The 461373-nt window shown below is 70.1% G+C and carries 396 protein-coding genes, 23 pseudogenes and 1 riboswitch (2 of these 420 cut by a window edge); of the genes and pseudogenes, 204 read left to right on the plus strand and 215 right to left on the minus strand.

Annotated elements, in window-relative coordinates; translation table 11 throughout:
• Together OG568_RS01880 and OG568_RS01885 are read right to left on the minus strand one after the other, a co-directional pair.
• Positions 1–194, minus strand: partial view of an organic hydroperoxide resistance protein gene (locus tag OG568_RS01880; protein ID WP_323137065.1) — the beginning only. Its footprint begins 259 nt before the window's first position; only the first 194 of its 453 coding nucleotides appear in the window; the start codon lies at positions 192–194; the stop codon falls past the left edge of the window.
• 377 nt (positions 195–571) lie between these two features.
• Positions 572–1183, minus strand: coding sequence for a TetR/AcrR family transcriptional regulator (locus OG568_RS01885; RefSeq protein ID WP_329529982.1), 612 nt, complete (start codon positions 1181–1183; stop codon positions 572–574).
• A 464-nt stretch (positions 1184–1647) separates the two neighbouring features.
• Between OG568_RS01885 and OG568_RS01890 the strand changes: the two genes are divergently transcribed.
• The 6 genes from OG568_RS01890 to OG568_RS01915 all read left to right on the plus strand — a co-directional run bounded on the left by OG568_RS01890 (position 1648) and on the right by OG568_RS01915 (position 9457).
• Positions 1648–2556, plus strand: a complete 909-nt coding sequence (locus OG568_RS01890; protein ID WP_329529983.1) for a helix-turn-helix domain-containing protein — start codon at positions 1648–1650, stop codon at positions 2554–2556.
• Positions 2557–2804: 248 nt separating this feature from the next.
• The gene (locus OG568_RS01895) at positions 2805–4814 is read left to right on the plus strand and encodes a maleylacetate reductase and hydroxyquinol 1,2-dioxygenase domain-containing protein (RefSeq protein ID WP_329529984.1); all 2010 of its coding nucleotides are present in this window, start codon (positions 2805–2807) and stop codon (positions 4812–4814) included.
• 14 nt (positions 4815–4828) lie between these two features.
• Positions 4829–6592 carry an FAD-dependent oxidoreductase gene (locus OG568_RS01900; protein ID WP_329529985.1) on the plus strand — a complete coding sequence of 588 codons (1764 nt, stop codon included), beginning with the start codon at positions 4829–4831 and terminating at the stop codon, positions 6590–6592.
• Positions 6593–6705: 113 nt separating this feature from the next.
• Entirely contained in the window at positions 6706–7488 is a 783-nt protein-coding gene (locus OG568_RS01905) for a CoA transferase subunit A (protein ID WP_329529986.1), read from the plus strand.
• Positions 7488–8132, plus strand: coding sequence for a CoA transferase subunit B (locus OG568_RS01910; RefSeq protein WP_329529987.1), 645 nt, complete (start codon positions 7488–7490; stop codon positions 8130–8132). The genes OG568_RS01905 and OG568_RS01910 overlap by 1 nt, the downstream gene beginning before the upstream one ends.
• A 134-nt stretch (positions 8133–8266) precedes the next feature.
• Complete coding sequence (locus tag OG568_RS01915; RefSeq protein ID WP_266423845.1) at positions 8267–9457, plus strand: thiolase family protein; 1191 nt, start codon at positions 8267–8269, stop codon at positions 9455–9457.
• 393 nt (positions 9458–9850) lie between these two features.
• Here OG568_RS01915 and OG568_RS01925 read toward each other — a convergent pair whose 3' ends face one another.
• Positions 9851–10585, minus strand: coding sequence for a FadR/GntR family transcriptional regulator (locus OG568_RS01925; RefSeq protein WP_329529988.1), 735 nt, complete (start codon positions 10583–10585; stop codon positions 9851–9853).
• Positions 10586–10692: 107 nt separating this feature from the next.
• On the opposite strand from OG568_RS01925, the gene OG568_RS01930 reads away from it, so the two are divergent.
• Together OG568_RS01930 and OG568_RS01935 are read left to right on the plus strand one after the other, a co-directional pair.
• A complete protein-coding gene (locus tag OG568_RS01930) occupies positions 10693–11574 on the plus strand; it encodes a carbon-nitrogen hydrolase family protein (RefSeq protein ID WP_329529989.1) in 882 nt (293 codons plus the stop codon).
• 48 nt (positions 11575–11622) lie between these two features.
• Complete coding sequence (locus tag OG568_RS01935; RefSeq protein ID WP_329529990.1) at positions 11623–13005, plus strand: APC family permease; 1383 nt, start codon at positions 11623–11625, stop codon at positions 13003–13005.
• A gap of 178 nt (positions 13006–13183) precedes the next feature.
• On the opposite strand, the gene OG568_RS01945 is transcribed toward OG568_RS01935, so the two are convergent.
• From OG568_RS01945 to OG568_RS01955, 4 genes and pseudogenes are all read right to left on the minus strand, one after another.
• Positions 13184–14221: an oxidoreductase gene (locus OG568_RS01945; protein WP_329529991.1), complete on the minus strand. Its 1038-nt coding sequence runs from the start codon at positions 14219–14221 to the stop codon at positions 13184–13186.
• 371 nt (positions 14222–14592) lie between these two features.
• A pseudogene (locus tag OG568_RS61200) lies at positions 14593–15234 on the minus strand (hypothetical protein); the annotation flags it as partial.
• A gap of 21 nt (positions 15235–15255) precedes the next feature.
• A complete protein-coding gene (locus OG568_RS01950) occupies positions 15256–15771 on the minus strand; it encodes a hypothetical protein (RefSeq protein WP_329529992.1) in 516 nt (171 codons plus the stop codon).
• Between the two features lie 382 nt (positions 15772–16153).
• Positions 16154–16741, minus strand: coding sequence for a TetR/AcrR family transcriptional regulator (locus OG568_RS01955; protein WP_329529993.1), 588 nt, complete (start codon positions 16739–16741; stop codon positions 16154–16156).
• Between the two features lie 97 nt (positions 16742–16838).
• Between OG568_RS01955 and OG568_RS01960 the strand changes: the two genes are divergently transcribed.
• The 4 genes from OG568_RS01960 to OG568_RS01975 all read left to right on the plus strand — a co-directional run bounded on the left by OG568_RS01960 (position 16839) and on the right by OG568_RS01975 (position 21183).
• Positions 16839–17822 carry an aldo/keto reductase gene (locus OG568_RS01960; RefSeq protein ID WP_266633666.1) on the plus strand — a complete coding sequence of 328 codons (984 nt, stop codon included), beginning with the start codon at positions 16839–16841 and terminating at the stop codon, positions 17820–17822.
• A gap of 92 nt (positions 17823–17914) precedes the next feature.
• Positions 17915–18802 (plus strand): MBL fold metallo-hydrolase, encoded by an 888-nt coding sequence (locus OG568_RS01965; RefSeq protein WP_329529994.1) that lies wholly within the window; start codon positions 17915–17917, stop codon positions 18800–18802.
• 147 nt (positions 18803–18949) lie between these two features.
• Positions 18950–19927: an SDR family NAD(P)-dependent oxidoreductase gene (locus OG568_RS01970; RefSeq protein WP_329529995.1), complete on the plus strand. Its 978-nt coding sequence runs from the start codon at positions 18950–18952 to the stop codon at positions 19925–19927.
• Positions 19924–21183 (plus strand): low temperature requirement protein A, encoded by a 1260-nt coding sequence (locus OG568_RS01975; protein WP_329529996.1) that lies wholly within the window; start codon positions 19924–19926, stop codon positions 21181–21183. The genes OG568_RS01970 and OG568_RS01975 overlap by 4 nt, the downstream gene beginning before the upstream one ends.
• A 95-nt stretch (positions 21184–21278) precedes the next feature.
• Here OG568_RS01975 and OG568_RS01980 read toward each other — a convergent pair whose 3' ends face one another.
• The 13 genes from OG568_RS01980 to OG568_RS02040 all read right to left on the minus strand — a co-directional run bounded on the left by OG568_RS01980 (position 21279) and on the right by OG568_RS02040 (position 35821).
• Positions 21279–22256, minus strand: a complete 978-nt coding sequence (locus tag OG568_RS01980) for a sugar kinase (RefSeq protein ID WP_329529997.1) — start codon at positions 22254–22256, stop codon at positions 21279–21281.
• A gap of 10 nt (positions 22257–22266) precedes the next feature.
• Complete coding sequence (locus OG568_RS01985; RefSeq protein ID WP_329529998.1) at positions 22267–23172, minus strand: SMP-30/gluconolactonase/LRE family protein; 906 nt, start codon at positions 23170–23172, stop codon at positions 22267–22269.
• Entirely contained in the window at positions 23169–23804 is a 636-nt protein-coding gene (locus OG568_RS01990; RefSeq protein ID WP_329529999.1) for a bifunctional 4-hydroxy-2-oxoglutarate aldolase/2-dehydro-3-deoxy-phosphogluconate aldolase, read from the minus strand. Before OG568_RS01990 ends, OG568_RS01985 begins: the two co-directional genes overlap by 4 nt.
• A 51-nt stretch (positions 23805–23855) precedes the next feature.
• Positions 23856–24653, minus strand: coding sequence for a hypothetical protein (locus tag OG568_RS01995; protein WP_329530000.1), 798 nt, complete (start codon positions 24651–24653; stop codon positions 23856–23858).
• Positions 24647–25792: a galactonate dehydratase gene (gene dgoD / locus OG568_RS02000; protein WP_266590686.1), complete on the minus strand. Its 1146-nt coding sequence runs from the start codon at positions 25790–25792 to the stop codon at positions 24647–24649. The genes OG568_RS01995 and dgoD overlap by 7 nt, the downstream gene beginning before the upstream one ends.
• Entirely contained in the window at positions 25789–26550 is a 762-nt protein-coding gene (locus OG568_RS02005) for a FadR/GntR family transcriptional regulator (protein ID WP_329530001.1), read from the minus strand. Before OG568_RS02005 ends, dgoD begins: the two co-directional genes overlap by 4 nt.
• A gap of 49 nt (positions 26551–26599) precedes the next feature.
• Positions 26600–27358 (minus strand): SDR family NAD(P)-dependent oxidoreductase, encoded by a 759-nt coding sequence (locus tag OG568_RS02010; RefSeq protein WP_329530002.1) that lies wholly within the window; start codon positions 27356–27358, stop codon positions 26600–26602.
• A 56-nt stretch (positions 27359–27414) separates the two neighbouring features.
• Positions 27415–29526, minus strand: coding sequence for an alpha-galactosidase (locus tag OG568_RS02015; protein WP_329530003.1), 2112 nt, complete (start codon positions 29524–29526; stop codon positions 27415–27417).
• Entirely contained in the window at positions 29523–30446 is a 924-nt protein-coding gene (locus OG568_RS02020; RefSeq protein ID WP_329530004.1) for a carbohydrate ABC transporter permease, read from the minus strand. Before OG568_RS02020 ends, OG568_RS02015 begins: the two co-directional genes overlap by 4 nt.
• Entirely contained in the window at positions 30446–31342 is an 897-nt protein-coding gene (locus tag OG568_RS02025; protein ID WP_329530005.1) for a carbohydrate ABC transporter permease, read from the minus strand. Before OG568_RS02025 ends, OG568_RS02020 begins: the two co-directional genes overlap by 1 nt.
• A gap of 2 nt (positions 31343–31344) precedes the next feature.
• A complete protein-coding gene (locus OG568_RS02030; RefSeq protein ID WP_329530006.1) occupies positions 31345–32637 on the minus strand; it encodes an ABC transporter substrate-binding protein in 1293 nt (430 codons plus the stop codon).
• A 255-nt stretch (positions 32638–32892) separates the two neighbouring features.
• Complete coding sequence (locus OG568_RS02035) at positions 32893–35004, minus strand: glycoside hydrolase family 27 protein (protein WP_329530007.1); 2112 nt, start codon at positions 35002–35004, stop codon at positions 32893–32895.
• A gap of 226 nt (positions 35005–35230) precedes the next feature.
• Positions 35231–35821 (minus strand): flavodoxin family protein, encoded by a 591-nt coding sequence (locus OG568_RS02040; protein WP_329530008.1) that lies wholly within the window; start codon positions 35819–35821, stop codon positions 35231–35233.
• Positions 35822–36284: 463 nt separating this feature from the next.
• Here OG568_RS02040 and msrA point away from each other — a divergent pair, with 463 nt between their 5' ends.
• On the plus strand, positions 36285–36797 hold the full coding sequence (gene msrA / locus OG568_RS02045) for a peptide-methionine (S)-S-oxide reductase MsrA (RefSeq protein ID WP_266590675.1): 513 nt from the start codon (positions 36285–36287) through the stop codon (positions 36795–36797).
• Positions 36798–37194: 397 nt separating this feature from the next.
• Complete coding sequence (locus OG568_RS02050) at positions 37195–38118, plus strand: SDR family NAD(P)-dependent oxidoreductase (RefSeq protein ID WP_329530009.1); 924 nt, start codon at positions 37195–37197, stop codon at positions 38116–38118.
• A gap of 338 nt (positions 38119–38456) precedes the next feature.
• On the opposite strand, the gene OG568_RS02055 is transcribed toward OG568_RS02050, so the two are convergent.
• The 3 genes and pseudogenes from OG568_RS02055 to OG568_RS02065 all read right to left on the minus strand — a co-directional run bounded on the left by OG568_RS02055 (position 38457) and on the right by OG568_RS02065 (position 41489).
• Entirely contained in the window at positions 38457–40067 is a 1611-nt protein-coding gene (locus OG568_RS02055; protein WP_266423916.1) for a purple acid phosphatase family protein, read from the minus strand.
• Positions 40068–40378: 311 nt separating this feature from the next.
• Positions 40379–40723 (minus strand): annotated as a pseudogene (locus OG568_RS02060) (hypothetical protein); the annotation flags it as partial.
• A gap of 214 nt (positions 40724–40937) precedes the next feature.
• Positions 40938–41489, minus strand: a complete 552-nt coding sequence (locus OG568_RS02065) for a YciI family protein (RefSeq protein ID WP_329530010.1) — start codon at positions 41487–41489, stop codon at positions 40938–40940.
• A gap of 722 nt (positions 41490–42211) precedes the next feature.
• Between OG568_RS02065 and OG568_RS02070 the strand changes: the two genes are divergently transcribed.
• Both OG568_RS02070 and OG568_RS02075 read left to right on the plus strand, forming a co-directional pair.
• Positions 42212–42865: a hypothetical protein gene (locus OG568_RS02070; RefSeq protein WP_329530011.1), complete on the plus strand. Its 654-nt coding sequence runs from the start codon at positions 42212–42214 to the stop codon at positions 42863–42865.
• 269 nt (positions 42866–43134) lie between these two features.
• The gene (locus OG568_RS02075; protein WP_329530012.1) at positions 43135–44244 is read left to right on the plus strand and encodes an NAD(P)/FAD-dependent oxidoreductase; all 1110 of its coding nucleotides are present in this window, start codon (positions 43135–43137) and stop codon (positions 44242–44244) included.
• Positions 44245–44543: 299 nt separating this feature from the next.
• Here OG568_RS02075 and OG568_RS02080 read toward each other — a convergent pair whose 3' ends face one another.
• Positions 44544–45221, minus strand: coding sequence for a hypothetical protein (locus OG568_RS02080; RefSeq protein ID WP_329530013.1), 678 nt, complete (start codon positions 45219–45221; stop codon positions 44544–44546).
• A 105-nt stretch (positions 45222–45326) separates the two neighbouring features.
• On the opposite strand from OG568_RS02080, the pseudogene OG568_RS02085 reads away from it, so the two are divergent.
• Positions 45327–45440: pseudogene (locus tag OG568_RS02085) on the plus strand (IS5/IS1182 family transposase); the annotation flags it as partial.
• A gap of 45 nt (positions 45441–45485) precedes the next feature.
• Here the strand turns inward: OG568_RS02085 and OG568_RS02090 are convergent.
• The gene (locus tag OG568_RS02090; RefSeq protein WP_329530014.1) at positions 45486–45821 is read right to left on the minus strand and encodes a winged helix-turn-helix transcriptional regulator; all 336 of its coding nucleotides are present in this window, start codon (positions 45819–45821) and stop codon (positions 45486–45488) included.
• Between the two features lie 74 nt (positions 45822–45895).
• Here OG568_RS02090 and OG568_RS02095 point away from each other — a divergent pair, with 74 nt between their 5' ends.
• The gene (locus OG568_RS02095; RefSeq protein ID WP_329536236.1) at positions 45896–46579 is read left to right on the plus strand and encodes an NADPH-dependent F420 reductase; all 684 of its coding nucleotides are present in this window, start codon (positions 45896–45898) and stop codon (positions 46577–46579) included.
• A 172-nt stretch (positions 46580–46751) separates the two neighbouring features.
• On the opposite strand, the gene OG568_RS02100 is transcribed toward OG568_RS02095, so the two are convergent.
• The 7 genes from OG568_RS02100 to OG568_RS02130 form a co-directional block, all read right to left on the minus strand.
• Complete coding sequence (locus OG568_RS02100) at positions 46752–47582, minus strand: ABC transporter ATP-binding protein (RefSeq protein ID WP_329530015.1); 831 nt, start codon at positions 47580–47582, stop codon at positions 46752–46754.
• Positions 47579–48706 carry a FecCD family ABC transporter permease gene (locus tag OG568_RS02105; RefSeq protein WP_443077518.1) on the minus strand — a complete coding sequence of 376 codons (1128 nt, stop codon included), beginning with the start codon at positions 48704–48706 and terminating at the stop codon, positions 47579–47581. Before OG568_RS02105 ends, OG568_RS02100 begins: the two co-directional genes overlap by 4 nt.
• Positions 48703–49710 carry a FecCD family ABC transporter permease gene (locus OG568_RS02110; RefSeq protein WP_329530017.1) on the minus strand — a complete coding sequence of 336 codons (1008 nt, stop codon included), beginning with the start codon at positions 49708–49710 and terminating at the stop codon, positions 48703–48705. The genes OG568_RS02105 and OG568_RS02110 overlap by 4 nt, the downstream gene beginning before the upstream one ends.
• Before the next feature lie 22 nt (positions 49711–49732).
• Positions 49733–50791 (minus strand): ABC transporter substrate-binding protein, encoded by a 1059-nt coding sequence (locus OG568_RS02115; RefSeq protein WP_329530018.1) that lies wholly within the window; start codon positions 50789–50791, stop codon positions 49733–49735.
• A 63-nt stretch (positions 50792–50854) separates the two neighbouring features.
• Positions 50855–51289, minus strand: coding sequence for an ATP-binding cassette domain-containing protein (locus OG568_RS02120; RefSeq protein WP_443077519.1), 435 nt, complete (start codon positions 51287–51289; stop codon positions 50855–50857).
• Positions 51290–51302: 13 nt separating this feature from the next.
• Complete coding sequence (locus tag OG568_RS02125; protein WP_329530019.1) at positions 51303–52412, minus strand: FUSC family protein; 1110 nt, start codon at positions 52410–52412, stop codon at positions 51303–51305.
• Positions 52413–52693: 281 nt separating this feature from the next.
• Positions 52694–53230, minus strand: coding sequence for a hypothetical protein (locus tag OG568_RS02130; RefSeq protein ID WP_329530020.1), 537 nt, complete (start codon positions 53228–53230; stop codon positions 52694–52696).
• Between the two features lie 133 nt (positions 53231–53363).
• Here OG568_RS02130 and OG568_RS02135 point away from each other — a divergent pair, with 133 nt between their 5' ends.
• Together OG568_RS02135 and OG568_RS02140 are read left to right on the plus strand one after the other, a co-directional pair.
• Complete coding sequence (locus OG568_RS02135; RefSeq protein ID WP_329530021.1) at positions 53364–54626, plus strand: sensor histidine kinase; 1263 nt, start codon at positions 53364–53366, stop codon at positions 54624–54626.
• Positions 54627–54676: 50 nt separating this feature from the next.
• Complete coding sequence (locus tag OG568_RS02140) at positions 54677–55258, plus strand: response regulator transcription factor (protein ID WP_329373294.1); 582 nt, start codon at positions 54677–54679, stop codon at positions 55256–55258.
• Between the two features lie 290 nt (positions 55259–55548).
• On the opposite strand, the gene OG568_RS02145 is transcribed toward OG568_RS02140, so the two are convergent.
• Positions 55549–55674 (minus strand): hypothetical protein, encoded by a 126-nt coding sequence (locus OG568_RS02145; protein WP_329530022.1) that lies wholly within the window; start codon positions 55672–55674, stop codon positions 55549–55551.
• A 177-nt stretch (positions 55675–55851) separates the two neighbouring features.
• Here OG568_RS02145 and OG568_RS02150 point away from each other — a divergent pair.
• Positions 55852–56371 (plus strand): annotated as a pseudogene (locus tag OG568_RS02150) (GNAT family N-acetyltransferase).
• Between the two features lie 157 nt (positions 56372–56528).
• Here the strand turns inward: OG568_RS02150 and OG568_RS02155 are convergent.
• Together OG568_RS02155 and OG568_RS02160 are read right to left on the minus strand one after the other, a co-directional pair.
• The gene (locus OG568_RS02155) at positions 56529–57203 is read right to left on the minus strand and encodes a hypothetical protein (protein ID WP_329530023.1); all 675 of its coding nucleotides are present in this window, start codon (positions 57201–57203) and stop codon (positions 56529–56531) included.
• A 324-nt stretch (positions 57204–57527) separates the two neighbouring features.
• Positions 57528–58646, minus strand: coding sequence for a PP2C family protein-serine/threonine phosphatase (locus tag OG568_RS02160; protein WP_443077520.1), 1119 nt, complete (start codon positions 58644–58646; stop codon positions 57528–57530).
• A 218-nt stretch (positions 58647–58864) separates the two neighbouring features.
• Here OG568_RS02160 and OG568_RS02165 point away from each other — a divergent pair, with 218 nt between their 5' ends.
• Complete coding sequence (locus tag OG568_RS02165; protein WP_329530024.1) at positions 58865–59101, plus strand: DoxX family protein; 237 nt, start codon at positions 58865–58867, stop codon at positions 59099–59101.
• A 90-nt stretch (positions 59102–59191) separates the two neighbouring features.
• Here the strand turns inward: OG568_RS02165 and OG568_RS02170 are convergent, their stop codons facing one another.
• Positions 59192–59641: a MarR family winged helix-turn-helix transcriptional regulator gene (locus OG568_RS02170; protein WP_266423960.1), complete on the minus strand. Its 450-nt coding sequence runs from the start codon at positions 59639–59641 to the stop codon at positions 59192–59194.
• A 77-nt stretch (positions 59642–59718) separates the two neighbouring features.
• On the opposite strand from OG568_RS02170, the gene OG568_RS02175 reads away from it, so the two are divergent.
• Positions 59719–60546 (plus strand): SDR family oxidoreductase, encoded by an 828-nt coding sequence (locus OG568_RS02175; protein WP_329530025.1) that lies wholly within the window; start codon positions 59719–59721, stop codon positions 60544–60546.
• A gap of 179 nt (positions 60547–60725) precedes the next feature.
• Positions 60726–62837, plus strand: coding sequence for an acyltransferase family protein (locus OG568_RS02180; protein WP_329530026.1), 2112 nt, complete (start codon positions 60726–60728; stop codon positions 62835–62837).
• An 80-nt stretch (positions 62838–62917) separates the two neighbouring features.
• Here OG568_RS02180 and OG568_RS02185 read toward each other — a convergent pair whose 3' ends face one another.
• Together OG568_RS02185 and OG568_RS02190 are read right to left on the minus strand one after the other, a co-directional pair.
• Complete coding sequence (locus OG568_RS02185; RefSeq protein ID WP_266423967.1) at positions 62918–63073, minus strand: DUF6131 family protein; 156 nt, start codon at positions 63071–63073, stop codon at positions 62918–62920.
• 108 nt (positions 63074–63181) lie between these two features.
• Positions 63182–64147 (minus strand): PP2C family protein-serine/threonine phosphatase, encoded by a 966-nt coding sequence (locus OG568_RS02190; protein ID WP_329530027.1) that lies wholly within the window; start codon positions 64145–64147, stop codon positions 63182–63184.
• Positions 64148–64705: 558 nt separating this feature from the next.
• Between OG568_RS02190 and OG568_RS02195 the strand changes: the two genes are divergently transcribed.
• Positions 64706–65518, plus strand: coding sequence for an SAM-dependent methyltransferase (locus tag OG568_RS02195; protein ID WP_329530028.1), 813 nt, complete (start codon positions 64706–64708; stop codon positions 65516–65518).
• Between the two features lie 260 nt (positions 65519–65778).
• On the opposite strand, the gene OG568_RS02200 is transcribed toward OG568_RS02195, so the two are convergent.
• On the minus strand, positions 65779–66189 hold the full coding sequence (locus tag OG568_RS02200; RefSeq protein ID WP_329530029.1) for an ANTAR domain-containing protein: 411 nt from the start codon (positions 66187–66189) through the stop codon (positions 65779–65781).
• Positions 66190–66470: 281 nt separating this feature from the next.
• On the opposite strand from OG568_RS02200, the gene OG568_RS02205 reads away from it, so the two are divergent.
• Together OG568_RS02205 and OG568_RS02210 are read left to right on the plus strand one after the other, a co-directional pair.
• A complete protein-coding gene (locus OG568_RS02205; protein WP_329530030.1) occupies positions 66471–66845 on the plus strand; it encodes a helix-turn-helix transcriptional regulator in 375 nt (124 codons plus the stop codon).
• A 631-nt stretch (positions 66846–67476) separates the two neighbouring features.
• Complete coding sequence (locus tag OG568_RS02210; RefSeq protein WP_266423978.1) at positions 67477–68928, plus strand: purine-cytosine permease family protein; 1452 nt, start codon at positions 67477–67479, stop codon at positions 68926–68928.
• Positions 68929–69164: 236 nt separating this feature from the next.
• Here OG568_RS02210 and OG568_RS02215 read toward each other — a convergent pair whose 3' ends face one another.
• Positions 69165–69356, minus strand: a complete 192-nt coding sequence (locus OG568_RS02215; protein ID WP_030190387.1) for a hypothetical protein — start codon at positions 69354–69356, stop codon at positions 69165–69167.
• Positions 69357–69532: 176 nt separating this feature from the next.
• Between OG568_RS02215 and OG568_RS02220 the strand changes: the two genes are divergently transcribed.
• A complete protein-coding gene (locus tag OG568_RS02220; RefSeq protein WP_329530031.1) occupies positions 69533–70666 on the plus strand; it encodes a glutathione-independent formaldehyde dehydrogenase in 1134 nt (377 codons plus the stop codon).
• 165 nt (positions 70667–70831) lie between these two features.
• On the opposite strand, the gene argG is transcribed toward OG568_RS02220, so the two are convergent.
• Entirely contained in the window at positions 70832–72280 is a 1449-nt protein-coding gene (gene argG, locus OG568_RS02225; protein WP_329530032.1) for an argininosuccinate synthase, read from the minus strand.
• 240 nt (positions 72281–72520) lie between these two features.
• Between argG and OG568_RS02230 the strand changes: the two genes are divergently transcribed.
• Positions 72521–73219: a response regulator transcription factor gene (locus tag OG568_RS02230; protein WP_329536238.1), complete on the plus strand. Its 699-nt coding sequence runs from the start codon at positions 72521–72523 to the stop codon at positions 73217–73219.
• Between the two features lie 145 nt (positions 73220–73364).
• Here OG568_RS02230 and OG568_RS02235 read toward each other — a convergent pair whose 3' ends face one another.
• The gene (locus OG568_RS02235; protein ID WP_329530033.1) at positions 73365–74396 is read right to left on the minus strand and encodes a LacI family DNA-binding transcriptional regulator; all 1032 of its coding nucleotides are present in this window, start codon (positions 74394–74396) and stop codon (positions 73365–73367) included.
• A gap of 454 nt (positions 74397–74850) precedes the next feature.
• On the opposite strand from OG568_RS02235, the gene OG568_RS02240 reads away from it, so the two are divergent.
• From OG568_RS02240 to OG568_RS02260, 5 genes and pseudogenes are all read left to right on the plus strand, one after another.
• Entirely contained in the window at positions 74851–75870 is a 1020-nt protein-coding gene (locus OG568_RS02240; RefSeq protein ID WP_329530034.1) for a sugar ABC transporter substrate-binding protein, read from the plus strand.
• A gap of 110 nt (positions 75871–75980) precedes the next feature.
• Positions 75981–76115: pseudogene (locus OG568_RS02245) on the plus strand (sugar ABC transporter ATP-binding protein); the annotation flags it as partial.
• A 159-nt stretch (positions 76116–76274) separates the two neighbouring features.
• Positions 76275–77132 (plus strand): sugar phosphate isomerase/epimerase family protein, encoded by an 858-nt coding sequence (locus tag OG568_RS02250; RefSeq protein ID WP_329536239.1) that lies wholly within the window; start codon positions 76275–76277, stop codon positions 77130–77132.
• Between the two features lie 130 nt (positions 77133–77262).
• Positions 77263–78459 carry a Gfo/Idh/MocA family protein gene (locus OG568_RS02255; RefSeq protein ID WP_329530035.1) on the plus strand — a complete coding sequence of 399 codons (1197 nt, stop codon included), beginning with the start codon at positions 77263–77265 and terminating at the stop codon, positions 78457–78459.
• Positions 78460–78491: 32 nt separating this feature from the next.
• Positions 78492–79490 (plus strand): sugar phosphate isomerase/epimerase family protein, encoded by a 999-nt coding sequence (locus OG568_RS02260; RefSeq protein WP_266424003.1) that lies wholly within the window; start codon positions 78492–78494, stop codon positions 79488–79490.
• 466 nt (positions 79491–79956) lie between these two features.
• On the opposite strand, the gene OG568_RS02265 is transcribed toward OG568_RS02260, so the two are convergent.
• Both OG568_RS02265 and OG568_RS02270 read right to left on the minus strand, forming a co-directional pair.
• On the minus strand, positions 79957–80511 hold the full coding sequence (locus OG568_RS02265) for a cupin domain-containing protein (protein WP_329530036.1): 555 nt from the start codon (positions 80509–80511) through the stop codon (positions 79957–79959).
• Between the two features lie 399 nt (positions 80512–80910).
• Entirely contained in the window at positions 80911–81678 is a 768-nt protein-coding gene (locus tag OG568_RS02270; RefSeq protein ID WP_329530037.1) for an MBL fold metallo-hydrolase, read from the minus strand.
• Between the two features lie 65 nt (positions 81679–81743).
• Here OG568_RS02270 and OG568_RS02275 point away from each other — a divergent pair, with 65 nt between their 5' ends.
• Together OG568_RS02275 and OG568_RS02280 are read left to right on the plus strand one after the other, a co-directional pair.
• Entirely contained in the window at positions 81744–82397 is a 654-nt protein-coding gene (locus OG568_RS02275; RefSeq protein ID WP_266424015.1) for a TetR/AcrR family transcriptional regulator, read from the plus strand.
• Positions 82398–82455: 58 nt separating this feature from the next.
• On the plus strand, positions 82456–82593 hold the full coding sequence (locus OG568_RS02280) for a hypothetical protein (protein WP_329530038.1): 138 nt from the start codon (positions 82456–82458) through the stop codon (positions 82591–82593).
• A gap of 14 nt (positions 82594–82607) precedes the next feature.
• Here the strand turns inward: OG568_RS02280 and OG568_RS02285 are convergent, their stop codons facing one another.
• Positions 82608–82994, minus strand: coding sequence for an ArsR/SmtB family transcription factor (locus OG568_RS02285; RefSeq protein WP_329530039.1), 387 nt, complete (start codon positions 82992–82994; stop codon positions 82608–82610).
• A gap of 93 nt (positions 82995–83087) precedes the next feature.
• On the opposite strand from OG568_RS02285, the gene OG568_RS02290 reads away from it, so the two are divergent.
• Entirely contained in the window at positions 83088–85064 is a 1977-nt protein-coding gene (locus OG568_RS02290) for a heavy metal translocating P-type ATPase (RefSeq protein ID WP_329530040.1), read from the plus strand.
• Positions 85065–85508: 444 nt separating this feature from the next.
• Here the strand turns inward: OG568_RS02290 and OG568_RS02295 are convergent, their stop codons facing one another.
• Positions 85509–86318, minus strand: a complete 810-nt coding sequence (locus OG568_RS02295; RefSeq protein ID WP_329530041.1) for a class I SAM-dependent methyltransferase — start codon at positions 86316–86318, stop codon at positions 85509–85511.
• A gap of 23 nt (positions 86319–86341) precedes the next feature.
• Positions 86342–87898, minus strand: coding sequence for a hypothetical protein (locus OG568_RS02300; protein ID WP_329530042.1), 1557 nt, complete (start codon positions 87896–87898; stop codon positions 86342–86344).
• A gap of 180 nt (positions 87899–88078) precedes the next feature.
• On the opposite strand from OG568_RS02300, the gene OG568_RS02305 reads away from it, so the two are divergent.
• Together OG568_RS02305 and OG568_RS02310 are read left to right on the plus strand one after the other, a co-directional pair.
• Complete coding sequence (locus tag OG568_RS02305; protein ID WP_329530043.1) at positions 88079–88546, plus strand: MarR family winged helix-turn-helix transcriptional regulator; 468 nt, start codon at positions 88079–88081, stop codon at positions 88544–88546.
• Positions 88543–90384 carry an MFS transporter gene (locus OG568_RS02310; protein WP_443077522.1) on the plus strand — a complete coding sequence of 614 codons (1842 nt, stop codon included), beginning with the start codon at positions 88543–88545 and terminating at the stop codon, positions 90382–90384. Before OG568_RS02305 ends, OG568_RS02310 begins: the two co-directional genes overlap by 4 nt.
• Positions 90385–90478: 94 nt before the next feature.
• Here OG568_RS02310 and OG568_RS02315 read toward each other — a convergent pair whose 3' ends face one another.
• Positions 90479–91201 (minus strand): GNAT family N-acetyltransferase, encoded by a 723-nt coding sequence (locus OG568_RS02315; RefSeq protein WP_329530044.1) that lies wholly within the window; start codon positions 91199–91201, stop codon positions 90479–90481.
• 414 nt (positions 91202–91615) lie between these two features.
• Between OG568_RS02315 and OG568_RS61205 the strand changes: the two genes are divergently transcribed.
• Positions 91616–92233, plus strand: coding sequence for a hypothetical protein (locus OG568_RS61205; protein ID WP_443077843.1), 618 nt, complete (start codon positions 91616–91618; stop codon positions 92231–92233).
• Positions 92234–92318: 85 nt separating this feature from the next.
• Complete coding sequence (locus tag OG568_RS02320; protein ID WP_329530045.1) at positions 92319–93101, plus strand: polysaccharide deacetylase family protein; 783 nt, start codon at positions 92319–92321, stop codon at positions 93099–93101.
• 19 nt (positions 93102–93120) lie between these two features.
• On the opposite strand, the gene OG568_RS02325 is transcribed toward OG568_RS02320, so the two are convergent.
• The 3 genes and pseudogenes from OG568_RS02325 to OG568_RS61215 form a co-directional block, all read right to left on the minus strand.
• On the minus strand, positions 93121–94203 hold the full coding sequence (locus tag OG568_RS02325; protein ID WP_329530046.1) for a sugar ABC transporter substrate-binding protein: 1083 nt from the start codon (positions 94201–94203) through the stop codon (positions 93121–93123).
• Positions 94204–94349: 146 nt separating this feature from the next.
• Positions 94350–94727: pseudogene (locus OG568_RS61210) on the minus strand (PP2C family protein-serine/threonine phosphatase); the annotation flags it as partial.
• A gap of 186 nt (positions 94728–94913) precedes the next feature.
• A pseudogene (locus OG568_RS61215) lies at positions 94914–95270 on the minus strand (SpoIIE family protein phosphatase); the annotation flags it as partial.
• Between the two features lie 603 nt (positions 95271–95873).
• Between OG568_RS61215 and OG568_RS02335 the strand changes: the two are divergent.
• The 4 genes from OG568_RS02335 (at position 95874) to OG568_RS02350 (ending at position 101349) form a co-directional block, all read left to right on the plus strand.
• Positions 95874–96962 carry a sugar ABC transporter substrate-binding protein gene (locus OG568_RS02335; protein ID WP_329530047.1) on the plus strand — a complete coding sequence of 363 codons (1089 nt, stop codon included), beginning with the start codon at positions 95874–95876 and terminating at the stop codon, positions 96960–96962.
• 38 nt (positions 96963–97000) lie between these two features.
• On the plus strand, positions 97001–97783 hold the full coding sequence (locus OG568_RS02340) for an ATP-binding cassette domain-containing protein (protein WP_329530048.1): 783 nt from the start codon (positions 97001–97003) through the stop codon (positions 97781–97783).
• Between the two features lie 4 nt (positions 97784–97787).
• The gene (locus tag OG568_RS02345) at positions 97788–99071 is read left to right on the plus strand and encodes a sugar ABC transporter permease (RefSeq protein WP_329530049.1); all 1284 of its coding nucleotides are present in this window, start codon (positions 97788–97790) and stop codon (positions 99069–99071) included.
• A 214-nt stretch (positions 99072–99285) separates the two neighbouring features.
• Positions 99286–101349, plus strand: coding sequence for a DUF1996 domain-containing protein (locus OG568_RS02350; RefSeq protein WP_329536241.1), 2064 nt, complete (start codon positions 99286–99288; stop codon positions 101347–101349).
• 108 nt (positions 101350–101457) lie between these two features.
• On the opposite strand, the gene glpK is transcribed toward OG568_RS02350, so the two are convergent.
• Both glpK and OG568_RS02360 read right to left on the minus strand, forming a co-directional pair.
• On the minus strand, positions 101458–102972 hold the full coding sequence (gene glpK / locus OG568_RS02355) for a glycerol kinase GlpK (RefSeq protein ID WP_329530050.1): 1515 nt from the start codon (positions 102970–102972) through the stop codon (positions 101458–101460).
• A 37-nt stretch (positions 102973–103009) separates the two neighbouring features.
• A complete protein-coding gene (locus tag OG568_RS02360; RefSeq protein WP_266424062.1) occupies positions 103010–103777 on the minus strand; it encodes an IclR family transcriptional regulator in 768 nt (255 codons plus the stop codon).
• Between the two features lie 201 nt (positions 103778–103978).
• Here OG568_RS02360 and OG568_RS02365 point away from each other — a divergent pair, with 201 nt between their 5' ends.
• Positions 103979–104404: an ATP-binding protein gene (locus OG568_RS02365; protein ID WP_329530051.1), complete on the plus strand. Its 426-nt coding sequence runs from the start codon at positions 103979–103981 to the stop codon at positions 104402–104404.
• On the opposite strand, the pseudogene OG568_RS02370 reads toward OG568_RS02365, so the two are convergent.
• The 5 genes and pseudogenes from OG568_RS02370 to OG568_RS02390 form a co-directional block, all read right to left on the minus strand.
• Positions 104388–104535 (minus strand): annotated as a pseudogene (locus tag OG568_RS02370) (IclR family transcriptional regulator); the annotation flags it as partial. The gene OG568_RS02365 and the pseudogene OG568_RS02370 overlap by 17 nt on opposite strands.
• Before the next feature lie 15 nt (positions 104536–104550).
• Positions 104551–105585, minus strand: coding sequence for a 2,3-diaminopropionate biosynthesis protein SbnB (sbnB, locus tag OG568_RS02375; RefSeq protein ID WP_329530052.1), 1035 nt, complete (start codon positions 105583–105585; stop codon positions 104551–104553).
• 32 nt (positions 105586–105617) lie between these two features.
• Positions 105618–106622, minus strand: coding sequence for a TauD/TfdA family dioxygenase (locus OG568_RS02380; protein ID WP_329530053.1), 1005 nt, complete (start codon positions 106620–106622; stop codon positions 105618–105620).
• 23 nt (positions 106623–106645) lie between these two features.
• On the minus strand, positions 106646–109159 hold the full coding sequence (locus OG568_RS02385; protein ID WP_329530054.1) for a non-ribosomal peptide synthetase: 2514 nt from the start codon (positions 109157–109159) through the stop codon (positions 106646–106648).
• A gap of 36 nt (positions 109160–109195) precedes the next feature.
• Positions 109196–111847, minus strand: a complete 2652-nt coding sequence (locus tag OG568_RS02390) for a Pls/PosA family non-ribosomal peptide synthetase (protein WP_329530055.1) — start codon at positions 111845–111847, stop codon at positions 109196–109198.
• A 584-nt stretch (positions 111848–112431) separates the two neighbouring features.
• On the opposite strand from OG568_RS02390, the gene sbnA reads away from it, so the two are divergent.
• Complete coding sequence (gene sbnA / locus OG568_RS02395; protein ID WP_329530056.1) at positions 112432–113409, plus strand: 2,3-diaminopropionate biosynthesis protein SbnA; 978 nt, start codon at positions 112432–112434, stop codon at positions 113407–113409.
• A gap of 11 nt (positions 113410–113420) precedes the next feature.
• On the opposite strand, the gene OG568_RS02400 is transcribed toward sbnA, so the two are convergent.
• Positions 113421–113735: an ArsR/SmtB family transcription factor gene (locus OG568_RS02400; RefSeq protein ID WP_266424081.1), complete on the minus strand. Its 315-nt coding sequence runs from the start codon at positions 113733–113735 to the stop codon at positions 113421–113423.
• Positions 113736–113854: 119 nt separating this feature from the next.
• Between OG568_RS02400 and OG568_RS02405 the strand changes: the two genes are divergently transcribed.
• Positions 113855–114280, plus strand: a complete 426-nt coding sequence (locus OG568_RS02405) for an arsenate reductase ArsC (protein ID WP_266424084.1) — start codon at positions 113855–113857, stop codon at positions 114278–114280.
• 202 nt (positions 114281–114482) lie between these two features.
• Positions 114483–115433: a Ppx/GppA phosphatase family protein gene (locus tag OG568_RS02410; RefSeq protein ID WP_329530057.1), complete on the plus strand. Its 951-nt coding sequence runs from the start codon at positions 114483–114485 to the stop codon at positions 115431–115433.
• 162 nt (positions 115434–115595) lie between these two features.
• On the opposite strand, the gene OG568_RS02415 is transcribed toward OG568_RS02410, so the two are convergent.
• Positions 115596–115817: a CbtB domain-containing protein gene (locus OG568_RS02415; protein ID WP_266589818.1), complete on the minus strand. Its 222-nt coding sequence runs from the start codon at positions 115815–115817 to the stop codon at positions 115596–115598.
• Between the two features lie 36 nt (positions 115818–115853).
• A riboswitch (cobalamin riboswitch) is annotated at positions 115854–116014 on the minus strand.
• Between the two features lie 99 nt (positions 116015–116113).
• Here OG568_RS02415 and OG568_RS02420 point away from each other — a divergent pair.
• Positions 116114–116701: a histidine phosphatase family protein gene (locus OG568_RS02420; RefSeq protein WP_329530058.1), complete on the plus strand. Its 588-nt coding sequence runs from the start codon at positions 116114–116116 to the stop codon at positions 116699–116701.
• Positions 116702–116750: 49 nt separating this feature from the next.
• On the opposite strand, the gene OG568_RS02425 is transcribed toward OG568_RS02420, so the two are convergent.
• Positions 116751–117122, minus strand: a complete 372-nt coding sequence (locus OG568_RS02425) for a VOC family protein (protein WP_329530059.1) — start codon at positions 117120–117122, stop codon at positions 116751–116753.
• A gap of 210 nt (positions 117123–117332) precedes the next feature.
• A complete protein-coding gene (locus tag OG568_RS02430) occupies positions 117333–118352 on the minus strand; it encodes a LacI family DNA-binding transcriptional regulator (RefSeq protein ID WP_266424096.1) in 1020 nt (339 codons plus the stop codon).
• A gap of 252 nt (positions 118353–118604) precedes the next feature.
• Between OG568_RS02430 and OG568_RS02435 the strand changes: the two genes are divergently transcribed.
• From OG568_RS02435 to OG568_RS02460, 6 genes are all read left to right on the plus strand, one after another.
• A complete protein-coding gene (locus OG568_RS02435) occupies positions 118605–120626 on the plus strand; it encodes a glycoside hydrolase family 127 protein (RefSeq protein WP_329530060.1) in 2022 nt (673 codons plus the stop codon).
• 88 nt (positions 120627–120714) lie between these two features.
• Complete coding sequence (locus tag OG568_RS02440) at positions 120715–121965, plus strand: sugar ABC transporter substrate-binding protein (RefSeq protein WP_329536242.1); 1251 nt, start codon at positions 120715–120717, stop codon at positions 121963–121965.
• 83 nt (positions 121966–122048) lie between these two features.
• A complete protein-coding gene (locus OG568_RS02445; RefSeq protein ID WP_329530061.1) occupies positions 122049–123026 on the plus strand; it encodes a carbohydrate ABC transporter permease in 978 nt (325 codons plus the stop codon).
• Positions 123027–123082: 56 nt separating this feature from the next.
• A complete protein-coding gene (locus OG568_RS02450) occupies positions 123083–123844 on the plus strand; it encodes a carbohydrate ABC transporter permease (protein ID WP_266591706.1) in 762 nt (253 codons plus the stop codon).
• Positions 123845–123897: 53 nt separating this feature from the next.
• A complete protein-coding gene (locus OG568_RS02455) occupies positions 123898–125670 on the plus strand; it encodes an RICIN domain-containing protein (RefSeq protein WP_329530062.1) in 1773 nt (590 codons plus the stop codon).
• A gap of 646 nt (positions 125671–126316) precedes the next feature.
• Positions 126317–127417 carry an acyltransferase family protein gene (locus tag OG568_RS02460; protein WP_329530063.1) on the plus strand — a complete coding sequence of 367 codons (1101 nt, stop codon included), beginning with the start codon at positions 126317–126319 and terminating at the stop codon, positions 127415–127417.
• Here the strand turns inward: OG568_RS02460 and OG568_RS02465 are convergent.
• Positions 127409–128593, minus strand: coding sequence for a cytochrome P450 (locus OG568_RS02465; protein WP_329530064.1), 1185 nt, complete (start codon positions 128591–128593; stop codon positions 127409–127411). The genes OG568_RS02460 and OG568_RS02465 overlap by 9 nt on opposite strands.
• A gap of 189 nt (positions 128594–128782) precedes the next feature.
• Here OG568_RS02465 and OG568_RS02470 point away from each other — a divergent pair.
• The 6 genes and pseudogenes from OG568_RS02470 to OG568_RS02495 form a co-directional block, all read left to right on the plus strand.
• Positions 128783–129026: pseudogene (locus OG568_RS02470) on the plus strand (iron ABC transporter permease); the annotation flags it as partial.
• 419 nt (positions 129027–129445) lie between these two features.
• Entirely contained in the window at positions 129446–131251 is a 1806-nt protein-coding gene (locus OG568_RS02475) for a methylmalonyl-CoA mutase subunit beta (RefSeq protein ID WP_329530065.1), read from the plus strand.
• Between the two features lie 8 nt (positions 131252–131259).
• Positions 131260–133434, plus strand: a complete 2175-nt coding sequence (gene scpA / locus OG568_RS02480) for a methylmalonyl-CoA mutase (RefSeq protein WP_329536243.1) — start codon at positions 131260–131262, stop codon at positions 133432–133434.
• 5 nt (positions 133435–133439) lie between these two features.
• Entirely contained in the window at positions 133440–134426 is a 987-nt protein-coding gene (gene meaB, locus OG568_RS02485; RefSeq protein ID WP_329530066.1) for a methylmalonyl Co-A mutase-associated GTPase MeaB, read from the plus strand.
• Between the two features lie 146 nt (positions 134427–134572).
• Entirely contained in the window at positions 134573–135301 is a 729-nt protein-coding gene (locus OG568_RS02490) for an FAD binding domain-containing protein (protein ID WP_329530067.1), read from the plus strand.
• 83 nt (positions 135302–135384) lie between these two features.
• Positions 135385–135918 carry a GNAT family N-acetyltransferase gene (locus OG568_RS02495; RefSeq protein ID WP_329530068.1) on the plus strand — a complete coding sequence of 178 codons (534 nt, stop codon included), beginning with the start codon at positions 135385–135387 and terminating at the stop codon, positions 135916–135918.
• A 28-nt stretch (positions 135919–135946) separates the two neighbouring features.
• On the opposite strand, the gene OG568_RS02500 is transcribed toward OG568_RS02495, so the two are convergent.
• The gene (locus OG568_RS02500) at positions 135947–136840 is read right to left on the minus strand and encodes a DMT family transporter (RefSeq protein ID WP_329530069.1); all 894 of its coding nucleotides are present in this window, start codon (positions 136838–136840) and stop codon (positions 135947–135949) included.
• A gap of 426 nt (positions 136841–137266) precedes the next feature.
• Here OG568_RS02500 and OG568_RS02505 point away from each other — a divergent pair, with 426 nt between their 5' ends.
• From OG568_RS02505 to OG568_RS02515, 3 genes and pseudogenes are all read left to right on the plus strand, one after another.
• Entirely contained in the window at positions 137267–137794 is a 528-nt protein-coding gene (locus OG568_RS02505; protein ID WP_329530070.1) for a hypothetical protein, read from the plus strand.
• A 499-nt stretch (positions 137795–138293) separates the two neighbouring features.
• Positions 138294–139163, plus strand: a pseudogene (locus tag OG568_RS02510) (hypothetical protein); the annotation flags it as partial.
• 199 nt (positions 139164–139362) lie between these two features.
• On the plus strand, positions 139363–141561 hold the full coding sequence (locus tag OG568_RS02515) for an FUSC family protein (protein WP_329536244.1): 2199 nt from the start codon (positions 139363–139365) through the stop codon (positions 141559–141561).
• A 27-nt stretch (positions 141562–141588) separates the two neighbouring features.
• On the opposite strand, the gene OG568_RS02520 is transcribed toward OG568_RS02515, so the two are convergent.
• From OG568_RS02520 to OG568_RS02530, 3 genes are all read right to left on the minus strand, one after another.
• Complete coding sequence (locus OG568_RS02520) at positions 141589–142794, minus strand: cysteine desulfurase-like protein (protein ID WP_329530071.1); 1206 nt, start codon at positions 142792–142794, stop codon at positions 141589–141591.
• Between the two features lie 54 nt (positions 142795–142848).
• Positions 142849–143025 carry a hypothetical protein gene (locus OG568_RS02525; RefSeq protein WP_266424135.1) on the minus strand — a complete coding sequence of 59 codons (177 nt, stop codon included), beginning with the start codon at positions 143023–143025 and terminating at the stop codon, positions 142849–142851.
• 462 nt (positions 143026–143487) lie between these two features.
• On the minus strand, positions 143488–144450 hold the full coding sequence (locus OG568_RS02530) for a sensor histidine kinase (RefSeq protein WP_329530072.1): 963 nt from the start codon (positions 144448–144450) through the stop codon (positions 143488–143490).
• A gap of 218 nt (positions 144451–144668) precedes the next feature.
• Between OG568_RS02530 and OG568_RS02535 the strand changes: the two genes are divergently transcribed.
• Positions 144669–145550, plus strand: coding sequence for an RNA polymerase sigma factor SigF (locus tag OG568_RS02535; protein WP_329530073.1), 882 nt, complete (start codon positions 144669–144671; stop codon positions 145548–145550).
• Positions 145551–145664: 114 nt separating this feature from the next.
• On the opposite strand, the gene fusA is transcribed toward OG568_RS02535, so the two are convergent.
• Together fusA and OG568_RS02545 are read right to left on the minus strand one after the other, a co-directional pair.
• On the minus strand, positions 145665–147764 hold the full coding sequence (gene fusA, locus OG568_RS02540) for an elongation factor G (protein WP_329530074.1): 2100 nt from the start codon (positions 147762–147764) through the stop codon (positions 145665–145667).
• A 563-nt stretch (positions 147765–148327) separates the two neighbouring features.
• A complete protein-coding gene (locus tag OG568_RS02545; RefSeq protein WP_329530075.1) occupies positions 148328–148936 on the minus strand; it encodes a DJ-1/PfpI family protein in 609 nt (202 codons plus the stop codon).
• Between the two features lie 276 nt (positions 148937–149212).
• On the opposite strand from OG568_RS02545, the gene OG568_RS02550 reads away from it, so the two are divergent.
• From OG568_RS02550 to OG568_RS02580, 7 genes and pseudogenes are all read left to right on the plus strand, one after another.
• Positions 149213–149788: a helix-turn-helix domain-containing protein gene (locus tag OG568_RS02550; RefSeq protein WP_266589777.1), complete on the plus strand. Its 576-nt coding sequence runs from the start codon at positions 149213–149215 to the stop codon at positions 149786–149788.
• Positions 149789–149806: 18 nt separating this feature from the next.
• Complete coding sequence (locus OG568_RS02555; protein WP_329530076.1) at positions 149807–150868, plus strand: threonine aldolase family protein; 1062 nt, start codon at positions 149807–149809, stop codon at positions 150866–150868.
• A gap of 833 nt (positions 150869–151701) precedes the next feature.
• Complete coding sequence (locus OG568_RS02560) at positions 151702–152241, plus strand: hypothetical protein (RefSeq protein WP_329530077.1); 540 nt, start codon at positions 151702–151704, stop codon at positions 152239–152241.
• 470 nt (positions 152242–152711) lie between these two features.
• Entirely contained in the window at positions 152712–153446 is a 735-nt protein-coding gene (locus tag OG568_RS02565; protein WP_329530078.1) for a dienelactone hydrolase family protein, read from the plus strand.
• Between the two features lie 27 nt (positions 153447–153473).
• Positions 153474–153662, plus strand: a complete 189-nt coding sequence (locus tag OG568_RS02570; RefSeq protein ID WP_329530079.1) for a hypothetical protein — start codon at positions 153474–153476, stop codon at positions 153660–153662.
• Positions 153663–153687: 25 nt separating this feature from the next.
• Positions 153688–154359 (plus strand): formylglycine-generating enzyme family protein, encoded by a 672-nt coding sequence (locus OG568_RS02575; RefSeq protein ID WP_329530080.1) that lies wholly within the window; start codon positions 153688–153690, stop codon positions 154357–154359.
• A gap of 217 nt (positions 154360–154576) precedes the next feature.
• A pseudogene (locus OG568_RS02580) lies at positions 154577–156027 on the plus strand (amidase).
• 308 nt (positions 156028–156335) lie between these two features.
• Here the strand turns inward: OG568_RS02580 and OG568_RS02585 are convergent.
• Positions 156336–156686: a hypothetical protein gene (locus tag OG568_RS02585; protein WP_329530081.1), complete on the minus strand. Its 351-nt coding sequence runs from the start codon at positions 156684–156686 to the stop codon at positions 156336–156338.
• A 95-nt stretch (positions 156687–156781) separates the two neighbouring features.
• Between OG568_RS02585 and OG568_RS02590 the strand changes: the two genes are divergently transcribed.
• A complete protein-coding gene (locus OG568_RS02590) occupies positions 156782–157897 on the plus strand; it encodes a PP2C family protein-serine/threonine phosphatase (protein WP_329530082.1) in 1116 nt (371 codons plus the stop codon).
• A gap of 82 nt (positions 157898–157979) precedes the next feature.
• On the opposite strand, the gene OG568_RS02595 is transcribed toward OG568_RS02590, so the two are convergent.
• Positions 157980–160250: a M4 family metallopeptidase gene (locus tag OG568_RS02595; RefSeq protein WP_329530083.1), complete on the minus strand. Its 2271-nt coding sequence runs from the start codon at positions 160248–160250 to the stop codon at positions 157980–157982.
• Between the two features lie 614 nt (positions 160251–160864).
• On the opposite strand from OG568_RS02595, the gene OG568_RS02600 reads away from it, so the two are divergent.
• On the plus strand, positions 160865–161383 hold the full coding sequence (locus OG568_RS02600) for a nitroreductase family protein (RefSeq protein ID WP_329530084.1): 519 nt from the start codon (positions 160865–160867) through the stop codon (positions 161381–161383).
• 207 nt (positions 161384–161590) lie between these two features.
• Positions 161591–162505, plus strand: a complete 915-nt coding sequence (locus OG568_RS02605; RefSeq protein ID WP_329530085.1) for an endonuclease/exonuclease/phosphatase family protein — start codon at positions 161591–161593, stop codon at positions 162503–162505.
• 106 nt (positions 162506–162611) lie between these two features.
• Here OG568_RS02605 and OG568_RS02610 read toward each other — a convergent pair whose 3' ends face one another.
• Complete coding sequence (locus OG568_RS02610; protein WP_329536245.1) at positions 162612–164009, minus strand: cytochrome P450; 1398 nt, start codon at positions 164007–164009, stop codon at positions 162612–162614.
• Positions 164010–164160: 151 nt separating this feature from the next.
• Complete coding sequence (locus OG568_RS02615; RefSeq protein ID WP_266424172.1) at positions 164161–165441, minus strand: MFS transporter; 1281 nt, start codon at positions 165439–165441, stop codon at positions 164161–164163.
• A 679-nt stretch (positions 165442–166120) separates the two neighbouring features.
• Between OG568_RS02615 and OG568_RS02620 the strand changes: the two genes are divergently transcribed.
• Both OG568_RS02620 and OG568_RS02625 read left to right on the plus strand, forming a co-directional pair.
• Positions 166121–166759, plus strand: a complete 639-nt coding sequence (locus OG568_RS02620) for an NUDIX hydrolase (RefSeq protein ID WP_329530086.1) — start codon at positions 166121–166123, stop codon at positions 166757–166759.
• 146 nt (positions 166760–166905) lie between these two features.
• Complete coding sequence (locus OG568_RS02625) at positions 166906–167082, plus strand: CsbD family protein (RefSeq protein ID WP_266424177.1); 177 nt, start codon at positions 166906–166908, stop codon at positions 167080–167082.
• A gap of 286 nt (positions 167083–167368) precedes the next feature.
• Here OG568_RS02625 and OG568_RS02630 read toward each other — a convergent pair whose 3' ends face one another.
• A complete protein-coding gene (locus tag OG568_RS02630; RefSeq protein ID WP_329530087.1) occupies positions 167369–167785 on the minus strand; it encodes a hypothetical protein in 417 nt (138 codons plus the stop codon).
• A gap of 473 nt (positions 167786–168258) precedes the next feature.
• On the opposite strand from OG568_RS02630, the gene gndA reads away from it, so the two are divergent.
• A complete protein-coding gene (gndA, locus tag OG568_RS02635) occupies positions 168259–169698 on the plus strand; it encodes an NADP-dependent phosphogluconate dehydrogenase (protein ID WP_329530088.1) in 1440 nt (479 codons plus the stop codon).
• A gap of 328 nt (positions 169699–170026) precedes the next feature.
• On the opposite strand, the gene OG568_RS02640 is transcribed toward gndA, so the two are convergent.
• From OG568_RS02640 to OG568_RS02660, 5 genes are all read right to left on the minus strand, one after another.
• Complete coding sequence (locus OG568_RS02640; RefSeq protein WP_329530089.1) at positions 170027–171070, minus strand: NAD(P)-dependent alcohol dehydrogenase; 1044 nt, start codon at positions 171068–171070, stop codon at positions 170027–170029.
• A gap of 412 nt (positions 171071–171482) precedes the next feature.
• A complete protein-coding gene (locus OG568_RS02645) occupies positions 171483–172517 on the minus strand; it encodes a zinc-binding dehydrogenase (RefSeq protein ID WP_329530090.1) in 1035 nt (344 codons plus the stop codon).
• 186 nt (positions 172518–172703) lie between these two features.
• Positions 172704–173081: a toxin Doc gene (locus OG568_RS02650; protein WP_329530091.1), complete on the minus strand. Its 378-nt coding sequence runs from the start codon at positions 173079–173081 to the stop codon at positions 172704–172706.
• Positions 173081–173320 (minus strand): hypothetical protein, encoded by a 240-nt coding sequence (locus OG568_RS02655; protein WP_266424192.1) that lies wholly within the window; start codon positions 173318–173320, stop codon positions 173081–173083. The genes OG568_RS02650 and OG568_RS02655 overlap by 1 nt, the downstream gene beginning before the upstream one ends.
• Positions 173321–173414: 94 nt before the next feature.
• Complete coding sequence (locus OG568_RS02660; RefSeq protein WP_329530092.1) at positions 173415–174428, minus strand: zinc-dependent alcohol dehydrogenase; 1014 nt, start codon at positions 174426–174428, stop codon at positions 173415–173417.
• 266 nt (positions 174429–174694) lie between these two features.
• On the opposite strand from OG568_RS02660, the pseudogene OG568_RS02665 reads away from it, so the two are divergent.
• Together OG568_RS02665 and OG568_RS02670 are read left to right on the plus strand one after the other, a co-directional pair.
• Positions 174695–174988, plus strand: a pseudogene (locus OG568_RS02665) (dihydroxy-acid dehydratase); the annotation flags it as partial.
• A 99-nt stretch (positions 174989–175087) separates the two neighbouring features.
• Entirely contained in the window at positions 175088–175708 is a 621-nt protein-coding gene (locus tag OG568_RS02670) for an L-threonylcarbamoyladenylate synthase (RefSeq protein ID WP_266589749.1), read from the plus strand.
• 66 nt (positions 175709–175774) lie between these two features.
• On the opposite strand, the gene OG568_RS02675 is transcribed toward OG568_RS02670, so the two are convergent.
• Entirely contained in the window at positions 175775–177556 is a 1782-nt protein-coding gene (locus tag OG568_RS02675; RefSeq protein WP_329530093.1) for a PucR family transcriptional regulator, read from the minus strand.
• A gap of 298 nt (positions 177557–177854) precedes the next feature.
• Between OG568_RS02675 and dnaK the strand changes: the two genes are divergently transcribed.
• From dnaK to trxA, 6 genes are read left to right on the plus strand one after another with little or no spacing between them, the layout of a single operon-like run.
• On the plus strand, positions 177855–179759 hold the full coding sequence (gene dnaK, locus OG568_RS02680) for a molecular chaperone DnaK (RefSeq protein WP_329530094.1): 1905 nt from the start codon (positions 177855–177857) through the stop codon (positions 179757–179759).
• A gap of 9 nt (positions 179760–179768) precedes the next feature.
• A complete protein-coding gene (locus tag OG568_RS02685) occupies positions 179769–180350 on the plus strand; it encodes a nucleotide exchange factor GrpE (protein ID WP_329530095.1) in 582 nt (193 codons plus the stop codon).
• Between the two features lie 6 nt (positions 180351–180356).
• Entirely contained in the window at positions 180357–181328 is a 972-nt protein-coding gene (locus OG568_RS02690) for a J domain-containing protein (protein ID WP_329530096.1), read from the plus strand.
• The gene (locus OG568_RS02695) at positions 181325–181720 is read left to right on the plus strand and encodes a chaperone modulator CbpM (RefSeq protein ID WP_329530097.1); all 396 of its coding nucleotides are present in this window, start codon (positions 181325–181327) and stop codon (positions 181718–181720) included. Before OG568_RS02690 ends, OG568_RS02695 begins: the two co-directional genes overlap by 4 nt.
• The gene (clpB, locus tag OG568_RS02700) at positions 181711–184353 is read left to right on the plus strand and encodes an ATP-dependent chaperone ClpB (protein ID WP_329530098.1); all 2643 of its coding nucleotides are present in this window, start codon (positions 181711–181713) and stop codon (positions 184351–184353) included. Before OG568_RS02695 ends, clpB begins: the two co-directional genes overlap by 10 nt.
• Entirely contained in the window at positions 184350–184814 is a 465-nt protein-coding gene (trxA, locus tag OG568_RS02705) for a thioredoxin (protein WP_329530099.1), read from the plus strand. Before clpB ends, trxA begins: the two co-directional genes overlap by 4 nt.
• A gap of 57 nt (positions 184815–184871) precedes the next feature.
• Here the strand turns inward: trxA and OG568_RS02710 are convergent, their stop codons facing one another.
• Positions 184872–185672, minus strand: a complete 801-nt coding sequence (locus OG568_RS02710; RefSeq protein ID WP_329530100.1) for a metallophosphoesterase family protein — start codon at positions 185670–185672, stop codon at positions 184872–184874.
• A gap of 83 nt (positions 185673–185755) precedes the next feature.
• Entirely contained in the window at positions 185756–186544 is a 789-nt protein-coding gene (locus OG568_RS02715; protein WP_329530101.1) for an IclR family transcriptional regulator, read from the minus strand.
• Between the two features lie 106 nt (positions 186545–186650).
• Here OG568_RS02715 and OG568_RS02720 point away from each other — a divergent pair, with 106 nt between their 5' ends.
• The 4 genes from OG568_RS02720 to sthA all read left to right on the plus strand — a co-directional run bounded on the left by OG568_RS02720 (position 186651) and on the right by sthA (position 191913).
• On the plus strand, positions 186651–187610 hold the full coding sequence (locus OG568_RS02720; RefSeq protein ID WP_329530102.1) for a 5-dehydro-4-deoxyglucarate dehydratase: 960 nt from the start codon (positions 186651–186653) through the stop codon (positions 187608–187610).
• Positions 187611–187710: 100 nt separating this feature from the next.
• Positions 187711–189048, plus strand: a complete 1338-nt coding sequence (locus OG568_RS02725; RefSeq protein WP_329530103.1) for a GntT/GntP/DsdX family permease — start codon at positions 187711–187713, stop codon at positions 189046–189048.
• A gap of 43 nt (positions 189049–189091) precedes the next feature.
• Positions 189092–190426: an enolase C-terminal domain-like protein gene (locus OG568_RS02730; protein ID WP_329530104.1), complete on the plus strand. Its 1335-nt coding sequence runs from the start codon at positions 189092–189094 to the stop codon at positions 190424–190426.
• 83 nt (positions 190427–190509) lie between these two features.
• Entirely contained in the window at positions 190510–191913 is a 1404-nt protein-coding gene (gene sthA, locus OG568_RS02735; RefSeq protein WP_266424233.1) for a Si-specific NAD(P)(+) transhydrogenase, read from the plus strand.
• Between the two features lie 104 nt (positions 191914–192017).
• Here sthA and OG568_RS02740 read toward each other — a convergent pair whose 3' ends face one another.
• Both OG568_RS02740 and OG568_RS02745 read right to left on the minus strand, forming a co-directional pair.
• The gene (locus OG568_RS02740) at positions 192018–194588 is read right to left on the minus strand and encodes an FtsX-like permease family protein (RefSeq protein ID WP_329530105.1); all 2571 of its coding nucleotides are present in this window, start codon (positions 194586–194588) and stop codon (positions 192018–192020) included.
• Complete coding sequence (locus OG568_RS02745) at positions 194588–195358, minus strand: ABC transporter ATP-binding protein (RefSeq protein WP_329530106.1); 771 nt, start codon at positions 195356–195358, stop codon at positions 194588–194590. Before OG568_RS02745 ends, OG568_RS02740 begins: the two co-directional genes overlap by 1 nt.
• 297 nt (positions 195359–195655) lie before the next feature.
• Here OG568_RS02745 and OG568_RS02750 point away from each other — a divergent pair, with 297 nt between their 5' ends.
• The 3 genes from OG568_RS02750 to OG568_RS02760 all read left to right on the plus strand — a co-directional run bounded on the left by OG568_RS02750 (position 195656) and on the right by OG568_RS02760 (position 198667).
• Positions 195656–196960: a sensor histidine kinase gene (locus tag OG568_RS02750; RefSeq protein WP_329530107.1), complete on the plus strand. Its 1305-nt coding sequence runs from the start codon at positions 195656–195658 to the stop codon at positions 196958–196960.
• A complete protein-coding gene (locus OG568_RS02755) occupies positions 196929–197600 on the plus strand; it encodes a response regulator transcription factor (RefSeq protein ID WP_329530108.1) in 672 nt (223 codons plus the stop codon). The genes OG568_RS02750 and OG568_RS02755 overlap by 32 nt, the downstream gene beginning before the upstream one ends.
• 116 nt (positions 197601–197716) lie before the next feature.
• Positions 197717–198667 carry an alpha/beta hydrolase gene (locus OG568_RS02760; RefSeq protein WP_329530109.1) on the plus strand — a complete coding sequence of 317 codons (951 nt, stop codon included), beginning with the start codon at positions 197717–197719 and terminating at the stop codon, positions 198665–198667.
• A gap of 93 nt (positions 198668–198760) precedes the next feature.
• Here OG568_RS02760 and OG568_RS02765 read toward each other — a convergent pair whose 3' ends face one another.
• The 5 genes from OG568_RS02765 to OG568_RS02785 form a co-directional block, all read right to left on the minus strand.
• Entirely contained in the window at positions 198761–199840 is a 1080-nt protein-coding gene (locus OG568_RS02765) for an Ldh family oxidoreductase (protein WP_329530110.1), read from the minus strand.
• Between the two features lie 20 nt (positions 199841–199860).
• Complete coding sequence (locus OG568_RS02770) at positions 199861–201585, minus strand: thiamine pyrophosphate-dependent enzyme (RefSeq protein WP_329530111.1); 1725 nt, start codon at positions 201583–201585, stop codon at positions 199861–199863.
• A 13-nt stretch (positions 201586–201598) separates the two neighbouring features.
• Positions 201599–202459: an amidohydrolase family protein gene (locus tag OG568_RS02775; RefSeq protein ID WP_329530112.1), complete on the minus strand. Its 861-nt coding sequence runs from the start codon at positions 202457–202459 to the stop codon at positions 201599–201601.
• A gap of 171 nt (positions 202460–202630) precedes the next feature.
• Entirely contained in the window at positions 202631–203839 is a 1209-nt protein-coding gene (lhgO, locus tag OG568_RS02780) for an L-2-hydroxyglutarate oxidase (protein WP_329530113.1), read from the minus strand.
• 32 nt (positions 203840–203871) lie between these two features.
• The gene (locus OG568_RS02785) at positions 203872–205329 is read right to left on the minus strand and encodes an aldehyde dehydrogenase family protein (RefSeq protein ID WP_329530114.1); all 1458 of its coding nucleotides are present in this window, start codon (positions 205327–205329) and stop codon (positions 203872–203874) included.
• 233 nt (positions 205330–205562) lie between these two features.
• On the opposite strand from OG568_RS02785, the gene OG568_RS02790 reads away from it, so the two are divergent.
• The gene (locus tag OG568_RS02790; RefSeq protein ID WP_329530115.1) at positions 205563–205850 is read left to right on the plus strand and encodes a putative quinol monooxygenase; all 288 of its coding nucleotides are present in this window, start codon (positions 205563–205565) and stop codon (positions 205848–205850) included.
• 52 nt (positions 205851–205902) lie between these two features.
• Here OG568_RS02790 and OG568_RS02795 read toward each other — a convergent pair whose 3' ends face one another.
• From OG568_RS02795 to OG568_RS02850, 12 genes are all read right to left on the minus strand, one after another.
• Complete coding sequence (locus OG568_RS02795; protein WP_329530116.1) at positions 205903–206943, minus strand: methionine synthase II (cobalamin-independent)-like protein; 1041 nt, start codon at positions 206941–206943, stop codon at positions 205903–205905.
• Positions 206944–206946: 3 nt separating this feature from the next.
• Positions 206947–207462, minus strand: coding sequence for a GlcG/HbpS family heme-binding protein (locus OG568_RS02800; RefSeq protein WP_329530117.1), 516 nt, complete (start codon positions 207460–207462; stop codon positions 206947–206949).
• Positions 207459–208262, minus strand: coding sequence for an alpha/beta fold hydrolase (locus OG568_RS02805; RefSeq protein ID WP_329530118.1), 804 nt, complete (start codon positions 208260–208262; stop codon positions 207459–207461). The genes OG568_RS02800 and OG568_RS02805 overlap by 4 nt, the downstream gene beginning before the upstream one ends.
• A gap of 50 nt (positions 208263–208312) precedes the next feature.
• The gene (locus OG568_RS02810) at positions 208313–208684 is read right to left on the minus strand and encodes a VOC family protein (RefSeq protein ID WP_266589698.1); all 372 of its coding nucleotides are present in this window, start codon (positions 208682–208684) and stop codon (positions 208313–208315) included.
• On the minus strand, positions 208681–209451 hold the full coding sequence (locus OG568_RS02815) for a fumarylacetoacetate hydrolase family protein (protein ID WP_266424276.1): 771 nt from the start codon (positions 209449–209451) through the stop codon (positions 208681–208683). The genes OG568_RS02810 and OG568_RS02815 overlap by 4 nt, the downstream gene beginning before the upstream one ends.
• Before the next feature lie 5 nt (positions 209452–209456).
• Positions 209457–210905 carry an NAD-dependent succinate-semialdehyde dehydrogenase gene (locus OG568_RS02820; RefSeq protein ID WP_329530119.1) on the minus strand — a complete coding sequence of 483 codons (1449 nt, stop codon included), beginning with the start codon at positions 210903–210905 and terminating at the stop codon, positions 209457–209459.
• 68 nt (positions 210906–210973) lie between these two features.
• On the minus strand, positions 210974–211894 hold the full coding sequence (locus OG568_RS02825; protein WP_329530120.1) for a VOC family protein: 921 nt from the start codon (positions 211892–211894) through the stop codon (positions 210974–210976).
• Positions 211895–211990: 96 nt separating this feature from the next.
• Positions 211991–212902, minus strand: coding sequence for a LysR family transcriptional regulator (locus OG568_RS02830; protein WP_266589690.1), 912 nt, complete (start codon positions 212900–212902; stop codon positions 211991–211993).
• Between the two features lie 180 nt (positions 212903–213082).
• Positions 213083–214030, minus strand: a complete 948-nt coding sequence (locus tag OG568_RS02835) for a sugar ABC transporter substrate-binding protein (RefSeq protein WP_329530121.1) — start codon at positions 214028–214030, stop codon at positions 213083–213085.
• A 45-nt stretch (positions 214031–214075) separates the two neighbouring features.
• On the minus strand, positions 214076–215089 hold the full coding sequence (locus tag OG568_RS02840) for an ABC transporter permease (RefSeq protein WP_329530122.1): 1014 nt from the start codon (positions 215087–215089) through the stop codon (positions 214076–214078).
• On the minus strand, positions 215086–216582 hold the full coding sequence (locus tag OG568_RS02845; RefSeq protein WP_329530123.1) for a sugar ABC transporter ATP-binding protein: 1497 nt from the start codon (positions 216580–216582) through the stop codon (positions 215086–215088). The genes OG568_RS02840 and OG568_RS02845 overlap by 4 nt, the downstream gene beginning before the upstream one ends.
• Positions 216579–217142 (minus strand): carboxymuconolactone decarboxylase family protein, encoded by a 564-nt coding sequence (locus OG568_RS02850; protein ID WP_329530124.1) that lies wholly within the window; start codon positions 217140–217142, stop codon positions 216579–216581. The genes OG568_RS02845 and OG568_RS02850 overlap by 4 nt, the downstream gene beginning before the upstream one ends.
• 233 nt (positions 217143–217375) lie before the next feature.
• Between OG568_RS02850 and OG568_RS02855 the strand changes: the two genes are divergently transcribed.
• Positions 217376–217780, plus strand: a complete 405-nt coding sequence (locus OG568_RS02855; RefSeq protein WP_266424299.1) for a cupin domain-containing protein — start codon at positions 217376–217378, stop codon at positions 217778–217780.
• Between the two features lie 60 nt (positions 217781–217840).
• On the opposite strand, the gene OG568_RS02860 is transcribed toward OG568_RS02855, so the two are convergent.
• The 6 genes from OG568_RS02860 to OG568_RS02885 all read right to left on the minus strand — a co-directional run bounded on the left by OG568_RS02860 (position 217841) and on the right by OG568_RS02885 (position 223640).
• Positions 217841–219172, minus strand: a complete 1332-nt coding sequence (locus OG568_RS02860; protein ID WP_329530125.1) for an MFS transporter — start codon at positions 219170–219172, stop codon at positions 217841–217843.
• A gap of 242 nt (positions 219173–219414) precedes the next feature.
• Positions 219415–220389, minus strand: coding sequence for a catechol 2,3-dioxygenase (locus tag OG568_RS02865; RefSeq protein WP_329530126.1), 975 nt, complete (start codon positions 220387–220389; stop codon positions 219415–219417).
• A gap of 10 nt (positions 220390–220399) precedes the next feature.
• The gene (locus OG568_RS02870) at positions 220400–221488 is read right to left on the minus strand and encodes a 4-oxalomesaconate tautomerase (RefSeq protein WP_329530127.1); all 1089 of its coding nucleotides are present in this window, start codon (positions 221486–221488) and stop codon (positions 220400–220402) included.
• Complete coding sequence (locus OG568_RS02875; RefSeq protein ID WP_329530128.1) at positions 221485–222195, minus strand: 4-carboxy-4-hydroxy-2-oxoadipate aldolase/oxaloacetate decarboxylase; 711 nt, start codon at positions 222193–222195, stop codon at positions 221485–221487. Before OG568_RS02875 ends, OG568_RS02870 begins: the two co-directional genes overlap by 4 nt.
• Positions 222192–222941, minus strand: a complete 750-nt coding sequence (locus OG568_RS02880) for a PIG-L deacetylase family protein (RefSeq protein WP_266589675.1) — start codon at positions 222939–222941, stop codon at positions 222192–222194. The genes OG568_RS02875 and OG568_RS02880 overlap by 4 nt, the downstream gene beginning before the upstream one ends.
• 48 nt (positions 222942–222989) lie before the next feature.
• Positions 222990–223640 carry a GntR family transcriptional regulator gene (locus tag OG568_RS02885; protein ID WP_329360436.1) on the minus strand — a complete coding sequence of 217 codons (651 nt, stop codon included), beginning with the start codon at positions 223638–223640 and terminating at the stop codon, positions 222990–222992.
• A 222-nt stretch (positions 223641–223862) separates the two neighbouring features.
• On the opposite strand from OG568_RS02885, the gene OG568_RS02890 reads away from it, so the two are divergent.
• Positions 223863–224195 (plus strand): carboxymuconolactone decarboxylase family protein, encoded by a 333-nt coding sequence (locus OG568_RS02890; RefSeq protein WP_266424319.1) that lies wholly within the window; start codon positions 223863–223865, stop codon positions 224193–224195.
• 17 nt (positions 224196–224212) lie between these two features.
• Here OG568_RS02890 and OG568_RS02895 read toward each other — a convergent pair whose 3' ends face one another.
• Positions 224213–224842, minus strand: a complete 630-nt coding sequence (locus OG568_RS02895; protein ID WP_266589671.1) for an HAD-IA family hydrolase — start codon at positions 224840–224842, stop codon at positions 224213–224215.
• The gene (locus OG568_RS02900) at positions 224839–225909 is read right to left on the minus strand and encodes an NAD(P)-dependent oxidoreductase (protein WP_329530129.1); all 1071 of its coding nucleotides are present in this window, start codon (positions 225907–225909) and stop codon (positions 224839–224841) included. Before OG568_RS02900 ends, OG568_RS02895 begins: the two co-directional genes overlap by 4 nt.
• A gap of 1299 nt (positions 225910–227208) precedes the next feature.
• Here OG568_RS02900 and OG568_RS02905 point away from each other — a divergent pair.
• Positions 227209–227478, plus strand: coding sequence for a hypothetical protein (locus tag OG568_RS02905; protein WP_329530130.1), 270 nt, complete (start codon positions 227209–227211; stop codon positions 227476–227478).
• A 207-nt stretch (positions 227479–227685) separates the two neighbouring features.
• On the opposite strand, the gene OG568_RS02910 is transcribed toward OG568_RS02905, so the two are convergent.
• Complete coding sequence (locus OG568_RS02910; RefSeq protein WP_329530131.1) at positions 227686–228543, minus strand: LysR family transcriptional regulator; 858 nt, start codon at positions 228541–228543, stop codon at positions 227686–227688.
• A gap of 68 nt (positions 228544–228611) precedes the next feature.
• Between OG568_RS02910 and OG568_RS02915 the strand changes: the two genes are divergently transcribed.
• Both OG568_RS02915 and OG568_RS02920 read left to right on the plus strand, forming a co-directional pair.
• A complete protein-coding gene (locus tag OG568_RS02915; protein WP_329530132.1) occupies positions 228612–229538 on the plus strand; it encodes an EamA family transporter in 927 nt (308 codons plus the stop codon).
• Positions 229539–229747: 209 nt separating this feature from the next.
• Positions 229748–230215, plus strand: coding sequence for a hypothetical protein (locus tag OG568_RS02920; RefSeq protein WP_266424338.1), 468 nt, complete (start codon positions 229748–229750; stop codon positions 230213–230215).
• A gap of 30 nt (positions 230216–230245) precedes the next feature.
• Here OG568_RS02920 and OG568_RS02925 read toward each other — a convergent pair whose 3' ends face one another.
• Together OG568_RS02925 and OG568_RS02930 are read right to left on the minus strand one after the other, a co-directional pair.
• Positions 230246–230722 (minus strand): hypothetical protein, encoded by a 477-nt coding sequence (locus tag OG568_RS02925; protein ID WP_329530133.1) that lies wholly within the window; start codon positions 230720–230722, stop codon positions 230246–230248.
• A 48-nt stretch (positions 230723–230770) separates the two neighbouring features.
• Complete coding sequence (locus OG568_RS02930; protein WP_329530134.1) at positions 230771–232225, minus strand: MFS transporter; 1455 nt, start codon at positions 232223–232225, stop codon at positions 230771–230773.
• A gap of 254 nt (positions 232226–232479) precedes the next feature.
• On the opposite strand from OG568_RS02930, the gene OG568_RS02935 reads away from it, so the two are divergent.
• From OG568_RS02935 to OG568_RS02945, 3 genes are all read left to right on the plus strand, one after another.
• Positions 232480–233058, plus strand: coding sequence for a TetR/AcrR family transcriptional regulator (locus tag OG568_RS02935; protein ID WP_329530135.1), 579 nt, complete (start codon positions 232480–232482; stop codon positions 233056–233058).
• A 113-nt stretch (positions 233059–233171) separates the two neighbouring features.
• Positions 233172–233552 carry a DoxX family protein gene (locus tag OG568_RS02940; protein WP_329530136.1) on the plus strand — a complete coding sequence of 127 codons (381 nt, stop codon included), beginning with the start codon at positions 233172–233174 and terminating at the stop codon, positions 233550–233552.
• Positions 233549–234016 (plus strand): peroxiredoxin, encoded by a 468-nt coding sequence (locus OG568_RS02945; RefSeq protein ID WP_323186935.1) that lies wholly within the window; start codon positions 233549–233551, stop codon positions 234014–234016. Before OG568_RS02940 ends, OG568_RS02945 begins: the two co-directional genes overlap by 4 nt.
• A 37-nt stretch (positions 234017–234053) precedes the next feature.
• Here OG568_RS02945 and OG568_RS02950 read toward each other — a convergent pair whose 3' ends face one another.
• Together OG568_RS02950 and OG568_RS02955 are read right to left on the minus strand one after the other, a co-directional pair.
• Complete coding sequence (locus OG568_RS02950; RefSeq protein ID WP_329530137.1) at positions 234054–234437, minus strand: SH3 domain-containing protein; 384 nt, start codon at positions 234435–234437, stop codon at positions 234054–234056.
• 59 nt (positions 234438–234496) lie between these two features.
• Positions 234497–234841: an SH3 domain-containing protein gene (locus tag OG568_RS02955; RefSeq protein WP_329530138.1), complete on the minus strand. Its 345-nt coding sequence runs from the start codon at positions 234839–234841 to the stop codon at positions 234497–234499.
• A 276-nt stretch (positions 234842–235117) separates the two neighbouring features.
• Between OG568_RS02955 and OG568_RS02960 the strand changes: the two genes are divergently transcribed.
• Positions 235118–240649: a hypothetical protein gene (locus OG568_RS02960; RefSeq protein WP_443077524.1), complete on the plus strand. Its 5532-nt coding sequence runs from the start codon at positions 235118–235120 to the stop codon at positions 240647–240649.
• Positions 240650–240661: 12 nt separating this feature from the next.
• Here the strand turns inward: OG568_RS02960 and OG568_RS02965 are convergent, their stop codons facing one another.
• Positions 240662–243496, minus strand: a complete 2835-nt coding sequence (locus OG568_RS02965; RefSeq protein WP_329530139.1) for an AAA family ATPase — start codon at positions 243494–243496, stop codon at positions 240662–240664.
• A gap of 189 nt (positions 243497–243685) precedes the next feature.
• Between OG568_RS02965 and OG568_RS02970 the strand changes: the two genes are divergently transcribed.
• The 3 genes from OG568_RS02970 to OG568_RS02980 all read left to right on the plus strand — a co-directional run bounded on the left by OG568_RS02970 (position 243686) and on the right by OG568_RS02980 (position 247384).
• A complete protein-coding gene (locus OG568_RS02970) occupies positions 243686–244348 on the plus strand; it encodes a helix-turn-helix transcriptional regulator (RefSeq protein WP_266424360.1) in 663 nt (220 codons plus the stop codon).
• A gap of 133 nt (positions 244349–244481) precedes the next feature.
• A complete protein-coding gene (locus tag OG568_RS02975; protein WP_266589655.1) occupies positions 244482–245216 on the plus strand; it encodes a DUF4255 domain-containing protein in 735 nt (244 codons plus the stop codon).
• A gap of 83 nt (positions 245217–245299) precedes the next feature.
• Entirely contained in the window at positions 245300–247384 is a 2085-nt protein-coding gene (locus OG568_RS02980) for an ATP-binding protein (protein WP_329536246.1), read from the plus strand.
• A gap of 67 nt (positions 247385–247451) precedes the next feature.
• On the opposite strand, the gene OG568_RS02985 is transcribed toward OG568_RS02980, so the two are convergent.
• Together OG568_RS02985 and OG568_RS02990 are read right to left on the minus strand one after the other, a co-directional pair.
• Positions 247452–248888: a hydrolase gene (locus tag OG568_RS02985; RefSeq protein ID WP_329530140.1), complete on the minus strand. Its 1437-nt coding sequence runs from the start codon at positions 248886–248888 to the stop codon at positions 247452–247454.
• Positions 248889–248981: 93 nt separating this feature from the next.
• Positions 248982–250406 (minus strand): RICIN domain-containing protein, encoded by a 1425-nt coding sequence (locus tag OG568_RS02990; RefSeq protein ID WP_329530141.1) that lies wholly within the window; start codon positions 250404–250406, stop codon positions 248982–248984.
• Between the two features lie 264 nt (positions 250407–250670).
• Between OG568_RS02990 and OG568_RS02995 the strand changes: the two genes are divergently transcribed.
• From OG568_RS02995 to OG568_RS03050, 12 genes are all read left to right on the plus strand, one after another.
• Complete coding sequence (locus OG568_RS02995; protein WP_443077525.1) at positions 250671–252194, plus strand: eCIS core domain-containing protein; 1524 nt, start codon at positions 250671–250673, stop codon at positions 252192–252194.
• Between the two features lie 204 nt (positions 252195–252398).
• Positions 252399–253988 (plus strand): phage tail sheath subtilisin-like domain-containing protein, encoded by a 1590-nt coding sequence (locus OG568_RS03000; RefSeq protein WP_329530142.1) that lies wholly within the window; start codon positions 252399–252401, stop codon positions 253986–253988.
• Positions 253989–254060: 72 nt separating this feature from the next.
• The gene (locus tag OG568_RS03005) at positions 254061–254504 is read left to right on the plus strand and encodes a phage tail protein (protein WP_054230236.1); all 444 of its coding nucleotides are present in this window, start codon (positions 254061–254063) and stop codon (positions 254502–254504) included.
• Positions 254504–254980, plus strand: a complete 477-nt coding sequence (locus tag OG568_RS03010; protein WP_329530143.1) for a hypothetical protein — start codon at positions 254504–254506, stop codon at positions 254978–254980. Before OG568_RS03005 ends, OG568_RS03010 begins: the two co-directional genes overlap by 1 nt.
• On the plus strand, positions 254977–255135 hold the full coding sequence (locus OG568_RS03015) for a DUF6760 family protein (protein WP_095856654.1): 159 nt from the start codon (positions 254977–254979) through the stop codon (positions 255133–255135). The genes OG568_RS03010 and OG568_RS03015 overlap by 4 nt, the downstream gene beginning before the upstream one ends.
• 3462 nt (positions 255136–258597) lie before the next feature.
• Positions 258598–259023, plus strand: coding sequence for a phage tail protein (locus OG568_RS03020; RefSeq protein WP_054235291.1), 426 nt, complete (start codon positions 258598–258600; stop codon positions 259021–259023).
• Between the two features lie 15 nt (positions 259024–259038).
• Positions 259039–259767, plus strand: coding sequence for a CIS tube protein (locus tag OG568_RS03025; RefSeq protein WP_266589651.1), 729 nt, complete (start codon positions 259039–259041; stop codon positions 259765–259767).
• Positions 259767–261683 carry a VgrG-related protein gene (locus OG568_RS03030; protein ID WP_329530144.1) on the plus strand — a complete coding sequence of 639 codons (1917 nt, stop codon included), beginning with the start codon at positions 259767–259769 and terminating at the stop codon, positions 261681–261683. The genes OG568_RS03025 and OG568_RS03030 overlap by 1 nt, the downstream gene beginning before the upstream one ends.
• A 40-nt stretch (positions 261684–261723) precedes the next feature.
• Positions 261724–262164: a GPW/gp25 family protein gene (locus OG568_RS03035; protein WP_266424410.1), complete on the plus strand. Its 441-nt coding sequence runs from the start codon at positions 261724–261726 to the stop codon at positions 262162–262164.
• Complete coding sequence (locus OG568_RS03040) at positions 262164–264122, plus strand: putative baseplate assembly protein (RefSeq protein WP_329530145.1); 1959 nt, start codon at positions 262164–262166, stop codon at positions 264120–264122. The genes OG568_RS03035 and OG568_RS03040 overlap by 1 nt, the downstream gene beginning before the upstream one ends.
• Positions 264119–264676 carry a phage tail protein gene (locus tag OG568_RS03045; protein WP_266589646.1) on the plus strand — a complete coding sequence of 186 codons (558 nt, stop codon included), beginning with the start codon at positions 264119–264121 and terminating at the stop codon, positions 264674–264676. The genes OG568_RS03040 and OG568_RS03045 overlap by 4 nt, the downstream gene beginning before the upstream one ends.
• On the plus strand, positions 264673–266178 hold the full coding sequence (locus tag OG568_RS03050) for an NADase-type glycan-binding domain-containing protein (RefSeq protein ID WP_329530146.1): 1506 nt from the start codon (positions 264673–264675) through the stop codon (positions 266176–266178). Before OG568_RS03045 ends, OG568_RS03050 begins: the two co-directional genes overlap by 4 nt.
• Positions 266179–266684: 506 nt before the next feature.
• Here OG568_RS03050 and OG568_RS03055 read toward each other — a convergent pair.
• The 4 genes and pseudogenes from OG568_RS03055 to OG568_RS03070 form a co-directional block, all read right to left on the minus strand.
• On the minus strand, positions 266685–267899 hold the full coding sequence (locus OG568_RS03055; RefSeq protein ID WP_266424421.1) for an SPFH domain-containing protein: 1215 nt from the start codon (positions 267897–267899) through the stop codon (positions 266685–266687).
• Positions 267900–267910: 11 nt separating this feature from the next.
• The gene (locus tag OG568_RS03060; protein WP_329530147.1) at positions 267911–268162 is read right to left on the minus strand and encodes a hypothetical protein; all 252 of its coding nucleotides are present in this window, start codon (positions 268160–268162) and stop codon (positions 267911–267913) included.
• 108 nt (positions 268163–268270) lie between these two features.
• The gene (locus tag OG568_RS03065; RefSeq protein ID WP_266424427.1) at positions 268271–269152 is read right to left on the minus strand and encodes a hypothetical protein; all 882 of its coding nucleotides are present in this window, start codon (positions 269150–269152) and stop codon (positions 268271–268273) included.
• 274 nt (positions 269153–269426) lie between these two features.
• Positions 269427–269781: pseudogene (locus OG568_RS03070) on the minus strand (RNA-guided endonuclease TnpB family protein); the annotation flags it as partial.
• On the opposite strand from OG568_RS03070, the pseudogene OG568_RS03075 reads away from it, so the two are divergent.
• Positions 269778–269955, plus strand: a pseudogene (locus OG568_RS03075) (M81 family metallopeptidase); the annotation flags it as partial. The pseudogenes OG568_RS03070 and OG568_RS03075 overlap by 4 nt on opposite strands.
• Before the next feature lie 60 nt (positions 269956–270015).
• Here the strand turns inward: OG568_RS03075 and OG568_RS03080 are convergent.
• Positions 270016–270252, minus strand: a complete 237-nt coding sequence (locus OG568_RS03080; protein WP_329530148.1) for a chaplin — start codon at positions 270250–270252, stop codon at positions 270016–270018.
• Between the two features lie 196 nt (positions 270253–270448).
• Here OG568_RS03080 and OG568_RS03085 point away from each other — a divergent pair, with 196 nt between their 5' ends.
• Positions 270449–270655: a hypothetical protein gene (locus OG568_RS03085; RefSeq protein WP_266424434.1), complete on the plus strand. Its 207-nt coding sequence runs from the start codon at positions 270449–270451 to the stop codon at positions 270653–270655.
• 102 nt (positions 270656–270757) lie between these two features.
• On the opposite strand, the gene OG568_RS03090 is transcribed toward OG568_RS03085, so the two are convergent.
• Entirely contained in the window at positions 270758–271408 is a 651-nt protein-coding gene (locus OG568_RS03090) for a DUF4360 domain-containing protein (RefSeq protein ID WP_329530149.1), read from the minus strand.
• A gap of 253 nt (positions 271409–271661) precedes the next feature.
• Entirely contained in the window at positions 271662–272234 is a 573-nt protein-coding gene (locus OG568_RS03095) for a YbhB/YbcL family Raf kinase inhibitor-like protein (RefSeq protein ID WP_266424440.1), read from the minus strand.
• 139 nt (positions 272235–272373) lie between these two features.
• Here OG568_RS03095 and OG568_RS03100 point away from each other — a divergent pair, with 139 nt between their 5' ends.
• The 12 genes from OG568_RS03100 (at position 272374) to OG568_RS03155 (ending at position 285134) form a co-directional block, all read left to right on the plus strand.
• On the plus strand, positions 272374–272916 hold the full coding sequence (locus OG568_RS03100) for a hypothetical protein (RefSeq protein WP_266424442.1): 543 nt from the start codon (positions 272374–272376) through the stop codon (positions 272914–272916).
• Between the two features lie 111 nt (positions 272917–273027).
• Positions 273028–274194, plus strand: coding sequence for an acyl-CoA dehydrogenase family protein (locus OG568_RS03105; RefSeq protein ID WP_329530150.1), 1167 nt, complete (start codon positions 273028–273030; stop codon positions 274192–274194).
• A complete protein-coding gene (locus OG568_RS03110; protein WP_329530151.1) occupies positions 274194–274961 on the plus strand; it encodes an SDR family NAD(P)-dependent oxidoreductase in 768 nt (255 codons plus the stop codon). Before OG568_RS03105 ends, OG568_RS03110 begins: the two co-directional genes overlap by 1 nt.
• Before the next feature lie 90 nt (positions 274962–275051).
• Positions 275052–275810, plus strand: a complete 759-nt coding sequence (locus OG568_RS03115; protein WP_329530152.1) for a FadR/GntR family transcriptional regulator — start codon at positions 275052–275054, stop codon at positions 275808–275810.
• Positions 275811–275917: 107 nt separating this feature from the next.
• The gene (locus OG568_RS03120) at positions 275918–276724 is read left to right on the plus strand and encodes an enoyl-CoA hydratase/isomerase family protein (protein ID WP_329530153.1); all 807 of its coding nucleotides are present in this window, start codon (positions 275918–275920) and stop codon (positions 276722–276724) included.
• 2 nt (positions 276725–276726) lie between these two features.
• Positions 276727–277719 carry an acyl-CoA dehydrogenase family protein gene (locus OG568_RS03125; protein ID WP_329530154.1) on the plus strand — a complete coding sequence of 331 codons (993 nt, stop codon included), beginning with the start codon at positions 276727–276729 and terminating at the stop codon, positions 277717–277719.
• Positions 277716–278885, plus strand: coding sequence for an acyl-CoA dehydrogenase family protein (locus OG568_RS03130; protein ID WP_329530155.1), 1170 nt, complete (start codon positions 277716–277718; stop codon positions 278883–278885). The genes OG568_RS03125 and OG568_RS03130 overlap by 4 nt, the downstream gene beginning before the upstream one ends.
• A 297-nt stretch (positions 278886–279182) precedes the next feature.
• On the plus strand, positions 279183–280772 hold the full coding sequence (locus OG568_RS03135; protein WP_329530156.1) for a FadD3 family acyl-CoA ligase: 1590 nt from the start codon (positions 279183–279185) through the stop codon (positions 280770–280772).
• Positions 280762–281964 (plus strand): CaiB/BaiF CoA transferase family protein, encoded by a 1203-nt coding sequence (locus tag OG568_RS03140; RefSeq protein ID WP_329530157.1) that lies wholly within the window; start codon positions 280762–280764, stop codon positions 281962–281964. The genes OG568_RS03135 and OG568_RS03140 overlap by 11 nt, the downstream gene beginning before the upstream one ends.
• 67 nt (positions 281965–282031) lie before the next feature.
• On the plus strand, positions 282032–283189 hold the full coding sequence (locus OG568_RS03145) for a thiolase family protein (RefSeq protein WP_329530158.1): 1158 nt from the start codon (positions 282032–282034) through the stop codon (positions 283187–283189).
• A 20-nt stretch (positions 283190–283209) separates the two neighbouring features.
• Positions 283210–284358 (plus strand): acyl-CoA dehydrogenase family protein, encoded by a 1149-nt coding sequence (locus tag OG568_RS03150; RefSeq protein WP_329530159.1) that lies wholly within the window; start codon positions 283210–283212, stop codon positions 284356–284358.
• 5 nt (positions 284359–284363) lie between these two features.
• Positions 284364–285134, plus strand: coding sequence for an SDR family NAD(P)-dependent oxidoreductase (locus OG568_RS03155; protein ID WP_329530160.1), 771 nt, complete (start codon positions 284364–284366; stop codon positions 285132–285134).
• A 12-nt stretch (positions 285135–285146) separates the two neighbouring features.
• Here the strand turns inward: OG568_RS03155 and OG568_RS03160 are convergent, their stop codons facing one another.
• Both OG568_RS03160 and OG568_RS03165 read right to left on the minus strand, forming a co-directional pair.
• On the minus strand, positions 285147–286406 hold the full coding sequence (locus OG568_RS03160; RefSeq protein WP_329530161.1) for an amidohydrolase family protein: 1260 nt from the start codon (positions 286404–286406) through the stop codon (positions 285147–285149).
• 1 nt (position 286407) lies between these two features.
• Complete coding sequence (locus tag OG568_RS03165) at positions 286408–287415, minus strand: CoA transferase (protein ID WP_329530162.1); 1008 nt, start codon at positions 287413–287415, stop codon at positions 286408–286410.
• Positions 287416–287489: 74 nt separating this feature from the next.
• On the opposite strand from OG568_RS03165, the gene OG568_RS03170 reads away from it, so the two are divergent.
• Positions 287490–288455 (plus strand): enoyl-CoA hydratase/isomerase family protein, encoded by a 966-nt coding sequence (locus OG568_RS03170; protein WP_329530163.1) that lies wholly within the window; start codon positions 287490–287492, stop codon positions 288453–288455.
• Between the two features lie 73 nt (positions 288456–288528).
• Here the strand turns inward: OG568_RS03170 and OG568_RS03175 are convergent, their stop codons facing one another.
• The 7 genes from OG568_RS03175 to OG568_RS03205 all read right to left on the minus strand — a co-directional run bounded on the left by OG568_RS03175 (position 288529) and on the right by OG568_RS03205 (position 294787).
• The gene (locus tag OG568_RS03175; protein ID WP_329530164.1) at positions 288529–289257 is read right to left on the minus strand and encodes an enoyl-CoA hydratase-related protein; all 729 of its coding nucleotides are present in this window, start codon (positions 289255–289257) and stop codon (positions 288529–288531) included.
• On the minus strand, positions 289254–290549 hold the full coding sequence (locus tag OG568_RS03180; RefSeq protein WP_329530165.1) for an amidohydrolase family protein: 1296 nt from the start codon (positions 290547–290549) through the stop codon (positions 289254–289256). The genes OG568_RS03175 and OG568_RS03180 overlap by 4 nt, the downstream gene beginning before the upstream one ends.
• A gap of 62 nt (positions 290550–290611) precedes the next feature.
• Positions 290612–290929, minus strand: coding sequence for a hypothetical protein (locus tag OG568_RS03185; RefSeq protein ID WP_329530166.1), 318 nt, complete (start codon positions 290927–290929; stop codon positions 290612–290614).
• Positions 290895–291278 carry a hypothetical protein gene (locus OG568_RS03190; RefSeq protein WP_329530167.1) on the minus strand — a complete coding sequence of 128 codons (384 nt, stop codon included), beginning with the start codon at positions 291276–291278 and terminating at the stop codon, positions 290895–290897. The genes OG568_RS03185 and OG568_RS03190 overlap by 35 nt, the downstream gene beginning before the upstream one ends.
• Positions 291275–291982, minus strand: coding sequence for an ABC transporter ATP-binding protein (locus tag OG568_RS03195; RefSeq protein ID WP_329530168.1), 708 nt, complete (start codon positions 291980–291982; stop codon positions 291275–291277). Before OG568_RS03195 ends, OG568_RS03190 begins: the two co-directional genes overlap by 4 nt.
• Entirely contained in the window at positions 291979–292689 is a 711-nt protein-coding gene (locus tag OG568_RS03200) for an ABC transporter ATP-binding protein (protein WP_266589598.1), read from the minus strand. Before OG568_RS03200 ends, OG568_RS03195 begins: the two co-directional genes overlap by 4 nt.
• A complete protein-coding gene (locus OG568_RS03205) occupies positions 292670–294787 on the minus strand; it encodes a branched-chain amino acid ABC transporter permease (protein ID WP_329530169.1) in 2118 nt (705 codons plus the stop codon). The genes OG568_RS03200 and OG568_RS03205 overlap by 20 nt, the downstream gene beginning before the upstream one ends.
• A 224-nt stretch (positions 294788–295011) precedes the next feature.
• Between OG568_RS03205 and OG568_RS03210 the strand changes: the two genes are divergently transcribed.
• The 4 genes from OG568_RS03210 to OG568_RS03225 all read left to right on the plus strand — a co-directional run bounded on the left by OG568_RS03210 (position 295012) and on the right by OG568_RS03225 (position 297873).
• On the plus strand, positions 295012–295482 hold the full coding sequence (locus OG568_RS03210) for a pyridoxamine 5'-phosphate oxidase family protein (protein ID WP_329530170.1): 471 nt from the start codon (positions 295012–295014) through the stop codon (positions 295480–295482).
• Between the two features lie 73 nt (positions 295483–295555).
• Positions 295556–295987: a nuclear transport factor 2 family protein gene (locus tag OG568_RS03215; protein WP_329530171.1), complete on the plus strand. Its 432-nt coding sequence runs from the start codon at positions 295556–295558 to the stop codon at positions 295985–295987.
• A complete protein-coding gene (locus OG568_RS03220) occupies positions 295984–297084 on the plus strand; it encodes an acyl-CoA dehydrogenase family protein (protein WP_329530172.1) in 1101 nt (366 codons plus the stop codon). Before OG568_RS03215 ends, OG568_RS03220 begins: the two co-directional genes overlap by 4 nt.
• Positions 297085–297090: 6 nt before the next feature.
• Positions 297091–297873 carry an acyl-CoA dehydrogenase family protein gene (locus tag OG568_RS03225; RefSeq protein ID WP_329530173.1) on the plus strand — a complete coding sequence of 261 codons (783 nt, stop codon included), beginning with the start codon at positions 297091–297093 and terminating at the stop codon, positions 297871–297873.
• On the opposite strand, the gene OG568_RS03230 is transcribed toward OG568_RS03225, so the two are convergent.
• Both OG568_RS03230 and OG568_RS03235 read right to left on the minus strand, forming a co-directional pair.
• Positions 297864–299378, minus strand: a complete 1515-nt coding sequence (locus tag OG568_RS03230) for a carboxylesterase/lipase family protein (RefSeq protein ID WP_329530174.1) — start codon at positions 299376–299378, stop codon at positions 297864–297866. The genes OG568_RS03225 and OG568_RS03230 overlap by 10 nt on opposite strands.
• A 26-nt stretch (positions 299379–299404) precedes the next feature.
• Positions 299405–300211, minus strand: a complete 807-nt coding sequence (locus OG568_RS03235) for an enoyl-CoA hydratase (protein WP_329530175.1) — start codon at positions 300209–300211, stop codon at positions 299405–299407.
• A gap of 53 nt (positions 300212–300264) precedes the next feature.
• Here OG568_RS03235 and OG568_RS03240 point away from each other — a divergent pair, with 53 nt between their 5' ends.
• A complete protein-coding gene (locus tag OG568_RS03240; RefSeq protein ID WP_329530176.1) occupies positions 300265–301293 on the plus strand; it encodes a TIGR03617 family F420-dependent LLM class oxidoreductase in 1029 nt (342 codons plus the stop codon).
• A 53-nt stretch (positions 301294–301346) separates the two neighbouring features.
• A complete protein-coding gene (locus tag OG568_RS03245) occupies positions 301347–302183 on the plus strand; it encodes an acyl-CoA thioesterase (protein ID WP_329530177.1) in 837 nt (278 codons plus the stop codon).
• Between the two features lie 93 nt (positions 302184–302276).
• Here the strand turns inward: OG568_RS03245 and OG568_RS03250 are convergent, their stop codons facing one another.
• Both OG568_RS03250 and OG568_RS03255 read right to left on the minus strand, forming a co-directional pair.
• Positions 302277–303428, minus strand: coding sequence for a thiolase family protein (locus OG568_RS03250; RefSeq protein WP_329530178.1), 1152 nt, complete (start codon positions 303426–303428; stop codon positions 302277–302279).
• Positions 303421–304848 (minus strand): class I adenylate-forming enzyme family protein, encoded by a 1428-nt coding sequence (locus OG568_RS03255; RefSeq protein ID WP_329530179.1) that lies wholly within the window; start codon positions 304846–304848, stop codon positions 303421–303423. Before OG568_RS03255 ends, OG568_RS03250 begins: the two co-directional genes overlap by 8 nt.
• 54 nt (positions 304849–304902) lie before the next feature.
• Between OG568_RS03255 and OG568_RS03260 the strand changes: the two genes are divergently transcribed.
• Positions 304903–305664 carry an SDR family NAD(P)-dependent oxidoreductase gene (locus OG568_RS03260; protein ID WP_329530180.1) on the plus strand — a complete coding sequence of 254 codons (762 nt, stop codon included), beginning with the start codon at positions 304903–304905 and terminating at the stop codon, positions 305662–305664.
• A gap of 26 nt (positions 305665–305690) precedes the next feature.
• Positions 305691–306437: an SDR family NAD(P)-dependent oxidoreductase gene (locus tag OG568_RS03265; RefSeq protein ID WP_329530181.1), complete on the plus strand. Its 747-nt coding sequence runs from the start codon at positions 305691–305693 to the stop codon at positions 306435–306437.
• 71 nt (positions 306438–306508) lie between these two features.
• Here OG568_RS03265 and OG568_RS03270 read toward each other — a convergent pair whose 3' ends face one another.
• The 7 genes from OG568_RS03270 to OG568_RS03300 all read right to left on the minus strand — a co-directional run bounded on the left by OG568_RS03270 (position 306509) and on the right by OG568_RS03300 (position 314848).
• Positions 306509–307561 carry a CaiB/BaiF CoA transferase family protein gene (locus OG568_RS03270; protein ID WP_329530182.1) on the minus strand — a complete coding sequence of 351 codons (1053 nt, stop codon included), beginning with the start codon at positions 307559–307561 and terminating at the stop codon, positions 306509–306511.
• Positions 307558–308514, minus strand: coding sequence for an LLM class F420-dependent oxidoreductase (locus OG568_RS03275; protein WP_329530183.1), 957 nt, complete (start codon positions 308512–308514; stop codon positions 307558–307560). The genes OG568_RS03270 and OG568_RS03275 overlap by 4 nt, the downstream gene beginning before the upstream one ends.
• Before the next feature lie 92 nt (positions 308515–308606).
• A complete protein-coding gene (locus OG568_RS03280; RefSeq protein ID WP_329530184.1) occupies positions 308607–309011 on the minus strand; it encodes a cobalamin B12-binding domain-containing protein in 405 nt (134 codons plus the stop codon).
• Positions 309011–310663: a methylmalonyl-CoA mutase family protein gene (locus OG568_RS03285; RefSeq protein ID WP_329530185.1), complete on the minus strand. Its 1653-nt coding sequence runs from the start codon at positions 310661–310663 to the stop codon at positions 309011–309013. The genes OG568_RS03280 and OG568_RS03285 overlap by 1 nt, the downstream gene beginning before the upstream one ends.
• Positions 310660–312087, minus strand: a complete 1428-nt coding sequence (locus OG568_RS03290) for a FadD3 family acyl-CoA ligase (protein ID WP_329530186.1) — start codon at positions 312085–312087, stop codon at positions 310660–310662. The genes OG568_RS03285 and OG568_RS03290 overlap by 4 nt, the downstream gene beginning before the upstream one ends.
• Positions 312084–313262, minus strand: a complete 1179-nt coding sequence (locus OG568_RS03295) for an amidohydrolase family protein (RefSeq protein ID WP_329530187.1) — start codon at positions 313260–313262, stop codon at positions 312084–312086. The genes OG568_RS03290 and OG568_RS03295 overlap by 4 nt, the downstream gene beginning before the upstream one ends.
• A 35-nt stretch (positions 313263–313297) precedes the next feature.
• The gene (locus OG568_RS03300; protein WP_329530188.1) at positions 313298–314848 is read right to left on the minus strand and encodes an AMP-binding protein; all 1551 of its coding nucleotides are present in this window, start codon (positions 314846–314848) and stop codon (positions 313298–313300) included.
• A gap of 64 nt (positions 314849–314912) precedes the next feature.
• Here OG568_RS03300 and OG568_RS03305 point away from each other — a divergent pair, with 64 nt between their 5' ends.
• The 3 genes from OG568_RS03305 (at position 314913) to OG568_RS03315 (ending at position 317461) form a co-directional block, all read left to right on the plus strand.
• Complete coding sequence (locus tag OG568_RS03305; protein WP_329530189.1) at positions 314913–315914, plus strand: ferredoxin--NADP reductase; 1002 nt, start codon at positions 314913–314915, stop codon at positions 315912–315914.
• A gap of 109 nt (positions 315915–316023) precedes the next feature.
• Positions 316024–316743: an enoyl-CoA hydratase/isomerase family protein gene (locus tag OG568_RS03310; RefSeq protein WP_329530190.1), complete on the plus strand. Its 720-nt coding sequence runs from the start codon at positions 316024–316026 to the stop codon at positions 316741–316743.
• Positions 316733–317461: an alpha/beta hydrolase fold domain-containing protein gene (locus OG568_RS03315; protein ID WP_329530191.1), complete on the plus strand. Its 729-nt coding sequence runs from the start codon at positions 316733–316735 to the stop codon at positions 317459–317461. The genes OG568_RS03310 and OG568_RS03315 overlap by 11 nt, the downstream gene beginning before the upstream one ends.
• Here OG568_RS03315 and OG568_RS03320 read toward each other — a convergent pair.
• The 11 genes from OG568_RS03320 to OG568_RS03370 form a co-directional block, all read right to left on the minus strand.
• A complete protein-coding gene (locus OG568_RS03320) occupies positions 317415–317981 on the minus strand; it encodes a TetR/AcrR family transcriptional regulator (RefSeq protein ID WP_329530192.1) in 567 nt (188 codons plus the stop codon). The genes OG568_RS03315 and OG568_RS03320 overlap by 47 nt on opposite strands.
• A gap of 112 nt (positions 317982–318093) precedes the next feature.
• A complete protein-coding gene (locus OG568_RS03325) occupies positions 318094–318912 on the minus strand; it encodes an NAD(P)-dependent oxidoreductase (protein WP_329530193.1) in 819 nt (272 codons plus the stop codon).
• Positions 318912–319430, minus strand: a complete 519-nt coding sequence (locus tag OG568_RS03330) for a DoxX family protein (RefSeq protein ID WP_266589554.1) — start codon at positions 319428–319430, stop codon at positions 318912–318914. Before OG568_RS03330 ends, OG568_RS03325 begins: the two co-directional genes overlap by 1 nt.
• Positions 319427–320323: an alpha/beta fold hydrolase gene (locus tag OG568_RS03335; protein ID WP_329530194.1), complete on the minus strand. Its 897-nt coding sequence runs from the start codon at positions 320321–320323 to the stop codon at positions 319427–319429. Before OG568_RS03335 ends, OG568_RS03330 begins: the two co-directional genes overlap by 4 nt.
• Entirely contained in the window at positions 320320–321981 is a 1662-nt protein-coding gene (locus OG568_RS03340; protein ID WP_329530195.1) for a thiolase C-terminal domain-containing protein, read from the minus strand. Before OG568_RS03340 ends, OG568_RS03335 begins: the two co-directional genes overlap by 4 nt.
• 61 nt (positions 321982–322042) lie before the next feature.
• Positions 322043–323410, minus strand: a complete 1368-nt coding sequence (locus OG568_RS03345; protein WP_329530196.1) for a cytochrome P450 — start codon at positions 323408–323410, stop codon at positions 322043–322045.
• Between the two features lie 15 nt (positions 323411–323425).
• A complete protein-coding gene (locus tag OG568_RS03350; RefSeq protein ID WP_054235694.1) occupies positions 323426–323617 on the minus strand; it encodes a ferredoxin in 192 nt (63 codons plus the stop codon).
• Positions 323618–323643: 26 nt separating this feature from the next.
• Positions 323644–325005 carry an ABC transporter substrate-binding protein gene (locus OG568_RS03355; protein ID WP_329530197.1) on the minus strand — a complete coding sequence of 454 codons (1362 nt, stop codon included), beginning with the start codon at positions 325003–325005 and terminating at the stop codon, positions 323644–323646.
• Between the two features lie 37 nt (positions 325006–325042).
• Positions 325043–326245 carry a CaiB/BaiF CoA transferase family protein gene (locus tag OG568_RS03360; protein WP_329530198.1) on the minus strand — a complete coding sequence of 401 codons (1203 nt, stop codon included), beginning with the start codon at positions 326243–326245 and terminating at the stop codon, positions 325043–325045.
• Positions 326245–327681, minus strand: a complete 1437-nt coding sequence (locus OG568_RS03365) for an aldehyde dehydrogenase family protein (protein ID WP_329530199.1) — start codon at positions 327679–327681, stop codon at positions 326245–326247. Before OG568_RS03365 ends, OG568_RS03360 begins: the two co-directional genes overlap by 1 nt.
• The gene (locus OG568_RS03370) at positions 327678–328412 is read right to left on the minus strand and encodes an SDR family oxidoreductase (protein ID WP_266589541.1); all 735 of its coding nucleotides are present in this window, start codon (positions 328410–328412) and stop codon (positions 327678–327680) included. The genes OG568_RS03365 and OG568_RS03370 overlap by 4 nt, the downstream gene beginning before the upstream one ends.
• A gap of 236 nt (positions 328413–328648) precedes the next feature.
• Between OG568_RS03370 and OG568_RS03375 the strand changes: the two genes are divergently transcribed.
• Genes OG568_RS03375 through OG568_RS03400 form a run of 6 tightly spaced genes read left to right on the plus strand, consistent with a single transcriptional unit; the run spans position 328649 to position 332868 of the window.
• The gene (locus tag OG568_RS03375) at positions 328649–328813 is read left to right on the plus strand and encodes a hypothetical protein (RefSeq protein ID WP_329530200.1); all 165 of its coding nucleotides are present in this window, start codon (positions 328649–328651) and stop codon (positions 328811–328813) included.
• Positions 328810–329514, plus strand: coding sequence for an SDR family NAD(P)-dependent oxidoreductase (locus OG568_RS03380; RefSeq protein WP_329530201.1), 705 nt, complete (start codon positions 328810–328812; stop codon positions 329512–329514). The genes OG568_RS03375 and OG568_RS03380 overlap by 4 nt, the downstream gene beginning before the upstream one ends.
• Complete coding sequence (locus tag OG568_RS03385; RefSeq protein ID WP_329530202.1) at positions 329511–330041, plus strand: carboxymuconolactone decarboxylase family protein; 531 nt, start codon at positions 329511–329513, stop codon at positions 330039–330041. Before OG568_RS03380 ends, OG568_RS03385 begins: the two co-directional genes overlap by 4 nt.
• 34 nt (positions 330042–330075) lie before the next feature.
• The gene (locus tag OG568_RS03390; protein ID WP_329530203.1) at positions 330076–331338 is read left to right on the plus strand and encodes an aromatic ring-hydroxylating oxygenase subunit alpha; all 1263 of its coding nucleotides are present in this window, start codon (positions 330076–330078) and stop codon (positions 331336–331338) included.
• A complete protein-coding gene (locus OG568_RS03395; RefSeq protein ID WP_329360592.1) occupies positions 331325–331645 on the plus strand; it encodes a hypothetical protein in 321 nt (106 codons plus the stop codon). Before OG568_RS03390 ends, OG568_RS03395 begins: the two co-directional genes overlap by 14 nt.
• A 2-nt stretch (positions 331646–331647) precedes the next feature.
• A complete protein-coding gene (locus tag OG568_RS03400) occupies positions 331648–332868 on the plus strand; it encodes a metal-dependent hydrolase family protein (protein WP_329530204.1) in 1221 nt (406 codons plus the stop codon).
• 86 nt (positions 332869–332954) lie between these two features.
• Here OG568_RS03400 and OG568_RS03405 read toward each other — a convergent pair whose 3' ends face one another.
• From OG568_RS03405 to OG568_RS03435, 7 genes are read right to left on the minus strand one after another with little or no spacing between them, the layout of a single operon-like run.
• Positions 332955–333746 carry an enoyl-CoA hydratase gene (locus OG568_RS03405; protein WP_168505398.1) on the minus strand — a complete coding sequence of 264 codons (792 nt, stop codon included), beginning with the start codon at positions 333744–333746 and terminating at the stop codon, positions 332955–332957.
• A 15-nt stretch (positions 333747–333761) separates the two neighbouring features.
• Positions 333762–334946 (minus strand): acyl-CoA dehydrogenase family protein, encoded by a 1185-nt coding sequence (locus tag OG568_RS03410; RefSeq protein ID WP_329530205.1) that lies wholly within the window; start codon positions 334944–334946, stop codon positions 333762–333764.
• Positions 334943–335866: an acyl-CoA dehydrogenase family protein gene (locus OG568_RS03415; RefSeq protein WP_329530206.1), complete on the minus strand. Its 924-nt coding sequence runs from the start codon at positions 335864–335866 to the stop codon at positions 334943–334945. The genes OG568_RS03410 and OG568_RS03415 overlap by 4 nt, the downstream gene beginning before the upstream one ends.
• Positions 335856–336797 carry an NADPH:quinone oxidoreductase family protein gene (locus tag OG568_RS03420; protein ID WP_329530207.1) on the minus strand — a complete coding sequence of 314 codons (942 nt, stop codon included), beginning with the start codon at positions 336795–336797 and terminating at the stop codon, positions 335856–335858. The genes OG568_RS03415 and OG568_RS03420 overlap by 11 nt, the downstream gene beginning before the upstream one ends.
• Positions 336794–337810, minus strand: a complete 1017-nt coding sequence (locus OG568_RS03425) for a phosphotransferase family protein (protein ID WP_329530208.1) — start codon at positions 337808–337810, stop codon at positions 336794–336796. The genes OG568_RS03420 and OG568_RS03425 overlap by 4 nt, the downstream gene beginning before the upstream one ends.
• Positions 337807–339084 carry an acyl-CoA dehydrogenase family protein gene (locus OG568_RS03430; protein ID WP_329530209.1) on the minus strand — a complete coding sequence of 426 codons (1278 nt, stop codon included), beginning with the start codon at positions 339082–339084 and terminating at the stop codon, positions 337807–337809. Before OG568_RS03430 ends, OG568_RS03425 begins: the two co-directional genes overlap by 4 nt.
• A 1-nt stretch (position 339085) precedes the next feature.
• Positions 339086–339502 carry a hypothetical protein gene (locus OG568_RS03435; RefSeq protein ID WP_329530210.1) on the minus strand — a complete coding sequence of 139 codons (417 nt, stop codon included), beginning with the start codon at positions 339500–339502 and terminating at the stop codon, positions 339086–339088.
• Between the two features lie 113 nt (positions 339503–339615).
• On the opposite strand from OG568_RS03435, the gene OG568_RS03440 reads away from it, so the two are divergent.
• Both OG568_RS03440 and OG568_RS03445 read left to right on the plus strand, forming a co-directional pair.
• Entirely contained in the window at positions 339616–340296 is a 681-nt protein-coding gene (locus tag OG568_RS03440; protein WP_329530211.1) for a TetR/AcrR family transcriptional regulator, read from the plus strand.
• Positions 340297–340394: 98 nt separating this feature from the next.
• The gene (locus OG568_RS03445) at positions 340395–341447 is read left to right on the plus strand and encodes an NAD(P)H-dependent amine dehydrogenase family protein (protein WP_329530212.1); all 1053 of its coding nucleotides are present in this window, start codon (positions 340395–340397) and stop codon (positions 341445–341447) included.
• A 75-nt stretch (positions 341448–341522) separates the two neighbouring features.
• Here OG568_RS03445 and OG568_RS03450 read toward each other — a convergent pair whose 3' ends face one another.
• From OG568_RS03450 to OG568_RS03465, 4 genes are all read right to left on the minus strand, one after another.
• Positions 341523–342713, minus strand: coding sequence for an NAD(P)/FAD-dependent oxidoreductase (locus tag OG568_RS03450; protein WP_329530213.1), 1191 nt, complete (start codon positions 342711–342713; stop codon positions 341523–341525).
• Positions 342710–342907 (minus strand): ferredoxin, encoded by a 198-nt coding sequence (locus OG568_RS03455; protein ID WP_329530214.1) that lies wholly within the window; start codon positions 342905–342907, stop codon positions 342710–342712. Before OG568_RS03455 ends, OG568_RS03450 begins: the two co-directional genes overlap by 4 nt.
• Before the next feature lie 47 nt (positions 342908–342954).
• Positions 342955–343284, minus strand: a complete 330-nt coding sequence (locus OG568_RS03460; protein ID WP_329530215.1) for a hypothetical protein — start codon at positions 343282–343284, stop codon at positions 342955–342957.
• A gap of 257 nt (positions 343285–343541) precedes the next feature.
• Positions 343542–344243, minus strand: coding sequence for a response regulator transcription factor (locus OG568_RS03465; RefSeq protein ID WP_329530216.1), 702 nt, complete (start codon positions 344241–344243; stop codon positions 343542–343544).
• A gap of 92 nt (positions 344244–344335) precedes the next feature.
• Between OG568_RS03465 and OG568_RS03470 the strand changes: the two genes are divergently transcribed.
• The 3 genes from OG568_RS03470 to OG568_RS03480 all read left to right on the plus strand — a co-directional run bounded on the left by OG568_RS03470 (position 344336) and on the right by OG568_RS03480 (position 347884).
• Positions 344336–345514, plus strand: coding sequence for a sensor histidine kinase (locus OG568_RS03470; protein WP_329530217.1), 1179 nt, complete (start codon positions 344336–344338; stop codon positions 345512–345514).
• 81 nt (positions 345515–345595) lie between these two features.
• Positions 345596–346465 carry a LysR family transcriptional regulator gene (locus tag OG568_RS03475; protein WP_329530218.1) on the plus strand — a complete coding sequence of 290 codons (870 nt, stop codon included), beginning with the start codon at positions 345596–345598 and terminating at the stop codon, positions 346463–346465.
• A 267-nt stretch (positions 346466–346732) separates the two neighbouring features.
• Positions 346733–347884 (plus strand): MFS transporter, encoded by a 1152-nt coding sequence (locus tag OG568_RS03480; RefSeq protein WP_329536248.1) that lies wholly within the window; start codon positions 346733–346735, stop codon positions 347882–347884.
• Positions 347885–347904: 20 nt separating this feature from the next.
• On the opposite strand, the gene OG568_RS03485 is transcribed toward OG568_RS03480, so the two are convergent.
• The 3 genes from OG568_RS03485 to OG568_RS03495 form a co-directional block, all read right to left on the minus strand.
• On the minus strand, positions 347905–348423 hold the full coding sequence (locus OG568_RS03485; protein WP_266589486.1) for a hypothetical protein: 519 nt from the start codon (positions 348421–348423) through the stop codon (positions 347905–347907).
• A 181-nt stretch (positions 348424–348604) separates the two neighbouring features.
• Positions 348605–349279: a DUF6624 domain-containing protein gene (locus OG568_RS03490; RefSeq protein WP_329530219.1), complete on the minus strand. Its 675-nt coding sequence runs from the start codon at positions 349277–349279 to the stop codon at positions 348605–348607.
• Positions 349276–349761 (minus strand): ATP-binding protein, encoded by a 486-nt coding sequence (locus OG568_RS03495; RefSeq protein ID WP_329530220.1) that lies wholly within the window; start codon positions 349759–349761, stop codon positions 349276–349278. The genes OG568_RS03490 and OG568_RS03495 overlap by 4 nt, the downstream gene beginning before the upstream one ends.
• A gap of 153 nt (positions 349762–349914) precedes the next feature.
• Between OG568_RS03495 and OG568_RS03500 the strand changes: the two genes are divergently transcribed.
• Complete coding sequence (locus OG568_RS03500) at positions 349915–350727, plus strand: SDR family NAD(P)-dependent oxidoreductase (RefSeq protein WP_266633277.1); 813 nt, start codon at positions 349915–349917, stop codon at positions 350725–350727.
• Positions 350728–350849: 122 nt separating this feature from the next.
• Here OG568_RS03500 and OG568_RS03505 read toward each other — a convergent pair whose 3' ends face one another.
• Entirely contained in the window at positions 350850–352262 is a 1413-nt protein-coding gene (locus OG568_RS03505) for a hypothetical protein (RefSeq protein WP_329530221.1), read from the minus strand.
• A gap of 295 nt (positions 352263–352557) precedes the next feature.
• Between OG568_RS03505 and OG568_RS03510 the strand changes: the two genes are divergently transcribed.
• From OG568_RS03510 to OG568_RS03525, 4 genes are all read left to right on the plus strand, one after another.
• Positions 352558–353379 carry a helix-turn-helix domain-containing protein gene (locus OG568_RS03510; RefSeq protein WP_443077844.1) on the plus strand — a complete coding sequence of 274 codons (822 nt, stop codon included), beginning with the start codon at positions 352558–352560 and terminating at the stop codon, positions 353377–353379.
• 3 nt (positions 353380–353382) lie between these two features.
• Positions 353383–353628: a DUF397 domain-containing protein gene (locus OG568_RS03515; protein WP_329530223.1), complete on the plus strand. Its 246-nt coding sequence runs from the start codon at positions 353383–353385 to the stop codon at positions 353626–353628.
• Between the two features lie 155 nt (positions 353629–353783).
• Positions 353784–354284, plus strand: coding sequence for a hypothetical protein (locus tag OG568_RS03520; protein ID WP_329530224.1), 501 nt, complete (start codon positions 353784–353786; stop codon positions 354282–354284).
• A gap of 31 nt (positions 354285–354315) precedes the next feature.
• Positions 354316–355125 (plus strand): SAM-dependent methyltransferase, encoded by an 810-nt coding sequence (locus tag OG568_RS03525; protein WP_266424678.1) that lies wholly within the window; start codon positions 354316–354318, stop codon positions 355123–355125.
• Here OG568_RS03525 and OG568_RS03530 read toward each other — a convergent pair whose 3' ends face one another.
• Positions 355126–356523: an FAD-binding oxidoreductase gene (locus tag OG568_RS03530; RefSeq protein ID WP_329530225.1), complete on the minus strand. Its 1398-nt coding sequence runs from the start codon at positions 356521–356523 to the stop codon at positions 355126–355128.
• A gap of 283 nt (positions 356524–356806) precedes the next feature.
• Positions 356807–357322, minus strand: coding sequence for a pep a2 (locus tag OG568_RS03535; protein WP_329530226.1), 516 nt, complete (start codon positions 357320–357322; stop codon positions 356807–356809).
• Between the two features lie 303 nt (positions 357323–357625).
• Here OG568_RS03535 and OG568_RS03540 point away from each other — a divergent pair, with 303 nt between their 5' ends.
• The 5 genes from OG568_RS03540 (at position 357626) to glgB (ending at position 365510) form a co-directional block, all read left to right on the plus strand.
• Entirely contained in the window at positions 357626–357937 is a 312-nt protein-coding gene (locus OG568_RS03540; RefSeq protein WP_266633263.1) for a DUF5133 domain-containing protein, read from the plus strand.
• 76 nt (positions 357938–358013) lie between these two features.
• Positions 358014–360017 carry an alpha-1,4-glucan--maltose-1-phosphate maltosyltransferase gene (locus OG568_RS03545; protein WP_329530227.1) on the plus strand — a complete coding sequence of 668 codons (2004 nt, stop codon included), beginning with the start codon at positions 358014–358016 and terminating at the stop codon, positions 360015–360017.
• Positions 360014–361753 (plus strand): maltose alpha-D-glucosyltransferase, encoded by a 1740-nt coding sequence (gene treS, locus OG568_RS03550; RefSeq protein WP_329530228.1) that lies wholly within the window; start codon positions 360014–360016, stop codon positions 361751–361753. Before OG568_RS03545 ends, treS begins: the two co-directional genes overlap by 4 nt.
• A 63-nt stretch (positions 361754–361816) precedes the next feature.
• Positions 361817–363274, plus strand: a complete 1458-nt coding sequence (locus tag OG568_RS03555; RefSeq protein ID WP_329530229.1) for a maltokinase N-terminal cap-like domain-containing protein — start codon at positions 361817–361819, stop codon at positions 363272–363274.
• Positions 363222–365510, plus strand: a complete 2289-nt coding sequence (gene glgB / locus OG568_RS03560) for a 1,4-alpha-glucan branching enzyme (RefSeq protein WP_443077529.1) — start codon at positions 363222–363224, stop codon at positions 365508–365510. Before OG568_RS03555 ends, glgB begins: the two co-directional genes overlap by 53 nt.
• Before the next feature lie 11 nt (positions 365511–365521).
• Here the strand turns inward: glgB and OG568_RS03565 are convergent, their stop codons facing one another.
• The 4 genes from OG568_RS03565 to OG568_RS03580 form a co-directional block, all read right to left on the minus strand.
• Positions 365522–366946, minus strand: a complete 1425-nt coding sequence (locus OG568_RS03565; protein ID WP_329530231.1) for a M1 family metallopeptidase — start codon at positions 366944–366946, stop codon at positions 365522–365524.
• A gap of 171 nt (positions 366947–367117) precedes the next feature.
• Positions 367118–367978 carry an ABC transporter permease gene (locus OG568_RS03570; protein ID WP_329530232.1) on the minus strand — a complete coding sequence of 287 codons (861 nt, stop codon included), beginning with the start codon at positions 367976–367978 and terminating at the stop codon, positions 367118–367120.
• Entirely contained in the window at positions 367938–368828 is an 891-nt protein-coding gene (locus tag OG568_RS03575; RefSeq protein WP_329530233.1) for an ATP-binding cassette domain-containing protein, read from the minus strand. The genes OG568_RS03570 and OG568_RS03575 overlap by 41 nt, the downstream gene beginning before the upstream one ends.
• Positions 368825–369280, minus strand: a complete 456-nt coding sequence (locus OG568_RS03580) for a MarR family winged helix-turn-helix transcriptional regulator (protein ID WP_266424723.1) — start codon at positions 369278–369280, stop codon at positions 368825–368827. The genes OG568_RS03575 and OG568_RS03580 overlap by 4 nt, the downstream gene beginning before the upstream one ends.
• Before the next feature lie 158 nt (positions 369281–369438).
• On the opposite strand from OG568_RS03580, the gene OG568_RS03585 reads away from it, so the two are divergent.
• Positions 369439–370335 (plus strand): Gfo/Idh/MocA family protein, encoded by an 897-nt coding sequence (locus OG568_RS03585; RefSeq protein WP_329536249.1) that lies wholly within the window; start codon positions 369439–369441, stop codon positions 370333–370335.
• A 61-nt stretch (positions 370336–370396) separates the two neighbouring features.
• Here OG568_RS03585 and OG568_RS03590 read toward each other — a convergent pair whose 3' ends face one another.
• Together OG568_RS03590 and OG568_RS03595 are read right to left on the minus strand one after the other, a co-directional pair.
• The gene (locus tag OG568_RS03590; protein WP_443077530.1) at positions 370397–371761 is read right to left on the minus strand and encodes an MFS transporter; all 1365 of its coding nucleotides are present in this window, start codon (positions 371759–371761) and stop codon (positions 370397–370399) included.
• A 61-nt stretch (positions 371762–371822) separates the two neighbouring features.
• Positions 371823–372434, minus strand: coding sequence for a LysE/ArgO family amino acid transporter (locus OG568_RS03595; RefSeq protein WP_329530235.1), 612 nt, complete (start codon positions 372432–372434; stop codon positions 371823–371825).
• A 66-nt stretch (positions 372435–372500) separates the two neighbouring features.
• Here OG568_RS03595 and OG568_RS03600 point away from each other — a divergent pair, with 66 nt between their 5' ends.
• Together OG568_RS03600 and OG568_RS03605 are read left to right on the plus strand one after the other, a co-directional pair.
• Positions 372501–373409, plus strand: coding sequence for a LysR family transcriptional regulator ArgP (locus tag OG568_RS03600; protein ID WP_329530236.1), 909 nt, complete (start codon positions 372501–372503; stop codon positions 373407–373409).
• 289 nt (positions 373410–373698) lie between these two features.
• On the plus strand, positions 373699–376245 hold the full coding sequence (locus tag OG568_RS03605) for a SpoIIE family protein phosphatase (protein WP_329530237.1): 2547 nt from the start codon (positions 373699–373701) through the stop codon (positions 376243–376245).
• Between the two features lie 137 nt (positions 376246–376382).
• Here OG568_RS03605 and OG568_RS61220 read toward each other — a convergent pair.
• Both OG568_RS61220 and OG568_RS03610 read right to left on the minus strand, forming a co-directional pair.
• A pseudogene (locus OG568_RS61220) lies at positions 376383–376492 on the minus strand (aldo/keto reductase); the annotation flags it as partial.
• Positions 376493–376560: 68 nt separating this feature from the next.
• Positions 376561–377229 carry an NUDIX domain-containing protein gene (locus tag OG568_RS03610; RefSeq protein WP_329530238.1) on the minus strand — a complete coding sequence of 223 codons (669 nt, stop codon included), beginning with the start codon at positions 377227–377229 and terminating at the stop codon, positions 376561–376563.
• 106 nt (positions 377230–377335) lie between these two features.
• Between OG568_RS03610 and OG568_RS03615 the strand changes: the two genes are divergently transcribed.
• Positions 377336–377689, plus strand: a complete 354-nt coding sequence (locus OG568_RS03615) for a hypothetical protein (protein WP_266424737.1) — start codon at positions 377336–377338, stop codon at positions 377687–377689.
• Positions 377690–377769: 80 nt separating this feature from the next.
• Here OG568_RS03615 and OG568_RS03620 read toward each other — a convergent pair whose 3' ends face one another.
• Complete coding sequence (locus tag OG568_RS03620) at positions 377770–378642, minus strand: universal stress protein (RefSeq protein WP_329530239.1); 873 nt, start codon at positions 378640–378642, stop codon at positions 377770–377772.
• 460 nt (positions 378643–379102) lie between these two features.
• Here OG568_RS03620 and OG568_RS03625 point away from each other — a divergent pair, with 460 nt between their 5' ends.
• Positions 379103–380902, plus strand: coding sequence for a coagulation factor 5/8 type domain-containing protein (locus tag OG568_RS03625; RefSeq protein WP_329530240.1), 1800 nt, complete (start codon positions 379103–379105; stop codon positions 380900–380902).
• A 22-nt stretch (positions 380903–380924) separates the two neighbouring features.
• On the opposite strand, the gene OG568_RS03630 is transcribed toward OG568_RS03625, so the two are convergent.
• The 7 genes from OG568_RS03630 to OG568_RS03660 form a co-directional block, all read right to left on the minus strand.
• Complete coding sequence (locus OG568_RS03630) at positions 380925–382211, minus strand: SGNH/GDSL hydrolase family protein (protein WP_443077531.1); 1287 nt, start codon at positions 382209–382211, stop codon at positions 380925–380927.
• Entirely contained in the window at positions 382208–384628 is a 2421-nt protein-coding gene (locus OG568_RS03635) for a glycosyl hydrolase family 95 catalytic domain-containing protein (protein ID WP_329530241.1), read from the minus strand. Before OG568_RS03635 ends, OG568_RS03630 begins: the two co-directional genes overlap by 4 nt.
• 168 nt (positions 384629–384796) lie before the next feature.
• Positions 384797–386611 carry an alpha-galactosidase D gene (locus tag OG568_RS03640; protein WP_329530242.1) on the minus strand — a complete coding sequence of 605 codons (1815 nt, stop codon included), beginning with the start codon at positions 386609–386611 and terminating at the stop codon, positions 384797–384799.
• A gap of 36 nt (positions 386612–386647) precedes the next feature.
• Complete coding sequence (locus OG568_RS03645; protein ID WP_385074123.1) at positions 386648–387574, minus strand: carbohydrate ABC transporter permease; 927 nt, start codon at positions 387572–387574, stop codon at positions 386648–386650.
• Positions 387571–388509: a carbohydrate ABC transporter permease gene (locus OG568_RS03650; protein ID WP_266424753.1), complete on the minus strand. Its 939-nt coding sequence runs from the start codon at positions 388507–388509 to the stop codon at positions 387571–387573. The genes OG568_RS03645 and OG568_RS03650 overlap by 4 nt, the downstream gene beginning before the upstream one ends.
• Before the next feature lie 26 nt (positions 388510–388535).
• On the minus strand, positions 388536–389849 hold the full coding sequence (locus OG568_RS03655) for an ABC transporter substrate-binding protein (RefSeq protein ID WP_266424755.1): 1314 nt from the start codon (positions 389847–389849) through the stop codon (positions 388536–388538).
• Positions 389850–390071: 222 nt separating this feature from the next.
• Positions 390072–391250, minus strand: a complete 1179-nt coding sequence (locus OG568_RS03660; protein WP_329530243.1) for an ROK family transcriptional regulator — start codon at positions 391248–391250, stop codon at positions 390072–390074.
• A 183-nt stretch (positions 391251–391433) separates the two neighbouring features.
• On the opposite strand from OG568_RS03660, the gene OG568_RS03665 reads away from it, so the two are divergent.
• Positions 391434–393542: an alpha-galactosidase gene (locus OG568_RS03665; RefSeq protein WP_329530244.1), complete on the plus strand. Its 2109-nt coding sequence runs from the start codon at positions 391434–391436 to the stop codon at positions 393540–393542.
• 58 nt (positions 393543–393600) lie between these two features.
• Here OG568_RS03665 and OG568_RS03670 read toward each other — a convergent pair whose 3' ends face one another.
• The 4 genes from OG568_RS03670 to OG568_RS03685 all read right to left on the minus strand — a co-directional run bounded on the left by OG568_RS03670 (position 393601) and on the right by OG568_RS03685 (position 397503).
• Positions 393601–394239: an FxLYD domain-containing protein gene (locus OG568_RS03670; RefSeq protein WP_329530245.1), complete on the minus strand. Its 639-nt coding sequence runs from the start codon at positions 394237–394239 to the stop codon at positions 393601–393603.
• Positions 394240–394373: 134 nt separating this feature from the next.
• On the minus strand, positions 394374–395156 hold the full coding sequence (locus OG568_RS03675) for a DeoR/GlpR family DNA-binding transcription regulator (RefSeq protein WP_266424768.1): 783 nt from the start codon (positions 395154–395156) through the stop codon (positions 394374–394376).
• A 51-nt stretch (positions 395157–395207) separates the two neighbouring features.
• On the minus strand, positions 395208–396221 hold the full coding sequence (gene pdxA / locus OG568_RS03680) for a 4-hydroxythreonine-4-phosphate dehydrogenase PdxA (protein ID WP_329530246.1): 1014 nt from the start codon (positions 396219–396221) through the stop codon (positions 395208–395210).
• Positions 396222–396261: 40 nt separating this feature from the next.
• A complete protein-coding gene (locus OG568_RS03685; RefSeq protein WP_329530247.1) occupies positions 396262–397503 on the minus strand; it encodes a four-carbon acid sugar kinase family protein in 1242 nt (413 codons plus the stop codon).
• Positions 397504–397868: 365 nt separating this feature from the next.
• Here OG568_RS03685 and OG568_RS03690 point away from each other — a divergent pair, with 365 nt between their 5' ends.
• The 4 genes from OG568_RS03690 (at position 397869) to OG568_RS03705 (ending at position 402135) form a co-directional block, all read left to right on the plus strand.
• A complete protein-coding gene (locus OG568_RS03690) occupies positions 397869–398849 on the plus strand; it encodes an aldo/keto reductase (RefSeq protein ID WP_329530248.1) in 981 nt (326 codons plus the stop codon).
• 33 nt (positions 398850–398882) lie between these two features.
• Positions 398883–399668 (plus strand): HpcH/HpaI aldolase family protein, encoded by a 786-nt coding sequence (locus OG568_RS03695; protein ID WP_329530249.1) that lies wholly within the window; start codon positions 398883–398885, stop codon positions 399666–399668.
• Positions 399668–400621 (plus strand): phosphoglycerate dehydrogenase, encoded by a 954-nt coding sequence (locus OG568_RS03700; RefSeq protein ID WP_329530250.1) that lies wholly within the window; start codon positions 399668–399670, stop codon positions 400619–400621. The genes OG568_RS03695 and OG568_RS03700 overlap by 1 nt, the downstream gene beginning before the upstream one ends.
• An 86-nt stretch (positions 400622–400707) precedes the next feature.
• The gene (locus OG568_RS03705) at positions 400708–402135 is read left to right on the plus strand and encodes an Nramp family divalent metal transporter (RefSeq protein WP_329530251.1); all 1428 of its coding nucleotides are present in this window, start codon (positions 400708–400710) and stop codon (positions 402133–402135) included.
• Between the two features lie 171 nt (positions 402136–402306).
• Here OG568_RS03705 and OG568_RS03710 read toward each other — a convergent pair.
• Together OG568_RS03710 and OG568_RS03715 are read right to left on the minus strand one after the other, a co-directional pair.
• Positions 402307–403020, minus strand: a pseudogene (locus OG568_RS03710) (VOC family protein); the annotation flags it as partial.
• Positions 403021–403294: 274 nt separating this feature from the next.
• Entirely contained in the window at positions 403295–403468 is a 174-nt protein-coding gene (locus tag OG568_RS03715) for a CsbD family protein (RefSeq protein WP_266589415.1), read from the minus strand.
• Between the two features lie 153 nt (positions 403469–403621).
• Here OG568_RS03715 and OG568_RS03720 point away from each other — a divergent pair.
• Positions 403622–403849: pseudogene (locus tag OG568_RS03720) on the plus strand (hypothetical protein); the annotation flags it as partial.
• 62 nt (positions 403850–403911) lie between these two features.
• Here OG568_RS03720 and OG568_RS03725 read toward each other — a convergent pair.
• The 4 genes and pseudogenes from OG568_RS03725 to OG568_RS03740 all read right to left on the minus strand — a co-directional run bounded on the left by OG568_RS03725 (position 403912) and on the right by OG568_RS03740 (position 410909).
• Positions 403912–404820 carry a squalene/phytoene synthase family protein gene (locus tag OG568_RS03725; RefSeq protein ID WP_329530252.1) on the minus strand — a complete coding sequence of 303 codons (909 nt, stop codon included), beginning with the start codon at positions 404818–404820 and terminating at the stop codon, positions 403912–403914.
• Positions 404821–405004: 184 nt separating this feature from the next.
• The gene (locus OG568_RS03730; protein ID WP_266589412.1) at positions 405005–406942 is read right to left on the minus strand and encodes an FHA domain-containing protein; all 1938 of its coding nucleotides are present in this window, start codon (positions 406940–406942) and stop codon (positions 405005–405007) included.
• A 1383-nt stretch (positions 406943–408325) separates the two neighbouring features.
• A pseudogene (locus OG568_RS03735) lies at positions 408326–409387 on the minus strand (protein kinase domain-containing protein); the annotation flags it as partial.
• A gap of 499 nt (positions 409388–409886) precedes the next feature.
• Complete coding sequence (locus tag OG568_RS03740) at positions 409887–410909, minus strand: LacI family DNA-binding transcriptional regulator (RefSeq protein ID WP_329530253.1); 1023 nt, start codon at positions 410907–410909, stop codon at positions 409887–409889.
• A gap of 167 nt (positions 410910–411076) precedes the next feature.
• Here OG568_RS03740 and OG568_RS03745 point away from each other — a divergent pair, with 167 nt between their 5' ends.
• The 7 genes from OG568_RS03745 to OG568_RS03775 all read left to right on the plus strand — a co-directional run bounded on the left by OG568_RS03745 (position 411077) and on the right by OG568_RS03775 (position 422516).
• The gene (locus OG568_RS03745) at positions 411077–412348 is read left to right on the plus strand and encodes an ABC transporter substrate-binding protein (RefSeq protein ID WP_329530254.1); all 1272 of its coding nucleotides are present in this window, start codon (positions 411077–411079) and stop codon (positions 412346–412348) included.
• A gap of 63 nt (positions 412349–412411) precedes the next feature.
• Positions 412412–413317, plus strand: coding sequence for a carbohydrate ABC transporter permease (locus OG568_RS03750; RefSeq protein ID WP_329530255.1), 906 nt, complete (start codon positions 412412–412414; stop codon positions 413315–413317).
• A gap of 107 nt (positions 413318–413424) precedes the next feature.
• The gene (locus OG568_RS03755) at positions 413425–414222 is read left to right on the plus strand and encodes a carbohydrate ABC transporter permease (protein WP_329530256.1); all 798 of its coding nucleotides are present in this window, start codon (positions 413425–413427) and stop codon (positions 414220–414222) included.
• Entirely contained in the window at positions 414219–416885 is a 2667-nt protein-coding gene (locus OG568_RS03760; RefSeq protein ID WP_329530257.1) for a hypothetical protein, read from the plus strand. Before OG568_RS03755 ends, OG568_RS03760 begins: the two co-directional genes overlap by 4 nt.
• Positions 416886–416935: 50 nt before the next feature.
• Positions 416936–418639: a class I mannose-6-phosphate isomerase gene (locus OG568_RS03765; protein WP_329530258.1), complete on the plus strand. Its 1704-nt coding sequence runs from the start codon at positions 416936–416938 to the stop codon at positions 418637–418639.
• Complete coding sequence (locus OG568_RS03770; protein WP_329530259.1) at positions 418636–419589, plus strand: ROK family protein; 954 nt, start codon at positions 418636–418638, stop codon at positions 419587–419589. Before OG568_RS03765 ends, OG568_RS03770 begins: the two co-directional genes overlap by 4 nt.
• Before the next feature lie 65 nt (positions 419590–419654).
• Complete coding sequence (locus tag OG568_RS03775) at positions 419655–422516, plus strand: glycosyl hydrolase family 95 catalytic domain-containing protein (RefSeq protein WP_329530260.1); 2862 nt, start codon at positions 419655–419657, stop codon at positions 422514–422516.
• Between the two features lie 119 nt (positions 422517–422635).
• On the opposite strand, the gene OG568_RS03780 is transcribed toward OG568_RS03775, so the two are convergent.
• Together OG568_RS03780 and OG568_RS03785 are read right to left on the minus strand one after the other, a co-directional pair.
• Positions 422636–422929 (minus strand): putative quinol monooxygenase, encoded by a 294-nt coding sequence (locus OG568_RS03780; protein WP_329360670.1) that lies wholly within the window; start codon positions 422927–422929, stop codon positions 422636–422638.
• Positions 422930–423105: 176 nt separating this feature from the next.
• Positions 423106–424068, minus strand: a complete 963-nt coding sequence (locus OG568_RS03785; RefSeq protein ID WP_329530261.1) for a carbohydrate kinase family protein — start codon at positions 424066–424068, stop codon at positions 423106–423108.
• Positions 424069–424354: 286 nt separating this feature from the next.
• Here OG568_RS03785 and OG568_RS03790 point away from each other — a divergent pair, with 286 nt between their 5' ends.
• The 7 genes and pseudogenes from OG568_RS03790 to OG568_RS03820 all read left to right on the plus strand — a co-directional run bounded on the left by OG568_RS03790 (position 424355) and on the right by OG568_RS03820 (position 431329).
• Positions 424355–425371, plus strand: a complete 1017-nt coding sequence (locus OG568_RS03790) for a sugar ABC transporter substrate-binding protein (protein WP_266424821.1) — start codon at positions 424355–424357, stop codon at positions 425369–425371.
• 149 nt (positions 425372–425520) lie between these two features.
• A complete protein-coding gene (locus tag OG568_RS03795) occupies positions 425521–426516 on the plus strand; it encodes an ABC transporter permease (RefSeq protein ID WP_266589394.1) in 996 nt (331 codons plus the stop codon).
• Positions 426513–427349 (plus strand): ATP-binding cassette domain-containing protein, encoded by an 837-nt coding sequence (locus tag OG568_RS03800; protein WP_266633204.1) that lies wholly within the window; start codon positions 426513–426515, stop codon positions 427347–427349. Before OG568_RS03795 ends, OG568_RS03800 begins: the two co-directional genes overlap by 4 nt.
• Before the next feature lie 76 nt (positions 427350–427425).
• The gene (locus tag OG568_RS03805) at positions 427426–428457 is read left to right on the plus strand and encodes a LacI family DNA-binding transcriptional regulator (RefSeq protein ID WP_329530262.1); all 1032 of its coding nucleotides are present in this window, start codon (positions 427426–427428) and stop codon (positions 428455–428457) included.
• A 105-nt stretch (positions 428458–428562) separates the two neighbouring features.
• Positions 428563–428745 (plus strand): annotated as a pseudogene (locus OG568_RS03810) (ABC transporter); the annotation flags it as partial.
• Positions 428746–428900: 155 nt separating this feature from the next.
• Positions 428901–429335 carry a hypothetical protein gene (locus tag OG568_RS03815; protein ID WP_329530263.1) on the plus strand — a complete coding sequence of 145 codons (435 nt, stop codon included), beginning with the start codon at positions 428901–428903 and terminating at the stop codon, positions 429333–429335.
• Between the two features lie 968 nt (positions 429336–430303).
• A complete protein-coding gene (locus tag OG568_RS03820; protein WP_329530264.1) occupies positions 430304–431329 on the plus strand; it encodes a cytochrome P450 in 1026 nt (341 codons plus the stop codon).
• A gap of 43 nt (positions 431330–431372) precedes the next feature.
• On the opposite strand, the gene OG568_RS03825 is transcribed toward OG568_RS03820, so the two are convergent.
• The 8 genes from OG568_RS03825 to OG568_RS03860 form a co-directional block, all read right to left on the minus strand.
• The gene (locus tag OG568_RS03825; RefSeq protein ID WP_266589386.1) at positions 431373–431945 is read right to left on the minus strand and encodes a DUF6529 family protein; all 573 of its coding nucleotides are present in this window, start codon (positions 431943–431945) and stop codon (positions 431373–431375) included.
• Positions 431945–432472 carry a hypothetical protein gene (locus OG568_RS03830; protein WP_329530265.1) on the minus strand — a complete coding sequence of 176 codons (528 nt, stop codon included), beginning with the start codon at positions 432470–432472 and terminating at the stop codon, positions 431945–431947. The genes OG568_RS03825 and OG568_RS03830 overlap by 1 nt, the downstream gene beginning before the upstream one ends.
• A gap of 398 nt (positions 432473–432870) precedes the next feature.
• Positions 432871–433248 carry a hypothetical protein gene (locus OG568_RS03835; protein WP_329530266.1) on the minus strand — a complete coding sequence of 126 codons (378 nt, stop codon included), beginning with the start codon at positions 433246–433248 and terminating at the stop codon, positions 432871–432873.
• Between the two features lie 124 nt (positions 433249–433372).
• Positions 433373–434188: a hypothetical protein gene (locus OG568_RS03840; RefSeq protein ID WP_329530267.1), complete on the minus strand. Its 816-nt coding sequence runs from the start codon at positions 434186–434188 to the stop codon at positions 433373–433375.
• 33 nt (positions 434189–434221) lie between these two features.
• Positions 434222–435085 carry a hypothetical protein gene (locus tag OG568_RS03845; RefSeq protein ID WP_329530268.1) on the minus strand — a complete coding sequence of 288 codons (864 nt, stop codon included), beginning with the start codon at positions 435083–435085 and terminating at the stop codon, positions 434222–434224.
• A gap of 4 nt (positions 435086–435089) precedes the next feature.
• Positions 435090–436091, minus strand: a complete 1002-nt coding sequence (locus tag OG568_RS03850) for a TRAFAC clade GTPase domain-containing protein (protein WP_329530269.1) — start codon at positions 436089–436091, stop codon at positions 435090–435092.
• The gene (locus OG568_RS03855) at positions 436088–438139 is read right to left on the minus strand and encodes a hypothetical protein (RefSeq protein WP_329530270.1); all 2052 of its coding nucleotides are present in this window, start codon (positions 438137–438139) and stop codon (positions 436088–436090) included. The genes OG568_RS03850 and OG568_RS03855 overlap by 4 nt, the downstream gene beginning before the upstream one ends.
• Positions 438140–438748: 609 nt before the next feature.
• Positions 438749–439363, minus strand: a complete 615-nt coding sequence (locus OG568_RS03860) for an ISAs1 family transposase (RefSeq protein ID WP_329530271.1) — start codon at positions 439361–439363, stop codon at positions 438749–438751.
• A 325-nt stretch (positions 439364–439688) separates the two neighbouring features.
• On the opposite strand from OG568_RS03860, the gene OG568_RS03865 reads away from it, so the two are divergent.
• The 3 genes from OG568_RS03865 (at position 439689) to OG568_RS03875 (ending at position 443872) form a co-directional block, all read left to right on the plus strand.
• Positions 439689–440600, plus strand: coding sequence for a LysR family transcriptional regulator (locus OG568_RS03865; protein ID WP_329530272.1), 912 nt, complete (start codon positions 439689–439691; stop codon positions 440598–440600).
• Between the two features lie 305 nt (positions 440601–440905).
• A protein-coding gene (locus tag OG568_RS03870; protein ID WP_266421100.1) for an IS3 family transposase occupies positions 440906–442080 on the plus strand; the annotation gives its coding sequence in 2 pieces (ribosomal slippage) (positions 440906–441173 and positions 441173–442080; 1176 coding nt in all).
• A gap of 154 nt (positions 442081–442234) precedes the next feature.
• Complete coding sequence (locus OG568_RS03875) at positions 442235–443872, plus strand: transposase domain-containing protein (protein ID WP_329529911.1); 1638 nt, start codon at positions 442235–442237, stop codon at positions 443870–443872.
• A 12-nt stretch (positions 443873–443884) separates the two neighbouring features.
• Here OG568_RS03875 and OG568_RS03880 read toward each other — a convergent pair.
• Positions 443885–444607 (minus strand): annotated as a pseudogene (locus OG568_RS03880) (transposase); the annotation flags it as partial.
• Positions 444608–444833: 226 nt separating this feature from the next.
• Here OG568_RS03880 and OG568_RS03885 point away from each other — a divergent pair.
• Together OG568_RS03885 and OG568_RS03890 are read left to right on the plus strand one after the other, a co-directional pair.
• Positions 444834–445109, plus strand: a complete 276-nt coding sequence (locus OG568_RS03885; RefSeq protein ID WP_329530273.1) for a hypothetical protein — start codon at positions 444834–444836, stop codon at positions 445107–445109.
• Positions 445106–446401, plus strand: coding sequence for a hypothetical protein (locus OG568_RS03890; protein ID WP_329530274.1), 1296 nt, complete (start codon positions 445106–445108; stop codon positions 446399–446401). The genes OG568_RS03885 and OG568_RS03890 overlap by 4 nt, the downstream gene beginning before the upstream one ends.
• Positions 446402–447036: 635 nt before the next feature.
• On the opposite strand, the gene OG568_RS03895 is transcribed toward OG568_RS03890, so the two are convergent.
• Positions 447037–447984 carry a GlxA family transcriptional regulator gene (locus OG568_RS03895; protein ID WP_329530275.1) on the minus strand — a complete coding sequence of 316 codons (948 nt, stop codon included), beginning with the start codon at positions 447982–447984 and terminating at the stop codon, positions 447037–447039.
• A gap of 287 nt (positions 447985–448271) precedes the next feature.
• On the opposite strand from OG568_RS03895, the gene OG568_RS03900 reads away from it, so the two are divergent.
• Both OG568_RS03900 and OG568_RS03905 read left to right on the plus strand, forming a co-directional pair.
• Entirely contained in the window at positions 448272–449072 is an 801-nt protein-coding gene (locus OG568_RS03900; RefSeq protein ID WP_329530276.1) for an alpha/beta fold hydrolase, read from the plus strand.
• 155 nt (positions 449073–449227) lie between these two features.
• Positions 449228–450277 carry an SgcJ/EcaC family oxidoreductase gene (locus tag OG568_RS03905; protein ID WP_329530277.1) on the plus strand — a complete coding sequence of 350 codons (1050 nt, stop codon included), beginning with the start codon at positions 449228–449230 and terminating at the stop codon, positions 450275–450277.
• Positions 450278–450820: 543 nt separating this feature from the next.
• Here the strand turns inward: OG568_RS03905 and OG568_RS03910 are convergent.
• Entirely contained in the window at positions 450821–450997 is a 177-nt protein-coding gene (locus OG568_RS03910; protein ID WP_329530278.1) for a hypothetical protein, read from the minus strand.
• A gap of 106 nt (positions 450998–451103) precedes the next feature.
• On the opposite strand from OG568_RS03910, the gene OG568_RS03915 reads away from it, so the two are divergent.
• The 3 genes from OG568_RS03915 (at position 451104) to OG568_RS03925 (ending at position 453507) form a co-directional block, all read left to right on the plus strand.
• Positions 451104–451466 carry an HAD hydrolase family protein gene (locus OG568_RS03915; protein WP_329530279.1) on the plus strand — a complete coding sequence of 121 codons (363 nt, stop codon included), beginning with the start codon at positions 451104–451106 and terminating at the stop codon, positions 451464–451466.
• A gap of 111 nt (positions 451467–451577) precedes the next feature.
• A complete protein-coding gene (locus tag OG568_RS03920; protein ID WP_329530280.1) occupies positions 451578–452864 on the plus strand; it encodes an MFS transporter in 1287 nt (428 codons plus the stop codon).
• A gap of 121 nt (positions 452865–452985) precedes the next feature.
• The gene (locus OG568_RS03925; RefSeq protein WP_329530281.1) at positions 452986–453507 is read left to right on the plus strand and encodes an SMI1/KNR4 family protein; all 522 of its coding nucleotides are present in this window, start codon (positions 452986–452988) and stop codon (positions 453505–453507) included.
• 261 nt (positions 453508–453768) lie between these two features.
• Here OG568_RS03925 and OG568_RS03935 read toward each other — a convergent pair.
• Positions 453769–454465: pseudogene (locus tag OG568_RS03935) on the minus strand (ISAzo13 family transposase); the annotation flags it as partial.
• Between the two features lie 932 nt (positions 454466–455397).
• On the opposite strand from OG568_RS03935, the gene OG568_RS03940 reads away from it, so the two are divergent.
• From OG568_RS03940 to OG568_RS03945, 3 genes and pseudogenes are all read left to right on the plus strand, one after another.
• Entirely contained in the window at positions 455398–457032 is a 1635-nt protein-coding gene (locus OG568_RS03940; RefSeq protein ID WP_329530282.1) for a glycosyltransferase family 39 protein, read from the plus strand.
• A gap of 35 nt (positions 457033–457067) precedes the next feature.
• Positions 457068–457264, plus strand: a pseudogene (locus OG568_RS61225) (IS701 family transposase); the annotation flags it as partial.
• A gap of 170 nt (positions 457265–457434) precedes the next feature.
• Positions 457435–458733 carry a serine/threonine-protein kinase gene (locus OG568_RS03945; protein WP_329530283.1) on the plus strand — a complete coding sequence of 433 codons (1299 nt, stop codon included), beginning with the start codon at positions 457435–457437 and terminating at the stop codon, positions 458731–458733.
• A 12-nt stretch (positions 458734–458745) separates the two neighbouring features.
• Here the strand turns inward: OG568_RS03945 and OG568_RS03950 are convergent, their stop codons facing one another.
• The 3 genes and pseudogenes from OG568_RS03950 to OG568_RS03960 form a co-directional block, all read right to left on the minus strand.
• On the minus strand, positions 458746–458880 hold the full coding sequence (locus OG568_RS03950) for a hypothetical protein (RefSeq protein WP_329530284.1): 135 nt from the start codon (positions 458878–458880) through the stop codon (positions 458746–458748).
• Between the two features lie 337 nt (positions 458881–459217).
• A pseudogene (locus OG568_RS03955) lies at positions 459218–461163 on the minus strand (discoidin domain-containing protein); the annotation flags it as partial.
• 66 nt (positions 461164–461229) lie between these two features.
• A protein-coding gene (locus OG568_RS03960) for a choice-of-anchor D domain-containing protein (protein WP_329530285.1) crosses the window boundary here: on the minus strand, positions 461230–461373 show its 3' end. It continues 3417 nt past the right edge of the window; only the last 144 of its 3561 coding nucleotides appear in the window; the start codon falls outside the window, past its right edge; the stop codon is at positions 461230–461232.

Here is a 461373-nt window from a genome sequence, read left to right on the forward strand (position 1 = left end):
ACGCCGAGCGCGCCCTCGAAGCAGGCCGCATAACCCACCGCGAAGAGCTGTTCGGGGTTCGTGCCACCCCCGTCGCCACCCATCTCCTTCGGCACACGAAGTTGGACGTCCAGGACTCCGTCCTGTGTGCGCCCGTGGCCGCTTACGCGGCCCCCGGTCACGGTTGCCTCCGCCGTGTAGAGAACTCGTGCCATCTCGACCTCCACTCCGGACCTGCGGATTGTCCCGGCCCACGGCCGGGACCTTCCCCACGTCTGCTGCTGATCGCACCCCGACGAGCCCCACCGTATGGCGCGAACGCCGCCCGGTCGACCCGACCGGGCGACGCACACCTCGTCAGCAGGCGTGCACCTCGTTCGTAGGCTCGGGAGTTCGTGCGCACCGCCGGGAAGGAGCGCGGGCGCGGCGGCTCGGCCGCCGTCACCACCATGTACGGCCACGGCAGCATGTACGGCCACGGCCGCGATGCGCGGGGCGTGGAACAAGCAGTAAGTACTGGAGTCTGATCACCGCTTCCGCCTTCGGTCAGCCCGGACAGGCGTCGCCGTAGAGGCGCTTCAGGTGGTCGGCGTCAGCGAAGTGTGGCGACTGAAGTGTTGTAGAGGACTTCCTCGGCGCGGTCCCATGACCAGCCGTTCTCCACCACGAGCGTGCGCCAGCCGGTGGGACCGAACCAGTACCAGAGAAGGTCGGCCGTCTCCTTCATCGACAGGGAGGGCGGCGGAGTCAGGTCGTACAGGTGCCGGGCGGCGGCCTGGAGCGCGTCGCGGTACGCCGCCGTTGCGCGCTCCCACAGGGCCTCGCCGTTCTCGTGGACGGGGAGTGCCTTGTGGATCGCCTCGTGCACGGCGAACTGCCCCTCGTTGCCCGCCCGCGTGCCGTGGGCCAGGGCCTTCAGGACCGACTCCGGTGTCCGCAGGGTGAGCAGGTACTCCATGGCCTGCTCGTAACCGGAGGCGATCACGCCCTGGTCGACGATCTGGTTCAGGATGTCGCGCTTGCTCCCGACACTCACGAAGACGGTCTTCGAGGCGACGCCGGCCGCTGAAGCGATGTCGGCGACGGTCACCCGACCGTAGCCGTGCTCGGCGAACAGCTCCGTGGCTCGATCGAGGATCAGTGTCCGCGTCCGCGCGGCGGCCTGTTCGCGCAGCGGGGAGACATAGCGGCGCTTGGACGGCATGCCACCATCCTAAGGCCATGAATTCATTAGGCGTGCTATACCCTCAATATCGACAGTCGGCCTCGCACTTGGCCGTGAACAGTTCCGCGATCAGGGGCTTGCCGCCGCGTACCGCACGGCGAGGCCGCCCGACGCGGAGCCGGTCGGCGGGGCGCCGCATCGATCTCGCATCCATGGACCCGACCGCACGGGATGGGCGCGAGGTCGACGCAGCGACGCCCTCGGTGGATGCCGGACCCGGCCGTTCGCCGGTGTCCCGTCGCGGGAACCCGATCGCCGCGCCGCGGCAGCGACTGCTCCCCGGCGGGGCGGCAGCGTCGACCGTCCGCCGTTTCCGCCGCACAGCCCCTGACCGGGAAGCCATCGTGGCCGGTCGTGGAAGGGGCTGGTCCCGGCGGGAATACTCGGCAATAATTTAGCACTCAACAATACGTACGTGATTGCGCACCGCAGAGGAGGGTCGCATGGGCACCGCCGCCGAGCTCGTGGACGGAACGGTGTCCGAGCTGGGGCTCCTCGACACCGGTGGCATCCTGCGCCAGGCCTGGGTGGCCCCGGACCGGACCAGCTCGGGTCTGGGCTGGGAGCACGCGTATCTGTCCGCCCAGCGGGAAACGCCGTACCACTCGACGTTCGATGGTGCCCCCACTCACCTGCTGATCCTTCACCTGAGTGGCCCGGTGACCGTCCGACGGCGGTTCGGTCGCTCGATACGAGGACGGCGGATTCCGGCAGGGGGGCTCTTCGTCCACCCGGCAGGTCGCCCGCTAGATGTCGAACTCCAGGGCGGACTCGACACCCTCCACCTCTATCTCAGCGACTCAGCCCTCCAGCAAGCGCACGATGGCCGTGAAGCGGTGGAGCTCGCCGAGGAACTGGGCAGCTCCGATCCCCTGATCGAGCAGGTCCTCCTGGCCCTGGACGGCGTCGTGCGGCAGTGGGAGCCCTCCGCCCGCACCTACGTCGATCACCTCGTCGGTATGCTCGCCGCCCAGCTCGCCCGCGCGCACACGGCCGGTCGGCCCGCGGTCCCGGCCGGCGCGATGTCCGGGCTGACCACGCAGCAGCTCGTGTGCGCACGGGAGCTGATGGAGCAACGCATCTCCGACCCGCTGCCCGTCTCCGATCTGGCCGCGGCCACCGGTCTGAGCACGAGCCAGTTCAGTCGGCAGTTCAGGACCAGCACCGGGAAGTCTCCGCACCAGTTCCTGCTGCAACTGCGACTGGACCACGCACGCCGGATGCTGCGCACCACGGTCCTGCCCATCCCCGATGTGGCCGTCCGCTGCGGTTTCTCCCACCAGGAACACCTGACGCGCGTGATGCGCGCCAAGCTCGGCACGACCCCCGCCGCGGTCCGGCGCGCGGGCTGACGTCGCGTTCCGCGGTCCGCCCCCGCTCCTTTCCTCCGGTACGCACAGACGCGCATCCGCCCGCGCCCGTCAAGCACCGCAGCGCTCCCACCTGGCTCAAACGCCCGTGCCGTACCTCCGCAAGGGCCACAGCGCCGCGCCGATCCTGCAGAAACACGCGCGAAACGTGCAGGAGACCGGGCGCCCTCCGTCCCCACACTCAGTGTCAGAAATTCAGGGACCCACGGCACACGCGAAGGCGGACCCCCATGAGGAATTTCGTGTACACCTCCCACCCCTCGCGGATCATCTTCGGCACCGGAACAGTGAGCCAGGTCCGCGACGAAGTCGAGCGACTCGGCTGTTCCCGAGTCCTCCTCCTGTCCACTCCACCGGTGGCCAAGGCCGCCGCCCAGGTACGTGATGTCCTCGGTGACGTCGTCGTGGCGGAGTTCGAAGGTGCCGCCATGCACACTCCGGTGGACGTGACCGAACGGGCCCTCGACGTCCTTCGGGAACACTCCGCCGACTGCCTGGTGGCGGTCGGCGGCGGTTCCACCACAGGGCTGGCCAAGGCACTCGCGTTCCGTACCGATCTGCCGCAGCTGATCCTCCCCACCACTTACGCCGGTTCCGAAGTCACCCCGGTCCTCGGGGAGACTCAGAACGGACGCAAGACCACGGTGAGCTCGCCCGCGATTCTGCCCGAAACCGTTGTCTACGACGTCGAGTTCACCCGCGACCTGCCGGTCGGCATGTCGGTCACCAGCGCGGTCAACGCCATGGCCCACGCCGTGGAAGCCCTGTACGCGCCTCAGGCGAACCCCGTCATCGACGCCATGGCGCTCGATGCGATCGCTCTGACCGCACGCGCCTTGCCGGCTCTCGTGGCCGAGCCGTCCGACACCGCGGCGCGCGCGGACCTCCTGCATGCCGCATGGCTGGCCGGTACCTGCCTCGGCTCCGTCGGTATGGGCCTGCATCACAAGCTGTGCCACACGCTGGGAGGCACGTTCGACCTGGCGCACGCCGGAACGCACACCGTGATCCTGCCGCACGCGATGGCCTACAACGCCCCTGCCGCTGGGGATGTCATGAGCCGCATCGCCGGCGCACTGGGCGTGCCGGACGCCCCGAGCGGGATGTTCGACCTGATCACCTCGGCGGGCGGCCCCACCTCGCTGCGTGAACTGGGCATGGCGGAAGCGGATCTGCCGCAGGCCGCTCGGCTGGCCGTCGCCACGCCGTATCCCAACCCGCGGGAACTGACGTCCCCGGGAATCGAGAGCCTGTTGCGCGACGCCTGGGAGGGCCGCCGTCCGACGGTTCCCGCGGCGTCGGCTCCCGCGACGCGGACCCCTGGGACACCGGCCCCCGCGGGGCACACAGCGGCTTCGGATGCTTCAGATGCTTCGGATGTGGAGCGCCTGACCGCCCAGGTGGTGGCGAGCTTCGCGAACGCACCCGATCCGCGGGTCAGGCAGCTGCTCAGCGACCTCGTACGCCACCTGCACCACTTCGTGACGAGCAATGACGTCACCGATTCCGAGTGGCAGCACGCCATCGACTTCCTGACCCGTACCGGGCAGATCTGCACCAGCACTCGCCAGGAGTTCGTACTGCTGTCCGACACGCTCGGTGTCTCCAGCGTCGTCGACCTGCTCACCCATTCACGCACCCCGCAGACCACACCGTCAGCGGTCCTCGGACCCTTCTACACGGACGGACCGCCGGAGACCGCGCAGGGCGCCGACATCTCGCAGGGCGTGGCCGGCACTCCGCTGTGGGCCGACATCCGCATCACCGACACGGACGGACGGCCGGTGCCGGATGCCGTCGTGGACGTCTGGCAGGCCAACAAGGACGGGTTCTACGACATCCAGCTGCCCGAGCTCGAAGGACCGGTGCTGCGGGGTCGCCTGCGCACCGACGAGCAGGGACGCCTGCGCTTCTGGACGATCCTGCCGGCCGAGTACCCGATCCCGGACGACGGCCCGGTCGGACAGATGCTCCAAGCCGTCAACCGCCATCCCTACCGTGCGCCCCACGTGCATTTCATGATCTCCGCCGCCGGCCACCAGCGCCTGGTCACCCAGCTCTTCGTGAAGGGTGGCCACTACTTGGACTCCGACAGTGTGTTCGGCGTCAAGGACGGCCTGATCGTGGATTTCACTCCCCAGGTCGGGCCGACCCCGGACGGCCGCGCCGTCGACGGGGAGTGGCGCAGCCTGCAGTTCACCTTCAGCATCGCCCGCCTGGCCGACGGCCCCGCGCACTGACCTGGAGCAGTCTCATGGAATCGACCCACACCTACGACACCGACGTCATCGTGGTCGGCAGTGGCCCCGCCGGTGGATCCGCGGCCCTGCTCCTGGCTACGTACGGCATTCGCACTCTGCTCGTGACCAAGTACGGTTGGCTGGCCGACACCCCCCGTGCGCACATCACCAACCAGCGCACCATGGAGGTGCTGCGCGACCTCGGCGTGGACGGTGAAGCCGCCGCGGCCGGAAGTCCCGCCGAACTCATGGGCGACACCGTTCTGTGCACCGCCCTGGCCGGCGAGGAGATCGGCCGGATCCGCAGCTGGGGCACCGGCCCGCACGCGGCGACCGAGTACGGTACCGCCAGCCCCGCGCAGATGATCGACCTTCCGCAGACCTATCTGGAACCGATCCTGCTGAAGAACGCCGCGTCGCGGGGAGCCAAGGTCCGCTTCGACACCGAGTTCCTCAGCCTGGAACAGGACGCCGACGGCGTCACCGCCCGGCTCCGGGACCGGGTGCGCGGAGACGAGTTCACCGTGCGGGCCCGCTACCTGATCGGTGCGGACGGCGGCCGCAGCAGCGTGGCGGAGCAGATCGGACTGCCGATCGCCGGGCAGAGCGGCAAGGCCGGCAGCATGAACATCGTCTTCAAGGCCGACCTCTCCCGGCACGTGGCCCACCGCCCGAGCGTTCTGTACTGGGTGATGCGTCCCGGCGCCCACATGGGCGGCATCGGCATGGGGCTGGTGCGCATGGTGCGGCCGTGGAACGAATGGCTGCTGGTGTGGGGATACGACATCGAACAGCCCCCGCCTCTCATGGACGAGGCGACCGCCCGGGACATCGTGCACGACCTCATCGGCGACCGTGACATTCCCGTCGAGATCACGTCGAGCTCGCTCTGGACGGTCAACCACAGCTATGCCACGACGTACTCGGCCGGGCGGGTCTTCTGCGCCGGGGACGCGGTGCACCGGCACCCGCCGTCCAACGGCCTCGGTTCCAACACCTCGATCCAGGACTCGTACAACCTCGCCTGGAAACTCGCCATGGTCATCCGCGGTCAGGCCGGTCCGGAGCTCCTCGACACGTACACCGCGGAGCGGGCACCGGTCGGGCGGCAGATCGTCGATCGCGCCAACCTCAGCCGTGACCAGTTCGGCCCGATCTTCCAGGCGCTGGGACTCGACGCGTACAGCGAGGAGGCCGACATCGCCGACGGTCTCGCCGCGTGCCGCAGCGAGACGGCCGACGGCTCCAAGCGCCGACAGGCGCTGGAAGAGGCCATCCAGCTGAAGAACTACGAGTTCAACGCCCATGGCGTCGAGATGAACCAGCGCTACGACTCCTCCGCGGTCGTCCAGGACACCGAAGCCGCCGAGGAATGGGCTCGGGACCCGGAGCTTTTCCACCGGCCGACGACCCGTCCCGGCGCGAAACTTCCGCACGCCTGGCTCGTCGACGGCAGTGGCCACCGTCTGTCCACGCTGGACGTCGTCGGCAAGGGCACCTTCACGCTGGTCACCGGACTGTCCGGGGGCGTGTGGGAGTCGGCCGCGGCCGACTGCGCGCAGGCCCTCGGGATTCCCCTGAAGTGCGTCCGCATCGGCGCCGAGGACAGCCGCGACGCCTACGGCGAGTGGCGCCGGAAATCGGAGATGGCGGAAGACGGGTGCCTGCTCGTCCGACCGGACGGACACATCGCCTGGCGCGCCTCTTCGGCGCCGGACGCCGACTCCGCGGCACACGGCGAACTGCTCGAAGCCCTGAGGACCGTACTGCACCGCTGACGACCACGACGCGGCACACACCCACATCCACATCCACACCCACACACGGAAACCAGAACAGGGGCAGACACCGCTCGGGCGAGTCTGCCGGACCGGAACGGAGCGCAGTACACATGGACAAGGTGGTTGCCACGGCCGAGGAGGCGCTGGCCGATGTCACGGACGGAGCCTCCCTGGCCGTGGGCGGCTTCGGCCTCAGCGGCGTCCCCGACGTACTGATCCACGCGCTGTTCGCGACCGGCGTGACCGGGCTGAGCGTGGTCTCCAACAACTGCGGCGTGGACGGCGGCGGCCTGGGCGTCCTTCTGGCCGCGGGCCGCATCGCCCGCGTCACCGGCTCATACGTCGGCGACAACAAGGAGTTCGCCCGCCAGTACCTCTCCGGTGAACTGCTGGTCGAACTGACACCGCAGGGCACACTCGCCGAACGTCTGCGCGCCGGCGGTTGCGGCATCCCCGCCTTCTTCACCCCCGCCGGTGTCGGTACCCAGGTCGCCGATGGCGGCCTGCCCTGGCGCTACGGGCCCGACGGCACCGTGGCCGTCGCCTCACCGCCCAAAGAGGTCCGCGAGTTCGACGGCCGGCGTTACGTGCTCGAGCACGGCATCACCACCGACTTCGCACTGGTGCGGGCCGCCAGGGGCGACCGCCACGGCAATCTCGTCTTCCACCGCTCAGCCCGTAACTTCAACCCGCTCGCCGCGATGGCCGGCCGCATCACGATCGCCGAGGTCGAGCAGTTGGCCGAGCCCGGCGAGCTGGACCCGGACGAGATCCATCTCCCCGGCGTATTCGTCCAGCGCGTGGTTGAACTGACGCCGGATCAGGCCGCGGACAAACACATCGAACGGCGCACTGTCTCCGCGCCGTCGCCACGAGGGACGGTGCGGCACTGATGCCATGGACCAGGGACGAGATGGCCGCGCGCGCGGCGGCGGAGATCCAGGACGGCGACTACGTCAACCTCGGCATCGGACTGCCCACGCTGGTGCCCGAGCACGTGGCCGAAGGAGTGCACGTGGTGCTCCAGTCGGAGAACGGCATCCTCGGCGTCGGACCGTATCCGGACGAGGCGGACGTGGACCCCGACCTGATCAACGCGGGCAAGGAGACGGTCACCGTACTGCCGGGTGCGAGTTTCTTCGACTCCGCGCTGTCCTTCGGAATGATCCGGGGCGGTCACATCGACACCGCCATTCTGGGGGCCATGCAGGTCTCCGCCGCGGGAGACCTCGCCAACTGGATGATCCCGGGCAAGATGGTGAAGGGCATGGGCGGCGCGATGGACCTCATCCACGGCGCCCGCCGGGTCGTCGTCGTGATGGACCACTGCGCCAAGGACGGCAGCCCGAAACTCGTCGACACCTGCACCCTGCCCCTCACGGGCGTGGCGTGCGTCGACCGCGTCATCACCGACCTCGGCGTGCTGGACGTCACCGAGAACGGTCTCGCCCTCGTGGAGACCGCTCCCGGTGTCAGCACGGACGAGATCGTCAGCCTTACCGCCGCGCCCGTGCGCCTGCCCGACCCCGTCGGCTGACTCCGCGTCAGCATCCCGTCGGCCGGTCTGTGGCCGACCCCATGAACCCCGCCGGCCGGGTCAACCGGACAGCACCCGGACCGGCGGGCTCACCTTCCCCCCTCCGAACTCCCTCCCCACCACAAGGAGTCCCGATGAACGAACGCCTGCGGGACGTCTACGTCGTCGACGCCGTCCGCACACCGATCGGCCGCTACGGCGGTGCCCTGTCCTCTGTACGCCCCGACGACCTCGCCGCCGGAGTACTGCGCGAACTTCTCCACCGCAGCCCCGCCCTGGACCCCTCCCTCATCGATGACGTCTTCTTCGGAAACGCCAACGGCGCCGGGGAGGAGAACAGAGATGTCGCCCGTATGGCCGTGCTGCTGGCCGGTCTTCCCGTGACGGTCCCCGGAACCACCGTCAACCGGCTGTGCGGCTCGGGGATGGAGGCGGTCATCCAGGCCGCCCGCGCGGTGGCGCTCGGCGACGCCTCCGTCGCCGTGGCCGGCGGAGTGGAGTCCATGAGCCGCGCACCGTGGGTCCTGCCCAAACCGGAGCGGGCCTTCCCGGTCGGTAACCAGCAGCTGTACTCCACCACCCTCGGCTGGCGGATGGTCAACCCGCGGATGCCCGATGCGTGGACCATCCCGCTCGGCGAGAGCGCCGAGCTGATCGCCGACAAGTACGGAATCACCCGTGAGGCCCAGGACGCCTTCGCGCTCGCCAGTCACGAGAAAGCCGCTCGGGCGTGGAAAGACGGTGCGTACGACGCCGAGGTGGTCCCCGTCGAGAGTGTGGACCTGCCCCGCGACGAAGGGATCCGGGACGACACCTCCCTCGAAGCGCTGGCCCGCCTCAAGCCGGTCTTCCGTGAGGGCGGCACGGTCACGGCCGGCAACGCCTCGCCTCTCAACGACGGTGCGGCGGCCCTGCTGTTGGTCGACGAGGCCGGGCTGGCCGAGACAGGCCGTGAGCCGCTGGCCAGGATCCGCGCCAGCGCCGTGACGGGTATCGAGCCGCAGTACTTCGGCCTCGGCCCGGTCGACGCCATCCGCAAGGCCCTGACGAAGGCGGGACGCACTTTCGGCGACCTGCACACCGTCGAGCTCAACGAGGCATACGCCGCGCAGGCGCTGGGCTGTCTCGCCGCCCTGCCCGAACTCGACTCCGGCATCCTGAACCCGAGGGGCGGGGCCGTCGCCATCGGACATCCCCTCGGCGCCTCCGGTGCCCGCATCACCGGAGCGGTCGCCCACCAGCTCGCGGACGCCGGCTCGGGCACGGGCCTGGCCGCACTGTGCATCGGTGTCGGGCAGGGCATGGCCCTGATCCTGGAACGCTGAGGCGACGCCCGCCCGCCAACTTCCCCGATCACCACAACACGAGAGAGAAGGCACCGCGCGACGCCCCGGCACCCCCGCTGCCGTCGCCTCCCCGGACCAGTCACGGGCTTTGACCGTGGGAACGCTCATGTACGGCAACGTCGAGATCTCGACGTCGGTCTTGCCTTGCCCCACGGCGAGCGCCACTTCCCGCTCCCGCTCCCCCAGGAGGCCGAGGAGCCGGGCTGCTTCCACATTCCGCACCGCGGCGATGATCTGCGCGAGCGTACATCGCCGCGGCCGTCACGGCACGGCACGGCACGGCACGGCACGGCACGGCATCAGGACGCCTGCCACACCTGCCCTCGACAGGAGCGGCGGTCGAACAGAGGACACCAAGGCCGTCACGACCCTTCAATCCGCGTTCATCAGGCCGACGAACATGGTGCTGTGGAGCACTTCGACGTGCTGTCGGGCCACTTCGCCGGCCTCGGCCGCGTCCTTGCGGCGCAGGGCGTCGATGAGCCGACGGTGCTCCGTGTTGGATTCTCGGAGAGCTTCCATCGGATAGGGCAAGTAGTAGCGGTAGAGCTCGCGCAGAACAGCACCGTAGGGCGTTGTGATCGACGGGATGCCTGTCGCCCGTGCCAGCCGTAGATGGAAGCGTTCGTCGCAGCCGTGGAATTCCGCCCAGCTCGGCATTTGATCCATCTCATCGACCAGGTCCTGCAGTTCGGACAGGTCGTCCTGTGAGGCGTGGGCCGAGGCGAGGTGTGCGATGCCGCATTCAAGGGCGAGTCGGTGGTCGATCAGGCGATGAACGGCAGCGCTGTCGGAGCGGTACGCCTCCGCGCCGGCAACCGTGCCGTGCGTCGGGTTCTCGGCGACGTGCGTGCCGCCGTTGCGACCCCGCCTGCGTTCGAGAACGCCGTCGGTGCACAGGGAGACCAGCGCACGGCGGACGGTGATCTCACCGACGCCGAGACCGCTGGCGATCTGGGCGGTGCCGGGAAGACGGTCTCCGGGTGCGAGCAGTCCGAGGTCCACGGCCAAAGCGATCCTGGCGCGCACGGCCTCCAGCGCGGACAGCCTGCTCACACCGTTCAGGGTGGCGAACGGGAGGGGCGTGGTGCTGTCGGTACTGGCCATGAGCGTCACCCTAACGGGCGGGTCCGGGGAGGCGGCGCATGGTTCATGGAAACGGCCGCTCGAGGAACCCCTTGCTTAACTGCTCATTCTGAACTAATTTCTCGCGCATGTCCCGACCTCTTCCGCTTGCTCTCGCACAGCTCCCCTCCGTCCCTGCGAACACGCAGCTCAGGGACTTCGCTGCCGAGGTGGAGAGCATCCGGTCCCGCTTTCCGGATACCCGCATGGCGGTCTTCCCCGAGCTACACCTCTGCGGCGTCGACGCCCTGGGTGCTCAGGCGCACGAGCAGTTGCGGGAGATCGCCGAGCCGCTGGACGGGCCCCGGGTCAAGGCGCTGGGAGAGCTGGCCGGCGACCTGGGCATGTGGCTGCTCCCCGGCACGGTGTGCGAACGAGGCCCCGAGGGGCAGCTGTACAACACGGCCGTCGTCCTCTCACCCGAGGGCCGCCTGACGGCCTCGTACCGCAAGATCTTTCCCTGGAGGCCCAGCGAACCCTACGACCCGGGCGACCGGTTCGTCGTGTTCGACATCCCCGACACCGGACGGATCGGCCTCTCCATCTGCTTCGACGCCTGGTTCCCGGAAGTCGCCCGCCACCTCGCCTGGATGGGCGCCGAGGTCATCGTCAACCCCGTGATGACCACCACCGCCGACCGGGCCCAGGAAGTCGTCCTGGCCCGCGCCAACGCCATCGTCAACCAGGTGTACGTGGTCAGCGTCAACACCGCCGGCCCCCTGGGCCGTGGCCACAGCCTTGTCGTCGACCCCGAAGGCCGCGTCCGCGCCGAAGCCACGGGGGACGGCAGCACCATCCTCACCGACGTCATCGACCTGGACGACGTGACACGTGTCCGGAAACACGGCACCGCAGGCGTGACCCGCATCTGGGATCACTTCAGCAACGACGACGCGCCCATCGACCTACCGCTCTACGACGGGCGAATCAACCCGCGGACCTGGCGTCCGCATGGCCACCCGACGGCCTGAGCAACCCTGCGGCACCCCGCCCTGCCTTTCGAGCACCCGGAGCACTCCATGTCCAACGGCAACGATGCCGCACCCACACTCGCCCGTACCCTCAGGCTCAGAGCCGTCGTCCTGTTCGGCCTCGCCTACATGACCCCGATGATCGTCCTCGGCACCTTCGGCGTGGTCGCCACCGCCACCGGCGGCACCGTGCCCACCTCTTATCTGCTCGCCCTCGTCGCCATGCTGTTCACCGCGCAGAGCTACGGGCGCATGGCCGCCACCTATCCGGTCGCCGGCTCCTCGTACACCTACGTGCGCAAGGCCCTCGACTCGCGCCTCGGCTTCCTCGTCGGCTGGGTGACCCTGCTCGACTACTTCTTCCTGCCCATGGTCATCTGGCTCATCGGCGGCGCATACCTCCAGGCACAGTTCCCCGGCGTCCCGCTCTGGGTCTGGATCGTCGGATTCATCGCCCTCACCACGGCACTGAACGTCCGCGGCATCAAGACGGCCGAACGTGTCAACGACCTGCTGATGATCTTCCAGGTCCTGGTCATAGTGATCTTCGTGGCGCTGGCCCTACGTCACGTCTTCAACCTCGGCGGTGCCGGCGCCCTGGCCAGTACCAGCCCCTTCGTGAACAGTGCGACCACGCTCACCGGCGTCTCGGCCGGTGCCGCCATCGCCGCCTACTCCTTCCTCGGCTTCGACGCAGTCACCACCCTCACGGAAGAGACCATCGACCCGAAGCGCACGATGCCGCGCGCGATTCTCCTGATCGCCTTGATCGGTGGCGCCATCTTCGTCACGGTCGCCTACGCCACCCAGCTCGCCCACCCTGGCGCCACATTCGACAACGAGGGATCGGCCGCCTTCGAAATCGCCAGAAGCATCGGCGGTGACCTCTTCTCGTCGATCTTCCTCGCCGGACTCGTCGTGGCCCAGTTCGCCTCCGGCATCGCCGCCCAGGCCAGCGCATCCCGGCTGCTGCTCGCCATGGGCCGTGACGGCGCCCTGCCCCGCACCTTCTTCGCCCGCGTCCACCCCCGGTACCGCACTCCCGCCCTCAACATCCTGCTGACCGGTGCGATCGGACTCATCGCGCTGAGCCTCGACGTGGCGACATCGACCTCCTTCATCAACTTCGGCGCCTTCGTCGCCTTCACCTTCGTCAACGTCGCCGTCATCGCCACCTACATCCGCATGCGCCGGGAAGGCGAGAGTCCCAATCCGCTGACGTACGCCGTCGCGCCCACGATCGGCGCGGCCGTGGATCTCTACCTGCTGTACAACCTGGACGGCGCGGCCCTCACCCTCGGTCTCATCTGGCTGAGCCTGGGCGTCATCTACCTCGCCTACCTCACCCGGATGTTCCGCCAACCGCCGCCCAGCATGGCGTTCAACGAGGCCGAGGACGACGACCTGGAGACCGCGTCCGTGGCCGGATGAGTTGTGGGAGTCGTTCCAGCAAGTGGTGCCGGAGGCTCCGGTGCCCTCATGGAGGAGGCGGGCGTCGGCACGGTGTCCGGGACGTGCCGACTGCGATCGTGTTCGTGGCGACGCCCGGCCGCACGTGGCAGCAGGTCCGGTCAGCGTCGTTCGGGACCGTCGGGGGGGCGACGGCGCTTCACCCCTCCAGCAGTGGGTAATCGGTGTAGCCGGCGGCATCCGGACCGTAGAAGAGATCTTTCTTCGGTTCGGTGAGCGCCGCACGGGAGGCGATCCGAGCCGGCAGATCCGGGTTGGCGATGAACGGCTGACCGTAGGCGACCAGATCCGCCAGGTCGTCGGTCAGAATCGCGTTCCCTCGATCCTGGTCGAACCCGACGTTCGCGATGACGGTGCCTTCGTAGACCTTCCGGAAGTGCCGGAACATGCCATCGCCGGCCAGCTCCTCCAACGGTCCTCCGGTGGGGTCGACCATCATCCCCATGAGCAGGAGATGTGACAGTTCATAGTCGTTGAGCCGTCCGAGCACGTACTCGCTGTCAGCCATCGCCTCGAGCCCGGAGACGAACTCGCCCGTCTCGGACCAGGCAGGTCCGGCCTTCACACCGACACGCCGCAGGTCGACGAACTCGCCGACGGCTTCGATGATCTCGAAGAGGAAACGGGCGCGGTTCTCGATCGAGCCGCCGTAGCGGTCCGTGCGCAGATTGGTACGGGGATTCAGGAACTGGCTGATCAGGTAGTTGAAGCCTGCCTGCAGCTGAACACCGTCGAATCCCGCCGCCATGGCGTTGCGAGCCGCCGTCGCGAAGTCGGCGACCGTCTGCCGGAGGTCGTCCACCGACATCGCCCGGGGCTCCACGGTGGGCTTGCGGCCAGTCGGTGTCGGGGCCAGTTGCCCCGGATTGACGGCCGAAGGCGCGAAAGGCGGGCGGCCGCCGAAGAAGTCGGGGTGAGACGCGGACCCGGTGTGCCACAGCTGAGCGAAGATGACACCGCCTGCGAGGTGGACCGCGTCTGTCACCCGCTTCCAGTGGGCGACCTGCTCGTCGGTGAACAGCCCCGGAACGTCATGCCATCCGACCGCGTCGCGACTGATCCACACCCCCTCGGAGATGATCAGACCAGCCGATGCCCGCTGAGCGTAGTACTCGGCGTGAAGCTCAGTGGGCAGGAGATCGCGATTGCGTGCACGACTGCGCGTCAACGGGGCCATGACCACACGGTTCGCCAGAGAGACGTCTCGCATCTGGTACGGCAACAGCAAGGACTGTGTCGAGCTCATATTGGACCTCACATTCGACTCCTGACGCGGGGCGGACACAGGAGGATCTCGGGAGCCGATCGGCGGCATCTCACGCGGCGCCACATCGACAACTTAAAGCACGAGAATGTGCTTTAGCTCGATCGTAGCACTCATCCACCGTAAAGCAAACATCTGTGCTTCAAGGCGGCCTCCTCGCCCCTCCGCGGCAGGGTCCGCTCGGAACGCATCACCTGGCGCGTGACCGCAAACGCCGCGAGCCATGATCGGTGACCCGCTGTTTGCTGCGACGGGATACCCAGCGCACGGCAGCCGGGCAGGTCTCAGAAGGTCCGTCCGGGCCCCGCCCCCGACCTGGGCGAACACACCGAGTCCGTACTCCGCGACCTCGGCTTCGACACCGCCGGAATCGAGGACCTTCGCAGGGCCGAAGCCGTCGCCTGAAGCCGCAGATCAGCATGAGCATGACCACGGGCACGGTACGGACACGCCGGGCGTACGAACTGACGCAATCGACGCCATTTTCGTGAGCGGAGCGCCCCCTCCCAAGCGCGCATGTCGCCGACGTTCGTGGCCATCAAGGCGATGGGCCCGACATGGGAGAAGTCTGTGAACTGCGGGGCTGGATTGGCCACAGCCGCAAGTTCCTGCGTGCGCACGGCCTGTCGGTGCGTGGAGCGGAATCCCTCGACACCGTAGCCCACGCATCCAGCGCACACGTGCACGGAAGGATCGCTGTGCTCGACCGTATTCGACAGTTGTTTCCAGGAAACGTCGCTGTGCGAGCCGAGCGGCAGCCAGGCCCAGGACAAAATCGCGTCTCGGGGGACGAACAGCGGCCTGGCGGGGCAGCCCAACTCCTGGGCGATCTCATTGGTGATCCGGTGGAGCTGGGCGAGTCCCTCGCCCCCACCCGTCAGCGTGGGCAACCAGGCCACCAGCCCGAGGTGATGTTGCAGAAGCCGGCAACCAAGGGCTGGTTCAGCTCAGTTGAGGTCGACGTCCTTCTCCGTGAGGATGTCTCGTACGCGCGCGGCACGCGCGGCGGTCTGGCTGAGCAGCCAATGATCGCGCTCCTGTTGGTAGACCACGATGACATGCTCGGTCACCCGGTCGATGTAACCGAAACTCACCTGCAGCATGGGCCGGTTGGTCGCGGTCGCGAGATCCTCGTCGGCGTCCTGTCGGTTGAGTTCGTCCAAGCACCACTGCAGAAAACGCCAGTGGCTGATCCTGTAGGCCCTGACCATCGCGCTGAGGGGTATACCCCTCTGTGCCAGCCTCCTGGCGTACTCAAGAGCAGCCGCGGGCACCTCGATCCTGTCCAGAGGCATGTCGTTCTCGAAAACGTGCAGCAACGTGGCGACATTTTCCGCGATGCTCGCCTGCAGGATTTTGATGACGGTTGCGTCGCCCCGGAGCTCCGGGATCTCGGCAATGACATGCCCCGCTATGTCACAGCTGACCTTCGGGAGGTGTGACCCTACGTTCTCCGCGACCACGGACAGTTGTTTTGCGGCCCCTGTATGCCCCGCAGGCATACGTCAGCCCTACAGGTTGGCCCATGTCCCATCCGCCTCTCCGGGACGCGATAGGCCGCAATAGGGCGACCCTGCGCGAATACCGCCGACGGGTGGGTCCATCGACACCAATTCCCATCCGAAGGCCGGAACCCGCCCGAGGCAGCTCGCGACTGCCTGTAGTACACGGCTCGCATGGACATTGGTCAGCCGAAACGGCCGAGGGCGGGGCCGACAGGAGGAGATCGGCCCGAGAGTGGTCCGCGCCCTCGTCCACGTCCGGCACCGGCCGGCCGTGCGCCCACCCCGTCTTCCCGAGGGAGGCAGACCCGCCGTACACCGTGTGCACGTACCCACGGACCAGCTACTCGTCGGCGGCCTTCGGCTCGCTCATCCGGCGGGCGGCCTCGATGACTGCCGAGCGGTGCAGGGCCAGCCGTTGCGGCGACCAGGACTGGCTGATGTCCTCGGGTTTGAGGCCTTCCGCGGCCCAGAACCACGCCTGGGCCGCGGCGAGCACCATGGTGAGGAGATCGGCGGGCTCCATGTCCTGTGCGACCTCGCCACGTTGCTGCGCTTCGGCCACTTCGGCGGCTTTGCTCCGAAAGGCGTCCGGTTCGAGTCCGGTGGTGGAGGGGCGCTCCAGCAGTCTCCACAGGCGTAGGCGCATCAGGTCCGGCCGGGCGACGAGGTGGTCGAAGATCGCACCGGCATATCCGGGCAGGTCCTCGACGTCGAACGGCACCGACTCGGCACCCGCCGTCATCGCCCGCCGCAGAACCTCGTCGAACAACTGCTCCTTGTTGCCGAAGTAGGCGTAGATCAGCCGCTTGTTCGCCCCCGCGGCCTCCGCGATCCGGTCCACTCGGGCGCCGGCGATGCCGTAGGTGGCGAATTCGGTGAAGGCGGCGTCGAGCAGTCGGGCCTTGGTGGCGCTGGAGTCCCGTGGCATGTGTGCCACCCTAGCAAGTAACTATCTAGTTATTGACACGGGCGACCCGGGGGCCTACGGTAATGTATCTATCCAGTTAGTTATCGAAGGGACCTCCATGGAACACCGCGCACTGGGCGGCCAGGGTCTGACCGTCGGAGCCCAAGGCCTCGGCTGCATGGGTATGAGCGCTTTCTACGGCGCCACCGACGAGACCGAGTCGCTGGCCACCATCGACCGCGCGCTGGAACTCGGCGTCACCCTGCTGGACACCGCCGAGAGCTACGGCCCGTTCGTCAATGAGCGGCTTCTCGGCAAGGCACTGGCAGGGCGCCGGGAGGCCGCCGTGGTCGCCACGAAGACCGGCATCGAGATCAGCGACGACGGCCAGATGGTCGATCTCAACGGCCGACCCGAGTACGTCCGCCGGGCCCTCGAACGCTCGCTGCGGCACCTCGGCACCGACCACGTCGACCTGTACTACCTCCACCGCATCGACCCCAAGGTGCCCATCGAGGAAACGGTCGGCGCGATGGCCGAACTGGTCGCCGAGGGCAAGATCCGCCACATCGGCCTGTGCGAGGCATCCGCACAGACCATCCGGCGCGCACACGCCGTCCACCCGCTCACCGCAGTCCAGACCGAGTACTCGCTCTTCGAGCGCGGTATCGAACAGGACGGGGTGCGCGACACGCTGCGGGAGCTGGGCATCGGCCTGGTCGCCTACTCCCCGCTGGGGCGCGGCTTCCTGTCCGGCGCGATCACCAGCCCCGACGACTTCGCCGAGGACGACTGGCGCCGTACCGACCCCCGGTTCCAGGGCGAGAGCTTCGACCGCAACCTGGACGTCGTCCGCGAGGTCCGCCGCATCGCGTCCGCCAAGAACGTCACACCCTCCCAGTTGGCGCTCGCCTGGGTCCTGCACCAAGGCGCCGTCGCCATCCCCGGCACCAAGCGCCGCCGTTACCTCGAGGAGAACGTCGCCGCGACCGAGGTGACCCTGACCGGCGACGACATCGCCGCGATCGAGGCGGTCGCCCCGCACGGCGTGGTCACCGGCGACCGCTACGCACCCGAGTTGATGGGAACGCTCAACGGCTGACAGCCGATCGGCGCCTCACAAGATCCCATCGCGGGGCCGAACCCCCGTACCCCCCCACAGTCCCAAGCCCCCACATCCCGAAAGGCTCCCCCATGCCCCAGCCGGCCGCGCGGTCCCGGATCACCATCGGCGACACGACGATCACCTATCTCCCCGACGGTTTCGGCGCGCACAACCCAGACGTCCTGTTCCCCGGCGTGGACTGGGCGACGCGACCCGGTTTCCTCGAAGACGGGCAGCTCATCCTCTCGTTCGGATCCTTCTTGATTCGCGCCGGGGGCCGGCGGATCCTCGTGGATCTGGCCGTAGGGAAGATCGACGTGGACGTGCCCGGCGTCGCTCACCTCAAGGGCGGTTCGCTTCTGCGGAACCTCGCCGAGGAAGGGCTGTCCGCCGACGACATCGACACGGTGGTGTACACCCACCTGCACCTCGACCATGTCGGCTGGACGAGCGATGTCGCGCCGCTCCCGAACGCGCCCGCGACGAACTCCCCCACGGGCCTCACCTTCGCCCGGGCGCGCCACCTCATGTCGGAAGACGAGTGGCAGTACTGGTCGACGAGGGCGGCGGCCATGGGCGGACCGGACGCCGAGGCGGTGCTCAAGCCGCTCGACGGCGTCGTCGAGTTCGTCAGGAGCGGTGACAGCATCGCTCCCGGGGTGACCGTCGAAGCCACACCCGGTCATACCCCCGGACACCTGGCGATCGTCGTGCGGGACCCGTCGGGCGGCAGCACCGAATCGGTGTGCATCGTGGGAGACATCCTTCACTCCCCGGCTCAGGTCGGCGACCCCGATCTGGTGTTCTCCTCCGACGTCGCTCCGGACCAGGCCCGAGCGGTACGCGACCACGTACTCCAGCGGCCGGACACCGTGATCGCCGCCGGGCACTTCACCGACGACGTGTTCGGCCGTGTCACAGCGGTGGGCGACGCTCACGCCTGGGCTCCCGTCGGCGGCCCGCCGTCTTCCCGGTAACCCCACCGGACCTGCCGTCGCGGGTGCGGCCCGGCCGCCCCTGCGACCACCCCCCATCGCCGAGGCGCCGCAACGCTGTCGGCAAGTGAGCCGAACACGTTGCGGCCCTCGCATTTCCCAAGTCGCCCACATCAGGAGAGTCACCTCATGTCCGTATCTCAGATGCCCCACACGTTCGGGGCGAGCACCACCGCCGCCGAGATCATTGACGGCGTCGACCTGCACGGCCGCCGGGCCGTGGTGACCGGAGCCAGTTCCGGAATCGGGGTGGAGACGGCCCGGGCGCTCGCCGCGGCGGGCGCCGATGTCACCCTGGCCGTACGGAACACCGACGCGGGAGACCGTGTGGCCGCGCGTCTGGAGGCAGAACTGCCGCCCAAGTCGGGACAGTTGACCGTGGGACGGCTCGACCTGGCCGACCGGTCGACGGTCGAGACGTTCGTCGCCGACTGGACGGGCCCGTTGCACATCCTGGTCAACAACGCCGGAGTGATGGCCCCGCCGGAACTCACCCGCACACCTGACGGCCGGGAAACGCAGTTCGGCGTCAACCACCTCGGTCACTTCGCCCTCGCCACCGGCCTCCACCCGGCACTCGCGGCGGCGGACGGCGCACGGATCGTCTCGGTCGCCTCGATCGGTCACCTCTTCTCACCGGTCGTCTTCGACGACCTGGACTACCGCTTCCGCCCCTACGACCCCTGGACCTCCTACGGTCAGTCGAAGACCGCCAACGTCCTGTTCGCCGTCGGCGCCGCCGAGCGATGGGCCCACGACGGCATCACCGCCAACGCGCTGATGCCGGGCAACATCGCCGACACGTCCCTGGCCCGGCACATGGACATGCAGCAGGTGGCCGACTTCATCGCCTCGGGCGAACTCGCGCTGCCACCGCAGAAGACCGTGCAGCAGGGCGCCGCGACCTCCGTGTTGTTGGCGGCCTCGCCGACGGTGGACGGCATCACCGGCCGTTACTTCGAGGACTGCGCACAGGCCGAACCGGTCACCGAACGAGCCGGTGCCGTCGCCGGCGTCGCGCCGTACGCCCTGGACCGGGAGAACGCGGACCGGCTGTGGGCCATATCCGAGTCTCTCGTCCGCAGGAGTTCCACGCTGCCGGCATGACCTCGCGACACGAACAGTGGTGGGCCCGGCTGCGGCGTCAGCTGTGGCAGCCGCCGCGCGCCCATGGCGAGCAACCGCGCGAGCGGGTGGTCGGCCCGCTCGAATTGTTCTACGACCTGGTCGTGGTCGTGCTCGTCGCGCAGGCCGCCCACCACTTGGCCGGGCATCTGACCTGGCGCGGGCTGGGCGAGTTCACCGCGGTGTTCGCTCTGGTGTGGATCGCCTGGCTCAACGGCAGTCTCCACCACGAGCTGCACGGCTACGACGATGCCCGCGGCCGGAGCCTGTTCCTGCTGCAGATCCTGGTGCTCGTTCCGCTGGGCGCGTTCATCCCCGAGGCGGGCGGCGCACGCGGAGTCGCGTTCGCCGTCGACGCGGGGGTGCTGTTCGCGGTGCTGGCGGTGCTGTGGCTGCTCGCCGCGCGCGGTGACAGCCCCGAATTCCGCCGCCCCAGCACGCTGTTCGTGACCGGGACAGCCGCCTGCGCGGTCGTCCTGGCCGCGAGCGCCGCCCTGCCCACAGGCGTCCGCGTGCTGACGTGGGGCCTTTTGGCCGTCGCCAACCTGGCGGGCTTCGCGGCCATGATCGGTACGGCCACTCCGGTACAGGCGGTCGCGCTCAGCGTGACCGACGCGCTCACCGAACGGTTCGGGCTGTTCATCATCATCGTGCTCGGCGAGACCGTGACCGGAGTGGTGGACGGACTGGCCCACGAACCGACCAACGCACTCACCCTCGCCGTCGGGCTCGTCGCCGTCGTCGTCGGCTTCGGTGCCTGGTGGACCTACTTCGACTTCGCCGGACACCGACGGCCGAGGCCCACACGCGCGAGCACCGTGCAGTGGATGCTGGTCCACCTGCCGCTCACGGCCACGGTGGCCGCCATGGGGGCGGCGATGGTCGGCCTCGTCGAGCACGCCCACGACAGCCGGACCCCCGCCGCCACGGCCTGGGTGCTCTGCGGCGGCACGGCCGTGGTGCTCTGCGCGACGATGGTGCTCGCGACCTCCCTGCGCGTCTGGCGCCCTGACCGCGGGCTCTACCGGCCGCTGGCCCGCACCTGCGTCGTCGTGGCCGTCCTGTGTGCAGGGGTCGGCGCCGCACGCCCGGCGCCACTCGTCCTCGGCCTCGCCCTCGTCCTTCTCCTCGGCGTCCCCTGGGGACTCGCCGTGGCCTACCGCCTGTCCCACGAAGGGGAATCCGCCGCCCAGGAGGTGTCGCCGGTTGCGGAGCATCGGAACGACGACCGGCGCTGAGCCCTTCACTCGTATCAGAGCGCCTTGACCCGCGCGTTGCGAGCCGTCGCGGCAGAGGCTCTCGGCGTTTGTCGTACACACCCGATCCGGAGGAATCAGTCGATCACGGCCGCCCGCCAGGTCTCCTCGTCGGCGTCCAGGAGTGCCGTGACGAGGGCGGGGTCCGGCAGCGGGCCGTGGTCGGCGGCGACCCTCAGGGCCGCGGCCGCGGTCAGATGGCCCAGCCGCAGGGCGCGGTCCACGGGCAGTTGCCGCAGCAGGCCGCTGAGGAATCCGGCGGCGAAGGCGTCGCCGGCGCCGACCGGTTCGGCGACGCGCACGGTCAGGGCGGGCACGCTGTGGGCGGCGTCCCCCACGAAGGCGGTGGCGGCGCGGTCACCGTCCTTCACGACGAGCACGCGCGGGCCGGACAGGAGGTCGCGGACCCGTTCGGCGTCGGTGATCCCGTCCCCCCACAGCGCCTGGGCCTCGTCGAGGCCGACGAGGACGATGTCGGCCCGGTCCGCGAACCGGCGCAGCACGTCGGCGGCGGAGTGGCCTGCCCATAGGGCGGGGCGGTGGTTGACGTCGAAGCTGACGGGCCACGGGCGGTCGGGGCGCAGCGCGTGTTCGACAAGGGCGCGGCAGCCGGGCGACAGGGCAGGGGTGATGCCGCTGAGGTGGACGAGCGCGGCGCCCGCCACCGCGGGGTCGTCGAGCACGTCGGGGGTGAGGGCCGAGGCGGCGGATCCGGTGCGGTGGTAGTGGACGCGGGTGCCGTGCGCGCCCGGGTCCTTGAGCAGCAGTCCGGTGGGCCGCTCGGGGTCGGTGCGGACGCCGCTGATGTCGACGCCGCCCGCGGCGATCCGGGCGCGGACGCGGCGGCCGAAGGGGTCGTCGCCGACCGCGGAGACCCAGCGGGCGGGGATGCCGTGGTCGGCGAGGTAGAGGGCGACGTTCGACTCGGCGCCCGCGATGTCGACGCGCAGCAGGTCGGCGCCGTCCAGCGGGCCGAGGGGGTCGGGTGCGAGGGCGGCCATGGTCTCGCCGACGCAGACCACGGGGCCGGGGCGCAGTGGCCGGTGGGTGCTCATGGTGGGCTTCCTAGGGTGTGTCGGCGCGGTCCGTGGGGGCCGGGACGGAGGGGACCGCAGGGCGGTACGGGGTGGCGGGGGCGCCGGGGACGTCCACCCGCACCGCGAAGACGGCGCCGTCGAGGGGTCCCGGGGCGGCCAGGCCGATCCGCGCGCTGGTGACGAGGAGCGTACGGCCGTCGGAGCCGCCGAGGCAGAGTCCCGCGGGCTGCCCGGCGGGCAGGTCGACGATCCGGTCGAGGCTGCCGTCGGGGCGGTAACGGTGGACCTGCCCGGTGCCCCAGACGGCGGTCCACAGGCAGCCCTCGATGTCGGTGGTCATGCCGTCGGGGCTGCCGGAGCCGAGGGTGACGAAGGTTTCGGGGGTGCCCGGGTCGCCGCTCACGGGGTCGACCGGGTAGCGGCGGATGATGCCCCGGGCGCTGTCGGCGAGGTACATGACGGTGCCGTCGGCGCTGAAGGCCGGGCCGTTGGGGATCGTGACGTCCCGCAGGACGCGGGTGACGCGGCCGTCGTGGTCCAGGCGGTAGAGGGAGCCCGCGTCTTCGGTGGCCTCGTAGGCCATGCTGCCCGCCCAGAAGCGGCCGTGCGGGTCGGCGACGCCGTCGTTCATCCGCATCGGCACGGGTGCGTCGTCCTCGGGGCGCGCGATCCAGTCGACGCGGCCCGCGGGGTCGATACGGCAGATGCCGGTGCCCGCCGCCGCGATCCAGTGGCCGGGGCGCCCTTCCACCGGTGCCACGGCGCCCAGTGGGCAGGGCAGTTGGATGATGGGGGCGAGCGGTGTGTCGGGCCCGTCGGGCGCGGCGAGCATTCGGCCGGTGAGGATGTCGGTCAGCACGGCGCGGCCGTCCGTCCAGCGGATGCCCTCGCCCAGTTCGAGGCGGTCGCTCCCGAGGACCGCGGGGGCGGTCATGGGCGGGCCTGCGGGCGGACGACGTCCAGGAAGGCGCGGGCACGTTCGCGCAGGGCGGTGAGGTCGCCGCCCTCGGCGGCGTCGCCGATCAGGGGCGATCCGACGCCGACGGCTGTGGCTCCCTCGCGCAGGTAGACGTCGGCCGCCGCCGCGTCCACTCCCCCGACGGGTACGAAGGGCAGGTCCGGGAAGGGGCCGCGCAGGTCCCGCAGATACCTGGGGCCCCCGGCGCTGCCCGCCGGGAAGAGCTTGAGGGCGTCGGCGCCGAGCCGCCGTGCCTGGAGGATGTCGGTGGGGGTCATCACTCCGGCGAGCACGGGGAGTCCGAGTTCCCGCCCGGTGGCGATGCCGTCGCTGACCGCCGGGGTGACGAGGAAGGCCGCGCCGGCCTTCTGGGCGGCCCTGGCGTCGTCGGAGCTGAGCACGGTTCCGGCGCCGAGCGTCGCGTCGGGGCCGAGCGCGGCGTGGGCCCGCGCGATGACGTCGAGCGCGTCGCGCCCGGAGAGGGAGACCTCGATGAGGGTGACGCCCTCCTCGGCGAGGGTGAGCACGGTGGTCAGCGCGGCGTCCGGGTCGCTGCCGCGGACGATGGCGAGCAGTCGGTGGGCACGCAGCGCGGCGAGCAGGTTCATCCGACATCCCTTCTGGTGATGGAGGTTCAGGTGCGGCCTGGTGACGGGGGTTCAGGCGCGGCGGGTCGCGGTGACGGTGAGCCGCCAGGCGACCTCGCCGGTCGGTGGCACGACGGCGGTGTCGCCGTCGTCCGCCGCGGCGCGATCGAAGACGCGGCCGAGCATCGGCTCGACGCCGATCGAGCGGTACGGCGCTCCCCGGGGGAAGCCGCCGAGGTTGCGCCAGAGGGCGACCGCGACCGGCTGTCCGTCGGCCTCGACGGACAGGTGCAGTGTGTCGGCGCCGTCGTGCACGGACACCTGGGAGGTGAGGACGACCGCTCCGACGGCACTCCCGTCGTCCGGGCCGAGCAGGTCCAGCGGTACGCCGTCGACGCTGGGCCAGGTGCCGGTGACCCAGCGGTCGCCCTCGTCCGGGTAGAGCCGGGTCACCGCCGGTCCGGCGATGCCGATCCGGGCGGCCGGGGAGAGGTCCAGCAGGGCGTGGGCGGCCCATACGAACCGGTACCCGGGCGCGGCGGAGAGCGTGTAGTCGGCGACGACCGCGTCCCCTCGCTCGCCGATGCGCCGGGTCAGGCGGAAGTCGGGGCACTCCGCGACGTCCTCCTCGCCCTCCCTGTGCCAGGGCCGCGACCAGGTGTCCCCGTGGTCGGGCAGCCCGCGCACGGTGGGCACGCACTCCTCCAGTCCCCCGGCGTCGGCGAAGGGGTCACCGGGCCGGACCGTGCGGCGGCGGGGCTCGTCGCGGTGCCACAGCCACTCGCGGCCGCCCGCGGTCAGCGAGGTCCAGCGTCCGCCGTGGTCCGGGTCGGTGGTGACGCGGACGGGCAGACGCGTGGCGCTCACCATTCGGCGAAGGAGCCGTCGGCGTGCCGCCAGACGGGGTTGCGCCAGGCGTGGCCTGACCGGTCGGCGGCGCGGACCGCGTCCTCGTCGACGGCGACGCCGAGTCCGGGCAGAGTGGTGCGGTGCGCCTGACCGTCGACGAAGCGGAAGGGCTCGGTGTCGACCAGGTAGGACAGCAGGTCGGCGTCCTTGTTGTAGTGGATGCCCCGGCTCTGCTCCTGGATCAGGAAGTTGGGCGTGGCGAAGGCGACCTGGAGGCTGGCGGCCAGCGCGATGGGACCGAGCGGGCAGTGCGGCGCGAGGTGGGCCCCGAAGGTCTCGGCGAGCGAGGCGATCCGGGTGACCTCCGATATCCCGCCGGCGTGCGACAGGTCCGGCTGGGCCACGGCGATGCCCGCGGTCAGCGCCGGGAGGAAGTCGGCCCGCCCGTAGAGGCGTTCGCCGGTGGCCAGCGGCACGGACGAGGCGGCGACCAGTCCGGGCAGCAGATGTGCCTGCTCGGGCAGAACGGGTTCCTCGACGAACAGCGGGTGCAGCGGGGCTATCTCGTGGAGCACGCGCCGCGCGTTGGCGGCGCTGAAACGGCCGTGGAAGTCCACGGCGACGTCATGGTGCGGGCCCAGGGCCTCGCGCGCGGCGGCCACGCGCTCGACGACGGCGGCCGTCTCGGCGGGGCTGCCGATCGGCGGGGTGCGCCCGGCGGCGTTCATCTTGACGGCGGTGAAGCCGGCCTCCATCTGGGCGGTGACCGCGTCCTTGAGGCCCTCGGGTTCATCGCCGCCGACCCAGGCGTATACCCGGACGGTGTCGCGCACCGGGCCGCCGAGCAGGGTGTGCACCGGCACGCCGAGGGCGCGGCCGGCGATGTCCCACAGGGCCTGGTCGATACCGGCGACGGCGCTGGAGAGGACCGGGCCGCCCCGGTAGAAGCCGCCCTTGCTCAGCACCTGCCAGTGGTCCTGGATGCGCAGCGGGTCCTGGCCCACCAGGTACTCCGCCAGCACCTCCACGGCTGACCTGACCACCTCGGCCCGGCCCTCCACCACCGGCTCGCCCCAGCCGACGACGCCGTCGTCGGTCTCGATGCGGCAGAAGAGCCAACGGGGCGGGACGAGGAAAGTCTCGACGCGCGCGATCTTCACTGTGACTGGCCGTCCTTCTCATCGGCGGAGCTGTCCGCGCCCTCGGGCGCGGACGTTCCGCTGAGCTTGTCGAGGTCGCGCGTCGCCTGGTCGAGCAGGGCGCGCATGGCGTGTTCCGCGGCGTCCGGGTCCTGGTCGCGCACGGCGTCGAGGACGGCTCGGTGGCTGGGGACCGGGTCCTCGCTGTGGGGGGCGCTGTGCACGAGTTGGTCGCGCTGGGCCAGGCCCGACTCGATGACCATCTCCATGCGTTCGAGCAGTTCGTTGTGGGTGGCCGCGAGCAGCGCCCGGTGGAAGGCGAGGTCGGACTCGACGGCGTCGCTCGCGCCGCCCTCCTGACCCATCGCGGTCAGTGCCTTCTCCAAGGCCTCGAGGTCGGCGTCGGTGCGGCGGGCCGCGGCCAGCCGTACGGCGGCGGGTTCGATGATGCCGCGGACCTCGCCGAGGTTGCGGAGCAGCGCGAGGTCGGTGCCGGTGCCGTTGCTCTCGGAGAACTGCCAGCGCAGTACGTCGGCGTCGAGCAGGTTCCAGTCGGAGCGGGGCCGGACGAACGTGCCGCGTTTCTGCCGGGCGTCGACCATGCCCTTGGCCGCGAGCACCTTGAGCGATTCACGCAGGGCCGTCAGGCTGACGTCCAGTTCGCTCTGCAGGGCCGCCATGTCGAGCGTCGCTCCCTCGGGGATCGCGCCGCTGAGCACCCGGCGGGCGAGGGTCTCCACGGTCTGGCCGTGCACTCCGCGGCGCGCGTATGGCGTCATGTGTTTGCCTTTCTTGCTGGTCGGTCGGTGGGGGGAGCGGTCGGTCGCGTCAGGCGGACGCCTTGGTGACGCTCCAGCCGCCGTCCACGAGCAGGCTCGATCCGGTGATGTAGGAGGCTTCTTCGGAGGCGAGGAAGGCGACGGCGGCGGCGACCTCCTCGGGAGTGCCGAAGCGGCGGGCCGCGGTCTCGGCGACGCTGAGCTCGCGGTCGGCCGACGAGACGCGGTCCCAGGCGGCGGTGAGGATCGGTCCCGGCAGCAAGGCGTTGACGCGGATCTCGGGGCCGTACTCGACGGCGAGTTGTCCGCACAGCGACAGCAGCGCGCCCTTGCTCGCCGCGTACGCCGGGTGGCCGGGGATCCCTCGGTGGGCGTGGACGGAGGAGACGAGCACCACGGTCCCCTGGTGCTCGCGCAGGTCGGGCAGTGTCGCCTTGACTCCGAGGAAGGCGCCGGTGAGGTTGACCGACAGCTGCCGTTCCCAGGAGGCCAGGCTGGTCTCGTGGGCCGGCGCGACCGTCACCGTGTACGCGTTGCTGACCAGGACGTCCACGGGCCCGAAGCTGTGGGCGGTGGTGATCACCCGCTGCCAGTCGTCCTCGCTCGCGACGTCGGCGGCGACGAAGAGGGCCCGGGCCCCGTCCTTGCGCAGTCGCTCGGCGATTTCCTCGCCGCGGTCGGCGGCGATGTCGACCAGGACGACGGCCGCGCCCTCCGCGGCGAGGCGTGCCGCGGAGGCCGCGCCGATGCCCGACGCGGCGCCGGTGACGACGGCGACGCGGTTGGTGAAGCGGCCGGCTGCGTTCATGAGGTGGATCGTCTCCTGTTCGAGAGGGAGATGGGGTACAGATTCTTTCGCTGTCGTCACTGCCGGGCCAGGACGGTCAGCTCCGCGTCGTGTGCGGCGGTCCACGCGAACGGCAGCCCCGAGTGGATCAGGTACGCGCCGCTGTAGCGGGTGCCGGCCGCGGTGTCGGTGTAGACGGCGTCCGGCCGCAGGCCGCGCAGCCGGAGCCGGGCGGCCCGGCCGGGCACCAGGGGCGCGCCGTCCAGCGGGCCGGTGTTCCAGGCCGTCACCACCAGGTGGGCTCCGCCCGGTTCCTCGTACTGGATGCCGCAGGTCGGGTCGGCGGGGCTGCCGAGCAGGCTCACCTCGCCGTGGTGGACGATGGCGCGGATCTCCTTGTAGCGGGCGATCCACTCGGTGGCCTCGGCGCGCTGCTGCGGCGTCCAGTGGCGTATGTCGGCGCCGATGCCCAGGACTCCGGCGATGGAGTTGACGAACCGGAAGGCGAGGGAGCGGGGGCGCGGGTCGAAGACGCCGGGGGCGTCGGTGACCCAGGAGCTCATGGTGTGCGGGGCGTGCGCGTGGAGGTAGCCGTGCTGGATGCGCAGCCGGTCCATGGGCGCGGTGTTGTCGCTGGGCCACACCACGTCGGTGCGGGCGATGGTGGCGTGCTCGACGCGGGCGCCGCCGCCGGCGCAGCCCTCGACGGTGACGTGCGGGTGGGCGGTGCGCAGGTGGTCCAGGACGCGTAGGTAACCGGCGACGTGAGCGGCGTCGAGGTCCTGGAGCTCGGGGTCGGGACCGGCCGGGTGGCCGGGGCGGCCGCGCTCGGTGGGCGGCCGGTTCATGTCCCACTTGAGGTAACTGATGGCGTGGTCGCCGAGCAGCCGGTCGAGGGTGCCGATGACGAACTCCTGGACGTCCTCGCGGCCGAGGTCGAGCAGAAGCTGATTGCGTACGAGCGTCGCGGGCCGGCCCTCGATCCGGTACACCCACTCGGGGTGCTCGGCGTAGAGCTTGGAGCGGGGACTGATGCCCTCGGGCTCCACCCAGAGGCCGAAGTCCATGCCGAGGGCGCGGACGTCCTCGACGAACCGGTCGAACCCGCCGGGGAATTCGGCCGGGTCCGGGTCCCAGTCGCCGAGGCCGCCGGTGTCGTCGGGGCGTCCGGTGAACCAGCCGTCGTCGACGACGAAGAGTTCGGCGCCCAGTTCCGCGGCCGTCTTGGCGAGCTCCAGCTGCCCGGCGGCGTCGACGTCGAAGCCGGTCGCCTCCCACGAGTTGTAGAGGACCTTGCGCGGCCGGTCGATGCGCTCGCCGGTGAGGTGCCGCTCGTAGCGGTGCCACACGCGGGCCAGTCCGTCGAGCCCGTCCGGGCTGAAGGCGCAGGCCAGTCGGGGCGTGACGAGGGTGGCGCCGGGGGCGAGGCGGACGGCGCCCTCGTGGGGCACGCGGCCGGCCCGCACTCGTACGGCGCCGCCGGGCTCGGCGTCGGCGGTGATCCGCCAGTTGCCTGACCATTCCAGGGCGATGCCGTACGTGGGGGTGGCGCCCTCGGCGGGGGCGGCGGCGTCCTGGACCGCGAGCCAGGGATGGTAGGCGTGCCCGGCCGAGCCCTGGGTGCTCTCCATCTCGAAGCGGCCGCGTTCCAGCTCCAGGTGCTTCAGCTGGAACTCCTGCGACCACTGGCCGGCCAGGTACGTCAGCCGCGCGCCGCCCTGGACGGGCACATTGACGGCGGCGGAGTCGAAGCGCTCCAGGCGCACCTCGGTCTCTCCGGTGCAGGTCAGCTCCGTCCAGCGCAGGACGACGTCCGTGCCGGGTACCGTCTCGTAGCGGAGCGTGGTGCGCAGCCCGAGGACGTCGTCGGCGAACTCCAGGCGCAGCGCCCGGTCTCCGTCCTGTGTGGCGCCGGTGAACCGCCACCAGCTGCCGCGGTCGCCGCCGGGGTGGGAGGCGATCAGGTCGGCGCCGGTGAACGGCCGCAGCCCGTAAGGGATGTACTCGGCCGGGGCGGCGTCGGCGGGGATGATGAAGTGGGTGCGCCGCGACCAGTCCATGGGCGACGGTCCGTCCTCGACGCCGTGGGGACCCCAGGCGGCGAGTTCGGCCCAGCGGCCGTCGCCGCCGAGGGTGACGGCGTAGGTGGTGGTGTCGGTGCGCAGCAGCCACCGGTCGTGCGGGGTCACTTGACGGCTCCGAGGTTCAGTCCGGCCACGAAGTAGCGCTGGAAGCGGAGGAAGACGGCCACCGTCGGGGCGGCGGCGATCACCGAGCCGGCCGCGATCACGTTCCACATGGACACGTACTGGCCCTGCAGCCCGATGAGGGAGGCGGTGATGGGCATCTGGGTGTCGGTGCGCAGCACCGTGATGGCCCACAGCAGGTCGTTGAAGATCCAGGTGAACGCCAGGGCGGTCAGCGCGGCCAGCGCCGGGCGGGCCAGCGGCAGGATGATCCGCCAGTAGATCTGCCACGGGTTCGCGCCGTCGATGACGGCGGCCTGTTGGATCTCGCCGGGGATCGCCCGCATGAAGCCGTGCAGGACGAAGACGTAGAAGCCGACGCCGAAGCCGACCTGCACGCCGATCAGGGCGTACAACTGGTCGTAGATGCCGAGCATTTCGCTGAGCTTGGACACCGGGATCAGCAGGATCTGCGGGGGCAGCAGGTTGCCGCCGAGCATGACCAGCAGCAGGACGCGCCGGAAGGGCAGGTCGTAGCGGCTGAGCGCGAAGGCCGCCATGGAGGCGAGGCCGAGCGAGAGCAGCAGGGTGGGGATGGTGACGAGCAGGCTGTTGATGAGGGCGCGCTGCTGGCCGCCGTCCACCCACGCCTGGCGGAAGCTGTCGAAGGTGAACGAGTGCGGCCAACTGCCGACGCCGTGCGCGGCGATGTCGTCGAACGTCCGGGTGCTGGTGACCAGCACGAGGACGATCGGCAGCAGCCACAGCGCGGACAGCAGGCCCGCGGTGAGGTGGAACCCGGTGGTGCGCAGGCTGCGGCCGCTCAGGACGGGGCGGCGGGGCGCGGCGACCTTGGCGGGGCCGGCCTGGCCCGACGAGCCTTCGGCGCCCTTGATGTGCGCGGTCGCGTCAGTGGCGGTCATCAGTCGGCCTCCTTGAAGGCGCGCACGAGGTAGCTCGCGATGACGCCGAAGGCCAGCACGAAGATGACGACGGCGAGCGCGGAGCCGTATCCCAGGCGCAGGGACTGGAACGCGGTGGAGTACATGTAGGTGCTCAGCAGTTCGGAGGAGTGGTAGGGGCCGCCGCGGGTGAGCGCCCACACCACGTCGAACGAGCGCAGGGAGTCGATGACGATCACCGACAGGACGACCGCGTTGACGCTGCGCAGCTGCGGCAGGGTGATGTGCCGGAACTGCTGCAGTCGGCTGGCGCCGTCGACCTTCGCCGCCTCGTACAGCACGGGGTCGATGCCCTTGAGACCGGCCAGGTACAGCACCATCACATAGCCGACCTGGCGCCACAGCGCGGGCACGATGACCGCGTAGAAGGCGGTGTCCTGGTCGGCGAGCCAGGCATGCTTCCAGCCGCCGAGACCGATGGCCCCCAGCACGTTGTTGATCAGGCCGTCCGGCTGGTACATCGCCTGCCACACCAGCGCGGTGGCGACGAGTGAGAAGACAACCGGCAGGAAGAGCGCCGCCCGGTAGAACCCGATGCCGCGCCGCTCCTGCTGGAGCAGCAGCGCGGCACCGAGCCCGAGGGCGGCGGACAGCCCGCCGAAGAGCAGCAGCCACAGCACCGTGTTGATCGCGGCGGTGCGGAAGACCGCGTCGTGCGCCATCTCGCTGAAGTTGCCGAGGCCGACGAACTTCGGGGCCGACAGACCGTCCCAGGAGGTCAGGGAGAGGTAGAAGCCCTGGAGGGCCGGCCAGAAGACCCAGAACGCCTCGGCGAGCAGCGGGACGAGAACGAAGGCCAGGACCACCGGGGGCACCCGAGTGGCCCTGGACCGTCGTGCGGAACCGATCAGCGCCATTGTCACTGGCTCCAGATCTTCTGTGCGCTGCGCTGCCACGTGGTGAGGATGGATCCGACCTGCTTGGGCTTCGCCAGGTAGTGCACGAGCGCCGTGTCAGCGGTCGGCTGGAGCGCGTCGCTGGAGTCCCGGTTGAAGAACTGCGTGACGTCGGTGGCGCTTTCGATGAGTTTGCGGCCCTTGAGGACCAGCGGGGTGCCGGCGTCCTTGGCGTCGGGGTGCGTGGGCAGCGTGGTGCCGGAGCCGCTCTTGAGGAAGAGCTCCTGCGCCTCGGCGGTGGCCAGGTAGCGCAGCAGCTCCTTGACGCCGTCGGCGCGCTTGGTGCGGGCGCTGGCGAAGTAGCCGTCGGTGGGCGCCTCCTCGGCGACCGGCACCTTCGGGTCGATGATGGGGAACTGGAAGAAGTCCAGATCGTCCAGGGCGTCCTTGGGGGCGGCGTCGGCGAAGAAGGTGCCGATGAGCATCATGCCGGTACGGCCCTGGAGGAGGGCGGTGGTGGCGTCCTGGAAGGGAATGGCCGTGCCGTTGGGGTCGAAGTACGGGCGGGCCTCGTCCCACTTGTCGAAGACCTTGCGGACCTCGGGGTCGTCGAAGCGGTGCTTGCCCGCGAGGAGTTCGCGGTGGTACGCGGCGCCGTTGACGCGGATGTTGAGGTAGTCGAACCAGGTGGAGGCGACCCAGGGGGTGTCACCGCCGGCGCCGAGGCCGATCGGGGCGACTCCCTTGCTCTTGAGCTTGTCGCAGAGGTCGAGGAACTCGTCCCAGGTCTTGGGCTCCTTGACGCCCCACTTGGCGAAGTTCGACTTCCGGTAGAACACGCCCCACCAGTAGTAGCTGGTGGGCACGAAGACCTTCTTGCCGCTGGAGGCCGAGGTGCACAGCTTCTTCAGTGCGTCGGAGTAGCCGGCGAGCTCGGGCTTCTCCCAGATGTCGTCGAGGCCGAGGAGCAGGTCCTTCTTGGCGTACGACTCGGCGACGGAGCCGGGGTACCAGGTGTAGGCGTCCGGCGGGTTGGCCGACGTGAGGTAGGTCGGCAGCTGGGTGCGGAACGTCTCCGACGCGACCGTGTTGAGCTGGGCCCTGGTGTCCCCGCGCTTGTCGAAGGCGGCGACGACCGCCTGCATCGCGGTCTTGGCCTGTGGGGAGGAGAGGTTGGACTGCAGGGTCACCGGGCCGCCGGACTTTCCTCCGGAGGCGGACGGGGTCTGGGTGACGCAACCGCTGAGCAGCGCGCCGGCGCCGACTGCGCCTGTTCCTACGAGGAATCTGCGGCGGGTGGCGTTGAAAACGGTCATCTGTGCACTCCCTAAGTGCCTACGGGACAGAACTGAGGCCCCCTGACGGCCCGGCTTTGCCTGTGGCAGGCACAGCCTGTCGCAGAGGTCCGGGTGCCGTCAAGATTAATTACTAATTTATTATTCGGAGAGTGTGCCTCCGGGCCGAACAAGGCCCGGAGGCACACCTTTTGGCGCTGGGTGGTACGGGTTGACGCAGGTGAAACCAGGTGGAGCGGGGTGGATCAGGAGGAAGGCGGAACGAGCTCGCGCAGATCAGAGCCCGGTCTGGTGGACGCGGCCGTCCACCCCGCGGAAGGCGGCCAGCACGCCGCCGTCCGGCCCGGCGACGCCACCGAGCGCGCCGTCGAAGGCACCGCTGACGAAGTCGGCGTCCTTGCTCCAGCCGCTCCAGCCGCCGTCGGCGGTCCAGCTGCGCATCCAGAGCGTGTAGTCCCCGGCCCTCGCGTACAGGTGGACGGTGCCGCCGGAGGCCACCAGGGTCGGGCTGCCGCTGACCGTGCCGCCGAGCGACGTCCAGTCCGACCAGGTGCCGGAGGTGTCACGGGTCCGCGACCACACCGAGTCGTCGGGGGTGCGCACGGCCACGTGCAGCCGCCCACCGTCGTCGAAGACGGCCGACGGACGTCCGTAGAACGGCCGGCCCTGCGGGGCACCGAGCGAGGTCCAGTCGGAGGCCGGGCCGCGCGACCACACACTGCCGTCGGCGCCGCGCGCGAACAGGGTCCAGTCGTCCGGTCCCGCGAAGGCCGCGGTCGGCGCGTCCGTCAGCTTCCCGCCGAGGCTCTGCCAGCGCCCCCAGTGCCCGTCCGCGTACACGCGCCGGTAGGCGGTGTCGTCGGTGCCGCGCACGAAGACGTCGATCCGGCCGCCGGCCGAGGCGTACGCCGCGGGCTGGCCCAGGATGCGCCCGTCCGTCGGACCGCCCAGATCGGTGGTCCGGGACGTGGACCAGTCACCGCCGTGCGCGGTCTGCTCGCGCAGCGCGCCGTCCGTGCCACGGGTGAAGACGGTGAGCGTGTCGCCGTCGCGCACCAGGGCCGGGCTCGCCGACGAGCGGCCGGGAAGCTGCGCGCCGGGGGCCTCGTCGGTCCCGGTCAGCTCGAGGAAGGCCGTGCCGTGCGCGGGGACGCGCACCGTGTACGAGCCGGTGAAGGTCCCACGCGAGGCACGGGCCCGCAGGTCACGCACCGCGACCTCGCCCGCGAGGCCGGCGTCCGCGAAGGTCACCGTACGGTCCTGCGCCTGGTCGGAACGGTTGAGCAGAACGACCGCCCGCTTGCCCGCCCCCTGCAGCACCTTGCTGTAGACGTCGCCGACCGAGTCGGTCGCCACGCGGGCGCCCTGGATGCCCAGCGGATCCTGGTCGACGGCGACGATCTCCGGGTTGCGCAGAGTGTCGATCATCGACTGCGGCAGAGTGCGCGGGTCACTGCCGAGCACGAGCGGCGAGGCCATCTCGGCCCACATCACGAACTGTGTGGTGGACTCCTCCTCCGTCAGCTCGTAGCCGCCCTCGGCGAGCTTGCGCATCGGGATGAGGTAGTCGGGGTCGTTCCAGTGCCCGGGCCCCTGCGCCTCGGGGTGCCAGGCGTTGGCATCCATGTTGCGCAGGATGTTCGGCCACTCCCCCGCGGTCGGGGTACCCCAGGCGAGGTCGGTGCCGGTGCGCCAGGAGTCGGCGGCCGTCGGGCCGTAGACGAAGGTGTTGTGCGCATCCTGCTCGGGGGTGTGCGGCATGCCCCAGTCGTCGGTGAGCGGGTTGCACAGGTTGAGCAGCATCTTCCGCCCGGACTTGGCGACGGCGTCGCTGAACTCCTTGAAGGCGGGGCCCGGGTCGAGCCCCGCGCCGATGCCGCAGAGGAAGTCCACCTTGATGGCGTCGACCTTCCAGTCGGCGAACTGGCGGGCGTCCTGCTCGTAGTGGCCGCGGCTGCCCAGGCCGCACCACTTGCCGCCGTCGTACTCACCCGCGTCGGTGTAGATGCCGGCCTTGAGGCCGCGCTGATGAAGGTACTTCACCAGCGCGGGGATCCCGGAGGGGAAGCGGGTGGGGTTGGCGACGAGCTGACCCGTCTCCGGGTCGCGCGGCTGATCCGCCTGCCAACCGCCGTCCAGCCAGACGATGTTGTAGCCGCTGTCGCGCAGCCCGCTGCTGACGAGGTAGTCGGCGACCTTCCTGACCTGATCCTCCGTCGGGGCGCCGAGCCCGTAGTAGGTGTTCCATCCCATGTACGGCGTGGGGGCGAGGCCGCTGTCGTAGTACTGCGGCGCGCCCTGGTCGTCCGCGGCGTGTGCCACCGGAACCACCGACCCGACCAGCACCACGGCGCCGAACGCCACCGCGGTCCGTCGCGTTCGCGCCATCCCTGCACGATGCGAAGCCACTGAATTCTCCAGAGAGTTGGGGGTACAGGGCTCCCCCGGCTCCAGTCGTACCGGAGCGGGGAGCCACGGCGGAAACTGTGCCCAGGGCCCCCAGGACTGTCAATATTAATTGCTAATTAACTTAAAAACGGGATCTCGCAGTGACGTAGCGACGCCCCGGATCACCGTCTGCCCGAGGACGCGGAACTCGCCGTCGGCCCTTGGCTCAAGCGCCGACGGCCGCGCGTCCGGCCGCGTAGATGCGGGCCTGCTCGGTGACGCGGCGGCCGAGGTGCTCGGCGGTGGCCATATCGGCCTTGTGGACTGCCTCGGGGCCCTGGTCGGTGGGGGTCTGGGCGCCCACGCCCAGGTAGAAGCCGAGGCGGTTGAGGTCGTCCTCGGAGGCGGTGGAGGTGTTCCAGCCCGGGTGCAGGCCGAGGTTGACCCAGGTCATCCCGTGCTGGGCCGCCAGGACGGTGAAGTACTGGAGCGTGTGGAGCTTGTCGCCGCTCTTGGCACCGGAGTTGCTGAATCCGGCGGCGAGCTTGTCCTTCCACGAGTGGACGGACCAGCGCTTGGAGGTACTCTCGGCGAACTGGTGGAAGGCACCGGAAGCCGTGCCCATATAGGTCGGCGAACCGAAGACGATCGCGTCCGAGGCGTCGAGCAGCCCCCACTGTTCGTCGGTGATCTCGTCGACCTTGATCAGGTGGACGACGGCCCCGGCCTGCACCGCGCCGTCACGTACAGCCTCAGCGAGGACGGTGGTGTGGCCGTAGCCGGAGTAGTAGGCGATCGCGACGACGGGGGTGGTCATGAAGGTGCTCCTCCTGGCAGTGTGTTCGCTGACTCCCTCTGGGAGCCAGGAGGTCGACGATCATCCGGCGCGGCGGCTCGGGGTCGACCTGCACCTACGAGGACCGAGCAGCCTCCGCCTCTGTGACACCGAACGCGTGACGCGTGAGCACGCGTACCGCCGTCGGCGCGGGTGCGTCCGCAGGGCGGCTACCCCGTGTCGGCGATGTCCGAGCGGTGGTCACGGAGACCGGGAAGGGTCGACGCACCTAGGTCGGGTGTCCGCGATACGCTGACGCGGCCGACGGGAGACTCGGCCCTGCCCGCGGTCGCGCCGCGTAACCGCCGGTTGCTGGATCGGCTGGGCGGGCACGGAATTGTTTGGAACCCTCACGCGCTGATGAAGTCAGAGGGCTCGGGATACCACCGGTGTGCGATCCGAGCAGCTCGAGTGATCGAGGGCAACAGACATTGGAGGGGCCGAAATGGCAGCGCAGACACAGAGGGCCGTACTGGCGGGCGGATGCTTCTGGGGGATGCAGGACCTGATCCGCCGGCAGCCGGGCGTGACGGCGACCCGGGTCGGATACACCGGGGGTGACGTACCGAACGCGACGTACCGTAACCACGGCACTCACGCGGAGGCCATCGAGATCCTTTTCGACCCTGAGAAGACCGACTTCCGCGCGATCTTGGAGCTCTTCTTCCAGATCCACGACCCGAGTACCAAGAACCGCCAGGGCAACGACATCGGCCTCAGCTACCGCTCGGCGATCTACTACGTGGATGACGAGCAGAAGCGGATCGCCGAGGACACCATCGCGGATGTGGACGCCTCCGGACTGTGGCCGGGCAAGGTCGTCACCGAGGTCGAGCCGGTAGGCCCCTTCTGGGAGGCCGAGCCCGAGCACCAGGACTACCTGGAGCGTTACCCCGACGGCTACACCTGCCACTTCCCTCGCCCAGGATGGCGGCTGCCCGCCCGCGCGGAGGGCTGACCGCACGAGGCGGCAACCACCCACTGGTCCTGTGCCTGACGTCCTGCCGGGCTCAAGGAAAGCTGATCCCCGCGAGGAGGGCGACCTCCTCGCGGCGCAGCCACGGGACGCGCCGGTTGCCCTGATCCCGGGCTTCAGCACACTGGGCCAGTTCCTGCGGGCGCGCGGATACCGGCCCGGTGCGTAGGCATACCCGGTGACTGTCATGTTTCCAGCGCCCGAACGCGTTCCGGGCTCACGGACCGCCCGGTCAGTCCCAGTTCTCACACTGTCCTGGCTCACGCTGTCCTGGCTCGTCCCACAGTGCTCCTCCCACAGTGCTCCTCCCACCGTGCTCGGCGCACAGTGCTCGGCGCAGTCTGACGGCGCAGTTCGACCGACCGGAGGAATCCATCACATGTCCCACCTCTTCACGACCCCCTTCGGCCGCGACACCACCGCCTCGGAGGTGATCGAAGGCGTCGACCTGTCCGGCAGACGGGCGATCGTCACGGGGGCCGGCTCGGGCATCGGCGTCGAGACCGCCCGCGCTCTGGCGGCAGGCGGGGCCGAGGTCACGCTCGCCGTCCGCCGTCCGGAAGCCGGCGAGCAGGTCGCGGCCGACCTGCGCAAGGCCACCGGGAACGACGCGATCCACGTCGTCCGCCTGGACGTGGCCGACATAGAGTCGGTGCGCGCGCTCGCCGCCGACTGGCAGGGCCCACTGCACATCCTGATCAACAACGCCGGCATCATGATGCCACCGGAACTCGAGCGGGGCATCGGCGGCCACGAGCAGCAGTTCGCCACCAACTACCTGGGGCACTTCGCCCTGGCCCTGGGGCTGCACCGCGCCCTCGCCGACGGCGACGGCGCGCGCCTGGTCTCGGTCTCCTCCAGCGGCCATCTCTTCTCTCCCGTCGTCTTCGACGACATCGACTTCCGCTTCCGCCCGTACGACGCGCTCGCCGCCTACGGACAGTCCAAGACCGCCGCCATCCTCCTCGCCGTCGAAGCGCAGCGCCGCTGGTCCGCCGACGGCATCACGGCCAACTCCCTGCATCCCGGTGCGATCGCCACCAACCTCCAGCGGCACACCGGAGGTCTGCGGACCCCCGAGCCCTACCGCAAGACGATCGAGCAGGGCGCCGCGACCACCGTGTTCCTCGCCGCTTCCCCGCTGGTCGAAGGCGTTGGCGGCCGCTACTTCGAGGACGTCGACGAGGCGCCTCTCGTCCACACCCGGCCCACCCAATGGGGCGTCCCGGGCGTGGCCCCCTACGCGCTGGACCCGGAGAACGCCGAGCGCCTGTGGCAGCTGGCGAGCGACATCGTCGGCTGACCGCCACGGCGTCCGGTGTCACCGTCTTCAAGGACGGGGAGCGGCGCCCGGCGTACGTGTGGATGCACGGCGTCGGGTTCCCCGGGGGAACCGGCTCCGGGTAACCCGCCTGGCGCCAGTACCGTCCCGGCTCACCGACCGTGACGGAGGTCGGCGAGCACTACGGGCCGATACGGGTGGCGTCCTCCGAGAAACTCCACTCCTGGAAGCGGTACTTCGCGACGCAGGAGGCCTGGTGGGGCTGCCGGGTCCGGCGAGGACGAATCCGCCGTTGCCCAACCGCCCACACGGTACGAGGTTCGATGCCGGCGTGTGCGACGGGCTTGTCGGCGGCGGGGTTACCTGGTGTGGCCGTCGGAGCGTCGGCGGTGGAGTGTGAACTCCTCGAAGACCGACAGTTCGCCGTGCGGCTTGTTCACGTTGTAGTAGGTCACGTGCATGCGGGTGGTGTCACCGGCGTGCCGACCTGGGTCGACGGTGAAGGCTGCGAAGCCATAGGGGTGCTCGGTGTCCCGGACACCGGTCCAGATCGCCTCCTCCTTGGTGTACGTGGAGGTGCGCTTCCCGTTGGAGCCGGGGGTCGCCGACACGGCGGTGATCACCTTGGCGGTGCCGTCCTTGAAGAAGTTCTGGTTCGTGGTTCCGGAGACGCCCCCGCCGCCGAGGATCATGTGCACGGTGCCCAGACCGGTGTCGATGGAGTCGGTGGCCTGGGAGGCCGGGTTGGGGGTCAGCGTTTCGCTGCCGGTGACGACTCCACGGACCGCGAGCGAGCGCTCGTAGTTGTGCTCGTGGCCGCACAGCACCAGGTCCACGCCGTACCTGTCGAACAGCGGGCCGTACTTCTGGCGCAGTCCCAGGTCGGCGCCGTTCGCGTCCGAGGAGCTGATCATGACCTGGTGCATGGCGACGACCACCCAGTCGATGTCGCGGGAGGACCGCGCCGCCTTCAGTTCCTTTTCCAGGAAGGCGAGTTGGCGTCCGCCGGAGTAGCCGCTGATGTAGACGTCGCCGCCGTCCTGCAGGCAGTTGTCGTCGTTCTGCAGCACGATCACCCGGACGGAACCGGCCGTGAAGGCGTACCACAGGCCCGCGAGTTCGGCGTCCGTCTCGGTGGAGGGGAGGTCGAAGTAGGTCTGGTAGGCGCCGAGTCCGATCGGGCCGTTGGCCTTCTCGATCTCGTGGTTGCCGGCCGCCGGCATCCAGGGACGGAAGCGCGCGGAACGGGTGTTGTTGGTAAAGAAGTTGTTCCAGGTACGCACCCGGTCGACGTCCAGGTTGGCGTAGCACAGGTCGCCGTTGAGCAGATGGAAGAGCGGGGCGACCTGCTCGATGCCGGTGACGATGTCCTTCGTCGCGGGGGTGGAGTTCGCGTCGAGTGCCACCTTGCCGTCGGCCGCCCAGGTCACCTGCGGAGCCGACTGGTCTCCGAAGCTGGTGAAGGTGAGCGGCTTCCGTCCGCGCGGCGCCGTGCGGAACGTACCGCTGTCCGGAGTCGCCCCCTCATGGGTGGCGAGGTAGATGTAGTCGGTGCCCGGGGCGAGCCGGTTCAGCGCGGCGTGGTGGACGTAGACGGTACGGCTGGAGGTGCCGTCCACGTAGGTGACGGTGCGGGCCTCGGCACTGGAGCCGAAGCCGTGCTCCAGGGTGCCGTAGCGCACGACAGGTCTGGTCACCGGTCTGTCGGTGATCCACGACACCGTCATCTGGGTGCGCGGGTCCGCCCCGAAGGTCAGGTGCAGTCCTTGGACCGGGGGCGCACCGGACGAGTCGGCGGTGAGGTGAAGGGCCGGGGCGGCGAGCGAAGCGGCCTCCGCCGTACCTGCTCCCAACAATGGGGTGACGGCCGCGCCGGCTCCCGCCGTACCGAGGAGGCCCAGCGCGTGGCGACGGCTGACCCCCTCGGAAGACTTCGTCGAGCCGTCCGATGTCCCTGCGTGTGTGGTCATGGTGCCCTCTCTGGCGAGCAGTTGAGCTGACAACGACCGCACCCTGGCGCGCCCTGACGGCCCCTGAGTGAACGGTGCGTTGCCAGAGGGTCATCGCGCCGCGAGTGGCGGGCCACGGAGGCGATTCTTGCCCCTGCCTTTACCTGTGGCGGCCCCGGCGTTGACACGACCGCTCCGCGCCCCGCTGCGAAGAAGGACGACCCGCAGTACACGGAACCCTGAGCCGACTGTCGAAGCCGTCTGCCTTGTTGAGCACGACTCGCAAGCTCTGGCAGGTTTCGCCGACCCCTCGCCCTTTCCGGATCAGATCCTCAATGGTTGGCCGCCGCGGCCCCGCTGTCGGCGCAGCCGTCTCCGCCGAGGAACTCTCGGGCGCCGCGGAGCCTGGTCCGCAACCGCTCCTGCGTTGCGCGGCTGTCGAGGCGTACGTCGAGGGCTCCGGGCAGGCAGGAGTCGGCTCGTCGCCCGGCGGGCGGGCGCACGCCGCCAGGTCCTTCGCGCCGGGCGATGAGCGCACCGAGGTCGTGACGGCTCAGGGCGTCCGGCCCGGCGAGGTGGAACATCCCGGCCACGTCGGACAGCACGACCTCCCACAGGGCTGCGGCCAGATCTTCGACATGTACCGGGCAGCGGATGTCGTCGGTGAACAAGACCCCATTGCTGCGCCAACTGGGCATGGGCCTCCAGGCGCCGGCAGACGCTGCTGTTGATGATCCGGGGCCGCTCCGCGAGCGTCATGACGGTACGGCCATCGTGACGCCGATACCGGCGGTGAACCCGGGTGGCAGGATGCTCGCACTGGGGACACCTGGCCGGCGGAACGCTCCTGCGGTCAACCGCCAGGTGCCCTCGGCGTGGCTCATCCTTGGTTCATGACGGCCGCCCGCCGAACTCCCAGTCATGGACCTCGATGTCGGCATATGCCTCCGGGGTCAGGACGGCGCGTGCCATGTCCGGGTTCGGGGCCCGGAGCAGCACCGCCGTACCCAGCCAGGTGGCGCCGTCGTCGGACAGCAGCGGCCCGTATGCGATCAGCCCGTCACGGTCGGACGGCACGACGAGGTCGACGGCCTGCCCCGCGCCGAGGCCCAGCACCAGGTACCGGTTTCCACCGGTCCGACCACCGGGGAAATCCCACATCGTGCGCCCCAGCATGTTGCGCCACCTGCGCAGCAGCACGTCCCGGTACGCGCCGACCTGATAGTTGGGCTCGTCGAAGGCGAACGCGCGGGCAGCAGCGGGATCCGGCAAGTCGATGATGTGCACGCTGCCGCTGGGCGTTTCGCCGTCGCTGGTGAAGGTCGGGCCGCGGGCGATCATCTCCTTCGCGTACCGGTCCATGTACGACCAGTGCTCTTCGAGCAGTTCGTTGCGCAACGTGGCCGAGCCGGGCCGATCGCGGTGATAACAGAAGAACTCCATGGTCAGAGACTCTCCCCAACGCACGACAGCATCGCAATGGGATTCGGTGAAGACGACCGCGCACTCCGACGCGCCGACGCTCCGTCAGACGGCATAGCTCTCACGGACGCGCGGTCACAGCGGCTTGCTGTGACCGGAAATATTGGCCCCACTGTCGTGCTGACGCGTGCCAGACTGCCGGCATGACGATCCAAAGGGACGATGCCGCGTAGGCCGCCCAGCGCCGTGCGCACCGGCCGGCATCCCCGCGGCAGGGTTCGAAGGGCCAAGCAGATTCCCGGCTTTGCGCGGAGCTCGCAGGCAGCCGTGGCTCGACTGGAGGCCGAGGCCTTGTGGCCTGGGGCCGTCTTCGATGCGTTTGCCGTAGTTGTCGAGTTCCTGAAGCAACCGGGAAGACTGCTCTATGTCTCCTGGGCGGACTGCCCGTGCTGCGACGTGGTATCGGCGCGTGACACGCTCCAAGCCGCTTTGACCGGGCTGCCACCTCGGGCGCGTGCTGATCTGCGTGTGATCGTCGAAGAGCTGGATGCCCGGTTTCTGCGCCGGACACTGCCGGATCCGTTGTCTCCTGCCGGACCTTGGTGGCATCGGCGGCTTCGCGAGCGGTGACGGAGTACATGTCTCACTCCTCTTCGCTGTGGCGATGGTCGGCTCCCGTGACGGGCCACTCATCCGTCAGAGTCAGTAGCAGGCGATTGAATGCGCCCATGACTGTCTATGAGGTGACCGCCCAACTGCCGGAGATCGCGGTCGTTCAAGAACGAGCGCAAGCAATGGCCATGCTGGATGTGATCATGTGCAGAGAGCCCTCGCTGCGCTACTACTCCTTCGATCCGGTCTGGTCCGAGACGGAGAGTGTGGCGTCGATGGCCGACGGCTCGGGCAACGACTACTCGGTGGTGTTCTCGTCGGCTGGAGCGTTCGCGCGCGGCTTCGACCACGAGTCGGCGATGACGCCTTGGGCTGAGGACCCGCTCCGTCTGTGGCCTGGTCTGGTGGACTCGGTCCCCGAGGTGTTCCGCCCGCTCCTGAGCGAGCCGGCCTTCTGCGAGCATGACGGGACCCTGAGGGCAACCGTGTGCTTCTGGCGCGAGGCCTCGGATGCCGGCTGGAAGAGCGGGGTCATGGACCTTCCAGATGAGAACGACGGAGACGTGGACGGCGCGAGCTGGCTGTTCGACGTCCTAGTGACGGGGACCGCCGAGGCGTATCGGGAGTTCGCCGAGGAGTACTACGAGATGGCGCCAGATCTGAAGGCGATCCAACACGTCCTGGACCATAAGCCGCTGACTCAAGCCGTCGTCGGGCTGCTGAATGGCGAGCGCCGCCTTGACGACCTTCACGCTCACATCGCCCAGATCGGATATCCGGCGTAGAGGCCTTGGCGATCACAACAGGTAGATCTCCAGGCGTAGTGAGACCGACGCCCTTGGCTCTGGCCGGAGTTCCGGATGCCGTTGGTGATCTTCACTCGGTGGGGTGAAGATCACCAACAGCATCCAAAGCCTGAGCCAGAACCCGTTCTCGCGCACACAGCAGCCAACCCAGTCCGGACCTGTTGACTACACGCGACCGCGCATGCTCGGCTTGTAACCAGTCGTATCTGCGCCACCAAACCCGCGAGAGAAAAGGGAGGCGGCTCGGCGTGGTCGAGCACGTAGTTGTCATCGGTGCCGGCCTCTACGGCGCGGCGGTGACTGCCTCGCTGACGCGGAGGGGTGCTCGCGTCACCCTCGTGGACGCCGGTGCGCCGGCGGGCGGCACCTCCGGTGCGACGTTCTCGTGGACCAACTCCTGCGGCAAGAAGCCACGGCCCTACCACGATCTCAGTGTCGCCGGCATGCAAGCCCACCGGCAACTGGCAACCGAAGTACCTCACAGCGACTGGTACCACGAGGGTGGCAACCTGGAGTGGGCCGCCGCCGACCCCGAACTCGAGGAACTGCGCGAGAAGGTCGACGGCGTCCTGAACTACGGATACGAGGCACGTTGGCTCAGCCGGGCGGAGACACTGCGCCTCGAACCGGACATCGACCCTGCCGGACTGCCCGCCGACGGGATCGCCTACTTCCCACGTGAGGGCTGGATCGAACCCACCCGCCTCATTGGCCACCTGCTCTCGAGCGCGGTCTCCCGTGGTGCCGAGCTGGTACGCGACGACCCCGTGACCCGCCTGGAGTCGACCGCCGGTCTGGTGCGCGCCGTCCGGCTCGCATCGGGGCGGCGGCTCTCCGCAGATGCGGTCGTCAACTGTGCGGGGCCGCAGGCTGCCAGGATCGCCGAGCTCGCCGGTCTGGTTCTGCCGATGCGCAACACACGCGGTGTACTCATCTACACCTCGCCGGTCGCGGTCTCGGTGTCGCGCGTCATCCACGCCCCGCACGTCCACCTACGCCCGGACGGCGCCGGACGGCTCCTTCTGCACACCCCCGAGACCGACAGTGCGGCGTACGTGTCCGACGCCGGTGAGGTCAGAGTTGAGCGATCGTCAGTGGCAGGAGTGCTTGAGGCTGGTCGTGCGTTGTATCCAGGGATCCGAGCCGCGACCGTGGAAAGCGTTCGGGTGGGTGAACGGCCCATCCCCGGCGACGGCCTACCGGTCCTGGGCCGGGCGGTCGACCTGCCCAACTTTCATTTCGCCGTCTCACACAGCGGTGCGACGCTGAGCGTGCACGCCGGCGACCTGGTCGCAGCCGAGGTGCTCGGCGAAGACCGGGGCGAAGCCCTGGCCCCCTTCAGGTTCGAACGGCTTTGACCAGTGACTCAGCACCGGAACAGCACAGGCGCCCGCCGACACGTCGTCAACCTCGCCACGCAGCGACCGGAGGCCGAGTCCAAGGAACAGACGGACGCCCAATGCCGCTCCGGCACCGACGGGGAGTAGACAACTGCCCCACCCGGTGGATCCGGCATATCCAACGGACTCGGATGGTGTCTACGGCTCCCCGCCTCTGAGGACTGTCCCGTAAATGATCTCCGGAGCGGTGGCTACCTGCTCGCGGTGGTGGTTACGGGGCACCGCCAGGGCAGGACAGGGGTGGCGATGCTGACGCGTCAGTGCTGGTTGACCGGCCAGATGGCCGCCGGATCGCAACGGGCCGGGCACGCCAGCAGGTAGACCTCGTTGCCCAGGAACAGCGAGTAGGTGTCGGCCCTGACGCTGTAGGGCTGTTCTGGCCGGCCGGGGTGGACAGCGAAGTCCATACCCTCAGGAACCTGGCAGACATACACCAAGTCCGCGCCGCACGCGCACCTGTAGTACTCGGGATACTGCGCCCAGGACGGGGTACCGCCCACCTTGAAAATCTGGGCCCCGATGTCCTCCCCGTCGGGGGCATCCACGAAAGGCCGCAGAGCCAGCGGCAGCGCGCACAAGGACGGTTCGGTTTCCGGGCCCGGCAGCGCCGCGTGGCTCTGAATCAGTACACGCCAGAACGGAGCCGGGTAGGGCGGCTGCCGAGCGTCCCAGTACTTCGGTACGAGCCGGCCATCAGCAAGCTGGGGGTCGGACGCGTCGTTGTGCGCACGGCAGTGAAAGACAAGGAAGTGGTCTCCGCCGAAAGGCTCCAGGTCCCAGGGGATGTCGAACTGGAAGAACAGAGCCATCCGCTCACCACAGAAGCACTCGGGCCAGTCCTGGGCCTGGTCGAGGAAGGGCCAGCCTCCCACCGAGTTCCGCGCCGGGCGGACCAGTGGTTCGGTTCCAACCTCGACCGCGTAAGCAGGCAGCACAGTCCGTATCCTCCTCGCATTGCGTTCGAACGTCCGTTCAGCCTAATAGCTGTCCTGTGACAGCTGTTCGCGGATGAGATGTTCTTGATGGGGCTGTCGCGGTGCGAGGGTGCGGATGCGGTCCGCAAGGGCCGACCGTGGGGCATTCCTCGGGAGGACCGGACACTGCGGGTCGCAGCGTACTGGCGAACAAACCTGACGATGCGCCGGCTCGCACCGCCGACCACGACCATCGCAGACGGCGGTGTCCAGCTACTGGGCTCGTCATGCCCCACCGCCGCCGCAAAGGTGATGAACCGCCCGACTGGAGGCAGGCCCAGCCCAGACTCCGGGGACCTCCTCCAGGTCGTCGGTGCAGAGCGCCGGGACGTGGTCCCCTGCGCCGGGATGTGCCTGTCGATCCACCAGTCCGTTGAACTGCAGGCGCCGCAGCGTCTCGGTGAGGACCTTGGAGCTGATGCCTCCGATCCGCTCCCGCAGTTCGACCGGGCGCTTGGGGCCGTCGCGCAATGCCCAAAGCACCACGGCGTTCCAGGTGTTGGAGAGAAGGTCGAAGGCAAGGCGGGCGCGGCAGTCGGCAAGGAAAGCGTCAGTCGTCACGTACCAAATGGTGCCCCACGGGCCACCTAGCGTCGTCCCGAACGGTCGAAGCGAACCGGGAGAGGGCACGCGTGATGAGAATCGGCGTACTGGGAACGGGCAACATGGCGGACGCACTCGCCACCCACTGGGCGCGGGCCGGGCACGAGGTGACCCTCGGGGGACGGAACGCAGTGGAGGCGGAGCGGCTCGCGACGCGCATCGGGGGCAGCGAGAAGCCTTCAAGTCTGCGTGAGGCGGCCGAGTTCGGTCAGGTGGTGCTGGTCGCGCTGCCCTTTGCCGCAGGAGTGAGCGTGGCACGGGAGCTGCGGGCGGCCCTGGACGGCAAGGTGCTGCTCGACTGTTCCAATCCTGTCGGGCCGGGCTTCCGGCTGCTGACGGAAGGAGGCCCTTCGGCCGCGCGGCAGCTGGCCGCGGCGGCACCGGGAGCCCATGTGGTCAAGGCGTTCAATCTCTGCCACGAGAACGTGTGGCGCATGCGGCCACCCGTCTTCGAGGGGCGGCCACTGGCCGTTCCGGTCTGCGGGGACGACCATGCGGCCCTCGCGCGCGTACGCGAGTTGGTGCGGGACGTGGGCTGCGAGCCCGTAGTCGGCGGCGGTCTCGAACGGGCGGGACTCCTGGAGGCGACCGCCGCGCTGTTCATAGCGCTGTGGGTCGGAGAGGAAGCGGATGTCCAGGCAATCGCACCTCCGCTGGCCTATGCGGCCGGACCGAGTCGTGAGCAAGCAGAAGGCGGTCAGAGGAGTTTCTGCTAGGAGTTCCTGGCGCTGGATTCCTCCTTCGCCGGGTGTATGTCCTGGTGCACGATGTCCGCGTACTCCCGCCACCGGCGGCGCGGTGGTCAGCCTCTACGAGCGCGGCATCGCGGCCGGCGGCGCGACGCTCAAGGCCAGCGCCATGGCCGCGCCGTGTCCGTGGGCTGGGCGGTCAGTGTGTCTGCGCCTCCTGTGAGGGTGAGGGCTGCCAGGCGTGGGCGGGGACGACCAGTGGGCCGCCGGTGACGGGGTCGGGGACGACGACGGAGGAGAGCCCGAAGACGTCCTGGACCAGATCGGCGGTGACGACCTCGTCCGGCGGCCCCTGGGCGACGATGCGACCGGCCTTCATGGCGACGAGGTGGTCGGCGTAGCGGGCGGCCTGGTTGAGGTCGTGGAGAACGGCGACGACGGTGCGGCCGCGCTCGTGGTTCAGCCGGCGGACGAGGTTCAGGACCTCCACCTGGTGTGCGATGTCCAGGTACGTGGTCGGCTCGTCGAGCAACAGCAGGTCCGTGTCCTGGGCCAGGGCCATGGCGATCCACACCCGCTGCCGCTGACCGCCGGAGAGCTCGTCCACCGGCCGGTCGGAGAGGTCGGCGGTGTCGGTGTGTTCCAGCGCGTCGGTGACGGCCCGCTCGTCGGTCTCCGACCACTGCTGCCACCACTTCTGGTGCGGCTGGCGGCCGCGGGCGACGAGGTCGGCGACGGTGATGCCGTCCGGTGGGGTCGGGGACTGCGGCAGGACGCCGATGGTCCGCGCGATCTGTCGGCCGGGGACTCGGGCGAGTTCGGCGCCGTCCAGCAGTACGGTGCCCCCGCGCGGTTTGAGGAGGCGGCCCAGCGCCCGCAGGACGGTGGACTTGCCGCAGGCGTTGGGGCCGACGACGATCGTGACCTTGCCGTCGGGTATCTCCAGGTCCAGGCCCTCGACGACGGTGCGGTCCTCGTACGCCAGGGTCAGGTCGTGCGCCGAGAGGCGGCTGGTGGGCGGACGGCTCATGCGGAGATACCTCCGGAACGGCTGCGAGTGCGGACGATGAGCCACATCAGGTACGGGGCGCCCACCGCGGCCGTGAGGACGCCGACGGGCAGCTCGATCGGGGAGAACATACGGCGGGCCAGCAGGTCGGCCACCACGACGACCAGCGCGCCGGTCAACGCCGAGGACAGCAGCGGAACCTGAGCCGTGCGCGTGAGGCGGCGCGCGATCTGCGGGGCGAGCAGCGCGACGAAGTCGACCGGGCCCGCGGCGCCGGTCGCCACCGACGCCAGGACGACACCGAGCGCGGTCAGGCCGAGCCGTACCCGGTCCAGGCGCACACCGAGGGCGGTCGCGGTGTCGTCGTCGAAAGACGCGCCGCGCTGGACCCACGCCGCCCACAGGGTCGCCGGGACGCCGACCAGCAGTACGAGCGCGAGGGGGCCCGCCTCCTCGTAGCCACGGCTGTTGAGGGAACCGGTCAGCCAGACCTTGGCCTGCTGGGCCACCAGGTAGTCGCCCTTGGTGAGGAACAGCTGTGTCAGCGAGCCGAGCGCGACCGACACACCTATGCCGACCAGCACGAAGCGCGAGGAGTTCAGCCCGCGCCGCCACGCGAAGACGTACACCAGCAGGGCCGCCCCGACCCCGCCGGCTACGGAGACGTACGGCAGCGCGTCGTCGGCGACGGCGTTGAAGCTCAGCGCGGCGACCGTGGCCGCGCCCGCGCCGTGGGTGACGCCGATGACGTCGGGGCTGGCCAGCGGATTGCGCGCGACGGTCTGTACCAGCGCGCCCGCGACGCCGAACGCTGCCCCCGCGAGGAGCCCGACGACCAGGCGCGGCAGGCGCAGTGTGCCCACCACCAGCTCGTCGGGACTCGGACGCCCGAACAGTACGCGGACGACCTGCGTCGGCGGGACGAAGGACTCGCCGACGCACAGGTAGGCCACCACCGCGCACGCGAGCAACACCGCGAGCGCGGCCGCGACGACGACCGCCCTGCGGTGCACGAGGAAACTGGCGTGTCCCCCGCGCAGGACGACGTGCCCGGCGGGGCGCACGGCGGGCCGGGCGGCGATGGTCTCGGTACGGCTCACGCGGCTCGTAGGACTCGTACGGCTCGTACGGCTCGTACGGCTCATGCGGCCACCGCCGCCCTGCGCCGGACGAGCGCGATCAGGAACGGCACGCCGATCAGGGCGGTCATGACGGCCACCGGCACCTCCGAGGGCGGGAAGACGATGCGGCCGAGCACGTCCGAGCCCAGTATCATCACCGGGCCCAGCAGTGCGGCCAGCGGCAGCACCCACCGGTGCGCGGTGCCCACCAGGGCGCGGGCGATGTGCGGTACGGCGAGGCCGGTGAACGCGATCGGGCCGACCGCGGCCACCGCCGCTCCCGTGAGCACGGTCGCGCCCAGCGCACCGAGCGCGCGCAGCAGTCCGACGTTGTGCCCGAGAGCCTTGGCGGCGTCGTCGCCGAGCGCGAGCGCGTCAAGTCCGCGGGCCACCGCCGCGACGAGCACCAGTCCGGCCAGCAGGAACGGCCAGATCTGGCCGATGACCTCGCTGTCGCGCCCGCTGATCGAACCGACCTGCCAGAAGCGGAACTCGTCGAGGGCGCGGGCGTCGGTCGTGGCGATCCCCGACACGAGTGAGGCGAGGAAGGCGTTCATCGCGGCGCCCGCGAGGGCGAGCTTGACCGGCGACGCCCCGCCCCGCCCGCCGCTGGCGACGGCGTACACGCCCACGGCTGCCAGAGCCGCGCCCGCGAACGCGAACCACACGTAGCCGTCGAGCGTGTGCACGCCGCAGAACGCGATCGCGCACACGACGCCCACGGAGGCGCCCTGGCTGACACCGAGGATGCCTGGTTCCGCGATGGGGTTGCGGGTGACGCCCTGCATCACCGTCCCGGCGAGCGCGAGCGCGGCGCCCGCCAGCACGCCGATGACCGTGCGCGGTACCCGCAACGACCGCACCACCTGGGCGTCGTCGCTGCCGCCGCCGTGCAGCAGGGCCTGGATCACCTCTCCGGGCGCGATCTGGCGGCTGCCCACGGCGAGGCTCAGCAGGACGGCGATCAGCAGCATCGCCGTGCCTGCCAGCAGCCAGCCGGCCCGGCGGGTGGGGGTGGGTGGCGACATGCGCCGCGCTCACTCTCTCTTGTCAGGCCGTCAGGTACTTCTGGAGGTCGTCGAGGACCGCGTTGGCGGCCGTGACGCCAAGCCCCAGGTACCAGGTCTCGTCCGGCACGTCGTAGGCGTGGCCGTCCTTGACCGCCTTGAGGTTCTTCCACAGGGGGTTGCCCTGGGCCTTGCTCTTGTCCGTGGCCTTCGGGTCGCCGTAGACGCCCGTGAAGATCCAGTCGGCGTCGGCCTGGTCGATGTTCTCGGCGCTGACCTCGGCGGCCAGGTCCGCGATGTCCTGGTTCTTGGGGCGCGGGATGCCGACGTCCTTGAGGATCGTGCCGATGAAGGAGTCGTTGCCGTAGAGCCGGATGACGCCGTCGGGCAGGTAACGGACCATCGACACGGTCGGCTTGTGAGAACCGAGCTCGGCGCCGAGGGCCTTCGCCCGCTTCTCGTACGCGGCGAGGTTCGCCTTGGCCTGCGCGGTCTTGTCCAGCGCGGCCGCGTTGAGGAGGTAGTTCTCCTTCCACGTGAAGCCGGGGCGGATCGAGAAGACGGTCGGCGCGATCTTCGACAGCTCGTCGTACGAGTCCGCGGCGCGCAACTGGCTGCCCAGGATCAGGTCCGGCTTGAGGGCCGCGATCGCCTCCAGGTTGAGGCTGTTGATGGTGCCGATGTTCTTCGGCGTGCCGGCGTCCTTCTTCAGGTACGACGGCAGCTCCGGCGAGCCCTCGGTCGGGGCCAGGCCGACCGGCTTCACGCCGAGGGAGACAACGTTATCGAGCTCGCCGACGTCCAGCACCACCACGCGCTTGGGCTGCGCCTTGATCTCGGTGCTGCCCATCGCGTGCTTGATCGTGCGCGGCCACTGGCCGGCCTTGGCGTCCGTGCCGAGCGCGGCCGTCTTCTCCGCCGCGTCCGCGAAGTCCTTGCCGCCCTTCGCCACCGACTTCGAGTCCTTCGCTCCCGACCCGGCCTCGGCGGAGGCGCTGCCTTCCTTACCGTTCCCGGAGGAATCGCTGCCGCACGCCGCGAGCGACAGTGCGGCGGCGACGGCGAGAGCGACTGCGGCTGTGCCGCGGCGCCGAAGAGACATGTGACGGGCTCCTAGCTGTGGTTCACCTGTGGAGTATTAGGCGAGCCTTACCTTATGTGGAACCTATGTGCAGGATGCAAGCGGGGTCCCGGGATCCGCGCCCGGCCCTCCGGGTCCGGCAGGTATGCGTGCTGGTGGAGCGTCCGGGAGGAGACGACAGATGGACACCTCGAGCGCTGCGACCGCTTCGCCGAGGACGAGGATCTGCGGATCGACAGCGAGCGCCCGCGCGATGGCGAGGCGCTGCCGCCGGCCGCCCGACGGCTCGTAAGGCCTCGCGTCCACCTCGCGGGCACCCAGTCCGGCCTGGTCGAGCAGCGACTCGATATGCCGGTCCCTCGAGACGGGACCGTGCGGGCGGAGAGCGATGCGCAGGCGCTGACGGGACGTCAGTCGGGGGCCCAGCGAGACGTACGGGGCATGGAACGCCATCTGGATCTCGCGCACCCGGGCCGGCCGGTCACGGCGTGCGCGTCGGCCCCGGCTGGCGACCCTCATCCGCTTCGTGTGGTCAGTGCGGGTCGGTGTGGAATGCGTGGGGCCACAGCCAGTGGGAGGCGAGGACGGCGGTAAGGCTGCCGGTGGTGACGAGGGCGGCGCGTACGCCGGCGGTGTACCAGGGGGTGGGGGTGTTGAAGTCGGCGAGCAGGAGGAGCAGGGGGGAGAAGGCGATGCACCAGTAGAGGTAGTTGGCGGGGCGCAGACCGTAGGCGAGGGTGCCCAGGACCGCCGCCGTCGCCGCGATGGCCCAGGGGCCGGGGTGGGCGGCGAGGACAAGGGCGACGCCGGTGCAGCCGACGCTGGTGCCGACGGCGCGCTGGCGTGCCTTGACGAGGGTGGTGTGGGGGGTGGGTGTGAGGGCGAGGAGGACACCGGTGACCAGCCAGTGGCCGTCCCCGGCCAGCTGGTGCGGAGCGGTGATCAGCGTCATGGCGGCGCCGGTCAAGGCGGCGAGCCGGGCGGCGTGGGCCAGAGGGCGGGCGGCCGGGGGCGCGGGAGGAACGGTGGGTACGGGTGGAGGGGGTGCCGGCGGCTGGGGTCCGGGTGGCCTGGGTGGGGTGCGGCCCCAGCGGGGCAGAGCCATGATGCCGCCCCAGAGGCAGCCGGCGAGCTGCGGCAGGCCCGGGACGCCGAACGCCTCGGCCGGGCCGGTGATTCCGACCAGCAGGAAGGCGAGCGGAGCGGTGACACTGACCCGCGGCGCGAGCGCCCCTACGGCGGCGGTGAGAGCGACCGCCGGGACGAGAGCCCAGTCGTTGCCGTGGATGAGACAGGCGTACACGCCCGCCAGCGTGATCCACAGGGTCCGGGTGGCCAGCCGTCGGGCTCGTTCGCCCGGCCCGGCCTGCGCGGGCAGCGGCATGACCACCAGGACAACGGGCAGTACCAGCGCGGCACCCGCCTCGGGGTGGCCGAGGGCGGTGCCGATCAGCAGCGGCAGTGCCAGCGCGAGACCGGCCGCGACACCGGCACCCCAGTCCGCGGGGCCCTGCGGGCGCCACCGGACGCCCAGCCACACCCTCCACCACACACCCCATCGCACCGCGGCGGGCGACCAGATGGCATCGCCACGCTGCCGTCGTACGACGCCGAACTGCGGCAGGACACCCGGCACACGCATACGGTCTCCAGACCATGACCAGACACGACCAATGGTGTTCAGCGTGATCTGCCGACCGGACCGAAGGTGCTCATTACGTCAGGTGCGGCATGTCCCGCACACCTGGGTGTCGTCGTGCCGACCGGTACTGACGTCCAGGGCGACCCGTCCATCGCCGTGGCCGTCGTCGAAACACAAGGCCGAGCGCGGGTGAGGGGTTCACAGCGGGTCCGGACCGGGTTCCGGCTCGGTTCAACGTGACCTGCCTCGACAGATTCGATGCCGTCGTCACCGCCGAAACACTACTGTCGGCCGTGGTGGGCGGCGGAGATCCGACTTCTGATGTGTGAGGCGCGCGAGGCAGGGGCCGGACTCGCGGATGTCAGGATCCGGGGCTCGGCAAAGTCCCACCGGGCACAGATGCAGCGGCAGGTCGGCCCAAGGCCTTGGTCTTTGCCCCGGGCTACTGTCATCGCGGGCAGTGCGCGCAGGGCGCTCCATGCCACCGCTGTGCACAGCGCGGCGAGCGGCAGTTCGAGGCAAGCGGCCATCAGCACCGCTGTGCGTTCCGCTCCGGGTCCGGCGGTCAGCACGTCGAACCAGGCGTCGGCCGCCAGCAGCACCGCGGTGGCCGGGGCCACGGCGACCCGCCGTCGGTCGCTTCGGGCCAGCAACAGGCCGGTGCCGACCAGTCCCATGGCCTCTGCTGCGTCCAGGCCGATCCACACCACTGGGTGCGTACCGGCCCCCCACGCCAATACGAACATCCAGGGGACCAGCGCCACTCCGGCGGCGGTGAGCACACGGGCGGACCAGCTCCAGCGAGTTGTCGTCGTCATGGGGGCAAGCCTTGTCGGCATGGGCCCAGGGGTCAGTAGCGTGGCTTTCCGACCTGAAGGTGGTGCTGGGTACACCCCGAGGCGGTAAACACCTGCATGGTCCTTCGGCCTGCCCGCGATCTACGGTGTGCGCATGGTCTCTCTCACCGCGCTGCGCGGTCCGCTCGCGGGCGTGGGCCGCGAGACGGTCTTCAACGCCACCGGCGTACTGCTGCAGCTCATTCCGCTGCTGCTGCTCGCGGAACCCTGGCTGTTCTTCCCCGACCTGGCAGCTGTGCCGGAGATCCAACTGGCCGTCTGCGCTCCGTTGCTGGTCGTGATCTACGCCGTCGGTGCGCTGACCGCCGTCCAGCGCCGCAGGTTCGCCTCCCTGGCGAGTGTCGACATACCACTGCGCCCCGTCGCGCAGCGCAGGCCCACACTCCGGGGAGCGGTGAAGTGGCTCCGCTCCGGGGCGACTTGGCGGCAGGTCACCTATCACCTGCTGGTGGGGCCGCTCGTGGCCTGCGGGACGGCCGCCACCGCCGTGCTGTGGAGCTGGGGTGCCGCGGCGGGAACCGCCCTGGTGTGGATCTGGAGTGTTCCCCCTGAGCAGCGGCCGAAGTTCCTGCGGTACACGACGGAGGCCCTGTACATCAACGCGTCCGGTATCGCGGCCCTGCTGCTCGCCCTGTGGCTCACCCGTGTCCTTGTCCGGCTCGACACCCGCGCTGCCCTGGCCCTGCTGAGCCCCAGCCGGACCGAGCGGCTGACGCGCCGCGTCGAGGATCTCACCGAGAGCCGGGCCGGGGCAGTGGACGCGGCCGATGCCGAACGCAGGCGCATCGAGCGGGATCTGCACGACGGGGCGCAGCAGCGTCTGGTCTCCCTCGCCGTGAACCTCGGTATCGCCCGGGCGACGCTCACCGACCTTCCCGACGACGCCAGGCAGGTCATCGATCAGGCCCATCGGGAGGCGAAGGAGGCGATAGACGAGCTGAACAACCTGGTACGCGGACTGCATCCGGCCGTCCTGGACGACCGGGGACTGGATGCCGCCCTGTCCGGCATCGCCGCCCGCGGCCCGCTGCCGGTGCGGCTGCGCGTCGACGTACCCCGGCGGACCGCCCCAACCGTCGAGGCGGTCGCCTACTTCACCGTCTCCGAGGCACTGGCCAACATCGCCAAGCACGCCCCCGACGCCTCCGGGGCGGACATCACGGTTGAACTTCATGGCGGTACGCTCCGGGTTACCGTCGCCGACGACGGTCCTGGCGGCGCTGACCCCGCCCACGGCTCCGGTCTGGCCGGACTGGCCCGCCGGGCGGCTTCCGTGGACGGCACGTTCTCGATCAGCAGCCCTGCAGGAGGCCCGACCGTCATCACCGTGGAGCTGCCGTGCGTCGTCTCGCCGTGATCGCCGAGGACTCTGTCCTGCTGCGGATCGGACTGGTCAAAGTGGTGGAGATGGCGGGCTACGAGGTCGCGGCCGAAGCCGGTGACGCCGAGGCGCTGCTCGCCGCCGTCGCCGAACACCGCCCCGCCATCGCCGTCGTGGATGTCCGCATGCCGCCCGCTCAGTCCGACGAGGGAGTGCGGGCGGCGCTGGTGATCCGCCACGAGTGGCCGGCGACAGCGGTGCTGCTGCTCTCCCAGTACGTCGAGGAGCGTTACGCCGCCGACCTGCTGACGTCGAACACCGGCGGCGTCGGCTATCTGCTCAAGCAACGCGTCGCCGACGTCGAGGATTTCATCGACGCCCTCCGCCGTGTCGCGGCGGGCGGCACCGTCCTGGACCCGGAGGTCGTGGCCCAACTGCTGCTGCGCCGCGCCAGCGACCCGCTGGACCGACTGACCGCCCGTGAACGCGAGGTGCTGGCCCTGATGGCCGAGGGGCGTTCCAACTCCGGTATCGCGCAGCAACTGGTCGTCAGCGACAGCGCCGTGGCCAAGCACATCAACGGCATCTTCACCAAGCTCGACCTGCCGTCGGTCGACGGCGACCACCGCCGGGTGCTGGCGGTACTGCGGTTCCTGAGTGCCGGGTGAGCCTGGTCAGGTGGTCAAGGCCCCTACGCGGCCTACCGCAGGGATCACCACACGTCCGGCGATCCGAGGTCGCCGGTCGGCGACGTCGCACCATCGGATAGGCCACCGCCTTCGCCCCGTAGTCGTCCAGGAGCCGGTCGAAGATCCGCTGGAGCGTGTGGCGCTGTTGGAGAATCTGTCGCGTACTGCTCTTAGGGCGCCGTGCAGGGCGTAGGCGGCGCGACCGCCGCCGAACGCGCGGCCGTCCGGACGAAATGCACGATGTCGGCGTCAGACACTGGGATCAGACATCACTGCGCTGCCCGAACGGCCAGGAGCGCCCGTTCATAGGGTCGAGGTGTGATCGCCACGCGTTCGAGTGCGACGGCCAGCGCGGCGAGGCCGTCGTCGGTGAGGACGGCGTTCCGTCCGCGCAAGTCTTCCTGACACTTGGCCCGTTGGGCGAGTCCCTGCTTTTCGAGGCGGCATTGATCACGACTCCGGACAAGCCCTCGCGCGCGTCGCCGGTCGTGATCACGCCGCGGAGTGGCGGAGTGAGGCCGCTGTCAGAAAATGGGGACCGGGCTGCGGTCGGGTTGCCCATATTCCTGTTCATGCCCGAGATCCAGCTGCTCCGTCCAGGCCACGCCCCCGCGCTACTCGCCTTCGAGCAGGAGAACCGGGCCTATTTCGCCGCGTCCATCCCTGACCGGGGCGATGACTACTTCGCTCGGTTCGACGAGCGGCACCGTGCCCTGCTTGCGGAGCAGGAGGCTGATGTCTGTTACTTCCACGTGTTGGTCGGCGCCGAAGGCGAGGTGCTGGGGCGGGTCAACCTCGTGGATGTGGCGGATGGCGGCGCCGAACTCGGCTATCGGATCGCCGAGCGTGCCGCGGGCCGGGGGGCTGGCCACCTGGGCCGTGCGGGAGCTGTGCGGCCTCGCCGCCAACAGCTACGGACTGACCGTCCTTCGTGCCGGGACCACACTCGACAACGCGGCATCGCGGGCCGTGCTGGCTCGCTCGGGGTTCGCCGTCGTAGGCGAGAGGCAGCTCTCCGGTCGCCCCGGTCTGTCATATGTCCGCAGTCTCGCGGACTTCACCGCTCCGCCCGGTGCGCCGGCCGCCCGTTAAGGAGTGAGCTGGGCCGTGGTCGTCTGGTGACTTGAAGGCTTCGGATCCAGATGATCGCTGCGCGAAATCTCACGCCCTCCCACACAGGTCTCATCGACTGTACGGACTTCCCCCGTCGGGGATTTCGACTCGGCCGGTACGGGACCGTGGCACAGCGTCAGCTCACGAACTCTTCGTCCCCGTAGCGCACCTCGGCTCTGTTCCAGTCGACGCCGAGTTCGGCCGTGAACCTCTGGGCCACCGGCAGGTCGGCGAGCGGGGCGATGAGGACGAGCCGCCCGTCCAGGGTGACCGAGCCGCCGCCGAGCCGGTCGCGGGCCTCCGCGTCCGCGAGCAGGGCGTCGTGCAACCGGATCCGGCTGACGCCGGGGGCCTGGATCTCGACCGCGTCGGTGTCCGGCGAGGTGCGCGGCAGACAGCGGAACGTGAGCACCGATTCCTGGTGGTACTGCTTGGTGATGACGTCGGCGATGTGGTGGAGCCCGTCGCGGCCGACCTCGTTGACGTCGAACTCGCGTGAACGCTCGTAGGTGGCCTTCTTCAGGTCGCCGGACCAGAAGACGCCGTCCAGGAGGGTCGAGGGGCCAGGCCGTGCGCCGTTGGCCCGGATGATCTCGCGCACCTCGTGATCGAAGCGCGTCAGGCGAGTCTTGAGCCGGGAGTCGGCCGGATCCGTGATGATCGCGGTGTTGTCGGTGGCGAAGATCTCGGCAGTGGGGCACCCGTGAGCCGGCGGGCTTGCCTGTGCGCTGCCCGCGCCCGTGACTCCCAGGGTCAGGGCGGCGACCGTGGCCAGGATGCGCGACTGCCGCCGCAAGGTGACGTTGTTCATGCCGTGATCAACGAGCGTTGACCGACTTCGTTGCCGAGGCGATCGACTCACCGACGTTGCCGACCTCGACGACACTCGGCTGGAAGACCGGGCCGCGGCCCGAGAGTTGCGCGGAGATGCCCGGGCCGGGCGTCGACAGTAGCTACCTGAAGCCTGGCTGGGGGCGCCGACCGGGGAGGGATGCGCCGGCGCGCTGTCACTTCATGGGCGCCGATGTCCGCGCCCCAGGGTGGCGTTTGCCTTCCACCTGGCAGGCAGCCGCGCGACCGGCAGGCCCCGTCCGCGGCATCGGGCCGACTAGGGCCTGTCCGGCGGATCAAGTCGCTAGGCCGGATACTCCGGGGCCTGGGCGTTTGGGCACCTCACCGCGAGGGCCGCGATGTCGTCGCCGAGCCTTCCGCCACTGTGGTGGAGCAGATCCCGGTGAAGCCGGTCGAGCAGCTCGCGGGGCGGCTTCGCGCCCTGCCGCCGCATCCAGTCCGACAGCGGGAAGAACTCGCCGGTGCGGTCCCGGGTCTCCGATACGCCGTCAGTGTAGAGCAGCAGCTGGTCGCCCGGGGTGAAGGCGACGGTGTCGACGAAGTAGTGGTCTCCCATGAGCGCCGCGAGATGGAGAGGCGGTGAGGGAGTGGTGGGATCCAGGACGCGGATCTTCCCGCGGTGCGCGAGCAGCGGCGGGGGGTGCCCACAGTTGAGGAGCCGGACGTGGCCGCCGCCGTGCGGGATCTCGGCGATGAGAGCGGTGGCAAAGCGCTCCGGCATGTCTTGGGCCGGATACGCGGCGCTGTGGCGGTTGATGCTGGTCTCCAGACGATGGACGACGCCTCTCAGGTCGGGCTCGTCGTACGCGGCCTCCCTGAAGCAGCTGGTCACCGCCGAGGCCGCCCCCACCGCGGACAGACCCTTGCCGCGTACGTCGCCGATGAGCAGCCTGACCCCGTACCGTGTAGCGGCCGCTTCATAAAAGTCACCGCCGATCCTCGCCTGTTGCTGGGCCGCCAGATACAGCGACTCGATCTCGACGTCGTCCATGCGGCGCGGCAGGGGGCGCAGCAGCACCTTCTGGGCCGCGTCGGCCACGAGGCGGATGTGGAAGAGAGCCTCCTCCCGCTGGAGTCGGACATGGCTCGCATACGCGGCCGCCAGGGTGACCGCGACGATCGCCGCGGCCGTGTACTGCGTCCCCAGGTCGGTGTAGACGAAGCTGAGGCCGATCATGACCAGCAGGCAGAACGTCCCCAGCAGGATCGTGGGGAGCACGGGCCACATCGCCGCGGCAAGGGCGGGAGCGGCCGGCAGGAGTCGGCTGACGGCGATCTCCCTCGGTGTGGAGAACGCCAGGCAGGTGATGAGGAGGGTAAGGACCACCGGGGACAACGGGGCAGCTTCCCACCAGCTACCGCCGAGGGAACGACGGCGCCGCAGCCGTCCGGACATGATCACAAAATGCATCATATCGGTCGACGCGGGCATTGAGCTTTGATGGAGCATCGGCTCGGTGCGCGTTGATCGCCGGGACCCCAGCGGGAGGTGGTTGGCCGGGCAAGGCCGGACTTCCCCGTCGGGCTGTCGGCCATGAGGAAAGGAGCCACGAGGAAGGGAATGGAGTATGGATGGGAGGGTGCAGTCGTTTCGCTGCACGAGAGAAGGTCTACGCCACCATGGGCGGCGGCTCCGAATTCCTGGGCGGCATCGGATTGACTCTGAGGCTGTTCACACCCCTGGCGGCAGCCGCCGCGATCGGCGTGATGATCAATGCCATGGCGACCGTGACCGGGTCACATGGATTGCGGGAATCTCAAGGCGGCGTGCAGTACAGCGTGTGCATCGCCGTCGTCGCGCTCGCCCTCGCGGCCATCGGCCCGGGAAAGCCGGCCCTGGACAGCCTTTTCCCTTGAGGCAGAGGCGGCTGGGCCGAAGCGGCCGTCGTCCTGTTCCTGGGCGGCATGGGCGCCACGATCGCCCTCATTCTCCAGCCGTGACCGCCGTCAGTTCTTGAGTTTGAGGAGGATCCGGGCCAGTTCGTCGAGTTCGGCCGGGTCCAGCCTGTCCGTCAGGACGGGCGCCAGGGTTTCGCGGCGGGCGGCGTCCGCGCGCTCGAAGAGGTCGCGACCTTTGGGCGTGATGGTCACCTCGACGGACCTGGCGTCGAGGGCCGAAGGGGCGCGGGTGACCAGTTCGCGGGCCTGGAGGGCGTCGATCACCCGGGAGACCTGACTGCGGCTGATCAACGCGCAGGAGCCGAGATCGGTGGCCGACAGCGGCCCGGCCTGATGGTAGAGCCAGAGCAGTACCTCGAACCAGGAGGCCGGCAGGTGGAAGTCCCGCTCCAGTCGGGCGCTCGCGCGTGAGGTGAGGTCGCTGCTCACCCCCACGAGGCGGTAGTACGCCTGGTCCTCGACAGGCAGTTCGGCCTGCTTCAGCTTGATGTCGGTCACAAGCCGAGTCTACCAATTTGCGTGTACATGCACGCAACTTTAGTATGTGCGTGTACACGCAACGATGGAGGCTCGTCATGAAGATCGCCCTTGTCACCGGCACGTCGACCGGGATCGGCCTGGAAACCGCCGTACTCGCCGCGGAGGCGGGCTATGAGGTCGTCGCGACCATGCGGAACACCGACAAGGCCGGAACGCTGCTCGATCGGCTGCCCGACGCCGACGTCCGACAGCTCGACGTGACGGATCCGGACTCCGTCAGGGCCTGCGTCGACGGTGTGATCGCCGACCACGGCCGGCTGGACGCGCTGATCAACAACGCCGGGGCCGGGCACCTCGGCACCATCGAGCTGGAGTGTGTCGACGACGTCCGCGACGTCATGGAGGTCAACTTCTTCGGAGTCGTCCAGACCACCAAGGCCGCGCTGCCGCACCTGCGCGCGGCCAAAGGGCGCCTGATCACGGTCACCAGTGTCGGAGGCGTGGTCGGCCAGCCGTTCAACGAGGCCTATTGCGCGGCCAAGTTCGCGGTCGAGGGCTGGATGGAGAGTCTCGCCCCGGTCGTCGGCAAGCTCGGTGTCGCGGTGAGCGTGATCGAGCCCGGCGCGGTGGCCACCGAGTTCGTCGCGAACGTGCGGGCCGACCGGGACATCGAGGCCCTGGTCGCCGGAGCCGGGGACTACCAGCCAGTGATCAACGCCTACCTGGCCCGCACCCAGCAGGCGTTCTCCGCGGCACAGTCGGCCCGCGAGTGCGCGGAGGTCGTCGTGGGCGCGCTGACCGCCGCCGAGCCCCGGTTCCGCTACCAGAGCTCCGAGTGGGCGGCCGGCTTCACGGCGGTCAAGCTGGCCGACGCCGACGGCTCGGCCGTACAGGCTCTCACCACGTCCTGGCTCGGGGCCTGAGTCCGGAGGCCGTCCACCGCCTGACATCCGCATGGCGTGGGTCACCCCTCCGACCAGCGGGATCCGCGGGCGCGCGCCGGGGATTCCCGTGAAGTTGTGACGCTGTTCACCCCAACTCCGGTCAGCGGTCGGACAGTACGGCATCAATCCATGTCAGTCCCCGCAAGGAGTTGCCCCTGATGCCGAGCACCACGCCCGCCGAGATCCGTACCATCCCAGCGGGCGGCGGATCCGCACCACCCGAACGCCACTCCTTGCGGTGGGACATCCAGGGGCTGCGCGCGGTGGCTGTCACGCTCGTGGTGCTCTCCCACGCCGGAGTACCTCAGGTCAGTGGCGGATACGTCGGGGTCGACGTCTTCTTCGTGATCTCCGGCTTTCTCATCACGTCCCTGCTGCTGCGCGAACTCGCCACCACCGGCCGCTTGTCGGTCCGCACCTTCTACGCCCGCCGGGCGCTGCGGCTGCTGCCGGCGTCGTCCCTGGTCATCGCCGTCACGCTGGCCGGGTCGTGGCTGTTCCTGTCGAAGGCGCGGCTCGCCGAGTACGCGGGCGACGCCCTCGGCAGCGCGTTGTACGCGGTCAACTTCCGGCTGGCGGCGGCCGGTACGGACTATCTCGCCCAGAACGGTCCGCCTTCACCGTTCCAGCACTTCTGGTCGCTCGCCGTGGAGGAGCAGTTCTACGTGGTGTGGCCGCTGCTCCTGCTGCTCAGCTGGCGGGCCGCCCGCGGCCGGCGCCGACCGATCGCCCTGGCGCTCGGGGCGCTGTGCCTGGTGTCGTTCGTGATCAGTGTCCTGGTGACGAACTCCTCGGCGCCCTGGGCGTACTTCGGCTCCCCCACCCGCGGCTGGGAGCTCGGCGCCGGTGCGCTGCTGGCGCTGGCCACCGCCCGGCTGGAACGGCTGCCCGCCGCCCTCGCGGCCCCGCTGACCTGGCTCGGCCTGGCCTGCGTCGTGCTGGCGGCGGTCTGGTACGACGACGCGACACCCTTCCCTGGCTACCACGCCCTCCTGCCGGTCCTCGGCGCCGCGCTCGTCCTGGCCGGCGGCTGCGCGCCCGCCCCGCACGGCGCGGGGTGGCTGCTCGGGCGGCGTCCACTGGTGTGGCTGGGCGGACTCTCGTACGGCTGGTACCTGTGGCACTGGCCGCTGCTGGTCGTAGCCCCGATGGCGCTGGGCCGTACGGACGGCACCGCCGAAGTGCCGCTCGCGCTCGGGCTGTGCGCGGTCGCGCTGGGTCTGGCCTGGCTGACGCTGCGCCTCGTCGAGAACCCGGTCCGCTTCCACCACGCGTTCCGGGGACGGCCGAACCGGGCCCTGGCGCTCGGGGTCGGGCTGTCGGCGGGGGCCACGGTGCTGGCGCTGACGGCGGCGGCGGTCCCGCCGACGATCGAAGTCGGCGGGCCCGCGCCCGTACTGTCGCAGGAGCTGGCCGGCGCGCCGGACCCGCAGGGGCGGCTGGCCGAACTCCTGGCGGCGGCCTCCGGAAGCCTGCCGACCAACCTCACCCCGGCTCTGCCGAAGGTGAAGTCCTCTCGGTCCGCGGTCTACCGGGACGGCTGCCACGTCGACTACGACAGCACCCGTAATCCGCCCTGCGTCTACGGGAACCGCGCGTCCTCCCGTACCGTGGTGCTCTTCGGCGACTCCCACGCGGCCCAGTGGTTCCCGGCCCTGCAGGGCCTCGCGACGGAGCGCGGGTGGAAGCTGGTCTCGCTGACGAAGGCATCCTGCAAGATCGCCGCCGTGACGATCATCAACCGCCACAAGCCGTACACGGCCTGCGACACCTGGCGTTCCAACGCCGTGGCGAGGATCAACGCCCTTCACCCCGCCCTGGTCGTCGTGTCCTCCTCGGACGCGGGTGATCCCGCCCAGCCCGCCGACGACACCCTGCGGCAGTGGACCACCGGCTTCGAGGACACCTTCCGGGACCTCCGCACCTCCGGCGCCCACGTCGCCGCCCTGCTCGACACCCCGTGGCCCAAGGACGACCCGGTCGACTGCGCCGCCGACAACTCCCTGCAGCTGCACGCCTGCGCGAACCACCTGCCGGACGCGATCCACGATGCGACCCGCCAGAGAGCCATGCGCGGCGCTGCCGCCACGACCGGTGCCGCGGTCATCGACCCCCGACCCTGGGTCTGCGCCGTGCGCACGGGCATCTGCCCGGTCGTCGTCGGCAACACCCCCGTCTACCGCGACGAAAGCCACCTCTCCGAGGCCTACGCCGCGGCCCTCACTCCCGTCCTCGCCCCCGCCTTGGACCGCCTCGTCGGTGCGTCCTGAGCGCACCGGACCGCGCTGCCGTCCGACCGGATCGGCATGCGCGGCCCGGGCGGCGACATCCCCTCCGCCTACGGCCCCAGTCACCAGTAGTGGCGGCGACCACCGACAGCGTGTCCGGCGGTGCCGAGGATCCATAGGACGAGTCCGATGATGACGAGGATCAAGCCGATCGTCCAAAGAATGCTGATGCCCGTCACGAAACCGACGACGAGCAGAATGATGCCGAGGACAAGCATGGCAACCTCCCGCAATGAGCCCCCCTCGTCCCTCCGTGTACCACCGCAGGGCAACTCCTAACGCGGATTCGGCACGTTCAAGACGGTCGTCCCGGGGAAAGGTCCAGGTCACGCGGCGTGACCGTACCTGCCGCGTCTCATGTGATTCGCGGGTACGAGTTCGGTGAGCAGAAGCGTGCGGTCGTCCGCTCCGTCGTTGGTGGCCGACATGCCGTGAAGCAGCCGCTGGCACAGGGATTGCAGGGTGTCCGGGCCGGTGATGCGCTCGGGGTCGACGCCGTCGGTGTCGAGAAGGGCGGCGAGACGGGCGATGCCCTGGTCGATGTCCGTGTGACGGGACTCGACCAGGCCGTCGCTGTAGAGCAGGAGCAGCACGGGGTCGGGCACGTGCAGGACGGTGGGTTCGTACGTCCCCAGCCCGAGTCCGAGGGGTAGGCCTGGGCTGGTCAGCATGATCGGCCTGGTCCGTCCGCCCGGATCGCGGATCAGCGGGGGCGGGTGGCCGGCTCCGACAAAGGTACAGATGTGGCGTTTCGCGTCCCACTCGGCGTACATGCACGTGGCGAAGGAAGCGCCCGGTGTGTCACAGGCGAGGGCGTCGAGACGGCGCATCAGCTCCGCCGGGGTGATGTCCAGTCCCGCCAGGGTACGGACGGCGGTACGCAGTTGGATCATGGCGACGGCCGATTCCGGACCATGGCCCATGGCGTCCCCGACGATCAAGCTGACGCGGCCTTCCGACCGCGGCAGCACGTCGAACCAGTCACCGCCGATGAGGTTGTCCTGCCCGGCGGGGAGGTATCCGTGGGCGATGCGGCACCCCTCGAACGTCTGGTCGATGGCGGGCAGCAGGCTTCGACGGATGGCCAGCGCCGTACGGCGTTCGCGTTCGTACCGGCGTGCGTTGTCCAGGGCCACGCAGGCTCGCGCGGCCAGCGACTCCACGGCCTCGGCGTCGCCGGGCAGGAAGGGCGCTTCGTCCGGGCCGCGCGTGCAGGCGATGAATCCGACGGCGGTACCGCAGAGCTGCAGCGGGACGACGAGGAAGGAAGCGGTCCGCAGGAGGACGTCCATGCGTGCGTCGCCGCCACCGGAGGTGCTGAGCCGCGCGGAGGTGTGGGCGTCGACCGTGTCGAGCAGTTGTGCCTTGAAGGTGGCGATGGCACGTGTGTAGGGCGTCCCGCGCGGAAAGACGATGACCTCGCCGACCGGCAGCAGCCCCTCCCAGTCCTCGGGCGCGTCCGTTCCGATACGCAGCGCCAGTCGGCGGGCCTCGATCTGGGGCGGTTCCGCGGAACCGTACGCGTTCTCCTCGAGCAGCCAGCGCTCCAGCAGGTAGACCGAGGCCGCGTCGCAGAATCCGGGCGTCAGTGCGTGGACGACATGGCTTCCGGTCAGGCCCAGGTCGAGTTCGGATCCGATGGCGTCGGCCGCGGGGGAAAAGGCCGGCTGACGGCGCGAACGTGCGGTGGCGGGTTCGTCGTTCGTGTGACAGTGCGCTTCGTTCCGCAGGGTTGTGCCTTTCCGATGGGGCCCGACTCAGGCAGCGCGTGGCCTGGGCGTCGTCCCGCCACACATGGTCGGCAACTATATGATGGAGCGTCAAGATTACGTACCTGAAAGGGAGTTGAGTTGGCCGACAACGAGGGTCTCCCCCAGGGGATCGACCCCGACAAGGCGAGCGTTGCCCGGATGTACGACGCGATGCTCGGCGGACAGCACAACTCCCCGATAGACCGGGAGGCGTTGGCGGCCTTCACGGCGATCGACCCCCAGGTGCGTACGCTGGCGCGGGCCAATCGCGCTTTCCTCGGGCGGGCCGTGCGCTTTCTGATAGAAGCCGGGGTGCGGCAGTTCATCGACCTCGGATCGGGCATCCCGACACAGGGCAACGTTCACGAGGTGGCACAGGCGGTCTGCCCGGAAGCCCGGGTGGTCTACGTGGACAGTGACCCGGTGGCCGTGGCCCACAGCACTGCCCTGCTCGCCGACAATCCCGGTGCCGACATCGTCGACGCCGACATCCGCCGGCCGGCCGACATCCTGTCGTCCCCGCAGGTAGGGAAACTGATCGACTTCGAGCAGCCGGTCGCGGTGTTGATGATCACGATCCTGCACTTCGTCACACCCGAGGAGAACCCCGCGGGCATCGTGGCGGCGTTCCGGGACGCCCTGCCCGAGGGAAGCTGGCTGGCGCTGACGCACGCGACGAACCAGGATCGCCCGGACACGGCCGCCGCCGTCGGACAGTTGTACCGGTCCAAGGCGACATCCCCTGTCACGGCTCGCTCCCGCAGCGAGATCCGAGATCTCTTCGACGGCTTCGACCTGGTGGAGCCCGGCCTGGTCCACGTACCCCTGTGGCGCCCGGACCCGGACGACCACATCCCGGACAACCCGTCGGAGTACTGGGTGTACGCGGGTGTCGGCCGTAAGCGTGCGTGACGAGGCGCACCGCGAACCACACGGCTGCAGAGTCGCCCCCCGAGGGCGTACGCGCGGGTAGCGGCGTTCGGCGGCCTGGCGGCCGGCCACACCGAGGGTGGGCGAGGCCGGTCCCGCCGACGCCCTTGCCGTACGGGCTGTTTCGATCGGCCCGGGTTGCTGCCTCCCGACAGCGATGGAGGCGGAGATGAGCCGACTCGCCCGGTTACGGCCTCCGTTTCGGCCGTCCCGAGCGCACTCCCCCGTCGAGACGGTCGGCGTCACGGTGGGAGGACGGGTGCGTCATGGCGGCCGTCACGCCGACACACACCCGACGTACTCCTGTCACCGTCCGCCTGTGACCTCCGGTCCGTGGGAGAGATCCAGTCGGAGTTCGGATGGTTGGGGGCGTGGGGACCGAGTACTTCGGTGACCGCCGCGGACACCTGTTGCCGGAGCGGGTCGGGAAGCGGATCTCCGTTGACGGCGCTGACCAGATCTTCGGCGAGGTGGTGGACTTTTGTGTTGGTGTGCTGGGACACCTCGACCAGAACATTCCAGGCGTCGTCGGCGCTCAGGCCGAACGAGGCCATCAGGACTCCCCGGGCCAGATCGATGACCGGCCGGGTCTGCATGGCCCGTTTGAGCTGGACGACTTCGGTGCGCAGGTCCTGCTCGGCGTCGTCGCTCAACCCATCCTCCTGGTTCGCTCTGTCGTTCTTGGCAGGATGCGGAAGTCGATTCCGGTCAGGTCGAGGTCCAGGCCGCTGATCGACCGCGTGAGCGCTTCACACGCGGAGCACTGCAGTTGCCGCTCGGTGTCGGTGTCACCGAAGACCGCCACTGCCGTCCACTCGCATCCGCCTATCCCACTGCTTACAGCGTCAGCCTTCGGATCCTCACACGTCAAGAGATACAGGAACTCCCTTTCGCCCTTTTGAATGCGTGAATGCCGAGCCCTATCCTCATAGGCATGGGTGAAGTACCGCAGGGACACACCGGCTGGACCTTTCTCACCAACCACGCCCGGGTTCTGGCCGCGATCTCCAGGGATCAGGGCACCCGCATCCGCGATATCGCCGCACGGTGCAGGCTCACCGAGCGTGCCGTCCAGAAGATCATTTCCGATCTGGAGCAGGACGGCTATCTCACCCACTCCCGCCAAGGGCGCTCCAACGTCTACCACATCGAACCGGGGACCATCCTCCGGCACCCGGCCGACGCCGGGTTGACCGTCGAGGGTTTGCTGACCCTCCTCGACCAGCACGACGCACGACACGGCCGCAGGTCCGAGCGCGAGCAGCACTCGCTCGTGTTCGATCATTCCGCTCGGCGTGCGGAGGGCTGACCTGTCCGGCCGAGCCGACCGTCCCGCTCGACCGCCGGGTGCGCGACGCGCGCCGATCGTGGATCGACCACGAGGAGCCCGCACACCGAAGACATGACCGCGAAGATCGCGTGGGCCGGCACGTCGGGACGGGATCACGGCAGGGCTGGAGCCGGAGGATCCGATCTCCGTCGGGAACTACCGGTCACCCGGACGTGCGGGCGTCGGCGGTATGTGCCGGGTCTTTCTCGGACGGCCCCCCGGCGGCCGGGCCGTCGCCGTCAAGGTGGTGCACGCCGAGTTGGCGCGTCGGCCGGAGTCCCACTCCCGGTTCCGTCGCGAGGTGCGGGCGGGACTCGCCCCTTCCCCACCCGTATCGGACGCGCCACGTACCAGGGCAGGCCGCCGACTATTTCCCCGGTGCCATCAGGGACGTACGGGGCTTCGATCGGGCCCTCACCTACGCCGCGTCGAAGTCCCGCGCTGAGCGCCCCGACGCCTCCACGGGGCCCCGCTTCCTGGGTTGCACCACGTACCGGGCGGACATACTGACCGGTACGGCCCCGCTTGACCAGTGCGGTAAGAGGGATGAACGTGATCACAGGTGGCTAATCTTTTCATCGCATGACGAACTCCCTCAAAGGAGGCACTCGTGACCACATCGTCGCAGCCACGGGTATCGGGTCTGGAAATCCGCTCCATCGACTACGTCCCCCTGGACGAGCGGCACGGCAAGCTCTGGCACCTGGGGCCTCTTTGGTTCATGTCCAACGCGCAGATCGCCACCCTGGCGGTAGGGCTGATCAGCATCACCGAGGGCGGCAACCTCGTCTGGTCGCTGATCGCGATCGCGGCGGGCACCATCCTCGGCACGTTCTTCATGGCCTTCCACTCCGCACAGGGCCCGCAGCTGGGACTGCCGCAGATGATCCAGTCACGGCCGCAGTTCGGCTACGTCGGGGCCCTGCTCGTGTGGCTGTTCGCCTATGTGCAGTACGCGGGGTTCAACGTCTTCAACACGATCCTGGCCGGCGAGGCCCTGCACACCACCTTGCACGGCGGCGTCAAGCTGTGGGTCGTCGTGGTCACACTCATCGGGTTCGTCATCGCGCTGGTGGGCTACGACGTCATCCACCGCGCCGAACGAGTGCTCACCTACACCTTCCTGGTCATCTTCGGGATCTTCACCGTGGGCATCCTGCTCACCCTGCACTATCCCCCGGGCTCCTTCGACCTCGGCGGCTTCCAGTGGACCCCGTTCCTCGCGCAGTTCGGCGTGGTCGCCGGCTACCAGATCAGCTGGGCCATCTACGTCTCGGACTACTCCCGCTATCTCCCGCCGGACGTGACCGTCCGCAAGACCTTCTACTGGACGTACTTCGGGTCGGCGCTCGGCGGCATCTGGCTGATGTGTCTGGGCGCTCTGCTCGCCGCGTGGGCGGGCAAGGACTTCGAGACCATCCGCTCGATCAACGCGGCGGGCGACAAGGTGTTCAGCGGCTTCGGCGCGATCGTCCTGCTGTTCTCCGCGCTGGGTCTGATCTCGGTGACCGCCCTGAACATGTACGGCGGGTCTCTCACCCTCATCAGCGCGATCGACTCGTTCAAGAGAGTGCGGCCGACCGTCGCCGTACGAGTCGTGACGATCGGCCTCACCGCGGCGCTCTCCATCGCGGGGGCGCTGGCCTCGACCGCCCACTTCCTCGAGAACTTCAACAACTTCCTGTTGGTGGTCCTCTACCTGTTCATTCCGTGGACCTCTGTCAACCTCATGGACTACTACGTGGTGCGCCGCGGCCACTACGCGGTCGCCGAGATCTTCAACCCGCACGGCATCTACGGCCGCTGGGGCTGGCACGGCATCATCTCGTACCTGGTGGGCTTCGCCGTCATGGTGCCGTTCTTCTCCGTCGGCACGCTCTACGTCGGGCCCGCCGCCCGTGCGCTCGACGGTGCGGACATCGCCTTGTTCATCGGACTGCCCGTCGCCGCGGTGCTCTACTGGCTGCTCACCCGGTCGATCGATGTCGATGCCGAGGCCCGGCTGGCCGAGGAGGAGATCGTGGCGCTGGAGACGGCGTCCCACGAGCACCGGGAGCCATGACCTTTCCGCGGGCGCTCGACGCAACAACATAGATCGCCGCGAGCAACGTCGCGACCAGGCCCCATCGTGGTCGCATGCAGGGAGCTTCTCGGTGACCACGCCGACCCTGCGCACAGCCTGCCGGGGCCCACTGCTGAAGAAGTTCCGATACGGGCGCCCTCGTCACTGACGTACGAGGGGCCGGCCCACCGGCGGGGCGCCGGCCTCGAAGGAGATGAGGCGGGGCGGAGGCGAGGTCAGCGGTCGGCGATGTCCTCGCGGAGGCCGTCGGAGAACTCCCACCAAGACAAGGGAAGCCAGTCGCCGTTGACGAAGGCGTCGACGGTAGCGCCTCGGCCACGGACCGTCACGGTCGTTCCCGGCGGGTACGTGGTGCCGGACAAACCTGGTACGGGGACAAGCAGGGTTCCCAGTCGCTGTGCTGACATCTTTCGTCCTACCTCTCCATTGCATTTCTCTGCACGGCACCGGGCAGTTATTCACATCGACATTACCGGCTTGTCCGATCGTGCAGGACGGAGAATCATGAGAGATGGGTCACGCGGAGAATGCGGGCGGGGGCGTGGACAGCAGATACATACGTCACCGAGCGGAGGAGGCAACCGTGAAGGCCGTCGTTTACAAGGGGCCGTTCAGCGTTGCGGTCGAAGATGTTGAAAAGCCCAGCATTCAGCATCCGAACGATGTGATCGTACGGGTCACCTCGACCGCGATATGCGGATCCGATCTGCATATGTACGAGGGCCGTACCGCCGCCGAGCCCGGCATCGTCTTCGGCCACGAGAACATGGGGATCATCGAAGAACTCGGCCAGGGCGTCACCTCACTCAAGGAGGGCGACCGCGTGGTCATGCCCTTCAATGTCGCCTGCGGGTTCTGCACGAACTGCGTCGAGGGATTCACCGGATACTGTCTGACCGTCAATCCCGGTTTCGCGGGCGGCGCGTACGGATACGTCGCCATGGGCCCCTGGAAGGGCGGCCAGGCCGAATATCTGCGCGTTCCCTACGCCGACTTCAACTGCCTGAAGCTGCCGCCGGGAAACGAGCACGAGAGTGATTTCATATTGCTCGCCGACATCTTCCCCACCGGATACCACGGCTGTGAACTCGCCCAGGTCCGCCCGGGCGAGAGCGTCGCGGTGTACGGCGGAGGGCCTGTCGGACTCATGGCCGCCTACTCGGCTCTGATGCGCGGCGCGAAGCAGGTCTTCGTCGTGGACCGAGTGCCCGAACGGCTGCAGAAGGCCGAGGAGATAGGCGCGGTTCCGATCAACTTCTCCGAGGGCAACCCGATCGAACAGATCAAGGACCAGACGGACGGCATCGGCACGGACAAGGGCATTGACGCCGTCGGCTATCAGGCGACAGGACATGGCACGGACCGCGAGGAACCGGCGACCGTCCTCAACTCGCTCGTCGGCACGGTTCGAGCCACCGGAGCGCTCGGCGTGCCCGGCCTCTATGTGCCCTCCGACCCCGGCGGCCCGGACGAGCAGGCCAAGCAGGGCATGCTCCTCGTCTCGATCGGCAAGCTCTTCGAGAAGGGCCTGCGGATGGGGACGGGACAGTGCAACGTGAAGCGCTACAACCGGTACCTGCGCGACATGATCATCGAGGGCAGGGCGAAGCCCAGTTTCGTCGTCTCCCACGAACTGCCCCTGGATCAGGCGCCGTCGGGCTACGACAAGTTCGACAAGCGGATCGAGGGCTACACGAAGGTGATACTGCACCCGTAGCCCTGCGGACCGCGGCTTCCGGACACTCCCACTCGCCGACCGTCACGATGTGATGCCCCGTCAGATGAGCGGGAACTCCCCCGCGAACGGGGGACGACGGCGGGCCCCGGCGGAACAGCATCCGCCGGGGCCCGCCGCCCAGGTACGTACGACCGGTGACCGGTGTCAGTCCGTGCCGGACTCCATCGCGGCACGGTCCAGCATCGTCTCCTCGTCCGTGGCCTCACCACGCGAGGCGATCACCTCGGCGCCGCCCTCGTCCATGGCGCCGATCAGACCGGTCGAGGCCGCCTGCGCGGCGCCGATCGGCGTCGGGTGGTCGCCGCCGACCAGGCCCAGGCCCGCGTACTGCTCGAGACGGGCACGGGAGTCGGCGATGTCCAGGTTCCGCATGGTGAGCTGGCCGATGCGGTCCACCGGGCCGAACGCCGAGTCCTCGGTCCGCTCCATGGAGAGCTTGTCCGGGTGGTAGCTGAGCGCCGGGCCCCGGGTGTCGAGGACCGAGTAGTCCTCGCCGCGCCGCAGCCGCAGGGTCACCTCGCCGGTGATCGCCGCGCCGACCCAGCGCTGCAGCGACTCGCGCACCATCAGCGCCTGCGGGTCCAGCCAGCGGCCCTCGTAGAGCAGTCGGCCCAGCCGTCGGCCCTCGTTGTGGTACGCGGCCACGGTGTCCTCGTTGTGGATCGCGTTGACCAGACGCTCGTAGACGATGTGCAGCAGCGCCATGCCCGGCGCCTCGTAGATGCCGCGGCTCTTGGCCTCGATGATCCGGTTCTCGATCTGGTCGGACATGCCCAGGCCGTGGCGGCCGCCGATCGCGTTGGCCTCCATGACGAGGTCGACCGGGGAGCCGAACTCCTTGCCGTTGATGGTGACCGGACGGCCCTGGTCGAAGCCGACCGTCACGTCCTCCGCGGCGATCTCCACCGACGGGTCCCAGAACCGCACGCCCATGATCGGCTCGACCGTCTCGATGCCCGTGTCGAGGTGCTCCAGGGTCTTGGCCTCGTGCGTGGCGCCCCAGATGTTGGCGTCCGTGGAGTACGCCTTCTCCGTCGAGTCCCGGTACGGCAGCCCGTGCGCGAGCAGCCACTCCGACATCTCCTTGCGGCCGCCGAGCTCCGTGACGAAGTCCGCGTCCAGCCAGGGCTTGTAGATCCGCAGATGCGGGTTGGCGAGCAGCCCGTACCGGTAGAACCGCTCGATGTCGTTGCCCTTGAACGTGGAGCCGTCGCCCCAGATCTGCACCCCGTCCTCGAGCATGGCCCGCACCAGCAGGGTGCCGGTCACGGCACGCCCCAGCGGTGTGGTGTTGAAGTACGGGCGCCCGCCAGACCTGATGTGGAACGCGCCGCATGCGAGCGCCGCCAGCCCTTCCTCGACCAGCGCGGCACGGCAGTCGACGAGCCTGGTGATCTCGGCGCCGTACGCGGTGGCACGGCCGGGCACGGACGCGATGTCGGGCTCGTCGTACTGGCCGATGTCGGCGGTGTACGTGCACGGGACAGCGCCCTTGTCACGCATCCAGGCGACGGCGACCGACGTGTCGAGCCCGCCGGAGAAGGCGATGCCGACGCGCTCGCCGGTGGGGAGGGAAGTGAGGACCTTGGACATGGCAAAACTATGCAACATTCAGCATGATCATGCAAGCCAACCGCCGCAGCGCCGCCGACTTCGCGGCATACGCGCGCATTTTTGTGACCCAGGACACACAAAAAACGATGCCGTTTCGATAGCCCCGAAGCTACGCTGAGGGCACTGAGGTGAACGAAACCGTTTCGTTCACGGGGAGCGTGGCGGCGGACACCCAACCCACGTCGGCGGTCGCCCCCACCCTCACGAAGGGCGCCCATGATGACCTCCGTACTCGTCGTCCACAGCCAGTCCCTGCACCGTGTCGGCCTGCACATGCTCCTGGCGGCCGAGCCCGACCTGAGCGTCGTCGGCACGGCGACAAGCGGCACCGAGGCGATTCGCATGAGCGCCGAACTCGGCCCCGACGTCGTTGTGATCGGCAGCCACGTCGCCGATCCGAACGGCGTCGACGCCATCCGCCGCATCACCCGGCCCCTCACCCCGATCCCCGCACCCGCGTCCGTCAGAGCCGGCGGGCGCCCCCCGCGCGTACTGGTCCTGACCCCCACCAGCCACGAGGGGTACGCCTACGCGGCACTGCGCGCCGGAGCCGGTGGATTCCTTCCCCAGGACGCGACCCCCGACGAACTGACCGCGGCCGTCCGCATCGTGGCTGCCGGGGACGCCGTCACCACCCCCGGCGTCACCCGTGCGCTCATCGACGCGGTCCGCCAGGAGCTCCCGGCCCGCACCGCCGAGCAGGAATCGGGGCTCGAGATGCTCACCGAGCGGGAACGCGACGTCCTGACCTCCGTCGCCTCCGGCTGGTCCAACGCCGAGATCGCCGCGCGGTTGTCCATCGCGCCGACCACCGTCAAGTCCCACGTCAGCCACATCCTCGCCAAGATCGGTGCCCGCGCCCGCGTGCAGGCGGTGACCTTCGCCTACGAGTCGGGCCTGGTGCGACCGGCCGCCTGACGCCGGCCTCGCCCCGGAAGGCCGCCGGCTCCGCACGCGGGTTCGCGTCGCGGTGCCGCTCCACGTGAGCCATGGCCCCGGCGACCGAACGTGAGCCATGGTTCCCGGCGGCCGACGCCCACGCCCACCGACCCCGAAGCGCCTGTCAGACGCGCTCGGTCGTGGTGCCCCGCAGGACGAGGCGTGGGGGCAGTACGACCTCGCGGGACTCGGTGCGGCCCTCGTCGAGGCGCTCCACGGCAGCGACCACCGCGTGCCGGGCCTGTTCACGGGCGTTCTGGCTGACGGTGGTCAGATTGAAGCAGCTCAGGCGGGAGAGGGCGTCGTCGTCGTAGCCGACCACGGACACCTCGCCCGGGACGGCGACGCCGGCGCGGGACAGGGCGGCCAGGACGCCGATGGCGGACTGGTCGTTGAACGCGACGATGGCCGTGGGGAGTTCGGCGCCGTCGAGAAGCTGGCGGGCGGCGCGTTCGCCGGCCGCCTCGGTGTGGTCGCCGCGCAGGACCCTGATGTGCGCGTCCAGGCCATGACGGCGCATGGCGGCGCGGTAACCGCGGCGACGGTCGGTGGCGATGACACCCTTGCCGCCGTCGATGTACGTGATCGCACGGTGGCCGAGCTCCACCAGGTGGTCGACCACCTGACCGACCCCGTCGTCGTCGGCCGAGCGCACGACATCCAGGTCGGCGTCGGCGATCCGGCGGCCGACGGCGATGACGGGAGCCTTGCGGTCGAGAGCGGCGAGTGCGCCGCCGGAGGCGCTCGGGCCGAGCAGGATCAGGGCCTCGCTGCGGAAGGCGAGCAGCGTCTCGACGGCGGTGTGCTCGTCGCGGGTGCGGGTCTGGGTGCTGAGGACGAGGTCGTAGCCGACCTCCTCGGCGGCCGTGTGCAGGTGCTCGACCAGTTCCGCGTGGAAGGGGCTGTGGATGTCAACCATGACGCCGAGCAGCCGGGTGCGTCTGCTGGCCAGCAGACTGGCGGTGCGGTCCACCTGGTAGCCCAGCTCGGCGGCGGCCTTCAAGACACGTTGCCGGGTGCGCTCACTGGGGCCGGGCACACCGCGCAGCACCAGGGAGACGGACGCGGTGGACACGCCCACGCGGGCGGCCACATCCTCCAGCCGGGGGCGCTTGCTCGCGCCGTCCCTGCGACTCGCGGAAGCGACATCGTCCACTCGCACCTCCCGGCAGATGTTCTCGGGCAACACCCTTGACACGTTCACGAAACGAGCCGATAGTACCAGGACTTAAAGCGCTTTAAAAAGGTCCTGATGTTCCAACGAAGTCAGCGCGTGTCCTAGGGACCGTTTTCCCCAAGTCGTCGCACCGTCTCGACCCCGACGCCGTCATCGAACCCACCGAACCCACCGAACCCATCAGACCCATCAGACCCATCAGACCCAAGGACCACTGACTCCACCGGATCGAGGGCCTGCGCCCCGGCTGCCGACAGCTTCCACGCGCCCCACCCGTTTCCCAGACCCGCTGAACCCGATTCAGCCTGGTCTCCCCTCCGCACCGCGCCCCCGATCGAGGCCGGTGCGGCCTCCCCGGCCCCATCCAGCAGCGGCGGATCCCCTGCCCACCACCCGTCAATCCCTCCCACTTGCACAGCGAGGTGCACGAAGAATGAGCCACACATCCCTTCTCCCGTCCCGCAGAATCGCCGCCGTCGTGGCCGTGGCCGCCTCGGCCGCCCTGGCCCTCGCCGGATGTTCCAGCAGCTCCGGCGGAAAGAAGGCCGCGGAGAGTGGGGCCGCGGTGTCCGCGGGCAAGGCCGACACCCCCCGCATGACGATCGCCATGGTCACCCACGCGCCCTCCGGTGACACCTTCTGGGACACCATCCGCAAGGGCGCCGAGGCCGCGGCCGCCAAGGACAACGTCAAGCTCATCTACGCCAACGACGAGACCGCCGCCGACCAGGCCAACCTCGTGCAGAACGCGATCGACCAGAAAGTCGACGGCATCGCGGTCACCCTCGCCAAGCCGGACGCCATGAAGGCCGTGGTCGCCAAGGCCGAGAAGGCCGGCATCCCGGTCGTCGGCTTCAACGCCGGCCTGTCCGACTGGAAGAAGCAGGGCCTGCTGTCGTTCTTCGGTCAGGACGAGTCCGTCTCCGGCCAGGCACTCGGCACCAAGCTCAACAGCACCGGTGCCAAGCACGCGCTGTGCGTCGTACAGGCGCAGGGGGACGTCAACCTGGAGGAGCGCTGCGCCGGCGTGAAGAAGACCTTCAGTGGCAAGACCGACAACCTCTACGTCAACGGCACCGACATGCCGTCCGTGAAGTCGACCATCACCGCCAAGCTCACGCAGGACAAGTCCATCGACGAGGTCGTCACGCTCGGCGCCCCGTTCGCGCTGACGGCCGCGCAGGCGGCGTCCGAGGCCGGCAGCAAGGCGAAGGTCGCGACCTTCGACCTCAACAAGGACCTCATCTCCGCCATCGAGAAGGGCAGCATCCAGTTCGCGGTCGACCAGCAGCCCTACCTGCAGGGCTACTTGGCCGTCGACTCGCTGTGGCTCTACAAGACGAACGGCAACTACAGCGGCGGTGGCGAGCAGCCGATCCTCACCGGCCCGGCCTTCGTCGACAAGTCCAACGTCGACACCGTCGCCTCCTTCGCCGCGAAGGGCACCCGGTGAGGACGATGACCCAGCAGGCCGAGCCGGCGGTGACCGCACCGCCGGCCCCCGGCCCCAAGGAGACCGGCGGCCGGACCGCTCAGGGCTCTCTGACGCCGTGGCTGCCGGCCCGCAGCGAGGTCAGCTTCGATGAACGCACCAACCACATGGCCGGCGGCGCCGAACTCGCCGCACGCCAGCACGAACTCCCCGAAGCGGAGGGCCTCGAAGCACCCGTGACGGCCTCCCCCGAAGGGACCTCCTGACCACGGCGGACGCATCAGCGGACCGCGCCTCGAGCGGGTCGCCCCGGGCGCTGTCCCGGTTCGCAAGGCGGTCCACCCTCCCGCGGGCCCCCGCCGCTGAACCGAAGACGGCCTGCCCCGACGTTCCACCGTCTCCCCGTGACCGGAAGGCACACTCTCGTGAAGATCGCCCTCGACCCCTACATGATCCGCAACGTCCCGCTCCTCGAACTGCCCGCCGTGGTGGCCGAGTTGGGCTATGAATGGATCGAACTCTCCCCCCGGGAGGACTTCATCCCCTTCTTCCGGCATCCGCGCGTCGACGACGCGACCGTACGGAAGTTCCGCAAGGCGCTGGACTCGGCGGGCGTCGGGATCTCCTCCGTTCTGCCGCTGTTCCGTTGGTCGGGACCGGACGAGGACGCCCGGCAGGCCGCCGTCCGCTACTGGAAGCGTGCCATCCGGATCACCGCCGATCTCGGCGTGGACAGCATGATCTCCGAGTTCAACGGCCGGCCCGAGGACCCGGACCGCAGCGAGGCCCAGTTCTGGAGGTCGATGGACGACCTGCTGCCGCTCCTGGAGCAGGAGGGGATCCGCCTCACCCTTGAGCCGCACCCCGACGACTTCATCGAGAACGGCCACGACGCGATCAACCTGATCCGCGGCATCAACCACCCGAGCGTCAGCTTCCTGTACTGCGCCCCGCACACCTTCCACATCGGCAACGACGCCCCCGGCATCATCAAGCACGCCGGCGATCTGCTCACCCACGTCCACCTCGCCGACGCCCTGGACCACACCGCGTCCTCCGGTAACCGCTACATCCTGAACCCACCCGGCACGTCGGCCCGGATCCACCAGCACCTCGACATCGGACAGGGCGAGGTCGACTTCGACGAGCTCTTCCGCGAACTGCGTGCGAACGGCTTCGACGGCACCCTCACGGCCTGTGTCTTCGCATGGGAAGAACGAGCCAAGGAATCCTCCGCCTTCATGCGGAAGAAGATCGACGAATACCTGGCCACCTGGTCCTGAGGGACCACGGCCTCCCACCACTCGAGCGAAGGCATCGTCCTCCGCCGACAGTATTTTTAAAGCGCTTTAAGTCCATCATCCCCGGGTCACTTCGCCCTTTTCCCGCTGCTCACTTCCGAAAGGCACCCGCATGACCACGTCGAGCAAGCCCATCTCCGTCGCGGTGATCGGAGCCGGCATGGCCGGCCGCAGCCACGCCGCCGGTTACCGCAACGTCAACACGGTCTTCGGTGCCGGCCTGCCGCCGGTCCGGCTGGCCGCGATAGCCGATGCCAACGTCGAGCTCGGCGAGGACGCCGCCCGCCGCTACGGCTTCGAGAGGGCACTCCCGAGCTGGGAGGCTGTCGCCGAGGACCCGACGATCGACGCCGTCAGCATCGTCGTCGGCAACGCACTGCACCGACCGATCGCCGAGGCGCTGGTCGCCGCGGGAAAGCACGTGCTGTGCGAGAAGCCGCTGGCCGGGTCGTTGGAAGACGCCCGCGCCATGGCCGAGTTGGAGCGCTCCGCCGATACCGTGACCGCCGTCGGGTACACCTTCCGCCGCTCCCCCGCCATCGCCGCGATCCGCGAGCATGTCCAGCGTGGCGACCTGGGTGCCCTCACGCTGTTCAGCGGCCGCTACTGGTGCGACTACGCGACCGACCCGAACGGGCCTCTGAGCTGGCGGTTCAAGGGCGGCCCCGGTTCCGGTGCGCTCGGGGACATCGGCTCGCACGTCATCGACACCGCCGAGTACGTCGCGGGGCCCATCGCCACGGTCTCCGGTGCCTCGTTGTCGACGCAGATCCCCAAGCGGCCCCTGCCGCTGGGCGCGGTCGTGGGGCACAACGCGGCTCCCGTCTCCGACGAGTTCGGTGAGGTCGAGAACGAGGACACCGCGTCCTTCACCGCCCGCTTCGAGTCCGGTCTCGTCGGCACCTTCTCGGTGACGCGCACCGGCTTCGGCCTGCCCAACGGGCTGTCCTTCGACGTCCTGGGGCTCGGCGGCCGGGCCGGGTTCGACCAGCACCGGCCCGCCGAGTACCTCTTCGACGACGCCCAGCCCGAGGCCCGTACGCGCGGGGCCCGACAGATCATCGCCGGCCCGCAGCTGCCGTACTTCGCGGGCGGGGTCCCGATGGAGGCGCCGGGTGTGGGCGCCAGCAACGCCGACAACTTCACTTACCAGGCCCGGGCCTTCCTCGACCAGGTCGCGGGCGTCGCCGAACCGCTGCCCGCCTGCGCCACCTTCGCCGACGCGCTGCGCACCATGGAGATCATCCGGGCCGTCGTCGAGTCGTCCCTGGGCGGTGGCGCCGCCGTCACGATTCCGCCCGCTGTCTGACCCCTCCCCGCACGCATCCAAGGAGCACACGCATGGCCCTCAAGCTCGGCGCCTACACCGCCTGTCTGCACGACCGGCCCCTCACCGAGGCCCTCGACATCCTGAAGACCGACGGTCTGACGTCCGTGGAGGTCAACACCGGTGGCTTCATCCCCGCCCCGCACTGCCCGGTGGACCTCCTGCTGTCCTCGGCCACCGCGCGCGACGAGTACCTGGCGACCTTCGCCGACCGGGGGATGGAACTGACCGGCCTCAACTGCAACGGCAACCCACTCAACCCGCTTCCCGGCGTCGGGCCGAAGCACGCCGACGACCTGCGCCGCACCATCCGGCTCGCGGGCCTGCTCGGTGTGAAGCATGTGGTGACCATGTCCGGCACACCGGGCTCCGACCCCGACGCCAAGTACCCGTCGTGGGTCGTGAATCCGTGGGACGGCGTCTACATGGACGTCCTGGACTACCAGTGGGGTGTGGCCGTCGAGTTCTGGAAGGAGATCGACGCGCTGGCGCGGGAGAACGACGTCCGGGTCGCCATCGAGATGCACCCGCACAATCTGGTGTTCTCCCCGGTCACCCTGAAGCGGCTCGTCGACGAGACCGGCGCGACGAACGTGGGCGCGGAGATGGACCCCTCGCACCTGATGTGGCAGGGCATGGACGTCGTCGCGTGCATCAGGTGGCTGGGCCCGCTGGTGTTCCACGCCGCGGCGAAGGACGCGACGCTCTGCCCCGGCGCCGACATCCGTGGCGTACTGGACACGTCGTTCACACGCGTCCCCGCCGATGCGCCCGGCAAGGTGCCCACCGGCTACGGGTTCTGGTGCAACGCCTGGCCCGAGAACCCGGCGTGGAAGTTCGTCGCCGTAGGCATGGGACACGACGTCGCCTACTGGACCGAGTTCCTGCGCGCCCTCGCCGAGATCGACCCGGACATGGCCGTGAACATAGAACACGAGGACGCCGCCTACTCCCAGACCGAGGGGCTGGCCCTGGCCGCCAAGAACCTGCACAGCGCTGCGGCCGCCCTGTAACCCACCCACGCCACGTGGTCCCGTGCCCACCGACCGGGCCCGGGGTCGCGGCGGTATCCGCCCACGAAGGACCGGACGGTACTCGGGCCAGGGTTCGAGGCCCCGGAGTAACACCTGCGTTCTGCCGTCTGCGGCGCACCCGATCAGCCGCGAGCCAGGCTCACGAGAAACTCGGTCTCCACGTCGTTAATGCGGTTGCCGATCCTGGGGACCGCGATGGGGGCTGCGAGGGCCCGGCACCAGCCCAGGAGACGATCGGGAGACAGCCCCGGTACCAGTGCCGACAGCTCTTCGACCCTCCGCTCCAACTCACCCCCCACTCCACCACCCCAGGTCGGCCAACCGCACATTGCCACCGGTGCAACTACCGCGGGTTGACCGCGGTGCCCAGCGGGCTGGTCTTGGGAGGCGGCGTGCTCGGGCCGACGGTCCCTCGGCCCGAGCACCGTTGCTGTGCGGTCCTCGCTCAGGCCTCGTCGGCGGGCACGTCGAAGTCCGCTTCCTCGGGCAGCACCTCCATGTCGATGTCTTTCCGTCCAAGGAGCGCCGCCAGCGCCAGGCCGCGCTCCGGCGGCCAGAACTCGGGCTTCCCGTCGGGGACGGGGTCGTCCCCGGCCTCCAGGAACAGCGCCTCGCCTCCGCCGGGGGTGTAGAAGGCCACCATGTGCGTCTCTTCGTCGGTGATGTTCCGGAACCGGTGCCGTGTGCCCTTGGGCACGAAGACGAAGTCACCGGCGTTCGCCACGAAGGTCTGGTCGCCGTTCAGGAATTCCAGGGCGCCCGAGATGAGGTAGAAGGCCTCGTCAGCACTCTTGTGCACATGCGCTACCGGGCCGTTGCCCGGGGGCACCCAGCAGTCTATGAAGCCCATCGCGCCGTTGGTGGACTCGGCCGTCGCCTTGATTTCGTAGACGTCGCCGGACATCCACTTGACCACGCCCTTCCCGGCGGGGACGTGCAAGACGCACGGACGGTAGTAGTCCGGCGTCTCCGCGTCGCTGATCGGTGGTGCAGAACTCATGTCGTTTCCTTAGAAGGTGATGGATAGCGTTGCGCCGGGCGGGTCGCCGCCTGGAGATCTGGTGGAGGGCGCCGCGGCACCTCTCGCTGTCGAGCTGTGCGTAAGCGGCTGCCAGAGCCTCGTGCCATCGAAGATCGGCCTCAAGGTGTGGCCCACTGTTCGGTGAGCTGCGCCCGGTCGGCCCCGCGGACGACTGACCACGAATTTCCCTGGGGCCCGCGACGGGCAGGGACGGCGCCGGGCTTTAGCCGTCACCGGCGGGGACGTCAGCAACTACGCCCCGTTCGGGGCGGTGATGGGCCCGCATCCGCATCGGGCGGTGGGAAGAGGAACGGCCCGGGATCCACTGCACGCACGTGGCCGCGTTCGCGCTCTTCAACGTCGCCTGTGCGTGGGAGGTCAGCGCACGCCGAGTTGCCGTGCCTGCTGGGTGGCGGTGCGGATGCCGTCGGTGAAGGGTGCGCCGTGACCGGGCAGCAACAGGTCTGCCGTCAGTTCGTCGAGGCGGTCGAGGGCGGTGAGTGCGGCCCGGCTGTCGTGGGTGAAGCAGCGGCTCACGATCGTGGGACCGGTGTGGCCTGACAGTCCGTCCTCGGTGACCAGGGCGTCGCCGGTGAAGAGCAGCCCGCGGTCGGCGAAGAGGTACGCGGCGCTGCCGGGTGTGTGGCCGGGCAGCACGACGGCCTGCGGGACGCCGGGGACATCTTCGAGCACCTGGTCGGCGTCGAAGACCCGGGCATTCTGGACAGCGGGAGCGGTGAAGGCTCCCGCGCGGGCCAGTTGGAGGGGGAGGGCGAGCGAGGAGGGCCGGCGCAGCAGGTAGGGGAGCATCGAACGCTCGGGCTTGGCGTGGCGGGTCGCGCTCCGCGGGCCGTCGTGCAGGATGGCGGCGTCCCGCTCGTGGATCCAGATGACGGCTCCGGCCTCCTGGAGGGTGTGGGCCAGACCGGTGTGGTCGAGGTGACCATGGGTCAGGAGTACGGCGCGGACGTCCGCCAGGGAGCGGCCGAGGCCGGCCAACAGCCCGCGCAACTGCTCCAGATGGGCGGGCACCCCCGCGTCGATCAGGATGAGACCGTCGGGGCCCTCGATCAGGTAGAAGTTGATGCCGTGATCGCCTAGGCGGTGGACGCCGGGCGCCACCTGCGTGGGCGCGGGACGGGACATACGGACCTCCTGCAACCGAGCAGAATTCGATACAGTCGACTGTAGCAAATTTGGAGGGTGCGCCGATGTCAGACGAGACGCCACGCCGGACCTACAACTCCGAGCGCCGGCGCGAGGCCGCGCACCGCAACCGCGCCGCGGTGCTGACGGCATGCCGTGAGCTGCTCTTCCAGGACGGCTACCACGCCACGACCGTGCGTGCCGTGGCCGAGCGGGCGGGTGTCTCCGCCGAAACGGTGTACAAGACGTTCGGTGGCAAACCGGGCATGGTCAAGGCTCTGTGGGACATCACGCTGGCCGGAGACGACGAACCGGTCCCCATGACGGATCGCCCCCAGACGCGAGAGATCCTGCGGACGACGGAGCCGGGCGCCAAGCTCCGGCTCTACGCCGCGTACGTGCGCGGAATCCATGAACGGATCGCCCCACTGTTCACACTGCTGAGCCAGGCCGGGCCGGACGTCGGGGAGGTCCTGGAGATCGGTGAACGGGAGCGGCTCACCGCCGTCACCGCGTTCGTCACCCACCTCGACGAGGCCGGCGCGCTGGGTCCTGAAGCGGATCCGGCCCATCTGGCGGACGCCCTCTGGGCCCTGGCCGGCCCACAGTTGTACACCCAGCTCACAGCAGGACGGGGCTGGTCGACCGACACGTACGAGGAATGGCTGGCCGCCACACTCACCGCCACGCTCTTGCCCCCTTCAGCCCGGAAGCGGTAGGCGCCACCGCATCCACCGCGGCAGGGTGGGGGTTGGGGCGTTCACTGGGCAAGGAGGGATGGAGACACCCGCGCCTCGGCACACCTGCAACAGGACCAACCGCTCACTGATGCGCCTGTTCGGGATCACGGAGCAGACCGCGATGCGCTACGTCGGCGCCGCCCACTCCGAACACGCCACGAAGCCGCCCCGGTAGCCGACGCGCAGATCTCAGTCGGCGGCAACGGGCTCGGGCACGGCCGCGGAGGCGTCGCGGACACCCATCCGCAGGTGCTCGACGTGGTACAGCGCCTGGTCGAGCAGTTCGGCGACGTGGTTGTCGTAGAGGGCGTAGATGATCGAGCGGCCGTGGCGCTCCCCGGTGACCAGCCCGAGGTTGCGCAGCAGGCGCAGCTGATGGGAGCAGGCCGAGGCTTCCATCCCTACGGCCTCCGCGAGGTCACCGACCGCGCAGGGGCCTTCCTGGAGCCGGGCCAGGATGTGCAGCCGCGAGGGGGTGGCGAGAGCCTGCAGGGTGGCGGCGACGTCGGCGGTGCCGACGGCGTCGAGGCGCTCGCGGGTGGTGGCGCTGCCGGCGGTGTCGGTTCCATGGCCCATGGGGACAGCATACCGGTGACACCTGAAGACCTGTTCAGATATTCCTGTATGGTGACGGCGTTGCCCCGTCCGCCCGTGAAGGGTCGTTTTGTCATGCCTTCTGCCCTGGATCAGCGACCCGCGCCGCCCGCCGCCGGGCCGCGCCCGGCGCCGCCGAAGCGGCGCACGCGGGTCCTGGCGCTGCCGGAGGCCCGATGGGCGCTGGCCGCACTGGTGCTGTTCCTGATCGCCCTCCCGCTGGATCTCCTCGGCGCTCCGGCCTGGTTGTGGGTCCCGCCGTACGCCGCCGTCTACATCACAGGCGGCTGGGAGCCGGGTCGGGAGGGCCTGAAGGCCCTGAAGGACAAGATCCTGGACGTGGATCTGCTGATGGTCGTCGCGGCGCTCGGCGCCGCCGCCATCGGCCAGATCCTCGACGGTGCGCTGCTGATCGTCATCTTCGCCACCTCCGGTGCCCTGGAGGCCGTCGCGACCGCGCGGACGGCCGACTCGGTGCGGGGTCTGCTCGACCTCGCGCCGACCACCGCGACCCGACTCCTGCCGGATGGCGGGGAGGAGAGTGTCCCGGCCCACTCCCTGACCGTGGGCGACACGATCCTGGTGCGGCCCGGCGAGCGGGTCGGCGCCGACGGCCAGGTCCTGGAGGGAACCAGTGACGTAGACCAGGCCACCATCACCGGCGAGCCGCTGCCGGTGGCCAAGCAGGTACGGGACGAGGTGTTCGCCGGCACCGTGAACGGCACCGGCGCCCTGCGGGTCCGCGTCGAGCGTGACCCGGAGGACTCGGTGATCGCACGGATCGTGAAGATGGTCGAGGAAGCCTCCGAGACCAAGGCGCCCACCCAGCTGTTCATCGAGAAGATCGAGCAGCGGTATTCGATCGGCATGGTCACCGCCACGCTCGCCGTCTTCGCGATCCCGCTCGCCTTCGGCTCCGACCTGCAGCCCGCTCTGCTCCGGGCGATGACGTTCATGATTGTCGCCTCCCCGTGCGCGGTGGTGCTGTCCACGATGCCGCCGCTGCTGTCCGCCATCGCCAACGCGGGCCGCCACGGCGTGCTGGCGAAGTCGGCCGTCGTGATGGAGCGGCTGGGGCAGGTCGACGCCGTGGCGCTCGACAAGACCGGCACCCTCACCGAGGGCACCCCGCGCGTCACCGACATCCGCCCCGCGCCCGCTTCGGGTCTGGACGAAGACGGGCTGCTGGCGCTGGCGGCGGCGGCCGAGCACCCCAGCGAGCACCCCCTGGCCCGTGCCGTCGTCCAGGCCGCCCGCGAACGCGGCCTCACCCTCGCCGCGGCCACCGACTTCACCTCAGCCCCTGGCGCCGGCGTCACCGCCACGATCGGCGGCCGCACCGTCCAGGTCGGCTCCCCGACCCGCCTCACCTCCACGGGCGGCCAGGAGAGCGGCGGCGCGGTGCGGACGCTCGAAGACGAGGGCCACACCGCAGTCCTCGTCCTGCGCGACGGCACGCAGGTCGGGGTGCTGGGCATCGCCGACCGGCTCCGCCCCGACGCGAAGACGACGGTGGCCGCGCTCACCGAACTCACCGGCCGGGCCCCGGTTCTGCTGACCGGCGACAACGAGCGCGCAGCCCACCGTCTGGCCGCCGAGGTCGGCATCACCGACGTCCGCGCCGGGCTGCTCCCGCAGGACAAGGTGACCGCCGTCCAGGCATGGGAGGCCGAAGGCCGCCGGGTGCTGGTGGTCGGCGACGGCGTCAACGACGCCCCGGCCCTGGCCGCCGCGCACACCGGCATCGCGATGGGAAAGGCAGGCTCCGATCTCGCGCTGGAGACCGCCGATGCCGTCGTCGTCCGCGACGAACTCGCCACCATCCCCGCGATCGTGACCCTCTCCCTCAGGGCCCGCCGCCTCGTCGTGCAGAACCTGGTCATCGCCGGGATCTTCATCACCGCGCTGGTGGCCTGGGACCTGATGGCCACCCTCCCGCTCCCGCTCGGCGTCGCCGGCCACGAAGGCTCCACCGTCATCGTCGGCCTCAACGGCCTGCGCCTCCTGCGCGAACACGCCTGGACCAACCCCCTCGGCAAGGACACCACGTGAGCGAGCGCACCCGCCGCAGCCGCACGGCCGCCCCGACAGGGGCGGCCGGTGACCGAGCACCGCCGACGAACCGGACGCCCTCTGACGGCTGACTCTCGCTCGCACTCGTTGAGGAGCTCTTGGAGCTCGTATACGTGAGGCCGATACCGGTCCGCCCCGCCCCGTCCTTGACGCTCTCCACGACGCGCACGCCCGGGAACTTGGCCACGGCACGGTAGAGCGCGGCGCTGAGGTCGGGCAGCAGGGTGGACTCGTCGAGTACGACTCCGATGTTCTCGAACACCGGCGCGAAGAAGGCCGCGAAAGCCACCGCGCCGAGGGCGGCCGCGGTCGGCCCGCCGCCCTGTCGGATGACGAGCGGCGCGCCGGGCGGCTCCGGGACAGTCTCAAGACGACCACCCCGCCTGAACTGCGGCCCCGTCTGGAGCCACCTGGTCCCGGCGTTCACGCGAGTGCGGGCTTGCGGGCCAGTTCGTAGGCGAAGCTGACTGTGTCGGTGAGGCGGTCGTTGGCCGTGTGGCGGCCGAGTTCGGCGGTGAGGTCGGCGTCGAAGGCGTCGGCGCGGTCCGCGAGCACCTGCGGCGGCAGGAACGATGTCGACCGGATGTGCCCGGCGAGTTCGCGGATCGTCCAGCGGTGCTCGACCGAGAACTCGTGGCGTCCCCCAGGCTCGAACCCCGCACGGGACAACACATCGTGGTCGGGGTCGCGCTGCCTTGGCTGGTCCCAGCCTGGCGGAACGCGTCCGGCCGCGCCAAGGGCGTTCCGCCATGTGCGCAGCGTGCTGTCGAGTGTCCGCTGCCAGTCCTGGGGGCCTGCCCACGGGGAGGTCGACCAGCACAGTGCGAGGCAGCCGCCGGGCTTGAGCCAGGTGTAGGCGCGCTCGGCGATCAGGGTGCGGTGGAGCCGGTGGAAGGCGTTGCCGATGACGATGAGCTCGAAGCCGTCCGGCTCTGCGGGCAGATCCTCGGCGCGGACGGTGATCGTATGGATGTGGGCCGCGGCGACGGTGCTCGCCTTCGCGCGGACCGCCTCGGTCATGTCGGGTTCGGCGTCCACGCACCATACGTCCGCGAACCGGCCGCGCAGCGGGAAGGCGAGTTGGCCGGTACCGCATGCCAGATCGAGCAGACGCCCGCGGCCCGACGGGGCCGCCCGGCGTAGGAGGTCGGCGATCAACGCGTCGGGGTAGGCAAGCCGGAACCGGTCGTAGTATCCGGCGGTGCCACGGTACAGATCGGGTTCGAACCTCATCGTCTCACCGGACGGCCCGGCCGTCAGTAGCCGAAGCTCGTCGTGTAGGCGCACTCGGTGTAGATGTAGCCGGACCTCAGCTTGGCCGTGTCCGAGGCAGGGGACTTTCCGGTTCCGCTCCGGGCCTTGTGGACGAAGTACGTGGTACCGGTGGGAAGTTGGATGGTCCGCTGCGGGTAGTTCTTCCCATTGTCGTGACACGGCGTGAAGCCCGGCACCAGTGTGCTGGAGAGGGAGTAGGAAGTGCAGCTTCCGCATGCCTTGAGAGGGAAGCTTCCCGTCACGGGTCCCGTGTACATCACGGTGATGTCGTCGGGGCTGTCGTTCTTGACGGTGACGGAGATGCTGCCGCCGGATGCCGTTGTAGGCAGTCTCTTGCCCGCGGCGGGCACTGTCTGGGCGATTTCCGCCGCGATGGCGATCTTCTGGGCGCGGGCCCGGTTCTTGTGGTGCGGGTTGTTCTTGACGAAGTCGTCCATGGTGGTGATGGCCTCGTCGAAGTTCCCGTCCTTGTACTGGTCCACACCGCAGGCGTACGTACCCGAGTCCGCGGTCGTGTTGGCCCTGTCGGCGTCTTTGTCGAGGGCCGCGGCCACGCCCGCCTGTTCTCCCGGCAGCGCGGCGACCTGGGTGCCGAGGCTGTCGAGGCGCTGGACGGCCGCGCAGGGGTCGCCGCCATCCACCTGACGCACGGCCTTGTCGACCTCCGCTTTGACCGCCGGTTCCACCTTCGCGGCCGACGCGGACCGCGGGAAGGTCGACAGGAGGTCGCTGAAGTGCGTGGTCCAGTCCGCCTCGCCGCCGCTCAGAGACTGCGACGCACACTCATAGAGTGAGGTCGCCAGCCGGTCGTCGGGCCAGGTGGACAGTGCTCCGAGCGCCTGCTTGCCCATGGTCCTCGGTACGGTGCGGAGGTACTTCAAGGGCGCTATCGCGTCGCAGTAGTTCTTCCGAGCGTAGGACGAACCGACGGTGGCGTAGTACGTCTTGAGGCGGTCGGGGACGCGGGCGGCCGCGCGCGAGCCGGGGTGGTCGTTGCGCAGGCCCTGGTAGACGGCCAGTGACCGGCGGTAATCGGCCTGCGCCGTCGCGAACGGCTGCTTCCCGGCGGTCTGGACAAGCTTGTCCGCCCGCTCCAGCCGATCGATGAGCATCGCCTCGGTGGCCTCGTCACGCGCGCCGTCGTACAGAACGACGCCTCCGGCCGGCACGGCCAGCAGTACGACACCGAGCGCGCCCGCGACCCAGGCGCGCGGCGGCCACACCAGACGGGTCCGCAGACCCACGACCGCACCGTGGACGGCCGCGAGACCAAGAAAGATCAGGTAGGTGACGACGGCTCCACCGGGGACACCGTCCGGGTCCGCGGGCAGGGCGACGAAGAGCAGAATCGCGGTCGCGACCCAGCACAGCGCCATCAGTCCCCACCGGCGCACCAGCGCATAACCCAGGCCCAGTCCACAGAGGTTCAGCAGTGCCACCGCGGCCGCTCGCAGCCCATCAGCGGGAGCGCGCGGCGGCGCGCTCGGCATCGGCGGTACGACGAATCCGGCGCGCAGGCCGTTGTTGTCCCAGGACATGACGGCTCCCCCAGTCAATCACGCCCGAAGTTCTATGACTTGTCAGGGTACGTTCAATCGTTCGATCGCGACAGAGGGTGCGCGGCACTCCTGGCGACAGACCCGATATCCGGTCGCCACCCCAATAATTACTAACATTTGGTTTATCAGCCTAGGCTGATAAACCTATCGTAAGTAATTATGCAGGTGGATGCAGAAGCAGGTCCCGATCACATCCGCGGTCCCGGCGACACCACCCGGCTCGCCGCCGGCCTTCGCCTCGCCGTCGGTCGCATGACCCGGCGACTGCGCCAGGCCCACGCCGTGGGGGACGTGTCGCTCTCCGGTGTCTCCGTGCTCGCGCGGCTCGCCGCCGACGGCCCCAGCTCGCCGGGATCCCTCGCCGACCTGGAACGCGTACGGCCACAGGCGATGGCCAGCACGCTCGCCGTGCTCGAACAGCGCGGGCTCGTCGGCCGTGGCTCCGACGCGGCGGACCGGCGACGGATCATCGTGGCGATCACCGAGGAGGGACGGACCATGCTGGCGGAGCGGCGCTCCGAGTCCGTACACCGGCTCTCGGCCGTCCTCGACGAGTTCACCACGGAGGAGCGAGAGACACTCGCGTCGGCCCTGCCCCTCCTCGACCGACTGGCGGAACGACTGTGAACGCGCGCACCCCCGGTGCCGGCGACCGACACCCGGGCCAGCCGCGAGGAGGCGGAGCATCGGCCCCGCGTGCTCCGCGCGCCACGCGCCGGAAGGACTCACCCCCGGGCCCCGGCTACAAGTGGGTCGCTCTGTCCAACACCACGCTCGGGGTACTGATCGCCACGATGGACGCCTCCATCGTGATCATCTCGCTGCCCGCGATCTTCCGCGGGATCGGGCTCGACCCGCTCGCGCCCGGCAACATCGGCTATCTGCTCTGGATGATCCTGGGCTATCTCCTGGTGTCGGCCGTACTCGTCGTCGTGCTCGGCCGGCTCGGCGACATGTACGGCCGGGTCAAGATCTACAACCTCGGCTTCCTCATCTTCGCCTGTGCCTCCGTCGCGCTGTCCCTCGACCCGTTCCGGGCCGGCGCCGGCGCGATGTGGCTGATTCTCTGGCGCATCGTGCAGGCCTTCGGCGGTTCCATGCTCACCGCCAACTCGGCCGCGATACTCACCGACGCCTTCCCTGCCCGGCAGCGCGGAATGGCCCTCGGTATCAACCAGATCACCGCGCTCGCCGGCCAGTTCCTCGGACTCCTCGCCGGCGGCCTGCTCGCCGTCGTCGACTGGCGCGCGGTCTTCTGGGTGAGCGTGCCGATCAGCATCACCGGCACGATCTGGTCGTACCTGAGCCTGCGCGAGACCTCGGCGGGCCGCCCCGGCCGCATCGACTGGCTGGGCAACATCACCTTCGCCGCGGGCGCCGGAATCCTGCTGGCCGGCATCACCTACGGCATCCAGCCCTACGGCTCCCACGCCACCGGCTGGGGCAATCCGTGGGTGCTCACCGGCCTGATCGGCGGCGTCGTACTGCTGCTGCTCTTCTGCTACGTCGAGTCGCGCGTCGCCGACCCCATGTTCACCCTGTCCCTGTTCAAGGTGCGGGCGTTCGCCGCCGGCAACCTGGCCGCGCTGCTGACCGCGATCGCACGCGGCGGGCTACAGTTCATGCTCATCATCTGGCTGCAGGGCATCTGGCTGCCCCTGCACGGCTACGCGTACGAGGACACCCCGTTGTGGGCGGGCATCTTCATGCTGCCGCTGACGCTGGGCTTCCTGATCGCGGGGCCCGTCTCCGGCTACCTGTCGGACCGGTTCGGCGCCCGGATGTTCTCCACGGTCGGCCTGGTCGTCGTCGCGGGTTCCTTCCTCGGACTGCTCGCACTGCCCATCAACTTCGACTACGGGCTCTTCGCCGCGCTGCTCCTCCTCAACGGGCTGGGCCAGGGCATGTTCTCCGCGCCGAACACGTCCTCGATCATGGGCAGTGTGCCGCCGGAGTACCGGGGCGTCGCCTCGGGCATGCGCTCCACGTTCCAGAACTCGGGCACCGCCCTGTCGATCGGCGTGTTCTTCTCCCTGATGGTCTCCGGGCTGGCTTCATCGCTGCCCAGGGCGCTCAGCGGCGGACTCCAGGCCCACGGCGTACCGGCCGGCGCGGCCGAGCACGCGGCATCGCTGCCTCCGGTGAGCACGCTGTTCGCCACGTTCCTGGGCAACAACCCCATCGAGCACCTGCTCGCGTCCGACGGAGCCCTCAACCACCTCTCCGCGACCCAGCGCGCCACCCTGACCGGTCACACGTTCTTCCCGAATCTGGTCTCCGGCCCGTTCCACCACGGACTGGCCATCGTCTTCGGCGTCGCCGCGGGCATGGCGCTGGTCTCCGCGGTCGCCTCGGCCCTGCGCGGCGGGCGGCGTCCCGCTCAGGACAACCCTCCGCAGAGCCGACCGCCCGCCCCGGCCGACCCGCCGCAGGCAGCACAGCGCCGGGACAACGCACCCTCGTAACCGGGCGAAGCCGCTGGTGTGAGCCAGGGACAGTGCGGTACCGGTCCATCCTCCGTGTTCGAGGAGGCGGGCCGACAACGGTCCCCGACTCCTTCTACGCGATCTCCAGGCTGAGTTGGGAGCCCAGTTCCTCGAACCCCAATACGGCGGCGACACGCCGGGAGGCAGGGGGCCGCGCACGCCACTGCGGCAGGAGGCCGGCAGCGAGGGCATGCGCGACCGCCGCCGAGCCCGTCACCCGTGCCAGTCCTCGCCCTCGCGCTTGTGGCGCCGTCAGTACGCCGATCTGGGCGGCCCGGCCCGGCCAGGCCCGATACCCCGCAGCGGCAACCACCTGACCGTGTTCCCGGACCACGAACACGGGGGACGTGATCTCGTCCAGGGCGGCCTCACCAGCGTCCTCATGACCCGCCACCTGTTCCAGGAGCCGCAGCTCCAGGTCGCCGGAGGGCAGTTGCTCCACTGTCAACGCACCGGCTTCCACCGAGCGGAAACCCTCCGGAGACGCGTATGCCAGTGTCGCCGGCCCAAGCACCCGAGCCACAGGCAGCACCTCCCGGACCACAACGCCGTCCACGACGTCTTCCACCGGCAGACTCGCCAGCGCGTCGCGAACGATCACGGCGGCACTCTGGCTCGGCACGGTCACGATCGCCGATCCGCTCAGAGCCACCACCCCGACCCAGCCGAGCGGGCACAGCGCGGACTCCGGGGAGACGACCACGCGCACACCACCCGTCGGCGCGAACGACACCGGCACTCCGGCCAGCCCCTCCCACAGCCCACGGGCTCTGACCAGCAGCACTTCCCTCGGCATGGCCCCATCCTGCCAGCGTGCCCCAGCTCACACGCCGCCCGGCCCCAACTGCGGAACAACCCGGGACTGTTGCCCGTTGACCAGTACGTGGCTGCGGAGGGGACAGTGTCCCCGGGCCTCACCTACAGCCCATGGGGACGATCGTCCGGCTGAAGCCCCATGGAGCCTTCCGCCGAGAGGCGACCGCCCTCCGCACGCCACCACCTACGGCCCGGCTGGCCTCCCCCGTCCAGCCGGGCTTTCATCTGTACACGCAGGCCGTCGGCCGGTGACGTCCGCCGTCTTGACCCGACGGCTCCACCGCTCCAGTCCTGCCATGTCTACGACAGTTCAACTCTCTGACTTTCGTTCGGGATACCGAATCACTTGGCGGGGTGGACGACATGGCGATGAAGGAACAGCGGCTCTACGACGATCACGAGCCGCGACGATCTCGCGCACGTGCTCGTCGAAGTGGCCGACAGGCATGGCCGTCTCGTCCCTGACGCGGCGCTCGGAGTGACGTTCCAGGTCGACGGCGCGGATGAGCTCGCCACCGTGGGCAACGGCAACCCGCACAACGTCAACGGCTTCGGACGACCACGCCGCGACACCTGGCACGGGCAGGCACTCGCGATCCTCCGGCCGGCGAAGAGTCCGGGCCGCGTCACACTCACCGCAAGCGCACCCGGACTGCGTCCGGCGGCAATGACACTGACGGTCGGTCAGGAGCGGACCATGGACCCCTGTGGCCGGAGGTCAGCCGGGGACAAGCCGGTCCCCCGGCTGATCAGGTCGTCACGGCGACAAAAAACGAGCCCCTTCCGGAGTACCGGAAGGGGCTCTGCGGAGCGCCGGGCAGGCCTTGCACCTGCATTTCCCCGCAGGAAGCGGGGCGTCTTTCCTTGGACCACCAACGCCAGGCTCGCCGCCGTTCGTTCGGGCGGGAAGCTCACGGTTAATCATAGCAGCAGCCACGGCCGGGGAGTTGAGGGCTTCCCCCCCTTCGTTGTGTCACCGCCCTGTCCCCGAATCCCGCGAAATTGTCCTTGATCGGTAACGGACGCATCCAACGGCGTCCCTCTTCCGTCCTCATGGGTGCACGAGATGTACAAGGACGGCGAGGAGTGGGGCGGACATGGCACGGCATGGCGGACGGGGTTGGCACAGGCGGGTGCTCGCGGCGGCGGTCGGCGTGACGGCGGCGGCTGCCGCCACCTCCATATGGACCGCCCAGGCCAATCCCGTCGCGGGGCAGCACAGTTCGGCCCACGCCGGCACGTCGAACACCGGGGCCAAGGCTCCCGGCGGGAAGCCGGTGTCGGTGGACATCGCCCACGCCTCGGACCGAGGGGCCCGGGGTGTCAACATCACCATCGACGACGGACCGGACCCCACCTGGACACCCCAAGTCCTGCAGGTGCTGCGGGACAACGGCGTCAAAGCCACTTTCTGCATGGTCGGCACCCAGGCCCAGGCCCACCCCGACCTGGTCAAGGCGGTGGTGGCCGCCGGGCACCGGCTGTGTGACCACACCGTCTCGCACGACACCACCATGGACACCAAATCCCAGGCCTACCAGTCCCAGCAGATCCTGGACGCCGCACGCATGATCACCCAGGCCTCCGGAGGCGTCCGCCCGCTGTACTACCGCGCCCCCGGCGGCGCCTTCACCCCCTACAGCCGCCACCTCGCCGCCGCGCAGGGCATGCGGCCACTGGGCTGGAACGTCGACTCCAAGGACTTCGAACGCCCCGGCACCAACTCCATCATCACCACCGTCAAGAGTGAGATCTCCAACGGCCCGACCGTCCTCTTCCACGACGCCGGCGGAGACCGCTCCCAGACCGTGGCCGCCCTGCGCGAAGTCCTGCCCTGGCTGAAGCAGCAGGGATACACCTTCGGTTTTCCCGTGCGCTGAGTACCCGTCACTCGTCCCGTTACCTGGTGAGTCCGGCCTCGTCGCAGGCAGGCCGGAGCTCGGGGGTGCAGATCTCGTCGACGGTGTACATCCCGTCCTTCAGCAGTGTCGGGTTGATGTCGTCCACCGTCACCGCACTCGGAGTGAGCAGGACGGAGGGGATGCGCCTGGTGGTGGGGCTGTCGGCCGTGGTCGTGGCGACCTCGCGGAGATCCCCTCCGCGCCCCAGGGCGACGGCCATGGCGGCAGCCGCGTCGGCCTCCGCCTTGAAGGACTTGTACACCGTCATGTACTGCTCGCCCCTGACGATGCGCTGCACGGCGTCGAGGTCGGCGTCCTGGCCGGTGACGGGAGGAAGCTCCTTGACGCCGGCACTCTTGAGAGCCGAGATGACGCCTGCGGCTATGGCGTCGTTGGCCGCCAGGACGCCGTCGATACGGTCCGGGCCGAGGGCCGCCATCGCGGTGGACATGTTGGCGTGAGCGCTGTCCGTACTCCAGCCCTGGGTGTCGTACGACCTGCCGATCTTCACCTTGCCGGAGACGACGGACAGTGCGCCGCCCCGGTACAGGGCCGCGTTGGGGCTGGTCGGATCGCCGTTCATCATGACGACGTTTCCGCCGTTCGCCTTGTCGCCCATGGCCTTCAGGAGCGCCTCGCCCTGGAGCCTGCCGACCTGCGCACCGTCGAAACTGACGTACCCCGAGATCGGGCCTTCGGCGAGCCGGTCGTAGGCGATGACGGGGACCCCCGCCTCGCGCGCCTCCTGGATCGAGGAGCGCAGCGCCCTGGCGTCGGTCGCGTCGAGGATCAGAACCCTGACCCCTTTGGTGACCATGGAGCTCATCTGTTGCCGCTGCCTCATCGCGTCGTTCTGGGCGTTGGCGTACTCCATGGTGCAGTGGGGACACAGCTGCTTCAGCCGCTTCTCGATCAGCGGCCTGTCGGACCGCTCCCAGCGGGGGACGGTTCGGCTCGGGAGCAGCAGGCCGACGGTGAAGCCGTCCGTGCCCTTCTCCTCTTCCTCTTCGCAGGCGGCGAGGGACGTCGTCATGAATCCTGCGACGAGCGCCGCGATGACATGCCAAGTACGGGTCCTCATGGCAGACCCCCTCGTTCGGTCCGGGGCCCCGAGTCCGCGGGAACCCGCTCGCCCCGCGGCACGACGGTCTCGCTCCACACCTGCTTGGCGGGGGCACGCGGCGAGCAGTCGCTCACGCAGACGCGTACCCGGTCCCCGCGCAGCACCAGGTCGACGCGGAGCCGGTTGGTGTGCGAGACGACCACGTCGGGAGGGGGGCCCTCCACGGCGTACGCACTGATCGCGGTACGCATCTGGCCCATGATCGTCGCGGCTCCGGCGCTGTGTCCTTGCACGTCGCCGATGACCAGCGCCACCCGGTCCTCGGAGAGGGCGATGACGTCGTACCAGTCACCGCCCACCTGCAACCCCCGCTCGGCGGGCAGATAGCGGGCGACGGCCGTCCCTCCGGGCAGCTCGGGCAGGCGCCGGGGCAGCAGACTGCGCCGCAGCATCGTCGCGAGCTCCTGCTCCGCGTCGTGCGCACGCGCACGCTTGAGGGCCTGCCCCACCAGCACCGCGGTGGCGGTCAGCAGGAACCGCTCCAAGAGTGTCTCGTCCGCCTCGATCCGGCCGGTGTCCGGCGTCAGGACGAACGAGCCGACGCGCAGACGCTGCGGTGTCGGGCCGAGCGGCGACGACGGAGCGGGCAGGCCGGTCCCCGCCCGGAGCACGTCGACGACCGCGTCGGCGTACCGCTCCAGGAAGCGGCGTTGCTCGGCCTCGAAGCCGTCCATGGAAGGGCCCACGACGACGAGGCAGCCCAGTCGCCCGCCCTCCGCCGCGAGTGGCAGCGCGGCGAGCGACGTCTCCGCACGCGGGGGCGTGGGCCCGCCCTCGAAGTAGTCGGTGAGTGCCGCGGGATTCAGCCACAGGGGCCGGCCGGTGCGGAAGGCGTGCGTCGCGGGTGAGTCACCGGACAGAGGCAGGCGCACATAGACCGCTGTCAGCGCCACTCCCGCGAACGTCAGAGTCCGCTCACTCGTCACCGCCTCCGGCATCGGGGGCGGTGAACCGGTGTCCGCGACGTCGGCCTCGCATGCCGGTGGCTCCGAGACCCCGGCCTGGGCACGGCCGTCATGAGGCATGTCCGCGACCTACCTCCCGTCGATGCGTCAGGTGCCGACGGACGGAAACCAGGCACCCGCACAACAGAATCGTATATGTGCATCAATCAGACATATCCCCGTCGTGGTAAGACCACTCGCTCCTGAGAGCGGTCACCCGACGCGAGAGGGCGTTCCGGGGCCTCGGTATGTCGCATTCGGGGCCCGGCGGCGAGCGTCCATGGCCGGAGTCGCAGCGTTCGCAGATCACCTCAGCCGGTGTCACACTTACGACGTGGTCGTCTTGCCACTTCCGCGGTGCGTTTCAGGCGGACGTTCGGCACCGGTGTCGTGGCCGTCTGTCCGCTGCTGGGCTCGTGTCGGCCGTACGCGTGGCCGGGTGACGAGGCAGGGTGTGGCCCACCTGGCCGAGGCGGGCGACGACGCACCGCGACCACCGGAGCCGCATCCGTGCGTGAGAGCGCGGGCCGGTGCGCGCCTGAACCTCCATGCCTACGTGGCCACCCGGTTCGACGCGATCCGCGCCGTCGCGCCCCGTCACAAGAGGTACGTACCTCCCGGCCGACCCTCTCGGGAGCCCTTGGCACCACGCCGCGATGTCGGCGCGCAAGGGAGGTCTCTCGTATGAACGCCTGCATCCGGGGCGTGGTCATCGTCATGACCGCGATCTCGACGGCCGTCGCTCTCGCGGCCTGCGGGCAGGACGCCGGGAACGACTCCCACGGCGGAAACACCCTCACGATCGGTCTGCTGCTGCCGGACATCACCACGACTCGCTGGGAGACACAGGACGAGCCCTTGCTCGAGAAGAAGATCACGGAGCTGTGCCACAACTGCAAGCTCGAGCATGTCAATGCCAAGGGCGATGTGGCCACCCAGCGGGAACAGATGGACTCGATGATCACCAGGGGGGTCGATGCCATCATGCTCGTCGCCGTCGACTCCAGAGCGCTAGGCGCCGCGGTCAAGAAAGCCCATGCGGCGGGTATCCCGGTCATCGCCTACGACCGTCTCGCCGAGGGTCCGATCTCGGGTTATGTCTCCTTCGACGGCGAGGAGGTCGGCAGACTCCAGGGCAGGGCGCTGCTGAAGGCGATGGGCACCAAGGCGCGCACCGGCGAGATCGTCATGATGAACGGCGATCCCAGCGACCCCAACGCGGTGTCGTTCAAGAAGGGCGCACTGTCCGTACTCGAAGGGAGAGTGAAGATCGGCAAGGCCTACGACATCCTCCAGTGGAGGCCGGAGACCGCGAACCTCGACATGTCCGGCGCCATCTCCGCCCTCGGCGTCGCCCACATCCAGGGGGTCTACGCCGCCAACGACGGCCTCGCCGCCGGCGCCATCTCCGCCCTCAAGGCCAACAAGGTCGCCCCGCTGCCCCCCGTCACCGGGCAGGACGCCGAACTGGCAGCCCTTCGGCGCATGGTCGGCGGCGATCAGTACATGACCGTCTACAAGCCCTTCGGGCCCGAGGCTTCCACCGGCGCCGCGATGGCCGTGGCCGCGGTCCGCCATGAGAGCCTCGACCGGGTTACCACCGGCAAGGTGAGGGTCCGCGGCGGCAAGACGGTTCCCGCCGCCTTGCTCACGCCCGTGTCCGTGACCGTCGACAACATCAAGAACACCTTGGTGAAGGACGGCGTGTACACGGTCCAGCAGATCTGCACCCCCCGGCTCAGGGCAGCGTGCGGCAAGGCGGGGCTCACCTGACGGGTGGGTTCCGACCAGGTACGGACCCCGGGAAGGAGATGGTTTCCGTGCCGACTCCCCCCTTGCTGGCGTTGCGCGGCGTCTGCAAGCGCTTCGGCGTCGTCGAGGTCCTCACGGACATCGAACTGGACATTTACGCCGGCCAGGTCGTAGCTCTTCTGGGGGACAACGGGGCCGGCAAATCCACCCTGGTCAATGTCATCTCCGGGGTCGTCCCCGCGGACAAGGGAACCATCGAGTGGGAGGGCCGGGCGGTGCACATCAAACGCCCCCACGACGCCCGGGACCTCGGCATCGCCACCGTCTACCAGGACCTCGCGCTGTGCGGGAACCTCGATGTCGTCGGCAATCTGTTCCTCGGGCGGGAGATCCGCAGGTTCGGCTTCCTCGACGAGGTGGAGATGGAGCGCCGCACCAAACACCTGTTGGAACGCCTGACCAAAGGTGTTCCCGATCTGCGCGTCCCCACCGTCTCGCTGTCCAGTGGCCAGCGGCAGACGGTCGCCATCGCCCGCTCGCTCCTCGGCAACCCACGGGTTCTCCTCCTGGACGAACCGACCGCGGCTCTGGGGTTCGAGCAGACGCGCGAGGTCCTGGACCTCGTCGACCAACTGCGCGACCGCGGCCTGGGAGTACTGCTCATCAGTCACAACATGAGCGACGTCAAAGCTCTCGCGGACCGGGCCGCCGTGCTGCGGCTCGGTCGCAACAACGGCTTCTTCGACGTGAACACCGCATCTCAGGAACAGATCATCTCCTCCGTCACCGGCGCCACGGAGAACGTGCCCCACCGGATGGCCTCCCACGAGTCGGGGTGGTGAAGGGATGCGCAGGACGGCGGACAACGCTCGGGCCGAACCCACCGCAGCCCACGCCGAGGACCCTCGGCCCCGCCGTCGGCGGGCCGTCGCCCATGCCCTCGCGCGCGCCGCCGAGCGATGGGTCACCGTCTCGCGGCACAAACTGAGCGCCGGCGAAGTGGGCTCGCTGCCCGTCCTCCTCGTCCTCGCCGCGGTCTGGATCACCTTCCAGTCCCTGAACCAGAGCTTCCTCTCGCCCCGGAACCTGTCCAATCTCAGCGTGGACGTCGCGGGCACCGGTCTCATCGCGGTCGGCATCGTCTTCGTTCTGCTGATCGGTGAACTCGACCTGTCGGTCGGCTCGATCAGCGGTCTCGCGGCGGCCGTCTTCGCCGTTCTGAACGTGGACAACGGCGTGCCCGAATGGCTTGCCGCCATCATCGGGGTGCTCGCGGGTACCGCGGCGGGAACCATCCAGGGCTTCTCCTTCGCCAGGACCCGGGTGCCGGCGTTCGTCGTCACGCTCGCGGGACTGCTCACCTGGAACGGCTTCATGCTGTCCATCCTCGGGACCAGCGGCACCGTCAACCTCGACGAGAACGGGCTCGTCGCCAAACTGACCAGCTACTACTTCACCAACGACGGTGCCGCCTACGGCCTGGCGGCGATCGCCGCGACCATCTTCTTCCTCGTCCACTACCAGGACAGGCGGCGCCGCAAGACCGTCGGCATGCCGCACCGCTCACTCGGGGGGATCACCGCGCGCACCGGAGCTCTCGCAGTGGTCGCGTTCACCGGCGCGTATCTGCTCAACCGCTTCCAGGGCCTGCCGCTCGCCCTCCTGATCTTCCTCGCCGTGGTGGCCGGCCTCGACATCGTGCTCCGCCACACGCACTACGGGCGGCAGATCTACGCAGTCGGGGGCAGTGTCGAGGCAGCCCGTCGCGCCAGCCTCAGCGTGACGCGGGTACAGACCTCGGTGCTCGCGATCTCGGGCACCATGGCAGCGATCGGCGGTCTGTTCCTCGCGTCGCGCATCACCTCGGTGAGCCAGAGTTCGGGCTCGGGCGTCCTGCTGCTCAACGCCATCGCGGCAGCCGTCATCGGAGGCGCCAGCCTGTTCGGAGGGCGCGGCACCACCTGGTCCGCGGCGCTCGGCATGCTGATCATCCAGTCGATCGCCTCAGGCATGGCGCTCACGGACACCCCCGCCGCCGTCCAGTTCGTCATCACGGGCGGGGTGCTCTTCGCCGCGGTGCTCATCGACTCACTGTCGCGCCGCTCGCAGAAGGCACACGGACGGGCTTGACGGGTGACCGGTCCACTGATCCAACTGCGCTCCCGTGGCGGCCGACCTGCCCCGAAGCGTGGCATGTTTGGCGCCGAGCTACGAGGCTGCTGTGAATTCGTGAGGCGTTTGAACGCTGCCGGGCTCGTCTGCGTATGGCATGGGGGATTTCCATGCCGGGCCTGCAACGGGACGTAGGAGTACACACGTGAGACGCAATACGCGCAGACGCCCCATGGGGGCACAGCGTGCGACTTTCGCCGCAGCCGCGCTGATATTGGGCGGAGGAGGGCTCGTAGCGGTCAATGTCTACGCTTCAGCCACCGAAAGCGGCTCGGACGGTGCGCCCGGTCAGCAGGCGAACCAGACCTGGTCCTCGGGAGCCGCCACGATCGACTGTCCGGACGTGGGCAGCCAACTCGCGGAGGTGCCGCAGCAAGCGAGGGAGGCCGTCGACAAGGAACTCGCCCTCCTCGACCAGCAGGTCTCCGAAGCGTATGCACGACTGACCTCGGAGCAGCAGGCGCAGGCACAGGACGCGAACTTCATCCAGAACGCGATCCTCGCGCCGCTGAAGGAGAAGCGGGGTGCGGTCATCGACCGCATCAAGACCGACTTCCAGGACGCGGGCGCCGAAGCCCCGAACTCGCTTGACGCGCTCGCCACTTGCAAGGCGGTCCCCGCGGACCAGACCCAGAACAACGCCGGTGGCCAGAACGACAATGGCCAGCAGCAGAACAACAACGGCAATCAGAACGGCGGTCAGCAGGGCGGCGGCGCGAGTGGCGTCAGCGGCCCCGTCGCCGCGGACTTCGTGGACATCACGACGGTCCAGCCGAACGTGCCGCAGAAGCCGGGCAACGGCGGCAGCGCCTCGACCGGCACGTTCACCAGCTCGTGCGGTGTGAACGCCAACAAGAAGTTCAACACCGACAACGTGATCGTCGCCCCCGGTGTCACCAACGGCGCCCACCACCTGCACGACTACGTCGGCAACCAGTCGAACGACGCGTTCGCCACGAACGACGATCTCGCCAAGGCCGAGACCACCTGCCAGAACCAGGGCGACAAGTCCACGTACTACTGGCCGGTGCTCCGAGTCCAGGACGGTACGCAGGAGTTCGACGCCGACAAGAACGGCGGCGGCCTGGAGGGCAACGTCGGGAAGGTCCTGCAGGCCAAGCAGGCGCAGATCGAGTTCATCGGCAACCCGCAGAGCAAGGTCGTCGAGATGCCGACGTTCCTGCGCATCATCACCGGCGACGCCAAGGCGTTCACCAACGGTCCGGCGAACGCCAACGCCCACTGGAGCTGCACCGGCTTCGAGGACAAGGTGCAGTTGACGGACAAGTACCCGATCTGCCCCCAGGGCAGCAGCGTGGTGCGGTCGTTCGCCTTCCAGAGCTGCTGGGACGGCCAGAACATCGACAGCGCCAACCACCGTACGCACGTGGCCTTCGCCGGCGCCGACGGCAACTGCTCGGGCGGCTTCAAGGCGATCCCGCAGCTGACGATGCGGCTGGTCTACGACGTTCCGGCGCCGACCCTCGAGAACGGCCAGGTGAAGAACCCGTACGCGGTGGACGGGTTCCCGGAGCAGGTGCACAAGGCGATCACCGACCACGACGACTTCATCAACGTCTTCGACGCCTCCCTCATGCGGGAGATGGTGGACTGCATCAACGCCGGCCGCCAGTGCGGCGACGGTGCCGGTGGAGGAGCCGGCGGCGGTGACGATGACGGTGCCGGCGGCAATGGCACCGGCAACGGCAACGGCAACGGCAATGCTGGGGAGGGTAACGGCGGCGGCGCCGGTACGGGTGAGCCGTCTCAGGACGAGCCGACACCGAGTCCTGACGCCTCGTCCGGCGGCAACGACGCGACGGCCTCCGCCACCCCCACGGACACGCAGACCACGCAGCCCCCGGCCAGTACGCCGCGCACCACCGAACCGGCGAACGGCGGCCAGGCCACCGGCAACAGTGGCGTCGTACCCAAGGCGGACACGAAGCCCTCGGCCGCGGGGAGCGACGCGGCCGCCGCACCGCAGGGCGGCTCGAACGACGACCACGGCACCGATGCGACCCACCCCGAGCAGACGCCGGCCACGGGCGAGGACGCTCCGTCCACGCAGGCGACAGCGCAGGACACGTCGCAGTCTCAGTCGCAGACCGAACCGCAAGCGGTCACGGGCGATCTGGCCGACACCGGCACGAACCTCTGGCCCGCCGCGGGCGGAGGCGTTCTCGTGATCGCGGGCCTGGTGCTCCTGGTCCGCATCCGGCGCACCTCCGTGTGACGCACCCCCGGCCGAAATCACCGCGCCGCCCGTACCCGCACGCCGCGGGTACGGGCGGCGCCGTCGTCGGCGTTCCCGGCTCGACGACACGGTCCTCGCCCGGCGGAATCACGTGGACCTCGGCGGTTTGATCCACCCCAGCGACCGCTCGACGGCTCGCTGCCAGTTGTCGTATTCCAGCTCTCGCCGCTCGGGGGCCATGTCCGGAAGCCATTGGGCGGCCCGGTGCCAGTTACGGCGCAGTACTTCCAGGTCCGGCCAGTAGCCGGCGGCGAGGCCCGCGGCGTAGGCGGCGCCGAGGGAAACCGTCTCGGCGACCATGGGCCGCACCACGGGCACATCGAGCACGTCGGCCACGAACTGCATGAGCAGGTTGTCCGCGGTCATGCCACCGTCCACCTTGAGCTCCTTCAGCGCGACCGAGAAGTCGGCGTTCATGGCGTCGACGACCTCGCGCGTCTGCCAGCCGGTGGCCTCCAGGACGGCTCGGGCCAGGTGTCCCTTGGTGATGTACGAGGTGAGACCGACGATGACTCCGCGTGCGTCGCTGCGCCAGTGGGGCGCGAACAGACCCGAGAACGCGGGAACGATGTAGCAGCCGCCGTTGTCCTCGACCGTCCGCGCGAGCGTCTCGATCTCCGGCGCGCTGTTGATCAGTCCCAGCCGGTCGCGGAACCACTGGACCAGCGAGCCGGTGACGGCTATCGACCCCTCCAGGGCGTACGCCGGGGGCTGGTCCCCGATCTTGTAGGCGACGGTGGTGAGGAGTCCGTGCCGGGACCGTACGACATCGGTACCGGTGTTGAGCAGCAGGAAGCTGCCCGTTCCGTACGTGCACTTCGCCTCACCCGGTGAGAAGCAGGTCTGGCCGAACAGGGCGGCCTGCTGATCACCGAGGGCGGCCGTGATGCGAACGCCCGGGAGGAGCGAGCGGGCATCGCCGTAGCCCTCGGCCGAGGACCGGATCTCGGGCAGCATGGGACGGGGAACCCCGAAGAAGTCCAGAAGCTCCTCGTCCCAGGTGAGCGCGCGGATGTTCATCAGCATGGTGCGGCTGGCATTGGTGGCGTCGGTGATGTGCAGACCACCCTCCGTGCCGCCGGTGAGGTTCCAGATCAGCCAGCTCTCCATGGTGCCGAACAGCACCTCGCCGTCCTTGGCGCGCTGGTCCAGTCCGTTCACATGGTCGAACAGCCAGCGGATCCGCGGCGCCGAGAAGTAGGTCGAGGGGGGCAGGCCGCAACGCTCGAGAAAGAACTCGTCTCCGGGCTGGTTTCTCAGGTCCTCGACGAGCGGTGCGGTACGGATGTCCTGCCAGACGATCGCCCTGCCCAGCGGTGCGCCCGTACGCCGGTCCCAGAGCACCGTCGTCTCCCGCTGATTGGCGATGCCGATGGCGGCGATCTCCGCCGCGCCGACGCCGACGTCGGAGAGCGCCTCGGGCACGATGCGCCGCAGATTGCGCCAGATCTCGACGGCGTCGTGCTCGACCCAGCCGGGCCTGGGAAAGTGCTGCTGATGCTCCCGCTGGGCGACCGACACCAGTCGCCCATGGTGGTCGAACAGAATGCATCGGGTGGAGTTGGTGCCCTGATCGATGGACATCACATACCGTTCAACCATGATCGGGTCTGCCTTCCGAGGTCGAGGAGGCGGAGTTCTACGAGCGTGCTGCTCCCAGATCTCTGGAGATCGCCCGTGCGGCCTCGCGGAGCAGGGTGATCAGGTTCGGCCGAGGACGGCCGTGACTGTCGCAGATTCTCTCGATCGGGCCGGAGAGGCCGATGGCACCCACCACGAGGCCGCCGTGCCCCCGGATCGGCGAGGCGATGGCGGCTTCGCCCATGCTCATTTCCTGGACCTCCGCGGCCCAGCCCAGTTCCCGGATCCCGGCGAGTGACCGGGTGAGTTTCTCGGGGACGACCACAGTGTGCCGGGTGTACGCCTCCAGCCCGGCTTCCGAAGCCGACTCGAGGGTGGCGGTGCCGAACGCCAGCAGAACCTTGCCCAGCGAGGAGGCGTGCAGTGGCAGAAGTGAGCCCACGTCCAGGGTCTGGAGCGTGTCGTCCGGCCGAAACACATGGTGGATCACCAGGACCTGGCCCTCGAAGGGGGTGCCGAGGCGGACCGCCTCACCACTACGGGCGGCCAGGGCATCGGCCCAGTTGATGGAGCGCGACCGCAGCTCGTTCACGTCGAGATAGCTGGTGCCCAGGTGCAGCAGTGCGGCACCGAGCTGGTACTTTCCGGTCCCCGCGTCCTGCTCCACGAAATCCACGTGCTGGAGGGTGCGCAGAATGCCGTGGGCCGTGCCCTTCGCCAGCCCGAGCGAGGCCGCCACCTCGCCGAGCCCGAGTCGACGGGGCCCACCGGCGAGCAGGCGCAAGATCGCCGCCGCCCGTTCGATCGACTGGACTGGGCCGGCCATGAGGCGAGCCTAGTACCGCCACGGGGGCTTCGCTTCACATGCAGGCCGCCGCCGGTTCACGACCGGCCGGGGGTGAGCGTTCGGTAATGGCGACCGCCATTCATTGACCGGCCTCCCCTTCGCTTCCTAACGTGCACTGAGGCCCGGCAACGCGCGCTGAGGCCCGGCAACCGGCCGGCAGCGCTCACCGGAGGAGAACAGATGGCGGCACAGCTCAATACGATGCTTCGGGAGGCGGTCGAACACGTCGGTCCGTTGCCGCACGTCGCCGAGGCCGTACCGGCCGTACGCCGACGTGTGAAGGCGGTTCTCGCCGACTGGAAGGTGTCCCCCGAGATCGCCGAGGACGCCCTCCTGGTGGTCTCGGAGCTGCTCACCAACGCGATCGTCCACGCCCTGCCTCCGGCGGAGCTGCGGCTGTCATGGGTACGCAACGACGGGCTCAGCACGCTGCGCGTCGAAGTGACCGACGCAGGATCCGCGCTTCCGGCCGGGCAGTCGCCCCCGGGAATCGATCCGGACGAGCACGGCCGGGGCCAGGAGATCGTCCACGCACTGGCGACTCGGCACGGCATACGTGTCCATTCCGGCGGAATCACCCGGTGGGCCGAACTCGTCGAGGCGTGAGATCCGCCGGTGGATGCCGCGACAGGTAGCCCCTGCGCGACTCGTCGTCCAGCCCTGAGCACACACTTGCCCGGCGTCGTCGCATGCTCCGCGTCCTCGAACCCCACCCACGGATCCCCCCGCGGCGCCCGCGCGCAGCCGGCCGGTCATCCGTGCCGGCTCAGATCGTGGAAGAAGTCCTCGACGACGTGGAGCTCCCCGGAGCGGGCCGTCTCGTCGTAGACGTATTTGCCGACGGCGAGGTCGAGTACTCCCAGGCCGAAGGGCGAGAACACCAGGGTCCGGTCGGTGGGGGGTGTCACGCGTCCGGTCATGACGTCGGCGAGTGTGCCGTGCAGGAAGTCGCGGTTGCCAGTGAGCTGCTCGGCCAGGTGCGGGGAGGTGTCGGCCTTGAGGCAGTGGTCGACGTCGTCGACGATGTTGGCCGAGGCGAGGATGATCTCGGGTGCGAGGTCACGCAGGGACACGTGCAGGACCAGCGGGTTGTGGCCGAACCAGGCCGGGTCGCTGATGTGTGGCTCGCCGGCGATGGTCGCGAAGACGACGAGGTCGCTGGAGCGGATGACCGCCTCGGAACTCTCGTGCACGGTGATCTGTCCGGCGACGCTGGTCTGTCGGACGTGGTCACGGAAACCGGCGGCGCTGTCGTCGGACAGATCATGGACGCCGATCTCGTCGAACGACCAGCCCACGGCGGTCAGGAAGGTGTGGATGTAGCGGGCGATCAGGCCCGTCCCGATGAACCCGATGCGGGTGGGGCGGCGCCGGTTGCGGGTGAGGTGGTCGGCGGCCAGTGCCGCGGATGCGGCCGTTCTGGTGGCGCTGATGATGGAGCTTTCCAGACAGGCGAAGGGGTAGCCCGTGTCGTGGTCGTTGAGGATGAGGACCGCGGAGGCCCTGGGGATACCGGCCTGGACGTTGTCGGGAAAGCTGGAGATCCACTTGAGGCCGTCCACCCGCGCGGGCCCGCCGATCGAGGCGGGCAGCGCGATGATCCGGGCGGAGGGTCGGTCGGGGAAGCGCAGGAAGTAGGACGGCGGGTTGACCGACTCGCCGGCGGCGTGCAGGTGATAGGTGGCCTCGACGAGGTCCACGATCTGCTTCTCCCGGTCCTGCAGGGCCTGCTGGACCTGGGCGCCGGAGATCACCGCGAACGGTGGCACGATGTGCGGCTGGGACATGACGGACTCCATTGCGTGGGAACGGTCGGTGGTCATCCGGCGCTCACCTCGCCGGTCGGCGGGCACTCGGCCAGGCGCAGCGGCTCGGCCATGGCGACGAGCACCTCGCGTGGTCCCTGGAAGGCCTCTCTGCTGTGCGCGGTGCGCACATTGTCGACGAGCATGAGGTCGTCGGCCTGCCACGGCTCGCGGGTGGTGCGGGCGGTGTAGGTGTCGTTGAGGAGCTGGACGGTGTCCGGGCCTATGGGGTCGCCGCCTCCGAAGCGGGTGTTGAACGGCAGTCCTTCGGCGCCGTAGACGTCGATGAGGTATTCGCGGATCTCGGGTTCGATCGTCCATTCGTTGAGGAAGGCGATCTGGTTGAACCAGCAGCGGCGGCCGGTGACCGGGTGGGCCGTCACGGCGGGGCGGCGCTGCCGGGTACGCAGGCCCCCGTCGGGTTGCCAGGCGATCTCGATGGCGTGGGTGCGGCAGTAGTCCTCGATGGCGGTCCGGTCGTCGGTGCCGAAGGCCTCGGCGTACGGGGCGCCGATCTCGTCGTTGTAGGTGCGGGTGAGCAGCCAGCCCTCCTGTTCGAAGCGGTGCACCAGCTCGGTGGGCAGTGCCTCGAGGACGGCGGACGCGTCGGCGACGGCGGTGGCTCCACCGGTGGTGGGTGCGGTCAGGCAGGCGAACAGCATGAGGCCTGGCGGCCGGAGGGTGTAGCTGAGTTCGTGGTGCATGCACATCGGCTGGTTCGACGGCCATGTCGAGGAGGAGTACACGCCCGGGGTGTGGGTCCGGCGCGGGGCGAAGGCTTCCTTGTCGGTCATCAGGGCCGGGGCCAGGCGGTGGAGGACGGCGCCGGCGTGCTCCACGTCGCGCAGCCGCAGGCCGCGGATGAGGACCGCGCCGTGTTCGGTGACGAGGGTGCGCAGTGCCTGCCGGTGTTCGGCCGCCCAGGCAGGGGCGTCGTCGGGGGTGTCGATGTGCAGAATCGGGGGTCCGCCGGGGTGCAGGTCCACCTCCGGCAGGGACGCCGGGGTCGCGTACGGCATGGTGCTTTTCCTTTCGGTGTCGGTCAGGCGGAGGTCAGGGGTGGGGTCGCGTGGTGCTCGGGTCCGTTGTCGACCAGAGCGGCGAGATCGGTGAGGACCGGGTGTGCGGTCACGTCCTTGAGGGACACGGCGCGGTCCAGGGCGATGGCCAGCTTCACCGCCGAGAGGGAGGTACCGCCGCGGTCGAAGAAGTGGTCGCGGCGTCCGATCCGGTCCTGCGGTACGCCCAGGACCTTCGCCCATGCGGCCGCCAGGCGCCGCTCGGTCGGTGTGGCCGGCGGCTGGTGGTCGTCCTCGGTGCCGGCGAGTTCCTCGGCGAGCGCCGCCAGTGCCTTCTTGTCGATCTTGCTGTTGGCGGTCAGCGGCAGGCTTTCGCGCCAGTGGAAGGCCGCGGGGATCATGTACTCGGGCAGTGAGGCACCCAGCCGATCGGTGAGGGTCCCGGTGTCGAGGGGCTTGGGCCCGGAGTAGAACGCGATCAGGTGCTTGCTCTGGTCGGCGCGTTCGACCGTCACCACCGCGCCGTCGCGGACACCGGGGAGACGGAGCAGGGTGTTCTCGATCTCCCCGATCTCGATCCGGAACCCCCGGATCTTGACCTGGGCATCGCGGCGGCCGAGGAATTCCAGCTTTCCCGAAGGGTGCCAGCGGCCGTGGTCGCCGCCGAGGTAGAGCCGCGTGCCTTCGCGGTGCGGATCGACCAGGTAGGCCGCCCGGGTGAGTTCGGGGTCGTTGATGTATCCGCGGCCGACGCAGACCCCGGAGAACGCGATCACGCCCGGGGCGCCCAGGGGCACCGGAGTGAGGTGTTCGTCGACGACGTAGACGCGTACGTTGTTGACCGCGCGGCCGAGCAGGACGCGGTCCGGCGCCCGGTCCATGACGTCGTGGTTGGTGTCGTCCGAGGTCTCGGTGAGCCCGTAGGCGTTGACGAGACCGATCCTGGGCTGGGCGGTGAACCAGCGTTCGGCGAGCTCCTTCTTCAGCGCCTCGCCCGTGACCGACACGTAGCGCAGGTCGGGCAGCGCGCGGGGGCGCTGTTCGAGCTCGGTCAGGACGGCCTCGAGGTAGGAGGGCACCACCTGCAAGACGGTGACCTTGCCGTCGATGAGGGTGTCGAGGAAGCGGGGTACGTCGAGGATGACGTCCTGTTCGACCAACAGGGTCCGCCCACCGACCAGCAGCGCGCAGACCAACTGCCACAGGGAGATGTCGAAACACTGTGGCGCGGTCTGGGCGACCACGTGTCCCTCGCCGATCTGGAGGTCGTCGATCTTGGCGTAGAGGTGGTTGAGCATGCCCGCGTGCTCGCACATCGCGCCCTTCGGTTCACCGGTGGAGCCGGAGGTGAAGTAGATGTAGGCGAGTTGGCCGGGCGTGACGGGGATGCCGAGATCGTCTTCGGCGTGGTCTTCCGCGTAGGCCGTGTCGACGAGGAGTCGCTCGGTTCCAGGAAGGGAGTCGAGGGCCTGGTCGAGGGTGGTGGTGCTGCCGGGTTCGGTCAGGACCAGTGCGCATGCGGCGCGGGAGAGGGTGGTGGCGATGCGTTCGGCCGGGAAGTGCGGCTCGATGGGGAGGTAGGCGCCTCCGGCTTTGAAGACCGCGATGACGGCGGCCAGCCAGTCCAGGTTGCGTTCGGTCACCACCGCGACGACGCCTTCGCGATCGAGTCCGCGGGCCAGCAGGGCGCGGGCCAGCCGGTTGGCCCGGGCGTTGAGCTCTCCGTAGGTCCACTGCCGGTCGGCGTGCACGGCGGCGACAGCGTCCGGATGGGTCCGCACCCGGTCCTCGAACAGCTCGTGCATCCGCGCATCAGGCAACTCCCGCACGGGTCCGGCCAGTTGATCGAGCTGGAACCGCAACTCCTCGGCGGACAGCAGGCTCTGGTGTGCGTGCTGGGCATCGGGGTCGGCGGTGATCAGTGCGAGCGCGGTCAGATGGTAGCCGGCGATGCGGGCGGCGCTGTCGGCGTCGAGGGCGTCGGTGCGGTAGCGCAGCCGCAGTACGAGCCGACCGTCGTGGTGACGGACGCCCACCCGCAGTGCGGTGTCCTCGGCGAGGTCTCCGTCGACTGCGGCAGGATCGAGAACGGTCTCGAACAACGGCCCGACCAGGCCCAGTTCGCGCCTCAGAACGTCGACGTCCTCGGCCGGGACGTCCTGGTGTGCCAGCAGCTCGGCGGCGACCTGGTGGGTGTGGTGAAGCAACTCGCGCCAGGAGGCCGGCGCGGTGGTGAGCCGGCACGGGAGCGGGCTGCCGCCGAGGGCGACGTAGCCGGTGGTGATCTCCTGTTCTCCGGACAGTGCCGCGAGCACCTTGGCGTGCGCGGCCAGCAGGAACGAGTCGAGCGGTACCGTCAGCTCCGCCGCCAGTCGGCGCAGCCCGGTCACGGTGTCGTCGGGGACCGGCGTCTCGTACTCCGCCACGCCGGGCACCGGCTGAAGCGTCCAGCGTGGGGCGGGGGTGAAACCGCCGGCTGTCAGCACGCCGCGCCAGTACTCGCGGCCGCTGCGGGTGGGACTCACATGCGTTGCCATCGGGTCTTTCCTCTGCTTGGTGCCGGTGTCGTGGTGTCAGTTGCCGGGTGCCGGGGCGGCCTGGGTGACATGGAGTTCTCGACCGGCCTCGAACCGGGTCTTGTGGTCCGGCATTTCCCGGGCCGGATTGCCTCCCCACTGGGCTCGCGAGGGGATTTCCTCGCCCTTCATGAGGAAGGAGTCGGGGGCCAGTGAGGCGCCGTCGGCGATCGTCACTCCGTAGTGGACGAAGGCGCCGACCCCGAGGGTGCAGCCGCTGCCGAGGGCGCTGCGGTCCGACTTGAAGGCGCCGTCCTCCTGCGAGTGGCACTGGACCACGGTCCCGGCGTTCAGCGTGCTGTCGTCGCCGATGGTGACGAGGGTGCGCTCCGGGAAGAAGCAGCCGTCGTCGAAGACCCGCTTGCCGATCCGGGCCCCCAGCAGCCGCCAGATCACGTTCTTGAACGGGGTGCCGTCGAAGGCCTGGATGTAGTGGACCGAGGCCATCTTCCAGAAGCGCTCATGGCGCCAGAAGGGGGATTCGTAGATCGAGCAGTACAGCGGCTGCTGGGGCTTGAAGCCGGTGGAGGCCCGTTCGACGAGCGCGAAGTGGACGACGGTGTACGTGAGGGTGAGGACGCTCGCCAGTGCGATCGCCAGTGCGCCGAACGAGGGGTAGAGGTCGACCGCGCCCATGGTGATGAGGGTGATCACGAAGAAGTGGATCAACCGCGCCAGCAGGTACAGGCCGGCGGTCGCCGCGTTGTGCCTGTTCTTGGCGGCCAGGCGGCGGCGCAGCTCGTCGCCGGTCTCGAGGTGGTTGAACCGGTTGTCGCGCATCACCGTGCGCGGGATCTCGAAGCTGGGGGAGCCCAGCAGGCCCACACCTTCGCGTACGGGTCCGTCGATGGGGACCATGACCTTGGTCGCGAGCAGGCAGTTGTCTCCGGTCCTGCCCTGCGCGGGGTAGGCGATGCGGTTTCCGAGGAAGTTGTGGGGCCCGATCGACGTGCGCGACACGCGGAAGGACGTGCTGGAGAAGTCGGCGTTCATGATGGACAGTCCGTCGGCGATCATGGTGCCGGTGCCGACCGAACTCAGGTACGGGTTCTCCTGCTGCACCTCGGTGCCGAAGTTCGACCCGGTCTGCTCGACGCCGGACAGGTCGTATCCGAGGTAGCGCAGGTAGTGGACGATGCCGGAACTGTCGCCGAAGAGCGTGTTCAAGGACTTCCTGTTGGTCATCACCGCGATCGCCCGCTGGATGCCGTAGTGGAAGCCGTACAGCGGATAGACCTTGCCGGGTTCGATCGCCCGGCTCAGGAGGCGCGGCACGGTGCCTACCACGAGGAGGCCGGCGAGCAGTGAGCCGAAGAGGACGAGCACGGCGGCGATCAGGGCATCGACATAGAAGGCCGGGCTGGTCATCGGCTGGGGGTTCAGGACCGTCTGAAGCTGCGGAAGTCCGGCGATCAGGGCACTCACGCCGCCCAGCGCCAGCGGCAGGTACACCGCCATCAGGCTCAGCAGCTGCACGACGCCGTACGCGGTCCTCTTGGCGGTGGGGCAGTCGGCGGGGCCGACCGTCCGGTAGTCCACCTCGGTCGGCTGCGCCGGCGAGCCGTGCCAGCGTTCGCCGGCGGGTACCGCTTGGCCGGTGTGCAGGGAGGAGGCGTGGCCCAGCTGGGCGCCGTCGCCCATCGCGGTCTCGATGTCGAGGACCGTGTGCTCGCTGACCAGCACATCGCTGCCGAGGGTGACCGGGCCGGTCTGGATCACGCCGGCGTGGGCGCGGTAGCAGGACAGCAGCACGTCCTTACGGATGATCGTACCGTCACCGATGGTGAGCAGGTCGGTGCAGACCGGGATCGTGTGGGAGAGGATCGTGACGCCCTTGCCGATCCGTGCGCCGAGCGCCCTGAGGTAGAGGACGTAGAGCGGTGAACCGGCGAACAGCCGCACGGGGCTGGTGCGGATCAGGGTCTTGACGACCCAGAAACGCAGATAGGCCATGCCCCACAGGGGGAACTCCCCGGACCGCCAACGGCCGACGAGCGTCCACTTCGCCACGACCGGCAAGGCACACAGGCCGAGGAAGCCCGCGCCGGCGAGCAGGACGGACCGCAGATAGAGGTCGGACAGACCCGATCCCGTGGAGATCCACCGGTGGCCTTCCTCGGCGGCCAGGGCGACGAGGAAGGAATAGCCCAGGAAGATCAGGAACTGGAGCGTTCCGCAGACGAGGTAGCGCCGTGTACGAGCAGCCGCCGGCGTCTGCGCCCGCATCGTCTCCTCGGCCGATGTCTGTACGTCGGTCGGTGTCTGCGCCGGTGCCGACGCCGGCGCCTCCGCGGACGGGGACGGGACGGGGGCAGGGGTTGGGGCTGGGACTGGGGCAGGCAAGGCATCGGCGAGCGCGGCGGACAGGCTCCGGATGGTGGGGTACCGGTAGATGTCCTTCATCGACACCGTCGGCAGGTCCCCCTGCTTCCTGACCCGCGCGCAGAACTGGGCCATCACCAAGGAATCGGCGCCCAGGTCGTTGAAGAAGTGGCTGTCGGCCGGCACCTGCTCGACGCGCACGACGCCGGCCAGCACCTCGGCCAGACGCCTCTCGGTGTCCGTCCCCGGGTCGGTGTCCCCGCCGTCCTGGAGGGTCGAGATGTCAGCCGGATCGGCCGTCAAGACCTCCACGGATTTCTCTAGCACGTGAGCTCCTCGATGACGTTTCGTTCAGCGGCGGTAGGTGCGGACGGATTCGTGGTGTCCGCCTCTCCAGTAGGCCCGGCCGGGGAGTTCCTGTCCTGCCCCTGAATTTCGGGGCTTGACGCAGCACACCGGCCTTGATAGCCCGCCCATTTTGCCGGTCATCGCCCTGCGATCCCTTGCTTTCCGTGCGCGTCGCCCGACTTACGACCGCATCTCACAGGCGCCCGTTCGATCCGAGGGGAAAACACCCGGGAATTGCGCTGAACGTCGCCGCCTCGTCCAGCGGTGTCCGGGTGGGGAGCGGATACCTGAGTGGGGCAGGCCATGAGGGCCGGCAGCCCCCTTGCTCCAGCCCGGGTAGGGCCCGCCCATGCGCGCTGTTTCACCCCTGGAACGGCCACTTATGCGCGAAGAGAGCGCATGTCAAGCCCCGAATTTCGGTGGCATGACAAGGCTGCCCGGATTCGGGCGTACTGGAGAAGTTCCGGCGAGTCGCAACTCGCCACACCGAATTCCTCCCGGGCCGCACCCAGACGGATCAACGGCCGGAAGGCAGTCCCCTCACCACAGTCAAGGAGCCGACCATGCCCGTCATATCCGTTCCCCAGGACTTCAACGAGGACGACCTCTTCGTCGACCTTGAGGGAATCTTCGGGCAATCACTGTTCCTCAAGTGCGAGGGCTTCAATTTCGCCGGATCGATCAAACTCAAGGCCGCCACCGAAATGGTCGAAGCCGCCGAACGCGACGGCCTGCTGACGCCGGACTCGGTTCTGGTCGAGTCGTCCTCGGGCAACCTGGGCGTGGCCCTGAGCATGATCGCGGCCGCCAAGGGCTACCGGTTCCTGTGTGTGACCGACTCCCGCTGCAACCTGGCGACCAGGCTGATGATGGAATCCCTGGGAAGCCAGGTCCACCTCATCACCGAGCCCGACCCCGTCAGCGGCTTCCTCGGCGCACGCATCGACCACGTGCGCGCGCTGTGTGCCTCCGACGACCGCTATGTGTGGCTCAACCAGTACACCAACCCCGGCAACAGCATGGCCCACTACCGCAGGACCGCGCCGGCCATCGCCCGGCAGTTCCCGGAACTGGATGTGCTGTTCGTCGGGGCCGGCACCACCGGAACCCTGATGGGCTGCGCGCGCTACTTCCGCGAGTGGCACCGCCCGGTGCGCATCGTGGCCGTCGACAGCGTGGGATCGGTGACGTTCGGGGGCGCCGCCGGCCGGCGGATGATTCCCGGCCTGGGCGCGAGCAGGCGGCCGCCGCTCCTGGACGAGTCCTATGTGGACGACGTGGTGCGCGTGGCGGAGACCGACACCATCCGGACCTGCCATCGGCTGGCCAGGCGCGGGTTCCTGTTCGGGGGGTCCACCGGCACCGTGGTCAGCGGCGCGATGGACTGGCTTGGCCGGGAAAAGGGACGGGGGTTGACCGCGGTGGCCATCGCCCCGGATCTGGGTGAGCGGTATCTGGAGACCATCTACCAGACCAACTGGGTGCAGGACCTGTACAGCGAGGACCTCCTCGACTCCCAGACACTGACCAGCGCACCCTAACTCTCCGGCGGTCAGGGGCAGGACCGCTTGGTGTTGTTCTCGACGGTGGTACGCGCGGCTTCGGCGAGGTCGGTGAACTGACCGGCGAGGGAGGCAAGGGCCTCGGGCTTGAGCCGGTAGTAGACGAACCGGCCGCACGGCTCCGTCTCCACGATCCCGGACTCCCGCAGCACCTTCAGGTGGTTGGAGAGATTGGTCTGCTTGGCGCCCGTCTCCTCGATCAGGTGCGTGGTGCAGAGCGTCTCCCGGGCGAGAAGGGTCACGATCCGGAGCCTGAGCGGGTCGGCCAGGACCCGTATCAGATCAGCATCGGCTGACGTCAGCATGGACTGATACTGTCACATCACTCGAGGCTGATACGAGTTCCGGCCCGCGCCGACCAGGGTTCGCACCCTTCCGGCCGGCACTCACCCCCGTACGGCTGTTGACCGCGAAAGAAGTACCGATGTCTGCCACTCCGCTCGCCTCCGTGCTGTTCGTCTGTGTGCACAACGCCGGGCGTTCACAGATGGCCGCGGGCTTCCTTTCGCAGCTCGCGGGCGACCGGATCGAGGTCCGCTCGGCCGGCTCGATCCCGGGCGAGCAGGTCAACCCGGCCGCGGTCGAGGCCATGCTGGAGGTCGGCGTCGACATCGCCGCCCAGAAGCCGAAGATCCTCACCACCGAGGCCGTCCAGGCGTCCGACTATGTGATCACCATGGGCTGCGGCGACGCCTGTCCCGTCTTCCCTGGCAAGAAGTACCTCGACTGGGCCCTGGAGGACCCGGCAGGCAAGGGTGTGGAGTCCGTGCGCCCCATCCGGGACGAGATCAAGGCCCGCATCGAGGTCCTTGTCAGCGAGATCGATGCCACGCAGGGGCCGGGGGCGTGAGGTCGCTCTTCCTGCGCCCGGGTTCGAAATCGGCTGTGGCCCAGCCTTGTCCGGGCGGCACGTAGTGTTCACGGTTGGTGAGGGGACGCGCACGCAGTGGACCGGAAGTCCCGTCGCATCGGTGGCGGGGCCGTCGGAGCATGGGGAGACGATTTCGATCGGGTCCGGCATGGAGGAAACAGAGACCAGGGGAGGCGGTTGGATGCGGCAGGCCGGTGTACTTGACGTCGGGTGCCACAGCGCTCTGCTCACGGTGGTGCGGTCGCGGCCGGGCACGGTGATGGAGCCGGTGTTCTCCCACAAGGTGCGTCTGCGACTGCACGAGACGCTCGACCGGAAGGGTCGACTCGACGAGGCCGGGGTGGAGAGCGTCGAGCGCGCCGTGGCCCAGGCGGTCGCCTCCGACCCTCGACTGCGCGAAACCGACATGTTCGCTTTCGCCACCTCCGTCATCCGGGACGCACCCAACCGCGACGAGGTCATCCGGCGTGTGGCCAGGCGAACGGGTACCCGACTGAGCGTGCTGGACGGCGAAGAAGAAGCGCGGCTCGCCTATGTGGCGGCCCGCCAGTGGGCGGGCCCGACGGCCGGGCGCCTGCTGGTCCTCGACGTCGGCGGCGGCACCGTGGAGATCGCCTCGGGTACCGGAGACCAGCCGCACAGCGTCCACTCCCTGCCCCTGGGCGCCCGCAGAATCACCCGTGACTGGCTGCCCGGCGGCATCGCCCCGTCGAAACAGGGGCTCAACGAGATCCGTCGGTATCTGCGTCGAAAGCTGGAAGCCGTCCCCGACCTGCCTCGGGCGGAACCGGGGACACGCGTGCTGGCCTGCTCCAAGACGTTCGAGCAGCTCGCCCGGCTCGCCGCCGCCAGAGGCAAGGCACACCGCTCGCAACGGAAGCTGGGCCTGGCCCAGTTGCGTGCGTGCGTCCCGGTACTGGCGGCCGCGAATCCGGTCCGCCGCGCCAAGCTCCCTGGCATCTCCCGGCACCGTGCCGAACAGTCCCTGGCCGGAGCCCTGGTGGCCGAGGCCCTCATGGAGGCCTGCGAGGCCAAGGCGGTCGAGGTCTGCCCTTGGTCCACTCGTGAAGGCCTGCTGCTCGAGCACCTCGCCGCCCTCCACGACACGCCCGATCACCCGCGCTCGGCATGAGCAGCGCGGCCGACCGTGCGGGTTTCCCTCACAAGAGGGGACAGACGCAACGGCCCCGATCACCATGGCGATCGGGGCCGTAGTCGTGTCGGGGCCGCCGACGGACGGCAGCTTGGGGGGCTAACGGGCTGGCGGGTGCTTCAGGACGTTTCCTCGTCGCCGTCAGTGGCAGGGAAAGCCGAGCAGGTGGCGGGCGTCGTGGACCCACTCGTGGACGTTCTCGCCGGACACGAGGGAGGTGGCGCCCTGCTCGGCGCCGACGAAGTAGAGCAGGACCAGCATCAGGATGCCGAAGAAGACCGCCCAGGGGACGATCGCGGCGATCGGCAGCTTGGCCGGTACGGCGGTGGGGGTGGTGGCCGGCTGAACAGCGGACTGTGCCAAGGCAGAACCTCCTGGGGAACTCGCGTCCCGTCTCGGTGGTGCACAGGACGACTGGCGCGGGTCTGACTTGCCCGGTTCTCAGGCCGCCAAGAGGAGGCATGGGCACTCGGTTTACAGTGGCGCGACCGTGCCGGAATCTCACCGGCTTCCGCCGACCGTCGTCGATGTCGACGAGAACGTACCGCGAAGCGGAGGCGCGGCCAAGGGCGCACAAGGTGGCGGGGAATGCGCCCTATGCTCTGCGCGGGCTGCGAACTCCCCGGACGGACAGGGAAGTCGGACATGAGAGTGGGCGAATGACCAGCCGATTGATGATGATCTCACCCGCGATCAGTGCGGCGCTGCGGGAGGCACGCTTCGACGACGGAAGCCCGCTCGACGCGACCGGCACCGCGCGTGCGCGATCGGCCGCCGGCTCGCTCAGGGCAGCCGAACGGACACTCGTCTCCCCCACCCCGCGATGCCGGGAGACCGCCTCGGCGTTGGGGTTCGACGACACGGTCGAGACCGCGCCGACGGGACTCGATGTGGGCGGTTGGCGGGGCCGTACGCTGGCCGACGTCAGCGCCGAAGCACCGGACGCCGTCGCGCTCTGGCTGGCCGACCCCACGGCCGCCCCACACGGGGGCGAGTCGGTGCTCCACCTCTGCGAGCGGGTCACGGTCTGGCTGGATGAGGTCGCGCAGCTCTCGGGCCGGACCGTCGCCGTGGTCGAGCCGGAAGTCGTACGAGCCGCGGCCGTGCGGGCCCTCGGAGCACCGGAGTCCGCCTTCTGGCGGATCGACGTACCGCCACTGAACGCCGTCGAGTTCAGCGGGCGTGCCGGACGCTGGAACGTGACGTTCGGAAGACCGCTCGGCCACGCCGAAGGCACCACTCACTGAGCAGGCGCCGACCGCGGGCATTCCGACGACGGGAATTGTCAGACGGGCCCTAGTTGATGAGGGTCTCCTTCGGGCGGACCACGCAGAACTCGTTCCCCTCCGGATCGGCGAACACGGTCCACGACTCACTGCCGCTCTGCCCTACGTCCGCCCGGCGGGCGCCCAGCGCGAGGATGCGTTCGATCTCGGTCTCCCGGTCCTCGGCGGCGGACGTCAGATCGAGGTGCAGGCGGTTCTTCACGACCTTTCGGTCCGTCACCGGCATGAAGCAGATGCCCACCGGCGCGGTCTCGTCCGGCCCGATCACCACCTCCCGCTCCCGCTCGGACAGAATCCGCCAGCCCAGTACCTCGGCCCAGAACCGGGCCAGGGCAGGCAGGTCGTGCGCGTCGATGACGATGTGATGCAGCGAGACAGGCATACCGGCCAGTGTGCCCTGCGAACGCGTGGCGGTCGTCCCGCTCGCCGGTGCGGACAACGCCGAGCGCGGCAAGGGGGCCGGGCGCCGCGGCCGCGTTGTCGCGGGCCGCCGTGCGAGGGCGGGGCCGCTGCTCCTCGGCCGAGCCTCGCGCCACCTCGACGCCCACGCCATCCGCCCGCCGTGGATGCGCCGATCCCCCTCCCGGAACGCTCAGCTGGACTCGCGGACGATCAGTCGGCAGGGGACGGTGTGCACCCCCGGCGCCGGGTCGGCGTCGATGGCTTCGAGGAGTCGCAGGGCGGCGATCCGGCCGATCTCGGCGAGGTCCATGTCGATCGTGGTGAGGGGCGGCCTGCTGGCCAGGGCCATCGTGTCCCAGTTGTCGTAACCGACGACCGCGATGTCACCGGGCACGTCGACCCCCCGCTCGCGCAGCGCGTCCGCCACGCCCCGGGCGATCTGGTCGTTGCCGCAGAAGAAGGCGTCCGTGTCCGGTGCCGTGCGCAGCACCGCGTCGGCGGCGCGGCGCCCCCATGCCTCGCTCCACTCCCCGTGGTGGACCCGCCCGGTCGCGAGTTCGAGGGAGGCCCGCTCCAGATGCTCCACCGCGTGCCGGGCCCGGTCGCGGGCGGCCGCGTGGTGTACCGGGCCGGTGATGTGCGCGATGCGCGTGCGGCCCGTGGCCAGCAGGTGCTCGACTGCCAGTACGGCCCCGCCCCGGTCGTCGGAGACCACCGAGGTGTCGGCCGGGTCGGAGGACGGCGAGAGCGCGTAGACGATGGGGACGGCCTCGATGCCGTTCAGGGGCGGGCGGGGGTCCGTACGGCGGCCGGTGACGATGATGCCGTCCACACGGCGGTCCATGAGGTTGCGCAAGTGATGCTGTTCCCGGATCGCGTCGCCGCGGGTGTCGCACAGCAGCACGGAGATCTTGCCGGCCCCGAGCGCGTCCTCGGCGCCGAGCAGTACGGGGGTGCTGAAGCGGCCGATGCCGTCGGTCGTCATCAGCCCGACCGTCCAGCTCCGCCCGGTGTGCAGGCTCTGCGCGTGCTGGTTGGGCCGGAACCCGAGTGCGTCCACGGCGTCGAGGACCCGCTGACGGGTTTCGGGGCGCATCCGCCCGCCGCCGTTCAGCGCCTTCGACGCCGTACCCACGCTGACGCCCGCCAGGGCGGCGACGTCGGCGAGCTTCGCCGGGCCGGCGGAGCGGGAATCTGGAGCAGCGGTCACGAGCAAACCTTTTCCTGGATGGCAACGACCCGTCCATCGTCGCAGCCTCCCCGGGGTGAGTACCAGCCACCGGGCAACAGAAAAATCTCTTGCCGTGACCCTTGACCCGACTACCCCTCTGCCCTCTACTTCTCGACAGGAAAAACGGTTGCTCAAACGAGTTCCGAGAACCTCCCGCCTTTCGTGCACGGGGGCCGTCGCGCCCTGCCCCGCATGCCGATCCCCTCCCCGCCACCACCTCCCCGGAGAACCATGCCCCGCACAGACTCCGCCCTGCCCTCCCCCACCGGCCTCTCGGCTTCCCCCGCAGAGGGCGCCGCCCCCGCGGGCCCGGTCCGCCTCGGCCCGGACGCCCAGGCCGTGCTGCGTCCCGCCGCCGCAGAGGTGCGCACCGGCTTCTGGCACGACCGCCGTGAGGTCAACGCGCACACCTCGATCCCGCAGGGCCCCGCCCTGCTGGAGTCCGCGGGAAACCTGCACAACCTGCGTCTGGCGGCGGGCACGGCACAGGGCGAGTTCCAGGGCGTGTACCCCTTCGTCGACACCGACGTCTACAAGTGGCTGGAGGCCGCCGCCTGGCAGCTCGCCCAGAGCGGGCCGTCGGCCGACGGTGAGGACAGCAGCCCCGACCTGCGTGAGCTCGCCGCCGACGTGGATCGGATCATCGCTCTGGTCGCCGGCGCGCAACAGTCCGACGGCTACCTCAACACCTGGTTCCAGGTCCGCCGGAACGGCGAGCGCTACCAGGACCTGCGCTGGGGCCACGAGTTGTACTGCGCGGGCCATCTGATCCAGGCGGCGGTGGCCCATCACCGGGCGACCGGGCGCGATGAACTTCTCGCCGTGGCAAGCCGTTTCGCCGACCACATCGACTCCGTCTTCGGCCTTCCCGGCAGTGGCCGGCCGATCGACGGCATCGACGGCCACCCCGAGGTGGAGACCGCCCTGGTCGAGCTGTACCGGGAGACCGGTGAGCGGCGCTATCTGGATCTCGCCGGCTACTTCGTCGACCGTTACGGCCACGGCCTGCTCGGCGGCGAGGCGTACTGCCAGGACCGCGTGCCGCTGCGCGAGGCGGTCACCGTCGAAGGGCACGCCGTGCGCCAGTTGTATCTGCTGGCGGGCGCGACGGACGTGGCCACCGAGACGGGCGACGCCGAACTGCGCTCCGCCGCCGAGCGGTTGTGGCGGGCGATGACCACGACCAAGACCCATCTGACCGGTGGTCTCGGGGCGCACCACGACAAGGAGGACTTCGGCGACCCGTTCGAGCTGCCCAACGAACGTGCCTACTGCGAGACCTGCGCCGCCATCGCCTCGATCCAGTGGAGCTGGCGCATGGCCCTGCTCACCGGCGAGGCCCGCTACAGCGACCTGATCGAGCGCACTCTCTACAACGGGTTCCTCGCCGGTGTCTCGCTGGACGGCGAGAGCTGGTTGTACGTCAATCCGCTCCAGGTCCGCGACGGCCACACGGATCTGGGTGGCGATCAGTCGGCCCGCCGCACCCGCTGGTTCCGCTGCGCCTGCTGCCCCCCGAACGTGATGCGACTCCTGGCCGGACTCGAGCACTACCTGTCCTCGACCGACGCCGGGGGCCAGGGCCTGCAGATCCACCAGTACGTCAGCGGCCACTACCGGGGTGACCTCGCCGGCACGCCCGTCACCGTGGCCGCCGAGACCGACTACCCCTGGCACGGCGCGGTGTCCCTGACCGTCGAGGAGACCCCGCGGGAGCGGCCCTGGACGCTGTCCCTGCGCGTCCCGCAGTGGTGCCACGAGTACCGCGTCCGGTGCGGCGACCGGACGTACGACCAGAACGACGCCCCCGTCGCCGACGGCTGGCTGCGCCTGGAACGCACCTGGGCACCGGGCGACCGGGTCGTCCTCGAACTCGGCCTGGAGCCCCGCCTCACCGCGGCCGACCCCCGGGTCGACGCGGTCCGCGGCTGTGTGGCGATCGAGCGGGGCCCGCTCGTGTACTGCCTGGAGCAGGTGGACCACCCCGGGGGCGGTCTGGACGACGTCGTCATCGACACGGCGCACCCCCTCGCCGTGAAGCAACGGCCGGATCTGCTCGGCGGTGTGACCACCGTGGTCGCCACGGGGCATCGGCGCCCGGTCCCGGACGTCGGCTGGTGGCCCTACCGCTCCGCCGACGCCGCCCCTGACCGCGTGCCCTCGGGCGCGCCCGTCGAACTCACCGCGATCCCCTACTACGCCTGGGCCAACCGGCGGGACGGCAGCATGCGCGTCTGGCTGCCCACCTCCTGATTCCGGCCCCCTGCGCACCCCGTCACCTCTGTCACCCCCGTCAGCCCCGTCACCCCGCATGACCACTCATGACAACGAGGTCACCGCAATGCGAAACACCCGCAGAACCCTCCTCGCCACCTGTGTCGCCGTCGGCACCCTCGCCTCCGTCGCGGCCTGCGGGGGCGGTGGTTCGGGTTCCTCCGCCTCCTCCGGCAAGTCGGCGACGTACACCTTCTGGGACCCGTACCCGCAGTTCGACACCTCCTCGGACTGGGGCAAGCGCGTCGCCCAGTGCGGTACCACGGCGGGCGTCAAGATCAAGCGCACCGGCTACGACACCACCGACCTGGGCAACAAGGCGCTGCTGGCATCGCAGCAGGGCAACGCGCCCGACGTGATGCTCGTGGACAACCCGGTCGTCTCCACACTGGTGGAGGCGGGGATCCTCAACAAGACGAGCGAACTCGGTCTGGACACGTCCGCGATCCAGAAGAACATCATCGGCGCGGGCACCATCGACGGCGCCTCCTACGGTGTGCCGATCGGCGCCAACACACTGGCCCTCTACTACAACGAGAAGGTCCTGACGGCCGCCCATGTCGACCCCGCCTCCATCAAGGACTGGGCGTCGCTCACGGCCGCCCTGAAGAAGGTCAAGTCGGCCGGGAGGAAGGGCATCACCTTCTCGGCGATCGGCACGGAGGAGGGCAGCTTCCAGTTCCTGCCGTGGTTCTGGGGCGCGGGCGGCGATCTCACCCACCTCGACTCGCCGAAGAGCGTGGCCGCGCTGTCGCTGTGGAAGCAGTGGGTCGACGAGGGACTCGCGCCCAAGGACGTCCTGAACAACACCCAGACCACCAGCTGGCAGGAGTTCGCCACCGGCGACTACGCCTTCGGTGAGAACGGCACCTGGCAGCTCGCCAACGCGGAGAAGGCCGGGTTCCCGTACGGGGTCGTCAGCATTCCCGGGCAGAACGGCGGTTCGGCGCCGGTGCCGACCGGTGGCGAGTTCGTCACCGTGCCCGTGCAGCAGGACACCGCGCGCTACGCCATCAGCAAGAAGATCGTCACCTGTCTGACCAGCTCCGAGAGCCTGCTGACCAGCGACACCGCCCTGACGTACGTCGCGCCCACCGCGGCGGTCCAGGCCCAGCAGGTCAAGGCGAACCCGAAGCTCAAGCCGTGGGTGGAGGCCGTGGCCGCCGCGCGTGGCCGTACCAGCGGCGGACTGGGCACCAAGTACCCCACCATCTCGCAGCCGATGTGGACCGCCGTGCAGGCGGCCCTGTCCGGTGGCAAGAGCCCCGAGGCAGCCCTCGACGCGGCGCAGACGGCGGCCGGCAAGAGCAAGGGCTGACGCGGCCGGCCAGAACGAGGGCTGACAGCGCGCGGCAGCGCAGGCCGCGTCCCGGACACCGCCACCCGCATCCAGGAGTTCGCATGACCATCGCCCGAGTCGACCGCCGTCCCAAGCGGTTCCCGGCCCTGTCCGGAGCGCCGGGCGGCGCCGACCGGCGTGACGTGCCGCCACGCCGTCGGCGCGGCAGGGACCGGCTGACCGCGCTGGGCTTCCTCGCCCCGCTCGTCGCCTATCTCGCCGCCTTCTATCTCTATCCGCTCTACCGCAACCTCGATCTGAGCCTGCGTGACTACACGGTCCGCTCGTTCGTGGCGGGCGACGCGCCGTTCTCGGGCTGGGACAACTTCTCCCAGGTGCTGAGCGACCCGACCTTCGGGCCCGCGCTGCGCAACACGATGGTGTTCACCTTCGTGTCGATCGTGCTCCAGTACGCGGCCGGGCTGGCGCTCGCGGTCTTCTTCAACCGGCACTTCCGTCTCTCCACCACCCTGCGGGCGCTGTTCCTCATCCCGTGGCTGCTGCCGCTGATCGTGTCGGCGTCGACCTGGTCCTGGATGCTGAACAGCGAGTCGGGCGTGGTCAATTACGCCCTCCACCTGGTCGGCGTCTCGCCCGTCGACTGGCTGACCTCGCCGCACTGGGCGCTCGTCTCGGTCGTCATCGCCAACGTCTGGATCGGTATCCCCTTCAACCTGGTCATCCTCTACAGCGGTCTGCAGAACATCCCCGGGGAGCTGTACGAGGCCGCCTCGCTGGACGGGGCGAGCGGCCGGCAGCAGTTCCGCCGCATCACCTTCCCTCTCCTGCGGCCGGTCTCCGCGATCACCCTGCTGCTCGGCCTGGTCTACACGCTCAAGGTGTTCGACCTGATCTGGATCATGACCAAGGGAGGTCCCGGAGACTCCTCCTCGACGTTGGCGACCTGGTCGTACCAGCTCGCGTTCGGCACCCTGCTCCCGCACTTCGGCCCCGGTGCCGCCGTCGGCAACATCCTCATCCTCATCGCCCTCGTCTTCGGCCTGCTGTACATCCGCGTCCAGAGGAGGCAGGAAGCGTGAAGTCCCGTGCGAGCTCCCGCCATCACACCGCCGTCGGGCTCCTGCTGACCGGGATCATGCTGTTCCCGGTGTACTGGATGCTGAACGTGTCCCTCACCCCCCAGCAGGACATGCGCAAGTCTCCGCCCGACCTGCTCCCGCTGCACCCCACGTTCGAGGGCTACCGGGCCGTGCTGCACGACCAGATGCCCTACCTCGGCACCAGTCTGCTGATCGGCCTCGGCACCGTCGCCGCCACCCTCGTCCTCGCCGCACCGGCCGGCTACTCACTGGCCAAACTCCGCCCCCGTGGCGGCGGCATCATGGGCCTCGCCCTCCTCGTCGCCCAGATGATCCCCGGCATCGTCATGGCGATGGGCTTCTACGGGATCTTCCTCAACCTCGGTCTGCTGAACTCCTGGTGGGGCCTGATCATCGCGGACTCCACCATCGCCGTGCCCTTCGGCGTCATGATCTTCACGGCGTTCATGTCGGGCATCCCCGACGAGCTCACCGCCGCCGCGCGCATCGACGGCGCGGGCACCTGGCGCACCTTCTGGTCCGTCGTCCTGCCGGTGAGCCGCAACGCCGTCGTCACCGTCTCGCTGTTCAGCTTCCTGTGGGCCTGGTCCGACTTCGTCTTCGCCAACACCCTCGACGGCGGCGGCGATCTTCGCCCGATCACCCTCGGCATCTACCGCTACATCGGCAACAACAACCAGGAATGGAACGCGATCATGGCCACCGCCGTCGTCGCGTCCGTACCCGCCGCCGTCCTGCTCGTCCTCGCGCAGCGGTACGTGGCCGCCGGGGTCACCGCGGGCGCGGTCAAGGACTGACCGGGACGTCAGCCGCCCATCCACCTCCTCATCCGTCAGGAGAGCCGCCGCCCATGCCTGTTCCGAGATCTCAGCCACGCACGCCCAGAAGGCCGTTCGACCGTACGGCCGCCGCCGTTGTGGCGACGGTCCTCGCCACCGCAGCGACCGCCCTCACGGGCACACCCGCCCAGGCGGCCCCCACCGCGTCCACGACCCTGGTCGTCAACGCCGCCCAGACCCTGCGGTCCGTCACCCATGTCGCCACGGGCAGCCTCTACGGCCTCGCCGACGCGAGCACCCCGGCCGACAGTCTCGTCCAGCCGCTCAAGCCGAACACCTTCGTCCAGATGGCACCCGGCGGCCACCAGTTGCCCAACGGTGAGCCCAGCCCCGCCGGAGACGCCCTGGTCGTCGCCCCCAAGGCCGCCAGAGCCGGTGCGAAGGTCGTCGTCCGGATGCCCGACTGGTACCCCGACTTCCCCTACAAGTGGGTGAGTTGGAGCGACTGGCTGTCCGCCGTCGACACCCAGGTCGCCTCGGTCAAGTCCGCCGGCGCCGGCAACATCAGCGCGTACGAGCTGTGGAACGAGCCCGACTGGACCTGGGACACCACCAACGCCGGTGCCTTCGACGCGGGTTGGGCGCGCACGTACAAGGAAGTACGCACCAAGGACGCCGCCACTCCCCTCCAGGGCCCCAGCTACTCGGCGTGGAACCAGAGCTGGATGAGCCAGTTCCTCACCGACGCCAAGGCCAGTGGCACCGTCCCGGACGTCATCGCCTGGCACGAGCTGCAGGGCAGCAAGGACATCGCGGCACACGTATCCGCCTACCGGGCCCTGGAGAGCGGCCTCGGCATCAGCCCGCGGCCGATCTCCATCGAGGAGTACGCGACGCCGAGCGAGATGGGGATACCCGGCGCCCTCGTCGGCTATGTCGCCAAGTTCGAACGGGCGGGCGTCCACGACGCGGAACTCGCCTTCTGGAACCACTACGGAACCCTTGGCGACACCCTGACCGACACCGGTGGATCGCCGAACGGCTCCTACTGGCTCTACAAGTGGTACGGCGACATGTCCGGGAACGTGCTCACCACCACTCCCCCGGCACAGACCGGCATCGACGGCGCCGCCTCGCTCACCGGTGACGGCCGGCAGATCAGCGTGATCTTCGGCGGGGGCACCGGTTCGACGGCCGTCACCGTCAACGGACTCGGATCCCTGTCCGCCTTCGGCGGCACGGCGCACGTGAAGCTGGAGTACACCCCGTCCAAGGGCCGCACCACGGCCGTCTCCGCCCCGTACACCATCTCCGAGAGCGACTACCCGGTCAGCAACGGCTCCCTCACCGTTCCCGTCGCGATGAACGCGTCCGACGGCTACCACCTGGTCGTCACGCCCAGCGGGACGTCGACCTCGCTGGCCGGGCGCTATCAGATCACCAACAGGAACAGCGGGCTCGCGCTGGACACACAGAGCGCGGGCACCGCGCAGGGCACCGCCGTCGTCCAGGCGACCTCGACCACCGGCACCGACCAGAACTGGACGCTGGTGTCGGCGGGTTCGGGCTTCTACAAGATCGTGAACCAGGCCAGTGGTCTGCTGCTCGGCATCAACGGGATGAGCACCGGTGCCGGCGGAACGGCCCTGATCTGGGGCGACAACGGCACCGCCGACCACCTCTGGCAACTGATCCCCGCCGACAACGGCTCCTACAAGATCGCCAACTACAACAGTGGCCTCCTGCTCGGCGTCACCGACATGAGCACCTCCTCCGGCGCCCAAGTCCTCCAGTGGGACGACAACGGCACCACCGACCACCTGTGGAGACTCACCTCGCGCTGAGGGCCCGGCCGAACGCTCCCGCGCCTGCCGCCGACCGCGGGGCGCGGGAGCGTCGCCCTCGCCGCCTTCGTCCCCCGTCAGCGGGCGACCGGCTCGGCAACGCCGGTGGCCGGTGGTCCGCGCGAGCGGCCGACGAAGCCGTGTGCGCCGTACGGCTACGGAACGGCAGGCTCCTCCCGGCCGACGAGAGCCTCCGTCCGGCCCACTCCTCGGCCCGTTTCGCCGCGGCACCGACCGGCCGCCGCTTCCCACGTACACCGCGCCGAGCCCTCGGCGCACCAGCCCGGCCGAGATGGCCCACCAGCTCCGCAACGTGCGGAAGTTCACCGGAGCGGCGTGACCTCGCGTCGCCGTGCCACGTGACATGCCGACAGCCGCCGACGCCCGCTACGCGACGCGGGATCACCCCGCGTGTCACCCTCCGTCGGCGCCGCTCTGCCGGCCCCCGTCACCGCATCGAACGGTAATTCGACACGCATACTTACCGGCTCCTCGGGGAACACGCGTCGACGACACCCACCCCGACGATGCCCAGTTCACCACCCACTCCACTCCACCACCGAGCACCGCCCGAGCGCGGCCACTCCCACCCGAGCCGGCGATCCCCAGCGAGCACTTCCCCTTGACCAACACAGGCGGTCCCATCGTGAGCAAGTCTTCCTTCGCCGACCCGGAGCAATCCGAATCGCCGGTCCGATCGAAGACTCACCTCCGCGAGGTCACCCGTCCCGGCCCCTTGCCCTCCCTCACCGGTCTGCGCTGGGTGGCGGCCCTTCTCGTCTTCTGCCTGCACACCCGCAATCTGGGCTACTTCAACGGGCAGGCCCGTCACTTCGCCGACTGGGGCTTCGGGGCGGGCTCCACCGGGGTCTCCTTCTTCTTTCTGCTCTCCGGCTTCGTCCTCTCCTGGTCCGCCCGGTCCGACGACCGCCCCACGGCCTTCTGGCGCCGCCGCTTCGCCCGCCTCTACCCCATCCACCTGGTCACAGCCTGCATCGCGGTGTTCGTCATGGGCATGGGCAAGCCGGCCGGCAGCGCGGCGAATCTCCTCCTCGTCCACTCCTGGTGGCACCCGTGGTGGCAGACGCTCGACCCCGTCAGCTGGTCCCTCGCGTGCGAGGCGTTCTTCTACGCGACCTTCCCCGCGTTCGCCCTGCTGCTGCGGCACGCCGGGGCCCTCACCGCGGCCGCGCTGGCCGGCGCGAGCGTCCTGACCGTGCTCATCCTGACCCGGGCGGACCTGCACATGGGTGTCGGCCGGACCCTGTACTCCTACCCCCCGGCCCGGCTGCCGGAGTTCGTCCTCGGAGTCGCCGTCGCCCGCCTCGTACTCCTCGGCCGCTGGCGCGGCCCCGGCCTGGAGGCGTCGGTGGCCCTGACGATCATCGGCTACTTCCTGGTCTCCCAGGTCGGCGGAGCGTACGCCTGTGTCGCCTGCACCTTGGTCGGTTTCACCTGTCTGATCCCCGCGGCCGCCCTCGCCGACGTACGCGGCCTGCCCAGCTTGTGGCGGCATCCGGCCCTCGTCCGACTGGGTGAACTCTCCTTCGCCTTCTACATGGTCCACCTGCTCGTGCTGCGGGCGGGGCAGCACCTGTCGAAACCGTCGCCGATCGGCGCGATCACCGCCTTCGCGGTGTCCCTGGCACTCGCCTGGCTCCTCTACGAGTACGTGGAGGTACCCGCCAGGCGATGGCTTCTGCGGCCCTTCATGAGATCCCTGCGACGCACCCCCGTGTCACGCTGATCGGGCGGGGCTGTCCCACAGGACATGCAGGGTGGGCGGCTTGCGGAAGACCAGCCCGTGCGGAGCGGTCGGGTGAGCCGGGTCGAGACGCAGGGCGGGGAGGCGTTCGAGCAGGCCTTGGAGGGCGATACGGGTCTCCAGCCGGGCGAGGTGCGCGGCGAGACAGTAGTGCGGGCCGTGTGCGAAGGCCAGCTGGAGACGCGCGTTCTCGCGGCGGACGTCGAACCGATCGGGATCGGGGAAGACGGCCGGGTCGCGGTTGGCGCCCGTCAGGGAGACGGTGACCAGTTCACCCCTGCGGATCGTGGCCGGGCCGAGGACGGTGTCACGGGTGGCGTAACGGTCCACGACCGCCGCTCCGGGTTCCAGGCGCAGCGATTCCTCGATCGCGCCGTCCAGCAGGTCGGCGTCGGCCCGGACAAGGGCGAGTTGGCCGGGGTCTCGCAGCAGGTGCAGCAGCGCGTTGGTGATCATCGCCTCGGTGGTCTCTATCCCTCCGAACATCAGCACCGCGGCGTTGGACGCCACTTCGGGCAGCGCCAGCCGTTCGGCGGCTGAGCCGAGGAGCGAAGCCGCGCCCCGGTCGGCGACGGTGGCTTCGACAGCGGCACGCAGCCGTGCATAAGCCGCGGCGCCCGCCGGTGCCGCCTCGTGTCCGGCGGTGATGTCCGAGACCGACCGCACGATGGAGTCGTACCAGGAGAGCACCGTGTCCGCGGTGGTGCCGACCAGCCCGAGTGCCTCGGTCACGACGGCGACGGCGAGCGGGCCGGCGAAGGCGCGTCGCAGTTCGACGGCGCCCGCCGGTTCCAGCGCGGTGATGAGCCGGTCGGTCTCCCGCTCGATGAACGAGGCGAAGCCGTCCCGTACTTCCCGGGGGCGGAAGGGAGCGGTGAAGGGCTCCCGGTGGCGGGTGTGCTCGTCACCGTCGAGGGACAGCATGCTCGGGCCGACGACCTGCGCGGTGGAGAAGCGGGGGTCGTCGACGGTGAAGGTAGCGGGGTCCCGCATCACGCTCAGCGCGAGATCGCGGCGGGTCACCAGCCAGCCGTCCAGCTCCGGCAGCCAGGAAACGGGCTCGTGCGCACGGAGCCGGGCCAGTCGCGGATGGGGATCCGCGGCGAGTTCGGCGAGCGTGGTCGCGGCGCCGAGCGGGAAGGAGCCGACGGCGCTCATCGCAAGCCTTGGCAGGACACGGGGAATCGGATCACAGCCAAGGCTAACAATCGTGCTGAAAACGCGGCTGACAGGGGCGTGATCAAGAAGGTCCTCGACTCCGAACCCGACTTCGTCGCCGCTTCCTTCGCCTCCACCCTGGCCGAGGTCTTCGGCGTCGAGGAGCGCGGCACCGAGCTCGTCGCGGGCCTGAAGGCACGGGTGGCGAAGGCCACTGACGGGATCGACGCGTCCGTGGCGGTGGCCAACACCATCGGCCCCGCGGACATGGGTGTCGGGGAGGTCTGGTCCGCCGTGGCCTCCCACCTCGGTGGCCGCACATCGGAGCTGACCCCGATCCGCGACGGCATCGTGTGGAACCTGCGGCTGCCCCACACCCTGCTCGCCGCCCCGCACCCTGCTCGCCGCTGTATGCGGCGCCGGGCTCGCGATCGTCCCGCTCGGCTGTCCCGGACACGCGCGCACACTCGAGGCCTTCGCGTTCGTTACTCAGGCCGCGGCCTGCCTCGGCGTCTCCGTGGCCCGTACCCGACTGATGCTCCTGTGCGTCACGACCCTGGATCCACCACCGGTCTGCGCGGCCTGGACGACCGGGCCTGGGCGGTGACCGGCCATCAGGACACCGCGGCGCTGAACTTCCTCCGCTGCCGGGGCCGGCGCCAGACCGTGTACCCGCAGCCCAGGGCGCACTCCGCGCAGATCGTCCTCCTCACTCCGCGGCACCGGCGCTGTCCGAGATCCATGTGCCGCCGTAGTACGAACCCGGCCTGTTGATCAAGCCCGCCTCTGGGAGGTCAAGGTCACAGCCGCGTCCTCTGCTGCTCACCTGCGGATCTGGCCTAGCATCCGAGCATGACGGTCCTGCCTGACGACGGGCTCTCGCTGGCCGCCGAGTTCCCTGACGCGACGCATGAGCAGTGGCAACGCCTGGTTGAGGGCGTCCTGCGCAAGTCGGGCAAGGAAGTCTCGGGCGACGCAGCGGAAGACGCCCTGTCCACCACGCTGGAGGACGGGCTACGCGCCCGGCCCCTGTACACCGCGGACGACTCCGCGCCCGATCCCGGCCTGCCCGGTTTCGCTCCCTTCGTCCGAGGTGGCCGCCCCGAGGGCAACACCCTCGGCGGCTGGGACGTACGGCAGCAGCACACCGCCGCCGACGGCGCGGCGGTCCTGGCGGACCTGGAGAACGGCGTCACCTCGCTCTGGCTGGTCGCCGGTGCCGACGCCATTCCGGTGTCCTCGCTCGACCGGGTCCTCGACGGCGTCTATCTCGACCTGGCTCCCGTCGTCCTCGACGCGGGACGCGAAGTCGAACCCGCCGCACGCGAATTGCTACGGCTCTACCAGGAGCGCGGGGTCGCCAAGGAGGCCGCGCGCGGCAACCTGGGAGCCGACCCGCTGGGCTACGAGGCCCGTACGGGAGACGACGGGTTCGACTTCGCGCCCGTCGCCGCTCTCGCGGAGCTGTGCGCCGAGGAGTACCCGGGGCTGCGGGCGCTGACTGTGGACGCGCTGCCGTACCACGAGGCCGGCGGCTCGGCGGCCCAGGAGCTGGGCAGTTCGCTGGCGACCGGCGTCTCCTATCTGCGGGAGCTGACCGAGGCGGGGCTGACCGTCCAACAGGCCGCCGCCCAGCTGGAGTTCCGGTACGCGACGACGGCCGACCAGTTCCTGACCATCGCCAAGCTGCGGGCGGCGCGCCGGCTGTGGGCGCGGGTGACCGAGGTCTGCGGGGCCCCGGTCGGTCAGGTGCAGCACGCGGTGACCTCGCCGGTGATGATGTCCCGCCGTGACCCGTGGGTGAACATGCTGCGCACGACGGTGGCGACGCTGGCCGCCGGGGTGGGCGGCGCCGACGCCGTCACCGTGCTGCCCTTCGACCACGCCCTGGGACTGCCGGACGCCTTCGCCCGCCGGATCGCCCGCAACACCTCGACGATCCTGGTCGAGGAGTCGCATCTGTCCCGGGTGATCGACCCGGCCGGCGGGTCCTGGTATGTGGAGCGGCTCACCGACGAACTCGCCCACGCGGGCTGGGAGTTCTTCCAGCGGATCGAGCGGGAGGGCGGCCAGGCGGCGGCCCTGCGCTCCGGGCGGCTCGGCCAGGACCTCGCCGACACCTGGGAGGCGCGCAGCGCGAAGCTCGCCAAGCGGCGCGAGCCCGTCACCGGGGTCAGCGAGTTCCCGAACCTCGCCGAACGTCTGGTGGAGCGCGAACCCGCCCCCGTGCCGCCGGGCGACGGGCTGCCGCGGGTGCGGCGCGACGAGGCGTTCGAGGCGCTGCGGGCCCGTTCCGACGCCCACCTGGCGGTGACCGGTTCCCGGCCGCGGATCTTCCTGGCCGCCCTCGGCCCGGCCGCCGCGCACACCGCCCGCCTCACCTTCGCCTCGAACCTGTTCCAGGCGGGTGGCATCGAGCCCGTCACCGAGGGCGCGTTCGAGGACAGCGGCGCCAGTGAGGTCTGCCTGTGTTCCAGCGACACGCTGTACGAGGAGCGGGCCGCGGAGGTCGCCGGGGCGCTGAAGGCGACGGGTGCCGGGCACGTGTTCCTCGCGGGCCGTCCCGGGCAGTACCCGGATGTCGATGACTATGTCTTCGCGGGGTGCGACGCCGTAGCCGTGCTCTCCGCCACCCTCGACCGTATGGGAGTGTCCTGATGGCAGCCATGGGAATTCCCGACTTCTCCGGGATCGAGCTGGGGGTCCCGAAGGCCGACGGCGGCACCGACGACTGGCACGGGGCCGTCAAGAAGGCCACCGGCGGGGCCGATCTCCTGTGGGAGACCCCGGAGGGCATCGCGGTCGAGCCGCTGTACACCGGGCAGGACCTGGAGGGCCTGGACTTCCTGGGCACCTACCCGGGCATCGCCCCGTATCTGCGCGGCCCGTACCCGACGATGTACGTCAACCAGCCCTGGACGATCCGTCAGTACGCGGGCTTCTCCACCGCCGAGGAGTCCAACGCCTTCTACCGGCGGAATCTCGCGGCCGGCCAGAAGGGCCTGTCCGTCGCCTTCGACCTGCCCACCCACCGCGGCTATGACAGCGACCACCCGCGCGTGACCGGTGACGTCGGCATGGCGGGCGTGGCGATCGACTCGATCTACGACATGCGCCAGCTCTTCGACGGCATCCCGCTGGACAAGATGACCGTGTCGATGACCATGAACGGTGCGGTACTGCCCGTACTCGCGCTCTACATCGTGGCCGCCGAGGAGCAGGGCGTACCGCCTGAGAAGTTGGCCGGGACCATCCAGAACGACATCCTCAAGGAGTTCATGGTCCGCAACACCTACATCTATCCGCCGAAGCCGTCGATGCGGATCATCTCCGACATCTTCGCCTTCACCTCGCAGCGGATGCCGCGCTACAACTCCATCTCCATCTCCGGATACCACATCCAGGAGGCGGGCGCGACGGCCGACCTGGAGCTGGCGTACACGCTGGCCGACGGGGTGGAGTACATCCGGGCGGGACGGGACGCGGGGATGGACGTGGACGCGTTCGCGCCGCGGCTGTCCTTCTTCTGGGCGATCGGCATGAACTTCTTCATGGAGATCGCGAAGATGCGCGCGGCGCGGCTGCTGTGGGCGAAGCTGGTCAAGCAGTTCGACCCGCAGAACGCCAAGTCCCTTTCCCTGCGCACCCATTCACAGACGTCCGGGTGGTCGCTGACCGCGCAGGACGTGTTCAACAACGTCACGCGTACGTGTGTGGAGGCGATGGCGGCGACGCAGGGCCACACCCAGTCGCTGCACACCAACGCCCTCGACGAGGCCCTCGCGTTGCCCACCGACTTCTCCGCACGCATCGCCCGCAACACCCAGCTGCTGATCCAGCAGGAGTCCGGCACCACGCGGGTGATCGATCCGTGGGGCGGCAGCGCGTACGTCGAGAAGCTGACGTACGACCTCGCGCGCCGGGCGTGGCAGCACATCGAGGAGGTCGAGGCGGCGGGCGGTATGGCCAAGGCCATCGACGCGGGCATCCCCAAGCTGCGCATCGAGGAGGCGGCGGCCCGTACCCAGGCCCGTATCGACTCCGGACGCCAGCCGGTCATCGGCGTCAACAAGTACCGCGTCGAGACCGACGAACAGATCGACGTCCTCAAGGTCGACAACTCCTCCGTACGCACCCAGCAGATCGAGAAGCTGCGGCGGCTGCGCGCGGAGCGCGACGAGCAGGCGTGCCAGGACGCGCTGCATGCCCTGACCCGCGCGGCCGAGAGCACCGGCAACCTGCTGGAGCTGGCCGTGAACGCGGCCCGTGCCAAGGCCACGGTCGGCGAGATCTCCGACGCCCTGGAGAAGGTGTACGGACGGCACGCGAGCCAGATCCGTACGATCTCGGGTGTGTACCGCACCGAAGCCGGCGAGTCGCCGTCCGTCGAACGCACCCGCACCCTGGTGTCCTCCTTCGAGGAGTCCGAGGGCCGCCGGCCCCGCATCCTGGTCGCCAAGATGGGCCAGGACGGCCACGACCGCGGCCAGAAGGTGATCGCCACCGCCTTCGCCGACCTCGGCTTCGACGTCGACGTCGGCCCGCTGTTCCAGACCCCGGGCGAGGTGGCGCGCCAGGCCGTAGAGGCGGACGTGCACATCGTCGGGGTGTCCTCGCTGGCCGCCGGACACCTCACCCTCGTACCGGCGTTGCGGGAGTCGCTCGCCGAGGAGGGCCGCGAGGACATCATGATCGTGGTCGGCGGGGTGATTCCGCCGCAGGACGTGCCCACGCTTCTGGAGATGGGCGCGGCGGCCGTCTTCCCGCCCGGGACGGTGATCCCGGACGCGGCGTACGACCTGGTGCAGCGGCTGTCCGCCGACCTCGGCCACGACCTCTGACCCCCATGGCGATCGACCTCGGCACCTATGTGAAGGGCGTACTCGACGGGAAGCGGGCGCTGGTGGCGCGCGCCATCACGCTCGTCGAGTCGACCCGTCCCCAACACCGCGCCATGGCACAGGAGTTGCTGACCGAGCTGCTGCCGCACAGCGGAAGGGCGCGGCGGATCGGGATCAGCGGCGTGCCCGGCGTGGGCAAGTCGACGTTCATCGACGCGTTCGGCACACTGCTCACCTCGCTCGGGTACCGGGTCGCGGTGCTCGCCGTCGACCCGTCGTCGACCCGTACGGGCGGTTCGATCCTGGGTGACAAGACCCGGATGGAGCGCCTGGCCGTCGACCCGGCGGCCTTCGTACGGCCCTCCCCCACCGCCGGCACACTCGGCGGGGTCGCGAAGGCGACCCGGGAGTCGATCGTGGTGATGGAGGCGGCGGGCTACGACGTCGTCCTGGTCGAGACGGTCGGCGTCGGCCAGTCGGAGACCGCGGTCGCGAACATGGTCGACTCCTTCCTGCTCCTGACCCTCGCCCGCACCGGGGACCAGTTGCAGGGCATCAAGAAGGGCGTCCTGGAGTTGGCGGACGTCATCGCCGTCAACAAGGCGGACGGACCGCACGAGCGCGACGCCCGCGCGGCGGCACGGGAGTTGGCGGGCGCGCTGCGGCTGATGCACCCCGCCGACGCCGCCTGGACCCCACCGGTACTGAGTTGCAGCGCCCGTGAGTCGACCGGCCTGGACGCGGTCTGGGAGCGCCTCGAACAGCACCGTGCGCTCCTCGACTCCACCGGCCGCCTCGCCGCCAAGCGCCGCGACCAGCAGGTGGACTGGACGTGGACGATGGTCCGCGACGAACTCCTCGGCCGCCTGCACGCCGACCGGGCCGTACGCGCCCTCGCTCCCGGCCTGGAACAGCAGGTGCGGGACGGGGAGTTGACGGCCACGCTGGCCGCCGAGCGCATCCTGGGGGTGTTCGGCAGCGAGAGCGGCTGAACCACGGGCGAAAGGGGCGCACCGGGTGATGCGGTGAGCCCTGTACGCGCCCCCGTGTGCCGGGGGAAAATGCGCCATGTCGACGGTCATGTGGCTGAGGTAGCGCTTACCCAGCCGCTCATTTTCCAGAAAGCAGGTCGGCTGCCGTGCTGTTGCGTCTGCCCACGTCCGTTTCCGAAGCACAGGAGTGCATGGCCGAGGGGGCGGTGCCCATAGGCGGGGCGACGCTGGTGTGGGCCACCTGGCAGCGGGACGGCTTCCCCGAGCGGGCGATGTCGCTGCGCGACCTGCCTGAGGCCAACACGATCGGACGCGAGGCACTGGGTGGGGCCGTGGTGCTCAACCGGATCGACGACCGCGTGCCGGAGGCACTGCGACGGGCGGCCTCCACCGTGGGGACCGGAGCCGTGCGCCGCACGGCGACCGTCGGCGGCAACATAGTCGGCAGCACGCTGCGCTGCCTGCTGCCCGCCGCCCTCGTACTGGAAGCCCGCGCGGTGGTCCTGGAACCGGACAGCGTCTACGAGACCGACCTGGCCGAGGTGCTGGCCAAGGGCCACCTGCTGCTCAGCCTCCGCTGGCGCGATCCGATAGCCAGTTCGTACCGCAAGCTGGCCGGCGAAGCGGGGGGTCCGCCGCCGTTCGTCGTCGCGGCCGCTCTGCACGCCGCCGACGACGGGGGAACCCGCCTCCGTGTCGCCGTCCGCGACGGGTACGAGGTGCTCGCCGAGAGCACCGAGTACGACACCGGTTCCGATACCGAACGGGTCCTCGATCACCTACGTCGTACGGCCCTCGGCGCACTGCACGCCACGGCCTGGGAAGCGGTCCGCGAACAGGTCACCGACCTGATGTCCCGCTCCGCCGACCACTGAGGACTCCCGAACTGCGACAGCACGATCTCGAGGCTGCCGCGGCCGGTCGGTCCGACCTGCCACCATCAGGCAGGATGGGCGCCATGACCGAGATCCACACGCCCCGCCTCCTCCTCCGCCGCTGGACCGACGACGACGTCGTGCCGATGGCGGACATCAACGCCGACCCCCGAGTCATGCACTGGATCGACGACGGCTCCGTTCGCGACGTGGAGCACACCGCGGACGCCATCGAGCAGTGGGAGGAGGAATGGGACGAGGAGGGATTCGGCCTCTTCGCCGTCGAGCTGCTGGCCTCCGGGGAACTGGCCGGCTTCGTGGGCCTGTCCGTGCCCGAGTTCCTGCCGGAGGTCCTGCCCGCCGTGGCCATCAGCTGGCGGCTCGGCTCACCGTTCTGGGGCCAGGGGTACGCCTCCGAAGCCGCCCAGGCCACGTTGGAGTTCGCACTCCAGGATCGTGGCCTCGACCGCGTCATCAGCATCAGCCGAGCGGGGGACGACGCCTCCGAGAACGTCATCCGCAAGCTCGGTATGACGCTGGAGCGCGAGACGACGCATCCGGTGTTCGGCTATTCGCTGCGCGTTCACGCCATCGATCTCACCGAGTTCGAAGCGTGAACCCGGCCGAGCCGTAGAACCTCGCGGCTCAGGCCCTGGTACGGTCCGGCGCGACCGGTGGCGCGACGAGCACCTTGGTGAGCGGGATCCGGGCCAGCAGGATCGCCCCGTACAGGATCAGGAGGACCCCGACGGTCTCGGGGATCAGCCACCAGCCGGTGCGTACCTCCTCCCCGTACAAGGTGACGCCCAGGGCAAGGCTGACCAGGGCGTCACCGAGGGTGAGGGCGGGTTGGGAAGCGACGAGGGGGCCGGACTGCACGGCGTTCTGCAGGAGGAACAGTGCGCAGACTCCGGCGGCGGCGAAGGCGTAGGTCTGCCAGGCGAGGAAGAACCCGGTGGCGCCGCCCGTCTGCCAGGCGTGCGTGGCGTCCTTGATCAGGGCCGCGGTGAGTGCGTAGCCGATGGCCGCCGCCGCGCCGAAACAGGCCGCGCGTGCGCGTCCGGCGGGGCGCCGCAGCGCGACTGCGACGGCAGCCGCCATGACGCCGACACAGCACACCATGGCCAGGATCCACCCGCCCGTGGTGGGCAGGTCCGTCCCGAGCGAGGGTGCGGCCGCGACGAGTGCGATGCCCAGGCCGCCGGCGATACACCCGACGGCGATCCATCCGTGCCGGGTCACCCGCCTCCGTAGCACCAGACCGCCGATGAGCAGCGCGAACGGCAGCTCCAGAACGAAGATCGGCTGTACGACGGAGAGCGCTCCGTCGACCAGCGCCAGTGCCTGGAAGCACGCCGCCGCCATGACCGCGGCCATCCCGCCCAGCCACACCGGCCGGTGCAGCAGTTCGATGAGCAGCCTGGCGTGGAAGCCCTCGGACAACGGCACGTCCTGTGCGGCGCGGCGCTGGAGGACAGTGGCGGTCGCGTTGCTGACCGCAGCCAGCACCGCGAAGGCGACGGAGAACACCAACCCCACCGGCTCGCCCCTCCTCCTCTCCCGCTTCTCCCATGGGCGCACACGGGCACACTCGGCCAACCAGGACGCGCGCCCCACATCCATGCTCCCGCGGCACCATGGAGTCCGCCCCTTGACGGCTCCCGCGGCCGGAAATCACGGGTTGGCCGAGAACGTTCCCGCGTGACAAGCGGCTGGCACGGTTCCCTCGTCTGCGGCCCGGGGGGTACTGGCCAATAGCGCTCGGTCACCCCTGGGAACCGTCCGGCGTCGAAAGAACGTCCGGGCCGACCAAAGCTTCGATGTCATGGGCGGGTGCGGGTGATCGCATTGCGTGACGGCCCGGTTACATCGGCTTCACGAGACGCACGCTTCCGGCCGAGTGCCCCTTCCGGCGTGCCAGTTGGGGCAGACGGTGCCCTCGCGGTTTGCCTAGCCTCCCGGGCCATGCGATCCACTCTGATGAGACGCCTCGGTTTCGCCGTCGTCTTCGCCCTTGTCCTCGCCGTGTTCGGTCTGGCGCCCAGCGCGAGCGCGGCCGACCCGGCTCCGGCCGACCTGACGTTCACGACCGACAGCGCCACCACCCGACCGGGCGGCACGGTGAACCTGTCGATGACGATCACCAACAACAGGACGTACGACGTCTGGTTCGTCTATCAGACGATCGACCCCACGTGGCTGACCACGCAGCGGCCCGACCTGAAGTACAGCTTCACCGGCTGCAGCCTGGCCACGGCCGCCGGCAGCACCCCCTGTTCGGGTACCGGGCCCGCGAACCTCGGCGCCAACTACGGCTGGACCATCCCGCCCGGCCAGAGCCGGACCGTCACATTGACGCTGCAGATCGCCGCCGACTCCGGCTGCAACGGCAACATCGGCTTCTACTCGTACTTCTACGCCGAGTTCAGTGACAGCGCCAACTCCAGCGGCGGCCCGGTCTACACTCCCGAGACCCGCGTGCTCTGCTCCTGACGGCAGGCCGGTGACCACGTCGGATCGAGCTCCGGTTCGGGGCGTCCGTGGGACACCTGGCCCCTGGTGGCGGACGGTTCGCGCTGCGCGCGGGTCGGCCGCCACCGGCGTGTCGGGGTGCGGATGAATCAATTCCGGCCCGGACACGTGAAGTTCACATTATCCGGACCGGTGATGCCGCAACGCGGTGGACTCCCTCGCTCCGCATCCGCTCCGGCTCAGGTCACGACCAGTCCGCGGGGGCCATGGGGCAGTCTCGCCCCACAGTCCGCTGCGACCGACGGACCGGCGTTCCGGACACCTTGATGACCGATTAGATGCCCGTGCTTTTCCGTCACGTTTCGCAGCATGACCACGAAAGCTACACACGGACACCACCATGTGACGCAGCGGATGCGTCGGCGACCGGCACCTGAGGGGGGCGGCGGCGTCGCGCAAGGGGGTGCGTCCGCTCCGAAGGAGCCGCACTCACCCCTGCCCGGGGAGGGGACTTCGCCGCATGCAGCGGACCACGCGGACCATGCACAGAACCGCGCTCGGCGTGGGCGCGCTCATCGCCTCGCTCGGCCTACCGGCGGGCACGGCTCACGCCGACGCCACCGCACCCCGGATCGATCTGCGGGTGCTGGTCGTGAGCGACGGTGGCCCGTCGACCGATGCCATCGCAGCCGAGCTGGACGCCGCCGGCACGCCGTACACCGAGGTCGACCTCCAGCAGTCCGGCAGGTCCGTGATCGACGCCGGTTTCCTGGCGGAGACGGTGGACGGTCGTCCGCGCGCCAAGTTCCAAGCCGTCGTCCTGCCCAACGACAACCCGTTCCCGGCGGGCTCCGCCGAGATGGCGGCGCTGGCCGCCTACGAGCAGACGTACGCCATCCCTCAGGTGGACGCGTACACCTACGCGCGTCCGGAGGCCGGGCTCCCGTACCCCGTCAGCGGCGGCTACTCCGGCAGCGTCGACGGCGTACAGGCTCAGGTCACGGCGGCGGGCAAGGCGGGGCCGTTCGGCTATCTCGACGACACGGTGCCATTCGAGGACAACTCCCCCACGGTGGGCGAGAGTTACGCGTATCTGTCGACGCCCGCCCCGGGGGCCGACTTCACCCCATACGTCGACGCGCCGATACCGGGGCAGTCGACGCGGGGTTCCCTGGTGGGCGAGTACCGGCACGACGGGCGGCGCGAGCTGGTCGTCACATTCGTCTACAACCAGTACCAGCAGCAGTTCCGGCTGCTGGCCCGCGGCATCGTGGAGTGGATGACCGGGGGCGTGCACCTCGGCGCCTCGCGCAACTACTTCGCCGTGCACGTCGACGACGTCTTCGCCGCCGACGACCGCTGGGACACCGAGCTCAACTGCACGCCAGGCCCGCGCTGGGCGAGGCCGACCGAGCCCGGGACCGCCTCGGACACCCGGAAGGCCGCACCGGCGTCGACCCGTGCCATGCTGGAACCGCTGATCATGGCGGAGAGCGAGGCAGAACAGCAGCGTGAGGACAGCGACACGGCCGGGCCGGACAAGGATCTGGGACCGCTTCGCGGCATCGGACCCCGGGCTGCTGCGGCTCATGGCCGGGCTGCGGACGGTGGGGGCCATCGCGCTCACGCTCGCCGTACTGGCGCCGCTCGGGGCCAGTAAGAGTCACCTGGTGGCCGGTTCCATCACGGCCATGGCCGCGACCTTCGCCATCAAGGAGAAGCAGTGGCGCCAACAGGCGGTCACGCTCGCGCTCGGGCTGGTCGTGGCACTCACCTCGATGTCGCTGGGGGCGCTGCTCAGTACCCACGTGGTCGCGGGTGACCTCTTCTTCCTGGCACTGATCTTCGCCGCCGTGTACAGCCGCCGCTTCGGTGATCGCGGGACGGCCCTGGGTCTCATCGGGTTCCAGGTCTACTTCGTGTCCCTGTTCGTCAGGGCCGGCCTCTCCGGTCTGCCGGGGCTCTGCGGGACCCTGGTCGTCGCGTTCGTGTGCAGCGCGCTGGTGCGTTTCGTCCTCGTGTCGGAAACACCCGAACGGGTGCTGCGTCGGCTGCGCTCGGCCTTCCGGGCCCGGCTGGCGCAACTGGTGGCCGCCCAGATCGAGTTGCTGGACGCCGGCCCGGACCGCGTGGAGAAGGCTCTGGAGGAGGTCAGGCGGCACACCGCCCGGCTCCACGAGAGCGCCATGATGATCCAGGGGCGGCTGGAGGAGGGGACCCGCGACAGCGCCACCGCCGCGCACGTGCAGCGGCGCATCGCCGACGCCGAGATCGCCGCCGAGCGGCTCGGGGTGCTCATCCTCACCGCACGCAGCGCGGAACGCGCCGACACGCTCACCCTGCATCTGCCGCACGCGCCCGTGCCCGCGGCGAGCGACCGGCTCCGGACGCAGGACGACACCACCGCCACCCTGCGCCGTGATCTCGAGGCGCTGCGCCTGCTCGTCCTGCGCCCGGTCGCCGAGGACCGCGGTACCGGGGTGGCCCATGTGCGCAACCGGCTGCTCGGTTACCGCGACGAGGAGAACCTGCCGCGCGCCTCGGCGGCCGTCCAGGACGTCTTCCGCGGGATCGGGGAGACGGCGCGTGCCGTCCTGGGTCTGCGGCTCGCGATCGACGGGCCCCAGGACGAGTCCGACGACACGCCGTCGACGACCCGTTCCCGTGAGGAGCTGGACGCCGAGGACGTCGCCATCGTCAGGGCCGAGGAGGACGAGGGGGACACGCAGGACCGCACGGGGTGGAAGCGTCCGACGACCCGCACCGCGGTCCAGGTGTCGGTGGGTTCGGCCCTGGCCATCGTCGGCGGTGAGTTCCTCTCCAGCCAGCGCTGGTACTGGGCCGTGCTGACCTGCTGGGTGGTCTTCCTGAACACGGCGTCCACCGGGGAGATCCTGGTCAAGGGCTACCGCCGGCTGCTCGGCACCGTCCTCGGTGTCGTCGCCGGTGCCCTGCTGGCAAGCGTGGTCGGCTCCCACACCTGGACCGCGTTCGGCCTGGTGCTGCTGTTCATCTTCGCGATGTTCTTCACCGCGCCGCTGTCGTACGCCCTGATGTCCTTCTTCGTCACGGCGATGCTGGGCCTGCTGTACACGCTGCTCAACACCTACAGCACCGGGGTGCTCGTCCTTCGCATCGAGGAAACGGCGCTCGGCGCCGCCTGCGGTGTCATCGCGGCCGCCCTGGTCCTGCCGGTGAACACGGACCGCCGTACCGACGAGCTGCTGGCCACGGTCCTGAAGCGGCTCGGGGAGGTCACCGATGCGGCGGTCGATCAGCTGAGCGGCGGCCCGGCGACCGAGCTGCTGGACAAGGCGCGGGATCTCGACACGGCTCTGGACGATCTACGGTCCTCCACGCAGCCCTTGACCCATCCGATCACCCCGCTGCGGGCCCGCCGGGAGACCGTGCGTTATCTCGTGGCGCTCCTGGAGACGTGCGCGTACCACGCGCGTTCCCTGGCGGCGACGGCCGAGCTGCTGCCCCACAGCAAGACCGTCGCGGCCGATCCCCGGCTCAAGGGGGCCGGCCGGCGCATGGCGCACAACATCGACGTCCTTGTCGCACGCGTCGAGGACGACGACACCGAAGGCGTGGCCGAGACCGGCCCCAGCCTCGCGTCCATGCTGGAGTCGGACCGGCCGGGACTCCCCCGGCACGACCGCGTGACGGACCGGGTACTGCGGCATCTGCAGCGCCTGGACGAAGGCGTGATCGGCCTCGCGCGCCCGCTCGGAGTACGGGTGTCGACCCCCGCGGGCACGGCGTCGCGGGGGTCCGCCGCCTAGTTCCGCGGCACTACAAGGGTTCGGCGGTCACGACTTCAGAAAGGCCGCCAGGCCCTCCAGCAGCCGTTCCACGTCGTCCTCGTCGTTGTACGGCGACAGGCCGAGGCGCAGGCCTCCGGTGTCGCCCAGGCCGAGGTGGCGTGATGCCTCCAGTGCGTAGAAGGTTCCCGCGGGCGCGTGCACGCTGCGCGTGGCCAGGAAGCGGTAGGCGTCCGCCGTGTCGCGGTCGTCGAAGGTCAGGAGAAGGGTGGGGGTGCGGTCGGCCGCCCGGGAGCGGATCGTGACGCCCGCCAGTGCGGCCAGGCCGTCTTCCATCCGGTCCCGCAGCGCTCGTTCGTGCCGCTCGATCGTTGCGAAGGCGGACCGCAGCCGGGCACGCCGGTCATCCGCCGGACCGGTCCCGAGACCGGCGAGCAGGTCGACGGCGGCCCGGGTGCCGGCAAGGAGCTCATAGGGCAGCGTCCCCAGCTCGAAACGCTCCGGGACCATGTCGGTGGAAGGCAGCAGCTTGTCGGGAAGCAGCGTCTCCAGCAGGGCCGGAGCGGCGGCGAGCACGCCGTGGTGCGGGCCGAGGAACTTGTACGGCGAGCACACGAAGAAGTCGGCGCCGAGCCGTGCGAGGTCCACGAACGCGTGCGCCGTGTAGTGCACGCCGTCGACGTAGAGCAGTGCGTCCGTGCGGTGGACCAGGCGGGCGATCTCCGCGACGTCGGGGAGGGTGCCGATCAGGTTGGAGGCAGCGGTGACGGCGACCAGCCGGGTGCGCTCGGTGAGCAGTTCACCCACGGCCGAGGGCGGGAGTTCGCCGGTGACCGGATCGAAGTCGGCCCATCGCACCCGGGCGCCGGCCCGTTCCGCGGCCTGGATCCAGGGGCGGATGTTGGCGTCGTGGTCGAGGCGGCTGACCACGATCTCGTCGCCGGGGGCCCAGTCCTTCGCCAGCGCCCGGGAGAAGTCGTAGGTGAGTTGGGTGGCGCTGCGGCCGAAGACGACTCCGGAGGGTTCCCCGCCCAGCAGGTCGGCCATGGCCTGCCGGAACTCCCGGACAAGGGCCTCCGCGTTCGCCTCTCCCGGGGTGACGCTGCCCCGGTTCGACAGCGGTCGGGTGAGCGCGTCGGCGATCGCCGCGCCGACCGCCGCCGGCGTCTGGGTGCCGCCCGGACCGTCGAAGTACGCGATGCCGGTCCGCAGGGCGGGGATCTGGGCGCGCAACGCGCCGACGTCGTAGGTCACTCGGGCTCCTTGGGTGCGATGTGCGGGTGAGCTGCGCGTCGCTGACCTGATGTGTCAGCGCCTACGGCTTCGGCTCGCCCAGCCGCCGCCGACGCCGGAGACATGCAGGGCAAGCAGCACCAGCCCTATGAGCATGACATTGGTCGACGTGAAGACGTCGTTCGTCGAGATGTCCGCGGCATTGATCAAGAACGCGAGGAACAACACGATCGCCGCAACGATTCCGAGCATGGACTCTCCTCTTCCGAAGTGGTGGTGGAACCCGAGTGCCCCCGGGACTCCTGTCGACACCGCCGCGCGGAACGGGGGGAATCGCCGTACACAAGTCCAGCCGACCCGCACGGGGCCGAACCGCGTGTCCTGCCGTCATCATTGAGCCCACCACCCGGGCCGCGAGTGCTGATCAGTCTGCTCCTGTCGCCGCACACGCCCCCACCGGCCCGCAGCTCATCGAAAGCAGACAGCAATGGCACACATCCCGGCCGCATCGGCCTGTTCTCCCGTCGGAGCCGCTTCGTGACCGCGACCCGTGTCCCGGGCCTGATCCTGCCCCTGGTCTATCTCTGCGCGCTCGTCGCGGTCCTGGTCTGGTACTGGCGGCATCGCGGCGAGTAGCACGGGGGCGCGGACGGAACGCCGGGCGGCGCGGTCCGCCGAGCGGAACGGTACGCGTCAGGAGACGGGCGAACTCGGTCATCTCCGGGCGAGGTAACTGCGTACGGTCGTTCCGCACGCGCCGGTGTGGACGCGTACGAGGTCGGAGAGGAAGTGGACGAGGAGCAGCCCCCGACCGCCGAGTTGGTCGGGGCACGCCGGGCGCTGGCCGGCCAGCGGGTCGGTCAGGTGCCCCTCGTCGCGCACCTCGCAGACGATCTGCTCGCTCTCGGCCCAGATCCGCAGTGTCCCCGAACCGCCTCCGTGCACCACGCTGTTGGTCGTCAACTCCGCGACGACAAGGTTCAGATCCTGCAGCCGGGGCGGCGCCATCCCCCGCTCCCGTGCCTCGCGCAGTGCGAAGTCGCGTGCGGTCGGCAGCAGTCCGGCGTCGAAGCGGACCGTTGCCGCTCCCGGCGGATACGGCAACGTCTCGTTGCAGCGCGCGAGAACACGTTCGGGATCGTAGGCGTGGCTCACGCCCGACCGCCCGTCGCTGATCACCACGGGGTGCGTGGCGTGTGCGTCGGCGATCACGTCGCCGGAGAGGGTTCGCGCGTCGTACGGGCAGAGGATGGTCACGTCGCGTCCGTGGAACGCCTCGTTGATGAGGGCTTCGTGCTGGACGCAGGCCGGGTACTCCAGCGGCGTACGGCCGTACCAGATCGGCTCCCCGATGATGCGCACCTGGCGCCCGGGGTGGGCGTCGGCGAACGATCGCAGCACCGCGGGAATGATCCGGCCGGGATTCCGGCCGGCCTGTGTCATGTCGATCCAGCGGACCTCCTCGGCGGCCGGTCCGAGTTCCGCTTTGAGCAGTTCGAGTCGAGACGGGGGTACCGCCACCGCCACGGGCCGGCCGGTGGCGAGGCCCTCGGACACGAACGGCAGCGTCCCTTGCGCATACTCCTGGTCGGAGCGGTACAGGAGCGCGGGGTGCGCGAAGGGCTCCGCCCGGTCCCGGGTGAGGGACGACCTCGTTCCGTCTTCTCCCTGCTCCATGCCCACTGGCTCACCTCGGATCCCATTTTAGGCGGCGGCGGTTGGCGTCCGTGTGCATCCGGCAGGGGGCTTCGGCGAGAAGAGGTCCTGGACCCACGTCCGGCGGGCCGCGGAACAGACGCGTTCCGCGAGTTTCGGAGGTTGGATGGCATGACCGGCTTGAGACGGGGCAGACGGGCCCTGTCTTCAATTCCTTCGAACGATTTGGGGTGGACCGCATGGCAGCCGTGACGGCAGCGAAGGCAACCAACACGGCACAGCAGGCAGGGACGGCACAGGAGGAGGCACTCCCCCTGATCGACGAGCCGCTGAAGATCAGCCCGAAGGACGCGCGCGAGCTGTCGCGTCAGTTCTTCGACCGGCTGGCCGTGTTGGAGGAAGGCACGCACGACTACCAGTACGCGCGCAACACGCTCATAGAGATGAACCTCTCCCTCGTGCGGTACGCGGCGGCTCGCTTCCGCAGCCGGAGCCAGGACGAGATGGAGGACATCGTCCAGGTCGGCACGATCGGGCTCATCAAGGCGATCGACCGTTTCGAGCTGACCCGCGAGGTCGAGTTCACCTCCTTCGCCGTTCCGTACATCGTCGGCGAGATCAAGCGCTTCTTCCGCGACACCAGCTGGGCCGTGCACGTACCCCGCCGTCTTCAGGAGGCGCGGATCGAGCTCGCCAAGGCGACGGACGAACTGCGTACCCGCCTCGGCCGTACCCCGACCACTCGTGAGCTGGCCGAGCTGATGTGTCTCTCCGAGGAGGAGGTCATCGAGGCGCGCAAGGCCTCCAACGGCTACAACTCCTCGTCCCTCGACGCCGCGCTCACCGCCGACGACGGCGCTGACGGGGACAGCGTTCTCGCGGACTTCATCGGCGAGGACGACGCCTCGCTCGAACTCGTCGAGGACTTCCAGTCCCTGGCACCGCTGATCGCCGAACTGGACGAACGTCAGCGCCGGATCATCCACATGCGTTTCGTCGAGGAGCGCACCCAGGCCCAGATCGGTGAGGAACTCGGCATCTCGCAGATGCACGTCTCGCGTCTGATCACCCGCATCATCAGGCGTCTTCGCACCGGGCTGCTCGACCCCGCGGTCGCCTGACGCACTGCTGTCGCCTGACGCGGCGGCGCGTCTGACGCACCCGCCCCGGGCCGCGGTCGTCCGGGGCGGGTGTGGGACGGTCCCGCCCGAAGTCGGGTGGGACCGTCCTGTGCGTCAACGGGCCGAAGCCCCGGTCGACGCCGTGCTCGGCGCCGGGGCGTACCCGGCGGGCCGGGCGGTGAAGACTCCCCGGCCCCGGGTGCGGCCGCGCAGCCGGGTCGCGTAACCGAACAGCTCGACCAGCGGCACGGTCGCGGTGATCACCACGGCGCCCGCCCGCGCGACGGAGCCCGAGACCTGCCCGCGTCGCGCCGCGAGGTCGCTGAGGACTCCGCCCACGGCGTCGTCCGGCACGGTGACCGTGACGTCCGCCACCGGTTCCAGGAGAACCATCGCGCACGCGCGCAGCGCCTCCCGCAGTGCGAACCGGCCGGCCGTCCGGAAGGCCCGCTCCGATGAGTCCTTGGGATGGGTCGCTCCATCGGTGAGGACTACACGCACCCCGGTGACCGGGTGTCCGCCGAGCGGCCCGTCGGCCAGCGCGTCGCGACACCCGGCCTCCAGCGCCCGGACGTACTCCTGTGGCACCCGTCCGCCGACGACGGTCGAGCGGAACTCGAAGCGCGTCGCGTCCGCGGCGCCGTCGCCCGGTACATCCTCCAGCGGCTCCACATCGAGTACGACGTGGGCGAACTCACCGGCGCCGCCGTCCTGTTTGACGTGCCGGTGGACCAGCCCCGACACTCCCCGGGCGACCGTCTCCCGGTAGGCCACCCTCGGCCGGCCGGCCCGGACGTCCAGCCCGTGGGCGCGTCGGATCTTCTCCACCGCCACCTCCAGGTGCAGTTCGCCCATGCCCGACAGAACCATCTGGCCGGTCTCGGGGTCGGTGCGGACGACCAGCGAGGGGTCCTCCTCGACCAGCCGTGTCAGTGCCGACACCAACAGGTCCGTGTCAGCGCTGCCGACGGCCTCGACGGCCACCGAGACGACCGGATCGGCGACGGCGGGCGGTTCGAGAACCAACGGAGCCCCGGGAGCGCACAGGGTCGACCCGGCGCGGGCCGACTTCAGCCCGACCACCGCGACGATGTCCCCTGCCACCGCCTGCTCCAGTGGGGCGTGGCGGTCGGCCTGGACCCGCAGGATCCGGCCGATCCGCTCGACGCGCCCCGTGCCCGAGTCCCACACCGTCTCTCCCTTCCCGACCGTTCCCGAATAGACACGCAGGTACGTCAGCCGCCCCGTGGCGGTCGCGTTCACCTTGAACACCAGGGCCGCGAACGGTGCCGCCGGGTCGGCCGGCCGCTCCTGTTCCGTGCCGTCCCGGGTGCCCCGTACCGCGGGCACGTCGCACGGCGACGGCAAGTAGGCCACGACGGCATCGAGCAGCGGCTCGATCCCGCGATTGCGGTAGGCCGAGCCGCACAGCACCACCACACCGTCGCCGGAACGGGTCAGGTCGCGCAGCGCGGCGGCCAGGGTCCGCGCGCGAAGGGTCCCTCGCGCGCAGAACTCCTCGAGCGCGCCGGGGTGGAGTTCCGCCACCGCTTCCTCCAACTGTCGGCGGCGCCCTTCCGCCGTGTCCCTCAGCGCCTCGGGCACCGGACCTTCCTCGACCGCGTCGCGGCCCTCGGGCCAGACCAGTGACCGCATGCGCAGGAGATCCACCACCCCGGTGAACCCGGCCTCCGATCCGATCGGCAACTGGACGACCAGCGGGGCCGGATGCAGCCGCTCCCGGATCGACTCGACCGCGGTGTCGAGGTCGGCGCCGATGCGGTCCAGCTTGTTGACGAAGGCGATCCGCGGCACGCCGTACCGGTCCGCCTGGCGCCACACCGACTCGCTCTGAGGCTCGACTCCGGCGACGGCGTCGAACACCGCAACGGCGCCGTCGAGCACCCGCAGGGAGCGGGCCACCTCGTCGGAGAAGTCGACGTGGCCCGGGGTGTCGATCAGGTTGATCCGGTGCGCGTCCCAGGCACAGCTCACGGCCGCGGCGAAGATGGTGATGCCACGATCGCGTTCCTGGGGGTCGAAGTCGGTGACGGTGGTGCCGTCATGGACCTCACCCCGCTTGTGGGTGGTCCCGGTGAGATACAGGATCCGCTCGGTGAGGGTGGTCTTCCCGGCGTCGACGTGGGCGAGGATGCCCAGGTTGCGGACGGCGGCGAGCGGGGTGTCGAGGTGACGGTGCAGGTCGGTACGCACGGCCCATGGCCTTTCGGAATGATCCGGATGGGGCGGCGCGATCTACCGGACGAAGCGGCCCGCGGACGTGCCACAGGCCGTGCGGGGACCTCTGGCCACCCCACATCCCCATCGGGACGTACGGAGCCGATCGGCCCGGTGACGGGCGGCGGGAGGTCAGATGTTCGTCACGGACAACCGGTGGCGGCCGCGCAGCCGGCACCGGGGCCCCGAAGACACGAGGATCACCTCGTACCGCGACGGGGGAACAACGACAGCGGTGCGGTGACGCACGGCCCGGCTCCCCTCACTCGTCAGAACGCGCGCCGTGATGTTCCGCAGGTGCGGTGAGCGCGCGATGTGAGGTGAGTGTAGGGAGCGCCAACCGGTCGGCGCACCGGAATATCGCTCCGCGCGCCGCGCCCGGTCGCGGAGTTAAGAGTTCCGTTCCTGCGGTGCGGCCCACCGCGAGGTCATGCCTTTCAACGTGGCTACGTCCGGCCAGCGCCTGGTTCGGTCCGGCACCAGCCGTACGTACCCGGTCACGACCCCGATGCTCCCGCAGTGCGCCTCACCGCGACGCGTCAGCGCAGTGCGGCCTCGCCCGCGCGGACGGCACGCATGGCGCGCTCGACGGTCTCCTGGTTTTCGCCGACCGGAGCCACGTAGCCGATGACGTCGCGCGCGGCGTCCTCCCCTAGCATCCGGGTGATCACCCACGTGGCGAGATACTGGGATGCCAGGCAGCCGCCCGCGGTAGCGATGTTCCCCTCGGCGTGGAACGGCGCGTCCAGCACGGTGACGTCGCAGGCTTCGACGAAGGGCCGGCTCTTCATGTCCGTGCAAACCGGCATGCCATGCAGCAACCCGAGCCGGGCGAGCACCAGTGCGCCGGAGCACTGTGAACCGATCAGCTGTCGTGATGGGTCGAGCCGCAGCCTGGAGATCAGCCGGTCGTCGGCCACCACGTCGCGCGCCTTCACCCCACTGCCGATCAGCACGACGTCGGCCTCGGTCACGAACTCCATCGGGCGCTGCCCGGTCACCTCGACGCCGTTCATCGACGCGACGACCGGCGTCGGCGTCGTGATGAAGGCTTCCAAGCCGTCCTTACGGCACCGGTTGATCAGCGCGGACGCGATGAAGCTGTCGAGCTCGTTGAACCCGTCAAAGGTGACCACGGCTACCTGCATCACAACTCCTTCACGTACGGCATCGGATCTGCAGTCTCCCTGGCGCGCGGCTCCGGGGCGAGAGCCAAAGTGTGGTTGGTGGCATGCCTACCGGCGCGCCGCGTTTCGAACTGTGCGCCTGAATTTCGAACTACGGCTCTTGATGCCACGATCAGGATCGATGTCGTTCACTATAACGAACGTCAGGTTCACCACCTTGTATCGTTCGGTATAGTGAACGCATGGTTCACTCAATCGAGGAGTGTGAACCCGTCCTACACCGCACAGGAGCCCCTGATGACGCCCCCGCCCTCCGGCCGCCAGCCAGTGAGCAGTACCGCAGCCGCGGTCGGCGCGAAGATCCGTCTGCGCCGCCAGCAGCGGGGCATGAGCGCCGCGGAGATGGCCCGCCGCGCCGGGCTGAGCAAGGCCACCCTGTCTCAGCTGGAGGCCGGCAACGGCAATCCGACGATCGACACCCTGGACGCGATCGCGATCGCCCTGCGCATCCCGATCGCCGACCTGCTGGCGCGTGACGCCGACACCGGGCCGGTCTTCCGGCCGGGCACGGACGTCGAACCCGGTGAGGTCTCCCGGGAACTGCTGCGCCGTATCAGCAGCGGCAACAGTCTGGAGATCTGGCGGCTGCGCATCCCGGCCGAGACGGAGCTGGCCGGCGTCCCGCATGCCACCGGCACGATCGAGCACCTACTCATCGCCACGGGGCACGTCACCGCCGGTCCCGTCGACGCCCCACAGGACCTGGGTCCCGGCGACATGCTCGCCTTCGCCGGGGACGCCCCGCACTTCTACCGCACCGGCGCCGAGGAAGTGGACATCACCGTCGTCTTCGCCTCCCCCATCAGCACCTGAGACCAAGGAAGACCCCTCATGAGCACCACCCCCGCCATCACCCCCTCCAGCCGTGCCTTCATCAGCGACAACATGGCCGGGGCATCCCCGCAGATAGCCCAGGCCGTCGTCGACGCGGCCGCCGGGCAGGTCCTGCCGTACGGCAACGACCCCTTCACCGACAGCGCCCGCCGCAGGCTCAGCGAGATCTTCGAGCGGGACGTCGATGTCTTCCCGGTCTCCACCGGGTCCGCCGCCAACGGCCTGAGCCTGGCCGCCCTCACCCCGCCGTGGGGCAGCGTGCTCTCGCACCCCGACAGCCACATCAACCACGACGAATGCGGCGCTCCGGAGTTCTTCACAAGCGGCGCCAAGCTCGTCGGCCTCCCAGGCCCCGACAGCAAGATCGACCCCGAAGCGTTGCGGGTGGCGGTGGGCCGCCGGACCGGTGACGTGCACAGCGTGCAGCCGTCCGCGGTGAGTATCAGCCAGGCCACCGAGAGCGGCAGCGTCTACACCCTGGAGGAGATCCGCCGCCTGTCCGCCATCGCCAAGGACGCAGGACTGCGCGTCCACATGGACGGCGCGCGCTTCGCCAACGCCCTGGACCATCTCGGCGCCAGCCCGGCCGAGATGACCTGGAAGGCCGGCATCGACGTCCTGTCCTTCGGCGCCACCAAGAACGGCGCGATGACCGCCGACGCCATCGTCTCCTTCGACCCCGCACTCGCCACCGAGCTCGCCTTCCGCGTCAAGCGCGCCGGTCAGCTCGCCTCCAAGATGCGCTTCCACGCGGCCCAGATCGACGCGTACCTCACCGACGGCCTGTGGTTGCACAACGCCCGCCGGGCCAACGCGATGGCCACCCGGCTCGGCGACGGCCTCAAGGCCATCCCCGGCGCCGGCCTGCTGGCCACGCCGCAGGCCAACATCCTCTTCTGCCGCCTGCCCCAGCAGGTCACCGAAGGACTCCTCGCCGAGGGTTACGCCTTCTACCACGACCGCTGGGAGCCGGGGATCGTACGGTTCGTCACCGCCTTCTCCCACAACGCCGACGACATCGACCAGCTCCTCGACGCGGTCCGCCGCCACACCCACTGACCGGCGGCGGGGGACGCGGTGCCGGATCCGGCCGGCCAGTGGAGCACTCGATCGCAGCGGTACGCGACCTTGTGTCAGATTCCGAAAGTCGCGCGCCCTCCCCGAGCACGGTGCAACTCCGCGGCGGTGGCGGCTGCGCTTATGTTTCGGACACGTCGTCGAGGCGAAAGGGTCTCCCTTGGACGCTTTTGCATCATTCGACCTGGGCATTGATGGCGATGAAACAGGCAAGCGGGTTCCATCGACCACTTCAAGATCCCCCCAAGCCGCGAAAGAAGAAGTGGGTCAAGCATGAAGAAATCCGCGAAATAGCGGGCGACGTCGCGCTCGGGAACTCACCGGTGGAGCGGTGACATCCCGCCCCACAAAGCGCCGCACCGTGGCGCCAATGGCCACTTCCGGAGTGTCGGCGAACCAACGTCCGCCGACACTCGGACCGTGATCACGAATCCGCAGGTGTCGCCGCCCCTCCGCGACTCAACCCCTGCCCTGACATCAGTGGTGGCGGACTCCAGTCAACCTTCGGCCAATGGCCAAAAACAGACCAGTTCGACAGCTTCGCCCATAGCGTGACGTGCGCCACTCGACTCACCTCGGGGTCGGGACTACGGGTAACTGGGAAACCGGACGATCGCCCGGTTCTTCCCCTCGAGAGAGGAAGATCCACGCGCTCAGAGTCACAGCGGAACAACAGCATCCGTTTTCTCGCGGAAATCCACGTAGACAGCGGGAGAGACGATCTGATTGGCTCTCACCGCTGTTATTCGCTTCGCCCATCCGCGTTTCTAGAATTTCTTGGGCGGCTAGTTCAATGATTTCCAGAGGGGGATCTCATGACCGTACGAAGCCAGCACGCAGCGAAAATCGCGTTTTCAGCGGCGGCAGCCACCCTGGGCATACTCGGCCTGACCGCTCCGCAGGTCGCGGCAGCCGACCGGCCGGTTCCCAGCATTTCGACCAAGGCCGACGACAACGCCAGGTCGTTCGCAGCGGAGAATCCCGTCGCAGTCGTAGCGGCTGCGACTGTCTGCGGTACGGGGTACAACCTCTACAGAGCCGAGCAGTTGCCCGACGCCTCGCGCCTGGGGACCCTGTTCACCTACGTCAAGGGATCCAACCCCGCGAGCAATGACGCTCCTACGTGTGCCATCTTCGACAACAACACGAGTGGCGCGAAGTGGATGAAGGTCAAGCTCTGTTCGAACTACACGGCAGAGGGCTGTGCGAGTGACGAGGGCACCTTCAGCGAGTACGCAGGACCCGTCTACCGCACCCACGGCGGTTGCGGCACGGTCACCGCACTGATGAAGAACAGCTCAAGCTCAAGCACCTACCTCGTCAACGCTGTTCGAGACTCGACGAACTGCAACTAGGCAGCACCGCACGAGCCGCAAACCCGGGATTCCATGCTGTCTCACGGCGTGGAATCCCGGTCGCACCACTCGACCAGAACACCACCCTCCAGAACGCCACCCTGGTGACGCTCAGCCTCGACGGCAACGACGCCCGCTTCACCGACATCATGAAGCAGTGTCGCCGTCACAGGCGGAGCATGGTCATGCGCCCTCACGCTCGCCGCGTGGAGCCGCTACCGGATCCCGCGGACGGCGAGCTTGTCGAACCGGGGTGCCGGCGTCGGCTTCCGCCCGGCGGGCTACACTGCGCGGCCATGAATACCGGGACGGCATTGCGCCACACACAGATTGGTGACCCGGTGCTCTTCTGAGCGCCGTACGGGCCGGTGCGGGCCCGCTGTTCGGTCGAGGAACTCGCGTTGCTGCGCGGGCTCCGCCTCCGTCGTGTTGATCACAGGCTCGACACATCAACCACGACAGGAGAGTTCATGCCCACCAAGACGCTGCGGATTCCCACCACGGACGGCCAGGCCGACGCCTTCGCGGCCTTCCCCGGCCACGGCGAGCCGCACCCAGGGGTGCTGATGTACGCGGACGGCTTCGGCATCCGGCCTGTGCTGCGGGAGATGGCCCGCGAACTGGCCGGGCACGGGTACTACGTACTCGTCCCCAACCTCTTCTACCGGCACGGCCCGGCACCGCTGATCGAACTTCCCGAGCACATCGGAGCAGAGGTCCGGCCCGCGCTCATGGCTCAGCTGATGCCGTTGATCGAGGCGCACACCGCCGAACGCGTACGGCGTGACGCCCACGCCTACCTCGGTTTCCTCACCACCCAGCCCGAGGTCGCCGCCGGACCGGTCGCGGTGACCGGCTACTGCATAGGCGGCCTCCTGGCGATGCGCACCGCCGCGGCCCACCCCGGCCAGGTGGCCGCCGTCGCCGCATTCCACGGTCCCGTGGGCGCGGACGGGCCCGACACCCTCGCCGAGATCACCGCCCAGGTCCACTTCGGCCACGCCGAAGGCGACCTGACGCCCGAGGCCCTGAGCGAGCTCAACCGGGCCCTCGACGCCGCGAAGGTCGACTACACCTCCGAGATCTACCCCGGCACCGTCCACGGGTTCACCATGTCCGACACCGACGCCTTCGACCCCGCCGGACTGCAGCGCCACTGGGACCGCCTGCTCCCCCTCCTCGAGCGCACACTGACCAACAGTTGAGGCTCCGGCTCGGAAACCAAACCTGAAGTGCACGGCCGCGACCAGCAGACGGCTCGGCGGGCCACACCGATGTCGGCCTGGCCGGCCCGCCCGGCCACCGAATGCCGGACGGCCGACGACCAGGCCGACTTCGTCCGGGAGCTCTCGGCTGGCGCGGCGCAATGGCTCGCCGTCGCCGCCGGGGCGTCCTGGTCCGACCTCGCCATGGCGAACTGACACGTCTCGGTAGGATCTCTTGGTCATGGACGTGATCGCGGGAAACGAGATGGTCGCCATCCCGCCGGGGCAGGTAACGCTGTCGGACCGGCGGACGCAACGCAGTTGGTCGGTCGAGCTTGCGCCCTACCAGCTCGCGGCATTCCCGGTCACCCAGGCGTTGTACGCACAGATCACCGGTCGGCGGCCGAGTACCGCCCACGGGGACCAGTTGCCCGTCGAGTCCGTTTCCTGGTGGGACGCGGCACGGTTCTGCAATTCCCTGTCCCTGCGCGACGGGTTCACGCCCGCCTACCACCTCCCTGCCGACAGCGAAGGCATCGAGTGGGACGCATCCGCCGACGGGTACCGGCTGCCGACCGAAGCCGAGTGGGAGCACGCCTGCCGTGCCGGTACGACCGGGCCGCGGTACGCGCCGCTCGACGAGATCGCCTGGTACCGCGGCAACTCGCACGAGCGCGTCCACGCCGTGGGCGGCAAACACCCCAACCCGTGGGGTCTTTACGACATGCTCGGCAACGTCTGGGACTGGTGCTGGGACGTCTACGACGCCGAGGTCTACGGCACCTACCGGGTGCTCCGCGGCGGTGGCTGGTTCGATGAGCACTGGAGTTGCCGGGCCTCCGCGCGGCGCCGCAGCCACCCGACATTCCAGGTCGACGACGTAGGGTTCCGCATCGCGCGCTCCAACGTGTGACGACCGGTTTCCGCGCGTCGTCGAACGTGACGTCCGCCGCCACCGCCAACGGACGGCGCACTCTTTCCGGCACAGGGGACAACCACGCCGCTTCGACGGCTGTCTCAGCCACTCCAGTCCACCCAGGTCACAGGCGTCTGCGGCGACTGACGGCATCCGACCCGTTGTGCGAAGCGGCATTTTATGGCCTCTTCCAGTGGCCGATACGGTCGGATTCATGGAGTGGAATTTTCAGACGGCCGAAACACTCGCGGCTGCCTTACGTGCCGGTGAAGTGACCTCGGCGGAACTGACCGACGCCGCGATCGCCCGTATAAAGCGGGACGACAAGGCGATCAACTCGATCTGTGTACCGGACTTCGACCGTGCACGGGCCGCCGCGCGCGGCGCCGACCAGGCGCGCGCCCGCGGTGAGGACGGGCCGCTGCTCGGCATTCCGGTGACGGTCAAAGAGTCCTACAACATGGCTGGGCTGCCCACGACCTGGGGCATGCCGCAACACCGGGACCATGTGCCGGCCGAGGACGCGGTACAGGTGTCGCGGCTCAAGGCCGCGGGCGCGGTGGTGCTGGGTAAGACCAATGTGCCCTTGGGGCTGCAAGATATCCAGAGCTTCAACGAGATCTACGGCACCACTAACAATCCGTGGGATCACGATCGCACGCCGGGCGGATCCTCCGGCGGATCAGCGGCGGCCCTGGCGTCCGGATTCTGCGCGCTGTCCATCGGCTCCGACCTCGCCGGTTCGCTGCGCACCCCCGCGCATTTCTGCGGCATCTATGCGCACAAGCCGACACTCGGACTGGCGGCGACCCGCGGCATGGTCGCGCCGCCGGCACCGCCATTGCCGGTCGACCTCGACCTCGCCGTCGTCGGTCCGATGGCGCGCACTGCCCGCGACCTCACGCTCCTGCTCGACGTCATGGCCGGACCGGACCCGCTGACGCTCGGCAAGGCGCACGACTTGACGCTGCCGCCCGCGCGCCACGAGCGGCTCGGCGACTTCCAGGTCCTGGTCGTCGACGAGCATCCGCTCATTCCGACCGGGTCCGCTGTGCGGGCGGGCGTGAACCGGGTGGCCGACGCCCTTGTCGACGGCGGCGCCCGCGTCGAACGGCACACTCCGCTGCTGCCCGATCTGACCGAAGCCGCGACGCTCTACACGCAGTTGCTGTTTTCGAGCTCCGTTGCGCGTTTTCCCATCGAAGCGTACGAGCAGCTGCGGACCCGCGCCGCCGGACTGAGCGCAGACGACCAGAGCCTCGACGCGACGCGGCTGCGTAGCATGGTGTTCAGCCACCGCGACTGGATCGAGGCGAACAGCCGTCGCGAACTCCACCGCCACAGCTGGCGGCAGCTCTTCGCCGAGTTCGACGCCGTGGGTGTCCCATCACGCCGACTCCCGCGTTCCCGCACGACCACAACCCCAATCCGCTGGAACGCCGGATCGACGTCGACGGCGTCGGGTACCCGTACTTCGACCAGCTCGTCTGGGCCGGTCTGCCCACCATGCCCGGCCTGCCCGCCACCGCCATACCGGCGGGCCGGTCCCCCGAGGGTCTGCCGGTGGGAGTGCAGCTCATCGGTCCGATGTTCGAGGACCGCACCCCGCTGCGGCTGGCCGAACTGCTCGAGCAGAAGATCGGCGGCTTCCAGACACCGAAGTAGGGCGTACCACCGGGTGTCCGTCGAGGACGAGGTACGGATCACGACGAGATCCTCCGAGTGCGCACAGTCGCCGCCCGGCACGCGGATGTCACCCGCCTCCCACCACACGACAGGAGGTCGTCGCCGAGCAGCGTGACGTTCGGCGGCGACGGCCTGCCAGGCGGCGCGCTGCGCCTCGGCGGGCGCGGCGAACGCGCATGCGAACCACGCCCTGGTCGCCGACGAGAACGGCGCCAGCGCGTCGTCGCTCAACACGGCCCCGTCCTCGCCCGTCCCACCGACCGTTTCCGGCCCGCTGATCAGCCGGTTCACCGGCGGAGCCGCGGCGCGAGCACCGCGCGCACGACCTTGGCCGCGTTGCTCGCGGCGGATCCGCACTCGTCTTCGGGTTCCGGTTCCGGCATGCGCTGGATCTGCAGCAGCTGGTTGGTCGACCGCCGGAGCGGGACGAACATTCCGGCGACCGGCCCGACGCCCTGGACCGGGCCACCGGACAGCTCGGTGACCTTCTTGGCGACCGTGACCGTTGTCGGGTCCCGCAGGATCAGGTGCGCTTCGTCGTCGACCAGCCGGATTTCCATCTTGCGCGCGGCGGCCTCCTCCGGGGTCGCGTCCGTGGTCGTCTCCGGATCCAGTTCGTCGATCTCGGCGGCGACCACGTCCGGGTCGACCGATCTCCCCCTTTTCCGTGGGGGGACTCCGTGATGCGCCCGGCAACCGGAAGGAGGAGCGTGGTGGGGTAGGAAGGAGTGCTATGGGCACGGCCGACCAGCGGGACCGAGGCCGGGAGGACCGAGGCTGGCTGCGCGGAGCACCGCCACCGCCCTGGGTACGGGTGCTGCCGCCGGCCCTGCTGGTGGCGGTCTGCGTCGCCGAACTCGTGAGTCCGCACCCCTTGGACATCGGCTTCCTGCTGGGCGCCATCCCGTCGCTGGCCGTGCTCTCCTACGGGCCGGTGGCTACGGCCGTCTTCGGCGCCGTCATCATCGTGCTCCTGTATGTACCGCCGCTCCAGCTCAACCATCCCGGCAACACCGACCTGCTCACCATCACGTTCGTCGCGATCCTGAGCGTCGTCGTGTCCCTGGTGCGCAGCCGGCGCGACGCCCACCTGGTCACGGTGCGTACCGTCGCGGAGGCCGCCCAGCTCGCCGTGCTGCCGCCGCTTCCCGAACGCGTCGGCCCGGTGCACTGCGCGGCGCTCTACCGGGCGGCGCAGCGCGAGACGCTGGTGGGCGGCGACTTCTTCGACGTACGAGCCGGCCCGTACGGCGTACGGGCGGTGATGGGGGATGTGCAGGGGCACGGGCTGTCGGCCGTCTCGACCGTCGCCTCGCTCCTCGGGGCCTTCCGCGAGACCGTGCTCGACGAGCGCGACCTGAAGTCGGCCGCGGCCCGCCTCGATCGCCGACTCATCGTGGACTCGGCCCAGACCGCACACGCGGAGCTGTTCGCGACCGCCCTGCTGCTCGAGTTCTCGGCCGACGCGGACGCGGTGCGCCTGACCTCCTGCGGACACCCGCATGCGTTTCTGCTGCGCGACGCGAAGGCCGTCGAGCTCGTTCTCGAACCGGGTGCCCCCCTCGGCCTCGGGTTCTTCGAGATCTCCCCGCCGAAGATCTGCACGATCCGGCTGGAGCGCGGCGACCGGCTGTTCCTGGGGTCCGACGGAATAACCGAGAGCCGGGACGGGACGGGCGCCTTCTATCCCCTGGCCGAGCGCCTGACCACGTTGGCCCAGGAGGGACCGGCCGACCTCACCGACCGCGTCTGGGAGGACCTCCTACGGTTCTGCACCGCGGTGCGCGACGACGTCACGATGCTGGTGCTCACACCTGATGTCCAGGGTGAGCGGGGTGAGGACACCTAGGCCGGGCCCAGAGCGGTGAGGGCGCTCGCCCGCCCGGACCGCGCGGGGCGGGCCGGGCGGGCGAGGCCGGAGGGCGGAGCGGTCAGGGGGTGAGCTGCCACTGCTGGATGTAGCCGACGTCGATCGCGGCGGTGTCCTGGACCCTCAGTTTCCAGGTGCCGGTCACGGGTTGCGCGGAGGCGTCGACGGTGAAGGTCTGGTCGACGTTGTCGGCGCTGCCGCCACTGTGGTTCAGCAGCGGGTACACGGTGCCGTCGGGGCCGACCAGGGAGACCGTCAGGTCACCGCGGTAGGTGTGGATGATCTTGACGTAGACCTGAGTGGTGGCCGAGGCGTTGCCGGACTGGCCGGTGATGGTGATCGGCGACTCGACCGCGGCTCCGGCGTCGGGGATGTCCACCCTCGTGCTGTTGGCGAAGATGTTCGCCACGCGCCAGGTGAAGCTCACCGAGACCGACGCTCCCGTACTGTCGGTGACCGTCAGGGTCACGTCGCTGCTTCCGGTGGTGGTCGGAACCCCGGAGATCAGGCCGGTGTCGCTGATCGTCAGACCGTCCGGCAGGCCGGTGGCCGCGTAGGTCAGGCCGGCGCCGGAGTTGGTGGTGTAGGCGCTGGTCTGCAGGGAGACCTGCTGGCCGACGCCACTGGTCTGGTCGTCGATCGGGGCCACGTTGACGCCCAGCGCGATCCGGTCACCGACGTGGATCCCGGCCCAGGCGGCGGCGACGGCGAGGTAGGTGTCGCTGTACGCGCCGAAGAGGTCGGCCGCGGCCTGGAGGGTCGCGGTGCGGGCCCCGGCGTAGTTGGTGCTGGAGGTCATGTAGGTGGTCAGGGCCCGGTACCAGACCCGCTGGGCGTTCTCGATGCCGATGCCGGTCACCGGTACACCGTCGTAGGTCGGGCTGTCGTAGGAGACCCCGTTGACGGTCTTGGCGCCGCTGCCCTCGGAGAGCAGGTAGAAGAAGTGGTTGGCCGGTCCGGAGGAGTAGTGGACGTCGAGGCCGCCCAGTGAGGAGTCCCAGTTGTCGCGGGACGCCCCGTCCTTGGAGGGCTTGTCCATGTAGCGCAGCGGGGTGCCGTTGCCGTTGATGTCGATCTTCTCGCCGACCAGGTAGTCGGGGACGTCGGCGGCCAGGTTGGCATGGAACTCCACCGCGGCGGCGAAGATGTCCGAGGTCGCCTCGTTGAGGCCACCGGACTCGCCCGAGTAGGTGAGACCCGCCGTGGCGGCGGTCACGCCGTGGCTCATCTCGTGTGCGGCGACGTCCAGGGCGGTCAGCGGGTGCGCGTTGCTCGCACCGTCCCCGTACGTCATGCAGAAGCAGCTGTCGGACCAGAAGGCGTTGACGTAGCTGTTGCCGTAGTGGGCGCGGCTGTAGGCGGCCACGCCGTCGTTGCGGATGCCGTTGCGGCCGAAGACGTCCTTGTAGTAGTCCCAGGTGGCCGCGGCGCCGAAGGCGACGTCCACGCCGGCCGTCTGCCGGTTGCTCTGGGTACCGTCGCCCCAGACATCGTTGTCATCCGTGAAGAGGGTGCCGGTGCCCGAGGTGCCCTGGTTCAGGTCGTAGGTGCGGTGACCCGCGCGGTCGCCGTCCACGAGCTGGTACGTGGAGCCGGACGGCGTGGTGCTGAGCGGAACCGATCCGGCGTACTGGCCCGTGCCCGTGCCGGTGCGCACCGCCTGGAAGTCGAACAGGGCCTTGCCCGAGGTGGCGTCGGTGATGACGTGGAGCTCGCTCGGCGTGCCGTCGTCCTGGGTGCCGCCGACCACCGACTCCCAGGCCAGTACCGGCTCGGCTCCGGCGGCCCAGACGACGAGCCGGGGAGCGCCGTCGACCGCGGGACGCGTGGCGTCGGCCTTCTTCGCGACCGCGAGTGCCTTGTGGGCGGCGGTCGAGGAGGTGACGCGGGCGGTCGTGGTCGCCACCTTGAGATCGGCCTTGCTCGCCTCGGACACGGTGGAGAGACCGTTCTTGACGTGTACGACGAGGTCGCCGCCGAGCACCGGCAGACCGGCGTAGGTGCGCTCGTAGCGGGTGTGCGTGGTGCCGTCGGCGTCCTTCGCGACGTCCTTGACGATCAGCTTCTCCTTGGAGCCGAGATCGAGGATCTTCGCGGTGTCACCGACCGCGGCGGTCGCGCTCTTGAGCAGCGCGGCGTGCGCGGCGGGAGACAGCTTCGCCGGGGCGGCACCGGCCCGGGGAGTGGCGACGATCTTCGCGTGGCCGCGGTCGAGGGGAGCGGCGGACGCGACGCCGGTGTGGAAACCGGCAGCGAGCAGCGTGCCGGCGGCGGTGAGCGCCAACGCCGCGGTGTATCTGCGTCGGTGCGAGGGGCGGTGGGGCGGGAGCAAGGGCTTCTCCTTCTGGCGACGATCGGCCCGTGGTCGAGGCCGAGAGAGCGGGCCGACAGGGTGTGGCCGGCTGGCGACGCGCTGAGCAGGGAAGGGCGCTGCACGAGGTGGCCCACGAGGGGTGTGACGGAACTCGGCGGCGCGCGACAGGTGGGGGGTGTGAAGGAACGGTGAACGTTCAAGAGCAGACTGACATCGCATGCACAGTCTTGTCATGGAGATGACAAAGCAACGGCTGAAATTGGCTATTGATTGCTGGATGTTCACCCCGGCTCAGGGCGCTTTTCGGCCGAGGCCGGACGGTCAGGGGGGCACGGGTGACGCGGGTGACACGGGTGACGAACGGCGCGAAGGTCCGCCGGGTGGGTCGATCAGGCGGCGCGGGCCGGTCGGCATCCCAGGGGAAGGGCCACATCGTCCGTGACCACGTCACAGGCGGACAGAGCACGTTCGGCGGGGCCGCGCGTCAGAGTGCCCTCCCGCAAGAGCGCTGTGCCCTCCTCCGAACGCGCCCGACCGGCTGGCGTCCCGGCCTTGGAATACGCCCGTACGATGGTCAGTTGTACCCGGGCGTGCAACGTGATCCGGAACCACTCGCCGGCCTCCATCCCCTCTTGGCGGGACGGTTCAGCCCTTACAAGTTCGACCCGTCGGCCGCCGTCGACGACCACTCCCTCGACTTGCTGCTGGAAGCCGCGCGGTGGGCACCGTCCGCGGGGAACTCCCAGCCATGGGGGTTCTTCACGAGCCGGCCCGGTGAGCGGGAGCACGAAAGGGTGGTGCGCCATCTCGCGCCCAGCTCGGCCCGGTGGGCGACGGACGCAGGCCTCCTCGTCGTCACGCTGGCGCGCCGCTACGTCGGCGACACGCGGCTGCTCTACTCCGAGTTCGCGGACTACGACCTCGGGCAGGCCGTCGCCCACCTGACCGTCCAGGGCCAGGCGATGGGACTGGACGCCCACCAGTTCCGGGCCTTCGACCTGGAAGGCCTCACCAAAGAACTGTGCCCGGACCCGGGATGGGTGATCGTCTCCATGATCGCGCTCGGAAAGGCCGCCGAAGAGCCGTCGGCGAGCCGCGACCGACGCAGCGTCGCCGACCTGCGTTCCGCCCCCTGGTCGCTGTCGGAGTAGCACTGTGACCGGGCGGGTTCGCCGGGTTGGCGGTGATGCTCATGACCGACCTGCTCTCTCGACACCCCGCGTCCCGTCATCGGACATGACCCGAGCGCGGGTTGCCACCCCTTTGCCGGCTGGTTCATCGCTTCCATGGGTACAGTGGGCGGGGCCCCGGGCGCGCCAGGACACGGACCGGCCCGGTACGGGAAGCCAGGCCTGACCATGAATCAGCGGAATCGGCGGGACCAGGGTGCGCGCCGTCGACCGGTGCGGTTCGCGACGTTCAACGTGCTGCACGGCCGACCGCTGCCGAACGGCAGGCCCTTCTCCCCCGCCCCGAACCCGGCAGGCGATCCGCTCGCCCGAGCTGTCCAGTCCCTGGGCGCCGATGTCCTGGCGTTGCAGGAACTGGACCGCCTCCAGGAGCGCTCGGGCGGGGTCGACCAGGCGTCGGTCGCCGCCGACGCGGCGGGACTGAGGCACTGGCGCTACGCGAGCGCGTTCCACGCCCGTTCCACACCGCACCGGGGATGGGTCCTCGACCCGGCCGAGCCGGGGTTGCGGGTGTACGGCCCACGGGACGCGACTTCGGCCACGGATGTCCCCTCGCACGGAATCGCTTTGCTCTCCCGGTTGCCGGTACGGGAGTGGCGGGCCCGGCGGTTGGCCCCGGCACCCCTCGGTATGCCCCTGAGAATGGCCGGGCGACCCGGGCTCACCATGGTTCGGGACCAGCCGCGCGCCGCGCTGGCCGCCGTACTGGAGGGACCGGGCGGTCCGTTCACGGCGGTGGCGGTGCATCTGTCGTTCGTACCGGGATGGAACATCCGGCAGCTCCTCGCGGTCCGCGGCTGGATCGCCGACCTGCCCTCACCTCATGTCCTGCTGGGCGACTTCAACCTGGTCGGTGTCCTGCCCAGGGCCGTACTCGACGCGCCCCGCAAGGCCCGCACCGCACCGTCGCCCCGCGGTTGGCGGGATCTGGCCCGCGTCCCGACCTATCCCGCGCACCGTCCGGTCGTGCAGTTCGACCATGTGCTCGCGACCGGCGTCGGCGTGAGCGCGGCGAGCGGAGCGCGCACACCGGTGACGGGGATCTCGGACCATCGCCCGCTCGTGCTGGAACTGTCCCTTTGAACCTCGTCCGTTCGGCCCGCCGTGCCGAGTACGGCGCGGGTCATGAGGTCGGCCAGGGCCGAACGGGACAGTATCGCGGTCTCGCGGGAGCGGCGCGCAGTCGGCCTCAACGGCCCGTCCGTATCAGGCCCGTCAGGTAGCGCCAGAGCGACGAGCGGCGCTGGACGGCCTGGTTCGTCGCCACCGTCCCGGGTGTGTCGGGTTTGTCGGATTCTGGCTCCGCGGCCCGTTCCTGCCCTTCCGGTGCCAACAGGGCGACCGGCGAGGCGAGTTCGTACCGTACGGGCAGCGATCGCAGTCCGCGCATGAACGGGGAGGAGCGCCAGGGCAGTTGGTCCACCGGGAGGGCGAGTTCCAGGTGGGAGAAGCGCTCGAACAGCCGGCTCACACCCGCCGCCGCGACCGTCGACGCCAGCTCGCGCGCCGGGCACTGGCGCCGGCCCGCGCCCCACGCGAGATGCGCCCGGGTGCTGATCGTCGTGTTGGCCACCACGTGGTCGGCGAAGACGGGATCGGCGTGCGCGGCGGCGGAGGACACCCACACCGGATCGCCTTCGCGGATGGTGTAGTTGCCGAGGGGAGTGTCCTTCGCCGCGAACCTCGGTACGAAGTTCACCAGCGGCGGCTTGCGCATGACGACCCGGTTCATGGTCTCCCTGACCATCCCGGCGGACAGGCTGGCCCGCGCGCCGCCCTCCCCCGCGATGACCTCGACCACGGTGTTGGAGATCAGGATGCCGACGTGGTCGGACGTCATGCCGAGCAGCATGAACAGCTCACGGGCAAGCGCGTCGAGGGAGAGGTCGGGGTGGGCGGCCAGCAGGTAGGAGGGGAAGTCGTCGCCCGGCCGTGTCCGCTTGGCCGCCGCCAGCTCCACCAGGGTCTCCAGCAGGCGTTCCAGGGCGGGTTCCGCGTCCGGCCCCGCGTCGAGCACCCGCCACATGTCCATCAGCGCGTCGTCACCCTGTGAGCCGGGGAAGCCGAGCAGATGGCTTGCCACCATCAGCGGCAGCGGTCGCGCGAACTGCGCCGACAGGTCGGCCACGCCCGTGCCGCCGCCCTGGCCCAACAGGGTGATCAGTTCGTCGGCGTGGGCCGTGACGGCCGTCTTCAGCCGCTTCGTCTGGGGATGGCGCGGGTCCTGGAAGGGCTTGAGCGCCGCGTCCCAGGCCGTACGCAGCGGCTGATAGCCGGGACCGCCCTGGATCAGCACATGGTTCACCTCCAGGGAGGGGCCGAGCGGCCAGTCGGCGGGAACCCTGCCCTCCGACCGGGCCCGCCAGTTCTCCAGGCCCTTCGGCCACGCGTCGTCGTCCTGGAGGACCTGGAGCGACTCGCGGTATCCCAGGACCAACCACGCGGGGACACCCAGCAGGTCGACCGGCGCGACCGGGCCGTGACGCTGCCTCAGCCGCTCGTACACGAGCGCGGGGCGCGTCTCGTAGTCCCGGGTCATCAGCGGCTGCGCGCTCATCGCCTCCAGCCGCGTGTCGTCCACGTCCATGGATCCGCCGTCCCCCACGTGGGATTCCACCGTTCGCAGTCCTCCGACATTCCCCGCCCCGGCGCCGGTTCGTAGCCCCTCAGTGGCTACGAACCGGTGGCAGACCTTACCCCAGGCCGCGTGAACGGGCCGCCGCGGGGCGCCACTTGGTTCAGGCCGTGACCTGCGCTGGTTTGCCCGGGGTGCGCAGGACCGGATCGGTGCGCAGTCGCAGGAAGGCGAGTCCGAGGGCGACGGCCTGCAGCGCGGCGCACACGGCGATGACGTAGTCGAGGGCCCACGGTGAGGTGAGGGCGACCACGATGCCCGCGAGCGGGAAGGGCAGCAGCAGAAGCAGGATGGTCAGGGAGAGGGTGCTGCCGAAGACCGCGGCCGGGATGAGGAGTGAGCGCAGGGTGCGCAGGACGACGGTCAGGCCGCCGTCGCCCGCCATGAACAGCGCCATGAGGACGACGTACGCGGTGTACGTGGGCGCGTGGGCCAGGGCGAGACAGGCCGCGGACGCGACGGTGGAGCACACCACGCCGACTCCCCACAGGCCCAACCGGTTGAGCGCGAAGCGGCAGACCGTGACCGTCAGGAGCGTGGAGGCCGCGGCCACCGACCAGAGGGTGCCGACGGCCGCGGGGGAGAGACCGAAGCGCTCGACGACGATGATCGGGCTGGCGGACTGGAGCAGCCCGAGTGCGAGGTTGGAGACGGTCAGGCCGCCCACCAGCCAACCGAGCGCGGGCAGTGAACGCAGCGTCCGCCAGCCCGTTCTGAGGCCCACTCCCCGCTGTGTGGTGCCGGGCTGGGAGCCGCGCAGGGGGGTCGGCGGGGTCTGCAGGGCGAGGGCCGCCGCCAGACACGACAGCACGCTCAGAACGGCGAGCATGTGGGCCGGCCCGGCCAGCAGCAGGACGCCGCCGAGCGCGGGTCCGGTGAGCGTCGCCGTCTGGTCGATGCCGATCAGGATGGCCTGAACCTTGTGTGCCTGGGTGTCCGCGCGGCGGCTGACGATCGCGCCCACTGCTTCGTTGGCGATGAAGCTGAACTGCGTCAGGGTGCCGGTCGCGGCGGCCAGCGCCATCACGACGAGTGTCTCCGCCGTCCCCCGCTCCAGCATCGTCAGCGCGACGCTCCCGCCCGCCACGAGGACCGCGCGCGCCGAGGAGGCGAGGAAGAACACGATGGCGGCCCCCCGCCGGTCGACGAGATCACCGGCCAGGCCGAAGGCCGCCACCCGCGGCAGCCACTCCAGCGCGAAGGCCAGCCCGGTCAGCGAGGCGGATTCGGTCGTGGCCAGCACCAGGAGCGGCATGGCGTACGTCGACATGGAGAAGGCGAGCGCGTCGAAGGCCCGCGGTGCGTAGACCCGGCGGAGCAGGCTGCCGGGAGGTACGGCGGCATGCCGACCGGCCGGTCGGCCCTCGTACAGTTGAATGGTCACGGAGTTTGGGGGGCTTTCACTCAGCTGTGATGGGGAACGCCCGGCGGGCTCAGACAGCCCTCAGGCAGGCAGGTGCACGACAGTCATCGAGTTTGGGAGCCGCCCCGCCGTCCACGGTGCGGCGTCCCGGCGGCGGTCGGCTCGACATCGCCGGAGCACCTACGGGGTTGTACGGACCGCCTCGCCACCAGGACCGGTGCAGAGAGGACTGTTCGTCCACGCCATGGCGCGATGTCGGGTCACGCGAACTCCGCTCGGAATGAAGGCGAGTCGGGAAACGGGCATGCGGGATGAATCGACACGACCGAGACCGGGGAAGGGGCATCGACGCAAGCCTTGTTTAGGCATCAACATCTGTGCAGCCACAAGGTAGCCGATACTTTGGGATCACCCGAAAGGGTAATCGGCCAAAGTCACCGGCCTGCGACTGAATATGACATCAGCAACTCGGGGGCCGTGCAAGAGGAGCGCCGGATCCCGGTCGACCGGATGCGGTGGCGCCCCGCCGAACCGGCGTCACGCCGGTCGATCGCGGCGGCCGCAGGGGAGGTACCGACGTGTCAGCATGGGCCGGTGACCGAACCGTTGTCCTCATCCGGTGTGCGGCTCATGGACGTCGGCCGCCTTCGTCTGGTCGAAACGTGGGGCCCCATGGGTGTCGCCCGAGGAACGGCTTGCCATGGACCGCGCCTGGGAGGAGGCGGTGTCCGTGAATCCGTATCTCTTCGACGGGCCGATGGTTGCCTGCATGGGGTGGGAACGGCAGGAGCGGGAGCTGGTCCTCTCGTGGGCGAGGGCGACGTACCGCTATCGGGCGCTTCGCGGGATCCGGGGCGTCAACGGGTGGACGCCCGGGTCCGTGTTCGTGACGGTCCTGCAGCCGACGGACGACGGGGAACTGGTCGTGGGCCGGGAGTCGGCAACCACGTCGGCTCCCGGCCGCTGGCAGTTGCCGGGCGGGGTGGCCGAGCCGCCGGAGGCGGGTGCCACCCTCGATCTGTCCGCGCTGGGGCGGCACGCCGCCCGGGAACTGGCCGAGGAGACCGGAATCGATGTGGAACCCGAGGACCTGACCCTGTGGGGCGTCACCCGGGGCAACACCGGGAACGTCGGTGTCCACTTCCTCGCGCCTCGCCTGCCGGTGGCCCTCGTACGCGAGAGCCACGCGGCCCTGGTGGCCTCGTCCGCCGCGCAGGGGCCCGGCCCGGAGCTGGACCGGCTCACGAGCGTGCGCTCCGCGGCGCAGGTGACCGGGCTCGGCCGGTACGTGGATTACCTGCCGGACGTGGTGCGCCGGTATGTGAGGGCAGCGCGATGAGCTCTTCCGCGGCGAACCGGCAGAAGCGGACCCGAACGGTGAAATCGCACCCTCCGGTTTGCGGTGTCCACCTCCGGGCCACACGGTGAAGAAAGGCATGTCGCCGCACCGAACTCGTCGGCGGCCTCGAGAGGAAAGCGACCGTGATGATGAAGGGCAACGCGAGAACGAAGCAGCTCAGGGGCAAGATGAGGGAGACCCTCGGCAAGGCCCTGGGCGACAAATCCATGCAGAGGGCGGGCCGCGGCGAGCAGCTGCGCGGCAAGGCCCAGGAGATGACCGAAAGGGCCGCGGGCCAGATCCGCCATCGGACCAAGCACTGAGGATGACGGTCCGAACGTCCCGGATACGGTCGTCGGCGCCCTGGGGCAGGAGCGTCAGCGCCCTGGGGCACGGTCCTCAGCGCCGTGGGTGTACGAACCATGCCGCTCGGTCCGCGCACGGCGATGAGCGGCGTTCCGGCCTCCCGGCCGGGGCCGCCCTGGCGACCGGGGCCGCCGGGCGACCGTGCCGGGGACGTCACCTCCCGCTCGCGTCCGCCGGATCGGCGCGTGGCGGGCCTGCTCCGCCCTGCCACACGCCCCGTTGAGTCGCGTGGCTCAGGGAGCCCTACGCGTTCGTCAGCCGAAGCCGTAGATCGACCTCCTGGTCGCCGGAGGCGGATCCGGACACCTGGACGTCGAAGGCCGACGTGAGGGTCTCCCGCAGCCGGTCCACCGCCACGGGGCCGCCCTGGAGCTCCACGGTGACGGAGCCGTCCAGGGAGCTTTCCGGCGGGAGCGCCGCGTCGCGCGCGTCGCGCCCGACGAGGAAGGCTCCGGTCCAGGTGTCGGACGGGGCGGTGCTGTCGTGCCGTGGCGCCTCGTCGCCGCTCTCCGGAGCGAAGCGCGTACCCAGGACGCGCAACACGGTGTCCGCGTCCGCGACGGAGCAGGTGTCCAGGACGACCTGCACCAGCTCCGGGGAAGAGGCCCGCCGATCGGTCGGGTCGACGGATGACGAAGTGTCGTGCGCGGTGCTGTTCATGATGTCCTCTCACGTCTCCTGGTCGTGCCCGGCACCGGCGGTGCGGGGCCGAACCGCGTGCGGATCGCGTTGTCGTCAGAGTTCGCGCAGGGCGGGCAGCGGTGTCTTCTCGGCCCAGGCGATGAACGGAAGCTGCTGGTCGCCGCCCACCCTGGCCGGCCGCCGAGAGCCCAGCGGAACCGTTCGTGCGCGCGGGCGACCGCGACAAGGTCACGGGGTCGGTCTGCTCGGTCATCACCGCGTAGCCGATATGCGCCATATTCTCCGCATTACCCATAGCGATGATCCGAAACATCCCACCGCTGGACGCCGTGCGCGTCGCGGCCGCGTGGCCCGCGCCTCGACGGCGACCTGCGGGAACCTGATCAAGATTGGCCGCCTCGGCATCGAGAAGACCGGGCCGTCGGCCCGTACCCATGGTCACGGGGTCGCCCGCCCCTGACATGGCCGACATTCGAAGAACAGGCAGCCTCATGAACGCATCCGCTTCCATCGGCGTCACCGGCCTCGGAGTGATGGGCCGCAACCTGGCCCGTAACTTCGCCCGGAACGGTTACACCGTCGCCGTCCACAACCGCTCCGCCGGCCGCACCCGCGCGCTGGTCGAGGAGTTCGGCCACGAGGGCTCCTTCGTCCCGGCCGAGACGGCCGAGGAGTTCGTGGCCGCGCTCGCCCGGCCCCGCCGCCTCATGATCATGGTGCAGGCCGGTGCGGCCACCGACGCCGTCATCGACGAGTTCGCCCCGCTCCTGGAAAACGGCGACATGATCATCGACGGCGGCAACGCCCACTTCGCCGACACCCGCCGCCGCGAGGCCGCGCTGCGCGAACGCGGCCTGCACTTCGTCGGCGCGGGCATCTCCGGCGGTGAGGAGGGCGCGCTCAACGGGCCGAGCATCATGCCCGGCGGCTCGACGGAGTCGTACGCCGTGCTCGGCCCGATGTTCGAGAGCATCAGCGCCAAGGTCGACGGCGAACCCTGCGCCACCCACATCGGTACCGACGGCGCCGGACACTTCGTCAAGATGGTCCACAACGGCATCGAATACGCCGACATGCAGCTCATCGCCGAGGCCTACGACCTGCTGCGCCAGGTCGCCGGCTACAGCCCCGCCGAGATCGCCGACGTCTTCCGCACCTGGAACGAGGGCCGCCTCGGCTCCTATCTGGTCGAGATCACCGCCGAGGTCCTCGCCCACACCGACCCGCAGACCGGCGGCGCGTTCGTCGACATCGTGGACGACGCCGCCGGGCAGAAGGGCACCGGCCGCTGGACCGTACAGACCGCCCTCGACCTGGCCTCCCCGGTCACCGCCATCGCCCAGGCCACCTTCGCCCGCGCCGCCTCCGGCCAGAGCGACCTGCGCGCCGCCTACCGAGGGCTGCCCGGCGGCACCACTCCCCCGCTCAGCCCCACCGAGGCCACACGCTTCACCGCCCAGGTCGAACACGCCCTGTACGCCTCGAAGGTCATCGCCTACGACCAGGGCTGGAAGATGATCCTGGACGCCGCCGCCGAGTACGGCTGGAAGATCGACCTCGGCGCGGTCGCCAGGATCTGGCGCGGTGGCTGCATCATCCGCGCCTCCTTCCTCGACCGTATCCGCGCCGCGTACGCCACCGACCCAGACCTCGTCAGCCTGCTCGCCGAGGACGGTTTCGCCCAGGAGATCAGCGACGCCCAGGTGCCCTGGCGGGAGATCGTCGCCTCCGCCGCCCGGCGCGGCATCCCCGTCCCCGCGTTCTCCGCCGCGCTCGCGCACTACGACACCCTGCGCGCCGACCGCCTGCCCGCCGCCCTCCTCCAGGGGCAGCGCGACTACTTCGGCGCCCACACCTACCGGCGCACCGACCGCGAGGGCTCCTTCCACACCCACTGGTCCCAGCCGGACCGCCCCGAAACCTCCGCCTGACAAGGACTCGGGCGGCGCGGGACGCGGCGCGCGCGTCACTTCCGTGTGGTGGGCCTCAGCAGCAGGCCGACCAGGGCCGTGGTCAGCAGCAGTGCCGCGGCCATCAGGAGGCTGACGCGCGGGCCGTGCAGGAAGCCCGGAGATACCCAGGGTGCGGTTGCGCACCAGCTCCGGGGGCACCATCGGGTTCCTGCCGCGCGCCGCACGGGCGGGCGCCTTTCCTGAAGTGCCCCTCGGGTGACCTCCGCACGGATGCGGCAGCACCCCGTACGAGAGCTCGGGGCGCGTCTCGTACGGGGTGGTCTCGGGCGGACGGTGCCGCGGTGGGTCAGGCCAGGGTCGCGGTGTCGATCACGAAGCGGTAGCGCACGTCCGAGGCCAGGACGCGCTCGTACGCCTCGTTGATCTTCTCGGCGGGGATGATCTCGACCTCGGCGCCGATGCTGTGCTCGGCGCAGAAGTCGAGCATCTCCTGGGTCTCGCGGATGCCGCCGATCAGCGAACCCGCGTACACCCGGCCCTGCATGATCAGCGAGAACACGTTCAGCGACAGCGGCTCCGCGGGAGCGCCGACGTTGACCATCGCACCGCCCACGGCGAGCAGGCCGAGGTAGGCGTCGAGGTCGAGCTTGGCGCTGACCGTGTTGAGGACGACGTCGAAGGTGCCGGCGAGCTGCTCGAAGGTGGCAGGGTCGCTGGTGGCGTGGTAGTGCTGGGCGCCCAGACGCAGGCCGTCGTCCATCTTCTTCAGCGACTGCGACAGGACGGTGACCTCGGCGCCCATCGCGTGCGCGATCTTGACGGCCATATGGCCGAGTCCGCCGAGTCCGATGACGGCGACCTTCTTGCCGGGGCCCGCGCCCCAGCGGCGCAGCGGGGAGTACGTGGTGATGCCCGCGCACAGCAGCGGGGCGGCCTCGTCGAGGCCGAGGCCCTCGGGGACGGTGACGACGAAGTCGTCGTTGACCACGACATGGGTGGAGTAGCCGCCCTGGGTCAGGGTGCCGTCGGCGTCGATCGAGCCGTAGGTGAGGGTATTGCCCTTGAGGCAGTACTGCTCCTCGCCCCGCAGGCAGGGCACGCACTCACGGCAGGAGTTGACCACGCAGCCGACGCCGACCCGGTCGCCCACGGCGTGCCGGGTGACTTCGGAGCCGACCTGGGTGACGATGCCGGCGATCTCGTGGCCGGGGACCAGGGGGTAGGTCGCCGGGCCCCACTCGCTGCGGACGTTGTGGATGTCGGAGTGGCAGATGCCGCAGTACTTGATGTCGATGAGGACGTCGTGCGGCCCGACGTCACGGCGCTCGACGGTGGTCGGCGCGAGCGGTTCGGTCGCCGAGGTGGCGGCGTATGCGGGGACGGTAAGCACGGTTCTCCAGTGGGGGGTGAACGTGAGGGGGTCATCGGCAGCCGGGTGGCTGCCGAAGTCAGGCCCTGGCCGACCGCTCCCCTGCGTGGCACCAGTCGCATCGTCGTGGAACCCGCCCGCTCGGCCGGGACGTTGTCCAGCAGCACCGCCGTCAGCGCCGGCACGGGACTTGAGAGGGCCTGGCCCCGGGGGGATCGCCGACAGGTCGCCGGGCCGGAGTGACAGGGACGGACATGGGATGCTCCCGGGAAATGGGATCTTCAACGAGCATCCAGCCTGCTCGCCCGGCCCGCATCCCGGCAGACCGTGGTGTGCGGGGGAGCCGTGTTCAGGGATGCGACACGGCTCCCCGCGGTGCTGCCGCGCAGGTCCCTGGGCCTCCTCGGACAGGCGGGGGCGGTCAGCGCCGCGGTCAGGGCTGTACGAGCACCTTCAGCGCCTCACGGGCGGCCATCGCCCGATAGCCGTCGGGTACCTCCTCGACGCTCACCGTGCGGTCGAAGACGCGCCCGGGTTCGATCTTCCCCTCCATGATGTCGGGGAGGAGTTCCTCGATGTAGGCGCGGGCCGGAGCCACACCGCCGGTGAGGGTGATGTTGTTCATGAACTCCTGGAAGCCCAGCGGCACCTGGTCGTACTGCGGGGCGCCCACCCGGCTGATCGTGCCGCCCGCGCGGACCACGCCCAGCGACATCTCCAGCGCGGGCAGCGTACCGACGCACTCCAGCACCGTGTGCGTACCGTCGCCGCCGGTCAGCTCGCGAACGTGCTCGATGCCCTCCTCACCGCGTTCGGCGACGATGTCGGTGGCACCGAAGTGGCGGCCGAGATCGGTGCGGTCCTTGTGCCGCCCCATCAGGATGATCCGCTCGGCACCGAGCCGCTTGGCGGACAGCACCGCCGACAACCCGACCGCACCGTCACCGACCACCGTCACGGTCGTACGGGGGGTGACGCCCGCCGTCACCGCGGAGTGGTGGCCGGTGCAGAACACGTCCGACAGGGTCAGCAGCGACGGCAGCAGGGCGGAGTCCTCCCCGACGGGCAGTTTCACCAGTGTGCCCTGGGCCTGCGGCACCCGCACGGCCTCGCCCTGGCCTCCGTCCACTCCTTCCGCGGCCCAGAAACCACCGTGCCGGCACGAGGTGTGCAGGCCCTCACGGCAGAAGTCGCAGGTGTTGTCCGACCAGACGAAGGGGGCCACCACCAGGTCTCCGGTCTGCAGTCCGGGCACCTCCGCGCCGATGTCCTCGACGACACCCAGGAACTCGTGGCCGATACGGTCGCCCTGCTCGGAGGGCGGACGCGACGCGTACGGCCACAGGTCGCTGCCGCAGATGCACGACCGCAGTACGCGTACGACCGCGTCCGTGGGCCGCTGGATCTTCGGGTCGGGAACTTCCTCCACACGCACGTCACCGGCACCGTAAATCAGAGTTGCTCGCATGGGTCTTTCCGATCGAGTCGTCCTGTACTTGCTCGCAAGCGTCGAAAGCGGCGACAGCGCCGCGTCCGGTGCGGAACGACCGGGAATTCAGGCCACTACCCCTTTCGGCGGAGGGGATGTTCCGGCCGCCCGAAAAGTATGGGTCTCCCTATCGGGGCCCGCACTCTCACGCCTGCCCCTCGCGGGTCAGACCTTCCAGGAGCGCAGCTGGTCGGCGACGGCGGGGACGCCGACGCGGGTGTCGCGGATCTTGCGGACAAGGTCGGACAGGGCTCCGTAGGGCGGGTCGATGCCCTCGCCCGACTGGTCCATGTACTGGGCGGCGACGAACGCGGCGAACAGGCTGTTGCGGTGCGGCAGCGGCTCCAGGCGCACGATGGTGTGCATCAGCGCGGCCGCGCGCCAGGCCGGGTCCGGGTCGGCCGCGGCGAGTGTGGGCAGCTTGGTCTTGTGCCGGGCGACGGCCGCCACGAGCGCGGAGTAGTCCGACACGGACATGTCCTCGCGGGCGAGGGCGACCTCCTGGACGTCGAGCAGCCAGGCGACATCGATGGTCAGGTGCATCAGGCGGCCGCGGACGCGTCCCGGCGCTCGGCGGGCGGCACCTCGTCGGGGAACGCGTCGTCGAACTCGCCACGCAGGCGGTCGGCCCAGACGGTGGCACCGGCGACGAACTGCCTGCGCTGCATCTCCCGGACACCGAGGTCGTGCAGATACTGCTTGAGGCTCTTGCCGTCGGCCGCGGCGGCCGCGCGCACGCCCTCCAGCTCCTCTTCGGTGAAGGTCACGTTCAGTGATGGCATACACCGATGGTACCTGGTTGGTACCAGGGGTGCGAGGCTTCAGGAACGGCCGCGGGGACACTGCGGGACGGCGCCCGCAACCGCGTCGCACGCGTCAAGGCCGCGGGTCGACGTGAATCTTGGGTCCGGGGCCCGCACCGTCGGGGCGGGTCCCGGCCAGGACGGCGCCGAGTGCGTCGAGGGTGACGGTGGCCGCCACCAGCGGCCTGGGGTCCACCATGCCCGTCGCGTACTCCTCGATGGCCCGGGCGAGTCCCGCGGACGCACTGAGGATGCCGACGGCCGTGACGTCCTTGAGGACGAGGGCGCGGGTGTCGACGGTGCTGGGAACGGCGGCCAGACCGATGTAGACCACGCGGCCGCCCGGTTCGACCAGTTCGATCGCCCGCGCCGGCAGGTCCGGCGCGTTCGTCGCGTCGATCACTCCGTCCCAGGGCAGGTGCGGCAACTCCTCGGCCGTCCACGCTCCGTGGACACCGAGTGTGCGGGCGAAGGCCAAGGAGGACCTGGTCACGCCCATCACGTGGACCTCGGCGCCGCGAGCCAGGGCGAACCGGGCCGCGAGCAGGCCGATCGTGCCGGGCCCGAGGATCAACAACCTCGCGCCTGGGGCCAGTTCGGCACTCTCGACGGCCCGCAGGGCGTTGCCACCGGGTTCGGCCATCGCCCCGGCCGTCGCGTCCACACCGTCCGGGAGGGCGTGCAGGGCGCTCGCGGGGACGGCGAGTCGCTCCGCCAGCGCGCCGTGCCAGCCGCCCCTGATCCCCACCTCGAAGCGGTCCCCGCACACGTGGTGGCGGCCCGCCGAGCAGCGCCGGCAGCGTCCACAGCCGAGCATCGTGTCGCCGGTCACGCGCCGCCCGAGCCAGCGGGAGTCGACGCCCGGGCCGAGCGCGGACACCGTGCCGCACCACTCGTGACCGATGCGGATCGGGTAGCGCGCGTGCCCCTGGCGCAGATAGGCCATGTCACCGGTGAAGAACTCCATGTCGGTGCCGCACACTCCCGCGCGTTCGACGTCGACGATCACCTGGCCCGCCGCGGGAGCCGGGGCTTCGACGTCCTCGACGGAGGTCCGGCCCGGGCCGGTGACAACGAAGGCTCGCATGCGGTTCGGGTGTCCCTTCGGGTTCTCGGCCCACAGGATCTCGGTTACGGTGACGAAATTCCACGGTCCGGATCAGAATTCCGATGGTTGGAAGAGGTGGACGATGCGCGAGCCGCGCAGTGGTACGCGGGCACCGACCGGAACGCCTACATTCACCGCGCCTGGATGCGCAGAGGACTGCCCGCGCACGCCTTCGACGGCCGTCCGCACATCGCGATCGCCAACACCGCCTCCGATCTGACACCGTGCAACGCGCATCTGAACGAGGCACGGTCGTCCTGCACACCGCTCCCGAGGCCGCGGCGGGCGGCCCGCTCGGCCTCGTCGAGACGGGTGACCAGGTCGTGCTCGACGTCGAGGCACGGCGCCTGGACGTCGACGTCCCCGAGGCCGAACTCGCGGCCCGCCGCCCCTCCAAGTCCACGACCAGCGCCTTCGCCGCGCCCCGGCGTGGCTGGGAGCGCCTGTACGTCGACCATGTCACCCAGGCCGACCAGGGCGCGGACCTCGATTTCCTGATCGGCTCCAGCGGCCACGAGGTCTCCCGCGAGTCCCACTGATCCCGGCGCCGCGCGTCGGGGCCGGCCCGTGAGCCGGCCGAACGAATGACCACGGGTCGGATGGACAGGTCCCCGTCGCCGCCGATCTAAGCTCGGCGCATGGCCAAGTATTTCGACGTGCACCCCGAGAACCCCCAGCAGCGCACTCTCAGCCAGGTGGCGGAGATCATCCGTGGCGGGGGGCTCGTCGCCTATCCGACCGACTCCTGCTTCGCCCTCGGGGCTCAGCTGGGCAACCGGGACGGACTCGACCGGATCCGCTCGATCCGTCGGCTCGACGACCGGCACCACTTCACCTTGATGTGCCAGGACTTCGCGCAGCTGGCCCATTTCGTCCGCCTGGACAACGCGGTGTTCCGCGCGATCAAGTCCTCGACTCCGGGTAGCTACACCTTCATCCTCCCGGCGACGAAGGAGGCACCGCGCAGGCTGCTGCACCCGAAGAAGAAGACGGTCGGCGTCCGGATTCCCGACCATGTCGTCGCCCGGGCGCTCCTCGCCGAACTCGGTGAGCCGCTGCTGTCGAGCACCCTGCTCCTGCCCGATCAGGAGAAGCCGCTGACCCAGGGCTGGGAGATCAAGGAGGAACTCGACCACGTGGTCGACGCGGTCCTCGACTCCGGCGACTGCGGTGTCGAGCCGACGACCGTCATCGACTTCTCGCAGGGCGAGCCCGAGATCGTACGACGGGGGGCGGGCGATCCCTCCCGGTTCGAGTGAGCGGGGCGAACCCGCGGTGGCGCGGGCGCCGATGGCCTCGAAGATCGTGGCGGGCGAGCCGGCCGGTCACCATGCGGGACCGCTGACCTTCCAGATCCGGGTGGCGACCTGGAGGTTGAAGCGGCTGTCCACCTCGTCGAGCCGACGGCCGCTGACCTCTCTGATGCGCTGCAACCGGTAACGGAGTGTGCTGCGGTGCACGGCGAGGGCCTGTGCCGTCTCGTCGTAGTTGCCGCCGTGGTCGAAGTACCGGGTGAGGGTGTGCACCAGGTCGGTGCCGTGGGCGTCGTCGTAGTCGAGGAGCGCGCCCAGCCATTCGCGGACGAAGTCGGTGACGTCCCCCGCGTCCTTGTCCCGGGCCAGGATGCGGTAGAGGCCGAGTTCCTCGCAGGTCGTGGTGCCGTCCGGGGGGTGGGACTGGCGGCGTACGGCGAGTGCGCGGACGGCCTGGTCGAAGGAGCGCGGGATGTCGGCCACCGCCTCGCACAGGCTGCCGATGCCCACCGCGCCACGCGTGGAGCCCACTTCGTCGGCGAGCGCCTCGTACAGACCCGAGTCGCGCGGCTCGCCCCGGACCACGAGTACCGCCATGTCCCCTCGCCGGGCCAGCAGCGACCGCAGGCCCAGCGCCTGCGCGGCACGTCCCACCGCTCCCAGGAAGCGGTCGTCGGCGGCCGTGGCCCACCACTGTGCGACCGTGACGTGGTGCGGTCCGTGCAGGTCGTGGCCGACGGCCTCGGCCCTGGCGTACGCGCCGCCGGCGTCGGCGCCGGTGAGCAGATCGTCCACGAGTTCCCGGCGCAGCCGCAGTTCGGCCTCCGCCAGACTGCGGCGGTGGGCCAGTTCCAAGGACAGTGCCGTGCACGCGTGTTCGAGGGCGAACGTGTCGGCCCCGCCCGCCGTGCCGTCGGGGTCGATGAGCGCGATGGTGCCGAGGACCTCGCCGTGATGGCGGGCCAGACCGATGAGGCGTCCCTCGTGGCGGATCGGGCCCAGCTCGCGCATCGCGTCATGCATGAGCTGCTCGCGCCGGAGCGGATCGGGCTTGGTGTCGACCTCGGGCGGCACCGGCCCCACCTGGGCCAGGAGGTTTCCGAAGCGGTCCTCGACACGGGTGGCGAGGCCGGTCAGCTCGTACACGGCGGCCGCGATGCCGTGCTCCCCCTCGTCGGTGACGGAGGTCCGGGCGAGGACGTCGTGCACGGTGCGCTGCCCCTCCAGTTCGGCCACCAGCGCGGTGAGCCGTTCGTTGACCGCGTCCCGCTCCTCGATCGCCCGGAACAGCTGCCGGGCGTACTCGCGGTCACGGCTGCGGGCCTCGGCGTTGTAGAGCGCGGCGCCGGTCGGCTGGGCAAGGGCGTAGACGAGGAAGCGGTCCTCGTCGGGAGGCGGTTTCCCCGCGCTGACCAGCAGGTAGCCGAGCAGCCCGCCTGAGCTGCGCAGGCCCACCGCCCAGCCCCAGCCGCCCTCCCGGAAGCGGACGGCGCCGTCCTCCCCTCCCAGCGAGGTCAGCTGTTCGACCGGGTCGGGCAGATCGCGCGGTGCCCGGCCGCCCAGGGTCCGTGTGCTCGGCGTGGCCTCGAGCTCGAAGCGGCCGTTCCTGAGCATGTAGCAGCCCTCGGGCCGGCAGTCGAGGAGGCGGGGCACCTCGTCCATGGCCAGCTGGAGGATCTCGTCCACCGGACGGCCGTCGAGCATGGCCACGGCCAGCACGAACACGTCGTACAGGCTCGCCGACTGCTTGCGTCCCCAGCCGGCCAGGGCGGTGGTCGGCGCCCGGCTGCCGAGGCCGCGTGGTGCGCCGCTCTGGTGCGCCGCACCGGTCGCGTCGTCGGCCATGCCAGACATGCCGCAATATTAGCTTTCGCGCCTTTTCATCGCTTCTCGCGCGTGTAGGATCGCTTCTCGCGCGTGTAGGGTCGCGTCCGTCCCGCGGCGGTCTCCTGCACTCCCAGGTGGAGGAGAGGGGCCGGATTTCGCCCCGCCGGGAGCAGGCGTCGTCCTTCGTCCCGTCACACCCTGGCTAGGACGGAACCCAGGGCCCGTGTCCGCCCGCCGACGCCCGCGGACACGCGACCTCACCTGAAGACAACCGCCGCCACCGGAGACGGGCGAACGCCGGGGGTGGCAGGCGAAGGAGTTCCTCATGGGCAAGGCAGTCGGAATCGACCTGGGCACCACCAACTCGGTGATCGCCGTATGGGAGGGCGGTGAAGCGACCGTCATACCCAATGCCGAGGGCTCGCGCACCACGCCCTCCATCGTCGCCTTCACCGACAGCGGCGAACGGCTGGTGGGCCAGCTCGCCAGGCGCCAGGCGATCCTCAATCCCAAGGGCACCATCTACTCGGCCAAGCGGTTCATCGGCCGCCACTTCGACGAGATATCCGACGAGGCCAAGGCGGTGGCGTACGACGTCGTCGAGGGCGAGGGCGGAGTCGCGCGCTTCAAGGTGCGCGACAAGCTGTACGCACCGGAGGAGATCAGCGCGCTGGTGCTGCGCAAGCTCGCCGACGACGCCGGCAAGCAGCTGGGCGAGAAGGTCACCGAGGCCGTCATCACCGTGCCCGCGTACTTCAACGACGCCCAGCGCCAGGCGACCAAGGACGCCGGGCGCATCGCGGGGCTCGAAGTACTGCGGATCATCAACGAGCCGACGGCGGCGGCGCTGGCGTACGGCATGGACAAGAAGCAGCACGAGACGGTGCTCGTCTTCGACCTCGGCGGCGGCACCTTCGACGTGAGCATCCTTGACGTCGGTGACGGGGTCGTGGAAGTGCGCTCGACGGCGGGCGACAGCCACCTCGGCGGCGACGACTTCGACCGTCGCCTCGTCGACCTGCTCGCGGACGGCTTCCAGAAGGAGAACGGGATCGACCTGCGCAAGGACCCGCAGGCGCTGCAACGGCTGTTCGAAGCCGCGGAGAAGGCCAAGACGGAGCTGAGCTCGGTCACGCAGACGCAGGTCAGCCTGCCGTTCATCACCGCGGACGCCGCCGGCCCCAAGCACCTGACCGAGACGATCATGCGGTCCACGTTCGAGAAGATCACCGCCGACCTGGTCGAGCGGACCATGGAACCGGTCAAGCAGGCGATGGCCGACGCGAAGACCAGCGCGAACGACATCGACGAGGTCATCCTCGTGGGCGGCTCGACGCGCATCCCGGCCGTGCAGAGCCTGGTCCGCCGGCTCACCGGTGGCAAGGACCCGAACATGAGCGTCAACCCCGACGAGGTCGTGGCGCTGGGTGCCGCGATCCAGGCGGGCGTGCTCAAGGGCGAGGTCAAGGACGTCCTGCTGCTCGACGTGACCCCGCTGTCGCTGGGCGTGGAGACCCGCGGCGGTGTGATGACGAAGATCATCGACCGGAACACCACGATCCCGGTCCGCCGCTCGGAGACCTTCTCCACCGCGGAGGACAACCAGGAGGCCGTGGACGTCGTCGTCCTGCAGGGCGAGCGCGAGATGGCCGCCGACAACCGGGTCCTCGGCCGCTTCCAGCTGAAGGACATCCGCCCGGCACCGCGCGGCGAGCCGCAGGTCGAGGTCATCCTCGACATCGACGCCAACGGGATCCTGAACGTCACCGCACGGGACAAGGACACCGGCAAGGAACAGACCATCACCATCAGCGAGGGCTCCAACCTCGACCAGAGCGAGGTGGAACGGATGGTCCAGGAGGCCGAGCAGCACCGCGGCGAGGACCAGGCGCTGCGCGACGCCGTGGACGCCCGCAACGAACTGGACGCCGTGGCCTACCAGGTGGAGCGCCGGCTGAACGAGCTGGGGGAAGCGGTGCCCTCGCACGAGCGGGCCCGGGCGGACATGCTCGTCGCCGATGCCCGTGAGGCGGTCCAGCAGGAGGCCTCGCCGGACAAGGCCAGGCCGCTGACCTCCGAGCTGCAGCAGGTGCTGGCGTCGCTCGCCCAGTACCAGGCGGGCGCCGCCGCACAGGCCCGGGGCGGCGCCGGAACGGGGACGGAGGAGACAGCGGGCGCCTCGGCGGCATCCGGCGACGACGTGATCGACGCGGAATTCGACAAGAGCTGAGGAGCGGTCATGGCCACCGAGCAGCAGCCGATGACGCCCCCGGAGCAGGCGGGCGAGACCCGTTCCGCGACGGAGCGGCCGGGCGCGAACCCGCCCTCCTCGCAGCAGCAGGCGGGCACGGACCCCTCGGCCGCGCACGTGCCGGAGGCGGACGAGCAGGCGGCCGCCCTCGACGAGATGCGCGACCGCTGGCGCCGCGCGCTCGCCGACCTGGACAACCTCCGCAAGCGTCACGCGAAGGAACTGGAACGCGTGCGGGCCGAGGAACGCGCCCGCACCGCCGGGGCCTGGCTGCCCGTCCTCGACAACCTCGAACGGGCGCTGGCCCACTCCGACTCCGACCCCTCCGCCGTACTGAAGGGCATCGAAGCGGTCCGCGACCAGGCGGTCGAGGTGCTGCGCGGTCTCGGCTATCCCCGCTACGAGGAGGTCGGGGTGCCCTTCGACCCGACCCTGCACGAGGTCGTCGGGGTCGTCGACACCCCCGACGCCGAGCCGAACACCGTGGCCCAGGTGGTGAGCCCGGGCTACGGGGCGGACGGGAAGCAGTTGCGCCCCGCCTTCGTCATGGTCAGCAAGCGGCAGGAGTGACACCCCATGGCACGCGACTACTACGACGTGCTCGGGGTGCCGCGCACCGCGAGCGCGGAGGAGATCCAGCAGGCCTTCCGCAAGCTGGCACGCAAACACCACCCCGACATCAACAAGGACCCGGGGGCCGAGGAGCGCTTCAAGGAGATCAACGACGCGTACAGCGTGCTGTCCGACCCCGAGACCCGGCCGCGCTACGACCGCTTCGGTGAGAATTTCCGGCAGATCCCGCAGGACTACGACGAGCGGGTGGCCGCGGCGGCGGGCGCCCGGGGCGGCTGGAGCGCGGGCGTCGCAGGGGCTGGAGGCGCCGGAACCCGGGTGCGCCACCGTACGGCCGACGGCGCCGGCTTCGACGGCTCCGGCATCGACTTCGAGGACCTGTTCGGCGGGGTCTTCGGACGCGGCGCGGGCCGTGGTGGAGGCGGTTGGGGGCCGGTGCCGGGCGCCGACCAGGAGGCCGAGATCCAGCTCTCCGTCGAGGAGGCGTACCGGGGCGGCAAGCGCGGCATCACCCTGGGCGGCCCCGGCGGGCAGCGCACCTACGACGTCAACATCCCGCGCGGTGTGGTGGACGGTCAGCGCATCCGACTGGCCGGAGAAGGCGGCAGGGGCAGCGCCGACGCCCCGGCGGGCGACCTGTATCTGCGGGTGCGGATCAAGCCCGACGGGCGGTTCCGGCTGGAGGGCCGCGACATCCACGTCGTCCTCCCGGTGACGCCGTGGGAGGCGGCACTCGGCGCGACCGTGCCGGTGCCCACCCTCGGCGGCACGGCCAAGGTCACCGTCCCCGCTGGCTCCTCCAGCGGCCGGCGGCTGCGGCTGCGCGGCGAGGGCATGCCCAACCCGCGCGGCAAGGACGGCGACCTGTACGCGGAGGTCCGCGTCATGGTGCCGCCCGAGCCGGCCGCCCGCGAGCGTGAGCTCTTCGAGGAGCTGGCCGCCGTGTCCGCCTTCGACCCGAGGAGACCCCGATGACCACCGCCCCCCGTCCCGGTGGTGCGCACCGCCCTGCCGCGACCCCGGTACCCCGGCCGACCCTGAACATCGTGGTCCGCGCCGCGCCGCTCGGACCGCCTCATCGGCTCGGTCTCGACGCCGTCGCGACCCGTGCCGGTCTCCATCCGGATCTCGTACGCCGATTCGTCGCCCTCGGCCTCGTCGACGCCACCCGGGACACCACCGGGCGGCTGTGGTTCGAGCCGTCCGCTCCCGCCACCCTCGCCCGCATCCAACGACTACGCGCCGCGCTCCCCCTCAACTACGCCTCCCTGGGTCTGGTGCTCGATCTGCTCGACCGGATCAGTGAGCTGGAGGACGCTCTGAGGCGCAGCAACGCCGGCTCCAGGAGTGATGAATCGTGGATATGAACCGGCTCACCCAGAAGTCCCAGGAGGCGCTGCAGGAAGCGCAGACCATCGCGGGCCGGCTGCACCAGACCGAGGTCGACGGCGAGCATCTGCTCCTCGCCCTGCTCGACCAGCCGGACGGCCTGATACCGCGGCTGATCGACCAGGCGGGCGCCGACACCCGAGGCCTGCGCACCGCGCTGAACGAGGAGTTGGCCCGCAGGCCGAGGGTGACGGGCCCCGGTGCCACCCCAGGGCAGGTGTACGTCACCCAACGGCTGGCGAAGGTACTGGACTTGGCCGAACAGGAGGCCAAGCGGCTCAGGGACGAGTACGTGTCCGTCGAGCACCTGGTGCTGGCACTCGCCGACGAGGGGTCCCGCACGGCCTCCGGCCGGCTGCTCAAGGAGTACGGCGTCACCAAGGACGGGTTCCTGTCCGCGCTGACCCGGATCCGCGGCAACCAGCGCGTCACCTCGGCGACGCCCGAAGCGGCGTACGAGGCGCTGGAGAAGTACGGCCGTGATCTGGTCGCCGAGGCACGCAGCGGCCGGATGGACCCGGTGATCGGCCGGGACGCGGAGATCCGCCGGGTCATCCAGATCCTGAGCCGCAAGACGAAGAACAACCCCGTCCTCATCGGCGACCCGGGCGTCGGCAAGACCGCCATCGTGGAGGGACTCGCCCAGCGCATCGTGCGGGGTGACGTACCCGACGGGCTGCGCGACCGGACGATCTTCTCGCTCGACATGAGTTCGCTGGTGGCGGGCGCCAAGTACCGCGGCGAGTTCGAGGAACGGCTGCAGGCCGTACTGAGCGAGGTCAAGGCGGGCGAGGGGCGCATCCTGCTCTTCATCGACGAACTGCACACGGTCGTCGGCGCGGGCGGCGGTGCCGAGGGCGCGATGGACGCCGGGAACATGCTCAAGCCGATGCTCGCGCGCGGCGAGCTGCACATGATCGGCGCCACCACCCTCGACGAGTACCGCAAGTACGTCGAGTCCGACGCGGCCCTCGAACGCCGCTTCCAGCAGGTACTGGTGGACGAGCCGAGCGTCGAGGACACCATCTCCATCCTGCGCGGACTGCGCGAGCGCCTGGAGGTCTTCCACGGTGTGAAGATCCAGGACACCGCGCTGGTCGCGGCGGCGACCCTCAGCCACCGCTACATCTCCGACCGGTTCCTGCCGGACAAGGCCATCGACCTGGTCGACGAGGCGTGCGCGCGGCTGCGCACCGAGATCGACTCCATGCCCGCCGAACTGGACGAGATCACCCGCCGGGTGACCCGTCTGGAGATCGAGGACGCGGCGCTCGCCAAGGAGACCGACGCCGCCAGCAAGAAGCGACTCGAGGAGCTGCGCCGCGAACTGGCCGACCTGCGTGCCGAGTCCGACGCGATGCACGCCCAGTGGGAGGCCGAACGCCAGGCCATCCGCCGTGTGCAGGAGCTGCGACAGGAGCTGGAGCAGGTCCGGCAGGACGCCGAGGAGGCCGAGCGCAGCTACGACCTCAACCGGGCCGCCGAACTGCGCTACGGCAGGCTCACCGAACTCGAACGCCGTCTCACGGCCGAGGAGGAGGCGCTGGCCGCCAAGCAGGGCGAGAACCGACTGCTGCGCGAGGTCGTCACCGAGGACGAGATCGCGGAGATCGTCGCGGCCTGGACCGGCATCCCCGTCACCCGCCTCCAGGAGGGCGAGCGCGAGAAGCTGCTGCGCCTCGACGAGATCCTCACCGAGCGGGTGATCGGCCAGGACGAGGCGGTCAAGCTGGTCACCGACGCGATCATCCGGGCCCGCTCCGGAATCCGGGACCCGCGCCGGCCGATCGGCTCGTTCATCTTCCTCGGCCCCACCGGGGTCGGAAAGACCGAGCTGGCCAAGGCGCTCGCCGCGTCGCTGTTCGACTCCGAGGAGAGCATCGTCCGCCTGGACATGAGCGAGTACCAGGAACGGCACACCGTCAGCAGGCTGGTGGGAGCGCCTCCTGGATACGTCGGCTACGAGGAGGGCGGCCAGCTCACCGAGGCGGTGCGCCGCAAGCCGTACTCCGTGGTCCTGTTCGACGAGATCGAGAAGGCCCACCCCGACGTCTTCAACATCCTGCTGCAGGTCCTCGACGACGGCCGCGTCACCGACTCCCAGGGCCGTACCGTCGACTTCCGCAACACCGTGATCATCATGACCTCCAACATCGGCTCGGCCCACCTGCTGGACGGGGTGAGCGCCGACGGCGAGATCAAGTCCGACGCGCGGGCGCTGGTGATGGGCGACCTGCAGAGCCACTTCCGGCCCGAGTTCCTCAACCGCGTCGACGACATCGTGCTGTTCAAGCCGCTGGGCATGACCCAGATCGAGCGGATCGTGGAGCTGCAGTTCAACGACCTGCGCCAGCGACTGGCCGAACGGCAGATCGCCGTCGAGCTCACCGACTCCGCCCGCGAACTCATCGCCAAGCAGGGCTTCGACCCCGTGTACGGAGCCCGGCCGCTGCGCCGGTACATCTCGCACGAGGTCGAGACGATGGTCGGCCGGGCGCTGATCCGCGGTGACGTGCAGGACGGCTCGACGATCCGCGTCGACGCCCAGAACGGCGAACTGGTCGTCACCTACGGCGAACAAGCCGCCCCGGACGTGCGGAGAGCCGCGTGAGTGCGGTGACCACGAGTACGAGTACGAGCACGACCAGGACGGTCGTCTGCGACCACTGCGGCCGCAAGAACCGGGTGCCGACGGCGGCCCAGGGCACGCCACGCTGCGGGAACTGCAAGTCCCCGCTCGCGTGGATCACCGACGCCGGCGACGCGGACTTCGGGGAGGTCGCCGAGCAGACGAAGCCGTACGTCGTCGTCGACCTGTGGGCCACCTGGTGCGGGCCCTCCCGGATGGTCAGCCCCGCGCTCGAGCAGGTCGCCCACGAACTCGCCGGGCGGGTCAAGCTGGTCAAGGTCGACATCGACCAGAGTCCGCGGCTCGCCCAGCGGTTCCAGGTGCAGGCCGTTCCGACGCTGCTGCTGCTCGACAAGGGAGAGGTGATCGCGCGCAAGACGGGAGCGGCGCCCGCGCCGGCGCTGAGGCAGTGGGTGGAGGAGACCCTGGCCGCCCGCCGTTGAACCCGGCCGCCCGTAGCTGGATACGCCTCAGGCTCTCCAGGTTCTATCGGACAGGTCCTAGTCGGAGAAGACCCGCCCCTCCGCGTCCGCGGTGATCTCGGCCGGAGTGGGCGGGGTGTTCAGCAGGGCGGTGATGCGTTCGGCCGCGGGGTCCCCCGTGCGGGGCCCGGTGGCACGGGCCGCGTCGATGTCGTACGAGGTCTGCCGCAGCTCGACGTCCGGGCCGAGCAGGGCCCAGAAGGCGGTGCCGGGCGGGCCCTCGTGGAAGGGGAGCCCGACGCTGCCCGGGTTGACGCTGCGCCGTCCGGCGACGGTGCGGTCGAACTGGAGGTGCGTGTGCCCGGTGACGATCACCGCCTCCTCGACGTCGGCGGCCAGTTCCGCGAAACGCCCGGCAGGCGTCGCGGGTGTGATCAGCTCGGTGTCGCCGCGCGGCGATCCGTGGCAGAACCGCACGGGTCCCAGCCCGACGACGTCCACGACGACACTGAAGGGGATCTTGGCGAGGAACGCGACACTCGCGCCCGAGTGCTGCCGCGGCACCCACGCCTCACGCTCGGTGCTCGGCCGACGGACCCCGCGGTGAATGTCCACGACGGCCCGCTCCCCGTTGCCCCGGACGAACAGGGCCCGTGGCAGCGCGGCCATCAGCTCCACCGTACGGTCGGGTTCGGCGCCCCAGGTCAGGTCTCCGCACGAGACCACCAGATCGACGGCGGCCTCCTCGATCTCCGCCAGGACCGCGGTCAGCGCCGGAACGTTCGCGTGGACGTCGGAAACGACCGCGACCCGTCGAACGGGACCATGGCGGCGCGCCGGCCCCTCCCAGGCGCCGGGGCCGTACAACGTCGTGTCCATGATTGACGGTAGCAACCGCGCCCGGTGCCGGACCGGACGTTCCACCGAAAGCGTCGCCACCGAGACCGTCGCCGCCGAACCGGTCAACGCCAGTCGGGAGCACCCGAGGCGGGCGACAGCAGGGACTCGAGCTTCATCCGCATCTCCCGCATGACGGCGACGATTCGGGCCTCGTGCTCCTCGGTGAGCCGGGCCACCGGCACCGAGCAGCTGATGGCGTCGACGGCCGGCGTGTCGTAACGCAGGGCGAAGCCGAAGCCCGCGACGCCGGGCACCGTCTCCTCGCGGTCGATGGAGTAGCCGCGCTCCCGTACCTCCGCCAGGTCCGCGAGCAGGGTGGCCTGCTCGGTGTGCGTGTTCTCCGTGAGGGCGGTCAACGGCGCGTCGGGAAGCGGGAGTTCGTCGTCCGGACGCTCGGCGAGAAGGGCCTTGCCGAGGGCTCCGGCGTGCGCCGGGACCCGTCGGCCGACCCGGCTCAGGGTGCGCGCGTACTCGTGGGACTCACGGGTCGCGAGATAGACGACGTCCGTGCCGTCGAGGCGCGCCAGGTGGATGGTCTCCCCCAGCGCGTCCGAGGCTTCGTCGAGGTAGGGGCGGACCACCCGCACGTGCCGGTCGCTGTCGAGATAGCTGGTGCCCGTGAGCAGGGCCCGGATCCCGATGCCGTACAGCGAGCCGGTGGTGTCGGTACGCACCCAGCCGCGGTCTACGAGGGTCTGCAGCAGCTGGTACATGCTGCTGCGCGGCACCTCCAGCCGAGCGGCGAGTTCGTCAAGCCGGGCCGGCCGGTCGCCCCGCCCGGCGAGCAGTTCCAGCAGCGCGACCGTGCGGGCCGCCGACTTCACTTCTCGCACACCACTGCTCTCCGGCATGGGCCCCATCGTAAATCCGCCGTGCCGGACCCATTGACCCCGCGCGTTCACGAACCTAGCCTCCATCTGCATACATAGATGCCATCTGCATATGGGGACAGAGTTCATGACACAGTTCAGTGCGGCGACCGAGGGCGTGGTCAAGCGACTGCGGGACGGCATGGCGGGCGGAGTGCTGTCCTTCCCGCTCACCAGCTTCCGGGAGGACGGCAGCCTGGATCTCGAGGCGTACCGCGCTTACTTGACCGCCCAGTTGGACAACGCGCCGGGCGCGGTGTTCCCCGCCTGTGGGACCGGGGAGTTCTTCTCGCTGGACGAGGACGAGTACCGCGCGGTCGTCGGGGCCACGGTCGAGGTCGCCGACGGACGGCTGCCGGTGGTCGCGGGCATCGGCTACGGCTGGGCGCAGGCGCTGCGTTTCGCACGGATCGCGGAAGAGGCGGGCGCCGACGCCGCGCTGGTACTCCCCCACTACCTGGTCGCGGCCCCGCAGGAAGGCCTCGTTGAACAGCTGCGGCGGATCGCGTCCGGCACCTCTCTGCCGCTGATCGCCTACCAGCGCGGTCAGGTCGCCTTCACCGCCGACAGTCTGCGCCGGATCGCGGAGATCCCCACGGTCATCGGCCTCAAGGACGGGCACAGCGACCTCGACCGGCTTCAGCGCCTCACACTCGCGGCGCCCGACGGCTTCCTCTTCTTCAACGGCGCCTCCACCGCCGAGATCCAGGCCCGCGCCTACGCCACCGTGGGCGTCCCCGCCTACTCCTCGGCGGTGCACGCGTTCGCACCCGAGATCGCGAACGCCTTCTTCGCCGCCCTGGGGGACGGCGACGACGCGGGGGTGACCGAGCTCCTGCGCGACTTCTACGTCCCGCTCGTCGAGCTGCGCGACCGGGTGCCCGGCTATGCGGTGTCGCTGGTCAAGGCCGCCGCCCGGCTGCGCGGTCTGCCGGTCGGCCCGGTCCGCGCTCCGCTCACGGACCCGGGCCCGGAGGACCTCGCCGCGCTGACGAAGGTGCTCGACGACGGTCTGAACGTGGTGGGGGCCGTAGGGCTGTCCGCCTGACAGACGACGTCATCTGTCATCCGTCGTCTGTCGTCTGTCATTCGTCTTCCGTCATCTGCCACCCGTCACCCGGTCCAACAGTTCAAAGGGGAACTGAAACGTGCCGCTCCTCGTAGTCGGGATCAGCGTTCTGGTCCTGCTGCTGCTCATGACCAAGCTCAAACTGAACGGCTTCGCCGCCCTGCTGCTGGTGGCGGTCGGCGTCGGTCTGGTCCGTGGGATTCCGCTGGAGAAGATCCCGGACGTCCTCTCCGAAGGCATCGGCGGCCAGGTCGGCGACACGATGCTCACCATCGGGCTGGGCGCCATGGTCGGCCGTGTCATGGGGGATTCGGGCGCCGCCCAGCGCATCGCCGGCAAGCTCCTCGACGCCTTCGGCCCGCGCGGCGTCCAGGTGGCCATGGTGGTGACGTCGATGCTCATCGGCGTGACGATGTTCTATGAGGTCGCCTTCATCATCATCGTGCCCATCGCGTTCACCCTGGTGCGGGTGACCGGCGCGAAGCTGCTGTGGGTCGGGCTGCCGATGTCGATCGCCCTGTCGACCATGCACAGCTTCCTGCCGCCCCACCCCGGCCCCACCGCGGTGGCCGCGACCTTCCACGCGTCCGTCGGTCTGACGCTGTTCTACGGCCTGTTCATCGCCGTCCCGGTCGGCGCGCTCATCGCCCTGGTGTGGCCGCGGCTGCCGTTCATCAGGGCGATGGATCCCACGATCCCCCGGGGCCTGGTCAGTGAGCAGGTGTTCGAGGACGAGGAGATGCCCGGGCTGGGCTGGTCGCTGGGCGTGGCCCTGTTCCCCGTGGTGCTGATCGCCGGTGCCGCCGTGACCGACATGGCCACGTCCGGTTCGGGCCCGTTCCTGCACTTCGTCACCTTCATCGGATCCGCGCCGATCGCGCTGCTGCTGACCCTGCTGCTGGCGATCTGGGCGTTCGGTCCGCGCATGGGCCGAAGCCTCGCGGAGGTCAGCGCCTCCTGCAATTCCGCCGCCCAGGCGATGGCCATGATCCTGCTGGTGATCGGTGCCGGCGGCGCCTTCAAGAACGTCCTCGTCGAGGGCGGGATATCCGACTACATCAAGGACCAGACGCAAGGCTGGTCCATCTCGCCGATCGTCCTCGCGTGGCTCATCGCGGTCATCCTCCGGGTGGCACTGGGCTCGGCGACGGTCGCCGTCGTCACGGCCTCCGGCGTGGTCCTGCCGCTCCTGGCGGGCAGCGGGGCACATCCCGAGATGATGGTGCTCGCCGTCTGCTGCGGTTCGATCGCCTTCTCCCACGTCAACGACCCCGGCTTCTGGCTGTTCAAGGAGTACTTCAACCTCTCGGTCATCGAGGCGATCAAGGTCCGCACCACGTACACGACCGTGCTGGCCGTCCTCGGTCTGGGCGGTGTCCTGGCGGTCGAGCAAGCCCTCGACGTCCTCAGCCTCTGACCCCACCCCCTGATCACCCCCGTACCCAAGGACTTTGAGACGTATGAACAAGAGCCAGCCGACCGTCACCGCCTTCTCCGTCTATCCGGTCGCCGGCCGGGACTCCATGGAGCTGAACCTCTCCGGCGCGCACGGCCCCTACTTCACGCGTAACGTCGTCGTCCTGACGGACTCCGAGGGGCGTACCGGCCTCGGTGAGGTCCCCGGCGGGGAGAAGATCACGCGGACACTGCGGGACGCCGAGTCCCTCGTCGTCGGGGCGAAGGTCGGTGACTACAAGCGCGTCCTGCGCGAGATCGGGGACCGCTTCGCCGACCGCGACGCCGGTGGACGCGGCGCCCAGACCTTCGACCTGCGCACCACCGTCCACGCCGTCACCGCCGTCGAGTCGGCGCTGCTCGACCTGCTGGGCCAGCACCTCGACGTACCCGTCGCGGCGCTCCTGGGGGACGGGCAGCAGCGCGACTCCGTACGGGTTCTCGGCTATCTGTTCTACGTCGGTGACCCCGACCGCACGGATCTGGAGTACGTCCGCGCACCCGACGCGACCGAGGACTGGTACCGGATCCGGCACGAGGAGGCACTGTCGCCCGAGGCGATCGTCCGGCAGGCCGAGGCGACCCACGACCTCTACGGCTTCCGGGACTTCAAGCTCAAGGGCGGTGTCCTGGCGGGCACGGAGGAGGTCAAGGCCGTACGGGCGCTCAAGGACCGCTTCCCCGAGGCGCGGATCACCCTCGACCCGAACGGCGCGTGGTCGTTGCGCGAGGCGATCGAGCTGTGTGCGCCCCTGATGGGCACGCTCGCCTACGCCGAGGACCCCTGCGGAGCCGAGGGCGGCTACTCCGGGCGGGAGATCCTCGCCGAGTTCCGCCGCGCCACGGGCCTGCCGACCGCGACCAACATGATCGCCACCGACTGGCGGCAGCTGACCCACGCCCTGGCCCTGCAGTCGGTGTCCATCCCGCTGGCCGACCCTCACTTCTGGACCATGCAGGGCTCGGTGCGTGTCGCGCAGCTGTGCAACGCGATGGGGCTGACCTGGGGTTGCCACTCGAACAACCACTTCGACATCTCGCTGGCGATGGTGACGCACTGCGGGGCCGCGGCACCGGGCGCGTACAACGCCCTGGACACGCACTGGATCTGGCAGGAGGGCCTGGAGCGCCTCACCGTCGCACCGCCGCGCATCGTCGACGGGGAGATCTCCGTGCCGGACGCGCCCGGTCTCGGTGTCCGGCTCGACATGGAGCGGCTCCTCGCGGCCCACGAGCTCTACCGGGAGAAGGCGCTCGGGGCGCGGGACGACGCCGTCGGGATGCGCTACCTGGTCCCCGGCTGGGAGTTCGACAGCAAGCGTCCGTGTCTCGTGCGCTGAGCCTGTCTCAATCCCTCATGTGAGACGGACTGTTGCCCATTCACCCTTCCGGGTGAGGACCCGCGCCTGACAGACTCCGGAGGGTGCGCGACTTCGACATGCTTGTCATCGGATCCGGCCCGGGTGGTCAGAAGGCCGCCATCGCCGCGGCCAAGCTCGGCCGCCGGGTCGCCGTCCTCGACCGCCCCGACATGGTCGGTGGGGTCTCCATCCACACCGGGACCATCCCCTCCAAGACCCTGCGTGAGGCGGTCCTCTATCTCACCGGCCTCACCCAGCGCGATATGTACGGCCAGAGCTACCGCCTCAAGGAGGACATCACCGTCGCCGACCTGACCGCGCGCACCCAGCACGTGGTCAGCCGCGAGGTCGACGTCATCCGCAGCCAGCTGTCCCGCAACCACATCTCCCTGTTCGCCGGCACCGGCCGCTTCGTGGACGACCACACGGTCGCCCTGGTCGAAGCGAACGGCAACGAGAAGCTGTTGACGGCCGAGCACATCGTGATCGCCACCGGCACCCGGCCGGCGCGGCCCGCGAGCGTGGCGTTCGACGGGCAGACGATCATGGACTCGGACAACGTTCTCAACCTGGAGCGGGTGCCGCGCTCCATGGTCATCGTCGGGGCCGGGGTGATCGGCATGGAGTACGCCTCCATGTTCGCGGCCCTCGGCAGCAAGATCACGGTGGTCGAGAAGCGGGCCGGGATGCTCGACTTCTGCGATGTCGAGGTGATCGAGTCGCTGAAGTACCACCTGCGGGACCTCGCGGTCACCTTCCGCTTCGGGGAGACGGTCGCGGCGGTCGAACGTCATCCACGGGGCACTCTCACGATCCTGGAGAGCGGCAAGAAGATCCCCGCGGACACCGTGATGTACTCCGCGGGCAGGCAAGGCCTCACCGACGAACTCGACCTGGACAAGGCCGGGTTGTCGGCCGACCCGCGCGGTCGCATCAAGGTCGACGAGAACTACCGCACCGAGGTGCCGCACATCTACGCGGTGGGCGACGTGATCGGCTTCCCGGCCCTGGCGGCGACCTCGATGGAGCAGGGCCGTACGGCGGCGTACCACGCCTTCGGTGAGCCGGTGCACCCGATGCACGACCTGCAGCCGATCGGCATCTACACGATCCCGGAGATCAGCTTCATCGGCCGCACCGAGGACCAGCTCACCGAGGAGTGTGTGCCCTTCGAGGTCGGTATCTCCCGCTACCGCGAGCTGGCCCGGGGCCAGATCATCGGCGACTCGCACGGCATGCTCAAGCTGCTGGTCTCCCCGGACGACCGCAAGCTGCTCGGCGTGCACTGCTTCGGCACCGGGGCCACCGAGCTGATCCACATCGGGCAGTCCGTGATGGGCTGCGGCGGCACGGTCGACTACCTCGTCGACGCGGTGTTCAACTACCCGACATTGGCCGAGTCCTACAAGGTCGCCGCCCTGGACGCCACCAACAAGATCCGTCAGATAGACCGCCTCAGGGACTGACCACCGCCAGGGCCCGGCACAGGCGGGACCCGGCACGGGCAGAACTGGCACGGGCGAGGCCCGGGTTGCCCGGTAGGGCGCCCGGGCCTCGCCTCACGTCGATGTCACTCCTTCGCACCGATCGCCTCGACCGGTCGGATCCTCAACAGCATCCGCGTCGGCAGCATCGTGCCCGCCGCCGCGAGGGCCGCCGTCACGCCGGCGATCGCCAGATAGCCGAGGCCTGGCACGGCCGGGATCGGGGTACCGCTCACCGCCATCGACACGAGGACGAGAGGGAACGCGGAGAGCAGGGTCCCGATGCCCACCCCGGCCGCGATGACGATGACGCTCTCCCGCCGCATCATGCCCACGACCTGCCCGCGGGCCGTGCCCGAAAGCCGCAGCAGAGCGAACTCCCGGCGGCGCGCGGCCGTGTTCATCGCCAGCGTGTTGACGACGGTGATCGCGGTGTACGCGATGATCACGCCGACGACCAGGTAGTTGACCCAGGCGTTCGCCCGCTGCTGCGCCAGTTGGTCGTCGACGGCGAGGCCGTCACGGAGCACCGTGCCTGGGTAGGCCGCGGCCACGTGCGACAGGGCCTGGGTCAGGTCGGGTGCCGAGGCGGCGGAGCGTACGAGGACGGACTCGTCGACCTTCCCGGTGGTGTGGGCGAGCAGCAGGTCGTGGTCCATGGTCACGTCGGTGAACCCGAAGCCGCGTTCGTAGACGGCGACGACCTTGGCCCGCAGCGGGGTGCCGTCGCCCAGATGGAGCCTGGCGGTGTCCCCGACTCCGAGCCCGAGCCAGGAGGCCGTGGTGGTGCTGATCGCCACGGTGTTCCGTGACAGGGCCTTCAAGTTCCCTTCCCTCGGCCGCAGATCGAGGGCGCTGCCTAGTGCCCGGGGATCCACGCCCTGCGCGCTGAGCGAGACGGAATCCTGGATGCCGAACATCTTGGCGATGGCGACGACTTTGGACCTGACCAGTCCGGTGGCCGACGCCACCTGCTTCATGTCTTTCACCTTCTCGGCGAGTTCGGGTGACACTCCGGACGGCGCGGTGAGGACGTGGTCGGCGACGAGCCCGGCCCGCAACTGGTCGGCCGACTCCCTGAGCCCGGTGGTCTGCGCGAAGACGACGGTCGAGGAGAAGGAGACGGCGAGTACGAGCGGGGTGATCGCGCCAGCCAGCCTGCCCACGTTGGCCCGGGTGTTGGCCGCCGCGAGGTAGCCGGTGACACCGGTCCGGTTCAGCAGCGGGGCGAGCAGGCGTACGGCGGTGCGGCAGACCAGCGGGCCGAGGACCGCGACGGCGATGACGAGAACGAGTACGAGGGAGTTGGCGAGCCCGACGAGGGTGAAGAAGTCGGCGTTCTGGACCAGTCCGGTGACGAAGATCCCCGCGGACAGCACGAGCAGCACACCGCCGGTGATCCGCCGTCCGCGGCCGAGCCCTGGGGTCTCCACGGCGGCTTCGCCGAGGGCTTCGGTGGGCCGGATCCGCGTCCCGCGATGGGCTGCGGACACCACCGCGACCAGCGCGGTCAGGACGGTGACGAGCACCGCCGCGAGGAAGGGCAGGGGGCTGAGGGCGAGCCCGAAGTCGGCCGGGACGATGCCGTGTCCGGCGAACCGGTCGCGCAGCCAGTACACGAGGAGCAGACCCGCCGGGCAGCCCAGCACACCGGCGAGCAGGCCGGTGGCGGCGGCTTCGGCGGCGACCATGCGCCGGATCTGGCCGGGGGTGGTGCCGATCGCGCGCAGCAGGGCGATCTCCCGGCGGCGGTGGCGGATCGACAGGGACGTGGTGGCGTACAGCACGAAGACGGCGACGAGCAGGACGTTGCCGCCGATCGCGGCGGCCAGGACGACGAGGTTGGAGCCGCTGACGGTGACGTCGAGGAACTCGGCCCGGCCGCGCCCCTCCCCGGTGTGTACGGCGAGGGTGTCGTCGTGGAGCGTGGACTTGATGGCATCCGCAAGTCGGTGCGGTGACGTGCCGGGCGCGGCGAGGACGCCGAAGGCCTGGACGGAGGCTTCGGGGACCGACTGGCGCAGGGTCGCGTCGGCCAGGAACGCCACCGACCGGCGGGGCGCGTCACCGTCCTTCAGGGCGACCAGTCCGGCGACCTGGAAGGTGCGGGGCACCGAGGTGGTCATCAGGCGGATGTCGTCGCCGGGGCGGACGCCCGCCTGTGCGGCGAGTCCGGTGTCCAGGACGATGTCCCCGGCGGCGCGTGGCGCGTGACCGGTGGTCAGCCGGAAGTCGCCGAGGCCGAGGCCCGACCAGTTGTGGGCCGCCACACCCGCGCCGTGGCGTCCCGGCACCGGCTGTCCGGCATCGGTCACCAGCCGCACCGGGGCGCCCGTGTCCGCGATCACGGACCTGACGCCGTCGACGCCGGTGATCCGGCCGGCCAACGAGGCGCGCAGTGGTACACGTTCGGGCAGCGGCTCGGACTGCCTGACGGTCGATCCGTCGAGGTCCTTGAAGGTCTGTTCGACTTCCTGGCGGCCCGCTACGACGACGTCGGCCGCCGCGTACCGCTCGGGGGAGGATCCGGCGCGTATGCCCGATTCCAGCAGGATCCCGCAAGCGCTCAGGACGGCGGCGCCGAGCAGCAGGGCGACGAAGGTGCCGACGAATCCACCCTTGCGGGCCTTGAGCGTCAGCAGGGCGAGGCTCAGCATCAGGCGGCCCTCCGCAGGCCGGCCATGACCTCCGCGACGCGGTCGGCGCTCGGCTCGGCCAAGGCGTCGACGAGGTGTCCGGAGCTCAGGAAGAGGGCGTGGTCGGTGTGTGCGGCGGCCACCGGGTCGTGGGTGACCATGACCACCGTCTGGTGCAGGTCGGTGACCGCCTGCCGCAGCAGCCCCAGGATGTCCCGGGCGGTCTCCGGGTCGAGCGCCCCGGTCGGCTCGTCGGCGAAGATCACCTCGGGACGGGTGACCAGGGCGCGCGCGATCGCCACCCGCTGCTGCTGGCCGCCGGAGAGCTGGGCGGGGAAGCGTGCGAGCCGGTCGCCGAGGTCGACGGCTTTCACGATGTGGTCGAACCAGCCCGCGTCGGCCTGTCGTCCGGCCAGCCGCAGGGGCAGCGTGACGTTCTGCTCGACGGTCAGCGAGGGCAGCAGGTTGAACGCCTGGAACACGAAGCCGATGCGCGTGCGGCGCAGCTCCGTGAGCCGTCGTTCCTTGAGCGTCGACAGGTCCTGTGCGCCCAGGCGGACCACGCCCGAGGTGGGCCGGTCGAGGCCCGCCGCGCAGTGCAGGAAGGTGCTCTTGCCGGATCCCGAGGGGCCCATCACCGCCGTGAACGTGCCGGGTGCGATGCCCGCGTCGACCTTGTCGAGCGCCAGAACGGCCGAGGGGCCATCCCCGTACCGCTTGGTCACGTCCGTCAGCTGTACCGCGTACCGACCGTCGGCCGGCCCGTCCGGTTGTTGGCCCCAAGACCGCACTGTGACTCCTCGACTTCTCAAGTTCCCACTTCTCGCACGGCGTTCCGTGAGTGGTGCTCCAAGTCCACCGGCGGCGGCGGGGCGTGGCCTCGGCCGCACCGTCGAACCGTGGTCTCCCCCGGTCGGGCGAGATCGCCGGTGCCCTCCGCCGTACGGAGGAGGACACGGTCTCCTCGCGCCGCCGGTCACGCGGGGCGCCTCCTCCTTGCGGACGATGCCGCCACGGAGGAGACCGGCCGCGCGCAGTCACCCCCAGGGCAGATCAGCGCACGGGTTGAGCCGTCTAACGTGGGGCGCATGGACCTGATGGACTCGTTCGCCGGGCGCCGTGTGCCCCCGGCCGTCACCGACGCGGGTCTGGCCCTGCTGCTCATCGCCGGATGCGCGGCCGTGCCGCTGGCGATCCCTCCCGGCGGACCCGAACTGCGCTCGCCGGACGTGTGGTTCCTGGTGCTCGTGCTGGTGTCCGCGCTGCCGCTCGCCGTCCACCGCCGGTCTCCGCTGCCCGCGCTGCTGGTGATGTCGGCGGCGGCCGCCGCGCTCCAGGGCCTCCACTACATCCCGCAGCTCTCCGGGCCCGACGGCACCTCCATCGGGCCGACCTACGTGGGCGTGGCCACGGGCGTGTTCCTCACCGCCGTACGGTCCGGTCCCCGTACGGCGACGCTGGTGGTGGCGGCGCTCATCCCGGCCGCGGCCGTCACGGAGTCGCTGCTCGCCCCGGCCGGGCACCGTGTCACCACCCTGCTGACCGAGACGGTGCTGCTGGTCGCCGCGTGGGCGCTGGGCCGGCTGTCCAGGGCGCGCACCGCCATCCAGAACCAGGCGCTGGAACGGGCCGCGGCGATCGAACGCGAACAGGTCGCCAACGCACGGGCCGCCGTGATGGAGGAACGTGCCCGGATCGCCCGCGAGTTGCACGACATCGTCGCCCACAACGTCAGTCTCATGGTCGTGCAGACCATCGCCGCCGACCGGATCCAGGACCGCGACAGCGCCAAGGCCCACGAACTGCACAGCACCATCGAGAAGACGGGACGGGCCACCGTCACCGAGCTGCGCGGGCTCCTGGACGTGCTGCGGACGGACGAGGAGGCGCAGAGCGATCCGAACAAGGAACCGCCGCAGCCCACCATCGACGCCCTTCCCACGCTCGTCGACTCGGTGCGCGCCGCCGGACTCCAGGTCGAGTTCGACACCAGGGGAACTCCCGCCGAGCTGCCGGCCGGTTCACAGCTCGCCGTCTACCGCGTCGTGCAGGAAGCCCTCACCAACACCCTCAAGCACGCCGGTCACACCCATACCGCGCTCACCGTCGCCTGGGAGCAGGAGCGGCACCGGCTCACCGTGCGGCTCTGCGACGACGGACCGCCGCAGGACGGCGAGACCTCCCGACCGCCCACCCTGGCGCGGGGCTCCGGTCACGGTCTGGTCGGCATGCGCGAACGGATCGGCGCCGTGGGAGGCTCCCTGCACACCGGCAACCGCCCGGGCGGCGGATACTGCGTCCACGCGGTCGTCCCGCTCCCCTCCCCCGAACCCGACCCCCAGCACGAAGGGCACGCCCCGCATGCGATCCATCCGCGTCCTGCTGGTCGATGACCAGCCCATGATCCGGACGGGATTCCGGCTCATCCTCGAGGCCGAACCGGACATCGTCGTCGTCGGCGAGGCGTCGGACGGCGCGGCCGCCGTCGCGAGCGCCGAGGCGCTCAGCCCCGATGTCGTCCTGATGGACATCCGGATGCCGCACATGGACGGCGTCGAGGCCACCCGCCGGATCGTGCGGTCGGGTTCGCCCAGCCGGATCGTCATCCTCACCACGTTCGACCTGGACGCGCACGTCGTGGACGCCCTGCGCGCCGGGGCCAGCGGTTTCCTGGTCAAGGACGGTCCCGCCGACTCCCTGGTGGGCGCGATCCGTACGGTGGCCGACGGTGAGGCCGTGCTCTCCCCGCGCGTCACCCACCGGCTGCTGGGTCGCTTCGCCCACCTCGCCGCGCCCACGACGCCGACCGTACCCTCGAAGCTCGACGCCCTGACCGGCCGCGAACTCGACGTGCTGCGCGCCCTGACCCGCGGCCTGTCCAACGCGGAGATCGCGCTCGAACTCGGCGTGGGCGAGACCACGGTCAAGACACACGTCGCCCACATCCTGGAGAAGTACCAACTGCGCGACCGCGTCCAGGCCGTGATCCTGGCGTACGACTGCGGACTGGTCGTACCGCGCGGGGTCAACTGACCGAGGAGATTCGATCGCCCGTGCTAGCATCGGCCCACCAATTGCCAGGAATCCTGTTGATTGGCCACACGGCTCGATGACACGGCTCGATGACACGGCTCGACGATCGGAACCGTATGTCCCTCCTCGCCAGGCCCGCCGTGGCCTCCTTCGCCGCCAAGTCGATGCAGCGCCTCGCCCTGGCGGCCGACCGGCGCCCGGGCGGCCGCGGTTCCGCCGCCGCCTGGCACGCCCGCCTCCCCGAGTTCCCGCGCACCGTACGCGAGTTGACCATCCCGACCTCGGTCGCCCCGGCCCGGGTCACGGTGTATCCGCCCGCGAGCGAGGGCCCACCACCGCCGGTTCACGTCAACTTCCACGGCGGCGGCTACGTCATGCCCCTGACGGAGATCGACGATCCGCTCTGCCGTTTCCTCGCCGCCGAAGCGGGGGTGACCGTGCTCAACGTGGACTACGTCGTCGCTCCGCAGCACCCCTTCCCGGCTCCGCCCCGGCAGGCCTTCGAGGTCGTCCGGTGGATCGCCGAGCACGGCGCCGAGCACGGCTGGGACGGCAGCCGGCTCTCCGTGGGCGGCCAGAGCGCCGGAGGCGGTCTCGCCGCGGCCGTCGCTCGTCAGGCGCTCGAGGAGGGCGGGCCTTCGATCGCGCTCCAGGTCCTGCACTACGCACCGCTCGATCTCGCGACGAGCGCCAAGGACAAGCACGCCGCCATCGCCAAACCGGTGCTGCGGCCGTGGATGGCGGACGTCTTCGACACCTGCTACGTGCCCGACCCGCGCGAGCGCGCCGACCGATTGGTGTCGCCCGCCCATCCCTCGGACACCGCCGACCTCAAGGGCATCGCCCCGGCGCTGGTCGTCACCGCGGAGTACGACCTCCTGAAGGCGGAAGGCGTGCGCTACGCCGAGCGCCTTCAGCGGGCGGGCGCCCTCGTCGAGCACCACGACGTGCCCCAGGTCGATCACGGGTACGACGGCAAGGACGACGAGAAGGCCCGGGAGATCTACGCCCTGATCGCCCGTCATGTACGGCGGTCCGTCGACACCGGGACCGGCAAGGCGGACTGAGCGGGCGTCCGCCCCGAGGCGGACGGGGCGCCCACCGCGCGTCGGACGCCCCGGCCACCCGCTCCTCCATCCCCCTCTCCATGGAGGCGACTGTCAGCCCTGCGAGCGGGCCTCGGGTGGTGTGATGCCCAACTTGCCCGCGCTCTCCGTCAGTTCACGCCACACCTTCGGCGTCACGGGTACCCCCTTCTCGGCACGCCGCACACCCACGGCGGCACTGCGCTCCCCGGGGTAGAAAACCCCCTCGGCGCCGTCCGCCGCGGCCAGGCCCTTGAGCGTGCCGAGGGTGGCGTCGACGGCCGCTGTGAAGCCGTCCGCGTCACCGAAGGCCGCCGGGTCGATGGCGATGAGCAGGGCGTTCTGGCGGTGCCTGCGGCCCTGGGGATCGTCCGAGTGGAAGGCGGCGAAGATCGGTGCTCCGACGAGCACGCTGGTGAGCAGTTCGAAGGCCAGCGACATGCCGGATCCCTTGGCGCCGCCCAACGGCAGCGGCATGACCGCCTTCTCCGGGTCCGTGGTGGGGGTGCCGTCCTCGGCGGCGGCGGCCCCTTCCGGCAGCGGGGTGCCGCTCGTCCTGGCCTGGCGGATCTTCCCCAGGGCGATCGTGGCGGTGGCCATGTCCAGGAGGAGCGGCGCGTGGCTCTCGGCGGGTACGGCGATGGCGAGCGGGCTCGTGGCAACGGCCGCGCCCTTGACCCCGGTGTAGCCCATGTTGGGCATCCCGGCGACGAAGGCGATGCCGACCAGGCCCTGTTCGGCGATCTTCGACACGTAGTAGCCGATGGCGCCGGTGTGGACGGTGCGGCGTACCCCCACGGCGGCGATGCCCGCCGCCCTGGCCCGGGTCACCGCCTCCTCGGCGGCCGCGGTGAGGGCCACCGGGCCGGGCGCGCGGTCGGCGTCGAGGACGGCGACCGCCGGCGTACTGGACTCGACCGTCATCTCGGGCTTGGCGTTGGCCACCCCCTTGGCGAGCAGCTCCAGATAGGCGGGGACCCGTGCGGTGCCGTGGGAGTCGACGCCGCGCAACGCGGCCCAGACGAACACGTCGGCGGTGGTGCGGGCGTGCTCGGGGCCGAGTCCGCCCTTCTCCAGAAGGGCGGCGGCGAAGACGCGTAGATCCTCGGCCGGGACAAGGACCTTGCCCGACTTCGGCGTTGGAGTGTCGGTCATGGTGGCGGGGGCCTCCTGGGTCAGCGGGTGACGAGAACGTCGACGACGGCGGTGGTGCCCTCCGCCACGGCCTTGAGCGCGCGCTCCAGGGCGGGGGCGAGCGCGTCCGGTGCGTCGACCGTCTCGGTGTGCATGCCGAACGGCTCGGCGAACTGCGCGAGCCGGGGCAGCCGGTGCAGGTCGGTGCCGAGCCACTCGCCGGTCTCGGCGGCCGCGCCCTCGGGGTAGAACCTGCGGTGGTTGAGGTTCATCGACTTGTAGACGCGGTTGTTGAACACCACGATCAGCAGCGGCAGGTCGTACGCCTTGGCGGCGTCGTACGACGGGATGACCGGGTTGTACGCGAAGGCCCCGTCGCCGATGGTGAGGACCACGGGCCGTTCCCGGGCGGCGAGTTTGACGCCGAGGGCCACCGCGATGCCCTGGCCGAGTCCGCCCTGCACATAGAAGTACGAGTCGGGGTCGGACGTCTGCACATGGCGTTTGACGACACGGCTGTGTGTGATCGTCTCGTCGACGACGATCGCGTCCCGCCCGTCGAGCAGCCCCCGCAGGGTCGCGGCCACGAGCACCGGGTCGATGCCCTCGGCCTCTGCCGCCTTCGCCTCGGCCGCGGCGATCGCGGCCTGCTCGTCGGCGTGTCGCTCCTCCTGCGCGGCGCGCCGCGCGGTGACGGCGGTCACGGCTGCCTCGTCGGCGTGGGCAGCCTTCGCCCGCTTGGTGAGCTGGCGCAGGGTGTTGGCGACATCGCCCTCCAGGTACCGGTCCGCGTAGAGGACTTGGTAGACGACGTGCGGGCGCTGCGGCACCTCGTCGATGACGACGATCCGCGCCTTCGACGGACGGCGCGAGGGCGGGTAGAAGGGCGCGCGGCAGTTGACGAGGAGGATGAGGTCCGCCTCGTCCATCCATGGGCCGATGTCGCTGCCCGCGTGCAGCGGGTGGGTGCGCGGGAAGTTGCCGCACACGGCCGAGTCGGGCTCGACGACCGGGATGTTCCACGCCTCGGCGAAGGCGAGGAGCGCCTCGAAGCCGCCCGCCTCACGGCCCGCCGTCTCGGTGACGATCACGGGACTGTCCGCCTCGCGGATCAGCTGGACGACGAGGTCGACCTCTTCGGGTGAGCTGTGCGTGGAGCCCGGCGGTACGACGGGCTTGGCCTCACGGCCGTCCCACTCCTCCAGCAGGATCTCCAGGGGGATGTTGAGGTAGACCGGGCCCGCCGGGGCCCGCCAGGACAGCTCCGCCGCACGCGTGATCATCGTGGGCAGGGTGTGGACGCTCGCCGCCTCGTTGGCCCACTTGGTGAAGGGCTGGGCGACGCCGTGCGGGCCACCCACGAGGGACAGGTTGCGGTACCACTGGCCGCCCGGGTCCTGACCGGGTCCGTCGCCGTACGTCGTCGACTCCGAGGAGGCGACCACCATCGGGACGCCGGCGAGGAGCGCGCCGTGGACGGCCATGGAGCCCTGCAGCAGGCCGGGAGCCGCGTGCAGCAGTACGCCCTGCGGCCGGCGCGTGAGAAGTCCGTAGCCGGTGGCCATGCCGACGGCGACGGTCTCGTGGGTCAGGTCGAGGTAGCGCGGGCACGGAAGCCCGTCACGGTGGCGGCGGGCGAGGGACTCCCACACCGGGGCCCATTCGGACCCCGAGGAGCAGAAGAGGTAGTCGGCGCCGACGGCGTTGAAGGCGGCCACGAAGGCATCGCCGCCGTCGGTGCCCGGGGTGTTCCGGGTGTCCGTCATCTCGTGTGCTTCCTCAGCCCTCGATCGGCCAGTTCAGGACTTCGGAGATACCTCGGCCCATGATCCACTCGAGCTCTTCGGGGGTGAAGTCCCAGTGCTTGGTGAACTGTTCGATGGTGTCGGTGTAGGTGATGCCGTGGCCGAGCAACCGGGTGATGTCGGTGCCGTAGAAGCAGCGCTGCGGGCCCATCTTGTCGACCATCTCGCGCACGTACTTCTCGATGTTCTTGTTCGGGAAGGGCTGCGTCGAGTAGCCCGGCAGGGCCGAGACCTTGACGTAGATGTTGGGGTGCTCGGCGAGGTCCGCGGTCTCCTGGACCCAGTAGCCGATCGCGTCGTCCACACAGCGGGCCATGATGCCCATGTGGTCGATGATGATCTTCAGCCCGGGGTGCTTGGCGGCGATCTGGCCGAGCTCACGCTTCCAGATCGGGGCGTGGACCATGGTGGGGATGGAGAGCTCCTCGGCGATCGGCCAGTACCAGTCGTTGGTCCCGTCGATCATCCAGTTGCGATCCTGAGGTCGGTGGAAGGTCAGCCGGGTGCCCTTGATGTACGGGTTCCGCGCGAACTCCTTCAGCAGGGCGGTGCCCTCGACCGGGTCGTCCTGCGGGACGCGGGCCATGATGCCGAAGCGGTCCGGGTGCGCCTCGCAGGCCTCGATCGCGTAGTCGATGCGGTTGCCCTCCCACGACGGGGGCAGGATCAGCGCCCGGTTGACCCCGGCCTCGTCCATCAGCTCGAGGGCCTCCTCGTAGGAGAAGGGGTCCTCGCGGTGGCCGTTGAGGCGGATGCGCTCACGCGCGCCCGGGACCCAGGGGCGGTCCGGGGTCTCTTCCTTCCAGATGTGGATCTGCGTGTCGACAACGAACATGTCCTCAACTCTTTCTGCCGAAGGGGAGGTGCTTCCCCCGAAGGGGAGGTGCTTCCCTCGATGGGGATGGCGGGGTGGTGTGGAAGAAACGCTAGGCGGGTGGTGAGGCCTTGCCGAGTCCCGGGGATGCAAGCACTACTTGCGCGAAAGGGCCCTGTACGCAGGGCATTTTCAGATTGCGGAAGCGTTGCCGAGGGCGGCGTCGGCGATATGTTCGGCGACCGCCATGGAGGCCGTGGCGGCCGGGGAGGGCGCGTTGCGGACCGCGGTGATCCGGCCCACCTGATGGATGCGGAAGTCGTCCACGAGCGTGCCGTCCGGGTCCAGTGCCTGGGCGCGTACACCGGCTCCGCCGCGGACCACGTCCGAGACGCCGACGCCGGGAACGTACAGCTTGGCGTCCTTCATGAACGCCGCCCTGGACAGCGAGCCGCGGTACTCCCTGATGCCGGTCCTCCAGTGCCGGGCGGCCATCCGCCAGGAGCCGGGGTAGGCCGCGAGTCCCGCGAGGTCCTTCGGCGAGATCCTGCCGAGCGTGTAGCCCTCCCTGGCCAGGGCCAGGACGGCGTTCGGACCGACCTCGACCGAGCCGTCGACGCGGGGGGTGAAGTGCACGCCCAGGAAGGGGTAACGCGGGTCCGGGACCGGGTAGACCAGCCCGCGCACCAGGCCCGTCCGCTCCGGCTTGAGCAGCATGTACTCGCCCCGGAACGGCACGATCCGCGGCTCCTTCCTGTCCTGGGCGAGTTTGGCCACGGCGTCCGAGTGGAGACCCGCGCAGAGGATCAGCCGGTCGACACGGACACGCTCCTGCCCGGAGGCCACCTCGATGCCGCCGGGCACGTCGGTGAGCGAGGTGACCGGGAATCCGAGCCGCACCTCGCCGCCCGAGGCCTCGATGTCCTTGGCGAACTCCCGGGCGATCGCCGGGTAGTCGGTGATCGCGGTGCGCGGGGAGTACAGGGCCGCGATACCCCCGGCATGGGGCTCCAGCTCCTTGATCTCCTCCTTGGAGACCTTCCTCAGCTCCGGCACGTGGTTGTTGCGGGCCCGTTCGTAGAGGTTCTCCATCCGGCCCAGCTCGTCCCCGCGCACCGCCACGACGAGCTTGCCGATCTCCGCGTACGGCAGCCCCCGGTCCTGGCAGTACTCGCGCAGCACGGACACGCCCCGCACGCACAGCTCCGCCTTGAGGCTGCCCGGCGCGTAGTAGATGCCGGCGTGCACGACGCCCGAGTTGTGCCCGGTCTGGTGGACGGCGACCGCCCGCTCCTTCTCCAGCACCACGACCCGGGTGCCGGGGCGGCGCAGGGCGATCTCACGCCCCGTGGCCAGGCCCACGATGCCGGCGCCGACGATGCCGACCGTCTCGTCAGCCATCGGCATCCTCCTTTCCTTTCTGAGGCCCGTGCTCACACCCGTCGGGCACCGAAGTGGACGGCGACCGTCTTGACCCGGGTGTAGAAGCGCAGGGCTTCCTCGCCCTGCTCCTTGAACGGCGACCCGGAGTCGCGGAAGCCGCCGAAGGGGTGGTGGACGTCCCAGCCGGAGGTGGTGGTGTTCACCGCGATCTGGCCGCACTCTGCCTCGTCGGCGAAGCGGTACGCGGCGGCCAGGTCCCGCGTGAACACGGCGGCGGCGAGGCCGAAGACGGAGTCGTTGACCGCCTCGACCGCCTCTTCGAAGGAGTCCACCGGGAGCAGCACGACAACGGGCCCGAACACCTCCTCGCGCCAGATGTCCAGCTCCGGGGTCACCTCGCCGAGCACGGTGGGATTGACGTAACAGCCGTGGCTCAGTGCCTCGTCCCGCGGCTGGTCGCCGCCGACGAGGACCGTCGCGCCCTGCTTGACCGCGCGCTCGATGTCGGACAGGACTCCGTCACGCTGACGGGCGCTCACCAGCGGCCCCATCGTGGTGCCCTCGGCGAGGCCGGGACCGACGCGCAGCGCGGTCGCCTCGGCGAGCAGCAGAGCGGTGAACTCCTCGCACACGGGCCGCTCGACGATCACCCGGCTGGTGGCGGTGCAGCGCTGTCCTGACTGGGCGAAGCCCGCGGCGGCGACGGCCTTGGCGGCCGCGGTCAGGTCGGCGTCGGCGAGCACGACGGTGGCGTTCTTGCCGCCGAGTTCGCCCTGGAAGCGGATGTTGCTGTGCGCGAGCCGGCCGCGCAGGGCCTCGCCGACCTCGTTGCTGCCGGTGAAGGTGAGCGCGGCCAGGCGCGGGTCGGCGATCAGCGCCTCGGAGATCTCCGCGCCGCGGCCCGTGACCACGTTGAGGACACCGGCGGGCAGACCCGCGTCGTGGAGGGCGCGGGCGAAGTGCAGAGCCGCCTGCGGAGTGTCGGTGGCGGGCTTGAGGAGGGCCGCGTTGCCCGCCGCGAGGCAGGGCGCCAGCTTGCGGGCCGGGGTGATCAGCGGGTCGTTCCACGGGGTGATCGCGAGGACGACGCCGAGCGGCTCTCGCTGGTGGTGCGTGCGGGTGTCCGGGCGGACGTCGTGCACGAGGGTCCCGTACCCCTGGCGGGCGACACCGGCGTAGTACTCGAGAAAGTCCGCGGCCTTGATCGTCTCACCGGTGGCCTCGGCCCGGGTCTTGCCCATCTCGGTCGCCAGGTCCTCGGCGATCTCCGCGAGGCGCTCGCGCAGCAGCCGGGCCGCGTCGGTCATGATCCGGGCGCGTTCGAAGGGGCTGGTGCGCTTCCAGACGGCGAACCCCTGCTCGGCGTGGTCGTAGGCGCGGATGACGTCGGCCGCGCTCAGTGCGGGGACGCGGGCGACGGGGGTCCGCAGATCGGAGGGGTCGTGGACGTCGATCCACTCGCCGGTCGCCACCCACTCTCCACCGGAGAGGGTTTCCAGGGTTCGCATGAAGATCACTTCCTTCGTCCGCCGCGGTGCGGGTGCCGCGGTCTGCACAGGGAGCGGCCACAGGGGGCCGGATGCGACAACACACCATGTCGGGGCCGTGCCACCAGCCCCGCGCAGGCAGTCATTGCTTGCGCCGCGCGCGGGTCGGCGGGCGACTGATCCGTGCTGGAATCTGCAGGCCGGACGGCTTGTACGACGCCGCCGGGAGTCGGAGTCCCTAAGGAGAGACAGACATGGCCTACGCAGTCGTCGCCCACTACCGCTGCGAGTCCGCCGACGAGGACACCGTGCGCGCCGCGCTGCTGAAGGCGCGCGAGCACACCCGTGCCGAGCCGGCGAACCTGGCGTACGAGGTGCACGCCGAGGTGGACCGGCCGGGCGGTTTCGTGCTGTACGAGCAGTACGCCGACCGCGCCGGCTTCGATGCGCACAAGGTCGCCGGTCACTTCACCGAGCTGATCGTGGAGACCGTGTGGCCGCTGCTGACCGAGCGCACGGTGACCTTCGCCGAAGTCCTCTGAGACCCTGCCGGGAAGCGCGGGCGCGCTTCCCGGCCTCCGTGCCGCCCCTCGTTCAGAACTCGTTGCCCCAGCAGTAGCGGGCGACGGTCTCCACCAGCACCAGCTTGCGCCGCTGGTTCTCGGCGCTCAGCAGCGGCCGGGTCGCGGTGTCCGCGAAGCCGCGGGACGGCGATACGGCCATGTCCTCGAGGTCCTTGACCTCGGCGGCGGCGTCGATACGGGCCATCACGGTGTCGATGTCCTCGAGTGCGGACACGGTCGCGTCCACCACGCCCAGGCACGCGTCCCGGTCCTCCGGCAGGGCCTTCACCAGGTCGAGTTCGGCGTCGGTGCCCTTGTCGTACGGCAGGATCCAGCGGTCGGCCGGGATCCCTCCGTACAAACGCTCGGCCCTGGCCCGGTCCACCGCGGCGGGTGCCTCCCAGCCGGGGCAGACGCCGATCCTGACTCCCTCCGGGCGCTCTTCCAGTCGTATCGCCAAGGCGTCGACGGCCAGCGCGTCCTCGAAGGACAGTGCGCCGGGGGCGACCGGGTCGGCCCCGACATGGCCGATCAGGAGCGGGTTGTTGAGCTGGACGAGCCGGACGCCCCGGGAGACCAGCAGCGCGATCTCCGCCTGGATGATCTCCGCGAGGGCCTCCCCGAGTTCGCGGGCCGAGGAGGGCCCGCCCGACGTAGCGAGTTCGGGCTCGAAGGTGGTGGCGGCCAGATAGGCCGGGGAGGGCAGCGAGGCCTTGGGGGCGATCACCGTCAACTCGGTGAGCCGCCCGGCCCAGTCGGCGAGCAGCGGACCGTTCGCCTTGGGCAGGGTTTCCGCCACCCAGCGCGGGAGGCCGTCGGAGGTCTCCGTGTCCAGGCGACGGAAGCCGGAGACGGCGTCGAAGACCGCGCTGCGGAAGTCCTCGCGGGGGAAGTCCCCGTCGGTGACGACGGTGGTGCGCAGCTTGCGCTGGAGGGCCACCGCTTCCCCGACCGCCTCGCGTTCGGCCTTCAGCACGATCTCGGGGTCGCCCTCGGCCCGCGCGGTCAGGAGGGTGCCGGGGCGGACCAGGCTGCCGTGGTGGTCGATGCGGTAGTTGAACGTGTCCGCCATGGCTCAGGCTCCCTTCTCGGTCTTCTCGGTCTTCTCGGTCTTCTCGGTCTTCTCGGAGTCCGGGTCCGGTGTGCCCGCGACGCCCCAGGCGGCGAACTCCAGCTCGTAGCCGAGGGATTCGAGGACGTCGTCGGCGACCTGCTGGTCCTCGTCCGCGGTGCCGCCGGCGATACCGAGGCCGCCGATGATCTCGCCGTCCTTCTTGATGGTGACGCTGCCCTCGGTCGCCGTGATCGGCAGGGCCGCGCCGGGCAGCTGGGAGAGCTGGGAGAAGAAGACCGGCTGGCTCTCCTGCCACTTCTTCAGCATCTTGCCGGGCCGCTGCATCACGGCCGCGGTGTACGCCTTGGCGCGGGCGATGTCCGGGGTGAGCGGACGCGCGCCGTCCGAGCGGCGGACGCTGATGACAAAGCCTCCCGAGTCGACCACGGCGACACTCACCGCCTTCCCGAGCGACTGGGCGCGCTTCAGGGCGGCGTCGACGATCTCTTCGGCGGCATCGAGGGTGAGGCTGCTCATGCGGCTTCCTTCTGTGCGGTGAGGGTGCGACGCAGCTGGGCGACGGCCGCGTTGTACTGCTCGGGCACCTCCCAGTACATGGAGTGCGGGGCGTCCGGGACGATCTCCAGATGTGAGCCGGGCAGCAGCTCGTGGGCGCGGGTGACGGTCTTCACGCTGAGCACCGCGTCCTTCTCCGCGGCCAGGAAGGCGACCTTGACGCCCGAGTTCTGGATCTCCTCCAGCGAGGGGCCGTCGGTGTCGAGGTTGCGCAGGTCGGCCATCTTGGCGACGTTGAAGGTGCCCATCTGCTGGAAGAGGAAGGTGAGGTCGGGGCGCTCCCGCTGGAACCGCCGGGTGAGCAGGCGGTCGATGACGGGGAGCTTGACGGCCTCGGCGCGGTCGGCGGCGGCCAGTTCCTTCAGCTCGGGGTGGCTGATGCCGCCCAGGGAGTGGCCGAGGGCGATCGACGAGACACGCTCGGGACGCAGAAGGGCGGCGCGCAGCGCGGCGACCGAGCCGATGGACTGGCCGACGAGCATGACGTCGGTCAGGTCCTCCTGGTCGAGTACGGCGACCACGTCGCCGGGGAAGTCCTGTCCGTCGAACTCGGGCTTCGAGGCGTGCGGACGGATCGGGGCGTGGGACTTGCCGAAGCCGCGCAGGTCCACGGTGACGACCGTGAACTCCTCGCGCAGCGCCGCCACTTGCTGCCACCACGCGGCGTGGTGGCCGCCGCTGCCGTGCACGAACAGGATCGCCGGACCGCTGCCGTGGCGCTCGTAGTAGATGGGGGTGCCGTCGGAGTCGGCGAGGGGCATGGCAGGGAACTCCTAGCGAGGTAAAAGGGTGAACTCCGGCCGGAATATGGTCAGTTGGGGCGCCTGCCGTGGAAGACCAGCTCGATCATGGTGTGGTCGGGATCGTGGATGTAGCAGAACTTGGACTGGTTCTCCGGCCGCTCGATCGGGCGGGTGTGCCGGATGCCCAGCTCCTTCAGGTGGGTGAGGAAGTCGTCCCAGTCGTCGACCTCGACGGCGAAGTGATAGGGCGCCATGCGCTCCATCTCCTCGACCGGGGTGAAGTGCAGATCGAAGTTGCCGCGGGTCATCAGCACCACGCGGGTGTTGGACTTGGGCATGATCCGCTTCATACCGAAGACCTTGGTGTACCACTCGGCGGTCCGGTCGGGGTCCGTGGTGGGGAAGTTGACGTGGTGGATGTAGCGGGGTGCGGTGCTCATGACGGATTCCCTTCGCTGTGTACGGGGTTGGACAGGACACCGATGCCGCTGATCTCGATGTCCACGGTGTCCCCGGGCTCCAGTTGGCAGGTGGACTCGGCGCCCATCCACAGCACGTCGCCGGGTTGCAGGGTGATGTGCTTGGTGATCTCGACGATGTGGTCGAAGGGGTCGAAGACCATGTCGCCGGTCGCGAACGAGGCGCGGACCTCCCCGTTCACACGGAGCGTGGTGGTCTGCGCGAGCGCGTCGACATCGGTCTCGATCCAGGGGCCCATGGGCTTGAACGTGTCGCTGTTCTTGCTGCGCCAGAACGAGCGGTCCTGGTGCTGCCAGGTGCGGGCGCTGACGTCGTTGCCGATCGTCCAGCCGAAGACCGACTCGCGGGCCTCCTCATGGGTGGCGTGCCGGAGGGTGCGGCCGATCACCGCGACGAGTTCCGGCTCGGCCTCGAACCGGCCCTCGACCTCAGCCGGTTTGACGATGGGCGAGAGGTGGCCGGTGAGCGCGTTGTTGGCCCGGTAACCGACCTCGGGGCGCGCGGGGTTCTCGGCGTGTGCGTGCGCGATGTGGCGCGGGTAGTTCATGCCGACCGCGTAGAACACGGGCGGGACGACGACGGGCAACCAGTGCGCGGTGGCGATCGGCACGGTGCCGATGACGGTCGGGTCACCTTCCAGGGGGGACTCGGACAGCAGCTCGACGTCCTCCTCCCCCACCCGGCCCCACACCGCCCGTCCGCCGACCGAGACACGGGTGTATCGCATGACGCTCAGCCCGCCAGCAGATGGGAGACGCGCTTGGTGATCAGGTAGGCGTCGAGGGCCTCGGGCCCGCCCTCCCTGCCGTATCCGCTCTCCTTGACGCCACCGGAGGGGGCTTCGCTGACGGAGCCGCCGCAGTGGTTGACGGAGAGGATGCCGGCCTCCAGTTCACGCACCAGGTGCTCGGCGGTGGCGGCGGACTCGGTGAAACCGTAGGCGGCCAGGCCGTACGGCAGCGCGTTCGCGGTCGTGAGCGCCTCGGTGAGGTCGCCGAAGGAGGCGATCGGCGCGATCGGCCCGAACGGCTCCTCGCGCAGGAGGTCCGCGTCCGCCGGTACGTCGGTCAGGACGGTCGGCGCGAAGAAGTACCCGGCGCGGTCGAGGCGTTCGCCGCCGGTGCGGACCGTCGCTCCGCGGCTGACGGCGTCGGCGGTCAGGCGCTGAACGGCCTGGAGCCGCCGTTCGTTGGCGAGCGGTCCCATGGTGGTGCCCTCGGCCAGGCCGTCGCCGACGACGACCGCTTCGGCGGCCTTCACGAACTCCGCGGTGAAGTCGTCGACGAGGCTCTCATGGATCAGGAACCGGCTCGGCGAGGTGCACACCTGTCCGGCGTTGGCGAACTTCGCCTGTGCGGCGCGGCGGGCGGCCCTGGCCGGATCGGCGTCCGCGCACACGATCACCGGGGCGTGGCCGCCCAGCTCCATCAAGGACGGCTTCATGACCTCACCGGCCACGGCGGCCAGCAGCTTGCCCACGGGGACCGAGCCGGTGAAGGCGATCAGACGGGTGAGAGGGGAGGCGATGAGGTGGGCGGAGACCTCGGCGGGTTCGCCGAAGACGAGGTTCAGCGCACCGGCCGGCAGACCCGCGTCCACGAAGCACCCGACCAGGGCGGCGGCGGTGGCGGGCGTCTCCTCCGAGGCCTTGATGATGAGGGAGCAGCCCGCGGAGAGCGCGGAGGAGATCTTCCGCATCGGGCCGCCCGCCGGAAAGTTCCAGGGGACGAACGCGGCCACGGGACCGATGGGTTCACGTCGTACGGACAGCAGGGTGCCGGGGGCGGAGGGGATGATGCGGCCGTAGGCGCGGCGGGCGTCGTCGGCGTGCCAGCGCAGGGTGTCCGCGACCCGGCGGGCCTCCCCGGTGGCCTCGGCGAGGGGCTTGCCCTGCTCCAGGGTCATGATCCGCCCGACCTCGGCGCTGCGCTCGGTGAGCAGGTCGGCGGCGGCGTGCAGGACGGCGGTGCGCCGCGCGACGGGCGTGTCGCGCCAGGTCCTGAAGCCTTCGGCGGCGCCGGCCAGGGCGCGGTCCAGGTCGTCGGTGGTGGCGAGCGGTACTTCTCCGATCACCTCCTCGGTGGCGGGGTTCACGATCGGGGCGGTCCGTCCGGTGCCGCCCTGGCACCACTCGCCCGCTATGTACATGCGGACGGCGGGATAGCCGTGGTCGGAGGTCATGAGTGGGTGCCCTCTCAGGCTGGCGAACGAAGCGAAAAGGGGGTCCTCCGGGCGAAGGCGGCGGAGGGTCAGGAGGCGGAGGCGTCCTGCTGGTCGCGGTTGGTGCGCAGCGCCCAGATGTGGTGGGGCGGGGTGGTCTCGTGGACCCGGGTCTCGTAGCTGTCGTCGACCCTGTCCATGTCGGCGGCGTACTCGACCCGTCCGCCGCAAGGCGCGTGCACGAACCGGAAGACATTCGAACCGACGGTGTGGCGGCCCAGTCTGCGGGCCTCGCGCCAGCCGTGGTCGATCATGTAGTTCCCGCCCTCGATGACGTCGTCGAAGCCGGGCACCTCGTACGCGACGTGGTTGACGCCTGCCTTGTCGGGGCGGTGGCACAGCAGCATGGTGTGCTGGTCCTGGTCGCCCGGGGCCCGCATGAAGACGCCCATGGGTTTCACCACGTCGGTGGGCCAGAAGCCGAGGCGCTCCACGTAGAACGCGACGGCCTCCTCGCGGCCCTCCTTGAGGATGTTGAGGGCGACATGGCACATCCGCAGGGGGCGGACGCGGATGATCGGCTCCAGGGCGGTGTTCCAACGGTCCACGCTGCCCGGCGCGTTGGCGGGCCGGGGGGTGACGGGCGCCGGCTTCGGCCGGGCCAGGGTCAGTCCGACCCCGAAACCGGTCTCGTCCACGGTGTGGAACACCCCGGCGGCGTCCTCCCGGACGGCCCGGTCCCGGCCGACGGCCTCGACCAGGCGCGCCAACTCCTGCGCGGTGTCGACGCCCCACACCACCTCGCGCAGGGTGGGACCGGCTTCCACCGGCGGCGGCAGCAGTGGCCCGGGGTCGGTGTCGAGGCGGAGGGTCTGCCCGGTGAGCGTCTCGAACACCGCGTACTCGTCGGTCCGTTCCACCAGGAACAGTCCGAAGTCGTCGAAGAACCGGGCGCATTCGTCGAGGTCGCCGATGCCGTAGGTGACCGATTCGATTCTCTGGATTCCCATGGTCTCCTCGTTTCACGGGTCGCCTGGTGAGCGTAGATTTCGGGTGGCGGCGTCTCAACGCTCGAGGCCGACGGACTGTGCAATCGTTTCTTGCGGTTACGGCCGGATCGCCGGAATGGGATTCTGGGAGAACCAGTCCGTCAGAAAGTCGAGGAAGACGCTGATCTTGCGCGGGGTGTCCTGCCCGGGGCCGTAGATCGCGTACAGCGGCCGGTCGGGCACCGCCAGTTCGGGCAGCAGGACCTGCAGAGCACCGGAGAGCAGGTCGTCGTAGGCCGGCCGCTGCGGGAGCAGGGCGAGACCGCGCCCGTGCACGGCCGCTTTCTGCAGGGCGATGTAGGAGTTGGACGAGAAGGCGATGTTGCGGATCTTGTGCAGGGTGGACGCGTGTCCGTGACCGATGCGCCAGACCGGGTCGTTGACGTGCACGAGGCAGTCATGGTGCGCGAGACCGTTCGGCTCGGTCAGTGGCCCGTTCCGGTTCAGGTATTCCTTGGCGGCGCACAGCACGAACGGGAGCGAGGCGATCTTCTTGAGGCGGACGCTGGAGTCCCGGAGATCCCGGGTGTGGAATGCCACGTCGAATCCGCCGTCCAGGAAATCGTAGGTCCGGTCGGACATGCCGCCGAGTTCGAATCGCACCTGGATTTTCGGGTGTGCGGCGGAAAAGGCGGCGATGGCGTCCCCGAGGTCGAGGCTGCCTATCCATTTGGGACAGATGATGCTGAGCGTCCCTTCGGCGCGGTCGTGGAGCTGGGCGATGCCGGCGTCCTCGGCCTCGATCTCCTCCAGGATGCGCGCGGCGAACTCCGCGTAGCGCTGCCCCGGTTCGGTGAGGCTCACCGAACGGGCCGTGCGGTTGACCAGGCGGACCCCCACCTGCCGTTCCAGTTCGGCGACGTGCCGTGACACCAGTGAGCCCGAGGAGCCCAGCTTCTTGGCGGCTCCACTGAAGCTGCCGGACTGCGCGACGGTGACGAAGCTGTGCATGAGGAGCAAGCGGTCCATGTTTCCTCCGGAGGCCCACGTCTGCCAGGGGTGGACCCCGGCGGCGGTGCCGGTCGTTCGGATGTGCGGGCGTGCCGCGCCGGAATGTCCTCATGGCGGCTGTGTCGGACATTCCGGCGACGCGGTGGACGGGCGGCTCAGGACGCCTTGCGGCAGGCACCGCTCGCGGTGCGGGCTCGGTTACTTGGGGCAGTACTGCGGTGCCTTGCTCAGGTTGTCCTTGGTGACCAAGAGAAGAGGAATGTTGGCAATCTTGTCAACCTTCTTCTTGTCCAGAAGCCCGATCGCGTTCTTGACCGCGGTCTGGCCGATCGTCATCGCCGAGTTGGACACGGTGGCGGAGAAACGGCCGTCCTTGACGGCGGCCAGACCGTCGTCGGTGCCGTTGACGGTCACGATCTTGACGTCCTTGGCGCCGGCCGCGTCGAACGCCTTGCGTGCCGCGAGGCCCATCTCCTCGTTGGCGACGAAGGCGTAGTCCAGGTCGGGGTGGGCCTGGATCATGTTCTCGGCGACGTCCTGAGCCTTGGCGGCGTTGAACATGCCTGGCTGGTTCGCGACCACCTCGGCGTTGCCGGGCAGCGCCTTGGTGAAACCGCCCACGAGCAGATCGGAGGCGGCACCGGGCGCACCCGCGATGACACCGACCTGTACGTCCTTGCCGCCCGCGTCCTTCGCGACCCAGCCGGCGTCCAGGGCCCCGACCTTGCCGAGGTCGACGACCACCGCACCGAGGATGTCGTTCACGTCGCTGGTGGCCACGGACGTCAGGTAGATCGGAATGTTGGAGGCCTTGGCCTTGGCTATGTCGCCCTTCAGCGCGTCGACGTTGACGGTCTGCACGATGAGGGCGCTCACATTGCGGGAGATCATGTCCTCGATATTGGACAGTTCGGTGCCTGAATTCTGGTGGGAGTTGGCCGTGTAGACCTTCGCGCCCTCCGACTTCGCCGTCTGTTCCAGGGCTTTCTGCAAACAGGTGTGGAATTCGGTGTCGGCGCCATTGACGAACCCGAGGGACACGGAGCCGGACCCGCTGCCGGTGTCCTTGCCGCAGCCGCTCAGTACCAGGGTGGTGCCGGCGACGGCGGCGAGCATCGCTCGGCGGGAGCGGGCGGAGAGTCTCATGGTCGTAGGCCTTTCATGACGGGCGGTGGAGAGAAGGAGAGGGGGTCAGTGCCGCGCGGAGCGGGCCTTGTGGAGCTCGTTGGCGATGGCCGCGACGAGCAGCACGCCGCCCACCGAGACCTGCTGGAAGTAGCTCGAGACCTGCACGAGGTTGAGGGCGTTGGCGACCACGCCGAGCAGCAGGACCCCGAGCGCGGTCCCCACGACGGTTCCGTGGCCTCCGGCGAGTGAGGTGCCGCCGATCACCACGGCGGCGACGGCGGTGAGTTGGAGTGTGAGGCCGCCGGTGCCGGGGCTGCTGGCGCCCAGCCGGGACAGCAGCATCACGCCCGCGAGACCGGAGAGGGCGCCGGTGACGGCGTACAGCGTGAGTTTGCGCGCGGTGACGTTGATGCCGCTGAGCCGGGCGACGTGCTCGTTGCCGCCGATGGCGAAGGCGTCCCGGCCGAACACGGTGAACCGCATGACCAGGGCGGTCGCCACCAGCACGAGGACCGCCACGATCAGCAGGTACGGCACCCCGAGGACCTTGTCGTTGCCCAGGGAGAACATCCTGGTGCCGATGGAGACGCTGAGGCCGTCCAGGACCAGGAGCGCGACCCCGTCCAGGAGGGTGGCCGTCGCCAGGGTCACGACGAACGGGGCCACGTCGGTGAACGTCACCACCAGCCCGTTGACCAGTCCGACGGCCGTGGCCAGCAGCACCGAGGCGATGACGGTGAAGGCGGTGGAGTGGCCGTGGGAGAGCAACTGCGCCCCGACGGCGGTGGTGACGGAGACGTTGCTGCCCATGGAGAAGTCCATGCCGCCCGCGGTCATCAGCAGGGTGAGCCCTGCCGCGATCACCGCGGTGACGCTCACCTGACGCAGCACGTTGATCAGGTTCGTGGTGGTGGCGAACGAGTCGGTCCGCAGCGCGGTGGCGACCACCACGACGATCAGGACCGCGATCAGGCCGGTGTGCGGCGCACGGCGCAGGGCGCCGAGGGTGAACCGGGGCCGGGGCTCCTCGGGCGGGTCGCTGACGCCCGGGGCGTCGGTAAGTGTCTTGACGCTCACTGCGGTTGACCTCCGAGAGCGGTGGCGACGAGTTCGTCGTGGGTGATGGCGGTGATGTCGTGCTCGGCGACCGTGCGGCCGGCGCTGACGACCACGACGCGGTCGGCCAGCCGCATGACCTCCTCGGCGGAGGAGGAGGCGAGCAGTACGGCGGTGCCCCGCGAGGCGAGGTCGTCGACGAGGGTGTGGATGTCGGCCATGGCCGCGATGTCCACGCCGTTGGTGGGGTCCTCCAGGAAGCAGGCGACCGGCTCGGTCTGGAGCCATTTGGCCAGCAGCACCTTCTGCTGATTGCCTCCGGACAGCGCGCTCACCGGCGGGTTCCCGGTGAGGGAGACCACTCCGTAGCTCCTTCGCAGCGGGGCCGCGCGGCGGGTGAGCGCGCCGCGCCGGTGCACGCGGCGGCGTGCGAAGCGGTCGTCGGCCAGCATCAGGTTCTCGTCCAGGGAGAGTTCGGGGACCAGGCCCAGCGCCCTGCGGTCTCCGGTGACGCAGCGCAGGCCGCTGGCGAGCGAGGCGTGGACACGGCCGGGGGGCACGGGGGTGCCGTCGACGAGCACGGTGCCGAGGTCGGGGCGGCGGCGGCCGGACAGCAGGTCGAAGAGGCGCGACTGCGCGTCCCCGGCCGGTCCCAGCACCGCGACGATCTCGCCCTTGCGCACCTCGACGGTGAAGTCCCGGACGGCCCGGCCGTCGCTCAGGCCGTGCACCGCGAGGCCGATGTCGTCCTTGGGGGCGGGGCGTTCGACGCGCCGGGAGACCACGTCCCTGCCGACCATACTGCGCACGAGCCCCGCCGGGTCGAGGTCACCGGCCGGCGCGCTGCGCACGACGTCTCCGTCCCGCAGCACGGTGAGGCGGTCCGCGACGGCCATGACCTCGTCGATGTAGTGCGAGATGTAGACGACGGCGACGCCCTCGTCGCGCAGGGTGCGCACCAGGTCCCTGATCTGCCGCGCGGCCTCCGCGCTCAGGCAGGCGGTCGGCTCGTCGAGGATCAGGATCCGGCCGCCGCGGCGGACCTCCCGCGCCACCTCGACCATGGTCTGCTCGGCGACGGTGAGCGAACTCGCGGTGCGCTGGACGTCGATGTCGATGCAGAGGCCGGACAGCGCCTTCCTCGCCTCGGAGCCGACCGCTTTCCAGTGGACCGTGCCGCGCCGGGTGGGCAGGTCGCCCAGCATGACGTTCTCGGCCACGGTCAGGCCCATCGCCAGTTCGCGGCGCTGGGGTACCGACGCGATGCCGAGCCGTCGGGCCTTGCGCACGGTCAGCCCGGGGTATGTGCCACCGTTGACCTCGATCGTGCCGCCGTCGGGCTGCTGGACCCCCGAGAGGATCTGCACCAGCGTCGACTTGCCGGCTCCGTTCATGCCCATCAGCGCGTGCACTTCGCCGGGGTACAGGTCGAGATCCACACCCTTGAGCGCGGCCGCTCCGCCGAAACTCTTGGTGACGCCTCGTACCCGTACCACGGCCGGAAGGGCCGTCACGGCCGCGGTCCGTCCCCGTCGGGGACGACACGCGCGTAGCCGCGGATGTCGGGGAACGGGGGCTCGCGATCGGCCTGGAGGTCCACCTGGAAGGTGTTCAGGCACATGCCGAGCATGGTGAAGTTGCCGAGCGCGCCGATGGTGTCGACCAGCCCTTTGGGGCCGAAGTGTTCGAGCGCGCGGGCGAAGGTCTCGTCGGAGACGAAGTGGTTCTCGAGGACCTCGCGGCAGAACTGGTAGAAGGCCTGGTCCGCGTCGTCGTCGAAGACCGCCTCGCGCTTCTCGGCGACGGCCTTCACGGCGGCCTCCGGGATGCCTGCCTCGATCGCCTGGCGCACATGCGCGTTCCAGGAGTACTGCGCGTCCCAGTTCCGGGCGGCCATCAGCAGCGTGAGCTCACGCAGATGCCTGGGAAGGGCGCAGTCGAAGCGGGCGAAGGCACCGAGGGACTCGGCGCGTTCACACATCTCCGGACTGTGCAGCCAGACCCGGAAGGGGCCACGGACGGCGCCGCGCCGGCCGGCGATGCGGGCGGCCAGTTCCTGCTGGCGGGGATTCATTTCCTCATCGGTGAGAACGGGGAGCCTCATGGGGCCGATACCTGCCTTCTCTTTCCGGCGTGTTTCCGGCACGTACGGGGAAGCCGTGCGGTGCCAGCCGAAGGTACAGCCGAGTTCGGGAAGCTCACCCCTCCCGGAATGCAAGGTAAAACTGCACGCCGGAGGGCACCCATTCATGGGGACGCGACCTAACGTCGATCGACGCAACAGCGTTGATGGGAGAGGAACTCCGGATGACCACGATCATCAAAGTCGCGTCCGTGCCGCTGCTCGACCGTGGCGGTGCCGTCGTGACGACGCCGCTGATCACCACACCGTCGGCAGCCGGAGAGAACCGCATCACCAGCGGTATGAGCGTCTATCCGGTCGGCTCAGGGGCACCGTTGCACTCGCACAACTGCGACGAGCACGTGACGATCCTCGAGGGCGAGGCGGAGGTGGTGGTCGACGGCGAGGTGACGAAGCTGGAGCGGTTCGACACCACGTACGTGCCGTCGCCCGTCCCCCACCTGTTCCGCAACATCGGCGACCGCCCGCTGCGCATCCTGTGGGTGTACACGTCGGGCACGGTCACGCGTACGTTCACCGAGACCGGGGTGACGGTGGAACACCTGTCGGCACAGGACCAGATGGGCTGAGAACGGAACATGCCTGAGGCCGGGCCCCGCCAGGTCCCGGCCTCAGGCATGTCGTCGTGGTCAGCCGGTGGTGGTCAGCTGCTGGGCGGCGTCGGGCTGCGGGGTCTGCCGGGGGCCGCGCAGGCCGGTGAGGGCGACGAAGACCGTGGCGAGCACGGCGGCGACGGCGAACGCGGTGAAGCCCCAGCTCTCGGACTTGGCCGCGACGAGCCGGCCGCCGAGCCACGGTCCGAACACTGCGCCGAAGCGGCCGATGCCGGACACCCAGCCCACGGCGGTGGCACGGTTGTCGTCGCTGGAGCGGCCGGCCACCGTCGCGTAGATCATGGCCTGGGCGCTGAAGAGGAACAGGCCGGTCAGGAAGACCACGACGTAGGTGAGCGGCAGCGCCATGTGGATGCCGAGCAGGTAGACGCCGAGGGCGGTGGCCGCGAACCAGACGGTGGCGACGCGCGCACCGCCGAAGTGGTCGGAGAAGCGGCCGGCGATCAGCATGCCGGCGATGCCGCCGAGGTTGATGACGATGACGAAGGACAGCGAGGAGCCGAGCTCGTAGCCCGCGCCGCGCATCATGGTGGGCAGCCAGTTACTGACACCGTAGACAAGCAGCAGGCCGCAGAACGAGGCCAGCCAGAACAGCAGCGTGGTGCGCCACAGACCGCCGCGGAACAGGGCGAAGACGGCGCTCCAGCGGTCCCCGGCCACGGGGCGCCGCGCCGCGGGGGCGGGCAGTTCGACGTCGTAGCGCTCGGCGAGCTCGCGGGCTTCGTGCGTACGTCCCTTGGCGATCAGGAAGTTCAGCGACTCAGGCAGGTACTTCGCGATCAGCGGGACGCCGATGAGCAGCGGGACCACGCAGATCCAGTAGGCGACGCGCCACTGGCCCGCGCCGGTGGTCCACAGGCCGACGAAGCCCGCGAGGATGCCGCCGGCCTGGTGGGCGGTCATCAGCGTGCCGACGATCAGGGCGCGGCGGCCGCGCGGGGCGTACTCGGCGACCATCGTGATGGTGGTGGGGAGCAGACCGCCGAGGCCGAGACCCGCGATGAAGCGGCCGAGTCCGAAGACACCGAGGCTGGGGGCGACGGCGCAGAGGGCGGACGCGAGGGAGAAGACCGCCGTGCAGGTGATGATCACCTTCTTGCGGCCGATCCAGTCGGTGACCGTACCCGCGGACAGCGCGCCGATCAGCATGCCGAAGGTGGCGTAGCTGCCGAGGTCGCCGGCCTGGGACGGCTGGAGCCCCAGCGCGTGCTCGGCGAGCATGTTGGGCAGCACGGAACCGTAGACGAACATGTCGAGACCGTCGAAGAGCACGACCAGCCAGCACAGGCCGACGACCAGCGTGGCCAGTCCGGTCCCGCGGGCGCGCAGGTCTGGGGAGGGAGACATCATTGTTTCCTCTCGTCCGGGAGCGGTGTCCCTGGAGGGGATGAGTGCGGCGGGCCGGTGCGGTTCGAGCGGCTGACCCGATGGTGCGCACGACGCTAAGGTTCCCGTTCCCCGAGTGTCAACACTTTTGTCAACAATCTCAGGAACAATCCAGGCGGCCGCATCGGGAGAAAAACAGCAGGTGAAACGGGCATGGGCGGCACACAGTCGTGTGCCGCCCCGTCCGTTTCGCCGGCCTGCTCTCAGGTGTCCGTGCCCCGGTCGGTCTGCTCGATCGGCGGTGTGCCGTGGGTGTGGAAGGACTCGATGGTCTTCAGCCCCCACGCCTGTCCCTTGGCCCGCTCGGCCTGGGTCCAGGTGATCAGGGACCAGTCGGGGGCCAGCACGAGCCGGGTGAGCGGGTTGCACAGTTCGACGCGGTTGCCGCCCGGCTCGTAGACATAGAGGAAGAACGTCTGCTGGATGGCGTGCTTGTGCGGGCCCGTCTCGATGAACACGCCGGTGTCGAGGGCGAGGTCGGCGGCGCGCAGGATGTCCTCGCGGGTGTCGGTCGCGAACGCGATGTGGTGCAGCCGCCCGCGCGAGCCCGTCCAGTCCTCGGTGTAGACGACGTCGTACGACTTGTTCGTGAACGTCAGCCACTTCGCGGCGATCCTGCCGCGGTCGAGCTGGATCTGCTCGGTCGGCCGGGCACCGAGGAGGTGCTGGTGGAAGTCGGCGTTGGCGGCGACGTCGGCGGCCAGGTAGTTCACGTGGTCCAGGCGGCGTACGCCCACACCGTGACCGGGCTTGGCCTGGGGCTGGTTCTTCAGCCCCGGCTTCAGCTCGTCCGGGGCCTGATACCACTCGGACTCCCAGTACAGGGCCAGTTCGTGGCCGTCGGGGTCGGCGGTGACGTACAGCGGGCCGAGGCCCGGCTCGTCCTCGGTCCATTGGCCCTGGTGACCGGCGGCCTCCAGTTCCTTGACCCTCCGCCGCAGGGCCTCCTCACTGGAGGCGCGCAGGGCCGTGCGGCGCAGACCGGAGGTCTCGTGCGCGGTCAGCACGAGGCTGTGGTGCTCGTAGTCGTCCCAGGTCCGCAGATAGACCGAGTCACCGCTGCGGCCGTTGACCGTCAGGCCGAGGTAGTCGGTGAAGAACCGCAGACTTCCGTCGAGGTCCGGGGTGAGCAGTTCGACGTGCCCGAGGTGGGCGATGTCGCCAAGGGGCGGGGCCATACAGGCCTCCTTAAGAGTGATGTGCGGCTCCGGCCGGCCGGGGGAAGACCGTACCGTCGAAGATCTTGCGTGCGGTGCGGACGACGGCGGTACGCCGGGCCACGGGGGCGGCCCCCGAGAAGCCGTCGTCGATCTCGCTCTCGATGTCGAGGAATCCGGTGGGATGCTCGATGCGCAGCCGTCCGCCGTTCTCGGGCAGACGGGCGACTTCCTGGCCGACGCCGCCGTGGATGCGCAGCCCGGCGGCGACACTGGCGGCTCCCAGGACGCCGATGGAGGTGTGGCAGCGGACCGGGATGAAGGTGCGGGTCATGACCGCGCCGCCGTTCGTGGGCGGCGCCAGCAGGCTGAGTTTGGGCACGGTCGTCCCGCTGACGTCGCCCAGGCCCATCAGCAGGCCTGCCTCCAGACGGATCCGCTGGAGCCGGTCGTGCAGGGTCAGGTCCTCCTCCAGGTCACGCGGCCTTTCGTAGCCGGTGACCCCCACGGACGAGGCGGCGATCAGCACGGTCGGCATGCCGTTGTCCACGCAGGTCACCGGCGTGTCCGCGACGATGTCCCGGGCGCGCCCGGTGGGCAGCAGCGGGCCGCTGCCCTGCTCGAACTCGATCACCACGGGTGCGGCGGTGCCCGGCACACCCGAGATCTCGGCCGACCCCGTGTAGGAGACGCGCCGGTCCGGTGTGGGGAAGGTGGCGGTGGCGTGGTCACCGCTGTTGACCATCCGGATCCGTACCGAGGTGTGCCCGTCCCGGGCGGCGACCAGCCCGCGTTCGACGGCGAACGGGCCGACTCCCGCCAGGAGGTTGCCGCAGTTCTGCCGGTCGGAGACCTCGGCCCGGTCCACCCCCACCTGGAGGAAGAGGTAGTCGACGTCCGCGCCGGGGCTCTGGGAGCGGGAGACCACCGCGACCTTGCTGGTGAGCGGGTGCGCTCCGCCGAGGCCGTCGATCTGCCGGGGGTCGGGGCTGCCCATGACCCGCAGCAGCAGGTCGTCGCGCTCCCCGGCGTCGGCCGGCAGGTCCTCGGCCAGGAAGTAGGCGCCCTTCGAGGTCCCGCCGCGCATCAGCATGCAGCGCGGCTCCTCGCCGGTGCTCATGACAGCGATCCGTTGCGCGCGTACTCCTCGTAGTCCTGGTAGCTCACCCCCAGCCGAGCGAGGGTCTCGCGCAGGCCGTAGCGGTCCAGGCCCAGCTGCCCTTCGGCGAAGGCGGCCCGGGAAGCGTTCTCCTTGGCGGTGCGCGCCTCGGCCGCCTTGACGGCCGTACCGGTCTGCTCACGGGGTACGCACACCACGCCGTCGTCGTCGGCGACGATGACGTCACCGGGACGGACGACCTGGCCGCGGAGCACGACGGGTACGTTCACCGAGCCGCCCGTGGCCTTGACCGTGCCCTGGGCGCAGACGGCCGTCGACCAGACGGGGAAACCCATGGCGCGCAGATCCGCGGTGTCGCGCACCCCGGCGTCGATGATCAGACCGCGCACCCCGCGGTACTGGAGCGCGGTGGCGAAGAGGTCGCCGAACATGCCGTCGGTGGAGGGCGAGGTGGTGGTGACGACGAGGACGTCGCCCTCGCGGCACTGCTCGACGGCCGCGTGGATCATGAGGTTGTCGCCCGGCCAGCACAGGGCGGTGACCGCGGTGCCCGCGATGCGCACATCCTGCTGGACGGGCCGGAACCCGGGGCCGAGGCTGCCGGTGCGGCCCATGCCCTCGTGGATCGTGGCCACGCCGTATCCGCCCAGCGCCTCGACGTCCTCGGCGCGGGCGCGTGGCGGGTTGGTGACGATCAGGCCGCTCATGCCAGCTCCTCCGTGACCTGCGGGTAGGGACGCATGTAGGCCTCGCCGTAGGTGGCGTGGGGCAGGCCGAGGTTGGGGCCCGCGTTGCGCTTGAGCTGTACGCCGCGCCGCTTGCCGAGGTCGGTGTAGTACTCCCAGAGGTGCCGCTGGGCGGCCAGGCATTCCATGGCCTTGCGCTTGGTCTCCCAGACCGGGGTGATGTCGAGGAGTACCTCCGGCTTGAAGCCGCACATCTCCGGCTGGTGCGGCTCGAAGAAGAACACCGGCGGGGCTCCGATGACTTCGCCCTCGGCGGGGTAGCCGATGGCCTGGGCGAGGACGCGGGCGTCCAGGGCCATGCGGGCGGCGGCCGGGTGGTCACCGTTGTAGGGGTCGTCGAGGGGGTGGGTCAGGACCACGTCGGGCTGGGTGTCGCGGTAGATCCGTACGAGCTGGTCGGTCAGCTCCTGGGTGGCGAGCAGGGGGTAGTCGCCGGCGTCGAGGAATCGCACCTCGGCGCCCAGGGTCGAGGCCGCCGCCTCGGCCTCGGCGCGGCGTATCTCCTTGATCTCCTCCAGCGACTTGCCCTCGCGCCAGGCTTTGGCGGACTCACCGCGCTCCCCGTAGGTGAGGCACGCGATGGTCACCTTCTCTCCACGGGAGGCGGCCAGGGCGATGGCGCCCCCGGCCCGCCAGACGAAGTCCCCGGCGTGCGCGGTGATGACGAGTGTCGATCGTGGGGTGGTGGGCGCCTTGCCGTGCGTCATTGCTCGAATCTCCTTGGTGGACAGGCCGGTTGACCCACCCCGGCGACGTCATTGGCGCAGTGCGTCGATGACTCCCGCGAGGTGGGTACGGACGGCCGCTTCGGCCGCCTGCGGGTCCCGGGCCCTGATCGTCTCGATCATGGCCAGGTGCTCACTCAGGGACTGCTGGGGACGCCCCGGTCTCAGAGCGAGCTGGAAACGGTGGCGCACCAGCTGCCCGTTGAGCCGCTCCAGGAGCTCCACGGCGACCTGCTGGCCGGAGAACTCCCTGATCCGGTCGTGCAGTTCGTGGTTGAGCTGGGAGTAGACCACCGGCTCGCCATTGGCGACCGCCTTCGACATCGCCGTGCCCAGGTCGGTCAGCTGGTCCAGCTGGTCCTCGCTCGCCCCGACGGCCGCCTTGGCGGCGCAGAGGCCCTCCAGCACCATGCGGCATTCGGTGATGGCCACCGCTTCCTCGACCGTCACCACCCGCACCCGCGAGCCGCGGTTGCGGATCCGCTCGACCAGTCCCTCCGACTCCAGCTCGATCAGCGCCGCCCGGACGCTGGCCCGCGTGACGCCGAACCGCTCGGCGAGTTCGTTCTCCACCAGCCGTTGGGCCGGCGCCATCTCTCCGTGCAGGATCGCCTGCCGCAGTTGCACCAGTGCGTGCTGCTTGGCCTGCTCGCCGGTGCCTGGGCCGGCTTCCTTCGGCATCGCGCCCTCCCTGAGTGAGTGCCTGTCGAACCTAAATCCAGCCCACCAATATTGTCAACAATTTTGTTTCCCATGTTGCCGACATGCTTCGCCCGCGCTCCGGTCGACAGGCGATCCGCGAGAAACGCATCTACGGTCGAGCAGGGGACGTTGAACCGAGACGCGGATCCCCTTCCTCCGTCCGCCGATCCCCCTCAGGACACCAACAGGAGACGAACCGCCATGGCCACAGCATCTGAAACTCCGGTACTGGACACCCTCGCCGCGATGACGGTCGACTCGATCGAACGGTGCGGGCTGACCCAGGACACGTTCATGCTCACCCGCATCGCGGCCCTCGCCGCCTCGGACGCTCCGCCGATCTCCTACGTCGCCCACATCGACCCCGCCCTCCAGGCCGGCCTCACCGCCGACCAACTGCAGGACGTCCTGGTCGCCATCGCCCCCATCGTGGGCACCGCCCGTGTCATGACGGCAGCCGGGAACATCGCCAAAGCACTCGGCATCACGATCGCGGTCGCCGACGCCGAGGCGGAGAAGCGGGGCCGCGCCTGACGACGTCGTCCCGGTCCTCACTCCAGGTAGAGGCTTCCCGCGTTGAAGCGGGCGTGGCTGAGGTCGTCGATGGTGGTGTCGACGTCGAGGCCGTGGCTGCGCGGGCCGACGCCGATCACCGCGCCGACGGCGGCTGCTCTGGCGGCCCGGATTCCGCTGGGCGCGTCCTCGAAGACGGTGCACTCGCAGGGGGCCAGGCCGAGCCGGGCGGCACCGGTGAGATACCCCTCGGGTGCGGGCTTGCCGTGGGTGACGATGTCGGCGGTGACGAGGACCGGCGGGATCGGGAGGCCGGCGGCGGCCAGGCGGGCCGTGGCGAGGGCGGTGACGCCCGAGGTGACCACGGCCCAGGTTCCGGGTGGCAACGAGGAGAGCATCTCCGCGGCTCCGGGCAGTGCGGTGACGTCGGCGGCCTCCTCGACCTCGTAGCGGTCGATGAGGGCGAGCGCGGCGGGGACCTGGTGACTGGGCAGGAGGGCGGCGACCGTGTCGGCGGAGCGGCGGCCGTGGACCATGGCGGTGACTTCCGCGGGGTCGAGGCCGTACCTCTCCGCCCAGCGGCTCCAGGCTGACACCACACTGGCGTCGGAGTCGACCAGCACGCCGTCGGAGTCGAACAGCAGCCCGCGGGTGACGACGACGGTCATGAGACGGGCCGGTTGCGGTAGCGGCCGACGAGCTCGCGGGCGGCGACCTGCATCCGCACCGGTGGCAGGCCCCGGGCGATGAGGGCGAGATCATCGAGGACCATGCGGCCGATCTCGGTGAACGCCTGAGGGATGCCACCGGCCCGGTGCGCGGAGAGGACCAGGCCTTCAAGGCTCCGGGCGGGGTGGTCGGCGGGGACGGGTTCCTCGGGCCAGACGTCGACACCGGCGAGGAAGCGGCCGCCGCGTACGCGGTCGAGCAGGGCGTCGTAGTCCACGACCGCCGCCCGGCTGACCAGGATGAGGCGTGCGCCGGGCGGGACGGTGTCCAGTTCGGCCGGGCCGAGCAGGCGTTCGCTCTCGCCGGTGACGGTGGCGAGGACGAACAGGAACTGACTGGCGGCCAGGGTCTCGGCGAGGGAGGCCGGCAGGACGTCGTGCTCGCGCAGCACGGAGTCGGGCAGCCAGGGGTCGTAGACCCTGAGGGTGGGGGCGAACGGGACGAGCAGCCGGTGCAGTGCCCGTCCCAGGTTGCCGAAGCCGATCAGTCCCACGCTGGCGTGGCGCAGCAGGATGGAGTCTTCCGTGCCGGCGGAGACGTAGGTCTCGCGGCCGGCGCGGAAGGCGCGGTCTTCGCGACTGATGCCGCGGGCGAGGTCGAGCGCGAGTCCGAGGGCGTGTTCGGCGACCGCCTGGGCGTAGGCGGGACCGGCTCCCAGGACGTGTACGCCCTGTTCGTGGCACGTCTCGTAGTCGACGTTGGGGAAGAAGTTGCCCTCCACGTTGAGCAGCGCGCGCAGTTTGCCGGCTCGCCGGAGTCGTTCCCGGGGCAGGTCGGGCTGGCCGATGACGGCGAACGCGTCGGGAAGGCAGGCGTCGAGGGCGCTGTCCGGCTCTCCGTCGAGGTCGACGACGTGGAAGTCGGCGCGGAGCCGGCGCAGCGTCTCCGGGGTGAAGATGCGCTCGGTCTTCTGCGGTGCGGGGCACAGGATCACCATCGGCCTGGCGCGCTCACCGGTCGCCGCTGCGGAGTCTTGTTGCCCCTGAATGGGTGGCAAAGCGTTCACGGCTTTCTCCTCGGGGTGCACGACCCGGCCTTGGCATACGGAAAACGACAGTGCTGTGCGTGCGCGTCGAGGATGACCCGTTTGAAATGACCAGGCAACCGGGCCCTCGGAAAGCGGAGTGCACCCCGGCTAGCGGTTTTCTCATAGCGGGGTCGGTCGGCGGGATCGGCGGTCCCGGATCGGTCACCGAGCAGGAAGCGCGACGCCCACGCCCGCCGCGTCGGGGCCACTCTCGGTGACCGGGGAGTACCACGCGGTGCGTGTGGGGCGCCGCCACGCCGTATCGACCCGGACGTGGTCGGACCGGGTCGCCCACTTCCTGGTGACCCTGCTCCACCACGTGCTGACCGCGTGTGACCCCGACGGGAAGGTGCCGATCTCCGCATACGGCGACACCGGTCCCTGGCCCCACGCCATCGTCCCCGTCACGGACGACGGGATCGGCATCGCCCGCGCTCATGGCGGAGACGTCAGCGCATCATCTCCCGGGCTGGGTAAGGGCGCGAGGTTCACTCAGCGGATGCCGAAGGCGTCGGCGGCCTGCGGAGAGGATCGTCGAGGATCCACCGCGGGGAATGCCAACTCGACGTCGGATCCGCTTCCTTGGGTGGGTCGAGCCGGGCGCGCGTCGTGCGCCGTGCGGGCCGAGGACGACGGCCGGGACCGCTGTGACCAGCCTCGACCTGGGCGGGCGTCAGTCGCTCAACGCCAAAAGGAAGTAAAGGGAGTTGCCCACGGCGCCACCGCCCACTTCCCGCACCCCTGGGACCCACCTGCTCCGCTTGACTTCAATGTACCCATATGCGTAGGTTGGGTACGGGTTGAACAGAAAACAGACGTTTTGCCTGGTGAGAAGACGAACAATCTCAGCATCCCGACCGACTACATCCCGACCGATGACAAACCGGTCGTCGGTTAACAGACGGACGGGTACCCCGCCACGGGGTTCGCTGCACTCAGCAGCCCAGGTGGGTCCGATGCCGCGCGTTCAGCGCGTGATTCGGCGACGGCGAATCCCGTCACCTTCAAGGCCGATGTACCGGACCCTTTCGCGAACGTTTCAGCGCCTTACTACTGGTGCCGACGTCACCGCGGCCGTGCAGCGCTAGCACCTGTCTACGCTCCCGGGAAGGGAAAGCACCATGCGGATCATCACCTCAAGGACGTTCCGGCTGTTCGCCAGCCTGTTCGCCGCTCTGGCCCTGGCATTCGGCACAGCCGGCATCGCCAGCGCAACCAGCTCCCACTCGGACCACTCGTCCGATTACTCCTACAGCAACTGGGACAACGACCACGGCGGTGGCGGCGACCACGACGGTGGCGGCTACGGCGGTGGCGGTGACCACGGCGGCGGTGGCTACGGCGGCGGTGGCGACCACGGCGGCGGTGGCGGCGACCACGGTGGCGGCGGTGGCGGTCACGGCGGTGGCGGTCACGGCGGCGGTGGCGGTGGTCACGGCGGCGGTGGCGGTGGCCACGGCGGCGGCGGTGGCGGTCACGGCGGTGGCGGCGGCGGTCACGGCGGTGGCGGCGGCGGTGGCGGGCACTGACCCCAGTGGTCACGCCTGACACCTGAAGATTGACGACCCGTCATCTCGCCACAACCGGCTGGTCTTCTGCAGCGGTCCCGTGTCGCATCAGCGACACGGGACCGCTGGCGTGCGTCTGGAGGACCTGCGCCGGCGGTCGTCCACGGTCCCGGTACCGTCGCGACAGAGCCGATCGGGGGCGTGATGATGTCCGGTGCACGGCGCACCCGACGCGCACCGGGGCCCACTACACGGCTCGGCGATAAAGCTCCGTCAGCAGTTCGATGGCGGCCGGGGCGGCGGGGTGCGGGTCGTCCCGCCACCAGGCGAGTCGCACCGCGATGGGCTCGGCGTCGCGCACCGGCCGGTAGACGACGCCGGGACGCGGATACTGGTGTGCGGTGGACTCGGCCGTCATGCCCACACAGCGGCCCGTGGAGATCTCGGTGAGCCATTCGTCGACATCGTGCGTGTCCCTGGTTGCCGGTCGCGAGTCGGGTGGAAACAGCTCCGTCGTGGTGGTGCCGGTCCTGCGGTCGATCAGCAGGACACGTCCGCCGAAGTCGGCGAGTCGCACCGAGCGGCGCCCGACCAGCGGATCGTCGGCGGCCATGGCGCACAACCGCCGTTCCAGCCCCACGATCGCGGAGTCGAACCGCCGGTCGTCCAGCGGTCTGCGCACCACGGCCGCGTCGCAGGCCCCCTCGGCCAGGCCGGCGGTGGCGGAGTTGACCCGGACAAGCCGCAGCTCCGTCTCGGGGTGCGCTCGCGCCCAGTCGCGCTGAAACGCCAGGGTGTGACGGCCGAGGGCGGACCAGGCGTACCCGATCCGCAGCGAGACGCGCCCCGACGTGGCCTCCTGGACCAGGTCGGCCACCTCGCCGAGTACCCGCCGGGCATGCGCAAGCACACGCAGTCCCGTCGCCGTCGGAGTGACCTCGCGGGAGGTGCGCCGCAGCAGCCGCACCCCGAGGGCGCGTTCGAGCGAGGCCAGCGTGCGGGACACGGCGGCCTGGGAGACACCGAGCGCCATGGCGGCGTCGGTGAACGTGCCCTCGTCGACGATCGCGACCAGACAGCGCAACTGCCGCAGCTCCACATCCATGACTCAAGCGTATAGATCGATCGGTTGATGCATTTTACGCAAGGGCCCCGGCCGCCCAGCATCGAGACATGTACGCAGCCTCCGCCCGCCCGGCAGAAACCGCGCGTCGCGCTCCCTCGCCGCCCACGACCGCGAAGCCCGGCGGCACGCGCCCGGTCGGCGTGATCACCATGGTCGCCAGCGGCCTGTCCAACCAGACCGGTGCCGCGATCGGCTCCCTGGCCTTCCCCGTCCTCGGCCCCGTCGGCGTGGTCGCCGTACGCCAGTACGTCGCCGCGGTCGTCCTGTTGGCCGTGGGCCGCCCCCGGCTGCGGACGTTCACCCGGAGCCAGTGGAGGCCGGTCGTGCTGCTGGCGCTGGTGTTCGGGGCCATGAACCTGTCCCTTTATACGGCGATCGACCGCATCGGACTGGGGCTGGCGGTGACCCTTGAGTTCGTCGGCCCGCTCTGCATCGCGCTGGCCGCGTCCCGCCGCCGGGTGGACGCGTGCTGTGCGGTGATCGCCACGGCGGGGGTCGTCACGCTGATGCGTCCGCGCCCCTCCGCCGACCTCCTCGGCATGGGCCTGGGACTGCTGGCCGCCGTCTGCTGGGCGTCGTACATCCTGCTCAACCGCACCGTCGGCCGCCGCATCCCCGGCGCGGCGGGTTCCGCTGCCGCCGCCGGGCTCTCCGCCGTGCTGTTCCTGCCGGTCGGCGTCGCCGTCGCCGTCCGGCATCCTCCGACGCCGACGGCGGTCGGCTGTGCCGTGGCCGCCGGTGTGCTGTCCTCAGCGGTGCCCTACCTCGCGGACCTGTTCACCCTGCGTCGTGTCCCGGCCCCGGCTTTCGGCCTCTTCATGAGCGTCAATCCCGTCCTCGCCGGTCTGGTCGGGTGGGTCGCCCTCGGCCAGGGCCTGGACTGGACGGAGTGGGCGGCCATCGGCGCCGTCGTCGCGGCCAACGCGCTCAGCATCCTCGCTTCACGAGGTGGACAAAGAGGTGGACAAAGTTGACGGACACGTCACGGACCTGACGGACCTCTGAGCCACGGCCCTCTCCAGAAGAACGTTTCGGCGAAAACGCCAGACCACGCCACCCCTTCCGCTGCACAGAAATAGCTACCAGCATGAACACGCCGGGGCGGCGCCCGGGTGCGGGATCCATATCCGAGTGCGCCGCTCCACGCCTGGTCAGACGGCCTGCGAATGCTCTGGAGTTGTTCATGCCGGATGTGATGTGGATGCAAGGTGTCGAGTGGCTCGCGGCAGCCGCCTCGGACCCCCGGGCCTGCAAGCGGGAGTGGGATCAGGGGGCGGGGACCGTGCTCATGGAGGCCGGGCGGTTCTGGGACCTGCTCAGCGTTCCCGAGCAACTCGGTCTGCTTGCCCTGGACATCCTGTGGGACGACCCGCTGCGCGCCCCCGGACCCACCTTGGTAGACACCATGGCCCGGAGAGTGGGCTTCTTCCTGCCGCCGGACCCGGCCAGCCGCTGGGTCGGATCCGGACTCCGCCACTCGGGAAAGGGCTCGTGGGTCGCCGTACCACCGCCGTACCGCTCCGCGCGGTCCCTGGAGTGGCTCATTCCGCCCGACGGGACCGGGGCCCTGCATGCCGCCGTCCCCCTGGAACTCGCGTTGCAGCGGGCCAACGGGACGCTCGCCGTCCTGGCACCACCGCCCGGAGGGTGACCCTCGCTCCGCGGCAGCGCGCGGAGGGGTTCACCAGCAGCCCAGCAGGCCGCGAGGCACGGGGACGGCGGGTACGGGGACGGCGGGTACCGAGCCGGTGGATACGGGGACGGCGGGTACGGAGCCGGTGGATACGGTTTCGGGTTCGGCCGCTACGGGTCCGGCGGCCTCCTCGTCCCGCCTCTCCGCCCAGGAGTCGACCGGCGACACCGCGCCCTCGAAGGGGCTGGAGGCGGCGAAGGAGGCCCACAGCACCGCGACCCCCTCGCGGTGCTCCGGAACCACCCGGTCCTTGGCCCCCCACTCCGCGACCAGTTGGGCGTGGTCCGGCGGCCGGCCCAGATGCCCGTCCGTCAGCTCGGCGTAGCGCCGGGCCGTGTGAGTGCTGTCCATGTCGGAGCAACGGCGGTGCGTGCGCCGGTGGTACGCGCCCGTGATACCGCTCACCGAGTCGGGTGAACGCGCCGCCCGTTCGGAGCCGTACCCCTGTCCGACAAGCATCTTCACGCATCAACGCGGTCACACCGAGCGTCGTCACACCGAGCCCGGTCGGGGTCAGCTCCGCGCGCCGGGAGCGACGGCCGCCTCCGGTGCCGTACGCGAGGAGTCGGCGTCCGCTCGGGCCAAGGCGGAGAGCCGGCCCGCGCGCTGGACCGGCACGAGCAGGGCGGCCAGCGCCGCGGCCAGGCAGAGCAGGGCGAGCAGGGTGAACCCGTGGGTGTAGCCGGAGCCGTAGGGAAGGCCCGAGGGCTGAAGCCGGCCCGTCACCAGGACACTGGTCACGGCCGCGCCGATGGACCCGCCGATGGTACGGATGTTGGCGTTCATCCCGGTCGCGGCGCCGGTCTGCTCGGGCGGGACGCTGCCGACGATCAGGTTGGCCATCGAGGCGAAGGCGAGTCCGATGCCCAGGCCGAAGACGCCCGCGGCGAAGGCCACTTGCCACTGCTGGTCGTGCCACAGGGCGAGGAAGCCGCAGGCGACCGCACCGAGCGCGGCACCGGTCGTGAGCAGCTTCTTGGCGCCGAGGACGGGCTCCAGCCGACCGCTGAGCACGCCCGAGCAGAACATGGCGAGCAGCATCGGCAGCATGAGCAGTCCGGCCGCGGTGACGCTGGCGCCGAAGCCGTACCCCGCGGAACTCGGGGTCTGTACGAAGCCGGGGAGGAAGGACCAGATCGCGTACATGCCCGCGCCGAACAGGAGCGCTGCGGTGTTGGTGGTCCACACCGCGGGCAGCCGCATGACGCGCAGGTCGATCAGCGGCGTGCGGGAGCGCGCCTCGGCCAGCAGCCACAGCGCGAAGAGCAGGACGGCGGCGGCGAACAGCCCGATCACCCGGGCCGATCCCCAGCCCCACTGGCCCGCCTGGCTGAGCGGGAGCAGCAACGCGACCAGCCAGCCCGACAGCAGCACGGCGCCGAGCCAGCTGACACGTCCCTCGGCCCGGCTCGGGGACTCGGGGACGTAGCGCAGGGCGATCAGCGTGGTGACCGCGACGACACCGACGGGCAGCCAGAACAGCCAGCGGTAGTCGAGTGCGGACACGATGGGACCGGCCGCCACCAGGCCGACGCCGCCGCCGGCGGCGATCACGGCGGACAGATTGCTGATGCTGGGGCCGACCTCGGCCGCGGTGAACTCGTCCCGGATGATGCCGAAGGAGAGCGGGAACAGCGCTCCGCCTATGCCCTGGACGACCCGGGCGACGATCAGCACGCCGATGTTCGGCGCGAGCGCGGCGAGCAGACAGCCGAGCGTCACGGTCACGAGGACGGCGACGAGGGTGCGCTTCTTGCCGACCAGGTCACCGACGCGGCCGAGGATCGGGGTGAAGACCGAGGCGGACAGCAGGTAGGCCGTCATCACCCAGGTCACGGTGGACTGCGAGGTGTTCAGGGCGTGCTGGACGGTCGGCAGGGCCGGCGCGATCAGCGACTGGAGCATGGAGAACACGCCCGCACCGGTCGCGAGGACCGCGAAGGTGAGGCGGGTGGACTTCCGGGGCATGAAAAAGCCTCTCCGAACAGAGCGGAAAAGAACGGAACGGAACGAACAGAGCAAGCGGAACGGCCGCTCAGGGAGCGGGGGCGGGCTGCGCACGACCCGTTCGAGGTCACAGGGGGGTACGCGCGCGCCGACGGTGCGTGCGGCCGCACGCAACCATGGGGAACGGACCCCCCGACTGCTAAAGTGGAGGTATGCCTCCACTGTAGCGGAGGCATACCTCCGCTTCAACCTTCTTCTCGGCCGGGAGGCACCAAGTGACGGCTCAGCCGTTCCCCGTCAGCGGGATCGTCGCGTCCCGGCGCCCGCACCGCAAAGACGCCGCACGCAACTACGACGCCCTGCTGGTCGCCGCGCGAGACGCCTTCGCGGAACACGGCGCGGAGGCGTCCCTGGAGGACATCGCCCGACGCGCAGGCGTCGGCATCGGGACCCTCTACCGGAACTTCCCCACCCGCCGCCACCTCTTCGAGAGCGTGTACGCGGACGAGGTGGACGCCCTGTGCCGGATGGCCCTGGACGTCGCCGAGCGGGAACCCTGGGAGGCGCTGGCCTCGTGGCTGCGGCGCTTCGTGGACTACACCGTGACCAAGCGGGCCATCCGCGAGGCGCTCGACAACGAGTCGGAGATCTTCCTGACCTGCCGCGACTCGATGTACCAGGCGGGCGGCCCGCTGTTCGAGCGGGCACAGAAGGCCGGCGAGGCGCGCATGGACATGGCCTTCGACGATCTGCTGCGCATGGTCGCCGGGATCACCTCGACGAACTTCCTCGACGACACCCAGCGCGACCGTGTTCTCACGGTCGCACTCGACGGCGTCCGCGCCGCGCGCTGACATCACTCCGAGGCACGAGGGACCCTTCGCGCGCCCCGACGTCCACCGCCCCGTCGTCAACTCCACGCCTACCCTCCAGTAACATCTCGCGGCAGGCCCCTGGAGGAGGAACCGTGCCACGGTCGGAACGCTCAGCCCTGTTCCTCGCCGGCCTGCTGGCCACCGCGGGTGTCGGTCACTTCGTGTCGCCACGGCAGTTCGACGCGACCATTCCGCGGGCGCTGCCGGGGGCACCCCGGGCCTGGACGTACGCGAGCGGTGTCGCCGAACTGGCGCTCGCCGCCGGGGTGGCGGCGCCTCGTACACGGCGGACGGCCGCGCTGGCCACCGCGGCCTTCTTCGTCGGGGTGTTCCCCGCTAACGTCCAGATGGCCGTGGACTGGCGCCGGCGTCCCGCACCGCAGAAGGCCGCGGCCATCGCGCGACTCCCCTTGCAGGTGCCCCTTGTACTGTGGGCACGCAGCGTTGCCAAAGGTGAGAAGGGTCAGTCATGACGCGTGGTGTGGATGTGGGCGACAAGGTCGAGGACTTCGCCCTGCCGGACGAGACCGGCACGCAGCGAAAGCTGACCGAGTTGCTCGGCGAGGGACCGGTCGTGCTGTTCTTCTACCCCGCCGCCCTCTCCCCCGGCTGCACCACCGAGGCCTGCCACTTCCGTGATCTGGCCGCCGAGTTCGCCGCGGCCGGTGCGCGGCCGGTCGGCATCAGCGGTGACGCGGTCGACAAGCAGCAGGAGTTCGCCGGGCGTCACACACTCGGGTTCCCGCTGCTGTCCGACGTGGACGGCACGGTCCGCGAGCGGTTCGGAGTGAAGCGGGGCTTCTCCCTGGCGCCCACGAAGCGGGTCACGTTCGTCATCGCGCAGGACCGCACGATCCTGGAAGTGGTGCGCAGCGAGCTGCGGATGAGCGCCCACGCGGACCGGGCCCTCGCCGCGCTGCGGGCCCATCAGGACTGAACTTCGGTTCCCCCGTGTCGGCTGACGGCTCCTCGGGTCAGCACTGTGCCGAAGCCGGAAGGTCGGCCCGCTCGTCACCGCGGAGGTACAGGGCGCTGACCCAGCCGTTGCCGATGCCGGCACCGCCCGAGACGTAGATCCAGATGTGGCTCGTGGAACCGTGGTCGACCACCGTCTCGCCGGAGAGCCAGCAGAGGGCGGGGTAGCCGTACCCGGGGCGGAGTGTGCCGATCGCGGGGTAGCCGTTGCCGGGACCGGAACGGATGGGCGCGTCGACGACGGGGACGACGGTGTACGTCGCGTAGGCGGACTGCGCCGTGCGCCCGGTCGGCGCCGCGGCCGAGGCGGTGCCCGCGCTCAGCAGGCCGCAGGCGAGCACGGCTCCGGCGAGGACGGCGGCGGCCTTGCGTCGGATACTCATGGCTGAACTCCCTGGCACGGAGGGGTGATCACAGTGAATTCCGGTGAATTCCGCCGCCTTCAGCACTGGGCGGTGGCCGGCAGATTCGCGTACTGGTCGCCCTTAAAATAGACGGCGCTGCTGAATCCGTCGGCGAATCCGATCCAGATGTCGTTCGTGTAGCCGTGGTCCGTGACGGTCTGCCCGTGGGTCCAGCAGTACGCCGTGTAGGACCGACCGGCGGTCAGCGTGGCCAGGTAGGCGCTGTCCTTCGTCGGCAACTGGCGGACGTTGACGTTCTCGTAGGGCACGACGGTGTACGACTGCTCGGCGGGCGCGGCTGGCGCGGCGGCGGCCAGGCCGGCCGGGGCGAGGAAGGTGAGCGTCGCGGCGCACGTGGTGATGACGGCCGGAATACGGCGCATGAGAGATTCCCCCTGTGTGTGGTGTTTCGCCTTCCCGGCAACACTGGGGGCCGAGGGAGTGCGGCGGCAACGCCATTCCACCGTGTTCGAAGTGAGCGCACCGCGGCCGGAGATGGAGCGCGGGTGTACTGCGGTCGACCCTGTGGTTTTCGGTGGGCGGCCATCTGTCCGAGTCCATGATCTTGCTCCCTGTGGGGCCCACGCGGTGGTTACGCTCCCGAGCGGACGGATCCGATGGGGGCGGGACGGCGGTCCTCATGACGGGAATGGCTCACTGTGCGTAGGCAGCGGCAGGGATCGGCCGGAAACGGCAGGACCGGGGACCACGGCCGGGGACCCGGCGGCCGGGACACGCCCTCGGCCACCAGGAACGGCGCCGAGGTCGTGGCGCCGCACCCGGCGTCCCCGACGACCGGCCCGGGGATGACTCCGCGGGCACTGCTGGCTCTGCAACAGGCCGCGGGCAACGCGGCGACGGTGCGCGCACTGCGTGCCGACGGCGTGCCGGGCGCCACCCGGGCGCCCAGACCCGCGCCCTCCGTCCTGCCCGCCCTCGAAGAACTGCCCGAGAACGGTGCCGCCACCCGGCTGCCCGCGGTGCTTCCCGCGGTCGAAGAGACAGCGCGGGAGTCCGAGGAGGGCACGGAGAGCGGCCGGCCGCGCGCCGCCACCACGCGCCCCCGTCGGGCGGTCACGCGCCGGTCGGTCCCCCGGCCGACCGGTACACGGACCGGCTCCTCCCATCCGCCGCTCGGACTGCCGCCGTATCTACGGGAGTTACGGGCGGCGGGGCTCTCCACCGCGTACGGCCTGACCGGTCACGAGTTCGTGTCCACCGCCCTCGGGACGGTCGTCGGACGGTCCGACGGCACGGTGGCCGAGATCCGCGAGGAGCTGGCCGGGCGGCCGGAAACGTTCTACGGCCAGGGCCGCTCGTTCGCCGTCGAGGGCCCGGAGGGGAAGGGGTGGTACGACGTCACGGTCACCATCTCCCGGGACGGCACCGATCTCCCCGAGACCTTCGTCTCCCCGGAGGCCGCGAAGGCTCAGGCCGCGGCGGTACAACAGGCCAGGGCCATGGCCGCGTTGCTGGCCGGGTCGGAGGGCTCCATGGGCAAGGGGAAGGGGAAGGCGAGAGCCGACGATCACGACGACGGGGACGGCAGCGGCACCAAGGTCGACCCCCGGCAGGCCGCCCAGGACGCGCGGACGGCCGAGGGCTCCAACATCAAAGTGGACACCCAGCACAACACCTCGGGCGTGGTGAGCCATTCCTCGGGCGGTTCGTCCAGCAAAGGCGTCAACTTCATGGCGTTCGGGCTGGCGCCGGTCGTCCCGGGCGTCTGGCTCGGTGGGGCGGTCATGGCCAACGCGCAGCCGTTCCAGTCCTCCACCGACTCCCGTGTGCAGAAGACCATGTCCGAACCGCGGGTGCTGCGCAGCGACAAGGGGTCCGTCGAGATACGGCGCCGGGTGCGCTACGGCGTACGGGTCCAGCCCCAGGACGAGGGGCAGCGCGAGCGGGCGCGGACGTTCAGCGGCGCCGGGTCCCTGATGATGCGGGTACCCACCGAACACCTGGTGCCCGTCACCGCCGAGGCACCCGCCCGGCAGCGCCCCCTCGACACACAGACCGCGCGGCGCGTACGGCTCGCGGACTCGCTGGCCCCGGTCGCGCTGGACGACGCGGCGGCCTCTCATCCGGGCGGCGGCGGGCTGTTCGACACGGTCCGCTCCGTACTGCACCCCTCCCTGACCTCCCGTGGTGCGCCGGGGCGGGCCCGGCTCCACGACGCCACCTCGACCACGACCGTCCTGGAGGACCTGCCCCGGCTGCTGAGCGGCTGGGTGATCGGGGAGGATCTCGCCTCCAAGGACGGCAGCGCCACGGGCACCTACCGGATGCGTGCTGATCTCACCGCCCTGTCGCCCGCCTGGACGACCGGCAAGACCCAACTGCGTACGCACCAGCAGGCGCAGCACTCGGTGTCCCACACGGCGGCCAAGGGCCGTGGGGGCACCTTCGGCGCGGGCCCGGCGGCGGGGTTCGGCGTGCTGGGCAGCGCCGCCGCGGTGCGCGCGACGGTCATGCCCACGGCCGGGGCGCGCAAGGCACGGTTCTCGGTGGCCGAGCAGACGGTGTCGAGCCGTCAGGGCGCCGAGGTCAGGGGCGACAAGGTGCTCTACCTCGGCAAGGTGCGGTTCAGCGTCGAGGGGACCGGGCCGCTCTCCCCCGCCATGAAGGTGCGCTCCGGGACCCGCACGGCCGAGCACTCGATGGATGTGTGGGTCAGCCTGCGCGCCGACGAGGTCCGGTCGCTGGGCCTCGAACTGCCCGAAGGCGTCACGGCGGGCCCCATGGTCAAGGAGCCGGGAACGGACGCGGACGGGAAGAAGCTCGACCGGCGGCAAGGGGAGGAGTCACGGGACGGGGCCGGGTCGTCGGCCGGTCCGGGCAACGAGCGCCACCTGCCGTTCGGGGCCATGGGGTCGAGCGTGGCGATCAGCCAGCTGGACACCGCTCCCCTGCTCTCCGGCATCGAGCGGCTCTTCGCCACCGATCAGCGACTCGCGGGCTATCTGCCCGCGTTCGGCGCGGGGGCGGGGACCGAGGTGAGCCGCGAGGAGGGCGAGGTGCAGCGGCGCAACTACCGCGAGCTGATCACCGTACTCTCGGAGACCAACCTGCGCGTCAACAAGGACCAGCTGCTCTCCTCCGGGATCCGGGTCCGGATGCGGCGCAAGAGCCGATGGCACGCGCACGACGTCCAGATCAAGGTCGTCGGCGCCCTGCGCGAGACGGGCTACCAGGGGGAGACGAAGGACTGGCTGGTGCGCAGCCACAGCGGCGTCACCAGCAACTCGCAGAGCGGGCGGTCCAGTTCACGGTCGATCGGCGGACTGGCGCTCGGCCAGTTCCGGCTGATCCCCGGTGCTCTGTCCGCCACGGTGCGCGGCGAGCGGACCCGGCAGAGCACCCGGCGCAACCAGGCGGGCCCGGCGACCCGCTCCGACGTGCTCACCAACGGCGGTGAGAACACCAGCGCGTTCGGCGGCGCCCTGCGCCTGGACGTGGACGTCACCATGACGACCCGGGAGCGGACCGCCAGACGTGCCCTCACCCCGGGCATGCCGGGGCGGGACGCACCCGAGGCCGTGCGCATCGCCTCGACCGCGGACACCGAGGCGCTCGACCTGGTCGAGCAGGACGTACGGCTGCTCACCCCGACCGCGTTCACCCTGGACACCGCCGCGAAGGACCGGCTGACGGCCAGGACCGGCAGGCGCACCGCCGGACTGGCGCCGCCGCAGCGGCAGTTCAACGCGTCGGGCATCGGCGATCTGTCGACCATGGCACCGCGCTCGATCGCGGGCCGGGCGGTTCGGGACTGGACGCTGGTGGAGACCGTCGGAGGCGGCGGGCCGATCCGGGACCTCGCCTTCGAGCTCCTGTCGAAGGCCGCGGGCCGAAACCGGGAGCTTCGGGAGGACCTCGCGCTGCAGACGGAGGGCCTCGCGCCGCGGCTGGCGATCGAGGAACGCTTCAGTCCGCAGGCCATCACCTCGGCGCTGCGGCAGGCGGTGTCCTCCGGGTGGGTGGTGAAGAACCTGCGGTACCCGCGCAGGCTCCGCGCGCTCGACGGCGCGGTCGGTACACGGTTCGCCCTCACCAACCCGGAGGTGGTCGCGGAGGGCACCGGGGCGGGTACCGAGACGTTCCTGCTCGGCGGTCACCAGATGACCGGGCAGCAGGGCAGCGCTACCTCCACGACCGTGCAGGGCGGCGCCCTCGGCTCGGAGAACGGCGCCGACTGGCGGCTGGGCGAGGGCCTGTCGGCCGGCCGGAGCCTGGGCCGGAGCGCCGCGACGGCGACGACGCTGAGCGGCACCGTCGAACGCAACGCCCACACCCCGCGCACCCGGCCCCTCTATCTGGTCCACTGCGACCTGGTGGTCCGGATGGTCAGCGAGGTCAAGGTCACGGGGGGCGGCCCGTACGTCGCGACGGGCGAGCGGACACTGCCCGCCGCGGCCGCCGTCTGGCTCACCCAGGAGCAGTTGGCGGCCGCGGGCCTGCGCGTTCCCGGGGCCGCCGGGCAGACATCCTCGCAGGAGGAGTCCGCACGCCGGGGTACGGAGTCCAAGGGCCAGGAATCCAAGGGCAAAGAGTCCAAGGGCAAGGGGAAGGCCACCCAGGAGCGGACCGAGGCGTCCCGGAGCGGGGAGTCGTCGAGCACGACCACCCCGGCGGCGCCCGCCCTCGCCCAGGAACTGCCGCTCGGCTTCGGCATGATCGAGGAACTGCCCGACTTCGTCCCGTTGCTGGAGCGGCTGCGCGCCGCCGTCGGGCGGCGTGACCGGTCCCTCGCCGAGGAACTGCTGCCGAAGCGGCAACTGGCCGATCCGCACGACAACACGCAGCGGCTGCTGCGGGTCCTGGACCGGGACGGGTCGGCCGGGCTGCTCTCCGGGGCCATGGACGGCGGGGTGCCCGTCGAGCTGTTCCGCGGCCGCGACACACCGTACTGGGCGGTGTTCCGGGTACGACGCACCCGGCAGGGCACGGCCGAGGGCGAGGCGAAGGACGGCCGCGACATGGAATACATCACCTCGGCCGCCGCACAGCGGGCGGACACCCGCGAGACGAGCGACACGCGTACCGTCGAGGGCGTCGTGGCCGGTGCGGGCAAGCCGGAGGGCGGTGGTGGTCCGCTCAAGAGCGTCGGCGGCTCCGGCGGACTCGGCGTCGGCGTCAGCGATGTCACGAAATCGGCCACCGTGGGGCGGGGTCAGCTCGGCATGAAGACCGTCGCCGAGGCCTCCGCCCGTTCGGTCAGGATGCGGGTGCCGATCGAGGCGACCCTCGAACTGCACTCGTCCCGTGGGCGGGTGGGCCTCGCCACCCTCGGCGGGCAGTCCCTGGTCCACCGCGTTCTGGTCAAGGACCTCGAGGCGCTGTCGCGGCTGCGGCCGGTGCCGCGCGCGGAGGGGGGACAGACGTTCCTGCGGCCGGACGACGCCGAAGCGAGCCGGCTGGGCCCCTGGCACGGCCGCGGGGTCACCCTTCCGATGGAGGCGCAGGTCAACGGGTTCCGCGGCGCCCCCGAGATCCGCCGGGTGATCGACGACGCGGTACGGGCGGCGCACGGCGGCGAGCGCTACCGCAGGACGGGCGACGCGGCGGCGTACGCGCAGCGCGAGGCGGTGTCCACCGAGTGGCTGATCGCCGCCCTGCCGCTGCTGACCGCGGCCGGGGTCGACCTCCCGGTCGTGCACGCCTCCGGCGCACGGGGGCAGGATCTGCGGACCTCGCTGCACGCCCGGCTGCGCGCCGGCCGGGTGCTGGGTGTCGGTGACAAGATGACCTTCGAGACGGTGGCGCAGAGCGCCCTGGACGCGCCCCGGCCCACGGGCACGGACCATCAGCAGGCGGTGGAGCACAACAAGTCGGTACGGGGGCTGGGCGGCGCCGGTGTACTCAACGCGGACGAGTTCCGGATGAACCAGCTCCTCGGCAACGCCGACCAGGTCGGCGGCGCCACCGACACCTCGGCCCACGGGTCCGGCTCGATGCCCCTGCACAAGCCCAAGTTCGAGGCGACGCTGGTGCAGTTCACCCTGGACGTGCGGGTGGTGGCCCGGGTGAGGGACCGGGGCCGCTCCGGCGCCCCGTCCGTCGCCGTACGGGACTTCACCGTTCCCACTCCGGTGGTCGTACGGATCCCGGCGCCCGTGGCCCGCCGTATGCTCCAGGACCCGTCCAACCACGCCAAGCTCCACGACCCGGACGGCCGCCTCGGGTCCTGATGTGGGGGCGTGTCAGCCGCCCGGCTCCTCCACCGGCTCCGCCGGATCCGTCGATCGCTCGCCGATCACCGCGGTGAGCTCCGCCCTGCGGCGGATGCCCAGCTTGCGGTAGGCGCTGGTCAGATGGGTCTCGACGGTGCGCCGGGCCAGGTGCAGGAGTTCCGCTATCTCGGCGTTCGTGCGCCCGTCGGCCGCGAGGGCGGCGATCCGTCGCTCGCTGCCGGTCAGCGCCTCCCATCCGGTGAGGGCGGTCGCCGAGCCGCGGGAACGGCCTTCGGGCAGGGCCTCCTCGGCCAGCGCCCGCATTCGTACCGCGCCCAGCCGTTCGGCGTGCTCGGCCGCCTCACGCAGCGCGTCGCGGGCCCGGCTCCGGTCCCCCGCCGCGACGAGCTGACGCCCCTGTGCGATCAGCGCGGGGATCAGCTCGGTCCGTGCGGAGGCGTCCCGCAGGATGCGTACGGCACGGTCGGCGAGTTCCAGACCTCGGCGGCCCCCGGTCGCGGTGGCGAGCCCGCGCAGCGCCCGGCCCACCAGTCGGGGGGTGTCCCACACCTGGGCGAGCCGTAGTTCTTCGCGGGCCAGGGCCAGGGCTTCCTGCGGACGGCCCAGGGCGCTGCGGCACTCGGCCGCCGCGGTCCGCCAGGGGGTGACCACGGGGCTCACCACGTCGCGTGCCGTCTGCCGGCGACCGCATTCCAGGAAGTCGTCGAGCGCGCCCGCGTGATCCCCTTGCGCGGACCGCAACACGCCCCGCGCGTAGAGGAATCGGTTGAGTTCCCAGGAGTCGTGCGCGTCCCCCAGGGCGAAGCTGTCGGCGAGCCGGGCCGCCTCCTCCGTGCGGCCCGTCTCGACCAGGGCGATCACGGCGTGGCCGTGCGCGTTGGCGGGATCGGTCCGGCGGCGGGTGGCCGCGGTTGCCTGCCAGTCCGCCGGTTCGGCGAGCAGATCGGCGTACTGTCCGCGCGTCGCGGCGATGTCCGCCCGTACGTTGAGCAGTGCCAGGTGCATGGGGTGCAACAGGGACGGGCTCTGCCGGTCCAGTCCTCGGCGTACCAGCCCTTCGGCCTCCACCAGTTCGTCGGCCCACTGAGCGACGGCGGCGGCCGTACCCAGCAGGAAGGGTTCGGCGAGCGCGTCGGTCGGTTCGTCCAGCAGCGCGTGGATCCGTTTCATGGCCGTGGCTGCGGGGATCAGCCCGGCCGTCGCGTCATAGCGGACCAGGAGGGCCTGACCTGCCGTTCCGACCAGGTCCGGGGACCGCTCGGCGGTGCCGTGCAGCCAGCGGTACGCCTCCTGGCGGGTGCCCTGGTCGTGGTCGGACAGCAGCGCCGAGGCGGTCTGCAGCAGCCGTATCAGGTCCGGATGGTCGGTCAGTTGCTCGTCCAGGCCCCGCAGGACGTCCATCGCGGCGCGCGCCTTGCCCCGCCGGGCCAGTACGGTGCCCAGGGCCACGGCCGCCCGTACCCGGTCCTGCGGCATGCCCGGCAGCCGGGTCGCCTCGGTCAGCCGCGGTATCCCGGCCGAGGAGCGGGCGGCGGCGAACTCCAGGGAACCCAGCTCGGTGAGCACCATGGTCCGGCGGACAGGGGTCAACGGCTCGTCCAGCGCACGACGCAGATACGACACGGCCTCGTCGGGCCGGTCGTCCCGCACCGCGACGGACCCGGCGTCCAGCAGCGCCACGGTGGCCCAGGCCGCGCCGACCGCCGGGGTGCGCAACAGCTGTCCGGCGACCGCTTCGGCGCGGTCGCCCCGGCCCAGCATCACTTCGGCCGCCGTACGGTGCGCCGCCTGCCGCCGGACGGTGGGCCAGCCGCTGAGCACCGCGTCCCGCAGCAGCGGGTGGGCGAAGCGCGGGCGCCCGTCGGGATCGGGACGCAGCAGACCGAGGCGGGTCATGGCGGTCAGCCAGCCGGGCACCCGGGCGGCGTCCGCGCCCGCCATCCGGGCGAGCAGTTCGGCGAACTCTTCCGCGTGGCCCTCCTCCCACACGTCCGCATCCAGAGCCGCGAGGGCGCGGGCCACCCCCACCGTCGTTTCTCCGGCGCTGTCCAGCCACCAGGAGACGGCGGCCGGATACGCGCCCGGGTAGAGGGCGGCACAGGTGTCCGGCACGCTCCTCGGGGGCGCGCCGTCCGGTTCCTGTGCGCGGAGGTCGTCGAGCAGGGCGCGCAGCAGCAGCGGGCTGCCCGCGCCGGCCCGGACGCAGTCGTCCACCCAGGCCGGTGTGGCGGCGCCGACATCCGAACGGACCAGCTGTGCGGCCGCGTTCGCACTCAGCGGGGCGAGGGTGTGGGTGCGCACCAGGGTGGGCGAGAGCGCGTGCGCCAGACCGGCGGACGGCGGGTCGATGTCGTACTGGCTGCGTTCGGTCGCCACCAGGAGGACGGGCAGTGCGTCGATCCGCCGGGCGACGTCGACGAGCCAGCGGCGCGAGGGTTCGTCGGCGCAGTGGACGTCGTCCACCGCCAGCAGCAGCGGGGCCCGGGCGGCATGGGAGCGCAGCCGCCTCCACAAGTGTTCGGCGTAGGACCAATGGTGCGGGTTGTCGTCGAAAACGTCCGGAAACAGCTCACTCCCGGCGTCTAACTGATCGGCCGATGAGAGAAGTTGGAGGACCGCCGCGAACTCTCCGGCCTCGCCGTCGGGCGAGCAGCGGGCCCGCAGCACCCGCATGCCACGGGCCGCCGCCTGCGCCGCCGTGGCCTCCAGGAGAGCGGTGCGCCCCGTGCCGGTGGCCCCTCTGAGCAGCACCAGACGGCCGGCCCCGGCACAGGCGCGGTCCGCCTCGGCGGCCACCAGCTCCAAGGCCTCGCGGCGTTCCCGCAGCGATTCGGCCTCGCGCATCGATGTCTCCTGTCGTGGACGTTTCATGATCGATCTCGTGGTACGTCTCGTGGTCCTCCACGATTGCGCGAGGCACGCCAGGCACAGAAGTCTGGGACAAGCCCTTCGGCCACTGGCGACACAGGGGCGACCAGCACGTGGATTTGGGAGAAGCGGTTGCGCAGTTCATTACGGACCACTGACGCAGGCGTGTCACAGCGGCCCGCCGACACCGGCGCGGTGGATTCCGGAAATCGCATACCGGTGGTGGTCCAAGCGCCCGACCCGATCTCCCGGGCGGGGGTGCGCAGCCAGTTGGGGCAGCACGCGGTGATCGAACTCCTCGACAGCGCGGAGGCCGGGCCCGGCATGGTGGCCGTCCTGGTCAACGAGGGGCCGGACGAGACCACACTGTCCCGGCTGCGCCGACTCGTGCGCAGCGACGGGGCGCGCGCCGTGCTGGTGGTGAACGCGATCCGTGAGGCCGAGCTCCTTGATGTCATCGAGTGCGGTGTCGGGGCCATCGTCTGGCGCCACGAGGCCAGCGCACACCGGTTGGTGCAGGCCGTGCTCGCGGCCGCACGGGGCGACGGGGACCTGCCCGCGGATCTGCTGGGACGCCTCATCACTCAGGTGGGATCGCTCCAGCGCACCGCGTCCGGCCAGTCCGGAGTTCCGCTCTCGGGCCTCGTGCCACGCGAGATCGATGTGCTGAGGCTCGTCGCCGAGGGGTTGGACACCGGGGAGATAGCGAGCAAGCTCTCCTACTCCGAACGTACCGTCAAGAACGTGATGCACGGGCTCACCACCCGGCTTCATCTGCGCAATCGCGCGCACGCCGTGGCCTATGCGCTCAGGGAAGGCTACATCTGAGGCGGACGGTCGATCGCACGGGGCCTGTCGGGAGAGGTACCGGACGGTTCACAGCAGACGGGTACACAGCGGGTACGCAGCCGGCCCACGGCCGGTGCGCGGCGGTACGTGACGGCACGGCGGGAGCACGACGGTGATTCACGAGGTGGACGAGGTCCTCAAAGGGCTGCTCAGGAGCGGGGCGCTGGACGGTTCCGGTATCGAGGTCGCCTTCGACGCGCCGAGCCGGGAGTGGGCCGCCCGCCGCAACGCGCCCGCCATCAACGCCTACTTGTACGACATCCGGGAGGATGTGCGGCGCCGTGAGCGCGGCGCCATGGCCGTGCGGGACGAACGCGGCATCGTGCTGCGCCGCCGCCAACCGCCCCGCTGGTTCCGGCTGTCGTATCTCGTGACGGCCTGGACCAAGCAGCCACAGGACGAACACCGGCTGCTGTCCGCGGTGTTGGCGACGCTGCTCCCCCACGAGATCCTGCCCCCGCACGCACTGCCCGGCGCGCTGGCCGCGCTGGGGCTGTCCGTGCCGCTCTCGGTGGCGAATCTGCACACCGAGTCCCGGTCCCTCGCGGAGATCTGGTCCGCGCTCGGCGGCGAGCTGAAGCCGTCGCTGGACCTGGTGGTGACCGCGCCGTTCCCGTCGTTCCCGGAGTACGACGCCGGGCCGCCGGTCACGGAGGGCGCCGGCGTGCGCGTACGCGGGATGGACGGAACCCTGGAGGGTTCGCCCGAACGACGGCATCGGGCACGGCACTTGGCGTCCACGACCGCGGCCGACACGGCTGCGGCCGACACAGCCGCGGGCACGGATCTCCCGGCCGGGGACCACCCGGTCGCGGAGGATCGAGACGGAGAGAAGCGAGCGAAGTGACCCCGCACGTCCCGACGTCGGCCGCGAACGGCATCTCGTCGGCCACCGGCCGCACCTCACCCGCCCGCGACACTTCGTCGGCCATGGACAACGCCTCACTCGCCACCGTCTCCGAGGAATCGGCCGACGCGCTCCTGATCCGGCTCTCCCGGCTGCGCGAGCGTGTCGCGCTCCTGGTCGAGTACCGCAGTGCGACCGATCCCACCGCGGCCGATCCGCTGCGCGGCCTCTATCTGTCCGAGGACGCGGTTCGGCATCTCCTGGAGCCGGCCGGGCAGGATCCCGCCCCCGAGAACTGGGCCCCGGAGCGCGGCGACCGGCTGGATCTGCTGGCCGGGCGGCTCGGACTGACCGAGCTGGACGTCCGGATCCTGCTCATCGCGCTGGCCCCGGACCTCGACCGCACCTTCGAGCCGCTGTACGGCTACCTCAACGACGACGTCAGCCGCCGCCGGGCCACCACCGGGCTCGCCCTCGACCTGTGCGGACTTCCGGCGCACCGCGCCGAGGCACGAGCCCGGTTCCATCCCTCGGCGCCGCTGCCCGCACTGGGCCTGATCGTGGTCGAGGAACCCGAACGTCCCTTTCTGAGCAGGTCGTTGCGCATACCTGACCGGCTGATCGCCCACCTTCTGGGCGACGAGACCCTGGACGCCGCGCTGACCGGCCATGTCCACCGCCTCCGGGCGCCGGTCCGGGGCGAGCCGTACGACGAGGTCTTCCTGCGCAGGCTCGCCGACCGGCTGGCGGCGGCCCCGCTCACCGTCTATCTGCGCGAACACCGGGCAGGAGACGGCCTCGCCTGCGCCGCGGGCGCGCTGCGCGGCGCATCGGGTCAGGAGGCGCTCCACTTCGCTCCGGGCGACACCACCGCACAGGAACCGATCGCCGAACTGCTGCGCGAGGCCCGGCTGCGTGACTGCGCGATCGTCGTCTCGCCGCTGCCGGAGGATCCCGCCCCGCTGATGCGGGCGCTGGCGGCGGACGACGTGTCCGTGCTGTTCACCGACGCCCGCCCGTACGATCCGCACTGGTGCGACCACCGGGATCCGCTCGTCCTCGACGCACCCCGGCTGCGCTCAGGGGCGGTGGACGCGTGGACGGTGGCGCTCGGCACCGATGGCGATGGCGATGTCGACGGCGATGGCGATGGCGATGGCGATGGCGAATCCTCCGCCGATGCCGCACCCGAACCGGAAGCCGCCCTCGGCTTCGACCTCGCCCCGGTCGTGGCACCGTACCGGCTCGGTGGCGATCGGATCCTGCGCGCCGCCCGTGCCGCGCGGCGCCTCGCCGCGTTCGACGGTACCGCGCTGACCGCCACTCATCTGCGGCTGGCCGCCCGGCAGCAGTCCGCCTCCGGACTGGAGCGGCACGCCCGCCGGATCCGTCCGGACGTCGGCTGGGAGGATCTCGTCCTGCCCGACAAACCGCTGGCGCAGCTCCACGAGTTGGCGTTGCGCGCCCGCCACCGTGACCAGGTGCTGGGCGAGTGGCGGCTGAGCGCGGGCGGCGGCCGCGGCCGGGGCGTCCTCGGTCTCTTCGCGGGCGATTCCGGCACCGGCAAGACCCTGTCAGCGGAGGTCGTCGCCGCCGAACTCGGCCTCGACCTCTACGTCGTGCAGCTCTCCTCGATCGTCGACAAGTACGTGGGCGAGACGGAGAAGAACCTGGAGCGCATCTTCACGGAGGCGGACCGTACCGACGCCGTGCTCCTCTTCGACGAGGCGGACTCCGTGTTCGGCAAACGGTCCGAAGTCAAGGACTCGCACGACCGGTACGCCAACATGGAGAGCTCGTATCTGCTGCAGCGGCTGGAGTCCTTCGACGGCATCGCGCTGCTCACGACCAATCTGCGCGCCAATATCGACGAGGCGTTCACCCGCCGTCTCGACCTCGTGATCGACTTCCCGTTCCCGGACGCCGGTCAGCGGCTGGCCCTGTGGCAGCACGCCCTGACCCATGTGCCGTGCGCCGAGGACACCGATCCGCGCGCCGTCGCCCGTGACTTCGAGCTGTCCGGCGGTTCGATCCGCAGCGCCGTCGTCACGGCCGCCTACGGCGCGGCCGGCCGCGGCGCGCCGGTCGACACGGCCGACCTCCTGGAGGGCGCGCGCCGCGAGTACCGCAAGGCGGGCCGACTGGTACCGGGTGAAGGCACCTGGTAGCTCCTCACACCGATGCTCGTGCGGGCGTCCCTGCCCGGCCGACAGTCGTCGGCCGGGCAGGGACGCTTCACACGGTGAACTTGACGGCCTCGATCCAGAGCAGGTTGCTCAGGGTCCCGCCGAAGATGTAGTTGTCCCCACCGGGCTCGTCGCAGCCCAGGCCGTGCCAGCCCTCGTTGTGGACGTGCACGGTCTCGCACACGACGCTTTTGCTCTCGCCGACGTTCATGGCGAAGCCCAGCAAGTAGGGATCGTCCTTCTTGGTGCTGCCGATGTAGAGGTCGTCGCCGTCGACCACGCCCTTCCACGGCCCGTCGTAGTGCCCCTTGCCGTCGGTCGACTGGGGGTAGTGGACGAAGGCGCTGGCAGCGGTGCCGTCGGTGTCGGACGTGGCGAGGTTGAGGGACTTGATCGGGCGGTTCTGTCCCACCGTGCCGGCCACGGCGCCGTCGCACACCGGTTTGGTCCAGCCTTTGTCCGTCAGATAGGCGCGGTAGCAGATGTGCCGTCCGGGGTCCTGCGCGGCCAGCTGCGCGACAGCTGTCGCCGCCGTGTCCTCCTGCGGCTTGGCCGACTCCTTCGGCTCGGCCTCGGGCGAGGCTCCACCGCCACCCCCGCCGCCGCTCGCGGACTGTGTCTCGGTCGCCGCGGGCGCGACCGGAACCTCGGCGCTGGGCGAGGGCGCGGGCGGCGCGACGGAGGCCGAGGGGCTGGGCGGCAGCGTGCTGATGCCGGCTTCCTGGAGTTTCTCCGTGGCGGCCGTGCGTACTTGGGGCTTGTACGCGATCCACAGCATCACAAAGGTGATCGCGAGCGCCATGAACACACCCAGGAACGTGGCAAGCCAACGCGGCAGAAACCCGCGCTGCACATACGTACCCTCCACCGACTGCGGCGCCGTACCCGACCGCTGAATCGCCAACGAGTACGGCCGCTGCTCCTTCGACCCGAACCAGATGATCTGCCGCGGCTTCAACGTCGCCCTCACGAACACCGCACGACCCGGCTCCACCTGCACATTACTGGGGTGGATGTCGTACGACAGATGATCACCGTTGTCACTGCCACCGATCGACGCCGTCAGCCTCGTATTACCGAGATTGTCCACCGCCAGCTTCGGCCGCCCACGAAAACGCCCCTTCACCGTCGGAGGCACCAACTCCGCCCGCACCTCGGTGAACGGCGTGATCGTCAGATTCCCCTCAGGAACCGTCGTCGCCTCCGGATGCTCCGTCGGCGTGATCCGCACCGCGAACGGATTCGGCCCCGCCACCGCATCCGGAGAACGAGGCGGCGAGAACGTCAACTCCACCGTCCCCGTCGTCCCCGGATACAACCGCAGCGTCTGCGGCTCCACGGTTGTCCAGGGCGCCACATCACCCACCGGCTCGAACCGGTACTCATCCACCACATCACCGGTATTACGCAACCGCAGCCGCACCTTGGTACTGCCACCGGGATCCACAGTGCTGGAGGCAGGCTCCAACGAAGTCCAAAGGCTCACCCCGTCGACGCTATGGCCGGGGTGCCGCTCCCGTCAGCAGGCATCGGGGCATGACGGCTGCCCAAAGAGCTGCGGCACACTGCCCTTTGTGGGTCAGGACGGGTGGACGATGTCCCACTCCTGGTCGTCGGTCTTGCTGCAGTAGTAGATCGTGAGCGGGGTGTCGTTGCCACCGGTGCTGAAGCCGGCGACGTCCAGGCACAGGTGATTGCTGGAGTAGTTGCGGATCCAGTAGTGGCCGTCGTCCTGTTTGTCGAGCCACCACAGCTGGTTGTCGGCGGTCGTGCCGTCGCACTGGAACTCGAACACACCCGTCTGCGCGGGCTTGGCGCCGTAGTCCGGCAGGTCCATGCACATCTGGTCCTTGACGTTGCGGATCTGGAAGAGGTCCGACTTCTCGGGACCGCCGCCCTTCTCCCGCACTTCGAGGTTCCAGAGCTGGTTGTCATGGGTGGTGCCGTCGCAGGTGAACTCCCTGACCGGGCCATTCACCGAACCCTTTTCGTAGCCCGGGATGTCGGCGCACTTCTTGGTCGTGGGGTTCCTGAGCACGATGTTGGTCGCGGGCAGCGGCCCGGTCGCCGTCTTCTTCGTCGCCTTGGGACTGGCCACCGCTCCACCGCCACCACCGTCACCGCCACCGCTCTCGGGCGTCTGCTGTGCCTGGGACGGAGCCGGGACCTCCGCCGGCGCCGAGCTCGGCGCCGCCGACAGGGACGGGGTGGGTGCCGGGAGCGTGCTGATGCCGGCTTCCTGGAGTTTCTCCGTGGCGGCCGTGCGTACTTGGGGCTTGTACGCGATCCACAGCATCACAAAGGTGATCGCGAGCGCCATGAACACACCCAGGAACGTGGCAAGCCAACGCGGCAGAAACCCGCGCTGCACATACGTACCCTCCACCGACTGCGGCGCCGTACCCGACCGCTGAATCGCCAACGAGTACGGCCGCTGCTCCTTCGACCCGAACCAGATGATCTGCCGCGGCTTCAACGTCGCCCTCACGAACACCGCACGACCCGGCTCCACCTGCACATTACTGGGGTGGATGTCGTACGACAGATGATCACCGTTGTCACTGCCACCGATCGACGCCGTCAGCCTCGTATTACCGAGATTGTCCACCGCCAGCTTCGGCCGCCCACGAAAACGCCCCTTCACCGTCGGAGGCACCAACTCCGCCCGCACCTCGGTGAACGGCGTGATCGTCAGATTCCCCTCAGGAACCGTCGTCGCCTCCGGATGCTCCGTCGGCGTGATCCGCACCGCGAACGGATTCGGCCCCGCCACCGCATCCGGAGAACGAGGCGGCGAGAACGTCAACTCCACCGTCCCCGTCGTCCCCGGATACAACCGCAGCGTCTGCGGCTCCACGGTTGTCCAGGGCGCCACATCACCCACCGGCTCGAACCGGTACTCATCCACCACATCACCGGTATTACGCAACCGCAGCCGCACCTTGGTACTGCCACCGGGATCCACAGTGCTGGAGGCAGGCTCCAACGAAGTCCAAAGGCTCACCCCGTCGACGCTATGAGGACTACCCGCTCCGGTCAGGAGACCAGAGGGCACAAACGCTGCCCGGAAGTCCCCTGCCACGGCACCGGAACGGAGCGCCAGACATCACGCGGACCCACTCCGTGGCCCATTCGGGCACGGGGTCTGCTCCCGAACAGGTCCCCGGTGACCTTGTGGGCCGGGCGGAGGACGCTCGCATCATTCTTCTGGTGAGTTGTGTGACCGTGCGCTCGGCGGACCACACGCGGACGGCCGAGGAGGCAGACGGTGCAGGAACGCCAGACAGACCAGCAGCAGGCCCGAAAAGGTGGGCCTGCCGACCGGGCGGCTGCACGGCGGACGGACGGGGCCGCGGGCGCGGGCCCGGTACCTGGAGCAGCCCTGCTGCCCGGCGGCGGATTCTCCCCGTCGGCCGTGACCGCGCTCCAGCGCACCGCGGGCAACGCGGCGGTCGCCGGACTGCTGGCCCGGGAGGCTCACGAACACGGCCCGGCGTGCGGGCACTCCGCACCGGTGCAGCGATCGGCGGTCCATGACATCCTGCGCAGCACGGGAAGCCCGCTCGAGACCGGGGTCCGGACAGAGATGGAGGCCCGTCTCGGCGCCGACTTCTCCGACGTACGTCTGCACACGGACGCCGTGGCGCAGCGTTCCGCGGCCGAGATCGGCGCCCATGCGTACACCTCCGGCAGCCATGTGGTCATCGGCCCAGGGGGCGCCGACAAGCACACGCTCGCTCATGAACTCACGCATGTGGTCCAGCAGCGGCAGGGCCCCGTCGCGGGTACCGACAACGGCAACGGGCTGCACATGTCCGACCCCGGGGACAGCTTCGAGCAAGCGGCCGAGGCCAATGCGAAACGCGTCATGTCCGGGCCGGTCCCACTGGAGAACCGGCCGGCCTCCGCCGGTGCGGTCGAGGCGGCTCCGGTGCAGCGCGCCGCACTGCCGATCCAGCGGGCCCGCATGGCCAGCGGGAACATCGCGTTCACCAACGTGGCCAACAAATACCCGGAGTACTTCGGCAAGGCCCAGCGCGTTCTTCAGTTGCTGTCGGAGCACAACCTCATCAGGGACTATCTCCGTGGCCGCCCGTGCGACATCGTCCTGGAGAAGCGGATCACGGACACTCCGGCCGAGGTCAAGGACAACGGGGACAAGGGCGTAAAGGTCATTCTCGCCGCGTACTACTTCGAGAACTATGACATCGGTTACATCGTCGGAATGCTCTCCCACGAGTTCGGCATACATCCTCTCGCGGAGGCAAAGCCTCAACTCCTCGACGAGGAGCAGCATTTGAAGGGGATGCCCTTCCCCGTGCCGGGTCTCGAGGAACAGCCGAAGTTCATGAACTCGGCCGAGGCCAAGCAGGCCGACCACGTGCTCGGCGTGATTCCCCAGGGCCCCCGCTACGGGGTCTACAAGGCGGTCACCACGGAAATGGCGGAACGTCTGCTGCAGGACGTGAAGGACCAGGTGGACGGCGCCAAGCAACAGGACGTGACCGACCTTCTGGACTGTTTCCTGATGGATGTCGCCTCCATGGCGGCGACGAATGACAACCGGCTCCTCGGAGCGCCCCCGAAGAGCGGATCGGAGGCGGTCCGCAAGGACATCGCACAGGTCTACAACCGCTATCGGGCCCTGCTGTCGGCCGACTTCCCCGAAGACTCGCCGATCAAGCCGCTCTTCCCTCCGGAGAAAACCCCGGAGGTCGTCAAGCAGGACTTCCTGACGCTCACCGCGAGAATCGCGAAGGGCGCCGCGTGGGCGTGGAGCATCAGCAACTAGTACGGCAGAGCGCGACCAGTACGGCAGAGGTGTGCGCGCCGGTCCTCGGGGGCCAGGGCCCCTACACCCCCGCAATCCCCCTCCCGAATTGCCCCTGGGGGCAACACAGCTGCCCCCGACCCGGCACCGCAGGACGTTTCGGGAGGCGCGCTTCGCGCGTGAGGGTGAGTGACGTCCCATCTCGTACCCCGAGGAGAGCAGAGCATGCCGTCCTACCTGTCGCCGGGCGTCTACGTCGAGGAGGTGGCCAGCGGCTCGCGTCCGATCGAGGGCGTGGGCACCTCGGTGGCGGCCTTCGTCGGGCTCGCCCCGATCGGCCCCCTGAACGAGCCGACACTGGTGACCAACTGGACGCAGTACGTGGCGGCCTTCGGTGAGTTCACCGACGGGTACTACCTCGCGCACTCCGTCTACGGCTTCTTCAACAACGGCGGCAGCGCCGCCTACGTCGTCCGGGTCGGCGGAACGGCCGGCGGCGCCTCGGGCGACTCCGTGGCCCCCGCCGCGGTGACCGGCTCCGGCGCGCAGGCCGCGCTGCCCCCGGGCGAGCCCAGGCAGCTCGGCACGTTCTCGGTGAGCGCCGTCGCCGGCGGATCGTTGAGCGTCGAGGTCGCCGACCCCGAGGGCGAGGGCCCGGCCGAGCGCTTCAAGCTGATCGTCAAGGACGGCGACAAGGTCGCCGAGACCTTCGACGTGACCGCCAAGAAGGGCGGCCGCAACTACGTGGTCACCCAGGTGAAGGAGCGCTCCAAGCTCATCGCCGTGCAGGAGGCCGCGCCCGCCGCCCAGCTGGCCCGCCCCGACAACCAGACGGTGGCGCTCGCCGCCCCGTCCACCCCGTCCGCCTCCTCCCCCGCCGTCCCGGCCACCACGGACGACGGCCACCCCGGCCCCGCCCAGTACCTCGGCGACTCCGCAGACCGCACCGGCTTCGGCGGCCTGGAGGCCGTGGACGAGGTCTCGATGGTGGCCGTCCCCGACCTGATGGCCGCCTACCAGCGCGGCGCCATCGACCTGGAGGCCGTCAAGGCCGTCCAGCTCGGCCTGATCGCGCACTGCGAGCTGATGGGCGACCGGGTCGCGGTCATCGACCCGCCGCCGGGCCTCAACGCCCGTCAGATCCGGGTGTGGCGCCAGGAGACGGCCGGCTACGACTCCAAGTACGCCGCCCTCTACTACCCCTGGATCAAGGCCTTCGACCCGGCCAGCGGCCAGTCCCGGCTGATCCCGCCGAGCGGCCACGTCGCCGGCATCTGGGCCCGCAACGACTCCGAGCGCGGAGTGCACAAGGCGCCCGCCAACGAGGTCGTACGAGGAGCGGTGGACCTGGAGCTCCAGATCACCCGCGGCGAGCAGGACCTGCTCAACCCCATCGGCGTCAACTGCATCCGCGCCTTCCCGGGCCGCGGTATCCGCGTCTGGGGTGCCCGCACCATGTCCTCCGACCCGGCCTGGCGCTACCTGAACATCCGCCGGTACTTCAACTACCTGGAGGAGTCGATCCTGATCGGCACCCAGTGGGTGGTGTTCGAGCCGAACGACCACGCCCTGTGGGCCCGGATCCGGCGCAATGTCTCCGCCTTCCTGGTCAACGAGTGGCGCAACGGCGCCCTCTTCGGCTCGCGGCCGGAGGAGGCGTACTACGTCAAGTGTGACGAGGAGACCAACCCGCCGGAGTCGGTCGACCTCGGCCGCGTCATCTGCGAGATCGGCATCGCGCCGGTCAAGCCCGCCGAGTTCGTGATCTTCCGGCTGGCCCAGTTCTCCAGCGGCAGCGGCGAGTTGGAGGAGTAGGACCGCCCTCTCGGCCATCGGCCGCCAGCTCCGCCCCGTACGCCCAAGAAACCCTAGAAGGACAGAGAACAGATGAGTCTCCAGCCGGGTGACGCCCTTACTTCACACAATTTCGGCCTCCAGATCGACGGTGTGATGGTCGAGTACCTCGCGGAGGTCAGCGGCCTCAGCATCGAGCAGGACGTCATCGAGTACCAGCAGGTCTCCTCGCAGGGCATCCCCGTCACGAAGAAGCTGCCGGGCGTGAAGAAGGCCGGCACCTGCACGGTGGTCCGCGGTATGACGCAGTCGGCGGCCTTCAACCAGTGGATCACCGAGTCGGTCGCCGGTCAGATGAGCACCGCCCGCAAGAACGCCACCATCATGGTGATGGACTACATGAACAACCCGGTCAAGCGGTACAACATGCGCAACGCCTGGTGCAGCAAGATCGACACCAGCACCGTGAAGGCGGGCGAGGCCTCCGCGCTCACCGAGACCGTGACGATCACCTTCGAAGAACTGGTCATCGAGTAATGCGCCGTACGGCTCCCAGGGCGGCGGCCGCGGCCGTCGCCGAACCGGAGCCGGAGCAGACCGCTGCTCCGGCTCCGGCCCCGGTCGCGGCTGCACCCGTGCAACCACTGCGCACCGAGTTCGAGTTCGAGCTGCCGCGCGGGTACGTGGACGACTCCGGCACCGTGCACCGGCACGGCGTGATGCGGCTCGCCACCGCCCGCGACGAGCTGGTCCCCTTGCGGGACATGCGGGTGCAGGAGAACCCGGCGTACCTGTCGGTCGTGCTGCTCGGCCGGGTCATCACCCGGCTCGGCACGCTTCCGCTGGTGCACGACGGGGTGGTGGAGAACATGTTCGCCTCGGACCTGGCCTTCCTGCAGGACTTCTACCGTCAGGTCAACGCGGAGGGCCACACCCGTGCCGCCGTGACCTGCCCGCACTGCGAGGAGCCGTTCGAGGTCGAACTCGGCGGGAGCCGCCTGGGGGAATCGTGACGTACGCGACCGACCGCATCCAGGAGGAGATCGCGTACATCGCCTATCACTTCCACTGGAGCCTGGAGACCATCCTGGATCTCGAACACCGCGACCGGCGCGGCTACACGGAACAGATCGCGGCACTCGTCAACCGCGGCGCCGGAGAAGGGTGACACGGCGTGGGGCTTTTTGATCGGCTGCGGGGCGGCGGATCCGAGCGGGGGTCCGGCAGCGGTTCCGCCGCCGCGTCCGCTTCCGGACCTGCCGGTGCCACGGCTCCGGCAGGTGGTACGGAGACGGGGACCGGGACGGGCGATACGTCCACGGCGGGCGGTGCGGGGAGGGCAGCCGGTGCACATGTGGTCCGGCCCGCCGCCTGGCCCGCGCTGCCACCGATCCAGCGGGCCACGGACCGGCCGGGCTCCGTCGCCGACGCCGGGTTCGGCGGCCGGCTGACGACCTGGCAGAACCCCTCCTTCACCGGCACGCTGTCGCACGCCGTCCTCGACGGCGCGCCCGGCGGACTGGTCAAGGGCGTGCTCGCGGCCCCGGTGGGACCTGCCTCCGGGCTCGAACTCCCCTCGCTCTCCCTGCCGGTGGCCTCGGCCCTCGCATCGGGCGAGGGGACCGACGCGGTGCCCGTGCGGCGCATGAGTTCCCCCGGCGCGGCCCTCGGTCCGACGGGCCCACGGGTGACGCCCGCCGCGCCCCGGGCGACGCGGCCGACCTCGCTGACCAAGGCGCCGGCCAGGCCCGCCGTACAGCAGCGGGCTCTGCCGACGGTCAAGCCACCCGCGCCGCGACCGTCCGCGCCACAGCCGTCCGTATCGCCGCCGCCCGTCTCGCATGCGTCCGCACCGCAGCCGCCGTCGGCGCCCGCGGTCACCGTCCCGATCACCGGTGACCGTGACGGTGGCAGAGGCAGCGGCCGTGACGGTGGCAGTGGCGGAACGACGTCCGGTTCTGCCGCTTCCGCGAGCGCTTCCCGGACATCGGAGACTGTTCCCCAGGCTTCGGACACCGTTCCCCGGGCTTCGGCCGCCCCCGCCGGGGCCGAATCCGCCGCACTCCCGGGTTCCGGGGCGCCGACTGGCTCCACCGGCCCGGTCCCGCCTCCCGTCTCCGTGTCGCGATCGCGCGACGGTTCTGCCGCCAGGTCCGATCTTCCGGTCCAGCGGAGTACGTCGGGCGGTTCCGGACGTACGGGGCTGGGGGCGCCGTCCGTTGGGGACGGACCGTCGGCCGGGGCATCCGTACCGGTGTCCCCCCTTCCGGCGGCACCGGCGGCGCCGACCGCTCCGGTGACTCCGATGGCTCCGGCGACTCCGATGGCTCCGGGTGTCAGCCCGGCTGCGGGGACACCACGTCGACGCTCGGGGCTGGGCGCGCCCTTGTCCGCTCCGCCTTCGAACGCGGCGCCGGTACAACGCCCGGTGCAGCACGCGGTGCAGCGTGCGACCGGAACCCCAACGGGACGACCGGGAGTGCCCGGCGGTACGACGACTCCCTCCGGGACGGCATCTCCCAGGCATGGAGCCCCGTCCGGGGACCTGCCTGTTCAGCGTGCGGTGTCTTCCCCGACCCCGGCTCCCGCCACGGCCCCGGCTCCCGCCCCGGCGGGTTCCACCGCGCCGGGTACGGCCACGCTCGACAGTCCTGTCGTACAGCGGGCCGTCGTGGCGGAGTCTCGCGCTCAGGAACGTACGAGTGCGGCGGAGACAACAACAAGTCCCCCGCCCCTGCCCGTCGCACGGGCCACGGCGGAAAGCCCGGCGGGCAGTGGGCCCGTCGTCCCCCGGCAGGACGCCGGCGGGGAACCAGTCGCTCCCTCCTCCCCGTCGCCACGTCCACAGGTGCGCGCGCTCGCTCCCGCACGCGCGCTGACCTCGCTGCTGCCCGCCACGCCCCCTGCCGTCATGGTCCAGCGCCGGACCGCTCCCGCCGCCGTACCGCTGCGGCGCGTCGCCTCAGCCGACAGCGGCCGGAGCGGGTCCCGTTCCAACGGCTCCGGCGGCGGCTCTTCGAACGGCCCGTCGGCGCAGCGTGCCGGCGGACCCACGCCGGCAGGAGCAGCCGTCCCGGCAAGGGGCACGTCCGTCACCCCCGGTGTGGCCGTAGCCGGACCGGCCCCGGCCCCGACCCCGGCCATACAGCGTTCCTCGGCAGCCGGGGCCCGTCCCGTGTCCGGCGGCGGCCTGGTACCCCGTCCGATACCCCGATCACCTGAGGCACCGGGGACGGCACCCTCGTCGCCCAGGGCTCACGGGTTGCCCGGTGGCGCCGGTGCCGTGGTGCAGCGGGCGGTGTCGCAACCGTCCGTCGGCGGACCCGTCGCCGTTGCCCACGGCCGTACGACGACGCGCGGCCCCGAGGCACCCGGCTCCGGTGCCCCGGTCCTCCGGCGCCTTGCCGCCGTCCCCCTCGCGCGGCCCGGCACCGGGGCGAGCGGCCCATCGGCGCGACGGAGCCCGACCTCCACGGGTCCCGCGAAGCCGTCGACCCCGAGCTCGCCAACGGCAACCGCCCCTGCAATCCAGCGCGTTGCCTCCTCGACTCCCTCGACTCCCTCAACTCCCTCGACACCGCTGCCCGGTGCGAGTACGTCGTCGGCAACACCCGCCGGTGCCACGGGCCCCCTCGCCCCCCACGCACCTGCTCCTGCTCCTCTTCCCGCACCCGCACCCGCACCCGCACCCGAGCACCCCGGCATCGCCCGTACGAACGTCGCCGTGCCCGCCCTCAATGCCCCCGCTGTGCCCACCCCGCCCGTCGTACAGCGCTCGGCAGTTCGGCAGCCCGAGACCTCGACCCCCGCACCACAACCCCAGGTGATCGCGAAGCAGCACCGCGCACCTCGCCCCGACGCCACGACCCCACGCCGTCTCGGCCTCGGTGCCCCAGTCGTCCAGCGAGTCACCTCCGAGCCCGCCCCGCTGCGGCGGGCATCCGACACGCCCGCCGTTCAGCGGTCATCCGCCCCGGGCACGCCCACGCCTCGACCGTCGGGTGGACTCACCCTTCCGGCACAACCCGCACAACCGACGCCCCCGATTCAGCCCACGAACCCGACAGCCCCGACGACCCCAGCGCCCCCGACGACATCCGCGAGCCCCACCCCCCGAACGGCCGTCCCCCTCAACGCAACCCCCGCCACCCCACCCGCAGCCCTGCCGGTGCAGCGCTCCTCCACCACCTCTCCTACACCCACTGCCACCGCACCTGTCACCCCCGTCGTGCCCCCGGCCCTCCCCTCAGTCCAACGGGACGTCAACCCGACATCCCCTCCCGCGCACTCACCCGCCTCGCATCCGCCACCGCCACCCCCTCCTCCGAGCGGCCCCCCGCCCCCGTACTCCGCGACCGAGCCGCCCCGTCGGCCCCTGCCCTCGCATGCCGCGCGCGAGGAGGAGGCCCCACCCACGTACACCGCCGTCGATTTCGATCCCCGCTCTCTGACGCAGGGTCAGATCGACGAATTGACATACAAGTTGGCAGGGCCGATCACCCGCTTGCTGCGGACCGAACTCCGTCTCGAACGGGAGCGGATCGGCAAGTTGCGCGATCCCCGTCGCTGACCTCCACCACCCCGTCCGACGCCCCTCCCCGTACGACACCCCGAGAAAGGCCGATCCCCGATGGCCACCGATCGAGACCCGGGCTCCACCATCTTCTTCACCCTGACCATCGACGGCGAGAGCCTCGGTTACTTCAACGGGTGCGAAGGACTCTCGTCGCAGGTGGAGATCGAGCAGCGCCAGGAGGGCGGCAACAACGGGTTCGTGTGGCAGCTTCCGTCCCGTGTGACCTTCTCCAACATCCGGCTGACCCGCCCGCTGACGCCGGACACGGCGAAGGTCGCGGCCTGGGTGTCGTCGGTGACCACGGGGGTCAAGCGGCCGACCGCGCAGATCGCGGCGTTGCGCGCGGACGGATCGGAGGTGGCCCGCTGGGGTCTGCTCGACGTGCTCCCGGTCAGTTGGCAGGGGCCCTCCCTGGACCCGGCCAGCCCGGCCGTGGCCACGGAGGTGCTGGAAATCACCCACCACGGGTTCACGGACTAGGGAACGGCGAAGACCATGGCAGGCAAGTCAGGAAAGGGCGGCGCGGGCAAGAGTCTTGTGAGGGCCACACTGGCCATTCACGAGCCGCCCATCGGCCGCAGCACCACTCCGGGCGCGTTGACCAAGACGTTCAACTTCGACTTCAACCCCTCGACGCTCTCACTCAGCCGTCGCGCCCGCTGGAAGACCACCCCGACCGCGGCCGTACGGAAGGGCTCACTCCCGGAGTTCATGGGGCCCGAGCCCCGCGAGATGACCGTCGAGATCTTCCTCGATTCGTCCGACGACCCGACCAGCAATTCGGTGCTGAAGAAGGTCGAGGCGCTGTTCTCCTGCTGCGAGGTGACGGAGAAGAGCATCGCGGCGAAGCAGCCGTCCACTCCGTGGGTGGTGTTCCAGTGGGGGTCGTTCTCGACCGCGCGGTTCACGGCGTACGTCAGCTCGGTGGACGCCAGTTACTCCCTGTTCGGCACGACGGGCGTGCCCATCCGCGCCACCTGTCAGGTGCATCTGCACGAGATCCCCAGCAAGACCAAGGGGCAGAACCCCACGTCGGGCGCGCTCACCGCACAGCGTGTGCACCGGGTCGTCGCGGGCGACTCGCTGCAGTCGCTGGCGTGGCGGGAGTACGGGAACGCGGCGGCCTGGCGGGCGATCGCCGAGGCGAACGGCATCGACGACCCGAACCGGCTGTCGAACGGCGTCGAGCTGGTGCTGCCCGCCGCCGAAGAGGTGGGTTTCTGATGGTGCAGCCCTCGTACTCCAACGTCGTCCACGTGACGGTGGACGGCAGTCCTGTCCCGGAGAAGATCGCCTCCGACCTCGTCGGCTGCTGGGTCGACCTCGGGGCGGGGGTGCCGGCCGCGTTCCGGCTGACCTTCCGCGACCCGGACCGGCTGGTGCTCGGTGAACTCGGCATCCAGTGCGGCACCCCGGTGACACTCGCGCCGGTCGCCGACGGCCAGGGCGCGGGCTCCCCGCTGCTGACCGGCGAGGTGACCGGCATGGAGACCGACTACGACGGCACCGGCACGTTCACCGTCATCCGCGGCTACGACATGGGCCACCGCCTGATGCGCCAGCGCAGGGTGGCCGCGTACCGCAATCAGACGGCCGCGGACATCGCGAAGAAGCTGGCCACGATGAACGGCATTCCGATCGGCGGGGGGAAGGGCGGCATCAGGCCCACCACGACGGTCTACGAGTTCATCAGCCAGGCCAACGTGACCGACTGGGACTTCCTCGCCCGGCTCGCCGACGAGAACGACGTGGTCATGTCGCTGGACTCCGAGGGGAGGTTCCAGTTCGCCAAGGCCGACCCGGCCTCCACGGCGCCGCCGACCAGCATGCCCGGCGACAAGAGCCCCTTCGTCCTGCAGGGCGGCGTCGACGTACTGCGCTGCCGGGCCGCGGTCACCTCCGCCGACCAGGTCGCCAAGACCGAGGCACGCGGCTGGAACGTCACGACGAAGAAGAAGCTCACCGCCACGTCGCCCGCCACGTCCAACGACGGCTTCGCCATCGGCACCACTCCGCAGAAGACGGCGAAGAAGTTCAAGACCGCCAAACTGGTCGAGACCGACACACCCTTCGACCGCCTGGCCGAGGTGAAGGTCGCCGCCAAGGCCCTCGCCGACGACGTGACCTCCTCCTTCGCCGAACTGGAGGTCATGGTGTTCGGCAACCCCAAGCTGCGGCCCGGTGTTCCGGTCACGCTGACCGACGTGGGCAAGCCGTTCGAGGGCAAGTACACGGTGACGTCCGTGCGGCACGTCTTCGGCTACGACGAGCACTACCAGACCTGGATCACCGTCAGCGGCCGCCAGTGGCGCTCCTTGTACGGCCTCACGTCCGGCGGGGGCACGGCCACCGCGCCGAAGCTGCCGAGCGTGGCCAACGCCCTGGTGACGAATGTGCAGGACCCGCTGAAGCAGGGCCGGGTCAAGCTCCAGTTCCCCTGGCTGGACGACGCCTACGAGAGCGACTGGACGCGGACCGTGCAGCTCGGTGGGAAGGGCGGCGGCGGGGTGTTCCCGTTCGACGTCGACGACGAGGTGCTGGTGGCCTTCGACCGCGGCGCCCTGGACCACCCGTTCGTCATCGGCGGCCTCTACAACGGCAAGGACAAACCGACCGTGGTCAGTGACGTACCGCTGCACGACGGGCTGAAGAAGCAGGCGATCCGGCACACCCTGTCCGACCGGAAGGGCAACCGGGTGGACCTGCTCAGTCAGCAGACCGGTGGCCGCAAGCAGGGGGTGCGGATCGCCTCCGGCAACGACAAGCTGATCATCAATCTCGATCGCACGAAGACCGAGATCACCGTGGACAGCAAGGGGTCCGTCACCATCAAGGGCAGCCGGTCGGTGTCGGTCGAGGCCGGCACCGATCTCACCCTGAGCGCGCGCCGGCGGCTGACCATCAAGAGCGGCGGCCCGCTCGACATCGAGGGCCGCGGGCTGGTCAACCTCAAGTCGCTCGGTGGTGCGGTCACCGTCGACGCGATGGGGGCGCTCAGCCTCAAGGCGGTGGGTGCCGCGACGCTCACCGCCGGCGGCAGCGTGCAGGTCAACTCCATCGCGAATGTGGGCATTCGGGCCATCACGCTCGCCTTGCAGGGTGTGGTGCTGGTCAACAACAAGCCGTATCCGCTGCCGTGACGGCCGGGACGTTCTTCAGGAGTAGGCGGGTGGCCCTCTGATGGCCGAGCAGTTCGTTGGATCCGGCTGGGCGTTCCCCATGCGCATCGGTCCCACCGGTGGCATCGCCCTGGTCAGCGGGGAGCGCGAGATCGAGGAGGCCATCCGGCTGGTGCTGGCCACCGCGCCGGGCGAGCGGCCGATGCGGCCCGAGTTCGGCTGCGCCATCCACGACCTGGTGTTCGCGCCGGTCAACGAGGCGACGGCCGGCCGGATCCAGCACGAGGTGTACACCACCCTGGACCGCTGGGAGCCACGGATCGAGGTCAACGACGTCGAGGTGACAGCAGGGCCGGACCAGGGCGTGCTCTTCATCGACGTGCGCTATTCGATCCGCGGCACCAACAACCCGCGCAGCCTGGTCTTTCCGTTCTATGTCATCCCCTCCCACGAGGAGCCCGACGCCCCCGGCGCGGGCAACTCCCTTGAAAGCGACCGCTGATGGCACTGCCCTCCCCGAACCTCGACGACCGCCGCTTCCAGCAGTTCGTCGACGACGCCAAGCGCTACATCCAGCAGCGCGCCCCCGAATGGACCGACCACAACGTGTCGGACCCTGGTGTCACCCTCGTGGAAACGGTCGCCCACATGGCCGACCAGATCGTCTACCGGCTCAACCGCGTCCCCGAGAAGAACCACCTGGCCTTTCTCGACCTCGTCGGCATCACCCTGTTCCCGCCCTCGGCGGCCCGTACGGACCTCACGTTCTGGCTCTCCGCACCGCACGAGGAGCCCATCGTGCTGCCGGTCGGAACCGAGGCCGCCACCGTGCGCACCGAGAACGAGGAGGCCGTCGTCTTCGCGACCGAGCGTGAACTGACCGTGGTTCCCTGCTCGTTGCGTCGTCTGGTCGTGCAGCAGAACGGTGGCGCGGTCACCGACCGGACCGCCGATCTCGCCGAGGGCAAGGACGTGCTGTGTTTCGCGGAGTCGCCGAGCCCCGGTGACTGCATGCTCCTCGGCCTCACCTCCGCCGTTCCGCACTGCGCGCTGGGCCTGGAGCTGGACAGCCGGGTCGACGGTGTCGGTGTCGATCCGCGCCAGCCGCCGCTGGTCTGGGAGGCGTGGACCGAGGACGGCTGGGCGGCCTGCGAGGTCGACCGGGACGGCACCGGTGGTCTCAACCGGCCCGGTGAGGTGGTCCTGCACGTCCCGGGCGGCCACACGCTCTCGCGCACCGGCGGCCAGGAGGCGGGCTGGGTGCGCTGCCGGGTCACCGAACCGCTGTCCGACCAGCCCTTCTACACCACGTCTCCGACCATCAGGTCCGCCGACGCGTTCACCCTCGGCGGGACCACCTCGGCCATCCACGCCGAGACCGTCCACGACGAGGCGCTCGGCGAGTCGACCGGTCTGCCCGGGCAGCGGCTGCGGCTCGCCCACTTCCCCGTCGTCGGCGACACCCCGCCGGTACTGCTGCAGACCGCCGAGCGCGACGGCTGGGTGGACTGGGACGTCGTCCCGCACTTCGCCGCGTCCGGTCCCACCGACCAGCACATCACCCTGGACGCGGCGACCGGCGAGATCGCCTTCGGGCCCGCCGTCCGCGAACCCGACGGAACGATGCGCCAGTACGGGACGGTGGCACCCAAGGGGGCCGTGATCCGCGCCCGCCGCTACCGCACCGGCGGCGGCCGGGCCGGAAACGTCGCCCGGGGTGCCGTCCAGGTGCTGCGCAGTTCGGTGCCGTACGTGGCCGACGTCGTCAACCGGGAGGCCGCCCGGGGCGGAGTCGAGGGAGAGACCGTCGAGGAGGCGAAGACCCGGGCACCGATCACACTGCGGGCCCAGGAGCGGGCCGTGACCCTGCGCGACTACGAGGAACTGGCCCGGCGCGCCGCCCCCGAGACCGCCCGTATCACCTGCCTGGAGGGCGAGGAGGGCGAGCACGGCGCCTACGCGGTCCGTGTCCTGGTCGTCCCGCAGGCCGTGCCCGACCCCGGCGGGCGGCTGCGCTTCGAGCAACTCGTCCCCGGTGATGCCCTGTTGCAGCGCATCACCCGGCACCTGGACGAGCGCCGGCTGATCGGTACCCGGCTCGCGGTCGGCCCGCCCTTCTACCAGGGCGTCACCGTCGTCGCGACCGTGCACGCCTTCCGCGGGGTCGACACCGACCGGGTGCGTCGCCAGGCCCACGACGCGCTCTACCGTCATCTGGACCCGCTCACCGGCGGTTCGGACGGCACCGGCTGGCCGTTCGGCCGGCCCGTACAGGCCGGCGAGGTCTTCGCGGTACTGCAACGCGTGCCCGGCGTCGAGCTCGTCGACGCGGTGCAGCTCCACCCCGCCGACCCGCTGACCGGCAAGCGGGGCGACCCGACCGACCGGATCGACCTGGAAGCCCCTTCCCTGGTGTTCTCCTTCGACCACCGGGTCCGCGTCATCGGAGACGGTTCATGAGGGGCTCCATCGACGGCCTGGAGTCCTCGGCGCCGATCGGCGCGATGCTCCCCGCGGTCTTCGCCGACGACGACCTGGCGCTGCGCTTCGTCGCGGGCCTTGACGAGGTGGTCGCGCCGATCCTGCTCGCCCTCGACTGTCTGCACACCTACTTCGACCCGGCGCTCGCTCCCGCCGACTTCGCCCGCTGGCTGGGCACCTGGGTCGGCGCCGAGGTCGACGGCACGGAACCGGACGCGCGGCTGCGCGCGGCCGTCGCCGCCGCCGCGTATCTGCATCGCGTACGAGGCACCCGCCGCGGCCTGTCCGAAGCGATACGCCTCGCCTTCGGTGTCGAGCCGGAGATCAGCGAGAGCGGCGCCGCCGCCTGGGACCCGCGTCCGCTCGGCCCGGTCCCCGGCGACCGCCGCCCCCGGTTGCACGTCACGCTGCGGCTGCCCGACCCGACCCCGGCGGACGAGTACCGGCTGGAGAACCTCGTGGCGGCCGCCCGTCCCGCCCACATGCCCTACACGGTCCAGGTGACCGCCGCCGAAAGGATCCCCGAGAAATGACCACCCAGACCCCAGGCACCGGCCCCGGGCGTGCCCCGGCCTGCGCCGAATGCGGCACCCGGGCGGAGCCCGGACAGTCCTTCTGCGACGCCTGCGGCGCGGTGCTCGACTGGGCCGGGGACCCGGCTCCGGCGGGGGTCGCCGCCCGGACCCTTCGTCCCGCGGCCGCCGACGAGGCGGCGCCGACGGCGGGCGACCAGGGCTCCCGGGCGGCGGGATCCGCCGGACCGGCCGACGGCGAGCCGGGCTGGGACGCGTTCGCACGACCGGGCGCCGGTACGGGGACGGCTCGTACGGCGCACGACACGGCGGGCTCCATCGCGGAGGCGGACACCGTGGGCGCCGACAGGGCGGGCACCGCGCGGCCCGCACGCGACCCGCACGAGGACGATGCCGTCGGCAGTGGACCGGACGCGTCGGCCCCCGGTACGCCGGTATCCGGTACGCCCGTATCCAGCGAAGCGGCGGATCCGAGCCCGATGAGCGACGACACGGCGCGTCCCCACCCGGCCCCTGTCGCCGCCCACGGCTCCGTTCCCGCCGCTCCCGCGCGGCCGGACGAGACCGCGGCCACCGAGCCACTGCCGTCCGCCGCCCCCGACCGGGACGCGGCGGCCGAGCGGGCCAGGTCCCTGCTGGTGCCGGTGGCGGACCCGGAACCGCGGGTCGCGCCGTCGGTGGCGCCCGTGCTGCCGGGCCGCCCCGTGGCCAACCGCCCGCAGGTGCGCACCCCGGTCGCGGAGCCCGGTGCGGACGGGGGTGTGCCCTGCCCCTGGTGTGCCACTCCCAACCGGCCGGACCGGCACTTCTGCGGGCGTTGCGCGCTGTCCATGGCCGGGGAACGGCAGGCGCCGGGCCGGCTGCCCTGGTGGCGTCGGGTGCTCAACTCCCGCAACGGGGAGGTGCCGTGGGCCGGGGACCGGCCCCGACTGCGGCGGGGCTTCGGACGCGTCATGAACTGGGTGGTCGGCGCGGTGGTGCTCGGCCTGCTGGTGTTCGCGGCGATGAACACCGGTACGGCCGTGCAGGCGGTGAAGGACCACTTCGCCAAGCGGGTCCCGGTCGGCCCCGACCACGTGAAGGCGTCCCGTTCCTTCCCCGGCCACGGCGCGGGGCTCGCCTTCGACAAGCTCAACAACACCTGGTGGGGACCGGGCATCGCGCAGTCCGGCGACGGCGAGTGGCTCGAGGCCCGCTTCGAACAGCCCACCCGGCTGCTGGACGTGATCATCACCTCGGGCACCTCCAACCACGCGGACCAGCTCACGAAGTCGGCGCTGCCGCACCGTATCGAGGCCCGGATCACCACGGCGAACGGCAAGACGACCACCCGCTTCCTCACCCTCGACCAGGTTGCGGGCGGTCAGCAGCGTAAGTTCCGCGTGGGTGATGTCACGGCGGTCCGTTTCATCATCCGCTCGGCCTACGGCGCCGCCGGGGACAAGCAGGTCTCCATAGCCGAGATCGAGTTGTTCGGTCCGTCGAGCGCCAACGACTCGTAGGGACACCGAGGGCCAGTGGGGAAGGTGCCATTCCATGGTCAGGTGCTTCCGGTTCTGGCCGAACTGGGAGGATGAGTCCCGCGGTCCCGCCGCGGCCTTACCGTAGAGGGAAGGCACCTGACCCGAGGAGAAGCACCACCTGTGCACGACGCACCGATCTACGCCCAACTGATCTCCGAACGAGGGGACATACCCCTGCAGGTCCGCAACGAGGCCCGCAGGATCCAGCGCGAACTCGAATGGATCCTCAACAGGGATCCCTCGTCGGGCGGTCTCCTCCCGAGGCCACCCGGCACTTCGGGCCCCAGCCCTCGCGCTCTGCCCCCGTCCCTTCCTCCCGGGAACAGCTCCACCGGATGGCTTTCCTGACGGCACGTCAATTCCGGTGTACCGCTCGGGTGGGAGCGTGCCGCCGTCCCCAGGGAACGGCGGCCGCTTCACTCCGTCACTCGTCCGTCGCCGCACCGAACCGGGCGCCCGTGCCGTCGCGGTGCGGGGACTTCCGGTCAGGTCGTCGAGGACGGGCCACCCTCGGGCTCGTTCCCGTCGCTGCCCTGTTCCGGGGTCCGCCGGTAGCTCTGGAGCTCCAGCAGCCCTTCCGTCTTCTCCGAACGCCCCCCGGACTTCTGGTCGCCCGCGTTCTGACCGTTCAGATTCTGGCGGACCGAGTCCAGGATGGTCAGGCCCTGCGCGACCAGCCCCGCGGCGATCTCGCCCAGGCCGTCCGCGCCGTTCAGGACGTTGACGTTGGCGCCGGCGAGACCGCCCGCGGCCTCCTTCACGATCAGCGGGAGCTGGTCGATCAGCATCCGGTCGAGCGCCACGCGGTCGTGCGAGGCGGCGGCCTCGGCCTGGATCTTCATGCGTTCCGCCTCGGCGATGGCGAGCACCTTGATCCGCTCCGCCTCGGCCTCGGCGGGCTTGACGATCTCGGCGACGAGCTGCTGCTGGCGCAACTGAGCCGCCCGCTGGGCCAGTTCGGTCTGCGCGGCGAGCACCTCCTGCTGGGCGTGCGCCTGCGCCAGCGGTCCGGCCTGGGCGGCCTGCGCCTGCGCGCGGTCCACCTCGGCCGAGTACTCCGCCTTCACGACCGCGGTCTGGCGGGCGTACTCGGCCTGGTTGCGCGCGGCCACCTGCTCCGCCTCGACCGAGGCCTGGGTCGCCTGGGCCTGCGCGATCTGGGCCTGCCGCTGGATGGCCGCCTTGTGCGGTGCGGACATGGCCTCGATGTAACCGACGTCGCCGTCGTCGATCGACTGGATCTGCAGCGAGTCCACGATCAGGCCGATCTTCGCCATCTCGACCTTCGAGGTGTCCAGGACCTCCGCGGCGAGCTTCTGCCGCTCCGTGACGATCTCCTCGACGGTCATCGAGCCGATGATGGCGCGCAGATGACCGGCGAAGATCCGGCCGGTCAGCACCGACATCTGGTCCTGGTCGGAGAGGAACCGCTGACCGGCGTTGATGATGCTCTCGTGGTCATTGCCGACCTTGAACGCGATCACGGCGCGGACGTGCAACGCGATGCCCTGCCGGGTCACACAGGTCTCGGTGACCTCGGCCTCGCACATCGACAAGGTGAGGAAGCGGGTCTTGCGAAAGACGGGGAGCACGAACTTTCCGTGTCCCGTCACCACTCGGAACGGCGCGCCCCCCAGTCCCCGCCTGCCTCCCGAGATCAACATCGCCTCGTCGGGAGCGGGAACGCGGTAACCGAACATCCTGTTTCTCCTTAACCGGCGTCGACGGAATCGCCGTCCAACGCGTCCAGCGGATCGACCCAGCGGATGACGTCGACCTCACGGCATCCTCTGGATTCGACCACGAGCACGGTCGCCCCCGTAGGCAAGGGCTCCTGCGACCAGGCTAGGAAGGTCTCGGATCCGCCTCTGACCCGCACGAGTATCTCGCCGGGACCGGCGGTTCCCCGTGTGCCGATGAGCAGCTCCCCGGTACAGCCGATCACGGCCTCGTCCTGCACCACTGTCGGCCGCCTCCCCATTTCTCTGGTTCTGCTTCCGACCTTAGACCTCCCCCGCCTCGGACGCCTACGCCCCCGTCTCCGCCGGTGTCACGCCCCGCGAGCGGACGCTCAGCTCTTGGTGAACCGGTAGGTCTTGCTGTCGGTCAGGACGCAGAAGCCGGGCGACACGACGATCACGCGCAGTGTGCCGGTGCGCCGGTCGTAGTCGATGCCCTCGGCCTCGAAGGTGCCCGAGCAGGAGCTGCGCAGCGGGAGCTGACGCAGGGCGGTGACATGGCCCGTCACATCGCCGCTGCCACTCGGTGCGGCGGACAGGTCGATCTGCAGCAGCGGCTTGGTGATGCCGAAGAGGCTGCCCTCCGGGTCGTCGGAGGAGCACAGCAGCTGGGTCGCGGTGACGAAGTCGCAGCCCTGCACGTCACGGACGGCGTGGTCGAGGTTGATGGTGGAGGCCTGCGGGAGGTTGGCCGAGGGGGAGGTGCTCGCGTTCACGCCGGGGGTCGGGAACACCAGCAGCCGGGTCATCGTGCCCCACTCCCCCGACACCATCCACTGGCCGTCCGGGGAGATGGTGTCGAAGGAGTTGTTCAGCGCCTCGCCGGGGCTCAGCGCGTGGACGTACTCCGACCATGCGCCGCCGGGCGCCTGCACCCGGAACATCTTGGCGCTGCCGGAGTCGGCCTGGTACGGCTCGACGTAGTAGCCGTTGTAGGAGGCGTCCGGGTCGCCGACGTGGTTCCAGCCACGGCTGCTGACGCCGATCGGGATGGTGCCGATGCCGGTGTAGTGGTTGGGGCTGCCGGCCGGAACCTCGACCGAGGTCAGGCCCTGGCTCTCGGTCAGCGGGTCGGCACGGTCGGAGCCCACCTCGGTCCAGGTGTCGGCGGCCGCGGCCGGCGTGGTGGCGGAGACGGACAGCACGGCTGCCGTGGCGAGGGTGACGAGACCGGCCAGGACCGTGTGACAACGTTGCCGGGCGGGCATGCGCATGAGGTGCTCCTCGGTGGGGGGTGCGGTTTCGGCGCACAGTCTGGCCCGTCAACTGCGGTCATGTACAGAGCAATATAGGAGCGTTGACCGTCAACTCACCCACCGGACAACGGCAGTTACCCGTCTCGTCCTCTACACCCTTGTCACCGCGCCGAGTTCCGTACGGACTCGGGTCCCCGCGCCGATCGCCACCGCGCGGCTGCCCAACCGGGCCCGCGTCGGGGTCACCCTCGCCCGCCGCCTCGGCCACACCCCGGGCGGTCAGGGAGCGCGCGGTGATCGGCCAGCGGGCATTGGCCGTGAAGCGGATCGACTGACGGCTGCCCTTGCGGGACTTGAAGCGGGATGCACCGCTCTTCGCGCCCTTCCGCCCGCCCTTGAGGGAGGCGAAGAAGTTCCGGTACGCGGATTCCGCGTCGCGCAGGGACTGCTGGAGCACCACAGGTCAGACCTCGCCCAGCCAGGACCGCTCCACCGTCCGCTTCGCCTCGGTGATCAGCTTCCTGGACAGCTCACCGGCCGCCGGGAAGGCCGCGCCCACCTTCCGGGCTTCCTCACGGGTGCGACCTGGATAGCACGAGGCGTTGACCCGGCTCCGGGTACAGCCTGAAGGCGTACCGAAGCTGCATCCGGCTGGAAGACGGCGCTCACCCCGGGCGGCGTCGACCAGGACCTGCTCCGGCTGGGCCACCGCCGTATCCGCCGCCCCCTGTTCCCGTTCGACCCGGAGATGCCCGACCCGGACCTCGCGGCCCCGGATCATCCCCCCGTCGAACGCTCCGCTCGACGGGGCGGACGAGTAGCCCGTCGGCGGCCCGCCGGGCAGGGGAAGACCTGCCCGGCGCGGCTCGACGGTCAGCCCCTCAGTTGTTCGTGCAGGTGTTCCCCACGGCCGGGTTCAGCAGGCTCAGCAGGTCGATGGAGTTGCCGCAGAGGTTGAGGCCGAGGTCGACGGGGATCTGGATGACATTGCCGGACAGGACACCAGGACTGTTCGACGCGACACCGACCGGGTCGGGGTCGGCGGCGGCAGCGGTCCCGGCGGTGGCCAGCAGGGCCACGCCCGCCAGCCCGGCGGCAGCCATCAGACGAATACGCATTACATGCTCCGATCATTCGCAGGGGTGCGAGTGCTTCCACCATCACCTCCGCCGCCGACGACCGACATTGTTGTACGTCCGAATGGGGCGCGGGCGCCCCGGCCCCTCCCCGAGCCGCGTCCGGACGGGGTGTGTCGCGCGGGGTGCGCGGAATGCCCGTAGCGTGAGAACAGGTCAGGTGGAAGAGGGAGAGATCATGCCAATAAGCCAGCCCGATTCGCCCGTGCCGTCCGACGACAAGGCGACCCCCGACACACTGCTGCACACCGGCTCCGAAGGCCCCGTGACCGCCGAGGACATGGTGCTCGCCGCGGGTCGCGACCTCAGTCCGAAGAACCTCGCCTGGGCCGAGCGCAGGCTGAGGGAGGACGGACCCACAGCCATCGAGAGACTGCTTCCCTAGAGCTCCGACTTGATCCGCCGGACAGGCACCCAGCTCGCCGGTTCCGCTTGACCGGCTCCGATGCGGCGGAGCCGGTCAAGGACGTGCGGACAGCGAGGTCGGTCAGGAGGCGGGGCACTCCTTCCAGGCCAGGTGGTAGACGGTGCTGATGTCACCGTCCGTGGAGTCCATGGTCATGAAGCTGGTGCTGCCGGGAGCGGACGTGCCCGCGTTGACGCGCAGCTCGGTGTTGATGTTGAAGTTCCGCTGGACGCCGCAGGGCGCCCACACGAGCTGGGCCCAGTCGGTGACGTCAGTGGCCTGCCAGTTGTCGTTGTAGGGGCCGCGGAAGGGGTGGGTGATGGCCGCCGTGCTCGACGAGCCCTGGAAGTAGTACGAGGCCTTCTCGGTGCTGTTGGCACCCGACTGGAGTGCGGCGAAGCCGCGGTAGTCCGCGCTGGCGATGGCGTACGTGAAGCCCTGCGGCACGTGGACGATCAGGTTGAGCTGGCAGTTCTTGCGGAAGGCGGTGGGGTCGGAGGAGCCCCCGACCTGGGCGAGGTAGTCGCTGTAGGTGACCGTGAAGGCCGTGTTGTCGGGGGAGACCGCGACGGCGGCGGTGCCCTGCGGGCAGCCTGAGCCGTTCACGGTGGCGACCTTGATGACGATCCTGTCCGGGGGCGGGTCGACGATCCCGGAGGACGGGTCCGACCCTGGTAGTGCGGTGGCGAACAGGGCGGCTATCGCGCCGCCCAGAAGCATCCCACCAGCCATGGTGCTCCAATCCGTTGCGTTGGTGTCTACGGCGGTACGGATCGTGTGCCGCCGTGAATTGGGGGGTGCGGCGCCTCACGCGGACGTGCGGCGCCGTCGCAGACCAGTGCGTTGGATCAAGCATGGATCGTTGAAGCATGTACATGACAAGCCCACGCCCATGCGACCCCTGCCTGTGAAGGAGCTGTGAAGGCCGGGGTCGACCGCATCGTATGTACGCCCGTCACCGTTGGGCAGGGCGATCTCCGGCCATTCAGCCGGTACGTCCGTAGCGCCCGTCGAGGGTGCCGGAGCCCACGGTGTGACCGGCCAGCGCGCGGCGTACGGCGTCGACCGTGGCGCCTGCGGGGAGGTGCAGCCTGGTGTCGGCGGCGAGGACCGAGAAGACGTAGTGGTGGGATTGGCCGGCGGGCGGGCAGGGACCGCCGTAGCGGCGCTGTCCGAAGCCGTTGCGGCCCTGCACAGCCCCTTTCGGGACGGCGCCCTCTGCCAGTGTCGTCCGGTGCGGGTCGACGCCCCACATGAGCCAGTGCACGAAGGTGCCCGACGGCGCGTCCGGATCCTCTGCCAGCACGACCAACTCGGCCGCGTCACCGGGCACACCGGACAGGCGCAGCGGCGGGGACACGTTCGCGCCGTCGCAGGTGAAACGGCGTGGGACGGTGCCACCGGCCGCGAAGGCCGGGCTCGTCACCGTGATCGCCCTCGAGGCCCCCGGTGTCGGCGCCGCGGACACGGCCGGCGTCCCTGCGGCTCCGCCGCAGCCCGCGGCAAGCGCCACCACGGCTGCCGTCACGACACTTCCGAGCCAGTTCCCACGGCGCATGTCCGTCACGTTAGCGCCGGAGGTTCGGCCCGCGTCGGCAACCCGGCCGTGAGCCGTCGCGCCCCGACACCCGGTGGCGCGCTCGGCTAATCCCGCGCCGCCTCACCTCTCCCCGCACGCCCCTGCGACACTGAAGGGCATGGAGCCCCGACACCTCAGAATCGGCCGCCGTCGCATCTGGATGCTCAGCGGGGCCTGCCTCCTCGTGCTCGGCCCGATCGGCTACTTCCTCGGTGGCTGGATTCCTCTCGCGGCACTCACCGTCTCCCTCCTGACGGCCACCACCGTGGCCCACTGGAAGGCGGCCGCCTGGCTCGGGCCCGCCATCGCGCGCGGACAGCGGGAGAGCCGCCGGGACGTGGCGACGTTCTGCGTGGTCATAGCAGTCAGCGGCTACGCCCAGCCCCCGGCGCGACCCGCCCCCACCGCCGAGGAACTGGCGGCGCTGCGTCTGGAGGCGTACCGGGCCGCGGCGGACGACGACCTCGCCGAGGATCTCCGGGGCCTGGCGGCCGACGCGCTGGCCGCCGCCGACGCCGCGCACACCGAGGACACCCCGGTGGCCTGGCGGGCGGCCCGCGCGAGCGCGGAGCGGCTGGCGCACTCCGCCCAGGAGGGCAACCCGTACGTACGCCAACTCCTCATCCAGTGGGTCGAGGGCAACCCGGCCGCCGACCGCTAGGACCTGGTCACCGAACTCCCCCGGGGGGTCGTCACGCTCACGCTCACTATACTTACGGTCTGACCTTTGTTATGTTTCGCAGATATCAAAGCTGCGGAGGGGTCCCACATCGTGGACTTTGAGCTGACGGAAGATCAGGAAACCATCCGCAAGGCAGTCGTCGGGCTCCTGCGTGACTTCGACGACCGGTACTGGATGGAGAAGGACCGGGACCACCGGTTTCCCGAGGAGTTCTACGCCGCCGTCGCGAACGGCGGATGGCTGGGACTCACCATTCCGGAGGAGTACGGCGGTCACGGTCTCGGCATCACCGAGGCCACGCTGCTGCTCGAGGAAGTGGCGCGATCCGGCGGCGGGATGAACGCCGCGAGCTCGATCCACATGTCGATCTTCGGAATGCAGCCCGTGGTGGTGCACGGCTCCGAGGAACTCAAGCGGCGCACGCTTCCCCGTGTCGCCACCGGCGATCTCCACGTCTGTTTCGGAGTGACGGAGCCGGAGGCCGGCCTGGACACGACGAGCATCACGACCTTCGCCCGGCGGGACGGCGACCACTACGTCGTCAATGGCCGCAAGGTGTGGATCTCCAAAGCCGTGGAGTCCGAGAAGATCCTGCTGCTGACCCGCACCACGAAGGTCGACGAGGTCGCCAGGCGGACCGACGGGTTGACGCTGTTCCTCACCGACCTGGACCGCGACAGGATCGACGTCCGCCCCATCCCGAAGATGGGCCGCAACGCCGTGACCTCGAACGAGTTGTTCATCGACGAGTTGCGCGTCCCGGTCGAGGATCGGGTGGGCGAGGAGGGCCAGGGGTTCCGCTATCTCCTCGACGGACTCAATCCGGAGCGCATGCTGATCGCCGCCGAGGCACTCGGGATCGGCAGGGTGGCGCTGGAGAAGGCCGTGAGCTACGGCAACGAGCGCGTGGTGTTCGGCAGGCCGATCGGCATGAACCAGGCCATCCAGTTCCCGCTCGCGGACTCCCTCGCCCGGCTGGACGCGGCCGAGCTGATCCTGCGCAAGGCGACCTGGCTCTACGACAAGGGTCGGCCGTGCGGGCGCGAGGCGAACACCGCCAAGTACCTCTGCGCGGACGCCGCGTTCACCGCCGCCGACCGGGCCCTGCAGACCCACGGCGGCATGGGCTACTCCGAGGAGTACAACGTGGCCCGCTATTTCCGCGAGGCCCGTCTGATGAAGATCGCGCCGATCAGTCAGGAAATGATCCTGAACTATCTGGGATCGCACACTCTGGGAATGCCGAGGAGCTATTGATGGCCGACAACACCGGTCTGTTCGATCTCAGTGGACGATCGGCCCTGGTCACCGGAGCCGCGGGCGGCATCGGTTCCGCGGTCGCCGAGGCACTCGCGCACGCCGGGGCCGCGGTGCTCGTCACCGACGTCGACGGGGCGGCGGCCGCGGCGGTCGCCGAGAAGATCTCCGCGGCCGGCGAGCGGGCGGACAGTGCCGTACTGGACGTACGGGACCGGGCTTCGGCCGACTCGGCGGCGGCCCGGGCGGCCGCGCTGACCGGCGGGAAGCTGCACATCCTCGTCAACAACGCCGGAGTCATCGCGCCGGACATGTTCGAGAACCTCCAGGAGGAGGCGTTCCGCCGGATCGTCGACATCCACCTGATGGGCGCCTTCCACTGCGCGCAGGCCGCGCTGCCGTTCCTGCCCACCGACGGTACGGGGCGGATCATCAACGTCACCTCGTCGGCCGGCATCGTCGGCACCCTCGGCCAGGTGAACTACTCCGCGGCCAAGGCGGGCATCATCGGCCTGACGAAGTCCCTGGCGCGTGAGCTGGCACGCAAGCAGATCAAGGTCAACGCGCTGGCGCCGCTGGCCGCGACGCCGATGACGGAGACGATCCGCACCAACAGGAAGTTCGCGGAGGCGATGCTCGCCCGGATCCCCCTGGGGCGCTGGGCCGCGCCCGAGGAGATCGCCGGAAGCTTCGTCTTCCTCGCCTCGGACGCCGCCTCCTTCGTCACCGGCCAGGTGCTGCCCGTCGACGGCGGCATGGTCATGTGACCCGCGGCCGCGGCTCGGGGTGGCCATGGGCATCCGTACTATGCTGAATGGTTCAACCAAAGCAGTGGCATCGGTCCCAGGAGTACGTACATGCCCGGTAGGTCTCACCCGCGCTTCGACGCCCTGACGGTTCCGAAGGCATCGGACGTTCTGGCGTCGGAGGTACGTGAGCGCATTCTCTCCGGCGAGTTCACCGAGGGCATGGCGCTGCCGCCGGAGCGTCAACTGGTAGAGCAGACGGGGCTGAGCCGCGCCACGGTACGGGAGGCGCTGCGGATTCTCGAGGTGGAGAAGCTGCTCCAGATCAGGCCGGGCCGCGGCGGCGGTGCCTTCGTGCACCGGCCGGGCCGTGAATCGCTGGCCAGTACGGTGCAGTTGGTCATCCGGGGGCAGCGGATCCGGCTGGAGGCGCTGCACGAGACGCGGGAGGCCATCGAGCCCACGTGCGCCGCGCTGGCGGCGGTGCGCCGCACCGACCGCGACCTCGCCGAACTGGACGCCGCCCAGCGGGATCTCGTCGAGGCGGGGGACGACATCCCGCGCTTCCTGCGGGCGAACATCGACTGGCACAGCGCGGTGGCGAGGGCCAGCGACAACGAACTCCTGATCGGGTTCATGAGCGCGCTCTCGCAGTCGATCTACGCCGCCACGAATCTCGAACAGTTCATGGACGCCGAGATCCGCGCGATCACCGCCCGCGCCCACGCCAAGATCACCGAGGCCATCCGCGACCAGGACGGCCCGGCGGCGATGCGGCGCATGTCGCGCCATGTGTGCGGGTTCGCCGACGCGGCCGCGCGGGTGGACCGACGGGGCCAGGTGGAACTGTCCGGGCCGACGGAGGACTGACTCCCGCGAGCTCAAGGCGGGCCTTTCCGGATCGTTGACGGCCATTCGGTCTGACCTTTAATATCATCTGAGGTTGGGGCGACTGAGGCACTGGAGATGGGGTCCCCATGGACGAGGTCAGCTCCGTCATCACCGTCGAAGCGGACGGCGACGTCCGGATCGTCACACTCAACAGGCCCGAGCGGCTGAACGGTGTGACCGAGGAGCTCCACCGCCGGCTGGCCGACGTCTGGCGGGAGTTGGCGGACGATCCCGACGCGCGGGCCGTCGTCCTCACCGGCGCGGGCCGCGCGTTCAGCGCGGGCGGCGACTTCGACCACCTGCGGCGTCACCACAGCGATCCGGAGCTGCGCGAGCGGTCGATCCGGCTCGACCGCACCATCCAGACGGCGATGATCCGTTTCCCGCTGCCCGTCGTCGCGGCGGTCAACGGCCCCGCTGTCGGGCTGGGTTGCAGCCTGGCGCTGGGCTGCGACCTGGTCCTGATGGCGGAGGACGCCTACCTCGCGGACCCCCACGTCTCGGTCGGCCTGGTGGCGGGCGACGGCGGAGTGACCCTCTGGCCCCTGCTCACCAGCCTGCTCCGCGCGAAGGAGTACCTCTTCACCGGCGACCGCATTCCCGCCGCCACGGCGGTCGAACTGGGCCTGGCGAACCGCACCGTTCCCCCCGAGGACCTGCAGAAGGAGGCCCTCGCACTGGCCCGTCGGCTGGCGGCCCAGCCGGCCGAGGCGCTGCGCGCCACCAAGATGGCCCTCGCCGTGGTGGTCGAGCAGGTGTCGCGCGGCGGCATGGAGGCGGCGCTGATGGCCGAGCGGGCGACCATGACCAGCCCCGACCACATCCGGATCGTCGAGGAGCTGGCGTCCCGCGCCCGGCGACGATCGACCGGCACCGAGGTCGAGGAGGACTGACGGTGGAGGCCGAGGAGTTCCTGCTCGTACGGGACATGTTCCGTACGTTCGCCGCGCGGTTCCGCATCGGCTCGGCCGACGAGGTGAAGCCGACCGCGCGCACCACCGCGCAGGAGGCGCTCGGCGAACTGGGCCTCGCCGAACTGCGCCGCTCCTCGCCTCCGGCCGCCACCGTCCAGGAGTGCGCCCTGCTCGCCGAGGAACACGGCCGGCAGCCCCTCACCACCTCCCTGCTCGGCACCGTGCTCCTCGCCCCCGAGTTGCTGCGGCTCCTCGACCGTGCCGACCCCCCGCCCCACGGCACGACACCGACGATCGCCCTCGCCCACGATCTGCGCTTCCCGGACTCCGCTCCGGGCTCCTCCCCGTCCGGACTCCTCGCCTGGGACTGCGAAGGAGCGGACAGCGCCCTGTGCGTCACACCCGACGGGACGGTGACCGCCCTCGGACTCGGCGCGACCACACCGGGCATCGACCTCCTGCGCGGCATCCGTTCGGTGCCGTCCGAGCCGACGGCACGGTTCGTCGGTCGGCTCGAAGCAGAGCGGTACCGGCACTGGCAGGCCTACGCGCTCGTCATGGTGAGCAGTGAACTCGTCGGCGCGGCCGGGGCGTTCGTCCGGCTCAGCGTCGAGTACGCCCGGGAGCGCCGTCAGTACGGGCGGCCGATCGGCTCGTTCCAGGCGGTCCAGCATCTGCTCGCCGACGCGACGGTCCTCGTCGAGGCCGGTACGAGTGCGACCCGGTACGCCGCGTGGTGCCTGGACAACGAGTCGCCCGCGAGGGCCCTGACGGCCGCGCGCGTCGCCAAGGCCGAGGTGAACGCCTCCGCCCTCGACGCGGTGTACACCGGCATGCAGGTCTTCGGCGGGATCGCCCAGACCTGGGAGCACATCGCGCACCTGTACCTGCGCAAGGTCCGCATGGGCGCCGTGACGCTGGCGACGACGGCCGACCTCCTGACGACGCTGGCCCAGCCGGAGCTGACCCGATGACCGACATCCCCCTGGACTTCGGCGATCCCGCCGACCTCGACCGGCTGCGCCGCCGGTTCCGTGCCTGGCTGGCCGACCACCCGCTGCCCGAACGTCTCCCGGACGAGCCGGTCCCGATCTTCCTCCACCGGTGGCACCGCCTGCTGTACTCGGGCGGCTGGGTGGGCCTCGACGTCCCCGTCCGGTACGGCGGCCGGGGCCTGAGCGCGCTGCACCAGGTCGCGATCAGCGATGAACTCGGGGCCTGTCACGCCCCCGGAGTCCCCCGGATCGGCTATCTCGCCCACGCGCTCCTGGAGTTCGGCTCCGACGAGCAGCGCCGACGCTGGCTGCCGCGCATGCTCGCCGGTGACGACGTGTGGTGTCAGGGCTTCAGCGAGCCGGGAGCCGGATCGGACCTCGCCGGGATGAGCACGGTCGCGACCCCGCACGGGGACCACTACACCGTACGGGGGCAGAAGCTCTGGACCAGCTATGCGCAGTACTCCGGTCTGTGCCTGCTGCTCGCCAGGACCGACCGAGCGGCACCCGCGCACCGGTCGATCTCGGCGTTCGCCCTGCCGCTGGACCGGCCGGGCGTGACGGTACGGCCGCTCAGGGCGGCGAACGGCGACGACGAGTTCTGCGAGCTGTTCCTCGACGACGTACGCATCGCCCGGTCCGAGCGCATCGGCGCCGAGGGCGACGGATGGCCGCTGGCCATGACGACGGTGTCGTACGAGCGCAACGCCCTGGACACCGGTCACCTCTCGAAGTACGGGCTGCTCGTCGAGCGGCTGCGGCGTACCGCCCGGGAACGCCGGGGAGACCTCCCGGACGGGCTGCTGTCCGAGATCGGCCGGTGCTTCGTGGACTACGAGGTCCTGGTGGCGCACGCCCGGCGCCGCACCGCAGAGCGGCTGGGCGGGCAGGTCGCCGGACCGGAGTCGTCCATCGACAAGCTGCTGATGACCAGGACCGAGCAACGGCTCTACGAGACGGCACTCAAGGTCTTCCCCGAGGTACGACTCCGCGGCGGGGAAGTGGAAGACGATGAGCGAGGAGGGGCGGACGAGCTCTTCGGGGACTACCTCTATTCCAGAGCGGCGTCCGTGTACGGCGGAACATCTCAGATCCAGCGCAACATCATCGCGAAACGGGTCCTGGGTCTGCCGTCCGGTAACTAGGGCCTGTCCGGCGGATCAAGTCGCAGGAAACAGGCGGCGCCTCATCGACGCTGGTGAGCGGGGCTTGGTGCGTGCAGCTGCAAGGCGGAGGAGGGAGTCGACGCGATGGGGGTCCCCCCGCTCTGGGGGTACCTCCCAGGCCCTTAAGGCACTGGGGGAGAAGTCGAGAGTGGGGGAGTCGGCGAGTGACGACAACGCCGCAGATGGGCGTGCCAAGCCCCGCGTCTGCGGCATGATCCGCCGGACAGGCCCTAGGGCCTGGATCAGCGGGATTTCATGTCCGATGGGAGCTCACCCGTGCGATACGACCTCGAATACCGGAGTATTCCCCATGTGATCAGAGTTGCCGCCAAGCAATTCGCCGACGCGCCGGCCCTCGTCGACGAGGGCCGCCGGTGGAGTTTCCGTGAGCTGGAGCGGCAGATGGTCCGGGCCGTGAAGGCCGCCGTCGCGCTGGGGGTCGAGCCGGGGGACCGTGTCGGTCTGTGCGCTCCGAACTCCGCCGAGTGGATCGTGGCCGCGCTCGGCATCCAGGGCGCCGGGGGCATCGTGGTGCCGCTCAACACGAGGTTCAAGGCACCGGAGATCTCCTACATTCTGCGCAAGTCCGGGGCGAAGGCCGTCTTCGCCTCGTCCTTCCTCGGCAATGACTACATAGCCGGGCTGAGGAACGCCGATCCGGATCTGCCCGCGTTGCGCAGGACGGTGTCGATTCTCGGTCCCCAGGGCGCGGCGGACCTCGCGTGGGAGGACTTCCTTCGCGCGGGAGAGGCCGAATCTCCGTCCACGGCCCACGACTTGATCGACCGGCTTGCTCCGGACGACGTGTCCGACGTGATGTTCACCTCCGGCACCACCGGTCATCCCAAGGGTGTCGTCCTGACCCATGGACAGTCCCTGCGCGCCTATGGCTGGATGTCCGAGGAATACACGTTCTCGCATTCGGACAGCTTTCTGATCATCCCGCCGTTCTTCCACTGCTTCGGTTACAAAGCGGGCTGGCTCGCTTCCCTGATCCATGGCGTGACGGTCATCCCCATGCGTACCTTCGACGCACGGCACGCGCTCGAGATCATCGGCCGGGAACGGGTCAGCATTCTCCTGGGGCCTCCGACCATTTTCCAGGACCTGGTCAATCATCCGGACCGTGCCGCGTTCGACCTTTCCTCGCTGCGGGTGTCCATGACGGGCGGCACCGTCATTCCGGAATCGCTGATCCGCGCCATGAAGTCGGGCCTGTCCTTCGACATCGTGATGAGCGCGTACGGGCTGACGGAGTCGACGGCGTTGGTGACGACCACCCGGATCGGGGACTCGGAGGAGACGGTCGCGCGGACCACGGGACGGGCCGTCCCGGACGTCGAGGTGAGCATCGTCGACGACCGGGGCCTGGCTGTTCCCACCGGGCACGACGGGGAGGTCCTGGTGCGCGGCTACAACGTCACGCGCGGGTACTGGGACGACCCGGAGGCCACCGCCACGGCCATCGACGCCGAGGGCTGGCTGCACACCGGTGATGTCGGGCGCCTCGACGAGAGGGGGAACCTCTCCATCGTCGACCGCAAGAAGGACCTGTACATCGTCGGCGGTTTCAACGCCTATCCGGCCGAGATCGAGAGGTTGCTGCTCGGGAACGAGGCCATCGAGCAGGCCGCCGTCATCGGAGTGCCGGACGAGCGTCTCGGTGAGGTCGGCTGCGCCTTCCTCGTCGTGCGGCCGGGCCACCGGCTCACCGAGGCCGACGTCGTCGCGTGGGCGCGCGAGAACATGGCCAACTTCAAGGTCCCGCGGCATGTCCGGTTCGTCGACGCGCTGCCCCGTAACGCCAGCCAGAAGGTGCTCAAGGACGGGCTGCGGCGCGATTGGAGCGGGCCGAGTGACAACTGATCGTGTGGACGCGTCAGGACACGGCTCGGCCGGTCCCCTCGCGGGCATCACCGTGGTGACTCTGGAGCAGGCGGTGTCGGCTCCCATGTGCACCCGCACGCTAGGAGACTTCGGGGCGCGGGTGATCAAGGTGGAGAACCCTCGGGGCGGCGACTTCGCCCGGCACTACGACGACGTGGTGGGCGGCCTCGCGGCCCACTTCGTCTGGCTCAACCGGGGCAAGGAGTCGGTCGCCCTGGACCTCAAGTCCCCGGCCGGGATGGCGGTGCTGCGCCGGCTGCTCGACCGCGCCGATGTCCTGGTCTCCAACCTCGCGCCCGGGGCGACCGCGAAACTCGGCATCGCCCCCGCCGACCTGGCCGTGAGCCATCCCGAGCTCATCGCGGTGGAGATCGACGGGTACGGGCCCGGCGGGCCACTCTCCCACAAGCGCGCCTACGACCTGCTGGTCCAGGCCGAGTCGGGCGCGTGCGCGACCACCGGCCGACCGGGCGCGCCGGCCAAGGCGGGGCCGCCGATGGCCGATGTGAGCACCGGTCTGTACGCCGCTCTGTCGATCATGGCGCTGCTCTGCGGGAAGGAGCGCGGCCAGGTGCGGGGGCCCACCTCCGCCGCGGTCAGCCTGTTCGACACCATGACGGAGTTGATGGGCTACTCGCTGACCTACACCCGGCACACGGGCGTGGACCAGGAGCCGAAGGGCATGGGCTCGCCCGCGGTGGCGCCGTACGGCGCCTATCCTACGGCCGACGGTCACACCGTCGTCCTCGGCACCACCAACGACGGCGAGTGGCGGCGGCTCGCGCGCGAGCTGCTCGGCCGCCCCGATCTGGCGGACGACGAGCGCTTCCGGAGCAACTCCGGCCGGGTCGCGCACAGTGAGCTCCTCGACGCGGAGCTCGGCGCGTGGTGCGCGCGCCACGATCTGGCGTACGTCCAGGACCGTGCGGATGCCGCGGGGATCGGGAACTCCCGCTACAACACCCCCGGCGACGTCGTCACGCACCCGCACCTGACGGCCCGCGACCGCTGGCGCCAGATCGAGACGCCGGTCGGTCCGGTACCTGCGCTGCTGCCGCCCCCGGTCATCTCCGGCTACGAGCAGCCGATGGGGCCGATCCCGGCCCTCGGTGAACACACCGCGGCCGTCCTCGCCGAGCTGGGGATCAACGCCGAGGGAGAGCTGCGGTGAGCGAGGAGCCGGTGACGCGTTCTGTTCCGGCGCGGACATCTCAGGGGCAACGATCGGAAGGGTCGACATGCGGGAAGCAGTGATCGTGGAGGCGGTCCGCACCGCCGTGGGCAAGCGGAACGGCGGACTGTCCGGCATGCACGCCGCCGACCTCTCCGCGGTCGTGCTGGGCGCGCTCGTCGAGCGGACGGGGATCGATCCGCAGGTCGTGGACGACGTGATCTGGGGCTGTGTCTCCCAGGTCGGGGACCAGTCGAGCAATATCGGGCGCTATGCGGTGCTGGCCGCGGGCTGGCCCGAGAGCGTCCCGGGCAGCACGGTCAACCGGGCCTGCGGGTCGAGCCAGCAGGCACTGGACTTCGCCGCGCAGGCGGTCATGTCCGGCCAGCAGGACGTCGTCGTGGCGGGCGGAGTCGAGGTGATGAGCCGGGTCCCGCTCGGGGCCGCGCGCTCCACCGGCATGCCGTACGGACCCCAGGTCCTCACCCGCTACCAGGACTTCTCCTTCAACCAGGGCATCTCGGCCGAGAAGATCGCGCGGAAGTGGGGCTTCTCGCGGGAGCGGCTCGACGCGTTCTCGGCGCTGTCGCACGAGCGGGCCGCGGCGGCGCGGGACGCCGGTGCCTTCGAGGCCCAGATCACCGCCGTGTCGACCGAGGGGGCGACGACGGTGGCCCTCGACGAGGGCATCCGGCGCGGTACGAGCGTCGAGACCCTCGCCAAGCTCAGGCCTGCGTTCATCGAGGACGGTGTGATCCACGCGGGCAACGCCTCCCAGATCTCCGACGGGGCGGCGGCGCTGCTGGTGACGACACCGGAGAAGGCACGTGAACTGGGGCTGACGCCGCTCGTGCGCTACCGCGCGGGCGTGGTAACCGGATCCGACCCGGTGCTCATGCTCACGGGCCCGATCCCCGCGACCGAGAAGGTGCTGCGCAAGGCGGACGTGGGTCTGCGGGAGGTCGGCGTCTTCGAGGTGAACGAGGCCTTCGCACCCGTACCCCTGGCCTGGCTCGCCGAGACCGGCGCCGACCCCGCGCTGCTCAATCCGCTGGGCGGCGCGATCGCGCTCGGCCATCCGCTCGGCGCGTCGGGGGCGGTGCTGATGACCCGCATGGTCCACCACATGCGCGACCACGGGATCCGCTACGGCCTGCAGACCATGTGCGAGGGCGGTGGCACCGCCAACGCGACCCTCGTAGAGCTCGTATCCCCCGCATCCTGAGCACCTTCACGGAGGACGTCGTGCGCCGAGAACTCTTCACCCCCGACCACGAGGCGTTCCGTCAGCTCGTCCGGCGCTTCGTGGCGAAGGAGGTGGTCCCCCACTACACGGAGTGGGAGGACACGGGCCGGCTGCCGCGCGAGCTCTTCGAGCAGCTCGGCTCGCTCGGGGTGCTGGGCATCTCCCTACCGGAGGCGTACGGCGGAGCGGGTCTGCACGACTACCGCTACAACGTCGTGCTCCAGGAGGAAGCGGCCCGCGCCCTGGTCACGCTCGGCACCGTTCGCACCCAACTCGACGTCGTCCTGCCGTACTTCCTCGCCTACGCCGACGAGGACCAGCGCGAGCGCTGGTTCCCCGGGCTCGCGGCGGGCCGGCTGCTGACCGCCGTCGCCATGACCGAACCGGGCACGGGCTCCGATCTCGCGGGCATCCGCACCACCGCCGTACGCGACGGGGACTCGTACGTCCTCAACGGGGCCAAGACGTTCATCACCGGCGGCCTCCTCGCCGACCTGGTGATCGTCGTGGCGCGTACGTCGACCGATCCCGACAACCGGCGGGCGGGCCTGACCCTGCTGGTCGTGGAGGACGGCATGCCCGGGTTCGCCCGCGGCCGGGTGCTCGACAAGATGGGCATCAAGGTGCAGGACACCGTGGAGCTGTCCTTCGACGATGTGCGGGTCCCGGTCGCCAACCGGCTCGGCGAGGAGGGCGCGGCCTTCGGCTATCTCGGCCACAACCTCCCCCAGGAGCGGATGACGGTGGCGGTCGGCTCGGTCGCGCAGGCGAAGGCGGCGCTCGACACCACGCTCGAGTACGTCAAGGAGCGGCAGGTGTTCGGGACCCGAGTCGCCTCCTTCCAGAACACGAAGTTCGAACTCGCCGCGGTGGCCGCCGAGATCGAGGCCGCGCAGACGATGCTCGACCGGGCGGTGCGCGAGCTCGTCGACGGCGCACTCTCCGGAGCGGACGCGGCCAAGGTGAAACTGTTCTGCACGGAGATGCAGGCGCGGGCGGTCGACCGTTGTCTGCAACTCTTCGGGGGGTACGGGTACATCCTGGAGTACCCCATCGCCCGGCTGTACGCGGATGCGCGCATCACCCGCATCTACGCCGGCACGAGCGAGGTCATGAAGGTCATCATCGCCAAATCCCTGGGACTGTGAGCATCATGGCGGACTTCTCCAGCAGGACCGGCGTCGCGTTCGTCGCGGGCGGCACCGGCGGTATCGGCGCGGCCGTCGTGCGCGTGCTGGCCGAGCGCGGCAGCGACGTGGCGTTCACGTACCGCACCAGCAGGGCCGGGGCCGACGCCCTCGCCGCCGAGGTGAAGGCGTACGGGCGCCAAGTCCTCGCGCTCCGCCTCGACCTGGGCGACGAGCAGGACACGGCGGACGCGGTCGCCGAGGCGTCCGACGCCTTCGGGGGCCTGCACACGCTCGTGTACGCGGCGGGCCCGCACGTGCCGATGGTGCACCTCAGCAAGGTGACGCCGAGTCAGTACCGGGCCCAACTCGACGCGGACGCAATGGCGTTCTTCCACCTCGTCCATCCCGCGCTGCCCCGGCTGCGGGAGACGCGGGGCACGATCGTCGCCGTCACCACCGTGGCCACCCGCCGGTTCCCCGTGCGCGACGGGCTGTCGTCGGGCACGAAGGGAGCGGTCGAGGCGGTGGCGCGGGCGCTGGCCGCCGAGGAGGGCCGCTACGGCGTCCGTGTGAACTGTGTCGGCCCCGGCATGCTGACCGACGGCATCGCCGCCCGTCTGATCAGCTCCGGGGAACTCGACACGGCGGCCCTGGAGATCACCCGGCGCAACATCCCGCTGCGCCGCTTCGGCGAGGCGAAGGACATCGCGGAGGCGGTGGCGTTCCTGGCCTCGGACCGCGCCGGCTTCATCACCGGGCAGGCGCTGGGGGTGGACGGCGGATACAGCGTGTAGCGCCCCACGTGTTCACTCCGGCGGCGTGATCCGCCGTCCGCCGATGAAGGTCGCGCGTACGACGTCGGCGGACATGAGGTCGAGTGCTTCCTTCAGCGGTACGTGCAGGAGGCACAGGTCGGCGACCGCGCCGACCGTCAACCGCCGTGCCCGTGACGGGTGTCGGGGCTCGCCCGCGAAGAGGTCCATGGCCGCCCGCCGGTCCATCGCCTCCCCGCCGGCCCGCTCGACGGCCGCCCGCATGGCCGCCCAGGGGTCGGCGGTCCCGAACGGTGCGTCGGTCCCGGCGGCGAGCGGAATCCCCGCCTCGGCCAGGGACCGGCAGCGGTACAGGTGAGCCTGGTCGTCAGGCTCCACATCGGTCGCGTACTCCCGTCCCCGCTCCACGGGAAAGTGCGGCTGCGTCACGACCGTCACGCCGAGCCGCGCGAGCCAGGGCATCGTCTCGGCCGGGATCACCGACCCGTGCTCGATCCGATCGCCCGTGACCGGCCCGGCCTCGTCCAGGGCGAGCAGCGTCACGAGCAACTGCACCCGCGTCACACAGTGCACAGCCACCGGGCGGGGCCGTACCGCCGCCATGGACGCCGCGAGTTCGTCCGGCGTCGGCAGGGTCGCGTCGTCGAGCAGGAACTTCACGGGCGCGTCGCCGGCCCCCATCACGACGAGCCGCTGCGGCAGCACCGACAGCAGCTCCGGCAGACCCTTCCCCGGAAGCGGATCCGCGTTGGTGAATCCGGTGATCCCGTACGCCGCCGCCCGGGCCCCCACGCCGCGCAGATCCAGCCGTACGGGCGGAGCGAACCCGCGCAACCGCTCGTCCTGCCTCCAGAACCGCCCGTCGCCCTCACCGTCCAGCCCGGCGGCCCGCAACGCGGCGCTGTTCCACACCCACAGGGCCCCGCTGCGATGCTGGACCCGTACCGGCCGATCGGGCGCGAACCCGTCGAGCACCCGTCGGTCGAGCTCCCCCGCGACGCTCTCGTGGTAGCCGACGGCCCGTACCCACTCCCCCGGCGCCCCCCGCCGCAGGGCGGCCACCAGTCCCTCCCTGTCGCCCGCGTCCGCCGGGCCGACCCGGATGGACGCGGCCTCGGCCGCCAGCGCCGCCAGATGGACGTGGTGGTCGTGCAGGCCGACCAGCAACGCGCCACCCCGGCCGTCGACATCGCCGCGCCCCGCAAGCCGTCGGCCGATCCCGACGACCCGTCCTCCCCCGAGCCGCACGTCCACCCGGCCCAAGCCCTCGACGTCCACGTCCCTGATCAGCACGTCAACGACTGCCGGCGAGGACGGCGGCACAGGCGGCCATGGAGAGGCAGAGAAGTTCTCCTCCGCCGTCGGCCAGCGAGCGGGCGACGGCGTGGGCGGCGAAGACGCCGGTGACGGGGTCGGCGAGCGCGTCGCCCAGGAAGACCGGGTCGCCGGCGCGGTCGAGGCCGGTGAGGCCGCCCGCGACCGCCGCGTCGTCGCCGAAGGCGATACGGTCCTCGTCGCGGCCGTAGCCGGTGATGCTCAGCCAGACACGGCCGGGGCGGGCCGCGAGGAACTCCTCGGCGCGGATGCCGAGTCTGCGCAGTGCCCTCGGGCGCGACGCCTCGATGACGACGTCCGCTCCCGCCACGACCTCGGCGGGTGCCCCGGAGGCGAAGTCGAGCACCAGGCTGTCGTGTCCGTCGTGCAGCCAGCGGTAGAAGGCGGGCGATCCGTGGCGGGCGCCGTCCCGTCTGGTCGTGCTCTCCACCTTCACCACCCGGGCCCCGGCCTCCCCCAACAGCCGGGCGCACAGGGGGCCCGCCCACAGGGCCGAGAAGTCGACGATCCGCAGCCCGGCCGGTTCACGTGGGCTCGCCGCCTCGCCTCGCTCGGCGGGTACGGGAGCGCGGGTGCCGCGGGCCGAACCGAGGGCGGCGGCCGCGATCCCGAGCAGTTGCGCGTGTGCCGCGACCTCGGCCGCCCCGACTCGCCGTGCCGCCTCGTGCGGTTCTTGCGTCCTCGCTCCCCCGAGCAGCGCGACGAGAGCGGGGACCGCGGCCAGGTCGTCGGGGCGGGCCAGGTTCACGGCGGCCCAGCCGTCGGCGGTTTCGAGGAGGTGGCAGGAGCCGCCGGCCGAGACCCTGCCGGGGAGGGGGAGGCCGGTGAGGTCGGCGCGGAGGAAGAGTGCGGTCGGTATGTCGACGGGCACGCCGGTGAGGCCGGTGAAGGCCTTCGCCACGTCGTGGAGGGGGCCGAGGAACGGCTCGACGGGTTCCATCCAGCCCCGGAGAGTCTCATTCTCCATTCCATGAACCCCCTTCTCGGTCGTGGCGATCTCCCATTACACTCCAGTCGCCGCCGGTTGGGGAGGGGAACGACATGACCTTGGACTCGCCCTTCCACCTGGTCGACCTCGACCGAGAGGCGCCCGTGTGGGCCGCCGCGAAGGATCGGGTTCTCGTCGGTGTGGCGGCACAACCGGTCCACGCGGCCGCGGAGTTCGACGTCCTGCTCACCGGTGTCGCCGATCCCCCTCGCCCGTGGGTGGGATGCGCGGACCCGTACGCCGTCGCCCAGCGCCTCGCGGCGATCGTCGCGGCGCAGCCGGCGGCCTCCGTCGCGCTGACGCAGGTGCTCCGCATGGGCGGTCGGGTCCCTCCGCCCGAGCGGCTGGTCCTCGAGTCCCTCGCCTACTCGATGCTGCAGAGCGGTGCGGGCTTCCGCGCCTGGCTGGCCTCGGCGCACCCGCGCACTCCACGTCCTGCCGCCGAGCCCGTACGCCTGTCCCGTGACGGCGACCGGCTGGCCATCACCTTCGACCGGCCGTGGGTGCGGAACGCGTTCGACGCCGGGACCCGGGACGCCCTGTGCGAGGCGCTGCACGTCGCCGTGGCGGATCCGTCGATCGCGCGTGTCGACCTGTACGGGAACGGTGTCGCGTTCTGCAGCGGAGGAGACCTGGCGGAGTTCGGGACGTCCCGCGATCCGGCGCGGGCCCACCTGCTGCGGGTGCGGCGCAGTCCGGCCGCGCTGCTCCAGGAGTGCGGGCCCCGGGTGACCGCGCATCTGCACGGCGCCTGTGTCGGCGCCGGCATCGAGCTGGCGGCGTTCGCGGGGCGGGTGCTGGCCGCGCCGGACACGGCGATCCGGTTGCCGGAGATCGGGATGGGGCTGATCCCGGGCGCGGGCGGCACGGCGAGCCTCCCGGTCCGCATCGGCAGGGAGCGCACCGCGTATCTCGCCCTGTCGGGCGGCACGTTGAGCGCGGCGGAGGCGCTCAGATGGGGCCTGGTCGACGGAATGTCGACTCCCTGGGCATGTGTGCCGGAAGTCGTGAGCACTTAACCGGTTAAGTGCTCACGACTTCCGCGGAGGATGGTCGGCGAGATCACCGCGGCGAACGCCGCCTCGCCGCGCGTCAGCTGCCGGTCCACTCCGGCGTCCTGCGTTCCGCGAAGGCGCGGGCGCCCTCCGCCGCGTCCTTGCTGCGGAACACCGACATGACCTCGTCCGGTTCGGCCCAGCGGCGTTCCCGTATCAGCTTCTTGGTCATGGCGACGCCCAGCGGACCGTTGGCGGCGATCCGCCCGGCCAGGGCGAGCGCCTCCTCCCGCACCCGGTCGACGGGGACGGCGCGGTTCACGAGGCCGGCCCGCTCGGCCTTCGTGGCCGTGACCGGATCGCCGGTCAGGCCCATTTCCAGGGCGACCGCCAGCGGCACCCGGTCGGCGAGCGTCGTGCCGCCCCCGGCCGCGAACAGGCCCCGCTTGACCTCGGCGATCCCGAGCGTGGCGTCCTCGGCCGCGACGACCAGGTCGCAGGCCAGCACCATTTCGAAGCCACCGCCGAGCGCGGAGCCGTTCAGCGCCGCGATCACGGGGGTGCCGATGCCGTCGCGGAAGAACCACACCAGGCCGTCGAACTTGCCGCCGCCCTTCGCGAACGCCTTGAGGTCCATGCCCGCGCAGAACACCGTGCCGGCGCCGGTCAGGACGATCACCCGGACCGCCGGGTCGGCGTCCGCCTCCCTCAGGACGTCCGACAGGTCGTCGATCAGCTCCGGATTCAACGCGTTGCGGGCCTCGGGCCGGTTCAGGGTCGCGACGAGGACGTTGCCGATCCCTTCGGTCAGGACCAGGTCGCTCATCGGGCGGCACCCGTCGCCGCGCGCGCCCGGGAACGGTACGCCTCCAGCTTCTCGGCGGGTTCGATCAGACGGTGGCTGCGCGACTGGACGGACACGTCGTGGCCCTCGGCCCGCTTGCGCAGCGCCCCCACCGTGGCCTGCTCGCGCGGGACTTGGGTGAAGGGATCGAAGGAGTACCAGCGCATGGCGTTCTCGTGGGTCATCTTGGCGATGTCGGAGTCGGGCACGTCGAAGCGCTCCATCACGCCCATGAGTTCCTCGGGCGCCTCCGGCCACATCGAGTCGCTGTGCGGGTAGTCGCACTCCCAGGCGATGTTGTCGATGCCGATCTCGTGACGGAGTTTCACCCCCATCGGGTCACTGATGAAGCAGGTGAGGAAGTGCTCCCTGAAGACCTCCGACGGCAGCTTCCCGCCGAAGTCCTGGAGGGTCCAGGCCGCGTGCATCTCGAAGGTGCGGTCCACGCGCTCCAGGAAGTAGGGGATCCAGCCGGTGCCGCCCTCCGACAGGGCGATCTTCAGATCGGGGAAGTCCTTGACCGGCTGGGACCACAGCAGGTCGGCGGCGGCCGAGACGATGTTCATCGGCTGCAGGGTGATCATGACGTCGGGCGGCGAGTCGACCGCCGGTATCGCCAGCTTGCCCGAGGAGCCGATGTGCACCGACAGCACGGTGCCGGTGTCGGACAGCGCACGCCAGAGCGGGTTCCAGTACGGGTCGTGGAAGCTCGGGTACCCGAGCACCGCGGGGTTCTCGGTGAACGTCAGCGAGTGACAGCCCTTGGCCGCCACCCGGCGCACCTCCGCCGCGCACAGTTCGGCGTCCCAGATGACGGGGATCGCCATCGGGATGAACCGGCCGGGATGCGCCCCGCACCATTCGTCGATGTGCCAGTCGTTGTAGGCCCGCACGAGCGCGAGCGAGAAGTCGGCGTCCTCCGTGGCGAACAGCCTGGCCGCGAACCCCGGGAAGGACGGGAAGTTCATCTGGGCGAGGATGCCGCCCGCGTTCATGTCGGCGACGCGCTCGTTCACGTCGTAGCAACCGGGACGGATCTCGTCGAGGGCCTGCGGTTCGAGGCCGTACTCCTCCTTGGGCCGGCCGGCCACCGCGTTGAGCGCGGCGGTGCGGATCACGGTCTCCCGGAACGTCCAGGTGTCGGTGCCGTCGTCCTGGTGGACCAGCTGGGGCGCGTCGTCCTTGTACCGCTCGGGGAGGTGGTTCACGAACATGTCGGGGGGTTCGATGATGTGGTCGTCGACGCTGATGAGGATGAGATCGTCTCGATCCATGACGGGTTCCCTTCCGGAAGGGGGAGGCAGGCGGCTCGGGTGGGAGGCTTGAGGGCGTACGGCTAGTCGGAGGCGGGCAGCGGCTTGGCCGCCTTGATGGTCATCGGGACGCCGTCGCAGCTCAGTTCGCCGGTGCCGGAGGAGGTGCAGAGCACTTCGAGGGCCCCGTCGGCATCCACGTACCGCTTGCCGATGAGGGTGACGGCCTCGGCCACGCCGCCCGGCGCCGGCTTCGCGCCGGTCGCGGGGACCATCGGGCTGCCCCCGCAGGCGAGCTGGGCCGAGCCGTCGGCGGGGGCGCGGACGACGACCACCCGCGTGCCGCAGACGGCGCTGGCGAGCTGGTCACCGGGGCGCAGCGTCGTTGCCGGTGGGGTCATGGTGGATGTCCCTTTCGAGCAGGCGATCGGCGAGCAGGTTGATGTCGTAGGACTGGCGGGCCATCCAGAACCGCAGGAAGCCGGTCAGCGAGTACCGCAGGAAGAGCGCGGAGCCCACCACGGTCGCGGAGATGCCTCCCAGTCCGAGCGCGAGTCCGTCGCCCTGGACGAGCGGGTCGACGGTGTCGTGGGACACCAGGTAGCCCGACACGCCGAGCACCAGGCCGCCGACCATCAGCAGGACGCCGAGGCGCAGCCAGAGGGTGGCCCGGGCGGCGGCCGGGTCGGGGATCTTCAGTACCGCCAGTTCTCGAACGAAGCGGTCCGCGCGCGGCTCGGTGGTGGTCATGCGGAACTCCCCAGGTAGAGGGCGGACAGTTCGGCGCGCAGCCCGCCGTCGGGGTGGCCCTGCCGTTGGACCCGTCCTCGTACGAGGACGGCCGCGTGGTCGGCGATGTCGAGGACGGCGGCCGCGAACTGCTCGACCACCAGGACGGCCACGCCCTGCCGGGCGATCTCGGCGACCTGCTCGTAGAGACGGCCGACGATCAACGGGGCGAGTCCCATGGAGAGTTCGTCGAGCAGGAGGACGGCGGGGTCGGTGGCGAGGCCCCGGGCGAGGGCGAGCATCTGCTGCTCGCCGCCGGAGAGGGTGCCGGCCGCCTGCGAGGCGCGGCGGCGGAGGATCGGGAAGCGCTGGAAGGCGATGTCCTCGATCTCGGCTCGGCCGCGGCCGGTGAAGGTCATCATCAGGAGGTTGTCGCGGACGGACAGGTTGGGGAACACGCCGCGGCCCTCGGGGATCAGACAGACCCCGGCGCGGGCCAGGTCGCGGGGGTCGGCGCCGGTCATGTCCCGGCCGCCCAGCAGGAGACGGCCGGATGCGAGGGGATGGACTCCGGAGGCGACGCGCAGGGTGGTGGTCTTGCCCGCGCCGTTCGGGCCCAGCAGGGCCACCACCTGCCCGGGGGCGACCTGGAGGTCGACGCCGTGCAGGACCGTGATCCGGTCGTAGGCGGCACGGACGCCGCTCAGTTCGAGAATGGCGCTCACGCGTCCCCCAGGTAGGCCGCCAGGACGGTCTCGTCGTTCCGGATCACCTCGGGCGGCCCGGACGCGATGACCTTGCCCAGATCGAGTACGTACACCTCGTCGCACACGCCCATGACGAGGCTCATGTCGTGTTCGACGAGGACCACGGCCGTGCCGTCGTCGGTCAGCGAGCGCAGCAGCGTGGCGAACCTTTCGGTCTCCTCGCTGTCCTGTCCGGCGGCGGGTTCGTCCAGGAGGAGCACTTTGGGCCGGATGACCATCGCGCGGCCGACCTCGACCAGGCGGCCGACTCCGGTGGGCAGTGCGTCGGGCGGACTGTCGGCGAGATGCGTCAGGCCGAGCCTGGTGAGGGTCTCGGTGACGGCGTGGTGGGCCCGGCGTCTGTCGGGGCCGAGTTCGGCCGCGACGAGGAGGTTGTCGCGGACGGTGAGGCGGCCGAAGAGCTCCAGCCGCTGGAAGGTGCGGGCCAGTCCGCGCCGGGCGCGGCCCGCGGGGCTGGTCCGGGTGACGTCGTGTCCGTCGAGGAAGACCTGTCCGGAGGAGGGCCTGCGCAGTCCGGAGGCGACGTCGAACAGGGTGCTCTTGCCGGCTCCGTTGGGGCCGATGAGTCCGGTCACGCGGCCCGGTTCGGCGGTCAGGGCGACGCCGTCCAGAGCCCGGTTGCCGCCGAAGGCGACGGTCACTCCGCTAATCCGCAGCGAGGCCACGGGCGAGCACCTCCCTGTCCTCGGGACGCCAGGCGCGCCGCAGTCCCCACCACTCGACGGGAACCTCCGGTTCGGTCGGGGCGGTGGTGTGCCTGGCCGTCGCCCAGATCCGCAGCGCCACCCCCGCGGCCACCGAACAGCCCAGGAACGTCCAGCCGTTGATCAGGTCGCCGAGGCGCAGTGCCCACAGCAGGGCGAGCACGCACAGCAGGCCGGGCAGGGCGATCCGGTCCCGGCCGAGTGGCTCCCACTCGCGGCGGAAGCGGACCACGATGCCGTCGGGGTTGTGGCCCAGCCCGATGCCGGCAAGGCCCGGCAGCAGGGCGACGAGGTTCTGTGCCCAGGGCGCGACGGCGACCAGCGCGTTCGTCGGGCCGATGTAGGCGGTCCCGGCGAACAGTCCGTTGCCCACCGTGCCGAGGCCGCCGACCACCGCGACGAGGAAGATCGGCAGTCCCGCCACCAGGTTGAACTGGTCGGCGGTGATGGACCGCTGCTGCATTCCGTACAGCGCCCCGCCGAGCCCGGCGATGCCCGAGGAGAGCGCGAACACCAGAACCTTGGCCCGCAGCAGGCTGCCGCCGAGGGTCGCGTAGGCGGCCTCGCTGTCGCGCAGCGCGATCAGCCGCCGCCCGAACCGGCCCCGGCGCACCGCCGCCACGACCAGCGAGGCGAGTGCGAGGCAGACGGCCGCGAACACCAGTTGCTTCGCCGGGGTGTCCACTTCGAGGCCGAGGAGCCGGGGTCCGGCGACGTCCACCGAGCCCTGGTCGAACAGGGCGATCCGCATCCCGAACAGGTGGAAGGCCGGCAGGGTGAAGATCCACCGGTCGAGGACGACCGCGAAGGCGGCGGTCCCGAGCGCCAGGTACACCCCGGACAGCCGCAGCGCGGGCAGCGCGACGACGGCGCCGGCCACCGCGGAGACCAGGATCGCGGCTCCGAGGGCCCAGAACTCCCCGTGCGCGCCCAGGTGGGCCCATACGACCGCCCCGATCCCGGCCATGCTCAGCTGGCAGAGCGAGATCTGGCCGGCGTACCCGGCCAGGGGTACGTACGACAGGGCCACCACGCCGAGCGAGAAGATGGCGCCGTAGGTGATGAGGTCGGCCTCGCCGAGGACCGAGGCCAGCACCGCGCCGAACGCGACGACACAGACGGCAAACGCGGCCGTGCCGCGGGCCGTCGGAACCGGCACCGGGCGCAGCTTGCGGTCGCGGCCGCGCAGCCGCCGGTGCGGGAACGCCAGCAGGGCCACGAACAGCAGCAGCGCGGGGGCGGCCAGCCTGAGGCCCGGGAGGTAGGCGTTCTGCGGGAGATAGCCGGTCAGATAACTCTCCATGCAGCCGACCACGATCGCGCCGACGAAGGTGAGGGGCACGCTGCGCAGCCGGCCGAAGATGGCCGCGGTGTAGGCGCTGACGATCAGCAGCGAGAGCTGGGCGGCGTCGAGGGTGACGGTCGGGGCGATGAGGATGCCGCCGATCGCGGCGAGTTGGGTGCCGAGGATCCAGGCGGTCTTGTTGGCCCGTACGGGATGGGCTCCGGTCAGCCCGACCAGGGCGCGGTCGTCGACGGTCGCCCGCATCTCGGCGCCGGGGCGGGTGCGGTAGAGCAGGATCCGCAGGCCGACCGCGACCAGCACCGCGACGGCCATGGTGAGGGCCTGGTGCCAGGTGACCACGGCCGAGCCGATGTGGAAGGGTTTCCGGTCGGCGAAGAACGTCGGCAGGGTCCGCGGCACGTTGGGGTCCCAGATCCACCGGGCGACGGCGATGAGTCCGCTGAGCAGGGCCACCGTCATGACCAGTCGTTCCGCCTCGCCCAGTGCCTGGACGGGTCTGAGGACGGCTTTCTCGACGAACAGGCCGAAGGCCGGGGCGAGGACGAGCAGGACCACGGCCAGCGCCACCGGGACCGGCCAGCCCCAGCCGCCGGTGAGCTGCCAGTAGGTGAAGGCCGACAGCATGCCCGCCGCACCGTGCGCGAAGTTGAAGACGCCGGTCGTCGTGTAGGTGAGCACCAGACCGCTGCCGATGACCGCGTAGATCGCGGCGGTGCTCAGGCCGACGATCCCGAAGGTGAGGAACTGCTCCATGACGGGCCTTCACTCACACTCTCGCCGGGACCGGCGAGGGCGAACGGTCTCCACGGCCGGTCGGCCGGGAGGCGGTGGTGCCATCTGCCGCGAGGCGTACTCGGCGACCGCCCCCAGGGCGGCGAAGGGTGTGGGCTGATTCAAGGGGCCTCCTCCTCTCTACTGGTGGAAACTAGCTTCTCACTGAGGGAGAATCAACCATTCAAACAAAGGCGGGAGAGACGATGAGCGTCCAGCGCAGGGGAACCGCGATCGCCATGACCGACACCGAGCGGGACACCTTCCTGCGAACCCAGCCGCTGTGCCGGGTCGCGACCGTCGGACGGAACGGAGATCCCCATGTCAGCGCCCTGTGGTTCGTGTGGGACGGGTCCACGCTGTGGCTCAACTCGCTGGTGCGCAGCCAGCGCTGGACCGACCTGGACCGCGATCGGCGGCTCAGCGTGATCGTCGACGACGGGGGCACGGACTTCATGGCCCTGCGCGGCGTCGAACTACGGGGCAGCGCCGAGGTCGTCGGCGAGGCGCCCCGCGAGGGAGACCTCCTGGACGAGCTCGTCGGCCCCGAACAGCTCTTCGCGGACAAGTACATGGGCGGCGGCACCTTCCGGTACGACGGGAGGCACGGCTGGCTCCGGCTCGCCGTGGAGAAGGTCGTGAGCTGGGACTTCGCGAAGCTCCGCCGCGACCGTTGACGCCATGACCCACACATGGAAACCTGCAGCTCATGAATGAGAATGCCATTCTCGCCGAAGGGTGGAAGGGTCCTTGTCCATTGACGACCTGATGGAGATTCAGCAGCTGCTGGGCCGCTACGCGGTGCACATGACCCGGGGCGACATCGACGGGGTGCTCGCGGTCTTCACCCCCGACGGCACCTACAGCGCCTTCGGCGACACCTACGGGCTCGACGAGTTCCCCGCACTGGTCGCCGCCGCGCCCAAGGGTCTGTTCCTGGTGGGTACGGCCGTGATCGAGCCGCCCACGGACGGAGACGGGGACGGGAACACCGCGACCGGCACCCAGCCGCTGTGCTTCATCGACCACGCCACCCACGCCATGCGGATCGGCTACTACAACGACACCTATCTGCGGACCGCCGACGGCTGGCGGCTGCGTACGCGGGCGATGACGTTCATCCGCCGCGGCGGAGCGCACGACTCGGGCCGCCCGCACGCGTTCGAACGCCCGGGCGCATGAACGTCACGGAGTTCCGGTCGGGTCTGCGCCGCTGGCTCGACGGGAACGACCTCTCCCCCGGGCCCGATCACTCCCTCGACGGCCAGGTCGCGCAGTTGGCCCGAGTCCGGCGCGCGCTCTACGAGGCGGACTGGATGCGGTACGGCTGGCCCGCCGAGGTGGGAGGTCTCGGCGGGCCCGCCGTACTGCGGGCCGTGCTCGGCGAGGAGGTCGCCACGCGGGGCCTGGCCGAGCCCGGCATCTACTCGATGATCGAGGTGCTCGCCCCGACGATGATCTCGTACGCCCGTCCGGAGCTGGCGGCGGAAATGGTCCCGCTGCTGCTCGGCGGCCGGGAACAGTGGTGCCAGGGCTTCTCCGAACCCGGCTCGGGCAGCGACCTCGCCTCCCTCACCACCCGGGCCGACCCCCGGGACGGGGACTGGGTGGTGACGGGCCAGAAGGTGTGGACGAGCCTCGCGCAGTACGCGACCCGCTGTGTCCTGCTCACCCGCACCGCGCCGGGCCACGACGGGATCACCGCGTTCTTCGTCGACATGGACGCCCCTGGCATCACCGTGCGGCCGCTGCGCACGATGCACGGCGTGGACGAGTTCGCCGAGGTGTTCTTCGACGACGTGGTCGTCCCCGCCGACCGGATGCTCGGCCGTCCAGGGGACGGCTGGCGGCTGGCGATGGACCTGCTCCCGCACGAGCGCTCCACCTGCTTCTGGCACCGCGTCGCCCATCTCTACACCCGGCTCGACCGACTGCTCACGGAGCTGGCCGAACCGGATGACCCCGGGGAGGACCTGGCCCTGGGCGCCGCCTATCTGGCACTGCACACCGTGCGCTGCCGCTCCCACGGCACCCAGCGGCGCCTCGCGGCGGGCTCCCGGCTCGGCCCGGAGACCTCGGTCGACAAGGTGCTGCTGGCCGGCGCCGAGCAGCAACTCTTCGACACCGCCCGGGACCTGCTCCCCGGCGTGCTGGAACTGACGGACACGCCGTGGCGAGAGGAGTATCTGTACTCGCGGGCGGCGACCATCTACGGCGGCACCGCCGAGATCCAGCGCAACATCATCGCCCGCCGGCTGCTGGACCTGGGAAGGGACTGACACACGATGGATGCCGCCGAGCGGGACCTGTTCGCGCAGACGCTCCGCAAGACGATGACGGCGGCGTCGGGTCGCGCCCTCGACACGGCCCTGGCCGACCTCGGCTGGTCCGACCTGCTGACGGAAGTGCCGGACGTGGCGGTCCCGCTCACCTTCGGGCTGCTCGGCGAGACCGGCGCGCACGCGCCGCTGCTCAACGACGTCCTGCTGCACGCGGCGGGACGTGCCGTCGGGGGCACGCTGCCCCTGCCGTACACGGGCGGCGCGTGGGCCGTGTGGGAACGCACGGACGAGGCGGGCGGCGCGCTCGACGGCGAGCTGCCGCTGCGGACCGTCGCGGCCGGCGATCCCTTCCCGCTCGCCGCGGGACGCCGGGCGCTCGGCTGGTGGCTCCTGGGCACCGGCCGGGCGATGCTCGCGCTCGCCCGCTCGCACGTGCTCGGCCGGACCCAGTTCGGCCGTCCCCTCGCCTCTTTCCAGGCCGTACGGCACCGGCTCGCCGAGACCCTCGTCGCGCTCGACGGCGCCGAGGCGACCCTCATGGCCGCCGAGGACGACCTCGGCTGCCTGCTCGCCAAGGCGGCGGCCGGACAGGCGGCGCTGACGGCCGCCCGGCGCTGTCAGCAGGTCCTCGGCGGGATCGGCTTCACCGCCGAGCACGACCTGCACCGACACGTCCGACGTGCCCTCGTTCTGGACGGACTGCTGGGCAGCGCACGGGAGTTGACACGGGAGGCCGGAGCACTCGTACGAGAGGGCCGCTCGGCTCCGCGACTTGTTCAGCTGTGACGCTGGGCACCGGAGCCGTCGAGGGGCCACCAGGTGCCCGACTGCCACACTCGGCCGTCCCAGGCGGCGCGTCGGGCGCCACGGGGGTCGTCGACGATGTGGGCCCCGGCCGCGTCGAAGACCATGGTGGCGCGCCTGGCGGTGGAGTACGCGGGCCAGTCCGGTAGACCCTCGGCAGTGGGGACGCCGGTCGTGACGAAGGCTCCCCAGGCGTCATGGAGCCGCTGGTTGACCCCCGGGCCGCCGAGCCAGACGGCGTCGTCGTCCGTGCCGTGGAACGCCGGCAGCGTGCCGGAAGGAGCGACCGACCGCGGGAGGCCGGTCAGGGGCACGTCGTAGCGGGAGCGCCACACGGGGGCGTGCGCGGACTGGGCGTCCGCGAGGCGGGCCGTGGGGATGCCGTACCGCTCGTCGGTCATGACGTCGACGCGCAACTGAACCGGATCCAGGGCGAGTTCGGGCCGGGCCGCCGTGTAGGCGGCGAGGATCCGGTCACGTGCGGCGGCGCCGAAGGACTCCTCGAGGACCCGGTCGGCCTGATCGGCCGCTTCGGGGTCCAGCAATTGGTAGAGGGCGCATTCGTTGACACATGTCTGGGCCAGCAGCGAGACACCCGCGGCGGCGCCCGCCGCGATGGCGTCCAGGGGCTTGCCCGTCAGGGCGAGTCCGTCGATGGAGGGGCGCCACAGCCAGGTGGTCCGTACGCCCTCACCGAGCGCCGTCTGCGCATCGAGGATCTCCTCGGCGCTCACCTTCCGGAGGTGTTCCGCTCCGGCTCCCAGCGCGCGCAGGAACCGCCGGGCGACCGCGGCGTCCTGGGCCCGGTCGGCGACGTGGTCCGCCCCGCCGCTCGACGAGGCGGCACGGTGGATCACCCCTCGGGTGAGGGGTGAAGCCAGCAGGTTGGCGACGGACTTGGCACCGGCGGACAGGCCGTAGAGCGTGATCCGGTCCGGGTCGCCGCCGAAGCCGGCGATGTTCTCGTGGACCCAGCGCAGCGCGGCGATCTGGTCGTGCAGGCCGAAGGCGCCGGTGTGTTCCTCCCCGTCCACGGCCAGGAACCCAAGGGCGCCCAGCCGGTAGTTGAACGTCACGACGACCACGCCGTGGCGGCGTGCGAAGGTACGGCCGTCCCCGGCGATGTCGCTGCCGGCGCCGACCTGATAGCCGCCGCCGTGGATCCACAGCACCACGGGAAGGCCCTCGGCGTCGGCCGGGGCCGTCACATTGACGTACAGGCAGTCCTCCGACGGCTCCGGCAGAACGGGGGCGTCGGCGGGGCTCGTCGTACCGGCGGGGATCAGCGCCGGTGGCTGCAGGGCGGGCGCCCCGTACGCGAGGGCGTCGCGGGCGCCGCTCCACGGCTCGGCCGGCTGCGGCAACCGCAGGCGCAGCGGGCCCACGGGTGGGGCCGCGTAGGGGATGCCGCGCCAGGCGAGGACGCCCTCGTCGATCTCGGCGCCCCGCACCTTGCCGCCGGTCGTGTCCACGACGTACGCCGTCATACCGTCCGTGCCCTCCTGCCGTGACGTCAGGACCGGGCCTGTGTCCGTCCCCGCGCGGTGACGTCGGCGCGCCGGGCGGCGACCTCGCTGGTCCCCGGCTGCCAGGTCTCGGCCATGTGGCCCTCGATGAGGTGCGCCTCGTCGAGGGTGGCCACGCCCGCGATCTGACGGTAGTGCCGCAGCAACCGGCGCACGCCGCGCTGGTCGTTGTTCACGATGTCGGCGGCCAGCTTACGGGTGAAGGGGAGCAACTCCTCATGCGGCACGACATGGTTGACCAGTCCGAGGCCGAGCGCCTCCTCGGCGGTCAGGAAGTTGCCGGTGAGCGACATCTCGACGGCCCGCCGGTGCCCGACGGCCTGGGCGAGGAGTACGGTCGCGCCGCCGCCCGGCATGATGCCGAGCCGGGCGTGGGTGTCGGCGAACCGGGCGCGCCGCGACGCCACCAGGAACGTGCACTGCAGAGCCACTTCGAGCCCGCCCGTCACCGCGACGCCGTTGACGGCCCCGATGACGGGCTTGCCGATCACCGGCAGGAAGCGGAAGAGACCGTTGCTGTCGCGCTCCGGCCCCTGGCCGGGCGCCCTCGGGGTCGCGGTGGGCGGTGACTCCCCCGACACCTCCTTGAGGTCGACCCCGGCGCAGAACGCGGGGTCCGCGCCGGTCAGGATCACGGCATCGACGTCGAGGTCCTTGCCCGCGGCGGTGACCGCGTCCCACAGCGCGAAGGTGACCTCCCGGCTGAGCGCGTTGCGCGCCTCGGGCCGGTTGAGCGTCACCGTCGCGATCCGCTCCTCGACGTCGACAAGGACGACAGGCTCCCGCCCGGCCAAAACGCCACCTCCACCCGAAAGAATCTCACGGCTGCAAGAATCTCGTTCTCGGAATGTGCATACCCTACTATCGCCATATGAAAATCGACGGTACGGTCCGCGGATTGTCGGACGCCGTGGCACGGGCCCGCACCCTCGAGGACCACGGCTACGACGCCGCGTGGGCCGGAGAAGTGAACCAGGACCCCTTCCTCCCCTTGGCCGTCGCCGCCGGGGCGACCGGACGCATCGCCCTGGGCACGTCCATCGCGGTGGCGCTCGCCCGCTCCCCGATGACCCTCGCCCACACCGCCGACGACCTTCAACGGCACAGCCGCGGCCGGTTCATGCTCGGTCTCGGCTCCCAGGTGAAGGCCCATGTCGTACGCCGGTTCTCCATGCTGTGGGGCAGACCGGCCGCGCAGATGCGCGAGTACGTCCTCGCCCTGCGGTCGATCTGGTCGTCGTGGCACGACGGCACCCCCCTGGACTTCCAGGGCGAGTACTACCGCCACACCCTGATGCCCCCGGACTTCGTCCCGCCCCCGCACGCCTTCGGGCCGCCGAGCGTGCTGCTCGCCGGCGTCGGCGACCTGATGCCCCGGGTCGCGGGTGAGGTCGCGGACGGCTTCCTCTGCCACGGCTACACCACCGCCCGCTGGATCCGCGAACGGACGCTGCCCGCCCTGCGCGAGGGGCGCGCACGCGCGGGCGCGTCCCTGGACGGCTTCGAGGTGCTGGGCAACCCGTTCCTCGTCACGGGCACCGACAAGGAGATCGAGACGACCCTCCCGGTGCTCCGCGGCCGTATCGCCTTCTACGCGTCCACACCGGCGTACCGGGGCGTCTTCGCACTGCACGGATGGGACGGCGCGAGCGAGGAGCTGACCACGCTGTCGAAGGCGGGGCGCTGGCAGGACATGGCGGGGCTGATCACGGACGAGATGGTCGACGCGTTCGCGATCGTCGCCCCCGTGGACGAGCTGCCCGCACGAGTGGCGGAACGCTTCGGCGGGCTGCTGACCCGTCTCTCGTTCACCCCTCCGCCGAGCCTGGACCGTGAAGCCGCCATGGACCTCGTCGCGCGTCTGCGCGCCTGCTGAACCACTCCGCACCACAGCCCGCCGCGTCCCACCGAACCGCACCGGGAGTGCCTGTGACCGACCTCTGGAACGACCTGCTCACCTGCCTGGAGCTGCGCCCCGCCCCCTCGGCACCCGAGCCCGTCACGGGCTTCGAGGGATCCAACCAACACCTCAGCTATCACCGGCTGTTCGGCGGGCAGCTGCTCGCACAGTTCGTCCGGGTCGCCGCTCTCACCTGCCCGGACAAGGCCGTCAAGTCCCTGCACGCCCAGTTCCCGCGCGAGGGCCTGACCGACGAACCCGTGCGCTACGAAGTGACGCGCCATCGTGAGGGCGGCACCTTCGCGACGCTGACGATCGTCGCCCGGCAGACGCCGGGTGTCATCGCCACCGCCTCGGCGTCCCTGCACGCCGAGGAGGACGGACTCGACCAGCAGAGCGACTTCGAGGTCCCCTCCGTGCCCGGCGCGGAGCACGACGTGGACCTCGGCCTCATCCCCTGGACGACCCGGTCGATCACCAACCTGGAGTCCCCGAAGGCGGAGCCGCCCGAGTACGACCTGTGGATGCGCACGCCGGAGGTCGCCCCCGAACTCGCCCCGGCGCTCATCGCGTACGCCACCGACCTGACGCTCATCGGCACCGCCGTGCGCCGCCTCGACGGGATCTCCCAGCGGGACTCGCGCACGGCGTTCACCTCCGCCGTCACCTCGCACAGCCTCTGGTTCCACCGGCCGCCGCGCACCGAGGACTGGCTGCTGCTGCACCAGCACAGCCCGATCCTGGCCCACGGCCGCTGCTTCGGCCGGGGGGACGTCCTGACCGAGGATGGCGCTCTCGTCGCCTCGTACGCCCAGGAGGCGCTGCTCCGCTTCCGGAGCTTGTCCAGCGTCGGCTTCCGAAGCTGATCCACCGGCGGCGGGGTTCGTCAGGGGCGCCGAGCAGCGGGGCGCCCCGGCCCGGGCGCGGGCACGCGCCATACGCCGGGGCGCGCCGTCAGGTCAGGGTGCCGGGACCTCGATGACCGTCGCCGAACCCATGCCGCCGCCCGCGCACAGCGCGGCCACGCCGATGCCGCCGCCACGCCTGCGCAGTTCGTGGACGAGCGTGACCAGCATGCGCGCCCCGGTGGCGGCGACCGGGTGGCCCAGGGAGCAGCCGCTGCCGCTGAAGTTGACCGTGTCCGGGTCGAGTTCGAGCAGCCGGACGGCGGCGACGGGCACGGAGGCGAACGCCTCGTTGATCTCGAACAGGTCGACGTCGGCGATCGACAGGCCGGCGCGGGCCAGGGCCTTGGGGATCGCCTTCACCGGGGCCAGGCCCATCTCGGCGGGGTCGACGCCGACGGACGCCCAGGACCGTACGGTGCCCAGGACCGTCAGCCCCTCGCGGGCCGCCGTCGTGTCGCCGGCGACGACCAGGGCGACCGCGGCGTCGTTGGCGCCCCCCGCGTTGCCGGCCGTGATGCTGAACCCGTCGATCTCCGGGTGCAGGGGCTTCAGTTTGGCCAGTTTCTCGGCGCTGGTGTCCCGGCGCGGGTGCTCGTCGACGGAGAACAGCCCGTGCGGGGTGTCGATCGGGACGATCTCCTCCTTGAAGCGTCCCTCGTCGATGGCCGCCACGGCGTTGCGGTGGGAGCGCAGTGCCCAGGCGTCCAGTTCCGCGCGGGTGAGGCCCGCCGCGACGGCGGTGTTCCAGCCCACCGTGATCGACATGTCCTTGTTGGGGGCGTCGGGGCGGTCGGGGTGGGTGGGCGACATCCAGGGTTCCCATTCGCCGTCGACCCGGAAGAGTGCCTTCGGGGAGGTGGAGGCCGAGTTGACGCCGCCGGCGATGACGAGTTCGTCCATGCCCGCCATCACGCTCGCGGCGGCGCTCTGGACGGCGGCCATGCCCGCGGCGCAGTGCCGGTTGTTGGCCAGCCCCGCGACCGAGGTGAGCCCCGCGGTGACCGCGGCGTGCCGGGCCAGGACGCCGCCTCCGTAGAGTCCCTCGCCGAGGATCACGTCGTCGATGAGGGCCGGGTCGAGGCCTTCGGCCGCGGCGGTGACGATGTGGTGGGCCAGGTCGAACGCGGTCGTGTCACGCAGGGTGCCCTTGACGGCGGTGCCGATGGGGGTGCGCAGCGCGGACACGATGACTGCTTCAGGCATGGGTGGTCTCCAACTCGGCCAGGAGGGTGCGGCGCAGCAGTTTTCCGGTCTCGGTCTTGGGGAGTTCGGCTCGGAACACGACGGCGTCCGGCGTCTTGGACGAGCGGAGCCGGTCCTTGACCCACTGCCGGATCTCGGCCGGGTCGCCCGCGCCGACGACGATGGCGACGATCCGCTGTCCCCACTCGGCGTCGGGCAGCCCCACGACGGCCGCCTCGACGATGCCGGGATGGGCGAGGAGTACGTCCTCGATCTCGGCCGGGGCGATGTTCTCGCCGCCGCGGATGATGGTGTCGTCGGCGCGCCCCTCGATGAAGAGGTAGCCGTCGGCGTCGAGCCGTCCCCGGTCCCGGGTGGCGAACCAGCCCTCGGCGTCCAGGGCGCTGCGGCCGCCGTACTCGCCGGAGATCTGCTCGCCGCGTACGAAGACCAGTCCGGTCTCCCCCGGCAGGGCCGGCTTGTCGTCGTCCGTGCGGATCTGGATCTCGATCCCGGGCAGGGCCCGGCCCACCGAGCCGAGGCGGTCGCGTACCGCGGGGTCGTCCGACGCCGACGCCTGCCAGTGGTCGTCGGGGCCGAGGACGGCGATGGAGGAGGCGGTCTCGGTCAGGCCGTAGGCGTTGACGAAGCCGGTCTGCGGGAAGACGCGCAACGCCCGCTCCACGATGGGCCCCGGGGTGCGCGCGCCGCCGTAGGCGAGGCTGCGCAGCAGGGGGGTCCCGGCGTCGTCGCCGGGCACTTCGGCGACGATCCGGGCGAGCATGGTGGGGACCACGAGGGCGTGGGTGATCCGCTCCCCGCGTACGGTCTCCAGCCACTGCCGTGGTTCGAACGCCTGCAAGTACACGATCCGGCGGCCGGAGTAGAGGTTCGTCAGCAGGTTCATCAGTCCCGCGACGTGGTACGGCGGTACCGCCACCAGTGACGCGTCGCCCTCCTCGGCCGACGCGAACTCCTGGGTGTTCAGCACATAGGCGAGCAGATGGCGGTGCCGGAGCACGGCCGCCTTGGGTTCGGCGGTCGTGCCGCTGGTGTAGAGCAGCACGGCGACGGAGTCCTGGTCCTGCGGCGGGTCCAGGAACTCCACGTCCGGCCGCCCGTCGAGGAGGGCGTCGAGGTCGGCGGGGCGCAGGACCACGGCGCCGGGATGACGGTCCAGCAGGGCGTTCAACTGCCGCTCGCCGAGTCGGTAGTTGACCGGCACGAAGGGAACGCCCGCCAGAGCGGCTCCGAACAGGGCGACGGGATAGGCGAGTTGGTTGGCGTCGAGATAGACGACGGCCTGATGGCCCCGGAAGCGGTGGGCGGCGGCATGGGCGCGGTGCAGCAGTTCGGCGGCGGTCAGCGAACGGCCGCCCGCCGTTATCACCGCCCGATCGCCGGCCGAAGCCGCCATCTCAAGGATCATGGTGATATTCATGAGAATGCTATTCTCTTATACACAGAGCCCTGCTTGCAAGAGAGGATAACCTTGATGCAGATCAGTGGGAGTTCCGCGGTCGTGGTCGGTGGGGCGGGGGGCCTGGGCGAGGCCACCGTCCGTCGCCTCCACGCGGCAGGAGCGAAGGTGGTCGTGGCCGACCTCGCCGACGAGAAGGGCAAGGCGCTCGAGGCGGAGTTGGGGGTGCGTTACGTACGGACGGACGCCACCGACGAGAACGACGTCAAGGCGGCGATGGCCGCGGCCGAGGCGGCCGGACCGCTCAGGATCTCGGTGGACGCGCACGGCGGACCGGCCAGTGGCGGGCGGCTGGTCGGCAAGGACCGCGAACCCCTGGACCTCGCGGGCTTCCGGAAGACCATCGACTTCTACCTCACGGCCGTCTTCAACGTCATGCGCCTGGCGGCCGCCGCCATCGCACGCCAGGAAGCGGTCGACGGCGACCGGGGCGTCATCGTCAACACCGCGTCGATCGCCGCGTACGAGGGGCAGATCGGCCAGATCCCGTACGCCGCCGCCAAGGGCGGGGTGGTCGGCATGACCCTCGTCGCCGCACGCGACCTCTCGCCGCTCGGCATCCGGGTCGTCACGATCGCCCCGGGCACCTTCCTCACCCCGGCCTACGGCGCGGCGGGCGACCAGCTGGAGGCCTACTGGGGGCCCAAGGTCCCGCACCCCAAGCGTATGGGCCGCTCCCCCGAGTACGCGGCGCTCGTGGAGCACATCTGCGCGAACGACTATCTCAACGGCGAGGTCATCCGCCTCGACGGCGCCCTCCGGTTCCCGCCGAAGTGACCGGGCGAGTGAACGGCCGAGTGAACGTGAGCGGCGAGCTGAAGGGGAAGGTGGCGTTCGTCGCCGGGGCGAGCCGGGGCATCGGCCGTAACATCGCGCGGGGGCTCGCGGAGGCCGGGGCCGCGGTCGCGGTCGCCGCGCGCTCCGAGGAGGAGGGCCGGATACCCGGCACGATCCACGCCGTCGCCGAGCGGATCACGTCGGCGGGTGGCCGCGCCCTCGCGGTCGCGTGCGACGTGACCTCCGAGGCGTCGGTCGAGGCCGCCGTGGCCGCGACCGTCGCGGAGTTCGGCGGGATCGACATCCTGATCGCCAACGCCGGGGTCATGTGGCTCGGCCCGGTCGAATCCACCCCGCTCAAGCGCTGGCAGCTGTGCCTGGACGTCAATCTCACCGGGGTCTTCCTCGTCACCAAGGCCGTCATCCCGTACATCAGGGCACGCGGCGGGGGCTCGTTGGTGGCGGTGACGACCAACGGGGTCGGCATGACCGACCGGGGCGCCAACGCGTACTGGGTCTCCAAGGCGGGCGTCGAGCGCCTCTACCTCGGGCTCGCCACCACCCTCAAGTCCGACAACATCGCGGTCAACTGCCTGGCTCCGTCGCGTGTCGTCGTCACCGAGGGCTGGCAGGCCGGGGGCGGCGGACGCGAGATCCCACCGGAGATGATCGAACCCCCGGAGGCGATGGCGAACGCGGCCGTACTCCTGGCCGGACAGGACGCGAGCGGTGTCACCGGCACGGTGCAGAAGTCGGAGTCGATGCCGGGGTGAACGCAAGGGTCCCGGGAGTTCGACTCCCGGGACCCCTTCACACGACATCGCCGCCACGAACCGCCCGCGCGCTACGAGCCGTGCTCGCCCAGGCGGGGCGGGGGTCCGTACGCGGGCTCGTACCCGGCCACCCGCACGGGACCACGTACGAGGCGGAAGTCCCCGGCCGTCACGATCGCCTCCGGTGTCGCCGCCAGCGCCTGCGGCAACGTCCGTACGGCCGCCGCGGGTACGCCCAGGGGACGCAGGCGCGCCTCCCAGGCGGTCGCGGTGTCGGTCGCCAGGGCCTTCGTGACCACGTCGAGCACCTCCTCGCGACGCGCCGCCCGTTCGGCCATCGCCGGGAAGCCCTCGATACCCGCCTCCCCGGCGAAGGACCTCCAGAAGCTGTCGTGGGTGATGAACAGGGCCAAGTGACCGTCCGACGTGGGGAAGAGCTGCGCCGGTACGTAGTAGGAGTGCGCGCCGAGCGGCAGGCGACGCGGCTCCACGCCCTCGTTGAGGTACGCCGACGCCCGGTAGTTGAGCTGGGAGAGCATCACGTCCCGCAGTGACACCTCGACCTGCCCGCCGCGGCCGGAGACGATCTGCGCGAGCAGGCCGAGTGCCGCGGTGAGGCCGGAGGAGTTGTCGGCCGAGGAGTAGCCGGGCAGGGTCGGCGGGCCTGCCGGGTCGCCGGTGAGCGCGGCGACGCCGGTGGCCGCCTGGACGACGTAGTCGAAGGCCGGGTCGTCGCCCGCGTCGAGGCCGAAGCCCGTGAGCGCGACGCATACGATCCGTTCGTTCCACTTCCTCAGCGCCTCGTAGGTGAGGCCGAGCCGGTGGATCGCGGACGGTTTGAGGTTGACCAGCAACGCGTGGGCGTCCGCGGCGAGTTCACCGAGTCGTTCCTGACCGCTCGGCGTGGTCAGGTCGAGGCGGACACTGCGCTTGCCCCGGTTGAGGCTGGCGAAGTACGCGTCGCTCACCTGCCGGGAGATGTCCCCGCCCGGCGGCTCGATCTTGATGACCTCGGCGCCGAGGTCGGCGAGCATCATCGTGGCGTAGGGGCCCGCCAGCATGTGGCCGACCTCCAGGACGCGGATGCCGTCCAGCGGCCCGGGGGTCGCGTGGCCGCCGGTCATCGGAAGTCCGCCGCGATCCCGGCGAGCACCTCGCGGGTTCGGCGCTTGGAGGCGATCAGTTCCTCGCGGCCCTCGCCGATCGGCAGCAGCCGTACCGACAGATCGGTGACCCCAGCGTCGGCGAAGCGCTTGAAGCGGGCCGCGATGGCCGTCTCGTCGCCGGCCGCGCACAGGTCGCCGATGTCCCGGGCGTCGCCGTAGTCCAGCAGCCGCTGGTAGTTGGGCGAGATCTCGGCCTCCCCGAGGATCCGGTTGGCCCGCTCGCGCGCCGCGTCGACCTCGGCGGGCCGGCACAGGCAGACCGGGATGCCGGCCACGATCCGCGGTGCCGGACGCCCCGCGCCGGACGCCGCCTTGGTGATACGGGGGACGACATGGTCGGCGACCGCGCGTTCGTCGGCCATCCACAGCACGGTCCCGTCCGCCCGTTCGCCCGCGAGTGCCAGCATGACCGGGCCGAGCGCGGCGAGCAGCACCGGAAGGGGGGCCACGGGGCCGAGGTCGAGCGGGTTGTGCACCGTGAACGTGCCGTTCTCGACGTCGACCGGGCCCGGACCGTGCAGCGCCGCGTCCAGGACCTCCAGACAGTCACGGGTGAAGGCGGCGGGCCGCTCGTAGGGCAGGCCGAGCATGTCCTGGATGATCCAGTGGTGGGAGGGGCCGAGGCCCAGGGCGAGCCGCCCGTTCGTCGCGGCCTGCGCGGACAGCGCCTGGCGCGCGAGCGCGATCGGGTGCTGTGTCTGGAGCGGTACGACCGCGGTCCCGATCTCGATCCGCTCGGTCCGCGCGCCCATCAGGGCCACGGCCGTCAACGCGTCGAAGTCCGTGGGGATCTGGGGCACCCAGGCGGTGTCGAGGCCCGCCTGCTCCGCCCAGGTCACGTCGTCGATCATCCGCGCGGCCTTGCGCGCGGAGTCCCCGCGCTCCGGCCCGATCATCACACCGACCCGCACAGTGCCTCCCAGTTCGCGTGGTTCCCACGTTTCGAGTTGTCGACCTCCCGCGTCCTCAGGCCTCAGTCCTCAGGCAGGGGCAGGTCAGGACGTCAGGGCGAGGCGGGGACGACCGCTGTCAGGGCGCGCACCTCCGCCACGATGGCGTCGAGGGGTGTTCCGGTGGGGAAGACCGCCGCCGCCCCCGCCGCCTTCATATGGGGCACGTCGGCCAGGGGGATGGTGCCGCCCACGACGACCGCGATGTCCTCGGCCCCGGCGGCCCGCAGCCCCTCGACGACCCGTGTCGTCAGGGCCAGATGCGCGCCGGAGAGGATGCTGAGGCCGACGACGGCCACGTCCTCCTGGAGCGCGGTCGCCACGATGGTGTCGACGCGCTGGCGGATGCCGGTGAGGACCACCTCGAAGCCGGCGTCGCGCAGCGTCCGCGCGACGATCTTGGCCCCGCGGTCGTGACCGTCCAGACCGGGCTTGGCGATGAGTACACGGGTCGACATCAGAACACCACCGGTTGCTGGAACTCGCCCCAGACCGCCTTCAGGGCGGCGACCATCTCGCCGACCGTGCAGTAGGCCTTGGCGCAGTCGATGAGCAGGGGCATGAGGTTGTCGGTGCCCTCGGCGGCGCGGGCGAGGGCGGCGAGCCGGTCGCGTACGGCCGCGGCGCCGCGGGTGGCCTTCACCTCGGCGAGCCGCTTCAACTGCCGGTCCCGGCCTTCTCCGTCGAGTTCGTACGTCTCCAGCTGGGGCGGCGGCTCGGGTGTGGCGAAGCGGTTGACGCCGACGACCGGCCGGGTGCCCGCCTCGACGTCCTGGTGGAGGCGGTAGGCCTCGTCGGCGATGAGTCCCTGGAGGTAGCCGTCCTCGATCGCCCGGACCATGCCCCCGTGGTGTTCCAGGTCCGCCATGATCTCGACGATGCGTTCCTCGGTGGCGTCCGTGAGGGCTTCCACGAAGTACGAGCCGCCCAGCGGGTCCGCGACGCGGGCGACGCCGGTCTCGTGGGCGAGGATCTGCTGGGTACGCAGGGCGAGGGTCGCCGACTCCTCGCTGGGCAGCGCGAACGGCTCGTCCCAGGCCGCCGTGAACATCGACTGCACGCCGCCCAGCACCGAGGCCATCGCCTCGTACGCCACCCGGACCGTGTTGTTCTGCGCCTGCGGCGCGTACAGGGAGGCCCCGCCGGCCACACAGCCGAAGCGGAACATCGACGCCTTGTCGGTGCTCGCCCCGTACCGCTCGCGCACGATCGTCGCCCAACGTCTGCGGCCCGCACGGTACTTGGCGATCTCCTCGAAGAAGTCGCCGTGGGTGTAGAAGAAGAAGGAGATCTGTGGGGCGAACCGGTCGATCGTCATCCGGCCGCGCGCCAGCACCGTGTCGCAGTAGGTGACGCCGTCGGCGAGCGTGAACGCCATCTCCTGCACGGCGTTGGCGCCGGCGTCGCGGAAGTGCGCGCCGGCCACCGAGATCGCGTTGAACCGCGGCACCTCGGCCGCGCAGAACTCGATGGTGTCGGCGATCAGCCGCAGCGAGGGCTCGGGCGGCCAGATCCAGGTGCCCCGGGAGGCGTACTCCTTGAGGATGTCGTTCTGGATCGTCCCGGTGAGCTTGGCCCGGGGCACCCCGCCGCGCTCGGCGGCGGCCACGTAGAACGCCAGCAGGATCGCCGCCGTGCCGTTGATGGTGAAGCTGGTGCTGATCCGGTCGAGGGGGATGTTCTCGAAGAGCACCTCGGCGTCGGCGAGCGTGTCGAGGGCGACGCCGACCCGGCCGACCTCCTCGCTCACCTCCGGGTCGTCGGAGTCGTAGCCGCACTGGGTGGGCAGGTCGAGCGCCACGGACAGTCCGGTGCCGCCCTGTTCGAGGAGGTAGCGGTAGCGCCGGTTGGACTCCTCGGCGGTGCCGAAGCCGGAGTACTGGCGCAGCGTCCACAGCCGCCCCCGGTAGCCGGAGGAGTAGTTGCCGCGGGTGAAGGGGAAGCGCCCCGGCGCGGGCGGCTCGACGGGCCGGTCCGCCGGTCCGTAGACCGCCTTGAGGGAAATCCCGGAGGCGGTGTGGGAGAAGTCGTCCTTCTCCGGCGGCTTCACGAGATCCTTCTCCGGCCGCTTCACGGGACTCTTCTCCGGCGGCTTCGCTTCAGACGTCATCGCAATCGGTCCTTCATCACCTTGCCGGTGGCGTTCAGCGGCAGCTCTTCGAGGAACTCCACATATCTGGGCACCTTGAACCCGGCCATCCGCTCCCGGCTCCAGGCGATCAGCTCGTCCGCCGCGAGGGACCCGCGAGGCACCACGAAGGCCTTGCCCACCTGTCCGAGCCGCTCGTCCGGTACGCCGATCACGGCGGCCAGGGCGACGGCCGGATGCTCCATCAGGAAGCCCTCGATCTCGGCCGGGTAGGCGTTGAAGCCGCCCACGATGAACATGTCCTTCTTGCGCCCGACGATCCGCAGCCGGTCCCGGTCGTCGAGCGTCCCGAGGTCCCCGGTGCGCAGCCAGCCGTCCGGGTCGATCGCCTCGGCGGTGGCGGCCGGGTCGTCGAGGTAGCCGCGCATGACGCTGTACCCGCGCACCAGGACCTCGCCGTCGTCCGCGATCCGGATCTCGACGCCGTCGCAGGGGGTGCCGACGGTCGTCGCGATGTCCTCGAAGGAGTCGCCGGGCCGCGAGGCCGTGGCCGTGCCCGCCTCGGTGAGGCCGTAGCCCGTCATGACCGTCCGGAAGGGCAGGTCGGTGACGATCCTGCGGACGAGGTCGACCGGGATGTCGGCGGCTCCGGTGACGGCCACCCGCAGCGAGGACAGGTCGTGGCCGCCCTGTGCGGCCAGCAGGGAGTGGTAGAGGGTGGGCGGGCCCGGCAGGACCGTCACCTTCTCGCGCTCGACGAGTTCGAGGACGCGGTCCACGTCGAAGACCGGCACCGGGAGGATGGTCGCGCCCCGGATCAGGGACGTGATGCAGCCCGCCTTGTAGCCGAAGATGTGGAAGAACGGGTTGACGATCAGATAGCGGTCGCCCTCCCTGAGGTCCGCCAGGTCGCACCACTCCGCGTACAGCCGGAGCGTCTGGGCGTGCGTCATCGGCACGCCCTTGGGCCGCCCGGTGGTCCCCGAGGTGAACACGATGTCGCACACGTCGTCGCCGCTCACCTCGGCCTCGTACGGCGAACCGTTCGCGAGGAAGTCCGACTTGATGTCGATCACGGGCACGCCGGGCGGTGCCTCGAAGTCCAGACCGAGGAAGCCCTTCTCGACGAGGACGACCCTGGCTCCGCTGCGGCGGATGATGTCGCCGGCCTCGTCGGCCTTGAACCGGGTGTTGACCGGGACCAGGACACCGCCGGCGGTCAACAGCCCGAAGGCCGCGATGATCCACTCGGCGGAGTTGGGCGCCCAGATCGCCGCCCGGTCACCCCTGCCGACGCCCGCCACCGCGAACGCTCCCGCGGCGGTGCGCACGCGGTCGGCCAACTCCTGGAAGGTGAGGCGGAGTCGACCGTCCACGACCGCTTCGGCGTCACCGAAGCGGTCGGCCGCGCTCAGCACCATCCGCGGGATGGTCTCCCATTTCATACGCCGATCAACCGGGCCAGGTTGCCGCCCATGATCTTGGCCTGGTCGGTCTCCTTCATGCCCTGGATCGCGTCGATGTAGGTGACCGGGTCGGCCAGACCCTCGGGATGGGGGTAGTCGGAGCCGAACAGCACCCGCTCGACGCCGATGATCCCGGCCAGCTCGGCCATGTCCTCCTCCCAGAACGGGCTGATGTGGATCCGGTTCTTGACCTCTTCGACCGGGTCGCCCAGGAAGCCCTGCGGCTGCTTCTTGTAGACGTCGGCCAACTGGTCGAGAAGCGGCACCAGCCAGGAGGATCCGTTCTCGATGACCGAGACCTTGAGCTCGGGGAACCTGAACAGCGCGCCGTGGCAGACCCAGGAGGCCACGGAGTCGGTGACCGGGCGCCATTCGCCCAGCATCCGGAAGGTCTGCGCCTGGAACGGCGTCATCTCCTGGCTCCTGCCCTCCCAGTCGCTGGAGTAGCGCGAGTAGCCGCTGTCGGAGGAGTGCATCGACACCAGCACCCCCGCCTCCTCGACCCGCTTCCAGAAGGGGTCGAACTCCGGCAGCGCGAAGGACCGCGAGCCGCCGAACCCGGGGACCGGGGCGGGGCGGACCAGGATCGAGCGCGCACCGCGCTCCAAGCACCACTCCAGCTCCGCGATCGCCTTGTCCAGGATCGGCAGACTGATCACCGGCGTGGTGAAGATCCGGTCCTTGTAGTTGAACTTCCAGGTGTCGTACAGCCACTCGTTGAGCGAGTGGACGACCGCGTGGATCAGCTCCGGGTCGTCCCGCATCCGCTCCTCGATCAGGCTGGCCAGGGTCGGGAAGTTCAGCGCCTGCTGGATCCCCATCTCGTCCATGAGCTCAAGTCGCGGCCCGGGCTCGCGGAACGCGGGAATCGACTTCATCGGCTCGCCGAACAGCTCGCGGTGCGACTTGCCCTCCGGATTGCCCTCCCGGAAGTACTGCTCCCACGCCCCCGGCCGGGCGACCACCGAGAACGTGGGGTTGGGGATGTAGTCGCTGATCTGACCACGGATCGCGATCTTCGTACGGCCCTTCACCTGCACGTACTGGATGGCGCCCTCGTACTGCTTCGGCAGGTACCGGGTGAGGGCGTCCTCTGTCTCGTACAGGTGGTTGTCGGCGTCGAACAACGGATACGGCAACACGCGCGACGGCATGAGATCCTCCTTCGCTGATTACGAGAATCCTATTCTCAACTTGCTCGCCCGGCAATGTCCCGACGGAGAACGAACTTCTGCACCTTGCCGCTCGCCGTCCGGGGAAACTCCGGCACGACATGCAGCTCCTCCGGCCACTTCTGCCGGGCCAGGCCCGCCCGTTCGAGGTGGGCGCGCATGTCGTCGAGCGTGGGCGCGGGGTGACCGGGCCTCAGCCGCAGGACCGCCGCCGCGTGTTCGCCGAGGCGGGTGTCGGGGGCGGCCACCACGGCGGCCTCGGCGACGGCCGGCAGGGCGAGCAGCGCCTCCTCGACCTCCAGGGCACTGATGTTCTCGCCGCCGCGGATGATGATGTCGGCCTTGCGATCGGTGATGGTGAGGTAGCCGTCGTCGTCGATCACCCCGATGTCACCGGTGCGGTACCAGCCCTCGCCGTCGAACGCGCGCTCCGTCAGGGCGGGATCGGTGTAGCCGAGGCACAGGTCGGGCCCCCGGCTGAGGATCTCGCCGTCCTCGGCCAGCCGGATCTCCGTACCGGGCAGGGCGTCACCGTCCGTATGGAGGCGCTTGGACTCGGGCGCGGTGTGGCGGGAGCCGGTGATCGAGGGGTGTTCCGTGCTGCCGTACGAGCGGAAGACCGTCATACCCAGCTCCGTGAGCCGGGTGGTGACCGCGACCGGGACCGCCGCCCCGCCGAGTCCCGCGTACTTCATGGCGCTCAGGTGCCTGGGAGTGAAGTCGGGGTGATCGAGCAGGCTCGTCATGAAGTACGCCGCCCCGCCGCCCACGGTGAGCCCGTCGCTCTCCATCAACTCCAGCACCCGCCCGGGGTCCCAGACGTCGGCGAGGTTCACCGGCGAGCCGTCGAGGACGGGGATCAGGAAGGAGTTCACCATCCCGATGAAGTGCCCGACCGGAGCCGCGGTGAGCTGGCGGCCCCGGTCGGGCGGGTAGAGCCCGGCCAGCTGGCGCGTCTCGAAGCCCAGCGTCTGATGGGAGTGGACGACACCCTTGGGGTCGCGGGTGGTGCCGGAAGTGAACGCGATCAGGGCGGGCGCGGCGGGGTCCGTCGCGAGGACGCCGGGCAGCGGGTCGTCGGCGAGCAGGTCGTCGAAGTCCCGCCCCACGACGCCGACCACGGGCACCGCGGCGCTCAGGTCCGGCTGGTGTTCCATCCGGCCGAAGCGGGCGGCCGTGACGAAGACGCGCGGCGCGACGGCGTCGAGGATGTAGCCGACCTCCTTGCGCCCGTAGAAGTGGACGATGGGCACCACGACCGCCCCGAGGAAGGCCGAGGCCCAGAACACCGCGGCGGCCTCCATCCAGTTGGGCAGCTGGAAGGCGATGACGTCACCGGGGCCCACTCCTCGGGCGCGCAGCCCCGCGGCGAGCCTGCGGGCCGTCCGTTCGACATCGGCGAAGGTCCCTTCCCAGGGCCGGACGGCCGAGTGGACTCGGAACTCGACATCGGGGGCGGCGTCGAGGCCGTACGCCAGCAGGTCCCCGATCGTCTCCCGGGTCCACCAGCCCTCCGCTTCATACCGTTCGATCAGCTCGGCGGGCATCGTGCGCATGGCGGTCCGCATGGCGAGAGCTCCCTCCTCAGCGCGAGAATTGCACTCTCGCAGAGGGAGAAGCTAAATTCCATACATGGTACGAGACCACGGCTTCCACCCGGTCCGGATCAAGCGGATCGTCCAGGAGACAGCCGACACGCGCACATACGTGCTCGACGCCCCGTTCCCCTACCGGGCCGGGCAGTTTCTGACGGTCAGGGCCTGTGGCGCCCTGCGCAGTTACTCGATGTCGAGTTCCCCGGACACCGACGACGAGTTGATGACGACGGTGAAGCGCGTGCCGGGCGGCCTGGTGTCGAACTGGATGCACGAACATCTCGCATGCGGCGACGTCATAGAGACCACGGCCCCCGCCGGGGTGTTCTGCCTGCGGGAGACCACCGAGCCTCTGGTGGCCTACTGCGGGGGCAGCGGCATCACGCCGGTCCTGTCGCTCGTCAAGACCGCGCTGGCGACGACGAGCCGACGGGTCCGTGTCCTGTCGGCCAACCGGGACGCCGGCTCGATCATCTTCGGGTCCGCGCTGACCGAACTGGCCGAGCGGCACCCGGACCGGTTCGAGATCCGTCATCACCTCGACGACCAGGGGGGTTTCATCAGGGACTTCCAGGTACGCGAGTTCGCCGGCACCGACCTGGACGCGGACTTCTATCTCTGCGGCCCCGCACCCTTCATGGACCTGGCGGAGCACGCCCTGCTCGTACACGGCGTCGACGCCGGGCGGATCTTCGCCGAGCGTTTCACCCCGGCGGCCGACGAGACTCCGAGCGGCCCGGGAAACGGGGGCGCGGCGGAGAAGGAGGGCACCGTCAGCATCGTCCTCGCCGGCAAGCGGCGCTCGGTGCCACGGCACTCCGGCGAGACCCTGCTGGAGAGCGCGCGCCGGGCCGGCCTCATGCCGCCCTTCTCCTGCGAGTCGGGCAACTGCGGCACCTGCCTCGCCCAGGTCACCGAGGGCGAGGCCAAGATGCGGGTGAACAACGCGCTCGACGACGACGAGGTCACCGAGGGCTGGGTGCTGACCTGTCAGGGCGAGCCGGTGACCCCGGACATCACCGTCGTCTACGAGGACTGACGTACGCCGCGCGACCAGACGGGGGCGGCGTCGGTCTGGACCGCCACCCTTCGCAAGAATATGATATTCACTCAGCGAGAATTACACTCTCTCCACTGGAGAAGCCTGCATGGTTGATCTTGAATTGGACCAGGGGCTCGCGGTCATCACCATCGACCGTCCACACGCCCGCAACGCCATCGCGCCGGCCACCATGGACCAGTTGGACAAGGCCCTCGACGCGGCCGCCGACGCCCTGGCCCTGGTCGTCAGGGGCGCGGGCGACCGGGCGTTCGTCTCGGGCGGGGACCTGAAGGAACTGGCCGCGATCCGTACCGAGGACGAGGCGACGGCCATGGCCCTGCGGATGCGTCGGATCTGCGACCGGCTCGCGGGCTTCCCCGGCCCGGTCATCGCCGCCCTGAACGGCCATGCCCTGGGCGGCGGCGCCGAGTTCGCCCTGGCCGCCGACATCCGGGTGGCCGCGGACGACGTCAGGATCGGCTTCACCCAGGTGAACCTCGCGATCATGCCCGCGTGGGGCGGCGCCGAGCGGCTCGCCCAACTGATCGGCAGGGGACGGGCGTTGATGCTCGCCGCTGCCGGGACCGTGCTCGACGCCGAGGAGGCCCGGCGTCTCGGGGTGATCGACCTGGTGCTGCCGCGGGCCGACTTCGACCAGGGCTGGCGCGCCCTGGCCCGTTCCCTCGCCTCCGTTCCGGCGCGGGAGATCAAGCACGTGATGAGCGGCGCCGTACCGGCGACCGAGGCGGCCCGCGCCTTCGCCCGCCTGTGGGTGGCCGACGAACACTGGCAAGCAGCGGAGAAGGTGATGTCCCGTGGCAAGTGAGGTCCAGGTGGAGACGGGCCCCGTCGGCCCGGTCGTACGGCCGCCCGGCGGCGCCGAAGCGGTCGTCCTCTATCTGCACGGCGACCGGCATCTCTCGTGCACCCCGGAGGCCGCGCTCGACCTGGCGGGCCGCCTCGCCCTGTGGACGGACACCGTCGTGGTCTGCGCCCGCTACGGGGGCACCTTCCCGGACGCGCTGGACGACGTGCACGCCGCGTACGACTACTGCGAGGCCAGGGGACCCGTGTCGGTCGCGGGCGAGCGGCTGGGGGCCGGGCTCGCGGCCGCCCTGCTGGTCCGGCTGCGGGACCTCGGCGCCCCGCCGCCGCAGTGCGGGGTGCTCAACTCGGCGTTGCTCGACCTGACCCTGGACTCCCCGAGCCTGTTGCTCAACGCGGCGGCCGATCCGACCTTCGACATCTGCGAACTGCGCCGCCGCTGCGCCCACTACGCCGCGGGCACCTCGCCGGCCGATCCGCTGCTGAGCCCGCTGCACGCCAACCTCCACGGGCTGCCGCCCGTGCAACTGCTCGCGGCGGGCACCGATCCCCTGCTGGACGACTCCCTGGGGTTCGCCACCCGCGCGGCGCGCTCCGGTGTCACGGTGGACCTGCGGATCCGGCCCGACACGCCGAGCCTCCACCCGGAGACCGTCACCGCCATGGGCGACTTCATACGGGCGTGGACCCCAGCAGCACGGACAGCACATCGCGCATGATCTCGGGGTAGTCGTCCTGCTCGCCGTCCAGCAGCCACTGCTGCTGCATGCCGTCGAGCATCGCCAGCATGGCCCGGGCCGCGGCCCGCGGGGCCAGACCGCTGGGAAGGCGCTCGCCGTACCGCTCGGTGAGCCGGGCGATCATCAGCGCCTGCATGGTCTCGTAGTGGTCGTGCAGGTACTGCTGTGCCGGGTCGCCTCCCGTGACGCCCTCGGCCAGCATCACGCTGTGGACCTGAGCCAGACAGGGGTGGGTGTGGTCGTAGGCGACCACTTCGGCGAACAGCCCGGGCCAGTCGTCCTTGTCGTCATGGCCCACGAGATGCTCGCGGTTGAGGTCCTCCCTGAAGCGCAGGAGCGCCATGAAGAGCTTCTTCTTGCTCGGGAAGTAGTGCAGCACGCCCTGCCGGGTCAGTCCCGCCCGCTCGGCGACCGCGTCGATCGACGCCCCCCGGTAGCCCCGCTCCGCGAACACCCTCAGGGCCGCCTCGAGGATCTCCTCGCGCCGGGTTTCTGTCATCCGGTACCCCTCCCGCGACGGACCGTGCCGACGTAACACTACGTTCGCCGTCGCCGTCAGGGGACCCCTCGAACACGGACCGTTCGGCCCTCGGCGTCCGTACGTACGGGGCTCAGCGCTCGTGCTCGATCAGGGCGAGGGTGGCGTCCGCCGCGTCCAGCACGATGCCCGTCGAGGCCCTGGCCGCGCCGGCCAGATCGGCCACCAGCCGGACGTCCTTGCGCAACAGCGCTCCCGCCTGGGACGCGATGCGGTCGAGCGTCCCGCCGGCCGCCGCGATCCGGCCCAGCGCGAAGCTCGATCCGCTGCCGTGGGCCATCACCTCGGCGAGAGCGGCGGGATCGACGTCGAACTCCCGGCCGAGCGCGAGGGCGCCCGCCGAGGTCGCGAGATTGGCCGTGAACAGCACGTTGTTGAGGAGTTTGGTGAGCTGCCCGGAGCCCAGTGGGCCCATGTGGACCACGGGATCGCCGTACGTCTCGAACACCTTGCGGCACAACCGTACGGTCCCGGACTCGCCCCCGACCATCACCAGCAGACGGCCCTCGGCCGCCGCCGGGCCACCACCGCTCACCGGCGCGTCGATCAGCGTGACCCCGTGGGCACGGGCCCGGTCGGCGAGACGGCGACAGGTGTCGGGATGGACGGTGCTGTGCACGGCGATCACCCCTCCCTGCCGAAGGCCCGCCAGCACCCCGCGTTCCCCCGCGACTACCTCCTCGACGTCCGCGTCGTCGACGACACAGACGCACACGAGGTCGCTGGCGGCGGCCAGTTCGGCAGGCGACGCGGCGCGCCTCGCGGGCGTGTCGTCGAAGGGGGCGAGCGAGGCGGGACGGCGTGCCCACAGGGTCGTCTCGAAGCCCGCGTCGACGATCCGGCGCGCCATGGGGGCGCCCTGACTGCCCAGGCCTATGAATCCGACGCGCATCAACGGGCCTCCTGCTCGGCCGACTTCGGTGCCGGGCGCCAGAACACGCCGAGCAGAGCGGCCGTCGCCGCCACGGCCACGCCGAGGGCGATACCGCCGCCGGCCCAGCCGGTGATCTCGATGTCCCCGGCGTGGTCCACGGAGAGCCTGCCGGGGCCCAGCACGGCCAGGACCAGCGAGACGACCGCGAGGACGAGGACGTACTCGTAGCCCTCCTTGAAGACGAAGAAGCCGTTGGGCCGGTGTGCGAGGACGCCCGCGACCAGCATCACGGAAATGACCGCGGCGCAGGCCAGCGGGGTGAGCAGCCCGGCGATCAGCAGGGCGCCCGCGCCGATCTCGGTGACCACGCTCATCCACGCCTGAAGCGTGCCGCCGCGCAGACCGAGGCCGGTGAACCAGCGGGCCGTGCCCTCGATCCGGCCGCCGCCCCGCCAGTGGTTGAGCCCGTGCGCGATCATCACGATCCCCAGGACCACCCGTACCAGCAGCAGCGCTGCCATGTCCGCGTCGCTCAACTCGCCCTCCCCGGCCGCTCTTGTGCCGCGCTCGCGCGAGCCAGCACACACTCCTCGACGAACGACAGGATCTTGAGGTGGTACGCCATCGCCGTCAGCCCGATGCTCAAGTTGTGGCCGCCGTCGGCCTGTTCGTCGACGACGACGCGCGGCGAGGCGGTGAACAGGGACGCGATGTCGGCCAGCGCCGCAGGCCCGGACCGCCACACCCGCTCGTGCTCGCCGAGGCTGTAGTGCACGGGGACGCGTACCCGCGGGGCGAGTTCGGGAAGGACCAGCGGCCAGCTCCTGGCCACGACCCCCTCATAGCTCGGCGAGGGCGAGGCGAACCGGGCGCCGCCGACGACATCGTCCTCGTAGAGGTGCGAGGGATTCCACAGCAGGTCCCGGACGCTGCCGGCCGCCGGCCTCGGCCACGACTCGTTGTGCCGCACGCCCAGGATGTCCACCGCGTCGTCGTGATGGTGGCGCCCGGTGCCGGCGATCTCCACGCCCAGCAGGTCGCTCCCCCGCTCGTCGGCCGCCATGCGCAGCGCCAGCTCGCAGCCGATCGAGTGCGCGAGCACGAAGACGCCCGCCCCGCGCGGACGCGAGGCGAGCAGCCGGTCCACCGCCGCGTAGGCGAGATCGACCCGCCGCTCCGCCGGGGCCAGCTCCCCTCCGTGCGGGGCGGAGCTGCCGTATCCCGGCCGGTCGAGCGCGAGGACGGTGAACCCGAGCGCCGAACCGGTGCGCAGCAGCGACAGGTGGGGCCTGCCCGGGTAGTCGAAGTACCCCGAGTGCGCCGCCCCGCCGTGCAGCGCCAGGACGACGGCCCGGGGCCGGCGCGCCTCCTGGAGCAGCGCCGATACGGGGATGCCGTCGACGTCGACGACACGGGAGACGCCGGTCATGTGTCCGCCCGCAGCAGGATGACCCCGCTGGGGGTGAGGCCGCCGGTGCTCGTCACGGCGACCCGGGCACCTTCCACCTGGCGCGCTCCGGCCTCGCCGCGCACCTGCGTGACGGCCTCGTGGACGAGCCCGAGGCCGTGGGTGCGGCCGTGCGAGAGCTGGCCGCCGTGGGTGTTCAGCGGGAGCAGTCCGTCCCTGGCGATGTTCTTGCCTCCGTCGAGGAAGTCCTTGGCCTCACCGATGCCGCAGAAGCCGAGCCCCTCGATCCAGGACAGGCAGTTGAAGGTGAAGCCGTCGTAGAGCTGGGCGACGTCGACGTCCGAGGGACGCAGTGACGTGCGCGTCCACAGGTGGGCGGACTGGCCGAGCACCTGTGGTTCGTGGGTGAGGGAGCTCTGGTCCCATTCGAGCCGCTCCATGATCTGGGTGCCGACGGCCTCCACCAGGACGGGCGGCTTGGCCAGGTCCCGTGCGGCGTCCACGGCCGACACGATGACGGCCACCGATCCGTCGCAGGGCACGTCGCAGTCGTACAGCCCGAAGGGGGTGGTGACCGCCCTGGCCGACAGATAGTCGTCCATGGTCATCGGATCGCGGTAGACCGCGGTCGGGTTGAGCGCGGCGTTCGCACGCTGGTTGAGCGCGATCCAGCCGAGCGTCTCGCGCGAGGTGCCGTAGCGGTGGAAGTGCCGCTGGGCGTTCTGGGCCAGGGTGTGGGCCGCGGAGATCGCCCCGAAGGGCTTCTGCCAGCCCGTGACCCTGCGACCGGTCTCCTGGCTGATCCGGCCGCGCCGTATCAGCTCGCCGTACGAGGCCTCCCAGACCGTACGGAAGCACAGCACATGCCGGGCGAGTCCTCCCGCGACCGCCAGCATCGCGGCGATGAGCGAGCCGCCCGGACCGAAGGTCTCGGCGCCGCCGTTGTACCAGGTCGGCTTGATACCGAGGGCGTCCTCCAGCGCGGTGATGCCGCCCTCGGCGAAGCCGCCGAAGGCACCCGCGCCCGGGTAGGTCGCCAGGCCGTCGATGTCGTCGAGGGTCAGGCCCGCGTCCGCGACGGCGCGTTCGCAGGCCCGCACGGTCAGCGACAGCGGCGGGACCATCAGCCGGCGCCCGATCTCGGACATCCCGATGCCGCTGATCGCGACCTTGTCCTCGAACTTCTCGGGCGTGGCCATGGAGCGTATGTGGCGCGCCATGTGTTCGGGTTCCACCTCGTCCGTGGGCAGCGGGGCCGGGGGACCCTGCTCGGCCGCGGGGCGGAAGAGCGGGAGCCATACGTCCTCGACCTGTTCGAAGACGACCTCAAGGCGCATGCCCAGTTCGAGCTCGTCGGGGTCGCATTCGACGAGGTTGGTGGTGAGCCGGACCCGGGTGTCCTCCTCGACGGCGACCTGCGCCACCACATAGGGCGCGGGCATTCCCGGCGCGCTGAACCGGTGGTTGACCGTGAAGCCGATGAGCGTCGCGTACCCGGAGACGGCCCGCACCCCGGTCTCGTGCCCCCGGCAGTAGCGGCAGACGGGCTGGGGTGGATGCAGCAGGGCCGAGCAGGACTGACACTCCGTCAGGCGCAACCGGCCGTCCGCGCCGGAGGTCCAGAAGAACTCGTTCTCCTCTGTGATCACCGGCAGCGGACGTCCCGTGGGTCCGGCCACATCGTCTCCTCACCGTGCCCCCGCTCGGGTGGCACACGTACTCCTGACGGGCCGCCGAAGATCAGCGGTCGATCCTCGCCTGCCCCTTGCGTACCGTGACCGGCTCGGCGAGCCGCTGTTCGTCGACGACCCTCTGGAGGCTCTCCAGGGTCTCGTCGAGCCCGGCACCGATCCGGGGTCCCGGCGTGAAGGTCGCCGGGAGGTGGCGCATGCCCTGGATGACCCCGATGGTCTCGTAGTGCTCCGCGCCCTCGGGGTCGCAGTGGAAGTCGGGCATCCGGTCGAGGACCTGGGTGACCATCCGCTTGAACACCGTGCGCGCCACGTTGGAGCCGATGCAGCGGTGGATGCCGAGGCCGAAACTGCTGTGCCGGTTGCCCTTGCGTTCCATGTCGATGGAGTGGGGTTCGGGGAAGACCTGCGGGTCCCGGTTCGCCATCGCCCAGGACAGCCAGAGCCGTTCCCCCTCCTTGAACCGGGTGCCCGCGATCTCGCAGTCCGCGGAGAAGGTCCGTCCGTCGCCGGGCGCGGGGGCGTAGTAGCGCAGGAACTCCTCGGTCGCGGAGTCCAGCAGTGCCTTGCGGTCCCGGCTGAGGCGGTCCCGTTCGGCCGGGTGCTCCGAGAGCCACTCCAGCGCGTGCGCGGTGAGCGCGGTGGTGGTGTCGAACCCGCCGCCGATCAACAGGGCGAGCACGCCGAGGAGTTCATCGTCGGGCGGGGACTGGCCGTTGATCTCCGCGCGGACCAGGGCGTCGACCAGGCCCGGGCGCGGTGCCTGCCGGATCTCCGCGATGGTCATGGCCAGGTCCGTGCCCATCGCCTTCTGCAGCTCGACGACGCGGGCCTGGTCGGGTGAGTTCGGCGGGGTGTAGACCGAGGCGTGGGCCGCCTCGTTGTAGATGGTCCACTTCCTGACCGGGATGCCCATCATGGCGAGCGTGAGCACGGCCGGCACGACGTTGGCGAGGTCGTCGACGAAGTCGATCCGCCCCGACTCGATCCTCTCGTCGATGCACGCGCGCGCCACCTCGTCGATCAGCGGAATCCAGCGGCTGATGGCGGCGGGCGACAGATAGGGGTTGAGCGTCTGGCGGTAGTAGCGCTGCTCGGGCGGATCCATCTCCAGGAACCCGCCCCTGACGGCCTTCGCCCGGGGCGGCGGCGGGATGGTGATGCCCTGGTACCCGCGCCGCTCGCCCTTGACGTCATGGTCGTTGGAGAGGAACTCGGCGGACCGGGCCAGCTCGAAGACCTCGCGGTTGCCACTGGCGACCCAATGGCCGCCGTAGGTCTCGGACCAGGCGATGGGGCACTTGGACTGCAACTCCTGGGTGACCGCCTGGAATTCGTGGCGGTACTCGGGAGTGTGCCGGTCGAAGTGGACCGGGTTCCTCTTGGGGTCGTCGTTGACGGTGTCGTCCGTGGTCATCGGGTTGTTCTCCCCTCAGGAGATGAAGATCGCTCGCTCGGGGCAGGACCTGACGGCCTCGACGGCCTCGTCCTGCTGGTCGTCCGAGACCTCTTCCTTGATCACCGACGAGTGGCCGTCGATCTCGCTGAGCTCGAAGATGTCCGGAGCACGCATGGCGCAGAGCGTGTGACCCTGGCAGCGCTCCGGGTCTACCCGTACCTTCACATCGCTTCCTTCCTGCCGCGGGGTGGCTACTTCAGGTCCGCCAACGACTTGCCGACATCGGCCAGGGTCATGGGCTTGGTGTAGGTGCCCTTGAACTTGTAGGGGGTCCCGTTGCAGCGATAGGCGCCGGTGTCGGGCTTGAAGTCGGCGGCCACCCAGCCCTTGGCGGTCGCCTTGACGGGGTCGAAGCACTTGGGAGGCACGGTGGGGGACGACAGGTCCATCGGGGCCTGCAGGCCACCGCCGGTCCACGCGGTCTGCTTGCGCGCGTTGTCGTACACGCACGTGCGGGTGAGCTCGGCGCAGTCGCCCGCGGCCGTGGCGAACAGCAGCCAGCTGGAGAAGGCCTTCAGCGCCGGCAGGGTGACCTGGGCGTCGGGTGCGTACTTCTCGTAGAGGTCCTCGACCATCTTGGTCGCCGGGTTGGCGGTGGCGTCCTCCAGCGGGGAGAAGCCGCCGAGGTCGGCGAAGTTGGCCTGCTTCGCCAGCGCGGAACCGGCCAGCTGGATGAAGGCGGGGCCGTAGGCGTTGCTGTTGGCGTCGATCCAGTCGGGTGCGTAGCCGATGTTGGTGAGGACCTGTTCCAGCTTGGCCAGACTGGCGAAGTCGCCGAGGAAGACCAGTCCCTTGACCTTCTTGTTCTTGATGGCCTGGGCGTACGGCGTCCAGTCGGACACGCCCTGGGCCGGATACAGGTCCGAGTAGGTGATCTTGCCGCCCGCCGCGGTCAGCGTCTCCTTGTCCTGCGCGGTGATGTCCTTGACGACCGGGGAGTCACCGGCGATGACGCCGACGCTGCTCGCCGATGCCGGGTACGCCTCCTTGAGCAGCCAGGAGAAGTAGCCCCCGTAGGGTGAGTAGCCGGTCGCGGCACCCTGGACGGTCACCTGGAGGTCCGATCCGATGGCCTGGCTGGTCTGGGCGGGGAAGTCGGGGAGCAGGCAGTTCAGTCTGTCCTTGACGCCCATGCCGTCGAGCGCGGCGCCGCCGCCGGCGAGCGCGAAGTCGGAGCGGCAGGCCTCGATCATCCGCTGGCGGACCTCGACGAGCTTGGAGTCGTGGGTGACGGGAACGAGTTTGCGTCCGTTGATGCCGCCCGCGTCGTTGCACCACGAGGTGAACACCTTGGCGGCGTCCACGAACTCCGGGTTCTTGGTGAAGCCGACGTCGCTGAAGACGCCGATCTTGATCTCGGAGTTGGTGACTCCCTGGGAGGTGGAGGCCTTGGCCGTGCCGGAGTGGCAGACGTTCTTGAGCGTGCCGAAGTCGGCCGCCGCGGCGGAGTCGGACGCCGATGCGGAAGGCTTGTCGCCGCTCGGCGACGTGGTGGAGCGGGCGGAACACCCGGCCAGGGCCAGGACGGCCACAGCGATGAGCAAGCGTCTCATCGGTTCTCCTCGATTTCGTTCCCCGAAAAAAGGGTGGTCAGGTGACCGCGCCCGCTTCTTTCAGCTCGATGATGCGGGGCCAGTCCAGTCCCAGTTCCACGAGGATTTCCTCGGTCTGGGCAGCGAACTCGGGCGCCGGCCCGAGCGAGGGGGCGGTGGTGTCGAACTGCACCGGGCTGGCCGCCAGATCGATCTCGCCGACCCGGAGCAGGTACTCGTTCGCCCGGATCTGCGCGTCGGCGCCCACCTGGAGGGTGTCCTGCACCGGGGCCCACGGCCCGGCGAGGGTGGCGAAGCGTTCGGTCCACTCGGCGAGGGTGCGGCCGGCCAGCACCGTCCGCAGGATCTTGACGGCCTCTTCGGTGTTCGCGGCGAGCAGCTCGGCCGTGGCGAAGCGGGGGTCGTCGGCCAGCTCCGGGTGGTCGATGTGGTGGCACACGTCGGCCCAGAACTTTCCGGGCTGGAGCATGACGAAGGCCAGATAGCGCTCGTCGGCCGTGGCGTAGATGCCGGACAGCGGGTTGACCGGCGAGCCGTGGGCACCGGGCACCGGTGCCACCCAGGACTTGTCGAGGTGCAGCGAGACCGCGGTGGCCTGGCCGTTGGCCCATACGCCGCTGCCGAGCAGGGAGACGTCCACGACCGACGGTTCGCCGGTGCGCTCGCGCCGCAGCAGTGCCGCCGCGATGCCTCCGGCGAGGTTCGTGCCGGAGATGGTGTCCCCGTAGGCGGGCGTGGGGCTGATCATGCCCTCGACGCCGGGCGGGGTGATACTGGCGGCGGTGCCGCCCCGGGCCCAGAAGGCGGTCATGTCGTACCCGCCCTTCTCGGATTCCGGTCCGCGCGGCCCGAGCGCGCTGCCCCGGGCGTAGATGATGCGGGGGTTCACCGCGCGGATGTCGTCCACGTCGATGCCGAACCGCCGCCGGTGTCCGGGCAGGAAGCTGGTCAAGAACACGTCGGAGCGGCGGGCCAGGTCGTGGAGGACTTCCTTGCCCTCGGGCCGGGTCATGTCGAGGCCGAGGCTGCGCTTTCCCCGGTTGGCGTGCTCGATGTTGGGGTTCGGGTCGCCCTCGACGCGCAGTGTGCCGGTCTGCCGCAGGCCGCGCTGTGGATCGCCCGTGACGGCGTGCTCGACCTTGATGACGTCCGCGCCCCAGTCGGCGAGCACGGCTCCCGCCGAGGGGACGAAGCCGTACATGGCGACTTCGAGGACGCGGATGCCTTCGAGCGGACGCATTACGGGACCACCACCGCGAAGGACTTGGTCTCCAGGAACTCCTCCAGTCCGGCGACGCCGCTCTCCCGGCCGACGCCCGACTGCTTGTAGCCGCCGAAGGGGACTTCCTGGGAGAAGTAGTTGCCGCCGTTGATGCTGAAGGTGCCGGTGCGGATGCGGCGCGCCACGGCGACGGCCCGCTGGTCGTCGGCGCTGTGCACCGCGCCGGACAGGCCGAAGATCGAGTCGTTGGCGATGCGTACGGCGTCGTCCTCGCCGTCGTAGGGGATGACCGCGAGCACCGGTCCGAAGACCTCGTCCTGCGCGATCTCGCTGGCCGGGTCGACGTCGGCGAGCAGGGTGGGCGTGTAGAAGAAGCCCGGGTCGACGCGCTTGCCGCCGGTGACCAGGGTGGCGCCGGCCGCGACGGCCCGCTGGACCATGCCGTCGACCTTGTCGCGCTGGCGTTCGCTGATGAGCGGCCCCATGAAGGTCTTGGGGTCGGTCGGATCGCCGTACGACACGCGTTCGAGGCCGGCCGCGACCATGGCGACGATCTCGTCGTGGTGCTCCCTCGGCACGAGCAGCCGGGAGGTGAGCGCACAGCCCTGTCCGGAGTGGGAGCAGATGGTGAAGGCCGCGAACATGGAGGCGGCGCGGAAGTCGGCGTCGTCGAGGACGATCATGGCGGACTTGCCGCCGAGTTCCAGGAAGACCTTCTTCACGGTGGCGCTCGCCGCCTCCATGATCCGGCGGCCGGTGGCGGTGGAGCCGGTGAAGGTGATCATGTCGACGTCGGGGTGTTTGGTGAGCACCTCGCCGGCCTCGACCCCGGAGGAGACGATGACGTTGACCACGCCGGGCGGGATGTCCGTGTGCTCGGCGATCAGTTCACCCAGGTACAGGGTGGTCAGCGGGGTGTCCGGGGCGCCCTTGAGGACGACCGTGCAGCCGGCGGCGAGCGCGGGGACCAGCTTGGCGAGCGCGAGCTGGTTCGGGTAGTTGTACGGGATGATCGCGGCGACGACCCCGGCCGCCTCCTTCTCCACCCAGCGGCGGTGCCGCTGCCCGCGGATCTCGGTCTCGCCGAGCTCCTCGGTCAGGGGGTACTTCTCCAGCAGGTCGGTGTAGTACGAGACCAGCTTGATCGGCTCGTCGAGCTGGGGGCCGTGGGTGAGCATGCGCGGCGCGCCGACCTCGGCGATCGTCAGGTCGCGCAGCTCTTCCTGATGGTCGGTCAGCGCCTGGTGCAGCTGGCGGAGGCAGCGGACGCGCTCGTTGGTGTCGGTCGCCCAGCTCGTGGTGTCGAAGGCGCGGCGGGCGGCCGTGACGGCGGCCTCGGCCTCGGCGGCCGTGGCGTCGGGGGCCTGGTCGAGCACCTCGCCGGTCGCGGGGTTGAGCGAGGGGAAGGTCTTCTCGGTCGCGACGAGCCGGCCGTCGATGAGCAGCCGCTTCACAGCCGGACCACCTGTCCGCCGTCGACGCTGACGACCTGGCCGGTCAGCCAGCGCGCCTCGTCGGAGAGCAGGAACAGGACGGTGGGTGCCAGGTCTTCGGGGGTGCCCATCCGCTTGATGGCCAGGCTGTTCGTCATCTGCTCCTGGTACTCCTTGGGCACGATGCTCCGGGTGGCCTCGGTGTCCGTGGGGCCCGGCGCGATCCCGTTGACCCGGATGTTCCTGCCGCCGAGCTCGGCGGCGAGCGAGGCGGTCAGGCTGTTGATCCCGGCCTTGGCCAGGCCGTAGTAACCGCCGCCGATCCAGGCCGCGGTGGACGACTGGTTGACGATCGACCCGCCCTCGGTCATGTGCGGGACGACCGCACGCGTGCAGTGCAGCGCGCCGAGCATGTTCACCTGGAGGAAGCGGTTGAGGTAGTCGAGGGGAACCGTGGTGAGGCCGTCGCGCCTCATGCTGTGGAAGATGGCCGCGTTGTTGACCAGGTGGTCGATGCGTCCGAACTCCGCCATCACGGCGGCCGCCATCGCCTCCGTCGACGCCGGGTCGGCCACGTCCACCTTGACGAACAGAGCCGCGTCGCCGATCTCCTTGGCGACCCGCTCGCCCTGTGCCTCGTTGAGTTCGGCGACCACCACGCGCGCACCCTCGGCCGCCAGTGCCCGGGCATAGCCCTCGCCGATGCCCTGGCCCGCGCCGGTGACGATCGCCACCTTGTCCTGGAACCGCATCCTGCCTCCTTGCTCGGATGTGGTGGAAACTACATTCTCAGCTTACGCAAATCAATATTCCGGAAACGAGAACGTCATGGCAGACAGTAGAAGGTGACAACCAGCCAAACCTGACCACCATTCAGGATCGACAGGCACACCTCAGCGACATCGAGAGGCAAGAGGCCCGTCGTCGCGGGCCTTCCGGTGGACCAACCGGCGAGAATACTATTCTCGCATATGGAAGGGATATTTTCATGATCGCAACGAAGACCCTCAGTCCGAGCCTGGGTGTAGCCATCTCGCTCGACCCGGCCAGGAACGCGACGGCCGAGTACCCGCGCAGGGCGCTGCCGTACGGCGCCGACTCGGAGCGGACGCTCCAGCGCACCGCCGTCGTCGGCGACGAGGAACTGTCATGAGGACGGCCGTCGTCACCGGCGGCGCTTCCGGTATCGGTCTGGCCATCGCGGAGCGACTGGCCAAGGACGGCTATCAGGTCGCCGCACTCGACCTCAATCCGTCGGACACGAGTGTCGCCCCCGCCACCGACGTCGCCGACCGGGCCCAGGTGGATGCGGCGCTGGCCGCGGTCAGGGAGCGGCTGGGACCGGTCACGATCCTGGTCAACGCGGCCGGAACGGACGGCTTCAAGCGCTTCTCCGACCTCACCTTCGAGGCCTGGCATCGGGTGATCGACGTCAATCTGAACGGCGTCTTCCACTGCGTGCAGGCCGCGCTTCCGGACATGATGGAGGCGGGCTGGGGACGGATCGTCAACATCTCCTCCTCCAGCGCCCAGTCGGGCCAGCCGTTCATGACGCACTACGTGGCGTCGAAGTCGGCGGTCAACGGCCTGACGAAGGCGCTGGCCCTGGAGCTGGGCCCGTTCGGCGTGACCGTCAACGCGGTGCCGCCCGGTTTCATCGACACCCCGATGCTGCGCAAGGCGGAGGCGCGCGAACTGCTCGGCGGGACGGTCGAGGAGCACATCCAACGCACTCCGGTACGGCGGGTCGGCCGCCCGGAGGACATCGCCGCCGCCTGCGCGTTCCTCGTGTCGGAGGAGGCCGGCTACATCACGGGCCAGATCCTGGGCGTGAACGGGGGCCGCAACACATGAACCGCATCCCGCCGCTCCCCTACGACCAGTGGGACACCGAGGCGCTGGCGTCCCTCGCGCCGGGGCGCAAGCTGCCGCCGTCCAACGTCTTGGGCCTCCTCGCGCAGCACCCGGAACTGGCCAAGGCCTTCCTCGGCTACAACCGGCATCTCCTGGGCGGCGGTTCGACGCTTTCTGCGCGCACCCGCGAGCTGGCCATCCTGCGGGTGGCCTGGCGCAGGCGTTGTCAGTACGAGTGGGTCCAGCACGTGCTGATCGCGCGGAAGGCCGGCGTCACGGACGAGGAGATCGACGCGATCCGCGTCGGCAAGCCGACCCCGATCACCCGGGCCGTGGACGAACTGGAGGCGGATTCGGGCCTGTCGGACGACACCTACCGGGCGCTCGCCGCCGAGCTGGACGACCGGCAGCTGATGGATCTGGTCTTCACCGTCGGCACGTACGGCCTGCTGGCCATGGTCCTCAACACCTTCGAGGTGGAGCTCGATCCCGGCCTACCTGCGGAGAACTTCACTACCGCTGAATGAGAATGCTATTCTCATTCAGGAAAGGGGAACAGCCATGCCACACTTCAGCAAGCCTGAGGCCGGGAGCTGGACCGAGCAGTACCCCGAACTGGGCACGAGTCCCGTGAACTACGAGGACTCGATCGATCCCGCGTACTACGAGGCCGAGCGCGAGGCCGTCTTCAAGCGGACCTGGCTCAACGTCGGACGCGTCGAACAGGTCCCCAAGCCCGGCCACTACTTCACCAAGGAACTCGCCGCCGCCGACACTTCACTGATCATCGTCCGGGGCCGCGACCAGCGGATCCGCGCCTTCCACAACGTCTGCCGCCACCGCGGCAACAAGCTCGTCTGGAACGACTTCCCGGGCGAGGAGGTCAAGGGCACCTGCCGCCAGTTCACCTGCAAGTACCACGCCTGGCGCTACGACCTCACCGGCAAGCTCACCTTCGTCCAGCAGGAGGGCGAGTTCTTCGACCTGGACAAGGACGACTACGGTCTCAAGGAAGTCGCCTGCGACATCTGGGAAGGCTTCGTCTTCGTCAACCTCGACCCCCAGCAGCCCCTGCGGGAGTACCTCGGGGACATGGCCAAGGGCCTGGAGGGTTACCCCTTCCACGAGATGACCGACGTCTTCACCTACAAGTCCGAGGTCGGCAGCAACTGGAAGCTGTTCATCGACGCCTTCGCGGAGTTCTACCACGCTCCCGTCCTGCACCAGAAGCAGGCCACCAAGGAGGAGGCGGAGAAGCTTCTCGGCTACGGCTTCGAGGCGCTCCACTACGAGCTGCACAGCCCGCACTCGATGATCTCGTCCTGGGGCGGCATGGCACCGCCGAAGGACCCCTCGATGGTCAAGCCCATCGAACGGGAGCTGCGCAGCGGCCTGTTCGGACCCTGGGACCGGCCCGACATCGCGGGCCTCGACCCGCTGCCGACCGGTCTCAACCCGGCCCGTCACCGCTCCTGGGGCACCGACTCCTTCGTGCTGTTCCCCAACTTCATGCTGCTCATCTGGGCACCGGGCTGGTATCTGACGTACCACTACTGGCCGACGGCCGTGGACAAGCACCTCTTCGAGGCGAACCTCTACTTCGTCCCCGCGAAGACCGCCCGCGACCGCCTCGCCCAGGAACTCGCCGCCGTCACCTTCAAGGAGTACGCCCTCCAGGACGGCAACACCCTCGAGGCCACCCAGACCATGCTCAAGGGCCGCTATGTCACCGACTTCCCCCTCAACGACCAGGAGATCCTCCTGCGCCACCTCCACAAGGTCGTGAGGGACTACGTGAAGGAGCACGCCGATGCTGCCGAGTGACTTCGCCGAACTCGAGCCCTACAGCGACTGGGTCCTCGGCAGCGAACGCGAACGCTACGCCAAACGCCTCGCCAGCAGCATGGCGGACATGCAGGCGTTCTACGACGCGGCGTTCCCCCTGCTGGACCGCGCGACGACACACCTCGACAAGTTCCCGCTCGACGACCTGCCCGAGCCCGAACGCAATCTGATGCTGCTCATGTTCTCCCTCGTCATGGTGTCCTTCCCCATCGAGGTCTGGAAGCAGCCCCGCGTCCCCGACTCGGGCGCCGCCTATCTCGACGTCATCGCCGAGCCGCGGGTCTGAGGATGGTCACCCTCAAGGCCGCCCGCGTCCTGCACGTCGAGACGGGGCAGATCGAGGAACCGGGCCTGGTCATCGTCGACGGCGACCGCATCGCGAGCGGCGGCGGAGAAGGAGGCGAGGGTGACGTCCTGGATCTGGGCGACGTCACGCTGCTGCCCGGCCTGATGGACATGGAGGTCAACCTCCTCATGGGAGGCCGGGGCGAGGTCCCGGGCCTCTCCCCCGTCCAGGACGACCCGCCGCTGCGCATGCTCCGCGGGGTCGCCAACGCACGCCGGACACTGCGCTCGGGGTTCACCACCGTCAGGAACCTCGGCCTGTTCGTGAAGACCGGCGGCTATCTGCTGGACGTCGCGCTGGGCAAGGCCATCGACGCCGGCTGGATCGACGGCCCCCGCATCGTCCCCGCCGGGCACGCGATCACCCCGACCGGGGGGCATCTGGACCCCACGATGTTCGCCGCGTACGCCCCCGGCATCATGCCCCTCTCCCTGGAGGAGGGCATCGCCAACGGCGTCGACGAGGTGCGCAAGGCCGTCCGCCACCAGATCAAGTACGGCGCCCAGCTGATCAAGGTCTGTGCGTCGGGCGGGGTCATGTCCCACACGGGCACCGCGGGCGCGCAGCACTACTCCGACGAGGAGTTGCGGGCCATCGTGGACGAGGCCCACCGGCGCGGACTCAAGGTGGCGGCGCACACCCACGGCGCGGCCGCCGTCCGGTCGGCCGTCGAGGCCGGCATCGACTGCATCGAGCACGGCTTCCTGCTGGACGACGAGACGATCGAGCTGATGGCCGAGCGCGGCACCTTCCTCGTCGCCACGACCGCCCTGATCGACGGCATGGACATCTCCAAGGCCCCGCCCGAACTGAAGGCCAAGGCGGGCGAGATCTTCCCGCACGCCAGGACGGTCGTCGCCCGGGCCCTCAAGGCGGGCGTGAAGATCGCGGTCGGCACCGACGCGCCGGCGATCCCGCACGGCCGCGGCGCCCAGGAGCTCATCGCCCTCGTCGAGCGCGGGATGACCCCGCTGGAGGTGCTCCGGGCGGCGACGGTCAACGCGGCCGAGCTGATCGACGCCGAGGACCGCGGACGGATCGCCGAGGAGCTCCTCGCGGACCTGATCGCCGTACCCGGCAATCCGCTCGAGGACATCTCGGTGATGGCCGACGTCCGCTTCGTGATGAAGGGAGGGAAGGTCTTCCGTCACGAGCGCGGCTGAACGAGGTCTGCGCGCGGGGGTGTGCTGAGGGGCGGGGCGCGTTCTGCGCCCCGCCCCTCAGGACGTCGTCATCAAGCCGTCCGTGCTCACTGCGCCTTGATGTGGTCCTTCATCTCCTCGAGCCGCGTGAGGATCGGGTAGCCGCCCACGCTCAGCGCGTTGCCGTGCCCGGTCTCATGAATGTCGAACACCGACTGGACGGCCGCGTAGAAGCCCTGCACGTCCAGGGTCTGGTTGACGGCCCGCTTGGCCTGGCGGAGCGCGAAGGGGTGCATCCGCGCGATCTGCCCGGCCAACTCCATGGTGGCCGCGTCCAGTTCGTCGAGCGGTACGACACGGTTGACCATGCCGACCTTCTCCGCCTCCTCGGCGGTGACGGCCCGTCCGGTGAAGAGGATCTCCTTGGCCTTGCGCGGTCCGAGCTCCCAGGTGTGCCCGTGGTACTCCACTCCCCCGATGCCCATGTGCACCACGGGATCGGAGAACTCGGCGTTCTCGGCGGCCACGATCAGATCGCAGGGCCAGCACAGCATCAGGCCGCCCGCGATGCACTTGCCCTGGACCGCGGCGATCGACGGCTTGGGCACATTGCGCCAGCGCAGGGTGTACTCCAGGTACCTGCGCGCCTCGGCGGTGTAGATCCACTCCAGGGTGATCTTGTCGGGGCTCGGCCAGCGGTCCTTCAGGTCGTGGCCGGCCGAGAAGTGCCGTCCGTTGCCCCGCAGCACGATCACCCGTACGTCCTCGTCGGCCGCGGCGCGGGTCCAGGCCGCGTCCAGGTCGTCGAGGAGTCCCATGGTCTGAGCGTTGGCGACCTCGGGCCGGTTCAGGCTGATGACCGCGACCCGGTCCTCGACCTCGTACAGAATCTGGTCCATCCACGTCCTCCTGGGTCATCTCGGCAGGCCGAGGATGCGCTCGGCGATGATGTTGCGCTGGATCTCGGAGGTGCCGCCCGCGATCGTCCCCGCGAAGCTGCGCGCGTACCGCTCGAACCAGCTGGAGATGAAGTTGTCGATGCTCATGTGGTTCGGCGGGCCGGTCACTTCGGGATGGACCAGGCCCTCCGGCCCGCGGTCCTCCAGTGCGTTGAGGCTCGCGACCTGGATCGCCTCCGAGCCGAGCAGCTTGAGCACCGACAGCTCCGCCGGGTCGTGGTCGCCGCCCAGTTGCCGGTAGCCGAGCAGCCTGAGCGCCTGGGCGTCCATGAGGAGCGTCGCGTACCACTCCTCGTCGCTGGGCGCGTCCCGGATCAGATCGTCGAGGCGCTCGGCGAAGCTCAGCCACAGCATGGTCCGCTCGTGCCCGAGCGAGCCGTGCGCCACCGACCAGCCCTTGTTCAGGGGGCCGACGAGGTTCTCGCGCGGGACCCGGACGTCGGTGAAGAACACCTCGTTGAAGTCGAGGTCGTCCCGCGCGGCCATGGACGCGAACGGCCTGCGCACCACACCCTCGGTGCCGGTGGGGATGAGCAGCACGCTGATGCCCTGGTGCTTGGGCGCGGCCGGGTCGGTGCGGACGAACGTCAGCAGGACGTCCGCGTCGTGCGCGCCCGAGGTCCACACCTTCTGTCCGTTGACGACGAAGTGTCCCCCACTCTCGGCTCCGCTCGAGCGGGCGGTGCCCCCATCGTCCAGGACCGCGCGGGTGCGCAGCCCGGCGAGGTCGGATCCGGCGCCCGGCTCGCTCATGCCGAGCGCCGCCGTGATCTCGGTGCGCAGGAGGGGAATCGCCCACCGCTGCTTCTGCTCCTCGGTCCCGAACGTGAGGATCGAGGCGGCGATGATGCCGATGCCCTGGGGGTTGAAGCTGTGATAGATCCGCCGCCTCGACAGCTCTTCGAGGTGGGCGAGTTGCTGCGGCAGGGTGGCGTTCCGGCCGCCGTACTCGGGAGGTTCGCCGGGCAGCAGCCAGCCCGCGTCGAACAGCGTGCGCTGCCAGCGGCGTGCCCACGCGGGGACGTCGGCGCTCGACCGCGACGCGGGGTGGGCCTCGTCCGGGGTGGGCAGGTGGGCGTCGAGGAAGGCGGCGAACTCGGCGCGGAACTCGTCCACTTCGGAGCCGGAGTCCAGCTTCATCCCGCCACCGCCTCTTCCTGCCCGCTCGTCTCCCGATCCGGCCCTGACCTCTCCCGTTCCCGCCGCGTCTGCTCCAGCAACGCCCTGCGGTGTACGGCCGCCGTCCCCAGCAGCAGATCGCCGGCCTTGGCCCGCTTGAGGTGGATCTGCAGTTCGTTCTCCCAGGTGAATCCCATCGCTCCGAAGAGCTGGAAGCCGTCACGGAAGACGGTCCGCTGGCACTCCCCGGCGGCGGCCTTGGCCATCGAGGCCGCCCTGCCGCGCCGTGGGTCGTCCTCGGCGATGGTCAGCGCGGAGAAGTAGGCGAGGGCCCGGGCCCGTTCGATGGCGACGTACATGTCCGCCGCCTTGTGTTTGACGGCCTGGAAGGAGCCGATGGGCACGTCGAACTGGACGCGTTCCTTCACATGCGCGACGGCCAGGTCCAGGATGCGCCGGCAGCTGCCGACCGTGGAGATCGCCAGGCCCATCAGGGCGAGGTCCGGAATCCCGGGCACCAGGCCGGAGGCCTCGACATGGGCCGCGTGGAGGGTGGGGTCGAAGATGTCGACGCGTGCCGCGCCGAGGTCCGGGCCCGCCACGATCCGCACACCGTCGCGGGTGAGCAGGGCGATCTCGTCCGCCCGGTCCGCGTCGAGGACGAACCGGCCCGTGCCGTCGAACACTCCGGTTCCCGAACCGCTCGGCAGTCGCCCGGCGAGCGGGGCGAACCAGGTGGCCGTGGCAAGGAAGGGGGTCGGATCGGCGACGTACCCCAACTCCTCCAGGACGATGGCCAGTTCGACCGGAGGTGCCTCCAGCCACCCGAGTTCCAGATAGGTCGACCAGAGCTGGTCCTCGGGCTGCGAGCGGGACTTGGCGACCGTCTCCCGTACCAGCCGTTGCAGCAGCCGTTGGTCCTCGTCGAGCTCAAACTCCACGGCCCACCTCCAGAAGGGTCTTGCCGATGGCGCGGCGGTCCAGGTCCAGGGCGGTCGCCACCTCGTCGAGCGGGTGGACGGCGTGGACCCGGGGGTTCATCAGGCCTTCGGCGAACATGCGGTTGAGCTCCGCGCGGGTGACGGCCAGTTGCTCCCGGCCGTGCCGTGCCCAGCCGCCGAAGTCGAAGCCGTGGATCGTGACGCCCTTGAGCATCGCCAGATTGAGCGGGAGCCGGGGCACCTCGCCGCTGGCGAAGCCGACGTTCACGAACCGGCCGCCCCAGCGCATGGCCCGCAGCGCCTGTTCGGAGTGCGGTCCGCCGACCGGGTCGATCACGAGGTCGGCGCCGCCCGAGTCCCGTAGCCGCCGCTTGAGGTCGTCGTACGGGAGTGCCTCGTGGGCGCCCTGTTCGAGGCAGGCCGCCCGTTTCTCCTCGGTGGAGGCCACGGCGACCACCTCCGCGCCGAGCAGCGCGGCGAGTTCGACGGCCGCGAGTCCGACCCCGCCGGCCGCGCCGAGCACCGCCACCCGCTCCCCTTCCTGGAGGCGGCCGATCAGCGTCAGCGCGTTGTACGCGGTGGCGTGCGAGACCCCGAAGGCCGCCGCGCGCCGGGTCGGGATCGTGTCGGGGATCCGGTACAGGCTGGCCGCCCGGACGGCGACCCGCTCGGCGAAGGCGCCGACGAAGACGGACCCGTAGACCCGCTCGCCCTTCTCGAACCCGTGCCCCGACTCGGCGACCACCCCGGCGAACTCGCTGCCTGGGGTGAACGGCGGCTCCGCCTTCACCTGATAGGTGCCTCGGATCACCAGGACGTCGGCGAAGTTCACCGCCGCGTAGTGCACGTCGACGGGTACCTCACCGTCCGGGTCGGGAACCTCCTCGACGACCACCGGGCCGCCGACGGCGTGGCACCGGGCCGCCCTCATAGCCGGGTCGTCGCGGCCAGTTCGGCCGCCTGGGCCGCCATCTGCAGGACCGCGTCCCCGTAGTAGGCCATCTTCGGGTTGCCGCCGTCGCCCTTCACATGGCGGGCGTAGCCGCCCTCCAGCACGATCGCCATCTTGAACCGGGCGAGGATCACGTAGTAGTCGATGTCACTGACGTCCCGGCCGCTGACCTTGGCGTAGTGCTCGATGATGTCGGCCCGGTCCGGCATGCCCGTGTAGTCGGCGTACCTGCCCGCGGCGTCCCGGTCCTCGTCGGCGTTCGGCCAGCCCATGACGACCCAGGCGAGGTCGAGCAGCGGGTCGCCGACGGTGGCCATCTCGAAGTCGACCAGGGCGGCGAGCTCGGCGGGCGCCCCGTGCTCGAACATCACGTTGGCGAACTGGTAGTCGCCGTGGATGATGCCCGGCTCCCAGTGCCGGGGCCGGTGGGTGCGCAGCCAGGCGGCCGCCGCGTCCAGTCCCGGTATCTCGCGGAACCTGAACTTCGCCAGGTGCGCCTGCCAGCGGTCCACCTGGCGGTCGTGGAAGCCGTCCGGGCGGCCGAACCCCTCGAGTCCCTGGGCCCGCCAGTCGACGTTGCCGAGCTTGGCGATGCCCTCCACCAGCTCGTAGGCGAGACCGGGGCGCAGGGACAGGTCGCTCTTGAAGGGCTCGGGCCAGCCGTCGGTGTTCATCGGCGACCAGCCGTTCACATGGCCCATGAGGTAGAAGCACGAGCCGATCACGTCGGTGTCGTCGCAGACCGCGATGGCCTCCGGGTGCGGCACCTCCGTCCCGTTCAGTGCGTTCAGCACCCGGAACTCCCGCAGCATGGTCTCGTTGCGGCCCGGCGGGACCTTCTCCGGGGGCTTGCGCAGCACCATCCGCCGCTCGCCGCGCCGGATGTCGAAGATGTCGTTGGAGGTGCCCCCGGAGATGAGGGACACCTCGACCGGTTCACCCGGAGCGATGTCCTGACCGTCCAGCCAGCGGGCGAGCGACTCGATGTTCACATGTTCTCCAGCTGCTTGCGGGCCCACTCCCGGCGAGCGGGCAGATGCTGTGAGGGCCAGGGCCCCGACGCGGCCTCGTAGCCGCGCAGCAGGTCCTTGGCCACCGTGACCTTGTGGATCTCCGAGGGCCCGTCGACGACCGCCATGACGGCCGCGCCGGTCCACATGTCGGCGAAGGGCATCTCGTTGGACACACCCAGGGCGCCGTGCAGGTGCATGGAGCGGTACACGATGTCGTGCAGCACCTTCGGCGTCAGGAACTTGATGGCGGAGATGTCCTTGCGGACCCGCTTGTAGTCCTGGTACCGGTCGATCTGCCAGGCCGTGTGCAGCACGAACAGCCTGAACTGCTGCAACTGCGCGTACGAGTCGGCGAGGTCGGCCTGGACGAGCTGCTTGTCGGCCAGCCTGCTGCCCTGGGTCTCCCGGGAGAGGGCGCGCTCGGCCATCATGTCCAGCGCCTTCTGGCACTGGCCCACGACCCGCATCGCATGGTGGACCCGCCCGCCGCCGAGCCGGGTCTGCGCGATGGCGAAGGCCTGGCCCTCGCCGCCGAGCAGCGCGTCACCGGGAACGCGGACCCCGTCGTACTCGATGAGCGCGTGCATGCCCTCGTCCGGGGCCTCACTCATCAGACCGAGGTGGCGCTCCATGCGGATGCCCGGGGTGTCGCTGGGCACCAGGAACATCGACATGCCCCGGTACGCGCTGACGTCCGGGTCGGTCACGGCCATCACGATGACGAACTTGGAGGTGCGGGCGTTGGAGGAGAAGAACTTGCGGCCCGTGATGACCCAGTCGTCGCCATCTCGCTCGGCACGCGTGGTGAACATCTTCGGGTCGGCGCCGGCCTGCGGCTCGGTCATGGAGAAACAGGAGAAGCACTCGCCTTCGAGCAACGGCCTGAGATAGCGCTCCTTCTGCTCCTCGGTGCCGTACCGCGCGATGATCTCTGCGTTGCCGGTGTCCGGCGCGGCCGTGCCGAAGATGACAGGGGCCCAACTGGACTCCCCCAGGATCTCGTTGATGAGGGCCAGCCTGAGCTGGCCGAAGCCGCGTCCGCCGAGCTCCGGGCCGAGGTGGGGCGCCCACAGGCCCTGGTCGCGCACCTGCTGCTTGAGGGCCCGGACGACCGGGCCGGTCTCCTCGTCGAGGGGATGGAAGGCCCGGTCCGGGTAGACCAGGTCCAGCGGGTCCACGCGCTCGGCGCGGAACCACCTGATCCACTCCAGTTTCTCCTCGAACTCCGGCTCGGTGGAAAAGTCCCATGCCATGTCAGACGATCCTCGATTCGTGGTTCCGCCAGTACGTCTCCCGGAGCAGGCCCTTGCGCAACTTTCCGCTGGGATCCCTGGGCAGACCGAGGAAGTCCTCGGCCTCGGTGGACGACGCCGTCGACGACGCGAACGTCGTCGCCCGCCCGGCCCACCGATCCCGGGCGGGCCGGCCACTCCTGCGGACCGATGACCGTGAAGCGGGGACGAACTGTGCGTCCGTGACCCGGTGACGCTCGATGAGGAAGGCCGCGCCGCTGGGCATACGGATCGCGAGGGCGTCCTCCGGCTTGAGGTCCGGCGCCGCCACCAGGTGCCGGGACCGTGCGTCGAGCTCGGCGTACGTGACGGTCCTGCCGCCGCTCTCGATGACCGCGATCGCGTCGGGGCGCCGCTTCGCCTGCCATCCCAGATACATGCGGCGAGAATATCATTCTCGGTGAATGCAAGTAAGAGTCTCGTAACCTGCGCTGCGTGATTCGGTAGGGCGCCGCAACTTATTCCCGTTGAAGTGGAGTATCGTTCTGCAATGTGACCGCAGTCCCCGAAGAACCAGCGTGGCGCCAGCGCGCCGTAGAGCGATCGACCCGCGCCGCGAAGCTTCGCGCCGAGCAACGCGTCCAGCGCTTCCTGGACTCGGCACAGGAGTTGATCGCCGAGAAGGGCACGACCGACTTCACCGTCCAGGAGGTCGTCGACCGCTCGAAGCAGTCCCTGCGCAGCTTCTATCAGCACTTCGACGGCAAGCACGAGTTGCTCCTCGCGCTGTTCGAGGACGCGCTCTCGATGGGCGCCGCCAAGGTCCGCGAGGCTGCCGCGACCGAGAGTGATCCGCTGCAGCGCCTGCGGATCGCGGTCGAGACGCTCTATGAGCAGTCACACCCCAGCCCCGGCGTCCAGCGCCCGCTGTTCAACGACTTCGCGCTGCAACTGCTGGTCAAACACCCCGAGCAGGTGGCGACCGCCCACATCCCGCTGCTCACCGTCTTCACCGAGATCATCGAGCAGGCCGCCGAGGCCGGTCTCATCGCCGACGCGAAGCCCCGCCGCCAGGCCGCCCTCGTCATGCAGACCGTCATGTTCGCCTCGCAGGCCCACGGCGTCCCCGCCGACAGCCATGCCCACCCGGTGACCTCCGAAGAGGTCTGGCAGTTCTGCCTGGGCGGCATCTCCGGCGTTCCGGCCACGGCCGGCAGGTCCGCCTCCGCGTAACACGGTCTCGACCCCCTGATCCACCCGCACAGGGAGTTCCCTTCTCCATTTCGGAGAGTATGGTTCTCACCGTGGTGCCGGAGGATCAGGGGGTTCCCATGACCGTACGGACGGACGCCAGGCCTCACTACCGGGTCGTCCAATGGGCCAGCGGCAACATCGGCTCCCGCGCGCTGCGGGCGGTCCTCGAACATCCGGACCTGACGCTGGCCGGGCTGTACGCGCACACGCCGGACAAGGCGGGACGTGACGCGGGCGAGCTGTGCGGCCTGGGCCCGACCGGTGTGATCGCGACCCATGACATCGACGAGATCGTGGCGCTCGGCGCCGACTGCGTCCTCTACATGCCGCGCGCCTGCGACATGGACGAGGTGTGCCGGTTGCTGGCCTCGGGCACGAACGTCGTGACGACGCGCGGCGAGTTCCATCGCGCCGCCAGCCTCGACCCCGCGGTGCGCGAGCGGGTCGAGGCCGCGTGCGAGAGCGGCAACTCCTCGATCCACAGCACCGGCAGCAGCCCCGGGTTCATCACGGAGGCGCTTCCGCTCGCCCTGAGCTCGATCCAACGGCGGCTCGACGGGCTGATCATCGAGGAGTTCGCCGATCTCTCCCAGCGCGACTCGCCCGGGCTCCTCTTCGACGTCATGGGGTTCGGCAGACCTCCCGCCGAGTACGACGAGCACCGGCTGTCCGCCGTACGCGACAGTTTCGGCCCCTCGCTGCACATGGTCGCCGACACGCTCTCGATCCCCCTCGACTCGGTCGAGGCCGAGGGGGAGGTCGCGACCGCGCCCCGCCCGATCCACATCGCCGCGGGCACCTTGCGACCGGGCACCGTGGCCGCTCAACGGATCACGGTCTCGGGGCTGCGGGACGGCCGACCGTTGCTGTGCTTCCGGGCCACCTGGTACTGCGCCACCGACCTCGACCGCGCCTGGGACCTGCGCGCCACCGGCTGGCACGTCACGATCGACGGCGACGCGCCGCTCGACATCGACCTGCGCTTCCCGGTGCCCCTCGACCGGATGGCCGCCATGTCGCCCTCGTACACGGCGAACCGCGCCGTGAACGCGGTACCCGTGCTGTGCCAGGCGTCCCCCGGGATCCGATCGACGGCCGACCTTCCGCACATCGTGGCCCGGCTCGGGTGAGCCGGTGAGCGACGACAACACACCGGACATCGGCCGTCACCGCATCTTCACCACCCTGACCTCCCAACCTCTGGCTCAGGGGATATCGAGGGGCGGCGACGCCGTGCCGACGGCCTCGCGCCAGGACGCGCCGGTGGCCACGGCCTGGCGCCAGCCGCGGATCGCCTTGGGTGGCATACCGATCGCCAGGGCTCCCACCAGACGGTCACCCGTGCGATAGGCGACGATGAACCGACGCGCGGCCAACTCACCCTCCACCACGGCGACTTCGTCATGGCCGCGCAGATGGCCGAACGCCTGCACCTTCATGTCGTACTGGTCCGACCAGAAGTACGGCACCGGCGCGAACGGCTTGCGCGCGTCCGGGTGGAGGAGGTTGCGGGCGGCGGCCATGCCCTGCTCGGCGGCGTTGGTCCGGTGCTCGATCCGCATCGACGTACCGAACAGCGGATTGTGCCAGCGGGCCACGTCCCCGGCCCCGTACACACCCGGCGCGGCGGCGCTGTACTCGTCGCACACCAGCCCGTCGGCCACCTTCAGACCGCCGCCCTCCAGCCACTCGGTGTTCGGCAGCGAACCGATCGCCACCAACACCTCGTCGGCCGCGACGAGTTCTCCGTCCGTGAGCCGAACTCCGGTGCCGGACACCTCGGCCACACCGACCCCGGTGCGCAGGTCCACACCGTGGTCCGGGTGAGCCTGCGACAGGACCCGCCCCACCTGCTCACCGACCGCGTGGGCCAGCGGAACCGGCGCCGGCTCAAGAAGCGTGACCTCCGTTCCCAGACCCCGCGCCACCGCGGCGGCCTCCGCGCCGAGGAACCCCGCGCCGACGACCACGAGTCGCCGCCCGGGCCCCAGCCGTTCCCTGAGGGCCAGCGCGTCGTCGAGGGTGCGCAGCACATGCGCGTCGCCCTCGCCGGGCAGCCTGCGCGGACGTACGCCGGTCGCCACGATCAGGCCGTCGTACGGCAGCCGCGTCCCGTCCGCCAGCAGCACCGCGCGTCCGGCCAGGTCGAGGCCGGTCGCGGCGCGTCCCAGACGCAGGTCCAGGTCGAGGGCGTCGAGATCGGCACGGGCGCGCAACGGCAGCCGCTCCGCGCTCCACTCACCGGAGAGGATCTGCTTGGACAACGGCGGGCGGTCATAGGGCGCATGGGCCTCCTCACCGACGAGGGTGAGCGTGCCGTCGTACCCCTCCCGGCGCAGCGTCTCGGCCGCCGCGAGCCCGGCGGCCGAGGCGCCGACGACCAGGATCCGCCTCACTTCTCGACCAGCCGGATCGCCGAGGCCGGGCAGATCGCGACAGCCTCGCGCACGCCGTCGAGCAACTCAGCCCCGGGCTGCTCCTCCAACAGGATCGCGACGCCGTCGTCCTCCCGCTGGTCGAACACCTCGGGAGAGGCCATCACACACTGCCCCGCCGCGACGCACTTCGGTTCGTCCAGTTCCACACGCATGATCTTTTCCTTTCGGTCGGTACAGGTCGGTCCAGGTCGGTGTGGGCTCACCGGTCGGGTGCGCGGTCGCAGCCGAAGTGGAGGAACTCGCGCTCGCTGTACGGCACTTCGAGCACTTCGGAGATCACCGACGACGACGCGGACAGCATGAACGCCGTCCGGGAGTCGCCGAGCAGGGTGCGCCGGTCGGTGTGGCGGGCGATGAGCCAAAGTGTGTTCTCGTCCCACATGCGAACGTTCGCGACCGGCTTCGCGTCACACGGCTCCGCCACCTCCGGGGCCGGCGCGCAGGGACGGCCGCCCGCCGCCCCGAGCATCGAGAACTCGGGGACCAGCTGGGCCGCGTCGCGCACAGCGCCTGCCTGGGGCTGAGCCATGTCACTCCTCGGTGGGGGCTCCGCCGAGACGGAGAGCGAAGAACGGCGGAAGGGCCAGTACGCTCATGCAACCGGAACGGACTGACACACTCCGGTCAGTTTCCTGACGGCAAGCTGACGTGACGCAGATCACCACATCGACCGGGTGCAGGGGGCGGCCGAATCCGGCCGGAGTCGCGTCCCGCGCCCGCGACACACCACCTCGCGAGGGGCTTCACTCGTGACGCGCGGGGTCGTGGCCGCCCGGCCGGGTGGGTTCAGCGGCCGAGCCAGTAGCCGAAACCCCTGCGGGTGTGGATCAGCACGGGGACTTCCCGGTCCACCTTGTGCCGCAGACGGGAGACGAGCTTCTCGATCGCGTTGTCGGCGCGGCCCTCGCCCCACACATGACGGCAGATCTGCTCCTTGGAGAGCACCCGCTCGGCGTTGACCAGCAGATGCCGCAGCAGCCGGTACTCCGCCGGGGTGAGGTCGATCTCCCGTCGGCCACGCCATGCCTGACAGGTGTCGTCGTGGAGTACCAGGTCTCCGTAGAACGGTCCTTCCCGTCCGGGACCGCGGTCGCGCAGCAGTACCTCGGCCCGCGCGAGGACCTCGGCGATCCGTAACGGCTTGGTGACGTAGTCCTCCCGGCCCGCACCGAGTTCGGGGACGAGTCTGCCCAGGGACTGATACGCGGTCAGGAAGAGCACCGGGGGGCGATCGGCGGGCGTGAAGCGGCTCCCGCGGGAGAGGCCCTGCAGGTCGGGCAGTGTCACGTCGAGGACGACCAGATCGAAGCGGTGCTCGACGAGACGCACCAGGGCTTCGGCGCCGGTGCGCACGGTGTTGACCCGATAGCCGGCCAACTCCATGGTCGTCGCCAGCAGTTCAGTGGTCTCGGCGTCCTCGACGACGACCAGGACGTGTCGTCCGTCGGGGTGAGCTCGATGCGCCGGGCCCGGCAGTCGCGTGGGCATACCCCCACGGTAGCACTGATTGCCTGACTCAAGTAAGTTCTGCGGACAGGCGTGTCAGACCACGATCACAGCACCCGACGGGAAACCCCCCGATGAACACCAGTTGGCAGCGGTTCGCCAAGGACCGTCCCCGCGTCGTGGACGCGTCGGTCGTCCTGCTGCTGTTCGCGGCCGCCGCGCTCGGCGGCACCTGGACCGGCACGGAACCCGCCGGCCGGCGGATCGCCTCGTGGCCCGGCGTGCTCCTGGCGGGCGTGGGTGCCCTCGCCCTGCTGTGGCACCACGCGTACCCCCGCACGGTGGTCGCGGTGACCGCGGCCGCCTCCAACGCCGCCGGCGCGCTGGGCCACCCGATCACCCCCCTGCTGCTGGCACCGCTCATGGCCGCGCTCTACTGGCTGGCCGTCCGCACCGACCGCAGGACCGCGCGCATCGGCCTCGCCTCCACCGCCGCGCTGCTGATCACCACCGCCCTGGTCTTCGACCCGTCGCACCACCATCCGCTGTCGCTCAAGACGGTCGGCCCCGCCTTCTGGGTACTGATACCCATCGCCTGGGGCACCGCCGCCCGGCTGCGGGCCGACTACCTGGAGGCCGTGCACGCCCGCGCGGAGATCGCCGAGCGGACCCGCGAGGAGGAGGCGCGGCACCGGGTGGCCGAGGAGCGCATGCGGATCGCCCGTGAACTGCACGACGTCGTCGCCCATCACCTCGCGCTGGCCAACGCGCAGGCCGGGACGGCCGCCCATCTCCAGCGCACCCACCCCCAGCAGGTACGGAAGATCCTCGACGACCTCTCCGGCACCACCGCCTCGGCGCTGCGCGAGCTCAGGGCCACCGTCGGCCTGCTGCGCCAGGCCGACGACCCCGACGCGCCGCTGGAGCCCTCCCCGGGCCTGGACCGGCTCCCGGACCTCACGGCCGCGTTCGCGACCGCGGGACTCAAGGTCGACGTCACCACCGAGGGCGAGGCACGCCCGCTGTCACCGGGAGTGGACCTGACCGCCTTCCGCATCGTTCAGGAGGCGCTCACCAACGTCACCAAGCACGCGGCCTCGGACACCGCACACGTACGGCTCGTCTACTCCCACCACCGGCTGACCATCACGGTCACCGACGAGGGAGCGACCACGGCGCCCGCCGCTCCGGCCCCGGGCCACGGTTTCGGTCTCATCGGCATGCGTGAGCGCGCCCTGTCCGTGGGCGGCCGGCTCAAGGCCGATCACCGGGCCGAGGGCGGCTTCGAGGTCTCCACGGATCTACCGCTGTAGAGAGACCGCCCCGCCCAGTTCTGTGATAACCCAGGAGGATGACCATCACTGACTGAGATGGACCGGGCATCGGGAGAGGACATGGATCTGCGACAGATGGAGGTCGTCGTCGCGGTGGCCGAGGAGGGCGGGTTCACCGCTGCGGCGCAGCGGCTGCACGTGGTGCAGTCCGCCGTTTCGAGCACCGTGCGCGCACTGGAGCGGGAGCTCGGGACCCCGCTGTTCGACCGCACCACGCACCGGGTGTCGCTGACCCCGGCGGGCGAGGCCTTCGTACCGGCCGCTCGGGCTACGTTGCGCTCCGCCGAGCAGGCGCGGTCGGTGGTCGACGCGGCGCGGGGGCAGCTGCGGGGGCGGGTGACGGTCGGCACGATGCAGGGGGTGTGGGCCGACCTGCACCGCCCGCTGGCCGCGCTGCGGGCGGAGCATCCGGGTGTGGTGGTGCGACTGCGGCAGGCGGCCGTGACCGACATCCGCCAGGCGCTGCGCGAGGGCACGGTGGATCTGGCCGTGGTCGCGCTCGACCGTCAGCAGCAGCGCGGGCTGGTGACCCGGCTGCTCGCCCGGGAGGAGATGGTGCTGGTGTCCGCGCCGGGGCGGACCCCCTCCGGGGCCGGGCCCGACGGGAGGGTCACGCTCGCCGAAGCGGCCCGGCTGCCGATGGTGGACTTCACGCCCGGCTGGGCGATCCGCCTCGCCGTCGACCGGGCGTTCCGTGCGGCCGCCGTCGAGCGCGAGTCCACCTTCGAGGTGAACGACATCGTGGCGGCGTCCGAACTCGTCCGCGCCGACCTGGGTGTCTGCGTCATGCCCACCTCGATCGCCGACCGCTTCCCCGACCTGGACACGCACCGGTTCGACCGGCACGCGCCGCACTGGAAGGTCATGGTGGTCCAGCCGCGCGGTGAGACGCCCCCGGCGGTCGCGGCTCTGCTGCGGCACATGACCTGACGGACCGCGGCGCGGGAGGCGGTGGAGGGCCGAAGTGGTTCATCTCTTTCAGAGATGACTGACATTTCAGATCATCGCCATGGCGGGGGAAGCACGGAGGCTCCTCCGGTGCTGAGGAAACCGTGCGAGCGACTACGAGGCCGCTCGACCACCACTCAGTGCTTCCCGAACCGCTCCACCGGTTCCCTTCCCGAGAAGGTGCCCGTGTCCAAGTCCCCCGTCCTCAAGTCACCCGGCCAGGCCGCCACCGCGCAGGCGGCGCACGGCGTGCCGGGCTGGCTGGTCGGCCTCTTCGCCGTCGCCTCCGGCTTGACGGTCGCCAACCTGTACTACGCCCAGCCCCTGCTGTCCTCGCTGCGCGACGTGTTCCACGTCGGCACGGCGACCGCCGGCGGGCTCATCACCCTCACCCAGGTCGGCTATGTCCTGGGCATGCTCTTCCTGGTCCCGCTCGGTGACCGGCTGGAGAAGCGCGGACTGATCAGCGTGCTCCTGACGGTCACCACACTCGCCCTGGTCGCCGCGGGTCTCGCCACCAGCTTCCCCATGCTGCTGATCGCCTCCCTGATCAGCGGAGGCACCTCGGTCGTCGCCCAGATCCTGGTCCCCTTCGCGGCGAGCCTCGCCCCCGACCACGCCCGTGGCCGGATCGTCGGACGGGTGATGAGCGGCCTGCTCACCGGCATCCTGCTCTCCCGCACTCTCAGCAGCCTGGTCTCCGACGTGGCCGGCTGGCGGGTGGTGTACCTCGGCTCCGCCGTCCTGATGGCCCTGCTCGCCCTGGCCCTGCGCGCGGCCCTGCCGCAGCACGCGCCGACCACGACCCTGCCGTACGCCCATGTCCTGCGCTCCACGCTCCAACTGGTGCGCCGTCACCCCACGTTGCTGCGCCGGGGCCTCTACCAGGCGGCGATGTTCGGTGCGTTCAGCGCGTTCTGGACCACCGTGTCGTACGTCCTGACGGGCCCTCACTTCCACTACTCCCCCATCGGTGTCGGCCTCTTCGCCCTCGTCGGGGCGGCCGGTGCGGCCGTCGCGCCCTTCGCCGGTCACTGGGCCGACCGTGGGCTCGTCCGTCCCCTGACCGGAATAGCCTTCGCGGTCGCGGCCCTGGCCTTCGCGCTCGCGGGCTTCGGTCAGTCCCACATCACCCTGATCGCCCTGGCCGCGATCCTCATCGACACCGCCGCGCAGACCACCATGATCCTCGGTCAGCACAGCATCTACCAGCTCGACCCGAACGCCCGCGCCCGCCTGAACAGCGCGTTCATCGCGATCTTCTTCGTCGGCGGCGCGCTCGGCTCCCAGCTCGGCTCGATCGCCTACCACGCCGCCGGGTGGACCGCGGTCACCGTCCTGGGCGCCGCCCTGCCGGTGCTGGCGCTGCTCCACTGGACGACGGAACGCCGTACGGCCTGATCAGCGGCCAGGGGAGCGGGTCATGAGCCCGCTTCCCCCCGCAGGAAGTCGCTCACCTGCCAGGCGAGGCTGTCCCTCGCCGAGTCGGAGCGGGCGCCGACGTCGACCGAACCCTCGTACAGGTCGATGCCGCCGACCCACAGGTAGCGGTCGGTCCACTCGTCGTCGACCTTCAGCTGGATCTGGATGTCCGCCCGGGACAGGGAGGCGTCCGGGCCGGCGGCGAAGAGGACCGCGGTGGCCCGGCGCAGGGGGTAGACGTCATAGCCCTCGATGAACTGGGAGTTGCGCCAGTCCAGGAAGGCGCTCTCACCGTCGGGGCCCACACGGATGTCGATCTGGCCGTCCTCGAGGTGGATGCCGAAGTGCTCGCCACCGCGGTTCTCGACGGTCACCCGGCACCGGAAGTAGGTGAGCCCTTCGGCGGCGTCGTCGCGTCCGCGCGGGGGCTCGGCCCGCTCCACCCCGTGGACGCGGACGCGCAGGCCGGCGTGCTCGTCGTACTCCTGCCAGTCCCCGACCACGTTCGGTTCGTGCACGGTCCACCTCTCCACCTCAGAGAGCTGTTTCCTATCTGTGCCCTCAACTGGGTGTCAAATGGGCGGAACGCACCGTGGCCAGCGTTTTTGCCCTCCTTGATCGGCGATCAAGCCGTGCCCAGCCAGAACCCGCGTCCCCGCCACCCGGGGGACATTTCCGCGCGTGCTGCACATCACGTTCTCAGGCGCCGCGGCGCAGCGTCCGCATCTGCTCGTCGAGGGGGCCGAGGCCGACGTCGTGGCGCCGCTCCTCGAGGGTCTCGGGCCGCCGGATCGGATACGGGCGGAAGGTCGCGGGGTCGACCCGGGTGCCGTAGAACTGGGGCTGGCCGAGTTCGACCGCGCAGTGATCGGCGATGTAGGCGTGATGCGGTCCGGGGCAGCGTCCGTCCGCGGTCGCCTGGGCGATCAGGTCGCGGCAGCGGAGCTGGAAGTCGAGGTCCGGGGCGTGCAGCAGGATCATCAGGGCCGCCGTCGAGGCGGGCGCGCCGACCAGGTCCGCGGTCGGCCAGCCGTGTCGGCGGACGATCGTCGCGAGGGCGTCGGCATTGGTCCTGCGGCATTCGACGAGACCGCGCCGGACCTGTGGAGTGGGGTTCGTCCGCGCCTGCCGCATCAGGTGCCGCTCCTCGTCGGCCCGGCGCGAGAGCTCACGGGCGAGCGCGACGGCGAGTGCCGGGAGAATCCGTGCGGACGCGGGATCCGGCCCCACCGGTGATTCGTCCGGTCCCACCGGGAGTCCGTCCGGGCCCACCGATGATCCTTCCGGGCCCACGGGTGATCCGTCCGGCTCCGGCCGCGCGCCGTCCGGTTCCGTCGGGGTGCCGGCCGCGAGGTGCCCCGGGAATCGCTTCATGGCATGCCCCGCAGCGCCGCCAGTGTGAACCAGACCTTCTTGCCCATGGTGCCGGGGTCGGGCGGTGCGACGCCCCAGTCCTCGGACAGTGCGGCCACGATGGCCAGTCCGCGTCCCGACTCCTCGGCGCCGCCCGTGTCGCGCGGTCGTGGCAGGGCGGACGAACGGTCGGCGACCGTCACGCGCAGCTCGTGCCCGATGTGCTCGAGGGTGACGGTGATGGTGTCGCGGGGGTCGGGACTTCCGTGTCTGACCGCGTTGGCGAACAGTTCGTCGGTCGCGAGGACGGCATCGTCGAGGCACTCGGAGGGCAGGCGCAGACGGGTGAGGTGTTCGGCGACCATGCCCCGCACGTCGGCCGCGCGTGAGGGATGGGCGGGGACGGTGGTCCGCGCCAGGCCGTGGTGCGTCATGGGCAGCGCGCCGGCGACGTGCTGCGGTGAGGGCGACGGCCCGCGGCGATGAGCCCTGGACGCCGTCATCGATCCTCCTTCATTGCAGCGCGGGTGGGGGATGTGCTCGATGGCTGCCCGTGCAGCCAACAGGGCATGGCCCCGCGTCGACCAGGGGGTATCGGGGTTGTCCGGTTGCAGGCACGTAGTGGTGTGGGATGTATGTTCGATCGGGTGAGGAACGTGAGCGGGAGCCCTACGCCGGTGCGCCCCGGCGATCCCACCGGGTGGTCGGGAGTGCGCGACAAGCGCGTCCTGGTCACCGGTGGAACGCGCGGGCTCGGCGAGCAGATCGTGCGGCTGCTTGTCGCCGAAGGGGCCCGGGTGGCCACCTGTGCGCGCGGCGCGCGTGACCTGACGGCGCTGGCGGCGTCGCTGGACTCCCCGCTGTTCACCCAGGCGCTCGACGTCACGGAGCCGGAGCGCCTGGAGGAGTTTGTCGCGGCCATGGCGAATCGTTTCGGCGGTCTTGACGGGGTGGTGGCCTGTGCGGGCGGTTCTCGCGGTGGCCGCTTCGAGGAGGCGGACGCCGAGGACTGGGCGGCGACGTGGGAGGTGAACGTCGGCCATGCCGCGCGCCTGGTCCGGGCCGCGGTGCCGCATCTGCGGGCGGCCGGTGGCGGATCGGTCGTGGTGATCTCGTCGATCTCCGGCTGGAAGCCCGGGCCGCCCGTCCAGTACGGGGTGGCGAAGTCCGCCCAGATCCAGTTGGCCGCCTCGCTCGCCCGTGAACTGGGGCCGGACGGAATCCGGGTGAACGCCGTCTCCCCCGGGTCGATGCTCATCCCGGGCAGGCGCTGGGACCGGATGCGCCGGGACGACCCCGAGGCGTACGCGGGATTCGTGGCGACGGAGCTTCCGAGCGGAGCGCCGGTCGCTCCGCAGGAGGTCGCCCGGGTGGTGGCGTTTCTGCTGTCCGACTGGTCGAGCGGTATCTCGGGAGCCCACCTCCCCGTCGACCGCGCCCAGAACGCGCCCTCGCCGGACGGTTATTGAGCGCACCATTCCTGTCTCAGGGCCCGTCTCTGTCTCAGGGCCCGTCTCTGTCTCAGGAACGCCTCCTGCCTCAGGGACCACGCCCGCTAAGTCGTCCACCGGACCGGCCGCCGCACTCCCCGTCATGCCGCCACCCCCAGCACCACACGCGACCTGCGCTCGAACTCCCGCACCATCGGTTCGTGGCGGCGAGGCTGCAGCCGGGTGCGGAAGTCCCGCAGGGCCTGGATCGACCGTTCGCTGTGCACGGTACTGAGGGTCTCCAGCGCTTCGGTGGCCGCGCCGACGGCCTCGTCGAGCCGGTCCTGCTGGAGATGCGCGGTCGCCAGGACCGAGCGGCTGATGGCCTGGCGTCTGCGCCGGTCGGCGTTCGCACTCAGCGACTCGCTCGCCGTACGTTCCGCCTGGGCGGCGAGCCCCAGGTCACGAAAGCACAGGGCGGCCTCCGCCTGCAGATAGTGGTGGTCGAGGTAGCGCACCCAGACGGATTCCTGGTCGGCGCCCCGGCTCATGTCCAGTTGCCCTTCCGCCAGGCGCAGCGCCTCCGAGGCCTCGCAGGAGTGCCCCTGGGCGGCATGCCCGCGTGCCGCCATGGCGTGCAGGCGCATCAGTCCGAGCGGGCTGCCCGCCCCTTTCGCGGTGGCGACGCCGGCCCGGGCCAGGGCCACCCCCTCGTCGGGACGGCCGAGGTTGGTGGCCAGATGGGAGAGTCCGGCCAGGATCTGACCGCCCAGCACCCGGTCACGCCCCTCGGCGCACAGGCGCAGCCCCTGGGTCATGTACCGCTGCGCGAGCCCGTACTCCCCCGCGTCGTACGAGCTCCAGCCGGCCATGGCGGCGAGGCGCGCGGCAGCCGCGTACAACTGCCGTTGCAGCTGCGGCGGGGTGCCGCGGCGCTGCAGCATGGGGACGACCTCGGTGGAGAGGTAGTGCACGATGCTCGTGCGCACACCGCCGCCGCCGTAGTGGTTGTCCATCTGGTCGAACATGGCGATCATCGCGTGCACCTGTTCGACGGGCCCGCCGCTCGCCACCACCGTCGGATGGAAGCCGTCCTGCTGCTCCAACAGCCACAGCAGCCAATCTCGTTGGGGGTTGGTCAGCGCGGTGGCGACGAAGGGCACCGCGCCGAGGAGACTGCGGCGGGAGATGTCGGTGGAGCCCAGTTCGGCCAGGGTGTGAAGGGTTTCCGCCACGTCTTCGCCATAGACGAGGGCCCGGCCCGCGACCGGGCGCTGTTGGTCGGCGTGGAAGCCGAGGTCCGCGGGCGACACGGCGCGGCTGAGCCGCTCGGACAGTACGGCGGCGATCAACTCCGGTGTGGTGCCCCGTGGTTGCTGGCCTTGGAGCCAGCGGGTGACCGACGCCTTGTCGTAGTTGGAGTCCACGCCCTGACGGCGGCCAAGTTCGTTGACCCTGAGGGCGAGGGAGGCATAGGAGCAGCCGGCTTCCTTGAGGGCGGCCGCCAGCGTCGAGTTGGCCCCGCCGGGGCCCTTGCCGGCGCTCCTTGATTGTCCGTCGGTCACGGTGGCCACCCAGGTCTCGCATCACGGTCCGTACGGGCTGCGCCGTACCTGCCGGTACATCAATTCCACGACGGCACGGCACGGTTGGACGTTTGTCGCCACTGACTGTGTGACAGGTCGCCCGATCACTATGGTCGCCGACAGGCTCAACACGCAACCAGCGTTCTGATAATTTCAGAACGATCCGCATCGCCCTGTCTCTGTCAACGACCGCGTGGCACACTGCACGCTGTGATACAGCCGTACCGGGAGGTAGGACGTGAGTGACAACCGCTCGAGCGGCAGCGCACCCACGGTCCTGCGGATGGTTCTCGGCAAGCGGCTGAGGCAGCTGAGGGAACGGGCGGGAGTGTCGTTCGAGGAGGCGGCACGGGCGATCGAGGTCACGCCGTTGACGGTCCGCCGGATCGAGAAGGCCGAGGTCGGCCTCCGGATCCCCTACGTGAAGGAGTTGCTGCACACCTACGGGGTACCGGCGACGGAGATCGACGACTTCCTCGCGCTGGCCCGGGAGGCCAATCAGCCGGGCTGGTGGTACAAGTACCGCGATGTGCTGCCCGAGTGGTTCAGCGCCTACGTGAGCCTGGAGAGCGAAGCCAGCGTCATCCGTCTCTACGAACCCCACTACGTTCCGGGCCTGTTGCAGACGAACGACTACGCCACCGCGCTCATGCGCGTGGGCTTCCCCAACGCGTCGCAGGAGGACGTCGCCCGCCGTGTCGCCCTGCGGACCAAGCGGCAGGACCTGCTCGCCAAGCCGGACGCGCCCGCCATCTGGGCCATCCTCGAGGAGACGGTGCTGCGCCGCCCGGTGGGCGGGGCCGAGGTGATGCGGGCCCAGATCGACCGGCTGCACGAGGTCCTGGACATGCCGAAGGTCAGGATCCAGGTCATGCGCTTCGGGGCGGGGGCACATCCCGGCGCCTTCGGCCCGTTCCACCATTTCCGCTTCGGCTTCTCCGAACTGCCCGACGTCATCTACACCGAAAGCCTCGCCGGCGCGGTCTATGTCGACCGGCCCGCCGACGTCGTCACCTATCTCGAAGTGCTGGACCGGATGTCCGTGCAGGCGGAACCGGTCGCTCGGACCAGGGCCATCCTGGGTGAACTGCGTAAGGAGTTGTGATCCATGGGAACCAAGGGCCCCATCTACAGCGGCATGCCGGCCGTCGACCTGGGCACCGAGGGCTGGGAGAAGCCCTGGAGCGGTACGAACGGCGGGAGTTGCGTCGAGGCCAAGCGGCTGCCCGACGGCAGTGTGGCCTTCCGCCAGTCCAAGGACCCGGACGGGCCCGCGCTGGTCTACACCCGGGACGAGATGATCTCGTTCCTCGAAGGCGCCAAGTCGGGCCAGGCCGACTTCCTCGTCGCCTGAGGCGCTACAGCACCGCCGGAGCCGCACCACTACGCCCGCACAACCGGACAACCCGCACGCCCACTCCCGCCGTGCGGGTTGTCCGTTCACACTGAGGGCGTCGGTCGTCCCGGAGGGAGCGGTATGCGCACCGGACCCTGTCGCGAGGTGCGAGGGTGATCCTCGAGCAGGCCCTCAGCCAGTGCCGGACCCTGGTCGTCGACGGTCCCGACGGAATCGGCAGAGGCGTTCTGATCGCCGAGCTGGCCCGGCACGGATTCCTGGTCCGGCTCTGCCGCGGGCCCCTCCACCATGTGGACCCCACCCAGCCTTACCGCGAACTCCTCGCCGCGCCGGGCCGGTTGGCCGTCGACGGCAGTCTCGTCCACGAATTGGTCTACGGACCGCTGCGCCGCGGACGCTCCCGGGTGACCTGGATCCAGGCCCTGGACTTCGCCGAAGCGGTGGCGGAACGCGACGGGGCCCTCGTCCACGTGACCGGCGAGGCGGACGACACCGAGGCGGTCGACGCGTACGAGCGAGCGCTGCGCACCCTTGCCCAACACGTCCCCGTGGTGACCGTGGACGCCGAGGCCCTCGGCCACCCCATTCGTGGCCCCGCCCGCACCGATCCTCAACTCGGCGATTATCAAAAGCAGTTGACGGTAGGTTACTGACAGACCGCGTGACGGAGGCAGGAGACATCCCATGGCAGACGGCCGGCCCAACCCCGACCAAGAGGCGTTGTCCAAGATCGACACCACGGTGCCGCACTCGGCCCGCATCTGGAACTACTGGATGGGCGGGAAGGACAACTACGAGGTCGACCGGATCGCGGGCGACGCCTACCGTGAGGTCGCGCCGAACATCGAGACGATGGCCCGGGCCTCCCGCGAGTACCTGATCCGGACCGTGACCTTCGTGGCCGGTGAGCTCGGTATCCGCCAGTTCCTGGACATCGGCACCGGCCTGCCCTCGTACGACAACACCCACCAGGTCGCCCAGCGGGTGGCGCCCGAGTCGCGCATCGTCTACGTGGACAACGACCCCCTGGTGCTGCGCCACGCGCAGGCGCTGCTGACCAGCACCCCCGAGGGTGTCACCAACTACATCGACGCGGATCTGCACGAGCCCGAGAAGATCGTCGAGGCCGCGAGCCGGATCCTGGACTTCGACCGGCCCGTCGCCCTGATGCTCATGGGCATCCTCGGTCACATCCAGGACTACGAGGAGGCCAAGTCGATCGTCCGCACCCTCCAGGCCGCCCTGCCCTCCGGCAGCTACTTCGTGCACTACGACAGCACCGACACCGACGCCGCGCTCAAGCAGGCGCAGCAGGGCTACGACGACACCGGCGCCGTCCCGTACGTTCTGCGCAGCCCGGAACAGATCACCGCGTACTACGAGGGCCTGGAGCTGATCGAACCCGGCATCGTCTCCTGCCCCCTGTGGCGCCCCGCGCCCGGCACGACACCGGAGCCCACCGACGTGCACGGCGGGGTGGCGCTCAAGCCGTGATCAGGTGCGCGGCGCCGGTTCGATGTTCTGGTTGAGGCGGAACAGGTTGTCCGGGTCACGGTCAGCCTTGACCCGGGCCAGGCGGGCGTAGTTGTCGCGGTAGCTGGCCCGTACGCGCTCCTGGCCCTCGTCCATCATCATGTTCACGTACGCCCCGCCCGCGGAGTACGGGTGCAGCGCGTCGGAGTAGTCCACGCTCCAGCGCTTGACGCGCTCGGCGCCGGCCGGATCGGAGTCCACGCCCGCGTACACGGTCGCCCAGTGCGCGTTCCGGTAGCTCCACGCGGTGTCCGCCGGTGCGACGTCGTGGACGGCGCCGTCGATCGGGTACAGGTGCATCGTCGATTTCCAGGTCGGCGGTTGGGCGCCGTACCCGAGGTGCGACGCGACCGCCTCGTCGGGGATCTCGTCGACGAAGTCCGCGCGCCAGTACCACTGGTCGCCGGGCGGGTAGATCCCGTCGAACGCGGACTGGAGCGCGGGGAACGGCATCGGCGCCGCCCCGCGCAGCAGCGGCTCGGGCACGGCGTCGAAGAGGGGTGCCATCTCCGCGGCCGCCGCCTCGGCATCGTCCCCGACGCGGCACCAGATGACCCCGCAGACCTTGCGCAGATGGATCTCCTCGGGGAACGGCGGGCCGGGCGGAACGGAGCCGAACATGAAGAAGCCGTTCAGCTCTCGGGGGGCGTTCGGGAGGAAGTCGCGGTAGACGGTGAGGACTTCGGCACCGAGTTCGACGGGCCAGAAGGTCGGGCCCGCTACGACGGTGCTGACCTCGTGCAGCCGGAACAGGAACGAGGTGACGACTCCGAAGTTGCCGCCGCCCCCGCGGATCGCCCAGTACAGGTCGGGGTTCTCCGCGTCGCTCGCACGCACGTGCTCCCCGCTCGCCAGGACGAGGTCGGCCGCCAGGAGATTGTCGACGGTCAGCCCGTACTTACGGGTGAGATGCCCGATGCCGCCGCCCAGGGTGAGGCCGCCGACTCCCGTCGTGGAGATGATGCCGGCGGGAGTGGCCAGGCCGTGCTGGTGGGTGGCACGGTCGACCTCGCCCCACACGCAGCCGCCCCCGACCCGTACCGTGCGGGCCTCCGGGTCGACCTCGATGTCCTTGAGGGGTGAGAGGTCGAGGACCACACCGTCGTCGCAGACCCCCAGACCCGCGCCGTGATGGCCCCCGCCCCGCACGGCGAGCGCGAGCCCGTGGTCGCGGGCGAAGCCGACGACGTACGACACGTCCTCGGCGCTGGTGCACCTCGCCACCAGGGCGGGCCGCCGGTCGATCATCGCGTTGTAGACGGTACGGGCCTCGTCGTACCCGGAGTCACCGGGTCCTATCAACTGCCCCTTGAATCCCGTTAGTTCCTGTCGCGCTGCCTGTGCCGGTGTGATGGACATGCCCCTCCCCCTGTCTGGGGGCCGGTTCCAGGGCGCCCGTGCCCTGGGCCTTTGGCTCCAGTCTCCCTCCGATGGATCGGACGCGCCTGTTCTGCTCCGGTTCCCGACGGCGCCGTACCGGCCGAACTCGCCGAGCGTGCGCTCGCTTCACCGGATCGCACCGGTGCCGGCCGCCGGGTCCCAAGGATCGTGGACCCGGTAGCCGTAGGGCGAAGTCGGCGCCTTCGCCGTCGCATGCCGCACCCGGGGCGGGCAGGGGCGCCCGGTCCGGGTACGCACGCGATCACGTCACGGCGATCACGGCCTCCGTGTCGTGCGGGGACCCCGCGAACGCCGGTTCCGGCAGCACCACCTGAGGCGGCGTCCGGCGCGCCTCCCGCAGGCTGGGCACGGGCCCGGTCGGGACCAGCGGAGCGCGCTCGGCGGCGCGGGCCCGCCAGGAGAACCAGATGATCTTGCCGCCGGCGCCGGTGGCACAGCAGCCCCAGCCGTCGCTGAGGGCGGCGATCTGCGCCAGGCAACCCTGGGGAGCGTTGTGCGGGCGCAGATCCTGGTCGTTGTCGGAGACGGCGGTGATGAGGTGCGAACCGTTCCACCACATCTCGATGGTGGTGTTCTTGTCCATCGCGTGCCGGTCGATCGTATGCAGCAGCGCTTCCGCACAGTGGCATACGGAATCGACGAGCGTCTCCAGGTTCCAGTACCGGAGATGGGCCCCCAAAATGCGCTTGACCTGGCCAACCCGCTCCGGGCTGACCTCCACGTCGAGGTGGTAGTAACAGGGCACTGCAGGTTTCATCTTCGTTGGCTCCTCACGGCGAAGCTCTCGCCTCTCCTCGCCCTTCGCGGACCGAGCCCCGAACACGAAGCGTGAGCGCTGGTCGCTTCTGAGTCAGTCCCAGAGTGCGAGTGCTACTCCGTTCGTGCAACACGAGAAGGGTCCCAATATGGTTGAAGAGCCAACAAGACGCTGGGTGCCCGCGCAGGCACCATGAGTGAGGGCACCGCCCTCCGTAGTGGGTCGGTGCCCTTCCGTGCACGGCCGTCCGGCAGCAGCCGGGGGTCCCGTGCGCAGTCGACGGAGTGGGAAGGTGACCGGCGCATGCTGCTGCCTGCCAAAGCCGAGGTCGCCAGGCATCTGGAGCGATACCGGGCCTGGGAACGCCTGTTGCTCGTGGCCCCCACCGACCACGCGGTGCGGGGCAACTTCGAGAACACGGGGTACACCCTGTGCGTGCTGATGGGTAAGCGCTGTGCGCGGGAGGCGGTGGAAGCCGCCGAGCACTATCTGCGGGGCGAGGCACCGGTTTCCGCGCTGTCACCGGTGGCGGTCGCGCACGGCGCGCGGGGCTCTCAACTCTCCCAGGGCACTCAGGCGCAGGGAGTGGGGCGAGCGGTCGGCAGATGTCCCTGAGACGGACCGTGGGTCGGAAATTTTCGGCACAGCTCTGAACCGAGGTGGCAGGGCGCGAGGACGGCGGAGGCGAAACATGGAGGCACATACGGCGGGCGGCCATGACCCGATCGGCCGCATCCCGATCGTGGACGTCCTGCCGGTCGTCGAATGCGGCCGGCGCCCCGCGAAGGCGGCCGTCGGGGAGACCTTCGAGGTCACCGCCACCGTCTTCGGCGAGGGCCGCGATGTGCTCGGCGCCGAGGTCGTCCTGTGCGATCCGAGCGGCCGGCCCGGCCCGCGGGCCCCGATGCGTGAACTCGACCTGGGCACCGACCGCTGGGGCGCCGAGGTCACACCGGATGCCGTGGGCCGGTGGACGTATCTGGTGGAGGCCTGGAGCGATCCCGTGGCCGCCTGGCGTCACGCCGCCGGCATCAAGGTCCCGGCCGGGATCGACGCCGGACTGGTCCTGGAGGAGGGCGCCGCGCTGTACGAGCGGGCCGCGGCCGCGGTGCCCGACCCGGCCGCCCGAGCGGTCGTACGCGCCGCGGCGAACGCCCTGCGTGACGGCTCCCGGCGGCCCACGGCCCGTCTCACCGCCGCGCTGGCCCCGGAAGTGACCGCCACTCTCGCCGAACACCCGCTGCGCGAACGGGTCTCCCGCTCGCTGCCGATGCCCCTGCTCGTGGAAAGGGAGCGGGCGTTGTACGGCGCCTGGTACGAGTTCTTCCCACGCTCGGAGAGCGGACAGCTGGACCCGTCGGTGCACGGCACGTTCCGCAGCGCCGCCGAACGGCTGCCCGCCGTCGCCGAGATGGGCTTCGACGTCGTGTACCTCCCGCCGATCCACCCCATCGGAACCACCTTCCGCAAGGGCCCCGACAACAGCCTGTCGGCGAGCCGTCGGGATGTCGGCGTGCCCTGGGCGATCGGCTCCGCCGAGGGCGGGCACGACGCGATCCATCCCGATCTCGGCACGATCGACGACTTCGACGCGTTCGTACGCCGGGCGGCGGAACTGCGGCTCGAAGTCGCTCTCGACTTCGCGCTCCAGTGTTCCCCGGACCACCCGTGGGTGGAGAAGCACCCCGAGTGGTTCCACCACCGGGCGGACGGGTCGATCGCGTACGCGGAGAATCCGCCGAAGAAGTACCAGGACATCTATCCGATCGCCTTCGACCAGGACATGCCGGGGCTGGTCCAGGAGACGCTGCGGGTGCTGCGGTACTGGATGGACCACGGCGTACGGATCTTCCGCGTCGACAACCCGCACACCAAGCCGGTGGTCTTCTGGGAGCGGGTCATCGCGGACATCAACCGCACCGATCCGAACGTGATCTTCCTGGCCGAGGCGTTCACCCGGCCCGCGATCATGCACAGGCTCGCGGCCGTCGGCTTCCAGCAGTCGTACACGTACTTCACCTGGCGCAACACCAAGCAGGAGCTGACCGACTACCTGACCGAACTGTCGTGCGGGACGGCCGCCTTCATGCGGCCCAACTTCTTCGTGAACACCCCGGACATCCTGCCGGGCTATCTCCAGCGGGGCGGTCGGCCCGCCTTCGAAGTGCGAGCCGTGCTCGCCGCCACCCTCTCGCCGTCGTGGGGGCTCTACGCCGGCTACGAGCTGTGCGAGAACGATCCGGTCGGACCCGCCAGCGAGGAGTACCGGAACTCCGAGAAGTACGAACTGCGTCCACGTGACTGGGAGTCGGCCGCGCGCGAGGGCAGTACGATCGCGCCACTGATCACGGAGCTGAACCGGATCAGACGGTCCCACAAGGCCCTGCACGCACTGCGTAACCTGCACTTCCACCAGACCGACAACGAGGCCCTGATCGCCTACAGCAAGCGCTCGGGCGACGACATGGTCGTGGTGGTGGTCAACCTCGATCCCCACCACACCCAGGAGGCGACGGTCTCGTTGGACATGCCGCAGCTCGGCCTGGACTGGCACGAGTCCGTGCCGGTGCGCGACGAGCTCACCGGCGAGACCTACCGCTGGGGCAGGGCCGACTTCGTGCGACTGGGGCCGGGCGGTGCGCATGTGCTCGCCGTCGACACCTCACAGCGGATCGGAGGGTCACCCACCACATGATCGTCAACGAGCCCGTCCCGGACACCTTCGAGGACACTCCGGCCAAGGACCGCGACCCCGAATGGTTCAAACGCGCCGTCTTCTACGAGGTCCTGGTCCGCTCCTTCCAGGACAGCAACGGCGACGGAGTCGGCGACCTCAAGGGCCTCACCGCGAAACTCGACTACCTGCAATGGCTGGGCATCGACTGCCTGTGGCTGCCCCCGTTCTTCAAATCCCCCCTGCGCGACGGCGGCTACGACGTCTCCGACTACACCGCCGTCCTGCCCGAGTTCGGTGACCTCGCCGACTTCGTCGAATTCGTCGACGCCGCCCACCAGCGCGGCATGCGCGTCATCATCGACTTCGTCATGAACCACACCAGCGACCAGCACCCGTGGTTCCAGGAGTCGAGGACCAACCCCGACGGGCCCTACGGCGACTACTACGTCTGGGCCGACGACGACAAACAGTACGAGGACGCCCGGATCATCTTCGTCGACACCGAGGCCTCCAACTGGACCTTCGACCCGGTCCGCAAGCAGTACTTCTGGCACCGTTTCTTCTCCCACCAGCCCGACCTCAACTACGAGAACCCGGCCGTCCAGGAGGAGATCCTCGCGGCCCTCCGCTTCTGGCTGGACCTCGGAATCGACGGGTTCCGTCTCGACGCGGTGCCGTACCTCTACCAGGTCGAGGGCACCGACTGCGAAAACCTCCCCGCCACACACGCGTTCCTGCGGAGAGTGCGCAAGGAGATCGACTCCCTGTATCCGGACACGGTGCTGCTGGCGGAGGCGAACCAGTGGCCCGAGGACGTCGTCGACTACTTCGGCGACTTCCCCTCGGGCGGCGACGAGTGCCACATGGCGTTCCACTTCCCCGTCATGCCGAGGATCTTCATGGCGGTGCGCAGGGAGTCCCGGTACCCGGTGTCGGAAATCCTGGCGAAGACCCCGGCGATCCCGTCCAGCTGCCAGTGGGGCATCTTCCTGCGCAACCACGACGAGCTGACCCTCGAAATGGTCACCGACGAGGAACGCGACTACATGTACGCGGAGTACGCCAAGGACCCGCGTATGCGCGCCAACATCGGGATCAGGCGGCGGCTCGCGCCACTGCTCGACAACGACCGCAACCAGATCGAGCTGTTCACCGCCCTGCTGCTGTCACTGCCCGGCTCGCCGATCCTCTACTACGGCGACGAGATCGGGATGGGCGACAACATCTGGCTCGGCGACCGCGACGCGGTGCGCACCCCGATGCAGTGGACACCCGACCGCAACGCCGGCTTCTCCTCCTCCGACCCCGGCCGGCTCTTCCTGCCCACCATCATGGACCCGGTCTACGGCTACCAGGTGACCAACGTCGAGGCCTCGATGTCCTCACCCTCGTCACTGCTGCACTGGACCCGCCGCATGATCGAGATCCGCAAACAGAACAAGGCCTTCGGCCTCGGCTCCTACACCGAGCTCCAGTCCTCGAACCCGGCGGTCATCGCGTTCCTGCGCGAGGCCCCCTCGACCGAGGACAAAGAGGACGACCTCGTGCTCTGCGTGCACAACTTCTCCCGCTTCGCCCAGCCCACCGAACTGGACCTGCGGGCCTTCAACGGCCGCCACCCGGTCGAACTCATCGGCGGAGTCCGCTTCCCGGCCATCGGCGAACTCCCCTACCTGCTCACCCTCGCAGGTCACGGCTTCTACTGGTTCCGGCTGCGACGCGCGATCGCCCCCGGCACCGCCAAGCGACTCTGACCGCACCTGATCGCGCTTGATCGTGTGCCCGAAGATCGCTTGCCTCTGAAAGGACGTGTCGCCATGCCGAAGACCGCGTTGCACCGTCCGGGCAGTCATGCCCCCGCCGAGCTGCTCACCTCTCTCGCCGAACTGCTGCGGCAATGGCTGCCGCGGCAGCGCTGGTTCGCGGGCAAGGGCCACCCCGTCACCGGTCTCAGCGTGGTGTCGTCGACCGAGCTGTACCCCGGCTGCCTGCATCTCCTGATACGCACCGAACACCTCGGCGGCTCCGGCCACGAGGGCCCGGGCACTCCCCCGCCCGACGACTGCTACCAGCTCCTGCTCGGCGCACGCGAGGTCCTGCCTCCCCGGCTCGCCGCCGCCTTCATAGGACGCCCGAGCGCGGGCCCTCTGGCCGACCTCAGCGTGTACGACGCGTTCCACGACCCGAGCGCGGCGGGTCTGCTCCTGGAGCGGCTGCGCACCCCCGGAGCCGCGGGCCCGCTGCTCTTCGAGCGGGACCCCCGGGTGACGGTGCCCTGCGGTCTCACCCCCCGGCTCCTCGACACCGAGCAGTCGAACTCCTCCCTCGTGTACGGGAACTCCTTCATCCTGAAGGTCTTCCGCCGCGTCCAGCCGGGCATCAACCCGGACCTGGAGGTCCCCTGGGCGCTGGCCCGGCAGGGCTGCACCCGCGTCCCCGCCCCCGCGGCGTGGTTCGGCACCGCGCAGCCGCGCGAGGCGACACTCGGGGTGCTCCAGCCGTTCCTGCGCGACGCCACCGACGGCTGGACCCTGGCGCTCCAATCGCTCACCTCGGGCGGGGAGTTCACCGAGGAGGCATACGAACTGGGCCTGGCCACCGCCGAGATACATCTGGCGCTGGCGGCGGCGTTCCCCGTACGGGCACCAAGTCCCTTACAGCACCGGCGACTCGCGGCCGCCATGAGTGAACGGCTTGACACCACGGCCCGGTCCGTGCCCGAACTCCGACCGTACGTGGCCAGGCTGCGGTCGGTCTTCGACGCCCTCGCGGCGCTCGACGCGGCGATCCGGCCGGCGCAGCGGATTCACGGTGACCTCCACCTGGGTCAGGTGCTGCGGGCCGGGCGGGAGTGGTCCGTCATCGACTTCGAGGGCGAGCCGGCCCGTCCGCTCACCGAGCGCCGACGTCTCCAGTCCCCCGTACGCGATGTCGCGGGCATGCTGCGCTCCTTCGACTACGCCGCGCGCTCCCGCCACCCGTGGCGCCCCGAGTGGGCGCAGCGCTGCCGAGGCGCCTTCTGCGCGGGCTACGCCGCCGCGGCCTCGTGGAACCCGCGCGAGGAGCCCGAACTGCTGCGCGCGTACGAGACCGACAGGGCCGTGTACGAGGTGCTGTACGAGGCAAGACACCGACCCGACTGGCTGCCGGTCCCGATGGCGGCGGTCGGGCGGCTCGCCGAAGGCGCGGGGGAACGTCGTACCGAACGCCCCGCCGACGGTCATGAGGACCGACCGGCCGGACATCGCGTCGAACGTCCTCCTGAACGTCTTTGACGACGCCCCTGAGCCCGAGATCCGACCGCCCCATCCCTTTCCCGAGGAGGCTGAAGCCGTGGCAGTTCCCACCACCGCCGTTGGCACGAGGCCGGTAGCCGCCCTGGACACGACGGACCGCGCACGCCTGCTGTCGGGCGCCCACCACGATCCGCACGCGCTGCTCGGCGCGCACCCTGTGCCGGGCGGCATCGTGTTCCGCGTGCTGCGACCGTACGCCCAGGCCGTCGCGGTAGTGGTGGACGGGCGGCGCACGGAGCTACGGGGGGCCGGTGACGGCTTCTTCTCGGGCGTCCTTCCGCTCGACACGATCCCCGAGTACGTGCTGTCGGTGACGTACGCGGGCCACGAGTTCGAGGTGCAGGACCCGTACCGCTTCCTGCCCGCGCTGGGCGACGTCGATCTGCATCTGATCGGCGAGGGCCGCCACGAGGAGCTGTGGCGGGCGCTCGGAGCTCATCCCCTGACCCACCAGGGCGTGACCGGCACCCGCTTCACGGTCTGGGCGCCCAATGCCCAGGGCGTCAGGGTCTGCGGGGACTTCTGCCACTGGGACGGCACCGCCTACCCCATGCGGTCGCTCGGCTCCACGGGCGTCTGGGAGCTGTTCCTGCCCGGCATCGGCGAGGGAACGCCCTACAAGTTCGACATCACCCGGCCCGACGGTACGCACACGATGCGCGCCGACCCGATGGCCCGCCGCACCGAGGTCCCGCCGGCGACCGCCTCGATCGTGACGGAGTCGTCCCATGTGTGGCGGGACGAGGAGTGGATGGCGGCGCGCGGGGCCCGTCCGGTGCACGAGGCACCGCTGTCGGTGTACGAGGTCCACCTGCCCTCGTGGCGCCCCGGCCTGACCTACCGCCAACTGGCCGAGCAACTGCCCGCCTACGTCCGCGACCTGGGCTTCACCCATGTCGAGCTCATGCCGGTCGCCGAACACCCCTTCGGCGGCTCCTGGGGCTACCAGGTCACCGGCTTCTACGCCCCGACCGCACGGCTGGGCACCCCCGACGACTTCAAACACCTCGTCGACGCCCTGCACCGGGCCGGGATCGGCGTCCTCATGGACTGGGTACCGGCCCACTTCCCGCGCGACGAATGGGCGCTGGCCGAGTTCGACGGACGCCCCCTGTACGAACACGCGGACCCCCAGCGGGCCGCCCACCCCGACTGGGGCACCCTCGAATTCGACTACGGGCGCCGCGAGGTACGCAACTTCCTCGTCGCCAACGCCGTGTACTGGTGCGAGGAGTTCCACATCGACGGACTGCGCGTCGACGCGGTCGCCTCGATGCTCTACCTGGACTACTCGCGGGAGCCGGGGCAGTGGACCCCGAACGAACACGGCGGCCGGGAGAACCTCGACGCCGTCGCCTTCCTCCAGGAGATGAACGCCACCGTCAACCGCCGCGCCCCCGGAGTAGTGACGATCGCCGAGGAGTCGACAGCCTGGGACGGCGTCACCCGGTCGACCTCGCACGGTGGATTGGGATTCGGCCTGAAGTGGAACATGGGGTGGATGCACGACTCGCTCGAGTACATCGCCCATGACCCCGTGCATCGCAAGTACCACCACAACGAGATGACGTTCTCGATGGTGTACGCCTACAGCGAGAACTACGTCCTGCCCATCTCCCACGACGAGGTCGTCCACGGCAAACGGTCACTGGTGTCGAAGATGCCCGGCGACTGGTGGCAGCAACGCGCCACCACCCGCGCCTACCTCGGCTTCATGTGGGCCCACCCCGGCAAACAACTCCTCTTCATGGGCCAGGAATTCGCCCAGGGCGCCGAATGGTCCGAAGCCCACGGCCCCGACTGGTGGCTCCTGGACCCCGCCTACCCCGCCGAACCCGACCACCGCGGCGTCCGCGACCTCGTCCGCGACCTCAACACCGTCTACCGCCACGAACCCGCCCTCTGGCAACGCGACACCGACCCCGCCGGCTTCACCTGGATCACCGGCGACGCCGCCGACGACAACGTCCTCGCCTTCCTCCGCCACGACGCCGACGGCACCCCCCTGCTCGCCGTCTCCCACTTCTCCCCCGTCGTCCGCCACGACTACCGCCTCGGCATCCCCGAGTCCGTACCCGCCTGGCACGAAGTCCTCAACACCGACGCCGCCCACTACGGCGGCAGCGACGTCCACAACCCCCATCTCCAGGCCCATGACGGAAGCCTGCGTCTGACGCTTCCCCCACTGGCCACGATCTGGCTCCGCCCCGCCTGACGTTTGGGCGGTCAGGGAGCGGTCGGCTTGCCCGCCGTGCCGATCCACGTGTGGAACAACGCGTCGAGATCCTTCCCGGACAACCGCTCGGAGAGGTGAATGAACTGGGCGGTGGTGCCGTGTCCGCCACGGTGCTCCGTCGCCCAGGTCCGCAGGACGCGGAAGAACACCCCGTCCCCTACAGCCGTACGCAGCTTCTGCAGAGCCATCGCACCACGCGCGTACACGGGCGTGTCGAAGATGTGCGCCCCGCTCCCGGGATCCGCGGGCGGAAACGCCCACAGACCACTGTCGGCCGGCCTGGCGTAGAGGGAGTCGAACGTCTGCTGCGCGGTCTTCCCACCGTGCTGCTCGGCGTACAACCACTCCGCGTACGTCGCGAAGCCCTCGTTGAGCCAGATGTCCTTCCAGGCGGTGAGGCTGACGGAGTCCCCGAACCACTGGTGCGCGCTTTCGTGGACGAGCGTGCTCAGGTCGGGCGCGGAGTCGTACACCGGGCGGGTCTGGGTCTCCAGCGCGTATCCGACCTGCGGGGCCCGGTCGACGATGGCCCCGGCGGCCCGGAAGGGGTAGGGGCCGAAGACGCCGCTCTCCCACGCCAGCACGGACGGCAGCTTCTTCAGTACGGGCGCCGCGGCGGTCGCCTCACGGGGATCGACCGCGTTGTACACCTTGAGCCCGTCGGCGGTGGTGTACTGCTCGACCTTGAACTTGCCGACCGTCGCCGTGGCGAGGTAGGCCGCCATCGGCTCGGACTGCCGCCAGCGGAACGTCGTACGCCCGTGGCTGGTCGACTGTCCGCGGAGGACTCCGTTGGCCACGGCGGTGTGTCCCTTGGGGACGGTGATGGTGAAGTCGTAGGAGGCCTTGTCCTTGGGATGGCTGTTGGCGGGGAACCAGGTCATGGCGCCCTGCGGTTCGCCGGCCACGAACGCGCCGTCGTCGGTGGGGATCCACCCGTCCAGGGAGCCGTCCGGGTCGGTGGCCGGCTTGGGCGTGCCCGAGTAGGTGACAGTGACTCGGAATTCCCGATTCCGCTGGAGGGAGTGGCGGGGGGTGACCACGAGTTCCTGGCCGTCGCGGTGGTAGGACGCCTTGGCGCGGTCGACGGTGACGCCGGTGACCTTCAGCCCTTTGAAGTCGAGGTCGAAGCGGGTCAGTCGCTGGGTGGCCCGGGCGGTGATGACCGCCTTGCCGTCGAGGTGGCGGCTCTGGGGGTCGTAGCCGAGGGTCAGGTCGTAGTGCCGGACGTCGTAGCCGCCGTTGCCCGAGAGCGGGAAGTAGGTGTCCCCGGCTCCGGACGAGCCCACCGTACCGGCCGCCGCCGGGCCCGCCGCGACGAGCAGGGCGGCGACCGCGACGGGAACCGCGGCGACAACTGCCTCTCGTCGAAGGATGGTTGTGCGTCTGGTGGTCTGATGCGGACGTGGCGTCACGTTGGCTCCTCCGGTGCGACGGCAATCAAGTGATCAAGTGATCAATGACGCACAGCCTATGAGCCCCGCGGGCCGCTGACCCTCATCATCTGGTCAAGTCACGGCGGGGGGAGGCGCATACGCACCGTCGAACAGGAGGGACCCGGCAGGAAGTTCGAGGCCACGCCCGGGTCAGCGGGCCAGGCGGCCCAGCAGGGACGAGGCGGACAGGATGCCGAGGGCCGCGGCCAGGACGAGGACCCCGTAGTCGAGGGTCAGGTGGGCGTGTGTGCCGAGCAGCAGGCCGCGCAGCGCGTCCACCTGGTAGCTCAGTGGGTTGACCTTGCTGACGGCCTGGAGCCAGCCGGGCATGACGGCGACCGGGTAGAGGGCGTTGGAGCCGAAGAACAGCGGCATCGTGATGGCCTGTCCGATGCCCATCAGCCGGTCCCGGGTGAGCACGATGCCCGCGATGGTCATCGAGAGACAGGAGAAGAAGGCGGAGCCCAGGACGACGGCCACGGCCACGCCCAGCAGACGGAGCGGGTTCCAGGTCATCGCCACCCCGAGCAGCGCCGCGATGACGACGACCACCACCGCCTGGATCAGCGCCTTGACCCCGGCGGCGAAGGCCTTGCCGGTGATGAGCGCCGAGCGCGGGGTCGGGGTGACGAGCAGTTTGGTGAGGATCCCGGCATCCCGCTCCCAGATGATCATGATGCCGTAGAAGATGGCGATGAACATCGCGGACTGGGCGATGATGCCGGGCGCCAGATAGTCGAGATAGGGGATGCCGCCGGTGGGTATCGCCTTGATCCGGGTGAAGGTCTCGCCGAAGATCAGCAGCCAGAGCGCCGGCTGGACCGCCCTGGTGTACAGCTCGGTGCGGTCGTGGCGCAGCTTCTGCAGCTCGACCGCGCACATCGCGCCGACCCGGGCGGGCAGCACCCGCCAGCCGGTACGGGCCCGCGGCGGGACGACGAGCAGGTCGAGGCCGCCCGGATGGATGCGCTCAGCCGACACGGGACGCTGTGCGACGGGTGCTTCGGACATCGCTGAAGTCTCCAGACTGTTCGTCGAGGCCGCTGCCGGCGATGTCGCGGAAGACGTCCTCCAGCGTGGGCAGTTCACCGTTCTTCCCGGCGCCGCGCCGCTCGCGAAGGCCCCTGCGCAGCTCGTCGGGGGTGCCGAGGGCACGGACGCGGCCGCGATGCATCAGTGCGACCCGGTCGCAGTACTGGTCCGCCTCATCCATGTAGTGGGTCGTCACGAGGACGGTCATACCGGTGGCGTCGCGTACGGCGTTGATGTGCTCCCACACGCTCGTGCGGGCGATCGGGTCGAGCCCGATGGTCGGCTCGTCGAGGATCAGCAGCCGGGGTGCGCTCACCAGCGCCTGGGCGAGTTCGAGGCGGCGGACCATGCCGCCGGAGTAGGTCTTGGCGAGCCGGTCGGCCGCGTCGGTGAGGTCCACCGCCGCGAGCGCCTGCCCGACGCGTGCCGCGCGCTCCTTGCGGGGGATGTCGAAGACGCGGGCGAACAGGGCCACGTTCTCCCGGCCGGTGAGCCCGGCGTCGGCGGACAGCTGCTGCGGTACGTAGCCGAGCAAGCGCCGTACCGCCATGCGTTCGCGGGTGGCGTCGTGGCCGAAGACGCGGACCATACCGGTGGGAACCGGCAGGAGTGTGGTGATGCAGCGGATCGCGGTGGTCTTGCCCGCGCCATTGGGCCCGAGCAGTCCGAACACCTCACCGTCATGGACGGAGAGTTCGAGCCCGTCGACCGCGGTGGTCTCGCCGAAGGCGTAGACGAGCCCGGCACAGCTGACGGCGTCCGTCCCGGCATCCGCCTCCGCCACCGGCTCCTCGGTGGAGTCTCTCCCGCCGATCAAGTTCCGGGTCATGTCTCCTCGGCCTCCTCGTGCAGGGTCACCGCCAGTTTGCGGAGGGCCGGAAGGGCCGCCTCCAGGGCCGCGCGGTCAGCCTCGTCGAGACGGGCCACCTGACGGCGTACGAGGGCCGCGCGCCGCTCGCGCCAGTCGCGCAGGCGTGCGTCCGCCGCCGGTGTGGGCAGCAGGCGCGCCGCCCGCCGGTCGGCCGGGTCCGTCTCGCGGTTCAGATAGCCGTCCCGCGCCAGTTGGTTGACCAGCGTCGAGACCGAATTGCCCGCCAGGTAGAGCTCCTTGGCCGCCTCCGACACACGGATGCCCGGGCGGGCCACGACCAGCCGCAGCAGCTCGACCTCCGCGCCGCGCAGCCGCGGGGCGGTCATGCCGCTGCGCAGCCGCCGCCGGATCAGTCGCTGCACTCCGGCCAAGGTGTCTGCCAGCGCCTCGGGAAAACTCTCCGACTCCACGTTCCGAGAATAGCTCTGTATCAGAGGTAATGAGGGAAAGGGACGGTCAAGAGCCGGCCGCAGCCGATCACCGCACCCCCTGGCAGAGAGACCGGCCCCCGTGATGGAGTTTCCCCACCCCACCCCGGGCGCCAGTAGAAGGAGACTCCGTGACCTCGATCGAGACCAATGCCTCGCTGCCGTGGCCCCATCCCCCGGTGAAGGTCGGGCTGGTCGGTGCCGGGCCCTGGGCGCGGGCCGTGCACGCGCGTGTGCTCGCCGCTGGGCCCGAGACACGGTTGACCGCGGTGTGGGCGCGCCGCGCCGAGGCGGCCCGGGAGACGGCCGAGCCCCACGGGGCCACCGCGGTCACGCGTTTCGAGGAGCTGCTCGACGGCTGCGAGGCGGTCGCGTTCGCCGTTCCGCCCGCGGTGCAGGCGGAACTCGCGCCGCTGGCCGCGAAGGCGGGCAAGGCACTGCTCCTGGAGAAACCGCTCGGCGTGGATCTGGCGTCGGCGCGGCGCCTCGCCGACGCCGTCGACGAGGCCGGGGTCGTCTCCCAGCTCGTCCTGACCAACCGCTACCACCCGGCCACCCGGGAGTTCCTGGGCAGAGCGCGGGAGCTGGAGATCACCGGGGCCCGTTCGTGTCTCCTGCACGGGGCTTTCCTGGGCGGTGAGTTCGCCACCACCTGGCGGCTCGAGCACGGCGCCCTGCTCGACCTGGGTCCCCATCTTCTGGATCTCCTGGACGCCGCGGTCGGACCGATCGTCCGGGTCCGCGGCACCGGCGACCCCCGCCGCTGGATCGAGCTGACCTGCGAGCACGCCAACGGTGTCGTCAGTCAGGCGTCACTGTCCGGATCGGTCCACGTCGAGCGCGGCAACACGCGCATCGAACTCTTCGGTCCGCAGGCCCCACTGGTGTACGACGCCTCCGAACTCGACCACGAGGAGACCTGGCCGGTGCTGCGCCGGGACTTCGCCACGGCCGTACGCACCGGGGTGTCCGGCGAGCTCGACGTCCATCGGGGACTTCACCTCCAGACGCTGATGGCGCAGGTCTCGGAGGGCTGACGCCCAAAGTCCGCGGAGGTCGACAAGGGCGCCTGATCCAAACGGCAGGCCCCGAATCCCGTCACTCATAGCGCCGCAGCGCGGGCGCCGCGACGGCCAGGATCGCCATGGCGACGACCACCAGCAGTCCGCCGCCCGCGACGGCGGCGCGGGCGCCCAGGACGGAGCCGGCCGTTCCGTGCAGGACGTCGGCCAGGCGCGGGCCGCCCGCGACCACCACGGTGAACACGCCCTGCATCCGGCCGCGCATCTCGTCCGTGGCGGCCGACAGCAGGATCGCGCCGCGGAAGACCATGGAGACCATGTCGGCGACCCCCGCGGCGGCGAGGAACGCCACGGCCACCCAGAGGCTGCCGCTCAGGCCGAACCCGGTGATGGCCGCCCCCCAGGCCATCACCGCGACGATCACCATGAGCCCGTGCCGGCGCGCCCGGGAGAACGTGCCCGACATCAGTCCGCCGATCACCGCCCCGATCGGGATCGCCGCGAACAGCAGACCGAGTGCGAGGCCTTCCCCGTAGGGCGCGTAGGTCTCGGCGGCGAGCTGCGGGAACAGCGCCCGGGGCATGCCGAGAACCATGGCGATGATGTCGGCGAGGAAGGACAGCAGCAGGACCTTGTGCAGCGCAATGTAGCGGAAGCCCGCGGCGACCTCGCGCCAGCCCGCCCGTCTGGCCGCCGAGCCGGTCAGGGGCGGCAGTGCGGGCAGCCGCATCACCGCCCACACGGTGACGCACAGCGCCAGGGAGTCGATCAGATAGAGCTCGCCCAGGCCGATGACGGGGATCAGGGCACCCGCGAGCAGCGGTCCCGCCACCAGGCCCGTCTGCATGACGGTCGAACCGAGCGCGTTCGCCGCGGGCAGTTCGTGCTCGGGGACGAGCCGGGCGATGGAGGCGTTGCGGGCCGGGGAGTTCAGGCCGAAGAAGGCCTGCTGGAGGGCGAGCAGGATCATCAGGACGAGTACGGATTCGAGTCCGGTGACGGCCTGTATCCAGAAGAGCAGTGAGGTGACGGCTATCCCGCTGTTGGTGATCAGCAGCAGTTTGCGCCGGTCCATGCTGTCGGCGACCGCCCCGCCCCACAGCGCGAAGACCACGAGCGGCACCAGTCCGGCGAGGCTCGCGTAGCCGACCCAGGCCGAGGAGCCGGTGATGTCGTAGATCTGCTTGGGCACGGCGACGGCGGTGAGCTGGCTGCCCACCGCCGTGACGATGGTGGAGGACCAGAGCCTGCGGTACGCGGGGCGTCGCAGCGGGCGGGTGTCCATCGCCCAGCGGCGCCAGCCGGTACGCTCCGCCCGCGCCGCGCCCGCTGTCTCGTCGGGTTCGGCCGGCCCGGTCGCCGAACCACTGCCTGCCCCGCCGGCCGACGTGCTGTCCGTCCCGCTGTCCGCCCCGTCCGTACTGCTCTTGCTCGTGTCCACGGCCGTCCTGGCTGCTCGATACATCTTTCAGCTGTCAGGGTTCACTATCGCGTACGCCGTCTCAGGCGTCGGCGAGCAGCAGAGTGCCCATGGTGATCATCGTCGCGGCGACCACGCCGTCCAGGACCCGCCACGACGACGGCCGCGCGAGGAAGCGGCCGAGCAGCCGGGCGCCGAAGCCCAGCGCGGCGAACCAGCACAGGCTGGCCAGGGCTGCCCCGAGTCCGAACGTCCAGCGCAGCGGGCCGTGGTCGGCCGCGAGGGAGCCGAGCAGGAACACGGTGTCGAGATAGACGTGCGGGTTGAGCCAGGTCATCGCCAGACAGGCCAGGACGATCTGCCGTCGGGAGCCCGCCGATCCGGTCGCCGCCTCCAGCGCGGAGGGCCGCAGCACCCGCCGGGCGGCCAGGATTCCGTAGCAGAGGAGGAATCCGCCGCCGATCAGTCCGACCACCGTGAGCGCCTCGGGCCGGGCCACGACCACCGCGCCGACCCCGCCGACCCCCAGCGCGATGAGCAGCGCGTCGGACACCGCGCAGATGCTCACGACCACCAGGACCGCCTCGCGGCGGATCCCCTGGCGCAGCACGAAGGCGTTCTGGGCGCCGATGGCGACGATGAGGGTGAGGCCGGTGCCGAACCCGGCGACCGCGGCGGTCAGGGCGTTGTTCATGGCAGCGACGCTAGGAACACAGCCGTCAAGAGTACAGCTAAAGATTCTTACGTATCATTAGCGATCATGATGACGGATCTCCCTCTCGACCAGGTGCGCACCTTGCTCGCGGTGGTCGACGAGGGCACCTTCGACGCGGCGGCCGCCGCCCTGCATGTGACGCCCTCGGCGGTCAGTCAGCGTGTCAAGTCGCTCGAACAGCGCACCGGCCGCGTCCTGCTGATGCGGACGAAGCCGGTGCGTGCGACCGAGTCCGGCGAGGTCGTCGTGCGGTTCGCACGCCGGCTGGCCCGGCTGGAGCTCGACGCCCGCACCGAGCTCGGCATGAGCGAGGCCGGGGAGCCGACGCGGTTGTCGATCGCGGTGAACGCCGACTCGCTGGCGACCTGGTTCCTGCCGGCGCTCACCCGCGTACCGCGCGAGCTGCGGCTCTGTTTCGAACTGCGCCGCGAGGACGAGGCCCACACGGCCGCCCTGTTGCGCGAGGGGGTGGTGATGGCGGCGGTGACCTCGTGGCCGGACCCGGTGGCGGGCTGCTCCGTGCGCGCCCTGGGCCGGATGCGGTATCTGGCGGCGGCAGCCCCGGACTTCGCCGGGCGGTGGCTCGGCGCGGGGACGGACGCGTCGCTGAGCGAGCTGATCGCCGACGCTCCCGTGATGGCTTTCGACCGGAACGACGACCTTCAGGACGAGTTCGTCCGGGGCCTGCGAGGCGGTCCCGGCGCGAGCGCGCTGCGGCATTTCATGCCTACCTCGGAGGGGTTCGTGGACGCCGTCGTCGCCGGACTGGGCTGGGGCATGGTGCCAGAGGTGCAGGCCGAACCGCTGCTGAGGGCCGGGCGGCTGGTCCACCTCGCGCCGGACCGGATCCTCGACGTGCCGCTGTACTGGCAGCAGTGGAAACTCGACTTCCCGGCCCTCGCGGCGGTGGCCGAGGCCGTGGCGGCCGTCGCCGCGCAGACCTTGCGACGCTGACCACCGCGATCACCGAGGCCCGGGGACACCGCGGCCCGGGGACACCGCGGCCCGGGGACACCGCGGCCCGAAGGCGCCGTGGAGCAACATCTGCGCGGGGCTCCTGAAAGGGGCGCGGGCGCGGTATCTTCGCGCTGGGCAAAGCTGAGTACGCCCGCACCCGGCCGGGTGACGCCGAGTGCAACTCCGAGCGACCATCGCGGCTGAGGCGTCGAGGTGCGGGTGGGTACCCGTGAGGCGCATTCTTGCTGTGGAATCCCCCTGACGGCGGGCGGACGAGGGCAGACCGATGACTGGGAGCGCCGAGCGTGAGGTCCAGGCGCTGAATAGCCTGGCCGCCCTGCTCAGCGGGTCCGTGGCGGACGCGATCCGGGCGGCCCGTGGCTTCGCGGGAGGCGTGTATCTGCGCTCCAGCAACCCCGAACTGCTGCGGCTGGCCGTGCTGGCCGGATTGCCGGGGCAGTTGTTCCGTCCCTGGTGGCGCATGCCCCTGGCCCGGCCGTTCCCGGCCGCCGAGTCCCACCGGACGGGCATGGAGGTGCTGCTCGCCGACGCCACCGAGACGATGCGCCGTTATCCGCAACTCGCGGCGGGGCTGCCGTTCCAGTTCGGTTCGCTCTACGTTCCGGTCGTGAGCGCCTCGTCGTCCTTCGGGGTCCTGACGGTGCTGCGTCCCGCGGCCTCGGACGCCACCGACGTACTGCCGGACCGTGACCGGATGACGGCGGTGGCGGAGAACCTGGGGACGGCTCTGTCGGTCCTGGAGAAGGACGGTGCCGACGTCGTCTGGGACGGGGAACCGTTGTGTGTACGGCCGCCCGCCGAGGGTCTGCCGCCCCGCTATGTCGGGCGGTTCACCTGGGACCCGGCCGCGGGCGAGGTCACCGGGGACGACGCGTTGTGGGCCCTGCTCGGCACCGGCGCCAAGGCTTTTCCCGGGACACCGCAGGCGCTCACCCACGCGCTGGCCCTCGACGATCCGCATGTGCTGCTGGCCGCGCTGCACGAGACCGCGGCGGGCCGTCCCCCGGCCCACCCGCTTCCGGTGCACACGGTGAACGGCGGGCTGCGGCTGCTGGAGTTGTGGACCTCGGGCAACGCTCTCGTGCCGCCGTACTCGGTCAGCGGCGCGGTCGTCGATCCGGGCCCGGGCCCGGCGGCGGACGGTGCCGCGGACCTGCTCCCGGAGGGCGTGTTCGCGCTGGACCGGCTCGGGCTGATCACCTACGTCAATCCGCGCGCCGCGGAGCTCCTCGGCCGGCCCCGGGCGGAGCTGCTGGGGCGACCGCTGTGGCAGGCCGTGCCGTGGCTGGCCAAGCCGTCCTACGAGGATCATCTGCGCGGCGCGCTGCTGACGCCGGAGCCGGTACACTTCCAGGTCGCCCGCCCTCGTGGGGGCCACCGGACACCGGCGGGGGATCACGGCGACACGTGGCTGACGATGTCCGTGTATCCCGGCCCCGGCAGTCTGACCTGCAAGCTGATCCCGATGGGGCGGGTCGCGGACATCACGGAGGCGCCCGAGGCGGCGCCCCTCCGCGGTCGGCCCGCGGCGGACGGGCCGTCCGGCGACGCCGAGCTCGCGACCGGCATCACCACGACGGCTCTGTACCACCCTGTCCTCCTCGCGATGGCGCTGACGGATGCCGTGACGGCCCGCCAGGTGTCCGAGACCGTGATGCGGGAGCTGCTGCCCGCGTTCGGCGGACGCCGGCTCGCCATCTATCTGTTGCAGGACCGGCGCCTGTACCTGGCCTGGGAGACCGGCTTCCCGCAGGGGTTCCTCGCGCCCTTCGACGGGGTGGGACTCGACGCCAAGCTGCCCGGGGTGGAGACGCTCACCACCGGCCGCCCGCTGTTCTTCGAGTCGATGCCCCAACTGGCCGCCGCCTATCCCGGCATCCCGCTGGACTCGAAGGAGGGCGCCCGCGCCTTCCTGCCGCTGATCGCCTCGGGGCGGCCGGTCGGTTCCTGCATCCTCGGCTTCGACCGTCCGCGGGGCTTCAGCACGGAGGAGCGTTCCGTGCTGACCGCGCTCACCGGACTCATCGCGCAGGCCCTGGAGAGGGCGCGGCGCTACGACTCCGAGGCCGCCCTCGCCCGTGGTCTCCAGGAGGCGCTGCTGCCGCACCGGCTGTCGGCGCACCCGCAGGTGGAGACGGCCGGGCGCTATCTGTCCGGCACCAAGGGCATGGACGTGGGCGGCGACTGGTACGACGTCGTGGAGGCCGGTGACGGACTGGCCCTGGTCATCGGCGACGTCCAGGGCCATGGCGTCCAGGCGGCGGCCACCATGGGCCAACTGCGCAGCGCGGTACGGGCGTTCGCGCTCAGCGACCATCCTCCGGACGAGGTGATGAGCCATACCAACCGGCTGCTCATCGACCTCGATCCGGGCCAGTTCGCCAGTTGCTGCTATGTCAGGCTGGACCCCGTCACCGGTGTCGCCCGGGCGGCCCGCGCCGGTCACCCGCAGCCCCTGCTGCGCCACCCGGACGGCCGCACCGAGCTCCTCGACCTGCCCGGTGGCGTGGTGCTCGGCGTGGCCCCGCGGGCCCGCTATCCGGTGACGGAGCTGACGCTGGAGCCCGGCGCCGTCCTGGCCCTCTACACGGACGGTCTGGTCGAGCGCCCCGGGGCCGACATCGACGACGGGATCGAGAGACTGCGCGCGACCCTGTCCCGCACGGGCACCCCGCACGCCCGGCCCGGCGCCTCCTCCCTGTCCGGTGCGGCAGACCTGCTGACCGCGGACGCACGGCGGGCCACCGAGCGCCCCGACGACATCGCGCTCCTGCTCACCACCCGCAGCTCCACGCGCGAGGGCCGCCACTGAGGCGACGGCCCTCACCCTCGAACTCCCTCGGAGCTCTCAGTGGGCCGCGTCCAGACGTTCCCGCCGCTCCGGCGTCAGCTCCAGGTCCACGGCCGCCAGGTTCTCCTCCAACTGCGCCACGGACGACATGCAGACCAGAAGGAGGTCTTCTCGTCCGTCACCGAGCCGAACCGCATCGCGCCGAGCGCGAGCGCACTCACCTCACGGCGGGTCTTCGGATCGGTACCGATGGTCTCCGGTACTTCATGGTGGTCCCTCCTGTTCGGGCCCGACCGTCCGGGGGCCCGCACAGGAGTCTGGAACTTGAGGAGCACGTCAACGCAAGGGCTTGAACGGTCCTTCCAGAGCCGCCCACTGCAACAGCATGATCGTCTTGGCGTCGGCGATCTCTCCGGAGCGGATCATGGCCAGTGCGCTGCGGAAGGGAAGTTCGACGATCTCGATGTCCTCGCCCTCCTCGTCGAGGCCGCCCCCTTCGTGGGTGCGGGTGGACGGGCCGTAGGAGGCGGCGTAGAAACTGACCCGCTCGGTGACCGAGCCCGGGCTCATGTAGACGTCGAAAACGTGCTGGACCTCGCCGACGGTGTGCCCGGTCTCCTCGATGACCTCGCGCCGTACGGCGACTTCGGGGTGTTCGTCGTCCTCGTCCAGCAGGCCGCCCGGGGTTTCGACCAGCATGCCGTCGGGGTGGCCGTTGGTGTACACGGGGTAGCGGAACTGCCTGGTCAGCAGCACGGTTTCGCGCTCGGCGTCGTACAGCAGGAGAGTCGCTCCGTTGCCGCGGTCATGCGTCTCACGTTCCTGGGTGCTCCAGGTGCCGTCGGCGTGCTGGAAGTCGAAGGTGGTGGTGCGCTCCACGTACCAGTGGCTGGACAGGAGTGTCACCTCGCGGACCTTGACCCGGGGGTTGCCGGTCAGATCGCGGCCGACGCGGTCGAGTCCGGTACGGCCCCGGCGGTCCGGGGTGTCGATGCCTGCGGTCATCGGGTGCGGGCCGGGCGGGGGCGGGAGAAGTGGTTCATGACCACTGTCTACCATCCCACCCGAACATCCAGGCCACAGCGGGGCTTCGCCCGTCTAGGCTCACGGCATGGAACAGACGGAGATCATCCTGCGCGCCATCGGCGTGCTCACCGAGACCAACGCGATGGTGCGCAGGATCGCCCAGGACGAGAACGCCGAGGCCGAGTCGCCCGAGACCCAGCTGGGTGCGCTCGTCACGGAGGTGTTCCCCAGGGTCGAGGTGCCTGGGGACGCCGGTCCCGCGGAGGCCGGGCAGGCTGTCGCGGACGCCTACCTCCCCGCCACCATCTCTCTCGTGGGCGCCTTCGCGTTCCTCTTCTCCGAACTCGCCGACCTCCACGACTCCGGACGCACCGACGTCAAGACGGCCGACCTGCTCCAGGACCTCGCCCTGCGCATGTCGAGGGCCGACAACACGTAGAGGCCGGGCTGGGCCTTCGGAACTTGAACATATCCGAAGGCCCAGCCCGTGCCGGCTCATGATCAGCCCGTACCTCCACCTCAGGAGTGCGGAACCACCGCCACCGGACAGGGCGCGTGGTGCATCACCGCATGGGCCACCGAACCGATCCGTCCCCCCACCGCCGAGTGCCGGACGCGGCGACCGACGACCATCAGCTGGGCCCGCTCGGCCAGCGACAGCAGCACCTGCCCGGCGCTGCCCATCTCGACGTGCTGCGTGACGGGCACGTCGGGGAACCGCTCCCGCCACGGCTGGAGTGCCTCGGTGAGCGCCTTCTTCTCGTACGGCTCCAACCCCCCGGCCTCGTCCAGCAGCTTCAGCGAGCCGGGGCTGTAGGCGAACACCGGCGGCAGGCTCCACGCCCGCACGGCGCGCACCACGGCGCCCCGTGCCGCCGCGGTCTCGAACGCGAACCGAAGGACGGCCGCGCTGTCGTCCGGACCGCCCTGCTGGCCCACGACGATCTCCCGGCCGCCCACTTCGGACGCCGCGCGGTCGTCGGCCCGCACCAGGACGACCGGACACGGCGCCTCGGCAATCACCTGTTGGCCGACGGAACCGAGCAGAAAGCCGACGATCGTGCCGTGCCCGCGGGATCCGAGGACCAGCATCCCGGTCGCCGCGGCCTCGGCCAGCAGGGAGTCGACGGCGCCGCCGTCCAGGGCCTCCGCCATCACCGGCAGGTCCGTGTGCCGGTCGGTGACGGTGCGGGTCGCGTCCTCGACCATCTCCCGTGCCCCGCGCGCCTGCTCGTCCCGGTCAACGCCGCCGAGCAGTTCGTGGTGGGACCACTGCCAGGCGTACACGACGCGCAGGGGCAGCCCGCGGCGGACGGCTTCCCTGCCCGCCCAGGCCAGCGCGGCCCGGCTCTCGGGGGATCCGTCCACGCCCACGGTGATCCGGTCGGTCATGCGCCCGCCTCTCGTCGCCGGCTCGCCCGCTCTGCCGGTCCCTCAACCCTGCTGACCGGTCCAGTGTCCGGCACGGTCACCGCCGAGTCGCGCAGGACCCGGGGCGCCCCCCTACGCCGGCTCGCGCACCACGAGTCGGCATACCCGCCCAGTGGCCCCATGACGGTGACGATCCATGACACCGCTCCCGGGTACGCCGAGGAACGGGAGCGGGGACGGGACTGCGCTTGTGTGCGCACCTCTTGAAGACAATCACCCACGGCCCGGCACCTTCAGCAGATCCCAGGGCTCACCGAACTACCGCAAACCCTTTACCCATTGACGTCTCCTCGAGCAACAATCCGCAGGACTCGTGTGACAACTCTTGACGCTGTGTTCACGCGGATGAAGCATGCATCCGCAAGAGAGCGCTCCCAGAACCTCCCACCGTTCATTTTCTGAACAAGGAGAGTCGCCCCCCATGCCTCACATCCCCATGGATTCCTCGGACTCCGGCCGGTCCCTGCCAGGCAGACGGTCCGTCCTCGGAGCGATGGCCGCCACCGCGGCCGCGCCCGCGCTGCTCGGTCTGTCCTCGCCGGCGTCCGCCGCGCCCGCCGAGCAGGCGCAGGTCCTGCCGGGCGGCGGCGATCTCGGTCCGAACGTCATCGTGTTCGGACCCTCGACCTCCGGCATCCAGGCCAAACTGGACGAGGTGTTCCGGCAGCAGGAGTCGGCCCAGTTCGGCACGGGCCGCTACGCGCTGCTGTTCAAGCCGGGTACCTACAACGGGCTCAACGCCCAACTCGGCTTCTACACGTCCATCGCGGGCCTCGGCCTCTCCCCCGACGACACGACGATCAACGGCGATGTGACCGTCGACGCGGGCTGGTTCAACGGCAACGCCACCCAGAACTTCTGGCGTTCGGCGGAGAATCTCGCCCTCACCCCGGTCAACGGCACCAACCGGTGGGCGGTCGCCCAGGCCGCGCCCTTCCGACGGATGCACGTCAAGGGCGGTCTCAACCTCGCCCCCAGCGGCTACGGCTGGGCCAGCGGCGGCTACATCGCCGACAGCCGCATCGACGGCTCGGTCGGACCGTACTCGCAGCAGCAGTGGTACACCCGCGACAGTTCGGTGGGCGGCTGGGCCAACGCCGTCTGGAACATGGTCTTCTCCGGTGTCCAGGGCGCACCCGCGCAGTCCTTCCCGAACCCGCCCTACACCACGCTCGACACCACGCCGGTGTCGAGGGAGAAGCCGTTCCTGTACCTCAGCGGCAGCGAGTACCGCGTCTTCCTGCCGGAGCAGCGCACCAACGCGCGTGGCACCACCTGGGGCAGCGGAACCCCGCGCGGCACTTCGCTGCCGCTCACCCAGTTCTACGTGGCCAAGCCCGGCGTCACCGCCGCCACCCTGAACGCCGCGCTCACGCAGGGGCTGCATCTGCTGCTGACTCCGGGGATCTACCACCTCGACCAGCCGATCCAGGTCAACCGCGCGGGCACCGTGGTCCTCGGGCTCGGTTACGCCACCCTGATCCCGGACAACGGCGTCACCGCGCTCAGGACGGCCGACGTCGACGGGGTGCGGCTCGCGGGATTCCTCATCGACGCCGGACCGGTGAACTCGGCGACTCTGCTGGAGGTGGGCCCCACGGGGGCCTCCGCGAACCACTCGGCCAACCCGACCACCGTCCAGGACGTCTTCGTCCGGATCGGCGGCGCGGGCGCCGGCAAGGCCACCACCAGCATGGTGATCAACAGCCGCGACACGATCATCGACCACACCTGGATCTGGCGCGCCGACCACGGCACCGGTGTCGGCTGGGAGACCAACCGGGCCGACTACGGCATCCGCGTCAACGGCGACGACGTCCTGGCCACCGGTCTGTTCGTCGAGCACTTCAACAAGTACGACGTCCAGTGGTACGGCCAGCGCGGTCGCACCATCTTCTTCCAGAACGAGAAGGCGTACGACGCGCCGAACCAGGCCGCCATCCAGAACGGCGGCGTCAAGGGGTACGCGGCCTACAAGGTCGCCGACTCCGTGACCACGCACGAGGGGTGGGGCCTGGGCAGCTACTGCTATTACAACGTCGATCCGACGATCGTCCAGCACAACGGATTCGCCGCGCCGAACACGCCGGGCGTGAAGTTCCACGACCTGCTGGTCGTCTCGCTGGGCGGCCAGGGTCAGTACGAGCACGTCGTCAATGAGACCGGCGCACCCACGTCGGGCACCTCGACGGTGCCGTCGACCGTGGTCTCGTACCCCTGACCGCCCCGCGTGGAGCCGCACGTCAGCAGGACGTCAGGCTTCCGAGGTCCACCGCGTCGGCCATCGCCTGCATCCCCTTGTCGTTGGGGTGCAGGTGATCGCCGCCGTCGAAGAACGGAAGGATCAGCTGCGGGTCGTACGGATTGCGCGTGATCCTGTCGAAGTCCGTCACGGCGTCGAGCGCGCCGCTGTTCCTGATCCAGTCGTTGACGCCCTGGCGCACGGCCTCGAAGGCCGCGTCGTACTCGGACCAGCCCTTGAACGGCATGACGGTCGCGCCGACGACACACTTGCCTGCCGCGTGGGCCCGGTCGATGATCTGCCGGTAGCCGGCGATCATGTCCTCCACCGTGACACCCGTATGGGCCTTGATGTCGTTGATGCCTTCGAAGAGGAAGACCGTGCGGACCCCGGGCTGGGAAAGGACGTCACGCTGGAGCCTGTTCAGGGCGGCCTGCCCGGCGCCGTCGGCGAGCACCTTGTTTCCCGAGATCCCCTCGTTCGCCACTCCCTTCACGGTGAGTCCGGACGCGGCCTGGAGCCGCCGGGACAGATAGTCCGGCCAGCGGCGGTTCTGGTCCGTGGTCGAGGCCCATCCGTCGGTGATGGAGTCGCCGAGGGTCACCACCGAGCCGACCGCCGCCGACGTCTCCACGTCGACGGCGTCCAGCCAATACCAGGAGCCCATCGGATCGGTCCAGTTGGCCGCGCTCTCCTCGGCGGCGTGATCGCCCGCGGTCGCGTAGTTGGTCTGCATGGCCATGCCGTGGCCGGTCGTCGGCCCCTGGGCGCCGGTCACGTACAGGCTGATGACCAGGTTGCTCTGGGCGGCCAGTTTCCCGGGCAGCGGATCGCTGAGTACGGTCTCGCCGGCCGGGACGGTGACGGACGCGGCCCCGCCGAAGGACAGCCGGCGGTTGGAGCCGTGGACCAGTTCCGCACCCTGTTTCTGCAGTCCGGCGTACGCGCTCGCGAAGGTCACCGGGTGCTCGCCGAAGGCGTTGGACAACCGGATACGCATGTTCGTGCCGCCGACGCTGGTACGCACGATCAGCCGGTAGCTGCGGTCGGCGGGGCCTTCGCCCTGCCGGTCGGCACTGGCGCCCCATGTGATCACGGAGTGCTTGCCCGACGCGGTGGCGGCCGACATCACCGACGTACCCGATTCACGTGATTCACCCGATCCACCTGAGGTACCCGACGCAACCTGCGGCTGCGCCGCCGCCGAGGCGGTCAGGGGTCCGCAGACCGCGAGGAGCAGTGCGGATACGACGCCCACGGCGCGGCGGCGGAACCGGAGGGCGCTCATCCAAGGCCCCGCAGCGTGACGGACTCACCGGGCTCGAGGCTGATCCTGCGCGAGGCGCCGCCCGCGACGACGGTCGTCTCGCGGCCGCCGACGCTCTTCAGCCTGGCCTGCGTCACCTTGCCGTTCTTCCAGCTGAGGTCGGCGACGAAGCCGCCGCGGACGCCCACGCCGGACACCGAACCGGATCCGGCCCAGGCGGCGGGCAGCGCGGGCAGCAGCTCGACGTGTCCGGGTCGCGAGTAGACCAGCATCTCGATGATCGCGGAGGGGGTGCCGAAGTTCGCGTCGATCTGGAAGATGCCGCGGCCTTCTCCCATGTCCATGATGTCGAAGAGGTTCGGCGCCGTGCCGTTGCTCCCGTTCGCCGACGGCTTCAGGTTGTTGACGACGAGCTGGTAGGCGTTCTCCGCGTTCTTCAGCCGGGCCCAGCACAGGCTGCGCCAGGCGTTGGACCAGCCGTAGCTGTTCATGCCACGGGCGGTCAGGAGGGCCGTCGCGCCGGCGAGGATGTCCTTCGGCGTGGAGTCGTCCGGGCGGATCCGGTCGCCGGGGAAGAGGCCGAAGAGCGGGGAGAGATGACGGTGCGTGGTCTCGCCGAGGTTGTCGGGCGACATCCACTCCTCCAGCCAGCCGGTCTTGGGGCTGACCACGGGCAGGTACAGGCGCTTGCGCAGGCCGTCGATGGTCGCGCTGTAGGAGGTGTCCTTGCCGAGTACCCGGGTTGCGGTGTGGTAGTTGCCGAAGAGGTTCCACACCACTTCCTGGGCGTAGGTGATGCCCTTGGCGTCCTGCGGACCCTGCTCGGGGGACCAGTCGTTGTCGTCGACGAGGACCTCGCGTGAGGTCCCGGAGGCGTCGGTGACGGTCGTGGTGATGAGGCGGGCTTCCCAGAACTCCACGGCGCCCTTGATGAGGGGATAGATCTTCTTGAGGTAGGCGCGGTCCTGGGTGAACTCGTAGTGCTCGAACAGGCTCTGGCAGAGCCAGGCGTTGGCCGCCGGGTGCCACCACCAACCGCTGCCGCCGTAGGGGTTGGTGGAGAAGGCCACGGTCCAGCCGGCGACCTTCCCGCTGGAGTTGCGGTACCTGTTGGCGGGGGTGTTGAACAGTCGCCGGGTGACGTCCGTCCAGGAGGACAGCTGCGCGAGGCAGTAGTCCGCGAAGGCGTCGAAGCTGTCGGACAGGCCCGCCCGGTCGGCCATCCAGTAGTTCATCTGGACGTTGATGTCGGTGTGGTAGTCGCCCATCCAGTCCGGGTCGTTGCCGGCCAGCCAGGGGCCCTGCAGGCCCATCGGCAGGCTGCCGCGCGACCCGGAGATCATGAGGTAGCGGCCGAACTGCAGGTAGGCGGCCTCGAGTTCCGGGTCGGGTATGTCGTCCCGGTGACGGGCCTGCAGCCGCTCCCAGGTGTCCAGTTCGCGCTGCGCTGCGGAGGACGTGCCGAGGTCGATGTCCAGCTGTCCGAACACGGCCCGGAAGTCGGCGACATGTGTGTGCAGCAGGGTGCTCGCCGAGTGACCGGCCGCGTTCAGGACCTTGTTCCTGGCGAGGCGCTCCGGGGCCAGGGACGGATCGCGGAACTTCGCCGCCGCGTCGGGCGCGTAGTTGGTGCCACCGCTGACGACGACGGTGAGGTCCTTGCAGCCGCTGAACGCGATCGACGTGCCGTCGACGCGGACCCTGCCGGTGCCGCTGTAGGCGGTGACGGCGGCACCGTACTTGAGGCCGTTGGCGAAGGACGCGCCGAACGACGCGTACCGTCCCGCGCTGTTGGCGGTGGTGGACTCGCCGTGGGTGCCGGCGAGGGAGACGGTGCCGGTGTAGGAACCGCCGCCCTGCTGGGAGAAGTACAGGACGATGGCGTCGTCGGGGGTGCTGGCGAAGATCTGCCGCCGGTAGGTGACGCCGGAGATGTCGTACGAGGTGCTGATCAGGCCCTGGGCCAGGTCGAGGGAACGCCGGTAGTTGTTGACGTTGCCCAGGTCGTGGTCGGGGATCGCGACGGTGAGCCTGGCCAGCAGGGTCAGGGAGCCGAAGTCGTCGCGGCCGTAGGGGAACTGGCCGTCGCTGTCCAGCTTGTCGTTGAGGCCACCGGTCCACAGGGTGGCGTCGGTGATCGTCAGGAGTTCGCTGGAGGGGTCGTTGCTCGCGAGCGCCCCGAGGCGCCCGTTTCCCACCGGCAGCCCCTGCTCGATCATGGAGTTGGCGGAGCCGGGAGCCTGCCACCACAGCTGGTTCTTCGCGGCGTCGGCCGCGGACAGCATGGGCGATGCGGTGGGGCGCATGGGGGCCGCCGAGGCGGTGAAGGCGGGCAGGCCGCCCAGTGCGGTGGCCGCGCCGGCTGCGGCGGCGAGGGCGAGGAAGCCCCTGCGGCTGGGGGTGTTGTCGTGTGATGCGGTGGTGTGCTGGATGTCCACGGTTGTGCACTCCATATCCGGGAGCGGCTCGTGCGGGAACGACGGTTGCGGACCGTCGGCGTGGCCAGGTCCCCACGGGGCCCGGGTCGTGTCACCGGGCCCCGTGGGAAGCGGGGTGGCGGACTGCGGAACTCAGTCCAGCTGCTGAACTCGGTCTGACTACGGACGTCAGGCCGACTGCGGAACGACGATCTTGTCGATGTCGGGCGCGTATCCGCTGCCGCTGTCGAAGGTGATCGTGTTGGAACCGGCCTTCAGCGCCAGCTGGACGCTGACCGTCTCGGCCGTGCTCCAGTCGCCCGTGGAGGGGAACTTCTCGCTGGTGCCGTTGCCGCTGTCGGAGAAGACCGTCACCGAGCGGGAGTCGCCACTGACGTAGGCGACCTTGACGGTGTAGATGCCGTCCTTCTTCACCGTGACGTCGTTGAACCGCAGCTTGCCGCCGGTGTACAGATTGCCGACCTTCTTGCCGCCGGAGCAGGCGTCGCACCCGGCGACGGAGGCGTTGCCCGACAGGGTGTTGGCGGCGTCCTCGGCCTCGTAGCTCGTGGTGGTCAGCGTGCTGCCGCCGGGCTTGACGGTGAACAGCCGCGAGCCGTGTGCGGGCAGCGCCTCGGTGATCTTGTTCTTGTAGGTTCCGAGGTTCGCCTTGTTCCACAGGTCGCGCACGGAGGCGTTGCCGGTGAATCCGAGGGAGGCCCACTGGGCGGTGACGGAGGCCGGGGAGTCACCGAGGTTGAACAGGGCGACGGTGTAGCTGCCGTCGGCGTTCTTGGTGCCCCAGACCTGCTGGTTGCCGACCGGGGTGACCGGACGCGCCACGGGCGAGTCGTTCTGGTCGACGGCGATGACTTCCTTGTTGGTCAGCAGGGAGACGCCGTAGCTGTCCAGCTTGGTGAGGTCGTCACCGGTGAACAACGGCGACTTGTTGATGGCCCACAGGGTCATGTAGCTCTGCCGCTCGGCCTTGGTGAGGCCGTCCATCTCGCCATTGCCGACGTCGAGGCTGTCCAGGTCGTTCCAACCGCCCGGGCCCGCCTTGCGGCTCCACGCGGGGGCGTCGTCCCACCGGTCGTTGACCGAGTTCTCCCAGGTGACAAGGGTGTTGCAGTAGCACTCGACGTCGGTGTCGATGCGCCAGCCGTTGGAGTACTTCTTCCAGTCGGCGGCGTGGCCGATGTCGAGCGACCAGGAGATCTCGAGGTGGATCGGGCGCCCGGTGTCGGAGATGGCCTTCTGCCAGCCGGCGACGTCGGGGACGTTGTTGTAGTTGTCACCGGACTTGAAGGAGCCCGGGCCCACGCCGTCCAGCTTGAAGAAGTCGTAGCCCCAGTCGGCGAACTGCTGCGCCTGCGAGTCGATGTACTTCTGCGCGCAGGGGTTGTCGAAGTTCAGCTTGTAGGCGTTGTCCCAGCCGTTGGTGGTGCGCAGGTCCGTGTAGACGGCGTCGGCGGTGGTGCAGCCGGGGGCGTTCCAGATCGGCGTCTTGCCGTCGCCGTACGCCCCCTTCTCCAGGCCGACGGGCAGGTAGATGCCGGCCTTGAGGCCCTTGGAGTGGATGTGGTCGGCGACCGACTTCATGCCGTGGGGGAATCGGACCGGGTCGGGCGTCTGGCGACCGTACTGGTCGAAGCCCGTCTTCCAGGTCTTGTCCATCCACCAGCCGGCGTCGATGTTGACGTGGTCGTAGCCGTAGTTCTTCAGCTTGGCGGCGAGGGCGTCCGTCTGCTTCAGGACGTTCGCCTCGGTGAGGTAGCTGTAGTCGCCGTCCGGGTTGAGGCCCGGGTACTTCGACGACTGCATGCTCCAACTCGACCAGCCCATGTACGGCTTGGCGGCGACGGGCGTGGCCGTGGTCTCGCGCGGCGCGGGGGTCTTGGCCTGTGCCGCCGGGACGGCGGTCGCGAGGCCCGCCGTGAGGGCGAACACCACCACGGCTCTCAGGGTGCGTAGGGGCAGGACGGGGTACGAGGATGACCGCATGGGTCGTGCCTCCAGTGGGTTCAGGGTTGGGGCGGCTCAGCCCTTGCCCGAGCCGATGGTGAGTCCGCTGATGAACTGGCGCTGAAGCGCGAAGTACACCAGGAGGGTGGGGATCGCGGTCATCAAGGCACCGGCCGCGATGAGGTTGGGATTGGTGAAGTACGCGCCTTGGAGGTTGGCCAGGGCGGAGGTGACCGGGCGCTTGTCGCCGGACTCGATGAGCGCGAGCGGCCAGAAGAAGTCGTTGTAGATCCAGATCGATTCGAGGGTCGCGAGGGCCGCGAAGGCCGGGCGGCACAGCGGCAGGATGATCTGGAAGAACTGGCGCCAGACGGGGGCTCCGTCCACGAGCGCCGCCTCGGAGATCTCCTTCGGGATCGTCTTCATGTAGTTGCTGAGGACGAAGGTGCAGAAGCCGGACTGGTAGGCGATGTGGATCGCGATGATGCCCCAGGCCGAGTTGTAGAGGAGGAGCGAGTCGCTCATCCACTCCGGCAGCGGGATGAGGAGGTAGAGGCGGTACAGGGGGGTGATGAGGACCTGCGCCGGGAGCAGGTTGCCCGCGGTGAACAGCATCAGCAGGACGATGTTCCAGCGGAAGTCGAAGCGGGAGACGAAGAAGGCGACCGCCGCCGAGAACAGCAGGGTGCACAGGACGGACGGCACGGTGATGAGGACGGAGTTCCAGAAGAAGTGCGGCATCCCGGACTGGCTCCAGGCGTCGCTGAAGTTGCCGAAGCTGAGGCTGTGGGGCCAGGAGAGATATCCGTGCTTCGCGGTGTCCGAATAGGGCCGCAGCGAGGTGTACATGGCCCACAGCAGCGGGACCAGCCACAGCAGGGCGATGCCGCCCAGCATCAGATGACGGCCGGTCTGGCGCCGCGGCCCGGAAGGGGTCTTCGGCGTCTGCTGCGCGCGCCGGGTCCGCGGTCGGGAGGCCGGGCGCGGCACGGTCGTGGTCACTGGTCCTCCTTGCGGAAGTTCTGGACGAGGAAGGTCCCGATGGCGGCAAGGGAGACCACGAGCAGGACGACCGCGAGGGCGGACCCGTAACCGATGTGACTGGACTCGCCGATGATGTTGTCGGTGATGAGGAGGGACAGGAGTTCCATGCCCGGTTTGCTTCCGACGCCGCCGCCGAGGACGTAGACGACGTCGAAGGAGCGCAGGGACTCCATGACCGTGATGACCAGGATGATGACGTTGACCGGTTTCAGGGCCGGGAAGACCACCCGCATGAAGGTCTGGCGTCCGTTGGCCCCGTCGAGCGCGGCGGCCTCCTTGAGCGCCGGGTCGAAGCCCTTCAGGCCGGCCAGGTAGAGGATCATGATGTATCCGGTGTGCCGCCAGCTCGAGGCGACCAGGACGGCCCACAGGTTGAGGTCGGAGTTGCCGAGCCAGTCGATGTGGTGGCTTGATCCCGCGGCGCTCAGGATGCCGTTGAGCAGCCCCGTGTCGGGGTTGTAGATGATCTCCCAGATGAAGCCGACGACGGCGAGGGAGAGCACCATCGGCAGGAAGATGGCGGTCTGGTAGATCCTCGTGAAGCGGATCTTCCGGTCGAGCTGGTAGGCGAGGAAGATGCCGAACGGGGTCGGCAGCAGGGCCGTGAACAGCAGCCAGATCACGTTGTGCCGCACCGCGGGCCAGAACGGCGGGTAGTTGGTGAAGATCTCCTTGTAGTTGTCCAGGCCGATCCAGTGGATGTCGGCCAGGTCGACGCCGTCCCAGGTGGTGAAGGACAGTCCCAGGGAGGCCAGTGCCGGCAGCCAGACGAAGAAGAGCAGGGCCGCCAGCGGGATGCCGATGATGACGGTGAGGAAGATCCGGTCGCCGGTGCCGAGCCGGCGGGGGCGGGCGCGTCGCGAGGCGGGGGGCGTGGTGGGCGCGGAGGACACGGTGCGTGAGACCTTTCCGGTCCTGGTCAGGCCGTGAAGAAGCGCGAACGCTGGGACTCGATCTTCTTCAGCGTTCCCGAGCCGTCGTCGGGGTGGCTGAGCCACTCGGTCAGGCCGGGAAGTACGACGGTGGAGATGAAGCCGGGGTCGCTGTCGCGGTCCGCGAACTGGCTGATGTGCTTGGCGGAGGCGATGAGGTCGGCGGACTTCTTCTGGAGCGCGTTGTACGAGCCGGTGCTCGCCTTCTCGTTGACGGCGAGGTTGCTCGGGTCGACCCCCATGTACAGCTCCTCGGTGTGGGCGCCACCGAGGAACTCAAGGAACTTCTTGGCACCCGACTCGTTCTTGGGCCGGCGGCTGAGCATGAAGCCGTCGGTGGGTGCCTCGACGGCGTCCTGACCGTGAGTGGCGTCGATCTCGGGGAAGGGGAAGAAGTCGATGTCGGCGCGTATCTTCTCGTCGGTGATCTGCTGTCCGAGGAAGAGGCCGATGACGGCCATCCCGGACTTCTTGTCGAGCAGCGACTGGCCGGCGTCCTGCCAGGAACGGCCGGCGGCGCCCTGCTGGTAGTAGGGGACGAGTTCGCGCCAGTGGTCGAGGATGGCGAGGGCACGCTTGTCGGTCCAGGAGACCTTGCCGCGCATCAGCGACATGTGGAAGTCGTAGCCGTTGGTCCGCAGGTTGAGGTAGTCGAAGGCGCCGAGGATGCTCCAGGCGTCGCCGCCGCCGTAGCCGGAGGCGATCGGCGAGAGCCCGTCCTTCTTCATCTGCTTCGTGAGCGCGATGAACTCGCTCCACTTCTGCGGGACTTGGTAGCCGCGCTCCTTGAAGAGGCTCTTGCGGTAGAAGACGGCCCACGGGTAGTTGTACAGCGGCACGAAGTAGTACTTGCCGTCCTCGCCGCGGGAGAGCTGCTTGGTGGCGTCGCTGAAGTCGGCGCCTATCTTGTCCCACACGTCGTCGAGGGGGCTGCAGAGCTTCTTCTTGGCGAAGTAGTCCATGCGGTAGCCGGCGAACCAGGTGAAGACGTCGTCCGGGGTGCCCTGCAGATAGGTGGAGATGCTCTTCTGGAAGGTGTCGTGGTCGACGGTGTTCGTCTTCACCTTCAGCCCGCTGTCCTTGACGAACGCCGCCGTGACGGCGGCGTAGGCCTTCTTGGGCGTGGCGTCGCCGCCGTTGGATCCGAGGGTGACCGTCTTCGGGTCGGCCCCCGCTCCCCCGCCGCAAGCGGTCAGGACGGGCGCGGCCAGTGCGGCGGCGCCGAGTCCGAACAGTCCGCCGACGACTTTGCGGCGGCCCGGGTCACGCGCAGCCAGGGGATTGCGGCTCTGCTGCGTCATCGTTGCTCCTCATGCATGTCAGTACGTGTCTGATCGGCAGTGCGGGTCTGATGGATGGTGCAGGTCTGATCGGCAGTGCGGTCCTGATGAGCGGTGCGGTTCTGACGAGCGGTGCGGTGGCTCTGATGGGGGGTGCGGTTCTGATGAGCGGTGTGGTGGCTCTGATGGGCGGTGCGGGTCCGACGGGCGGTGCGGGTCCGACGGGTGGAGCGGGTCCGATCTTCAGCGCGCGTCCGAGGTGGTGAAGGACTGGATCGCGGTGGCCGCCGCCCCGCGCGCCCACTCCTCGAAGGGCAGCGGGCGGGTCTGTAGGTCGCAGTGCGCGGCCGAGCCGAAGGCTGCCGCGGCGAACGCGTCACGGATCTGCTCGGCGAACAGGTCGTAGGCGGCCAGGCCCTCGCCGGAGATGATCACGCGCTCGGGGCCGAGGAGGTTGGCCACGGTCGCGATGCCCCGACCGATCGCCGCCCCCGCCCTCGCGTACACCTCCCGGGCACCGGGGTCGCCGTCATGCGCGAGGGCCAGGGCCGCGGTGGCGTCGGCGACGCTCGCGCCGGTGACCTCCCGGACCTGGGCGACGATCGCGGGGTCCGAGGCGATCGCCTCGACGCAGCCGCGGTTGCCGCAGTGGCAGCGGGGACCGGCCGGGTCGATCGCCACGTGCCCGATCTCACCGGCCACGCCGTGCGCTCCCGCCACCACCTGTCCGTGCACCACCAGGCCGCAGCCGATGCCCGCGCCGACGGTCACCACCGCGAAGTCGGACAGCCCCACGCCGGCCCCGAACCACTGCTCGGCCACCGTCAGTGCCCGTACGTCGTTGTCGAGAGTGACCGGCAGACCGGTGGTGGTGGCGGCCAGTTCCGCGAAGGGAACGTCGCGCCACTCCAGGAACGGCGAGTAGCGCACCACCCCGGCCGCCCGGTCCACATCACCGGAGACGGCGATGCCGAGCCCCCGGACCTGCACCCCGAAGCCGTCCGCCTCGGTCAGCAGCTCCTGTACGACCTCCGCGGTGGAGGTCAGTACCGCCTTGGGCTCGTGGGAGGTGAGCGGAACGCGCCGGGCGACCCGAATGCGGCAGCACAGGTCGGTGAGTACGGCGATGAGCTCGTCGCCCGTCACCTTGATCCCCAGGAACAGGGCTCGCCCGCCGTCGACCCGCACCGGGTTGGCGGGCCGCCCGAGGACGGGATGCCGTGCGTCGTCGGCGATGTCCTCCACGAGGTAGCCGGCCTCGATCAGCGGCCGGACCGCCTTGGTGACCGCCGCCGCCGACAGCTGGGTCCGCCCCGCTATCTCCGACCGCGTGAGCGGGCCGTGGGACAGCACGGTGGTGAAGATCTGGGAAGCGGCCGGCGTGTGGGCCGGGAACGCCTCGGTGAGGGAGGTCGAACGCATGGCCGGAACCTAAGGCCCTTATTTTCTGCTGTCAATGAAAGAAACAGGATTCTCTTGAGGATGTCCCAGGAGGTACCTGTGACCTAGGAAATCCAGTATGCGGGCAGCCATTGACACGTGATCCAAGGTCGGGGTTGGCTTTTCCTTGTCTCGTACGTGAGCACCACCCGAACGCGAGGATTCATGTCTCCGATCTCCTTCGCCCCGGACACCGGGGTCTGGCTGCTGTCCACACCGCGCACCTCGTACGCGCTGCGGATCGACGAGACCGGAGCGCCCTGCCATGTCGCGTGGGGTCCACGACTGACGCCGGCGGAGGCCGGGGAACTCGCCGTCCCGCCCGCGCCCGAGGCCAGCAGCTTCGAGGGCAGGCCGCCCGTCGGGGAGGAGCTCCCCGTCGACGGCGGTACGCGCTACGGGCCGGCGTCCCTGCAGGTCCGGTTCGCCGACGGCTCCCGCGCGTTCGAGTGGCAGCCGACCGGCCACCACGTCGAGGCGGGCGAGCTGACGCTGTCCTTCCGCGACCGCCGCTACCCCTTGGAAGTGGCGCTCCACTACCGGGTGCACGAGGACACGGACGTCATCGAGCGCTGGACCGTCGTCCGCAACGCGGGCGAGGAACCGGTCACCCTGCTGCGCGCCGACTCGGCCGCCTGGACCCTGCCGGCGCTGCGCGACTACCGCCTCAGCCATGTCACGGGCCAGTGGTCCGCCGAGAGCCAGCTGCGCCGCGACCCGCTGCCGTACGGCGAAACCGTGCTGACCAGCCGGCGCGGGATCACCAGCCACCACGCGAACCCGTGGCTGATGCTCGACGCGGGTGAGGCGACGGAGGACCACGGCCGGGTGTGGAGCGCGGCCCTCGCCTGGAGCGGGAGCTGGCGTGTCACCGTGCAGCGCACCCCCGACGGACGGGCCGGATTCACCGGCGGCCCCGGTCAGGACGGTACGACCGTGCCGCTCGCGCCGGGCGAGGAGTGCGCCACTCCCCCGTTCGTGGGCCTGTGCACCGACGGCGGCTTCGGCGCGGCCAGTCGTGCCTGGCACGCGTACGTCCTGGCCCATGTCCTGCCCCATCCCGACGAGCTCGCCCCGGTGCTCTACAACTCCTGGGAGGCGACCGGGTTCGATGTCGACGAGGTCGGGCAGAAGGCGCTCGCCGAGCGCGCGGCGGCGCTCGGAGTGGAGCTCTACGTCGTCGACGACGGCTGGTTCGGGGCGCGCCGCAGCGACCGGGCGGGTCTCGGTGACTGGACCCCGGCGCCCGACCGCTTCCCCGAAGGGCTCGCCCCGCTGGTCCGCGCGGTGCACGGGCTCGGGATGCGCTTCGGACTCTGGGTGGAGCCCGAGATGGTGAACCCCGACAGCGACCTGTACCGCGAGCACCCCGACTGGGTGCTGCACTTCCCCGGCCGCCCCCGCTCCGAGCTGCGCAACCAGCTGGTCCTCAACTTCGCCCGCCGTGAGGTCGCGGACTGGGCCTACGGCTGGCTGACCCGGCTCGTCGGCGAGCACGGCATCGACTTCCTCAAATGGGACATGAACCGCGCGTTCAGCGAGGCCGGCTGGCCCGACCGGGAGGACGGCGCCGACCGCCTCGGCCCCGAGTACGTGCGCAATCTCTACGACGTCCTCGACCGTCTGCGCGCGGACCATCCGGCGCTGCGGATCGAGACGTGCAGCGGTGGCGGCGGCCGGGTCGACCTGGGCATTCTCTCCCGTACGGACCAGGCGTGGGCGTCGGACAACACCGACGCCGCCGACCGGATGGGGATCCAGCGGGGCTACGGCCAGATCTACCCCGCCCGCACGATGGGCGCCTGGGTGACCGACGTACCCAACCAGCTCACCGGCCGTACGGTCCCGCTGCGCTTCCGCTTCCACGTCGCGATGGCCGGGGCGCTCGGCATCGGGGGGGATCTCGCCCGCTGGTCCGAGGAGGAACTGCGGGAGGGCGCCGACCTGGTCACCGCGTACAAGAACGTCCGCCATCTCGTCCAGCACGGCAGACTGGACCGGCTGTCGCCGCCCGCCGAGGACTCGGTCTGCGTGGTGCAGTACACCGCCCCGGACGCCTCGGAGACCCTGCTGCTCGCCTACCGGCGCGTCTCCCGGCACGGCGCACCGAGGCTGCCGGTCCGGCCGCGCGGTCTGACCCCCGGGGGCCGCTACCGCGACGCCCGCACCGGCGTCGTGCACCACTCCACGGTGCTCGGCGAGTACGGCCTCGACCTCGACCTGCCGGCGGGTGACTGGTCCAGCACGGCGGTGCACCTCGTCCGGGAGGACTGACACTCCGCCAAAAGGACAGGGGGCGCCCGACGTCGTTCTCGCTCGTCGGGCGCCCCGGTCAGTACCGCTGGGCCTTCGCCAGGACCGGGGTCAGCTGGGGTTGGGTGGGCTGTCTGCTGATGGCGACGGGCTGGGCGCGCTGCCCCGGCTTGAGGTTCTCCGCCCCCACGTACCTGGTCTCCACGACCTTGCCGTCGGCGTTCTTGAAGTCGATCTGGACGGCGTACGAGGCCGTGCGGTCCGTGTTGTTCGTGATGTTGACGAGCACGGCGAGCAGGCCACCCGTCTTCGCCCTGGGCATGCCGGTCATGGCGACGTCGGACCGCGCGTTCCCGGAGCCCTGTACCTTCTTCAGCTCCGCCTGTGCCTGCGCGCTCGCGCGGGCCGTGTCGGCCGAGACGGACGCCTCGAACTCCGAGGCCGCGGCGGACAGCGAGGAGGCCGCCGCCGAGGCCGAGGCCCGGGCGGAGCCGATGATCGAGGAGGCGGCCGAGGCCAGGGCGGACGGCGGTGTGCCACTGAACGACGAGGTGTCCGGCGGGGTGGCGCGTGGGGTGACGGAGGCGGCGCCGCTGTCACCGCCGCTGTTCGTGCTGCAGGAGACGAGCGCGCCGGCGCAGGCCAGGGCGGCCAGGAGAACAGCCGTCGCGCGGCTGCGGCCGGCCCGTGCCGGGCCACCGTGGGTGCGTCTGCTCATGGAGCTCGTCCTCTTCCTGCCGGTCCGAAGACCCGGTCTGCGGGCCCCTCTCATGCTCCGCGCCGGGCTCCGCGTCCGCGATCGGTGCTGACCCGTTGGGGTTGCCCGGGCCACGGGAATCCCCGCCGGATGCGTCAGGTCCCCGCGGGCGGGGCGATCTCGACACGCACTCCGCGGGCCTCGAAGGCACGGATCTGCGCATCGGGTGCCGATGTGTCCGTGACCAGGGTCCACTCCTCCCTGAGCGTCGCCCACGCGTGGAACGGCGCGCGCCCCAACTTGGCGCCGTGGGCCAGCACGTAGACCCGGTCGGCGCGGCGTGACATCAGCTCCTTGAGGCGGGTCTGGCGCAGGTCCGCCTCGCAGATGCCCCGGTCGACCGTGACTCCGTCGGCGCCGAGGAAGACCCGGTCGAAGGACATGCGCTCGAGCGCGGCCTCCGTGAGGGGGCCGACGAAGCCCTGGCTGAGCGGGCGGAGCGTGCCACCGAGGCACTCGACGTGCACGCCCTCCGCGTCCGCCAGGGCGTGCAGCGCGGTCAGGCCCGTCGTCGCGATCGTCAACTCCTTCGCGCCGCGCAGCTCATGGGCCAGCGCACCGACCGTCGTACCGGCGTCGAGGAGCAGCGTCTCGCCCGGTTCGACCTGCCGCGCCGCCCACTGCGCGATGGCCCGCTTCTCCTCGTACGCCTCGCCCGTGCGCTGCCGCAGCGACGCCTCGGGGTGCGCGGACAGCGCCATCGCGCCGCCGTAGGTGCGCGCGAGGCGGCCCTCCGTGGTGAGACGGGCGAGGTCGCGGCGGATGGTCGAGGGGGTGACGTCGAAGAGCTGCGAGAGTTCCTCGACGCTGGCGAGGCCGGTGGTGGTGGCGAGGTGGACGATGCGGTCGCGTCGTGCCTGGGAGGTGGTCGGCGGCATCTACGGAGTCCTCTACGGTGCGGCGGTAACGGCGGTGCAGGGGACGGCGGTTCAGGCCATCGGGACGGCCGGCAGCGCGGCCATCCCGGCCGCCTGGCGCAGCGCCTCGACCATGCTACCGGCCTCCGCCGTGCCCGTTCCTGCGATGTCGAACGCGGTGCCGTGGTCGACCGAGGTGCGGATGACGGGCAGTCCTACGGTGAGGTTGACACCCGCCTCGATGCCCAGGACCTTGACCGGGCCGTGGCCCTGGTCGTGGTACATCGCCACGATCAGGTCGTAGTCGCCGCGGGAAGCGAGGAAGAACGCGGTGTCGGCGGGGAGCGGTCCCCGGGCGTCGACGCCTTCGGCGCGCAGCTTCTCCAGGGCCGGGACGATCTTCTCCTCTTCCTCGCCGTAGCCGAACAGGCCGTTCTCGCCCGCGTGCGGGTTGATGCCGCAGACACCGATGACGGGGTTCGGGACGCCGGCGCGGACCATCGCCTCGTGGCCGCGGCGCACGGTGCGCTCGACGAGGCCCGGCTCGATGCGGTTGACGGCGTCGATCAGGCCGATGTGCGTGGTGACGTGGATGACCTTCACCTTCTCGGTGGAGAGCATCATCGAGACCTCTTCGGTCCCGGTCAGGTGCGCGAGGAGTTCGGTGTGGCCGGGGTAGATGTGGCCGGCGGCGTGCAGGGCCTCCTTGTTGAGAGGTGCGGTGCAGATGGCGTGCACGTCGCCCGCCACGGCGAGTTCGGCGGCACGCTTGATGTACATGTACGCGGCGTCGCCCGCGACCGGCGACAGCTTGCCCCAGGGCAGGTCGGCGGGGAGCAGGCCGAGATCGACGACGTTGACGCGGCCGGGTGTGAACTCGGCGTCGCGCGGGTGCTCGACGGCGGCGATCTCGCAGTCCAGGCCGAGGATGCGGGCGGCCTCGCGCAGCCGCTGCGCGTCACCGATGACGACGGGGCGGCACTGGGTCAGGACGGCGTCGTCCAGCAGGGCCGCGACGACGACCTCCGGGCCGATGCCGGCACCGTCGCCCATGGTGACGGCGATGAGGGGGAGGGCGGTGCTCATGAGAACAACTCCTAGGCGGGGGGGGCTTACGGTGACAGGTTCAGATGGCTGCCGTGGACGCGGCCAGGCGCGGCCGTAGCGCGACGGCGATGCGCAGGAGCGAGTCCTCGGCGCCATAGCTGCCGGGGCGGGTGACGACGCGGCGGCCGTCGAGGGTGCGGGAGTGGACGGCGCCGTGGTGGATCTCGCCGAGCGGTTCCAACTCCGTTATGCCCAGGGCGTCCAGGGTGGTGCGGGCGGTCTCGCCGCCGGTCAGGACGAGATCGGCGCGGCCCGGGTGAGCGGCGGCGAGCGCACCCAGAGCGGTGCTGAGGGTCCGCCCCATGCCGGGGCGCGGGCCTGCCGAACCGTCGATGGACAACACAGTCAGGGCGGGAGCGGCGGCACCGCGCGGCGGGCGGACCGTGCCCGCCGCCAAGTCGGTCGGATCCAGTGACACATGGTGCGCGCCGAGCGCGGTGAGGTGCGCGATCTGCGCAACAGCGCCGGGTTCGGCGGTCCCCACGACGAACAGCAACGGGGTGCCGTCCTGGGCGGGCGCGGGTGGGGATGCGGCGGCGGGACGTACCAGTGCGCGCCCGAGTGCGGCCGCCAGACCACCGCTGCCCAGGAGCCGGAATCCGGGGCCGAGCCGCAGCGCCGCCGCGGCCACCGCGTCCAGGTCGGCGTCGGTCTCGGCGTCCGGAGCGGGGTGCGCGCCGGACGCGGCGATCCGCCGGAACTCCGCGTCGAGTTCGGCGGGGTCGGACCGTACGACATCGAGGGGGACCGTACGGACCGGCAGACAGGACAGCGCCTCGGGCAGCGAGCGGGGCGCGGACGCGCGTTCCGCGCGCCAGCCGTCCGTGCGGTGCAGCGGAACGCCGTTCACGTGCACCACGCCGCCGGTCACGGTGCGCCGGGCCGCGGGCAGCGCGGGGGCGATGACAACGGCCTCGGCCTCCTCGGCGTAGACGGCGGCCTCCGCGGCGAGGTGGCCGCGCAGCTGTGAGTCGACCTTTTTGTACAGCAGGCGAGGCGGGCCGGCCTGCGCGGCGCGCAGCGCCGTCCGTACGGCGTACGCCGCTTCGGCGGACTCCAGATGACGGGTGTCCAGGTCCACGACGAGGTCGTGCGTGGCAGCGATCTCGGCCACGTCGGCGGCGTCGAGCGACAGCCGGACCGGGCCACCGAGCGCGCAGGCGGTCTCGGCCGCGCCGGACAGGTCGTCCGCGAGCGCGACGACGTGCGGCGGTACGGACGGCGAGACCCACGGGAGTGGGGGCGGGGGCGGGGAAGCCACGGGATCGAACCTCCTTGGGCGTGCCCGGCGGTGGGCGGCCCGGTGAGAATGATGGCACAAGTTGCGTGAAGTGCGCGAGGCCTCTTGCGTGAATTACGCAGTCGTGCGAGCGTTCCTGTGGCGCCGACGACCGTCACCGCGGTACGCGTCGCCCTGGTGGACGCGACGCGTACCGGCTCACACAGCACTTCGCGTCGCACTCGGCCGCGGCGCACCGCATCGCCGGGAACCACCGCGGCGACCGGCCGAGGCCGCGTAGCCGCACGCCACCACCCGCGATGCGCACATCACGCAGGAAGCCGCGCACCAGCACGAGACCGCAACACCCGCACCACTGGCACCACCCGCCTCGGAAGGAACCCGCCGTGACCGTCGGCCCAGAACTCCCGCACGTCCCCGTCCCGTTGTCCCGTCTCGTCCTCGGCACGATGACCTTCGGTGACACCGCCGACCGCGCGACGGCCGCCGCGATGCTGGATGCCGCGCTCGATGCGGGCATCACCGGCGTGGACACCGCCAACGGCTACGCGGGCGGCGAGAGCGAGCGCATCCTCGCCGAGCTGCTGCCCGGCCGCCGCGACCGGGTGGTTCTCGCCACCAAGGCCGGCATCCCGCACCCCGACCAGGGCGAGCACGCGCCGCTCTCCGCCGAGGGCCTGCGCGCCGCGCTCGACGGGAGCCTGGGGCGCCTGGGCACCGACCACGTCGACCTCTTCTACCTGCACCAGCCGGACCGCGGGACACCGCTCACCGAGACCCTCGCGACCGTCGCCGAATTCGTACGGGCGGGCAAGGTCCTCGCCCTCGGCGTCTCCAACTTCGCCGCGTGGCAGATCGCCGAGCTGAACCGCGTGGCCGACGAGGTCGGCGCCCCCCGCCCCGTCGTCGCCCAGCAGCTCCACAATCTGCTCGCGCGGCGCATCGAGGAGGAGTACGTCGAGTACGCCGCCGTCACCGGGCTGCGCACGATGGTCTACAACCCGCTCGGCGGCGGCCTGCTCACCGGCCGCCACCGTTTCGAACAGGCCCCGGACAACGGGCGCTTCGGCGACTCCAAGCTGGCCGAGATGTACCGCGAACGGTACTGGAACGAGGACCTGTTCCGAGCCGTCACCGACCTCACCCGCATCGCCTCCGAAGCGGGGCTGTCGCTGACCGATCTGGCCCTGCGCTGGCTGCTGTCGCGGCCCTCCACCGACGCGCTGCTGCTCGGCGGCTCCAAGGTCGAGCACCTGAAGGCCAACATCGCCGCCGCGTCCGCGGGCCCGCTGCCCGCGGACGTCCTGGCCGCCTGCGACGACGTCGGCGCCCGCCTGCGCGGCCCGATGCCCGCCTACAACCGCTGACCTCCCGCCCTCACCCCCGTAACGGAGACACCCATGGCCACCGGCCGCACCTCTGCCGAGTTCACCGCCGCACTGCGCAATCGCGAGCAGCTCATCGGCTACTGGTCGTTGCTCGACTCCCCGATCGCCGCCGAGCGCCTCGCCCGCGTCGGCTACGACTACCTGGCCTTCGACGCCCAGCACGGCCTCTTCGGCTACCAGGGCATGCTGAACAACCTCCTCGCCACCGACACCTTGGGCAGCACCGCCGTCGGCATGGTGCGCGTGGAGGCCAACGACCTCACCTACATCGGCAAAGCGCTCGACGCGGGTGCGACCGCCGTGATCGTCCCGCTGATCGACAACGCCCAGGACGCCGCCGACGCCGTCGCCGCCGTCCGCTACCCCCCGCTGGGCCGCCGCTCGTACGGCCCGATGCGCGCCCAGCTGCGCATCGGCCCGAACCCGGCCGACACCCACGAACAGACCGCCGTCCTCGCGATGATCGAGACCGCCGACGGCCTGGCCGACGTCGAGGAGATCTGCGCGACCCCCGGCCTGGACGGCATCTACGTCGGCCCGTCCGACCTGCGTCTGGCCATCGGAGGCGCGACCTCCACCGACCCTTCCGTACAGGACGATTTCGAGCAGGCCCTCACCCGTATCCGCAAGGCGGCCGAGGCCGCGGGCATCGCGGCCGGCATCCACAACGCCGACGGCGCGAGCGCGGCCCGTCGCCTCGCCGAGGGCTTCACGTTCGCGTCGGTCGCGGCCGACGTCGTACACCTGCAGCAGATAGCGACGTCCCACCTTCAGGCGGCACGCGGCGGGGCGCGCTGATGCCGACCACGCTCATCACGACACCCACCTTCGCCCGGCATTCGGTGCGCCCCTGGCAGATCCTGGAGGAGGCCGGAGCGGGTCCCCTGCGCCCCCGTGAGGACGCGGCGCTGCCCACCGCCGAACTCCTCAAGTACGTAGCGGAAGCGGACGCGTTGATCGTCGGCATGGACCCGATCACCGCCGAGGTGATGGACGCCGCACCCCGCCTCAAGGTGATCGCCAAGCACGGCGTGGGCGTCGACACCATCGACGTGGCCGCCGCCCACGCGCGCGCGATACCGGTGGTGTGCGCGCCGGGCAGCAACTCCCGCGCGGTGGCGGAGTACACCTTCGGCCTGCTGCTGTCCGCCACCCGCTCCCTGGCCGCCTCGCACACCGCCGTAGCGGCGGGCGGCTGGCCGAAGTTGTTCGGCCCCGAACTGCACGGCAAGACGCTGGGCATCGTCGGCTTCGGCCGCATCGGCCGCCTGCTGGCCGGTTACGCCCGCGCCTTCGGGATGGAGCCGCTCGCCCACGATCCGTACGTCTCCGATGCCGACGTCCGCGCGCAGGGCGCCGAACCGGCCACGCTCGACGCCCTGTTGGCGCGCGCCGATGCCGTCAGTCTGCACACCCCGCCCGACCCGTCCGGCACCCCGCTGCTCGACCGCGCCCGCCTGGCGGCGATGAAGCCGGGCGCGATCCTGGTCAACGCCGCGCGTGGCGGCCTCGTCGACGAACACGCGCTCGCCGACCTGCTCGGCTCCGGGCACCTCGGGGCCGCGGCCCTCGACGCGTTCAGCACCGAGCCGCTGCCCGCCGAGCACCCCCTGCGCGAGGCCCCGCGCACGCTTCTCACCTCCCACATGGCCGCCTGCACGCCCGAGGCCAACCAGGCCATGGGCGCGATGGTGGCCGAGGACGTCGTCCGCGTACTGGCCGGCAAGGAGCCGCACCACCAGGCGCGTTGAGACACCACGGCACAAGGCACCACGGCACCACCCTGTCCCCGTTCCGGATACCGGCGACGACGCCGGAAGATCCCTAAGGACCTGATATGGCCACCACGACCGACGGCGCCACGGCGGCGCCGCCCCCCGCGCAGACCGACCCGTACGCGCTGCGCGCCGAAGACGCCCGCCCGGCCCCCGAGACCTTCCGCGGCCGGACGCGCCAGCTCGGCCCCGGGCTCGTGCTGTCCGCCGCCGTCGTCGGCTCCGGTGAACTGATCACCACCACCTCCCTCGGCGCGAAGGCGGGATTCGCGCTGCTGTGGCTGGTGATCATCTCGACCGCGGTCAAGGTGTGGGTACAGATGGAGCTGGCCCGCTGGACCATCCTCAACGGCCGCCCGGCGCTCGACGGCTTCCGTGACGTCGGCCCCCGGATCGGCCGGCTGAGCTGGATCAACTGGCTCTGGATCGGCATGGACTTCGCCAAGATGTTCCAGCGCGGCGGCATCATCGGCGGCACCGCGGCGGCCTGCTCGATCCTGCTGCCGATCCACGGGGCGGCGCTGAGCACGTCCTCCCTGACCATCTGGGCCCTCATGGTCACCGGCAGCGCCATCCTCATCCTGCAGACGGGCAAGTACCACATCATCGAGCGGGTCGAGGTCGTCGGCATCACGCTCAAGACGGTCATCACCTTCGGCCTGGCACTCGCCCTGCCGTTCACCGCCTTCGGGTACGGCACCGACCAGCTCGCCGACGGACTGAGCTTCCAGATCCCCGCGGGCACGGTCGGCATCGCACTCGCCATGTTCGGCATCACCGGCGTCGGCGCCGACGAGATGACGACGTACACGTACTGGTGTCTCGAGAAGGGCTACGCCCGCTGGACCGGCCCCGACGACGGCACCGAGCAGCGCGCCCGGCGGGCCGAGGGCTGGCTCAAGGTCATGCGGCTCGACGTGGGCGTCTCCTGGATCGTGTGCACCGTCTGCACCCTGTCCTTCTACGTGATCGGCGCCTCGGTGCTCCACCCGCAGGGCCTGGTGCCCGCGGGCAACGACATGATCACCACGCTGTCGCACAGCTACACCGACACGCTCGGCCCCTGGGCCAAGTACCTGTTCCTGGCCGGCGCGATCTCCGTCCTCTTCTCGGTCACCGTCGCCTCGTCGGCCAGCGTCCCCCGTCTGTGGACCAACACCCTCGGTCTGCTCGGAGTGATCAACTGGCACGACATGCGCTCGCGCACTCGCACCATCCGCATCCTCACCTGCTGCCTCCCCCCGGTGTGGATGTGCATCTTCCTGTGGGTCCAGTCCCCGGTCCTGATGGTGCAGATCGGCGGCATCGGCGGTGGCATCTTCCTGCTGGCGGTCGTGGTCGCGGTCTGGCGCCTGCGCTACACCGGCGTCCCGCCCCGCTTCCGCGCCAACCCCTGGCTGACCGCCGCCCTCGTGCTGAGCAGCGCGGCGATCCTGTTCCTCGGGGTGTACGCGGTGCTCGACACCCTCGGGCTCACGCCCGGCAGCTGAATCCGGCGGCGGGATGCGCTCGCGCCCCGACACCGCACACCGCCCGCCCCGGCCCGGCCCCGACCGACGAGCCCGCCTCCGCCGGGGCGCGCGGCGGGGCGGGCCTCGCCCGTAGCGCTCGTCACCGATACCAAGGTGCTGCTCGACCTTCTCGACAAAAGGAGCACGCACGCCGCCGTGGGCGTGCGTGGCCCGGGCGGCGGCCTCCACGTCGTCGACGGTGAAATGGATCTGCCAGTGCGGCCGGATCGTCGGGTCGGGCGCCGCCCCGACGGCGCCGGAGTGGATACGGGCCACGACGTCGCCCCGGCTGCGCAGTACGACCTCGTTGTCCTCGTAGTGGACCTCGCAGGACCCGGGGGCCGAGGAGGCCCACTCCAGGACCTCCGCGTAGAAGATGGCGGCGTCGAAGGCGTCGCGGGTGTGCAGCCGTACGAAGACCGGTGCCGCGCGGCGCCACTCCTCCCAGCCGGCCACCAGCTCGCCCTCCCAGATGCCGAACACCGCTCCGTCCCGGTCGGCCAGCAGCGCCGCCCGCCCCGGCGGGAACGAGATCGGCCCCACCGCCGTCGTACCCCCGCGCTCCTGGCTGCGGGACACCGTCTCGTCCGCACTCGCCACCGCGAAATACGACGTCCACGCGACGCTCGTGCGCGCCCCGAAGTTCATCTCCGAGATCCCCGCGACCGGAACACCGTGCACGCTCGCGACCCGGTACTGGTAGCCCACCGCACTGCTGCCGGTGCGCCACTCCCAGCCCAGTACGGCGTGGTAGAAATCCTCGGCCGCCCGCAGATCGCGCGTGGTCAGACTCGCCCAGCAGGGTGCTCCGAACACCGAGTGACTGGTGGTGACCTCACCGTGCGGTGCCGCGTCGCTCTTCATCGTCGTACCGCCTGACCTGCCTGACACCGCGGTCGTCATGGGCCGTGGATGGACCCGGACGCGGTGGTCGCCCGAGAGCCGGGTGCCCCTTCGAACGCGCCGCAACCGCTGCCCCCTGGCGTGCGACAGACCGAGGCGGTCGGGCAGCTGTCCCGACCGCCTCGAATCGGCTCACGCAGGCGAGCCTCAGCGGGGGCCGACCGACGAGATGGTCGGACTCGGCGTTCGCTCGGCTCGGTGCGTCCCGTCGGATGTGCCGCCGGAGCGAGCAGTCCTACCGGCCGGTCTTCTTCACACGGTCCGTCGCCTTTTCCGCGGTCTCCTGTGCCTTGCCCGCGATCCGCTCTCCACGGCCCTCGGCACGCATGCCCTCGTCGTCCATGGCGTCGCCAGTGGTCTCTTTCAACTTTCCTTTGACCTGCTTGGCCTTTGCCTTCGCCTTGCTCATGACCCGTTGCCCTCCAAATGAGGCTCGAATTGGTGCTTAAAACCATGCGCTGGGTATGACGGCTCCGCAACCGGTCCACAAGGCGGTCGCGCCGCCGTGTCCGCGGAATGCGGCAGCACCAGGAAATGCCAGGACGGAAGCCTTCCGCCTCAGCACGAGCGGAGTACGGGACCCGGCGTCTACGACATCCACTCCCCGCGGGTGCCGAGCGCGGACGAGGCCGCCGAACTGCCGCGGACCGGCCTCAAGGCCATTCCCACCGAGCGACTGTGGGTCAACCCCGACTACGGCCTGAAGACCCGCGCCTGGCCCGAGACCCGCGCATCCCTGGAGAACCTGGCCGCCGCGGCTCGGACGGTCCGCACGGAGCCGGCCGCGTCCCGGCAGCCCCGGCCTTACGTCCCGTGGCGGCTCAGCCGTTCCTTTCGGCAGGGGACGGGCTGTCAGCCCCCTGTGCGAACCCTTCGGCGAGCGCTCAGCAGCACCCGTAGCGCCGCCACCAGCGGCGGCCTCGCCGAGCCGCGCAGCAACTTGGCACCACGCGCGAGCACGGCATCCGCGGTCAGCAACTCGACCTCGACCAGCGCGCTCATCAGCGGGCGGTAGGCAACCGGAGCCAGGGCGGGCAGCTCCCTGGCCGCCTCCAACGCCGTACGCGCCTGCCTGACTTCATGGCCCACCAGCTCCCGCACACCCGGGACTTCGCGCCCTGCCGCCAGATCTTCCAGCGTGACGGAGAAGCGTTCCAGAGTCTTCGCCGGGATGCCCAGCCGTCCCTCCCGCAGGTCCTCGGCGATGTCATTGACGAAATCCGTCCGCTGGCTGCCGTCGATGAACGTCCGGCACGCCGTCCGATACGGCCCGTCGTCGGCCTCCGGCCCCAGCAGGGTGCCTACCAGCATGAACGCGGGCAGTGAATAGGCATCCACATAGGCCTGGTAGTCCGCCTCGTCGAGGAATCCGGTGAACTCCAGCTCAGCTGTCGCGGTGGACAGATACTCCTCCACGGTCCTTCGAAGCAGCGGGTGGGCCGCGATGGTGTGAGCCAGCGTGCGGAGCAGCGGATCAGCGCTCACTCCCGTGTCCAGCACCTGACGCACCTGCTGTTCCCAAGACGCCCACCTTGCCGCTCGCTGCGTCTTCGGACCGGTGTCCAGAAGGTTGTCCCCGTGGTGCATCACGGCTGTCGCCGCGACCACATGGGGCAGCATCGGCCGCGGGAGCAGCAGCTGAACTGCCAGGTATGAGGTACGGCGGAAGCGCGACACCAGCCGGCGCTGAGCGTCGTAGTCCCGTCGCAACGCCGGTTCCCGGATCCCCGCTGCGTCCAGGCTCTCTTTCCACGCGTTCATGCCTTGATCGTATGCGTGCCCGAACGGCCAATCAGGCCGCTCCCCCTCCCTCGCCCCAACAGACGGACAGCCACCGTCTCGACCACCGGCCGGACCGCGAAAGGGGGCCCGGCTGTGCCGGGCCCCCTTCTTCTGAAGGCGGGACAGAATGTGAACCTTCGGCCTCAGGGGCGGAGTGCCCGCATCACGCCGGGTCGAGCGCCCCCGGCTGCCGCGGTCCTGCCGCCTGGCCGATGATGCGTGGATCGACGGGGCGGCCGACGAAGACCGGGGCGTCCGACTGGTAGAAGATGTCGATGTCGGCCTCCTCGCCGCCGACGATCAGCGTGTCCCAGGCGCCGCTCTCCTGCAGGGCGCGCAGGGTCGACGGAGCGAGGGTGGACAGGTGGCTGCGCAGTTCCTCGTCGCTGGGCATTCCGGGGAGGCGCGGGGCGAGGCGCTCGCGGATCCCGCGCATCCGGTCCAGCAGGAGGTCCAGGTCGGACCGCTCGGCGTCAGGTTCGGCGACGACCCGGTCCCCTTCCATGCTGTCGGCGATGATGTCCTTGATGGCGCGGGTCACGCCTCGTTCGTCGGTGGTGACCATGGCGTTCCAGGCCCGGCTCTTGTGCCGGTACTGGAGCATGGACATCGCCGCCTCGTGCCGGATGAAGTCGGCGTCGCGCAGCGGACGGCCCTGCCAGACCCGGCTGAGGGAGCGGGAGAGGGAAACAGCCGAGGCGAGGCCGCTGTTGAGGCCGCGACCGGGCCAGAAGTGGATGGCGTTGGCCGCGTCGCCCAGCAGGAAGCCGTAGGTTCCCGGGCTCGTGGCGGTCGGGCGGCTGAGCTGGGCCGTGAACCGGGGGCGCTGCACCATGTCCAGCCGGAACGAGGTGATGGCGCTGAGATCGTCCTCGGGGACGCCGAACAGCCTCAGGCCCTCCTGGATCTGCTTCCACAGCGGCGAGCTGCGCAGCAGGGCGGGCAGGAACAGGGTCCCATGGGTCGGGCAGACGAACTCGTTGTCCTCGTGACGGCTCATCAGGCAGGGCCGAGCCGCCACGCATTCCTCGAAGACCTGCCGGACCGGGTCGATGCCGATCACGTTGCCGGCCTCCTCGCGGGTCAGCCTCATGTTGAGGAACCCCTCGCCACGCAGCGAGTTGAGCAGGAACCGGTTCTGCGCCACCGTCAGCAGGACGCTCATGGGGTCCGAGAGCTGGGACTTGACCCGCAGTCCCAGCACCAGGTCCTGAAGGTGCTCCCCGTCGAGGGAGTAGATCGTCGAGTCGGCCGCGCCGAAACGGTCCCCGAAGTGCTCCCGGGTGCGCGACCGGCCGCCCTCGCTGATCACCAGGACGTGTTCCTGGGAGAGCCGGTGCTGCTGCTCCGACGGATCGAATCGCTTCGGCACCAGGCGGATCGCGGACTTGGCGTTGGCCAGTTCCAGCAGCTTGTCCTCGATGTAGGCGATCCGGATGTTGCGGGGCGGGCGGCCGTCCACGGAGTCCGGTCCCAGGGGCCACATCTCGGAGAATCCGCCGGCGTCGAAGAGAGCCGACTGCATCTCCTCGGTGAGCGCGAGGTACTGACGGCTCTGGACGGTGACGACCTGCTGGCGGCGGACGTTGCCCTGGGTCTCGTCCTTCCAGACCACGGTGGGGCCGTTTTTGATCCACCGGCCGTCGTAGACGGTGATGGACGCCTTCCCCGGCAGGGCGTTCTCCAGCAGCAGGGCGAAGGCGAGGCCGACCGGGCCTCCCCCGCTCACCGTGACCCGCAGCTCGCCCGGGTTCGCCGAGGCGTTGGCGCGGGGCAGGTCGAGCTGGGAGAGGTCCATGACCGTCTCCAGGGCCTCCTGCGTCTCGAACAGGAAGGTCTCGTCGCCGATGCGTATGGAGTCACCGGGCGCGAGCACGTGCCGGGTGACGCGCTCGTCGTTGACGAAGGTGCCGTTCTTGCTCCGGTCGTAGAGGACGAACGCACCGTCCTCCACCACGATCTCGGTGTGCAGGCGGGAGGCGCTGACGCTGACGATGATCACGTCGTTGTCGCTCTTACGTCCGAATCGCAGCGGAGCGCTGCCCAGAACCACGCTCTGACCGGCGAAGGGACCCGTACGTCCCACGATGACCGACGACACAAGAAACTCCTTGCGAAAGTCTCGGGTGCGGGCAAAGAAGCCGCACCCTGCGGTTGATCCGCTACGAGGGTGAGAGCCGTACGTCACTCACACAGAACTCCGGTCCAGTAGGGCTCACTTGACCGGTGATGTCCGAGTCGGCCCGGGATCGGGCCAACTCGTACTGGTTGAAGTATGGCTGATGCGCGGGGATGACTCTGCTGCGCGGCGTCGGCCTTGACGTCCGGTTGACGAGGGCCTGTCCGGCGGATCATGCCGCAGACGCGGGGCTTGGCACGCCCATCTGCGGCGATGAGGCGCCGCCTGTTTCCTGCGACTTGATCCGCCGGACAGGCCCTAGCCTCCGGTCGTCGAGGCGCATGTCACCGAGAACGGCACCGAGTTGGACACCGCCTCGAACGGTGAGCGGATCTCCACGGCCATCCGGCTGCGGAGTGTTCCGGTCTGCGCATACGTCGACAGCCGCACCGTCTCCTGGTGGGTGCGGGGGCCGCCTTCCGGGAACGCCAGCGTCCGCCACTGCGGGTCGATCACGGACCCGTTCGTCGAGACCCACCGGTACGAGAACTGGAAGGGCAACTGGGACACCGTGAAGGTCGCGGTGAACCAGGGAGCCTGCGAGTCCGCCGGGGGGCAGTCTCCGACGTACGTGGTCGCGCCCCCGGTCACGGTGACCGAGACGGGCTGCCCGGCGCTGTGGTCCGACCCGCTGCTCGCCGTACCGGAGGCGGCCGCCTGCGCCTGCCCCGTGGGCGAGCTGGTGCCCTTGTGGCTCTCACCGTCGCCGCCGCCGAGCACATAGCCCAGGCCGCCGACGAGCAGCGCGAGCACGGCCACTCCCGCCGCGGTCAGGTACCCGGTGCGCCGTCGCCGCCCCGTGGGGCCGTGACCGGACGCTTCGGCGCCATCGAGCTCGAGCGTCGCCGGCGAGGCGAGCACCGCAGGAACGGCCGTGGGTACGGGGCCTGATACCGGGCCTGCCAATACGGTGGGCGACTCCGCGATGCCCGAAGCCGAGGCGGCCTCCGGCGCGGGACGTGGCGGGGCGGGAGAAGCGGGGACACCGGGGGCGATGGGACTGTCCGCGGTGGGCAGGGAGGCGGCGTCGACGGACGAGCGGGGCGCCGGGGCGGCCGTCTCGACGGTGACCGCGGGTACGGCATCGGGAAGCGGGGGCTGTGCCTGGGCGGTGGGGGCGTCGGGGTGTGCCGCGGCCGTGGGTATGCCGACCGTGGCGGTGGGTGTGTCGACCGCGGGTACGTCGGCCGTGGGTACCCCGGCCGTGGGTACGTCGGCAGCGGGTACGTCGGCAGCGGGTACGTCGGCCGTGGGTACGTCGGCCGTGGGTACGTCGGCCGTGGGTACGTCGGCCGTGGCCGTCGTACCCGCTTCCGGTGCGGCGGGAGCGGAGGCAGTGTTCGGCGGCGCCCCGGAAGCCGCGGGTTCCTTCACCGTGGGAGCGTCGGCTGTCGCCGCCATGTCCCTGGTGGCCGCGACGGTAGGTGCGGTCTCCCCGAGCGGGGACTCGGCGGTGGGCAGCACTTCGGTGGCCACCACGGGCAGCGGGGCGGGCGGCGTGGCCGTGTCGGCGCCGGAGGTGCCGTCAGCACCAGCCAGGCGCAGCTCCTGCTCGGCCTGTTCGGCCGACATCCGATCGTCGGGGTCCTTGCGCATCAGGCCTTCGATGACGGACACGAGGGGTCCGGCCCGGTGCGGCGGGGGCAACTCATCGTCGACGACGGCGCGCAGAGTGCTCAGCGGGGTGGTCCGACGGAAGGGCGAACGGCCCTGGACGGCCGTGTAGAGCAACGCTCCGAGGGACCACAGGTCCGACGCGGGGCCGGGGTTCTGGCCCAGTGCCCGCTCCGGCGCCAGATACTCGGGGGAGCCGACGACCTCGCCGGTCATCGTCAGCGCGGAATCCCCCTCCACGGTGGCGATGCCGAAGTCGGTGAGCACCACCCTGCCGTCGTCCGCCAACAGGACATTGGCGGGTTTCACGTCGCGGTGCAGCACTCCGGCGCCATGTGCCGCGCGCAGCGCGGCCAGCACCTCGGCTCCGATGCGCGCGGCCTCCCGCGGCGTGAGGGCACCCTGGGAGCCGATCGCGTCGGCCAGCGACCGGCCGCGGACGAGCTCCATGACGATCCAGGGTCGGCCGTCGTCGGTGGCGACGTCGTGGACGGTCACCACACCGCGAGCACTGATACGCGCCGCTGCCCAGGCCTCCCGCTCCAAGCGGGTGTACATCCGCTGGACCTGCGCTGCGGCCAGTCCGACGGGAGCGCGTACCTCCTTGACGGCGACCTCGCGGTGCAGTACCTCGTCGTGGGCGCGCCACACGGTGCCCATACCGCCCTCGCCGAGAACGGACAGCAAGCGGTAGCGACCGGCGACCAGCCGTTCGGCACCCGCGTCCGACGACGCCGTGTTCTGTTGTGGCATGAGGGCCGTACTCCTTAGTCCTTCGCAAACGGCCGAGGAGTGGCGACGCCCCCGTCCGATCCATGGCCTGCCGGGGCGGCGTCCTTCACCTCCAGCCCTGGTGTACGGCGCGGAAGGACCGGCGACGCGCCACGCCGCTGACCGCGAGAACACAGCCCCTGGACAGTATGATCAAACACCGGCATGTTCGTGAAGTACGGACCTGGGCAAGAGCCCGTCCCACCGCTCACTGTGGGGAAGTTGTGACGTGGCGGTGGTCATACCGTCGACTTCTTTTCGAGGCTCCTGGCAGGTTCGGATGCGTCGATCACCGCGCCGCGGACCGCCACGGGGACGCCGGCCTGGACAGGACGAGGGGCGCTCCGTACACCGCCGTCATCAGCGGGATGCGCCAAGAGCGGCGTCGAGGACCAGCTCGTGAAATAACGTTATCACGAGCCAATCGCAGAGCCTTTGGTGCATTCGTCGAGAGATCTCCCGGGGTCATAGCCCCTGAACCTCAGAGCCGGACCTCGCCGGAGCCGCGGACCTTCAAGGCGACCGGCACCACTACGGTCTGCACCGGCCGGCCGGGGTCGGCGATGCGTGCGCGCAGCAACTCGACGGCTGTCCGGCCGATCTTGGAGGTCTCCTGGGCGATCACGGTGAGGGCGGGCTGCAGCAGATCGGCGAGCGGCACCTCGTCGAAGCCGACGATGGCCAACCGGGAGGACGCCTGCGGCCCGAGGTGCCGCAGCACCGCGAGCGTGGTGTCCATGTTGCCGGTGACCAGAGCGGTCGCCGGATCCGTACCTCGCAGTGCCGTGTCCAGCGCCGCGGCCACTCGATCGGCGGTGATCTCACCGGGGTGCACCAGGCCTTCGACGGCCTCGCCGTGGGCCCGCAGAGCCGCTCGGAACGCCACGGCGCGCTCCCTGCCGGAGAAGACGCGTTCGCTGTCGCCGATGTAGGCGATGCGGCGGTGGCCGTGCTGGTGGAGGTGGTGGAAGGCCATGCCGATGCCGGAGGCGTTGTCGGACATGACGCAGTCCACGGAGATCCCGCTCATCGGGCGGTCCATGGCCACCAGCGGCACGCCCGCGTCCAACTCGGGCTGGAGGTAGGCGTGGTTCTCGCCGAAGGGTTCGACGATGATGCCGTCGAGGCGTTGCCGGCACATGGAGATCAGGATGTCGCGCTCCCTGGTCTCGTCGAAGTCGGTGGAGGCGGCCAGGAGGGTCAGGCCGGCGTCCCGGGCCGTTCGTTCGATGGCGGCCAGTGCGGGGTTGACCTCGGCGATCCGGCGGACGGCGGCGCCGATCGTTCCGGTGACGCCGGTGCGCAGTTGCCGGGCGCGTTCGTCGGGGCGGTAGTTCAGCGCGGCGATCGCCGCCTCGACCTTGACGACGTACTCCGGGCCCACCGTGGGGTCGTTGTTGACCACCCGTGAGACGGTGCGCAGGGCCACGCCGGCCTCGCGCGCGACGTCGACCATCGTCGGGCGCTTGGGCCGTCCCCCGCTGTCACGCCGTGCTCGCGTCATCCGGCAGCTCCTCCTCGAAACATCGGACCGATATCAGACCGGCCCTTGACACATTCCCGCAACACGCTTCTATCCTCGGGATAACGTTATCTCGAAGGATGCCGCGGCGTCGATCCCGTCCGGTCCGCCCCATCCATCGGGCCGCATCGTCCCTCCAGGAGACCTCCATGAGGCGCAAACGTCCGACCGTTGTCTGCCTCGCCGCGGCGCTCGCCCTGACCGGATGCTCCGCCGCGTCGACCGGAAGCGGGAAGGGTGGCAGCACCCTGACCTACCTCACCTTCGAGACCCCCAGCCTGACCGCGACGTTCTGGAACACCTCGATCGCGGGCGCCGAGAAGAAGGTCCCGGGCGTCGCGGTGAAGAAGATCGTCGCGCCCAGCACGGACCGGGACGCATACGCCAAGCAGTTGCAGGCGTCCGGGCAGTTCCCGGATCTGCTCCAGTCGATCACCCCGTCGACGTTCGCCACGGCCGGGCTGCTCAAGCCGTACGACCAGAAGTGGGTGGACGCCAACTTCCTGCTGCCCCAGGGCAACGCCTACAAGGGCAAGGTCTACATCCCGCCGACCAACTCGCAGATCATCCCCGAGGTCTTCTACAACAAGAAGCTCTTCGCCAAGGCTCACATCGCCGCGGCCCCGAAGACGTGGCCCGAGTTCATGGCCGTGTGCGCCAAGCTCAAGGCCGCCGGCATCACCCCCGTCGAGCTGGGCGGCGGTGATCCGTTCTCGGCGTCGATGCCGCTGGTCGGCATCCTCTCCGCCGACGTGCTCGGCAAAGACCCGAACTGGCTCCAGGAACGCTACGCGGGCAAGGTCCATTTCACCGACGCCAACGTCAAGGCGGCGGTGGGCAAGTACCGGACGATGGTGAAGAACGGCTACTTCGAGGACGGAGCCCTGGGCGTCAAGTACGCCGACTCCATCACGAACTTCACCTCCGGCAAGACCGCGATGTACATGATGGGCAGTTGGTTCCTCGGTTCGGTGCCGAAGGACCACGCCGACGACTTCGGCGCGTTTCTCACCCCGACCGAGGACGGGTCGCTCGTGGTGCCGTTCTCGGTGGGCGGCTCCATGGCCATCAGCGCCAAGACGAAAGACCCCGCCAAGGCGACCGCGTTCGCCGAGGCCTGGTCGCTGGACCCGGCCAACTACAAGGCGCTGATCGAGGGTGACGGCGCGTTCCCGATGCTCAAGGGCAAGACCCTGGACGACTACGGCGTGAACGTCACCAAGGTCTTCAAGGACTCCTACTCCTACGTCACTCAAAAGAACACGAAGGTCTCGGCGTTCGGCTGGGCGACCAACGACGACTCCATGCCCTCCGGGCTCAACAACGCCTTCTACGCGGCCAGTCAGGCGCTGTTCTCGTCGAACGACGTCGACGGGCAGCTGGCCAAGCTGGACGCCGCCTGGGACTCGGCGACCAAGTAAGCCGCTCCGCCGGTCCCGCCTCAGCGGCTCCGGCCGCCGCAGATCTCCTTCGAGGGAAGAACCATGTCCACCCGAGCCGTGACCACCCGAGCCCGCCCACGCCGCGGCGACACCGCCCTGGGCTCCATCGCGTTCGCCGCGCTGGGCCTGTACGTCCTGTTCATCGTCGTTCCCGTCATCATGAGCGCCTGGAAGAGCCTCACGAACGAGAACCCGCTGCTGGCGCGGGCCGACTTCGTCGGCCTGTCCAACTACACGGAGATGGCGCACGACAGCGCCCTGGCCGAAAGCGTCGGCTTCACACTCCTGCTGGCCGGCACGGTGACGATCGCCGCCAACGCCGCCGGCATCGCCTTCGCGATGCTCCTCAACAAGACATCGCTGAGCTTCAGGATGATGCGCACCGTCGCGTTCCTGCCGCAGGTGCTGTCCGGTGTCATCGTCGGCTACGTCTGGCGCTACATCCTGGCCCGCGACGGCATCCTCGACAACGTCCTGCTCTCCCTGGGCGTCATCGACAAGCCGATCACCTGGCTGGGCAGTCCGCACCTGGCCGTCCTGTCCGTCGGTCTCGTCGCGGCCTGGGTGCTGACGGGGTTCACCACCGTCGTCCATCTGGCCGCGCTGCAGTCGATCCCCGGCGAGCTGTACCAGGCCGCGATGGTCGACGGAGCCGACCGGTGGCAGCGGTTCCGGCGGATCACGTTCCCGATGCTGGCCCCGGGCACCACCATCAGCGTCACCATCTCGCTGATCACGATGCTGAAGCTGTACGACATCATCGCGGTGCTCACCTCCGGCGGCCCGGCCAACTCCACACAGTCCACCGCCCTTTACATCATCCAGCTCGCCTTCACGGACGACCGCTACGGCTACGCCTCGGCCGTCGCGATGCTCCTTCTCGTCGTCTCCACCGCCATCGCGCTGTCCGTGACCGCCCTGCTGCGCCGCCGGGAGGTGGACCTGTGAGCACCTCGACACCGCAACGGCCCCTGGCCCAGAGGCGCACGGCAGCGCCGCGATCCGGACCCGCGCCGCGCGGGCACCGGCGTGCCTGGGGCGCCCGGGGACACCTCGTGGCAGCCGGTCTGCTCACGCTGGCCTTCGTCAGCCCCGTCTATCTCACCCTCGTCAACGCCTTCAAGACGCAGGCCCAGATCGTCCGCGATCCGGCGGCTCCCCCCGCTCCCCCGACCACGCACAACCTGACGGACGCCCTCGCCCGGCCCGACCGGATCGTCCAGATCGGGCTGACCAACTCCGCGGTCACCGTCGTCGCCTCGGTCCTGCTGATCATCCCGCTGGGCGCGGCCCTGAGTTTCTGGCTGTCGCGCCGCTCGGCCCGTCTGCGCCGGATCGTCCTGGCGGGTTTCGCCGCCGGCCTGATGATCCCGCCCGCGGTGGTGCTGCTGCCCACCATCCGCATCCTGGCCTTCCTGCACCTGGACCACACCTATCCGGGGCTGGTCCTGGCCAACGTCGGCGGCGGCTATCTGTCGTTCGCGGTGTTCGTCTACTCCGGCTTCCTGCGGTCGATCCCCGGCGAGATCATCGAGGCCGCGACCGTGGACGGCGCCGGGAGCCTGCGGGTGTGGTGGACGATCGTCATGCCGCTGCTGCGCCCGGCCACCGCGACCGTCGCGATCTTCCTGTCGCTGTGGATCTGGAACGACTTCATGAATCCGCAGTTCATCCTCGGCCCGCTGCACGGCCAGACGATCACCACGGGGATCTATCTGTCGGTCGGTCAGTTCTCCACCAATTACGCCCAGTTGTTCGGCGTGATGCTCCTGGCGGCGGTCGTTCCCGTCGCCGGCTACCTCACGTTGCAGAAGCAGTTCATCGCCGGACTGACCTCGGGAGCGACCAAGTGACCATCGAAACCGCCGCCCACAGCGTGGACATCGGCAGGAAGGGCGTTCCGGACCTGGAGGATGTCGCCGGGCACTGGGCCGGCTCGGACGAGATCGCGCACCTGCCCTCCCTGCGCAACCAACAGGGCCAGGCCCACGTCAACCACGACCTGACCTCCTTGTCCTGGCTGGCCGCCCCGCCGTTCACATTCGGCTACCACACCGGTGAGCTGCACGTGGACGGCCGGGTCCCGGCCGCACAGCGCTTCCTGTGGAAGCCGTGGGGCGTACTGCGCGAGCACCGCCGCCAAGACGGGCTGCTGCTCACCACCGACACCCGGATGGCACTGTCCCGGGACCTGCTCCAGTGGCGGATCACGGTCACCAACGAGAGCGACAAGGCCAGAACGGTCGAGCTGGCCCAGGACCTCTTCGCCATGGTCGCCCACTCCGAGGTCGGCTACGGCTGGCTCTACGACGGCCCGTGGAACCACGGCATGCACCACGACTTCATGGCACTGGAGCGCATCCGGGCCACCACGGGCGGAGGCGAGCCGCACTACCTGCTGTCACCCGCGCCCCGGCGCCTCCGTCTCGGCAAGCCCCGCATTCCGGGGATCCAGCGCGACGAGGACCACGGCCCGATGCTCCTGGACGACGCGCTCCCGGCGCACGTCAGCCACGACAAGGAGCCGGAGCCGCGGGTCGGCGTGGCCGGAGCCGTGCGCGGACTGCGGGTGGCGGGGGCCGACGGCGAGGTGACCCTGCGGGCCGACGAGCCGACCGCGTTGACGCCCGACGGCGAGACGGCTCTGGACCCCTTCGCGCTCTCGCCCGGCCTGACGATCAGCCTCGAGCTGCGGCTCGACGAGGCGGGGCAGTCCGGGACGGTACTCACCCACGGCAACCACCCCGACTCGCTGCAGATCGGTGTCGCGGACGGCCGGTTGTGGCTCGGCATCACGGGAGAGCGGGAGTTCACCGATCCCGAACTCGCCATCGGGGCCTGGCATCGCGTCCGTATACAGGTGGAGGCCGACCAGGTGGTGATGCGTCTCGCGGGTGCCGAGATCGCCCGTACCCGGCACTGGACCGAGTCGCACCGCTGGGTGTCCCGCATCGAGGACGGCACGGTCGCCTTCGCGGACTCCCGATCACCGGCGCGCGCCGTCTACACCTTCGCCGGACCGCCCGCCGAACTCCGGGCCGAGGGCACCGGCGGCCGGGCGACGTGGACCCGCCGGATCGGGCCCGGCCGGAGCGTGACCATCAAGATCGCCTGCGCGTACGGAACCGACTCCGACGCCGTCTCGGTACAGGCCCGTACCGCCGCGGCGGACTTCGAGGCGACGGCGAAGGCCGGGCAGGACGGCTGGCGGCGGCTGTGGGCCAACATGTTCACCCCGGGCAATCCCGACTTCTCCGGGCACCTGCCGACGTTCACCACCGAGGATCCCGGACTCGCGCGCACCTACTACATGGGGGCCCTTCAGACGCTGTACCAGCGCAACACCCGCATCCGGCCCGGCGAACCGGTGTTCCTCACCGGCGGCCCCCGGCTCGGTCCGACCACCACCTACTTCTGGGACCACTGCGAGTGGAGCCGCCTGTACGCCCTGCTGGAACCGGCCGGACTGCGCTCCTGGCTGCTGCGGGTCCTGGCCGGCCCCTACCGTGACTCCTTCGGTGTCGAGAACCTCGGCGGCGGGCCCCTGGGCAACGCCTACAGCTCCACGGACTATGCCCTGTTCCGGCTCATCGAGCACTACGTCTGCGTCACCGACGACCTAGCCTTCCTCGACGAGTCGACGGGCGGGGCGAGGGACGGAACGACCGTGCTCGCCCACCTGGAGCGGCTCGGGCTGGGGTGGCGCGAGCGACGGAACCCGGCCACCGGGGGCGTGCTGGCCGACTTCGGTGACGATCCCTGGCAGCTGCTGGAGTGCGTGCCGACCTACACCGGTGTCGTCGCCTCTTTCAACGGCGCCTATGTCGCCTCGACGCGCTCGCTGGCCGCGCTGTACCGGCGGCTCGGCCGCCTCGAGGACGCCGAGCGGGCCGAGGCCGAGGCCGGTCAACTGGCCGACGCGCTGCTGGACTTGTACGCCGGATCGGGCCGCTGGCGGATACTCCGCCCGGACGGGACCGACACGATCGGGCACTGCCTGGACTTCGCTCTGGTCGCGGCGGCCCTCCACCGCGAACTCCCGGACCGGATACGGCGGGAGATGGCCGACTTCGTCACCGGCCGTCTGCTGGTGGGCGGCTGGATGCGGGCGCTGAGTCCCGACGATCCGATCGCCGCCGCCTCCGACCGTCCCGACCACGGCGCGGCCGGCGCCTTCGCCGCCTGGCCCGGCGTCACCGCCCATGGCCTGGCCCGCCTCGGTCACCGCGACCGGGCGATCGCTCTGCTGCGCGATCTCTCCTCCGCCGCCTCGGGCGGGCTGTGGGGGCAGGCCATGGAGATCGTCACCGGCCCAGACGGACAGCACCGGGCCCAGGTGGCCGAACGCGGCACCGCCGCCCGCGACAACATCGCGGGCGCGGCCGGTGCCGAGGCGGTGCTCTCCGCGCTGTTCGACATCAACCCCACGTTCACGACCGGTGGCCCCGTCAGGCTGCCCACCGCCCTGTCCGTCGAGGGCGCCGGGACGCTCACGCATCTCGGCCCGGTCGTCTGAGCGACCCGGGTCGCACCCATGAAAAGACCCACAGAAAGGCTGACATCGTCATGCCGGCAGTTCGTGGCTACGAAGCCGAACCCTGCCACAGCATCACAGGAGAGGTCGGCGCCGGATACCGGGAGCCGGTCACCGACCTCGCGCCGGGGCTGGTCCTCGCCGTCGACGGTCCGGTCGCCGTCGACTGGGAGACGGTCACCGCCGGCATCCGCGACGCGCTGGCCGCCCGCGACATCGCGGTGAAGCAGATCGACATGCGCGAGCACTTCGCGCCCTGGCCCGACATCCTCAACCTCACCGCGTCCGCGGTGCTGGAGGACGACCCGGACTTCGCCCCGCTGTCCCGGGCCGGGCTCGCCGACTTCTTCACCGCCCTGCCCGAGCCCGAGGCTCCGGCCGGCGGTGTCACCGTCGTCTTCGGGCCGGGGGCGGCCCTGGTGTCGTACGACCTGCTCTGGTACGCGGACCTGCCCAAACGCTATGCCGAGGCCCAGATCACCGGTGGCACCGGCCGCAATCTGGGGCAGCCGGCCGGTACCGGGGCGGGCACCACACGCCGGCTGTTCTACATCGACTGGCCCGTCCTGGACCGGCACCGCGACACCCTCGTCACCGGCGTCGGCCGGTGGCTGGACACCCAGGACCCGCAGGCACCCACCTGGCTGGACGGCCCTGCCCTGCGCGACGCCCTCGCCGTCCTGGCCGGGCGGCCCTTCCGCACCCGCCCCACCTTCAACACCACCTCCTGGGGCGGGCACTGGGCCCAGGAACAGCTCGGCTTCAACCGCGAGGCATCCAACACGGCGCTGGGCTACGAGCTCATCGCGCCGGAGAGCGGAATCCTCGTCGGCACGCCGGACGGCGCGCGCGTCGAGGTCCCGCTGCAGGCGCTGGTCGCTCGGCACCCCGAGGAGATCCTCGGCGAATCCGCGCACGCGATGTTCGGCACATCGTTCCCGATCCGCTTCGACTACCTCGACACCGTCGGCGGCGGAAACCTGTCCGTCCACTGCCACCCGCAATCGGACTACATGCGGCGGGTCTTCGGCTGGCCCTACACCCAGCACGAGACGTACTACATGATGGTCGCCGGGCCGGGCCGGCAGGTGTTCCTGGGCCTGCGCCAGGACGCCGACCTGGAGGCTTTCCGCCGCGAGGCGGACCGAGCGGTCCATGAGGGCGTGCCGTTCGACATCGAACGCTACGTCCAGACCTTCCTCACCGACCGGCATCAGCTCTTCCTCATCCCGGGCGGCACGCCGCACGGCAGTGGCGAGGGCAGTGTCGTACTCGAGATCAGCGCGACGCCCTACCTCTACAGCCTCCGCTTCTACGACTGGCTGCGCGAAGACCGCGCAGGAAGACAGCGGCCCGTCCACGTCGGCCACGCGTTCGAGAACCTCGACCCCGCCCGGTCAGGGGAGGCCGTGGCCAGGGACCTGGTCCAAAAACCGCGGACGCTGCGCTCGGGTGACGGCTGGCGCGAGGACGTCATCGGCCGCCTCCCGGAGATGTTCTTCGAGGTCCGTCGACTCGAACTGGCGGTGGGCGCCGAAGTGAACGACGAAACGGACGACCGGTTTCACGTCGTCAACGTCGTGGAAGGCGACGGGATCCTGCTGGAGACCAGCGGCGGACACCGCTGTGAACTGGCCTACGCCGAAACACTGACCGTACCCGCGTCAGTCGGTGCGTACCGCGTGCGGGCCCTCGGCCGGGGCCCGGTCCGCTACGTCAAAGCGCTGGTGCGATGAATTCCGGCGGCAGGCCCGTCGTATCGGTGATGGAGGTCGGCGGCACGCATGTGACCGCGGCGAGCGTGGACATCGAGACCCGTGGCCTCCGGTTCGGCGGGGCGTTCCGTGAGGCGTTGGACGGCAACGGCAGCGCCGCGGACATACTGTCGGCCCTCGTGCGCTGCGCTGCTCACCTGCCCGTGCAAAGCCCGAACCGGTGGGCTGTCGCAGTGCCCGGCCCCTTCGACTACGAACGCGGCATCGGACAGTACGAAGGGGTCGGCAAGTTCGACGCGCTGCGTGGTTTCGATCTCCGGGCCGCGCTGACGGCGTCGCTGCCCGATGTCGCCGACCTCAGCTTCTGCAACGACGCGGACGCGTTCGTGCTCGGCGAATGGTGGGCCGGGGCGGCACGTGGGCACCGCACCGCCGTCGGGATCACCCTCGGCACCGGTGTGGGCTCCTGCTTCCTGCGAGACGGTCGCGTCCTGCAGCACGGGCCCGGGGTCCCGTCTGAAGGGCGGGTCCACACCCTGCGGTACGCGGACAAGCCGCTCGAGGAGACGGTCTCCAGACGTGCCTTGCGGCGAGCCTATGCCGCTGCCACGGGCGAAGTGCCGCCCGATGTCCGGGAGATCGCGCAGCGGGCGCGTCAGGGGGACCGGGCCGCCGCAGACGTGTTCGCCGAGACGTTCGGCGCCCTGGGGAGGGTGCTCGGGCCTCCGCTCGCGGCGTTCGAGCCGACGGTTCTCGTGGTCGGCGGTTCCATCGCGAGGGCCTGGGATCTCGTGGCGGAACCGCTGCGAGCGGGCCTCACCGAAACCGATCCGGCCCACGCCGGAAGCATCGTCATCACCTCGGCGCAGTACCCGGCCGAGGCCGCACTGCTCGGCGCGGCGTACCTCGCCACGGCTCCGGTCGCTACGGCGCTCGGTGAGCCACGCCGCGGCCGTACCCGGTCGTCCTGAAACGCCCGATCGAGAAAGGCGGGGACAACGCACCCCTCCGGTCTGAGACGAAAGGTCACACGACAGTGCCATCCATATTCCGCTACCGGCGGCGCATCAGCACTCTGCTGGCCTCGGCCCTTGTGGCCATCGGCCTGACTGCCGTTCAAGGCGGCCCGTCCGCCGCCGCGCAGATCGTCAGCGATCCCACCACGCCTCAGGCCCTGCGTACGGTGGCGCAGTTCCAGGGTGAATGGAACTCTCCGCCCACCACCTTGACGAACGGCGGGACCGTCGACGCCCCTTTGATGGGCAACGGCGACGTCGGCGTCGCGGTCGGCGGCTCCATCGACGACCAGACCTTCTATGTCGGCAAGAACGACTTCTTCTCCACCGCCACCAACGGCATCGAGCCGCTCGGCCGGATCGTCCTGTCCGTTCCGGGTCTGGCCGGCTCGCGCTACCACGTCGTGCAGAACATCGCCCAGGCGCAGGTGGAGGGCACCTACACCCTCGGCGGCGAGACGCTTTCGTCGACGAGCTGGGTCTCGGCAACCGAGAACCTGTTCGTGACCACCCTGCGCCTTTCCGGCTCGCACTCGCAGACCGCGACCGTCACCGTGCAGGACGGGCACGGCAAGACCCCGACAACGTCGGCCAAGGGGGGTGTGCTTGACGCCGACGTGCAGGCCGGCACCGTCTCCGCCCCGGGCAACCCCCAAGCTCGTATCGCGGCGACCGCCCTGGGCAGACCCGCGAGCCTGTCGGGCAATCGAATGAGACTGACCCTCGAGCCCGGCGTGACGTACACCGTCGCCGCGGCAGTCAACAGCAGCCACGACACGTCCCGCTACCGGTCCACCACCCACTCCATGGCTGCCTCGCTGACGGGCGGATCGCTGGCGAAGCTGCACGCAGCACATGAGTCCTGGTGGCGGAGCTACTGGTCCAAGTCCTTCGTCCAGATCCCCGACCAGGCCGTCGAGAAGAGCTGGTACGGCTCCCTCTACCTGCTCGGCTCGGTCTCGCGCACCGGGAAGTACGCCCCGGGCCTGTGGGGCAACTGGATCACCGGGGACATGAACTGGTACGGCGACTATCACGCCAACTACAACTACGAAGCGGCGTTCTACTCGGCGATGTCGACCAACCACATCGCCCAGATGGGCTCCTACGACGACCCGATCCTGGACTGGATGCCCAAGGGCAAGGCAAAGGCCGCGGCGGCCGGCTACAAGGGCGTGCTCTACCCCGTGGGCATCTCACCCAACGGCACCAGCGCCGCCGACGACCTGTACAACCAGAAGTCCGACGCCGTGAACTTCGCCAGCGACATGGTCATGAAGTACGAGTACACCCACAGCGCCTCCTACGCGCGCAAGGTCCTGCCCTACCTCGAACAGGTCGGACTGTTCTGGCAGAACTACCTGACCTGGGACGCGGCCACGGGCACGTACAACATCGAGAACGACGCGCCGCAGGAGGGCGGCGTCTATCCGCAGACCAACAGCATCCTCTCCCTCGGCCTGGTGCACCTGCTGTTCCAGGGCCTGATCGACATGAGCGGGGACCTGGGCGTCAACCACTCGCTCATCCCCACCTGGCAGCACATCGACAGCCACCTCGCCCCGCTGCCCACGATGACGAGAAACGGTCAGACCGTCTTCCGGCAGACCTCCGAAGGCTCCGGCTGGGTCAGCGACGGCAACGACGTCGCCGTCCAGGCCGTCTACCCAGGCCTCCAGGTCGGGCTGAACAGCACGGCCGACCTGCTTCAGACCGCGCGGAACACCGTCACGCAGCTGAACAACTGGCACAGCGACAACTCCCCGGCCACCTTGTACGCGGCCGCGGCGATGGTCGGCTACAACCCCAGCACGCTGATGGACGAACTGCACGCCGAGGCCACCACCCACTCCTACCCGAACATGGCGGTGCACCACTACGGCGGTGGCGTCGAGAACCTCAACGTCACCACCTCGGGCCTCGACGAGATGCTCCTGCAGTCGTTCCAGAACGACATCAAGGTCTTCCCGAACTGGCCCGCCGACTCGAACGCCAAGTTCGGCGACCTGCTCGCCTACGGCAACTTCCTGGTCTCCAGCAGCATTCGGAACAACGTCGTGGAATACGCCCGGATCACCAGCCAGTCCGGCGGGAACCTCACCTTCACCAACCCCTGGCCCGGCAAGACCATGGAGTACTACGCGGACGGCGTCCACAAGGGAACCCTCTCGGGCACCACGATCAAGCTGCACACCACGGTCGGCGAGACCATCGACCTCGCCCCGGCCGGAACCAGTCTGGCCACCATCCACTCCGAACTGGCCCGGCCCGCCACGTCCTCGACCACCCGATCGTTCTCCACGGGCTTCGAGGACGGACAGACCCAGCCGACCTGGACCAACACCGTCGACGCCAACGGCGGAGGCAGCTACGGCGTCACCGGGCTGTGCTGCGGACTCTCAGGCCCCCAGGCAGCCGTACGCACCGGCGAACAGGCTCACACCGGCAACACCTCGCTGATGTACTCGGGCTACGCCAACGGCGGGCCCTACGACAACGCGTACATGCGGGTCTACGGCTTCAACGGCTCACCACTCACCGTCCGCGGTGACACGACGCTGAGCTACTGGATCTTCCCCCAGTCCGACGCCACCACTCCGTGGGTGGCCGCCGGCTCCGACGACAGTACCTGCGCCGCCATCGACATGATCTTCACCGACGGCAGCAACCTACGGGACTCCGGCGCCACCGACCAGTCCAGGACCGGCATCCATCCGGCCGACCAGTGCGGCCACCTCGAGCTGGACACGTGGAACCACGTCACAGTGAACCTCGGCACGGCCACAGCGGGGCATGCGATCAGCAAGATCCTGCTCGGCTACGACCGGGCCGGCGCCACCGGTGGCTACCGGGGCTACATCGACGACGTGAGCATCGGCTGACGTCATTCGGAGGTGTCCGGAGTCGGTCGGCGAGTGCCCGACGGTCCCCGGCCGACAGGGCCTAGTGCCCAGGCGTAGAGGTGGTGTGCCGGGGACCGGACATGCGGGCCCCGGCATCGTCACGCCAGCGGATCGAGGAAGGTCAGCACCGAAGCGTCCTCTTCGATCAGCGGGATGAGGGCGGCGTTGAAAGGGCCGCCGTACGGGGCGTTCAGGTGCGCCTGGAAGGCGTCCTCGTCCTGGTACACCTCGAAGATCCAGTACGCGCGCGGGTCGGCAGCCTTGGTGTAGACGTCGAAGGCGATGTTGCCTTCTTCCTCGCGCACTTTCAGAGCGTAGTCGCCGATCAGGCGGCCGACCTCGTCCTGCGCTCCCTCGCGGGCGGTGAATTCGGCGAGCAGGGTCTTCTTCACGGTCTTGTGTCCTTGTCAGTTGTGGGCGTCAGTGGTGGGCGTCAGTGGTGGACGTCAGTTGTGGGCGGAGTCGAGGTGCCGGACGACGGCCTTGTCCAGCTTCAGCGTGCCGTCCTCGGACCTTCAGGTCGGACCGGTCGGCGGGGTCTTGAAGGTGTTCTTGACGGTGACGCCCGTCACGCGTCACCGGCGGTCGTGAGCTGCGCCAACTGGCTGCGCCACGGCGGATTGGGACCGGCGACCGAGCAGGTCAGGGCCGCGACCCGGGCACCGAACCGGCAGGCTTCCGCGACATCGTCGAGACCGAGATCGGCCAGCCGGCCACCGAGGAGTCCGCGGGCGCCGAGGTGATGCAGCAGGCCGGCGGTGAAGGAGTCCCCCGCGCCGACCGTGTCGACCACCCGCGTGGCCACCGCGGGCACCCGCAGCCGTTCGCCGTCGAGCGAGGCCAGGGCGCCGTCGGCGCCGCGCGTGATCACGACGAGCCGCACCCCTGCGGCGTGCCAGATGTCGCACGCCTGCTCGGGCGGGGTGCCCGGCAGGAGGAGTTCCAGGTCGTCCTCGCTCAGGCGCAGGATGTCGGCGAGGCCGCACCAGTGCGCCAGCCGGGCGCGGTAGGCCTCGGGGCGCACCAGCAGCGGCCGGACGTTGGGGTCGATGCTGATCGTGGCTCGCGGAGCCGCCGCTGACAGGAACTCCTCCACCACCGCCCCGCCGGGCTCACGGACCAACGCCAGCGACCCGGTGTGCACACAGGCCGTTTCGGACAGATCCACCCCTGCCAGTTCCTCTGGAGTCCACTGCCAGTCGGCCGTGTTCTGCGCGTGGAACGAGAACGCGGCCTGCCCGGTGGCATCCAGCTCCGCCACGGCCAGTGTGCTGGACTCGGCGGCGGCGACGGCGTGCGACAGATCGACGCCGGACGCCTCCAGGTGGGCCCGGAACAGGCGGCCGAACACATCGCCGGACAGCCGCGCCAGGAAGCGGGCCGGCGCGCCCAGCCTGGCCAGCGCCACCGCCGTGTTCGCCGGTCCGCCACCAGGCAGCACCCGCAGAGCAAGTTCGTTCGAGGAGTTGGCCGGTTCGGTGAAGGCGTCCGCGACGCACTCTCCCAGAACAGTGATCTGACGCGGGCTCATGGGCTGCTCTCTCTCGGGAAGGCTCGAAACGGCTAGGAATGGCTAGGAACGGCTCGGAAAGGTCAGGCATGGGGCTCGCGGCGACGCGGCCACTGACCTGCCACGCGAAGACGACGGCTACGGACGTTGCCGATTTGTGACGAGTGGAAGGCATTGACGTTGCCGGGATGGGGAGTCCATCATCCTCGCCAGGCGGTGTCAACGATGACATAAGTCAACGATGACACCCCGAGCGGCACGCTCTGATCCCAACCCCGTGCCGCCCGCTATCCCACAGGAGTCGATCATGTCTCGCACCACTCGTCTGTCCTCCTCCCTCCTCAGAGCCGCCGCGGTCACGGGCGTCGCGGCCCTCACTCTGACGGCCTGCGGTTCCGGCTCCGGTTCGAGCTCCACGGGCTCCGGCTCGGGCAGCGTCAAGGTCGGTCTGATCACGAAGACCGACACCAACCCGTTCTTCGTGAAGATGAAGGAGGGCGCGGAGAAGGCCGCCAAGGAGAACGGCGCCCAACTGTCCACCGCGGCAGGCAAGTTCGACGGGGACAACGCCGGGCAGGTCACCGCCATGGAGAACATGGTCGCCGCCGGGGTGAAGGGCATCCTGATCACCCCGAGCGACTCCAAGGCGATCGTGCCCGCCATTCAGAAGGCCCGCGCCAAGGGTGTCCTGGTCATCGCCCTGGACACCCCGACCGAGCCGGAAAGCGCGGTCGACGCCCTCTTCGCCACCGACAACCTCAAGGCCGGCCAGCTGATCGGCGAGTACGCCAAGGCCGCCATGAAGGGCAAGACGGCGAAGATAGCCGCCCTCGACCTGGCGCCGGGCGTCTCTGTCGGCGTCCAGCGCCACAACGGTTTCCTGAAGGGCTTCGGCGCCACCGAAAAGGACGTCGTGTGCGCCCAGGACACCGGCGGCGACCAGGCCAAGGGCCAGACCGCGATGGAGAACTGCCTGCAGAAGGCACCCGGCATCAACGTCGTCTACACCATCAACGAACCGGCCGCCCTGGGCGCGTACACCGCGCTGAAGGCCAAGGGCCGGGAGAAGGACGTGCTGATCGTCTCCGTCGACGGCGGCTGCACCGGCACCCAGGCCGTCAAGGACGGCAAGATCGCCGCGACTTCGCAGCAGTACCCGCTGAAGATGGCCGCCGAGGGCGTCAAGGCCGTCGTGACGTACGCCAAGGACGGCAAGAAGGCCTCCGGTTACACCGACACCGGCGTCACCCTGATCACCGACAAGGCGCAGGCCGGCGTCACGTCGAAGGACACCGGCTACGGCCTGGAGAACTGCTGGGGCTGAGCCGCCTCCTAGTCCCACACCGTCACTCCCCTCAGCGGGGCGGTCGGCCCACCTCCCCGACCAGGGACGACCGCCCCCCATCGTCCCGGCGGCGGGGCCTGTGCCCTCGCCCTCCGACAAGGACATCTGTCTTCCGACAAGGACTTCGCATGACAGCCACGACCACGCCGTACGCCGAGCTCAAAGCACCGACGACGGCCCGCAGACTGCTCACGGCGCCGACCACCGGCCCCCTGGTCGCCCTCCTCCTGGCCTGCGCCTTCTTCTCCCTCTCGACCGACCAGTTCCTCACCGGCGGAAACTTCTCGCTGATCGTGCAGCAGGTCATGGTCGTCGGCACCCTCGCCATCGGACAGACCCTGATCATCCTCACCGCGGGCATCGACCTGTCGTGCGGGGCGGTGATGGCCTTCGGCAGCATCGTGATCGCCAAGATGGCCGCCGAGGGCTCCGTCCCACCGCTTGTCGCGATCGCTCTGGGCCTGGTCGTCTGCGGCGGCTTCGGCCTCCTCAACGGACTGCTGGTGCAGAAGATCCCGCTGCCGCCGTTCATCGTCACCCTCGGCATGCTCAACGTGGCGTTCGCACTGACCCACATCTACTCCGAGGAGCAGACGGTCACCACCCTGCCCAGTGCGCTGACAGCCCTCGGGCAGACCTTCCCGCTCGGCCACACCGACATCACCTACGGCTCCCTGGTCACCATCGCCCTGTTCCTCCTCCTCGCCTACGCGCTGAGCAGCACCGGCTGGGGCCGGCACGTCTACGCCCTGGGCAACAGCGCCGAGGCCGCCCGGCTCAACGGCATCCGCACCTCCCGCCTGACCATCGGCATCTACACCGTGGCGGGCCTGCTGTACGGCATCGCCGCCCTGCTGCTCATCTCCCGCACCGGAGTCGGCGACCCGCAGGCCGGACAGACCGACAACCTCGACAGCATCACCGCCGTGGTCCTCGGCGGCACCAGCCTCTTCGGCGGACGCGGATCGGTCCTGGGCACCTTCATCGGCGTCCTCATCGTCGGCGTGTTCCGCAACGGTCTCCAGCTGATGGGCGTCGCCTCCATCTACCAGACCCTGATCACCGGAGTCCTGGTGATCCTCGCGGTGACCGTCGACCAGCTCTCCCGGAAGAAGGCCCGATGACCGCCACCTCCTCCCCCACGCCCGTGCTGCAGGCCCGCGGCCTGGTCAAGCGGTACGGCCAGGTCACCGCCATCGACGGCGCCGACTTCGACCTGCTGCCCGGAGAGGTCCTCGCCGTCATCGGCGACAACGGCGCAGGCAAGACCAGCCTGATCAAGGCGCTCACGGGCGCGGTGGTTCCCGACGCGGGCGAGATACGTCTGGACGGCAAGCCCATCACCTTCTCCGGTCCGCAAAGCGCCCGCGCCCACGGCATCGAGACGGTGTATCAGGACCTCGCCGTGGCCGCCTCCATGGACATCGCCTCGAACATGTTCCTCGGGCGCGAGCTGCGCCGTCCCGGCGTTCTCGGCAGTGTCTTCCGCATGCTGGACAAGAAGCGCATGCGCCAGGAGGCCGCCGAGCACATGGCCGACCTGAAGATCGGCCTGCGCTCGCTGACGCAGTCGGTCGAGACGCTCTCCGGCGGACAGCGGCAGGCCGTCGCGGTCGCCCGTTCCGTCGCCTGGGCCCGCAGCGTCGTCGTCATGGACGAGCCGACCGCCGCCCTCGGCGTCAAGGAGTCCGGCCAGGTCCTGGACCTCATCCGCCGAGTCCGCGACAAGGGCATGCCGGTCGTTCTGATCAGCCACAACATGCCCCACGTCTTCGAGATCGCCGACCGCATCCACGTCCACCGGCTGGGCCGGCGTGCCGCCCTGATCAAGCCCTCCGACTACTCCATGGCCGAGGTCGTCGCCATCATGACCGGCGCGCTCAGCATCGACGAGGACGGAGATACTGTCGTAGCGGACTCGGAGGCCGCCAAGGCCGCCGGAGTCCAGGCCACCTGACAGCACAACTCAGCTCTCGCAGCTTCCGGCCGAGGCCGCGGCCGGAACCGAGAGCCCTCAGGAGACGGTTTCCTCCATGGCAGCGAACCGACGCCCCACCCTGGCCGATGTCGCCCGAGAAGTCGGCGTCAGCGCCAAGACGGTCTCCCGAGTCCTCAACGAGGACGGACCCGCCTCCGCGCAGACCAGGGAACAGGTACTCGCCGCAGTGGCCAAGCTCGGCTTCCAGCCGAACCTCATGGCCCGCAACATCCGCGTCGGCGGCCCGGACACCACGATCGGCCTGGTCATTCCCGACCTCGCCAACCCCTTCTTCGGAGCCGTGGCCCGCGCCATCGAGGACACCGTCCGCGAACGCGGACTGACCCTGCTCATGGGCTCCTCCGCGGACGACCCCGAGCGCGAACGTGCCCTGACGGACAAGTTCCTCGCCCGCCGCGTCAGCATCCTGATCGTCGTTCCGTCCGTCGGCGCCGACCACTCCCACCTCAAGTCCCACCGCACGGCGGGACTACCCGTGATCTTCCTCGACCGACCCGGAGTCGGGCTCGCCACGGACAGCATCGTCAGCTCCAACCGTGCCGGATCCCACGACGGCGTCACCCACCTCATCGCCCACGGACACCGGCGCATCGGCTTCGTCGGCGACCTGCCCCCGAAGCTGTACACCCGCCGTGAACGTCTGGCCGGCTACCGCTCGGCGCTGCAGGAAGCCGACATCCCCTACGACCGGTCGCTCGTCACCAACGCCCACGACCAGCAAGGAGCCGAGACCGCGACCGCCCAACTCCTGGGCCTGGCCGATCCCCCCACGGCCCTGTTCGCCGGCAACAACATCATGGCGCTGGGCATCATCGCCGAACTGGCCCGCAGCAAGCGCAAGGACGTCGCCGTCGTCGCCTTCGACGACGTGGCACTCGCCGAGGCGCTCGAGCCTGCCCTGACCGTCGTCGCCCAGGACGCGGAAGAACTCGGCAGAACGGCGGCGACCACCGCGCTGACCCGCCTGGACGGGGACCGCTCCCGAGCCCGAACCATCACCATCCCCACCCACCTGATCGTCCGAGGCTCGGGTGAGCTCTCGGTCCCCGCGCTGCGGGAAGCATGACCTGGAGTCGGCGCCGAACCGCACGACTCGGCCGGCTGTGCAGTCACGTTTTGCGTCCAAAGGCGTCCGGCCGCTGGCTGGCCACCGGGAAGGCCACCACTGGTCCTGCGCGGGCACGGCATCGGCTACATCCCCCAGGAGCCCATGTCCAACCTGGACCCCTGCTTCCGGATCGGCTCCCAGCCGGTGGAACCCCTGCGCAAGCACCTGGGGCTGTCCGAAGGGGAGGCCCGTGCCAAACCCCTCGACCTGCTGGCACGGGTGGGCATTGCGGACCCGGAGCGGGTGGGCGTTGAGGCCGGTCGCGTCCAGGGTCAGCAACTCCTTTCCGTCAAAGGCGAGCCGATCGGCCGTCACCTCGGCCTCGCCGGGCAGCAGTCCGAGCACGGAGAACGCCGACTGGCTCTTGCCCGACCAGCGCGTCCCGTACAACGTTGCCCAGCATGCTGGACGCCAGAATGGTCAGGCCCATCGCCAGGCCCGGCCACAGCACGATCATGGCGACGTTCAGGTCCTGCGAGACGGCCCCGGTAGAAGCCGCTGACCAGACCGAGCGGCGCGCCGACCACGAAGGCGACGAGGATGGCGAGCGTGCCGCCCACAGGGCTGGTGCGGCCGCCGTACAGCAGCCGGGACAGGTCGACCCGGCCGACGCCGTCGCCGCCGAGCAGCGGCGCGGCGCGGCTCACGGCGACCACCAGGCAGAGGACGACCAGGCAGCCGACGGCGACCGGGTCGCGCAGGGTGCGGCGCCGGTAGGCGGTCCCGCTGCGCCGCGGCCGTGGGGACTCGACAGTGGTCATGAGATACGCACCTTCGGGTTGAGCCGGCCGTACGCGATGTCCAGCGGCAGGTTGACGATCCAACACCTCAGTTGAGATGTTTCCACAGCTCAGACGCCTGACGCGGCGAAGCGGGGCGGTGCGGTGCGGGTGGTGATCGAACCCACGGCCGACGGATCACGAGTCCTTTGAGGATCTTGGCGATCCTCGCCGATCAATGCTCATCCCGGACGTTTTCGCTGGAGCATCGTCAAGGTCGATCCCGCCGGCTCGGGAGTGGGTCTCAGACTCGCCCGCAGCGGATTTCCCTTCCAGCGCGCAGGGACAGCGCCCCGAGACTCGGGGCGCGGCTCCGTGGTCGTTGCCGCAGACCAGATGCCGTACCCGCGTAGCACGAACCCACAGATCCGGGCAGCCCGGGACGTCACCGGTCACCCGAAGCCATCATGCGCAGGAACCGCATCCGACCGATGACCCGAATATGACATATATGGTATGTGTGACAGTATGGAATGAGTGCCATTTGGTGCTGCCGGGAACCTCTTTGCTGAACCCTCGGCTGGGAGGTCTCAGACAGGCGAGAGGAGTGCTTCATGATCGCCAAGCTTCTCGGCAAACTGTCCTTCACCCGCCACTACGGTGCGTACGGGGAACACGAATGGGACGGGTACGCCGGCGACGACCGGGCCTGACCGCACTACCGGCGGGCGCCTCCGGGCGCCCGCCGGCTCCTCGCCACGCTGCCGAGGACATCGGCCTGGACAGGTACCAGAGTCAGGGACGATCTCATGGGCCGAATGAATGAGCCGCCACGGTTGCCCGAGGTCAGTTTCGCTGCCTGGAGCCGCGACCGACTGGGAGTGGCACGCCGTGGCGCTGACGAGTGCGGGGACGTCTGGCAACTGGAGTCGGGTGTCTACGTAGCCGCTACGGCCGGGCCGTGTGAAGCAGTCCTGCACCGCGCGCAGGACTTTCCCAAGGCACCTTCGCCTCTCTTCCCGCCGTTGAAGCGGTCGAGCGGAGCACCGACGCCTGAGGATCGTGCGCGCGCTCACGCCGCCCGCATGCGCGGACTGCGTCCGCAGGCGGTTGCAGCCCGGATCGGTGAGATTGCGCCCAGTGCCGCTCGATTTGCCGACCAGTGGCCCACGGGTCAGGACGTCGAGGTTCTGCCCCTGGTACGGCACGTTCTGGCGGAGATCGGCGTGGGCTACCTCTTCTCCGAAGACGCTCCCACCCTGCTGCCCTTCGCCTCACGGCTCTTCCTGGCCAGGGAGGTGCTCGTACGCCCCTCGCGCTGGGTATGGCCGCGCTGGATGCCCACACCGGCACGGCGGTTCCGCACACGGCAGCAAGTCGCCTTTACCAACGCTTTGCGACCCATCGTCCGTCGGCGTCGTTCATCGGGCCGGCTCGGTGACGACGTGCTGGGACAGATGCTCCGGCCCTCCTCCCACTACGGCCTACTGCCGGAAGAGGCCATCCTCGACACTCTCCCCGGAATCACCGTCGCCACCTTCGAGACACCTTCCAGGGCAGCCGGATGGATCCTGCTCCACCTGGCCCGGCACCCCCAGGCTGCGGGCCGTGTCGCGGCCGAAGCCGCCTTGCTGCCCGCGGACCCGGCCGCGACGACCAGCACCCACCTCGACCGCCTGCAATACACCCAGGCACTGGTACGCGAGGTGCTCCGACTGCACCCCCCGAGCTGGCTACTGACCCGGCGCGCCACGCGACAGACCCAGCTCGCCGGCTACACCATCGACGCCGGGTCCACCGTTCTCGTCTGCCCTTACACCGCCCACCGCGACGCACGGGAACACTCCGAGCCGGACCAGTTTCGGCCCGAGCGCTGGCTCGATGATTCGGGCTCGCCGGCGAAACCCGGGGTCTTCCTCTCCTTCGGTACCGGGCCGCATGGCTGCGAGGGAGCCGCTCTGGCCATGGCGATGCTGACGCTCCTGACTGCGCAGACCGCCCGCCGCTACCACTTGAGCGAGCCGCCCGGACCGGAACCCAGCTACCAGGTCACCACCTTGGAAGGTCTCACAGCGGTCGGCTTGCGCCTGCGGGCCACCTTGCGCACCTGAGGGCAGTCCCGCTGGTCCTCCTGCACCGTGAGCTGCCGGTTCATCAGAAGCCGGGGGCGGAGCCGGTGAAGAACCACAAGGCGGCTGTGTACCACATCAGTGCGATGGCGGTGACCAGGACGCCGCCGGCGGCCGGAAGCGCCCAACCGGGCAGTCGGCGGCTGCGTACCACCAGCACCTTGGCGACGAACGCGCCGTACAGGACGCAGCCCGTGATGGAGTGCACCGCTGCTCGACTGGTCGCGAAATCAACTCCGTAGGCGGTGATGCAGTGGTAGGAGATGGGCAGCGAGAGCAGAAAGGCAAGGAGGCCGATGAGCCGGTGTGTGGGGTGCACCCGGTGCGGCGCTGCCCCCGCTCCCGGTAGGCGCCGGTACATCCACAGCCCGAGCAGCAGTTGGACGACCGCGAGTGCCATCAGAGCGCTACCCAGGCGCGCCTTGAGATCGTAGACGCCGACGCCGTGCTGCCCGAACAGGCCGCTGGTGTAGTCGGGTGTGTGCGTGCGGCCGAACGCATACACCCCCACCGCGACCGCGACCGGCAGCAAAGCAGCCAGGAAGCCCGCCACCGTTCGTGCGGGACGCCGCATCCGTGCGCCCGTTTGCCCGGTCATCAGTCCCCCATCAATCGGGTTCGACCTTGTTGCCGGATGCGTTTACGACATACCACTGTGGCGCCGGACGCGCTGGTTTCCTCGCCGTTGGTGTCACCGGCTGCCGTGTCACCCGCGAAGCAGTGCAGCGGGTGCCCGGTGCAGGTCACTTGAGTGATGCCGTTGGAGCGTTTCGAGGTGCTGATCAGGTTGCTCCTGGCAAACGGAGCCGACTTGGGCGTGCCGGAGGCGAGCGGCGTCGGATAGGCAAACGCGCATGCTCCGCCGCCGGTCGGCGTAGTCGACTTGGTGGCCTCGGGGAAGCAGAGCGTCCGCCCCTGGGCGTCATCCAGGATGGGGCCGAGCTTGCTGAAGCGCACCGTGGTCGTGACAGTGGCGGCGGCCACGCTGCCCGGTGCGGCCGAGCCGATGTGTACGGGGATGCCCGCCGACAGCGCTCCGGATGTGGTCCTGGCGTAGACGGACGAGATCGTCCGGCCGGGACAACCGCTCGCAGCAGCAAGGGGCATGGCGGAAACCGCCGGCACTGTCGCCGCGGCCCTTCCTTTCATGAGCGCTCCATGGTGTCGGACGGCGCATCCAGGCAGCCGCGGGAAACGACCCCAGCGGACCTCTTGTCCCAGTTGGCCCCGGGTGCCCGGGTCCTGTCCACTCCAACTGGTCCGGCCGGGCAGCCGCTGCTCCATCGGTGAGGTCCCCGTTCACCTGATTTTGGCTCCTCAGGGTGACGTCGAGGGCCAGGCCGGTTCCGGCGATGAAGCCGAGCTCACCCATGTCGCGCCGACCCCGGAGAGACGTTCGCGGCTCGGCCCTGACCCGGTGAGCCATGCTCAAGTTCGCATCGCAGGTGCATGGCCGTGCCGACGAGACGGTTGCCGGACTTCGGTCACCAGGTGCCGTCCCCACAGAGCTCCGGCCTCAGCGCTCACGGAACCGAGGGCTCGTCCTCGGCGCGGACGAGATCGACGTCGTGCGTGGGGCAGCGCGGAGGGGTCTCGCCGGTAGAGCGGCGGTACCAGACAAGGGTTCCCACGGGGCAGCGGAACACGGCCGATGACGCGACGGGCTGGGCATCGCCGGCAAGCGGGTCGTACGCGCGCAGCTCCGACGCCGTTGCGTCGAGGTAGTCGGCCAGCCAGTCCCCGACGGCGGGCGCCGACTCGGCCAGCCGTACGATCGCGTCGTCGTCGGCCGCGTCCAGCGCGGCGCGTAGCCTCTGCGCCGCGGCCGCGTCGAGGAGTTCGTCGACGTGCGGGAGGACGATGCGGGCGGCCTTGTAGAGGTCAGTCTCGTTGTCCGTCATCGCACACACGCCTCAGGCGCCGAAGAACACGAAAGGTGCCCAGAAGACGGGGTCGCTGAAGGGTGCGTATCCCCGGCGCCGCAGGCGAAGAGAGCCGAGCGACGGGGGAAGCTCCTGCAGTTCGTCAAGGAACTCTCCAGCGGTGAGTTCGCGCACGTTCGGCGTCGGCGAGAGCCGCGGTGAGGTCCGGTGCCACCGCCTTCGCTCGAACCAGGGACAGTTGGGAGTGGATCATTCCCCAGACCAAGGGGTCGCGTTCCCCAGTGAAGTAGGAGCTCGCCCTGGCCAGATGCTCGACCGCGCGCTCGGCGTACTCCGGTGCCCCGCGGTCCACCTTGCCCGCGTACAGAGTTCCCAGGTGGTAGTGGCATTCGGCCGAGACTCGTTCCTCCCCGGCCGCCGTGGTGTGCTCCAGCAACTCGTCGATCATGGCGATGGCCTGTCGCTCGAACTGCTCCACGGGGTCCAAGCGCCGTTCCATCAAGCAGACCGCGCACCCGAGTTGTGCCTGGATCCACGTCGGCGCGTCGTCTTGGAGCCGTGTCACCGACAACGCGTCGCTGAAGCGGGTGAGCGCCTGGTCGAGGTTGTCGGTTCGGTTACCCGCCGCCCGTTGGTGGAAGCAGACGCCGAAGTTCACTTGGAGCGTTGCCCACTCGGTCGGCGCGGTCTCCGCCCGCAGGACGGTCGAGGCATCTTTGAATTCCTTCTTAAGCACCGGGCGGTCGGCCGGGGCGCGTTCGAGCGCCTCGTTCAGTAGCTCCACTGCCTTCTCGACGTGCCGACCCGTGTCGTCGTTGAAGTGCTGCTGGTGGTGGATCCGAACGAGGTTGTTCAGGCCGATGGCCATCCACATGTCGTCACCACCGGTGCGCAGCACGGCGACGGCTTGCTCGGCGAGATAGATCGCGGCGGTATGGTCCCGGGTACCGGACAGCATCCCCAGCTGGAACTCTGACAGTGACCTGAAGTGCTAGAGCAGCAGCATGATCATCGTGCCGATCGCCGCCAGCACAGTGAGCACGGCGTACACCGCCAAACCGAAGGTCACGCTTTTGCCCGTGAGTGCTCTGACGACATTCCATCCCCGTTCTTTGCTCACATGGGCCAGCTCCCGTCCGGTGACGCGCTCACTGAGTCCACACAGGGGCATCAGACTCCTGAGCGACTCCGCTCCCAGGAGAGAGGTGACGACCAGGAACGGCCGGGCCTCGGTTCCGACCAGTCGAGCTTTGCCAGAAAAGTCCCCGATCGCAACGCGCGATGTCAGAAAAACGATCATTCCGGCTGCCCACTGACGGTTTGCTGGGGAATCCGTGTCCAGCGAGACCGTGTTGGGGCGCGGCACCTCGTCGGCCGGAGGCACTTCGAGCTGCGTGGCGCCCGCAATGACCTCGGCCCATGCTTCGGAATCCACGGCGAAACCCTTGTCGTCCCGAAGACCGTAAAAGACGGGCACTCCGTTCTGCAGCCCTCCGGTGAGGAACAGGCATGCCGTAGCGGCGAGTTCGCTGGGCGGGACGGGGCCAATGCCGGCGCCCAGAACCGATACGCGGATGTCCCGATTCATGTGGTCGATCTCGGCGGTCGCCGTAGGGTGGAGACCGGTCATCAGCAGGATCCACACCTGATTCCGGTCCGGGCGCTCTCGCAGCGTGTACAGGAGCAGGCAAGACTTGGTGTCGTCGATGATGTCGCTGATGGATCGGCCGCCGCAGCCCTGCGCCAGCAGGTCCTCCGGCGAGAGCCCCCCTGTGCCCGGCGCCATGGCAGGTGCCCATGAGTAGTCCTGGTGGGAAAGGCGGCCGCGGGACTGCATGAACCAGGTCGTGGTCACGCGTTCACGCCCTCCCCATGGTCGGCGCGCTCAAATGCGGATGAGGCTGTACGACCTCGATGCCGGGCCCGTTGACCGTGCCCTCGGTGAACTGAGCGATGGCCCGCTCCAGCGCCTCGTCGTGGCCGAACATTCCGTCATACGTTTCGCGCCAGAAGCCGCGCCGCTCACGCCGATAGACATTGAGCGCGAATCGAAGCGTGTAGCGCAGGGGCTGGTCAGTGTGAACCGGCCGGTATTCCGCGCCGGGGCGGCGGCTGCGGTAGTGAAAGCGGAGTTGCCCATCCGTTGGATGGGTGATCGACGAGAAGACGATGGAACCGGTGGTCTGCACAGGTACGACGACACAGCCGACTCGGGACTTCACGCTGGCGTGCGCGATGTGGTCGAACAAGGGCTTGTAGCCCGTACGCACCTGGTCCAGCAGCTCTGCGGCGCCGTGCTCCGTGGCCACATATTTCTCGCACTTCAGAGGGACGACGATCAGGAGCCGAGGCTTGTCGTCGCTCCGCAGGATCTGCTTGACCTGTTCGTACATCAGGTACGGCGCGTTGACGTGCTCGTGGTACCGCCCATCGCCTTCCACCAGCGCGGGGGTGTCGACCGCCAGGATGATGACCGGGCTTTCAGCGAGAGCGGTCCTGACGCCCTGGGCGACAGGATTGCCGTTGAGGTCTCGCAGAAGTCCCCCCGCGTAGTCGGTGAATCGCAGGACGAAGCGTGGGTTCTTGTCCTTGCGGCCGACTGCTATCTCATAGCGATGCAGGTCAAGCGCGGCCGTATTCGCGACCGCGTCGCGGACCTGGACCGATCGGGACAGGGACTTCAAGGTTGCGACGACGTCGGTGAGTCTGATCGCGGTGTCGCCGACTGGGGTGAGATCCAGGTCCGTGGCACCGATGACCGAGGAGTACTGGACGTACATCGAGGCCAGCAGCGAGGTCTTTCCGGCGCCTGACGGGCCGAGCATGGTGACTTCGAGGATGTAGCGGTCGGGCACGCTCACGCCGCGGCCTCCTCGGACGTCTCCACCAGTGCGACAGGGACGGTCGAAGCCGCGAGGGTCGTCACTGCCGCGACACTCTCCGACCAGCGGCGCAGGTGCGCGGCGTCCTCGGCCAAGGCTGCGAACCTGCCGGGCCAGATTTCGGCTCTGATGTCCTGGTAGAACACCAGCCACTCCTCCTCGACGCCGGCCGAGGGGATGACCCTGTCGTAGAACTCCTCGACGATCGAGAAGATGGCCGCGCTCGGGTCAGCGAGCGCCTTGTACAGCTCGCTCCGGCAGGTGTACAGCGCCTCGTTGTACGCCACCTCCAGCATCTCCCGAACCTGCTGGACCGTCGGACCTGGCTGGTGTGGGAAGGGCATCGTGGGGGTGTCGGCGTGCAGACCGTCCAGGCAGGCTCGTACCCGGTGTTGGAGCATGCCCCGGTAGGAGAGCTGGAAGTCGGCCAACAGCTGTAGCGCATACCGGATCTCGCTTCCGCCGTCCTCTCTCACCCGCGGAACTCGTGCGGCAACTTGGAGTAGGAACTCCCGCCCGTCCTGAGCTGTACTGAGCCCACCAAGGCTGCCCGGCCCGCGCAGCACATCCGCGACGCGCTGCTGCATCTCGGCGGTACGGGCATGCAGGGCCACGTCGCACTCCAGGAAGCGTCTCGACAGCCGGGCCCGCGACTCGTTGAGGTACTTCCCGTACGCCATGCTCAAACCGTCCTCGGCCGCGGCACGTGCGACCAGTTCGTCTGGCGTCGCATGGGCCGGGTCACGCTCTGCCGCCTCCAGCACCGTGTCCACGGCATCAGCGAGCAGCCCGTCGGTCAGGTCCCGTTCATCACTCAGCTCCCGCACCAAGGCCGCGAGGGCATGCGCCAGCTGACCGTGCGTCTGCTTGAACAAGGAAGTGAACGGCAGGAACCAGATCTCGGTCGGCTGCGCCAGGTCGGCCAATCGCTCCGCCCGAGCCATCACGTGTGTCAGACGCTCGTGCAGTTCAGCTGCTTTCTCGCTGCGCACCGCCAAGTAAAGGTTGTCGAGGTCGTCGAGGTGCGCCAGCAGGTAATCCAGCACCCGATCCATGGCGCCGGCCACGTCGTCCGGTTGAGAGCAGTCCGCGATGTGGGCCTCGGCCACGGTGAACCGCGAGGCGGGCAGCCACTGCTCCGCCATCTTCCGGGCGTTCGCGCTGTTGTCGCCCTTCGGGCCGGAGCATCTATTGATCACCAGGAACGAGCACCGGTCCAGACCGGTGTCGGGAAGTCCCTCCTGCACATGGTCATAGAGCTGGTAGTCGGACGTGTCGATGCCGTCTCCCAGCGGATCCGGACGGCGCAGGAACACCACCACGTCGATCTCGTCCTTGAGAGCGGCCACGATCCGCTGTGCGTCCTGCAGATTGGAGTCGCCCAGACCGGGGAGGTCGATCAACGACAGTCCCGTCCAGTCCTGGTGCGCGAAGTGGGTGGTGATTCGCACGTAACGGACCGCACGGAAGGTGTGGTACCGCTGCTGGTCATGCTCGTCGGACTGGGCCACGAACCGGCGAATCTCATGCGGACTGACCAGATGCGGCGACGCCATGCCCAGGTATCTGCGGTACTCGGGAAGTGCGGTGTGATACTGAACCAGATGGTTGTACCTGCTTCCTTCGACGGATGTCTCCCCGGAGGGCTCCGGGGGCAACGGCCCTGCGAAGCGTTCGAGGGTGGTGGGGGCAGGGCCCAGCCCCAACTCCGCGTAGTAGGGGGCGATCACTTCCCGCAGGAAGGAACGCTCACTGTGGAAGTACACCTGTGCCTGGGTGGGGACGCCTTCCTCGTGGCGCAGCACACTCGTCACTCCGGTGCAGAATCCGCCGTCACTGGTGGGCACTTCCTGGTCCGTCAGTCCGGTCAGGCTCTGGATGAGCCGGCTCTTTCCCTGCCGGGCCTTTCCGATCACGCCCACATTGAGCGTCGCCCGCCGGAAACGGGCCGCGACTGCGTCGAGTGCGGCGACCTCGCCCGGGAGTTCCTCCAGCAGCCCGTTCACCTCGGCGCCCAGCGCGGTCAATCGACTCCGTGCCTCATCGGGCACCTGACCCAACAGCTCTGTCCGTAACGCCTCCAGCTCGCGCAGTCGCTCCAGAACGTCCGTTACCCACGTGTGGGCACGCTCCAGTACTTGTGCCTGCCGAGCGCGCCGCCGACGAATCTCCGCGATCCTGTCTGCACGCGACATGAACCCCCCTCGCCGCAGAACAAAGCCCGGCTGCGGGACCGCCGGGTGCGCCGATAATGACAGGAAATCTGCCACATGCACTCACGATGACAAGAATTTTCGGAAAGTGGACGATAACGACCCCTAACGGGAAAGTCATGGCCTTGCGGCGATCTTCAGGTGACCAAGGCGCGCAACTGCCCGCAGGAAAGCGCCGTTTAGGGAGATATTCTCCACCTTCGATTCGCCCCCGCCTCGATCCAGCACACTCAATGACCCGCAGAACACCCAGCCGACCTGCACAAATGCGAGCGGCAAACGATCAAAGCCCGTCCACGCGGTGGTAGCCAGTGGCCTGGGAGGTGTTCGTCAAGTGGGCCCTCCGCTTCTCGCCGCATACTGCAGCGTCCGTACTGCAGGACGTAGCGCGCGAGGTGGCAAACGGGCTTGCACAGAACCCGATCACAGTCCGGCCCCGGCACCCGCACACCGCCGTCCGTGACCACGTCCACGCACGGCCCGCACCACGCCGCGGTCCGGTGAGGGCACGGTGACATCTGACCAAGCCGGTGGCAGTGGACGACGCAACTGATCACGTGAGGCCGAACAGTGTGAGTGGGTGTCTCGGGGCGCGGGAGTTCGCAGCGGGATCTGCTGCCAGGGACGGGCCTTGAGCTGCTTGCGGAGCTTCTTCTGATCCCCTTTGACGATCACGATGTAGTGGGCGCCGCGACCCAGGTGGTAGTCGGCGTGCTCGCCCTGGGTGTGCATGACGTCGCTAGTCACGGCAGTGTCGGCCGGGGTGCCCAGCAGGGGTTGGAAGCGGGTGATCTCGTGCGTCTCGTCCCCGACGTCCAGTTGAGCGAGGACCAGGCTGCCGGTGTGATCGAGTGCGGCCAACAGGTGGATTTGGCGGCCGCCGGCCCCGCGCAGGCTCTTGCCGTCCACTGCCACCGCGCGCCGGGCCTGCGGGCCCGGCTGGATGCAGCGGTCGGCCGGCCATGCACCTACCGCCCGGTCGAGTGCATCGGCATCGAGGCGGGCCAGGGCGCGGCGGATGGTCGTCTCGCACGGCACGGCCGGATGCCAATCAGCGGGCAGCGGCGCGCGCCGAGACGGTCCAGGACCGCGGATGGGGCATCGGCCGCCCACTCGCTGATCGCCGGCAGCGAGGTCGCGCAGTGGCGCGATGGCCTGACCGGAAGCGGCAGGAGGAGCAGGTACAGGACGGTGTCCTTACGTCGCTTGAGGTCGGCACCCGTCCGTGCCTTCGCCTGTGGTCCGGACACCGCGAAAGCGCCGGACGGGTTGCCGCCTGGGCCCTGCACTGATCATCGTGAAGTCCACGACCCCAGTCAATCCTATGGATTTCTAGCCAACCCCAAGCTATAGCTTAGGGGTTATGACTTTGGAGGACCTGCGCGTCTTCGTCGCCGTGTGCAGGGCGGGAAGCCTCAGCGCCGTCGCCCGGGAGCTGGACTGCACGCAGTCAGCGGTGAGCCAGCATGTGAAGCGGTTGGAGCGAGAGGCCGGTGTGAGCCTCCTGGAGCGCCAGCCACGAGGTGTCGTGCCCACACATGCGGGGCGCGTCTTGTGCGAGGCCGCCTCGGACAGCATCGCCGGTCTGGATCTGGCCCTGCGACGCCTCGGGGACCTTGTCAACGGCGACAGCGGCTCCGTGCGTGTCACCACGGGCGGAACAACCGTGCGGCACTTCATGTCCGAGGCCATCGTCGCCTTCCGCCGGCGCTACCCGAAGGTCAGTCTGGAGTTCCAGACAGAGACGTCCAGCCGCAACTGCTTCGACGCCCTCACCGCCGGCAATCTGGACCTCGCCTGGGTCACGATCGGCGGTCCAGTGCGCGGTATCGAGCAGCGTCCCGTCGTCGCCCTGCCTTGGGTACTGGCTGTCCGCGCCGACGATCCGCTCGCGGGCCAACCCTGTGTCAGCACAGGCGAATTCAGCGACATCAGTCTCATCCGGCTCCCCCAGAACTCCACCTCAGGCGCCCGCCTCGACGCCGCGTTCGCCGAACTCGGTATCCGTAGCAGCTCCGACACGAGCGTCGCCGACTGGGACACCGCCCTCCTGTTGGCAGAGCTCGGCCTCGGCCACGCCGTCGTGCCTGTCCTGCCCGGCTGGGAGGTACCCGGTGACGGTCCCCTCCGCCTCGTCCCCATCCCCGATCTGCCCCCGCTCCCGGTCGGCTGGGCCGTCCGCCGCTGGGACGCTCTCACCCCACTCGCCCGGGCCTTCGCCGATATCGTCGCCCGCAGTTGCAGGGAGAAGGCCGCCCACACTCAGTCCAAGTGACACGCAGCCCGGGCAGCGCTGATCAGTGGGTTCGACCCATGAACCTTGTGCGCAGCCCTACCTCTGCGGTGAGCGGGTCCCGTCTCAAATGAACTGGCCCGATTCGTTTGTCGTCTCGGGTGGCCGTGTGCTGGATGCGTCGGAATCGCGGCGGACTCCAGTCGACGGGTCGCCGCCGGGCACAGCCCGGTGAAGCTGGGCTGCGCTGATGCTGTCCGGGTCGAGGCCGGGCCGCTGGGCGTTACCCCTTGACCGTGGACACCCTGATCATTGGATCGTGAAGATCCGAAGGACAGGAGTTCCCGTTGGGGACGTCGAAGTACTCGCCTGAGTTCCGGGCCGATGCCGTCGCGTTGTACCGCTCCAGCCCGGGCCGGACGTACGCGTCGGTGGCCAAGGATCTTGGGGTGAACCACGAGACGCTCCGCACCTGGGTGCGGGATGCCGAGCAGGCCGCCGTGCCCGGCGCGGTGGAGGCCAGCGAGTTGGAGAAGGAGAACAAGCGGCTGCGGGCCCAGGTGAAGGAGCTCGAGCTGGAACGCGAGATCCTGCGGAGGGCCGCGAAGTATTTTGCGGGCGAGACCAGCTGGTGAGCCGTTTCCAGTTCGTTGCCGACCACCATGACGCCTTCGGCGTGAAGCGGCTGTGCCGGATCCTGGGGCTCTCCCGTTCCGGGTTTTACCGGCACCTGGCCGGCTTGGATGCGCGGGCCGGGCGGGCGCGTGCGGACGCCGAACTTGCCGGGCGGATCACGTCGATCCACACCGAGTCCGACGGCACCTACGGGGCTCCGCGCGTCACCGCCGAGCTCCAGGGCGCCGGGCTGCGGATCAATCACAAGCGGGTGGAACGCGTCATGCGGAAGTTCGGCATCGTCGGGCTGCACCTGCGCAAGAAGGTCCGCACCACGGTCCCCGCAGCCGACGCCATCCCGGTGCCGGACCTGATCCAGCGGGACTTCACCGCCTCTGGGCCGAACAAGAAGTACGTCGGCGACATAACCTACCTCCCGGTCGGCGACGGCCAATTTCTTTATCTGGCAACGGTGTTGGACCTGCACTCCAAGCGTCTGGTGGGCTGGTCGATCGCCGACCACATGCGGACCGAACTGGTCACCGACGCCCTCAAGGCCGCCGCCGGCGCGCGGGGAGGGAACCTGCGCGGAGCGATCTTCCACAGCGACAACGGAGCCCAGTACGCCTCCAAGGAGTTCGCCCAGGTCTGCAAGGACCTCGGCGTGATCCGATCACGCGGGGCCGTCGGCACCAGCGCGGACAACGCCGCCGCGGAGTCGTTCAACGCCAGCATGAAAAGGGAGACTCTCAAGGGCGCGAAACGCTGGCCCGGAGCTCGCGCCGCCCGCCTTGCGGTCTTCCGCTGGGTCACCCGCTACAACACCTGGCGACGGCACTCAGCCCTCGGTCAGCAGAGCCCGATCAACTACGAACAGCGATCAACTACGCTGACCACCGCCGCATAACAACCGGTGTCCACGATCAAGGGTGAAGGCCCAAGGCCGGGTAGTTAGGGTTTTCGCAGGTCACGCAAGGGGAGTTGGCGAGTTTCCGACGTAGAGCAACGGGGCTCGTTGGTACAGGCAGTCGTCCAAGACAGCTTGTCCCGAAGGAGCTCCGTTGCTCGATCATTGTGTCCTGCCGCCGCCGTTGGCGACTATCACCCGAACGGTCACGGTGGCTGCGGGCCGGTTCGCGCCCGGTCATCTGGGGGAACTGACGGCGATCGTGCCGTTCGAGCTCGTCGACGCGGTCCTGTCGGAGACGAGGACGGTGCAGCGGCGGCTGCGTGATCTGCCCTCGCGGGTGGGGGTCTACTTTCTGCTCGTGATGTGCTTGTTCCCCGAGGTCGGCTACCGGCTCGTCTGGGACAAGCTGACGGCCGGCCTGTCCGGGATTCCTGTGGTCTGCCCGACCGCGAAGGCGTTACGTGACCTGCGCCGGCGACTCGGCAGCGCGCCGGTTCGGGCGTTGTTCGACGTACTGGCCGGGCCGTTGGCAAGGCCGACGACGCCGGGAGTGCGGTTCGGGCCCTACCGGACGGTGTCATTCGACGGCTGCAGTTCGCAGAGGGTCTTCGACTCCGATCGGAACCGGGCCTGGCTGGGGAGAACGTCTCATCACGGCTATCCGACGCTGGAGTTGATGACGCTGGTCGAGACCGGCACCCGGGCCCTGATCGGTGCGGTGTTCGGCCCGACGGCCGAGGGCGAGACGAGCTACGCCGGCCGCCTGCTGCACCTTCTGAGGCCGGACATGCTGGTGCTCTGGGACAAGGGGTTCGACGGCAACGCCTTCCTCTCCGCCGTCACCACCACCGGCGCCCAGTTCCTCGGACGGCTCCGCAGCAACCGGCGCACACCGGCTCTCACCCGTCTCGTCGACGGCTCCTATCTGTCAGTCATCGGCACCGTGCGGGTGCGGGTCATCGATGCGCAGATCACCGTGACCTGCACCGACGGCACTGTCTTCACCGGCTCCTACCGGTTGGCCACCACCCTGACGGACGCCCGCCGCTTCCCGGCGGCCGTGTTGGTGGATCTCTACCATCAGCGGTGGGAGCACGAATCGGCGTATTACGCGCTCCGCCACACGATCATGAACGGCCGCCTTTTGCGCTCGGGTGACCCCATCGGCATCGAGCAGGAGATGTGGTCGCTCCTCACGCTCTACCAGGCACTGCGGACCGTTATGGTCGACGCCGCCGAGTCCGTCCCCGGCACAGACCCCGACCGCTGCGGCTTCACTATCGCCCTCCAAGCCGCCCGTGATCAGGTCATCCAGGCCGCCGACGTCGTCACCACGACCGTCGAACCGGTCGGTCTCATCGGACGCCGGATCCTGTCAGGCCTGCTCCCACCCCGGCGGCAGCGGGTGAGTACCCGCAAGGTCAAAGCACCGACCTCCCGCTACAACGGGCGATGCGACAACGACGGCCGGCCCGATGCCAGCCGCACCGTCACCGACCTCGACGTCACCATCCTCGAACCCTCCGATCCGCTGCCCGCACTGCCGACCGCCTCCCGGGATGATCGGCACACCGCCCCCGGCAAGCGACGCCGACACCGAATCCTGACCCTGCTTGAGGAAGACCCCACCCGCCTCTGGCAACCCCGCGACATCGCGGCTCACTTCGGCGACGTCACCCTGGAAACCATGTACAGACAACTGAACCGCTGGGCCACCAGCGGACTCATCCACAAGCTCGGCCCCGGCCTCTACGCCGCCACAGCATGGTCACCAACTCCCCTTGCGTGACCTGCGAAAACCCTAACTACCCGGCCTTGGGTGAAGGCCCGCTTGCGGGGTCGCATTGCGCTGGCTTGATCTTTGACCTGTGCGGCGTGGTCGTGGGGTGGCCGACTTCTGCGTTCGCCGTTTCGCCGACGGTGTTTTGCGGGGGGTGTGAACGTCGTGGCGGGGTGCGGGCCGGGTGTTCTTTCGGCCCAGTGGCCGTGCGGGGCCGGGGCGGGGGGCGAGACGGTCGGAGTCCGCGGGGGTGGCGTCGGTGCCGGACCACCAGAGCCAGACAGGCTTGGGGGTTGCTCCGCTGGGCAGGTGGTCGATGTCCGGGCGGATCACGGTGCCCTCGACGATCGGGAGGATGTCGTCGGCCACGGCCCAGGAGGAGCGGTGGGTCAGCTTGGGGTGGAGCCGGTTCCATGAGCGGGCGGTGGTTTGGCCGTAGAGGCATGTGTCGGTGACGGTATCGGTGTCCGGGGTGCCCCAGGTGTCGGGCTGCCCGAAGACGAACTGGCCGCCGTGCCGGGGCGGCCGACCCTGGGTGCGCGGGAGCCTGGGTGGGACAGCCCCTGCGTAGGACGCCGTCGGATCGCATCCGGGCCAGCACCTGCACGGGCGAGCCCTTCAGGAGGAAGGCGAAGCGGGGGCGTCGCATCCGGCATCCGCGACGATGAGGATGTCAGGGTCGTCCGTCTGCCACTGCCCCGCGGTGATCAGTCGTTGAAGCAGATCGCGCAGTTGCCGGCCGGTATCAATCCGTGCACGGCCAAGACGGTGTAGAGCCTGCCATGGCCTCGGCGGTGTTCGCCCACCGGCGACAGCTCGGCCGGCGATCAACAACGACACCTCGACGATCAAATGTGGCGCGAAGGCGGTCCCTCGCGCCCAGTACCGATAACGCGCTGCGCGGGGTGGGTCTCAGCCCCACAATTCAGAAAGGGTGATAAGCGACATCTGATCGTGGAACGTGAGGCTTTTGCGACTGACGATCGACGTGGAAGAGGGAGACTGGGTTACGGTCTCGCACCAACCGTACGGCGTGAAGTTCTGGTGGGCGCTGGGCGAAATGATCAGGGAAGGCAGCTTCGACCCGTCCGACGACACCATGCGGTGGGCCGAGCTTGACCGGCAATTGGGCGAAGACCTCTTCGATGTCCACGTGCCCGACGCCGATGCGCCGAGCATGACTGTCGGCGAACTGAAGGCGCACTGCCTGAGCGAAGCGCGACGGCTAGGCGATCCCCACCGATGACGGGTGATGAGGACCAGATCCTCGGCATCTGGCTCGAGGACCCCGTCACTGGCGAAAGGCTGCCCGACTTCCGCACACTCTCCGGACTGGAGGTGGCCGACGGAGACCTCCTGGTTCTGTGCATCCAGCACACTTCAAGGCTTGACTATGCGATGGGGCCACCGCGCAACCCAGCAGAGTTGCTCCGCTGGCTCCAGCTGGCGGAGAACAGCAACGCCCCCATGCTTGGACCGCGGTTGTGGGGCCTACTGCTGTACACCGACGCCGACGTCGAGCTGGCCACGTACGTTCGCACCCACTTCGACGACCTGAATGTCCTGTCTGGGCCGACCACTCGCGTCTTCGTCGTGGAGCGTCGCAGGAACTGGCGGGTTGCAAAGAGGTACTGGCGCCGCCACCTGGAACCCGAGCTATACCGGGTGATGTCCACCATGCACTGGCTGTGGTGGACACCCTACGACCCGCAGGGCGCCTACGAGGTCGCCTCGCTCCTTGGCCTCGGCCCCGAGCAGCTGCCCTGCCTGGTCTTCTTTGACTCCCGGAGGGGCCCACTTTCTGACGCCGACAAAGTGGTCTTCCCGGTCGAGCACACGTCCACGGCCTACTTTCGCACCCTCTTCGGCGGCATCGCACGCACTCTGGCTCCCCCAAGCCATGGCCACCCGCCGCGCGACAGCCGGTCACGCGAGGACAGAGACGCCTTCATGCACCCCGACAGCGAACATCGCGAGTTCCCTTGGCCGAGGAAAGGCGATGCGTACGCCCCTGCCCCTGTTGCCCTGGGCCACCTCCTGGCATCGCCCCGCTCCGCCGACAGAGCCGCGTTCGAGGCCGTCCGCTCGGCCCAGGAGGACATCAGAATGGCTGCGCGGGCCACCGCACCGCCTGAGCCAGGCGTCACAATCAGGGACAGTCGGGTCTCCATCGCAACCGGAGGATCCAAAGTGTCGGAGAACTTCAACTTCAATGGAGAAAGCACCACGTTCATTAACCGACCGCAGGACACCGTCATTCAGGACTTCCAGAATGCGCACGGCACGGCGCCCGCATCCGACGAGCTCACCCAACTCCTCCGCCTTGTCCTGTCGAGCAGGAACCTCACCGACGCCAATCGAGAGGAGGCCGCTGGCGAAATTCACGAACTCGTCCGCCTGGACTCCAGTATCGAAGCGGACCGGACGTCGGCCGGGTCTCGGCTGGAACGCTTCCGAGTTCTGGTGGCTGCCACCGCTGACATTGCCCAGCCCGCCCTCGCGGTCATCGCTTCGCTCGCTGCCGTCTTCGCAGGCTAAGCGGCTTGGGTCAGGACAACTCCTCGTGGGGTGGGGGCTTTGGCGGGAGTGGTGGTGACGCCGAAGATAGTGACGGTGGAGTTGACGCCCGAGCAGCAGGTCGAGGTGCGTCGGCGGTCGGCCGAAGGTGACCTGGCGCGTAACGAGCGGTGGATGTTGGAGTGCATCCGGTTGCTGAGCAGGGGCCTGACCGTGCCGCAGGCCACCGGTCTGGTCGGGACCCGGCACCCCCGTCAGCTACCTCACCGGACTCCGCCTGAGCGCTGCGGTCTGGCTCTGGAGCCTCACTCTGCTAGCCCGTGCGGCCTGCGATCCGGTCGATTGCCGGAATGCCCAGGAAGACGGGGGACTCGCGGTGCTGGTGCTGGGCGACGAATTGCGTGATCTTCGGCAGGACAAGGAAAACTTCACCCGCACCTGCACATCTACGAAGACCGCATGCGGCGCCTCACCACGGAGAACGCATCCCTGCGTACTGTCCTGGAAGCCGACAGCAACGTTGTTCGATGGCGTCCTGGATCGGCCGGACGGCCTCGACGCCCTACCATGAGGCGGTCTTTCTGCCCTGGACACGGCCGGGGCGGACGCATGTCTGGGTCGACGGGCTCTGTGACCGCGCGGTCTGGCCTTCGCCGTCAGGCGGCCTGGTACTGGAAGGTGCGGCGATAGGCCGTGGGCGTGACGCCGAGGGCGTCACGGAAGCGGGCGCGCATGTTGGCGCCGCTGCCGAGGCCGCACCGGATGGCGATCTGTTCCACCTGGAGGTCGGTGGTCTCCAGGAGTTCTCGCGCGCGGTTGATGCGGGCGGTCAGGAGCCATTGGTGGGGGCTGACGCCGGTTTCCTGGCGCCATAGGCGGGTCAGGGTGCGTGGGGAGACGCCGGCATGGTCGGCGAGGTGGGGGATGGTGAGGTCTTCTTCGAGGTGGAGCAGAGCCCGTTCGCGGGTGTCGGCGAGCGTGGTGGCCTGGGGGGTGGGGAGGGTCCTGTTGATGTATTGGGCCTGTCCGCCGTCGCGGTGGGGAGCGGCGACGATGTCCCTGGCGATGTCGTTCGCGACGGCTGCGCCGAGGTCCTTGCGGACCAGGTGCAGACACAGGTCGATGCCGGCCGTAAATCCCGCGGAGGTCAGGATGGTGTCGTTGTCGATGTAGAGGACGTTGCGGTCGACGCGCAGCCGGGGGTAGAGCTCTTCGAGGTCGTCCGCCTTGGCCCAGTGGGTGGTGACGGTGCGGCCGTCGAGCAGTCCGGCCGAGGCGACGGCGAAGGCGCCGGTGCAGATGGAAGCGATGCGTATCCCGGCGCGGCCGGCGAGCTTGAGAGCGGCCCTCACCCGTGGGAGCGGAGGGCGCCGGAAGTCCTCGAAGCCCGGAACGATGATCGTGTCCGCTTCGGCGAGCGCCTCGAGACCCGCGGCGAGCCCGAGGGTGAATCCGGAGCTTGTGGTCACGGCCTCCTCGGTGTCGCCGCACACGGTGAGCTCGTAGGGGGTGTTCGGACGGGCGTTGAAGATCTGCGTGGGGATCCCCAGATCCATGGGCAGCACGCTGTCGACCGCCAGGACCATGACCCGGTGCTTGTTCATGGCCGCAATATTACGTCTGATACCCATGCCGCAGGGAAGGCCAGGGAGCCGCCATGCTCTGACTCAGAGCTGTTCCCGGGATAAATCCCCAGATCAGACCGCTGATCGTATGACTGGAAAGCAAGGGCTCACCCGCAACGTCTGGCCCAAAAGATGCGCATGCTGGCAGATGAGCCATGGCCTGGAAGGGAGGTTCCGGAGCAGGATCGAAGAGCGAGCACGGGGCAGCCGACTTCACACACCGGTGGAGCGGTCCCAGAGCCCCGGCCGTGGACGAGGAGCCGGCAATGACTTCGCAGAATGTGGTGGGCCGCTTCTTCGACGTGCGGGGCGGCCAGGTGTACGCCCACGTCCGCGAGGGTGACGGCCCGGCGCTGATCTTCCTGCACTACTGGGGAGGCTCACGGCGCACCTGGATACCGGTGCTGCAGCGTCTGGATCCCGGGCAGGGCTTCGTGGCCTACGACCAGCGTGGCTGGGGCGACTCCACGAGCGTGCCGGGACCTTATGACCTGGAGCAGCTCGCGGACGACGCGCAGCGGGTCGTCGACGCGCTCGGATACTCCCGCTATGTGTTGGTCGGGCATTCCATGGGCGGCAAGGTGGCTCAGATGCTGGCCGCACGCAAGCCCACCGGTCTGAGGGGTGTCGTCCTCGTGGCGCCCGCGCCGCCCGCGCCGATCGGGGTGAGCGAGCAAGTGCAGGAGACGGTCTCCCACGCCTACGACAACGAGGAGGCGGTTCTTCAGAGCATCGACCTGATGCTGACCCACGGCGGGCTGACTCCCGAGCTGCGCCGGCAGGTGGTCGAGGACAGTCTGCGCGGCGGCGACGAGGCCCGTCTCGAGTGGCCGCGCAAAGGCCTGGTCCAGAACGTGTCGGCCGGCGTCTCAGCCATCGAGGTGCCGGTGCTGGTTCTCGCGGGCAGCCACGACAAGGTCGACCCGCCGACCGTGCTCGCCGACCACCTGCTGCCGCTGATCCCGACCGCCACGCTGACCATCCTGAAGGACACCGGCCACCTCTCGCCCCTTGAGGTGCCCGACCAGGTGGCCGCGCACATCGGCGCGTTCGTCGCCCAGCTGTAAGCACAGCACTCCAACCGCACATCCCCCCGTGGGGCGACCGGCTGCCACTCCACCTGCCGTACAGCCGCACCCCCCATACCCGGCACGCGTGAGCGCGCCGCCCGGCCACCGCCCCGATCCGCCCCGGACCGGGGCCCAAAAGAAGGAGACACATCATGACCACCGATGCACATCTGTCCGTCTTCGAGCAGCTCGACCTCCCCGACACGAGCCTCGCCCGGGACACCTACGCCCATGCGGCACAGACCACGCCAGGCTTCATTCACGATCACTGCGTCCGCAGCTACGTCTTCGCCCGCGCCCATGCCCAGAACAAGGGTCTGCGCGCCGGTACCGACTACGACGACGAACTGCTGTTCGTCGCTTGCATCCTGCACGACCTGGGACTGAGCGAGGAGGGCAGCAACGGCGACCAGCGTTTCGAGGTCGACGGCGCCGACCTCGCAGCGGCATTCCTGCGCGAGCAGGGTGTCGAGGAAGAACGTATCGCCGTCGCCTGGGACGCCATCGCTCTGCACACCGCGGAAGGCATCGCCTCGCGCAAGGGCACGGAGGTGGCGCTGGCCCACTTGGGTATCGCCACCGACATCCTCGGAGTCCACCGTGAGAGCCTGCCGGCCGGCCTCGCCGACGAAGTACACGCCCTGCTGCCGCGTCAGGACCTGGCCCACGGGTTCAGCGATCTCATCATCACCCAGGCCGTGGCCAAGCCCCACAAGGCGTCCCCGACGACCTTCATCGGCGACCTGCTGCGCCGCCACCTGCCCTACGGCGCCTACCCCAACTGGTACGACCTGATCGACGCGGCAGGCTGGGGCGACAAGCCGGTCGGCGTCACCGCCCGGCGCCGTGCCGAGACACCCCAGCAGTTGGGGGCCATGTACATGGAGTACCTGGAGGCCGGCGACGTCGAGGGGTTGGTGTCGCTCTACGAGCCGAACGCCCACTTCGTCCCCACCCCCGGAACCCACCTGGTGGGCACGGACGCCATCCGCCAGGCCATGCAGCAGATGGTCGACAGCGGTGCCCGCCTCAAGCTCGAAATGCGCGAGATCCGACAGGTCGACGACGTCGCCCTGGTGTCGAACACCGCCACCCTCACCGGGGTCGGACCGGAGCCGGTGGTCACCACCACCACCGAGATCCTCCGACGCCAGCCGGGCGGCGGCTGGGTTCACGTTGTGGACGACCCGTTCTTCAGCTGATCGCGTCGGGCGGCCCGGGCACGTAAGCACGGGCCGCCCGCCCCTCCCAAGGCTCAGCAGAGGACGGTGATCGCCCGGTTCGAACGGCTCGGCGGTTTCGCCCGCACAGCCCAATGGGCAGGTACGGCTCACTGACCCGGCCAGGCGGACGTCCTTGGGAGGGCGCCGGCCGTCTCTGGAAGATGTCATCCCCCGACGATCCACCGCCATCGGACAGACTGCCCCCGATAGGTGACCGACATCCCGTCGCGGTCACCTGGGCCACCTCGACTCGCCTCTTCACGCGTTGCGGTTGGACGACTTCGACATACCCGGGCAGCCGTTCCTGATCAGTCCTGCGGGCGATTGATCCGTCCTGCTAAGGCAGAGAGCCTGGGGCGGGACGGCGGCCGTCTGGTGGTACTTGCAGTGAGGGGGACTAAAGAAGCATCCGGCTCAATCATGCTTTCCTCTTACGTACCTGACGACGCACGCCCCGCCGGGGCGCACACTCGCCCAGAGCGATGAGTTCGCCACTAAACATCCTCACCCACGACGAAGTGATCAGGAGTCGTACGTAGGTGTGCGCGGCTTGCTCGACCGCTTGCGCACCAGCGGCGCGAGTGTCCTGTGGATGATGACGTACTCGGCGACGACCGCGCACACGAGGATCGACGCCCACACGCTCGTGGTGTAGATGTCGTCGAAGGTCAGCGAGGGGAACGGGCCCTGTAGGGCCACTCCGAGACCGATGAAGGCGCGGAGCGCGACCGCGGCGAAGCTCAGCGCGTAGTTGCGGATCAGCCAGATCCGGCGTGGATCCGACGTGATCCGACGGCCTCACCTGGTGGCACTCGACGCGGATGGCACGCTTCCCGCTGGGACCGAGGTCGAGGAGCCGGCGGCTGAGCTGTCCGGCAGTAAGATCGTCAAGGCGTTGCGGGCCGTCCTGAATGCAGGTGTCCACGCCGTGCTGTGTTCCGGTCGCTCGCCGTTGGGGATGACCCGCGTCTGCGACGAACTCGGGCTGGCCAGTGCGGACGTGCTCGCTATCGGCGACGGGCGCAAGAACATCGAGATGCTTCGCTGGGCCGGCCGCGGCGTCGCGGTGACACAGGCCCCACAGGATGTCCGTGCCGCCGCCGACGTGGTCGCCGGGGCAGCGGAGGACGACGGCGTGGCATTCGAACTGGAGCGGTGGTTCGGGTGACCAACGCGGCCGAATAGTCAGCGACCCGAGCAACCCTCATTTGCAAAGAAGTTGAGAGCCGCTGATACGACGGCTGGTCATCGGATGGACAGGACGAGGACGGTGCATCTCATGGAAAAGGCAGCGCCGAACAACGGCTCAGGGCGGAGTGGCCCACGGCGATGGCCACTCTTAGCAGCGGTAGGGGTCGACTCACTGGGCACGGGACTGTATCTCCCGTTGTCGTTGCTCTACTTCCTCAAAGTCACTGACCTGGACCTGGCCGACATCGGTGTGCTCGTCAGCGTGGCCGGCGCACTGACCCTGCCGGTACCGATGGCCATCGGACGGCTGGTCGACCGGCTCGGGCCGCGGCTGGTGGTCGCCGGCGGCCAAGTGCTGCAAGGAGTGGGCTTCCTGCTCTACCTGGCTGTCTCCGGGGCCGTCTCGCTGGTGATCGCCGTCCTGATGACGACGGTCGGCACACGGGTCTACTGGTCCTCGGTCTTCACGCTCATCGCCGACCAGGCGGACGCCGAGGGGGCCGACGCCAAGGACCAGTGGTTCGCGCGGACCGGAATGCTCCGGGAAGCGGGCTCCGGTGGTGGAGCGCTGCTAGCGGGCGCGCTACTCGCCGTCGACTCCACGCGCATCTACAACTGGCTGATCCTGAGCAGCGCGCTCGCATTCCTGGTCGCCGCACTGGTGGTCGTCTTCGCAGTGCCATCCACCCCGCATGCCCCACCACCGGCCGAGGGCCACTCCGGCTACCGGGCACTGCTTCGGGACCGGCCCTACCTCGCGCTGATCGGGACTTGCACGATCTTCGCCCTGTGCAGCACATTCCTCGCCCTGTCGCTGCCCGTTTACGTGGTCAAGGGTCTGTCAGGACCCGGCTGGGCGCCCGGCCCCCTACTAGCCCTCAACACACTGCTGTTGGCCACCTGCACGGCCGCCGTCAACCGCTTCGTACGTCGCCGATGCACCCGCGCACGGGCCATGGCGTGGGGCGGCGGGCTGTGGGTGCTGTGGTGCGCCGCGTCCGCGGCAGCCGTCCTGATACCGTCCCCGGCGCTGGTGCCGTTCATGGCGCTCGTGGTGATGTGCTACAGCGTCGCGGACATGACCTACGGGCCCGCATCCAATGCGCTCGCTGCGGACGCGGCACCGGCCGGGTCGCGAGGCACCTACCTGGCCGCGTTCCAGTACTCCTTCGCGTTCTCAAGCATCATCGCGCCCAGCCTGTTCGGCCTGCTCTTCAGCCAGGGACGCGCCCTCCCCTGGCTTGCCGTAGGCCTCCTCGCCGCGCTGGGCTCGGCGCTGATGCTGCGCCTGGAGCACCGGCTGCCACAAGAGCGCCGAACGCCGGCAGACGAGGGCGCCGCCACCCGGGACGTCGTGTCAGGAAGCGCAGAGTGATCAGAATGCAGTCAGGTGGGGATGACCATGTACGGACCCCAGGGGGTCGAGGAGACTCTCTCCTGTACTGCGGTCAGCTCCAAGACCGGCATCAGCTCGACGTGCTAGAAGGAATCTAGTGGTGGCAACGCTTCCAGAGATCACAGCCCTGTTGGGCGAACCCCGGTTCAACTGGTCGGATCCGGCTCCATGGATCGAACTGGAGCAGGAACTCGGTATCGAATTTCCTGCGGACTTCCGTGAGATCGTGGACGCCTACGGTTCGATCGAGATCAACAGACAGTTGTATCTTGAGCACCCCGCCGGCCATCTTCTGCACAGTCTGGGAGAAAACATCAGGGGGGATCTCGAGCTCTGGCGCGAGGAGGACATGGCGGAGTTCCTGCCGAGTCCGGTGGGGGCGAACCCCGGGGAACTGATGCCGGTTGCGTCGGCCACGACGGGCGAGGCGGTTTTCCTGCGCATTCCCGACAACCCCTCGTCGCCCTGGCGCGTCGTGGTCCAGGAGTTCGACAGTCCTGCCTGGACTCTCTACGAGATGACGTTCAGTGAGTGGTTGCTGGCTTATCTCAAAGGTAGGGACGTAACGTTGTATTCTCGCAACTTTGCGCCTGACGGCCCGTTCTACGCATTCCTGCCGTGAAGATACGCCGCGTTATTGATCGCATCGCGGGATTCAGTGGTCTGCTGCGATGACGGGCAGCGAGCTGATCGTTGACCTGCGCGGTCGGCTGATCGAGTCACTCGACGACTTCTGGGACACAGTGAGCGAGCCGTGCGGGCTGACAGAGTGGTTCGGCCGAACCTGGACGCGTGGCCGGACAGGAACGAGACCCGGGGCACCTCTGAGGTGATCGACAGCCACGACCTCCTGACTGGCATCTTTGACGGAGAGCGGAACCGGCAGCGGGCGGCCGCGCCAGTTCATCGTGATGTGGGAAAAGAGCCGGTGCTCGATCTTGTTCCACTTCGAAGTGCCCGGCGGCGGCAGGTGACAGGCCGTGATGATCAGGCCGGTTCCGGCGGCGAGGCGGGCGAGGTGGCGTTTCCACGCCCGGGTGCCAGAGCCGTTGGAGCCGCCCGCATCGGGGGTGATCAGCAGCCGTGAAACCCGTGGGTGATCGGCCTGGCCCTGATCGTGCCACCAGCGACGAATGCACTCCACCGCCAACGTGGGGGTGTCGTGGTCGATGCCGACATTGACCCAGCCGACATACGCCGCCAGGTCATAGATGCCGTAAGGGATGGCCTTGCCCAGCCGCGGGTCGGCGAAGTCGTGGACGTGCACCGGCACTGGTTCCCCCGCCGGCCGCCAGGAGCGGCCCGGACGCTTGAAAGCGCAGGTCCGCGTCGCGTTTGCACGCGCCGCCCGGCCGCCGCACCCGCCCCAGTAGGGACTGGCCCGCCTCCAGACCGAACACACCCTTGCGGACCGTCGTCTCACTCACCCCGGCCGCCCGGGCCACGGCCCGGACACCGTCATGCCCCAACCCCCGGACCTCCGCGGCCATCAGCAATCGCCGCTGCCGCTCGTTCAGATGCGGGAACAACACCCCGAACCACACGGCACATTGATCACGCGTTTCATCCGGAATGCGGATACGACATCAACGAGCCCCCGATCTGAAAGCAACACCTTGATGATCGGCAGGCCCTTGGCGCGCCCTCGTGGTGTATCTGCCCAGCCAGACCCAGGTATCCAGCCGCACCCACGACCGTCACGAGTCGATCGGGATCGCCGTGCTGATGTGTGCGGGGTTCAGATGAGTAGGGCCGCGTGTACGTCAGGTCGGAGCGGTCGAATGGAACCTACAAGTGCTCCGCTCCGTGCGCCTGCCGACCGGGGCCGAGAACGTGGGCCGCACCGAGGCTGCTGCGGACGGCCGGCTCCGGGAAGAACTCGCCGCGGCCCTCGCGCGCACCGACGCCGACTTCCGGCCGAAGCTCCGCGTCGCCCCGGTCCGCCAGGGCCCGGCAAGGCTTCCTCGCCTACCTGCTGCACGAGGGCTGAGCGGCCTGGTGAGGTCCATGCCCCGGACACCCGACCCCAGCCGCGAGCAAGAGGCGGCTCGGGTGTCCCTGACGTTACTGCGTCATACGGCCCAGGAAGTCTCCCGCATCAGCCGCCGTAGCACGCCCACCCCGCATGCCGGCGCGCGCCGACGGCTCAACCTCTACTGCCATACCCGAAGCCCCCGGGCCCTCCGATCGTATGAATGATCGATTCAGACCCACGCCTTGCGAGGTTAGGAGGTCTCCACCCATTGAAGCGTCCAGAAGTTGCCTTCGGGCCGGCAAGAGACCTGTTGCCGGTAGCCGGCCTTGGTGAGGGCAGCAGCACAGTCCGACATGGATGGGCAGTCGGTGAACGCAGCGGGCAGGGCAGCCGATTGGCCGGAGGCGTTGACGGCCTGGCACTTGAGGACTACGTCCAACAGCCGTATCTGGGTCTGTCGTAGTTCCTACGGCGGACCCCCTTGGTCGTCATCGCAGGTGACGACCCCGATCACCTCCGCCGCCTAACGTCCTGCAGGTGATCAGGATCGTCCGGCGACCGCCTGACGTTCTGCTCGACTCCTCCTTCACGCCGATCCAGGAATTTGTCATGCCCAAAACCTCAATCGCGCCTGCCGGTCCGGCAGCCCTCACCCTTCTCCTTGGCCTGTGGGGGATCAGGCGCGAGAACAGCATGTGGCGCGACGAGGCGGCAACGTGGCAGGTAGCCCACAGGACCGTTCCCGAAATCTGGCACATGCTGGATCGGATCGATGTCGTCCACGGCCTCTACTACCTGTTCATGCATGGCGTTTTCGCTGTCTTCGGAGACAGCCTCCTTGCTCTGCGACTGCCCTCCGTTCTGGCCATGGCCGGCGCTGCCACCCTGATCACTCTCCTGAGCTCCCGACTGGCCGACGAGTACACGGGGCTGGCTGCGGGCCTGGCTTTCGCCCTGATCCCCGCCGTCCAGCAATACGCGCAGGAAGGACGCCCCTACGCTCTGGTCGCGGCCTGCGTCGCACTGGCCTGCCGGCTGCTGGTCGAGGCGGTCGACAGCCCGGGCGCCGGCCACTGGGTTGCGTACAGCATGGCTGTTCTGGCAGGCGCACTACTCAACTGGTTCTCGCTCCTTGTGCTGTTCGCACACGCAGTGACGATTGCCCTCGCCCGCCCCTCCAGAGGGACCGTCCTGCGCTGGGCAGTCGGCTCATCCGCCGCCGTGATCGGCACGCTGCCCCTCATCATGGCCAGCAAGGCGCAGTCGGAGCAGGTCGCCTGGATCCCCCCGATCAACCAGAGCACCCTGCTCGGCCTCTTACTGACACTGCTTGCGGGCGCACTCTGCGCATGGCTCGCACGCCCGAGGCGAGACCACCGCCCGCCCAGCGGCACCCGACTCCCGCTCACCGCGCTTGCCCTGCCACTGCTTGTCCTTCCTCCACTCCTGCTGCTCGCCGTCTCCCTGGCCCATCCCGTCTACCTCTCCCGCTACGTCCTCTTCAGCTATCTCGGGCTCGCCCTGCTCATCGGCGCGGCGCTCCGCGCACTCGCGGATCGCCTGCGCACGCCGCCCCGACGACTGATCGTCGCTGTCATGGCTCTCGCCTTACTCGGGCTGCTTCCCGTCGAACTGTCACTCCACAGTGCGGCCAGCCGAGTCGATGACGTACTGTCCACGGCCAAGATGGTCGCTGCGGTCCATGAGCCGGGCGATGGGGTGCTGTACATCCCCGCGGCCCGTCGTGACACCGCCCTGGTCTCGCCCGCCGAATTCACCGGGATCCAAGACCTGGCGCTGGTCCGCGGCCCGCTGGAATCCGGCACCTTGAACGGCGTGGAGGGCACTCCAAAGCAGATAGCGGACGCCATGCTGGCCGTACACCGCATCGTCGTTGTCAGCGACGAGAGCGCGCCATCCGCCCCCACAAATCGCGACCGGGCCAAACAGCGCGTCCTGCAGGCGTACTTCGTCCGCTGTTCCGAAACCGACCAGCACGGCCGCCGGGTGACGGTGTACCAGCGCCGCCGCACTCGGCACGACGGGTTCGGGCACCCGACGTCGGGCCGTCGCTCCCAGAAAAGAGAGTCCCTGCCCCGCTCGATCTCTCCAACTGAGCTCCGCCCAAACGGTGGTTTGTTGGCGGCGGGCCCGTGCGGGAGTGGGCCATGAGGTGAAGACGTCAACTACGGCCTGGGGAGCTTGAGATGACGAAGCGGCTGCCGTGTCCGCCCGCGCCCGGTCCGCTGGAAGCGTACGCCGTCCGGTTCGATGATCTCTTCGGAACGCCGGCCCAGCGGCGTGGGCCTCGTGAGTACCTGGCCGGCTGCTGCTGCCGCGGGACCGGAAAAGGACACTGACCTGCCGGGCTGGTACAGAACCCGTGATCGGCACCCAGCAATCGGTTGACGTTCTCCCCGGTCAAAGGTGTCTCGATTGGGCGAAGAAGATCATGTGGCCCTCAGCCTGCCGGTAGGCTGGGGTCGCTGCGGCACCCCCAGCATCACCCGTCCCCTCGCAGGGACATGGCCGGCAGCGGTCGAGTCGTCTCACAGCGTGAGGATGAAGTAACAGGTGCTGATAGCGGGCCGGTACCGGCTGCACGCCACCATCGGACGAGGCGCGATGGGAGAGGTCTGGCAGGCGTACGACGAGGTGCTCGGCAGAGCAGTGGCTGTCAAGCTCCTGCTCGCCCAGAACACCGACCCCACCGGCGCCTCCCGCTTCCGTCTGGAGGCCCAGACCGCGGGCCGGCTCAGCCACCCTCATGTGGTCGGCGTCATCGACTTCGGCGAGCAGGAGGGCCGTCTGTTCCTGGTGATGGAGCTGGTCACGGGCGACAGTCTCGCCCGCGTGCTCTCCCAGGCAGGATCGCTGCCGGCCGAGGAGGTGGCCCGCATCGCCGCTCAGGCGGCCGCGGGGCTCGCCGTCGCGCACGATCAGGGCATCGTGCATCGGGACATCAAGCCCGGCAACCTTCTCCTCGACGCCGACGGGTCCGTGAAGATCGGCGACTTTGGCATAGCGCGCTTCGTCGACGACCCGGGTGCCGCGCTCACCGCGACCGGTCAGATCGTCGGGACCAGCCTGTACCTCGCCCCCGAGCGCGCCCTCGGCAAGCCCGCCGGACCGGCGTCCGACGTCTACTCGCTCGGCTGCCTGCTCTACCAACTCCTCACCGGACGACCGCCGTTCCACGCCGACAGCGCCGTCGCGATCCTCCACCACCACCTCGACACGGCCCCCGTACCACCGCGGGAGCTCGGCGTCGGTCTGCCGCCCGCCTTCGAGAACTACCTGCTCGGTCTCCTCGCCAAGCGGCCCGAGGACCGCCCCACGGCACGTCAGACGGCCGAATGGTTCGCCGCAGGTGCCTGGAGGGGGCGCCCCGAGCCCCTCCCGGCAGCCGCGCCGCTCACCGAGCCGAAGGTGCCGCGCGCGACCGCCTTGGGGGCGGTCGCAAGGCCCGGAACGAACACGGCCGGCGCGGCCCCCGGCTCCGCGACCACGTACGCCTTCCCGTCCGCCGTTGGCAGCACCGCCGGGGCCCACCGGACGCCGCGTCGGCAGCGATCGGGACTTCGCGCCTTCGTCGTACACCGGTCGAAGGCGGTGAGCACCGTCGCCGCGCTGGTGGTCTTCCTCGCGGCGCTGCTGGTCGGCCTGACGTGGTTCTCTCCCGACCACAGCTCGGCGGAGACACCACCGACGGATCCGCCTCGCACTACGAGCTCCACCCCGGCCACGTCCGCGCCCCTGAGCACTCCCCCGACCGGTGGTGAGGGGCCCGGCAACAGCGGAGACGACGGCCCGGACAAGCAACAGCACACCCAGAAGGGGAAGAACGGACACAGCAAGGACGACAAAGACTGATCCCTCGTCACATCACTCGCCGGAACCCGGCAACCGCCGCAGCCCGGCAGGGAGCAGGAAGGCGTGCGGTACGACGGCGACGGACACCGTTGCCCACGCGGCTGCCGCGGACGGGCCGCGCCCGGCGAGGTAGTTCTGCACCGTCACGACGAGCGGGAGATGGACGATGTAGACGGCGTACGAATCGGCAGCCGGCTCCCGTGAGACACGTCCGCCGCTGGTGACAACCCCGCGGAACAGCGTGAGCAGACCGACACCCCCGCCGCCGTCAGGTGTTCGGCCACAGGGTGCCAGGTCGAGGGACCGACGGACGGACTGTGCACGAGAACGAAGATCGGCTGCGTGTGACGATCCTGTCGCCCAAAGTGGAGCTGTCAGTGGCCCCTAGCACGATCACGGACATCGAACTGCCTCCGGACGGGCGTCTGCTGTTCCTCACCACCCTCAAGAGAGCGGGTCGAGGCCCTCTGTTCATCAGACGCCGAAGCTGGAACTCCGAGACCTGCCCGGCCGGCCAGCCGTTGTTGGCGGTGAAGGTGAGTCGTACATAGCGGGTGGTGACGGTGGAGAGGAGCGTGAGGGTCGCGGTGTTGCCGGTCGCCGGGTCGAAGGTGTAGCCCGCCGGGGCGAGAAGCTGGGCGAAGGTGCCGCCTTCCGTGCTGCCCTGGACGGAGATGGTCTGGGTACGGGTGGCCCAGGCGGCCGCCGGGGGGAGGTTGAGGACGATCCGTCTGACGCCGGTGACGGCGCCCAGATCGACCTGGACCCACTGCGGGAAGGCGTTGTTGGCGGACTCCCAGTAGGTGTTGGTGTCGCCGTCGGTCGCGTTGGACGAGGCGTAGATCTGGGTGTGGCTGCTCTCCGAGGTGGGGCGGTGGAGGGCGAGGTTGATGGGGCTGGAAGGGGGGTCGGTAGTGACGGTGACCTGGTTGGAAGGCTGCGACACGTTGCCCGCCGCGTCGAAGGCTACGACGTCGAAGGTGTAGGCGGTGGACGCGTGAACGAGGCGGCGCTGGTGGTACCCACCTGTGTGCTGGTCGAGCCGGTCACCCGCAGGACGCGGTAGCCGGTCACGCCGACATTGTCGGTCGACGTGTTCCAGGCCAGTGAGACGGAGTCGCTGGTGTGCCCGGTGACGGTCAGGGCACCCGGCGCGCCGGGCGGTGTGGTGTCACCGCCGGTGGGGACGATCGGCTGGGTGGGGCGAGTGGCGGTCAGCGCGATCTGGCCCTTGAGCATGCGGCCGCCGTCGCCGGTCAGGCGCAGGTAGTAGTCGGAGGAGCAGGCGGTGCCGTCTTCGTCGAGGGCGAGGAATCCGGAGTTGGTGGGCACCCACGCCTGTGTCTCGGCGGTCTTGGCGATCTGGTTGCCCTCGTTGTACTCGTCGAACATCGAGATGTAGATGCCCTGCACCCCGGCCCGCACCATGTTGTAGAACTGCCGCCACATGAAGTCGCCGTGCGCGCGCTGCCGGCCGGAAACGTCGCCGGGCAGGACGCAGGGCTGGTAGTCGATGCCGTTGGCGTCGCAGTCGGCCTGGTCGCCGAGCGTGTAGGTGGTGTAGGCGTTGTCGGCCTCGGTCACGTTCCCGATGGCGCCGACCATCCACGGCGAGATCATGTTGAAGGCGTGGTAGACACCCAGATAGCCGGGCCGTGAGCCCCCGGTGCCCGTCCGCCACTCAGGCGGGACGCCACCGATGACGTAACAACCCTGGCCCTTGAACCAGTTGATGACGTCGAGGCAGGCGTCGGCGGTGAAGGGGTGGTCGTTGTCGTTGAAGCCGAAGCCCCAGATACAGACGACCGGCTTGCCGTTCTGCTTCGCGTACGCCGAGGACGCGGTGTGCGCGGACATCTTGTTCGTCCAGTCCGTCTTGATCTCGGACTGCATGTTCGTCCAGTCGCTGACGTCGTACATGATGTAGAACTTCCGCCCGTACGACTCGGCGGCGCTGCGCACCTTGGTCGCCATGGCGTCGCGGGTGGGGCCCTCGCCGCCGGTGGGGTTGAAGCGTTGCAGGCCGGCCGTGTCGATGCCGTTCTGCTGCATCCACAGGAAGTGGGTGTTCACCGTCTGCTGGTCGTACGAGGAGAACAGCGTGGCGGGTCGCCCGTTGCCGAGGGCGGCGTAGGAGGTCTGATACGTGTTGGTGTGGTCACGCACATCGGGCCAGCATTTGATGTTGGTGTTGGTGGGTGACGGCGACCGGCCCCAGTCCTGGCTCCAGTGCCACCAGCCGTTGATGGGCGCACCGTCGCCGACGCAGGCGAACCAGCCCTGGTAGCCGACGCTGATCTTGCCGACCACGTCGCCCGGCGGGCTGGCCGCTGACGCGGTCTGGGCGAGTACGGTCTCGGTGGCTCCCGCGGTTCCCACCGCGGTGGCCGCGATCGCGGCCCGTAAGAAGACTCTGCGTGTGACACCCATCTGGACTTCTCTTCGGTGGTCGGTGCCGCCGAGCGCGCTTGCGCTCGGCGGCACCCTCAGGTCGGATCAGGTGTTCCAGACCTGGAACTCCGAGATCTGACCGGCCGGCCAGCCGTTGTTCGCCGTGATGTTCACCCGGACGTATCGCTGGGTGGTCGCGGTGAACGTGAGGGTGACCGTGTTGTTGGTGGCGGGGTCGAAGGTGTACGT

This window comes from Streptomyces sp. NBC_01450, from assembly GCF_036227505.1.
In the GTDB taxonomy this organism is placed as follows: domain Bacteria; phylum Actinomycetota; class Actinomycetes; order Streptomycetales; family Streptomycetaceae; genus Streptomyces.

What these genes read in the sequence shown, in the direction of transcription:
- OG568_RS01885 (WP_329529982.1), bottom strand. Translation starts at nt 1,183, where the DNA reads ATGCCGTCCAAGCGCCGCTATGTCTCCCCGCTGCGCGAACAGGCCGCC.
- OG568_RS01890 (WP_329529983.1), top strand. Translation starts at nt 1,648, where the DNA reads ATGGGCACCGCCGCCGAGCTCGTGGACGGAACGGTGTCCGAGCTGGGG.
- OG568_RS01895 (WP_329529984.1), top strand. Translation starts at nt 2,805, where the DNA reads ATGAGGAATTTCGTGTACACCTCCCACCCCTCGCGGATCATCTTCGGC.
- OG568_RS01900 (WP_329529985.1), top strand. Translation starts at nt 4,829, where the DNA reads ATGGAATCGACCCACACCTACGACACCGACGTCATCGTGGTCGGCAGT.
- OG568_RS01905 (WP_329529986.1), top strand. Translation starts at nt 6,706, where the DNA reads ATGGACAAGGTGGTTGCCACGGCCGAGGAGGCGCTGGCCGATGTCACG.
- OG568_RS01910 (WP_329529987.1), top strand. Translation starts at nt 7,488, where the DNA reads ATGCCATGGACCAGGGACGAGATGGCCGCGCGCGCGGCGGCGGAGATC.
- OG568_RS01915 (WP_266423845.1), top strand. Translation starts at nt 8,267, where the DNA reads ATGAACGAACGCCTGCGGGACGTCTACGTCGTCGACGCCGTCCGCACA.
- OG568_RS01925 (WP_329529988.1), bottom strand. Translation starts at nt 10,585, where the DNA reads ATGGCCAGTACCGACAGCACCACGCCCCTCCCGTTCGCCACCCTGAAC.
- OG568_RS01930 (WP_329529989.1), top strand. Translation starts at nt 10,693, where the DNA reads ATGTCCCGACCTCTTCCGCTTGCTCTCGCACAGCTCCCCTCCGTCCCT.
- OG568_RS01935 (WP_329529990.1), top strand. Translation starts at nt 11,623, where the DNA reads ATGTCCAACGGCAACGATGCCGCACCCACACTCGCCCGTACCCTCAGG.
- OG568_RS01945 (WP_329529991.1), bottom strand. Translation starts at nt 14,221, where the DNA reads ATGGCCCCGTTGACGCGCAGTCGTGCACGCAATCGCGATCTCCTGCCC.
- OG568_RS01955 (WP_329529993.1), bottom strand. Translation starts at nt 16,741, where the DNA reads ATGCCACGGGACTCCAGCGCCACCAAGGCCCGACTGCTCGACGCCGCC.
- OG568_RS01960 (WP_266633666.1), top strand. Translation starts at nt 16,839, where the DNA reads ATGGAACACCGCGCACTGGGCGGCCAGGGTCTGACCGTCGGAGCCCAA.
- OG568_RS01965 (WP_329529994.1), top strand. Translation starts at nt 17,915, where the DNA reads ATGCCCCAGCCGGCCGCGCGGTCCCGGATCACCATCGGCGACACGACG.
- OG568_RS01970 (WP_329529995.1), top strand. Translation starts at nt 18,950, where the DNA reads ATGTCCGTATCTCAGATGCCCCACACGTTCGGGGCGAGCACCACCGCC.
- OG568_RS01975 (WP_329529996.1), top strand. Translation starts at nt 19,924, where the DNA reads ATGACCTCGCGACACGAACAGTGGTGGGCCCGGCTGCGGCGTCAGCTG.
- OG568_RS01980 (WP_329529997.1), bottom strand. Translation starts at nt 22,256, where the DNA reads ATGAGCACCCACCGGCCACTGCGCCCCGGCCCCGTGGTCTGCGTCGGC.
- OG568_RS01985 (WP_329529998.1), bottom strand. Translation starts at nt 23,172, where the DNA reads ATGACCGCCCCCGCGGTCCTCGGGAGCGACCGCCTCGAACTGGGCGAG.
- OG568_RS01990 (WP_329529999.1), bottom strand. Translation starts at nt 23,804, where the DNA reads ATGAACCTGCTCGCCGCGCTGCGTGCCCACCGACTGCTCGCCATCGTC.
- OG568_RS01995 (WP_329530000.1), bottom strand. Translation starts at nt 24,653, where the DNA reads ATGGTGAGCGCCACGCGTCTGCCCGTCCGCGTCACCACCGACCCGGAC.
- OG568_RS02005 (WP_329530001.1), bottom strand. Translation starts at nt 26,550, where the DNA reads ATGACGCCATACGCGCGCCGCGGAGTGCACGGCCAGACCGTGGAGACC.
- OG568_RS02010 (WP_329530002.1), bottom strand. Translation starts at nt 27,358, where the DNA reads ATGAACGCAGCCGGCCGCTTCACCAACCGCGTCGCCGTCGTCACCGGC.
- OG568_RS02020 (WP_329530004.1), bottom strand. Translation starts at nt 30,446, where the DNA reads ATGACCGCCACTGACGCGACCGCGCACATCAAGGGCGCCGAAGGCTCG.
- OG568_RS02025 (WP_329530005.1), bottom strand. Translation starts at nt 31,342, where the DNA reads ATGGCGCTGATCGGTTCCGCACGACGGTCCAGGGCCACTCGGGTGCCC.
- OG568_RS02030 (WP_329530006.1), bottom strand. Translation starts at nt 32,637, where the DNA reads ATGACCGTTTTCAACGCCACCCGCCGCAGATTCCTCGTAGGAACAGGC.
- OG568_RS02035 (WP_329530007.1), bottom strand. Translation starts at nt 35,004, where the DNA reads ATGGCGCGAACGCGACGGACCGCGGTGGCGTTCGGCGCCGTGGTGCTG.
- OG568_RS02040 (WP_329530008.1), bottom strand. Translation starts at nt 35,821, where the DNA reads ATGACCACCCCCGTCGTCGCGATCGCCTACTACTCCGGCTACGGCCAC.
- msrA (WP_266590675.1), top strand. Translation starts at nt 36,285, where the DNA reads ATGGCAGCGCAGACACAGAGGGCCGTACTGGCGGGCGGATGCTTCTGG.
- OG568_RS02050 (WP_329530009.1), top strand. Translation starts at nt 37,195, where the DNA reads ATGTCCCACCTCTTCACGACCCCCTTCGGCCGCGACACCACCGCCTCG.
- OG568_RS02055 (WP_266423916.1), bottom strand. Translation starts at nt 40,067, where the DNA reads ATGACCACACACGCAGGGACATCGGACGGCTCGACGAAGTCTTCCGAG.
- OG568_RS02065 (WP_329530010.1), bottom strand. Translation starts at nt 41,489, where the DNA reads ATGGAGTTCTTCTGTTATCACCGCGATCGGCCCGGCTCGGCCACGTTG.
- OG568_RS02095 (WP_329536236.1), top strand. Translation starts at nt 45,896, where the DNA reads ATGAGAATCGGCGTACTGGGAACGGGCAACATGGCGGACGCACTCGCC.
- OG568_RS02100 (WP_329530015.1), bottom strand. Translation starts at nt 47,582, where the DNA reads ATGAGCCGTCCGCCCACCAGCCGCCTCTCGGCGCACGACCTGACCCTG.
- OG568_RS02105 (WP_443077518.1), bottom strand. Translation starts at nt 48,706, where the DNA reads ATGAGCCGTACGAGCCGTACGAGCCGTACGAGTCCTACGAGCCGCGTG.
- OG568_RS02110 (WP_329530017.1), bottom strand. Translation starts at nt 49,710, where the DNA reads ATGTCGCCACCCACCCCCACCCGCCGGGCCGGCTGGCTGCTGGCAGGC.
- OG568_RS02115 (WP_329530018.1), bottom strand. Translation starts at nt 50,791, where the DNA reads ATGTCTCTTCGGCGCCGCGGCACAGCCGCAGTCGCTCTCGCCGTCGCC.
- OG568_RS02120 (WP_443077519.1), bottom strand. Translation starts at nt 51,289, where the DNA reads ATGAGGGTCGCCAGCCGGGGCCGACGCGCACGCCGTGACCGGCCGGCC.
- OG568_RS02125 (WP_329530019.1), bottom strand. Translation starts at nt 52,412, where the DNA reads ATGCGTGTGCCGGGTGTCCTGCCGCAGTTCGGCGTCGTACGACGGCAG.
- OG568_RS02130 (WP_329530020.1), bottom strand. Translation starts at nt 53,230, where the DNA reads ATGACGACGACAACTCGCTGGAGCTGGTCCGCCCGTGTGCTCACCGCC.
- OG568_RS02135 (WP_329530021.1), top strand. Translation starts at nt 53,364, where the DNA reads ATGGTCTCTCTCACCGCGCTGCGCGGTCCGCTCGCGGGCGTGGGCCGC.
- OG568_RS02140 (WP_329373294.1), top strand. Translation starts at nt 54,677, where the DNA reads ATGGCGGGCTACGAGGTCGCGGCCGAAGCCGGTGACGCCGAGGCGCTG.
- OG568_RS02155 (WP_329530023.1), bottom strand. Translation starts at nt 57,203, where the DNA reads ATGAACAACGTCACCTTGCGGCGGCAGTCGCGCATCCTGGCCACGGTC.
- OG568_RS02165 (WP_329530024.1), top strand. Translation starts at nt 58,865, where the DNA reads ATGGGCGGCGGCTCCGAATTCCTGGGCGGCATCGGATTGACTCTGAGG.
- OG568_RS02175 (WP_329530025.1), top strand. Translation starts at nt 59,719, where the DNA reads ATGAAGATCGCCCTTGTCACCGGCACGTCGACCGGGATCGGCCTGGAA.
- OG568_RS02180 (WP_329530026.1), top strand. Translation starts at nt 60,726, where the DNA reads ATGCCGAGCACCACGCCCGCCGAGATCCGTACCATCCCAGCGGGCGGC.
- OG568_RS02185 (WP_266423967.1), bottom strand. Translation starts at nt 63,073, where the DNA reads ATGCTTGTCCTCGGCATCATTCTGCTCGTCGTCGGTTTCGTGACGGGC.
- OG568_RS02190 (WP_329530027.1), bottom strand. Translation starts at nt 64,147, where the DNA reads ATGGACGTCCTCCTGCGGACCGCTTCCTTCCTCGTCGTCCCGCTGCAG.
- OG568_RS02205 (WP_329530030.1), top strand. Translation starts at nt 66,471, where the DNA reads ATGGGTGAAGTACCGCAGGGACACACCGGCTGGACCTTTCTCACCAAC.
- OG568_RS02215 (WP_030190387.1), bottom strand. Translation starts at nt 69,356, where the DNA reads ATGTCAGCACAGCGACTGGGAACCCTGCTTGTCCCCGTACCAGGTTTG.
- argG (WP_329530032.1), bottom strand. Translation starts at nt 72,280, where the DNA reads ATGTCCAAGGTCCTCACTTCCCTCCCCACCGGCGAGCGCGTCGGCATC.
- OG568_RS02230 (WP_329536238.1), top strand. Translation starts at nt 72,521, where the DNA reads ATGACCTCCGTACTCGTCGTCCACAGCCAGTCCCTGCACCGTGTCGGC.
- OG568_RS02240 (WP_329530034.1), top strand. Translation starts at nt 74,851, where the DNA reads ATGAGCCACACATCCCTTCTCCCGTCCCGCAGAATCGCCGCCGTCGTG.
- OG568_RS02255 (WP_329530035.1), top strand. Translation starts at nt 77,263, where the DNA reads ATGACCACGTCGAGCAAGCCCATCTCCGTCGCGGTGATCGGAGCCGGC.
- OG568_RS02260 (WP_266424003.1), top strand. Translation starts at nt 78,492, where the DNA reads ATGGCCCTCAAGCTCGGCGCCTACACCGCCTGTCTGCACGACCGGCCC.
- OG568_RS02265 (WP_329530036.1), bottom strand. Translation starts at nt 80,511, where the DNA reads ATGAGTTCTGCACCACCGATCAGCGACGCGGAGACGCCGGACTACTAC.
- OG568_RS02270 (WP_329530037.1), bottom strand. Translation starts at nt 81,678, where the DNA reads ATGTCCCGTCCCGCGCCCACGCAGGTGGCGCCCGGCGTCCACCGCCTA.
- OG568_RS02275 (WP_266424015.1), top strand. Translation starts at nt 81,744, where the DNA reads ATGTCAGACGAGACGCCACGCCGGACCTACAACTCCGAGCGCCGGCGC.
- OG568_RS02280 (WP_329530038.1), top strand. Translation starts at nt 82,456, where the DNA reads ATGGAGACACCCGCGCCTCGGCACACCTGCAACAGGACCAACCGCTCA.
- OG568_RS02285 (WP_329530039.1), bottom strand. Translation starts at nt 82,994, where the DNA reads ATGGGCCATGGAACCGACACCGCCGGCAGCGCCACCACCCGCGAGCGC.
- OG568_RS02290 (WP_329530040.1), top strand. Translation starts at nt 83,088, where the DNA reads ATGCCTTCTGCCCTGGATCAGCGACCCGCGCCGCCCGCCGCCGGGCCG.
- OG568_RS02295 (WP_329530041.1), bottom strand. Translation starts at nt 86,318, where the DNA reads ATGAGGTTCGAACCCGATCTGTACCGTGGCACCGCCGGATACTACGAC.
- OG568_RS02300 (WP_329530042.1), bottom strand. Translation starts at nt 87,898, where the DNA reads ATGTCCTGGGACAACAACGGCCTGCGCGCCGGATTCGTCGTACCGCCG.
- OG568_RS02305 (WP_329530043.1), top strand. Translation starts at nt 88,079, where the DNA reads ATGCAGGTGGATGCAGAAGCAGGTCCCGATCACATCCGCGGTCCCGGC.
- OG568_RS02315 (WP_329530044.1), bottom strand. Translation starts at nt 91,201, where the DNA reads ATGCCGAGGGAAGTGCTGCTGGTCAGAGCCCGTGGGCTGTGGGAGGGG.
- OG568_RS02320 (WP_329530045.1), top strand. Translation starts at nt 92,319, where the DNA reads ATGGCACGGCATGGCGGACGGGGTTGGCACAGGCGGGTGCTCGCGGCG.
- OG568_RS02325 (WP_329530046.1), bottom strand. Translation starts at nt 94,203, where the DNA reads ATGAGGACCCGTACTTGGCATGTCATCGCGGCGCTCGTCGCAGGATTC.
- OG568_RS02335 (WP_329530047.1), top strand. Translation starts at nt 95,874, where the DNA reads ATGAACGCCTGCATCCGGGGCGTGGTCATCGTCATGACCGCGATCTCG.
- OG568_RS02340 (WP_329530048.1), top strand. Translation starts at nt 97,001, where the DNA reads ATGGTTTCCGTGCCGACTCCCCCCTTGCTGGCGTTGCGCGGCGTCTGC.
- OG568_RS02345 (WP_329530049.1), top strand. Translation starts at nt 97,788, where the DNA reads ATGCGCAGGACGGCGGACAACGCTCGGGCCGAACCCACCGCAGCCCAC.
- OG568_RS02350 (WP_329536241.1), top strand. Translation starts at nt 99,286, where the DNA reads ATGGGGGCACAGCGTGCGACTTTCGCCGCAGCCGCGCTGATATTGGGC.
- glpK (WP_329530050.1), bottom strand. Translation starts at nt 102,972, where the DNA reads ATGGTTGAACGGTATGTGATGTCCATCGATCAGGGCACCAACTCCACC.
- OG568_RS02360 (WP_266424062.1), bottom strand. Translation starts at nt 103,777, where the DNA reads ATGGCCGGCCCAGTCCAGTCGATCGAACGGGCGGCGGCGATCTTGCGC.
- OG568_RS02365 (WP_329530051.1), top strand. Translation starts at nt 103,979, where the DNA reads ATGGCGGCACAGCTCAATACGATGCTTCGGGAGGCGGTCGAACACGTC.
- sbnB (WP_329530052.1), bottom strand. Translation starts at nt 105,585, where the DNA reads ATGTCCCAGCCGCACATCGTGCCACCGTTCGCGGTGATCTCCGGCGCC.
- OG568_RS02380 (WP_329530053.1), bottom strand. Translation starts at nt 106,622, where the DNA reads ATGCCGTACGCGACCCCGGCGTCCCTGCCGGAGGTGGACCTGCACCCC.
- OG568_RS02385 (WP_329530054.1), bottom strand. Translation starts at nt 109,159, where the DNA reads ATGGCAACGCATGTGAGTCCCACCCGCAGCGGCCGCGAGTACTGGCGC.
- sbnA (WP_329530056.1), top strand. Translation starts at nt 112,432, where the DNA reads ATGCCCGTCATATCCGTTCCCCAGGACTTCAACGAGGACGACCTCTTC.
- OG568_RS02400 (WP_266424081.1), bottom strand. Translation starts at nt 113,735, where the DNA reads ATGCTGACGTCAGCCGATGCTGATCTGATACGGGTCCTGGCCGACCCG.
- OG568_RS02405 (WP_266424084.1), top strand. Translation starts at nt 113,855, where the DNA reads ATGTCTGCCACTCCGCTCGCCTCCGTGCTGTTCGTCTGTGTGCACAAC.
- OG568_RS02410 (WP_329530057.1), top strand. Translation starts at nt 114,483, where the DNA reads ATGCGGCAGGCCGGTGTACTTGACGTCGGGTGCCACAGCGCTCTGCTC.
- OG568_RS02420 (WP_329530058.1), top strand. Translation starts at nt 116,114, where the DNA reads ATGACCAGCCGATTGATGATGATCTCACCCGCGATCAGTGCGGCGCTG.
- OG568_RS02425 (WP_329530059.1), bottom strand. Translation starts at nt 117,122, where the DNA reads ATGCCTGTCTCGCTGCATCACATCGTCATCGACGCGCACGACCTGCCT.
- OG568_RS02435 (WP_329530060.1), top strand. Translation starts at nt 118,605, where the DNA reads ATGCCCCGCACAGACTCCGCCCTGCCCTCCCCCACCGGCCTCTCGGCT.
- OG568_RS02440 (WP_329536242.1), top strand. Translation starts at nt 120,715, where the DNA reads ATGCGAAACACCCGCAGAACCCTCCTCGCCACCTGTGTCGCCGTCGGC.
- OG568_RS02445 (WP_329530061.1), top strand. Translation starts at nt 122,049, where the DNA reads ATGACCATCGCCCGAGTCGACCGCCGTCCCAAGCGGTTCCCGGCCCTG.
- OG568_RS02450 (WP_266591706.1), top strand. Translation starts at nt 123,083, where the DNA reads ATGCTGTTCCCGGTGTACTGGATGCTGAACGTGTCCCTCACCCCCCAG.
- OG568_RS02455 (WP_329530062.1), top strand. Translation starts at nt 123,898, where the DNA reads ATGCCTGTTCCGAGATCTCAGCCACGCACGCCCAGAAGGCCGTTCGAC.
- OG568_RS02465 (WP_329530064.1), bottom strand. Translation starts at nt 128,593, where the DNA reads ATGAGCGCCGTCGGCTCCTTCCCGCTCGGCGCCGCGACCACGCTCGCC.
- OG568_RS02475 (WP_329530065.1), top strand. Translation starts at nt 129,446, where the DNA reads ATGACGGTCCTGCCTGACGACGGGCTCTCGCTGGCCGCCGAGTTCCCT.
- scpA (WP_329536243.1), top strand. Translation starts at nt 131,260, where the DNA reads ATGGGAATTCCCGACTTCTCCGGGATCGAGCTGGGGGTCCCGAAGGCC.
- meaB (WP_329530066.1), top strand. Translation starts at nt 133,440, where the DNA reads ATGGCGATCGACCTCGGCACCTATGTGAAGGGCGTACTCGACGGGAAG.
- OG568_RS02495 (WP_329530068.1), top strand. Translation starts at nt 135,385, where the DNA reads ATGACCGAGATCCACACGCCCCGCCTCCTCCTCCGCCGCTGGACCGAC.
- OG568_RS02505 (WP_329530070.1), top strand. Translation starts at nt 137,267, where the DNA reads ATGCGATCCACTCTGATGAGACGCCTCGGTTTCGCCGTCGTCTTCGCC.
- OG568_RS02515 (WP_329536244.1), top strand. Translation starts at nt 139,363, where the DNA reads ATGGCCGGGCTGCGGACGGTGGGGGCCATCGCGCTCACGCTCGCCGTA.
- OG568_RS02525 (WP_266424135.1), bottom strand. Translation starts at nt 143,025, where the DNA reads ATGCTCGGAATCGTTGCGGCGATCGTGTTGTTCCTCGCGTTCTTGATC.
- OG568_RS02530 (WP_329530072.1), bottom strand. Translation starts at nt 144,450, where the DNA reads ATGGAGCAGGGAGAAGACGGAACGAGGTCGTCCCTCACCCGGGACCGG.
- OG568_RS02535 (WP_329530073.1), top strand. Translation starts at nt 144,669, where the DNA reads ATGGCAGCCGTGACGGCAGCGAAGGCAACCAACACGGCACAGCAGGCA.
- OG568_RS02545 (WP_329530075.1), bottom strand. Translation starts at nt 148,936, where the DNA reads ATGCAGGTAGCCGTGGTCACCTTTGACGGGTTCAACGAGCTCGACAGC.
- OG568_RS02550 (WP_266589777.1), top strand. Translation starts at nt 149,213, where the DNA reads ATGACGCCCCCGCCCTCCGGCCGCCAGCCAGTGAGCAGTACCGCAGCC.
- OG568_RS02555 (WP_329530076.1), top strand. Translation starts at nt 149,807, where the DNA reads ATGAGCACCACCCCCGCCATCACCCCCTCCAGCCGTGCCTTCATCAGC.
- OG568_RS02560 (WP_329530077.1), top strand. Translation starts at nt 151,702, where the DNA reads ATGACCGTACGAAGCCAGCACGCAGCGAAAATCGCGTTTTCAGCGGCG.
- OG568_RS02565 (WP_329530078.1), top strand. Translation starts at nt 152,712, where the DNA reads ATGCCCACCAAGACGCTGCGGATTCCCACCACGGACGGCCAGGCCGAC.
- OG568_RS02575 (WP_329530080.1), top strand. Translation starts at nt 153,688, where the DNA reads ATGGACGTGATCGCGGGAAACGAGATGGTCGCCATCCCGCCGGGGCAG.
- OG568_RS02590 (WP_329530082.1), top strand. Translation starts at nt 156,782, where the DNA reads ATGGGCACGGCCGACCAGCGGGACCGAGGCCGGGAGGACCGAGGCTGG.
- OG568_RS02605 (WP_329530085.1), top strand. Translation starts at nt 161,591, where the DNA reads ATGAATCAGCGGAATCGGCGGGACCAGGGTGCGCGCCGTCGACCGGTG.
- OG568_RS02610 (WP_329536245.1), bottom strand. Translation starts at nt 164,009, where the DNA reads ATGGACGTGGACGACACGCGGCTGGAGGCGATGAGCGCGCAGCCGCTG.
- OG568_RS02620 (WP_329530086.1), top strand. Translation starts at nt 166,121, where the DNA reads ATGGACCGCGCCTGGGAGGAGGCGGTGTCCGTGAATCCGTATCTCTTC.
- OG568_RS02625 (WP_266424177.1), top strand. Translation starts at nt 166,906, where the DNA reads ATGATGAAGGGCAACGCGAGAACGAAGCAGCTCAGGGGCAAGATGAGG.
- OG568_RS02630 (WP_329530087.1), bottom strand. Translation starts at nt 167,785, where the DNA reads ATGAACAGCACCGCGCACGACACTTCGTCATCCGTCGACCCGACCGAT.
- gndA (WP_329530088.1), top strand. Translation starts at nt 168,259, where the DNA reads ATGAACGCATCCGCTTCCATCGGCGTCACCGGCCTCGGAGTGATGGGC.
- OG568_RS02645 (WP_329530090.1), bottom strand. Translation starts at nt 172,517, where the DNA reads ATGCGAGCAACTCTGATTTACGGTGCCGGTGACGTGCGTGTGGAGGAA.
- OG568_RS02650 (WP_329530091.1), bottom strand. Translation starts at nt 173,081, where the DNA reads ATGCACCTGACCATCGATGTCGCCTGGCTGCTCGACGTCCAGGAGGTC.
- OG568_RS02655 (WP_266424192.1), bottom strand. Translation starts at nt 173,320, where the DNA reads ATGCCATCACTGAACGTGACCTTCACCGAAGAGGAGCTGGAGGGCGTG.
- OG568_RS02660 (WP_329530092.1), bottom strand. Translation starts at nt 174,428, where the DNA reads ATGCGAGCCTTCGTTGTCACCGGCCCGGGCCGGACCTCCGTCGAGGAC.
- OG568_RS02670 (WP_266589749.1), top strand. Translation starts at nt 175,088, where the DNA reads ATGGCCAAGTATTTCGACGTGCACCCCGAGAACCCCCAGCAGCGCACT.
- OG568_RS02675 (WP_329530093.1), bottom strand. Translation starts at nt 177,556, where the DNA reads ATGTCTGGCATGGCCGACGACGCGACCGGTGCGGCGCACCAGAGCGGC.
- dnaK (WP_329530094.1), top strand. Translation starts at nt 177,855, where the DNA reads ATGGGCAAGGCAGTCGGAATCGACCTGGGCACCACCAACTCGGTGATC.
- OG568_RS02685 (WP_329530095.1), top strand. Translation starts at nt 179,769, where the DNA reads ATGGCCACCGAGCAGCAGCCGATGACGCCCCCGGAGCAGGCGGGCGAG.
- OG568_RS02690 (WP_329530096.1), top strand. Translation starts at nt 180,357, where the DNA reads ATGGCACGCGACTACTACGACGTGCTCGGGGTGCCGCGCACCGCGAGC.
- OG568_RS02695 (WP_329530097.1), top strand. Translation starts at nt 181,325, where the DNA reads ATGACCACCGCCCCCCGTCCCGGTGGTGCGCACCGCCCTGCCGCGACC.
- OG568_RS02710 (WP_329530100.1), bottom strand. Translation starts at nt 185,672, where the DNA reads ATGGACACGACGTTGTACGGCCCCGGCGCCTGGGAGGGGCCGGCGCGC.
- OG568_RS02715 (WP_329530101.1), bottom strand. Translation starts at nt 186,544, where the DNA reads ATGCCGGAGAGCAGTGGTGTGCGAGAAGTGAAGTCGGCGGCCCGCACG.
- OG568_RS02720 (WP_329530102.1), top strand. Translation starts at nt 186,651, where the DNA reads ATGACACAGTTCAGTGCGGCGACCGAGGGCGTGGTCAAGCGACTGCGG.
- OG568_RS02730 (WP_329530104.1), top strand. Translation starts at nt 189,092, where the DNA reads ATGAACAAGAGCCAGCCGACCGTCACCGCCTTCTCCGTCTATCCGGTC.
- OG568_RS02740 (WP_329530105.1), bottom strand. Translation starts at nt 194,588, where the DNA reads ATGCTGAGCCTCGCCCTGCTGACGCTCAAGGCCCGCAAGGGTGGATTC.
- OG568_RS02750 (WP_329530107.1), top strand. Translation starts at nt 195,656, where the DNA reads ATGGACCTGATGGACTCGTTCGCCGGGCGCCGTGTGCCCCCGGCCGTC.
- OG568_RS02755 (WP_329530108.1), top strand. Translation starts at nt 196,929, where the DNA reads ATGCGATCCATCCGCGTCCTGCTGGTCGATGACCAGCCCATGATCCGG.
- OG568_RS02760 (WP_329530109.1), top strand. Translation starts at nt 197,717, where the DNA reads ATGTCCCTCCTCGCCAGGCCCGCCGTGGCCTCCTTCGCCGCCAAGTCG.
- OG568_RS02765 (WP_329530110.1), bottom strand. Translation starts at nt 199,840, where the DNA reads ATGACCGACACTCCAACGCCGAAGTCGGGCAAGGTCCTTGTCCCGGCC.
- OG568_RS02770 (WP_329530111.1), bottom strand. Translation starts at nt 201,585, where the DNA reads ATGACGGACACCCGGAACACCCCGGGCACCGACGGCGGCGATGCCTTC.
- OG568_RS02775 (WP_329530112.1), bottom strand. Translation starts at nt 202,459, where the DNA reads ATGTTCGTTGTCGACACGCAGATCCACATCTGGAAGGAAGAGACCCCG.
- lhgO (WP_329530113.1), bottom strand. Translation starts at nt 203,839, where the DNA reads ATGGCTGACGAGACGGTCGGCATCGTCGGCGCCGGCATCGTGGGCCTG.
- OG568_RS02785 (WP_329530114.1), bottom strand. Translation starts at nt 205,329, where the DNA reads ATGCGAACCCTGGAAACCCTCTCCGGTGGAGAGTGGGTGGCGACCGGC.
- OG568_RS02790 (WP_329530115.1), top strand. Translation starts at nt 205,563, where the DNA reads ATGGCCTACGCAGTCGTCGCCCACTACCGCTGCGAGTCCGCCGACGAG.
- OG568_RS02795 (WP_329530116.1), bottom strand. Translation starts at nt 206,943, where the DNA reads ATGGCGGACACGTTCAACTACCGCATCGACCACCACGGCAGCCTGGTC.
- OG568_RS02800 (WP_329530117.1), bottom strand. Translation starts at nt 207,462, where the DNA reads ATGAGCAGCCTCACCCTCGATGCCGCCGAAGAGATCGTCGACGCCGCC.
- OG568_RS02805 (WP_329530118.1), bottom strand. Translation starts at nt 208,262, where the DNA reads ATGCCCCTCGCCGACTCCGACGGCACCCCCATCTACTACGAGCGCCAC.
- OG568_RS02810 (WP_266589698.1), bottom strand. Translation starts at nt 208,684, where the DNA reads ATGAGCACCGCACCCCGCTACATCCACCACGTCAACTTCCCCACCACG.
- OG568_RS02815 (WP_266424276.1), bottom strand. Translation starts at nt 209,451, where the DNA reads ATGCGATACACCCGTGTCTCGGTCGGCGGACGGGCGGTGTGGGGCCGG.
- OG568_RS02820 (WP_329530119.1), bottom strand. Translation starts at nt 210,905, where the DNA reads ATGACCTCCGACCACGGCTATCCCGCCGTCCGCATGTACATAGCGGGC.
- OG568_RS02825 (WP_329530120.1), bottom strand. Translation starts at nt 211,894, where the DNA reads ATGGGAATCCAGAGAATCGAATCGGTCACCTACGGCATCGGCGACCTC.
- OG568_RS02830 (WP_266589690.1), bottom strand. Translation starts at nt 212,902, where the DNA reads ATGGACCGCTTGCTCCTCATGCACAGCTTCGTCACCGTCGCGCAGTCC.
- OG568_RS02835 (WP_329530121.1), bottom strand. Translation starts at nt 214,030, where the DNA reads ATGAGACTCTCCGCCCGCTCCCGCCGAGCGATGCTCGCCGCCGTCGCC.
- OG568_RS02850 (WP_329530124.1), bottom strand. Translation starts at nt 217,142, where the DNA reads ATGAATCCCCGCCAGCAGGAACTGGCCGCCCGCATCGCCGGCCGGCGC.
- OG568_RS02855 (WP_266424299.1), top strand. Translation starts at nt 217,376, where the DNA reads ATGACCACGATCATCAAAGTCGCGTCCGTGCCGCTGCTCGACCGTGGC.
- OG568_RS02860 (WP_329530125.1), bottom strand. Translation starts at nt 219,172, where the DNA reads ATGTCTCCCTCCCCAGACCTGCGCGCCCGCGGGACCGGACTGGCCACG.
- OG568_RS02865 (WP_329530126.1), bottom strand. Translation starts at nt 220,389, where the DNA reads ATGGCCCCGCCCCTTGGCGACATCGCCCACCTCGGGCACGTCGAACTG.
- OG568_RS02870 (WP_329530127.1), bottom strand. Translation starts at nt 221,488, where the DNA reads ATGAGCACCGGCGAGGAGCCGCGCTGCATGCTGATGCGCGGCGGGACC.
- OG568_RS02875 (WP_329530128.1), bottom strand. Translation starts at nt 222,195, where the DNA reads ATGAGCGGCCTGATCGTCACCAACCCGCCACGCGCCCGCGCCGAGGAC.
- OG568_RS02880 (WP_266589675.1), bottom strand. Translation starts at nt 222,941, where the DNA reads ATGACGCACGGCAAGGCGCCCACCACCCCACGATCGACACTCGTCATC.
- OG568_RS02885 (WP_329360436.1), bottom strand. Translation starts at nt 223,640, where the DNA reads ATGCCGAAGGAAGCCGGCCCAGGCACCGGCGAGCAGGCCAAGCAGCAC.
- OG568_RS02890 (WP_266424319.1), top strand. Translation starts at nt 223,863, where the DNA reads ATGGCCACAGCATCTGAAACTCCGGTACTGGACACCCTCGCCGCGATG.
- OG568_RS02895 (WP_266589671.1), bottom strand. Translation starts at nt 224,842, where the DNA reads ATGACCGTCGTCGTCACCCGCGGGCTGCTGTTCGACTCCGACGGCGTG.
- OG568_RS02910 (WP_329530131.1), bottom strand. Translation starts at nt 228,543, where the DNA reads ATGGATGTGGAGCTGCGGCAGTTGCGCTGTCTGGTCGCGATCGTCGAC.
- OG568_RS02915 (WP_329530132.1), top strand. Translation starts at nt 228,612, where the DNA reads ATGTACGCAGCCTCCGCCCGCCCGGCAGAAACCGCGCGTCGCGCTCCC.
- OG568_RS02920 (WP_266424338.1), top strand. Translation starts at nt 229,748, where the DNA reads ATGCCGGATGTGATGTGGATGCAAGGTGTCGAGTGGCTCGCGGCAGCC.
- OG568_RS02930 (WP_329530134.1), bottom strand. Translation starts at nt 232,225, where the DNA reads ATGCCCCGGAAGTCCACCCGCCTCACCTTCGCGGTCCTCGCGACCGGT.
- OG568_RS02945 (WP_323186935.1), top strand. Translation starts at nt 233,549, where the DNA reads ATGACGCGTGGTGTGGATGTGGGCGACAAGGTCGAGGACTTCGCCCTG.
- OG568_RS02950 (WP_329530137.1), bottom strand. Translation starts at nt 234,437, where the DNA reads ATGAGTATCCGACGCAAGGCCGCCGCCGTCCTCGCCGGAGCCGTGCTC.
- OG568_RS02955 (WP_329530138.1), bottom strand. Translation starts at nt 234,841, where the DNA reads ATGCGCCGTATTCCGGCCGTCATCACCACGTGCGCCGCGACGCTCACC.
- OG568_RS02965 (WP_329530139.1), bottom strand. Translation starts at nt 243,496, where the DNA reads ATGCGCGAGGCCGAATCGCTGCGGGAACGCCGCGAGGCCTTGGAGCTG.
- OG568_RS02980 (WP_329536246.1), top strand. Translation starts at nt 245,300, where the DNA reads ATGGACAACGCCTCACTCGCCACCGTCTCCGAGGAATCGGCCGACGCG.
- OG568_RS03000 (WP_329530142.1), top strand. Translation starts at nt 252,399, where the DNA reads ATGCCGTCCTACCTGTCGCCGGGCGTCTACGTCGAGGAGGTGGCCAGC.
- OG568_RS03005 (WP_054230236.1), top strand. Translation starts at nt 254,061, where the DNA reads ATGAGTCTCCAGCCGGGTGACGCCCTTACTTCACACAATTTCGGCCTC.
- OG568_RS03010 (WP_329530143.1), top strand. Translation starts at nt 254,504, where the DNA reads ATGCGCCGTACGGCTCCCAGGGCGGCGGCCGCGGCCGTCGCCGAACCG.
- OG568_RS03020 (WP_054235291.1), top strand. Translation starts at nt 258,598, where the DNA reads ATGGCCACCGATCGAGACCCGGGCTCCACCATCTTCTTCACCCTGACC.
- OG568_RS03025 (WP_266589651.1), top strand. Translation starts at nt 259,039, where the DNA reads ATGGCAGGCAAGTCAGGAAAGGGCGGCGCGGGCAAGAGTCTTGTGAGG.
- OG568_RS03030 (WP_329530144.1), top strand. Translation starts at nt 259,767, where the DNA reads ATGGTGCAGCCCTCGTACTCCAACGTCGTCCACGTGACGGTGGACGGC.
- OG568_RS03035 (WP_266424410.1), top strand. Translation starts at nt 261,724, where the DNA reads ATGGCCGAGCAGTTCGTTGGATCCGGCTGGGCGTTCCCCATGCGCATC.
- OG568_RS03040 (WP_329530145.1), top strand. Translation starts at nt 262,164, where the DNA reads ATGGCACTGCCCTCCCCGAACCTCGACGACCGCCGCTTCCAGCAGTTC.
- OG568_RS03045 (WP_266589646.1), top strand. Translation starts at nt 264,119, where the DNA reads ATGAGGGGCTCCATCGACGGCCTGGAGTCCTCGGCGCCGATCGGCGCG.
- OG568_RS03050 (WP_329530146.1), top strand. Translation starts at nt 264,673, where the DNA reads ATGACCACCCAGACCCCAGGCACCGGCCCCGGGCGTGCCCCGGCCTGC.
- OG568_RS03055 (WP_266424421.1), bottom strand. Translation starts at nt 267,899, where the DNA reads ATGTTCGGTTACCGCGTTCCCGCTCCCGACGAGGCGATGTTGATCTCG.
- OG568_RS03065 (WP_266424427.1), bottom strand. Translation starts at nt 269,152, where the DNA reads ATGCGCATGCCCGCCCGGCAACGTTGTCACACGGTCCTGGCCGGTCTC.
- OG568_RS03080 (WP_329530148.1), bottom strand. Translation starts at nt 270,252, where the DNA reads ATGCGTATTCGTCTGATGGCTGCCGCCGGGCTGGCGGGCGTGGCCCTG.
- OG568_RS03085 (WP_266424434.1), top strand. Translation starts at nt 270,449, where the DNA reads ATGCCAATAAGCCAGCCCGATTCGCCCGTGCCGTCCGACGACAAGGCG.
- OG568_RS03090 (WP_329530149.1), bottom strand. Translation starts at nt 271,408, where the DNA reads ATGGCTGGTGGGATGCTTCTGGGCGGCGCGATAGCCGCCCTGTTCGCC.
- OG568_RS03095 (WP_266424440.1), bottom strand. Translation starts at nt 272,234, where the DNA reads ATGCGCCGTGGGAACTGGCTCGGAAGTGTCGTGACGGCAGCCGTGGTG.
- OG568_RS03100 (WP_266424442.1), top strand. Translation starts at nt 272,374, where the DNA reads ATGGAGCCCCGACACCTCAGAATCGGCCGCCGTCGCATCTGGATGCTC.
- OG568_RS03110 (WP_329530151.1), top strand. Translation starts at nt 274,194, where the DNA reads ATGGCCGACAACACCGGTCTGTTCGATCTCAGTGGACGATCGGCCCTG.
- OG568_RS03115 (WP_329530152.1), top strand. Translation starts at nt 275,052, where the DNA reads ATGCCCGGTAGGTCTCACCCGCGCTTCGACGCCCTGACGGTTCCGAAG.
- OG568_RS03120 (WP_329530153.1), top strand. Translation starts at nt 275,918, where the DNA reads ATGGACGAGGTCAGCTCCGTCATCACCGTCGAAGCGGACGGCGACGTC.
- OG568_RS03130 (WP_329530155.1), top strand. Translation starts at nt 277,716, where the DNA reads ATGACCGACATCCCCCTGGACTTCGGCGATCCCGCCGACCTCGACCGG.
- OG568_RS03145 (WP_329530158.1), top strand. Translation starts at nt 282,032, where the DNA reads ATGCGGGAAGCAGTGATCGTGGAGGCGGTCCGCACCGCCGTGGGCAAG.
- OG568_RS03155 (WP_329530160.1), top strand. Translation starts at nt 284,364, where the DNA reads ATGGCGGACTTCTCCAGCAGGACCGGCGTCGCGTTCGTCGCGGGCGGC.
- OG568_RS03165 (WP_329530162.1), bottom strand. Translation starts at nt 287,415, where the DNA reads ATGGAGAATGAGACTCTCCGGGGCTGGATGGAACCCGTCGAGCCGTTC.
- OG568_RS03170 (WP_329530163.1), top strand. Translation starts at nt 287,490, where the DNA reads ATGACCTTGGACTCGCCCTTCCACCTGGTCGACCTCGACCGAGAGGCG.
- OG568_RS03175 (WP_329530164.1), bottom strand. Translation starts at nt 289,257, where the DNA reads ATGAGCGACCTGGTCCTGACCGAAGGGATCGGCAACGTCCTCGTCGCG.
- OG568_RS03180 (WP_329530165.1), bottom strand. Translation starts at nt 290,549, where the DNA reads ATGGATCGAGACGATCTCATCCTCATCAGCGTCGACGACCACATCATC.
- OG568_RS03185 (WP_329530166.1), bottom strand. Translation starts at nt 290,929, where the DNA reads ATGACCCCACCGGCAACGACGCTGCGCCCCGGTGACCAGCTCGCCAGC.
- OG568_RS03190 (WP_329530167.1), bottom strand. Translation starts at nt 291,278, where the DNA reads ATGACCACCACCGAGCCGCGCGCGGACCGCTTCGTTCGAGAACTGGCG.
- OG568_RS03205 (WP_329530169.1), bottom strand. Translation starts at nt 294,787, where the DNA reads ATGGAGCAGTTCCTCACCTTCGGGATCGTCGGCCTGAGCACCGCCGCG.
- OG568_RS03210 (WP_329530170.1), top strand. Translation starts at nt 295,012, where the DNA reads ATGAGCGTCCAGCGCAGGGGAACCGCGATCGCCATGACCGACACCGAG.
- OG568_RS03220 (WP_329530172.1), top strand. Translation starts at nt 295,984, where the DNA reads ATGAACGTCACGGAGTTCCGGTCGGGTCTGCGCCGCTGGCTCGACGGG.
- OG568_RS03225 (WP_329530173.1), top strand. Translation starts at nt 297,091, where the DNA reads ATGGATGCCGCCGAGCGGGACCTGTTCGCGCAGACGCTCCGCAAGACG.
- OG568_RS03230 (WP_329530174.1), bottom strand. Translation starts at nt 299,378, where the DNA reads ATGACGGCGTACGTCGTGGACACGACCGGCGGCAAGGTGCGGGGCGCC.
- OG568_RS03240 (WP_329530176.1), top strand. Translation starts at nt 300,265, where the DNA reads ATGTGCATACCCTACTATCGCCATATGAAAATCGACGGTACGGTCCGC.
- OG568_RS03250 (WP_329530178.1), bottom strand. Translation starts at nt 303,428, where the DNA reads ATGCCTGAAGCAGTCATCGTGTCCGCGCTGCGCACCCCCATCGGCACC.
- OG568_RS03255 (WP_329530179.1), bottom strand. Translation starts at nt 304,848, where the DNA reads ATGAATATCACCATGATCCTTGAGATGGCGGCTTCGGCCGGCGATCGG.
- OG568_RS03260 (WP_329530180.1), top strand. Translation starts at nt 304,903, where the DNA reads ATGCAGATCAGTGGGAGTTCCGCGGTCGTGGTCGGTGGGGCGGGGGGC.
- OG568_RS03270 (WP_329530182.1), bottom strand. Translation starts at nt 307,561, where the DNA reads ATGACCGGCGGCCACGCGACCCCCGGGCCGCTGGACGGCATCCGCGTC.
- OG568_RS03280 (WP_329530184.1), bottom strand. Translation starts at nt 309,011, where the DNA reads ATGTCGACCCGTGTACTCATCGCCAAGCCCGGTCTGGACGGTCACGAC.
- OG568_RS03285 (WP_329530185.1), bottom strand. Translation starts at nt 310,663, where the DNA reads ATGACGTCTGAAGCGAAGCCGCCGGAGAAGAGTCCCGTGAAGCGGCCG.
- OG568_RS03290 (WP_329530186.1), bottom strand. Translation starts at nt 312,087, where the DNA reads ATGAAATGGGAGACCATCCCGCGGATGGTGCTGAGCGCGGCCGACCGC.
- OG568_RS03295 (WP_329530187.1), bottom strand. Translation starts at nt 313,262, where the DNA reads ATGCCGTCGCGCGTGTTGCCGTATCCGTTGTTCGACGCCGACAACCAC.
- OG568_RS03300 (WP_329530188.1), bottom strand. Translation starts at nt 314,848, where the DNA reads ATGCGGACCGCCATGCGCACGATGCCCGCCGAGCTGATCGAACGGTAT.
- OG568_RS03305 (WP_329530189.1), top strand. Translation starts at nt 314,913, where the DNA reads ATGGTACGAGACCACGGCTTCCACCCGGTCCGGATCAAGCGGATCGTC.
- OG568_RS03310 (WP_329530190.1), top strand. Translation starts at nt 316,024, where the DNA reads ATGGTTGATCTTGAATTGGACCAGGGGCTCGCGGTCATCACCATCGAC.
- OG568_RS03320 (WP_329530192.1), bottom strand. Translation starts at nt 317,981, where the DNA reads ATGACAGAAACCCGGCGCGAGGAGATCCTCGAGGCGGCCCTGAGGGTG.
- OG568_RS03325 (WP_329530193.1), bottom strand. Translation starts at nt 318,912, where the DNA reads ATGCGCGTCGGATTCATAGGCCTGGGCAGTCAGGGCGCCCCCATGGCG.
- OG568_RS03335 (WP_329530194.1), bottom strand. Translation starts at nt 320,323, where the DNA reads ATGACCGGCGTCTCCCGTGTCGTCGACGTCGACGGCATCCCCGTATCG.
- OG568_RS03345 (WP_329530196.1), bottom strand. Translation starts at nt 323,410, where the DNA reads ATGACCACGGACGACACCGTCAACGACGACCCCAAGAGGAACCCGGTC.
- OG568_RS03355 (WP_329530197.1), bottom strand. Translation starts at nt 325,005, where the DNA reads ATGAGACGCTTGCTCATCGCTGTGGCCGTCCTGGCCCTGGCCGGGTGT.
- OG568_RS03360 (WP_329530198.1), bottom strand. Translation starts at nt 326,245, where the DNA reads ATGCGTCCGCTCGAAGGCATCCGCGTCCTCGAAGTCGCCATGTACGGC.
- OG568_RS03370 (WP_266589541.1), bottom strand. Translation starts at nt 328,412, where the DNA reads ATGCGGTTCCAGGACAAGGTGGCGATCGTCACCGGCGCGGGCCAGGGC.
- OG568_RS03375 (WP_329530200.1), top strand. Translation starts at nt 328,649, where the DNA reads ATGATCGCAACGAAGACCCTCAGTCCGAGCCTGGGTGTAGCCATCTCG.
- OG568_RS03380 (WP_329530201.1), top strand. Translation starts at nt 328,810, where the DNA reads ATGAGGACGGCCGTCGTCACCGGCGGCGCTTCCGGTATCGGTCTGGCC.
- OG568_RS03385 (WP_329530202.1), top strand. Translation starts at nt 329,511, where the DNA reads ATGAACCGCATCCCGCCGCTCCCCTACGACCAGTGGGACACCGAGGCG.
- OG568_RS03390 (WP_329530203.1), top strand. Translation starts at nt 330,076, where the DNA reads ATGCCACACTTCAGCAAGCCTGAGGCCGGGAGCTGGACCGAGCAGTAC.
- OG568_RS03395 (WP_329360592.1), top strand. Translation starts at nt 331,325, where the DNA reads ATGCTGCCGAGTGACTTCGCCGAACTCGAGCCCTACAGCGACTGGGTC.
- OG568_RS03400 (WP_329530204.1), top strand. Translation starts at nt 331,648, where the DNA reads ATGGTCACCCTCAAGGCCGCCCGCGTCCTGCACGTCGAGACGGGGCAG.
- OG568_RS03405 (WP_168505398.1), bottom strand. Translation starts at nt 333,746, where the DNA reads ATGGACCAGATTCTGTACGAGGTCGAGGACCGGGTCGCGGTCATCAGC.
- OG568_RS03410 (WP_329530205.1), bottom strand. Translation starts at nt 334,946, where the DNA reads ATGAAGCTGGACTCCGGCTCCGAAGTGGACGAGTTCCGCGCCGAGTTC.
- OG568_RS03420 (WP_329530207.1), bottom strand. Translation starts at nt 336,797, where the DNA reads ATGAGGGCGGCCCGGTGCCACGCCGTCGGCGGCCCGGTGGTCGTCGAG.
- OG568_RS03430 (WP_329530209.1), bottom strand. Translation starts at nt 339,084, where the DNA reads ATGGCATGGGACTTTTCCACCGAGCCGGAGTTCGAGGAGAAACTGGAG.
- OG568_RS03435 (WP_329530210.1), bottom strand. Translation starts at nt 339,502, where the DNA reads ATGTATCTGGGATGGCAGGCGAAGCGGCGCCCCGACGCGATCGCGGTC.
- OG568_RS03445 (WP_329530212.1), top strand. Translation starts at nt 340,395, where the DNA reads ATGACCGTACGGACGGACGCCAGGCCTCACTACCGGGTCGTCCAATGG.
- OG568_RS03455 (WP_329530214.1), bottom strand. Translation starts at nt 342,907, where the DNA reads ATGCGTGTGGAACTGGACGAACCGAAGTGCGTCGCGGCGGGGCAGTGT.
- OG568_RS03460 (WP_329530215.1), bottom strand. Translation starts at nt 343,284, where the DNA reads ATGGCTCAGCCCCAGGCAGGCGCTGTGCGCGACGCGGCCCAGCTGGTC.
- OG568_RS03465 (WP_329530216.1), bottom strand. Translation starts at nt 344,243, where the DNA reads ATGCCCACGCGACTGCCGGGCCCGGCGCATCGAGCTCACCCCGACGGA.
- OG568_RS03470 (WP_329530217.1), top strand. Translation starts at nt 344,336, where the DNA reads ATGAACACCAGTTGGCAGCGGTTCGCCAAGGACCGTCCCCGCGTCGTG.
- OG568_RS03475 (WP_329530218.1), top strand. Translation starts at nt 345,596, where the DNA reads ATGGATCTGCGACAGATGGAGGTCGTCGTCGCGGTGGCCGAGGAGGGC.
- OG568_RS03490 (WP_329530219.1), bottom strand. Translation starts at nt 349,279, where the DNA reads ATGAAGCGATTCCCGGGGCACCTCGCGGCCGGCACCCCGACGGAACCG.
- OG568_RS03495 (WP_329530220.1), bottom strand. Translation starts at nt 349,761, where the DNA reads ATGACGGCGTCCAGGGCTCATCGCCGCGGGCCGTCGCCCTCACCGCAG.
- OG568_RS03510 (WP_443077844.1), top strand. Translation starts at nt 352,558, where the DNA reads ATGGTTCTCGGCAAGCGGCTGAGGCAGCTGAGGGAACGGGCGGGAGTG.
- OG568_RS03515 (WP_329530223.1), top strand. Translation starts at nt 353,383, where the DNA reads ATGGGAACCAAGGGCCCCATCTACAGCGGCATGCCGGCCGTCGACCTG.
- OG568_RS03525 (WP_266424678.1), top strand. Translation starts at nt 354,316, where the DNA reads ATGGCAGACGGCCGGCCCAACCCCGACCAAGAGGCGTTGTCCAAGATC.
- OG568_RS03530 (WP_329530225.1), bottom strand. Translation starts at nt 356,523, where the DNA reads ATGTCCATCACACCGGCACAGGCAGCGCGACAGGAACTAACGGGATTC.
- OG568_RS03535 (WP_329530226.1), bottom strand. Translation starts at nt 357,322, where the DNA reads ATGAAACCTGCAGTGCCCTGTTACTACCACCTCGACGTGGAGGTCAGC.
- OG568_RS03540 (WP_266633263.1), top strand. Translation starts at nt 357,626, where the DNA reads ATGCTGCTGCCTGCCAAAGCCGAGGTCGCCAGGCATCTGGAGCGATAC.
- OG568_RS03545 (WP_329530227.1), top strand. Translation starts at nt 358,014, where the DNA reads ATGGAGGCACATACGGCGGGCGGCCATGACCCGATCGGCCGCATCCCG.
- treS (WP_329530228.1), top strand. Translation starts at nt 360,014, where the DNA reads ATGATCGTCAACGAGCCCGTCCCGGACACCTTCGAGGACACTCCGGCC.
- OG568_RS03555 (WP_329530229.1), top strand. Translation starts at nt 361,817, where the DNA reads ATGCCGAAGACCGCGTTGCACCGTCCGGGCAGTCATGCCCCCGCCGAG.
- glgB (WP_443077529.1), top strand. Translation starts at nt 363,222, where the DNA reads ATGAGGACCGACCGGCCGGACATCGCGTCGAACGTCCTCCTGAACGTC.
- OG568_RS03570 (WP_329530232.1), bottom strand. Translation starts at nt 367,978, where the DNA reads ATGTCCGAAGCACCCGTCGCACAGCGTCCCGTGTCGGCTGAGCGCATC.
- OG568_RS03575 (WP_329530233.1), bottom strand. Translation starts at nt 368,828, where the DNA reads ATGACCCGGAACTTGATCGGCGGGAGAGACTCCACCGAGGAGCCGGTG.
- OG568_RS03595 (WP_329530235.1), bottom strand. Translation starts at nt 372,434, where the DNA reads ATGAACAACGCCCTGACCGCCGCGGTCGCCGGGTTCGGCACCGGCCTC.
- OG568_RS03600 (WP_329530236.1), top strand. Translation starts at nt 372,501, where the DNA reads ATGATGACGGATCTCCCTCTCGACCAGGTGCGCACCTTGCTCGCGGTG.
- OG568_RS03605 (WP_329530237.1), top strand. Translation starts at nt 373,699, where the DNA reads ATGACTGGGAGCGCCGAGCGTGAGGTCCAGGCGCTGAATAGCCTGGCC.
- OG568_RS03610 (WP_329530238.1), bottom strand. Translation starts at nt 377,229, where the DNA reads ATGACCGCAGGCATCGACACCCCGGACCGCCGGGGCCGTACCGGACTC.
- OG568_RS03615 (WP_266424737.1), top strand. Translation starts at nt 377,336, where the DNA reads ATGGAACAGACGGAGATCATCCTGCGCGCCATCGGCGTGCTCACCGAG.
- OG568_RS03620 (WP_329530239.1), bottom strand. Translation starts at nt 378,642, where the DNA reads ATGACCGACCGGATCACCGTGGGCGTGGACGGATCCCCCGAGAGCCGG.
- OG568_RS03625 (WP_329530240.1), top strand. Translation starts at nt 379,103, where the DNA reads ATGCCTCACATCCCCATGGATTCCTCGGACTCCGGCCGGTCCCTGCCA.
- OG568_RS03630 (WP_443077531.1), bottom strand. Translation starts at nt 382,211, where the DNA reads ATGAGCGCCCTCCGGTTCCGCCGCCGCGCCGTGGGCGTCGTATCCGCA.
- OG568_RS03640 (WP_329530242.1), bottom strand. Translation starts at nt 386,611, where the DNA reads ATGCGGTCATCCTCGTACCCCGTCCTGCCCCTACGCACCCTGAGAGCC.
- OG568_RS03655 (WP_266424755.1), bottom strand. Translation starts at nt 389,849, where the DNA reads ATGACGCAGCAGAGCCGCAATCCCCTGGCTGCGCGTGACCCGGGCCGC.
- OG568_RS03660 (WP_329530243.1), bottom strand. Translation starts at nt 391,250, where the DNA reads ATGCGTTCGACCTCCCTCACCGAGGCGTTCCCGGCCCACACGCCGGCC.
- OG568_RS03665 (WP_329530244.1), top strand. Translation starts at nt 391,434, where the DNA reads ATGTCTCCGATCTCCTTCGCCCCGGACACCGGGGTCTGGCTGCTGTCC.
- OG568_RS03670 (WP_329530245.1), bottom strand. Translation starts at nt 394,239, where the DNA reads ATGAGCAGACGCACCCACGGTGGCCCGGCACGGGCCGGCCGCAGCCGC.
- OG568_RS03675 (WP_266424768.1), bottom strand. Translation starts at nt 395,156, where the DNA reads ATGCCGCCGACCACCTCCCAGGCACGACGCGACCGCATCGTCCACCTC.
- pdxA (WP_329530246.1), bottom strand. Translation starts at nt 396,221, where the DNA reads ATGAGCACCGCCCTCCCCCTCATCGCCGTCACCATGGGCGACGGTGCC.
- OG568_RS03695 (WP_329530249.1), top strand. Translation starts at nt 398,883, where the DNA reads ATGGCCACCGGCCGCACCTCTGCCGAGTTCACCGCCGCACTGCGCAAT.
- OG568_RS03700 (WP_329530250.1), top strand. Translation starts at nt 399,668, where the DNA reads ATGCCGACCACGCTCATCACGACACCCACCTTCGCCCGGCATTCGGTG.
- OG568_RS03705 (WP_329530251.1), top strand. Translation starts at nt 400,708, where the DNA reads ATGGCCACCACGACCGACGGCGCCACGGCGGCGCCGCCCCCCGCGCAG.
- OG568_RS03715 (WP_266589415.1), bottom strand. Translation starts at nt 403,468, where the DNA reads ATGAGCAAGGCGAAGGCAAAGGCCAAGCAGGTCAAAGGAAAGTTGAAA.
- OG568_RS03725 (WP_329530252.1), bottom strand. Translation starts at nt 404,820, where the DNA reads ATGAACGCGTGGAAAGAGAGCCTGGACGCAGCGGGGATCCGGGAACCG.
- OG568_RS03740 (WP_329530253.1), bottom strand. Translation starts at nt 410,909, where the DNA reads ATGACGCGAGCACGGCGTGACAGCGGGGGACGGCCCAAGCGCCCGACG.
- OG568_RS03745 (WP_329530254.1), top strand. Translation starts at nt 411,077, where the DNA reads ATGAGGCGCAAACGTCCGACCGTTGTCTGCCTCGCCGCGGCGCTCGCC.
- OG568_RS03750 (WP_329530255.1), top strand. Translation starts at nt 412,412, where the DNA reads ATGTCCACCCGAGCCGTGACCACCCGAGCCCGCCCACGCCGCGGCGAC.
- OG568_RS03765 (WP_329530258.1), top strand. Translation starts at nt 416,936, where the DNA reads ATGCCGGCAGTTCGTGGCTACGAAGCCGAACCCTGCCACAGCATCACA.
- OG568_RS03770 (WP_329530259.1), top strand. Translation starts at nt 418,636, where the DNA reads ATGAATTCCGGCGGCAGGCCCGTCGTATCGGTGATGGAGGTCGGCGGC.
- OG568_RS03785 (WP_329530261.1), bottom strand. Translation starts at nt 424,068, where the DNA reads ATGAGCCCGCGTCAGATCACTGTTCTGGGAGAGTGCGTCGCGGACGCC.
- OG568_RS03790 (WP_266424821.1), top strand. Translation starts at nt 424,355, where the DNA reads ATGTCTCGCACCACTCGTCTGTCCTCCTCCCTCCTCAGAGCCGCCGCG.
- OG568_RS03795 (WP_266589394.1), top strand. Translation starts at nt 425,521, where the DNA reads ATGACAGCCACGACCACGCCGTACGCCGAGCTCAAAGCACCGACGACG.
- OG568_RS03800 (WP_266633204.1), top strand. Translation starts at nt 426,513, where the DNA reads ATGACCGCCACCTCCTCCCCCACGCCCGTGCTGCAGGCCCGCGGCCTG.
- OG568_RS03805 (WP_329530262.1), top strand. Translation starts at nt 427,426, where the DNA reads ATGGCAGCGAACCGACGCCCCACCCTGGCCGATGTCGCCCGAGAAGTC.
- OG568_RS03815 (WP_329530263.1), top strand. Translation starts at nt 428,901, where the DNA reads ATGCTGGACGCCAGAATGGTCAGGCCCATCGCCAGGCCCGGCCACAGC.
- OG568_RS03820 (WP_329530264.1), top strand. Translation starts at nt 430,304, where the DNA reads ATGCGCGGACTGCGTCCGCAGGCGGTTGCAGCCCGGATCGGTGAGATT.
- OG568_RS03825 (WP_266589386.1), bottom strand. Translation starts at nt 431,945, where the DNA reads ATGACCGGGCAAACGGGCGCACGGATGCGGCGTCCCGCACGAACGGTG.
- OG568_RS03835 (WP_329530266.1), bottom strand. Translation starts at nt 433,248, where the DNA reads ATGACGGACAACGAGACTGACCTCTACAAGGCCGCCCGCATCGTCCTC.
- OG568_RS03840 (WP_329530267.1), bottom strand. Translation starts at nt 434,188, where the DNA reads ATGCTGTCCGGTACCCGGGACCATACCGCCGCGATCTATCTCGCCGAG.
- OG568_RS03865 (WP_329530272.1), top strand. Translation starts at nt 439,689, where the DNA reads ATGACTTTGGAGGACCTGCGCGTCTTCGTCGCCGTGTGCAGGGCGGGA.
- OG568_RS03890 (WP_329530274.1), top strand. Translation starts at nt 445,106, where the DNA reads ATGACGGGTGATGAGGACCAGATCCTCGGCATCTGGCTCGAGGACCCC.
- OG568_RS03895 (WP_329530275.1), bottom strand. Translation starts at nt 447,984, where the DNA reads ATGAACAAGCACCGGGTCATGGTCCTGGCGGTCGACAGCGTGCTGCCC.
- OG568_RS03900 (WP_329530276.1), top strand. Translation starts at nt 448,272, where the DNA reads ATGACTTCGCAGAATGTGGTGGGCCGCTTCTTCGACGTGCGGGGCGGC.
- OG568_RS03905 (WP_329530277.1), top strand. Translation starts at nt 449,228, where the DNA reads ATGACCACCGATGCACATCTGTCCGTCTTCGAGCAGCTCGACCTCCCC.
- OG568_RS03920 (WP_329530280.1), top strand. Translation starts at nt 451,578, where the DNA reads ATGGAAAAGGCAGCGCCGAACAACGGCTCAGGGCGGAGTGGCCCACGG.